Source organism: Bradyrhizobium barranii subsp. barranii, from assembly GCF_017565645.3.
Classification (GTDB): Bacteria; Pseudomonadota; Alphaproteobacteria; order Rhizobiales; family Xanthobacteraceae; genus Bradyrhizobium; species Bradyrhizobium barranii.
Map to the genome: position 1 here is coordinate 398,530 of NZ_CP086136.1, position 449,753 is coordinate 848,282.

A 449,753-nucleotide genomic window follows, 5' to 3' on the forward strand; every position below is an offset into this window, starting at 1 on the left:
GAGCCGACCACGGCGAAGAAGGCGACGCCGAACACCACCGCCGAGACCGCAAGCCACGCCGGCGAATGCCCAAGCATCGGCAGGGCCGCGCCGAGCGCGTTGGTGCCGAGGATGATGGCGGTGGCAAGTCCGCCGCGGTCGAGCGCCAGCACGCCGCGCCAGACCCAGGGTGTGACGAAGGCGCTGAGGCCGATCAGGCTCCAGAACGCGGCCTGCGCCGCGGCCCCGCCGCCGCCGTCGCGCACATACGCGATCATGAAGGTCATGTAGGCGATGTAGCCGGCGCCAAACAGGAAGTAGCCGGCGAGATAGATCAGCACGGGTAGAATCGCGAAGGCGGCGTGGCTGCCTTCCGAGAAGCGCACCCCACTCTCGATGCGGATCAGGAACAGCGGCACGGTCATCACGACGGACAGCAGCGTCAGCGCCCACCACACCAGCCACCACGAGCCCGGCCCAAAATATTGCAGCGTGAACGGGGCGATCAGCCCCGAGGCGAGAATCCCTATGCCGGGCCCGGCATAGAACAGGCTGAGCAGGAAATTGGCCCGTTCCGGGCGCGACTGCGCGATAGCCGCGGCCAGCGCGCCGCCGGCGACGAAGCCGGCCGCCGCACCCAAGCCCAGCACGAGGCGTGCGAGGCTCAGCGCAACGAAATTGCCTGTCAGCGCGCAGGTGGCGAGCGCGGCGACGCAGGCGAGGGTTCCGCCGCGGATCGCCGCCGACCAGCCGACGCGCTGGATCAGCCGGGACGCGACAAGCGCGCCCACGAGGTAGCCGACGGCATTGATGGTGTTCATGAAACCGGCCGCCGAGTAGGACCAGCCGAGGTCCTCCCGCATATCGGGCAGCACCAGCGCATAGGCAAAGCGGCCGATGCCGAGCCCGACCGTCGCCGCCAGCGACAGGGTCAGGATCAGCCGCGCGGGATGTGCGTCGGGCGGGGGACGATCAGGGGCGCGCAAGGGATACTCCGGCACGCCCAGTGTGGCAGGCCCTGCGGGCCTTGCACAGCCGCGAGGCGGCAATGGTGTCTTGCCAAGCGCGCAACGCCGCTCTAGCACTCCGGCCGAATTCGATCTCAGAGGAAACGACCATGGCGACCCACAAATTGCTGCTGCTCCCCGGCGACGGTATCGGCCCCGAGGTGATGGGCGAGGTGAAGCGGCTGATCGACTGGCTCAATTCGGCAGGGATCGCCAAATTCGAGACCGATACCGGACTCGTCGGCGGCTCCGCCTATGACGCCCACAAGGTGTCGATCTCCGAGGGCGACATGGCCAAGGCGCTGGCCGCCGACGCCATCATCTTCGGCGCGGTCGGCGGCCCGAAGTGGGATGCCGTTCCTTACGAGGTGCGCCCCGAAGCCGGCCTGCTCCGCCTGCGCAAGGATCTCGCCCTGTTCGCCAACCTCCGTCCCGCCGTCTGCTATCCGGCGCTGGCCGATGCCTCCAGCCTGAAGCGCGAGGCGGTCGAGGGTCTCGACATCGTCATCGTGCGCGAACTCACCGGCGGCGTCTATTTCGGCGAGCCCAAAACCATCACCGATCTCGGCAACGGCCAGAAGCGTGCCGTCGATACCCAGGTCTACGACACCTATGAGATCGAGCGCATCGGCCGCGTCGCCTTCGAGCTTGCCAGGAAGCGCAAGAACAAGGTGACGTCGATGGAGAAGCGCAACGTCATGAAGTCGGGCGTGCTCTGGAACGAGGTCATGACGGCGGTCCACAAGCGCGAATATCCTGACGTCACGCTCGAGCACCAGCTCGCCGATTCCGGCGGCATGATGCTGGTGAAGGCGCCGAAGCAGTTCGACGTCATCGTCACCGACAATCTGTTCGGCGACATGCTCTCCGACATCGCGGCAATGCTGACGGGGTCGCTCGGCATGCTGCCCTCGGCTTCGCTCGGTGAGGTCGATGTGAAGAGCAAGAAGCGCAAGGCGCTGTACGAGCCCGTGCACGGCTCGGCACCCGACATCGCCGGAAAGGGCCTCGCGAATCCCATCGCGATGATCTCGTCCTTTGGCATGGCGCTGCGCTATTCCTTCGACATGGGCGATCTCGCCGACAAGGTCGATGCCGCGATCGCCGCGGTGCTGGCGAGCGGCCTGCGCACCGCCGACATCAAGTCGGAAGGCACCACGGCCGCCTCGACCACGCAGATGGGCGAAGCGATCCTGAAGGAATTGCAGAAGCTGCACGCGTAGCCACAAACACCGCAATCGTAGGGGCAAAGCGATAGCGAGCCCACCATTTCGATCGCGATTGCCGGGAGATGGTGGGCACGGCGCTACGCGCCTTTGCCCACCCTACGGCTCTGCCGACGACCTCAGGGAAGCCACCTCATGGATGCCTCGCCCCGCCCCAAGATCGCGGAAACCATCATCCATGAAACGGTGCGCCAGCGCGAAGCCCAGATCGGGCGGCGCTGCGAAATCCTCGCCAACACCCGCATCGAATATGCCGCGCTCGGCGACTACTCCTATCTCGGCGAGAACTGCGAGGTCGCCGACGCGGTGATCGGAAAATTCAGCGCCATCGCCAACTCGGTGCGCATCGGCGCGCCTAATCATCCGATGGGCCGGCCGTCCCAGCATCGCTTCACGTATTGCCCCGAATATTACGACGCGACCGCGAGTCGTGACCGCGACTTCTTCGCGGATCGCCGCAGTGACCGCGTCATCGTCGGCAACGATGTCTGGATCGGGCACGCCGCCATCCTGCTGCCGGGCATCACGGTCGGCGACGGGGCGGTGATTGCCGCGGGCGCGGTCGTTAGCCGCGATGTCGAGCCCTACACGATCGTCGGTGGCGTTCCCGCGCGTGCCATCCGCAAGCGCTTTGACGATTCGGTCGCCGAAAGCCTGCGCCGCATTGCCTGGTGGGATTGGCCGGACGAGCTGATCTTCGAGCGCCTGGGCGATTTCCGCTCCGAGGCGATCGAAGAATTTTGCAGGCGCTACGACCCGGCAGCCAACGCCTGAAGCGGACGTATCTCTCACAAATAAAAATGGCCGGGCGCGAGCCCGGCCATTTTGATTCGGTCGATCATTCCGCTCAGTACAGCGGGAAATTCCGCGGATAACCGCCGACGTCGGCCGGCGTGCTCAGCGGCTGGCGATCGATCGGGCGGTTGTTGTTCTCGCGGGCGAAGGTCGGATAGCCGATCGCCGGCGGGAAAGCGTAATCGGAGAACTTGCGGTCACCCGGATTGACCTCGGTGCCGCCGTCGAGCCAGGAGCGCTTGCTCACATAGAGGCGGGTGCGGCCCTGCTGATAGACCGCGTTGGGGCCACTCGGACCGTAATAGGGCCGGCTGTTGTCGTAACGTTGCTTCTTGGTGTCGGCCGAGGCGGGTGTCGCGAGGGCTGAGCACATGGCAACCACGGCGCCGGCCGCAAGCCACATCGCCAGTTTGTTCGCGGCGGAGAAATTCGAGCTCATCACGTCCCCTTCAGGCGGCAAGCCGCCAATCGATTTCATCCCCATACTAGCCCGGCAAGGGTGGCCGCAACTAGGTCAATTGGGTCACACCAGCCCGGAATAATCGTGCGCGCTGGCAAAAGTTGCATCAATACCAGCCACTTGAGCTTGATGTCGGTTAGAGCGCCCCGCGCAATTGCGCGTTCGCCGCGCCCAGCAGCCAGTCCGACGAACCCTGGGAAGCGCAGGAGCGGCGCTTCAGCTCCGCATGGGCGAACAATTCCGCCAGCTTCGGCTCGTTGCCCGAGGTCAGGAGCGTCAGCCGGTTCAGCGTGCAGGCGATTGCCGCGCGCCGGGCGGGCAGGGTGTCGCCCTGGCAGGAGAAGCCGGAGATCTGAAGCGCCGGCTCCTCACTGCGCTTGAGGTAGCCGAGGCACGCCCGCGCGGCCTCCGCCGTGCCGGTGGGCCGGAACAGGGCGACGGGACCGAATTTCGTGTCGATCAGGCCGGCCTGCTCGAGCGGGGTTGCGTCACCCAGGCCCATGTGGACCGCCAGGTCCGCTGTCGCCGGGCGGGTCACGTCGAATTCGCCGCCTTCCCGGTAGATCTCGAGCTCCGCCACGGGCTTGTCCGCCTCGCCGCCGGTCCAGCGCATCACGTCCCTGCGGCCGCCTTCGGGATGCCTGAGAATGACGTAAGAGGCTGTTTTTTCTGATGAATCGAGCCGGCTGAGGGCGAAGGCCGGTTGCGAGCGATCGGCCACGCTCCATCCCGGCTTCTCGGCCGGCTCTTCGTCACGCAGGCTGGGCAGCTGGTCGAACGCGGCGAGGGCGAGGATGGCAAACAGGACCAGCGTCCCCACATAGGCGAACAGGCGCGCCAGCGTGCCGACGACTTCGTCGGCGAGGGCTGCGAGCGCCAGATGGATCTGGGTAGGGGTTGCGGCCGTGCTGGCCTCTGGCGACTGCATCCACGGCCTTCAGGCATGGTCCAACGTTGTCTTGAGGCCGGTTCTCGCATAGAAGCGCTGCTCTTCCTGTTTAAGCGTCAGCTTCAGGAACGGGCTTTTTCATCGGAGAGTGAACGATGGGTTACAAAGTCGCAGTCGTCGGCGCGACCGGCAATGTCGGACGGGAAATGCTCAACATCCTTGATGAACGCAAATTCCCCGCGGACGAGGTCGTGGCCCTGGCGTCACGCCGCAGCGTCGGCGTCGAGGTCTCCTATGGCGACCGGACCCTGAAGGTCAAAGCGCTCGAGCACTATGACTTCTCCGATGTCGATATCTGCCTGATGTCGGCGGGCGGCTCGGTGTCGAAGGAATGGTCGCCGAAGATCGGCGCCGCCGGCACCGTCGTGATCGACAACTCGTCCGCCTGGCGCATGGATCCGGACGTGCCGCTGATCGTGCCCGAGGTGAACGCGGATGCGACGGCCGGCTTCAAGAAGAAGAATATCATCGCCAACCCGAACTGCTCGACCGCGCAGCTCGTGGTCGCGCTGAAGCCGCTGCACGACAAGGCGACGATCAAGCGCGTCGTGGTCTCGACCTATCAATCGGTCTCGGGCGCCGGCAAGGATGCGATGGACGAATTGTTCTCGCAGACCAAGGCCGTCTACACCAACAGCGAGCTGATCGCGAAGAAATTCCCCAAGCGCATCGCCTTCAACGTCATCCCCCAGATCGACGTCTTCATGGAGGACGGCTACACCAAGGAAGAGTGGAAGATGATGGCGGAGACCAAGAAGATCCTTGATCCCAAGATCAAGCTCTCCGCGACCTGCGTGCGCGTGCCGGTGTTCGTCGGCCACTCCGAGGCCATCAACATCGAGTTCGAGAATCCGATCACGGCGGACGAGGCACGCGACATCCTGCGCAAGGCGCCGGGCTGCCTCGTCATCGACAAGCAGGAGCCCGGTGGCTACGCCACGCCGTATGAAGCCGCCGGCGAGGACGCCACCTATATCAGCCGCATCCGCGAGGACGCGACGGTGGAGAACGGCCTCGTGCTGTGGTGCGTGTCCGACAATCTGCGCAAGGGCGCGGCGCTCAACGCCATCCAGATCGCGGAAGTGCTGATCAACCGCAAGCTGATCAGCGCGAAGAAGAAGGCGGCGTAACGAGCGGGATCTCGTAGGGTGGGCAAAGCGAAGCGTGCCCACCAAGGTCTCAATCGGGAAAGATGGTGGGCACGGCGCGTTGCGCCTTTGCCCACCCTACGAATTCAAGCCGCGTTGCGCACGCTCTTGAATTCCTTCGCGACCTTGTCCAGCACGAACAGCGACCCCTCTGCCACGCCGAAATAGGCGCCATGGGTCTGCATCTGGCCTGAGTCCACCGCCTTCTGCACGAACGGAAACGTCATCAGGTTTTCCAGGCTGCGGAACACCGCGGCCTTCTCGATGCGCTCGACGAACTGCGCCATGGTCTCGTGGTCGCGCTGCTCGACCACTTCGCCCGGCTTGATGAACATCTGCATCCATTTGCCGATGAAGTCGCCCGGCGTGAGCGGCTCGATCTTGTCGACGAAGGCGCGGATGCCGCCGCATTGCGCGTGCCCGAGCACGACGATGTGTTTCACCTTCAGCACCGTCACGGCATATTCCAGCGCCGCGGAGACGCCGTGCGCATTGCCGTCGGGCTGATACACCGGCACCAGATTGGCGATGTTGCGGACGACGAACAGTTCACCCGGTCCGACGTCGAAGATCACCTCGGGCGAGACGCGGCTGTCGCAGCAGCCGATCACCATCACTTCCGGGAACTGCCCCTTCACCGACAGCTCGCGATAGCGGCTCTGCTCGGTCGGCAGCCGCTGGGTGGCGAAGGCCTTGTAGCCTTCCAGCAAATGCTTCGGGAATGTGATCATGGCCTATGCCTAACCATAGACCAGAGGGGCGAACAAGCCTTTCGAATAGGCAGGCCAGATGCTATCGGCTTGGCTTGTTGTTTGAGCATGATCCTTTCGGAAAACCGCCGCACATTTTTCCGGGATCATGCTCCAGAATACACCCGAGGAAACTGGAAGGAATGCTCGCATGACCCGCCCGCGCCGCAGCCATCTGTTCATGCCCGGCTCCAACCCTCGCGCGCTGGAAAAGGCGCGAAATCTCGCCGCCGACGGCCTGATCCTCGATCTGGAAGATTCCGTCGCCCCCGACCTCAAGGGGGGGGGCGCGTGACGGCATCGCCGCTGCGATCGCGGACAAGGGGTTCGGCAAGCGCGAGATTTTGATCCGGACCAACGGCCTCGACACGCCCTGGTGGGCCGATGACGTCGCGATGGCCGCCAAGGCCTCGCCTGATGGCATTTTGGTTCCAAAAGTTTCAAGCATCGAGGATCTCCAGGCGATCGGCGCTCGCCTTGCCGAACTCGGCGCCGCGCCGACGGTGAAAGTCTGGGCGATGATCGAGACCGCGCGCGCCGTGCTTCATGCCGAGGAGCTGGCCGCCGCGGGCCGCGATCCCAAGACGCGCCTCTCCGGTTTCGTGTTCGGCCCGAACGACATCTCGCGCGAGACGCGCATCAAGATGTTGCCGGGTCGCGCGGCGATGATCCCGATCATCACCCATTGCATTCTGGCGACGCGCGCCCATGGCCTCGAGATCCTTGACGGCCCCTACAGCGACATCGCGAATTCAGACGGTTTTGCCACCGAATGCGCACAGGGCCGCGACCTCGGCTTCGACGGCAAGACGCTGATCCATCCGTCGCAGATCGAGGCCTGCAACGCGATCTTCACGCCGCCCGAAGAGGAAGTCGCGCGCGCGCGAAAGATCATCGCGGCATTCGAGCTGCCGGAGAACGTTTCGCGCGGCGCGATCCGGCTCGATGGCGCAATGGTGGAGCGTCTGCACGCCGACATGGCGCGGCGCACGATCGAGATCGCGGACGCGATCGCAGCGATGAGCAAGGGCTGAGGCGTCAACTCGAAGACGCGATATCCGCTTTTCCCCGCCAGGCGGACATCTTCTCGACGTCAAGAGGACTGCCGCTTGTGACCCATGCGGTCATCGCGGCGGTCAGTCCCAATCGCCTATTTTCCCGCCCGCGAAGCGGCTCTGGATTCGTCACCCGCGACGATGGCGCTTTCGCGGGACGGTGCATCGACAGGCTGCGGCGCCGCCAATTCCTGGCAATACATCTGATCGATCTTGCGCTGCATGAGCGCATAGCAATCGCATGCGACCTTCTCGAGCCGCGCCCGATGGATCTCGACAAACCCGCGCCGGTCGGACGGGACGGCGCCGGCATCGCGTAGCTTGCTCATCGTCAGGGTCACTGTCGTCCGTCGCACCCCAAGCAATTGCGCAAGCGCCTCGTGCGTCACCGGAAGCCGGTCATCGGGAACGCGGTCGTGCAGCTGCAGGAGCCACCGCGCCATGCGGCCATCGACCCGGTGCAGCGCGTTGCAGGCGGCGACGTGCTGGAGCTGCAACAACACCGCGCGGGCGTGGACTTGCACGACGTTCCTGATGGCGGCGCTTTGCGCGAAGGCCGCGCGAAACTTGGCGGCGGAAATCAGCGATGCTGTGCCGGCGATCCGAGCAATCGCTGTCACGGATGACAGCGACGGGCCGAGCACGGAGAACGAGGCCAAAGCGCCTTCCCGTCCCATCAAGGTGGTTGCGACCGTTTGCCCGTCCGGCATATCGATCATGAAGGCGATGGCGCCGCTATGGGGAAAATAAACCGGGTCGAGCTCATCGCCCGACCGCACCAGGATGGCATCGGGTTCGAACGAGACCTTCTGGAAGTAGGGCGTGAGCAAACCGAGATCCGCCGGCGGCAACGCCGCCAATAGTCGATTCCCGACGCCGGTGCGGTGGACAGTCATGGCGCTTTCCTGTGAACGAGCACCCAACGAACGACGGTAACCATCTATTTCGTTTGCCATGATTATCCGGAATACGAATTGCCGAAGGGGAACCATCCAAACAGAGCCATTCGTCGAGATCAAGCACGGACAATTGCGGAGACCTTGCCGGCATCCTCGCCGCGCAAACAGGGCCTTGCATACATCATACTATTGACGCCCCTTGCTACTCGGCGAGGTGTCTCACCTGGTCATCGACCAGTGATTGTTGCGGCAGCGCGTAAGTCTGCGCTTTGCCCGGAACCCTCCGCGCCGAAGTCCAGATCTCGGCTTTTCCCGTTGCGGTAGTGAACAGGGGTGCTACCCTCGAAGCCATTGGCGGGTTCGGGCAATCTATTGATGCGTTTTTTTGGGGCGGCTGTCTTTCTCGTCATGTCGCTTTTGTCCGCTCAGCCCGCCCTTGCGCAGGCGCGGGTTGCGCTTGTCATCGGCAATGGCGCCTACGAGAAGGTGCCCGAATTGCCGAACCCGACTCGCGACGCGGCCGACATCGGCCGCGCGCTGGAGCGGCTGGATTTCAAGGTCACCCAAGTCAGGAACGCCACCGCGCAAGAGATGAGGAAGGCCGTCGTTGAGTTCGGCCGATCCGCCGAAATGTCCGACATCGCCGTCGTGTTCTACGCGGGGCACGGCATGGAAGTCGGCGGCGAGAATTGGCTGATCCCAATCAGCGCAGAGCTGCGCAGCGATATCGACGCCGAAAGCGAGGCGATCAGCCTGCGTTCGGTGAGCCTTCAGGTTTCGAAGGCACGGAAGTTGGGCCTCGTGATACTTGACGCGTGCCGCAACAACCCTTTTGCCGCGAAGATGAAGCGCTCGTTGAGCACCCGGGCCGTGGCTCGCGGGCTCGCGCCGACGGAGCCGTCCGACAATGTCCTGATCGCGTATGCCGCCCGGGACGGCACCACGGCAAGCGACGGCGATGGCCGGAATAGCCCCTTCACGACGTCGCTGCTTCGCCACATCGAAACACCCGGCCTGGAGATATCGTTTCTGTTTCGCCGGGTTCGTGACGACGTGATGGCGGCAACCAGGCGCGAACAGCAGCCCTTTGTGTATGGCTCCTTGTCGAAGGAGGAGATTTACCTCAAGGCCCCTGCCGTCGCCGCTCAGGCACCAGCGGCATCAACTCCGGCGCCTGCAGCTCCCGCTGAAGACGAGAAGTTCTGGCAGGCTGTCCGGACGTCGACGGTGGCAGCTCTCTTTGAGGAATTTCTCGCCAGATACCCCCGCAGCGACCACGCCGTCGAAGCCCGCCAACGAATCAAGGATCTCAAGGGCAACGAGGTTGCGGCGCTGTCATCTCCGGCAACGGCTTCGAAATCGGATGCGGGCGGGCGCCAGGAGCCTGATGCCAAGCGCGTCGTGCGAAATCTATTTACGCCCGACGACAACAAAAAGATCTCTGTCATCGCGGCAGCTCAGCAACTCGAATTGCCGAGCTTCACCATCTCGTCCGATCAGAACGATCCACTCAACGCCAATTCCAGATTTGTCGGCGTGTGGTCCAACAAGCGTGGGTGGACCAATGGCAAGGGACGCTACGCCATGCTGATCATCACGGAGGTCTCCGCGACGGGCTTGGCCAAGGGATACTACCTCTGGGGGCCGCCCACGAAACAATCATGGGCGAAGGATGTGGCGGGATACAAATCGTTCGCCGAGTTCATTTCGAACGATAAATTCTCCATCAATGGAACGCCTGTTACGGCCAAGCTGGATAAGAACGTCCTTGCCCTCCCCGCGGGTCACTTCAAATTCCTCCGGGTGTGGTCAGTCAAATTCCTCCACCCGCGAGGCAGGACAAGGGACTGTTAGTTTGAGTTTGTTTCCCGGGCAAGAGCTTCAGCGGCTTCTTTGAGCCGATAGCTGCGTCCGTCGAACTCAAGCAGATGGCAATGATGCATAAGGCGATCGAGGATCGTCGTGCTCATAGTGTTGTCCCCAAGGTATGCCCCCCAATCCTGCACGACGCGATTGGAGGTGACGATGACGCTGCGGCGCAGTTTGTAACGCTGATGGATCAGGGTCTGCAGCAAAGTGCCGGCGTCGTCGGGGATGGCGCGTGCGAGGAATAGATCGTCCAGCACGAGGAGATCGCAGTCGATGATGGTTCGCAGCCGGACCTCGCGTTGTGCCGGAGAGTTCAGGGCGTAGCGGTGGAAGAAGTCGTCGGTCTCAAGATACTGGACCTTGTGGCTTTGCAGGATCGCCTGATAGGCAATCGCCTTGGCGATGTGCGACTTCCCGGTGCCAGGTTTGCCAACAAGCAGAGCGTTCTCGCCAGCGGCAATGAACGCCAGGGTGTGGAGCTGGAAGCAGGTCTGACGTGGCAGTTTGGGATTGAAGGACCAGTCGAACTCGGCGAGCGTCAGCTTTTCGTCGAGCCCGGATTGCTGGTATCGCCGCTCGATAAGACGGGACTGACGACGGTCCAGTTCATCCTGCAGGATAAGGGAGAAGGTCTCGAGGAAGGGCTGGTTGGCGCCCTGCGCCTGGAGCACGCGCGTCTGCAGCGTGTCGCGGACACCCGACAGGCGCAGCTGTCGTAGGCAACGCTCAATTTCCGGCATGGTCATCATGTGGCTAGGTCTCCAGTTTAAGGTGAGAAGGTGCAGCGGGAGCGCTCGTGGCGCCGGAGTTGGCCGGGGTTGCGCAGGCGACACGAGCGCGGATTGCCGTGGCGTGATCGTCGTGAGCCTCGGCCTGCCGACCATTGTCGTCGGCGTCGCGCCGCACAGCGCGGCTGAAGAGGTCGCCGTATTCCGCGGGGGTACGGATCAGCGGATGATCCTGGGTGAGCGGCGATGCCGGCTGTGGCGTCACTCCAACCTGCTCGATCGCCTGTTCGAACAACCGCTCGACGGTCGCACGCACGTGCTTGTAGCGGTAGATGCGGTTGTCGATGGCGTGCGCGCAGGCCTGCTCGACCAGCCGCGCCGGATACTTCCGGCCCAGCCCGACAATGCCCCACATCGCGCGCTGTCCGGGGCGCCCTTCGGTGTCGAACACCTGCTGGCACAAGGCCCTGGTCTGCGGTCCGATGCGCTCGGCGCTCGCCAGCAGCACGGCGGTTTGCCGCGACGGGTTGAACGGCCGTTCGCTGGTCGGCAGGACGACAGAACCGGGGTGCGCCATCCGGGAATGAACACGCAGCAGCGCACGGGTGTGGCGATCACGGATCTCGATCGTGGTGGTGTAGATGCGCACGACGACCTGGCTGCCGATCGGCGCGGGCCGCGCGGCGTAATAGCTGTTGTCGACGCGTACGGTGGTGTCGTCGCAGACAGTCCGGACGACTTCGGTGAAGATGCGGAAGGGAGCGACAGGCAGCGGCCGCAGGTGCGGCTTCTCTTCCTGGAACATCGCCTCGACCTGACGGCGCGTGCTGCCGTGGATGCGTTTGGAAGCCCAGTTCTCCTCCCAGTGCCTCAAGAACTCGTTTTGCGCCTCCAGCGTCTCGAAGCGCCGTCCGGCCAGCGCAGTGCCCTGGGTATGTTGAATCGCATTCTCGACGCATCCTTTCCGATTTGGATCGGCCACGCGCGCGGGATCGGCGACCACGGCGTAATGAGCCAGCATCGCGCTGTAAATCGGGTTGAGCTGGGGCTCGTACAAATCCGGCTTGAGGACGCCTTCCTTCAGGTTGTCGAGCACGACATAGCTGGGGACCCCGCCAAAATACCGGAACGCCTCTTCGTGGAGCTGCGCCCAGACTTGTTGGCTGGACTTCCAGACTACCCGCCGGAAGCTGCGCCGCGAGTAGCGTAGCGTCATCACGAACAGGCGGGGACGACGGTACCGCCCGCTCTTCGGATCAACCGTCGGCGCGCCCTCGCCATAGTCGACCTGAGCTTCCTCGCCGGGGAGGAACTCAAGACGATCAAACTGCTCAGGATCAGCGTGCCGCAACCGGCGCACAAACCGCTTGACACTCTGGTAGCTGGACGGAAAGCCAAATTGATCAACCAGGTCCTGGTAAATCGCCTGCGCGTTCCGCTTCAGCCGGACCTGTTCTTCGATCCACGTCCGATGCGCTTCGCAAGCCGAACGGGCCAGGCTGCTGGTGACCGTCGCTTCCGATGTCCCAAAAGCCGGTGGTCGGGGTGGAGGAATTTGGCCGTCCGCGCTCACCGAGCCGGTGGTCACTTCCCCGGGGGAATTTGCCTCCGCACCGGCCCGCAGCGCCTGATAACGCCGGATCGTCTTGCGATCGACACCCGTCAGCCGGTGAATCTCGCGCTGGCTGGTGTTGCGATCAAGTAATGTAAGTACGGTGCTTTGCAGATGTCGCTTCAAGACGTTCAACTCCCCGGCCCCTTGCTGGCTAAAGGGGTCGAACATAAACGTCCTGCCTGACCGGCTACTGCTGTTCAGCGGCGCTGACGGCGATCATCAGGTGGGGGAGTTTCAAGTGACCATACCCGGGGGATTTTGACCGACCCACGGGGCCCTGACTTCCGTCAATAAGGAGAAGCCGTCAGAGACCGCGAATATCGAGCTTCGTCCAGTCTGGCAGCTTGTGCCGGTGCCCGAGGATGCCGAACCTTCGACCAAACGCGATAAGACTGCGCGACATCATGCAGTCAAAAAAGAGAGCGCGGCCGAACCTGGCCCTTCGGGTCATGCCGGCGGAGCGAGTATGGAAGAGCGCTATCGCGCGTGCAGAAAGCTCGTGAAAGGATTTGCCCAGCGCGACGCATGCGCGCGAAACGGCACGATCTGATCTTTCGACCCAGACGACACGTCAGCGCGGGGCGACGTCGGCCCGATCGAGCGACTCCAGCGTCGAAGCATTAGCACAATAGCCGTGGTAGTTCTCCGCGGCGGTGCCATCGGCGAGATCGCGGTCGCATTGTCCCTTGTGATTGCAGAGCGAGCAGACGCGCTCCATGTCGCGGAGCAGCAGCGGCTGCGCACGACCGAGCCTGTCTGCGCTGATGCCGAGCTGCTCGAGCATCTTCGGCAGCTCGTCGGCAGCGTGATTGCCGTGACGGACCAGCTCCTCCAGATCGTCAGGCGCGATCCTGAGATCTTGCGCGATCCGGTCGAAATCGGCGCGATCGAGCTGCCGCATCTCGTTCATCTCGCGGCGATGCTTCAGCCAGTTCGCGAAGGATTCGATGAGATCCTGGACGATGGGATAAGGCCTGCTTGCGGTGCTCATGCGAGGCTCCGTTCGGGTCGTGGAATTGGAGCCAGACTAGGCACAATGGTGCAGGAGCGCGTTGCGCTGGATCAAATTGAGAATGGGTCAAGAAGGCAGGTCGCGTGTCCCGGACGCGGTGCGGCGCGAAGTGCCGCTCCGCAGAGCCGGGACCCATCTTGCCACATGCTGGGCCCCGGCTCAGCAGCGCATCACTGACGTGCTGCGCTGCGTCCGGGGCACGAGCGTGCCGCGCAGCGGAGAGAGCTCAGCTAAACCGCTCCGTCGCCCACGCATACAGGCTGCCCGGGATCGGCTTTTCGCCGCCGCGGCCCTTGGGCGAGATGTGCAGGCCGATGATCTCGGGGTTGGTGACGAGGCCGAGATAGCTCGAGGGATCGAAGAACAGCTTTGGCTCGGCGTGCACGGCGTAGAACGATTGCTTCGGCAGCGCGTTCTGTAGTTCACCGGTGCGGCGCGCGAGCGCGGTCAGCGCCGCCGGCCCGAAGATCGCGACGCGAATGTCCGAGAGACGGTTCGAGCCCCCGCGCAGGCGACGCATCATGAAGGTGATGCGATGGCGCACCGACAGCCAGTTCGGCGTCAGCTCCTCTTGCTCCATCAGCTCCTCGAAGGCGGCAACGATGCCGTGCTCCGCCGGCAGATAGATCACGGAATTGCCGAGCTGGCGCGGCCGCTCCCAGGCGAAGTAGGGTTTTGTCGGATCGATCTCGACGGGTTTCAGCAGCAGCACGTCGGCATCGAGCCAGAGGCCGTGGTTCTTCGCCATCAGCTTCATGCGGAAGAAGTCGCTGAACTGCAGCGTGGTCCAGTCGCGCCAGCTTCCGTCCGGCTGCGGCGGTCGCAATCGTTCGGAGAACGCGTGCGGCAGGATCGCCTCGGCGTCCGCGTTCCCGATGCCCGCGGGCAGGCCGGGAATGGTGTCAAAACTGTAGACCGTGACCTTGTGGCCGGCCGCGAGCTGCGAGCGCAGACAGGTCTGGCGCAGTGCGTCCATCGGGCCGTGCCAGAAGGTGACGATGTCGGGCAGCATGCGCGTCAGTCTAGGGGTTAATCAGGACAAAGAAAAAGCCCCGGCGCTCGTCGCACCGGGGCTCGAACTGGAGCTCGATCTCAGGCCCAGGCGCGTTCGCGCTTGAGCTTTTCCTCGTAGGTGTCGATCGAGGCCTTCTTCTCCATCGTCAGGCCGATGTCGTCGAGGCCGTTGATCAGGCAGTGCTTGCGGAACGGGTCGATCTCGAACTTGACCTTGCCGCCGTCGGGGCCGCGGATCTCCTGGCTCGGCAGGTCGATCGTCAGCGTCGCATTGGCGCCGCGCTCGGCGTCGTCGAACAGCTTGTCGAGGTCTTCCTGCGAGACGCGGATCGGCAGAATGCCGTTCTTGAAGCAGTTGTTGTAGAAGATGTCGCCGAACGAGGTCGAGATCACGCAGCGGATGCCGAAGTCGAGCAGCGCCCAGGGCGCGTGCTCGCGGCTCGAGCCGCAGCCGAAATTGTCGCCGGCGACCAGCACCTTCGAATTGCGATAGGCGGGCTGGTTGAGGACGAAATCCGGATTCTCGCTGCCGTCGTCCTTGTAGCGCTGCTCGGAGAAGAGCCCCTTGCCAAGGCCGGTGCGCTTGATGGTCTTGAGGTACTGCTTCGGAATGATCATGTCGGTGTCGACATTGATGATCTTCAGCGGCGCCGCGACGCCTTCCAGCGTGGTGAACTTGTCCATTTCAGGCTTCCCGGTTTGAAGTCAGGGGAGGGCTATTTAGCCCGGTTGGCACACAAATCCTAGGCCGGATTCGGCAGGCCTAGGGGCGTAAATCGAGGTTCGTCTTCAGCCTGGCGGAGCCATGCTGTCGGGGGCAAAGCCGGTCGGCAGGCCGTCGATGCTCTTCATGTTCTTCAGACCCCAGTATTTTCGCAAATTGTTGACACCCTGCGCCGTCCAGTAGCGCACGAGGCTGCCGCGTTCTTGTCTGTAGTCGAACAGCGGCACGCCCATACCGCATGACGTCTGCACGAGGTCGACCGAGAGGCGCACGATTTGGCGGGCGCCTGCCATGTCCTCGAAGTCAGGAACGAGATCGGAATATTCCGGCGTGCCGCGCATGAGCGATCGAGCCTGGCCATAGAGCCGCAGGATCATCGGGGCGACGTCGAAGGCGCAAAACATGATGGTCAGCCGCTTGTCGTCGGAGGCGGTCAGATGCGCACGGGTCTCGCTGCCGCTGCCGGTGCAATCGAGGTAGGCGACGTCGCTCTCTCCCAGCACCCGGAATGACGACAGGCCCTTGGGAGACACGTTGATGCGTCCCTTCGGCGGGGCGCTCGCGACGAGGAAGATCTTCTGCCGTTCGATGAAAGCCCGGTGCTCGGGTTCGATCCTTGCGAATTGCCTGCCCATACCCGCTCGTCCTTTCCGCAGCGACGCTGCAGCGGCAAAGAATTAGCATGCCGATTATACCCGTTTAAGAATGTTCTTTATGCTGGTAGAAAAACCACCATGAAGGGACCCGACTCGATCGCTCCAGCTCTCTCGCTCAGCGCGTTCCTGCGCGCGCTCCGGGAGCGCCAGTCTCCGGCAGAATTCGGCCTCGCCGCCGGAGCACGGCGGCGCACGCCCGGCCTCCGGCGCGAGGAGGTCGCTCAGCTCTGCGGATTGAGCGTCACCTGGTACACGTGGATCGAGCAGGGTCGCGATGTCTCCGTCTCGGCTTCGACACTTGCGCGCCTAGCACGCGGATTGCGCCTGTCACGAGCGGAGCGCAGCTATCTGTTCGAAGTTGGGGGCAAGCGCGATCCCGAGCGTCCCGGCCACAGCGATGATCCGCCTGAGGAGGTGCTGGCCTGCGTCGATGCGATCGATGGGCCGGCCTACATTCTCGATCGCACATGGGGCGCGCGTCGTTGGAATGCGAAAGCGTCCCGGTTGTTTGCCGGATGGCTCGATGCTGACGGCGAAAAGAATCTTCTGCGCTACATCTTCCTCAGGCCCGAGGCGCGAACACTGATCCTCGACTGGACCTCACGCGCGCAACGCGTCGTCGCAGAATTCCGCGCCGCTGTTACAGCCTATTCCGACGATCCGGACATTCGCCGGCTCGTCGAGGAACTGAGAGTTGGAAGCCCCGACTTCGAACGCTGCTGGGAGACGCAGGGGGGTCTGGCACGCGAAGGCGGCGAGCGTGCGTTCGATCATCCGACCATGGGACTGCTGCACTATCAGCAGGTGTCGCTGTCTCTCGCGGGCTGGTCCGATTATCGACTGACGATGCTTCTCGCTGCGCCAACCATACGCAACCGATGACGTCCTACTCCGCCTGAGCCTCAATCGCCGCCATATCGTCGTCCGAGAGGCCGAAATGGTGGCCGATCTCGTGGATCAGGACGTGGCGGACGATGTGGCCGAGGCTCTCGTCGTGCTCGGCCCAGTAATCCAGGATCGGCCGGCGGTAGAGCCAGACCATGTTGGGCAGCCGCGCCACATCGCCCAGGCTCTGCTGGGGCAGGCCGACGCCCTGGAACAGGCCGAGCAGGTCGAACTCGCTCTCGCATTCCATCTCGTCCATCACTTCCTCGGTCGGGAAGTCGTCGACACGGAGGATCACGCCCTCACAGAGGCCGCGAAATTCCGCCGGCAGGCGCTCGAAGATGTCGTGCGCCGTCGCTTCCATCTCAGCCAGCGAGGGTGCTTTCAATTCCGTCCACATGGGCTTTTCTTAGCGCGGGTTCCGTGGCGATGCATCCGGCTTTATAGAAGGCTACGAAGAGTTGACGCCGCGCGCGAAAACGGGGAGCGTACGGCGCCTCAAGGGGATAGCTCAGGTGGGTGGTGGTGCGATGCGGGCGGGAACAGCAATACTGGTTCTACTTTGCATGGGGTTGTTTTCGCAATTTTGCGTTGGTGCCGAAGCCCAGACGGCCGGTGCCGGCGTCAGGCTGGCCCAAGCGGCCTCGCCAGACGACGTTCCTCCGCCGCGCAGGCGCCCGCCCGCCCGGCTGCGCGTCACGCCCTACTACGCTCCGGACGGCGTCTATCCGCGCTACTATCCGGGTCCCGACGCGGTGCGCGAGTGCAACGCCACCTATGTGCAGGAATATCGGCCGAGCGGCACGGTGATCGTGCCGCATATGAGCTGCTACTGGCGGCGGGGCTGACGCCCCTCAACGGCCGCGTGATGCCCGCATCTTGAGGGCGGAGTTCGTCATGACGAGATGGATTGCATTGGCCGTTGTCGCCGGGCTCGCAGCGGGTTTGCCTCGCGCTTCAACCGCGCAGAGTGTGACGAAGTCGGATGCCTCGGCCGGGACAGCGATTTTCGATGCGAGACGGCACGCAAGACACCATGACGTTGCGCGGCGCTCAGCGCCCCATGATCCGCATTATTACGCGCGGCCCATCTACTATCGTCCCTATCCCTACGGCGTGCCGGCACCCTTCGTGTTCGGCTACGGGCCGTGGTGGTGACGCGCCGCGTTAGCCCGCCGGCGCAAATCCCCTGACCAGCAGCACGGTCGCCTGCGCGCCCGCCTTGCGATCGCGCGAGATCTCTTCGTAGTCCGGTGAATTCGAGAAGGCGAGGAATGCGGCCTCGTCGGGAAACGACATCATGACGAGCTTGTCGAATGGCCACGGGCCCTCGAGCACGCGCGGCTGCTCGTCGGCGGCGAGCAGCCGTCCATTGTACTTTCTGAACACGTCGAAAAACCGCGCCTGATAGCGGTCATAGGCCGCGCGGTCCGTCATCTTCAATTGCGCGATCGCGTAGACGGTCATCTTTCGAATTCCTTTTGTCGTGGCACGGCGCCTCGGCAGGAAGCTTGTTCATTCACAAGGCGTTCACGTCGCTGTCCCTAATTTAATCTTGGGAGCGACTGCAATTGAACAGCGATGCGAGCGACGCTGCGCCGCAATGCTGCCGTTCAGATTCAGGGAGAATTCCATGCTGCGGATCTTGGATGCTCGGACAAGCTCGATACGCTTGCTCGGGCTTGCGGCCGTTGCCACGCTGATGCTGTCGGCCGGGACTGCACAACGTGCCGAAGCGATGACTCCGATCAATCCGACGCCGTTGCCGGCGGCGAAGGCTGCAAGCGACGACATGATCACGCAGGTTCGCCACGGTGGCGGCGGTGGTGGACATGGTGGCGGCTTCCATGGCGGCGGCGGTTTTCGTGGCGGTGGTTTCCATGGTGGCGGAGGGCATATCGGCGGTTTCCGCGGCGGTGGCTTTCGGGGCGGCCATATCGGCGGCTTCCGCGCCGCACCCGCCTTTCATGGTGGCGGCTATCGCTACGGCGGATTTCGCCACTATGGCGGTTTTCATCGCTACGGAATCTATCGCCCGCATTACGGCTATCGCCACTTCCACCGGCGCTATTATTACGGCGGCTACTATCCCTACTACAACTATCCGCGCCGCTGCCGGGTGATCTGGACCTATTACGGCCCGCGCCGCGTCTGCCGGTGGCATCGCTGGCACTATCCGTACCGCTATTGGTAATGTGAGTTGCTGCTAGCTCCGCACTCGTCATGGCCGGGCTTGTCCCGGCCATCCACGTTCTTGTGCTGCGAAGAAAATTCGTGGATGCCCGGGACGAGCCCGGGCATGACGGTGAGCTTGGCCTAGAGCCAATCCTTCAATTTCCATGACGCCGGCTTCCACCGCGTCAGGTTCTCGAGCTTCCACTGCTTGATCATCGCCGGCGGCCAGCGGCTGAGCTTCGAGGTCTCCTCGACCTCGGGCTTGGCGACGATGGGCAAGGGCGTTGCGCGCCGCCGGTGCTGGCGCGTCACCTCGCCGATCAGATCGACATATTCAGGCTTGTTGGCCATGAGCTGTGTCCTCGCGAAACCGTCGCGAGGACACAGTGTCGGCGATGCCGATTAACGGCCGTTTGCCGCTTTAGCTCAAATTGCAGGGAGCGGCTTACCGCCACTCCCTGACGTCGACGAAGTGACCCGCGATCGCAGCCGCTGCCGCCATCGCCGGCGACACCAGATGCGTGCGGCCCTTGAAACCCTGGCGGCCCTCGAAGTTGCGGTTCGAGGTCGAGGCACAGCGCTCTTCCGGAGCGAGCTTGTCCGGGTTCATCGCGAGGCACATCGAGCAGCCCGGCTCGCGCCATTCGAAGCCGGCCTTGATGAAGATCTTGTCCAGACCCTCAGCTTCGGCCTGCTCCTTCACGAGGCCCGAGCCCGGCACGACCATGGCGTTGACATGCGCTGAAACGGTCTTGCCTTCGGCAATCTTCGCCGCCGCGCGCAGATCCTCGATGCGGCCGTTGGTGCAGGAGCCGATGAAGATGCGGTCGAGCTTGATGTCGGTGATCTTCGTGCCCGCCGTCAGGCCCATGTATTTCAGCGCGCGGTGCTTGGAGAGACGCTTGGCCTCGTCCGCGATCTGATCCGGATCGGGCACGATGCCGGTCACCGAGATGACGTCCTCAGGCGAGGTGCCCCAGGTCACGATCGGCGGCAGCTTGGCAGCGTCGAGGCGCAGCTCGTGGTCGAAATGCGCGCCGTCGTCGGAGCGCAGCTTCTCCCAGTAGCGCATCGCCGCGTCCCAGTCCGCGCCCTTCGGCGCCTTCGGGCGGCCGCGCAGGAAGTCGAACGCCTTCTGGTCGGGCGCAACCAGGCCGGCGCGCGCGCCGCCCTCGATCGACATGTTGCAGACCGTCATGCGGCCTTCCATCGACAACGCGCGGATCGCATCGCCGGCGTATTCCAGCACGTAGCCGGTGCCGCCGGCAGTGCCGATCTCGCCGATGATGGCGAGGATGATGTCCTTGCCCGTCACGCCTTCAGGCAATTTGCCGTCGACGGTCACGCGCATGTTCTTCGCCTTCTTCTGGATCAGCGTCTGCGTCGCCAGCACGTGCTCGACCTCGGAGGTGCCGATGCCGTGTGCGAGCGCGCCGAACGCGCCATGCGTCGAGGTGTGGCTGTCACCGCAGACGATGGTGGTGCCGGGCAGGGTAAAGCCCTGCTCGGGGCCGATGACGTGGACGACGCCCTGGCGCTTGTCGAACTCGTCGTAATATTCGATGCCGAATTGCTTGGCGTTCTCGGCCAGCGCCTTGATCTGCTCGATGCTCTCCGGATCGGGATTCGGCTTGGTGCGATCGGTGGTCGGCACGTTGTGGTCGACGACGGCGAGCGTCTTTTCCGGCGAGTGCACCTTGCGGCCGGTGGCGCGCAGACCCTCGAACGCCTGCGGCGAGGTCACTTCGTGCACCAGATGGCGGTCGATATAGAGCAGGCAGGTGCCGTCGTCGGCTTCGTGCACCAGATGGTCGTTCCAGATCTTGTCGTACAATGTGGTCGGCTTGGACATGAGCTTCAGCTCCAGGAATGTTGTGGTGCGGATATGCGCGGTCACGCGCGGGCAACAAAATCGTCAGCGCAGCTTTTAGGCTGCGCGCGTAAGCTCTGACGTTGCCGAGGTCGCGAAGCGTCCGAAGAACCGGCCAGGCAGCCGCGAGCGATCGTCGATGACGATGCGCGTGACGGGGGCGAGGCTGGTCTGATCTGGAAACATTCCAAGAATATATAGCAGGCCGATTTGGAAGCGCGAGTGCTTTGACGCGCACGGCTGACGCAACAAAAAAGCGCGGGGTTTTGCCCCGCGCTCTCTAGAACTCGTCTGTAAACGGAGCTTACTCGTTGACGGCCTTGGCGTGCTCAGTCTTCTCGACGATGCGGGCCGACTTGCCGCGAAGGTTGCGGAGGTAATAGAGCTTGGCACGACGCACCTTGCCGCGGCGCACCACCTTGATCGAGTCGATCATCGGGGAGAGCAGCGGGAACACGCGCTCGACGCCTTCGCCATAGGAGATTTTGCGGACGGTGAAGCTCTCGTTGAGGCCGCCGCCGGAACGGCCGATGCAGACGCCTTCATAGGCCTGCACGCGGGTGCGGTCGCCTTCGACGACCTTCACGTTGACGATCACGGTGTCACCGGGACCGAACTCCGGAATCTCCTTGCTGGCGGAGAGCTTGTCGAATTGCTCTTTTTCGAGCTGTTGGATCAGGTTCATGGGTAAATCTCCATCGGCGCGCCCAGCCGCAGGACGGGGGCTGCGCGAAATTCGTTGATCCAGCTATTGCGGATGTGGCCGCTCCTATAAGGCAAGCCGGAGCGTTTGTCACCCGTCTGTCTTGTTTTTTGGCGTTTTTTGGCGTCTGGCTCGATTCGGGGCTTTGGCCGGGATTTTGGCCCACAAATCAGGCCGCCGGGCCGCGGTCAGGGCCTCGGATTGTGCCCGCCGCCAGGCTGCAACCTTGGCGTGGTCGCCGGAGGTCAGGGTCTCCGGGATCGGAGCCCCCTCGAACAGCTGCGGACGGGTGTATTGGGGGTATTCGAGGAGGCCCTCCGAAAAGCTTTCCTCGGTTCCCGAGGCCTCCTTGCCCATCACGCCGGGCAGCAGCCGGACGCAGGCGTCGATCAGGGCCAGCGCGGCGATTTCGCCCCCGGACAGCACGTAGTCGCCGATCGAGACCTCCTCCAGGCCCCGTCCGTCGATCACCCGCTGGTCCACCCCCTCGAACCGTCCGCAGACGATCAGGGGACCCGGACCCTCGGCCAGCTCCACCACCCGGGCCTGGGTCAATGGCCGACCCCTCGGGCTCATCAGCAGTTTCGGCCGGTGCGGGCTGATCCCGGCGGCATCGATCGCCGCCGCCAGAACATCGGCCCGCAGCACCATGCCGGGTCCGCCGCCGGCCGGGGTGTCATCGACGCTCCGATGCCGGTCGGTGGCGGAAGCCCGGATGTCGCGCGCCTCGAGCTCCCAGAGCCCGCCAGCCAGCGCCCGGCCGGCCAGGCTCGCGCCGAGCGGCCCCGGAAACATCTCCGGAAACAGCGTCAGCACGGTCGCGCGCCAGGGTGAGGAGGTCGTCATTGCTTCCCGATCTCGTCGTCCCGGGGCGCGCGGAGCGCGAGCCCGGGACCCATAACCATCGCACTTCGTTTTGCGATGATCGAGGCTACCAGCTTAGCCAAAAAACCACGGCCTGCGATTATGGGTCCCCGCCTTCGCGGGGACGACCCGTGGATAGGGCTTCGTCCTTGTCCTCACCCTCGATCTCCTGCGGCAGCGCGATCACGACGCGGCCGCCTGTGAGATCGACTTCCGGCACCACCGCGTTTGTGAACGGCAGCAGCATCGTCGTGCCCTTTGCAGATCCTTTCGGCGGAGCGATCTCGATGATGTCGCCGGCGCCGAAATTGTGGATCGCGAGCACGCGGCCGAGCGCGTCGCCGTCGGTGGTGACGGCGGCGAGCCCGATCAGGTCGGTGTGGTAATATTCGTCCTCGTCGGTCGCGGGCAGCTTTTCGCGCGCGACGTAGAGCTCGATGCCGTTGAGGCGCTCGGCCTCATCGCGGGTCGTGACGCCCTTGAACGTCGCGACCAGATGATCCCTGGCCTCGCGCGCCTGCGCGACCTCGAACTGGCGCTTGCCGTCCTTGGACAGCAGCGGCCCGTAGCGTTTGATGGCAAAGGGATCTTCGGTGAAGGTCCACAGCTTGACCGCACCGCGCACACCATGCGCGGCGCCGATCCGCGCGACGCAGACGAGCTGAGACATCAGCTGGCCTCGTCCTTCGAGACGCCGCTTCGCGGCTCCTCAGGATGAGGAGATAGACCCTCATGCTGAGCAGCACGGCGTAAGCCGTGCGTCTCGAAGCATGAAGGCCCGGCCATCGAAGCGACTTAACCCTTCGCGGCGGCTTCGGCCTGCGCCTTGCGCTCCTTGCGCGGCACGGCCTTCTCAGGGTTGTTGCGCGCTTCGCGCTTCTTGATGCCGGCGGCGTCGAGGAAACGCGCCACGCGGTCCGACGGCTGCGCGCCCTTGGCGACCCAGGCCTTCACCTTGTCCATGTCGAGCTTGAGGCGGGCCTCGTTGTCCTTCGGCAGCAGCGGGTTGAAATAACCGAGACGCTCGATGAAGCGGCCATCGCGGGGAAAGCGCGAATCGGCGACGACGACGTGATAGACGGGGCGCTTCTTGGTGCCTGCGCGAGCGAGGCGGATAACGACGGACATTTAGTTCTCCTTCGAAGTACAGTTTGTTCGGTTGATTGGTATTCCGCGTCGCGCGAGGTGCTTAGGATCCCTCGCGACGAATTCCTCATTTCTTCTTGCCCGGAAATCCGCCGAGGCCCGGCAGCGTCGGCTTGCCGCTCAGCCCGGTCAGTCCGGGAACGTTGGGCAGGCCGGTGCGCAGACCAGCGGGCAAATCCTTCGGCAGGCTGGGCAGACCTTGTCCGCCGCCTTGCATCTTCTCCTGCAACGCCTTCATCTCTTCCGGTGAGGGCGGCTTCATGCCACCGCCAAAGCCCATCGCCTGTGCGATGCCGGCGAGCGGGCCGCGCTTGCCCGAGCCCATGGCCTTCATCACGTCGGCCATGTTCCGGTGCATCTTGAGCAGCTTGTTGACCTGCTCGACGCTCTGGCCGCTTCCTGCGGCGATGCGCTTCTTGCGGCTGGCCTTGAGCAGGTCGGGATGACGGCGCTCGTCGCGCGTCATGGAATCGATCACCGCGACCTGCCGCTTCAGGATCCTGTCGTCGATGCCGGCGGCCGCGATCTGGTTCTTCATCTTGGCGATGCCGGGCATCATGCCCATCAGCCCGCTGATGCCGCCCATGTTCGCCATCTGCAGCAGCTGCTCGCGCATGTCGTTGAGGTCGAACTGACCCTTGCGCATGCGCTCGGCGGTGCGCGCGGCCTTCTCGGCGTCGATATTGGCGGCGGCACGTTCGACCAGCGAGACCACGTCGCCCATGCCGAGGATGCGGCCGGCGATACGATCGGGATGGAAATCTTCCAGCGCGTCGGTCTTTTCACCGGTGCCGATCAGCTTGATCGGCTTGCCGGTGACAGCGCGCATCGACAGCGCAGCGCCGCCTCGGCCGTCGCCGTCGACGCGGGTCAGCACGATACCGGTGAGGCCGACCCGCTGGTCGAAGGCGCGCGCAAGATTCACGGCGTCCTGGCCGGTGAGGCTATCGGCGACCAGCAGCACTTCATGCGGATTGGCGGCGGCTTTGATCGCCGCTGCTTCCGCCATCATGTCTTCGTCGAGCGTGGTGCGGCCGGCGGTATCGAGCAGCACGACATCGTAGCCGCCAAGCTTGCCGGCCTCCAGCGCGCGCTTCGCGATCTGAGCCGGCTGCTGGCCGGCGACGATCGGCAGCGTCGGAATGTCGAGATCGCGCCCGAGCACGGCCAGCTGCTCCATCGCCGCCGGGCGATAGATGTCGAGCGAAGCCATCAGCACCTTGCGCTTGTCGCGCTGGACCATGCGGCGGGCGAGCTTTGCGGTGGTGGTGGTCTTACCGGAGCCTTGCAGGCCGACCATCATGATCGGAACCGGCGGCACGGAATTGATGTCGATGGTCTGGCTTTCGGCGCCGAGCGTGTTGATCAGCTCGTCATGGACGATCTTGACCACCATCTGGCCGGGCGTGACCGACTTGACGACGGTGGCGCCGATCGCCTGCTCGCGGACGCGCTCGGTGAAGCTGCGGACCACTTCGAGCGCGACGTCGGCCTCCAGCAGCGCGCGGCGCACCTCGCGCATCGCGGCGTCGACGTCCTTTTCGGTCAGCGCACCGCGCCCCGTCAGACGATCGAGAATGCCACCAAGCCGTTCCGACAGATTGTCGAACAATGCCGTTGTCCCTTGTCCTGCTCGCGCAGGGTTGCCGCGTTCACCATTGTCATGCCCCGGCTCGACCGGGGCATCCAGTACGCCGCGGCACCTCGGTTCAGCCGAGCTGCCTCTGGGATACTGGATCGCCCGATCAAGTCGGGCGATGACCACTTCCTAAGCAAGCGATCTTCCAAACACCTTTGCGCCCGAGGGCGCACAGCGCTGTCGGGCGTTGGCCTCTGGCCTCCAGGGCCAGTGGGCGGGTCGAAAAGAAAGCCTTTCCGAGAAAGTGGCGGGGTTAAACGCCGCTCCCGCCCAAAAGTCAAGGAAAGTTAGGGTGCCGGGTGCCTTTGCCAGGGCAAGGCCCTGAGAATACGGAGCTTTTGGCGGCCGGTTCCTTTTGCCTGGGCTCCGCCCATATAGAAGACGATGACTTACCTCCGTTACCATCCCTGAAGCCCGCTTGTGCCGATCACCCGCCGCCGCCTCTTTGGATCGCTCGCCGGTGGCGCCGCGCTGGTTGGTGTTCCGCCCCTCTGGATGTCCCGCATGAAAACCTATGACGGCCCGGTCTCCGACCATTTTGACGGCCTGACCTTCTTCGATCCCGACGGGGCGCCGCCGAGATCGCTCGGCGAGGTGCTGCGGTGGCAATTAGGTGGCCGGGGGCAGCGCGCGGACTGGCCCGACTGGGTGCCCAACCCCTATGCCGACACGCCGCCGCAGCGCGTCGAGGGCGACAAGGTGCGGCTCTCCTTCGTTGGCCACGCCAGCTGGCTGATCCAGGCCGGCGGCCTCAACATCCTCGTCGATCCCGTCTGGTCCTCGCGGGTCTCGCCCGTCAGCTTTGCCGGACCGAAGCGGCACAACGATCCCGGTATCGCATTCGAGAAGCTGCCGAAAATCGACGTCGTGCTGGTCTCGCACGGTCATTACGATCATCTGGACATCACGACATTGTCCCGGCTCGCAAAAAATTTTCGCCGCGCGTGGTGACGCCGCTCGGCAACGACGTAACGATGCGCAGCGCCGACTCCTCGATCAAGGCGGAGGTCTTCGATTGGCACGACCGCGTCGAGCTCGGCGGCGGCATCGCCGTGACGCTGGTGCCGACCCGGCACTGGTCGGCGCGCGGCATGTTCGATCGCAACAAGGCGCTGTGGGCGAGTTTCGTGCTGGAGACGCCTGCGGGAAAAATCTACGTCGTCTGCGATTCCGGCTATGGCGACGGCGGGCATTTCCGCCGCGTCGCCGAGAAGCACGGGCCGCTGCGTCTGGCGATCCTTCCCATCGGCGCCTACGAGCCGCGCTGGTTCATGCGCGACCAGCACATGAATCCGGAAGACGCCGTGAAAGCGCTGGCCGATTGCGGCGCGCAAGCCGCGCTCGGACATCATCACGGCACGTTCCAGCTGACGGACGAAGCGATCGACGCGCCGGCGAAGGCGCTGGTCGAAGCGCTGGATGCCGCGAAGATTCCGCAGGAGCAGTTTGTGGCGATGCAGCCGGGGCAGGTGGTGGAGATCTGACTCCATCCACGTACACAACTGTGCCCCGGACGCAGCGCAGCGTCTCTTCGACGGTGCGCTGCAGAGCCGGGGCCCATGCAGCAGCACGTGCCGTTGGCTTTCTGGGTCCCGGCTCTGCGCAGCAGCGTTTCACGCTGCAGCGCGTCCGGGACACGAGACTTACTTGCCCTCAGGGCGAATAATCGCCCAGCTCACATTCACCGTCACCGACAGCGTTTCCTCGCCCGGCGCGACTGCCGCGGGCGCCGCCATCGGCGCGGTCGCCATTCTTGCCTTGAACAGCGGCACCGGAGCGCCGCCCTCGGATACGCTGAGCGGCGAGCCGAGCGTGACGCCGGTGGCCTTGGCGTAGATCTCAGCCTTGCGGCGGGCGTCCACGACCGCCTGTTCGCGGGCGTCGTCGAGCAGCTTTGAGGCCTGCGTCACCTCGAAGGAGATGTTGCCGATGTCGTTGGCGCCGGCGCCGACCAGCGTGTCGATGATGCCAGCGACCTTGGTCACGTCGCGGATCTTCACGGTAACGCGGTTAGAGGCGCGGAAGCCGACCACGGGCGAAGCGCCGGTGGATTTGTTCTGGCCGTATTGCGGCTGCAAGGACAGGCGCGAGGTCTGATAGTCCTTCTCGGCGATACCGGCGCCCTTCAGCGCCAGCAGCACCTTGCCCATCGCGGCGTTGTTGGCGTCGGAGGCTTCCTTCGCCGACTTGGCGTCGTTGGCGACGCCGGCGTCGATCTGCGCGAGATCGGGCGCCGCGGAGATCGTGGCTTCGCCGCTCACCGAGATCGCGGAGGGAAAATCGTCCGCGCGTGCGGGCGTTGCCAGCAGCGTGGCGGCGACAGCGGCGGCAATAGACGTAAAAAGGACGGCAGGCTTCTTCATCTCTCTCACTTCAATGGCACGAACACGTTGATCACGAGCTTGTCCTCGGCCGTCTTCAGGGGATCGGTGAGGTACTCCTCGATAAAGGTGTCCTTGGCTTCCAGCTTCTTGTCGTCGAGGTGATTGGTGATCGCCTCATAGGTGTTGTCCATGTTGTCGTAGGAGCCGCGATGGACGAATTTCAACGCCTTGCCTTCCGGCGATTTGCCGATGCTCATGTCCTTGGGCAGGTTCTTCGGGTCCTGCTCGACCGGGATCTCGGCCAGGAAGGTGAAGCCGGTGTCGTCGGTCGAGGTGTAGACGATCATCGAATTGCCGGCGGGCTTGATGCCCTGCTTGTCCAGCAGCGTGTTCAGCGCCTTGAAAGCGTCGATCAGCGTGTCGAAGGCCGAATCCCAATTGGCAGTGCCCTTGACCATCACGACCTTCTTCGGCTCGAGCGTGGTCTCCAGGCCAAAGGGATCGGCGGTCTGCACCGGGGCAGGTGTCGCGGCCGCAGCGGGCGGTGGGGCCGCCGGAGCGGGTGAGGGCGAAGCGCTGGCCGCAGGCGATGGCGCCGGAGAGGGCGCCGCCGCGGGCGCAGGTGCGGCACTTGCGGCCGGGGAGGGCGAGGCCGAAGGAGCCGGCGAGGGGCTGGCCGACGCGGCGGGCGCCGGGCTCGGGGTCTGCGCCAGAGCGCCGGGCACGCCAAACGACATGGTCGCTGCCGGGATCAGCGCGAGCAGTGCGAGGCGACAAAAACGATTCATTCTATTCTCCCCAAGGGCTTATGCGCCAAGGCCTTACGTCCCCAAGGCCTTGAGCCGGCCGCGCGTCCCGGATTGCGCGAACCGTGCCGTTCTAACACGCGAGTGCCGAATTCGTCCCATGACAGATGCGTCATGGCTATGGCGGCAAATCACTGGCCAAGCCGCCAAGGATCGCCATATAAGGCAGGCGAAATTCGGGACATTTCATGAGCGCTCTGGCCAACCACGCATTTGCCAAGATGAACGGCATCGGCAACGAGATCGTTGTTGTCGACATGCGTGATTCCGCCGCGCCGGTGACGCCGGACGACGCCCGCGCGGTCGCGTCCGCGCCGGGCGGCGTGCCCTACGATCAGCTCATGGTGCTCCGGAAGCCGCGGTTCGACGGGACCGAGGCCTTCATCAGCATCTACAACAACGACGGCTCCGAGGCCGGCGCCTGCGGCAACGGCATGCGCTGCGTGGTGCGGCGCATCTTCGAGAAGACCGGGCAGACCACGGCAACGTTCGAGACCGCTGCGGGCTTGCTCAATTGCTGGCAGGGCCCGGCACCCGATCTCTATACCGTCGATATGGGCGCGCCAAAATTCGGCTGGCAGGACATTCCGCTGGCGGAAGAGTTTCGCGACACCCGCTACATCGAATTGCAGATCGGGCCGATCGACAATCCGATCCTGCATTCGCCCTCGGTGGTGAGCATGGGCAATCCGCATGCGATCTTCTGGGTCGAGGACGTCAACGCCTACGATCTCGAGCGTTTTGGTCCGCTGCTGGAAAATCATCCGATCTTCCCCGAACGTGCCAACATCACGCTCGCCCATATCGTCGATCCCCAGCACATCACGATCCGCACCTGGGAGCGTGGCGCGGGCCTGACCAGAGCTTGTGGTTCGGCGGCCTGCGCGACCGCGGTCGCTGCTGCACGGCTGAAGCGCACCGAGCGCAATGTCGAGATCACGCTGCCCGGCGGCAAGCTCGGGATCGAATGGCGTGAAAACGACGACCACGTGCTGATGACGGGCCCCGCGACCTTCGAATATGAGGGCTCCTTCGATCCGGCGCTGTTCGCGCCGGTCGGCTGATGGCCGTCGACGTCGTCACCTTCGGCTGCCGCCTCAACGCCTTCGAGGCCGAACTGATCCGCCGCGAGGCCGAGGGCGCGGGCCTTTCCGATACCATCGTCATCAACAGCTGCGCCGTCACCAACGAGGCGGTGGCGCAGGCGCGCCAGTCGATCCGTAAATTGAAGCGCGAACGACCGGGCGCGCGCATCGTCGTCACCGGCTGTGCGGCGCAGACGCAGAGCCGGATGTTCGCAGACATGGCCGAGGTCGATCGCGTCCTCGGCAATGACGACAAGATGCGCAGCGAAGCCTGGCGCGATGCGCGTGCCGCGTTCGATCTCGGTGCGAGCGAAAAGATCGCCGTCAGCGACATCATGGCGGTGAAGCAGATGGCGCCGCATCTGATCGACGGCTTTGCGAGCGGCCTGCCGCGCGTGTTCGTGCAGGTGCAGAACGGCTGCGACCATCGCTGCACGTTCTGCATCATCCCCTATGGCCGCGGCAATTCACGCTCGGTGCCGATGGGCGCGGTGGTCGATCAGGTGCGGGCGTTGGTTGCGCGCGGCCATGCCGAGATCGTGCTGACCGGTGTGGACCTCACCAGCTATGGCGCCGACCTGCCGGGTGCACCAAGACTCGGCATGCTGACGAAGCAGATCTTGCGGCACGTGCCGGAGCTCAAGCGCCTGCGCATCTCCTCGATCGATTCGATCGAGGCCGATGCCGATCTGCTGGATGCCATCGGCGACGATGCGCGCCTGATGCCGCATCTGCACCTGTCGCTGCAATCCGGCGACGACATGATTTTGAAGCGCATGAAACGGCGGCATTCGCGCAACGATGCGATCGCGTTCTGCGATCAGGTCCGCCGCCTGCGTCCAGACATCGCCTTCGGCGCCGACATCATCGCGGGCTTTCCGACCGAGACAGAGGAGATGTTTTCGCGCTCGCTGGATCTCGTCGAGGAGTGCGGCCTGACGTTCCTGCACGTCTTCCCGTATTCGCCGCGCCCCGGCACGCCGGCCGCGCGGATGCCGCAGGTCGCGGGCGGTGCGATCAAGGAGCGTGCGAAGCGGCTGCGTGCGGCGGGCGAAGCGGCGTTACGGCGGCGGCTGCAAGAGGAAGTGGGTACGACGCGCGATGTGCTGATCGAGAGCGGCAGCCAGGGCCGCACGGAGCATTATCTGCCGGTGGCGATCGCGGGTGAACGTATTGGCCGTGTGGTGCCGCTGATGATCGCCGGCAGCGATGGCGAGCGGCTAACCACGTAAGCAGTGCTTGCTTTCTTCTCCCCTTGTGGGAGAAGGTGGCGCGAAGCGCCGGATGAGGGGTTGCGTCCGCAAGCGCGGAGTTGAGTTTGCGGAGAGAGACCCCTCACCCGCCTCGCTTCGCGATGCACCCTCTCCCACAAGGGGAGAGGGGAAGAGCCTACAACGCCCGCACCTGCCAGAATCGCAGCGTCCGCCGCGCGTTCTCCGACGTCATTCGCGCGTAATTGCTTTTCGCCCTCGCGATATCAGCGGGTTTCATCGCGCCGGTGGCAAAGCGACTCTCGAGCACGGCGGCTGTGGTTTCCCAGCTGAGCTGGGCCGCCTTGCACGGCACCAGCAAGCCGTCCTCGCGCAGACTCTGCATCAGCGGGCGAATCACTTCGACGGTCGATCCGGACAGGGCCGCTAATGCAGCCACGGTTTCCTCGTAGCGCCGCTGCGTGGCGAAGCCGAGCAGCGTCGCCTCGGTCAGCTGGCCCGTCGCCTTGAGATTTGCGATGGCCCGCTTGGCGCCTTCGAAATCGCGGACGGCCGACATCTCGCGCTCGACACCGACGGTCACGGCGGCGATCGCGCCCTGGATCTCCTCGAACAGATGCGGCGGTGCGCGCGACAGCAGCCGGGTCCGCACGGCATCCGTCGCAGAACGCAGCAACCGGCGGCGCAAATCGGACGGCAGGTCGACGCGGACGCCGACGCTCACGGCGAGCTCGGGATCGGCCTCCGCCTGCCCGACGATGACGGCAAATCCGTTTCCGGAAACGCGCGCGCCGGGATTGGCGGCAAGCCGCCGGCTGACGCTGGGATAGCGCCGCGCCAGCAGCGCGTCGGTGACGATCTCCTTGAGCCACCAGCGACCGGCGACCGCGAGCAGATGCGATTCGCCCTTGCTGGAGGCGATCTTCACCAGCTCGCCATCGTCGAGGCGCGCGGATTCCTGGAGCACGGGACCGGCGATGCGAATTTCGTCATTATTGGCGAGGCGGCGGATCACGGAGGGCGGCGCCTGCGCGATCGGCGCAAGCTGCGCGCTGATCTCGGCCAGCGCAATTCGTGCGCCCATGTCGGCGATGGCGCGCAGCTCGATGGTGCCGATCAGGCGCTCGAGCACGTCGTCGAACAGCGCGATCTGCTCGTTGCCAAAACTTCCGGCGGAGGAGAGGAACAGGTCGGTGACGCGGCGGGCCGTTTCCAGGCCCTTTTCCGCCGAGCCGAGCCGAATCGCTGATTCGACTTCATCGATGATCGAAAACTCGGCCGTGGACATGACGCGTTGCTCGTCCTGAGCGAATGACGGAAGCTTGTTCTAAGCAATCGCTATCAATAGAGACGAGCACTGAACGTTTCGTAAACCACGGGGCGGAAGGCGAGCACTGCTTTGCTCCCCGACCGGCCAATGCTCCTCATCCTGAGGAGCCCGCGAAGCGGGCGTCTCGAAGGATGGCCGCGGGCGACAGTCGGGCCTTCATGGTTCGAGACGGCCGCTACGCGGCCTCCTCACCATGAGGGTCTGGCAACGTCATTCCCCATTCCACCCGCAAGCGCGGAGCTTCTCGTGCATGTGGAGCGGGGCCGGCGCGACCACGCGGATCGGCTCCTTGTTCCGGGAGATCGGCACCACGATCTCGCGGGAATGCAGGTGCAGCCGCGGCTCGCCGAAGCGCGGGCCGTTGCCGTAAATGTTATCGCCGAAGATCGGCCAGCCGGTCGACGCCGAATGCACCCGCAATTGATGGGTTCGGCCGGTCACCGGTTCCATGGCGAGCCAGGCCAGCCCGTCGCCCCGGCCCATCACCTTCCAGTTGGTGATCGCCTTCTGGCCCTCGGGATCGGGTTTCTGCCACCAGCCGCGCTCGGCATTGAGCCGGCCGAGCGGCATGTCGATGGTGCCTTCGTCCTCGGCAGGGCCGCCCTCGACCACGGTCCAGTAGGTCTTGCCGATCTTGCCGTGCTTGAAGAGGAGGCCGAGCGAGGCCGTCGCCTTGCGATGGCGGCCGAGCACGAGGCAGCCGGAGGTGTCCTTGTCCAGCCGGTGGGCCAGCACCGGCGGCCGCGGCAGGCCGAAACGAAGCGCGTCGAACGACGTTTCCAGATTGGCCCCGCCCTTGGGGCCGCGATGCACCGGCAGGCCGGCGGGCTTGTCGATGACCAGCATCAACCCGTCGCGATGGAGCACGCGCGCCAGGATCTCGTCGGCGGTCAATTCGGGAACATCGAGCAATTGCAAGACTTTCGGTCAACACTTTCGTTTGGGAGCCGGAACGGCTAACACACCGCCACCATGAACGATACCACGTCAGATCCCCCCAAGCTGAGCTGGTGGCGCCGCCTGTCCAACGGGCTGAAGCGTACCTCGTCCTCGCTCGGGACCGCGGTCGCCGACCTCGTCACCAAGCGCAAGCTCGACCGCGCCATGCTCGACGACATCGAGGACGTGCTGCTGCGCGCCGACCTCGGCACGTCGGTCGCGGTGCGGATCGCGGACGCCGTCGGCACGGGGCGCTATGACAAGGCGATCTCGGCGGACGAGGTCAAGGACGTCGTCGCCACCGAGGTCGAGAAGGTGCTGGCGCCGGTGGCAAAGCCGCTCGAGATCGACGCGGGCAGGAAGCCGTTCGTCATCCTCGTCGTCGGCGTCAACGGCTCCGGCAAGACCACAACCATCGGAAAGCTCTCGCAAAAATTCGCATCCGAAGGCCGCAAGGTGATGCTGGCCGCCGGCGACACGTTTCGCGCGGCCGCGATCGAGCAGCTCAAGGTCTGGGGCGAGCGCACCAGGACGCCGGTCATCGCTGGCACCCAGGGCTCGGATTCGGCAAGCCTCGCCTTCAACGCGCTGACGGCAGCGAAGGAGCAGGCCATCGACGTGCTCCTGATCGACACCGCCGGCCGCCTGCAGAACAAGGCCGAGCTGATGAACGAGCTCGAAAAGGTCGTGCGCGTGATCCGCAAGGTGGATGACACTGCGCCGCATGCCGTGCTGCTTGTGCTCGACGCCACCGTCGGCCAGAACGCGCTGTCGCAGGTCGAGGCCTTCCATCGCACGGCGGGGGTCACCGGCCTCGTGATGACGAAGCTCGACGGCACCGCGCGCGGCGGCATTCTGGTGGCGCTCGCGGAGAAATTCAAACTGCCGGTGCATTTCATCGGCGTCGGCGAAGGTGTCGACGATCTCGCGCCGTTCACCGCGCGCGATTTCGCCCGCGCGATCGCTGGAATCGAAAGCTGAGAATGGACAAGACCCAGCCGCATCCGCTGTTCAAGCTCGCGACCGAGCTCGGTCCGCTGCTCGTGTTCTTCTTCGTGAATGCGAAGTTCAATCTGTTCGCCGCGACCGGCGCCTTCATGGTCGCGATCGTCGCGGCGATGATCGCGTCCTATGTGGTGACGCGCCACATCCCGATCATGGCGATCGTGACAGGCGTGATCGTGCTGGTGTTCGGCACGCTGACGCTGGTGCTGCACGACGAGACCTTCATCAAGGTCAAGCCGACCATCATCTACGGCCTGTTCGCGGCGATCCTCGGCGGCGGGCTGTTGTTCGGCCGCTCCTTCATCGCCGTGATGTTCGACCAGATGTTCAACCTGACCCCGCAGGGCTGGCGCATCCTCACGCTGCGCTGGGCGCTGTTCTTCGCCGGCATGGCCATCCTGAACGAGATCGTCTGGCGCACCCAGAGCACGGATTTCTGGGTGAACTTCAAGGTGTTCGGCGTCACCCCGATCACGATGATCTTCGCCATCGCCCAGATGCCGCTGACCAAGCGCTACGGGATCGAGCCGGCGTCGCTGGAGGCGAGCGAGGCCGAGGCGGGGGATGTAAGGAAAAGGTGACGGTCTCTCAGCTCGTCATTGCGAGCTGAAATGCGGCCATACACTCAACTGTCATCGCCCGGCTTGACCGGGCGATCCAGTATTCCAGAGACAGTCGTGAGATACGGTGAGGCCGCGGCGTACTGGATGCCCCGGTCAAGCCGGGGCATGACAGCGGTGCGTGGTGCTGGCCCCTGCGCTCGCGCGAGAGCGGAGCTCAGCTCCCCGCCTTCAACGCCTTCTCCATCTGCGGCAACAACACCGTGCGCAAATTGTCCGGCGTGATCGGTCCGACCAGCTTGTAGACGATGGTGCCTTCGCGCCCGACGACGAACGTCTCCGGCACGCCATAGACGCCCCATTCGATCGAGGCGCGGCCGTTGGCATCCACGCCGACGCGGCCGAACGGGTTGCCGTAGCGGCCGAGGAAACGGCGCGCGTTGTCGGCCGCGTCCTTGTAGTTGATGCCGACGAGCTGGAAGCGCTTGTCCTTGGCGAGCTCGGTCAGGAGCGGCGCCTCGTCATGGCAGGGCACGCACCAGGACGCCCAGACATTGACGAGGCTGACCTTGCCCTTGAACGCGGCGGGATCGAGGCCCGGCACCTGCGAATTTTCGGCCTGCAATCCCTCGAGCGGCGGCAGCGCGGTCTGCGGCGCCGGCCGGCCGATCAGCGCGGAGGGAATCCGCGAGGGATCGCCGCTGCCGAGCCGGAACCAGAACAGCAGCGCCAGGGCGATGAAGGCGATCAGCGGCAGCACCATCAGGAAGGTGCGGCGCTGCGGCGGAGCGGAAGTCGGTTGATCGCTCATGATTGATCGCTCACGGCGTGTCCGTTGCGCTGCGTCCGGAGCGGCGGGTGACGCCGCTGCGGTCGAGCTCGCGCAGGCGCTCGGTCTGGCTGCGATAGTCGAGCACGATCCAGCCGATCAGGATCACGACGACGAGCGCGGCTGCGGCATAGGACGTCACGATGAAGGACGCGTAGGGACCAAGTGACATCGTCATGCGGCCTTCTGGCTCGCTTGCATCATCTGCAAGGAGCGGACGCGGCGGCGCAAGATCTCGTTGCGCATCGCCGCCAGGTGCAACGTGACGAACAGCAGCGTGAACGCGATGGCCATCAGCAGCAGCGGGATCAGGAACGATTTGTCGAGCGTCGAGCCGCCCATGCGCATCACCGACGCCGGCTGGTGCAGCGTGTTCCACCAATCGACCGAGAATTTGATGATCGGCAGGTTGATCGCGCCGACCAGCGTCAGCACCGCGGCGGCGCGCGCCGCGCGCGAGGGATCCTCGACCGCGCGCCACAGCGCCATCAGGCCGAGATACATCAGGAAGAGGATCAGCACCGAGGTCAGCCGCGCGTCCCATTCCCAATAGGTGCCCCACATCGGCCGGCCCCACAGCGATCCCGTGAGCAGCGCGAGGAAGGTGAAGGCGGCGCCGATCGGCGCGGCGGCTTTGGCGGCGACGTCGGCGAGCGGATGCCGCCACACCAGCGTGCCCAATGAGGCGATGCTCATCACGCCCCAGACGAACATCGACAGCCAGGCGTTGGGCACGTGGATGAACATGATCTTCACCGTCGCGCCCTGCTGGTAGTCGTCGGGCGCGAGAGCGGACTGGTAGAGGCCGATGGTGAGCAGGATGACGGTCGCGGCCACAAGCCACGGCAACACCCGCGCCGTCAGCGCGAGGAACCGTGTCGGATTGGCGAGATCGATCAGCGTCATGGTATTCTGATAATCACAGGTCAGCACTCACGCAATCAGCATAAAAGCGCGCAGCGAAAGTTGATCGGGGTCAAGGGCAATCCGGCCCATTTCAATCGAGACCATGGCGCAGGCTCGCCGCCGCCGCGAAAGGGCCGATGACGAGGCTGACCAGCGACAGCGCGCACAGGATCGAGAACGGCGCGCCGAACGTCATGGGACCGACGATCACGGCCTGCGAGGCCGCGACGCCGAAAATCAGCACCGGGATCGACAGCGGCAGCACCAGCACGGCCATCAACAGTCCGCCCCGGTGCAGCGTCACCGCCAGCGCCGCGCCGATCATGCCGGTGAAGGTCAGCGCCGGCGTACCGGCCAGGAGCGTCAGCGCCACCGCCCCGGTCGCGACCATGTCGAGGTTGAGCAGCAGGCCGAGCACGGGGGTTGCGACAATCAGTGGCAGGCCCGCGGCCAGCCAATGCGCCAGCGCCTTGGCGGCGCAGGCGAGTTCCAGCGGCGTCCGGCTCATCGTGATCAGGTCGAGCGAGCCGTCCTCGTGGTCGGCCATGAACAGCCGGTCCAGGGTGAGCAGGCTCGCCAGCAGCGCGCCTAGCCACAGGATCGCCGGCCCGAGCCGCGACAGCAGCGCCAGATCCGGCCCCACCGCGAACGGCATCAGCACCACCACGGTCAGGAAGAACAGCACGCCGATCAGCGCCCCGCCGCCGACGCGGAGCGCGATCCGGATATCCCGGCGGATGAGGGCGGACAGGGCGGTCATGCCACGGCTCCCATGGGTGAGGAGACGACCCCCGCCGGTTGCCCCGGGCGAGCTGCGCTCCCTCCCTCGCATCCGCCTTCGCCAAGGCTTCGGCGGACAAGAGGGGGGAGGGAACGGAGAGAGCCGGGCCCGGCCGCTTGGAAAGCTGAGGGTCCGTCGGAATCATGCCATTTCCCCAATCCTCAGCTCCCGCGAATCGATGCCCAGCGGCGCATGCGTCGCCGCGATGATCAGGCCGCCTCGGCCGAGATGCTCCCGCATCAGGCCCTCGAACATGCCCTGGCCGGCCACGTCCAGCGCCGTGGTCGGCTCGTCCAGCAGCCAGACCGGGCGGTGCACCGTCAGCAGCCGGGCCAGCGACAGGCGGCGGCGCTGGCCGGCGGACAGGAAGGCCGCGGGCAGGTGAGTGGCGTGATCGAGCCCGACGATGGCGAGGCTCTTGGCCGCATCACTGCGCTCGCCGCCCAGAAAATCAGCCCAGAATGACAGGTTTTCCGCCACGCTCAGCGCCGGCTTCAGGGCGTCGCGATGGCCGAGATAGTGGCACTGCTCCGGCAGCGTCAGCTCGGCGTCGCCGCCGGCGAGCGCGATTGTCCCGCCGGCCGGAATCAGCAGGCCCGCGATCAGCCGCAGCAGCGAGGTCTTGCCCGAGCCGTTGCGGCCCACGACCGCCACGGCCTCGCCCGAGACCGCCTCGAAATCGAGCCCGGAGAACACCTCGCGGCCGCCGCGCACGCAGACGACCCCGCGTCCGGACAGCTGCATCTTGCCTTGGTTCAATCCGCTCAAAGCCTGGCCTCAGGAAATCTTGGGGTAGCGCATGGGAATTTTTGGCTCGCGGATTGCTGCGGCACGTTTGTGGCTGTGGCGGCGCGGTTAGAAAGCTTCTATAAGCCCGGAACTACTTGATGCAGCAACTTAACCTGCCCCTGCAAGCGACCCAGCCGGACTCGCTGACGGTGTTAAAATACCCCTTGCCGGGTATAACTAACAATTGGGATTTCCTACATGACCTCGCTCGACAGCTTCAAATGCAAAAAGACCCTCAAGGTCGGCGCCAAGACCTATGTCTATTACAGCCTGCCCACGGCCGAGAAGAATGGTCTGAAGGGAATTTCGAAACTCCCCTATTCGATGAAGGTTCTGCTCGAGAACCTCCTGCGCAACGAGGACGGCCGCACGGTCAAGAAGGAAGACATCGTGGCGGTGTCGAAGTGGCTGCGCAAGAAGTCGCTGGAGCATGAGATCGCATTCCGCCCGGCCCGCGTGCTGATGCAGGATTTCACCGGCGTGCCGGCCGTGGTCGACCTCGCCGCGATGCGCAACGCGATGCAGAAGCTCGGCGGCGATGCCGAGAAGATCAATCCGCTGGTGCCGGTCGACCTCGTCATCGACCACTCCGTGATCGTGAATTTCTTCGGCGACAACAAGGCCTTCGGCAAGAACGTCACCGAGGAATACAAGCAGAACCAGGAGCGCTACGAGTTCCTGAAGTGGGGCCAGAAGGCGTTCTCGAACTTCTCGGTCGTGCCGCCCGGCACCGGCATCTGCCATCAGGTCAATCTCGAATATCTCTCCCAGACGGTCTGGACCAAGAAGGAGAAGATGACGGTCGGCAAGAAGACCGGCACCTTCGAGGTCGCCTATCCCGACTCGCTCGTCGGCACCGACTCCCACACCACCATGGTCAACGGTCTCGCCGTGCTCGGCTGGGGCGTCGGCGGCATCGAGGCGGAAGCCTGCATGCTCGGCCAGCCGCTGTCGATGCTGCTGCCCACCGTCGTCGGCTTCAAGCTGAAGGGCGCGATGAAGGAAGGCGTCACCGCGACCGACCTCGTGCTGACCGTGACGCAGATGCTGCGCAAGCTCGGCGTGGTCGGCAAGTTCGTCGAGTTCTTCGGTCCCGGCCTTGATCACCTGTCCGTCGCCGACAAGGCGACCATCGCCAACATGGCGCCGGAATATGGCGCGACCTGCGGCTTCTTCCCGGTCGACGCTGCTGCGCTCGATTACCTCAAGACCTCCGGCCGCGCTCCGGCGCGCGTCGCGCTGGTGCAGGCCTATGCCAAGGCGCAGGGCCTGTTCCGCACCGCCAAGTCGGCCGATCCGGTGTTCACGGAAACGCTGACCCTCGACCTCGGCGACGTCGTTCCCTCGATGGCCGGTCCGAAGCGTCCCGAAGGCCGCATCGCGCTGCCGTCGGTCGCCGAAGGCTTTTCGCTCGCGCTCGGCACCGAGTACAAGAAGACCGACGAGCCCGGGAAGCGCTTTGCCGTCGACGGCAAGAACTTCGAGATCGGTCATGGCGACGTCGTGATCGCCGCCATCACCTCCTGCACCAACACCTCGAATCCGAGCGTCTTGATCGGCGCCGGCCTGCTTGCGCGCAACGCTGCCGCCAAGGGCCTCAAGGCAAAACCGTGGGTGAAGACATCGCTCGCGCCGGGCAGCCAGGTGGTCGCGGCCTATCTCGCCGATTCCGGTCTGCAGGCCGATCTCGACAAGGTCGGCTTCAACCTGGTCGGCTTCGGCTGCACCACCTGCATCGGCAATTCCGGTCCGCTGCCCGAGGAGATCTCGAAGTCGATCAACGACAACGGCATCGTCGCGGCCGCCGTGCTCTCCGGCAACCGCAACTTCGAAGGCCGCGTCTCGCCGGACGTGCAGGCGAACTATCTCGCTTCGCCCCCGCTGGTCGTCGCCCACGCGCTCGCAGGCAGCGTCACCAAGAACCTCGCCGTCGAGCCGCTCGGTGAAGGCAAGGACGGCAAGCCGGTGTACCTCAAGGACATCTGGCCGACGACGAAGGAGATCAACGCCTTCATGAAGAAGTTCGTGACCGCGTCGATCTTCAAGAAGAAGTATGCCGACGTGTTCAAGGGCGACACCAACTGGCGCAAGATCAAGACGGTCGAGAGCGAGACCTATCGCTGGAACATGAGCTCGACCTATGTGCAGAACCCGCCCTATTTCGATGGCATGAAGAAGGAGCCGGAGCCGGTCACCGACATCATCGAGGCGCGCATCCTCGCCATGTTCGGCGACAAGATCACCACCGACCACATCTCGCCGGCCGGTTCGATCAAGCTCACCTCGCCCGCCGGCAAATATCTAAGCGAACACCAGGTGCGTCCGGCCGACTTCAACCAGTACGGCACGCGTCGCGGCAACCATGAAGTGATGATGCGCGGCACCTTCGCCAACATCCGCATCAAGAACTTCATGCTGAAGGGCGCTGACGGAAATATCCCGGAAGGCGGTCTCACCAAGCACTGGCCCGACGGCGAGCAGATGTCGATCTACGACGCCGCGATGAAGTACCAGCAGGAGCAGGTGCCGCTGGTGGTGTTCGCCGGCGCCGAATACGGCAACGGTTCCTCGCGCGACTGGGCTGCGAAGGGCACGCGCCTGCTCGGCGTCCGCGCCGTGATCTGCCAGAGCTTCGAGCGTATCCACCGCTCCAACCTGGTCGGCATGGGCGTGCTGCCGCTGACCTTCGAAGAGGGCACCTCCTGGTCGTCGCTCGGCCTGAAGGGCGACGAGAAGGTCACGCTGCGCGGCCTGGTCGGCGACCTGAAGCCGCGTCAGAAGCTGACCGCGGAGATCGTCTCCGGCGACGGTTCGTTGCAGCGGGTTTCGCTGCTTTGCCGCATCGATACGCTGGATGAGCTCGATTACTACCGGAACGGCGGCATTCTGCACTACGTGCTGCGCAAGCTCGCGGCCTAAGCGCGAATTTGTGAACGGTGGCTCACCGCGACGTGAGTAGAAGGTTAAACGAGGGCGGCCTATCACAATGCCGCCTTCGTGCGTTAGAACACGCGTCCGATGGTCCCGCCCGGCGGAAAACCTCGCCCCGGACGGTTGAATGTACGATGCCCGTAAGACTACGGTGACCATCAGGCGATAGGATCTTCCCCCACGCGTGCGAGGTGTGACGTTCAAAATGACTGCAATGATGGCTTCTAATCTGGTTTCGCGCTGGTCCGGTGCACTCTGGTCGGGAGCACTTGGTATCTGCGCCATCGTCGCCGTCATCCGTCCCGCCGAGGCTGATCCTCGCGCCGTAGTCGAGCTCTTCACATCGCAGGGGTGCTCCTCCTGCCCGCCCGCCGACCAGGTCATCGGCGATCTCTCCAACGACCCGTCGATCATCGCGCTGAGCATGCCGATCGACTATTGGGATTATCTCGGCTGGAAGGACACGCTTGCGGATTCGCGCTTCTCGGCGCGGCAGCGCGCCTATTCGCGCATGCGCGGCGACCGCGAGGTCTATACGCCGCAAGTCGTGGTCAACGGTTCGACGCATGTCATCGGCAGCGATCGCGCCGGCATCGAGAGCGCGATCGGCAAGACCGACAACGGCGCAGGCGTAATGAGCGTGCCGGTGACGATGTCGCTTGCAGGCAAGCAGATCAACGTGTCGGTGGCGGCGAGCAAGGAGTCGGCGGTCTCGCACGGTGAGGTCTGGATCTGCTCGATCACGAAATCGGTGCCGATCGCAATCAGCCGCGGCGAAAATCGCGGACAGCAGATCACCTATCACAACGTCGTGCGCAACCTGCTCAAGGTCGGCGACTGGAACGGGCGTCCGGAAAGCTGGACGGTGCCGTTGGAAAATCTCACGCGCGACGGCGTCGACGGCGCTGTGGTCTATGTCCAGGACGGCAGCCGTGAGAAGCCGGGTGCGATGCTCGGCGCAGCGTACACGTCGCTGCACTAGATCAGATTTCTCTCGCCAGCGTCGTACTCGCTCTCACGCCTCATGGTGAGGAGCGCCCTTGCGCGCGAGGCGGACGATGCTACTCGTCGCCGCGAGAACCATGCAGGCGCGGCTGATGCAGCGGCCTTCCATCCTGCGAGACGCCGCTTCGCGGCTCCCCAGGATGAGGGGAGAGAGTCGTCTTCGCGTCAATCAGAGGGAAGTTGGTCGTGCCGGAAACATCTCGGCACAAACCAAAAAGGACCAACTTGCGTTGGCCCTCCTTGTCGCGCGTACAGACCCGATCCTGACGGTCCCGGGGGGCTGGGGGCTGAGGAATCCGGAACCGAAAGGACCGGGTCAACGCACACAGGTCTTTTCGCAATGCAGGGCGGCAGGCGCTTGGCGGAAAAGCGGCGATATCAAGATTCCTTCTAACGATCCCGTGACGGTTTGCCGCGATAGAATTCCACTCCTGCGTGTGCTCCGATTCGCACCCGATTCAATCAGTTGAGTGAAGAGCCCCTTGCGGCGGGGAACGGTTGGCGCGATCATGCAATTGTCATGATCCGCGGTTCCGGGGACGGTCCTTCGCGGATGCGATCATGCCGCGAGATGAGGAGGCGCTCGATGAGTCTGACGCCGGAGGATGCCGATCCGAGCGAGCAGCGCGCAGTGGCGCGCCCCACCGCTGCGAATGCCCAACCCAACCGGGTGACATTCAACCGGCTGGAACTGAACCGCATCCTCAACCTCTACGGCCGCATGGTCGCCGACGGCGAGTGGCGCGACTATGCCATCGACTTCCTGAAGGACCGCGCGGTGTTCTCGGTCTTCCGCCGCGCCTCGGAAGTGCCGATCTATCGCATCGAGAAGGACCCGCGGCTGGCGCGCAAGCAGGGCATGTACAGTGTGATCTCGGCGACTGGCCTGATCCTGCGCCGCGGCCATGAGCTCGAGCGCGTGCTGCTGGTGATCGATCGCAAGTTGGCGGTGGTTTAGCCTTACGGACGGTGCCGTAGGGTAGGCAAAGGCGCACCGCGCTGTGCCCACCATCTTTCCTCAATCGCCGGGCATGGTGGGTACGCTTCCGCCTTCGCTCTCCGAGCTACGGCGGACAAGTCGCTTTGCCCGCCCTACGAGGCTATTTCGGCACCGTGCTCGCGCCCTCGCCCAGATCCCGCTGCATCATCACCGTGTCGAGCCAGCGGCCGAATTTCAGGCCAACATTGGGATGCGTGCCGATCATCTTGAAACCGCCGCGCGTGTGCACGCCGATCGAACCGGCATTGGCGGAATCGCCGATCACCGCGATCATCTGGCGGAAGCCGCGCGCCTCGCATTCGGTGATCAGCCGCTCCAGCAGCAACGAGCCGATGCCGCGGCGGTGGAACGCGGGATCGAGATAGATCGAGTTCTCGACCGTGAAGCGGTAGGCCGGCCGCGGCCGGTAGGCGCCGGCATAGGCATAGCCGGCGACGCTACGATCGAGGATGGCGACGAAATAGGGATAGCCGCCGTCGATCAGCGCGCGGTAGCGGCGCGTCATCTCGGCCAGATCCGGCGGCGCCAGCTCGAATGTCGCGGTGCCCTCGCGGACGGCCTGCTTGTAGATGGCGGTGATGGCGGGAAGGTCGGCCTCAATGGCGGGCCTGATCTCAGGTGCGGACATGGCGGCGAGATTAGAGCCTTCCCGCGGTCACTGGAAGGGGCAACACCGCTTCCCCATGCTCCGTCATCGCCAGCGCAGCAGCCCTCCAATCTTCTCCGCTGTCATGCCCCGCGCAGGCGGGGCATCCAGTACTCCGAGACAGCGCGGCTAGAACCGAGCCGCTGCGGCATACTGGATCGCTCGCCCCAGTGCGCAATTGCGCACAAGGCGGGCGATGACAGCGGGGGGCGTTGCGCATCCCGGCCCAAACAAAAACCCCGGCCTCTCGGCCGGGGTTCGTATCCGTTCGCTCGTCGAAGCGCTTAGTCGCGCTGGCCGAGAAGCTGCAGGAGCAGCGTGAACAGGTTGATGAAGTTCAGGTACAGCGACAGTGCGCCGGTGATGGCCGCACGCTCTGCGATGTCACCGCCGGCCGAGGCGTAGCCGTAGATGTAGTCGTTCTTCAGCCGCTGGGTATCCCAGGCGGTGAGGCCCGCGAACACCAGCACGCCCACCACCGAGACGATGAACTGCAGCATCGTGCTCGCCAGGAACAGGTTGACCAGGCTCGCGATGATGATGCCGATCAGGCCCATGAACAGGAACGAGCCCATCCCGGTCAGATCACGCTTGGTGGTGTAGCCGTAGAGGCTCAGCGCGCCAAACGTGGCCGCGGTGATGAAGAACACCCGCACGATCGAGGTGTGCGTGAACACCAGGAAGATCGAGGACAGCGAGATGCCCATCAGCGCCGCGAACACCCAGAACAGGATCTGCGCGGTCGAGGGGGCGAGACGGTTGATGCCCGCCGAGATCACGAACACCATCGCGAGCGGCGCGAGCATGAACAGCCACTTCAGGGGGCTGACGAACATCGCGTAGCCGAACGGCGTCAGGAACAGCTTGCCGACGCGGACGGCTTCCGGGGTCGGAACGTCGGTCACGGCGGCCATATAGACGCCGAGCGCGGCCAGGCCGGTGATGGCGAGGCCGATGCTCATGTAATTGTAGATGCGCAGCATATAGGCGCGCAGGCCGGCATCGACCGTCGCGGCGTCAACACGCCCGGCGGCCCTGCCGAAAGGAGAAGCGTAGTTACGGTCTAGGTCCGACATGGTCGAATTCCCGTTGGTTAGCCCGGTCCGGCATGAGGGTCGCCATGCCGCCGGTTCGTCAAATTCTATCTCGGATACCGATCTGTGCCGACTAAATTCTGGCTCATAATCGGGGGTCCGAACCCATTGGATATGTGGGAAACTAACACATTCGCTGCAACCGTCCACGCGCGGCTGAATGTCGCCCTCGCCCGCAATCCTGGCGAGCAGACGTGGTTAATCGCTGGAATCGTGCGATTCCGACATCGCGGGCTCGCCCGCTACCATTTGTCACAAATTCCGCAACACCGTGGCGGGCTTTTTGTTCAATGCCAGCAGCGTCCCAGCGAGGCCAAGTCCGACCGTGACCACCAGGGCCGCCGCGACCACGCCGGCCGCGCTGCCGGCCTGCCAGACGAAACTTAGCGTCATCAGCCGCGTCACGATCATCCAGGCCGCGACGCTGCCGGCGATCACGCCGAACACCGCGGTGGCAAGTCCGATCAGCAGGTATTCGAGGGCATAGGCGCCGAGCAGCCGCAGCCGGGTCGCGCCGAGGGTCTTGAGGATCACCGCATCGTAGACCCGGTGGCGGTGGCCGGCGGCGAGCGCGCCGCCCAGCACCAGGATCGCCGAGATCAGGGTCACCGCGCTGGCGCCGCGGATCGCGAGCGCCAGATTGGTCACGACCGAGCCGACCGTCTCCATCACCTCGCGCACGCGCACGCTCGTCACCATCGGATAGGTGTCGGCGACTTGCCTGATGATCTTGCCGTCGCCGGCCGCAGTGCCGCCGGCCTCGGTGAGTGTCGCGATATGGGTGTGCGGCGCGCCCTTGAAGGCGTTGGGCGAGAACACCAGCACGAAATTGATGCCCATGCCCTGCCAGTCGATGGTGCGCAGATTGCCGATTTTGGCCGGGATGTCGCGGCCGAGCACGTTGACCACGATCTCGTCGCCGAGCTTGAGGCCGAGCCCGTCGGCGATCTTCTTCTCCATCGAGACCAGCAGCGGGCCGGAATAGTCGGCGCTCCACCATTCGCCCTCGACCACCTTGGAACCCTTCGGCAATTCGGCGGTATAGGTCAGGCCGCGGTCGCTTTGCAGCACCCATTCGGAATCGGTGGTGGGCTTGAGGTCCTCGGCACGCACGCCGCGCGCGGCGACGATGCGGCCGCGCAGCATCGGCACGTCCTCGACCTTTGCGCCCGGCGCGATCCGGCGCAGATAGCCGTCGAACTGCTCGGCCTGCGTGCTCGGGATGTCGATGAAGAAGAACGACGGCGCGTGCTCGGGGAGGGCCGCAAGGAACTGCCGGCGCAGATTGCCGTCGATCTGGGTGATGGTGACGAGCACGGCGAGCCCGAGCCCGAGCGACAGCACGACGGAGGGCGTCAGCGCGCCGGGCCGGTGGATGTTGGCGATCGCCAGCCGCAGCATCGGCAGGCGCGTGCGCGGCAGCCGGCGCGCGATCGTCATCAGCAGGGCGGCGATGCCGCGGAGCAGGGCGAACACGACGACGGAGGAGGCCACGAACACCGCGGCAATGCGCTTGTCGAAGGACAATCCGATCACGACCGCGATCAGCAGCGCGATCACGACGGCCATGAACACCACATAGCTCCAGCGCGGCCGGTGCCATTCGGAGCTGATGGTGTCGCGGAACAGCGCCGCGACCGGCACGTCGTGTACCCGCCCGAGTGGCCACAGGCCGAAGGCGAGCGCCGTGAGCAGGCCGTAGACGAAGGACAGCGCGAGCTCGTCGGCATGTACGGCCGGCACCACCGGCAGCGGCAGCAGTTTTCCGAACAGGCCGACGATGGCGAACGGCATGGCGGCGCCGAGCGCAAGGCCGATCACCGAGCCAATTCCCGCCAGCAGGAGGACCTGCGCCAGATAGATACCGAACACGTCGCGGCCGGTGGCGCCGACCGCCTTGAAGGCCGCGATGACCTCGAGCCGGCGGTCGATATGGCTCTTGACGGCATTGGCGACGCCGACGCCGCCGACCAGGAGCGCGGCGAGGCCGACCAGCGTCAAAAATTGCGTGAAGCGGTTGATGTTGCGCTCCAGCTGCGGCGAGGCATTGGAGCGGCTGCGGATCTCCCAGCCGGCCTGCGGCGCAGCGTTGCGCGCGTCCGCGATGAAGGCGTCGGTGGCGCGCTCGCTGTTGCCGGTGTCAGGCAGCTTCACCCGGTAGACCCAGCGCACCAGGCTGCCGGGCTGGATCAGGCCGGTGGCGCGCAGGCCCGCCTCGCTGATCAGGAAGCGCGGCCCGAAACCGATGCCGCCGGCGAGCTTGTCCGGCTCGGCTTCGACGGTGCTGCGGATCTGGAACGTTGCGCTTCCGATGGTGACGCGGTCGCCGGTCTTCAGCGACAGCCGCGCCAACAGCGTCGGATCGGCGGCGGCACCGAACGCGCCGTCGCGCTCCGCGAGCAGGTCGGACATCGGCAGCGGCGGCGCCAGCGTCAGCTGACCCAGCATCGGATAGGTGTCGTCGACCGCCTTCATCTCGACCAGCGCGAGCTGGCCGTCGGCGGAGCGCGCCATGCCGCGCAAGGTCGCGGCTGTCGAGACCGTGCCGCGCGAGCGCAGGAAGGACACTTCCTCGGGCTTCGCCTCGCGCTGGAACAGCACGAAGGAGACGTCGCCGCCGAGCAGCGTGCGGCCCTCGCGCGCGAGACCGTCGCTAAGGCTCGCCGAGACGGAGCCGACGCCGGCGATGGCCATCACGCCGAGCGCGATGCAGGCGATGAAGACATAGAAGCCGCGCAGGCCTCCGCGCAATTCGCGCAGCGCGTAGCGCAGCGACAGCGCGACGCCGTTGGGTTTCGCGAACGGTTCGGCCGCGATGCTCATGCTGGCGCAGACTGGGTGTCGATGCGGCCGGAGCGCAGCCGGATCACGCGATCGCAGCGCTGCGCGAGCGAGGAATCGTGCGTGACCAGCACCAGCGTCATGCCGCGCTCGGCATGTTTGTTGAACAGAAGATCGACGATCTGCTTTCCGGTGGCCTCGTCGAGATTGCCGGTCGGCTCGTCCGCGACGAGGATGGCGGGATCGGGCGCCAGCGCGCGGGCGAGCGCGACGCGCTGCTGCTCGCCGCCGGACAGCTGCGTCGGATAGTGATGCAGGCGATCGCCGAGCCCGACCGATTGCAGCTCCTGCGCCGCGCGTCTTGCAGCGTCAGGGTTGCCGGCGAGTTCGAGCGGCACGGCGACGTTCTCGAGCGCCGTCATGGTCGGGATCAGATGGAAGGACTGGAAGACGATGCCGACCTGGCGGCCGCGGAAGCGGGCGAGCGCGTCCTCGTCGAGGGCATTGAAAGGCGTGCCTGACACCACCACCTCTCCGCTATCAGGACGCTCCAGCCCCGCCATCACCATCAGCAGCGTGGATTTGCCCGAGCCTGACGGGCCGATCAGGCCGATCGTCTCGCCCGAGGCGACCCGCAGGCTGATATCCTTGAGGATGTGAACGCGTGCCGCGCCCGTACCCAATGAAAGATTGACGTTGGAGATGGCGATGGTGTCCGGCGCGGTGCCGGCGAGCGAAGAGGTTTCGATGCGACTATCCATGGTCCGGTCATATGGCAACTCCGCACACGCGGTCGAGAGGCGTTACGGATTCTTCATGCACATAGCCGTGTTGATGATCGCTTTGATGACGGTGGTGGATCCGGCGTGGGCCGAAGCGGCAAAGCCGGTCAAGCTTGTCGTTCTCGGCGATTCCCTGAGCGCCGGCCTCGGCCTCCCGGCCCAGGACGCATTCCCCACAAAACTTCAAAAAGCCTTGCAAGCCAAAGGCATAGCGGTCGACATGACCAATGCCGGCGTGTCCGGCGACACCTCGTCCGGCGGCCGTGACCGGCTCGACTGGTCGGTCCCGGACGGAACCGACGGCGTGATCGTCGAGCTCGGCGCCAACGACGCGCTGCGCGGCATCGACCCCGATTTGACGCGGACCGCGTTGACCGACATTGTCCAGCGATTGAAGACACGCAAGATCGCGGTGATGCTGTGCGGCATGCTGGCGCCGCCGAATTACGGCGCGGAATACGCCGCGCGCTTCAATTCGATTTATCCGGATCTTGCGAAAAAATTCGACGTGCCGCTCTATCCGTTCTTCCTCGACGGCGTCGCGGCCGACGCCAAGCTCAACCAGGCCGACGGCATTCATCCGACCGCGGCCGGCGTCGACATCATCGTTAACAACATCATGCCCAGCGTGGAGGCATTTTTGCGCAACATAAGCGAGCAGCGCCGCTGAAAAGCGGGCAGCGCTAACCGTAATTCCCAGGGTTTTACCGGGTGAGGCGCGCGATGCTTCGCAGAGTCACACAACTGCGATAGGAATCAGGGTACCGGTGATTCGTCGCCGGCTCTACAATTTGGATATGATCCTTCCCAGGGATCATGCCCAAGCATCGGGAGTGCGAAACGATGCCGCGTTTGTTCACAGGTCTGGAAATTCCGGCCGAGATCGGCCAGACGCTTTCCAATTTGCGGGGCGGCCTTCCCGGCGCCCGCTGGATCGATCCCGAAAATTATCACGTTACCCTGCGCTTCATCGGCGATATCGACGGCATGTCCGCCAACGAGATCGCATCGATGCTGTTTCGCGTTGATCGCAAGCCCTTCGAGGTGAAGGTGCAGGGGCTCATGAGCTTCGGCGGCCGCAAGCCGCGCGCGGTGGTCGCAACCATCGCGCCGAGCAAGCCGCTGATGGAATTGCAGGCCGAGCTCGAACGCATGATGCAGCGGATCGGCCTCGACCCTGAGGGGCGCAAGTTCACCCCGCATGTCACGCTGGCCCGGCTGCACGACGCGTCCGACCGCGACGTCGCCGACTATCTCTCGCTGCGCGGTTACTTCCCGAGCAAGGCGTTCATGGCCGAACGGTTTGTCTTGTTCTCGTCCCGCGCATCGACCGGTGGCGGCCCCTATGTGGTCGAGGACGCCTACGAGCTGTGTGAGTAGCACCGCTCTCGTGCCCCGGACGCGGCGCAGCGCCATCAGCGCGTTTACGCGCGTCTTCGACACGCTACGGCGGTGCGCTGCTGGGCCGGGGCCCATCGCTCCACGATGGATGTACGAAATAGTGGGTCCCCGCTCTGCGCACCGTCACTGCTTCCCGTAGCGCGTCCGGGACACGAAACCGCATACCCCGCCCACCAATTCACGGCTTGCAATTTCCGCGCATCTCTGGCGGTAAAGAGCCATGCTCTCCACCCCCAGTTCCTCATTCCGCGAGGCATACCAGGCCCAGATCGCGTCCGGCGCGATCGAGCCCGATGCTGCGCAGGCCGACATCGCCGAGGCCTATGCGGCGCTCGACCAGCGGCTCGCGAACTACAAGCCGCAGCGCAAGCAGGGCCTGCTCAGCCGTTTGTTCAGCGGCGACAAGGACGAGGCGCCGCGCGGGCTCTACGTCCATGGCGAAGTCGGCCGCGGCAAGACCATGCTGATGGACCTGTTCTTCCAGCACAGTACCGTCGAGCACAAGCGCCGCGCGCATTTCCACGAGTTCATGGCGGAAGCGCATGAGCGCATCTACGATTATCGCCAGGGCATCTCGCGCGGCGAGATCGCCGATGGCGACGTCATCACGCTGACCGCGAACGCGATCTTCGAGGAGAGCTGGCTGCTCTGCTTCGACGAATTCCACGTCACCGACATCGCGGACGCGATGATCCTCGGCCGCCTGTTCGCAAAGCTGTTCGAGCTCGGCACCGTGGTGGTCGCGACCTCCAACGTCGCGCCCGACGATCTCTACAAGGGTGGCCTGAACCGTTCGCTGTTCCTGCCCTTCATCAAGCAGATCACCGACCACATGGACGTGCTGCGGCTCGACGCGCGCACGGATTTCCGCCTGGAAAAGCTTCAGGGCGTGCCAATGTGGCTGACGCCGGCCGACGGCGACGCCGACGCGGCCCTCGACCGCGCCTGGTCGAAGATGACCGGCGGCGCCAAATGCAAGTCGCGCGATATTTCGTTCAAGGGCCGCATCCTGCACGTGCCGTGCTCGGCCCACGGCGTGGCGCGGTTCGGATTTGCGGATCTCTGCGAAAAACCGCTCGGCGCGTCCGACTACCTCCGCCTCGCGCACGACTATCACACCATCCTGGTCGACCATATTCCAGTGATGGATTTTTCCCAGCGCAACGCCGCCAAGCGTTTCATCACGCTGATCGATACGCTCTATGACAATGCCGTGAAGCTGATGGCCTCGGCCGATGCCAATCCGATCTCGCTCTACCTCGCCCACGAGGGCAACGAGGCCATGGAGTTCAAGCGGACGGCCTCGCGCCTGATCGAGATGAGCTCGGAATCCTATTTGGCGCTGCCTCACGGCCGCAAGGATTCCACCGCCAGCGGCTCCACCAAGGGTCTGGTGGAGACTTAAGTCCTATTTGCCAGCGCTGTCATTCCGGGGCGTCGCAAAGCGACGAGCCCGGAATCCATACTCCCGCTGGTGGTTATGGATTCCCAGATGCGCAATTGCGCATCGTAGCTCGCGACTTTCGTCGCGCCCCGGAATGACAGGGATGCGCTTCAATGTTCGCCAAGCCCGACAATTGGGCATCCACCGACTTGAACGGGGGGAGCGAAAGGGATAACCACCCGTCTCAGTTTTCCCCTCCTTAACGTGTCTAAAGGACAGGTTCACATGGCGCGCGACAAGATTGCTTTGATTGGCTCCGGTCAGATCGGCGGAACGTTGGCTCATCTCATCGGCCTGAAAGAACTGGGCGACGTGGTGATGTTCGACATCGCCGAGGGCGTGCCGCAGGGCAAGGCGCTCGACATCGCCCAGTCCTCGCCGGTCGACGGCTTCGACGCGCACTACACCGGCGCGAATTCGTACGAAGCCCTCGACAACGCCAAAGTCTGCATCGTCACCGCCGGCGTGCCGCGCAAGCCCGGCATGAGCCGCGACGACCTCCTCTCCATCAACCTCAAGGTCATGGAGCAGGTCGGCGCCGGCATCAAGAAATACGCCCCCGACGCCTTCGTCATCTGCATCACCAACCCGCTCGACGCGATGGTGTGGGCGCTGCAGAAGGCTTCGGGCCTGCCGCACAAGAAGGTCGTCGGCATGGCCGGCGTGCTGGATTCCTCGCGCTTCCGTTACTTCCTGGCCGACGAGTTCAACGTCTCGGTCGAGGACGTCACCGCCTTCGTGCTCGGCGGTCATGGCGACACCATGGTGCCGCTGGTGAAGTACTCCACCGTCGCCGGCATTCCGTTGCCCGACCTCGTCAAGATGGGCTGGACCTCGCAGGCGCGCCTCGACGAGATCGTCGACCGCACCCGCAACGGCGGCGCCGAGATCGTCAATCTGCTCAAGACGGGCTCGGCCTTCTACGCGCCTGCTGCTTCCGCGATCGCAATGGCCGAGAGCTATCTGCGGGACAAGAAGCGCGTGCTGGCCAGCGCCGCCTACCTCAACGGCGAATACGGCGTGAAGGACATGTATGTCGGCGTGCCCGTCGTGATCGGCGCCAAGGGTGTCGAGCGCGTCGTCGAGATCGAGCTCACCGGCAAGGACCGCGAGGCGTTCGACAAGTCGGTCGGCGCCGTACAGGGCCTGGTCGATGCCTGCAAGAAGATCGCACCCGATCTTCTCGGCCGCTAAGCGAGAGCAATCCCCGCCGAAGATCGAAAAACCGGTCTTCGGCGGTTTCATTTCCGGGCCCCGCGTCGGGCGGGTTCCGGGTCCGCAGTCCAGAGATCTCGATGTCAAAGAATCCGGGTTGCAGTTCCTGTGGTATATGGTATGCCAGCCACAAGACTGAGGTGGGCCCTAGAGGTCACCGCCCGCGGGTTCAGGGAGCGACCATATGAATATCCATGAATATCAGGCCAAAGCGCTGCTGAACGAGTTCGGCGTCGCGATCTCAAAGGGCGTCCCCGTCCTGAAGCCCGCGGACGCGGAAGCCGCCGCCAAGGCCCTCCCGGGCCCGGTCTGGGTGGTGAAGAGCCAGATCCACGCCGGCGGCCGCGGCAAGGGCAAGTTCAAGGAGGCCTCGGCCGGCGACAAGGGCGGCGTCCGCATCGCCAAGTCGGCCGCTGAGGTCACCGAATTTGCCAAGCAGATGCTGGGCGCGACCCTCGTGACGATCCAGACCGGCCCCGCCGGCAAGCAGGTCAACCGCCTCTACATCGAGGACGGCTCGGACATCGACAAGGAATTCTATCTCTCGCTCCTGGTCGACCGCGAGACCTCGCGCGTGTCGTTCGTGGTGTCGACCGAAGGCGGCGTCAACATCGAGGACGTCGCGCACAACACGCCCGAGAAGATCGTCACCTTCTCCGTCGATCCCGCGACCGGCATCATGGGCCATCACGGCCGCACCGTCGCCAACGCGCTGAAACTCTCCGGCGATCTCGCCAAGCAGGCCGAGAAGCTCACCGCGCAGCTCTACACCGCCTTCGTCGCCAAGGACATGTCGATGCTGGAGATCAACCCGCTGGTGGTGACCAAGCAGGGCCAGCTCCGCGTGCTCGACGCCAAGGTGTCGTTCGACGACAACGCGCTGTTCCGTCACCCCGAGGTGCTCGCGTTGCGCGACGAGACCGAGGAAGACGCCAAGGAAATCGAGGCGTCCAAGTACGACCTCAACTACGTCACCCTCGACGGCAATATCGGCTGCATGGTCAACGGCGCTGGCCTCGCCATGGCGACGATGGACATCATCAAGCTCTACGGCATGGCGCCGGCGAACTTCCTCGACGTCGGCGGCAGCGCCAGCAAGGAAAAGGTCGCGGCCGCCTTCAAGATCATCACCGCCGATCCCAACGTGAAGGGCATCCTGGTCAACATCTTCGGTGGCATCATGAAGTGCGACGTGATCGCCGAGGGCGTCACCGCCGCCGTGCGCGAGGTCGGCCTCAGCGTGCCGCTGGTGGTCCGCCTCGAAGGCACCAATGTCGAGCTCGGCAAGAAGATCATCCGCGAATCCGGCCTGAACGTGGTGCCGGCCGACAATCTGGACGACGCCGCGCAGAAGATCGTGAAGGCCGTCAAGGGAGGCTGAGGCCATGACCCAGGACCATCTCGCCGCATCATCTCCGCTTGCAGAGCACACGCGCCTCGCCGCGTTCGCCGGCGAATGGAATGGCGAAGAGGTGGTCTTCCCGTCGCGCTGGGTCGCCGGCGGGCCGGCGACCTCGCATGTCGTCGCGCGCATGGATCTCAACGGGTTCTACCTGATCCAGGACTGTGTCCAGATGCGCGACGGCAAGCAGGCTTTCGCCACCCACGGCCTCTTCACCTACGACCGCGACGACCGGACCTACAAATTGTTCTGGTACGACTCGCTCGGCTACACGCCGCCCTCGCCCGCCTCCGGCGGCTGGGTCGGCAAGACCCTGACGCTGGTGCGCGGCTCGCTCCGCGGCAATGCGCGCCACGTCTACGAAATCATCGACGACAATTCCTACTCGTTGAAGATCCAGTTCTCGCCGGACGCGGAAGGCTGGGCCGACGTGCTCACCGGCATCTACCGCCGCATCCACTGACCTCTCACTCGTTAGTTCGCGAAAGCAGACCTCATGTCCATCCTGATCGACAAGAACACCAAGGTCATCTGCCAGGGCTTCACCGGCAAGAACGGCACCTTCCACTCGGAGGCCGCGCTTGCCTACGGCACCAAGATGGTCGGCGGCACCTCGCCGGGCAAAGGCGGCGCCACCCATCTGGGCCTGCCGGTGTTCGACACGGTGCGCGAGGCGCGCGAGAAGACCGGTGCCGATGCGTCGGTGATCTACGTGCCGCCGCCGGGCGCGGCCGATGCGATCTGCGAAGCCATCGACGCGGAGATCCCGCTGATCGTCTGCATCACCGAGGGCATTCCTGTTATCGACATGGTGCGCGTGAAGCGCTCGCTGGCCGGTTCCAAGTCGCGCCTGATCGGGCCGAACTGCCCGGGCGTCATGACCGCCGGCGAGTGCAAGATCGGCATCATGCCCGCCAACATCTTCAAGACCGGCAGCGTCGGCATCGTCTCCCGCTCCGGCACGCTGACCTATGAAGCCGTGTTCCAGACCTCGCAGGAAGGCCTCGGCCAGACCACCGCGGTCGGCATCGGCGGCGACCCGGTCAAGGGCACCGAGTTCATCGACGTGCTGGAAATGCTGCTCGCCGACCCCAAGACCGAATCGATCATCATGATCGGCGAGATCGGCGGTTCCGCCGAGGAGGACGCCGCCCAGTTCCTCAAGGACGAGGCCAAGCGCGGCCGCAAGAAGCCGATGGTCGGTTTCATTGCTGGCGTCACAGCGCCTCCCGGCCGCCGCATGGGCCATGCCGGTGCGATCATCTCAGGCGGCAAGGGCGACGCCGGTTCCAAGACCGACGCGATGAAATCGGCTGGGATTACAGTGTCTCCGTCTCCCGCCCGCCTCGGTCACACGCTTGCCGAAAAGTTGAAAGGCTAATTCACTTCTTCGTACTTTTCCGGGCGAAGTTTCGTAGCAAATAGGATAAATGGTGCCTGTCGCGCTGGGCCTCTGCCGGGGAGCCCAGCGCCAGCGCCGTTTGTTATGCGCGAACCGAAATCGCCAGGAACTCAAGCATGTCTCGCCAAGACGCGAACGCAGCCTTTGCCCTCTCTTCCTTTTTGCAGGGCACCAACGCCACCTACATCGACGAAATCTACGCCCGCTACGAGAAGGACCCGTCCTCGGTCGACGCCGAGTGGCAGGAGTTCTTCAAGAGCCTCAACGACCAGCCCGGCGATATCAGCAAGAACGCCGAAGGCCCGTCCTGGGAGCGCGCCAACTGGCCGCTGACCCCGCAGGACGACCTCACCTCCGCCCTCGACGGCAACTGGGCCCAGGTCGAGAAGGCGGTCGGTGCCAAGATCGCCGCCAAGGCCCAGGCAGGCAACAAGGGCGCTGATTTCTCGTCCGCCGACCTGCTCCAGGCCACGCGCGACTCCGTCCGCGCGCTGATGCTGATCCGCTCCTACCGCATGCGCGGCCACTTCCACGCCAAGCTCGATCCGCTCGGCATCGAAGCCCCGCGCAACCGCGAAGAGCTCGACCCGCGCACCTACGGCTTCAGCGAAGCCGATTTCGACCGCAAGATCTTCCTCGATCACGTGCTCGGTCTCGAATACGCCACGCTGCGCGAGATCACCGCGATCTGCGAGCGCACCTACTGCCAGACGCTCGGCGTCGAGTTCATGCACATCAGCAACGCCGCGCAGAAGGCCTGGATCCAGGAGCGCATCGAGGGGCCGGACAAGGAAATCTCGTTCACCCGCGAAGGCCGGCGCGCCATCCTGACGAAGCTGGTCGAAGCCGAAGGCTTCGAGAAGTTCTGCGACACCAAGTTCACCGGCACCAAGCGCTTCGGCCTCGACGGCGGTGAATCGCTGATTCCCGCGCTCGAGCAGATCATCAAGCGCGGCGGCAATCTCGGCGTGAAGGAAGTCGTGCTCGGCATGCCGCATCGCGGCCGCCTCAACGTGCTGACGCAGGTGATGGGCAAGGCGCACCGCGCCCTGTTCCATGAATTCAAGGGCGGCTCGGCCAACCCCGATGCGGTCGAAGGCTCCGGCGACGTCAAATATCACCTCGGCGCCTCCTCGGACCGCGAGTTCGACGGCAACCGCATCCATCTGTCGCTGACCGCCAACCCCTCGCATCTCGAGATCGTCGATCCCGTGGTGCTCGGCAAGGTCCGCGCCAAGCAGGACCAGCACGGTGATCCGCCGGATCAGCGCATCTCGGTGATGCCGCTGCTGATGCATGGCGACGCTGCGTTCGCCGGCCAGGGTGTGGTCGCGGAATGCTTCGGCCTGTCTGACCTGAAGGGCTACCGCACCGGCGGCTCCGTCCACTTCATCGTCAACAACCAGATCGGCTTCACCACCTATCCGCGCTACTCGCGCTCCTCGCCCTATCCGTCGGATGTGGCGAAGATGATCGACGCGCCGATCTTCCACGTGAACGGCGACGATCCGGAAGCGGTGGTTTTCGCGGCCAAGGTCGCGACCGAATTCCGGCAGAAATTCCACAAGCCCGTCGTCATCGACATGTTCTGCTACCGCAGGCATGGCCATAACGAAGGCGACGAGCCGGCGTTCACCCAACCGGTGATGTACAAGAGGATCGCGGCCCATCCGTCGACGCTCGAGCTCTACGCCCGCCGCCTGATCAGCGAAGGCGTGATGACCGAGGGCGAGGTCGACAAGGCCAAGGCCGACTGGCGCGCGCGGCTCGATGCCGAGTTCGAGGCCGGCACCTCCTACAAGCCGAACAAGGCCGACTGGCTCGACGGCAAGTGGTCCGGCTTCAAGATCGCCGATCAGGAAGAGGATGCGCGCCGCGGCGTCACCGGCGTCGACACCGCCGAGCTGAAGGAAATCGGCCGCAAGATCACCAAGGTGCCGGATGGCTTCCGCGTCCACCGCACCATCCAGCGCTTCCTCGACAATCGCGCCAAGGCAATCGACACCGGCGCCGGCATCGATTGGGCGACCGGCGAGGCTCTGGCGTTCTGCACGCTGCTCAACGAGAACCACCATGTTCGCCTGTCGGGCCAGGATTCCGAGCGTGGCACCTTCTCACAGCGCCATTCGGTCCTGATCGACCAGGAAGACGAGAGCCGCTACACGCCGTTCAACCATCTCGGCCACGAGCAGGGCCATTACGAGGTCATCAACTCGCTGCTGTCGGAAGAAGCCGTGCTCGGCTTCGAATACGGCTACTCGCTCGCCGAGCCGAACACGCTGACCCTCTGGGAAGCCCAGTTCGGCGACTTCGCCAACGGTGCGCAGGTCGTGTTCGACCAGTTCATCTCCTCGGGCGAGCGCAAATGGCTGCGCATGTCCGGCCTCGTCTGCCTCTTGCCGCACGGCTATGAGGGCCAGGGGCCGGAGCACTCCTCGGCGCGTCTGGAGCGTTATCTGCAGATGTGCGCCGAAGACAACATGCAGGTGGTCTACCCGACCACGCCGGCGAACTACTTCCACGTGCTGCGCCGCCAGCTTCATCGCGAGATCCGCAAGCCGCTGATCCTGATGACGCCGAAGTCGCTGCTGCGCCACAAGCGGGCGGTGTCGCGCCTCGAGGAGCTCGCGAAGGGAACGACCTTCCACCGCATCCTCTATGATGACGCCCAGATGCTGCCGAACGAGGCGATCAAGCTCGTGCCCGACGAGAAGGTCCGCCGCATCGTGCTCTGCTCCGGCAAGGTCTATTACGACCTCTACGAGGAGCGCGAGAAGCGCGGCATCGACGACATCTACCTGATGCGCGTCGAGCAGCTTTATCCGGTGCCGCTGAAGGCGCTGGTGGCCGAACTGTCGCGCTTCAAGAAGGCTGAAGTGGTGTGGTGCCAGGAAGAGCCCCGCAACATGGGCGCCTGGCACTTCATCGAGCCCTATCTGGAATGGGTGCTGAACCAGGTGCACGGTGTGAGCCGGCGTCCGCGTTACGTCGGCCGCGCCGCTTCCGCCGCGACCGCCACTGGTCTGATGTCCAAGCATCAGGCGCAGTTGAAGGCGTTCCTGGACGAAGCACTGAGCTGATCTTTCTGAACTGCGTCATGCCCCGCCTCGTGCGCAATCGCGCACTGGAGCGGGGCACCAGTACGCCGCGGCGTCCGTGCAGAATACGAACGTCCGGCTTGCTGGATGGCTTGCCTTTCGCGGGCCGATGACGACCGAATTTTTGACCGCACCGGCGATCCCTTAAGGAAAAGACCATGACTGAAATTCGTGTGCCGACGCTCGGCGAATCCGTCACCGAGGCCACCATCGGCCGCTGGTTCAAGAAGGCCGGCGATCCCGTCGCCGTCGACGAGCCCTTGGTGGAGCTCGAGACCGACAAGGTCACCATCGAGGTCCCGGCGCCGTCCGCGGGCACGCTGAGCGAGATCGTCGCTGCCGATGGCGCAACCGTTGCGGTCGGTGCGCTGCTCGGCCAGATCACCGACGGTGCCGGCGCTGCGAAGCCCGCCGCTGCTCCCGCGAAGCCCGCCGCCGCTGCTGCTCCGGCCGCCGTGGCTGCTGCGCCGGCTCCGGCCGCGAAGGCGCCGCCGGCCGATGCCCCGCTCGCCCCGTCCGTGCGAAAGCTCTCGGTCGAGACCGGCATCGACGCCTCGACCGTTCCGGGCTCCGGCAAGGATGGCCGCGTCACCAAGGGCGACATGCTCGCCGCGATCGAGCGTGCGGCCTCGGCGCCGACCCCGGTCAACCAGCCCGCCGCCGCCGTCCAGGTCCGCGCGCCGTCGCCGGCCGATGACGCCGCCCGCGAAGAGCGCGTCAAGATGACCCGCCTGCGCCAGACCATCGCGCGCCGTCTCAAGGACGTGCAGAACACCGCGGCCATGCTGACGACCTTCAACGAGGTCGACATGACCAACGTGATGGCGCTGCGTGCCCACTACAAGGATGCGTTCGAGAAGAAGCACGGTTCGAAGCTCGGCTTCATGGGCTTCTTCACCAAGGCCGTCGTGCAGGCGCTGAAGGACATCCCGGCCGTCAACGCCGAGATCGACGGCACCGATCTGATCTACAAGAACTATTACCACATCGGCGTCGCCGTCGGCACCGACAAGGGTCTGGTCGTGCCGGTCGTGCGCGACTGCGACAACAAGTCGATCGCCGACATCGAGAAGGGCATCGCCGATTTCGGTCGCCGCGCCCGTGACGGCCAGCTCAAGATCGACGAGATGCAGGGCGGCACCTTCACCATCACCAATGGCGGCATCTACGGCTCGTTGATGTCGACCCCGATCCTGAACGCGCCGCAGTCCGGCATCCTCGGCATGCACAAGATCCAGGAGCGGCCGATGGTCGTCGCCGGCAAGATCGAGGTCCGCCCGATGATGTACCTGGCACTGTCCTACGATCACCGCGTCATCGACGGCAAGGAAGCCGTCACCTTCCTGGTCCGCGTCAAGGAGAGCCTGGAAGATCCGGCGCGCCTGGTGCTCGATCTCTAAGGGGAGGGGATTGTGGAAGAGCCGTCGCTTCTTCTTTCCCTTCTGCCATTCCTGCTGACCACCCTTACTTTCTTCTTTGCGATTCCCATCAGTCGCAGGAAGGGTAAGGGGGTCGGCTTCGCGGCCTGGTGCCTGATTCCGTTTCTCACGCCCTTCATTCTGTTCCATTTGGTCAGCCTGACGGATAAGTCCGTACTGGATCGGTTGGCAGCTCTTGAGGGCAAGACGTCGTAGTGCGCTCGAACTCGTGGGGATTGATGTGACCGATAAAGTCGTTGTCATCACCGGCGGCAGCCGCGGCATCGGGCGGGCGACCGCGATTGCGGCGGCCGCGCGCGGCTTCCGTGTCGTCGTCGGCTACGCCAGCAACAAAACGGCCGCTGACGAGGTGGTTGCCCAGATCGCCGCCAGCAACGGCAAGGGCATCGCCGTGAAATGCGACGTCGCCGAGGAAAGCGACATCATCGAGCTGTTCAAGGCTGCCGACAAGTTCGGCACGCTCGGTGCACTCGTCAACAATGGCGGCATCGTCGGCCAGAGCGGCGTGCGCGTCGACGAGATGTCGGCCGAGCGCATCCGGCGCGTGATGGCGGTCAACGTCACCGGCTCCATCCTCTGCGCGCGCGAAGCGGTGAAGCGGATGTCGACCAGGCACGGCGGCCAGGGCGGCGTCATCGTCAATCTGTCATCGGTCGCTGCCAGACTTGGTGCGCCGAATACCTATGTCGACTATGCCGCGTCCAAGGGCGCGATCGATTCCTTCACCGTCGGTCTCGGCTATGAGGTCGCAGGCGAAGGCATTCGTGTCGCGGGCATCCGCCCCGGCCTGATCGACACCGAAATCCACGCCGCCGGCGGCGAGCCCGACCGCGCCCATCGTCTGGCCCATATGGTGCCGATGAAGCGCGTCGGCACCGCCGACGAAATCGCCAATGCCATCGTCTGGCTGATGTCGGACGAAGCCTCCTACGTCACCTCGGCCATTCTCGATGTGTCCGGCGGACGCTGACACGCCGCGCGGACGCTGACACATCCTCATCACGCTAAACTCACGGGACTTTCTCTCATGGCTACCTACGATCTCGTCGTCATCGGCACCGGACCGGGCGGTTATGTCTGCGCGGTGCGCGCAGCCCAGCTCGGCATGAAGGTCGCCGTGGTCGAAAAGAACGCCACGCTCGGCGGCACCTGCCTGAATGTCGGCTGCATGCCGTCCAAGGCGCTGCTGCACGCGTCCGAAATGTTCGAGGAAGCCGGCCACTCCTTCGCCAAGATGGGTGTTTCCGTCCCCGCGCCGAAGCTCGAGCTTCCGGCGATGATGAACTTCAAGCAGCAGGGCATCGACGGCAACGTCAAGGGCGTCGAATTCCTCATGAAGAAGAACAAGATCGACGTGCTCAAGGGCACCGGCAAGATTTTGGGCACCGGCAAGGTCGAAGTCTCCGCCGACGGCAAGTCGCAAGTGGTCGAGACGAAGAGCATCGTGATTGCGACCGGCTCCGACATCGCGCGCCTCAAGGGCATCGAGATCGACGAGAAGCGCATCGTGTCGTCCACCGGCGCGCTGTCGCTGGACAAGGTCCCCGGCAAGCTCCTCATCGTCGGCGCCGGCGTGATCGGCCTCGAGCTCGGCTCGGTGTGGAAGCGGCTCGGCGCTGAAGTCGTCGTCGTCGAATTCCTCGACCGCATCCTGCCCGGCATGGATGGCGAGATCGCCAAGCAATTCCAGCGCATCCTGGAGAAGCAGGGTTTTGCATTCAAGCTCGGCGCCAAGGTCACGGCCGTCGACACCTCCGGCAAGTCGCTGAAGGCAACCATCGAGCCCGCAGCCGGCGGCGCCGCGGAGACACTGGAAGCCGACGTCGTTCTCGTCTGCATCGGCCGCGTGCCGTACACGGATGGGCTCGGCCTGAAGGAAGCTGGCGTGGTGCTGGACAATCGCGGCCGTGTGCAGATCGATCCGCATTTCGCCACCAGCGTGAAGGGCGTCTATGCCATCGGCGACGTCGTCGCGGGCCCGATGCTCGCGCACAAGGCCGAGGATGAGGGCGTAGCCGTTGCGGAGATCATCGCAGGGCAGGCCGGCCACGTGAACTACGACGTTATCCCAGGCGTCGTGTATACCACGCCGGAAGTATCCTCCGTCGGCAAGACCGAGGAGGAGCTGAAGCAGGCGGGGCAGGCGTATACGGTCGGGAAGTTTCCCTTTACCGCCAACGGCCGCTCCAAGGTCAACCAGACCACCGACGGCTTCGTGAAGATTCTCGCAGATGCGAAGACTGATCGCGTGCTCGGCGTGCACATTATCGGCCGTGAAGCCGGCGAAATGATCCATGAAGCCTGCGTTCTCATGGAGTTTGGCGGCAGCGCGGAAGATCTTGCCCGCACCTGCCACGCGCATCCGACCCGTTCAGAGGCCATCAAGGAAGCCGCGCTTGCGGTGGGCAAGCGGGCCATCCATATGTAGGCGACGCGCCTAGCGTCGAATCGGGCGGGAAAGACATGCTGCGCCGCCTACTTCAACCGGTCTGGGTCCTGCTGGCGATCATCTTCCTGATCGAAGCCTGGCTGTGGGACCATCTCGAGCCGATCGTCGCGCGGGTTGTCGCAGCCATCCCGCTCGCACGCTTCAAGCAATGGCTGACCGAGCGCGTCGATGCGCTGCCGCCGGCCATGACGCTGATCGTGTTCGCGGTGCCGATCATCCCGCTGTTTCCGCTCAAGCTGATCGGCCTGTATCTGCTCACGCATGAATACTGGTTGACCGGCGTATCCACGTTTCTGTTCGCAAAGCTGCTCGGCGTCGGCGTCACCGCCTTCGTGTTCGACGTGACGCGCGACAAGCTGATGGAGATGCGCTGGTTCGAGCGGCTCTACGATCTCGTGATGAAGCTGCGCGCCAAGGCCGCCGAGCTGGTCGACCCGATCAAGCAGCGCATCCGCGAGCTGATCGCCGGCAACGGCGAAGGCTGGTCCTCCCGCACGCTGCGTTTGATCCAGCGCTTTCGCAAGAGCGTGCACCAGGCGCGGTGATCTGCCTGCTATAAACTCACTGTCATTGCCACACACTCGGTGTCATCGCCCGGCTTGACCGGGCGATCCAGTATTCCAGAGACGTCAATCGAATACGGAGGAGCCGCGGCGTACTGGATGCCCCGGTCCCGGCTCCGCCAAGGCTACGCCGGGCCACAAGCTCGCCCGGCCGCCGAAGCTTCAGCGAAGGCGGCAAGCCGGGGCATGACAGCGTCGATGTTGTTGGCCTTATGCGCCCCGCATCAGCCCCTCAATGCAAATGCACCAGATGCGGCCACCACAGGCCGAGCGCGGTCATGAGGAGGCCGGCCAGGGTCAGGACGCCGGCGACATAGGCGAGCGCGATCATGCCGGTGATGATGGTGGCCGAAGCCAGCACGATGCCGATCTGGAAGGCGGCGGAGGCCAGCTCGAAGTGATGATATTTCGCGGTCGCCTCGTCGCGCTCGTGCTCGGCGTGCTTGGCCTTCTCGGCGAGCTGCTCGGTGCCTTCGCCGGTCTCGGGCTCGGAGCGGTAGCGCTGCGCGGTCTTGGTCCAGTCGTCGACCTGCTTCTGCACCGTCGCCTTCAGGGCGTCGTCGGTGGTGGCGGCCAGCGTGAGCTTGCCCTGCTCGGACGCGGTCAGCACCACGGTGCGGCGGATGGTCTTGGCCTGGAAGAACGCCCAGAGATTGGCGGACTCGACGTTCTTGCTGATCGATTCAGTCTGGGCGCCCTTACCGAGCGTCTCGGAGATCGCCAGGAACAGCGCCAGCACGGCGATCAGAAGAGCGATCTTCTTGTTCGATCCGGACGCGTGCTCGGCGTGTTCGGCATGCTCCATGCTTTCGTGTGCGCTCATGATTCCCTCCAGTCGCGGTTCCCCACGATTGACCGAACCGCGTGCGCCGCGCAAGAGGCACGCGGGCTATGACAGCTTCATGTCAGCTTCACCGCCGCGGATGGGCGCTCGCATAGACTTCGAGCAGCCGCTCCGAATCGATACCGGTGTAGATCTGCGTGGTCGAGAGCGAGGAATGGCCGAGCAATTCCTGGATTGCGCGCAAATCCCCGCCACGCGAGAGCAGATGCGTGGCGAAGGAGTGTCGCAGCGCATGCGGCGTCGCGCTGTCGGGCAGGCCGAGCGCGCCGCGCAGCCGCTCCATCGCCAGCTGGATGATGCGCGGGCTGAGCGGACCGCCGCGCGCGCCGAGGAAGATCGGGCCTTCCGCCGGCAGCGGATAGGGGCACATCGCAACGTATTCCTGCACGAGCGCGAGCACGTTCTGTAGCACCGGCACCATGCGGGTCTTGTTGCCTTTGCCTGTCACAATCAGCACGTCGCCCTCGCCTGGACGCGGCACCTCGCGGCGCTTCAACCCCAACGCTTCGGAGATGCGCAGGCCCGAGCCATAGAGCAGCGCCATCACCGCGGCATCGCGGGCCAGAACCCACGTCTCGCGTTCCTCGCCGGCGCGCTCGTCGGCATCGGCGAGACGTTTTGCGGATGCCATCGGTAGCGGCTTCGGCAAAGTCTTGGCCACCTTGGGCGCGCGGATAGCCGAGAGTGCGCCGACCTTGCCCTTGCCTTCGCGTTCGAGGAAACGGCCAAACGAGCGCAGGCCCGCGAGCGCGCGCATCAGCGAGCGGCCGGCGATGTCGTCGGCGCGGCGCATCGCCATGAAGGCGCGGATGTCGGTGGCTTCCAGCGCGGCAAAGCGCGCCAGCGTCACGCGCTCGCCCCAATGGGCGCAAAGGAAATCCAGGCATTGTCGCAGGTCGCGGCCATAGGCCTCCAGCGTCTTCGGCGACAGCCGCCGCTCGGCGCCGAGATGCGACAGCCAGCGCGTCATCTCCTGCGCGATCGAGGGATCGGCGCTGGCGAGCTCGATTGGGGGGGCGGCCGCTTTGCTCATGCGCTCTGGACGTAATGATTCCACTCAGTATATCGCATCACACCCGTTTACTGTTCGCTAAGGCCGCCCCTGGGCGCTAGCCTCAAGGCCCCAAGGTTCCGATTCTCCCTCCAAAGACCATTGATGGATCATTCGTCGCGCAGCACGACCGCCCCCGCCAACGCGACCCGCATGGTCGACGTGCTGGTGCCGGTAGCGCTCGACCAGACCTATTCCTACAAGGTGCCGCGCGGGATGGAGCTGAAGGCGGGCGATCTCGTCGGCGTGCCGCTCGGGCCCCGCGAGGTGCTGGCCGTGGTCTGGGCGGAGAACGCCAATCCCGATCCGCGCCTGCACAACCGCCTCAAGGAGGTCAGCGAAAAGCTCGATCTTCCTCCGCTGAAGCCCGAGCTGCGCTCGGTCGTCGACTGGGTCGCCAATTACACTCTGAGCCCGCGCGGCATGGTGCTGCGGATGTGCCTGCGCATGGGCGAGAATCTCGGCCCGGAGCGGGTGCGCGCCGGTGTGCGCCTGGTCGGCGATCCGCCGCGACGGCTGACGCCGGCGCGGCAGCGCGTGATCGAGCTGCTGTCGGACCGGCTGCTGCACGGCAAGTCCGAAGCGGCGAAGGAAGCCGGCGTCTCGGCCGGCGTGATCGACGGCCTCGTCGACGAAGGCACGCTCACGGTCGAGCCGATGCCGCCGCCTCCGCCGCCGCCCGCGCCCGATCCGGAGTTCGGCCGCCCGGATTTTTCACCGCTCCAGCGCGCCGGGGTGGATGCAATGCGCGCGCTCGCCGCCAACGGCACCTTTCACGTTGCGCTGCTCGACGGCGTCACCGGCTCGGGCAAAACCGAGGTCTATTTCGAGGCGATTGCGGAGACCGTCCGCCGCGGCAAGCAGACTCTGATCCTGATGCCGGAGATCGCGCTGACCGGCCAGTTCCTCGACCGCTTCGCGCAGCGCTTTGGCGTGCGTCCGATCGAATGGCACTCCGAGCTGACGCCGCGCACCCGCGCGCGCAATTGGGCGGCGATCTCCGAAGGCAGTGCGCCGGTCGTGGTCGGCGCGCGCTCGGCGCTGTTTCTGCCTTACGCCAATCTCGGCCTCATCGTGGTCGATGAAGAGCACGACCAGGCCTACAAGCAGGACGAGGGCGTGCATTATCACGCCCGCGACATGGCGGTGGTCCGCGCGCATATCGCAAAGATCCCGATCGTGCTGGCCTCCGCCACGCCGTCGGTCGAATCCGAGGTCAATGCGCGCAAGAGCCGCTATCAGCGCATCGCGCTGCCCTCGCGCTTCGGCGGCCAGCACATGCCGCATATCGAGGCCATCGACATGCGCCGCGAGCCGCCGGCGCGCGGCCGCTTCATCTCGCCGCGGCTCGCTTCCGAGATCAGAAAAGCGATTGAAAAGCGCGAGCAGGCGCTGCTGTTCCTCAATCGCCGCGGCTATGCGCCGCTGACCCTGTGCCGTGCCTGCGGCCATCGCTTCGCCTGCACCATCTGCGATGCCTGGCTGGTCGATCACCGCTTCCGCCAGCGGCTGGTCTGTCACCATTGCGGCTTCTCGATGCCGCGCCCGCAGACCTGCCCGCATTGCGCGGCCGAGGAATCGCTGGTCGCGGTCGGGCCGGGCGTCGAGCGCTTGCAGGAGGAGGCGGCCGCGCTGTTCCCCGAGGCGCGCACCATGGTGCTGTCGAGCGATCTCATCACCTCGATCGAGACGATGCGCTCCGAGCTTACCGAGATCGCGGAGGGTCGCGTCGACATCATCATCGGCACGCAGCTCGTCGCCAAGGGCCACAACTTTCCGCGGCTCAATCTCGTCGGCGTGGTCGATGCGGATCTGGGCCTGTCCAACGGCGATCCGCGCGCGTCGGAACGCACCTGGCAGCTGCTCAACCAGGTGATCGGCCGTGCCGGGCGCGAGCAGGGCCGCGGCGTCGGCTATCTCCAGACCCACCAGCCCGATCATCCCGTGATGAAGGCGCTGATCGCCTGCGACCGCGAGGCCTTCTACGACAGCGAGATCGATCTGCGCGAGCGCACGCTCTATCCGCCGTTCGGCCGGCTCGCGAGCCTGATCATTTCGGCAGGCGACCGTCCGAGCGCCGAAGGTTTGGGCCGCCGCCTCGTTGCGCTCGCACCGCGCGACGAGCGCGTCGTGGTGCTGGGACCGGCGGAGGCCCCGCTCGCCGTGATCAAGGGCCGCTACCGTTTCCGCATCCTGGTGAAATCGGCGCGCGGTTTCGATCTGTCGGACTATTTGCGCAACTGGCTGGCCGTCTGCCCGAAGCCGAAGGGCAATCAAAAGCTCGAAGTCGACGTCGACCCGCAGAGCTTTTTGTAGTTCCCCCGTTATTCCGGGGCACGCGAAGCGTGAACCCGGAATCCATTCATCCACCAACTCTACGGCCTGATGGATTCCGGGCTCGATGCTACGCATCGCCCCGGAATGACGGGGAAAACAAAAAGCCCGCCGTCCCCCAAGACGGCGGGCTTGTTTCGCCCGAACTGGTCTCGCCGCTCACACGTCCGCGGACGATGGCGAGATTTGCGCTTTGTCGGTGAGGCGCTGGTGGCGCCTTAGGAGACGACTTCCGCGGTGACGCGGCCGACGCCGGCGCCGGTGAGGCCGATGGCGCGGGCAGCGCCCGTGGAGAGGTCGAGGACACGGCCGCGAATGAACGGGCCACGGTCATTGATGGTGACGATGACGCTCGAGCCGCCATGGGTGACGCGCAGCTTGGTGCCGAACGGCAGCGAACGGTGAGCCGCGGTCATGGCATTCTGGTTGAAGCGCTGGCCCGACGCAGTCCGGCTGCCGGACTCGTTGCCATAATAGGAGGCCATGCCGGAGAAGCTGCGGCCCGTGCCCGACGACGGCGTCATCGACGCGTTGGCGTTGCGCCAATCGGAGGTCGTGTTGGCATCGCTCTGGGCGTGGTGGCGGTGATGATGGTGAGAGTACCGGTGGTGATGCCGGGATTTGGCAGAAGCTTCGGTGGCGGTTCCACCGACGAGGAGAGTGGCGGCAACGAAAGCGATCGCCGTGCGCGGCCGGGGCACGGAGCCCAGCGTCTTCAAAGACAGCATTTAGTGGTCCCTAATCTAGTATTGCCACATATGTGGCAAGTGGAGCCCCCGTAAGTCTGTGAGCGGGATCGCGTTTCGATTCCTAATGAGGCGTGAATTGGGCAGTAAATCCATTCTGTGTCGTCATGAAATATTCTGTGATTGGCATCAATGTTGCAGCCAATGTTCTGGGAATCTTTCGCTTTAACAATTCTTTAACTATTTTATTACTCACTAATACTGTAAAACAAGGTCATTATACTTCATGTTTAGAATTAGGAAAGTATTCAGGGGAGGCCGCTCGTCACGTCCGACTCACGCCTCAGCGATCCGTGTTCATGGCCGCTATGCGCTGAGGGCAGGAACGAATGGCCGCGATGCCGCCGAGGGGGCGCGTCATTCCGCGACGTGGCAGGCCGCTACCGCGGTGCCGTCGGCTGCGACGAACTGGCGACAGAAGGTCGTGCCTTTAATTTGGCGTCATGTTGCACGTGCGCGCCTGCTATGTTAGCAAAGCCGCGATTTTAACGGACCCGGCACCTCCCGTGTCGGCCGAAAATCGAAGTCCCGCTTGAATTCCAAGGGCTTGGATCGCTTGGCGCCGCTTTGTGGCGACGGTTTTTCCCTTGCGAGTTTGACAGCAAAAAGAGCGCGTCTGTGGCTGCAGAAGATACGTCCGTTTCCGGTGTGTCCGGCCGTTATGCAACGGCCTTGTTTGAACTGGCCCGCGACCAGAATGTGGTCGACGAGGTCAAAGCCGATCTCGATAAATTCGAGGGTTTGCTGAGCGAAAGCGCCGATCTGACGCGCCTCGTCCGCAGCCCGGTGTTTGCGGCCGATAGCCAGTCCAGGGCCCTCTCGGCCGTGCTGGACAAGGCGGGTATCGCCGGCATCTCCGCCAATTTCCTGAAAGTCCTGACCGCCAACCGCCGCCTGTTCGCGGTGGCTGACGTCATTCGCGCCTATCGCGCCCTCGTCGCCAGGTTCAAGGGCGAGACGACGGCCGACGTCACCGTGGCGGAGGCGCTTTCGGACAAGAATCTCGACGCCCTCAAGGTTGCCCTGAAGTCGGTGACCGGCAAGGACGTCGCGCTCAACGTGAAGGTCGATCCCTCGATCATCGGTGGCCTCGTGGTCAAGCTTGGCAGCCGCATGATCGATAGTTCGCTTCGCACCAAACTCAATTCGATCAAGCACGCGATGAAAGAGGCAGGCTGATGGACATCCGCGCCGCGGAAATTTCCGCGATCCTGAAGGACCAGATCAAGAATTTCGGCCAGGAAGCTGAAGTCTCCGAAGTCGGACAGGTGCTGTCCGTCGGCGACGGTATTGCCCGCGTCTATGGTCTGGACAACGTCCAGGCCGGCGAAATGGTCGAATTCGAGAACGGCACCCGCGGCATGGCGCTGAACCTCGAAACCGACAACGTCGGTATCGTTATTTTCGGCGCCGACCGCGAGATCAAGGAAGGCCAGACCGTCAAGCGCACCCGCGCCATCGTGGACGCGCCGGTCGGCAAGGGCCTGCTCGGCCGCGTCGTCGACGCGCTCGGCAACCCGATCGACGGCAAGGGTCCGATCCAGGCCGACAAGCGCATGCGCGTCGACGTCAAGGCGCCCGGCATCATTCCGCGCAAGTCGGTGAGCGAGCCGATGGCGACCGGCCTCAAGGCGATCGACGCCCTGATCCCGATCGGCCGTGGCCAGCGCGAGCTGATCATCGGCGACCGTCAGACCGGCAAGACCGCGATCGCGCTCGACACCATCCTGAACCAGAAGCCGCTCAACGCGCAGCCGGACGAGAACATCAAGCTGTATTGCGTCTACGTCGCGATCGGCCAGAAGCGTTCGACCGTCGCCCAGTTCGTGAAGGTGCTGGAAGAGCAGGGCGCGCTCGAATACTCGATCATCGTCGCCGCCACCGCTTCGGATCCGGCTCCGATGCAGTACATCGCGCCGTTCACCGGCTGCACCATGGGCGAGTACTTCCGCGATAACGGCATGCACGCCGTCATCATCTATGACGATCTGTCCAAGCAGGCCGTCGCCTACCGTCAGATGTCGCTGCTGCTGCGCCGCCCGCCGGGCCGCGAAGCCTATCCGGGCGACGTGTTCTATCTGCACTCCCGCCTGCTCGAGCGCGCGGCGAAGCTGAACAAGGACCAGGGCTCGGGCTCGCTGACGGCGCTGCCGGTCATCGAAACCCAGGCCAACGACGTGTCGGCCTACATTCCGACCAACGTCATCTCGATCACCGACGGCCAGATCTTCCTGGAAACCGACCTGTTCTTCCAGGGCATCCGTCCCGCGGTGAACGTCGGTCTGTCGGTGTCGCGCGTCGGTTCGTCCGCGCAGACCAAGGCCACCAAGAAGGTCGCCGGCAAGATCAAGGGCGAGCTCGCGCAGTACCGCGAAATGGCGGCGTTCGCGCAGTTCGGCTCCGATCTCGACGCCTCGACCCAGCGCCTGCTCAACCGCGGTTCGCGCCTGACCGAGCTGCTCAAGCAGCCGCAGTTCGCGCCGCTGAAGATGGAAGAGCAGGTCTGCGTGATCTGGGCCGGCACCAACGGCTATCTCGATCCGCTCCCGCTCAACAAGGTGCGCGCGTTCGAGGACGGTCTGCTGTCGCTGCTGCGCGGCAAGAACGCCGAGATCCTCAACGCGATCCGCGACAGCCGCGATCTCTCCGACGACACCGCCGCCAAGCTGAAGTCGGTGGTCGAAGGCTTCGCGAAGAGCTTCGCGTAAATGCCGTCATGGCCGGGCTTGTCCCGGCCATCCACGTCTAACGGCGTGTGAGGCATCGCGTGGATGCCCGGGGCGAGCCCGGGCATGACGACTGGATAGGTTTGCGATCAGGCCAAAGGGTCGGATCGTCGGGGACGAAGAATGGCGTCACTTAAAGACATGCGCGTCCGCATCGCCTCCACCAAGGCGACGCAGAAGATCACCAAGGCGATGCAGATGGTCGCGGCGTCGAGGTTGCGCCGTGCCCAGCAAGCGGCCGAGGCGGCGCGGCCCTATGCCGACAAGATGAGCGCGGTGATCTCCAACATCGCCAGCGCCGCTGCGGGTTCGCCCGGCGCGCCGGCGCTGCTGGCCGGCACCGGCAGGGACCAGGTCCACCTGCTGCTGGTCTGCACCGGCGAGCGCGGTCTGTCCGGCGCCTTCAACTCCTCGATCGTGCGCCTCGCCCGCGAGCGCGCCCAGGCGCTGATCGCGCAGGGCAAGGAAGTGAAATTCTTCTGTGTCGGCCGCAAGGGCTATGAGCAGCTCCGCCGCCTGTTCGACAAGCAGATCGTCGAGCACCTCGACCTGCGTAGCGTTCGTCAGCTCGGCTTCGTCAACGCCGAGGACATCGCCAAGAAGGTGCTGGCCCGTTTCGACAACGGTGAGTTCGACGTCTGCACGCTGTTCTACGCGCAGTTCAAGTCGGTGATCGCCCAGATCCCGACCGCGCAGCAGATCATCCCGCTGGTCGTCGAGGAAAAGGCGGCGAACGCGCCGACGACGTCCTACGATTACGAGCCGGAGGAGGACGAACTGCTGTCCGGCCTGTTGCCGCGCAACATCGCGGTGCAGATCTTCCGCGCGCTGCTGGAAAACAACGCTTCGTTCTATGGCGCGCAGATGAGTTCGATGGACAACGCCACCCGCAATGCCGGCGAAATGATCCGCAAGCAAACCCAGATCTACAACCGAACCCGTCAAGCCCAGATCACCAAGGAGCTGATCGAGATCATCTCCGGCGCCGAGGCGGTCTGACGCACGAACCAAACGACGGTCGTTCAAGTCCAGAATTTCGAAGGAGAGCTATTCATGGCTACAGCAGCTAACCAGGTCGGTCGCGTCACCCAGGTCATGGGCGCCGTCGTCGACGTGCAGTTCGAGGGCCACCTGCCCGCCATTCTCAATTCGCTGGAAACCCGGAACGGCAACATCCGCCTCGTGCTGGAAGTTGCGCAGCATCTCGGTGAGTCCACCGTCCGCACGATCGCGATGGACGTGACCGAAGGTCTGGTGCGCGGCCAGGAAGTGACCGACACCGGCCAGCCGATCGCGGTTCCGGTGGGCGACGGCACGCTCGGCCGCATCATGAACGTCATCGGCGAGCCGATCGACGAAGCCGGCCCGATCAAGTCCGAAGGTCTCCGCGCCATCCACCAGGAAGCGCCGAGCTACACCGACCAGTCGACCGAAGCTGAAATTCTCGTCACCGGCATCAAGGTCGTCGATCTTCTTGCTCCGTATGCGAAGGGCGGCAAGATCGGCCTGTTCGGCGGCGCCGGCGTCGGCAAGACCGTGCTGATTCAGGAGCTGATCAACAACGTCGCGAAGGCGCACGGTGGTTACTCCGTGTTCGCCGGCGTCGGCGAGCGTACCCGCGAAGGCAACGACCTCTATCACGAGTTCATCGAGTCCAAGGTCAACGCCGATCCGCACAATCCGGATCCGAGCGTGAAATCGAAGTGCGCACTGGTGTTCGGCCAGATGAACGAGCCGCCGGGCGCCCGCGCCCGCGTCGGCCTCACCGGTCTCACCGTCGCCGAGCACTTCCGCGACCAGGGCCAGGACGTGCTGTTCTTTGTCGACAACATCTTCCGCTTCACCCAGGCCGGCTCGGAAGTGTCGGCGCTGCTCGGCCGTATTCCTTCGGCGGTGGGTTATCAGCCGACGCTCGCCACCGACATGGGCGCGCTCCAGGAGCGCATCACCACCACGCAGAAGGGCTCGATCACCTCGGTGCAGGCCATCTACGTTCCGGCCGACGACTTGACCGACCCGGCGCCCGCGACCTCGTTCGCGCATCTGGACGCGACCACGGTGTTGAACCGCGCGATCTCGGAAAAGGGCATCTACCCCGCGGTGGACCCGCTCGACTCGACCTCGCGCATGCTCTCGCCGCTCGTCGTCGGCCAGGAGCACTACGACACCGCGCGTCAGGTCCAGCAGGTGCTGCAGCGCTACAAGTCGCTCCAGGACATCATCGCCATTCTCGGCATGGACGAGCTTTCGGAAGAGGACAAGCTGACGGTGGCCCGCGCCCGCAAGATCGAGCGCTTCCTGTCGCAGCCGTTCCACGTCGCCGAAATCTTCACCGGCTCGCCCGGCAAGTTCGTCGACCTCGCGGACACCATCAAGGGCTTCCGCGGCCTCTGCGAAGGCAAGTATGACCACCTGCCGGAAGCCGCCTTCTACATGGTCGGCACCATCGAAGAGGCAGTCGAGAAGGGCAAGAAGCTGGCGGCGGAAGCCGCCTAAGCTGGCGAATAGCGAATAGGGAGTGGCGAGTAGAATCTATTCGCCATTCGCTGTTCGCCACTCGCGCGTTCGCCACTCACCATTCGCAGGTTTCCAATGGCCACCATCCACTTCGATCTCGTCTCGCCGGAAAAGCTCGCATTCTCGGGCCAGGTCGATCAGGTCGATATCCCCGGCGTCGAGGGTGACTTCGGCGTGCTGGCGGGACATGCGCCGGTCGTGGCTGCGATCCGGCCCGGCATCCTCACCGTGACCACGGGCGGCAGGCACGTGAAGATCATCGTGCTCGGCGGTCTCGCCGAAGTCTCCGAAAAGGGCCTCACCGTGCTCGCCGACGTCGCGACGTCGCTCGACGAACTCGACCGTGCCCAGTTCGCCGCGACCATCTCCGAGATGGAAGACGGCCTGAAGGAGCACGAAGGCGGCGAGCTCGATCAGGCCATCGAGCGGCTCGACCACTTCAAGAGCATCCAGCAGCAGCTCAGTAGCACGGCTATGCACTAAGCCCCGGTGCACTGCTCCGGGGCTCAAGCTAAAAATTCCTGAACAGGTTCAGCGCTCGTCACGGAAGTGGCGGGCGCTGAAACTTTGTTGCACCGCGCCGCCGATAGCGGCATTCTGCGCCCGCGAATTTGTTTCGGGGCTGGCAGCAGATGAAACGCAAGATCGCAGCGATTTTCGCAGCCGATATTGCCGGTTACTCAAGACTGGTCGCAGAAGACGAAGAGGAGACGCTGCGGCGTCTCGCCTCCTATCGCGAGGTCATCGACGACTTCATCGCGAAAGCCAACGGACGCATCTTCAACACGGCCGGCGACGCCGTGCTCGCGGAATTTCCGAGCGCGGTCGATGCGGTGCGCTGCGCGATCGACATCCAGGAATCCCTGCGAACCCGCAACATGGCCTATCCGCCGAGCCGGCAGATGTCGTTCCGCATCGGCATCACCATCGGTGACGTGGTCGAGCGCGACGGCGATCTGCTCGGTGACGGCGTCAATATCGCCGCCCGGCTCGAAGGCCTCGCCGAGGTCGGCGGCATCTGCGTTTCCCGCGCCGTGCACGAGCAGGTCGCCAACAAGCTGTCGGTGCACTTTGCCGACATCGGCGCGCAGGAGGTCAAGAACATCCCGACGCCGGTGCATGCCTACATGGTGGCGATGCGGCGCGAGGACGGCACCTACGCCACGCCGAAACTGAAGAAGCCCGCCTCCAAGCTGGCCGCGGCACCCGTGTGGATGTGGCCGCTGGTGGTCGCCGTCGTCTCGGTCGTCGCCATCCTTGTCACCGGCTTCCTCTACAACACCAAGCTCAAGCAGACGGTCACCGCCGCAGTCGCGCCGGCCGCGACGCCAAGTGCTGCAATGCCAAGCGCAACGCCAACGGCAAATGCCGTGGCGCCGAGCCCGATGCCGACCCAGATGGTAAAGGCGCCGATGGCTCCGACGAGCCCGGCGAATGCCGGCGCTGCGATGGCACCGATGCCCGCGCCCTCGCCATCCGCCGCGCCGCTATCGGGCAAGCTGGCCGCCGATAGCGTTCCCTTCATCAACGAGCGCATCCGCAACTACCTGGCAGGCGACTATTCCGCCTCCGGCGACTACAAGGCCTTCGCGCTCAATATCGGCGGCTTCACGGGCGCGGCGTTGAACCAGCCGACCGAGGAAACCGCGCGCAACATGGCGCTGGAGCAGTGCCAGAAGCGCGCCGATGCCGCGCAATCGCCGCGGCGCTGCGAGCTCTATGCGGTCGGCAACGACGTCGTCTACACGCACGGCAAGCCGCCGATGCCGCCGCAGCCCTGGGTGCGCCACGACGCCATGACCGAGCGGGCCTTCGTGCCGAAAGATTTTCCTATGGTGCGCGATCCGGCAAAAGTCCGGCTCGAGAACATGTTCGTGCCGGCGGCGAAATCCCGCGCGATCGCGCTCGGCCCGGGCGGTCAATATTTCATGGTGCTGGGCGCGTCATCCGTCGACGATTCGGCGCGGCGTTCGCTGGAATCGTGCGGCGCCATCGCCGGCATGGCCTGTCTGATCGTCGCGGTCGACGACAATTTCGTCGTGCCGATCCCGACCCTGCTCAGGATCACGGGCTTCTTCCATGCCGCTTCCAACGCCTCGATCGCCGCCGACGCGCGCGCCGAGGTCGTGCGCAAGCTCGCCGATGGCATGGGCTGGAACGCAGTCGCGGTCGGGACCGCGGGTCGGCCGGGCCTCGGCCTGAAGGCCGCGGACGAGCAGACCGCCGTCAATTCCGCGCTCGCCGACTGCGCCAAGCGCGACAGCGATTGCCACGTCATCGCGATCGGCCCGTTCACGGTCGGACCGACGAATTAGAGCTTGCTGGACGTAGGCCGCCACGCCGCTTGTGCCCCGCGGCCGATTCTCTTTGGCGCTTCAAAAACTTCGCCACAACCACCGCGCATCGCGCCGGCAATCGCCGGCTACTGTGCATGGGGTTGTTTTCGCGGTTTTAGTTTGCGAAGGGCGCAAACTGCTGCGCGACCGCGCGGTAGACGTCGCGACGGAACGGCACCACGAACTCGGTGACGCGGTCGAGCCGCTCCCAGCGCCAGGCGTCGAACTCCGCGGGCTGTTCGTTGCGCGGCGTCAGCGGATCGATTTCGTCGTCGCGGCCGGTGAAACGCAGCGCGAACCATTTCTGGCGCTGCCCGCGGAACTTCGCCAGCCGATGCGTCTGCGGCCCGTCGTAGGGCGGGAACTCGTAAGTCAGCCAGTCTGTCTCGCCGAGATAGTCCGCACTCTTGACGCTGGTCTCTTCCCAAAGCTCGCGCAGCGCCGCATCGCGCAGGTTCTCGCCCTCATCGACACCGCCTTGCGGCATCTGCCAGTCGAGGCCCGGCAGGATGATTTCGGGGCCGTCGCCCTTGAAGCGGTGGCCGATCAGCACGCGGCCATCGGCATTGAAGAGGGCGATCCCCACGTTGGGACGGTAGGGTTTTTGATTGGTCACGCGCGCGTCTTTCATCGTCATTCCGGCGATGCATTAGCACCGAACCCGGGATGACGATTTGATTTATTCATCCGCCAGCGCGGAAAATTCCTTCACCACGCGCTCATAGACCGGGCGCTTGAACGGGATGATCAAACCGGTCAGGTTCTTCATCGGCTCCCAGCGCCAGCTCACGAACTCGGCCTTGTGGCCGCCGCCGGGTTTCTCGACGTTGATCTCGCTGTCCTTGCCGGTGAACCGGACCGCGAACCATTTCTGGCGCTGGCCGCGATAGCGGCCCTTCCAGGCGCGCCCCGCAACCGTGCGCGGGATGTCGTAGACGAGCCAGTCCGGGACCTCGCCGAGCCGCTCGACCGAGCGCACGCTGGTCTCCTCATAGAGCTCGCGCTTGGCGGCATCCCAGGTGTCCTCACCGGGATCGACGCCGCCCTGCGGCATCTGCCAGACATGGGCGTCGTCGACATGCTCGATGCCACCGGCGCGGCGGCCGATGAACACCAGACCCTTCATGTTGATCAGCATCACACCGACGCAGGTACGGTAGGGCAGATCCTCGTAACGTGCCATTCCGCCAGACCTCTCGCGTGCTTTTGGTGGGTATGCCGGTCCCGAGGGCCCGTAACGTACCAATCCGTTGATTTAGCTAGATTTTGATTTCAGCATCGCGGTTGTCAACGGCACCAAAAGGATACCACGGTCGCTCAATGTCTTGGTCCAGCTGCCGATGCGCTCGATCGAGACCGGCAGGGCGGAGGCGGTGCCGATTGCGACGCCGCGCTCGCGCGCCGTCGATTCGAGCTTGTTCAGGGCGCGGTCGATCTCCGCCGGGGTCGGCACCACGTCGATCGCGATATCGCCCTTGCCGAACGGCATCGCCTGGCTGCCCGCGGCCTGGGGCGCGATGCTGCGCGGCGAGGAGCCGTCGTCGAAGAAGCCGAGGCCGCGCTTGGCCGCCTCGCGAATGATCGGCTGCATCGCGGCGTCGGTCGCCACGAAGCGGGCGCCCATGAAATTGGTGAGGCCGGCATAGCCCTGCATCCGGCTCAGGTGCCAGTACAGGCGGTCCATGTTCTGGTCGGCGGTGAGCGAGGTCAGCAGCGTCTGCGGGCCCGGGTCGTTGTCCGGGAAGTCGTAGGGCTCCATCGGGATCTGGAGGAAGATCTCGTGGCGCTGGGCGCGGGCCCGCTCGGCGAGCTTGCCGGGGTCGGCGCCATAGGGCGTGAAGGCCAGCGTCACCGCCGGCGGCAGCCGCATGATCGCGTCGGTGGTCTTGGCCGCACCGACGCCGAGGCCGCCGATCAGGATCGCGACCACAGGCATCTTTGCCGCCTTGGCGCGGTCGGCATCCGCCGCGTAGACGTTGAACGGCTTCGCGCCCTCGGCCGCCACGGGGATCATGCCGTAGCGCGATTTTTCCAGCAGTTTTGGGTCGATCCCGGCCATGACGGGCGGAGGGGCGGAGGCGGCCGCAGCGTCGCCCTTGTCGCCGGCATCGCCGCCACCGATTACCACGTCGTGGCGGGTGCCGGTGGAACCGTCGATCATGGTGACGGTCTTCTGCTCGCCCGCCTGCTTTGGCGATTCTTTGGCCTCGTGCTTGCTCTCTGGCTTGCTCTCCTGGCCAGGGCTCGCGGCGGCCGGCTTCTCGTCGGTGGGCCTGGGTTCACGGATCGCAATCCGCGTCATCGGCTCGCCGCCGAGCGGATCCTTGTTGAAGATGGCGAAGCCGGCGAAGACGACCAGGAACAGGCCGAGCATGGCCGCGAGGGCCTGCATGGCTGTGAACGGCAGCCGCAGCCGCCGTTTCCGGCGCGGCTTGTCCTGTCCGAGCGGGGCGCTCAGATCATCGGCCGTTTCAGTCATGCGAGATCCCGAATCACTCCCGCCGACGATACCACGCCGAGGTCAAGCGGCGTCAGGCCGGGATGGGCCGGGGGTCGCAGGAGCCCCAAGCAAAAAGGGCGGCTCCCGGAGCCGCCCTTTTCGAGAGATGAGATGGCGCGCCGACTTAGTTCGCCGCTTTGGGCTTGTCGGTCGTGGCCTTGTTGTCGCCCGGCGTCGGTGCCGCGGAGGCGCTGTTCTTGATGCCGTGGAGCAGGTCGTCCGCGAGCTTGAGCGCCTTGTCGTCCTTGGCGTCCGGCGGGACGTAGGATTGCGAGCCGGTCTTCTCGTCGCCGTCGTTCTTGAGATGGCCGCGCAGCGAAGCCTCGCCCTTGGTGTCGGTGCGCGACTTCAGCTCGTCCGGCACGTCCTGGAGCACTTCGATGTCGGGCACGATGCCCTTCGCCTGGATCGACTTGCCCGACGGCGTGTAGTAGCGCGCCGTGGTCAGACGCAGTGCGCCGTTGCCCGAGCCGAGCGGAATGATGGTCTGCACCGAGCCCTTGCCGAACGAGCGCGTGCCGACGATGGTCGCGCGCTTGTGGTCCTGCAGCGCGCCGGCGACGATTTCCGACGCCGAGGCCGAACCGCCATTGACCAGCACGATAACAGGCTTGCCCTTGGTGAGGTCGCCCGCATGCGCGGTGCGGCGCTGGGTCTCCTCGGCATTGCGGCCGCGGGTCGAGACGATCTCGCCCTTCTCCAGGAACGAGTCGGAGACCGTGACCGCTTCCTCGAGCAGGCCGCCCGGGTTGTTGCGGAGGTCGATGATGTAGCCCTTGAGCTTGTCGCCGATCTGATTCGAGAGGTTGGCGACCTCGCGCTTCAGGCCTTCGGTGGTCTGCTCGTTGAAGGTGGTGATGCGGATATAGGCGATGTCGTCGGCCTCGATGCGCGCGCGCACCGAGCGGACGCGAATGTTGTCGCGCACCAGGGTGACGTCGATCGGATTGTCCTGGCCCTTGCGGATGATCTTGAGCTTGATCTTGGTGTTGACCGGACCGCGCATCTTCTCGACCGCCTGGTTCAGGGTCAGGCCCTGCACGGCTTCGTCGTCGAGATTGGTGATGATGTCGTTGGCCATGACGCCGGCGCGCGAAGCGGGGGTGTCGTCGATCGGCGAGACCACCTTGATCAGGCCGTCCTCCATCGTGACTTCGATGCCGAGGCCGCCGAACTCACCGCGGGTCTGCACCTGCATGTCGCGGAAGCTCTTGGCGTCCATGTAGCTCGAATGCGGATCGAGGCCGGTGAGCATGCCGCTGATGGCGGATTCGATCAGCTTCGTGTCATCGGGCTTCTCGACATAGTCAGAGCGCACGCGCTCGAACACGTCGCCGAACAGATTGAGCTGGCGATAGGTGTCTGCAGTTGCGGCTCGCGCGCTGGAGCCCATGAAGACCGCGCGCGGCTGGGTCACGAACAGCGTCAGCGCAGCACCGGTGGCCGCGCTGAGGAGGATAACTGAAGTCTTGCGCATCATCCGCGAACCTTCTCGCCTTCATTTGCGGCCCACCATGGGCCTGGATCGATTGGAGTGCCGTCCTTACGGAACTCGACATACAGCACAGGTTGACTCGCGTTCGTGGCGAGAATGGAGGCGACTTGTGAGGTCGATCCCATGGTCGCGACCGGCTCCCCCGTGAGCACAAACTGACCGATGTTAACCGAAATGCGCTCCATCCCGGCGATCAGGACATGATACCCGCCCCCGGCGTTGAGGATCAAGAGTTGTCCATAGCTGCGGAACGGGCCGGAATAGACAACCCAGCCATCACACGGCGTCGTGACCTGGGAGCCGGGCCTGGTTGCCAGGGAAATGCCCTTCTGGACACCGCCGACCCCATCGGAACCGCCAAAATCCCTGATCTTGTTACCGTTAACCGGGAGAGGCAGGAGCCCCTTGGCCGCCGCGAAGGCGATCGCCGGGGTGGTCCGGGACCGGTCCTTGAAAGTGCCCGGACCGGGCTTGGCGCTGGCGGCCGCCTTGGCCTCGGCCTGCTTGGCGGCCTCGGCCGCCTTCTCGGCGGCCTTGGCGGCGCTCTGCAGATCCTGCTCCATCTTGGTGATCAGCCCCTGGAGATCGCCGACCTGCCTGGAGAGTGCGATGGCGCGCGAGTTCTCGGCGTCGAGGTCTTTTTCGCGCGACGCCTGCTGGCGCTGCCGCTCGTCGACCAGGGCGGTCAGCCGGGTCTGGTCGTTGCGGACCTTGTCGCGGTCGGTGGCGAGCTGGTCGCGTTCGGCGGCGATGTTCTTGCGCAAGGCCACGAGCTCGCCGAGGTCGCCCGCGAGCTTCTCGGCGCGGCCGCGCAATTCCGGCACTACGGCGCCGAGCAGCATGGCGGTGCGCAGTGATTGCAGCGCGTCCTCGGGCCGCACCAACAGCGCCGGCGGCGTGCGCCGGCCGGCGCGCTGCAGGGCCGCCAGCACCTCGACGATGTCGGCGCGGCGCGACTCCAGCGAGGTGCGCATCTGCTGCTCGCGGCCGTTGAGCGAGCGCAGCCGCGCTTCGGCTTCGTCGATCTTGGTCTCGACGGTCCGCACATTGGCTGCGGTATCGATCAGCTGCTGATTGAGCTGGGTGCGGTCCTGGCCGAGCGAGCTGATCTCGGCCTTGAGCTTGGCCTGCGCTTCCTCGGCGCTCTTCTGCCTCGCGCGGGCGGCCTCGAGCTCCTGCTCGCGCTGCTTGATCGCATCGGGCGAGACGGCCGCCGTCTGTGGCGCGGGCGCAATTGTCTGACCTTGCGTCTGGGCTTGCGCGAGGCTTGCGCCCGTAACGCCGGCGATCAGCAGCAGGTTGAGGATCGGCGCTCGCATCGCTTTACGCAAAGGTGCTCGTTGTGCGCGCATCACGCGCGGTGATAGGGGTGGCCGGCCAGAATGGTGGCGGCCCGATAAAGCTGTTCCAGAAGCATGACGCGGACCATTTGGTGCGGCCAGGTCGCAGAGCCGAACGCGATCGCGAGCTTGGCCTTACGGCGCAATTCGGGCGAAAGTCCGTCCGCCCCTCCGATCACGAAGATAGTATGTCCGGCACCCTCGTCGCGCCAGCGCCCGAGGTGCCGTGCGAATACGGTGGAGTCGAGATTCTGGCCGCGCTCGTCCAGCGCCACCAGGATCGATTTTTCCGGGATGTGCGCACCGATCGCCGCGGCCTCTTCGGCCATCCGTGTCGCGGTGTCGCGCGCGCGGCTTTCGGGGATTTCGTGGATGGTGAGCTCGCGGAATCCGAGCTTGCGGCCGGCTTCGTCGAACCGCTCGAAATAGCGGTCGGCAAGCTCCCGTTCGGGGCCCTGCTTCAGCCGGCCCACCGCAATGACAGCAACGCGCATGATATCTTCAGGTCGTGTTTCAAGACCGCGCGCAGTATGCGCGCGCACGACGCTAGCATGCGCGTCAGCCGATTCGAAATCGGCTCGATGAGCCTAGATCGCCTTCGCCGCCCCTGGGCCCTGGGTGTACAATCTCTCGAGATTGTAGAACTCGCGGACCTCGGGTCTGAACACGTGCACGATCACATCGCCGGAATCGATCAGCACCCAGTCGCAATTGGGCAAGCCCTCGACGTGGATGTTCCTGATGCCGTTTTCCTTGAGGCCTTTGGCGACGTTGTCCGCGATCGCGCCGACATGCCGGTTCACCCGGCCGGTGGTAACGATCATGTAGTCGGAGTACGCCGATTTGCCGCGAAGGTCGATGGTGACCGTCTCTTCCGCCTTCATGTCGTCGAGGCGGGAGAGGATCAGGCTCAGCGTCTTGTCGGCGTCGGGTTGCGCCTTCAAGGCCGCAGCTTTGGTCGATGTTTTACGCGCCGGTTTCGCTACCTTGGGTAAAACAGACTTGGACAATACAGATGTGGTCAGGGACCATTCCTTTCACTGTATCGCGAACGCCGAATCCGACGCTCACTGGTTACACTACATCATGTGGGGTTAAGGGTTTCAATATGCCAGAGAGTCTGAAATCCCCACAACGTCCACACACTCCGTCTCACTTCGGACCTTTCCAGCTCCCGTCCGGGTTCCGCAAGCCGGTCGAGGACAGGTTCAGTTTCAACCCCGTCAGAAAGACCCAGGCCGGCGCCGGCCGATCCGGAAGCAATGCCGCGTCCGTCTCGGGCACGCGGTAGCGTGCAAGGGCCTGGGCAGCGGGCGAGGCGAGGGCGCGAAAACTCTGCGGCGGGCGATCGATGACCGCAATCGGCACCTGGTCGGCGATGCGCCGCCAGTGCTGCCAACGATGGAATTGAGCGAGATTGTCGGCGCCCATGATCCAGACAAAGCGCAGGCCGCTGAGGCGGCGGCGCAAGGTGTTGATCGTGTCGATAGTATAACGGGTACGAATGACGGATTCGAGACAGCTCACCTCGATCCTGGGATCGTCGGCGACGTCGCGCGCGGCCTGCATGCGCGCGCCGAGCTCATGCAGCGTGCCGTTCTCCTTGAGCGGATTGCCCGGCGTCACGAGCCACCACACGCGGTCGAGTCGGAGGCGTTTCAGCGCGAACTGGCTGATGGCGCGATGGGCCTCGTGCGGCGGATTGAACGAGCCGCCGAGCAGGCCGATGCGCATGCCTTCGGTGTAGGGCGGAATGGCCTGCGCGAAGAAACGTGGCGCGACGAAATTGTTACTCAATGCCCCACGCCTCGCGACATGACTTACGGCCGCGTCTGACCTGTGCCGTGGACGCGATATTTGAAGCTCGTGAGCTGCTCGGCGCCGACAGGACCACGGGCGTGGAATCGACCGGTGGCGATGCCGATCTCGGCGCCGAAACCGAACTCGCCGCCATCGGCGAACTGCGTTGAGGCATTGTGCAGCACGATCGCGGAATCAACCTCGCTCAGGAATTTCCTCGCAGCAGCCTCATCCGCGCTCACGATCGCGTCGGTGTGATGCGAGCCGTGGTTCTGGATATGCGCGATCGCGCCGTCGACACCGTCCACCACCTTCGCCGCGATGATCGCGTCAAGATATTCAGTGTCCCAATCGTCTTCGCTGGCAGCCTTGACGCGCGCATCGGTCTTCTGCACGGCGTCGTCGCCGCGCACTTCGCAGCCGGCCTCGATCAGCATCTCGACCAGCGGCTTCAGGTTTTTGGCGGCGGCGGCGCGATCGACCAGCAGCGTCTCGGCCGCGCCGCAGACGCCGGTGCGGCGCATCTTGGCGTTGAGCACGATCGACTTCGCCATGGCGAGGTCGGCGCTGGCATCGATATAGACGTGGTTGACGCCTTCGAGATGCGCGAACACGGGCACGCGGGCCTCCTGCTCGACGCGCGCGACGAGGCTCTTGCCTCCGCGCGGAACGATCACGTCGATGGCGCTGTCCAGCCCTGACAGCATCATGCCGACCGCCGCGCGGTCGCGCGTCGGCACCAGCGTGATCGCCGCTTCGGGGAGCCCGGCGTCACGCAGGCCCTGGACGAGACATTCATGGATCGCGCGGCACGAACGAAAACTGTCGGAGCCGCCGCGCAGGATCACGGCATTGCCGGATTTCAGGCACAGCACGCCGGCATCCGCCGCAACGTTCGGCCGGCTCTCGAAGATCACGCCGACGACGCCGAGCGGAACGCGCACGCGCTCGATGGTCATGCCGTTCGGCCGCTGCCAGCTCTCGGTGACGATGCCGATCGGATCGGCGATGCCGCGCACGATACCGATGCCCTCGGCCATCGACTCGACGCGCGCAGGTGTCAGTGTCAGGCGGTCGATGAAGGAGGCGATCATGGTGCCCGAGGCGCGGGCCTCCGCGACGTCCTCGGCATTGGCGGCAAGGATCGCGGCAGAGTTCGCGCGGATCGCCCGCTCCATGGCCTCGAGCGCCCGGTTCTTCTGCTCCGGCGGCGCCAGCGCCAGCACGCGCGCGGCAGCGCGGGCACGGGCGGCGAGATCGGACATCAGCGCCTGGAGATCGGCATTGCCGTCGACGGCTTTGAGGGGGGCGGCCATTGGAGCTTCAACCTTCTGCTAAGGCGGTGTCCTAGCATGGAAATCCCGCGTCTGCGAAGGGTCGGGAGGGTATGGCTGGTCTCTCCGGCGAGGCGCCGGCTGGGTCATTGGCCCAGCAAATTCGGTGAAAAGGGCCGTCGCGGCCCTTACCCGCCCACCACCAGATCGTCGCGGTGGATCATCTCGGACCTCCCGCTGATGCCGAGGATCGCCATCACGTCCGGGGACGAGCGGCCCTTGATCCGCTCGGCGACCTCGGCATCGTAGGCGATCAGGCCGCGGCCGACCTCGCTGGTATCAGGACCGCGCACGATCACCGCATCGCCGCGGGCGAACTGGCCTTCCACCTTGATCACGCCGGCCGGCAGCAGGCTGGCGCCGGCACGCAGCGCCGTCACGGCGCCGGCATCGATGGTCAGCGTGCCCTTCGGCTCCAGCGTGCCCGCGATCCACCGTTTGCGCGAGGTGATGGGGTTGGCCGGCGTCAGGAACCAGGTGCAGCGGCCGCCGTCGGCGATCGCCTGCAGGGGATGCTCGATCTTGCCCGAGGCGATCAGCATATGCGTGCCGCCGGTCGTGGCGATCTTCGCGGCCTCGACCTTGGTTCGCATGCCGCCGCGCGACAGCTCAGACTCGGCGTCGCCTGCCACGGCCTCGATCTCGGAGGAGATGCTGTCGACCACGGGAATGAGTTTTGCGTTCGGATTGTTCTTCGGCGGGGCGTCGTAGAGCCCGTCGATATCGGACAGCAGCACCAGCAAATCGGCGCTCGCCATGGTGGCGACGCGCGCGGCGAGGCGGTCATTGTCGCCGTAGCGGATCTCGTTGGTGGCGACCGTGTCGTTCTCGTTGATGACGGGGATCGCGCGCCATTCCAGCAGCTTGCCGATGGTGGAGCGCGCGTTGAGATAGCGGCGGCGCTCCTCGGTGTCCTGGAGCGTGACCAGGATCTGCCCCGCGCCGATGCCGTGGGCGCCGAGCACCTCTGACCAGATCCGCGCCAGCGCGATCTGGCCGACGGCGGCGGCCGCCTGGCTCTCCTCCAGCTTCAGCGGGCCACGCGGCAATTTCAGCCGGCTGCGGCCGAGTGCGATCGAGCCCGAGGACACCACGAGCACGTCGCGGCCCTCGCGATGCAGCTTGGCCATGTCGTCGGCGAGCGCGGCGAGCCAGGAGGCGCGCACCTCGCCCTTGTCGGAATCGACCAGCAGGGCGGAGCCGACCTTGACGACGATGCGGCGGAATTGACTGAGTTCGGGGCTGGCCATGTGTGTATGCGTTGGCGCGTGTGACGAATTGCTCGGGCTCGGGAACGGCGGAGCAAATAAGCGGCGCCGGTTAAGGCCTGCTTTTGCAGCAGGACGATGGCCGGCGCAAGGCGGCTAAAATGGTAAACGGCGCTTGTCCGGGAAGCTCGCCTGGCTCTAATTGTCGCCAACCATAATGGGCTGAAAGAGGAAACCGATGGATCGCCGCAACTTCATCGCCGGATGTCTCGGGTTGCCGCTGTTGGCGCAGGCAGGCGGATCGCAAGCGCAGGCCGGGCTGACAAAGATGATCTTCCCGTTCGCGGCGGGAGCGGGCGGCGACACGCTGTGCCGGCTGATCGCGCAGGAGATGGCGCCGGCGCTGCAGCGGACCATCGTGGTCGAGAACCGTACCGGCGGCGACGGCCTGATCGGCATCAAGGCGGTGAAGGGCGCGAGTGCCGACGGCAGCATGGTGCTGGTGACGACGGGCCCCACCATGTACCTGCTGCCGATGGTGGAGACGACGCCGAGCTTCGACACGGCGAAGGATTTCATGCCGGTGTCGCTGTTGGCGCGGTTCGAATTCGCAGTCGTGATCGGCCCGGCGATTGACGCTGCCGATTTCAAGTCATTCGTGGCGTGGCTGAAGGCGCATCCGGACAAGACGACGTTCGGGGTGCCGAGCAACGGCACCATTCCGCATTTCGTGGGCTCCAAGCTCGAGAAGGATCTCGGCATTCCCTTGACCCGCGTGCCCTATCGCGGGAGCGCGCCTATCCTCAACGATCTCATCGGCGGCCATCTGTCGTTCGGCATCGTGACATTGGCCGATGCGCTGCCGCAGCACCGCGCCAAGGGCGTGAAGATCATCGCGGTCGCGAGCGCGGAACGTTCGCCGTTCGCACCCGAGGTCCCGGCGCTGAAGGAGAGCGGCATCGATCTCGTCGCGGATGCCTGGTACGGCATGTGGCTTCCCGCCGGCAGCCCGCCGGACTTCGCCGGCAAGCTCGGCGCCGCCGCGAGTGCCGCGCTCGCCAAGCCCGAGGTGAAGGAAAAGCTCACCGCGATCGGGCTGATCCCGGTCGGCAGCACCGCGGATGGCCTGACCAAGGAGCTCGCCGCCAACACGGCGTTCTGGCAGCCGATCGTGAAGGCGACGGGGTACAAGATCGAGAATTAGGCCTAGCGTCCAACTCTATCCCCTCATCCTGAGGAGCGCGCTCTCGCGCGCGTCTCGAAGGATGAAAGGCCCGGCTGCGAGCGGGGGCCTTCATGGTTCGAGACGGCGCTGTCGCGCCTCCTCACCATGAGGATTACATCTTCGCGCGCTGCGCGATGCCGTCCTTGATCGACGCGAGCTCGGCTTCGTCCCAGACGCCGATCAAAATGCCGCCCTTCACCTGGAGCTGGTTGTCGGCATAGTTCGCAATCTTCTCGCGCGGCGTGGTGATGTGGTCGTTGGGATGTAGGGCCCAGTCGAACAGCTCGGCCTGAAGGCGCGCGATGATGCCGGCACACTCCGGATCGTCGCCGCGATCCAGAAACTCTTTCGGATCGGTTTCGAGATCGTACAGCATCGGACGGAAGCCGGAGGCGTGGATGTATTTCCAGCGGCCGTCGAACACCATGAATAGGCGGCAGCGTTCGATCGGCTGGTTCAGCTTCAGCCGCACATCCTGCATGGCGTAGTCGTATTCAGAGAATGCGACCTTGCGCCAGTCGGACGGCCTCTCGCCGCGCAGCAGCGGCAGCAGCGAGCGTCCTTCGAGGATGTGGCCCGGCACCTTGCCGCCGAAATAATCGACGAAGGTCGGCGCGAGATCGATGCCTTCCACCAGCGCGTCGCTGCGCGTGCCACGCGTGGCGTCGGCTTCGCTGGAGGGATCGATGACGATCAGCGGAATTTTCGCCGACTGTTCGTGGAACAGATCCTTCTCGCCCATCCAGTGATCGCCGAGATAGTCGCCATGATCGGAGGTGAACACGATCATGGTGGTGTCCAGCAGGCCGCGCGCCTCCAAAAACTTCATCAGCACGCCCATCTGGTCGTCGATCTGGGTGATCAGGCCCATATAGGTCGGGATCACCTTCTCGCGGGCCTCGTCGCGCGCCATGTTGCGGGAGTAGCGCATGTCCATATAGGCGCCGAACACCGGATGCGGATTCTGGCGTTCGCGCTCGGAGCGGATCACCGGGATCATGTCATCGGTCGAATACATGCTCGCATAGGGCTCGGGCGCGATATAGGGCCAGTGCGGCTTGATGTAGGACAGATGCAGGCACCACGGCCTGCCGTCGGTCTCGGCCTCGCTGATGAAGTCCATCGCGCGCCGCGTCATGTAGGGCGTCTCAGAGTGTTCGTCCGGCACGCGCGCGGCCTTGTCGGCATGCACCAGCAGCCAGCCGTTCTGCAACGAGCCGTCGTCCGCTGCGCCTGAATTCGCCCAATGCTCCCAGGGATTGGTCGCCTCGAATCCCTGGCCGCGCAGGTACTCATCGTATTTCGGGCGCGGCCGTCCGGTCGGATGCAGGCCGTCGTCACGCTCATAAGGCTCGAACCCGCATTCGGCGACGTGCACGCCGATCATCGATTCCGGCGGGATGCCGAGCGCCTTCATGCCCTCGAGATCGGGCGCCATGTGGGTCTTGCCGACCAGCACGTTGCGCACGCCGATCTTTTTGAGGTGGTCGCCGAGCGTGGGCTCGCCGACGCGCAGCGGCCAGCCGTTCCAGTGCGAGCCGTGCGAGCGCATGTAGCGTCCGGTGTAGAACGACATCCGCGACGGGCCGCAGATCGGCGACTGCACATACGCCTTGCTGAACAGCACGCCGCGCTTGGCCATGGCGTCGATGTTGGGCGTCTTCAGTGTGGGATGGCCGGTGCAGCCGAGATAGTCGTAGCGAAGCTGGTCGCACATGATCCAGAGAACGTTCTTCGCGCGCGCCATGCTTCGCCCCTGCCGTTTCTTGATCTTTTAATGCTGCGCTATCGCGCCAGCGAAGACAAGCCGCGATGCGCGTACCCGCGGCCGCGCACTCCGCTGTCGTCCCTGCGAAAGCAGGGTCCCATAACCCCAAGACGTAGTTTTGCGAAGGCTCGTTGTTCGGTACTACAACCGTCCGCAATCGAAAGATCACGCGGTATGGGTCCCCGCTTTCGCGGGGACGACGGCGGGGAGAGAGTTCAAGCCGACCACGGCTCCGCTTCGGCCGCGCTCTTCGCCTTGGCCGATACCGGGGCCTCGCCGATCACTTCGACAAGCGCGCGCAACGCTTCCTTCACGCCGTCGCCGGTGATGCCGGAGAGCAGCAGCGGTGTCTTTTTGGCGGCGCGCTTCAAGCGGTCCTTCTGCTTCTTCAACTCGTCCGGCCCGACCGCGTCGATCTTGTTCAGCGCGACGATCTCGATCTTGTCGGTGAGCAGGCCGCCATAGGCATTGAGCTCCGTGCGAACCGTCTTATACGCCTTGCCTGCGTGCTCGCAGGTCGCATCGACGAGATGCAGCAACACGCGGCAGCGCTCGACATGGCCGAGGAAGCGGTCGCCGAGGCCGGCGCCTTCATGCGCGCCTTCGATCAGACCGGGAATGTCCGCCAGCACGAATTCGCGGCCGTCGGAATTCACGACGCCGAGCTGCGGATGCAGCGTGGTGAAGGGATAATCGGCGATCTTCGGCTTCGCCGCGCTGACCTTGGAGAGGAAGGTCGATTTGCCGGCATTGGGCAGGCCGACCAGGCCGGCATCCGCGATCAGTTTCAGCCGCAGCCAGATCCAGCGCTCCTCGCCGGGCTGGCCGGGATTGGCGTTGCGCGGCGCGCGATTGGTCGACGATTTGAAATGCGCGTTGCCGAAGCCGCCATTGCCGCCCTCGGCCAGCACGAACTTCTCGCCGACATCAGTGAAGTCGTGGATCAGGGTCTCGCGATCCTCGTCGAAGATCTGCGTGCCCACGGGGACCTTCAGCACGATCGCCTTGCCGTTGGCGCCATGGCGGTCCGAGCCCGAGCCGTTCTCGCCCTTCTGGGCCTTGAAATGCTGCTGGTAGCGGTAGTCGATCAGCGTGTTGAGGCCGTCGGCGACCTCGATAACCACATTGCCGCCGCGGCCGCCATTGCCGCCGGAAGGACCGCCGAATTCGATGAACTTCTCGCGGCGGAACGCCACGCAGCCGTTCCCGCCGTCACCGGAGCGGATATAGACCTTTGCTTCGTCGAGGAATTTCATGGGCCATAGGTAGGGCAGGCGGTCCCGCGCGGCAACCCGGACTTATCCCTGAATCGGCCGAATTTCCGCGAATTTGGCCCCGTGCTTAACCTGCAGGCCGTCTCCGGATCAGGAATTTCTGCGTCCCCTCCAGCACCAGCTCCTTGCGCTGGTTGAATACGGTGCTTTTGAGCGTCACCGCGCCGGTCGTGCGACCCGGCACCAGCTCCGTGACCTCGAGCGCCGGATAGATGGTGTCGTCGGCGAACACCGGTTTGAGGAACCGGCTCGATTGCTCGAGGAAGCCGACCAGGGAGTCCTCGACCATGAACGGAAACAGGCCTGCGCCGGGCGCCGTGTGGATCAAGGTCTGGAAGCCGTGGGCGAGCAGGTGCGGCATGCCGCGGCTGCGGCAATATTCCACGTCGTAATGCACGGGATGGGTGTCGCCGCTCGCGGTCTGGAAGGCGGCGAACACCGCCGAGGTCTGGGTGCGGCTCGGCAGCACGAAGCGCTCGCCGACCACGAAATCCTCAAACCAGCGTTGCGCGGGGATCATGCGATGCCGGGTCGGGTCGAAGTCGGTCATGTCCATGCTCTCTAGTTGGGGAGGCATCTATCGCTATCGCGCCGCGAAGAGTGCGACAATCCGTTCAATCAGCAGATGCGGGCTTGTCCGGCGCGCCCACGTGATTAAAACGGCGCCAATGCCCTTCTTCAAGAATCTCTCCGCCTATGACGACCGCTCCGCACGCCTGGCCGGCATTGCGCTGATGGTGCTGTCGATCTTCATGTTCTCGTTCGGCGACGCCATGGGCAAGTTCCTCGTCGGGACCTATTCGGTGGGGCAGCTCTTGTTCCTGCGCGCCTGCGCGGCGCTACTACTGCTGTCGCCGCTGGTCTGGCGGCAGCGTCACCAGTTTCTGCATCTGGAGCGGCCATGGCTCCAGCTGTTCCGCGTCGTGCTGTCGACGCTGGAAGTGGCCGCTTTCTTCCTCGCGACGGTCTATCTGCCGCTCGCCGACGTCATCACCTATTATCTCGCCGGCCCGATCTTCGTCACCGCGATGTCGGCGATCTTTCTGGGCGAGAAGGTCGGCTGGCGGCGCTGGACAGCGATCCTGATCGGCTTCTGCGGCGTGCTGATCGCGTTGCGGCCGTCGGCGCAGACGGTCAGCCTGCCGGCGCTGATCGCGCTCGGCGGCAGCCTGTCGTTTGCGACGCTGATGCTGATCACGCGCAGCCTGCGCAAGACGCCCGACATCGTGATGGCGTCGTCGCAATTCATCGGCACGTTCTCGCTGGGTGCGGTGCTGTCGGCATTCCACTGGGTGCCGCCGACACCGGGTAGCCTCGCGATCTTCGCGCTGGCGGGTTGCGTCTCGGTGACGGCGCTGTTCTGCGTCAACCGCTCGCTCAAGCTGGCACCGGCGAGCGTCGTGGTGCCCTATCAATATTCGATGATCGTCTGGGCCGTGATCTTCGGCTTCGTCGTGTTCGGCGACGTGCCGTCGATTGCCACCATCATCGGCGCCGCCATCATCATCGGCGCCGGGTTCTACATCTACTTGCGGGAGCGCGATCTCGGCCGCCCGAGCAACGAGGTGAATCCGCCAGCGTAGCTCTTACCCTCCCCTGGAGGGGAGGGTAAGCAACTGCGCGCTACCTCATGCGTCTCGCACTGCTCCAGTTCTTCAGCGACGACCACACGCCGCGTGACAGGCGGAAGCAATCGACCGGCGTGGACGAGCCCAGCGCGAGGAAGCGATGCAGCTGGACGCCGCTCCACTGGAAGCCGCACTTCTCCAGCACGTTGCGCGAGGCCGGATTGGTGACGCGCGCACCGGCATAGAGATGATCGTCCTCGAACTCCTCGAAGAAGAAATCGATCGCGCCGCGCGCCGCTTCGGTCGCAAAGCCCTGGCCCCAATGCTCGACGCCGAGCCAGTAGCCGAGTTCGGCATTGTCGGGCGTGGAGCGGTCGACGCCGACCATGCCGACCGGCCCGGTGTCGTGCTCGATCAGGAACACGGTCTCGCTGCCGAGCGCGGCCGTGGCACGGACGAATTCGACGGCGTCGTCTTGCGAATAGGGGTGTGGAAGGCGACGGGTGTTTTCCGCGACACGGCGGTCGTTGGCGAGGTGGGCGATGGTCCTGACGTCGGCGAGAGTCGGGCGCCGCAACGTCAGCCGCTCGGTGGCGACGACGCTCGGTCTCGCCTCCCGCAAGGTCACGCCCGAGAAATCCTGCAACATGTCCGGCTCCGTCAAAGTCACTAAGTGAAAAGTGAGCAAGTCAAACGAAAGGGGAGGCCGGTTTCCCTGCCTCCCCTGGAGCCGTCTTGTGGACTCCGCCGGTTCGGTCAAGGACCCGGCGGACTCCAAATTTGGTCCACCGTCTATTCAGCCGCCTCGGCGATCGGGAGTACCGATACGAATGTGCGGCCGTTGGCTTTGGCTTGGAACGTGACGCGACCCTCGATCTTGGCGAACAGAGTGTGGTCCGTGCCCATGCCGACATTAAGGCCGGGATGCCAGGTGGTGCCGCGCTGACGCGCAATGATGTTGCCGGGAATCACGACTTCGCCGCCGAACGCCTTGATGCCGAGGCGCTTGCCCTTCGAATCGCGACCGTTGCGCGATGAACCGCCTGCTTTTTTGTGAGCCATGGCTCGTCTCCAAAATCCTGCGTATTTCTAGATCAATTCCTTGACGGAATCATTTCACAATTTCTCACGCATCAATTCGTGATTGCGCGTGATCAAATTATGCGGCGGCTTCTTCGGTGGTCGCTTCCTTGGCGACCTTCTCCCGCTTCGGACGCGGGCCCTTGGTGGGCTTGGCGCCGTCCGTCAGGATCTCGGAGATACGGAGGACCGTGATCTCGTCGCGATAGCCGCGCTTGCGGCGCGAATTCTTGCGGCGGCGCTTCTTGAACGCGATGACCTTCGGCCCGCGCTTGTGGTCGAGCACCTCGACCGCAACGGACGCGCCTGCGACCGTCGGGACGCCCAGGACCGGCGTGTCACCGCCGAGCACCAGCACTTCATTCAGCTGTATGATCGAGCCGACTTCGCCTTCGATCTTGCCTACTTCGAGAACATCATCCGGCACGACGCGGTATTGCTTGCCGCCGGTTTTGATGACTGCGAACATCGTTTTTTCTCCGTGTTCAAATCCCGGCCTCGCGACGAGAATCGTCCGGGCCGGCTTTTTGTCAGTCGCTATGGGTTTATGCGCGTTTTGTGCGGGCGGGAGTTATCCCTTTGAAAACCCGCGCAAAAACAAACAGCGCGAGAAACGCCCCGCGCCGGTTGCGGGACTTATAGCCGCCGGACGCCGCAAGTCAAGGAAAACCACCGGAAACGGCCCGGATTTGAAGGATTTGGCATCCGTCCCGGCCTTTCGGCGAATCTGCCGCCGGTTTGCAACTTCCGGGTTCCCGCGCCGTTGTCCCGGCCGGAACAGCTAACCGGGCAGGGCTTTCATGGCAACGGACGAACTGGTCAAGACGACGACGGGCATCGCCGCCCACGGCGCGGCGCGGCTGCCGTCGGTAGACATCGACAGCTTCAACATCGAGATGAAGGACGAGGACGGTTTCCTCGGCGACCGCGCCAGCAAGGGCGCGTTCCGCGAAATCCTCGAGCGCTGGCGCAAGCCGCTGCGCAAGTCCGGCGAGGACCCGTTCGGCAAGGAGCCATCTGATGAGATCAGCAAGAAGACGCTGGACGCCATCCTGATCGGCGATGACACCGAGGCCTGGGCCGTGGTGCATAGCGCCATCGAGGACTTTGCCCAGGAGCTCGCTTACGTCACCCGTCGCTTCCTCAAGAGCAAGGCCTGGGCCAAGACCGAGCGCATCGTCGTCGGCGGCGGCTTCCGCGATTCACGGCTCGGCGAGCTTGCGATCGCGCGCACCGGGATCATCCTCAAGGCCGAGGATTTCAAGATCGACATGGTGCCGATCCGCGCCCATCCCGATGAAGCAGGCCTGATCGGCGCGCTGCATCTGGCGCCATCATGGATCTTCGAGGCCCATGACAGCATCCTCGCCGTCGACATCGGCGGCACCAACATCCGCTGTGGCCTGGTCGAGACCGGCTGGAAGAAGGCCAAGGACCTCTCGAAGGCCAAGGTCGTGAAGTCAGAGCTGTGGCGTCATGCCGACGACGAGCCGACCCGCGAGGGCGCGGTGAAGCGGCTCATCAAGATGCTGAAGGGGCTGATCACCGAGGCCGAGAAAGACGGCTACAAGCTCGCGCCCTTCATCGGCATCGCCTGTCCCGGCGTGATCAACGCGGATGGCTCGATCGAGAAGGGCGCGCAGAACCTTCCGGGCAATTGGGAGAGCAGCAAGTTCAACCTGCCGGCGAGCCTGATCGAGGGCATCCCCGAGATCGGCGAGCACGACACCGCGATCCTGATGCACAATGACGGCGTGGTTCAGGGCCTCTCCGAGGTGCCGTTCATGCAGGACGTCGACCGCTGGGGCGTGCTCACCATCGGCACCGGGCTCGGCAACGCCCGCTTCACCAACCGCCGCAAGGACAACGGCAACGGAAAAGACCGGGATTCTACTGAGAACGGCAAGAAAAAGAGTAAGGCGGACAAGGAGTAACCTTGACTGGTTAGGTTAAGGACCGGATTGCGTTGCGGCGCACAGGACACTCGCTACGGTCGAATCGTCGCCTCACCCTGGCCGGCGAAGCCGCCCTTCCCAGCCAGTATTTCAATGAGCGGCACGGGACCGCCAGTGTTTACCGCGTCTGGCGGTCCCACCCCTGTCTTCAGCTCCAGCCAATGCGCTGAAAGAACGCCGCGATCTCCGCGGCCGCGCGATCCGGATCTTCCCGATGCGGGAAGTGGCCGACGCCCGGAAACATCGCGAGATCGAGATCGCCAAACGTCTCGCCGAGACGATCGGTCCAGGCATAGGGAAACAGCGGATCGTGCTCGGCCCAGCGCACGCAGGTCGGCACATTGATCGGTGCCAGCTGCGGGGCTTCGCCCTTCATCATCGCGACCCGCCCGGCATGCGAGGCGCGATAATGCGCAAAGCCACCGGCGAGATTGCCTTCTCTGAAGAAATTGTCGGCGAAGACGTCGAGAACATCGTCGAAGGCGTTCTTCCGATGCGCCCAGCCCTTCAGGAAGTGGCTGATATAGAGCCGGCAGCTCTCGCGGCTCGCACCGACCAGCGCGGACGCCATCTCCATCTGATGGAAGGATTGATACCAGATGTGGTTGAGCCTATCAGGCGCCGCCATGCGCGGCCCGATGCCGGGATAGACGAAGTCGAAGAAGAAGAGCCCGCTGAGTCGCTCGGGCGCCAGCCGGGCCAAAGGCTGCATCACGGCGCCGCCGACATCATGGCCGACCATCCCGAATTGGTCGATGCCGAGCCCCTCCATCAGCGCCAGCATGTCGGCCGCATGGCCGTCCGGCCCATAAGGCCCGTCAGGCTTGTCGCTGTCGCCAAAGCCGCGCAGATCGGGCGCGATCAGCATGAATCGGTCCGAAAGCCGCGCCATGACCGGCTCCCAGATCAGCCAGAATTCCGGCCAACCATGCAGCAAAAGCAGCGGTTTGCCGCTGCCAGCGCGGACCAGGTGGAAATCGGCACCATTGGCCTTGATCGTGAGATGCTCCACGGCAGTTCCTCCCGGCGGTGAGCGCGCTTTTGAGCGAAGCGGACCCCGGTTCGCCTCAAGAAAACGCATCAAAACAAGAATCTCGGCCCCGCTCCAATTCATCGGACCGGAGACGGCTCCAGGGCAGGGGCTGAAAGAGGCAGCGGATTTTCCCCTTTCGCGCCTTGTCTGGCCCGCCATCCTCGCCTATTAACGCCCCCAACCACAGGGGCTCTGCTCCTTACTTGGCGCCTTCAGGAGAGGTGGCAGAGTGGTTGAATGCACCGCACTCGAAATGCGGCATAGGTGCAAGCCTATCGGGGGTTCGAATCCCTCCCTCTCCGCCAAAACATCAGCAAAATCAGCTAGTTAGATTGATTGTCGTCATTCAGCGCACAGTTGAACGTACAATGCGCTCTCGGCGCCTGCGTCGCGAGGCCGCGGAGCTTGAGCAGATTTGGAATGGGCTGACCGGGTAGGGACGGGCAGTTCTCCATACCCACGACCGGCAGTAGTTCGCGCTCGTTCCGCGCCGCTAGGAATCGATAATTTGACTCTCGCCTTAGCCGCGTTTCGATGGCGGCATGCCTCGTCCTAAACGCCGCACATCAACGCACGCAGATGGCCGGCCGCTCAAGATCACCTTCGGCGAGATGCGAGAGATGGGTGTGCGCGGCGTCTTGATCTATTGCCATTGTGGCCATCACGTCGCCCTGGACGCCGACCGCTGGCCTGACACTGTGAGGCTATCCGATCTCGAGCCGCGGTTCGTTTGCTGGGGTTGCGGCAATCGCGGCGCCGAGGTTCGGCCAGACTTCGACCGAGGTAACCCACAGCTCGCAATCATGGGGTACCGAAACGCGACATGACCAAGGGCCGGGGCGGCGCAAGCTGAAGCAATGAAAGACACCGCCAACTGAGGCGGCCTCAAATCATTTTGTCGATCTCGCGAGCGCGCCTCTCCATTAGGTCCGCGAACAGTTGCAAGACCTTCTCCGTTTCGGGAGGGAACACACATGCAAGCTTGCGAAGCTCAGCAAGGTCCGCCTGTATCTCGATAAGCTCATCAAGTGCGGTTGGTGTCATACCGGCGGCTGTAATCCGGGTGATCTCAGCCACTCGCTGATGTGCGAGGCGGTTTCAGCCTGCCGTGCTTTCCTTTCGACGGCTTCGCGCAGATTGCCATGCGGAAGCAATTCGGCTTGTTCATGCAGGCGCTTCGCCTCTTCGGCGAGACGTCCTTCAAGCGATTTGGTTTGCGTGGAATGGCGACGCATGGCGCTGCTCCTATCTAGAGGAGGCGGGAGCGCTAATGGCGTTCTCATCACCGATGAAAGCCAGGGGCCGCGCGGCGATAGGTGTTTGTTAACACCTATCGCGGGCCGAATCTGGGCAAAATTGACCAGCGCACCCACAAAGCGAATTAGCTCATGGGAAAAGCCGCAGCGTGGTTCCAACACACACACACACACACACCCACACTGCGGCATTCCCGGACAACTAAAAATTGTTTGATGCTTAAATCGCGCCGGTGTTCTCACAGTAGAACACCCCGTTCCGAAAATGCATCCGTACGACTACCGGAGTCCGCTGTTTTACCCATTGTCGTTAGAGATCGAACGTGGCACGGCTCGCTTTCCAGCCCCCAATGCTCCCGGCTGCCGATCCAATTGCGGATTGGAGCGCCGGGAGTGCTAGGCCCGCCAGTGAACCGGCGGGCCTTTTGCTGTCAGATGCCAGAGACCTTCTTCCCAGCGATCGCGAGGCACAAGCTGAGCTTGAGGCACAGCCTGCCAATGCAGAGCCGGATCAGGCGCACTCGTTGCCCCCGATCAGGACAATCTTCGCTTGCGGCCTTGCTGGCTCGGTCAGCTTTTCCTTCAGATCTTCAACCCGTTTTAGGACATCAAAGATGCTGAATGAGAGCATTTCCGCATCACGTCGCGGCATGCTGAAAACCTCAGGATCAGGATCACCGAGCAGACTTTCATGCGCGCCAATCGCAACCAGAACCATCTGCCTGATTTCGTGAAGCGCATTGTCAATGTCGTTGGCGTCCATCATGCCATCACCCCTTGCTGCCAGTCCCGCGTTCCGACCTGCTCGAGCAAGCCGTCGAGGTCGCCGATGCCGCTCTCGGCGTGGTCTAGCTCGAGGTCTCGCCGGTTGCCGGCAGCCCAACGGGTTTGATCGCCGTTCCCCATCGAGGGGTCGCAACTGCCGAGCGAGGGTTCGTCGTCAACGTCAGGCTCCCGGCCGTCGTGCTCGGCGCCCTCATCCTCACACTGTGCGCCCTCGTCCCCGCATTCGTCTTCGAGCAGCTCGGTCATGGCGTAGGGGTCGGAGGCATCCAGGAAGGCGATCAGCCGGGTGATCTCAGCCGATGCCTCTTTCCTGAGTCTGGCGAGGTCACTGCGGGCCCTTACGCGCTCCCGCTGTTGGATTGCCAGTCCGCTCAGCAGACCTACAGACGCGTTTAGGGGTGGCGTGCTATGCACGCTATCAGCCTCGATCATTGGATTACCCTTCGTGGTTGGGGTTAGAGCCGGGGTGGAAGCAGCAACTTCCCCTCGGCTTGTTTTCGTGTTATCATGAAGACATGAGCAAATCAAGTCGCGTTAACACGAAAACACCAAAGAGGCGGGCGCCCGTGACAGGTCATCTTGTCGGGGTCCGCGTTCAGCCCGATATGGCAAAGTTGATCGATGACTGGCGCCGGCAGGAGGAAGATTTACCGGGCCGGCCGGAAGCAATCCGCCGGCTGATCGAGATCGGGCTGAGGGCGAAGGGGAAATGAACGAGTTAGAGCCGGACGACTGGCGTTCGCAGTGGCTTTGGTTTGGGGCGACGCTGTTGGCGATGTTGATAATCGCGGCAATCGCGACCAAGTTTCCCGTTTAGAGCCCGCATGAGAGGTGAGGATCTAACGCCATGCGTTGGTATCTGCTTCAGAGCACGATCGTGTTCGCCGTCGTCGCGTCCAACATCCGTTGGCATTGGACGCCGAATCCATATTTGCCGAGCATTGCCGGCGTCGGCCTCGCCTTGGTCGCAACCCTAATCTTCAACGACATCGCGACGCTGCGAGCGCGAAAGAAGCGCGGATCGAGTTGATCGCTGTGGAAGGGCGCGCCTGAGTCGGGGCTGCAGGATGGATTGCGCGTGGGCGGCCTTTGTTTTGCACTGCCGATTGACTCAACCAACGCGACAGTCTGATAATGGCGTATATTGCCAGTATTTCTATTGTTTAATGGGGGGCGCCATGGCTGTAGGGACGAGTGTAGTAAAGCCGTTTTCTGCTGCGTGGCGGGCGCGGGGCTACTTCATCTTTGCGCTGATTTTTTGGGTTCTTCACAGCACGATCTCGCAACCCTTCGCCTCCGCTGCAAGCAAATCTTGGTGGCAAGATTTGCTTGATAAGGCCGTAGGTAGCTTCGATAAGATCGCGTACCTCGTGGCAGTTGCAGGCTTGGTGTACGTCGTCATTTCCGACGTCCTGGAATATGTTTGGCTCAACAATCTACAGGGAGAAATGGAAAAGGGGTTGGCGGGAGTTCGAAGTGACTTGAACTCGGGGCTCGCTGAAACTGGAGGCATTTTCAAGTCCAGCTTGACCGAGTTCACTTCCAGCTTGGTTGGGATGACCTTCGAATCGGTGAAGGTCTGGGTGGAAAGCGGCAAGGGCGAGCCGCCACAAATCCGTTCTGTCGCCCAGTCAGCTCTGGTGAACTACTATGGCGATCACAACTTGGAGGCTGATAGTTTTGTCAGTTTTTCCCTCGATGACATGCTGGATCGCTGGGCGTCAGCAAATTCTCAAACATGGGAAGGTTTCACGTCGTCAGTCACGATCCGCGCATGCAACGTCCCCGGCCACTTCGAGTGGCAGGAAAACCGAAATTACACGGTCGTCTGCCCGTCGAAGACGGGAAAGTTGCCGTTTCGCCTAGAAGGATCATCTCAGGTCAATGCCGACGTTTTTGAAGCTTTGGACCGAATGGAGTTTAGGGTTCGGTTCGGCAACGACGTTGTTGTGGACTTCAAGGACTGGTGGCTGGCGAACAAGCCGGCCTCCGTTCCAACCGGCGGGGCTTTTAAGCTTGAGGCCGACGGTATTATGGTAGAATTCGACGGCGTTTGGCTGAGGTATGAGGCGAGCAAAGAGTGCAAAATATCACAGAACCGCACCCCCGTTTTCATTTACGAACGTTCACTAATATCCAGCGAGGATAGATGCTACGCACTTGCAGTGCGACACCCCACTAAGGGAGTTCTTTCAAACTTCGCCCTGGAACTTCCAGATTGGATCGTTAAGCCGCCGGTAGCGTCTGCTGAGCTATACCAAAAGGAGGGCCGAGCGGTTCGAATCGAACAGTTCCACAGGCAATCCTGCTCGGCAAATCTGCCCGGATGGACCCTCCCCGGGGTAGCAATACTTATTGAATGGTCTCCGAATTGACCCCAAGTTCAGTACAAAGTAAAAGACCTACATGAAGGAGCCCGCCATGAAGATTATGCGCAAAATCACCGTTACCATCCCTCGGAAAATCAACGTTACCTAAGCGATTTCAAGCGCTTAATCCGTAGCTCCCTCTCTCCAGTTTGATGGAACCGCGGATAGCAGGGATTCGCTTGCTGCGGCCATAGGGAAGGCGCTGAGCGTCTAAGCCGTTGGTACGGCTGAATCGCAGCCGCCGATTGAACTCGCCCTAGCCGCCGCGCAGCGTGCCATCAGACTATCCCCATGTCCCGGTACACGATCGGCCGATTGAAGTTGCTGTTGGCGACCACAGGCGCCCCGCCGGGCTCGCTGAAGCACAGCGCTACCGCGTCGCCCTCGTCGGGGCTCGGCATGCCCCGCTTCTTCATGTCGTCCTTGCTCTCGAGCACGAGCCGGCCGTCTGACATGTAGCGAAAGCCGGGACCGCAGATGTCCGTCTGCAAGCTGTCGCTGTCCGGCAATGAGAAGTTGGCCCCCTCCAGCGCGGTCTTCAGATGAGACCACATCTCAGCGCGGCGGTTGGCGGGGCCGCCCGAGGGCTTGCCGCTGTCGTCCAATGGGGGAGGCTCGACGGGCTTTGAGCCGAAGTTGACCGCATTGAGCAAGCCGCTGCCGAACGAACCGCCGTAGCCTTGCTCCACTAAACGGTCATAGATGCCGGCGCCGAGCCCGCCCACGTCGATATTCACCTTGGCCGGCTTGTCGTCCCGCATGATCTGGGCCACCCAGCCCGCGACCTGCATGGTGTCGAGGCCATGGCGCTTTTCGATCTTCTCGATACTGCTGCCACGACGCCAGGCAATGGCCGTGCTGTCGGCGCCGAACCGGGCGGGATCGACGCCAACAATCAGCGGCCCCGTACCCTTGTGGTCGCTCTTGCGGGCCCGCAGCACCAGTTCATGCGGTATGAAGCTGTCGAAGCTGGAGGCGAGGAAGGCCTCGTCAGGCGTCAGCGGATACTCCCGCTTGAAATAGTTGATGTCGCCCTTGTCCGCGATCTTGCAGCGGCGCCAATAGATCTGCTCGGCGTCGAGCTTGTGCAACTCCGCAAGCTGCTTTTCCTCGGTGCTCATCTCGAAGTCGTCGGGCAGCGCCTTGCGATAGGTCGGATCTTCCGACCACGGCAGGAATACCGCGAGGAAGCTGTTCTCGCCGGCAAGGGCCTTGCACCAGAACTGATGAAACTCATCACCGAACTGGTTGCCGGTCGTCTCGACAATGATCTCGGTGTCGGGAAGGTCGGGCACCGTCTCCATCAGCGCCGCCAACTGCTCCTTCAGGTTCACCCAAAAGGCAGCCTCGGAGGCGTGCAGAGCCTGGGCCGTCGATGATCGGCCAGCGCCGTCCTCAGTCGCAACGGAAACCAGATAGCCGCTGTCTATGTTGCTGAACTTCAGCTCTTCGGCATTCGAGGCGCCAGTCACCGGTCGCATGTCATCCGGCATCAGGTCATGCATGCGCTTGACCAGGCCGAAAAGGTTGCGGACCGCCGGCTTTTCATGGGCCACGATCGCAGTCAGGAAGCCCGGCTTCTTGATGGTCTTGTGATAGTAGCGGCCGGCAACGTAGGTACTCACGCCTTCCTGCCGGGCCTTCAGCACCACGATGCGGACCATGCCAGTCTTGGCGCGCTGCTCCTCGATGATCGCGTGCAGCTTTCGCTGCACCGGGTTGAATTTGAACGGGACGACGCCGCCGGCCTTGGGGCGGATCTTCAGATAGTGCTCGGCGAAATACTCGAGGTCGCCGTCAAGCCGTTCGGCATGATCCAGCACCCCGCTGATCGAGTCCGTCCAGTGCGTCATATCAATGCTGTGTATGGCCATCGCTGGAGGTTTCGGCCTCGAAAGCACGCAATGCCGCTCTCGCCTCCTCCACCGTCACCCCCATCTGGGCCGCAACGTGCGCAGCAATGCGCTGGCGTTCCGCAATCTCCGCCATGAATTTCGGATCGGTCAATCCGCTGAGCAGGCCACCAATGGGTGCGGTCATTTTCCCTCCCGCAGGATCGCGAGCGCCTGCCGGCACGCACAGCCCGGCGCCTTATTCTCGAGGTCGCGGCGCAGCGACACATACGGGAGTCCTTCAAACTCTTTCTTCAACTCGGTCGCCTTCGCATCCACGATCGCATTCGCTTCATCGCAGATTGCCTTGATCCGCTCTTCAGGCGGCAACGTCTCTTGTTTCGGCATTCTTTTCCTCAATCTTTGCAAGCCTCTCTTCCGAGGCCGCCAGTTTCGCTTGGAGTTCTTTCATTTCCCGCCGGGCTTGAGCCGCTTCGTTTTGCGCCCGGCGCACTGTGTCGTCTCGCTGCTGCTCCCGCTTCGCGAAGTAGAGCTGCAAGTCCCGAGGGAGTTGCAGAAAGCGTTGCTTTTCTTCCTTGCCCCAGGACCGCGGGGGCTCGACAACGTCGGCCACCTTGGCGTTGAGCAGGGCTTCAAGCACGGGGTTTCTCATCGACCTGCCTTGAGCAGCGCGCTATGTGTTTCGTTCATCTGCCGGACCAGCTTCATACGGCGCGCGGCCTTCCGGATCTCGTTTGGCGTGGAGATGTCCTCCAACTCTTCGCCCTCGATCTGGTGCAGCATAGCGATACGATTTTCCGCGCCGTTCAGCGCAAACCGATCGATGATCTCGTCGTCGGTTTGCTGCTTGCCGCCAAACTTGTCGGTGAACCAGTCCACCTGATCCAGAAAGTCCTTCCCGTTCATCTCACCTTGCTCCTGCTGCGCGTCGAAGGCCTGTGATCTTCGCGGCAATGCGCATGGCCTTGTTGCCCGTTGCCGTATCCAGTTGCTTCTGGAGTTCCGCGATCTGTCCGGAATGGTCGCCGCTTCGTGGTGGGCTGCTTGCGACGCCAGGCCGTATAACTGGAGGAACGGCCTTCGCGCTTGCCTTGGCGTGTGCTCCCATGACCATCCGATATCGAGCGGCATCGGTCAGCATGCGCTGAAATTCGGACGAACGAAGGATCGGGTTGTCGTTCGTCAGCCGTGTCAGCGAGTCCCTGTCGACGCCCAGATCGCCCAGGTACTCCTCCGCGGCCCGCGCTATCTCTGAGGGCTTGATGCCCTCTTTCGCGGCCCACGCGTCATACCGGGCGCCCTCATTCTTGGCCCAGGATTCGACCCTTTGCCGCTGCTCCGCCGCCTGATGGTGCTGCCATTGCGCCTGCGCCTGCTGGAGATGATCAACCCGCTGGAGCACGCCCATGGCCCGCTGCACACGCTGCGGGTCGGATTGATGCAGGATTGCGATGCCCTCCGCCCACTGATCAACCGGGAAGTCCGCCAGCTCTGGGAAATGATCCAGGAGGCTCGCCTGCGCATACTGGTGCGCAGTGTTGAGCGCCGTCGCATACTGCTGCTTGGCGACATCAGCCCGGCCCAGCTCCTCCTCGATCGCCTGCCGGACCTGGGGATGCTTCAGCGCCTTCTCGACTTCGGGATCGAGGCCATCAACTGCCGGGGTGGCCGGCTCGGCCTTTGCTTCCTTGGCGAGATCGTCAGCAATTGCTCGTTTCGTTTCAGATTGCGCGGCCGCAGTAACGTCCTGATCGTTTAACCCGAGTTCCTGCGCTGCACTGGGGTTGTTCTTCAGCTCTGCAAGGCGGGCCTTGTCGACCTTATCCTGAATATTGGAAAGACTGGCGCCCTCGACGAACCTGGAAATGTCTCCACGAGCATGCGAGAGCTCCTGAGCCGCCTGCTTGAGTGTCACCGCCTCGTTAGGGTCAGCGTCGATCAGATCGGGAGCGGAGACAGGAAGGTCAGGCTCCGAGGGACGAGATGCGGCAAGGTCCTCTGTCAATCGGCGTTGGACTGGGACCCCCGATCGGCGTCCAAAGGGGACCCCTTTGATCGGCGAGTCTTGATGGTAGCGCTCGCGGCGTCGGAGCTGGCCGGGGTTGCGGAGACGGCGCGAGCGCGGGTTGTTTGATCGTCGTCGCGGCTTTTAAAGCGCCAGCTGTCGTTACCGGTCTCGACGATGTCGCAGTGATGAGTCAGCCGGTCGAGCAGCGCGGTCGTCATCTTGGCATCGCCGAACACGCTCGGCCACTCGCCGAATGCCAGATTGGTGGTGACGAGGACGGAGGCGCGCTCATAAAGCCGGCTGACGAGGTGGAAGAGAAGCTGACCGCCGGACTGGGCAAAGGGCAAATATCCGAGCTCGTCCAGGACAATGAAGTCCATGCGGGTTAGGTGCTCGGCAAGCCGGCCCTGTCGCCCGTTGCGGGTCTCGGTCTCGAGGCGGTTGACGAGGTCGACCACGTTATAGAAGCGGCCACGGGCGCCGGATCGGATGCAGCTTCGCGCGATAGCGATGGCCAGATGGGTCTTGCCGGTGCCCGTTCCACCGACCAGGACGACGTTGCGTTGCTGGGCGATGAAGCCGCCGCCGGCGAGATCATTGACAAGCGTCTGGTTGATCGGCGTGGCGTCGAACTGGAAGTCTGCGATGTCCTTTGCAAGCGGCAACTTGGCGATGGTGAGCTGGTATTTGATCGAGCGGGCCTGCTTCTCGTTGATCTCGGCGGAGAGCAGATCGCCGACGATGCGCTGGGGTTCGTGCTGGCGTTTGACGGCGGTCGCCATGATCTCGTCGAAGGCGGCCTTCATGCCGTAGAGCTTAAGCTCGCCCATGAGATCGAAGATTTGGGTTCGTTCCATCAGTTTGTCCTCCGGAGGTTGTCGTAGCGGGCACAATCGGCGATCGGCGCATGGCGAAGCGTCAAGGCGGCCGGCGTCATGATGTTGGCCGGTGGGGCAGGTTCACGTTGACGAGCCAGGATGTTGAGCACGACATCGGCGGAATGAACGCCATGAGCGACCGCCTCGGCGCAGGCGGCTTCCACCGCGGGCAATCCGTCTGTCAGCACCGCATTGAGGATATCGACCATCTGTCGATTGCCATCGTCGGCACCGGCGAGTTTGCGCCGTACACGCTCAATCGCTGCGGGCAGCACCCAGTCCTTGAAGGGAGCGCCATTACGCAAGGCACCGGGCTTGCGCACAAGCACGGGCACATAGTGCCAAGGGTCGTAGACCGTCTCGCCGCGACCGAATGATCGCGGATGTTCGGCAACGACCCGGCCGTCCTGGCGGATCACGATGCGGTCCGCATAAGCCTGGACCTCAATGGGCCGCCCGACCGCGCTTGCCGCAACCGAGTACTTGTTGTTGTCGAAGCGCACCAGGCAGGTCTTGGAGACCGAGGCCGGGACGGCATGGAAGCCATCGAACCGACCTGCATAAGGCACGAGATTGGGTCGCTCGGCCTCGAAGATCTCCCAGACAGTCCGGTCGGCGAACTCTGGATGCCGATGCGCCTTGGCGTAGGCGATACATTTATCGAGCAACCAGGCGTTCAGCTCGTCCAATGTCTTGAAGCGCAGTCGCGGGGTGAAAAAGCGTTCGCGGACCAACCCGACCTGGTTCTCGACCTGTCCCTTCTCCCAGCCCGACGCTGGCGTGCAGGCAACCGGATCGACCAGATAATGGCTACACATCTGCAGGAAGCGCTGATTGTAGAGGCGGCCTTTGCCGACAAAGATCGTCTCCACCGCCGTCTTCATGTTGTCGTAGATGCCGCGCCGGCAAGTCCCCTTGAACAGTGCGAACGCCCGGTCGTGGGCGTCAAACACCATCTCCTGCGTCTCGCGCGGATAGGCCCGAACAAACAGCATCCGACTGTGGCAAAGCCGGACATGCGCCGCCTTCACGACCACCGTGGTTCCGCTCAACAGGACGACTTCGTGGCTCCAATCAAACTGGTAGGCTTCGCCGGGCGCAAAGCTCAACGGCACATAAGCTGAGGTCGTCGAGGCGCCACGCTCTCGGCTCCACCGCCGCGCATAGCGACGAACCGCGTCGTAGCCGCCGGCATATCCGAGGCCGCGAAGCTCTTCGAACAAGCGAATCAGCGTCAGCCGTTCGCGCGTCGTCTTGCTCTCGTTCGCCGCCAGCAACCGGTCAAGCTCGGCACTCCACGGGCCCATCTTCGGAAGCGGCTGCGTCTCTCGCTCGTACCGGAACTCCGTCGCCTCCGAGCGGATGACCTTGCGGACCACCTTGCGCGATACGCCAAGCTCCCGGCAGATCGCCTTGATCGGCTGACCATGAACAAAATAAGCGCGACGGATCTTCGCAATCGTCTCCACCACCAGCATCCCAACCTCGGCTTCCATGACTTGATGGAAGCCACTGTGGACCCTTGTCCCGGGGTCCCGATTGGATGCCGATTACCCCGAATACGGGGTCCTTATTCCATGCCGAAACACAGTGGTAGTCGAACGCCTCGTCCGAGACCGTGTTGTCGGGGCCTACCAAGATTGCCGTCAGTTGGACCTTGGTATCGGTGCCCGGCAGCGCGCAGACCAAGTAGCAATCCTTCAGCTTCGGCGATCCGCGCGCTGTCTCGATGAGCGCCGTGGCTCCGCGCATCTCCGTTGCGCGGACGATGTCGATCAAGGTCTTCTTCATGATCGCTTCTCCAGTCCTTGAGACTTTGGGCGCTGCAGGGGCCTAGGGCGCCGCCTCGACGCACGCGGCGATCGCCGCCCGGAAGCGGAGGTCGCAGCCGCGGGTGATGTCCTGCCAAGCGCGCCCGGCGGCGAGCTCGTCGGCGACGTGGCCGAAGTCGGCGAGGGCGCAGATTGCGAGCAGCAGCCTGTATTCTCCGCTGGAGCACTTGCCCGCGTAGCGACGGACCGCGGCACCGAAGCGGCCGACGTCGGCGTCGTTGTGAAAGACGATCTCGCGCCGCAGCTCTTCGAAAGAATTGGCCTCATCGAGGATGGCGACCCAGTCCCTCCCCAGCCCCGCGAGGACGCTGCGTGCGGGACCGGTCTTGAATTCGCTGAACTTCATCGGATGCTCCTGTTGGTTGGGTGTTAGTGACGATGGTGCCGTTGTAGTCAGACGCGTAGGCGCTGCCCGGACGCGCCCTCATCGCACGCTCGCGGCCGTCCCCTCGGCGCCTTCCGCCAGGAGTTCGATGAAGCCGATCAGCGGCAGCGGCGAGAACGCGATGCCGCCCACCGCCGGCAGGCGGAAGGATTCGTCGATATGGACGAAATCCCATTCGCCTCCCGGTGCCTGCGGAAGACGCAGCGGCTCCGACGCGAAGATCTTCCGGTGCCGCGGCTTGCCTCGTTCCCAGCGGTCGATCGTGCCGAACAGGAGGGTGCCCTGGCCGTCGCTCCAGTGGAGGCCGACGCCCAGGACGGGCGGGAAGGCGGCTTCGTGGGCCGGGCTCCATATCTCCCGGAAGAGCGCGGTCAGCTCGTTCTCGAACGTGGCGCTTCGCGACCCGCCCTTCGCGGACCGCGGGTGGTCGGCGTCGATCTGAAGCGTCATCGACGCGAACCGCGCGCTCTGGAGCGCGATCGCATCGGGGCGGACCCGGCTCCCGATGCCGAGCAGCATCCAAACCCCGTCCATGGCGAGGGCTTCGGCATTTGCCGCGAGCGTGCAGGGGACGATGCCGGCGACGACCAGAGCATCGATCGCATCCTTGACCATCTTGGGGTCGAGATTGAGCCGTTGCGCGGCTTCCCGCCGAAAGCCTTGTACGGCGTACAGCTTCTTCCTTGCCGCATTCGATCTGGCCGCGTCGTCCGCCATTCCGCTCCTCCTGTGGCCCGGGGGTCGCTAACCGGTTGACCCTCTTCGCCTTCTTCTCTACAGAATTAAATTCTGTGGAGTCAAACGGATTGTCGGAATGGTTAATTCTCGTCAGCTCGCGGAGGGGGTCGCCTTGGCCCTAGGCAAGCCCCTGACCTCGACTGCGCAGCACATCAAAAACCTCCGCGAGGCCAAGGGGTCGTTGGACGGAAAGCCGCTCGTCACCGCCGGCGGACGCGGCCGCAATGCGCCGACGATGTCGCGCCGGGACGCCGCGACCTTGATCTGCGCCCTTATGGGCTCGGAGGCGGTGCATGACAGCGTCAGGACGGTCGAGTGGATGCGGGAGCTCGAACCGGCCTCTCACGGTTATCGATGGAACGGTCGCTATGGATGGGTAGACCCGGAGTTCGAGATCGGAATTCGACCGGAAGACAACGCCATCGAGGCACTGGAACGTGTCCTGGGGTTCTTCGATCGCGAGAAGGCCTATCGGCTGAACCTCGATCGGTTCGGACGGCCGGACGCGGAGATCTACTTCAGGTTCTACGTGGAATTCCCGCAGCGCTTCGTATCGCTGACCTTCGGCGTGCGCCGCATGGTCTCGGCCGCGTGGACGTACGGGCGCCGCTCGGGCGGCAGAGATAAGCAGGCGCGCTGGTGCGAACAGGACGAATTGCGCGAGATCGCCGGGATATGCGCCCCGTCAGGGGGCCAATAGGAGAGGGACGAATGAAGGGACCGACCGAGACGCTGATGAAATTCCGAGGATTCGCCGGCTGGAAATGGGAAGACGATTTCCGCGCGGCCATATCGGCATTCAGGCCGGATGCGGACGAGGAGGTGCTCCGGCGCATCAGAGTCTCCATACTCAGGGACTTCGTCGACTTCGTCCTCGAAGTCGTCAACCAGGAGCTGCGCCTAGGCCTGCAGGTCGTCGTGGAGGGGGTCGGCGAGGAGGGCATCGTCGGCACGATGGACTTCGAGGACCGGAGGCGCGACCTTGCGGCCGTGGAGCGGCGTATCGCGAAATGGGGGCCGGTGCCACGACCGTGCCGGTCGGGGCCGATAATGGACCGGCTGCTCGCCTGCACCGAACTCGTGATGTCTCCCTACCGGCTCGAGTTCGGCGAGCTCAAGGGGGAGTGCATCGCCCGCTTCCGGAACGACGGCTCGCTCTCGCTGGCCGTTCAGTCCGCCGATCCCGACGGAAGCCGGAGAGACCCGTTCTCGCCTGCGCCCCGGCCGGTCTGACGATCGGGCCGGTCCAGGAGGCCACCCGCTCGCGCGCGACCGTCGCGGCGGTCCCGAAGGGGGGCGAGTCCATCACGAATGCGGCCGGTTTCGCGCCGGCGCAGCCCTAATGCTGCGCGCCCGTCGGCACGCCATAGGGGGCCGCGGCTCCCACGTAGAGCATCCAGGCCCAATCGTCGATCGAGTTGGTCGAGATGCGCCGCACCGCCGCCGGCGGGACAGTCTTGTACAGGGAGCCGAAGTAACTCGACGAACCGGAGGTTTTCGGATGCTCAACCGAAAGTTCTACTTCAGTCCGGTGTATTCGCGTGTTCGCCGATCCAGCCCGACCAGTCTTAGGGTCGGGGGCATAACAATCTGACATTGCGGATCTTTCTGGTTTGATGCGGAATTTATACGTATTACCGCGCGCGCGCGCGAGGAAGACGATTCCAGTAAATAGTGCTCAACCACAAGTAATTCCGGTACGGATCGATGCTTGCGAATACTCGGCATGCATTCCCGTGCAAGCCCGTCGCTTCCGGTTTTGACATTTCGAGGGCTTCTCTTTCGACGGTAATATGGTAGCCTCCCAAACTGACGGCATTGCCGCTCAATCTCTCGGCGACAAGCCCACATGGCCGGCGGCGCGAGCCCGGCCGTCGACCGATCGGACAATGACCGGAAGCGGCGCGCCGATCGGGACCGGGCGGCGGGTACGAACAGGCGGAGAGGCGGGAGACCCGAAAGCTCGGCGGGGCTCAGGCGGCCACGTCGACGCCGCGGGAGCGCAGAAAGTCGACCATCACCTGCAGGCGCATCGGGCATCGTCTGGGCGCCAGCGCGTCGTGGAGGGCCTTCGCGTCGACGGGAGGGGCAACGCTACGGGCCGCCTCCAGTAGGGCCGTCTGCCAGACCCTGGTACGGGGATCGTCGAGCGTGCGTCCCTGGCGCAGGAGATATTCGCGCACCGCTCCCGATTTGTGCGGACACTTCAGGCCGACCAGATGGGCGTGGAATTCGGTGTAGGTCAGCCACGGGCGCGCGTCGAACTCGGCGAGGACCCTGGGTCTCCAGTGCCGGTCGAGCGGCCGGTTCGGGGGAGGCGCGATGCCTTCCGACTGCATGACCCTCAGAAGCGTGAGGTAGGACAATTCGACGCCCGCCCCGAGCAGACGCCCATGCAGCTCGACGAAAGAATCGTAGTCCCCGCGGCCGTGCTCGGCGAGCACGCGCGCGCGGTCTTCACCGGACATAGCGTTTCCGTCCCACGCATGGGCGGGGGGCGGGGCCGCCGCGAACCGGCTCTCGACGGCGATGCCCGCGTTGGCGAAAAATTCGCGCATGGCTCCGATCGGAGATTTGAAGCCGATCGGCTCGGCCGACCGCAGGAAGGCGGCCAGATCGCCGATCGGCGCGGCCGCGCGGGCCTGGGCCAGAAGGGCGTCGGCGGCCGCGCGCTCGGGCCGGGCGAAGCGGTTCTCGGTGCGCAGAAACGCCTTGAGCGAATCTTCGCTGTAGCGGAAGCCGAGCTCTCCAATCTCGCGGTGGAACGCGGCGTAGCTGTCGATGCCGCCGAGCCGGTCGAACTCGGCCAACGCCAGCGTCTTCGCCTCGGGGTCGAGGCGCATGCCGCGGGCGCGCCGCGCACCGACCGAGAGCAGATAGCGGTTCAGGGCCGAGTACGAATAGCCGAAACCTTCCGGCCGGCCGCGCAGGAAGTCGAAGAAGAGCTGAAAGGATTTGAACCGCTCGGGATCGTACAGCTCGTCGACGAGATTGCGGGCGGCGGCGTCGAGGCGGCCGCCGCGGGCGTCGAACTTCGAGACGACGGCGCCCATCCGTCCGCGCTTCTCGAACTCCTCCGCGGCGTGGAAGAACGCCATGCGGGTGATTCCAAGCCAGCCGGCCGCCCGTTCGGCGACGAACGCGCCGTCGCGCCAGAGGGCATGGATCTCGGGAAACTTGTCGCGGACCAGCGCCGCCGCGTCCGCGGGCGCCAGCGCGCGCGGGGTATCGCAGGCGAGTATCGCCTCGAGCAGGTCGGAGCGCGGGCGGGAGGACACGTAGAGCGAAGGTCGCCCCGGTGCGAGCGGATGGGCGAGCATGAGGCGGCGAAGATGCTCGGCGTCGGGGCGCTCGCGAACCGTCAGCCTTCCCCGCGGGCTGATTCCGATCAGCGCATCGCGCGTCCCGTCGCCGCGGTCGCTGGCCCTGGCGAAGCTGCGGAAGACCGCCCTCAGGCAGAGCGACAGATGCGCGATCCCGATGGTGTCACCGTAGCGGTCGATGCGCTCGAGATCCGCGCCGGGATCGTAACCGCCGCGCCGGCGCGCCAGAAACGGTTCGTCCTTGCCGCGCCCGGCCAGTTCGGCGTAGAGGTCGACGGCGTGGGAGACGCCGCCGAGGCGCGGCAGCACGCGCGCGCGGTAGCCGCGGCCGGGCAGCGAGACGTCCTCGCCGTGCCCACGCAGATCCGACAGCGTCACGTCGCGCAGTTGCCCGGTATCGAAGTCGTAGCCCGCCAGCAGCGCGGACACCACGGCCAGCCGCGCCTGCTCCCACGGCTCCAGACGCCGGCAGCACCTCCAGGTCCACGGATCGAGGGTGGCGCGGATGACGCGAAGGGGCGGCGGCGACGGCCCGATCACCGCGGCCCTCCAGTGGTCCGCGCGATCAACTTGCGGTCGCGCACGGAATCGAGCCGCGCGCGGCGGCGGCCCGGGAGCGGGGACCGGTTCTTGTCGGGCCGGCGCCGCGGGGATGAGTCGCCCTTCCTTTCGAGCCGCCGGAGGAACTGGCGGCCTCCGTCGTTCTTCCAGTAGACGTTCGCGTTCTCCTGCGTCTGCGCCGACCAGTGCAGGTAGACGCTCATGAGGGTCTCGAGGCCCAGACCGAGAAGACCGGCGCTGACGTGCATCGGCATGCCGATGACCGCGAACCACGTCGCGGCCGTGTGGCGCAGGGAGTGCCACACGATGTCGTTGTCGAGGCCCGCGGCTTCGACGACGCGCGCGAACTGCCGGTCGACGTAGCTGCGATACGGCTCCCCTCCACGCTTGTGGATCACGTAGTCCTGCTGATCCTTCTCGCCGACGCGATCGGCCGTGGCCCACGCGCCGACATGGGCGCGGATCGGACCGCAGAGCAGCGAGGTCGGACGCATGTACTTCGGGGACGGCTGCGCCTTGTCGCCGACGCGGTGGACCTGCATCTTGGCGAGATCGATGTGGCCGTCTTCGTGGTGCGGCGACCAGCGCATGCTGAGGGCGGCCTCGTGACGCGTGCCGGTGTAGAGGCACAGCAGGATCATGCGCCCGATGCCGCGGAAAAGGCGCTTCCGTTGCTTGTTGACCGCTCGCACCATGACGGGGGTGCCGTCGGCGCGCAGGACCGGCTGGCCGTTCCGCTTCAGCGGCACGCGTACCCAATCGCCCTTGCCCGAGTCCCAGACGTGGCCCCGCGTCGCGAGCAGAAGCCGCGCCACTTCGCTGCGGGACAGGTAGACGCTGCGCACCACCTTCTCGCTCGGAATCGGGATGTTCGGGATCCAGCCGAGATGCGTATCGGCGGCGAACTTCACCAGCGAGGCCTTGAGCAGGCGCAGATCTCCCTGGATCGTGCTGTACGACAGATAGTCGCGCTGCTCGACCTCGCCGTAGTTCGCGCTCAACAGCTCCCAATATTTCGCGACGGCGTCCTCGCCGCAGGTGTTCCAGGTGAAGTTGCCGAAGAAGTAGCCCAAACGCGCGTAACGGATCGCCCGCTTCTCCCATGAGTCGATCTTTGCCTGCGAGCCGATCGCCGGGGGACGAGGCCCCCTGGCGTTGAGCAGCGCCGCCACGACGAGCGTCTCCCCGGCCCCGGCTTCCTTTCGGAGCTGCGTCTTGTATCTGGTCAGCTCCGACTGCTCGAAGGTCTCCGCACCCGAGGTCAGCCGGTCGCGCCACCAGGCGGCCGCCTTCTCGGGCACCACCGGATGGAGCTCGGCATCCCTGTCGGCCGCTCGGATCCTGCGCCGCTGCCCGGCGTGCATGCGCTCGCCCGACACGATCAGCAATTTGCGCATCCGGGGCGGCGGAGCCGACTGCGCCTGATCCTCCACGGTGCGTTCGAATTCGGCGAAGGCGGCCAACGCCGCGCTGCGGTCGAACAGGTCGCGGACCGCGACCGCCGTCCCGGTACCGCCCGGACCGCCTGCCTGCGCCCTCGTCTCTTCCATGTCCGTTTTCCCTAACTTCGAATGGTTTCAGTGGGTAATTAAGAACACTGGCCAAGTTTGTCCAGTAAACGGCTTGACCGGCGACCGGCACCTTCCTAGGTTCGAAACCACACGCCCCACCGGAACGCCCGCGTGATTTCCTCGATCGCCCTCGGAAACGTCGTCGCAGACGCGCTCGGCGAGGGTCGCCCCCGGGTGCAACTGCAGCTCAAACGCATCCGCGCCGCCGATCACATCAGCTTCAAGGGCTACGGGCGCGGGGCCGCGGCGATGGGCTCGCTGGACGCCGCGAGATTGATGATCGCCGTGGCGGGCGCGCTGTTCGCGACCGACGCCCTGGAGGCCCTGCTGCGGTTCAAGGACCTGCCCGGGACGTCGCCGAAGGGAAACGGCCGCGTCCTCGAAGGATTTCTGAAGGAGCGCATCGACGCCGTCAGGAGCGGCCAGGACGCTTCGTTCTTCGGGTCCGCGATGGCGCGTCCCTTCAATCCGGCGGGCGAGGCCGCCCTGAAGCTTATTTGGACCGGTCCGCCCGGTAAGAATGGACCATCCGCCGCCGTCGTGAGATGGTTCAGGAACGACGGCAAATCCGATGCGGCGACTTTCTCGAACGTGGCCTCATCGCGGCCCATCCTCGACGAAGGAAGGTTCGCCGCCGCGACCGGCGGAGGCGAACTCGTCCGGTCCGCGACCGTTCCGACCAGAGCGCTGCACACGATCGCGGCCGCTCTCTAGAAAGAAATCATTTCCGGAGGGGCGGGACCAGCTCGTCGGCGAACTCGCGGGCGAGCGAGCGGCGTTTCTCCGGTCGGCGGGAAGCCAGATCGCACCGGGTCATCTCGCGCAGCGCCGCCTTCGTGGTGTAGAGCCTGCCGGCAATGAAGGCGACGGCCAGGAGGCCATCGCGCTCGGCCGTGCGCAGGCTCGACACCGAGAGGGGGCCGTTCGGCCAGAATATTTCGACCGCTTCACGGAACGAAATCAATTCGGTTTCTCCTAAATCACTGGGGTCCCGCCGCAATTCCGGGCGGCGGCGACCACGGCTTCGGTCGTCGCGCACGGCCGGATCTTTTCGGGAGGGCGTTTCGAGGACCATCGTATCGGCTCCACAGATTTTCGAAGAAAGGATCACCTTCTCGAGCAAACGAATCCTTCGATTGGCTTCACTCTTCACCAAAAGGGCCACGGCGGCGTCAGCGAGGCCGATTGCCATCAGCATCGCCGGCTCCGTTCCCGCGGCGCCCTGCCCGCGCGCGGTCAACTGCGGTCGGAATAGCGGTCGTAGGCGTCGACCCGCCGCGCCTCGATCTCGAGGTCGGCGCGGCGGTAGATCTCCCTGCGCAGGAATTCGTGTTCCGCCTCGATCGCGTCGCGCGCCACGTCGACGAACCAGGCGCGCGGACGGCCGTCCCCGCCGGCATCCCAGCGATAGCCCCTTCTCTTCAGCGTCTCGCGCAGCGCGTAGGGCGCGCCGGTCGCGCGGATCCGCCAGCCCGGCGTGCGGGACGATCGGAGCAGCACGTCGAGCGCGCGGCGGCCGCTGACCGGAAGTGTCCGCGCGAGCAGATCGATGCCGGCGCGGCAGTCGTCGGCCGCGCGATGGCCGTGGTGGAAGAATCCGAAGCCCGCGGCGAGCTGTCCGAGTCTCCCTCCGTCGAATCCTTCGTGCGCCCACGGAATCTCGCGCCAGGAGCAGGCCCAGGGAAGATCCCGGAACGCGCCGCAGAACCTCTCGGCGAAGCGCCGGTCGAAGCCGGCGTGATGGGCGACGACGAGTTCGGCGTCGGCGACGAAGGATTCTACTTCGACCGGATCGATCGACGCGCCGGTCAACATCGCGTCGGTGATGCCCGTGAGCGCGGTGACCTCGCGCGGAACGGGACGCCCGGGGTCGCGCAGGCGATCGAAGGATTCGTGCACGGCGAAGATGCGGCCGTCGTCCGCGAAGTCGAACGGCACCATCGCGAGCTCGATGATCTCGTCCGTGGCCGGATCGAGACCCGTCGTCTCGACGTCGAGGAAGATGCCGCGATGCGCGGTGCTTCCGTCGGACACGTCGTAGAAAGACCGCGGCTCCAGGCGCCGCAGGATCCTGTACCGGCCGCTCGCCTCCAGCAAAGCGGCCGCGCCTTCCATCTCGTCCGTCGCTTCCAATCGCGCTCTCCCTGCAAAGTCCTGCCGCCACGCCCGGCCCGCGCCGCTGCGGCCTCCGGTTATCGGTGATCTAGGGCGCCAACCAGATGGCCTTGTTCACCGGCACCCATTTGCCGGGCGTGTGGGCACCGCACAGAATCTTGGCGGCGATCGAAGTCGACGGAAAGGCGACGGCGGCGACGAGCCGACGCCGGTCGGAGACGCCCGGAATCGCCGACAGAACCTTCGCATCGAACAGCTCGTCGCGACGCGACCGCGTGAGCGCATCGACCGAGCCGTTGGTCTCCTCTCTGACCTCGGATCCGGCGGCGACGACAAAACGGTCGGCGGCCCAGTAGCCCCGAGCCCAGAGCCCGAGATACCGCATCTCGAACTCGTCGGCCCCGAGCGGCGCGCTGGTAACCCCGATCGACATCGGACCGCCATCGACCGAGTCCCCGGTGCTCTCCGCCGCGGGTGGTGGCTGGCGCGGGCAGGGCTCGGATCCAGCCGGCACGAAGATCCTGCAACCGGCATCGTACAACAGGCGCAATGCGTCGCCGTACACGCGGTCGTGGGTGGCCCGGACGGCAGCCGTCATTCGCGGCTGGACCGGGTTCAATCCCTTCGCCACCGTCACGACGCCGCAGTCGATGGCCTCCCGCGTCAATCGGAATTGAAAGTCGAGGCCGAGAGCCTTGTCGAACGAACTGTCGTCGCAGCCGGTGACGACGAAGACGTCGCGGCCGAAACTCTTGGACGAGTCGGCGCAATGATCGGCGAGGCGACGCGACACCCGATTGCTTTCGCCGACGTAGGCCACGCGCCCGTCGGTCATCAGGTAGCTGCCCGGCGTCGCCAGCAGGTCCGCGCCGGAGACCGACGCCAGATCGCTCATGGGAAACGCGTGGACTACGACGCGGCTCGCGCCGTCGGAGATCACGCGATAGCCTCCGAGCCCGCCGTTCGGGCGGTGGATGATGGTGGTCGTCGAACGATCGGTCATGTTGCCCCCGATTGCTGTTGATGGATGGCCGGCCCCGCAGCGCGTGGCGGCGCCGTCATCCCGGCGCGGGAGGATGGTCCGCGAAGATCCGGCGGGCTTCGACGCCGGACAGGTGCCGCTTCGCGACGAGGACGGAGGCGATGGCGTCGAGCGCTGCGCGATGCCGGCGGACGATGGTGACCGCAGTTTCGTGGAGGCGGACGAGATCTTGGTCGACCAGTCGCCGCAGATTCGGATCGATCCGCAGGAGGTCCATCGCCGATTGAGGGTCGCCGAGATAGGCCAGCCCCCCGCCGAGACCGGTCGACAATCGCAACGAGGCGATGGCTCTCGTCGCCAAGGCCAAGTCGCTCGACTCGTCTCCCCCGGCATTCGCGGCGCAGTCGCCGTCGTAGACGACGACCTCCGCCGCACGCCCGCCGAGGTGGACGATCGTACGGTTCTCGATGCTCGCGCGGGTCTCGATGCTCCGCCGCCGGCGAAAGATCGTGCGACCGAACGCGCCGCTATCGCCCACCAGGTCGATAGCGACCAGCTCCTCTTCGTCGAGGGCGAAGGCGGTCACCGCGTGACCGGCTTCGTGATCCGCGATGCGCCGCAGAGTCGAAGCGTCGAGATCGACGGGCGGCGCCATGGCCTCGATCAGATCCTCCACGCGGACCGCGCGCTTTTCCGTGCGCGCGGCGCCCTTAGCGACCTTGACCGCTGCGGCGAGCTCGGCCGGGCTTCTGCCGATGCCGATCTGGCCTATAGCCGTCAGGTCGGCGTCCGCGAGATCCCCGGCCAGATGATGGCGCACGATCGACACGATCCCGTCCGGCCCCGGAGCCGCGAATGCGATCACGCGGTCGAGGCGGCCCGGGCGTATCAACGCGGGATCGACGCGGTCCGCGTAGTTCGTCGCTGCCCACACGAATACGCCGGGGCGGTCGCCGCCGGCCGCCGAATCCAGGAGAGTGAGGAATTCGGCGACGACGGCAGTCCACCAACTGGACGCGCGCGCGTCCTGGTGCAGGGCTGCGCGCGTGGGCAGAGCGTCGATCTCGTCGAAGAGTATCGCGCACGGCGCGCCAGATTCGGCTTTGGCGAAGGTCTCGCGCACGGCCTTGATCACGGAATCCAGATATCCGGCCGAGGTCGCGAAAAGTTCGGATATCGACGTCGCGACAAGCGGGATGCCGAGGTGAGCGCTGAGCACGCGGCAGAAATATGTCTTGCCGAGGCCCGGCGGCCCCGCGAACAGCGCGTTCGTTCCGACCCCGATTTCATGCCACTTGAGCGTTCCGGCCTTGTAGTCGGCGAACTCCCGGCCGAGCGCCAGAGCCCAGTCGCGGGCCCGCCCATATTCGACGGCATCCTCCATCCGAGGCAGGCGATCGGTGCGCGGTGAAGACAAGCGACTGGCGGAGCGACGGATGCGCTCGACGATCTCCGCCGCGCTCGAGCCGGCGCGGAAGCCGGACACGATGTCGTGCAGGTCGAGGGTCCCGAGACCGTCGATCCGCTGCGGATCGACGGTGTCGCCGACGAACAGAGCGATGGCGCGGTCGAGTATCCCGCCGTCGATCTTCAGGTCGATCGTGATGTCGGCCCCGGCGGCGAGCACGCGAGGAAGCGTCGCGACCGACGGCGCGATGCCGACGACCATTCGCCCCTTCGCGAGATGTGCCGCGACCTCGCCGTTTCCGACCTCCGCCTTGTGCCCCGACTTGCTGGAGCCGTCTCGCGCATAGACCCGCGCTTTCGGGTTCAGGCGCTCGATGGCCGTCTCGACCGGCGCCACCCAGGCGGCCGCCGGAACGCGGATGATGACAGCCAGCGGCTCGGGGCCGGACAGGCGTGCCCGCATGTCGTCGTCCAGCGCCGTATCCAGCACCGCTTCTACGATGCAGCGGGCGGGGTCCGGGCGCTCGCGCGACGCCATGTCCTCCTCTTCATTCGGGACCGGGACAACGGATCCTTCGTTATCTTCCGCGACGTCCGTCTCGTCGTTCGTGCTTCTCTGCTCTTGCGCCGCAACCGCCCTGCCAAGCGCTGCGAAGCCGCGCTTTCCGGACCGACGGATCTCGTACGCCTTCTGGCCGGCGGTCTCTGCGCCGTCGTCCTTCTGCTTGGTCATCATACTCCTGACGTGCTTGGCGGTCGGATGTCGCCGACGTGGCGGTACAAGGATTAGGGCGCCAGCGGCCCGATCCGCGGACGTTCGATGCACGCGGAATTGCGCACGGCAAATAGGCTGTCCCGCGCGAGACGTGCTCGCGCGGGACAGCCGCGTACTTCGGACGTTGCGAGGATTATGCGCCGAATGCGCGGAGAGCGACGGCGGATCCGGTGTGGCCCGACCGCACGATCAGGTCCTCGGTGATGCCGTCGTGGAGGTCTAATTCGACCGCCCCTTCGCACGCGAGCGCGAAGACCACCGCGCGGGCGTCGCCGCGCGTGGCGACCGATCCGATGAGTTGGGCCAGCCCGACGGGCCCGCCGATCTCCAAGGCTTCGCGGATCGCCGCGCGATCATCCGCGTGGACGCGGACGGCGTGGTGGCTCCACACGTCGCGCGCCGCCGAGCACCGCGGTTCCGCATGCACGTCCGCGGCGTTGATCTCGATGATCCCGTGGCACTTGCGGGCGAAGGCGAGCTGCGTCAGGGCCTCGGCCACCGGGTCGTGGACCGGACGGGCGTCGACGATGTCGATGGCAAAGCGGCCATCGAAGCGTTCCACGATGATGCCCTGTACGGGCACGATGCGCTCGTCGATGATCACCTTGTTCTGATACTCGACGCGGCGCACATCGCCGTCGAGCGTCGCCTGGATGAGGAGATCGCGTGTCACCGTGCTGGTGAAGGGAATTGCCCGGCTGGCTTTGTGGCTGATGAACAGGTTCTTCTGCATCTATCCTCGCTGATATTCGTCGAATGAAAACGGCGAACAGCGGTCGCCTCTCGCGGACTTGCGCGGGGCCGACCGGGGGGCAGCAAATTCTCCCATGTCAGAGATGAAACGTCTTGGCGTCTCAGATTTAGATCACAAGACGCACCGAAAGTCAAGTAAAAGATATCTGAAAGATATCTATTAGCTATCTATTGGATATCCGGTACCGCCGATCAACAGCTTTATGGTTACCGCCCCTTAGCACTAGGCAGCCGTCCTGTTAGAATCCGGGCCGACTTCAGAAAGGTGCGACTGAAATGGCGAAGGCGGCGAAGACGACCAAGGCGGGCGCAACTGAATCGGCGAAGCCGACAGAATCCAAGCGTACAGACGGGCGGAAAGCGTTGCTGGTGTACATGCAGACCGATCTAATCCAGGCCGCCAAAGATGCGGCCTCGGACAACGAGGAAAACGTCTTTCAGTTCGTGGAGCGAACCGTGGCCAAGGCGCTCGGCTGGAAGAAACCGAAGGGCTCCAAACGATGGGTACCCTGAGTTCGCACGGCCGCAGCGCTTCAGGGCACCGCGGGGTACGTGTGTCTAGGTACCGTGTCGTTCCACTGACGGTGTTAGTACTCCGACCGTCATGGGCCGTGGGAGGCGGCCCTCGTCGGAGAAAATGAGGACAGGCAGTATTCGCTGCCGAATCGGGGTGACGAGCGCCAAGCCATGGGAAGCCGGTCGGGCCGCCGCTGCCGACGACGTCATTCTTGATTCGCTGGCCTCGGCTTATTTGGAACTCGACGAGCCCTGCGCCAAGCCACCTTCCCATGATACCGGCCAGGAGGTCGCCGGACATCCATGATCCGACAAGCACACGACGGCGGCCCGAGCGGCCAAAGCACTGGGACATGAAGAAAGGCGATTTCGGGCCCTTCGTTGTCGTCTAGGCATTTTGCAAAGTTGGCTTGGTCGTCGCGATAGGTGTCGGAGAACTGGGCTTGGCTCCCGTTCGGCGGCGCAAAATCGAAGGCCCTATGGATCAGCGGGGGATGTTGTAGACCTTTTGATGTGCACGAAACGGTTGTCCGCGGAAGAGCCTTCTTGGTAATGGTCACTCTTTCAGTGGGGGGAAGTTCGTTGACTGTTCTCGACGAGCCGAACGAGGAGCTTCGGTTGGCTGGGCTATACGACCGCCTCCGACTAAAGCTCCTGGATCTTTCTAAAAAGAACCGAATGCTGAACTACAGCCTCGGCGCGAGATCCAAACGGCACCTTCAGATCGTCGACGAGGTGATGGAGGAGGTCTACAGGAAGCTCGCCGGCGAAGATGCCTCCCTGAGGATCGACCCTCTCGAAGAGCCCGAAGATATTCCGCCCGAAGAGAAGACCGAGGAGTTCATCGCAGCGCTCGAGCATGCGAAGGTCTCGAACCTGGAATATCTGACGAAGCTTCAAGCTCTGGAAAGCTCCGGACGCGACGACGATTCGTCCTTAGGAAAGCTTGAGCGCGAGCTTCGCGATCACATCCGAAGGGAATTCGATTTGCCTCCTCGGCCCAAGAAGGCCGAGATCAACCGCGCGGAGCACGCCCGCCGATCGAACATCGATCCCAATCCGGAACTCGGACGCCTCAAGGCGAAGCCATCGCATAGCGACGCCGCACTCCAGACGCTCAAGTTTCCTGACGAGCTGGAGCGAGTGCTGGAGAAGGTCGTTGCCGATGCGCGATTGTCGGAGCAGGAAATGGGGCTTTCGACCCTATTCCTGTCGTTCGGTTTTCTGGAATGGTACGAATCCGACAATTCCGACAAGAAGGCGTTCGCGCCCTTGCTCTTGCTGCCTGTCGCGCTGGAGGTGAGGAAGGCCTACGGACGCAATTCGTTCTATTTGTCGGCGACCGAATCGTCCGCCGAGTCGAATCTCAGTCTGCAGAAGCTGCTGGAAACGGAGTTTCACCGAAAATTGCCTTCTTTTGAAGGTAGCGACGAAGAAGGATTGGGCTCTATCGAAGCATATCTCGATCTGGTGCAGGAGGCCATCAAGGATCTCGGACGATGGCAGATAAGACGATGGCTCGTCCTAGGTCATTTCGCCTTCGGTCGGTTCGCCGTCTATGCCGACCTCAATCCTGCAAATTGGCCAGTCGATCCTGCAGTCCATCCGCTAGTCGGATCCATCTTGCAGGGTGCAGACAAGAGCTTCGAGGGCGACATCGCGCTCATCCCGAGCGACCCGGACGACTATCTGATCGATGATCCGCAGATCGAGGCGTCGGCGCCCTTCCTGATCCACGATGCAGACGCTTCGCAGCACAGCGCGGTCATCGACGCGATGAAGGGCCGCAACCTTGTCATCCAAGGGCCGCCTGGCACGGGCAAATCGCAAACCATCGCCAATATCGTGGCAAACGGTCTAGCCGCGAACAAGACCATCCTCTTCGTCGCGGAGAAGCAAGCCGCGCTCGAGGTCGTCAAGAGACGGTTGGAGCGCGCAGGACTCGGCGAGTTCTGCCTCGAGCTTCATTCGGACAAGGCTTCACCGAAAGTCGTGCTCGAAGGTCTCCAGAAGCGGCTGAAGACTGCGCCGGTCGGCGCGCCCGCGCCCCAAAGCGCTTCTTGGCACGTGAATCGGAAGGAGATCGCGAAGTACCTCGAAGCCCTTCATAGCCATCGGCCAGGCGGACAGACGCCCTTCGATCTCATCTGGAAGGCGCTGCGAGAATCCGCTGCCGCGCCGGAGGCCGTCGATGCCTTCAGAGCCGTGAAGATACCGGAGGAGTTGCTGGACAGCCCCAGCATGCTCGCCGACGCGGAGGCCAGTCTCTCGCTTTTCGCGGGATCCAGCGAATACTTCGCCCGATCGTTCGGACATCCGGCTCAGTCGCCATGGCACGACATCGAGATCGATTCTATCCAGAGCACCCAGATCGCTGCGCTCATGCAGATACTCGTCTCGCTGTCCGCCACTTCCCGCGAGCTCTCCGCGCGGATCGCCGAGAACATTGATTTCGACGTCACCTCTCTGCAGGATCTGCGGGCCATCGTCGAGACCAGCGCGCATCTCGGCGGACGGACAGTTCCGGAATCGGTCGGTCTCGTCGCCCCTCTGGATCATGTGCAGTTGGCCTCCGCGCTCACCGCGGCCAAAGAGTTGCGCATAACCAGCGACATGATCGCGCGCCGGCCGCAAATTCCGGTAGACGATCCCGAGTTCCTGAAGAGGTTGACGGACCTCCGGTCGATGCCCTTGCGCGAATCGTTCTTCGAGAACACGCCGGCAGAGCTGACCCGCCTGGCTCGCGAGACGGTTGACGCAGATGTCAAGATCAAGGACGCACTCACCGCTCTTTATCCGGTCCTCGAGTTGTTTCGTCTCGACGGCAATTGGCCGGCGAACAGGACGGATGCGATCGCTAAGGCCATCATCGTATCGACAAAAATTCCCGCCGAATACCGGTCGGGCCTGCACCTGAACCAGCAGATCGACGTCCCCGCCTTCGAAGCCCTCCGCGAGAGGTGGGGCCATCTTATGGCCGAAGAACGTGGCTGGAGGACGAGGCTTTCCACGTTCGGTCCGAATGCATGGCCACGCCCCGCGGAATTGAGGGCGTCAGCGACAATCTTCCAGAAATCGGGCCTGGGAAAAGCCTTCGCGACGATCAGCGGGGCGGCGAAGCCTGCGCGCGAACTCGTCGCGCGTCTTGGATTGAGCCACGCGCCGGCGCCGGCCGAAGACCTGCTCCGATTGGCTGCGCATGTCGAGTCGATCTATGCGTTCGACGACGACGAAGCCGCGGCAAACCTCTTCGGCTCAAGCTGGGAAGGGTTCGACACCAAGTTCGATCAGATCGCATTCGGGATCAAAGCCAGGCAGTATTTCGCCGAGCAGATCGGCCAGGAACTGACGCAGCGATTGATCGAAATAGACCCTGAAGGCGTCCGCCAGCTCCATAACTTCGAGGAAGCTGCCAACACCGTCCGGAAGACGATCGCGAAACTTGGGAGCCGGCTCGATGAGCGCTCCATCGATCTGACGATCGACATGCTGGCGGACGAAATCGCCACCATGAAGCGCGTGGCGGACCTCGATGAAGAAGGGTTTCTCGGCAAGTTCGACCTATCGGTGCGTGAGCTCTCCGAGATTGCCGCGCTCCACAAGGAACGCGACCGCGTCCAAAGACTACTCGACACCTCGCCCTTGAAGTATGCTGCAGAGGAATTATCGCGGGGACCGGCCGGAATCGACGATGCATTCGCCTCGATCGATTGGCTCGGGGCGCTGCGACGCCTTCCGATGCCGACATTTCTTTCCAGCAAGCTGAGTTCCTCGGGTGCGTCCGATGCGTGGGCGCGAACGCTGGCGATAGCTTCGAAAGTCCAAGCGGATCTGCAGGCACACGACGATTTGCAAGATCGGCTCCGAGTCGAGTTCGGCATCAAAGCTCTCTCGCGACTCGATCTGGGCAGGCTTTCGGAAGTGACCGCCGAGCTCCTTCAGCATCGGGACGAGCTGCGCGAACTGCTCGGCCTTTATAGGGAGCGGCGGGGGCTCGAGTCGTTGGGATTGAAGGAGTTCCTCGATTGTGCCGATCAGCGCCGGATCGACCCCGGTCGTCTGACGCAACTGCTGGGAGCCGTGCTGGCCTACCGCGGGGCGGAGCTCGCCAAGAGGTCCTCGGAAGCCCTGCACGCGAATACCGGTGCCTCCCTGGAAAACCGCCGTAGGCAATTCGCGGACAAGGACCGCGCGAAAATCCGCGATGATCGAACTCGCATCAAGGCGAAACTCCTGCAGCGGCAGCCCATGGCTGGAACGAATTTCGGCAAGAAGAAGATCTGGACCGAGATGGCCCTGCTGCGGAATGAATTGGAGAAACAGAAGCGATTCGTCCCGGTCCGAACGCTGCTGGCTCAGGCGGGGCGCTCGATCCAAGCCCTGCAGCCGTGCTTCATGATGTCGCCGCTGTCGCTTGCGAAATTCCTCAAGGCAGGGTCTCTGGCATTTGATATCCTTGTGATCGACGAGGCTTCGCAGATGCGCCCCGAAGACGCGCTCGGTGCCATGCTCCGCTCGAGGCAGATCGTTGTCGTCGGCGATCCGAAGCAGCTTCCTCCCACCGATTTCTTCGCTCGATCCGGCGAGTCCAGCCCGGAGGAGGACGACGACTTCGAAGATCTCGACGACGAGTCTATCTTGGAAAGCTGCCAAAAGACCTTCGGGTATCGGCGGCCATTGAGATGGCACTACCGCAGCCGATGCGAAAGCCTGATACGGTTTTCCAATGAGCAGTTCTATCGCCGAGAACTGGTGACGTTCCCGGCCTCCAAGCCCGAATCCTTTTCTATCGATCTGATCAGGGTGGACGGCACCTTCCAAGCCCGATGCAACCCCGCCGAAGCGAGCCGTATCGTCGAAGAGGCCATATCGTTCATGCGACACTATGCAGGGCTTGAGGAAGATAAGATCCCTTCCTTGGGTATCGTCGCCGTCAATCTCCAGCAGCGCGAACTGATCCGGGAGGAATTCAACCGTCTGCGCGCCGACGACCCTCTGGTCGACCTCTACCTCGACAAGGTTTTGAGCAGGGGTGAGGAATTCTTCGTCAAGAATCTTGAAAACGTCCAGGGAGACGAGCGGGACTTCATCTTCATCTCGATGACGTACGGGCGCGAGCCGGGCGGCACGGCGGTCAAGCAGCGATTCGGCCCAATCAACAGCAAACAGGGCCATCGGCGATTGAACGTCCTCTTCTCGCGTGCACGAATGCGGATCGGATTGTTCACCTCCTTTGGGTCGGCCGACGTCGTTCCTTCGGCCGACAGTTCGGAAGGCGTCCATACGCTCAAGAAGTACCTCGAATACGCGGAGACCCGCGGTCGCGTCTCGACCATGCCTGGCGACGACGCCGAATCCGATAGCGACTTCGAGGTGGAGGTCGCGGAAAGATTGCGCGCGCACGACTACGTCGTCGACTATCAGGTCGGCGTCTCCGGTTACAGGATCGATCTTGGCGTGCGGCACCCGGATCACCCGGAACGCTATCTGGCGGGCATCGAATGCGATGGCGCGACATATCATTCCAGCAAGAGCGCGCGCGACAGGGATCGGCTTCGGGAGGAGGTCCTCACGGACAAGGGCTGGGATATCCTCAGGGTTTGGTCCACCGATTGGTTCGACAATCCGAGCCTACAGACGGCGCGGCTCGTCGAAAAACTTGAAGCGCTCCGAATAAGGCCGCCGAGCAGCGTCGATGAGTTCGAGTTCCGCTTCGAAACGCAACGCGTCGGCCAGGATGAGGGGCAGGAAACCGACCGATCGTCGGCCGAGACATCGTATCCGCCGTCCACGGAGGATAACGACCATGGTGCTACCGGAACGTCCGACGAGGCTTCGCCTCTAGTTGGGCCCGGCTCGTTCTCCGAGCAGGACTGCTTCTTGGCTCTCAATCACTTCCGCAGCCACGTGATAGCGACCGAGACCGCCGACTGGGATCCGAACCGGTCCATCCTTCGGGATGCCATGATCGAGACGTTCGTCCGCCAAAGGTTCGCCGATCCGGAAGAGTGGTTCGAGAAGGTGCCCGGCTATCTTAGGCAGGGCACCAATCCCGCCGAAAAGAACAGGTATCTCGAACGCATCTGCGAGATCGTCAGCAGGCTGGATCAAAGCCCCGGAGAAATTCATCCTACTGACGTCGGGAACGGCAGCCCGGCCCCGACGCTGCCGAGGATCGGATCGTCGGGCTTCCGTTTCGGATCGGAAGCGACGACGGAGGCAGGGAGCAACGGGACCGAATATTCCGCGACGAATTTCTCGGAACTGGGACTGAAGCCGGAAGCTTCGAGGTTCTACGATCAAGGCTACGAAACCGTACTGCAAAGTATGGTCGCGCACGTCCTGAGACACGAATCGCCGATATATGAGGACCTGCTTATCGAGCGGATCGCCCGTGCGCATGGATTTCAGCGGTCAGGCGATCGGATACAAAGGGCCGTCGCCAAGGTCATCGGGAAGCAGTATCGTCGCACGAAAGACGATGGCAGAACGGTGGTTTGGGACGACGGACAGGCTTCCAGAATCGTCACCTATCGCAACTGCGAGCCGGATGTTCGATCGCATGGCGACGTACCTGTCGCCGAACTTGCAAGCCTTGCCGTGCCATTCATCCGGGTGCGGCTGTCGGACGACGACATCCTCTACAGAATGGCGGACCATTTCAAACTGGGACGACTTCGCGAGCCTACGCGAGTTCGCTTCCAGATGGCCGTCGATCTCGCTCGAGAGGTCGCGCGTACTGCAGAGTCCTAGCTTTCACGGGACGGCGGAGCAATTCCCGGAGACTGGGGATATCGAGGACGTCGACATCCCGTTCTTTCGTGAAGGGATCCGATGATTCCCGGCCGCGGTAAACTCCGTCGATTCGAAAAGCATGCGAGTTCTTAGATGACTGCCTACCGTTTCGTCCATGCGGCCGACATCCATCTCGATTCGCCTTTGCGCTCGCTCGCCCTGCGCGATCCCGCGCTGGCCGAGTTCATCGGTAACGCCAGCCGTCTGGTTTTCACGCGTATCATCGATCTGTGCCTCGAAGAAAAGGTGCAGGCGCTTCTGCTCGCCGGAGACCTCTACGACGGCGATCAGACATCGATGAAGACTGCCCGCTTTCTCGGCGAGCAACTTCGCCGCCTGGAGGCTGCTGGCATCGAGGCCTTCATCATCCGGGGCAACCACGATGCCCTCTCCAGGATAACGAAGGAGCTTGTTTTTCCCGAGAACGTGCACCTGTTCGGTGGACGGGCCGAAGCGATCGAAATCAGGCGCGACCGCGGAGAACGGCCGATAGTGATGCACGGCCTCAGCTTCGCGAAACCGCAAGCGCCCGAAAGCCTCCTCGCCAAATACCGTCCGCCGGTCGATGGCGCCATCAACATCGGACTGATGCACACCAGCTTGGGCGGATCGCCGCCGCACGACGTCTACGCCCCGTGCAGTACGAACGATCTGTTGAATTCCGGTTTCCGCTATTGGGCTCTCGGACACATCCACAAGCGCTCGGCGACGGAAGGATCCTGCGCCATCGTGATGCCCGGGATCCCGCAGGGGCGGGATATCGGCGAAGGTGGGCCCAAATCCGTGACCCTGGTAAGCGTGCTTGACGACGGTTCGAGCGTCCTCGACGAACGGATCGTCAGTCTGGCGCAATTTGAGCGGGTCAGCATCGATTCTTCGGGAGTAGCATCGTGGTCCGATCTTGTCGCAAGGCTCGAGACGACGCTTCGCGACGCCGCGGCCCGATCCGACTCCGACCATCTCGTCGCTCGGCTCGCGATTTCGGGTACGACGCCCTTGGCCTGGAACATACGTCGCGATGCCGACCTATTGCGGACGGAGGCCGAAGCCCGTGCCGAGTCGATAGGCAACATATGGATCGAAAAGCTGGAAATCGATTGCCGGCGGCCTGTCTCCATCGCGGCGGGAGAGGCCGACCCGGTCGAAGACCTTCGGAGGACGATGAACGACGAGGTCGTCGGATCCGAGGGGTTCCGAGCAGAGGCCAACGATGTCGTCAACGATCTGATCGCGCAGTTGCCTCCGGAATGCCGGCGCAACATCGTCCCGGACGATAGCGGGCTGGCCCAGCTCGTCGAACGGTTGGCCGGTGAGGGGGCCGAAGAAATTCTGGCGCGGCTTGCGGCCGGCGACGCGGGCGGAGCGCGCTGATGCGAATTCGCAAGCTAGGTCTTCGCCGATATGGCAAGTTCACGGACGCGTTCATCGATTTCGGGGAGCCAGCCGTCGACAAACCCGACATGCACATCGTTTATGGGCCCAACGAGGCCGGGAAATCCACGGCGATGTCGGCATGCACGGATATGATCTACGGCATCCCGCCGCAGAGCAGGTTCAACTTTCTTCACCCCTATGCGACGATGCGGATCGAAGCCGAGATCGAAATCTCGGGAAGGGTCCGCGGCTTCTCCCGGATCAAACGCTCTAGCAACAGCCTGCTGGATGAAGCCGGCAACGCCGTTCCCGACACCTTGCTTGTCGGCGAGCTCGGAGGCCTCGATCGCAACGCGTATCAGACGATGTTCTGCCTCGACGACGAGACACTCGAGGCGGGCGGAGAGAGTATCCTGGCCAGCAAGGGCGATCTCGGCCACCTGTTGTTCTCAGCCACCGCCGGGCTCGCAGATCTGAGCGATCGACTAAGCTCCGCACAGGAGGAGGCGGATGCCTTCTTCCGGCCGGGTCGACGAGCGGGAATCCTCGCCGAGCTCAAGAAGACCTTGGCAGCCCTCAAGGTGGAACGGGAGCGGATCGACACGCTGGCAACCGAATACGCTCGCCTCGTCATAGAGCGCGACGAGGCAACCGCAGCCTATGCCGAAGCTCTCTCCCAACGGAGCCGGACGCAGGCGCGGATCGAGGAAGTGCAACGGCTCATTAACGCCATGCCGCGGCTCCAGTCCTTTCGCGCCCTCCGCGCCGAGCTTCTTCCTCTCGCGTCCCTGCGCGAAGCGCCCGCGTCTTGGAGCCAGGATCTCCCCGCATTGACGATGCGGCAGACGAGATTGGCGGCACAGGCGCAATCGGTCGCGGAAACCATCGCAGATCTGCGAAAGGAGCTCGAAGGTCTCGTCGTGAACGCTTCGGCTTGCGGACTGAAGAGCCGCATCGAATTGTTGACGGATTTGCGGGCGCGGTACATCATGGCCGAGAAGGACCTTCCGGAACGCCGCCTCAGTTTGGGGCTTGCCGAGCAAACGATCGCACGTGTTCTGGCTCTCATCGGTTACGAATCGGAGCAGAATCCCGCGCGGCTCGTTCTGTCGGCCCCCGTGATGGGATGCCTCCGCGATCTGATGGAGCAGCGATCGGGCGTCGATGCGGCCTTGGCTTCGGCCGAAGCCGAACTCGCGAAGGCCGCCGACGCCCTTTCGGAAGCCGAGGCGGCGGTTGGCGAACAAGGCGCCGGACTGGATGACGCGACCACGGCGACATTGACGGCGATCATCGCGAGCGCCCGCCAGTCCGACGACGCAGCTCGGCTGCGTGTGGCGGATCGCGTTCGCGCAGAGCGTGCCGACGAACTCGAGGATTGCCTGATCGAACTGCTTCCTTGGACGGGAGGCAGGAACGAGCTCCGTTCGGTCCCGGTGCCGACGCCGGACCAGCTTCGCCGATGGATTGCGACTGAAGCGGATCTTTCGCGCGAAATCGCACTTCGGCAAGGCGAATTCGACCGCCTCGATGCTGACGTAAAACGCCTCGAAGCGAAGATCGAAGCCCTACGCTCCGCCGCAGGCGTGATAAGCGACCAAGAAGCGGGTGATGCCAGATCTGCGCGCGAGGCCGCTTGGGCGGTCCACAAGAAGGCTCTTGACGCGACGACCGCGGCCGACTTCGAGGCCGCGATGCGGAAGCTCGATCTGGTCACAGAGCAGCGATCCAATCAGGCAGCCGGCATCGCGGATATGAACCGCGCGCTTTTGGATCTGGCCGAGGCCGGGGCTTCTAGGGAGCAGGCGCGTCGGCGATTGGACGAAAGCCTCAGGAGACGCGCGACGTTGGCCGGCGAGATCGGGGAATCCGCTCGCGCTATCGGCAATGGGCTTGAAGAGGCGATCGGTCTTACCGGGCTGAATCTGTGGATGCAGAAGCGCGACCGGGCGATCGACGCGGAAGGAAAACTGACCGCCGCCGAACGGGAATGGCGGCGCTCGCAGGATGATGCGGCCGGTTCGCGCGAGCGGATCGCGGAGGCCATCCGTGCGGCAGGCGTCGAGATCTCGCGCAGCGACGACATGGCCGCGATCCTGGCTGCAGGCCAAGCCGCTTTGGACCGTGCCGCCGGCGCCAGAAACTTGCGGGCGATCGCCGAAGCGCGAGCTCGCGATCTGAAAACTCGCGAGAGAAGCCTCGATCATGCCAGGTCGGCAGAGCGATCATGGAAGACGGCATGGCGAGAGGCTTGCCTGGCTTGCTGGCTCGGCGAAGGCGGGGGTGAACCCTCGATGGCCGTAGTGCGAGAAACATTGGAAGCGCTGATCGACCTGGGGTCGGCGCTGGAGAAGAAAGCCGAATTGACCGATCGCATCTCCAAGATGGAGCGCGATCAAACTCGATTCCGGGCCGAGGTGGAGGATCTTGCGAATCTGATCTGCCTGCCTGCGAACCCTCCGGACGTTCTAGGGCGCTGCGATGCCATCGTTGACTGCGTCGCCTCCGCGACGAAGACGCTCGATCGTCGGCTCGAAATCGAAGCGCGGCTTGCGGCCGAGCAGGACAAAGCCCGATCGGCCGCAGACGAATTGGCGGAGGTGCAGAGCCGGGCGAGCGTAATGATGAACCACTTCGAAACGGATTCCTTGGCGGAAGTTGACGGTCGTCTCCGGTCGCTTGCTCGCAGGGCGGATATCGAGACGCGTCTGAGCCAGGCGCGCGAGGAGATCCTCAAAGGATTGAAGGTCGAGACGATCGAGCAGGCCGAGGATGCGCTCGACGCGGTAGAACGAGGCTCGCTGGAAGCCGAACTGATCGAATTGAAGACGCGGTTTGAGGACGAGGATAGCCGAAGCCGCGAACGTTTCGCGTCACGCAACAGGGCGGAAGACAGGATCGCCGCTGTCGGAGGCGATGCTGCGGTCGCGGTTCTTGAATCGAAGCGGCGCACGGTCTTGATGACGATGGAAGACCGTGCCATCGAGTATCTCAAATTGAGGCTCGGAATAGCGGCAGCCGAGCGGGCGCTCCGAGCTTACCGCGACCGTCATCGAAGCTCGATGATGGCTCGAGCGTCGGAGGCATTCGCGCTAATAAGTCGGGGCGCCTATTCCGAACTCCTAACCCAGCCCTCGAACGGCAGCGAGCTTCTGATCGCGAAGGGAGTCGATGGTAGCTCCAGGATCGCTTCCGAACTGTCGAAGGGGACGCGGTTTCAGCTCTACTTGGCGCTGCGGGTCGCCGGCTATCATGAATTCGCCCGAACCCGCGCTCCAGCGCCGTTCCTTGCCGACGACGTGATGGAGACATTCGACGATTTTCGGGCGGAAGAGGCATTCCGTTTGCTGGCGGCGATGGCCCGCAAAGGCCAGGTAGTTTATTTCACTCATCACCGCCACCTCTGTGAGATCGCGAAGGCCGTCGAGCCATCGATAAAAATCCACACGTTGAAGGCTGAGCCGACCCGAGGATGGGCTCTCTCGATCTTGAAGGAAGCTGGCGCGATCCGGGAATGCGAGGAGCACGGCTGGATGCAGGACTGCGCCGACCCCCATGCCAGAGAGCGTGCCTTGGGGATCGCGCGTCGCGATCCACTCGTCGGGCTTTCCGATGAAGCCGTCATGGCACTGATAAGAAATGTCCTCGACGAGCTTGGCGACACGTGTCCCGAATGCGCCCGGGAGCAAAGTGGTCAGCTGGCATCCTGATTAGGATCTCTCTAATTCCATCGCCCGATCGGACTCGACATTTGTTCTCTTTATGTTCTAATTCAGCGATGTCCGACCGACCCGCGAGCTGGCGCATGCCGACCCGAGCCCAAATGGAGAAGATGGCCGCTGCCGTCGGCAGAAAGATACCTCCTGCGCGCGCGCTGGCTCCGAACGACGACCTCCCGCCCGAATATTGGCAGGCGCTCCTAGCCGACGCTCGCACCGACGAGGCCCATTTGCCAGGCCGCCAGCCCGAACGCTCGCTGCGGTTGGACCAAATTCCTCAGCATCTGCTGAGGGTGGGCTGCCGGCGTTGCGGTCGCACCGTTGAGATCCAGAAGGTCGACGCGATTCGCCTGTATGGTCGGGATTCGATTTGGCGGAACGTCAGCCAACGTTTGCTGGACAACACGTGCTCTGAGCGGACCGGGCGCCATGAGGAAGACGGCTGCTGGCCGTCATACGACTGACGGCGGCCGGCCGTGGCGCCGAAGCACCATCCCACCCCGCTTAGCGGCGGCGACCGCAAGGCCCTGCAGAAGGAGCTCGGCCGGGCCCGCGCCATGACGGGCATCCTCGCCGCCCAAGCCGCCGAGGCCCGCGCCAAAGGCGAGGCCCTGATCCGTCAGGCCGACAAGTTGCTCGCCGAATCCTGGAACGAAAGGATGTGGAGCGACGGCGAGCCTATCGATCCATCGCCGACCGTCGACCAAGCCGTCAACGGTGGCTATCCCTGGCTCGAAATCGAATGCTCGCGCTGCAAGACCAAGCGGGACGTCGACTTGGCCGCGCTGTCCCATCCGCCGACAACCTTCGTCCATGACTTGGCGAGCCGACTTCGCTGCAGCAAATGCGCCAAGGCTAATCGCCGGCCTGCTGCCACGCTGCTACAGTTGGCGCAGCGCCCTCGCCAGGCCGCCCCGGAGACCTGACGATGTGCTGGTGTGGACGGCCTCTCATCCCCACGGTTCTATGGCGCTCTCAGCGTCACGGCTAGATGAGAGGAAAGTCTGATGAATCTTCCTGTTCGTATCGGTATGGACACTTCTAAGTCGGTTTTCCAGCTTCACGGTGTCGACGAGAACGAGGTGGTGGTTGTCCGCCGCCAGTTCCGGCGAGCCGAGATGATCCGCTACTTCGAGCGGCTTCCACCGGTTCTCGTCGCCATCGAGTCCTGCGGCAGCTCACATCATTGGGCGCGCCTGCTGCAGTCGTTCGGTCACGAGGTGAAGCTGATCCCACCTCAGTACGTGAAGGCTTACGTGAAGCGCGGTAAGAATGACGCGGCCGACGCCGAGGCATTGTGCGAGGCGGTCACCCGGCCGAGTATGCGGTTTGTACCGGTGAAGTCAAAGGAACGGCAAGCGGCCTGGATGTTGATGACCGTGCGGGAACGCCTGGTCAGCGTGAAGTCGCAGCTCTCCAATGCTTTCAGGAGCTATGCAGCTGAGTTTGGCATCGTCGGCCCCGCCGGCCGGCAGAACGTCACGGCACTCATCAAGCGGGTGCTCGAGGATGACAGCTTGCCGGAAATGGCACGAGACCTCTTTCGCCTTCAGGCGGAGGAGTATGCCGCGGTCCAAGCTCGCCTAGCAAAGATTGAGGCCAAGCTGATGAAGTGGCACCGCGAGGATGACGTCAGCAGGCGTATTGCGACGATTCCCGGCGTCGGTCCGATTGGGTCTGCCATGCTAAGCATGAAGGCGCCTCCGCCAGAGACGTTCAGATCGGGCCGTGACTTTGCGGCTTGGCTCGGACTGACGCCCAAGGATCATTCAACTGGAGGCCGGCAAAGACATGGCGGCATCACAAAGGCCGGAGATTCAGCGCTCCGATCGACGTTAATCGTCGGTGCGACCGCGCTGCTGAGGCACATCCGAAAGGGTCGTCACAAGCCCACACCCTGGCTCGCTTCGCTGCTGGAGCGAAAGCCGCCGAAGTTGGTCGCGGTGGCGTTGGCTAACAAGTTCGCCCGCATCGCTTGGCGCTTGATGATATCGGGCGGAGTGTATAACCGGCCGATAGCCGCCATGCCTGTCTGATCTGAAATCGGCGCCGCGAGAGAGGTTGCTCAGCGGATAGCCCACGAACTTGCAGGACGCGGTAGATGGAAGGACCGATCGGTCAATACGCGCGAGCTTCCGTAGATTACACTGGCATCATCAATGTCGCCTATGTGCTTGGAGCGTGCGTAGCGAACACCATCTTGGCCAGCGGACCTTGTCCGCGCAAACAGGCCGGACATCTGACAGCAAGCGATCAGGTCAAAAGTCTGCTACCATCCTGACAAGTGGGGGGGCCGTCCACATCTGCAATCTGTATTCGATCACCACCAACCAAGCCGCGATCAGCGCCCTGTTTCGCGTCGTCAACCGGTACGTCGGCAACCTCGCGCCAATGCCGGGTGTCTTTCCCGACTACAAGGCGCCAATCGTCCGGAACGGCGCCAATGGTCGGGAACTCGCGACCGGGCGGTGGGGCATGCCGTCCTCGAGCCAAGCCCTCCTGCAGGCGACCAAGAAGCGCGCGGAGAAGCTGCAAGCGAAGGGCAAGACGGTCGACTTCAAGGAATTGCTCCGGATGGAGCCGGACGGCGGCACCACCAACATCCGCAACGTGAAAAGCAAACACTGGACGCGCTGGCTGGGCCCCGAGCACCGCTGCGTGGTGCCCTTCAACTCGTTCAGCGAGTTCAACAAGGCCGAAGGCGGCGACATCTGGTTCGCGCTCGATGAGACCCGCCCGCTCGCCTGCTTCGCCGGCATCTGGACGAGCTGGACGTCGGTCCGAAAGGTCAAGGAGGGCGAGACGACAAACGACCTCTACGGATTCCTGACGACGGATGCCAACGCCGAAGTCTTCGCCATCCACCCGAAGGCGATGCCGGTGATCCTGACGACGCCGGACGAGGTCGAGACTTGGATGACCGCGCCGGCGGAGGAGGCCCTGAAGCTACAGCGCCCGCTGCCGGACGGCGCGCTGAAAATCGTAGCCCGGGGCGTGAAGGAAGATGTGACGCCGACGGAATAGCGTTTTACGCAGGTCCGTAGAACGGCTGGACCAGCTAAAAGCTCAGGCCCTCCATCTTTGAGGCCCGCGCCAGTGCTTGCGTGTCGATGTATTCCCGGATGCGTGTGAGTTTTCGGTCTCGAACGGTTATTGCGAAGACCCAATGATCCTCGAACGTCTTGTTCGTAGGTTTAACCGTCCCCTCGGCGAATCCGACGACGAGAACCCGATCTCCCTGCGCTACGAACTCCGGGGGCGCCGGGTAGGAAATCTGCGTCGCTTCGGCAGCCTTCTGAAGTAGGCCCGTCAATCCGGCGTGCCCGCGGTACGTGCCGGCCAGCGCCCAGTCCTTGCCCGGAATGATCCACTCGATGTCTTCGGCGCACAACGCAAGCAGTGCTTGCCGATCGCCGCGACCGAGTGCGGCAAAGAAATCCTTTACGATCGAAGTATTCTCTTCGACGCTCATGGTTGGTCTCCTTGTTTCGTATTCGAATCGGCGAGTCCGGGACAAGGCCCGATTCAGCGCAGCCCGCCTTCATTCGACCGTTCGGCGAGACTGGCGGCCTGCGCCAAGCGACAGGTTTCCTCGATACTCAAACGAAGATTGCGCGGGAACACGGAGACCGGATCGCGGACCGTGCACGATCGATCGCGGACGCTTACCCCTTGGGCTTCTCGAACCGATAGGCGAAGCGATCGGTCTCGCCCTTGATCGAAGGGTCGAACACCTTGACGGAGTGCGTATCGTACGGGTTCGCGAGCATGGTGCTCTCACCATCTAGTACGAAGCCTGACGCTTCCACCTCCGCCCGAACCGAGGAAGGGTCGATCCGATGCAGCGATTGGGCGTCGTTCGTGCCCGTGCCCGCTGCGGCTGCGTGATCGACGATCACGTAGGAGCCGCCCGGCTTGAGCCGCTCGAAGACGGCCCGATTGAAGTCGGCTGCCGTCCCGCCCCTCGCTCGCATCAGTTCGGTGTGGAGATCGTGGTAGAAAAGGTGAAGCCACAAGACATCCGCAGGAACGGCGACGCCGGGCAACGTCACCAGATCCGCGGAAACGGCTTGCACGTTCTCTCTGCCAGGCTCTTTCGCCAGCGTCTGCACGCGTCCGACCGGATCGTTCTTGAAGTGGGCGACTTCCGCCGGCACGAAGCTGTAGACGCGCCCTTCGGGCCCTACGATGTCGGAGAAGAGACGGGTCCAATCGCCATCGCCGGGGTAGACGTCGATGACGGTGGAGCCCGCACCGACGCGCGAGAAGCGGATCAATTCGGATTGTTTCGATGAGGGGTACATTGGTGACCTCCGATGCGCAAATTCAGATGGCCGAGAAGCCGCCGTCCACGGACAACTCCAGGCCGTTCACGAAACTCGAATCGTCCGAAGCCAGAAACAGCGCGGCCGCCGCGATCTCCTCGGGACGACCCATCGTTCCGCGCGGGATCAGCGACTCGAACATTCGCTTCGCGTCTTCGGTGAGAACCTGGTCCTGCATGGGGGTGGCGATCGGCCCCGGATGCAGCACGTTCACCCGAATATTCCTGGCCTTCAATTCGTTGAGCCACCCGCGTGCGAAGGCGTGCAACGCCGCCTTGCTCGCCGCATACACGCTGTAACCGGGAAAGCCTTTCAGCGAAGCAACCGATCCGGTCATGAAGATCGATGCGCCATCGCTCAACAGCGGCAGCGCCTTTTGCACGGTGAACAGAGTTCCGCGCGTGTTCAGCCCAAAGGTCACATCGAAATGCTTCTCAGTGATCTCGCCCAGCGGGACGGCTTCGCCGATACCGGCGCTCGCATACAGGACGTCGATCCTTCCCTTTTCCCGTTTGACCGTGTCGAACAGGCGGTCGAGGTCGTCGAGATTGGCCGCGTCGCCGCGCACACCGGTCACGTTGCGACCGATCAGCCTGACCGCCTCGTCGAGCGCTTCCTGCCTCCGACCCGTGATGAAGACGTAGGCGCCTTCTTCGACGAACCGCTTGGCGCTCGCCAGCGCCATGCCGCTCGATCCGCCCGTAATGACTGCAACCTTACTGTCCAACTTTCCCATGACGTCTTCCTTCAGGCTTTGCTTTTGATGGTTCGGGGACGTCCCCGCGATCTCGTCGAAATAGGCCTGGCTGCGCTTGGCTTTGAGTGCGCAAACGCGCACATCGCTGGTGCGAAATCGAACCGGACAGGAGGCTTGGGCCCCCGGCATGGCCTTTTTGGTGTCCAGTCGTCGGTGGCCCTTTTTCGTCGCAAAAGCCTTTGCAAGCCCTATTTTCGGTTGTTCGGCTTGCTACATGGAGGTTCCGGAATGGGCACGAACCGGTTCCGGATTGCACCATGATCGACTGGGACGACGTTCGCTATTTTCTCGCCGTCGCGCGCGGAGGCTCGGTAAGGGCAGCCGCCGAACGCGTCGGTGTGAATCATGCGACCGTGCTGCGGCGCGTCGCACAGCTGGAAGAACGGCTCGGCGCGCACATGTTCGAGAAGCTGCCCTCAGGTTACCGCCTAACGGCAGCGGGCGAGGAGGTTCTCGAGCTCGCTGAGCAGATGGAAGCGTCGTCGCACCAGCTGGAGACGCGTGTCTTCGGCCGGGACCAGAGCGTACGCGGGCTTCTGCGAGTGACGCTGGCGCCGCCCCTTTCGACGCACCTGCTCATGCCGGACTTCGCCGAGTTCGCGCGTCTGCATCCGGACATCGAAATGGACATCTTGGCATCGGGTGAGTTGGTCAACCTGACCAACCGGGAGGCCGATGTCGCCATCCGCGTCGTCTACGACCGCAAGACCCTGCCGCTCAATCTTCACGGTTTGAAAGGGCCGGAAGTATTCGGAGGCGTCTACATGTCCCGCGACCGACTCGCCGCATCGCGTGCGGGCGCGCCGGATCCCGTCCGGTGGATCATCATCAGCATGCACGGGATTCCGGACTGGGCCAGCGAAGGCGAGGTCCGCACCACGCGGGTTCCGTTCAGAGTCACGGACGCCGAGAGTCAGATCGCCGCCGTACGGCAAGGACTCGGAATCACGACGCTGCCGTGTTTCGTCGGAGATGCCGACCCTCTGCTGGCGAGAGTGCCGGGCAGCGAACTGCACATGTACGGCACGCTTTGGCTTCTCACGCAGGGAGAGACCCGCAAGACGAAGCGCGTCCGGCTTTTCACCGAGTTCCTAGCCGGCAAACTCTCCACACACGCTCAGCTTCTTGCGGGTTTGACGAAGACGAGTCCGCGGACAAAGCCATGAAGGAGCAGCGCCGCCGCGGATAATGAAAAGATCAAACAGTCAACGCAGGGATCTTTAGACAAGCACTCCGGAACACGTGGACAAGCTCAAGCCCTGCCGATTGCGAATCCCTGACCCGTGCTAACCGCGCGGAACGGGCAGGCGTGCGGAAGGATTCGTCCCGGAAGGAGCGATCTCGATGCTGATGACGAAAGAACGGCGGCCGGCGATCCGTACGCTGCGCCGGTGGGCGATCAACGTGCTGCAGGAAGCTGGCGCCATCCGCGAGTGCGAAGAGCACGGGTGGATGCAGGACCGCGCCGACCCGCACGCTCGCGAGCGGGCCTTCGACATCGCACGTCGGGATTCGCCGGCCGATGTCGCTCCGGAGGAGGCCGTCGCCGAGATCCGCGATGTTCTGGATTCGATCGGCGGCACCTGCCCGGAGTGCCCGCCCGAGGCCGACTAAGCCGTCTTGTCCGTCATGCCGCGCTCGCAGCAAGCCGAGGCACGAAGGCGAATGAGTTCGATCCACGCCAGCGCGGCGTTGATCCATCTCTGCCGTTCAGCTCCATCGGCTTCGGCGGCGAGCTTCATGGCCGCAAACGCCTCGCGCTCGGGATCGTACTCGACGTTCATGGGCTGAAACATAATCGCGGATCGTAAACGATCACGCAGCGAGGCGACCGTAGGAATCCGGGGCCGCCACGACCGCGATCGCGGGCCTAACCCTCCGGAGCGTCTCGCCTCTCCTCCTATAATCTGTCGATGAGCCTCTCCCGAGGCTCTGGATCAGCGCTGCTACTGCAGAAGGCGATGCGGGTAGCCGCTGGCCGCCCCCGGACGGATCGCACTTTTCGCAAACGCGGCAAGGCGGGGCCTTGCGGGCTGACAAATTCCATCCATATACCATCTAATCAGATGGCACTGGGATGGTACTAACGATGGTCAGCAATGTGCACGAAATCCGACCAAAGCCCTCCGACTCGGAAAAAATCACGATCAATCTTGGCTTTGTCGATCTCGGTCAGGTCGATTTGATGGTGCAGGAAGGCTTCTACTCGAACCGCACGGATTTCATCCGGACCGCGATCCGCAACCAGCTCGAACGCCATGCCGACGTGGTCAAGCAGTCCACGGTGCGAAAGAGCCTGGACCTGGGCTTGCGAAACTACAGCCGCGAGGATCTCGAGGCGGCGCGGAGGGCGGGGGAGATGCTGCACATCAATGTTCTGGGTCTCGCCACCATCGCGCAGGACGTCACGCCCGAGCTTGCCCGCGCGACGATTGCATCGGTCTCTGTGCTCGGGGCCCTGCATGCCAGTCCGGCAGTCAAGTCCGCTCTCGCCGACAGAACGAGGTAAGGTCATGTTGAACCAGGACATCATTCGCGAAGCCACACGCCTCACACGCTCGGGCCAACTCGTCGAGGCCACCGCGCTGCTTCAGCGCATGCTTCGGGGCGAGAAAGAGCCGGGCGCTATCGCACCGACGGTCGACCACGCCGCCCTTGCGTCAGGACGAGAGCCGCCAACCATCGACGCCAAGGCGAACGCCGCCGAGACGAGGCGTCCGCGTCGGGCGGCCCAGCCGGCAGTGGATATCGCCAAAAACCTCAGCGGGCTCGGACTGGGAGGAGCCCTGAGGCGTGCGCCGCCTCCCATGGCGGACATCGTGCCGGACGGCGTCAAGTTCGTCGAAGGCGTCTACGCAAACGGCGCGGGAAGCCGCACCTACCGGCTCTTCATCCCGAGCGGCTATCATGGCCAGCCCATTCCGCTGGTGATCATGCTCCACGGCTGCACGCAGTCGCCGGAGGATTTCGCCGCCGGCACGCGAATGAACTTCATCGCCGAAGAACAGACCTGCTTCGTCGCCTATCCCGCGCAGCGGGCCGACGCAAACCAGGCGAAATGCTGGAATTGGTTTCGGCCGGCCGACCAACAGCGCGACGGAGGTGAGCCCTCGCTCATCGCCGGCATCACCCGCCAGATCATGTGCGATTATTCGGTCGATTCGGAACGCGTCTACGTCGCCGGACTGTCCGCCGGGGCCGCGGCCGCGGCCGTCATGGGATCGACGTATGGCGACCTGTACGCGGCGATCGGCATTCATTCCGGACTGGCCTGCGGAGCAGCCAGCGACCTTTCCTCGGCACTGATCGCCATGAAGCAAGGCGGCGGGTCCGATGAAAGGCCGGAAGATGGCCCATCCATTCCGACGATCGTCTTCCACGGCGACCGCGACAACACGGTGCATTCGAAAAACAGCGCGCGAATTGTCCGGCAATCCGTTGGTGGGACAAGCACGACGACGAAGGTGCATCGCGGGCGGGTGCCGGGCGGGCATGCCTACACTCGCACGGTCCATACTGACGTCTCCGGACGCAGCATCCTCGAGCACTGGGAAATCCACGGAGCCGGACACGCATGGTCGGGGGGCAGCCCCGCCGGCTCCTACACCGATCCGGACGGACCGGACGCAACGAGAGAAATGCTGCGCTTCTTCCTCGAGCATTCGCTCCCGCAGGGGCGGAATTGAGGTGGCATCCGCTTTTCATCTCGGTGATGGGAAGCGGATCGTCGCAATCGTCTCCATCGAACGGGAGCCCGCTGGCGCTAACCGCTTTCAGGTCTTTGGCTTCTGTTTCGCTGCAGCCTCTCGAGCGATCCGCTCCGCCTTCAGGCGCTCCCGGTTTGCATGGAATGCCTGTTGGTCGCGCTCATGCTCTGAGACCGGCGCCTCCGCGCGCGTGTCGCGAAACACCTTGCGGGCTTCCCGTTGGGCAACGGTCGGCATCCGTCGGTCCGATATGCGATTGTTCATTGCTCCCTCCTTCGGGCGCAAACGGTCCTTGCGCTATGTTGCGCATTCGGACCGCCAACCTTGGGGTAGGTTTTCCCCCGGATGGGGCTTTTGGGGGCCGGGGGCTTGGATTCGACGTTTCGCGAACCCGTTCGTTCCAATCCTCCTGCTGTAGAAAATCATGCAGACTTCCGCTGCGGTTTGGCCGGCCTTTTCGCCGTAGCTTCCTTCGCCTTCTTGCCCTCGATCGACATCAGCATTTCCTTCTGGCCGGCCGCCGCCTTTCGCGGCTTCTTGGCGGGCTTTGAGGCCTTCGCCGGCGCGGCCTCCTTGCCGACGGATCGGCGCAGCGCCTCCATCAGATCGACGACGTTGGTCGATGCTGGGCGCTCCTTCGGCGTGATCGGCTTGCCGGCGCGCTTCTGGTTGATGAGGTCGATCAGCGCGGTTTCGTAGTGGTCCTCGAACTTGTCCGGATCGAACCGCCCCGCCTTTTGATTCACGATGTGCTTGGCGAGATCCAGCATGTCTTTCGTGACCTTTACGTCCTGGATCTCGTCGAAATATTCCCGCTCGCTGCGCACCTCATAAGGATAGCGCAACAGCGTGCCGACCAAGCCCTTGTCCATCGGCTCGAGAGCGATGATGTGCTCCCGGTTGGTCAGCACCACGCGACCGATGGCGACCTTGTTCATCTCGCGGATGGTCTCGCGGATAACCGCGAAAGCGTCGTGCCCGACCTTGCCGTCGGGTCGGATGTAATACGGGCGGATCAAGTATCGCGGGTCGATGTCTGCCTTGTCGACGAACTCGTCGATCTCGATGGTGCGCGTCGACTCGAGCGCGATCTCTTCGAGCTCCTCCTTGGTGACCTCAATGAACTGATCCTTCTCGAGCTGGTAGCCCTTGACGATATCCTCGTTCGGCACCTCGTCGCCGGTGTCGGCGTCGACCTTCACGTACTTGATGCGGTGGCCGGTCTGACGGTTGAGCTGGTTGAAGGTAATTTTCTCCGACTCGGAAGTGGCCGGATAGAGCGCGACCGGACAGGTCACCAGTGACAGACGCAGGAAGCCTTTCCAGTTGGCGCGAGGGGCCATGAACGCGGTACTCCGGAGGGACGGTGCTGGATTCAAGACGAACGGAGCCTGCCGGTTCCGACAGGCCGGCGGCCCATACCAAGATTCATCCGCAATGCTGGGCGCCGCACCATGGGAGTTGGGGAGGCCCTTGACCCGGACCGCCGAAGGAAATGAAAGAGGCCGCCACTGAGGCGACCTTAACATTCCGAGACCGCCGAACCGCCTCGATTTCGATTCGCAAAGAGGCACTCTTCAAAAGGTTGCGGTGCAACTCATTTGAGGCGTGGTCGTGCTCAGCCCGAAGCGCCAGCCGCTCTAGGCGGGCCTTGCGATTTTCTTCCATCGCCAGTTGGGCGCGAGCGAGCAGGGCATCAGTCATGTCGAGAGAATACGGCAGACTGGGGAAGAGTTGCCTTCACTCAAGTTAGGCTAAACTAGGCAGACTCTAAACTATTCCGGGGCCTGCAATCCCGGGGAATTTAGCCAGTCATTGATGTGAGATCCCGTCTCCGCGATCCTGGCGCGCCTAAGCAGATCGTCCCGTTCCTTCCCGGCTGGAAGCTGGCTGGCCTGCTCTTTGAGTTTGGCAGCCTGCTCAGCCATCCGTTCGTCAAGTGACCGCGTCTGCTTCACTCTTCGGCGCTCGCTCATATCGGCGCTCCTGAGCTGCTAACGACGGACTCCTAAACGGAGAGATGTACAAACAGTTCCGGGAGCGAAACTAGGACGGTGGGGAGGCTAGGACTCCTAGGCATTCCAGGCTCCGCTCCAGCTTCGCAACCGCGATAGGGCGTCGGCTCCGGACCCGCGAGCAGGTTCAATGGACCAAGCCCGGGACCTGCAGTGAAGAGTTTTGAGACGGCGATCGGCCCGCCAGCGATACGGCTGTCGGGGCCGATCTACATTCCACTCCAGTGACACAGGCCAGGGGGAATCATTCCGTGGCGGGCGCGGCTGGATCTCGCGGCGCGAGCAGGCTGAGCGCCGTCTCGATCTGCACCAGCAGCCGCTCGATTTCCTCGCGTTCGTTCGGTCCGGAATGGCTCTCGAGCCGCTCCAGGAGCGCCTGCTTGCGCGCAAGCAGCTTTGCCAAGGTCGACATTGCACCTCACCGTGTCTTGACGTCTACAGACGAACGGGTACGTCGCGGAGCGACTTGCCAGTGCCGGTCCGGCGCGAGCGAACGAACTGGATGCGGATAATCGTCGGCGACCTCCTCGGCTCTTGACCTCTTCGCGCGCCGCCGGTCAAATCAAGCTTTCAGTGATGTTGCGGGGGTGACGTCCGCTGCATGCTCGCGGCCATCGGCCAGGCGCCGCAGCGGGGTCATCGTGAGGCTCCTTCAAGGCGAGTCCCCCGTGGTTGCGAACGGCCTGGACCTGCACAGGTTCCCGCCTCGACGCGCTGCAGGCGAAACCGTCTGCGACGGACAGATCCCGTTTGTGAACCAACGATCGCTCTTACCGTTGTGCCGCATCCGGACGCCCTCGACTGCGCGTGCACTGAACGGCAACCATGAACACCTACTCGCACCAGCATCTCGATTCAGCCGGCGCTTGGGACCGGACCTACCTCGAGTCGCTAATCCGCGAGGATTGCGAGCAATGCCATCCCGGCGAGACGCTGGAGGATCTCAAGCGGCGTGGGTCGTTTTCCAGAGAGGACAGAGGCCTGCTGCGGGACTGGATGGCCGGCTCGCGCCGCAGCGGCAATGCGCGGCTAAAGGAGAGCGCGGGCAAGCGACGATCGGCCGCCACCGATCGGATGAATGGAAACTCACGACGATCCCGGTTCAAGCCGGTGAGGCCCCGCTCCCGAGTAGCTGCGAGACGGCGGCAGCCAATTGCGCCGGCGCAAAGGGCTTTTGGATCAGGACGCTGCCGTCGACGCCCTGCGATTGCCAGTCAGGCGCGCTGGCGCTCGTCATGTAGACCACAGGAAAGCCAGGCGTGATTTCCCTGATCTGCCGCGCCAGCTCCCAGCCGCTTATGCCGTCACCCAGGTTGACGTCCGTCAGCAGGACTCGACATCCCTCGCGGCCATCGCAAAAGGTGCACATGGCCTCTTCCCCCGAATGGACCGAGCAGGCCTCGAAACCGCCGTCGGACAAGGCGTCCTCGACGAAGCTTGCGATGAGAGCTTCATCCTCCACGACCAGAACACGAACGGCATCACTCACTTTCAAATCTCCTCGGCGACCGAGCCGGGTCGTCTCGCGTGCGGCAGTGCGCTGGTCCGTAGTCCGGCGGAAGAGCAACCTCCGCCGTCAGCCAGCCAAGCACCGTAATGCGCCGTGTCAAGCCACCGGCACACCATAATATGCGTTCACCGAGCGCGTCGTCGCCGGGTCGCTCCAATTCCAACTGCTCTCGTCGGCGTATTTGGGGGCGCCGCGGAGCTGGTCCTGGGAAATGCCGGTGACTACATAGCCGCCGAGGTTGGTGTCGTATTTCAGCGTCTGCCATGGCAGCGGATAGTGATCGTCGCCGATGCCGAGCAGGCCGCCGAAGCTGAGCACCGCGTACGACACCTTGCCGCTGATCTTGTCGATCATGACGCGCTCGATGTAGCCGACCTTTTCGCCCTTCGCGTCGTACGCGTTCGTGCCCTCGACCTTGTCGCTGCCGATCAGGCTGAACGTCTCGCGATCTTCCATGGTCATGTTGACCTCCTGGGTGTTGTCTTCGGGAATCAACGGGGCCACGATGCCTCTGTTCCTGGCACAATCCGGGGCGAAAAGTTGATTTCCCAGGGATGAAGCGGCCGGATCGGATGACGCGCCGCAATGTGCCGGACGAAGTCGGCGAGCGGAGTTAGAGCATGGAGCTGACCGATCTGGAGCGGGATTTTCTGAGGAAGCTCCTCGGCGAATCCTGGGTCAGCCCGCCGACGTTCGACCATGAAATCGTGGCGCGGCTCGTGGAGCTTGGTCTCGTGGAAACCGAACCGCTTCCATCCGGAGATATCGAGTATCGCATCACCGAGGCCGGACGGGCGGCGGCTACCGCGTGAACCACAGATCGGCGAGCCGCGGGCAGATCGGAGGAACGATAGCCTTGCCGCCCTATTGAACTGCAGGGACCGTCGCCCGCCGTTGAACTACGGCGCCTGTCGCGGATAGCCAAAGGTCTCACGACCCGCTATTCAGAACTAGCGCTCGCGAGGATAGCCAAAGGCGGCGGCCTCTCGGACTTCCGTGTTCTCGAAGCCACGGGCATAGGCACCCGCGCAGCCCGCGCGAGGTCCACCCGCACCCTCCTTATCTGCCCCTCAGCGAGAGGCTGATCCGCGTTACGATGTCGTCCCAGTCGCGCTCTTCGTTCGCCGGGTAGTTGATCAGGACGCAGTGAATCAATCCACTTGAGAAGTTGCACCGGTCGTACCAGACCTTGTCGCCCTTATAACTGGACACCGCGAAAAACCGAGGCGTCGTTCGCTTGTACTGAATGCGCGCGGGCGGATGCTTCTTTGCGAGAAATGCAGCTGGTGAATCGTTCGAGACGTTGGGCGTGGCCTGTATCGTAAGGTCGGCTCGGCCGTCAGCAGTCCGAAATCGCTGTCCGTAGCCGTCCGGCCGGCCCGCCTCTTCGGTAAAGATCGAGGCCGGAAAATCGACCGAGGTACCTGTCTGCGGGATGGAGTAGGTGGTCCATCTCGCCGGTTGAGCCGAGACCATGGAGGTCGTGACGGCAAGTCCAAGAACGAGCGCCGACACCGTCGATTTCATCGCGTCTCTCCAACACTATGGAGGCCCGATCCGGAAATCACTTCTGGCCCGACGGCGCCTGGGCATTCGAATTGTTCGGGTTCTGCTTGTTAGCCTCATGATGGCCGATCGCGCAGCCGGCCGCCGCGCCGAGCTTGCCATGACCGGCCATGTGGCCGGCGACGCCGCCGACGATGGCGCCCTTGATGCAGCCCTTGGCGTCCGCGCCGGAGGCCGATGCCAGCGCCATTGCGGCCATGCATGCCGCGTTGAAGATCCATTTCATGAGCGTTCTCCGGGCTCGGTTTCCGCGAAATCAATTCGATCCGGAGGCGGTCGTTCCCGTTGCGGGCACGTTCCTGACGGCAGCTCCGCGATTCACTCATCGGCAGCGAACTCGGTCTCGTCGGCGAGAGCGACCCAGCCGTCTCGTCGAGGAGCAAGTCGCGGGCTTCCGAGTTTTCCATCTGTTGGAGCGAAATCGTCCATGCCTGGAGAGGTCATGCGCGCGGTCAGGGAGAGCAAACGGTCCAAGAGGTCCCGCTTCCTCCGCGACGCGATGGTCGACGTGCAGATTGCCAGCCGCGGCATTCGCAGCAGGCGGGTCCTGTTTGCGATGCGGCAGTCCCCCGCGAAATTTTCCTTGATCGGCGGTTCGCGGAAGCCGCGTACGAAGACATTGCCGTACCGATTCCGAAAGCGCAGACCATCTCTCAGCCCTACATCGTCGCCAAGATGCTCGAGGCTGCCGCGATCGCCAAATCGGACCGGGTTCTGGAGATCGGCGCGGGTTCGGGTTACCTGGCGGCGCTCGCCGCCAAGCTCGGGCGGGAGGTTTGCGCGCTCGAGCGCCATGAGGCATTGGTGCAGCGCGCCCGGTCGCGCCTTCGGCATCTCGGCTGCCGCAACGTAGATGTGCGTCATGGCGACGGGACCGCAGGATGGCCGGAAGGCGGCGAGTTCGACGTGATCCTGGTGTCGGCCGCCCGCGCGCAGACGCCCGCGGTCCTGAAGGCTCAACTAGCTCCGTCGGGACGACTGCTCATCCCGCTCGGCGATCCGACGGTGTGCAGTGGCTGACGAAGCTGACACGCGAGCCGGACGGTAGGTTCGTCGAGGAAAGGATAGAGGAGGTCCGCTTCGTTCCTCTGATCTCCGGCTGAAAGCCCGCGCCATCTCAAATGGCGCGAAAAAGGCCGCCCGGAGGCGGCCAGTTTTTGATCTTCGCTTCTTCTGCTTACTTCTTGAGGGCGTCAGCGGCGTCCCGCGCCGCATCCTTCACGTCCCCCGCAGCGTTGTGGGCGGATCCCTTGGCCTTGTCGATCTTGCCTTCGGCTTCCATGCCCTTGTCGCCAGTGAGCTTGCCGGCACCTTCTTTGATGGCGCCTTTTGCCTTGTCGGCGGCGCCCTTCACATGTTCGCGGTCCATGATCGTGTCCTTTGCTGTCCGGAAGATCAGCACAACGATAGTGTTGCGCAGGGGTTCCTCGCAGAACAAAGCACGGTGTTTTCAACGAACACTCTGAACGTGGCCCTTGGCCGAGCGAGCTGGGGCGTTCGCAATGTCGGCTATTGGCGGCAGGACCGGACGCGCGGCCATGCATGTCCCAATCGCCGCCCGCGCTGATGATCAGCCGCCGCTGCAACGACGAATGCAGACCGGATGCCCGCTATCGAATTCACAACGGCCGAAAAGCCCGTGAATCGCTTGTTTTTCGAGTACCTCATTGCCGGCGCTGCGGATATTCTGCGGTGAGCCAGCCGACCTTCTGGTAGCCTTTCCGAGTAGAGATGTTACAGGACACGACCGATCTGGTTGCCATGGCCGAGGCATTGAGCCGGTCGGCCGACTACCGGGTGCTGCGACGCCTCGTCGCCCGACCGACGTACGTCCCGACCGCGGGGCAGGAGGTCAGGAGCGGCATTCTGCTCGACACCGAGACCACCGGTCTCGATCACGCCAAGGACGAGATCATCGAGCTTGGGATGGTCAAATTCGACTACGCTGCGGACGGACGGATCGTCGGTGTCCGCGACACCTTCTCCGCATTCAACGAGCCGAGCGCGCCGATCTCCGCGGAGGTAACGGCACTCACGGGCATCACCGATGAGATGGTGGCCGGCCGCAGATTCGACGACGCGGCCATCACGGCCTTCGCCGGGGACGCGGTCATCGTCATCGCGCACAACAGCGGCTTCGACAGGAAGTTCGCCGAACGCTACTGGCCCCTGTTCGTGCACAAGGCCTGGGGCTGCAGCATGAGCGAGATCGACTGGCGCAAGCACGGCTTCGCCGGCGCCCAACTCGGCTACCTGCTGAACGGTGCCGGCTTCTTCCATCAGGCGCATCGGGCCGTCGACGACTGTCACGCCCTGTTGGAGGTGCTCGCTTTCGAACTGCCAACGACCGGCACGCCCGCGCTTGCGCTCCTGCTGGAGACCGCCCGCAAAGCGACACTGCGGGTCTGGGCCGAGCAGACCGCTTTCGAACTCAAGGACTCGCTGAAGCGGCGCGGCTATCGCTGGAACGACGGCAGCGACGGGAGACCTAAGAGCTGGTTCATCGATGTCGACGAGACCGCCCTCGACGACGAGATCGCGTTCCTGCGGACCGAGATCTACATGCAGGATGTCGAGCCAACCGTGCAGAGGCTGACCGCATTCACGCGCTTCTCCGGCCGCATCTAAGGCGGCCCTGCTGACTTACCGGGCGAGACGCTTCTCGACGCGCTTGCGGCTGTTGCCGACCTTCTTGACAGCCTTCTTCACGGCCGATGCCGAGCGGCCGGTCTTCTTGGCTTCGCACCGGACTTCGTAGTCCTGTCCCTTCGCGACGCGGGCGCGGTCCTGCTTCCGTCCACGCGCGGTCTTCTTCGCTGCGGCCATCGGCTCCTCCTTTTGAGAACGTTGATGGTGATGCAACGCCCCAAGGATTCGCGGGTTCCGGAAACGAATCCTGCCGTCTCGGCTTGAGTCCGCGAGTTGTTGCGTTGGAGTTCGTTGTGGCGTTTCAGCGGCGTAAACCGGCGGCGATCGGCGTGAAGGCACCGTTCCCCGGCTTCGTAGAACCGGCCTTGGCATCATCGATCGAGAAGGTGCCGTCCGGAGCGCGATGGATTCATGAAATCAAGTTCGATGGCTACCGCGTACAGGTCCATCTGGCGAACGAAGCCGTGAAGGTTTTCACGCGCCGCGGTCACGACTGGACCAACCGTTTCAAGAAGGTCGCCGATGACGCCTGGCACATCAAGGCCGGGTCGGCGATCGTGGACGGCGAAGTCGTGGCTCCCGCAGCGGACGGCACCACCGACTTCTCAGTCCTTCAGAACGAACTGAAAGGCAGGTCGACCAGCATCGTACTGGTCGCCTTCGACCTCCTGTACCTGAACGGCCGCGACCTCCGGAAGGTGCCGCTTTACCAACGCAAGACCGAACTCAAGAAGATCGTCGACGGCACCGAGATCCAGTTCAGCGAAAGCTTCGAGCTTGAAGGCCGCGAGATGTTCGAGCACGCCTGCAAGGTCGGACTCGAGGGCGTGGTCTCCAAGGTCCGCGACAGCGTGTACGCCAGCGGCCGGGGCAGCAACTGGGTCAAGAAGACCTGCGCGCAGCGAGAAACGCTTACGATCGCCGGCTTCGCGCTCGACGAGGGCAAGTGGGATGGCATCTACCTCGGTCGGCGCAAGGGTAACGACCTGATCTACGCCGGCAAGGTGGACCACGGCTTCGACAAGGCTTCGGCTGCAGACCTGCGCAAGAGGCTGGAGCCGTTGATCCGGAAGACCCAGGCGTTCAAGAAGCGCATCTCGCACAAGGGCATCTGGGTCGAGCCGAACCTGTCAGCCGAGATCGAATATCGCGCGAAGTCAGCGGAAGGAAAAGTCAGGCACCCGTTCTTCAAGGGTCTGCGGGAAGACCTGTGATGGCGCCACCTCGAACCAAAATCGGCGTTTCCGGATTGACACCCTGGCCGAGGAGACCGGGATGTCGAACTTCGTAACTCTGCTTGTCGAGGACAACCCGCCGCAGCGGGAGATAATGTCCGACCTGCTGCGGGACGAAGGCTTCGAAGTCGTCGAGTGCGCGACGTCCGCTTGTCCTCCAACAGCGGCGCGAAAGCGGACGTTGTCGGACTTCCGAGAAGGGCCAAAGCACAAAGTCGCTGCGCTCCAGCCCGCTGCGCGGGAGCAAGAGCCGAGAGGCCGGTAGCCAGTTGAGACGATAGTGGTAGCACTGGAGAGCCCCGTCCTGAGAATCGAGGTGTTGCAACCCTCACTCAGGAAGGAGCTCTCCATGAGCGATACCAACACAGTCAGTCCGCTGCGTCAGCGTATGATCGAAGACATGGCTGGGCGCAAGCTCAACCCGCACACTCAGCGTGGCCACATTTACAGTTGCAAGCGGTTCGCCGCCTGGCTCAAACGCTCGCCCGATACGGCGACGGCCGACGAGGTGCGCCGATTTCAGCTGCACCTGATCGAGAGCGGGATGAGCATCTGCAACCGCAATCGGATCATGACCGGGGTGCGGTTCTTGTTCCGCGTCACGCTACGTCGTCACGATCTGGCGGCCGAGGTCTGGCACATCAAGGAGCCCGAGAGGCTGCCGCCGGTGCTGAGCCCCGAGGAGGTCAAGCGTGTCCTGACCATGGCGACGAGCCTGAAGGCGCGGGCGATGCTGACCCTAGCCTATGGTTGCGGATTGCGCGCCGGCGAGGTGGTGCGGCTGCGGGCGGGCGACATCGACAGCGAGCAAAAGATCATCCGCATTGTGCAGTCGAAGGGCCGCAAGGACCGGCACGTGATGCTGCCGCCAGAGGTCCTGAAGCTGTTGCGGCAATGGTGGAAGGCGGGGCCGAGCGCGTCCAACAACGGCGTCGCGCCCGAACAGCGCTGGCTGTTTCCCGGTCGCAGTCAACGTCAGCCACTGACCACGCGTCAGTTCAGCCGGTTGTTCAAGGAGGCCGCCAAAGCCGCGGGGCTGCGCAAGACGGTCTCGCTGCATTCGCTTCGCCACAGCTTCGCGACCCACCTGCTCGAGCGCGGCAGGGACATTCGCGTGATCCAGGCGTTGCTCGGACATTCCAAGCTTGAGACGACAGCCCGCTACAGTCGCGTGGCGATCGGACTGATTGCCAAGATCGAGAGCCCGCTCGAGGGCCTAAGCGCGCCGCGCCGCCGCCGGCGACAGCGAGACAGTGAGGAGCCGCCAGCGCCGTAGCGCCGCCGGCCGTGGCTCGGCCAGTTCTGGAGGTCGCGGACATCCTCCGCGATCACGGCTCTGCTTGACGTGACGCCAATCAGGGGCATGTGAGCCTCGGGCAATTGAAGGTGATGAATGCGATCGAGCGCTGTCGCACGGCGGCGCTCGGCGGCCATGTCGCACGCTGCGAGAGCGCGGCGTGCGGCCATACCGAGGTCGCCTACAACTCCTGCGGCAACCGGCATTGTCCGAAGTGCCAGGGTGCGGCGTCGCGCCGATGGCTGGCCGACCGCGAAGCGGAGCTGTTGCCGGTGCCGTATTTTCACGTCGTCTACACGCTGCCCAGCGAGTTGCGTGACATCGCCTACCAGAACAAGCGCGTGATCTATAATCTGCTGATGAAAGCAGCGGCCGAGACGACGCTCGCCATCGCAAGCGATCCCAAGCGCCTCGGCGCGCGCATCGGTATCACGGCCGTGCTGCACACCTGGGGCTCGGCGCTCACCCATCATCCGCACGTGCATATGATCGTGCCGGGTGGAGGGCTCTCGCTCGATAACACGCGATGGATCGCCGCGCGCTCCAATTTCCTCGTCCATGTCAACGTGCTGGCGCGCCTGTTCCAGGGCAAAATGCTGGCGATGCTCGTGCATGCGCACGACGCCGGCGAGCTAAAGTTCTTCAATACCCATGCCGGACTCACCGACAAGACAACGTTCAAGCGCTTCATCGCTCCGCTGCGGCGCAGCAAGTGGGTGGTCTATTGCAAGGCCCCGTTCGCGGGGCCCGCGCAGGTGCTGCGTTATCTGTCCCGTTACACCCATCGTGTCGCCATCTCCAACCGCCGCCTCGTTGCAGCCGACGACGAAGCGATTGCGTTCCGCTGGAAGGACTATCGCCTCAACGGCGCCAACCGCTGGAAGACGATGCGGCTTCACCCGCACGAGTTCATCAGGCGGTTCCTGCTGCACGTGCTGCCCAAGGGCTTCCACCGCATCCGCCACTACGGGCTCTTTGCCAACGCCAACCGCGCCCAGAGCATCGCGACAGCCCGCGCACTCCTCAACGTCGCCCCGCCGGCCGCCGACCCGCAAGAGCAGCCGGATATCGCGACGGACACGCCACGTGTGCTGCCGTGCCCATGCCCGCGCTGTGGCGCCCGCATGATCGTGATCGAGGTGTTCGCCCGCGGCTGCCAGCCGAGCTGGCGGCCGACACTGATCAGGATCGACACGTCATGACCAAGACCTCCTGTGAGCGTTGCTGTTGTCCTGGTCCGATGCGCTGGCTAAATGCTGGCGGCGATCTCGCTCAACCCAGCGGCATCCATCAGTGCGCACATCGCGCATTGGTGCGCTCCGAACGCCCGCCCAAAAGCCTAATGCACTCTCCTGAACTGCCCTACGTCCGGACACGCAGGTCCAATCCTGTCGCCGTCACGTCTATCATCGAGCCCGACGCCGGCATTAAATCCCCATAGCGCTCGCTGCTTAGCCGGTGCTCAACTTCCCGCGACTTCGTGCCTTGGCGCTTTTTGGACGCCGGTCAGTTCGGCGTGCGGAGCCTCTTTGTCGCCGGCGTCCAAAAACCTGCACAAAAGCGGATGGTCGGCAGGCAGTGCTGCAACGTCTGCAAAGGGCCCAAGAGCAGAAATCGCCGACGCAAGCCGCTCTGAGAACATCTTCTCATCGAGCATGTCGGGCTAGGCTATAGATCGTCATCCCGCTCTATTTCGGGCTTTTCGTGCAAAACGGCATCCAGCAGCGAATTGTGAACTTCTATCTTCCCATTATAGCTGATGAGTCCAAGTTTGCGGAATTTGTTCATGAAGAAGCTCACCCGGGATCGCGTCGTTCCGATCATCTCTGCCAATGTTCCTGGCTGATATCGATCAAAATAGGCTGAGTTGTGCCTTCCGTTCCGAAATGCGCGAGCAGAAGAAGAAGACGTGCAAGTCGCTTCTCGCTTGAATTAAAAAGCTGGTCGATCAAATCCTCTTCGATGCGGCTGTTTCGCGTCAGGAGATAGGCCATGAACAGCTCGGAAAATTTCGGCTCGGACTGAACGGTGTGGATCATCGCTTCTTTGCTTATTGAAGTGATCATGCATTCCTCCACCGCGGTTGCGGTCGCGATCCGCAGTGGATGACCATTGAGGCACCCCTCGCCGAAGAACTGGCCCGGTTCCAAAATCCCGACGACCGCTTCCTTTCCTTGCTCGGACACGACGGTGAGCTTGACGCGGCCTTTCTGAATGTAAAAAACCGCATCTGCCACGTCTCCTTGCGTGAAGACGTGCTGACTTCTCTCAAATTTCAGGATTGCCTTGCCTGCCCCTACCTTTGCGAGAAAGACTTGGGGATCGAACGCCTTCTTGGTCGATTTCCCCACAGGAGTCTCCTTTACTCCGATGAGCGCGTACTCATCGTTATAGCGGTTGAGCGCCGACATGTCACTTACGTCTTCGCTGCCTAGGGGGTGCCGAAAATCACGCCCCGATCTGCGGGCTCGATCACAACGCCGCGTTTGCTCGTCGAAATGGCACGAAGTCTTACGTCGGCGCTCGCAATTCACCCCGGAGCCATCCTGCAAGTTCGCCGGACTTCATCGGATCGAAAAGCTCGACCACGCGCTGATGAACGTGATCGCAAGCGGGGCACTTGAATGTTCGGATGTCAAAGCCGGAGGCACCGGGGGTAATCCGTGCCAGCATTGTAATTGCTCTCTTGCACTCTGGACATCGTGGCTCGTGAAACGTGATCATGATGCTTCGCCTTCATCAGGCGGGAGCGCTACAGAACTCTCAGTCACCGGTAGTTGCCGATAAGTGAACGGTGATAAGGCCACCCTGCAACTGTCGCCAGTTCCGCGCTGTTCTGTTTTGCTCAGGCAAGAAATTCACTCACGACGTGTGACAAGGGGCCCAAAGATGGACAGAAGCCATCGTTCAAGCGCCGGGAACGTCCGGTGAGGGTCAAAATGGAAACAACTCGACCTGAGTTACTGAGCGGACCTCAACGAAACGCTCCGCGACTTCGCTGATGGGCCAAGACGGCATGCGGTTCGTCTTTAAGTGAAAGAGGCCGCCAGGCGGCCTTAATTCATTTTGCGACGCAGCTTCTGGATGATCTCGCGGAGGTCGCTCATGTACTCGGAAATCACCCGCTGCGCTTCCTCCACGCGGGAGGGCGTAAGTTGCTTTACGTCGCTCTGCTGTTCGGACTTAGTCATGTTTCTAACGCTCCCAGAGTGGCTGCCGGGAGACGCAACGCAGGAGGCTGGCTTTTTCAACGTTCACCTCGGCGGCTGCAATCCGGGCGAATTTAGCCATTCGCTGATGTGAGCGCCGGTCTCGGCTTGCCGGGCTTTGCGGATCGCGCGTTCCCGCTCGATACCAGGTGGAAGCGATTTGGCTTCCTGACGGAGGCGTTGGGCTTGTTCGGCAAGGCGCTCTTCAAGGGACGTGGTTTGCTTGAAACGGCGTCGCTGCATGGCGCTGCTCCTTTCTAGAGGAGGCGGGAGCGCTAGTGGCGTTCTCATCACCGATGAAAGCCAAGGGCCGTGCGGTGATCGTGGAAGTCTGGCATGTCCGGTAACCGACATCTGGTCAATATTGACCACCAAAAGGATGGCCTCAGCCGACTGCCGCGGCTGAGGCCGCTCTCACGGGACGAAATGGCCTCCCTCGGGGTTTGCACTGAGAGTTCTGCTCATACCGTCGTGGCCGCCTCGGCCGCCGCGCCGGTGCAACCTTCTGGTAGGACGGCGAGCGCGCCGATGAGGAGTTCGGTCACTCTTCCGGAACGATGGCCTCGGATCGAGCCCTGGTCGTGGCGCAGCTTCGCGGCCAGCCTACTGCTCGTCCTCGCCTCGGTCGCGGCCCAGATGATCCTGGTCGATTTGGGTCTCGAACTGGCTTTCGCCGCGTTCTTCCCTGCGGTCTTGGTCTCGGGATTCCTGGGAGGCAAGCCGGCGGGCACGTTCGCGGCCGTCGTGACGTTTCCCTTGGTGTGGTGGACTTTTCTTCCGCCGGCCTTCGAGTTCAGTCCGCTCGGCACCGCAGCCTGCGAGGACATCAAGCTTTTCTTCCTCGGGAGCGTTCTGCTCGTCTATTTCGCTGACCTTTGCCGGGACCTCGACCCCTTGGACACCACACCGCATTCCTAAGCCGACGGTGCCCGCGAATCCTATGGACGCATTCGGCGCTGCGCCGTCGTCGGCGGCCTTCGGCCGGCTTAGCGGCCGCCGCGGCCCTGGGCGTCGGCATCGCTAGGCCCAGCCCTCCGGCCAGCCTTCGACGGAACGTCTCGACCGGGATGCGTCCTGCGACGCCTCGAAATCGCTCGAGATTGACGGCCGAATCAGCCGGTGCGGTGGTACACAGCGGTGGTCACAATTCGCGACCGGGCTTTTTGGGAATCCTTGTTTTCCGCGGGTTTTGGCGCATTCGCAGCATCGGGGGAGAGAGTCCCACTCTCTCCGCCACTGTTTCTCAGTGACGAAAGTCCTTCAAAATCAGGTATTTCTCGATCCGGCGGTTTCGGACGGTGTAGCACTGCGGTGTAGCACTGCGGTGTAGCACTGCGGTGTAGCACTGCGGTGTAGCACTGCGGTGTAGCACTGCGGTGTAGCACTGTCGAGGACACCGCGAGCACGCAATTTGCCATGATTGATGCGCCGGCGCGAGTCCAATCCCGGTCCGGAGCGGGATGCCAACGCCGATCCGGATAAGACCCCTTGGCCGCGCGCAGAGGGTCTAGAAAATCCGAATTTGGTCCGCCCATGTCGTCGTGGTCGTCGACCGAACGAGCGCTTCCGGCATCCTGCCAGCCCGGGGTTTGGACGGGTTCATGCTCGTGCATCGTGCCGGTCGGTTAGCCGCGCTGTCAGCCGCAGGAGATCCCGACACGTAGCTTGCGGCGAAGCAAAGGGAATACAGAGTCTTGCGCGTCATCGGGATAGGCGGCCATCGCTCCGATCCGCCGAGCAGGCATCCACCGCCGATCGTTGCGATTGCGAGATCGTAGTGGTTTCCGAAGTGCTTTCGGCGTGAGCATGCGTTTGGTATTGGTTACGCCGTCGCGGAGATTGGCGATTTTCTTCATCTGCATTTCGATTGTTCCGCCGAGGAGACTGAATGGCCACGATATCGTCTCCGCTCGAGCATGAGCTCGAAATGTTCCGCACGGAGGAGGAGGCCGCGCAGCAGTACTTCTTCGGCTATCTGTCGCTGCAAATCGTACCGGGTAGGAACCCGGACGTCCTTGCGAGGATGAATGAAACCGCGATGTTTTGGATCACTACGCGCTATGCGTTGTTGATGTCGGCATTCGTCGTGCTCGGGCGCATCTTCGATCAGGATCCGAAGTCGCTGCACAATGTCGACAAATTGCTCGGGGTGGTGACGCGCGACATATCCTTACTGAGTGCAGCCGCCTTGGAGCAACGCAGGATCGCGCTAGGCATGACACCGGAGGACGCCGCTGCTTACGCCCGCGGCAAGTACGACCTGACGATGGAGGACGTGCGCGGCATGCGAAAGGCAGTGGGTCATTGGCGGAAGGTTTATGAGGCTAGGTACCGCGAGATCCGGCACAAGATCTTCGCTCACAAGAGCATTGATCGGGCGGCGGCCGACGCTCTGATGGCCAACACCAACGTGCGCGAAGTGACGGAACTGCTCGGCTTCCTACATGCGCTCCATCAATCGCTTTCTCAGTTGCACATGAACGGAATCAAGCCGGATATTACGCCGGTCAGGTTCAACTTGACACCGACGCCTGGAGGCGGAAAGCCGGGCGAGCTCATCTTCCGCGAGAGCGGCGATGTCCTGTACGGAATGATTGATCCGAGTTTGTAGTAAGTCGCCGGGCCTCATTGGTTCTGCGGACCGATCGACCATGCGCGAGTGACTCGAAGACCGAACGGAAAGCGGTCTGGCATCGATTGTGCAGATGGTCGACGCAACCCGCCTGTACGGTCCGGACGCGATCTGGCGGGACGTCGGCCAACGCCTTCTGGACAACACGTGCTCCCAGCGGACCGGGCGCCACGAAGAGGACGGCTGCTGGCCGTTGTACGACGTCTAGGCGACGTACGGCCATGGCCCCCAAGCACCATCCGACCCCGCTTTCCGGAGGCGACCGCAAAGCGCTTGCCAAGGAACTCGGCCGCGCGCGTGCCATGACGGGCATCCTCGCCGCCCAAGCCGCCGAGGCCCGGGCCAAGGGAGAGGCGCTGATCCGGACGGCCGACAAGCTGCTCGCGGAAAGCTGGAACGAGCGCATGTGGGCTGATGGCGAGCCGATCGATCCGTCGCCGACCGTCGACCAGGCAATCAACGGCGGCTATAGCTGGCTGCAGATCGAATGCTCGCGCTGCAAGGCCGCTCGCGACGTCGATCTGGCATCGCTTGCTCACCCATCGACGACCTTCGTGCACGACCTGGCCAGCCGGCTTCGTTGCAGCAAATGCGCCAAAGCCGGCAAGCGCCCGGCTGCCAACCTGCTGCAGCTCGCCCAGCGCGCCCGGCATCCGGATCCGGAGACCTAAGCTTGTGCTGGTGTGGACGGCCTCTCATCCCCACGGTTCTATGGCGCTCCGGCGTCATAGCTAGATGAGAGGAAAGTCTGATGAATCTTCCCATTCGTATCGGTATGGATACTTCCAAGTCGGTCTTCCAGCTTCACGGTGTTGACGAGAACGAGGCGGTAGTTGTCCGGCGGCAGTTTCGGCGAGCCGAGATGATCCGCTACTTCGAGCGCCTTCCGCCGGTCCTCGTCGCCATCGAGTCCTGCGGCAGTTCGCATCACTGGGCGCGCCTGCTGCAGTCGTTTGGTCATGAAGTGAAGCTGATCCCGCCCCAATATGTGAAGGCTTTCGTAAAGCGCGGCAAGAACGACGCGGCCGATGCCGAGGCGCTGTGCGAGGCGGTCACCCGGCCGAGTATGCGGTTTGTACCGGTGAAGTCAAAAGAACGGCAAGCGGCCTGCATGTTGATGACCGTGCGGGAACGCCTGGTCAGCGTGAAGTCCCAGCTTTCTAATGCCTTCAGGAGTTATGCGGCTGAGTTTGGCATCGTTGGCCCCGCCGGTCGGCAGAACGTCACGGCTCTTATCAAGCGGGTGCTCGAGGATGACAACTTACCGGAAATGGCGCGGGATCTCTTCCGCCTTCAAGCGGAGGAGTATGCCGCGGTCGAAGCCCGCCTGGCAAAGATCGAAGCCAAGCTGATGAAGTGGCATCGTGAGGATGATGTCAGCAGGCGGATCGCGACGATTCCCGGCGTCGGTCCGATTGGGTCGTCCATGCTAAGCATGAAGGCGCCCCCGCCGGAGACGTTCAGATCAGGCCGCGACTTCGCGGCTTGGCTCGGACTGACACCCAAGGATCACTCAACTGGCGGCCGGCAACGATATGGCGGTATCACAAAGGCCGGAGATTCAATGCTCCGATCGACGTTGATTGTCGGCGCGACTGCGCTGCTGAGGCACATTCGAAAGGGCCGTCATAAGCCGACACCCTGGCTCACTTCGCTGCTGGAGCGAAAGCCGCCGAAGTTGGTCGCGGTGGCCTTAGCCAACAAGTTCGCCCGTATCGCCTGGCGCTTGATGATATCGGGTGGCGTGTACAACCGGCCGGTAGCCGCCATGCCCATCTGATCTGAACTCGGTGTACCGGTCGAGATTGCTCGCCGGATAACCCACGAACTTGCAGGACGCAGTAGATGGAAGGTGGACCGATCGGTCGATACGCGCGAGCTTCCGTAGATTACACTGGCATCACGAATGTCGCCTATGTGCTTGGAGCGTGCGTAGCGAACACCATCTTGGCCAGCGGGCTTTGTCCGCGCAAACAGGCCGGACATCTGATAGCAAGCGATCTGGCCAGAAGTCTGCTATAATCCTGACAAGCGGGGGGCCGTCCACATCTGTAATCTCTACTCGATCACCACCAACCAGGCCGCCATCAGCGCGCTGTTCCGCGTCGTCAACCGATACGTCGGTAATCTTCCGGCGATGCCCGGCGTCTTTCCCGATTACACGGCGCCGATCGTGCGCAACGGCGCTGCAGGCCGGGAGCTGGCCTCGGCCCGCTGGGGTATGCCTTCGTCGTCGAAAGCGCTCATGGACGCGACGAAGAAGCGTGCGGAGAAGCTGCAGGCCAAGGGCAAGACCGTCGATTTCAAGGAATTGCTCCGGATGGAGCCTGACGGAGGCACCACCAACATCCGCAACGTGAAGAGCAAACACTGGACCCGCTGGCTGGGTCCGGAGCACCGCTGCGTGGTTCCGTTCAACAGCTTCAGCGAGTTCAACAAGGCCGAAGGCGGCGACATCTGGTTCGCGCTCGACGACACACGCCCGCTCCTTTGCTTCGCCGGCATCTGGACGAACTGGACGTCGGTCAGAAAGGTGAGGGAGGGCGAGACCACGAACGACCTCTACGCATTCCTGACGACCGAGCCGAACGCCGAGGTGGGCGCCATCCATCCGAAGGCGATGCCGGTGATCCTCACGACGCCCGAAGAGGTCGAGACCTGGATGACCGCGCCCGCGGAGGGAAGCCATGAAGCTGCAGCGGCCATTGCAGGATGGGAGGCTACGTATCGTCGCTCGCGGCGCCAAGGAAGACCCGCTTCCGCGACATGAAGCAATGAATGTCCCAATCAGAGCGGCATCGAGTAGGCGATGTCGGAGTTCGACCAGATCTCGCGTCACCGAATTTACCTGCCCTCTGAACAGCGGGATGAAGCGCTCCGCCCTCCAAATTCCGACGTTTTTTCGCTTCGAGATTCACAAGGAATCACTGATGCTTGGCGGTGGGACAGGCGTGAGCTAACCCCCTGATATCCCCCGCTTTCCACCATATTTAGTATTTGATTCAGGAACTCACACTAATTCTTGACGCGCATTACGGCAGCACCGTAACTTGCATGGAACTGAAACAGCGAAGCCGCCTAGGGCGGCAACCCGAAGCGGCTTCAAAGTTTCAGCCTGCCATTCACCCTGGGACGGGTCAGGCAGGTCGATGGGTAGTGAGAAGGGCTTCATAGAATCGAAGTCTTACCGATCGGTCAAGCCCGTCCTTTTCATCGCATCGGGGGTATTCCCGATCATCGTGAAGGACTGACTGAAATGGCTACCAAGCAAAGCTCCCCGAAACTCTCCACCCTCGCGTCTCGCGTACTCAGCGGCGATAAGAAGCCGACGATCGCGGACTCGAAGAAGCTCGCAGCATCCGTGCTGTCGCAGGACGAGAAGAAGGGCCAGCGCAAGTAAGAAAAGGTGCCGGCGGCAACGCCGGCACCACTCTTGATCGTCGATCAATCGAGACGCGACGGCGGCAGGCTTTCTTCCCAATTAGCTCTAGCTCTGACCATGCGAATCCCTTCTTCGTGCTAACCGCCTGCACCGGGCGTTCCGTTCACGGATCATTTTCGGTCCTCACGTGAGGAGGGGCGCGATCACGTAGACGGCCACGGCCGTTCCGAGACAGCGCCGCCATGGATTCACGCCACGGACGATCTCGTCGGCGGCCCAAACGAGAAGCCCGCTCTTCAACACCACCGTCAGGGCGACGCTGATCTTGCCTGCGGAGGGCCAAATCCAGAGCAGAATGCCCACCGCGATGACGATCCATAAGACGAGATTGGGCCATTGAGCGATCGTGATCGCGCCGGTTTCGCGATTGCGGAAGAACCAATTCAGGATTTGGCGCACGATCGCGGCTCTCCGGCTGCCAACACGCCACGTCGGAACGCGCCGGTGGCTGGGGGCGAACTGCGGCGGCGGGCACGTGTTCCGAAGCTGAACGTTTGCCCAGCCGCGCCACAACAGGACGAACGCGTTCGAACTGAACCCACGCGCCGCGAAAACGCCGTGAATCGCTCGATTCTCAGGTACCTTACGGCGCACGTTTGTGCGACAGGGAAGCGACCGGATCGCAAAACCTCGAGTCCTGATGCTGCAAGCCCCGATGGATCTGGCCGCGATGGCCGAGGCCTCAGCCTTTCGCCCGATTACCGGGTCCTGCGCTCCTTGGTTGCCCGACCGGCGTATATCCCGACCACGGGGCAGGAGATCAGGACCGGCGTCCTGCTCGACACCGAGACGACCGTCCTCGATCATGCAAAGGACGAGATCATCGAGCTCGGGATGGTCAAGTTCGACTACACGCCGGACGGCCGGATCGTCGGCGTCAGAGATACGTTCTCCGCCTTCACGATGCCGGTGATCCTGACCAGCCGGACGAGGCCGAGACCTGGATGACCGCGCCGGCCTACGAAGCGCTGAAGCTGCAGCGGCCTCTCCGGGACGGGGCGCTGCGGATCGTCGCCCGCGGCGTGAAGGAAGATCCCGCGCCGGCCGCCTGAGCCTCAGCGGTTCTTTTCGCAATCCATCAGCTTCTGGACGACTGCCGAGCTGTCGACCACTTTGCCGTCGCGGCTGAGCGGCACATGCGCCGCCTTGCGCCCTACCGCGTCGGTGACCTCGATGACTTGGGGCATGGTGTCCGGATATTCGCCGGCGTGCTCCCGGGTCTCGATCCGATAGCCCTCGAACCGCATGTCGCTGCCGTCCATTCCGGGATCCTGTGGCCGCTTCTCGGGCGGCATCGGCGGCAGGTCTGGCTCGGCTGAATTCTTCGGATGAGGGCTCCAAGGAGGCGCTCCTCGCTGAAGCAAGCGCCGCAGTTCGTCGACGGCCTCTCCGCGCATTTCGAGCTCCTCGACGGCCGCAACGACCTGGTCGCGATCGAGCACGTCCAGAAGATCGTTGATGGTCCGCTCGCAATTCCGCTCGCCCGGCTCCACGTAGCGCGCCAGGATGGTCTGTCCCCGCTCGACGGCTTCCGGCACCTGCTTCTCGGCATCTAAAATTTGCGCCCGCCCAGTGTAGGCGACGGGAGGAGGAAACTTCGAGGGCGCATAATGCCAGGGAAGCTGGAAGACCGCGTGAGGCGGCGTCGTAAGTGCCGCGACGCTCACACAACCTTGCCTACAACTGCGCCAATTCCGGCCGTCAGTCCCATCGCACAGGCCCCCCAAAATGTCACTCGTATGGTTGGCTTCAACAGGCCGGCGCCTCCTGCCTTAGCGCCGATCGCGCCGAGCAGCGACAGGAAGACCAGAGAACCTGCAGCGACGGCCGGGATCAACACATTGGACGGCGAGACCAGGACAAGCGCAAGCGGCGCTACCGCTCCGACGGAGAAGGTCGCGGCCGATGCCAACGCGGCCTGTACGGGACGAGCGGTGCTGATTTCCGAAATGCCAAGTTCAACCCGGGCGTGCGCACCCAGGGCGTCACTAGCCATCAATTGCATCGCAACCTCGCGGGCGAGACCGGCCTCGACGCCTCGCGCGACATAAATCTGAGCAAGCTCTTCCCTCTCAGACACCGGATCGCCTGCCAGTTCGCGCTTCTCACGCGCGAGGTCAGCATGTTCCGTATCGGACTGCGAACTGACTGAAACATATTCGCCAGCCGCCATGGACATGGCGCCCGCAACCAGCCCGGCGATCCCGGTCAAGAGAACGTCGCTTCGGGAAGCGGCAGCCGACGCCACTCCCAGGATAAGACTAGCGGTTGATATGATCCCATCATTGGCGCCGAGCACGGCTGCTCTCAACCAGCCGATGCGCGCAACGAGGTGGGTCTCTTTATGGAGGCGGCTCATCTGTCAAATACTCTCTTGACCGCTGTTACCTGGGTTGGGGAGGCCGGTTGAAGAGTTTGCTAACGGCAAATAGCCGAGGCGTCATTCAATCTCGTGATTTTCGATCACGATCACCGCTCAGGTGCTTGATGATCGACTCCTTTACGGCTTCCGCGATGATCTAAATCAACAGAGTTCTAAGCCTCGATCAGCCCGTGCTCATAACCGGCTTTATCGTAAGGAAACACGACGGCCGGATCGGGTCTGTGGAGGCGACGGTGCTTTCCCGGATAGTTCAGCCGCCACAGCATGTCGCGAATGATATTAAGTCGCGCATGTTCCTTGTCGCCGGCCCGGACCAAGGTCCAGGGCGAGGTGACGGTGTGCGTCCGCTCCAGCATCTTGTCCCGTGCTTCGGAATAGGCCTTCCAATACTTCTGCGCCTTGGCATCGATGGGGCTCAGCTTCCATTGCTTCAGGGGATCCCTTTGGCGGTCGGCGAGCCGTCGCTTCTGCTCCTGTTTCGAAATATCGAGGTAGTACTTGAGCAGGGTAATACCCGAACGCTCGATCATTGCCTCGAAAGCCGGCACGGTCTCGAGGAATTCCTCGGTTTCCTCCTTGGAGCAGAAGCCCATGACACGCTCGACTCCGGCACGGTTGTACCAACTGCGATTGAACAGCACGATCTCTCCTGCCGCCGGCAAGTGCGAAACGTGACGCTGGAAGTACCATGAGCATTGTTCCCGATTGCTCGGCGGGCCCAGCGCCACGACGCGGGTGTCGCGCGGGCTTAGATGCTCGACGATCGACTTGATGGTGCCATCTTTGCCGGCGGCGTCGCGACCTTCGACGATGACGAGGACACGCTGTCCGCGCTCAATCACGGAGCGCTGCAACTTCACGAGCTCGATCTGCAGCAGGTTCAGCAGCGCGTGATACCTGTGGCGGCTCAAATGTTTCGGAAGCGGTGGCCGGTTCTTCATGGCGTGTTCCTCCTGGTCGCCTCAGGTTTCAGTCATCTGGAGCGACATTTGCATGGGCTCGTCAACTCGGCCAAACTTCCCGACGGGGACCGCCGGACAAGGGGCATGGCCAGAGGCTGACCGATCGGAGCTTCGTTGATTACGCTTAAAGGTTCTTCACACGACGACATATCGCTTCAACGAATCCGTGCGCCTGTTGCCGCACCGTCTGATGCTTCGGCCGCGCGAAAGCCGCGAGCTTCGTCTGATGTCGAGCAACGTCACGGTGACGCCGCCTGCGACCTTGACCTGGGCGCACGATGTGTACGGCAATACAATCGCGACGGCCACGTTTCAGATGACGGCCTCCAGCCTGGTGATCGCGAGCGTCGCTGAGCTTCAGCTCGACGCGGTCGCATGGCCGGTGTTCGATATCGCGGTCTCCGCGATGTCGTACCCGTTCCGCTATTCCGATGACGATTGGACCGATCTCGGCGCCCTCGCTCTCCCCCAGTTCTCGGACCCGGCCGGTGCTCTGCGAAATTGGGCACAAATGTTCGTTCGAGGAAGTCGGACGGACACGCTGTCGCTTCTAAAGGACCTCAGCACCGGCGTGTCTGAAGCTGTCCGGTATCAGAGCCGCGAGGATGAGGGCACCCAAACGCCGGTAGAAACCCTAAATCGCGGCTGGGGGTCATGCCGGGATTTCGCGGTGCTGTTCACCGAAGCGGCACGCATGCTCGGGTTCGGAGCAAGAATCGTCTCCGGCTATCTCTACAATCCGGAACAACGGAGCATCGGATCGAGCGGCGCGGGATCAACCCATGCGTGGGCGGAGGTCTTCCTGCCTGGAGCCGGCTGGATCACGTTCGACCCGACGAACCGCAGCCTCGGCGGCTTCAATCTGATCCCGGTCGCGGTTGCGCGCGATATCCGCCAGACGATCCCGGTGTCCGGCAGCTTCGTCGGTAGCACCGGCGCTTTCGCCGGGATGTCCGTAGAAGTTTTCGTCACGTCCTAGATCGACCTGGGGCGGATTGCCGATCGGCCATAGCCAATTGATCCCCGCTGACGACAACCTGACAATCATCGAGCCTGTCACGCGATCGGCGCGAGCTTGAGGCGGGTAAGTATCGCGACCAGGTCTTCAAGTTTGAAGGGCTTCTTCAGCACAACCTTGTCGGGGTTGCTGTCTTTGACGCTTTGACCGGTGTTGCCGGTGGAATAGGCGAACGGAACTCCGCGCGCAAAGAGCGCCTCCGCTACCGGATAGCTATCGTCGCCGTTCAGGTTCATGTCGAGCAGCGCGACGTCGAAGGTCTGTGCTTCAATCAGCGCCAGCGCCTTGTCGACCGTCGCGGCCGAAGTCACCGACTTGCAGCCGAGGTCGGCAAGCATGTCTTCAATCATCATGACAATCAGCATCTCATCCTCGACCACGAGGACTCGCCGGCCGCAAAGCAACTCATCCACCAGGGACACCTCTTGGAAACGGAATGACCATCGTGCAGATAAGCCCGCTCGGCCGATAGTCCAGTTGCACCTCACCTTCCAGCTCGTGAGCGAGGCCGCGCTCGAGCACGCGCGAGCCAAATCCCTTGTGTGCCGGCGGCGCGACGGGGGGACCGCCTCTCTCGCTCCAGCTCAGCACGAGCCTTTTCCCGGCCGGTGTCGTCTCCGCCGTCCACGAGATCTGGATTGATCCGACCGCGTTGGACAACGCACCGTATTTCACGGCATTGGTCGCAAGTTCGTTGAACGCAATACCAAGGGCCAAAGCTGATTTCGGTGGAAAGCGGACGTTCTCCCCCGTGATCACAATGCGATCCGCCCGTCCGCCGGAGACCCCGAACGGTTCCAGCGCATCGTGAGCGATATCGAGCAGGCCGGCACTCTCCCATTTCTCGCGGGTCAGCAGGTCGTGCGACCGGGAGAGCGCGGACAACCGGGATTCGATGGATTGTCGAATTTGTTCGGGGTCGGTCGTCGTTCGCAACGTCTGCCAGACGATCGATTGCACCGTGGAAAGGGTATTCTTGACGCGATGGTTCAGCTCGTCGATCAGCATCCTGGATCGAGCTTCATCTTCCTTGAGCTTGGTGAGATCAATCAGGGATGCAAAATATTGAACGACGTCGCCACCTTCATCGCGCACCGGACTGACGAAAACCGCGGCCCAGAATTCGCTGCCATCCTTGCGGCGGCAGAACACTTCGGCGCCGTTGGACGACCCCTCGAACTCGGCCTTGGCTCGCGTCAAGGCCTCGACATCCGAACCGCCGGCCATCAGGAAGTTGAAGTCTTTTCCGAGCACTTCCTCCCGGTCATACCCGGTCAGAGCGAGAAGACTGTCGTTGGCGAAGATGATCGGGTTGTCGGGTTTTGCCGCATCCGTGAACAGCATGGGCATTCGGGTCGTTTCAGCGGCGACGACAAACGGGCCGAGGTCTTTCCGAAAGCCATCGACTTCGGCTTCGGCACCTTTCTGCCGGTCAGACTTTTCCGTTATCTCTGGCATGTCCCCGGTCGATCGATGCGCTTTGCAGGCAAGGCCGTGATCACGGTCCTGCAGGCTACTTCCTGAAACAAGCGCTTTGGTGATAGCATAATGGTCATGCCACCGGGGAACTCATTGCGGTGGGTCAAGATCCCGATCGCCCGGGCCTGCTTAGCTGATCCGGTGATTCCCGGCTGATGAAACAGGGTGACGCGGGCGCATGAAGGCTGACGTTGCATCACCTGCGGCTCCCGAGGCCGTTGCCCCACCGGCGGAGGCAATTCCGAAGCTGCCGCAGGCCGCAGATCCTCTGCTCCCGATCATGCCGGACGCGACGGCAAGACCTCCTCTCGCGGACGCGCTCATCAAAGCTGCGCCAGTACAAGATTTCAATCTTGCCCGGGACCTGGGCGTATTCGCGCGGGTTCGCGCCGAAGGCGGACGGCGCGTGGTAGCGATCTTCGCTGCCTCGACGGTCGTCACCATTGCCAATATGTTTGGACAAGTCCAGCTCAATGACTGGAACGGCCGGTTCTTCGACGCCGTCGGCCGCAAGGACCTGTCGGGCTTCCTCCATGACCTCTGGACGTTCGTTGTCATCGTCGTGATTTTGCTGGCGCTCACGGTCGCAAACACCTTTCTTCAGGAACGCCTGAAGTTTCGACTGCGGGAATGGATTACGCGTCACCTCCTGGCCGAGTGGCTCAAGCCATTGCGCGTCTATCAGCTCGGCTTTGCTGGCGAATATGGACACAACCCGGACCAGCGCATCCAGGAGGATACGCGCCTCTTGGGCGACTACACCGCCGACCTCGGATGCGGCATGGTCTATTCCCTGCTTCAGCTCATCGCTTTCGTCGGCATGCTTTGGACCCTATCGGCGCAAGTCACGTTCCAGGTCGCGGGCTACGACATCGCCGTTCCCGGTTACATGGTCTGGTGTGCGCTCGCTTACGCCTTGACCGGGTCCGCACTGACCTGGATCGTAGGGCGGCCGCTGATTGCCCTGAACGGCGAGCGATATGCGCGTGAGGCGGAATTCCGCTTCGCGCTCGTTCGGGTCAACGAATCCGGCGAGAGCATTGCGTTGCATGGCGGCGAAACGGACGAACGACGGCATCTCGAGGCCGCGCTCGCGGCCGTCGTGGACACGATGCGACGGATATCCTCCTCGCTCGCTCACCTGACGTGGATCACATCGGGCATCGGCTGGCTGTCGTTGGTCGTTCCGATACTGGTGGCAGCACCGGCCTATTTCGGCGGCAGCCTGACGCTTGGCGGCCTGATCATGGTGGCGGGCGCGTTCACCCAGGTACAGCTCGCGTTGCGATGGTTCGTCGACAATTTCTCGCGCCTCGCCGATTGGCGCGCGGCGGTCCATCGGGTCGCGCGCTTTCGCGAAGCGCTCGACAATCTCCCTGCGATCGAACAGGGCGCCGAGGAGATCAAACGCGCTCTGCATCCGGAGGGACATCTCGCTTTCGAGGCCGTCCGCATCCTCTTGCCGGACGGACATATCGTCATCGATGACGCGACGGTCCATATCACCCCTGGCGAGCGTGTCCTGATTGTCGGCGACACCGGAAGAGGAAAATCGACACTGTTTCGCGCCGTGGCAGGCCTTTGGCCATGGGGTTCCGGGACAATCCTCACGCCTCCGCTCGAGTCGATGGCATTCCTGCCGCAGCGCCCTTATCTGCCGCTGGGTACGTTGCGCAACGCCCTCAGCTATCCGAGCCCCGTCGACGCCTTCCCCGAAGCGAATGTTCGCCAAGCTCTTGCCCGCTGCGATCTCGGCGATCTCGTTCCCAAGCTCGACACGATCGAGCGCTGGGACAAGGAGCTTTCGCTTGGCGAGCAGGAGCGCCTCGCTTTTGCGCGCCTTCTCCTGCACAAGCCGGCATGGGTCTTTCTGGACGAAGCGACGGCCGCGCTCGACGAAGACAGCCAGCACCGCGTTATGGCTCTGTTCGACGATGAGCTGAAGCAGACCACCGTGCTGAGCATTGGTCACCGCCCGGATCTGGCCGTCTATCACACCCGAACGCTTCAGCTTGTTCATGGACGTGACGGTGACCGCCTCAAACTCAAACCGCCGCCTGCGCCACCTCCGCCTCGACGCTGGCTGCAGCGGCTCGACGACTGGCTGCTAACTATCCGGCCATAATGGGCCGCTTCTGAACGCCTGCATCTTTGATTTGAGGCAAGCAGGCTTTGCTACTTCGCGACAGGATGAGTGCCTTACTGGGAACTTGCTTGGGATCGGCCGCTGGCCGCGCAAGTTCGAGGCGCAATGACGTCGCGACCAAACCGCAAAGGGAATCTATCGAAAAGGGAGCTATCGAAATGTCGATCGGGACCATCGTTCTAATCATTCTGATCATCGCGCTGCTGGGCGGCTTCAGTGGGATCGGTGGCGGTCCGTTCTACGGTACTGGCTACTACGGCGGCGGAGGTCTTGGTCTTGTGATTGTCATTCTGCTGATCTTGCTTTTGCTCGGCAAACTTTGACCCAGCGGTGGCCGGCGAGGGTTGGAATGCGGCCCCATCCCATGGGTTGGTGAGATGCCTCTGCCTTGTTCGCTCGCCATGGCGCGGCGGAGGTGGTTGATCCAATCCATTGCGGTCGGCCCTGAAGCAAGAGAGGAGGTCCAACCTGAAGCAGGCGCTACCCGCGGACGCCACAGCGTTTGTCCCCGCCTCGGTCTTGCTGCAGCGACTGCACGACGAGGCGCCGGTAGATCACTTTACCCTGGGTTGGCTGATGAGCCGCATGCACAAGCGCTCCTTCGGCCTCATCATGCTATTGCTCGGTGTGGTCGCTGTTGCACCGGGTGTCTCGATCGTTGCGGGCCTGCTGCTCATGATCCCCGCGTTCCAGATGATCCTGGGCCACAACATGCCGGTGTTCCCGCGCCGCATCGCCGCCCGTCCATTGCCCACACGGCACCTTGCTGCTCTGGTGCAGCGCGCCGTGCCCGTGCTGAGGTCTCTCGAGAAGCTCATTCATCCCCGCTGGCCGACTCCGTTCGACGCGACCAAGCGTCTCGTCGGCGCCGTCGTCGTGCTCCTGAACGTTGCCCTGCTGTTCACGCCGGTCCCTCTCAGCGACGTCGTTCCCGCCCTGGTGATCGCGCTGATCTCACTGGCTTATCTCGAAGAGGATGGACGGACTCCTGCTCTCGATTGCGCTGCTGGCCAGCGTCGTTGTGCTGGCGGTCGAATTAGCGGCAGTCTGGGAGACCGTCCTCGGCGCGAAATGGATCTTTGCCCTCTGGTATTAGCCCGGCTGCGACTGAATGCGCTCGGCCTGCCCGCTTTCGGTGCGCCGAGGCAAGCTGCTTGGGTCATTAGGTCAACTTCGTTGACGCGCTCTCTTGCTGACGGGCTTCATCGTCATTGCCCGCCTTTCCGCTCTTGCATGCTTGGCCCCTGGGGACACTTGCCCCGAGTGCGCTGCCGACGATTGACGACAACCGCAGCTGCACCTTCAGAGGTTCAGCCGTCACGCGCTTCCAGGATGAGTTCGCCGCCGGCAGTCCCCAGTTATCTGTGACAAGGGACTACAAGTGGGACGAGCCCCAAGAAGCATGCTAGGCTGCACGTCTTCTGCTCTCAGCATCATTGCCACGAGAGGTTGATTATGCCCGCTTATTTTATTGTCCAAAACACCATCAAGGACGAAGCGCAGTACCAGAAATACGTGCAGGCCGTCGTGCCGTTCATAGCCAGCTTTGGCGGAAAGCTTGTAGCCAGACGAGCGAAGGTGGAGGTGCTGGAAGGCGAACACGATCAGCGCCCCGTCGTCATGTTCGAGTTTCCCGACATGGAGGCGATCCACGCATTCTGGAATTCGCCGGACTACGTTCCGATCAAGAAACTGCGCGAGGGTATAGCCACCATGAACATCTGGGCTTTTCCCGGCGCCTGATCGGTGCACAACAGGTGGCTGGTGGCGGGCGCAGAGGCTAACCGGTGGCCGCGAACAGATCCCATTTGCCCGGCAGCCCCTTCAATTCGTACGAACCGCGCTCGCCGAACCGCAGTCCCGCGCCCGCGACGAGATCGGTCACAACTCGCGAAACCAGCACCTCGTCTGGCGCGGATTGCGACATGACGCGGGCCGCCGCGTGGACGGCGATGCCCCCAATGTCGCTGCCCCGCATCTCGATCTCGCCAGTATGCAGACCAGCGCGTACCGGCAAGCCGATCTGACGGGCGGCACTGCTGAACGACAGCGCGCACCGGATCGCACGACCTGGCCCGTCGAAGGTGGCGAGCACGCCGTCCCCGGTGGTCTTCACCAGATTGCCTCGATGCCGGTCGATGAACTGACGCGCAAGCGCGTCGTGCTCGTCGAGGCGGCCCCGCCACCGCTGGTCGCCTATTTCGGCCGCCTGCCGCGTGGAGTCGACGATGTCGGTGAACATGACGGTCGCGAGAATGCGCTCGAGATCGGTGTCGCCCGCCTGGCGATGGCCGGTCACGAATTCCTCGATGTCGCCGACCAGGGTCTCGGTGTCCCCGGTCCAGAATGCGTGATCTCCGGACGGATACTCGATGTACTTCGCCCCGGGTATTCCCGCCGCCATCTTACGGCCCAGCGCTACCGGCACTTGGGCGTCGGTCGCCCGATGCAGAATCAAGGTCGGGGCGCGGACACACGGAAGGATGGCATTCACGTCTATCCGGCGATTGGAAATTATGTAGGACCTGATGGCGCCCGGACTGCACGCCAGCTTTTCGAACTTCGCAATGCGCGCGGCCGCGTCCGGATTCGAGGCCTCGCTCGCGAACACGTTCGCCAGGAAGCTTCCGCTGCCCCAGCGCTTGACGAGGTTCGCCAGCCTTTCATCGGCCTCTGCAGGGGAAAAGCTCGGCGGAAACAGGTCGGCGATGCGGGCAAGGCCGCCGAAAAGAACCAGGTGGGAGACGCGATCTGGATAGGTCGTCGCGAACAGAACGCTCATGGAAGCGCCCTCGGAGAAACCGACCAACACGGCCCGTCGCGATCCGATTGCGTCCATCACCGCCCGGACGTCGTCGATGCGGTCCTCGAGCGAAGGCACATCGGCAAGCCTGTCGGACAGGCCTTGTCCTCTCTTGTCGAAAGTGACGACCCTCGAGAACCTAGCCATCCGGCGGAGGATTTGCGTGTAGCCGGGCAGCATGCTGGTAATCGATATGCGAGATGATGCCAGGGACCAGGATGATGTCGACAGGGCCGCTGCCCATGACCTGGTAGGCGATGCTGAAATCGCCGCTCTGCGCATATTGCGTCTCGGGCAATGCAAGTTCAGCCATGGCCAGCCCCGCTATGACGTCGCGGGGACTGAGTATTGGTCAGATCGTGGATGAGAGCAACTGGGGCGCGAGCATCCGAGGCGGGATCGTTGGCAAGTGACTAGACCGTCTCTTCCGCCCCGCTGCGCTCGCGGCCGGACACCCGCAGGCGAGTGAGTTCAATCCACGCCAGCGCAGCGTTGATCCATCTCTGCCGTTCGGCTCCATCGGCTTCAGCGGCGAGCTTCATCGCCGCAACTGCCTCATGCTCGGGGTCGTACTCGGTCTCCATCGGGCGGAAATATAATCGCAGATCGTAAACGATCACGCGTCGATGGCACCGTAGGAATCCGGGGCCGCCGCAGAAACCGGGGCCGTGATCCTATGGCTCGGGAAGTACCACGCCCGTCAGCTCGCCCAGTTTGGATAAGAGCGATCAGCCGTTCTTCGCGGCGCGATTGAAAGCTTGGACCTTCACCAGGTCTTTCGAGTGGGTGCCCTCGCTGTCGGTCTTCGTTTTTGAATCCACGCCGGCAGGTTGTACCGACCGGATAGCCTCTTTGACATTGTCCGGCCCCAGTCCGCCGGCGAGTATTACCGGAGTCCGAACGGTCTCGACGATCGTTCGGCTGATGCTCCAATCATGCGTGACGCCCTGCGCACCGATTTGAGGATCGCCAACGCGATGACTATCAAGCAGGATCCATTCGACAATTCCATCGTAGGCGCGCGCCACCTGCAGCGCCTCGGGTCCTGTCACAGGTACGCTACGCATGAACCTGACACCTGGCAAAGACCTTCGGAGAGCCGAGACATGGTCGGGGGCAAGCAACTCATTCGAAGCACCGAGGTGCACGATAGGCGGGCGGAGCTCCCTGGCCATCCGTTCGATCATCGCGACATCCGGCGAGAGGAACAGCGCCGAGAGTAAGGACGGCCCCCTGATAGCTTCCATAACCGCGGCCGCTTCGGAAACCGGAAGCTCCCGGGGGAAAGCGCCATCCCCGACAAGCACGCCGACATGATCGACGCCGATTGCGGATATTGCTTCGGCTTCGGCGGGCGTCGCAACTTCGTAGATCTGCGTCAGCATTGTTCGACACCGACTCTGATTAGGCAGATGAGATTGAAGATCAGGCCGACTTGCGCCTCGCCCCAGCCGCCGGCTTTTTCGCCGCCGCATCCTTCGCCGGCTTCTTGCCGGCAATCGACATCAGCATCTCCTTCTGGCCCGCAGCAGCCTTCCGCGGCTTCTTAGCGGGCTTCCCGGCCTTCGCCGGCGCGGCCTCCTGACCAACGCTCCGACGCAGCGCCTCCATCAGGTTGACCACGTTGGTCGCGGCAGGCTTTTCCTTCGGCGTGATCGGCTTGCCGGCGCGCTTCTGATTGATGAGCTCGATCAGCGCGGTCTCATAGTGGTCCTCGAATTTTTCGGGGTCGAACCGGCCGGCTTTCTGGTTCACGATGTGCCTGGCGAGATCGAGCATGTCCTTGGTCACTTTGACGTCCTGGATCTCGTCGAAATACTCCTGCTCGCTGCGCACTTCGTACGGGTAGCGCAGCAGCGTGCCGACCAGCCCCTTGTCCATCGGCTCGAGCGCGATGATATGCTCGCGGTTGGTCAGCACCACCCGGCCGATCGCGACCTTGTCCATCTCGCGGATGGTCTCGCGGATCACGGCGAAGGCGTCGTGGCCGACCTTGCCGTCCGGGCGGATGTAGTAGGGCCTGATCAGATAGCGCGGGTCGATATCGGTCTTGTCGACGAATTCGTCGATCTTGATGGTGCGCGTGGATTCAAGTGCGATCTCCTCGAGCTCCTCCTTGGTCACCTCGATGAACTGGTCCTTCTCGAGCTGGTAGCCCTTGACGATATCCTCGTTCGGCACCTCATCGCCGGTGTCGGCATCGACCTTCAGGTACTTGATCCGATGTCCGGTCTGCCGGTTGAGCTGGTTGAAGGAGATCTTCTCGCTCTCCGAGGTGGCCGGATACAGCACCACCGGACAGGTGACGAGGGACAGACGCAGGAAGCCTTTCCAGTTCGCGCGGGGGGCCATGGTGAACGCAACGCTCCAGGGTACGGGACACGGACTCAAGACGAACGGCAGCAGCCGGTTCCGACAGGGAGCCCTGCCAGCGCGTGATTTTCATCCTTGCCAACCGTGCCCAACAAGCGAACTTTCGCGGTCTGTTCGCTAGGCACATATTCCTTGATGTCTCGCAAGGGTCGCCGGGTCACGGACTTCGGCGCGTGTCGGATTCCGTAGGCCGCACCATGGTTTGCTTCGCCATCGTCGGCTTGGCTCCCGGCGAACCAAAAGAGAAGGACTCCTAGGCACTCTGGGTCCCGCCTTCGGCCGCTGCGTCAGCGACCGCCAAAGGCAGCCGGCTCCGAGAGCGGCTCGGTCGGCGAGTTCTACGGAACCAAAGCCGACGGTGCGGGTGGGATCGACGCAGCCCCCGATCAGACGTCACTGAACAATCGGCCTCGGCGCTTCTTTGAAGCCCGGGGCCGATCTGCCTTCGGCCTGAAGACGGAGCGTGGAGCCGAGAGAGGGCCGCCATGCCAGCGGACCTTCACCCAGACGACCTGACGCACGCGCTACGCGCTCGAGACCACGCGCGCGACGACGGTCTGCCCTTTCCATCAAGACGTGATCATCCGGGTCGGCGACGACGCGGCCGAGAGCCACGCCTTCGAACGAGCCAAAAGAATAACCAAGAGCGACGGATCGAGGTGGGACGGACAACCTCTGAAGGATGAGATTCGTCGCCAGCTTGGCGCTGCCGCGGACGGCCGCTGCCCCAAGTGTGACGCCGCCTTGGATTCCAGCGCCTAGCAGCCCGACAGCACGCCCCTCGGTCGGAACACGCCAAAGCCGAGCCCGTTGTACCGAGGGCGCATTCGGGAGTGTCGGTATGTCGGTACGACTTCAGATCGCGGCAATGGTCTTCATGAGCATCCAGGCAGTGATGTTCGGCGCGGGAATGCTTGTGATTCTCCTCACGCCGATCCAGTCGAACGCAATGGCGGCTATTCCGACGATGATTGCCGTGAGCTTCGTGGCGTCGGCTGCAATCGCATGGCTGATAGCGCCCCGGCTTCGCCAGCGTTACTGGCGCGCGAGGGGCACACCTGGCGACGCCATCTCCGGTTAACGCCGCTGGCCCGGCCGAGCGTCCGCGGCAATCCCCCTCCCCACTCCGAACGGCGCGGGTGGATCGAGCCGCTGGACGCAGCGCCGCCGCCAATGAAGGTGCCCATGCCGCGCTTCATCGTCCGCTTCATTAAGGATGTCCTCGGCGACAACGGCCAGATGCGAAGTCTGTCAAACGACAATCGAGCTGGATGCCCGAAACGACGGGAGGCCGAGCAGCAGGCCAAGGAACGCTTTTGCTATATCCACGCCACCCATGACTTGTCGCTCCATGCCGATCGCCTGAAGGTGGATCCCGCCGACTTTCCGTCGTAAGCCCGGAAAGGGCGCCGGCCAGGTCATGGGAGGCCGAACATGTCGAAAGCATTCAGATTGGTGGCTGCATGTTGCATGCTCGGCATCATCACGCCGTCTTTCGCAGCGGACGCCGTCGGCGGCAAGGATATCGCCAAGCGCTGGTGCGCAAGCTGCCACCTCGTGGAGCGAGATCAGACGACCGCCGCCGATCAGGCGCCGCCGTTCGCGTCCATCGCGAAGACACCCGACTTCGATCAGAACAGGCTCGCCTTTCTGCTGCTACTGCCTCACCCTAATATGCCGAACCTGTCGCTGAACCGATCCGAAATTGCGGACCTGGCCGACTACATCCGATCGCTGAAGTAGACCGCGATGCGATGCGGTCCGACCTTCCAAGGTCGCTGCGGGGCCGGTTACGTTTCGGGATCGGCCGGCGGCTTCAGCGGACTGTCTACCCATTTGCGGGCCGTCGGGTCGTGTAGCGGGTCGTCGTCGCAATTGGTGCAGACGTACCGCAGCCGTCTCTCCAGAGCTTCGCCGGGCACAGCCTTCATCGGCCTGCCGCAAACCGGGCACGCCTTCCGTACCGGATAGAGCTCTGCCATCTGATTTCCCCTGCAATGGCCACTCTAGTTCAGCCGACGTCGGAAACTCAAGCCTGGCGTTAAAAACTGTCTGCATCGACACTGCGGGGCATGGCCTCCTTGACTCCGCGACCGCAGGGTACTCAACTTCCGGCAGTGATGTTGTGGGGGTGCGTCATGGAGCAGGAGTTCTACCTGGGTCTTGCGCAGCGGGTCCGGGTCATAGCCGAGAAGGCCGATCCGTTCACCCGCCGTCGGTTGCTGGATCTCGCCAAGCGGTACGATGCGAAGGGCAGTCCGACCTCGCGATCCGGAGCGACCGAGCGGCCGCTGCCGACCCCTCGCACCACGCCGCCGACCTCCATCTTCTCGGGACCGGGCGAAGCCTGACGCCCCAAGTGGCGTAGGTCACATCGGCTTGGCGCGCCGTCAGCCCGTCGCCTCCTCTGCCATCGGGACGTCATCCTCCGTGAGCTTGGTCTCGAGCCGAAGGCTCCTCAGCTTGGCGCTGCGATGCCGAAACCTGGTGCCACGCATCAGGACGAACTTGAATCTGGCCGAAATCAGCATCTGCAGGATTGGCGTTAGCGCGTCCCACGGGATGCCGATGTTGCCGTAGATCATGCCCCCGCGCACATCGAGTGTCCCGAGCGCGACCGGCTCGAAAGCCTTTCGCTGGTCCGTGACGAGCTCCGGGGAGGGCAACAGCGATAACTCGACCCTGTCCGTCTTCAGTCCCGTCGGCTGCAGCAGCCTGCCCCGGACCTGGAGGTGACGAAATTCGTGGTATGGGTCGATCGGCCGCCGCTCCGCGTTGAGCGAAAACGAATAGCCCCAGTCCCAGCCGTCGATCTCGACGATGTAGCCGACGAACTCCTCCCGTTGCGCACGGCGGGGTGTCTTCCTGATCGCTTTCGGTTTCAGCTCGGTGACCATCGCGGTCTCTCCCGGCTCCCGGGACGCAATGAGGCTATCCGAGTTGGTTCGTGGCGAAAACTCGGTGCCGTCGTGGGCGAGATCGCCGGCATCTAGCATCTGCACGTCGAGCACCACGCCCGCAAACCGGCTGAATCGGATCAACATGAGCCGAAAGCACCGTGAATGGCACGATTTTCAGATACCTCGTGGCCGGCGCCCCCGCTATTGTGCGACTAAACCGGCTACTAGGTAGGCTGACCTCGAGAAGAGATGTTTCAAAACGCATCGGAACTGGCCGCGATGGCCGAGGCATTGGGGCGCTCGACGGACTACAGGGTGTTACGGCGCCTCGTCCCGCGACCGATATCCACGCCAACCATCGGGCAAGAAACCAGGGTCGGGATCCTGTTGGACACCGAGACGACTGGACTCGATCACCGAACGGACGAACTCATCGAGCTCGGGATGGTCAAATTCGACTACACGCCGGACGGCAGGATCGCCGGGGTCAGGGACACTTTCTCAGCCTTCAACGAGCCATCAGTGCCGATCCCGGCCGAGATCACGGCGCTCACCGGCATCACCGACGAGATGGTGGCTGGCCACCGGATCGACGATGCCGCGGTCTCTGCGTTCGTCGACGGCTCGGTCATCACGATCGCGCACAATTCCGGCTTCGATCGCAAATTCGCCGAGCGGTATTGGCCCGTCTTCGAGCAAAAAGCATGGGCCTGCAGCGCGACCGAGGTCGACTGGCGGAAGCACGGCTTCGCAGGCGCCCAACTCGGCTACCTGCTGAACGGCGCCGGATACTTCCACCAGGCCCACAGGGCCGTCGACGACTGCCACGCGCCGCTGGAGATCCTGGACTTCACGCTGCCGACGACCCGAGCGCCGGCACTCGCGCTCCTGCTTGAGATTGCGCGGAAGAAAACGGTGCGTATCTGGGCGGAGCAGTCGCCGTTCGAGTTGAAGGATTCGTTGAAACGGCGAGGCTATCGCTGGAGCGAAGGCACGGATGGCCGTCCCAAGTCCTGGTACGTCGACGTCGGCGAGTGCGCGGTCGACGACGAGCTCGCATTCCTGAAGGCGGAGATCTACCTGCGCGACGTCGAGCCGCGTCTGCAGACGCTGACCGCCTTCACCCGCTTCTCCAGTCGGATCTGAGGCGGCAGCCGGGAAGTAGCCGCCACCTGGGCGTCAGCGCCCGAGACGCTTCTCGACCCGCTTGCGGGTGTTGCCGACCTTCTTGACCGCTTTCTTGACGGCTGACGCCGAGCGGCCAGTCTTCTTGGCTTCGTAGCCGACTTCGTACTTCTGCCCGCCGGCGACGCGGGCCCGGTCCTGCTTGCGTCCTCGCGTGGTTTTCTTTGCTGCCTTTGCCATGGTCGGCTCCTTCATTGAACGATGCCGAAGCAACGTCACAAGGATTCACTAGTTCCGGAACGATTCCGCATGTGCCACCTTGAATCACGTTTGTTGCGTGGAGTTAGTTCGTGGCGTTTGCGCGTAGGATGCGGGCCGATATCGGCATCAAGGCACCGTTCCCGGATTTCGTCGAGCCGGCCCTGGCATCCTCGATCGAGAGGGTGCCGTCCGGAGAGCGATGGATTCACGAAATCAAGTTCGACGGCTACCGCGTCCAGACCCACATCCACCACGATGCCGTCAAGATCTTTACGCGCCGCGGCCACGACTGGACGCACCGCTTCAGGAAGGCTGCCCACGACGCCTGGCGGATCAAAGCCACGTCTGCGGTCGTCGACGGCGAGATCGTCGTGCCCGCAGCCGACGGCACTACCGACTTCTCGGTCCTGCAGAACGAGCTCAAGGGTTCGTCCAACAAGATCGTGCTAGTCGCCTTCGACCTGCTCTACCTCGACGGCCGCGACCTCAGGAAGCTGCCGCTCTGGCAGCGCAAGGCCGCGCTGAAGAAGATCGTCGCAGGCACCGACGTCCAGTTCAGCGAAAGCTTCGAAATCGAAGGCGCGGAGATGTTCGCCCACGCCTGCAAGCTCGGTATGGAAGGCGTGGTCTCGAAGGTCCGCGACTCGACCTACCCCAAGGGGCGCAGCAACGACTGGGTCAAGAAGACCTGCGCGCAGCGCGAAACGCTGACCATCGCCGGCTTCGCGCTGGACGGCACCAAGTGGGACGGCCTCTATGTCGGCCGGCGAAAGGGCGCCGATCTCGTCTACGCCGGCAAGGTCGATCACGGCTTCGACAAGGTCTCTGCGGCCGAGCTCCGGAGGCGGCTGGAGCCGCTCGTCCGGAAGACGCAGGCCTTCGCGAAGAGGGTCGCGCACCAAGGCATCTGGGTTGAGCCCAAGTTGCTCGCCGAGATCGAGTACCGGGCAAAGTCGGCGGAGGGGAAGGTGCGACATCCGTTCTTCAAGGGGCTGCGCGAGGACCTTTGAGCCGCCGCGTGGAGCCTCGCCCGCAAGGCGGACGACGGCAACCGAACCATAGCCGCCGGAGTGAACGCGCGGGTGGTGCTCAGATTTCAACGTCTAGCTCACCTGTTTCTCGGCGAGCTGAACTCTGGCTCCGGAATGAAACCGTCGCGATTAGGCATCCTGATTTTCGGCAAGGAGTCCTTGTCGACCTTGCCGTCCGCGGGAACGATGCCGTTCAGGCTCAGAATGTAGGCGGTGACGGCGTAGGTCTCGTCGGTGCTGAGCGAGCCCGGCGTCGGGTAAGGCATCGCCCGATGGATGTAGTCGAACAGGGTCGTCGCATAGGGATCGGCGGGACCGCTGCGCGTTACCGCAGCGGCTACGTCGTTCCCGGCGCCGTGGAGCAGAGTCGTGAAGTTTCGGGAGAACGACCTGCGGCCATTGCGCGCCACGCTCGCGGGACAACCTTATCTGGGTGGAGACAGCCCGACCTACGCGGACTATTACGTGTTCGGCGCCTTTCAGTGGGCGACGGCGATTAGTGAATTTCGCCTGCTTGAGGACGGCGATCCGATTGCTGGCTGGCGGCATCGAATGCTGGAACTTCACGGGCGGCTTGCCGGAAACGCGCCGGGCTACGCGGTCTGATCGATGCCGCCGCCAAGCCGTTGGCTGTCGTGTGGGGCGTCGAAGTCGAGCGCCGGTCCGACCGGGACGATGCCCGTCGGATTGATCGAGCGGTGGCTCGCGTAGTAGTGCCGTTTGATGTGGTCGAAATCAACGGTCTGCGACACACCTGGTGTCTGGAAGATGTCGCGCGTGTAGGACGACAGATTTGGGTAATCCGTTATCCGCCTGATGTTGCACTTGAAGTGGCCGTAATAGACCGCGTCGAATCGGATGAGCGTCGTGAACAGCCGGATGTCCGCCTCCGTAAGGCTTTCGCCCAAGAGAAAGCGCCTATCCGATAGGCGCAGATCCAGCCAGTCCAACGTGTCAAAGAGGGGGGCGACCGCCTCTTCGTAGGCCTCCTGATTGGTGGCGAAGCCGGCCTTGTAGACGCCGTTGTTCAGAGTGTCGTAGACGCGCGCGTTCACGCCATCGATCTCCTCGCGCAACTTCTTGGGATAGTAGTCGCCTTGTGCTGCGCCGATATCGTCGAAAGCGGAGTTCAGCATGCGGATGATTTCCGACGATTCGTTGCTTACGATCGTTTGCCGATGCTTGTCCCAGAGAACCGGAACGGTCGCCCGGCCGGTGTACTGACCATCGGCCTTGGCATAGATTTCGTATAGGAATTTCGCGTGGTTTACGTCATCGGGAACGACGCCGGCACCGTTCGCGAATGTCCAGCCATTCTCGGCCATCAGCCAATGCACCACAGAAACTGATATCTTGTCTTCAAGCCTCTTGAGTGCGCGCATTATGAGGGTCCGGTGCGCCCAGGGACAGGCAAGGCTCACATAGAGGTGGTAGCGTCCCGTTTCAGCCTTAAATCCACCGGTGCCGCTCGAGCCTGGGCTGCCGTCGGACGTGATCCAGTTGCGAAAGGATGCGTCCTTGCGCACGAAGCGGCCACCGGTAGGCTTCGTGTCGTACCAGGCATCGCGCCATTCACCTTCAACAAGCAATCCCATCGGAATCCTCTTTCCGCCGTTTGAGCCGAGCCGAGCTTACGACGACGCATCCTTGTCCGAGTTGCTCGGCGTTTTTCGAGAGGTTGTCGTCGACGAGAATACGCGATCGGAAGCAATTTCCGCCGTGACGACCGCCGGAATGTCGGTGGCCAGAGCCCGCTGCGACGACGCGGTATGAAGCGCGCCCCGCAGCGAAGTTGCAAACGACCCGGGGGTGACTGGCGCATCGTCAGCCACGACGTTTGGCGGAAGCGCAAATCCGATCACCTCATCGGAGTTCCTCGGTATCGCCGCGAGTCCGTGCGAATAGCTTCTGAATCGACGCTCAAACCGATTCCGGCGTGATGCATCGATCAGTGCGATCTGCTTTGCGGAGCCACGAAGGTTTCGACGTCGAGCCCATAGGTTCGCACATCGCGCTCGGACGAGACCGCTGAATCAACGGGAAGTAGGTAGTTCGTATTTCGCGATTGGATTCCGTATCCACCGAACCATAAGAAGACGGTCGAGCCAGGGCGTATCTTGCTTTCAAGTAGTTCGACCGCGCTCGATATCTGCTCGCGGGCCGCGTCGCGCAGGAACGCAACGTCGTACCCGTTGCGGCGCAGGGCAGCCGCGACAGCGGAGCCGTCGTTTCCGGTGTTGGCGAGGGGTGCCTCCGCGTCGGGATAGGCCTCATTCGCTTTCACCAGCGCAAGGCGGCCGGACGTGATGGTGGGCGGCTTCTCGACAAGGGGCTGCTTTGGTCCGTGCCCGAAGGCGCTTGAAGCGAGCACGAGCAGAGTTGTAACGATCAGCATCGTTCGTCGACCCCGCATGAGCATTTTCTTTCGCCGAAGTTCAGGGCTCACACATAGTGAGTTCGCCTGGATGCCGAAATTGAAACAAATGAAACTTATTGTTTCCAAAATTGACCATCAACGTACAGCTATCTGGAAGGGCGGCCGGATGGAGGCGCTGCGGCGGCTATCTGAAGAAGCGCCAGGTCGATACGCTCCTTCTTCCACCATTGATATCATTGAAGCCACTAGATCCAGATCCGCTTGCACGCCGTCTGTTGTGCTTCGCGACACTCTGGCCTCTCGGCGTCGCAAGCGTAACCGTCCTCTCGCTTGCACTGAAACTGTGACTTTCACCGCCCTAGTATTGCCGAGTGGGACACCTGCCGCCAGCCCGGGTTGCGCGCGTTAATCCGCCGACCACCGTCGGTTAGGCAACTTTTCCTCGCGCCTTGTTTGCCGCGGACCACCGCCGCTCGATTTCCTTCACCGCCGCCCGCATGCTGGGCAGATACTTTTTGGCGGCCGCCTCTGGGGTCATCGAGGACGAGAAGAAGATCAGATTGAGACTGCCGAGAACGGGACCCCCGCCCGGAATGGCCAGCGCGATTGCACTAATGCCCGCCTCCGATCCACCAACGGACGATGCGTAGCCGTCCTTCCTTGTTTGAGAGAGAATTTCTTCGATGAAGTGGCGGTCCTTCGCCAACGCCGCGTCTTCCTCGACCAGCGATGCGGTGAGGTCCAGCATTTCACGCCTCAGCGCCGGCGCGGAGGCGGCTAGGATGGCTTTCCCGAGCGCGCTGCGCACCAAGGATCTTCTTCGTCCGACCATGGAGCGATGAACGGAGAACGGACTGAAGGGATGTGTGCTCTCGCGGATAAGCACCGAGCCGAGCTCGAAGACACCGAAGTCGCTGGGCCAGGAGACGTCATCCAGGAGGCCGAACATCGCGGGCAGGGCCGCCTGGCTCGACAAGTCGCGCGAAGACACGCCTTCGCTCAAGGTGCGCACCTGGGGCGTCAGGCCGAACAACGCGTTCGTTTCATCAAAGGTCACGTAGCCGTCTTCGCACAGCGTATCGAGCAGGCGATAGCAGGTCGTCCGGTTGAGACCGGTCCTCTTCGCGAGCCGAACGACGTTCGATGGCCCGCTTGCGTTTAGCTCGTTGATCAGAGCCAAACCTCTCGAAAGTGCCCTGACGTTGCGATGCATGGTCTCTCCGGACGTGTTCGCGGTGCGAACATTTCACAGAGTCTGATGGAATCATAGTGCGAATGGCGGCAATCCATCGCCCAACCCGCTGAGACAGGCGGTGACGGGAGGAAACGATGGTTCATTCAAGGTTTTATCTGTCCGCGGCCGTATGTTTGGCCCTCGCAATGCCCGCTGCGGCCCAGACCGCTGGCGGCAGCCCAAATCTGAGCGGTGGTAAGGTCAAGGTCGGTGTCCTGACTGACATCGCCGGCCCCACGGCCATGGCGAACGGCAAGGGCTCAGTGATCGCGGCTGAAATGGCCGCCGAGGACTTCGGCGCCGGCCTTAACGTCGAGGTGACCTCGGCCGACCATCAGGGCAAGCCCGACGTCGGATCGCAGATCGCCGCACGCTGGTTCGACGTCGAAGGCGTGGACGCGATCGCCGACATGCAGGGATCCCCGATCGGCTTCGCCGTGCAGAACATGGCGGCGCAGAAGAGCAAGATCATGCTGTTGTCCGGTTCGACCTCCTCGGACTTCAACGGCAAGGCCTGCTCGCCGCTCACGGTCCAGTGGACGGTCGACACCTACAATCTCGCGAAAGGCGCCGCCAAGTCCGTGGTCGCGGCCGGCGGAACGAAGTGGTACTTCCTCACGGTGGATCAGGCGTACGGCAACGCCTTGACGCGCGATACGTCCGAGCAAGTCAAGCTAAACGGCGGGCAGGTGGTCGGCAACTCGGTGTTCCCGCCGAACACGTCCGACTTCGCGTCGTTCCTACTCACCGCGTCCAATGCCGGCGCCAACGTGATCGCGATCGCGGCGTCGAGCGGCGATACGGTCACCGCGATGAAACAGGCGGACGAATTCGGTCTGAGCTCAGCGGCCAAGATCGTTCCGCTTCAGTCCGTGCTGACGGACGTCTACGCGGTAGGTCAAAAGATCGCGCACGACGCCTACGAAGTGTCGCCGTTCTACTGGGACCGGACGCCCGAAACGCGCGCTTGGGCCGAACGCTTCTTCGCCAAGGCCAAGATCATGCCGACCGGATTCCATGCGGGCGTCTACTCCTCGGTCGTGCACTACCTGAAGGCGGTGAAGGCGACGGGTACCGACGATGCTCCGACCGTGATGAAGCAAATGGAGAAGGAGCGGGTGCACGACTTCTTCGCCGCTGACGGCTACATCCGTGCCGACCGCAAGATGATCCACGACATGTACCTGCTCCAGGTCAAGAAGCCCGGCGAGAACAAGGGTGCCTGGGATCTCTACAACGTCATCCAGACATTGCCCGGCGAGTCCGTGAACCGGCCTCTTTCGGAGAGCCCGTGTCCCCTAGTCAAGAAGTAACGGGCGGTAATCGATCGAAACTCAACTCGGCGTTCGAAGGAATCCGATCATGTCAGTGGCCATCGTCTGCGCTTCCCATACTCCCCTGATGTACAAGGGGCCCGCCAGCAATGAGACCGAGCAGCGTGTTCGAACTGCGTTCGGACATCTCGGGACCTTCGTGAAAGAGTTCGCGCCGGACTACATCATCCAGTTCGCGCCCGATCATTTCAACGGCTTCTTTTACGACCTGATGCCATCGTTCTGCGTCGGAGCGGGGGCCGTCTCCTTAGGGGACTGGGGAGGCGGGACGGGCCCGCTGGTAGTTCCGGAGAAGACGGCACTCGAGCTCATCGACCACGTGAGGGCCGAGGATTTCGACGTGGCCGTGTCGTATCGCATGCCGGTCGATCACGGCTTCGTCCAGTTGTGGGAGGCGATGCTCGGGGACTTCAAGTCGATCCCGATCCTGCCGATCTTCGTCAACGCCGCTGCGCCGCCCGTTCCGACCTACCGCCGAGCCCGGCAACTCGGGGAATCCGTAGGTCGGTTCGCGACACGTTCCGGCAAGCGGGTGTTGTTTGCCGCGTCGGGCGGACTCTCGCACGATCCGCCGCTGCCTTCGATCAAGGACGCGCCGCCAGAGATCCGGGAGCGGCTGATCAATGGGCGAAATCCGACCGCGGAAGCCAAGGAAGCCCGCGAGAAGCGGGTACTCGAGGCGGGCGTTCTCGCAGAGGCGGGAAAGGGTCCGTGCCAGCCGCTCAATCCGGATTGGGACGCGGAGTTCATGGAGATCCTGCGCAGCGGGCAGATCTGGCGTGCCGACGCGCTCGACACCGGCAAGGTCCGCGAAGTCGCGGGACGTGGCGCCAACGAGGTCCTCGCATGGGTCGCCGCCTTCGGCGCCTTCTCGACCGGCGGCCACTTCAAGATGGAGCAGGAATTCTACGAAGCCATTCCGGGCTGGATCGCCGGCATGGCGATGATGGCGGCCAAACAGGCCGACGGCACTCACTGATCACGAAACCCCGCGCGAATGCGGAAGCATCGCGGAGCAGGCAAATGGCATACGAAACAGACGTGCTCATCATAGGCGCCGGCCCGACAGGTTCGACGACCGCGCTGGCGCTCGCGAACTGCGGCGTTCGAAGTCACATCGTGTCGCGCGGCAATTGGATGGCTGACAGCCCGCGGGCCCACATCACGAACCAGCGTGCCAACGAGGTCTTCCGCGACCTCGGGGTCGCGGAAGACGTGGCCAGGTACGCGAGCCCCTGGGAGCTCATGGGCGACACGACCTTCACGACCAGCCTGGCCGGCTCCGAGTTGATCCGGATGCGGACGTGGGGAACCGGTGACGATCGCCGCGGCGACTATCTACGTGCCAGTCCTTGCGGAATGGTCGATATCATCCAGCCGCTGCTTGAGCCGATCCTGTTCCAGAAAGCCGCGGAGAAGGGCGCGACCTTCGCGTTCAACACTGAGTATGTCCGCCACGAACAGGACGCCGATGGCGTGACCGCAACTCTGCGGGATCGCCTGGATGGGCGTGAGTACACCATTCGTGCGCGCTACATGGTCGGCGCGGACGGCGCCCGATCGATGGTGGTCGACCATCTCGATCTGCCGATCGAAGGCCAGATGGCGCGCGCCGGCACCGTCTACACCGTCTTCAACGCAGATCTCTCCAGATACAGCAAACATCGGCCGAGCATTCTGAACTGGATCGTCACGCCGGACGCGAGCTTCGGGGAAATCGGCATGGGGCTGCTGCGGGCCGTGCATCCGTGGACGCAGTGGATCGCCGGTTGGGGCTTCGACATCAGCAAAGGCGAACCGGACCTGTCGCCGGAAGCGATTATTCCGAAGATCAAGGTGTTAATTGGCGATCCTTCGGTCGACATCGACATCTTGAGAACGTCGATCTGGTATGTGAACCAGGCCTACGTGACCCAATATTCGAAGGGCCGGGTGCTCTGCGGCGGCGACGCGGTCCACCGGCATCCACCATCGAGCGGGCTCGGCAACAACACCTGCGTTCAGGACGGCCACAACCTCGGTTGGAAGCTCGCCTACGCCGTGAAGGGTTGGGCCGGTCCGAAACTTCTGGAAAGCTACTCGCAGGAGCGCGCACCGGTCGGAAAGCAGATCGTGCTGCGCGCCAACCAGTCCCGGCTCGATTACGCCCCGCTGAACGCATGCTTCCGCGTGCCGGGCGCCGAGAACCCTGTCGCCGCGGGCATCGCGCGCTTCCGCGATCCCGGTCCGGAGGGCGTCGCCGCCCGTAAGGCGGCGCAGGCCGCGCTGGATCTGAAGCAGACCGAATTCAATGCCCAGGGCACGGAAATGAACCAGCGGTACGAATCCTCGGCCGTGATTCCCGACGTCGGAGGCGAGCCTGAGCAGTGGCGGCGAGATCGCGGCCTCTACAATCAGCCGACGTCGCGCCCGGGTGCGAAGATCCCGCACGCGTGGCTCGTCGATCGCGATGGCTTGCGGGTGTCGACGCTCGACGTGACGGGCAAGGGCCTCTTCACTGTCGTGACGGGCCTCGCCGGCGCCGCGTGGAAGCAAGCGGCGCTGCACCTCGACCTGCCGTTTCTTCGCGTCGTCGTGACGGGCTCGCCTGAAGTGCAGGACCTCTATTGCGAGTGGCAGCGCATTCGAGAGATCGACGAGGCTGGAGTCCTGCTTGTCCGCCCGGACGGCGTGGTCGCCTGGCGCGACATTGAGGGGACCTCCGACGCCGGCAAGGCCTTCGACCGGCTGAGCGCAGCCCTACGCGCGGTTCTCGATCTCCCGGACCTCTCGGCGATCCCGCGCGAGAAGACGACGAAACCTTCGAAGCCGAGCGGCACGCCGCTTTTCGCCTGACCAGCAAACCAACGAGATTCAGCTATGAGCGACACGAGACCACAGAACTTTTCCAGCGTCTGGGCCGATCTGCGGGGAGTTTCCTTCAAGCAGCACTACATCGACGCCGGCGGAATCCGGACCCGCTGCATCGAGTCGGGCGACCCGTCCAAGCCGCTCGTCCTGGCGCTGCACGGTGTCGGCGGCCATGCGGAGGCGTACTCCAGAAACTTCGGCCCGCACGCCGATAACTTCTGGTTCGTCGCCATCGACATGTTGGGGCACGGTTGGACCGATAAGCCCGCGATCGACTACCAGGTCAAGGACTACGCCGACCACGTGCTCGCCGTCCTCAAGACACTCGGCAGGGACAAGGCGATGATCAGCGGTGAATCGCTGGGTGGATGGGTCGCGACCTATCTCGCCGTACATCGTCCCGCCGTGGTGGAGAAACTGGTCCTCAACACCGCCGGCGGTTGGACCGCGCACCCGCAGGTGATGGAACGACTGAAGAAGCTGTCGAATGAGGCCGCTTCCGATCCCTCATGGGAGCGGATCAAGACGCGCCTCGAATTCCTGATGTGCGACAAGAGCATGGTCTCCGACGATCTGATCGAGACCCGCCGGGCGATCTACGCGCAGCCGGGATTCGCCGACACGATGAAGCGGATCATGTGTCTGCAGGAGATGGAGATCCGTCGACCCAACATGATCACCGCCGACCAATACCGGTCGATCAAGGCTCCGACCATGGTCGTGTGGACCTCGCATGATCCGACCGCCACGCCCGACGAAGGCAAGCAGATCGCGGACATGATTGCGGGCTCGAAATTCGTCGTCATGAACCGCTGTGGCCACTGGCCTCAGTTCGAGGACGCGGAGCAGTTCAACCGCCTCCACATCGAATTCCTCCGGACCGGCAAGTAAGGATCGTTCAGATGAACCAGCAAACCAAGCACGGCGAGCTCGCCGCCCAGATCCGCGCAGCCTACGCCGGCACCCCGATCGCGCCCATCCGGACGCAACTCGCCGAACTCGATGTCGATGCAGCCTACGCCATCCAGCAGGAGAACACCGCCCACTGGGAGAAGGAGGGCCGGCGCGTGGTCGGAAGCAAGATCGGGCTGACCTCGCGCGCGGTCCAGAAGCAGCTCGGCGTCGATCGCCCGGACTTCGGCGTCCTCTTCGCCGATATGATCGTGGGAGAAGACGAGCCCGTCGCGGCGGGGCGCGTCCTGCAGCCGAAGATCGAGGCGGAAGTAGCCTTCCTTCTCGACCGCGACATCGAGGTCGAAACGCCGACCGTGGCCGACGTCGTGCGGGCAGTGGCCTATGCGATGCCCGCCCTCGAGATCGTCGGCAGCCGTATCACCAAGTGGGATATCGGAATCGTCGATACCGTTGCCGATAACGCCTCGTCGGGACTCTTCGTTCTGGGAGGACCCGTCCGACGGCTGGATGGCTTGGACCTCCGCGCCCTCCATATGCAGATGACGAGGAAGGACGAAATCGTATCGAAGGGGACGGGCGCCGCCTGCCTCGGCAATCCGCTCAACGCGATGGCCTGGCTCGCCGGCGAACTGGCCCGTCGCAAACGGCCGCTGCGCGCCGGTGACGTCGTTCTTTCCGGAGCCCTGGGGCCGATGGTGCCCGTGAATCCGGGCGACGCATTCGAAGCCAACATCGCCGGGCTCGGGACCGTTTCGGCGCGATTCGCCTGACGCCACGCACCAAAGGAACACCAGATGAAGCTCGTCCGCTTTGGCAATCCCGGCGCCGAGAAGCCGGGACTCGTCGACGATCAGGGACGCCTGCGCGACCTGTCGAATGTGATCGCCGACGTCACTCCAGCCAACCTGTCGCGTTCAGCGCTCCAAAAGATCGCCGCGGTCGATCCGTCCACGTTGCCGCTGGTCGCCGGCGAGCCGCGCCTGGGTGTGCCAATCGTCGACGTCGGAAAATTCGTCGCGATCGGGCTCAACTACGCCGACCATGCCGCGGAGGCGAACCTTCCGCTGCCCTCCGAGCCCATCGTCTTTCAGAAGGCGATCACTTCGCTCAGCGGGCCCAACGACGACGTCGTCCTGCCGAAGGGCTCGACGAAATCGGACTGGGAGGTCGAGCTGGGCATCGTGATCGGCACGCGGGCATCCTACGTGGAGCGCGCCGACGCTCTCGCCCACGTCGCCGGCTACTGCGTCGTGAACGACGTCAGCGAGCGCGAGTATCAGATGGAACGCGGCGGCACGTGGGACAAGGGCAAGGGCTGTGATAGCTTCGGCCCGGTCGGGCCGTGGCTGGTGACGAGGGACGAAGTCTCCGATCCGCAGGCGCTCGACGTCTGGCTCGACGTCAACGGGCAACGCATGCAGCAGGGCAATACCCGTACGATGATCTTCGACTGCGCGGAGATCGTCAGCTACGTCAGCCGCTTCATGACGCTGATGCCCGGCGATATCATCGCGACCGGGACGCCGCCCGGCGTGGGCATGGGCAAGAAGCCCGCTCCGATCTATCTCAAGCCGGGCGACGTCATGACGCTCGGCATCGAGGGGCTCGGAACTCAGCGTCAGCAGACCCGGGAGTGGTCGCCCGCTGCGGGGCAGCAGACATGACCCTCTACAGCGGAAGGTTCGAAGGACGGACGGCCGTCGTCACCGGCGCGGCGTCCGGCATCGGCCGCGATGTCGCCCGTCGCCTGGCTGCCGAGGGCGCGCGCGTCTCCATGTGGGACTTGAACGCCTCCGCCCTCGCCACCGCCGCGGGTGAGGCCGGGGCGACGAATACGCAGCCAGTCGACATCGCGGCAGAAGACGCCGTCGAGGCGGCCATGGGGCGGAGCCTCGAGGCGCTGGGCGGACGACTCGACATTCTGGTCGCAAGCGCCGGCATTACGGGGCCGAACGGAGCCGTGAAGGACTATTCGGGCGCCGATTGGCGGAGGATCTTCGACGTCAATGTCAACGGCGCCTTCTACTGCAACCGCGCCGCGGTCCGCGCGATGGAGAAGGGCGGCTACGGACGCATCGTCAACGTCGCCTCCGTGGCGGGAAAGGAAGGCAACCCGAATGCGACGGCCTACAGCGCATCCAAGGCGGCCGTGATCTCGCTGACCAAATCGCTCGGCAAGGAAACTGCGGCGACGGGCATTCGCGTCAACTGCATCACGCCGGCAGCGATCAAGACGCCCCTGTTCGATCAAATGACGGCGCAGCACATCGACTTCATGCTGTCGAAAATTCCGCTCGGGAGATTCGGCACGGTCGAAGAGGCGACCTCGCTCGTCTGTTGGCTCGCCAGCGATGAGTGCTCGTTCAGCACCGGCGCGGTATTCGACCTGTCCGGTGGGCGGGCGACCTACTAGCCGAGCATTCGCCATGTTCGCGTGGCGAACAATCTGAATGAATGTGTTGTGACCCGGACCGGGTCATTCGATAGTCGGACAAACAATAAAAAGCGCCGCAGAGCGTACGGAGGAAACGATGACCAGCAGCAGAACCGAAACAGGTTGACGAGCGAAGCTATCGGCACGGCCGACAGCGCGCCCGAACTTCGCAAAACGAACGGACGACCCAAGCGACGACCCTTTCGGTCGGAGCACAGCGTCGTCTTGCGTTCCAGCAACCGTCACAAACGATCAAGGAAGGAAACCACATGGCCACAATGAAAGCGGCTCGGCTACACCAAGTAGGCACTACTTTTTCGATCGACGAGATCGCAGTTCCTAAACCGCGCCCCAACGACGTTCTGGTCAAGGTGAAGGCGTGCGGAATCATTCCGAACATGAAGAACGTGATGGCGCACTACGCGGAGTGGTTTCCCTTCCTCCCGCTTCCGCCGCTGCCGGCCATCTACGGTCTGGACGCCTCCGGAGAGGTCGTCGAGGTCGGCAGTCAGGTCAAGTCCATCAAGACCGGCGACCGCGTGTACGTGAATCCGGGCACGTCGTGCGGGTCATGCCACGCCTGCCGCTGCGGACAGCCCATCAACTGCGACGCCTACACCTTCCTCGGATACTTCGGTTTCGGTCCTCGCTCGAGCCAGGTCTTCGTCGACTATCCGTACGCCGGCTTTGCCGAGTACATGACGGCACCGACCTCTTCGCTTGTGAAGCTTCCCCCGTCAGTGTCCTATGAGGCCGCTGCCCGCCTTGGATATCTGGGAACGGCGTACTCCGCCTTGCGAAAGGCAGGCGCTCGTGCGGGAACGAGTGTGATCGTCAGCGGTGCGACCGGCACGCTCGGCCTCGGAGCGGTCATCCTCGCTCTGGGGATGGGCGTCACCAAGATCTTCGGCGTGGCGCGGGACAAGAAGTTGCTCGAACGCCTGCGGGCGATCGCTCCTTCTCGGATTCACGTGCTGTCCGCCGGCGAACGACCGGTGGACGAATGGGTACGCGAGCACACCGACGGCCTGGGAGCAGACATCTTCATCGATGCTGTTGGGCCGGGCGCTCCGAGCTCAACGTCGCTGGCCGGCATCAACGCGCTGAGACGCGGCGGCCGGATGGTGGACATCGGCGGCATGGCCGAGCCCCTGCCGTTGGAGATGTTTCGACTGATGTGCTTCCAGATCAGCGTCATCGGCTCGCTCTGGTTCGACGTCGCGGAAGGCCAGGACATGGTCGAGATGGCGGCGGCCGGGACCTTGGATCTCTCAGTCTTCGAGCACGAGCGATATCCGCTGCGAGACATCTCCAAGGCGCTCGAAGCGGTCGATCGCAGGACCGGCGGCTTCAGCAACGTCGTGATCGTCCACGAATAGGAAGGAGAGATCAGATGTCTCGCTTGATTGTCACTTCTCATAAGGATGGGAAATCCTCGATTGGATTGGACCAATCAATACCCGCAATCCCGTTCAAATCGGTGCCGGGGTTCGACACCGCGCTGGTGTGGGGAACCGCGGCCGCTCCATCCGTTCCATGGGATGGTCGCAACGCCGCGAAGGGACACGAGAGCGTCCTGCCCGATGTGGGAGAGACGCGGTTGATGAAGGTGACCTTTCCCCCTGATTCCGTGATGATGTCGGCAGACTTCGATCCCGCGGCTGCCGGTGCGGAATACATGTCACGCATACCGGGACTGGCGCAGCGGTTCGAGCCGGATAGCCCGGGGATGCACACGACCGACAGCGTGGACTATGGCATCCTGATCGAAGGGGAGATCTCGCTAGAACTCGACGACGGGAAGACGGTCGCGCTCAAGCCGGGCGACGTCGTCGTTCAAAACGGCACTCGGCATGCCTGGCGCAATCCCGGGGCCAAGCCCGCCACGCTGATCTTCGTGCTGATCGGAGCCAGCCGTTCCGCGGACAAGTAATTCATCGGATGAACCGTGCAATGAGACTTTTCTCGACCGTGGTGGGTGCCGTCGCGGGCGTTCTTTTGCTCCAGGGTGCCTTCGCCCGAACGCAAACCGTGCCGCGCGTCGGGTTCGTGGCCGGTGCCGGTGGCTACCCGAAGATGGCAGTGACCAATCAAGCGTTTTTCGATGGCCTGTCGGATGCGGGCTACAAAGACGGTAGCACGCTGACTGTCGTCTTCCGGACGGCCGAGGGCAACATGAGCCTCATGCCCGAACTGATCGCGCAGGTCTTGGCTGAGAAGGTCGATTACCTGGTCGTGTCCAGCTCTCCTGGATGTGCAGCGGCACAGAAAGCGACGTCCACGGTGCCAGTTCTGTGCATCTCAGTTCAGGACAGTCCGATCAAAGAGGGGCTGACGACAACGCTCGAGCACGGGAATGAAAATTTGGTAGGGGTGCACAGCTATCTACCGGACGGCATATTACAGCAATTGCGGATGCTCCAGCAATTAAAGAGCCAGGCCTAAAGAAGCTTGGCGTTTTGTTCAATCCCGCGAACGCCACGCACAAACGTCTGTTGGCTGATTGGCAGGATGTCGCCGCCGCACAGAAGATCGAGGTCGTACCCATGCCGGCCGTCGGGCCGGCGGATCTCGAGAAGACTATTCTGAACCAACGCGGAAATTGCCATCGGCCTGCTCGGCGCCGATACGTATGGTCCGCATAGCCCGGCCGCTCCTGCCCGCCATCAGCCCATAGACGAACAGTACGATGATCGCGCCGATGACGGCGCCGACCAGCCCCGCTCCTTCGCCAGGCCGATACCAGCCGAGCCCCTGACCGAGATAGGTCGCCACGAACGCTCCCACGATTCCAAGGATCGTGGTCAGAACGAACCCAGTCGGCTCGTTGCCGCCGGGCATGATGAATTTCGCGATGACTCTTGCGATGAAACCGATGATGATCGTCCAGATGATGCCCATTTTCCCTCCGAGTGCGCGTTGTGTTAACCAGCCGACGGAGAAGGAACGCGTCCATCGGGCGTGTATTTGTCCACGGCAGTCGGCAGCTCGCGGGACAAGCGGTCGAGTATCTCCTGCTGCGACAGTCCAGTCTGCTGTTCCAGCTTCTGCAGGACATCCGGACCGATCGCCTGCTTAAGTTCGGGCGGCGTGACCTCCCGGTTCGGCCCGTGATCGACCCAGGACTGCGCGGCGTCACCCTGACCGTTCTGTTTGAAGTGCTCGAGAAGTTCGCCGATCCCGCCGTTGAGCAGCGAACCCACGCCACCGCCGCCGACGAGGCCGCCCAAGTTGCCGAGCATGCCGCTTAGCGAGTCCTTGTTGCCTGCCGCCGGCTGCCCGGTGGTCGCGTTGCGAAACATCTCCGCCAGCTTGTCCCGATTCTGGTAACCGGCGAGAGCGAGCATGCCCAAGAGGGCGGTCATCGATGGCATTCCGCGGCTCATTTTCCGCTCCTGTATTCGATCGTTGTCGCGTGCAAAAAAAGGCGGCCCGCTTTGGAGGCGGGCTGCCAACCGATTTACCGTACGCCTGTGCCGTAGAGTTGGCGCTCGCGGCGGACCTCGTCCGCGCCGTAAGGTTGCGCCGCCGGATCGTAGCTCTTCCACCCCGACTTTTGCCAAGCCGCGCTGCGGTCGCGCAGATTGACGGCGGATTGGTCGAGGATTGCTTCGTACCGCGCACGGTCGCCGTCAGGAACGCGGGCCGAAACCATCGTGCCGCCGCGCCTTACGCCTTCGGCATAGAGAGGTGCTTCTTCCTCGGAAACGCCGGCTTGCGTCAGCGCACCGACGACTCCGCCCGTGGCGCCGCCGGCGACCGCGCCCAGCGCCGTCGAGGCGAGCCATCCGGCCGCGACCACCGGACCCAAGCCCGGAATGGCCAGCAGTCCAAGGCCAGCGAGCAGACCGGCTGCGCCGCCGAGACCCGCGCCGACGCCGGCCCCCGTGGCAGCACCTTCGGCACGATCGTCGACACCGTCGCGGTCGCGATCGACTTTCTTGTCTGTGCTGTACCAGTTGTCCGAATTGTTCGCGACGATGCTCACCTCCGAATGCGGCAGACCTGCCGCTTCGAGGCTCGTCACCGCGCGCTGTGCGTCGGAATAGTTGTCGTAGAGACGTGAAATCGTAACGGTCATTTTGAATCCTTGTCTGCGTTCGCTACGGCGCTCAGTGTTACTTGGCCGCGTTGACGTTGCCCTGAAAATCCAGGCTGAGGTTTGTCGATGTGCCGCCCTTGCTGGCCTTGCCGCGCCACACGCCGTTGTCGTCCTTCTTCAGGCCCGTGACGTCGGTGTAACCGGCCTGCTCGATCTTCGATTTGGCCTGGCCCTCGGTGAAGCTGTTGGCCCCCGAAACCGGTTTGTCGGAATTGTTCTGGCCGGAACTGTTGACCGCGTTGTTGTTCGGGCGGTCGGTCGCCGGCGGATTTTGCGCGAACGACGGACCCGTCAGAAGCGAAGCGGCCGTCAGCAGCAGAAGAACTTTCTTGTTCATGTCGTCCTCCAGTATTGGCCGGGCACAACATGCGCTGCGCCCAGAGGTTCCAAGGTTTCCCGGTCGGATTGACGCAGCACTCAGGCCGTGACGCCGACGCCGCGAGCCCGCCGCGGCGCCGGCGCCGGAGAATGAGACCCATGGCTGCTGATCGAACCATGAGGGGTAGCCGGCGTTTACTGACATCATGTCAGACGCTTTCGACTATTTCCGCGCCTACGCAGTCCGGGCTCTTTGCAAGGCGCGAGCGATGCCGAAGGGCCGGATGAAGCACCTGCAGCTTGTGGTCGGCCGGATCTATAACCTCCTCAAGAAGGAGGCGGCTTACGGCCCGAACACGCAGCACCTCGAGGATTTTCGCGCGGCCCGGAAGCTGGAGAGCTCTCTCGATCGTCGGTCAAGCGACCGCCCCGGGGGTCGCCTTACTCCGGCGGCGCCGCGAAGCTCGGACCGGGAGGCTGGCTGAATGCCTTCGCTCGACGCGCGCGATGTGGCAAGTCTCCTGCGAGAGTACGCGCAGCGCACCGCCTTGCGAGGCGGCAATCCCTACCGGGCGAAAGCCTACTCTCGGGCCGCCGACAGCCTGGCGGCTCTTGCCGTCCCTCTGGACGTGCTCATCGCCGAAGACCGGCTTACGGAGATCCCGGGGGTCGGCGACGCGATAACCGACATCATCACCAAGCTTCACATAACGGGCAGTCATCCCAGCCTCGAAAAGCTGCGGAAGGAGATTCCCGAGGGCGTGCTCGAGATGCTCGCTGTGCCCGGCCTTCGTTCGGAGAAGGTGCTGCGCCTCTACAAGGATCTCGGCATCGCTTCGCTCGCGGAATTGGAAGCCGCTGCCAAGGACGACCGCATCAAGAAGGCAAAAGGACTCGGCGCCGCGCTGCAGACCAAAATCCTGCAGAACCTAGCGATCGCCAAAAGTGGAGAAGGTCGCCTTCACTTGCACCGTGCCGCCGCCTTGCTCGAGCACGCGCGTGATTCCATCCGGAATGCCCGGCCCGAACTCAAGCGCGCGACGTTCGCCGGTGATTTCCGTCGAGGCTGCGAACTCGTCGGCGACCTCGCAATCGTTGCGGAGGCGGCCAAGCCGGACAAGACCTTGACGCCACCGGCCCACGGGCTGCAAATCCGAGTATCTGACCGCAAGCACTTCGGCGCTGCTCTCCTCTTCGCGACAGGCTCCGCCACTCATATCGAACAACTCCGAGCTTTGGCTGCGGAAAAGAGGATGCGATTGGAGCCCGACGGCTTGCACAAGGGGCGCACCCTAATCGCCAGCGAGGAGGCGGAGATCTACCGCGCCCTCGGTCTGCCCTTCATCGACCCTGAGCTCCGGGAAGGGCGCGGCGAGATCGAAGCGGCTCTGAAAGGCAAGCTTCCAAAGCTCGTCACCGATCAGGACCTGCGCGGCATCCTTCACTGCCACACCGATGCCTCCGACGGCACCGAGACCCTGGAGACCATGGCGAAGGCGACGCGCCAGCGAGGCTTCGAGTATTTCGGCGTCGCCGACCATTCCAAGTCTGCCCACTATGCGGGCGGTCTCTCCGTCGAGGAGATCGCGCAGCAGCACCGGGAAGCCGACCGGCTGAACAAGCGCTTCGGCAAGGATTTCCGGATTCTGAAAGGCATCGAGTCCGACATTCTGGCCGACGGCTCGCTCGACTATGACGACGACGTGCTGGAGCGCTTCGACTTCGTGGTGGCCAGCATCCACGATCGCTTCAAGTTGGATCGCAAGGCGCAGACGCAGCGCCTGCTTGGGGCTATTTCCGATCCCCACACGACCATCATCGGCCACATGACCGGGCGACAGCTCCAGCGGCGGCCGGGCTACGAAATCGACGTCGAGAAGGTGCTGCGTGCTTGCGCGAAGCACGATGTCGTCGTCGAAATCAATGCCCATCCATGGCGGCTCGACCTGGACTGGCGCTGGCACCAGGCGGCCCTCGACTTCGGCTGCATGCTGAGCATCAATCCGGACGCGCACTCGATTCCCGAGCTCGACCACATGCACTGGGGCGTCCTGATGGCCCGCAAGGGTGGTGTCCCCGCCGAGCGGGTCCTGAACGCGATGTCGCTTTCAGAGATCACGCGCTACCTACGCCAGAAGCGGCGCTCGCTCTCGCGGGCGGCCTGATCGGCGTATGCTGAGCGTTGGGAAGCAATCAAAAGTTTCCCGGACCGACCGATTATTATTGCTGACTGAGAGATACCGATGACAGACATTTCTAAGATTAAGGAACACATGGACGTGATTTCGTCGGATAGGAAGATGGTCGGAAAAGTCGATCATCTGGACGGAACCGATAAGATCAAGCTGACGAAGCAGAGTTCGCCGGACGGTCAGCATCATCACTTCATTCCGCTCTCATGGGTCGATCACGTCGATCAGCACGTGCATCTCAATAAGACAGGCGCCGACATCACCTCACACTGGCAGCACGCTCAAAGCTGACCAACCGACCGGTCAACCCATGCATCACTGCGGCAAAGGCGTCCAAAACCACGTAGGCGCGCCACCTGCCCGACTCTAAGAACGGTCCCGCCGCCGGCCCGTTTCCAGCGCGAAGCCAAGGAGCAACAATGGCGGATCAGGCACGATATGGAGCGCTGAAGGGCGCAGCCGCGGCAGGCGCATTCGCTCCGGTCGGATCAGCGGGGCACATTGCGCTCGGACAACATCGTAGGCACCACTTCAGCAAAGCGACCCTTGACCGCATAGTCCTGGTGGAAGGCCACGGCGTCGAAGGCGACGCCCACGCCGGCGCGTTCGTTCGGCACCGCTACCTTGTCCGTCGCCGCCTGCCCAAGTTCCGGCAGTTCCATCTGATCCCATCCTAGCTCTTGGCGTCCCTTCTTGATGCCGGCTTCGAGGTCCCTGCGGGCGACCTCGGCGAGAACATCACCACTGCCGGTCTGGACCTCGAGCGGATGACGCCACATCGAGGGCGCCTCGCTCAGTGCCTTGCGGCCGACCTGCGGCAATCTGAAACCCATCACAGTAGACGCACTAGCTTCGCCCGAACTGGAACAATTGTCCAAGCGATCTAATTGAAGTTTGTTACGACTTAGCTGGGATGACACGGAGTTTTCCTGGAGAAGCGTGTAGTTGATCAGGAAAGGTGCTTCACATGGATCACGGACGAAAATCATCAAAAGCGGGGGAACAGGCCGCTGAAGGCTTGCGCGAGGCGACTGCTAAGGAAGAAGCGAAAAACGAGACCAAGTCGGGACACGATCTAGCTAAGGGCGCTGACCGCTTTGAAGAACGATCTAAAAGCTCCGATGGAAGAAGCGCAAAAGAAAAACAAAAAGGGTGAATGTAAGACCCGGCGTGGCGTCCGCCACTGGCTCATCTGCGAAGCGGTCCTGAGCCAACGAAGGTCCGCTCATCGAGGTACACTCCGACAATGCTCTCGGAGCGTTCGTCCGGTGGACGTTTTGGAGAACTGAATGGGCCGCACGTCGAGTTTGCCGAAACGCCTGCAGCCGATGCTCGCGACCTTGACAGATGATCCGTTCGACGATCCCGCCTGGGTCTTCGAAGACAAATACGACGGCTTCCGTATGATTGCCGAAATCAGGGACGGCAGGGCCGCTCTCTACAGCCGCAACGGCAAGCTTATCAGCCGCAGCTATACCGAGGTGGCCGCAGCGCTCGAGATGGTGAAGGGCGACGCCGTGATCGATGGCGAGTTGGTCGCGATCGGAAAAGACCCCGTGGGTCGGTCAAAATCCCCCGGGTATGGTCACTTGAAACTCCCCCACCTGATGATCGCCGTCAGCGCCGCTGAACAGCAGTAGCCGGTCAGGCAGGACGTTTATGTTCGACCCCTTTAGCCAGCAAGGGGCCGGGGAGTTGAACGTCTTGAAGCGACATCTGCAAAGCACCGTACTTACATTACTTGATCGCAACACCAGCCAGCGCGAGATTCACCGGCTGACGGGTGTCGATCGCAAGACGATCCGGCGTTATCAGGCGCTGCGGGCCGGTGCGGAGGCAAATTCCCCCGGGGAAGTGACCACCGGCTCGGTGAGCGCGGACGGCCAAATTCCTCCACCCCGACCACCGGCTTTTGGGACATCGGAAGCGACGGTCACCAGCAGCCTGGCCCGTTCGGCTTGCGAAGCGCATCGGACGTGGATCGAAGAACAGGTCCGGCTGAAGCGGAACGCGCAGGCGATTTACCAGGACCTGGTTGATCAATTTGGCTTTCCGTCCAGCTACCAGAGTGTCAAGCGGTTTGTGCGCCGGTTGCGGCACGCTGATCCTGAGCAGTTTGATCGTCTTGAGTTCCTCCCCGGCGAGGAAGCTCAGGTCGACTATGGCGAGGGCGCGCCGACGGTTGATCCGAAGAGCGGGCGGTACCGTCGTCCCCGCCTGTTCGTGATGACGCTACGCTACTCGCGGCGCAGCTTCCGGCGGGTAGTCTGGAAGTCCAGCCAACAAGTCTGGGCGCAGCTCCACGAAGAGGCGTTCCGGTATTTTGGCGGGGTCCCCAGCTATGTCGTGCTCGACAACCTGAAGGAAGGCGTCCTCAAGCCGGATTTGTACGAGCCCCAGCTCAACCCGATTTACAGCGCGATGCTGGCTCATTACGCCGTGGTCGCCGATCCCGCGCGCGTGGCCGATCCAAATCGGAAAGGATGCGTCGAGAATGCGATTCAACATACCCAGGGCACTGCGCTGGCCGGACGGCGCTTCGAGACGCTGGAGGCGCAAAACGAGTTCTTGAGGCACTGGGAGGAGAACTGGGCTTCCAAACGCATCCACGGCAGCACGCGCCGTCAGGTCGAGGCGATGTTCCAGGAAGAGAAGCCGCACCTGCGGCCGCTGCCTGTCGCTCCCTTCCGCATCTTCACCGAAGTCGTCCGGACTGTCTGCGACGACACCACCGTACGCGTCGACAACAGCTATTACGCCGCGCGGCCCGCGCCGATCGGCAGCCAGGTCGTCGTGCGCATCTACACCACCACGATCGAGATCCGTGATCGCCACACCCGTGCGCTGCTGCGTGTTCATTCCCGGATGGCGCACCCCGGTTCTGTCGTCCTGCCGACCAGCGAACGGCCGTTCAACCCGTCGCGGCAAACCGCCGTGCTGCTGGCGAGCGCCGAGCGCATCGGACCGCAGACCAGGGCCTTGTGCCAGCAGGTGTTCGACACCGAAGGGCGCCCCGGACAGCGCGCGATGTGGGGCATTGTCGGGCTGGGCCGGAAGTATCCGGCGCGGCTGGTCGAGCAGGCCTGCGCGCACGCCATCGACAACCGCATCTACCGCTACAAGCACGTGCGTGCGACCGTCGAGCGGTTGTTCGAACAGGCGATCGAGCAGGTTGGAGTGACGCCACAGCCGGCATCGCCGCTCACCCAGGATCATCCGCTGATCCGTACCCCCGCGGAATACGGCGACCTCTTCAGCCGCGCTGTGCGGCGCGACGCCGACGACAATGGTCGGCAGGCCGAGGCTCACGACGATCACGCCACGGCAATCCGCGCTCGTGTCGCCTGCGCAACCCCGGCCAACTCCGGCGCCACGAGCGCTCCCGCTGCACCTTCTCACCTTAAACTGGAGACCTAGCCACATGATGACCATGCCGGAAATTGAGCGTTGCCTACGACAGCTGCGCCTGTCGGGTGTCCGCGACACGCTGCAGACGCGCGTGCTCCAGGCGCAGGGCGCCAACCAGCCCTTCCTCGAGACCTTCTCCCTTATCCTGCAGGATGAACTGGACCGTCGTCAGTCCCGTCTTATCGAGCGGCGATACCAGCAATCCGGGCTCGACGAAAAGCTGACGCTCGCCGAGTTCGACTGGTCCTTCAATCCCAAACTGCCACGTCAGACCTGCTTCCAGCTCCACACCCTGGCGTTCATTGCCGCTGGCGAGAACGCTCTGCTTGTTGGCAAACCTGGCACCGGGAAGTCGCACATCGCCAAGGCGATTGCCTATCAGGCGATCCTGCAAAGCCACAAGGTCCAGTATCTTGAGACCGACGACTTCTTCCACCGCTACGCCCTGAACTCTCCGGCACAACGCGAGGTCCGGCTGCGAACCATCATCGACTGCGATCTCCTCGTGCTGGACGATCTATTCCTCGCACGCGCCATCCCCGACGACGCCGGCACTTTGCTGCAGACCCTGATCCATCAGCGTTACAAACTGCGCCGCAGCGTCATCGTCACCTCCAATCGCGTCGTGCAGGATTGGGGGGCATACCTTGGGGACAACACTATGAGCACGACGATCCTCGATCGCCTTATGCATCATTGCCATCTGCTTGAGTTCGACGGACGCAGCTATCGGCTCAAAGAAGCCGCTGAAGCTCTTGCCCGGGAAACAAACTCAAACTAACAGTCCCTTGTCCTGCCTCGCGGGTGGAGGAATTTGACTGACCACACCCGGAGGAATTTGAAGTGACCCGCGGGGGAAAAGACGGAGTATCTCATTTCCAGTTGCTTCAGAATGCCCTCCGCCATGAAGCGAAGCTGCTGTATTTCGCCTTCGATCTCATGTTCGCGAATGGAGAAGATCTGCGGAAGCGGCCTCTCCTCGAACGCAAGGAGCGGCTCAAAACCATTCTGCCGCGCCACGGGCTGATCGGTTTTAGCCGCCACCGCAAGGGGAAGGGCAGGAAGTTCTTCGCTGAGGCCGAGCGCGATGGGCTCGAAGGCATCATGGCGAAGCGCATCGACGGTGCATACGCGTCCGGAAGCCGGACTCCGGACTGGCTCAAGATCAAGACCGCGAAGCGCCAGGAGGTCGTCATCGTCGGCTTTACGGCGCCGAGGCGCACCAGGCCTTTCTTCGGTGCCTTAGTTCTTGCTGTCAGGGAGAAGGAGTCCTGGCGGTACATCGGGCATGTGGGAACGGGCTTCAGTCACCAAACGTTGGCGGAGCTTCACTCCAGGCTAACCCGGCTCCAAGTGGCGAAGTCGCCTTTTCCTGCGAAAGTGAAGGATGAGACAGTCACGACCTGGGTGAGACCTTTCTTGGTAGCCGAGGTAAAGTTCGCAGAGTGGACCACCAAGGGTGAACTGCGCCAGCCCGTCTACCTAGGCCTCAGATCCGACAAACAGGCGAAAGACGTCGTGCGCGAACAAGAGCGGCTTCGCTCGATGTGAGTCGTCTTGTCTTCCACTCTTGGCAGCTCGAGGGAACGACGCTCAGGCGGGACCGTTCGAAAGACGTTGCAGAATTTCAGACCGAAAGGAGCGGCTGGTGCGCATACTCTTCGTCGAGTATGACTCGCTGATCCGGGAGCTCGTGGTGGAGGCTCGACGTCATCCACGCCTCGACCGGCGGAGAGGCACTGGCATCGTGCGGGCGAAGCGCCGCCGATGTTCTCATCACCGACGTGCAACTGCTGGGAAGCGTCGATGGATGGCAGATCGCCGAACGCTCAAGCAGGATCCGGGATTGCGGGTTATCTACGCCATCGGCTTTTCGCCGGTCGCGCCTCGTCCGGCGGGAACGTGTTCCTGCGCAAGCCTTTCCCACCGGAGGTAGCCGAAACATGTCCGCTAATTTGTCGCGATTTTGGTAACCCGCGATTGCGAGCATGCCCAAAAGGGCAGTCATGGATGGCATTCCGCGGCTCATGTTAGGCTCCTAATTTTCCAAACGGGGGATCGTGGTTGCGCGAGAGGTCGGAAGCATGGGCCGGCAACTCTCACAACTGTTTGGTCTTTTCCTTCGCGGCCTGGGTGGCATCAGTCCCCGCTTGCCTCATCCGATCGACTGCCTCGGCTCCCATGTCGCTCGCTTCGGCCACGAGCGTATCGGCAGCTTCGCGCAGCGCCTGAGACACGGCGGATCCGCGCCTGCTCAGATCATCCTTCACTTCGTCGCTGACCTCGCCGATGTAGTTGTCTTCCATCTGAGACGTTCGAAATGCGCTCGCAAGTGCTGCGCCTATCGCCAAGCCAACGGCGCCGATTACCAGGGGCTGTTTCTCCATGACGTCGCCGATTGAAGACTGAGCTTTCGCCAAGGTGTCTGCTGTCGGTAGAGGACTTCCCATCTTGGCGAACTGTTCGCGAGCGTAAGCCACGCCTTCGTCGAAGCGGTCGCGGACGCTGTCCGTTGCATCAGACATCGAGCCGGCCGCAGTATCGGCGGCTGTATCTACCGTCCCGCGCGAACCGCTCCCTTCATGATCCATGTCCGGGGCGGTCGGAGGCGCTGCGGTCCGCTGCAAGCCCGAGGCTGCAGCCCGCAGATTGGTCGCACCGGCGTCGACGACGTCTGATGCGACGGTGGCCGCGGATCGCGCAGCCCCCTTCAACTTCGCGTCCCCGACCATCAGCCAAAGTGCTCCGCCGCCGATCAGCGCGGCGGAAAGCGGGTTCTCTCGGGCTGCAGCAAGGAGACTATCAAAAAAGCCGGTTTGCGGGCCGCTCATCGCATCATTCCCTTCACGGTATCTTTGTCCTTTTCAAGCTGCCTTATGGTCTCCCGCGGAGCCAGGCTGCGCGCGTCCAGCCGCTTGATGCCCATGGCAAACAAAGCGCCCGATATGGCAGCGGCGACAATCGTGGAAGTCAGGTAGGCTAATGTTGGCGAACACCCCCCGTTGATCAACGCGGATGCCAGGGCGAACAACGCCATGACGATGGCCGGGATGACAAGGACGGCGCCCCCGGCCAAAAGTCCAAATGCTTTGCCGAGCCTTTGCACCTTTTCGCCAAGTTCGGCCTTCGCCAGGTCGACCTCATTCTGGAAAAGCTTCGTGACCTGAACCAGCGCATCTCCGACAAGGCCCGAAATGTTGCTAAGATCGCTTTTCCCCGTTTCGATGTTGTGCTCGATGCTCATGATGCGCTGCCGTCCTGCGAAGGTGGCTTCTGCTGCTGTCCGGTCGGTGATCCCGTAGAGGTCTGGCCACCGAAGTCCTTGCTCGCATAAGCGGCTCGGCCGCCAGATGAGCCAGCTTCCGCGCCTGTCGCCGAGCCCGTCCGCTGCGCGGTCGAGCTGCCTCCCGAAGCCTTCAGAAACCGTACAGCGGCGAACCCAGCCAAGACAGACAGGCCAAGAAAAGCCGCGGGTTGTCGCTTCGCAAAATCGGTCGCACCGTCGACGAGGTCGCGAAAGCTGCCGTCGCGAACCTTTGCGGCCGCCTCTTCCACATAATCGGCGGCTGAGTTGATACCGCGTGCGGCAAATGGCACGTCAGTTTGGAATGCGCCGGCGGCCTGGCGGAAGGTTCCGGCCAAGCGCTGGATGAAGTCGGCGCTGGTCTGCTGCTGTTCTCGTGTCCGTTCTTGGATCTGGTCGACGGTGCCGCTGGCGACGTTCTTGGCTGCATCGGTGGCTTCGCTGAACTTGTCCCGTGCCATGTCCGCCGATGCCTGCAGGGCTTCTCCGGCGCGCTGCTTTATCTCGGCCCCTGCATCGCCGATCTGTTCCTTCAGACCGATGGAGGAGTTGCTCTTACCTTTGTTGAAGTTGGCCGGCTTGATGACGTCTGAATCGCTCATGGTGTATCTCTCAGGTGCTAGAATTTCGGGAGGGGCTGAACGCCGCGTCGACAACTTCTGCGGCCGCTTCCTTGAGGTTGTCGGCCAGATTCCGGGTCATACGGCTCGCGTGCCGCCCCAGATCGGCTTCACTCACGCTCCTTGTCGCGGCGTCGGCGGCCGACAACGTCGCATCCTTGGCCGTCTCGAAACCGGATTCAGCTGCTTCGCCTGCAGCGCGCTTCAGGCTATCGCTGGCGGGGCCGGCCGTCCGGTCTTCGAACTTCGTTTCCGGCAGGGCCGCCGCGATTATTGCGCCGATGGCGATGCCAAGTCCTCCGATCAGCGCGGCATTATCACCGATAATCTGACGCGCTTGTTCTGGAGCGGCGTTCGCCGAATCCTTGATGGCGTCCATCCCTCTGGTGATGTTGTCACCGATCGCCCCTGCGGCCTCCGTTGCTCGAGCCTTGAGGTCGTCGGCTGATGTCTTGGCCGCATCCATGGCATCGTTGACCGCACCAGCGGCCCGCCCTTGGGACTCGGAGAGTTTCGCCTGCGCCCCACTTTTCGCTTCCTGCACCCTCTCGGCAGTTTCGTCGATAAACCGACTGGCTCCATCCATCACGGGCGACACCGCTTCAGCAGCCCGGTCGCGCACGCTCTTGGAGGTAAGAGCGAGGCCCGCAGTAATCATGAGAAGCGGCAGGGGCACCCCTCGGGCCAATCGCAGCAGCGGCACAGCCACCGCGGTACCCGCGGCGACCGCGCCCAGCGGGTTATTCATCATTTTCTGTTTGAGCTCTTTGACCCAGCCTTGAGCCGTGTCGCTCACATAGTCCGACACTTCCGATTTAATTCGCTGAGGCGTGACCATGTGACGCAGATCCTGCTTCGTGTCGGATAGTCCCTGCTTCAGACGGTCGACCGTGGCCGCCAGCTCCGCCCGGTTACGCTCGGACTCGCGTCGTAGCTCATCCACCGATCGTGTCATGTTCATCCTCTTGGGCTCATTTTTGGACACTGCTTCGAGGACGAACTCGCCTTTGGTTGGATCGTTCCTAGTTGCTCGTCCGGCGCTCTCGCGATCAAGAACGCTCGAAAGCAGGACAAACAGGTCTGGCGAATCCTTCCGCAAAGGCACGGAGGAACGGCCCTGAGTACTCCGCTGAACCGTCCACGTCCGGTTCTATCGCCGCCCACGTCGGCGGCATCGCCGCTTTCCCGGCTTCGCTCTCTTATGTCCCTCAGGTCCGGGAAGCATGGCGGCGGAGATTGGCGGACGACCCGTCTGCAACATGCTCGCCGCCCTCAAGCTGGGCCTTAGTCTCCCGGACAACAAGGAACGGGGCGAGTCTCCCCCTCGCGAGGTGAGCCTCGGCGCGACCAACATGCCCTCCAAGGTGCGATGGACTGCGGCTCCCTCGTGGCGGCGGCCGATCGCGTGCTCTAGGCCGCCAAGGACAGCGACCGCGATCGACTCGTCACGGCGATCGTAGAACTGACCGGCCTCCGGACGCCCTGCGTCCTCATCGACCGCTTTCGGGCCGGCCTGAAGCGGCACTTGCTCTCGTCGGCAGAAACAGGCCCACCATTCAAATGCGGGGTGCTGGGCGTTGTGCGGGCCGGCGGAGCGGTTGCGGGTGGCGATACCGCGCGGATTCGGCTCCCGTCCACATCGTTTCGCGCCTTACCGACTTTAAAAGAACCTGGTGCACAACCCGGCAACCCCATCGCCGAATCGAAACGCGCTCGGTAGTCGGGCGGGCATGGCCGGAAACAAGGTAACGGCGGTACGCTTAGGGCTGGGGAGGCAATCGACAGTCCGGGACTAACCAAGCGGCCGCGCCCAGCCGGCGGTTTCTTTTTTCCTCGATATCACCTTAGGAGGCGTTCGCCCTCGCCCGTTCGCGCGCCTCGCGACGACGTTCGCGGCGTTCGCGGCGCCGCTTGGCACGGTCAGTAGGCTGAGGCAGGGGAGGAAGCTGGTTTGGAGTGACTATCGGAGCCGTAGCCTCCTCGACGAAAGGCGCCTGAATCGGTTCGGGCGCAGCGGGGCGAGCTTCCATGAACTCGAGCACTGCCCTCCCATTGGCCGTGATCTGCCATCCGCCGCTGATGCGTTCGACCAGCCCTTGTGAAAAGATGTCGAGATCCGGAACCCGGGCGGCGAGGCGCTTGGTTCGATCCGCCCATTCGCGGCCACTGGTCGCCAGGATGGCCATGTCGCGCTTGAGGTCTTCCATGAGGGCGAAGCCGTCCGAATAGCTCACCAGGATCTTCAGCACCGTGACCTGGAAATTCACGCCCGCCTCGACCGATCAGCGCCACATCGTGGGTGCGCGCGAAAGGGCATCACGGCCTACCTGCCTGAGTTCTTCCAGCGATACCTCACCTTTGGTAGCAGCCTCCAGTATCTTTGAGGCAACATGGGTACGCGCTCCGATCTCGCGGTGCGAAACGCTCTCGCAAACTTCGTTTAAGACCGCGCGCAATAGCGCAGTAGTTGTCGGATCGAACATGAATGCCCCCAGAGGGAAGACCCCATCACAGCCAACATTTCGCGTGCCGCGATTCAAAAATGTTAACGATTGCGATAGGCCAGTTGGTCTGACCGACCTTTTGGAAATTGGCTCGACGGTGGACTTACCTTGCAATATCGGGCAATTCGTAAGGCTATCTTCGAGATCAGGAAGTCGCGTGTCGAGACCTCACCGAGCCTATAGGCAGGTCGTTCTTTCGATGTCGGTAGTCATGCTCCTGGCAGCTGGCGCCGCGGCCCAGGAGGACAAGAAGACCGACGACGACAAGCCGGCCGATCCGGACACGGGTGAGAGCACCGTGGAGGAAAAGACGCTCGGCATTCTGCCCAATCCGCTGCAGAAGTACGGCGTGAAGTTCGCGGCCACTTACATAGGCGAGGCGTTTGGTAACGCTACCGGCGGCCTGAAACAGGGCGCTATCTACGAAGGTCGCCTCAACCTCGCGGTGGATGTCGACCTGCAGAAGCTCGTCGGCATCGACAAGCTCACTTTTCACGCCAACATGTTCCAGATCCATGGCGACGGTCTATCGCGCAGTAATCTTCAGAACTTCTTCGTCGACAGCGGCATCGAGGCCTTGCCGTCGACGCGACTTTACGAAGCCTATTTCGAGAAGCAATGGGGCGCAAAGAAAGTCTCGTTGAAAGTCGGCCAGCTTGCCGCCGACAGCGAATTCTTCAACACCAAATATACTGACGTGTTCACCAACGCCTCGATGGGTTGGCCCGCGATCACCTCGCTCGATCTTCCCAGCGGCGGACCGTCGCCACCTTTGGCGGCTATGGGCGCAAGGCTGCTGGTCAACGTGACTGACCAACTTTCGCTTCTGGGCGGGATCTTCGACGGCGACCAAGCCGGACCCGGCTCAGGCGACCCGCAGCAGCGCAATCGCTACGGCGTGAATTTTCGCGTCAACGATCCGCCGTTGCTTCTAGGTCAAATTCAGTACGCCTGGAACAACAAGAAGGGCGACCCGAACCTGACCGGCCAGGTCAAGTTGGGCGGCTGGCGCCATTTCGGCTCTTTCGCCGATCAACAGCTCGCGTCTAATGGCGTCTCGTTCGCCGCTCCCGGCACTAGCGCGGAGCCTCTATTGCTGGCAGGAGATATCGGTGGCTGGGCAGTGTTCGAGCAACAGATCTACCGGGTGCCTCACAGCGACGATCGTGGGATCGGTGTCTTCGCAAGGGCCGCTGGCGCGCCCGCCGATCGCAACCTGATCGATCTCTACGCCGATGCCGGCCTCGAGTTCATCGGCCTTCGCGACGACCGGCCCGACGACAAATTCGGGATCGCCGCGGGTTATGCGCATGTCTCAAAACGGGCGCAGGCGCTCGACGCCGACTACCGGACGTTGGTCAATCCAAGCTGGCCGATCCGAAGCTTCGAAGGATTGCTGACGGCCGTCTACCAGTATCAGATCAGGGATGGCTGGACGGTACAGCCGAACTTTCAATACATCGTGCACCCCGGCGGTGGAGCAACATTACCCGTCGGCCCGCTGGCGGGGAAGATTCTCAAGAACGCTTCGGTGTTCGGCCTCAGGACCACACTCAAGTTCTAAGACGACGAGCCCATGAACATCGTGGCGACCATGCCAACGATGCAGAGAGCCATCGCGGCGGTCGCCGCCCAGCCCAACCAGTACAAGGGCCCGGTGACGACAAGCTTGCCCATGACCTTCGGTCGCCGGACGAGCACCATCAGAAGGACCATCACAGGCGCGGCCAGCACTCCGTTGACCACAGCGCTCCAATAGAGGGCTTTGATCGGATCAATCGGGGTGAAGTTGAGCCCGATACCGCAGAACCCCGAAAGTGCCAGCACGGAGTAGAACGCGATGGCCTCCTTCGGCTTACGGGACAGACCGACCTTCCAGCGACGCCCTTCGCCAATGGCGTATGCAGTTGAGCCGGCCAGGACAGGGATCGCCAACAGTCCGGTCCCGACGATGCCGAGCGCGAAGATGAGCTCGGCGAAAGGACCTGCGATCGGCTTCAAGGCTTCCGCCGCTTGCGCCGAACTTTCGATGTCGGTCTTGCCCTGGGCGTGAAGCGTCGCCGCGGTCGTCACGATGATGGAAAGCGCGATGAGGTTTGAGAAGGCCATGCCGATCATCGTGTCCAGCCGGATACGCCGGAATTCTTCCGGTGCGTCAGACGAATCCTTCTTTAAAGGCTTCTTGTCTGCGTCGATTCGCTGCTCCTCGGCTTCTTGCGACGACTGCCAGACGAAGAGATAAGGCGATATCGTCGTGCCGAGAATGGCGACGAGCGTCGTCAAAAACGCAGCGTCCCAGCTTACGCGGGGGATTAGGACGCCCTTCAGCGCCTCCTCCCAAGGCACCTTTACGACGGCGAGAGCGATCACGTAGGCGAACAAGCTAAGCGTCAACCACTTCAGCACGGACACGTACCGGTCGTAATTGAAGAAGATTTGGGCGAGGACCGACAGAGTGCCGAACAGCACCACGTAGGCGATGCCGGGACCTCCGATCAAAAGCTTCAGCGCGTCCGCCATCGCGCCGAGATCGGCGGCGATGTTGATCGTATTGGCGACGAAAAGCAGTCCCACCAGACTCCAGACCCAAGCTGCGCCGAAGTTCCGGCATACATTCCCCGCGATGCCGTGGCCGGTCACTCGCCCTATCCGTCCGGAGATCTCCTGGATCGCAGCCATGAGGGGGTAAGAGAGCAGCATGGTCCAACCGATGCCGAACCCAAGCTGCGCGCCGGCCTGGCTGTAGGTGCCTATCCCGGACGGATCATCGTCGGACGCGCCGGTGATGAGGCCTGGTCCCAGCGTCGAGAGAAAGTTGCGGACGCGGAACGTCTTTCGCCTCTGAACCTTCGGTTCGATCGCCGCATCCATTCGAATGGTTCTCCAAACATTCTGGGACAGTCTCTCATGCGCAGAACTAAGTCATCAAAGTGCTCGCCCGCCCCGGGCGCTCGGCCAAGGAGGGAGGAGCGAAGGCTGCTAGTGTCCGCGTCGCTCCGGGTAAGGGTAGGTTCCGAACGGCGCCTGATAACGGGCTGGAACCCCCGACGTTCCTTGGCCGGGAGCGGCGAGATCTGCTTGCGGACTTGCTGGTAAGGGCGGCCTGATAGTGTCACGATGTGCTATCGACAAATCCGGGGGTGTGTCATGCGATCGCAGGTCCGGCTTCCCGATCCTCGCCGCCGTCTTCATCACGGAGCAGTTCGCCGACCGCCAGACTGCCGCGCCTGACTTCCTGCGCGAAAAACTTGCCATTCAGAACCTTGCTGAGGTGATGTCCGACCATCCGGATGAGGTGCTGCCCCGGCTGGTCAAACTCGGCATGGAAATCTGCGGGGCTCACTCCGCCGGCATCAGCATCTTCGAGCCGGAAGTCGGCCAGTTCCGCTGGTACGCGCTCGCGGGCGAACTGGCGACCTTCGACGGCGCGACGACTCCGCGGAATTTCAGCCCCTGCGGGGTCTGCCTCGATCTGGCCCAGCCCATCCTCATGGAACATCCAGAACGTGCCTACGACTGGATCCGAGACGCGGGAATCACGGTGCCCGAGGTGCTGCTCGTCCCATTGACCATGAAGGGGGCGGACGCGGCTTCAGCAAGCCGGTGCAGACCATATTACGCTGATGAAAGGGGAACGGCGTCGACGGCGATGCCACCCGGACCTTGAAAAGATGCCGCTCGGCACACGCATCGTACGCGGTCGTCGAGCTGACGGGCCTGCGGACGCCCTGCGTGCTCATCGATCGCTTCAGGACCGGCCTAAAAAGGCAGGTCGTGTGCCGATAAAAACGGACCCTGCATTCAGATGCGGCGTCATGGACGTGGTGCGAGCGGGCGGACAAGTGGCAGAGTCATCCTGCCTGATGGATATCAAAAACGCTTCCTTCGCTATAGCCCCGTGGCAAGCCGGAGGAACCAAGCCGCTACACCTCCGTTGGAGCTGGCTTTTGAGGACAGGTCCATGACGAAGGGTGACGAACTCCACTACGGCGCTCCCCGGAACGCAGTCCATCTCTGCGTCGACATGCAGCGGATGTTCGCGGGAGGTACGGATTGGACGATGCCGTGGCTGCCGCGCGTCCTGCCGAACGTCGTCGCGATCACCTCCGCCCATCCCGAGCGGACAATCTTCACGCGCTTCATCCCGGCGCAAAGCCCAGGCCAGGGCGCCGGCATGTGGCGGCGCTACTACGAACGCTGGAGTTCGATGACTATCGACCGGCTCGGGCCGGAAATGGTCGATCTGGTGCAGGAGCTCGCCCGCTTCGTCCCGCCCGCGCGCACTTTCGACAAGTACGTCTACTCGCCTTGGACAGGGAGCGGCCTGCATGCGCAACTTCGCGAAGCCGGCGTCGAAACCGTCATCGTCACAGGCGGCGAAACCGACGTTTGCGTCCTCGCAACCGTATTGGGCGCGGTCGACTGGGGCTTCCGCGTGATCCTCGTCGCCGATGCGCTTTGCAGCTCGGCAGACGAGACGCATGATTCCATGATGAAGATCTACATGAACCGGTTCGGCCAGCAGGTGGAGTGCGTCACGACCGAAACGCTTCTCGCCAACTGGCCGGCCGACGGCCGGGCTAGGTCCCTCTGATGAACCGTTCCTACGTCGTGCAGATCCTCGTGCCGAAGGAGACCGGCAAGGGCGAGCCGGTTTCCAAGGAATGGTTCGACAAATTCCTGCAGAAGCTGACCGACGAGTTCGGCGGGGCTACCAGCTACATCCGGGCCCCTGCAAAGGGCCTGTGGCGCAGCGGCGACACGACCGAGCGCGACGATATCGCGGTCGTCGAGGTCATGGCCGCGAAGCTCGCACCAGAATTCTGGCGGTCCCTCCGCGAGCGGCTCGAACGAGAGCTCTCGCAGGAGGAGATCGTCATCCGCGCCCAGGAAATCATAGCTCTTTGAAGCCTTAGGAAGCGCGCGCCAAGTTTGCCGATCGGATCCAATCAAGAGGAACGCCATGGGATCACCAATGACATCAAGACGCTCCATGCTCCGGTGGAGTTCTTCGCATTTTGACTGCGGACATCGCAGCCGTATCAGGATGGCTGCGATGGAATGCTCGGATCGAAAACGTCGTGAAGTGCACATTTTGAGTAATTTGAGCCGATTCTCTCGCCCTGCGAATTTAATCTTCGATAGCGAAACCGTTTCTGGACTATGGTAGTCTGTGTTCTATCACAGCCCGGTCCGTGGCTTTTATCTGTGATGAGAACGCCGGTAGCGCTCCCGCCTTCCTCGAAGGATAGGAGCGCGCCATGGCAAGTCGGCGTCGTTTCAAGCAAACAAGATCGCTCAAAGATCGGCTCGCGTCGTTCGCCAAGGATGCGCGAGAAAAGGCGTCGTCTCTCCCGCCTGGCGCAGAGAAAGACGAGCTGCTTCGCAAGGCGGGACAGGCCGACACCACGGCCCGCGCTGCGATCTGGATCAATTCGCCTGGCTTGCAGCCGCCGAAATAACGTGAAGGATTATCAAGCCTCCATTGAAAAGCTTCGCAAGGATGCTGCCGAGGCGGCGCTGATCCGCGACTCGGCTATGGATGAAGCAAAACGTGAAGTATTCAATCGTCTATGGGAGCACCTCAATCGTCTCGCTGATGAAGTTGAGCAGGCGCTCCGAAAGGGGCAGACATAAGAGAAAAGGATCTACCTAAAAAAGCCTCCTGCTCAAAAGGAGCCCGAGGGGCTGAACGACTTTCGAGAGTTGGCCCGCGAGGGCATCGAGGAGCAGCGCGAGCAAGCGCAACAAGGCTTCCGGCGAGTTCATAGGCGTCAAAAAGCCCGCGAAGGGCAAGAAGGCTGCCAAAAAAATACAAGGGCGTGCGGGTCGAGAAGAAGGCCGCGAAAAGAAGAAGGCGCGACGATAGGAACGGACGACACAGGCGCCGGTTGAGCGCAACAACTCTGGAGGTTCGCCGTGAAAATAGTCCCGTTGATAACAGCAGGCCTGATCGTCCTTTCGACTGCCGGTGCCTCGGCGCAATCAGGCGGCGCTCCGAGCGGACGAGGAGCGGTGACCGGTGATCCCGCGGCCAGCTCGACAGCGCCGAACGCGGATCCGCGCAGCACGACTGGCATGTCACCAGGCTCGCGCAGCGGTAGCGGCACGTCCACGTCCGGCGGGAAGGATGACAACGGCGATCAGGGGCGAGACAGAATGCCGGACAGCAATATGGCAGTAAGGCCGCAGAGCGATCAGCCGCAAAAGCCGCACTGACCCCCGATAGGAACGAGGCTGACACCCAGCCGTTGGTTCCTTGAGGTGCTGGCATCTCCGCCCCCTGAGATGTCGGTACTGAGAGCCCCGTGGCGCCGCCGCTGCGGGGCTTGTCTTTTAAGGAGCCTACGATGAGTGACCGTACAGGCAATGAACCTTCGCCGTTGATTATTTTCGGCATCGCGATCGTCCCCATCATTGCGGTACTGGCGTGGTTCGCTTTCTGATCGCGACATTCAGCCCCACTCGGGCGCTAAATCGCGCGAGGCACCTATGAAGATCGACCTACCTGGTGAGTTCTCACATTATGCGCAGATGACATCGTCCGCTCAGCAATTCTACAAAGAGGCGGCGGCCTGCCGCGAAGAGGCATCTCGAAGCCTCAACGCTGTCGATCGCGAGGGCTGGGCAAAGCTTGCCCGCGAATAGGCGGAACTCGCGCTCGCGGCGGAGCGTGGCCAGATTTTCCGTCGGCGGTAGGGTGGCTGCATCCCAAGGACGTGCTACTTGCTGGATTGAGCTTCCGAGCGCAGCCCTTTCAAGGCGCCGATGGCCGTAAGCGATGCCGCCGGGATTCTAGCGTCGTGGGCGAATTTCGCGAGTGTCGTGAATGCTGCCTCGCCGGATTCGAGGATTGCGACGCGTGCTTCCGAGCCCGCCTCGTCCGATAATTAGGCGCTCGTCTCATGCCCCGCTGCGCTGGGTGTGCCGACCTTCCTTGACCTCTTCCACGATCTTGGCGCAGAAGGCCTCGAGATCGCCCGGGTTGCGCGAGGTGATGATGCCCTGGTCAACGACGACCTCTGCATCTTCCCACTTCGCACCGGCATTCGCGACGTCTGTCTTAATCGACCTAAAGGACGTCATCTTGCGACCTCTTGCGATTCCGGTCTCAATGAGAAGCCATGGGGCGTGGCAGACGGCCGCCACGACCTTCTTGGCATCGAAGATATCCTTGATGAACTTCAGCGCCTTGGGCTCGACGCGCAGGAGATCCGGATTGATCTGCCCGCCAGGCAATACGATCGCGTCGTAGTCGGCGGCCGACGCCTCGTCGAGCGTCTTGTCGACCTTCACGGGCCGACCCCAATCCTTCTGGTCCCAGCCCTTGATCTCGCCGGCGGCGAGCGACACCACATCGACCGTCGCGCCAGCTTGCTTCAGGCGCTCTTGCGGCACTTCCAACTCGGCCTGCTCGAAACCGTTCGTGGCGAGAATGGCGATCTTTTTGCCGGTCAGATCCATGGGTCCAATCCTTCATTTCGGGGTTTCCTCCAACAATCGATCGTCTCGAGCGTCGTTCCTGAAAAGCTGGATCGGGCGGGAATTATGACCCGACCGTCGCGGCGACGGTAGAATTGAAAGCAGCAGGAGAGTTTCGCATGGCCGACAGGTTCCACGGCAAGGTCGTTGCAGTCACTGAAGGGGCTTCCGGCATCGGAGAAGCGACAGCGCGCCGCTTCGTTACGGAGGGCGCGAAAGGCGCTGGTCGACCGCGAGGAAGCCTCACTCGAAAAGGTGGCCAGAGCCTGCCTGCCGACCAGGTCATGGTTCAGACGGACGACGTGTCGGATTCGCGTGCCGTCGATGGAATGGTCGCGGCCGTCGTCCGCCCCTTCGGACGGCTAGACGTCATCGTGAACAACGCCGGCGTCCGTGAAGATCCCGCTTCAATCACTGACGAGAAATGGCGGAAGGTCATGTCGACCGACATCGATGGCGTGTTTTATGGCTGCCGCGCGTCGCTGCCCACCTCGAAAAGACCAGGGGCGCGATCGTCAACACGGCGTCGGTCTCTGGGATCGGCGGCGATTGGGGCATGAGCCCATACAACGCGGCGAAGGGCGTCGTGGTCAATCTGACGCGTGCCCTCGCCCTGGACCTCGGCAAGAGGGGCATCCGCGTGAACGCGGTCTGTCCCAGCTTGACGGGAACCGGCATGACGGAAGATATGATGGACGACAAGAAGCTGCTGGCAAAGTTCGCCGAGCGGATCTCGTTGGGTGGCGTCTGCGAACCGCAGGAAGTCGCCGCGGTCATCGTGTTCCTGGCAAGCGACGACGCGAGCTTCATGACCAGTGCCAACGTCGCGGTCGACGGGGGCGTATCCGCCTCCAATGGACAACCGCCTCAGGAATAGCCGTCGAGCGTCGTCCACCGTTCTACTTTGCGAGCGCCGTGTCGTCGAAGCGTGCGTAGAGGGTGCTCGGTCCTGGGTACACTTCGACGCACCCGGCCTCCCGCAGCGAATGTTCGGTAAATCCGCCGCAGAGGACGCCGATCGTCGGGATTCCGGCCTTGCGGGCCGCGATGGCATCGTACGGCGTGTCGCCAATCGCGACCGCTTCGGCTCCTTCGATGTCTAGCTTCTTTAGCACGACCTCAAAGATGTCCGGGGCTGGTTTGGATTCGTCGACGTCTTCTGAGGACGTCGCGACGTCTACCAGACCTGAGATGGCCGCGATGTCGAGGTACTTCTTCAGTTCATCCTTCTTCGCCGAGGAAGCCACGGCGATGCGGAGACCGGTCTCGCGGACGCGCTGCAGGAGTTTCGGAACAGCCGAGAAGGAACGGACAAGGGGCAGATAAGTCGACTTGAACCAATTGCCGCGCCACTCCTCCAGATCTCTGCCGTGTTCATTCTGCTGTTGCTCGGACAGAAAAACGGGAATCAGCTTATCGCCGCCTTTCCCGATCTGGCTGCGCACTTGCTCGAAGGTGACGTCGTGACCGAACTTGACCATCGCTTCTTGCCAAGCGAGCGCGTGGAGATCGACCGAGTCCAGAAGCGTGCCGTCAAGATCGAAAATGGCTGCTTTAGGCAATTCGAGATCCTCCATGACTAAAACTATCGAGCGACACGTACCACTCGGCGTAGCGTGTGTTCTTCACCCATGCGCCGGTTGAGGTCTGGAGCGCCGTCGTTCCAACATAAGGTCCACGGTCGCCCAGCGCGCGCTTGGCATCGTCGACGGCTCGACGCGCGGCGGATTCCGCATTCGGATCCGACGACGGCCTCGCGTCTCGATCGCTCCGGATCTCGTTCCGCTGAATTGGCGGAGCCCGGTCCTACCCTTCCTTCAACGCCGACTTGACCTCACGCACCGGCCAGCTTTCGCCCCCGCGATCACGCGGACCTTTGCGTCTCCGCCGACCAGCATATGAGAACTCAGATCATCGTCGGCCGGCATGACGACGATTTCCGTCTCGGGCTTCGAGTTCAGCGCCAGATCGAGATCGCCGGGGAAATTCGCCAGCGCGAGCCATCCTCAAGCTCGACGAGGTGGCTCTCGGAGTGCGATCTGATCTTCATGGCGCGGCCCAGAGGTGCCCCGCGCTACTTCTGCCCCGATGGAGCCTGGGCGTTCGAATTATTCGGGTTTTGCTTATTGGCTTCGTGATGTCCGACCGCGCATCCCGCCGCAGCGCCAAGTTTGCCATGGCCCGCCATGTGGCCAGCGACGCCGCCAACGATGGCGCCCTTGATACATCCTTTGGCTTCCGCCGGTGAAGCCAGCGCGAGCACGGACAGGCAGGTGATGGCCAAGATTGTTCTCATGATCGTTCTCCGATTTGGCGACGTTCGGAGAATCAAGTCGCATGGGGGATCGTCGTTCCGCTCGGGCAGCCGATGGTCGCTGATTGCACGGTTCGCAGCACCGGAACCTCCCATTCGTGCCTCGCTGGGGAAATTCCTGAATCCCGAGATCCGGTTTTCCTCAGGGCGGCGGACTCGGAAGTCGCCACGCGCGCGCGGCAAAAGGCCGGCACAGAGTCTGGGGCTTGGACGGTGGCGCTGCGATCCTCTCCGAGTCGAAGCGGCCCCGTGCGTGCTCCCGAGAAAAAGGGAACCTTAACCCACCGGTCGCAACGTCATCTCAACGCCGACGGGCGAACCACAGTCCCAACACGAAGGCCGTCAGCCCGGACGATTTCGTCATCGCTGCGGTTTCGCTGGCGTCCATGCCGTCCTCCTACGTCTGACAAAGCAAGCGTCTTGGGACCCACCGGTTCCTGGCCGACTTGCGTTATCCCCGGCGCTTGGTTTCTTTACGGTCGCTTCCACTGCCTGCTTGCCCGGCCCTCGCAAGAGGAGGGGGTGCGAGCAATCGACCGCGAATAAGAACTGTCGATTGCGGCTCTCGGACGTTGACGGAACGTGCGGCGGTCGAGGCAAGAGACTGGACCGGCCCGCTGCCGCGAGCGTCGGCCGTCATCGTTGTTGAGGAATTTTGAGCGCTCCGCGACGCCGATCGCTTAACGTGCCTAGCCTAGGCAGATAGCCGCACGACATTGGCCGCCACGATCTTGCGATAGTTGTCAATCACGTGACCCGAATGCCCGCCTTGAATGAGAATGTTGCGGGCTTCCGCCATCGCGTTGACCTTTTCGTTCGCCATCAGGAACATCTCTTCAGATGTGCCTTTCCCGGCCGCGATAAGCTTCAGGCGCATGTCGATGACCTGCATGGCGTCCATCATCAGCGTCAGGGCGGGATACCAGAAAAGCATATTAGAACTCCGGGCCCAGATGTTGAGCCGATTGGCCATAAGTCCCTAACCAAGCATACGGCAAACCGGTTGTTCCTAAGTCAGGCCTGGCACTCCGGGACGGCATTCTTGGGCGCGAGCTCCGAGCGGCCATCCAGGCACGTGGCCATCATCAGGAACGACACGTGCCGCTCTCCATTATCGGATGGAGGGAAACGTGGTGTCATCATCGAAAGCCGACCGATTCACGAGCAAGGCGGAGGAATGTCGTCACCTGGCGGCACGGGCCGGAAGCGAAGTGGACAAGAACGCCTGGCTTCGGCTCGCTGAGGAGTGGGAAAGGCTTGCCGAGCATGCGTCTGAGGGACGAGGTATCTTCGACAGGTACGAATAGCTCAGGAATGGTCTGTCAGACATGGAGCACCTTGGTCGCCTATCGTAGACTGCTCGGGCTATCGACGATGGGAGGCATCATGTCGCGGCGCTCATCATGAGCGCCGTAGCCGTGCCAGGGAGTGGTGGGCGAGGTCGGGCCAAAGCAGCGCCCGCGCTGCGGATCGGTACGGCCGGGTGGAGCATCGATAAACGCTATGCCGACGGACTTCCAGCATCAGGAAGTAATCTCGAACGCTATGCGCGACGTCTAAACGCCGTCGAGATCAATTCCTCGTTCCGAAGAAGGCACAAACCAAGCACATACGAGCGCTGGGCGAGTTCGGTGCCTGAAGAGTTCAGGTTCTCTGTGAAGCTCCCGGAAGAAATCACTCACGATCGGGGCCTGGTCGGCTGCGATGAAATCCTGAAAATCTTTGCGGCTGAAACTGCGGGCTTGGGATCGAAACTCGGGACGTGGCTCATTCAGCTGCCGCCGAAGCTCGCATTCGACGCGAAGACATTCGACAGCTTCTTCGACTTGGTCAATGGATGCAGCGATGCCATGGTCGCGATCGAGCCGCGGAATGCCACTTGGTTCACTGAGGAAGTCGAAAGCAGATTGATTGAACGACGCATCGCGCGGGTGGCAGCGGATCCCGCTAGGGTGCCGGGCTCCGGAGAGCCTGGTGGTTGGCGGGGTCTGGCCTATTTCCGTTGGCATGGGTCCCCCCGCATGTACTATTCCGACTACGACCGCCAGGCCCTTTTCTCACTGGGGCGGCGTCTCGAAAGCGCTCGCCTTTGGGGAGCCGAGACGTGGTGCATCTTCGACAATACGGCGGCTGGGGCCGCATTGGGAAATGCTCTGGAGCTATCGTAGCTGTGGCGATGTTTCAGAGCCCGGGACCAGGCAACCCGTTCCAGAACGACCAAAGAGCCAAATGAATCAACCGACGGGCAAGGAACAGGCTGTTTCGTAGGGACTTTCCCATGTCGGAGCTGCCGCGGCTTTCGCGAGCGCCTAGGGAGGTCGCATGAACAAGCTGGTCAGCTCCGTAGGCAGACGAGACATCGCAGATGGCGGCCTTGTTCGCGTTCGCGGAGCTCGAGAGCATAACCTCAAGGACGTCTCGGTCGAGATTCCTCGCAATGCGCTCGTGGTGTTTACCGGCGTCTCCGGATCCGGAAAATCGTCCTTGGCTTTCGGGACGCTGTATGCAGAGGCCCAGCGTCGCTACCTCGAGTCAGTCTCCCCGTATGCCCGACGGCTTTTTCACCAGATGGCAGTGCCCGAGGTGGATTCAGTAGAGGGGTTACCACCCGCGGTGGCATTGCAGCAGCAGCGCGGCTCGCCGACCACGAGGTCGTCCGTCGGCAGTGTGACCACGTTGTCCAATCTGCTGCGTATGCTCTACTCGCGCGCCGGCGACTATCCGCGCAAGCAGCCCTTGCTTTATGCGGAGTCGTTCTCGCCGAACACGCCCGAGGGCGCCTGTCCCACCTGCCATGGCATCGGCCGGATCCATGAGGTCAGCGAACGCACGCTTGTGCCCGACGACTCCCTCACCATCCGGGAGCGGGCCGTGGCGGCATGGCCGACCGCCTGGCAGGGCCAGAACCTCCGGGACATCCTGGTGACCCTTGGCTACGACGTGGACCGGCCATGGCGCGAGCTTCCGAAGCGGGATCGTGACTGGATCTTGTTCACTGATGAACAGCCGACCGTGCCGGTCTACGCCGGTTACACCGCAGCCGAGACGAAGCGGGCTCTGAAGCGCAAGGAGGAGCCGAGCTACCAAGGCACCTTCACGGGAGCCCGAAAATATGTCCTGCAGACCTTCGCCACGACGCAGAGCGCAATGATGAAGCGACGGGTATCGCGGTTTCTTTCGAGCTCGGACTGCCCTGTCTGCAAGGGTAAGCGGTTGAAGCCGGAGGCTCTGTCGGTCACCTTCGCCGGGATGGACATTGCTGACATCTCGCGATTGCCGCTCAAAGGCTTTAACGAACTTCTGCGATCGCATGCGCTCAGTGGGGGCGCCGCCTCCGGCGACCATCCCGAAAAGGTTTTGGTGGTCCGGCGGATCGTCGAGGACATGCTCGCGCGCCTTGACGTATTGCTCGATCTCGGGCTCGGTTATCTGACGTCGGAACGTAGCACACCGACGCTGTCCCCGGGCGAATTGCAAAGGCTGCGCCTGGCGACGCAGGTTCGATCAAATCTGTTCGGTGTCGTGTACGTACTGGACGAGCCTTCGGCTGGTCTGCATCCGGCGGATACCGAGGCGCTGCTGCGCGCGTTGGACCGTCTCAAGGCTGCCGGCAATTCGCTGTTCGTCGTCGAACACGAGCTTGACGTTGTCAGGCGAGCGGACTGGATTGTCGACGTCGGGCCGGGCGCCGGAGAGCACGGCGGCCAGATCCTGTACAGCGGACCGCTGTCGGGCCTCGCCGACGTGAAGGCGTCGCGAACGCGATTATATTTGTTTGGTGAGGCCGAGAAGCGCATCAGAAAAACGCGTTCAGCAGCCAATTGGTTGAAATTGCGGGGAGTGGCCCGTAACAATCTTGATAGCGTCGACGTGGACATTCCCCTTGGCGTGTTCACATGCGTCACTGGAATATCAGGATCGGGAAAATCCAGTCTCATAAGCCAGTTCCTGGTGGACACGATCAGCGGCGGCCTGGGCCAGCGCGTGGACGTCATCGACGATGACGACGGTCTCGAAGCCCCGATTGAGACCCTGGGTGGGGAGATCACCGAAGGGTTCGACCAGATCAAGCGTCTCGTCGTTGTCGACCAGAAGCCGATCGGGCGCACGCCCCGGTCGAACCTTGCAACCTACACAGGCCTGCTGGACCACGTCCGCAAGCTCTTTGCATCCACGAAGCAGGCGCGCGTCAGGCACTACGATGCCGGCAGGTTTTCGTTCAACGTCGCGAAAGGGCGATGCGAAACCTGCCAAGGTGAGGGCTTCGTCTGTGTCGAGTTGCTCTTCCTTCCCAGCGTTTATGCGCCTTGCCCGACCTGCAAGGGCGCTCGCTACAACGCCAAGACGCTGGAGATCAAGATTCGCGGCAATTCGATCGCCGACGTGCTTAGAATGACCGTCGACGGAGCGTTTGAGTTCTTCTCCGCCGACGAGTCGTTGCGGCGATCGCTGGGTGTCCTCAGCGAGGTCGGCTTGGGCTATATCCGGCTTGGCCAGTCTGCCACGGAGCTGTCGGGAGGGGAGGCGCAGCGTGTCAAGCTTGCCACCGAACTACAGCGGGCTCAGCGAGGGGGTACGATCTATGTTCTGGACGAGCCGACGACAGGGCTGCATCCGTCGGACGTGGCGAAGCTGATGAAGCAACTTGGCGGGCTCGTTGAGGCTGGAAACACCGTCGTCGTCGTCGAACACGACATGTCTGTCGCCGCGGGCAGTGACTGGATCATCGACATCGGCCCGGGGGCCGGCGACGAGGGCGGCAAGATTGTTGCGGTAGGTACGCCGGAGCAGGTTGCAGCCGGCTCTCGAAGTCGAACGGCGCGGTATCTCGCTGATTGCATCGGCGGCTCGCTCGATCGATCTTGAAAGGGTGTGGGTTCGGGCTTAGAGGTCTTACCTGCCTGCGGCTTCATTTGGTGGAAGAGAAAGCGTGGGCGTGTCCAGCGAACTCCCGCAAGAGCCAATGTGAGCGCGGTATATTGGGCTATCGCCGTGGACCGCGCGGCTTCGAGGTGCTGCTGGTTCACCCTGGCGGTCCATTCTGGCGCAACATGGACGAGGGCGCTTGGTCGATACCGAAAGGAGAGATCGACGGTTCGGCCGAAGAGAGGGCCCATCGCGAATTTGCCGAAGAGCTCGGCCCCGCAACCACGATCGGCTCGCTAGAAGGTCTGGGAGGGGTCCAGCAGCGCGGGGCAAGCGCGTAATCGCCTTTTACGGTGAGGTAGACTTCGATGCGACAACGCTATCGAGCAACACCTCGAGATCGAGTGGCCGCTCAGGAGCGGCCGGCGCCAGTCCTTTCCGGAGATGGACCGCGCTGAATGGCCCGATCTGGAAACTGCGAGGTCGAGGATTCTGTCCGGCCAGGCTGAACTCATTGATAGGCTCGCCGCAGCGTCATGGCGCTCTACTAACTATAGTGTCCGTTGCAGTCCGTTCGACTGGCGACGCCGAGGGCTTCAAGACCATCGCGATCATCCTGGCGCACGCGGCGCGGGTTGGGCCAAGCGCGGCGGCGCTCATCCTAATCTCGGCCACCGGCAGGAAGCTCAAGGATTCTTCTCAACAGCGTCGGATTCTCAAGGACCGCGCGCATTTCCAGCTTGTCGAACCAAGCGAGGACATCGTCCAAACTTTCACATCGCGCGACCTTGGCGGTTGCGGTTGCAAGGGGCACGTCGACGGGCCCAAACCGGCGAGAGCTTGCAGGTGATTGCGAGCCCAAATGCTCGGCCAGCAATTCCGGATCCCGGCTAAGCTGGCGTAGAGCCCCGGCCATTTCGGTGGGCTCAGCTGCGGCGAGCTCGTTCGCGCGGAGCACAACGGCAGGCGGCTCGTTGATCTCCGGCGTGGCAAATACTCCTGGCGCGCTCAATTGCAATGAAGTCATAATGCCCAAAGGGATCGAAAGCAGGAGCCCCAGCACGACCGGCGACATCCAGAGAAGCAGAGGCAAAGAGACGGAATAAGCGCAGACCGATAGGACGAGACCGCAGAGTGTCGGCCCGGCGAGCTTTCGATAGACTTCGCCGCGGGCGAGCTGTCCATCGCCTCGGCGCTGCACTTGCCAACCTGCGTCTCGGCCAGCGAGAATTTCCATGACGGCCTTGGTCTGGAGGATCATCATGCAGGGAGCAAGCAATGCCGCCACAAACGCCTCGCAAACGACCCCCGCCAGAACACGACCGCTTCCTGCAAATCCGGTCCGCTCGTCACGATTGCTGATCAGCACCAGATAAGCCAGCAGCTTCGGCAGGATCAGAAGTCCCATTGTCGCGGCAAAGACCCAGGCCGCAAGCACCGGGTCCTGTTGCGGCCAGGTGGGAAACAAACTGAAGCCCTTCGGAAAGTATTCCGGCCGGATGAAGTGCGCCTGCAGTGAAATGAGCAGACCGACCAACAGGAACAGAAGCCAAAGCGGCGCCGTCACGTAGGATCCGATGCCGGTGAGCAGATGTAGCCTCGAGACCCAGTGCAGCCCGCGCGCGGGCAGGACCGCGAGATGCTGGAGGTTACCCTGGCACCAGCGACGGTCTCTCCCCGCAAAGTCCAGCAGCGACGGTGGAACCTCTTCGAAGCTGCCGCGAACGGCTGGGACCATATAGATCGCCCAGCCGGCGCGGCGCATCAACGCGGCCTCGACGAAATCATGGCTGAGGATGTGTCCGCCGAAAGGTTTGCGACCGCGCAGCTCGGGCAGTCCGGCCTCCGCAGCGAAGGCCTTGAGCCGGATGATGGCGTTGTGGCCCCAATAGTTGCCGTCGCCATCGTGCCACCAGGCATTGCCCGCCGTGATGAGGGGGCCATACACACGCCCAGCAAATTGCTGCAGCCTGCTGAACAAGGTACGCGCGTTGACGATGACGGGCTGCGTCTGGATCAGCGCGCAAGAGGGGGTGCGTTCCATTGCGTGCACGAGGCGAACGATCGTATCACCCTCCATCAGGCTGTCCGCATCGAGGACGATCATGTGATCATAGGCCGCGCCAAACCTGGTGACCCAGTCGGCGATGTTGCCGGACTTCCGCGCGGTATTGTCGGAGCGGTGTCGGTAGTACAGCTGATCTCCACCGCAGGCGCGGCGTAGCTCGATGAAGGCCATCTCTTCGCTGATCCAGATGTCCGGGTCGGTCGTATCGCTCAGCAAGAACCAGTCGAATTGTTCGCCATATCCGGTCGCGTCGATGGATTCGTACATCGCGCGCAGCCGCGCCATGACATGATGCGGATCCTCGTTATAGGTCGGCAACAGCATCGCGGTGCGCGAGGTGACGTGAGGCAGCGGGCCTGTCGTGTCGATCGGCAGATTGGGCTGCCGGCGCGTCAGCAGCACGAAAAATCCGGCGAGGGCGGACATGAACGAGAATGCGACCCAGGCGAGCAGCACGAGGAACAGACCAAGCAGCAGCGCCTCGAGAAATGTCACACCGCCGACTTTCACCACGTCGTACATGCCGTAGCCGCCCGCAAGCGTCAGCAAGGCCGTCCCGACGAAGATGAAGAGACGGCGAACGATCAAAGTGGCCCCGCGATGGACCGACGATTGCCTGACTTCAGCCGCGCGGCCCAGCCGACACGGCAGCATCGAGAGCTGGCTTTCTTGCGGCAAGAACGGGCGGGTGGGGGCGCTTCGCAGCGGCGCCTGCGACTGCTTCAGGGCGTCCATCGATAGATCCATACTTCCGAGACCGGCGCATCATTCTGCGCCAGGAAGGCACGTAGCTCGATGGACGCCTGCCCCTTGACCGAACATTGGAAGCTCAGACGCCATCCGCCGGTCACGGGATTTGGTTGCGTGACGATGTTGCTGATGTCGGCTTTTTCAGCGGTCACCACCCCTTTGATGGCTTTGGGATCAACGCCTTTGAGGTGGTCGCCCATCAGTTCCAGGACGAACAGCTTGCTGTCGTCTCCCCGGCTGCCGATTCCCGTTCTGGTAAATCGTGCGAGCGCGTCGGCTTTCGGCGCGTCCGTGCCCCAGTGCAATCGATAGGTAAAGATGTGTTCGCTCTTTGCCGTCAGGGGCTGCTTCGGCTGCCAGAGTGCGGCGATATTGTCGTGGACTTCCTCCTTGGTCGGAATCTCGAACAGCTTGACCGCCCCTTCGCCCCAATCGCCGATCGGTTCGAACCAGAGGCTCGGGCGCGTTTCGAAACTGGATTCCAGATCCTGATAAGCGAGATAATTCCTTTCCCGCTGCATGAGGCCGAAGCCGCCCGGATTGACGTCGGCAAAACTGCTGACCTGCAGATCGTGCGGATTGTTGAGCGGTCGCCAGAGTTGTTCACCTCTGCCGTTGAAGATCGAAAGTCCATCCGAATCGTGGACGGCGGGGCGGAAATCGTCGAAATCCTTTCGATCGTTCGGACCGAAGAAGAACATGCTGGTCATCGGCGCGAGCCCGGCGTGCTCGAGGTCGACCCGCGGATAGAGCGCCATCTCGACGTCGAAAACCGTGGTTTGGCCAGGCCGAATGGTGAAACGGTAGCTTGCGGCCGCGCTCTTGCTGTCGAGCAGCGCGTGGACCACCATCGAGGAGGCATTCGGCGCCGGCTTCTCCAGCCAGAAAGCCTTGAACACCGGGAACTCTTCGCCTTTGCTTTCGCCGGTATCGATCGCGAGCCCCCGCGCCGACAGACCATAGGTCTGTCCTTTCGCAACGGCCCGGAAGTAGCTTGCGCCGAGGAATACGCAAAGTTCGTCGTAATAATCCGGTTTGTTGATCGGGGCGTGCACGCGGAAGCCGGCGAATCCAAGGTCCTTATCCGGCCATTGTCCGAGGCCCTCGCCGAAGGAAAAGTCATCGCGCCGGTACGAGACCGGTGTGACGCTCCTGTCCACCACCTGAAAGATGTCGACCCTGTTCTTGTAAAAGAAGCCGCGGTGGAAAAATTGAACTTCGAATGGCAGCTTTTCTGCGCGCCACAGCGCCTTTTCGGGAGCGAAGCGAATAGACCGGTATTGGTCGTAGTCGAGATTTTTCAGTGCATCCGGCAGCTTCTCGTCCGGAGCCGCGAATGGCTTGGTCGCAAGCGCACGAGCAAGCTCGCGCACATAGGACGGGCTGAACGTGAGGGCGGTTCCGGACTGAGCGTCCGCTGCCCGCGGCAGTACAGCTGCAGCTGAAACAGCTACTGATCCACGAAGAAGTTGTCGGCGATTCACGTTTGCTCCTCCGGTTTCGAAGCGAGGGAGCAACTGCCGCTGTTCCCTGGAGTTCCGTGCGGAAGACCACGATTTGGCCGGCAGAATGGCTGAAATGGGCCAGCCACGGGGCCACGGGGAATGCTGCGCAATTGCCGTCCTTATCAGCCGAAGAGCGCGCGCAGCCCCGACACGACAGCTGCGGAGGCCGCAAACGACACAGCAAGCAACGTCCAACCCGAACGTGCGGTCTCGTTGGCTATCTGACGCACAAGCGTGTGTATCCGCCTCAGCATTCCTCGCCTGCAGGTCGCACGAAATAGGCTATGCCAACGCCCCGTCAACTCCTCGGCCCGGGCATCGAAACATCGTTCGACGCCAACTCGGATTGATCACGAAAGTTTCTACTTTTCCCGATTGACCGAAACGCCTGACGGCGACAGCTGCGACGTTTTGAAGACGCATCCAAAAATGTCTTCGGCGAGCCATTGGCCGGTCTAGGTTCGCCGCCCCGCCCCGGCTGAGCGCGATCCTGATGCAGTTTGCGGTCGTCCCGTTCGACTTCGGGATGCGGGGCCGGGCATGCCTGCATGATCGAGCTTTGCTTCGGACTACCATCCGCCGAATAATTCGTGACGATCCATCGCCACCCTTGGTTCAGCCGGCTTTCGGAACGCACGATGCAGACGGGAAGCGCGGCGCTCGGCGACGCGACCCATTGGGGTCGTCGCAGGTTTCACGGCCTGACTATCTCGCGGCATCATCGCGAGTGCGTGCCGCGGATCTTCACGCTGCTCGACCTCGGCCGGACCGGAAGCCGTCGCCACGAGCGCGCTCGCCGTGTCGAAGACGATCTTTTCAGGGAGGTTTCGCGCTGAGCGGATCCGGATGATGCTTCGGTCTACGTCGATCGCGGACGAGCGCCCGGCGGGCGCGGGCAGATATCGGTCGGCTGCCAAGAGCAGACCGAAAAGCACGCTGCCGACGAAAACGAAATATCTGGCGACCGGCATGACCCCCCGCTGATCGAGCCCGACTTCGAACTCCACGTCACAACGGGAAATTTCGGCAATCGTTCCTTCCATGCGGTGCCCTCACGGGCAAAGTCCGTTTGACAATCCAGGAAACAGTGGCAATTTTCGCTCAGACCAGTAGCGATGCCGATGCTCGCCGAAGCAGCGCCGCGACAGCCCGTGCGCGGGAAGCCTATACGATGATCAACCCGGCGGCGAAGGATGACGATGTGCGCCACGCGGCACTAACGCGGTCCGGCTAAGAGCGATCGGCCGGGACGGCCGGAGCGCTGAGGCTTTGGCGGTGGAAGGTGTGAAGTTACTAAGCGCCTCGATGTAGGATAAAACGAGAGGAGCCGCCCGAGCGGCAGCCCCTCCGTCGAGGTCTCGTTTATTACCAGCCGCGGGTGCCGAAGCTGAAGCCGATGCTCGGCCCGCTGGAGTAGCCGTAGCCGCGGTCGTAGTAGCCCGGTCCACCGTAGTAGCCGTAGCTGCGGCGCGCGACGTAGGCGTCGTCGTCGTAGTAGCGCTGGACGTAGCGGGGACCGCGCGTCCGGAAGCAACGGCCGTATTCGTCGCAGACCAGGCGAACCTGTTCTACGTTTGCCTTCTCCACGGTGGCCAGCCCGCCGGGGTTGAGCGGCGCGGCCGAAGCAGCAGTCGCGAGCGATGCCACGGCGGCGGCTGCGAGCAGAATGGTCTTCATCGTTCTCTCCTCCTATCGGTTGTCGTTAGTCGATTTCTTCGATCACGCGCCGCTCCTGCGGCTCGACGATGTAGGTGCGATTGTCGCGGTGGATGTAGCGGTACTCCCGCAGCGTCGGGGCATCGCGATAGACGTCCTCCGGGAAGGCTTCGATCTCGACGCTGTCGGGCACGCGTTCGCCTCTGCGGATCTCAGTCCGCACCGTGCTTCCCGTCGTCGTCGTCCGCCGTTCGGCCGGCGCCGCCCGCACGTGCTTGCGTACGGTCTCACGATCGCGGTCGCTGAAGGTCACCTTGCGCTGCTCGCGTGGTGCCGGCGCGGCCGCCGTCGATCGTCCCGAGTAGGGCATGGTGGCGACGATCTGATAGCTCGAGGGATCGACGATCACGATCTCGTCGCGGACCAGGACGAAGTTGTAGCCCCTGTACTGCGGAACGATTTCGATGACGTCGGCGGGAAGTGGCTGAAGGCGCACGTCGCGCGGAATGGCCGTACCCACCGACACCGAGAAATTGACGTTGGTGAGAGGCTGCACGTTCAGGTGCGAGACGGATTCGCTGACGCGGGTCCGCTGCGTGTCGTTGAGTTGGATCGAAACATTGGTCCGATCCGACCCGGTTCGCCCGGCCGCATTCTGCTGGGTGTCCTGCCGCTGCGCGGAGGGGTTCGACGAATTGCCCGGGGCCGGCGTCTGTTGGGCCTGGTTTGTGCCTGTGGACGGCGCCGGATTGGTCGACTGCTGCTGGTTGGCCGTCGGCTGGCCGGACTGGGTCTGGCTGGCCGTAGCCGGCTGCTGAGCGCCCGTCGACGTGTTGGTGCTGACGCCGTTCGTGCCCGTCGAGTTCTGATTGGTGCGGCTGCTGTCGGTGGCGGTGTTTTGCTGCGCCTGAGTAGTCGTCGACGCGGACGGGGTCTGGGTCGAGACGGACGGAGGCGAGGCCTGCGACTGCGTCGACGTCGTGGTCGAGGGATTGGATGTCGGTGGTGTCGACGTGGATTTTTCGGTCTGCTGCGCCGAGGGGCTCGCGCTCGGGACGTCCTTCGAATTGTTCTGCGCGAAAGCTGCGGTCGAAATCAGAATGGCTGCGGTCGTGGTCATCAACTGGCGTTTGATCATGGTGTGTCTCCAACAAAAAAAGCGCACACCAACCGCACGTCCGGACAATCGTTCCTGAGATCGGGAAAAAGTGGCATTTATCAGGAGGGAACCCTTGGAGCTGTCGGCCGGGGTTGCTGGCGACGTCCCTACTGAGGCGGGATCTCGCCATTCCGGCTCGCTTCCTGCTGCTGAGAAGCCTTGCGATGATGTCGCCTCTCCCGCCCCTCCGCGCGGCGCTCCACTCGCAGTTTCCGGCGCTCCTCGCGCAACTCCCGCCTTGTCTTCGGACGTTCCTCCGTCTGCGCTTCCGATTGAGCCTGCGGCGCAAGCTGCGTCTGCTGCGCCTTCTCCTGAGAGAGGTCGACCGCGAGGACCGGCGTTGGAGCGACGGGCTCGGATGTTGCGGGAAGAGCGACGCGCACTGCGGGCGTGGGCGCGGTCGCCTGATGTTCGATGCGGGCCGGTCTTACCTGCTTCGATGCCGAACTTGCGAACAGCGCGCCGCCTCCGAAACCAACGGCGATGATGGCGATGGCCGTTGCCGCGCCGGCAAGAAAGAATCGCAGCTTGGCTGACATGGGCCCCTCCAGGTTTCGTCCAAGCGAACGCGCAAAGTCGAACAAGGTTGCGGCCCGGATCGGCTGGAAACGGGGCGAGATTGATCGGCTTATTGCGCCGAAGACGTTCGCTTCGCGGCCGCTGCGCGGCGCAACCTCGATGTGTAGCACTGCTTTGACGGTTGCTGACCTCGGGACGTTCTCGACGTGATTTGCCGACACGACTTCACTGTAGGTCGCAAGGGGGGCGGGTAGACCGCGGTGGTCGCCAGCGGCGACGAGCTCGCGAGACGGTCCGCGACCGAGCAGCGAATTCTTGTCCGGGAACTCGAGCATCGGATCAAGAACAGCCTCGCTACCGTTCAGGCGCTGGCGCAAGACCCGCACGGAAGCCGAAGCCGGGATGAAGACCATCAAGGTCTGCTCCTCCAACTAACCACAGCAATTGAAGGAGACGAACATGCCCGTCCTCATTCTGTGGGCCGTGCCGGCCGTCCTTTTCGTCGGCGGCGGCATCTACCTCATCGGTCACATGCACTGATCGCAGCCGTGACGGTGGAGAGGCTCGCCGAAATCGGCGACCTCTCCTCCGTAGCCTGCGTCCTAGACGTCCGGCAGCTACGCAGCCCTGGAGCCAAGGCCGCCAAGGGGCATGCAGCGCGTCCTGCTGATCCGTCCGACATCGTCGAACCAGAATTTTGTCCGCACGCTGGTGCCGTCGTAATTCCCGTAGTCCAGGATGACGCAATCACCCTCGGGAAGCACCTCGTGGAGCTCGAAGGCCGAGGGCGTCGCGGCCTGCAGCTTGCCGGGCCAATAGCGAAGCAGGCCGCTTCGGCCAACGAAACGTCCGCCGTCGCAGCAATCGAGCGTCGCCCGATTGGCGTAGAGTTCCAAAAGATCCGCCAGGCGTCGCTGGCGGCATGCATCAAGCCAATCGATTACGATCCCGATGGAATCGAACTCACCCGAACCAGACATGTTCCACCTCGCGCACTTGTCCCCGGTGGCGCGGTTTGCTTAGGCCGGGCGCGTTGAACGCTGCATGAACCGCCGGTTCTGCTCCCGTTTAGGATCTTTCGATCTGCTGGCTCGAGACGGAAGATAGCAACGCTCGTTCGTGCGTCCGTTATCGCGCGAAAGCTCGACTCCGCCACGACGGTCGCTCTCTCCCGGAAGGAAGAAATTCGGAGCTTGCAAGACGGTGTCGCTTCGATCTGGCGCCGTCCTTTTATCGGTCGATTTCGAACCATGTACGCCCACGCGACGTTCCTGTCGTACAAATCGAGGAAACTCAGGTGAAGAGTAAGGAAAATCGATCATGCGGGTGCTGATCGTCGACGACCATCCTGTGATCGTATCGGGGTGCCGCGCCCTGTTCGCATCCGACCCCTCCGTCGAGATCGACGAGGCCTCGGATGCGAAGGCGGGCCATCGCGCTTACCTTCACAAGCACCCCGACGTGACCGTTGTGGACGTCAGGCTCCCCGACCTGACGGGTTTCGAACTGACGCGCCGGATCCGCAAGGACGACCCGGCCGCACGGATTGTTATGCTTAGCGTGAGCGACGATCCGGCCTTCGTGGCGCGCGCCGTCGAAATGGGCATCCAAGGATACGTGTCAAAGAGCGATGATCCCAGGATCCTGGCAAAGGCGATCCGGAAGGTCGCGGCGGGTGAGCGCTTCGTCTCGCCACGCCTCGCCGAAGCGACGACCTTCGCGGGCGCGGCGATCAAGGCCAGCCCCTTGACCCAGATGAGCGCACGCGAGCTCGAAATATTGCGGCTGTTGGGGCGGGGCGACCGGATATCGGAAGTCGCAGCCGAACTCGGGATCTCCTACAAGACGGTCGCAAACATCACCTCGGCGCTCAAGACCAAGCTGGGCGCCAAGAGCCACTCGGACCTCGTCCGGATTGCGGTCGAGATCGACCTGAGCTGACGAAGCCGCGACTCAACTCGTCCCTTCACGAAGCCGTCGGAACGACGAGGCGATCCATGCGCGCACAGCGAGGACCGTCGCCCAAAGCGTCGCGAACCACGGAATGGTCAGCAGCTTCGGCTTGACTATGACGAAGAGCCGTTCGACCAGAACGAGGCTGAGCAGATAGCACGCCGCGATCATGACCGTGCCCGCGATCCAGTGACCTTCGCCGGCAACCGCGACTGCGACCAGTTTCAATGGCTCTACCGTCGCCGTCGGCACCGCCAACAAAAGCAGCGATTGGTAGGGTCCGAGATTTTCGATCCGTTGTCTGAGGCTCATCAGCAGCTCCCGGCCTACTTCAACGGCGCAACGAACGGCGACGTTCCATCGTCGGAACATTTGCCACTTTATCCCGTTGGATCGGATCATTATGGATCGAGGAGTTCGGGTATGAAGAAAGGTCTCGCAATCGGATGTCTGCTGGCTGCAACGATGGCAACCAGTGCAGTCGCCGCGACCGCTGTGCTGACCGCGGCGCCGACCGAAAGTTGGACGGTGACGAACTACTACAAGCAGGCCGTTTACGACCCTAAGGAGAGCAAAATCGGCGATATCGACGACGTCCTCGTCGACAAGGCGGGCAAGATCACCGGACTGGTGATCGGGGTTGGCGGATTTCTCGGCGCCGGCGAGAAGGATGTCATCGTGCCGTTCACCGCGGTCAAGACCGCCAAAAAGAACGACAAGTGGTGGCTGACCCTCGACGAAACCAAGGACGGCCTGAAGGGCGCCCCTGGTTTCAAGTACGATCGAGCCAGCACGACCTGGGTGCCGGAAAAGAAATAGTCAGTTGGTTCGTCACAGAGAGCGAGCCGGACTTTGAGGCTCGCTCTCCGATCTGGAGGGGTGCCTCGACGCATTGGCGCACCCTGCAACCCTCCGCTTCCACGCCATCTACCGACCCAGGTAATCCGATTCCGGCGAGGCGCTTTCCGCTTCTCGGCGCAACCAGCGATGTAGGGAAACGTGGGACGAGCAAATCCGAGCGTGAGTCGAAAGAAGCCGGACGAATCCGGATCGGTGGATTCCAAGGAGAAGGCCCGGGCGAAACCGGGGCATAAGCCGTTGCCGCTTGGATCGGACGCACGCAAGAATGCGCGCGTCGTGTTCGCTCTGGCGATCGTCGCACTCTCCCTTTGGACCGCGGCGGGCTTCCTCTCCGCGTTGATATGGGCAACCATACTGGCCATTGCTCTGTGGCCCCTGTACGTAGCATTCGCAAATCGCGTGATGTCGGGCCCGTCCGGCTGGAGCGCGTTCGCATTCACCTGCTTCGTTGCCGTCATCCTGTTCACGCCGATGGCTCTTGCGATCTATCAGGTCGCACAGCAGAGCGGGGAGATCGCGGCTTGGCTAAAGAAGGCCCGCGAGAGCGGCATCGAGGTGCCGGATTGGATCGCCCGCCTGCCGATTGCGGCGGAGATCGCGCAGCAGTGGTGGCGCGCCAACCTTTCGGATCCGCAGGCGGCGACCGGCTGGTTGAAAGCGATCAGCGCCGATAGCGCGTCGGATCTCTTCAATAGTTTGGGAGGCCAGTTGCTGCATCGCATGTTCATGCTGCTCTTTTCCCTGGTCGCGCTCTTCGTCCTGCTCAGCAACGGCCGATCCGTCGCGAGCCGATTCCTGGAAACGAGCGAAAGAATCCTTGGCCATCCCGGCGAAGGCGTCGTCGAGAAAATTGTCGATTCCATCCGCGGCACGGTGAACGGCACCGTCGTGGTCGCGGTCGGCGAAGGGCTGTTGATTGGCGTCGGTTATCTCGTTGCGGGCGTGCCGAACGCCGTCATGTTCACCATATTCACTACCGCTTTCGCGATGCTCCCTTTCGGTGCCTGGGCGGCATTTTCTGCGGCGGCGCTGACCTTGATATCGAACGGAAACGAGGCCGCGGCGGCGGGCGTCTTCTGCTGGGGAGCGGTGATCATGCTCGCCGGTGATCATTTTGTATGGCCCGTGCTGGTAGGTGGCTCGGCTCGCTTGCCCTTTCTGTTCGCTTTCGTCGGCATCTTCGGCGGCCTGGCAGCCTTCGGACTCATCGGCCTATTCCTCGGGCCGGTCGTCATGGCGGCCCTGTTGACGGTGTGGCGTGAATGGGTCTTCCGACCCGTCGCGGCGACACAGTTCGACTAGTCGGAGCAGCGGTATCTCTGCGTGGCGACGGCATACGGCCGCGGCCCACGTCCGGCGCCAGCTTGGTAAGATTGCTTATGGGTTCTGAAGGCGAGGGGAATCGCTGCCGGGCAAAAGCCTATTCTCGGGCCGCCGACAGTCTAGCGGCCCTCGTCCTCCCCTCTTGACGTGCTCATCGCCGAAGGCCGGCTCGCCATCGGCGCGCGAAGAGGGATTCTTTCGCAGTCGAATCCCGGCCCTTCGTGACCTCGTTGTCGCGCGTACGGAACATTCCGGTCGGACGCTGGTTCGCCCAAGTTCTCAGCGGCGAACCTGGAGCTCCCAAGCAGCGTTTTGTTCGCGTAGGTTCTGCTGATGTCACCGTCCGATTACTCAGTCAGGAATGCTCACGATCGACGCCAACGAAGGCTATTGATCGTTCTGGCTTTGGGATTTGTTGTTTTCGGTGCCGCAGCGGCCGCCCTCTTCTACGTCTTGCAGCCCGAGACCCTCCGGATCGCCGTCGGACCCTCAGGCAGCGACGATCATCAGGTGGTCCAAGCGATGGCCGAGGCTTTCGAAGAGGAAAGCAGGATGGTCAAGCTTTCGCCCATCACGACGGAAGGAGCGGCCGAATCCTTGGCTTTGCTGGGCGTCGGCAAAGCCGACCTGGCAATCGGTCGCGGCGACCTTGGCATGCCTGCCGACGCGCAGACACTGGCCGTCCTGCGGAAGAACTACGTCGTACTTTGGTCGCCCTCCGGGAGACCGGGCAAAAACTCCAAAAAGGCCACCGGCAGAATCGGAGAAATCGCCGATCTGGCGGGTCGCAAAGTCGGCATTATAGGACGGACCGGAGCTAACCTTGCACTCCTGCGGACGATTCTGGTGGGCTCCGGAGTCGAGCCGGACAAGGTAGCGACGGTCCAATTCGGGACCGAAGATATCGAAAAACTTGCGCAAGACGCCACCCTCGACGCCTATCTCGCCGTCGGCCCGCTCGACAGCAAGATCACTGCCGCCGCGATCGCGGCGACTTCGCGATCAAGCGGAGCTCCGAAGTTCCTTCCGGTCGAAGCATCCGAGGCGATCGCTCTGAAGAACGCCCGCTACGAAGCCGAGGAAATTCCGGGCAGTGTCTTCAACGCGAAACCGGTCTGGCCTGAGGACAAGGTCGACACCATCAGCGTCAACCATCTCATCCTTGCCAGAAAAGAACTTTCAGAAGCAAAGGCGGCGGCCTTCTACCGGCAGCTTTTCGCTGTTCGCGACTCGATCGCGCAACGTGCCGCCGGCGCCGCGCACATCACGAAGCCCGAGACGGAGAAGGAGGCGGAGCCCTCCGTGCATCGGGGCGCCGCGGCGGTCATTAACGGGACCGAGCGGACCTTTCTGGACAAGTACAGCGACTACTTCTGGTTTGCCTTGCTTCTTCTTTCCGGGATCGGTTCGGCCGCCGCCTGGCTGCGTCGCTATCTGAATCGGGACGACCGGGACGACACCACCAGCCATCGCAACCGGATTCTCGCCGTGGTCTCGGAGCTTCGCAATGCCGGGTCGGAACAGGACATTCTAACATCGCAACAGGAAGTCGACGCGATTATCGGCGAAACCCTGAAGTGCTACGATGATGGAGCGATCGAACAAGATGACCTGACCGCATTCGGACTGGTTCTTGAACTGTTCGATCATGCCGTCGCCGAACGGCGAACGACGCTGCAGAGCGACCCCGCCGATCAGGCAAAATCTCCGGGTCCAACCCTTGCCTCTCGCCGGTAGGCGCCCCCGGCAGGACTCCTCGCGGAACGTCTTGGCTTCGTGCGCCTTGCCTTCTCAGGTCGGAGGATCAAATGGCGCGCTTCTGGACTATACCAATCTTCGGTATCGCTACCGTCTATTTCACCGTCGATGCGCTGTTCTCGGCCGTCACGGGACCGATCGCCGCTTGGCTCAGCAAAAAGAGGCTGCTGGAACGGGTTCGGCGTTGGGTAACGTCGTTGGGGCCCTATCAGTCCTTCGCCCTATTTGCGGTGCCCGTCGTCATATTGGAGCCAGCCAAGCCCCTCAGTGCCTATCTGCTCGGTACGGGCCATTTTCTCCCGGGAGCGATCGTCTTCATTGCCGCGGAAGTCCTGAAGTTGACCGTCGTCGAAAGACTTTTTCATCTGAACAAGAAGAAACTACTGTCGATCCCTCTCTTCGCTTGGGGGTACGGATATTGGCGACCAATGATGGATTATCTGGAGTCCTCCGCGGCATGGCGGACGTCTCGCCGAATGCTCTCTGAAGCTCTGGAGCTGCTCGGGAATCTGAAGTCGAGACTGCAATCCCAATTCCGTTCTGCCGGGGCGAGGCGGCTCAAGTAGGCGGCGCCTCACCGCGACGAGCGGGGCGGTCGTCGGTTTGGGAGCAGTCGCTCAAGAAGCACCGGGCGGCCTTCCGCGAGCGTCGTCGTATGATCGGCTGGCCCACTGGTTGATGAGCCGCCGGTCGCGCGGCGAGGAGGAAAGGATCACCCATCCCGATCCTCCGCCCTCCACCTTGTTTCCGAGATGCCGCTGATCGAGTTCGGATCGAACGGCAACGGCCTGCTTTCGTAAAGAAACAGGCGGTTCCTTCGGTCGATCTTTGGCTTAACCCTTCGTGCTGGCAGTCTTGTCGAGGGCCGCGCGCAGACCCTCGGCAAGCTTCACGGCGTCGTCGTTCGCCCAGAAATGCATGAAGAACAACCTCGGCTGCTCATCGAGCATGTGACTGTGCAGCGCGGTCACCTCGATGCCGTGCGCCCGCAGCGCCAAAATGACCGGGTTGACCTCCTCGCCGGTCAACACGAAGTCGCCCGTGATGGCGGCCCTCCCGCCGCCGGTGGGCTGGAAATTGATGCCGATCGCCACACCCATAGGACCGACGGGAGTCAATGGCATGCCCTCTTGCGTGATCGGGTCCCGCCGCTTCACGTTGAACTGGTAGACGCCGCCGTTTGCCTGGCCTTTGACGCCGATGATCTGGTCGAGCTTCGCCGTGTCGAGATCGACGGCCGGCGGCGGGCTCGCCGGCGCCCCGACGGTCAACGGCGTCTTGCTCTCGGCCAACGCATCGTGGATCGCCGAGGACAGCTTGACGGGGTCGCCGTGCCCGGCGACGTGCATGTAGAACGTCGCCGGACTCGCCCGCAGCAGATGGTTGTGCACGGCGGTAATCTCGAGGCCGTTCGCGATCATCTTCGCCATCACCGGATTGATCTCGGTCTCGAGCAGAACAAGGTCGCCCATGACCATCGCGCCGCCGTGTCCGGGCTTAAACGCGACCCAGCCGCCCAGTGCCAGCGACGGCTTGATCGTCACGCCGTCCAAGCTCACCGATAGGTCGCTGCGCGGGAAGCCGTAGCGATGTACGTCGTCGGAGACCGCTGCCTTCCTGCCGAGGGTCTCGTCGACCTTTTGCCAATCGATAGCTTGCGCGCGTGCCATGTAGACGAAGGGCAGGTAGGCGAGAGCGATGCCGATCACGGCCAGGGGCCAGACTGTGCGTTTCATCGTGCTCCTCCACGTCAGTAACGTTCTTTGATCTGGCCGCTGTTGTCGATGATGAGCGTCACCGGCTTGCCGTCCTTCACTGCCTTGGCGGTGGTTCCTTCGGCCGTGGACTTGACGTCTTTCACCTGCGAGTAGCCGGCAGCCTGGATCTTGGCGACCAGCTCTTCTTGGGTCAGGGCGTGGGCGGGGGAGAGCCCTGCCGCAAGCGCAACGAAGAGCGCTGCCCGATGAATCGTCGATTTTCGCATGTCTCATCTCCCGGTTGTCCCCGCCCCAGAAGTCGTCCTGCCTCCGGCCTCACCTGACCTTGAACCGTCGTCGTGACGGAGATGTTTGCCGAATGAGGGATCGGCCAGTTGTGAGCCTCCTTGGTCCCGTCGCGGCACCATCGGTAGAACGCGTCGTAGAGCAGGAAACCGACGTTCAACTGCTCGAGGTCGTCGTCGAACATTCGCACCTTCGAGGATCTCGGCAGCGACCTTGCCGCACCGCAGCCAGGCCGCGGCGCCTTCGCTGAGCTTCTTGCTCTTGTGGCAGACCACGACGACGGACTTGGCCCATTAGGCGGGACGCCCAATCCTAGACGTCGAGATGCGAGCGCCGCACGGTGCCAGGAATCAGGCGCGGGTCGGCCGAAAAGTCCTCGTCGATGCGCACATCGACCGCCGTGCCTATCAATCGACAGTTTGTCGGGTGAAATGGAGGTGTACGATGCTGACATGCTGCGCCCTTGGTAGATCAGGACGCGATTCTTGGGCATGGCGCCTCTCGGGGAGATCGCACATCCCCGTAGCGCGAATAGAAGCCCGGATGGAGCGGCTGTCAACCTGGGTATGGCGAAGGATTCCAAGAAATCATCAGACGGACGTCACGGAGATTTCATCCTAGGAACTAAGCCGACGCTTTGGCGCCACGTTGAGCTTCAATGGAACCGCCGACTATCTTCTTGATGATTTTCCGGAGATCGCTCGCATACTCTTCGATGATCTTGACGGCTTCCTCCAGACGCGAAGGCTTAGGCTCCGGAACTTCCCTGCCTCGTTATGGTCGGTCGGTATCTTTCAAAGCCCCCACGTTCGACGGGGGCGACAAGCGTTGTTGAGCCAGTCAAGGTTCCTCATTGGAATGGCTTCGAGTCCCGATGGACCGGGGGCCTGGTATGAGGTTGGTAGCTCTATTGCTACGATCTTGAAACGTCCGAAGGAGTTCACGTAGACTGCCCCGGGCGGGATCAAGCAGACTCCCGGCGAGACTTCGGTCCAAGTTCTGCGCAGCACGCAACACGTGGAGCTTGCGCATGGATACCGAACGACAACCCTCTCCTCGACGTACAGTCGCCATCCTTTCGCGAGGAGACGCCGTCGCACGTCGAGATGCCACCTCGAAAAACGGCCGCTTCGTCGACGTCTTCGAAGCACTTGCCGCCGTCGGCGTCGAAGGGCGCCCCGCGATCTACGACGAAAGCTTCGCTGACGCCGTCCGCGAACAACTTCTCGCAGTGGACGGCGTGCTCGTCTGGGTCAACCCGGTTCAAGACGGCCGAAATCGCGCCGGTCTCGATGCGCTGCTGCGCGACGTCGCCGCGCAGGGCGTGTGGGTGAGCGCTCATCCAGACGTCATTCTCAAGATGGGCACCAAGGAGGTTCTTTATCGCACCCGCTCGATGGGTTGCGGATCAGACACGGCGCTGTATCAAACCGTTGCGGCGATGCGCGCCGAGCTGCCGATCCGGCTCGCTGCCGGTCCGCGCGTGATCAAACGCAACCGGGGCAACGGGGGCCAAGGCGTCTGGAAGGTCGAGAAGCTGCCGACATCCTCTATGATCAAGGTCCTGGACGCGACTAAGGACACGCCCGAGGAACTGACGCTGGATGACTTTCTCCGTCGCTGCGTGGAGTATTTCGAGAACGGCAGCGTGACCGACCAGGCGTTCCAGCCTCGCCTGAACGAGGGCGTGGTCCGCTGCTACATGGCCGGCGATCGCTGCGCGGGCTTCGGCCACCACAAAGTCAAAGCTTTGGTCGACTCGCCGGCCGCGCGTTCCGAGGCTGGCCCACGGCTCTATTCGTCCAACGCGGACCCGCGCTTCCAGCGGCTGCGTCGGTTGATGGAGGACGAGTGGACGCCCCAGCTAATCTCGTTGCTGGATATTGGGCGAGACGACCTGCCCATGATCTGGGACGCAGATTTTATGCTTGGCCCCGTCCAGGCTGATGGGAGCGACAGCTACGTGCTCGGTGAGATCAACGTTAGCTCGGTGCATCCTTACCCAAGCGAGGCGCCGGCGGAGATCGCGAGGCGAGTTGCCGACCGGTTGCGGCGCAAGCTTTGACGCCATGCTGACGGTCAACGGGCTCAAGCGCCTGCACATCTCCGTGTCATTCGACTTGCAGGACGGCGAATGCGTCGCCCTGCAAGGGCCTTCCGGGGTCGGGAAGACCTTGTTGCTTCGCTCCATCGCGGATCTCGATCCCAACGAGGGAACGGTCAAGCTGGACGGAACGCTGAGGGAAGCGATGCCCGCCCCCGCCTGGCGAAAGCGAGTGACCTACCTCGCCGCCGAGCCCGGCTGGTGGTCCGACATCGTGCAGGAACACTTCGCGGTCTGGGACGATGCTCTACCTCTGGTCACACGCTTGGGGCTACCGGACAACTGCGGACCTTGGCCGATCCAAAGACTTTCGACCGGCGAGAGACAGCGATTGGGGCTTGTGCGGGCGCTCATGCTGCGATCGCGCGTGCTTCTGCTGGACGAGCCAACCTCGGCGCTCGACTCCGCATCCGCCACGGCCGTGGAATCCTTGATAGCCGAACGCATTGCGGATGGAACGAGCGTCGTTTGGAGCACCCACGACAACGCTCAAGCCCGCCGCATCGGGTCAAGGATTTTTGCGATGAGGCCCGACGGCGGCATCGAGGAAAGCCAGCCGTGACCTACATCCAGCTTTCGTATGGCGATCTGGTCCTACCCGCGCTCCTTGTCGTCATGGACGGCGTCTTCTCGCTTGTTCTCCGCCTCAAGCTTGAGAAGCAACTGGCCATTGCGACCGTGCGCATGGTGGTCCAGCTCGTCCTCGTCGGATACGTGCTGACCTTCCTGTTTGCCGCAGTGTCGCCGCTCTGGACCGCTCTCGCCGCCCTGATCATGGTCCTCTTCGCCTCGCGGGAGATCGTCGCGCGGCAGAAGCGGCGCCTTCCGGGCGTTTGGAAGTACGGTCTGGGCGCCGGATGCACGCTGCTCGCCGCCGGTACCGTCACAATGTTCGCGCTCCTGACGGAGCTACGCCCCGATCCCTGGTATCATCCGCGCTATGCGCTGCCTTTGCTGGGCATGATGCTGGGCAACACCATGACCGGAATAAGCCTGGGCCTAGACGTGCTCACGAACAGCCTGGTGCGCGAACGAGCCGCGGTAGAAGCTTGTCTTGCGCTGGGCGGTACTCGACACCAAGCCCTGCTGCCTGTAGTACGGGACGCGTTGAGAAGCGGATTCATGCCGATCATGAACAGCATGGCGGCGATCGGCGTTGTTTCTTTGCCAGGGATGATGACCGGTCAAATCCTCGCGGGCGTCGAACCAGTAGACGCCGTTAAATATCAGCTCTTAATCATGTTCTTGATCGCCGGTGGAACAGGATTGGGAACCCTGGCTGCAGTGATGGGGGGCGCTCGCCTGCTCACCGATCACCGACATCGATTACGCCTCGATCGAATTCCCGCTGAAAAGTCCGCTTAAAAGCGCCGGTCATTCTCCCTGCCTATTGCGCTTCGCCGTAGGTGATTTGATCGAACAGCGTCACGCTATCGGCTTTAGTCCACAGTCCGATCCTGCCGGCACCGGCGAAGGTTGAATCCTCGACCTCGAACAGTTGTTTGCCATTGAAGGAGACGCGGAAGCGCGAGCCGCTGAAGTCGATACGCAGGCTGTGCCAGGTGTCGGCCGGAACCTTGACATTGGTTCCGTATCCTTCCTTGCGGCCGACGATGTCGAGCGGGCTTCGGACGCCGTTGACGGTCTTGTAGGGAACGACGTTGTCCTCGAGGGCATTGGCCCGGGTCACGTAGTAGTTGTTCGCGTCCTTTGCCCGCCAGACGATACCGGCGGCGCGGTCCTGCGATCCCGCGACGGCCTTGAATTTGATCTCGACAAAGCCGTCCTTGATGCTGCTGTCGTTCTTCAGCAGCAGCGGGTACGTCGCCCGGCCGGATTGCTTGAGCACCTTCGATCTAGACGGCGCCGTCTCGTCGCTTTCGACCGTCCATTTTGGGTCGCCCGATCCCGTGAGGGTCGAGGTCCAGCCCTCGGGGGCGGCGCCCGTCTGCGTGCTCTCGAAGCCGATGACATGATTCGACATGTCACTCACTCCAACGAAGAAAAGCATGGTTGCGATGATGGCGCTGCAGCGTTGAAGGTGAGGCATTGGGCTGGTCCCCGCGCTATCGGGCCGACCGGGTCACTCGAAGAGTTTCACGGGGCCCTTGATTGCCTTCCAAGCGTAATGTCCGCCCGCCATATAGCGGGCATCAAATCCCGCCTTGCGTAGTGCCGAAGCCGTCTGACACCCGATGTGGAAGCCGTAGACGCAGAACGTGACGACGGGTTCGGTCTTCGACAGGGTACCAATCCAGTCGTCGAGCCGTTCGGGATCGCGCCATACGGCTCCGTCCATGATGTCCTGGGCTTTCGCGGTGTAGTGCTTCGGGCGCGTATCGATGATCTGAACCGGCGTCCCCGACTTCATCATCTCCCGGACTTCCTCAACGGAGATCGCTGGCACGTCGCCAAACTCCTTTTGCTCGAGCGGGCGCGGAGGCGCGACCTTGATGGCATCCTCATAACGCTGCTTCACGGCGGACCAATCGATGTTGCGCATGAAGGCCGCGATGTAGGCGCCGGCGTTCGCGCCGAATTCCAGGTGGAAAGCGTGCTCGTACATATCGAGGGCGAGGATCGGGACGCCGCCAGCGATGCTTTGACTGTGTTCCGACGCGATCTGATTGATGAGCCGTCCGTCGCGCGGAACGTAGGTCAGCAGCACCCAGCCCGAGCCGCCGGCCAGTGCGGACGCGATGCCGACGAACTCCTGGCGCCAGCGATCCACCGATCCGAAATCCTTTGCGATGGCGCTTGCGAGGTCGTCCGGCACCACGCGTCCGTCGCCGCCGAGGCTCGCAAAATACAATTCGTGCAGAAGCGTCGAGTTGAGCGCGACAATCTCGTCGCGCTTCAGCCGGGCGAGGGTCGGGTTGGGGGCGTCGCCGAGATCGAGGAGCTCGATCTCCTCAGAAATGATGTTCAAGCGATTGAGGGCCCCGCCGTAGTTGTTTTCGTAGTGGCTTTCAATGAGGCGAGCGGAGATCCCGTTCAACGTCCAGGGACGACAGTGAAGCGGTGCCAGTTGGTAGCGCATCGTAAACTCCTTTGGTCGTCTGGGTTTCCAGCTAATGGAGGGATGAGACTTGGAGGCTTTCGAACAGGGTCGTGCTGTCGGCCTGGGTCCAAAGGCCGACCTTGCCGGGTGGGCCCGGAAATCTTCTGTCGGTCGCGACAAAAAGCTCCTTGCCGTCGAAAAATACCGTGAAGCGGTCCTCGCTCGCCGCGATACCAAGTGTATGCCGCGCCTCGCCCGACACGCCGATGTCCATGCTTCCGAGCACCTCGCGCCGTCCGGCGGCGATGCGGTACAGGGTGACGCTATTCTCGATCGCGTCAGCGCGTACGGCGTAGTGGTCGTCAGGCGATCTGAACCGAACGACCAGACCGGCCGCGGGGTCGTTCTTGCCGTTGGTCAGGAAGCGCGTCGACGCGTAGACGTCACGTCCGGAGAAGTGCCGGTAAAAGGCGAACGCTAGGCGGCTTTCGCTTGGCTCGGATGCGGTCCGCGCCAATCCTCGACCGGCGTCGTCATCAATGATCGACCATTTCGGCGGACCCCCGTCGCCTAAGGCGCCAAAATCAAAATCGGCAAGCCGTTCTGACGTATCGAATGTGACCGTATCGGCCGAAGGATGCGATGCCGTCGGTCCACACGCAAACAAGAGCATGCAGATCGGGAGCAGGCAGGGGAAATAGCGCGTCCTCACGGCTTTGCGCTCCCTACGGGAAGCGTTACCGGTTCGGAATGTTGTTCGAAATCGGCAAGCTCCATTGCGCGCAGCGCGATCAGGAACCCGTCGCGTACTTCTGTCTTATTGCGGTAGTAGGCGGCTGAGCACTCGGCAGATTTCGTCAACGCCGTTTGCGGCGGATCGTCATCTGCAGACGTCCGCTCAGAAGCAGACGGCAGAAGAAAGTCATTGGTAGGAATGGGAGGCCAGTTTTCGTCCATGTGTGCAATTCCTCGACAAGTCGAGCGATGCACAGTTCTTGGACCGGAGCCTCAAGGGGAGACTGCATTTCCCCTAGGCACTTCATAATTCAGCGAGGTGAGAAATGCAATATGCGGCGATCGGCACCGTGATCGCCTGCGGTCGGCGCGGGGATGAGCGCGAACCTCTTGAATATCCTTTCGCGGATTCGTCATGGGAAACCGTTATTCGGCGGCGGCCCAGCCGCGCCAACGCCGGCCTCGCCGGAGGCGCTCTCAGCGGCCCATCAGGGGCTGCCATCACGATAGTGACTGGCAGCGGCAGTCTGAATCCTTCGACGGTAACGGAGACTGTCGTCATCCACGCCTGACGGGAGCTATCGCGGGCGGGATCATCGCGTTGGCCGTCGGCTTCCTTGCAGAAGCGTTCTCGAAGGCCCTCCGAGGGGTTGAGTGTGACCACGTAACCTCTAAAAAGTGTTCTAAGACGGCGACTTCGAACGCCTCGAAATCGACCGAGATTGAAGGCCGAATCGGCCGACCAGGTGGTACACAGCGGTGGTCACAAAACTCGGCCGGGCGTTATAGAAATCCTTATTTTTCGGCGGTTTTCGCGAATTCGCGGCATCGGGGAAGGGAGTCCCACTATCTCAACCACCGTCTGGTGTCGGAGCCCCACAACGGACGCGTGTTCTTCGACCGGCTGGGGCGGCCGGGGCCGAAGCATGGCTGCACCGGCAATCGAGGCGAGCCGCAGCGAACAACCTGGCCGTCAACCGACGGCCAGGCGCCGCAGGATTCGGCCTGGCGCGAAGAGGGCCGGAGCGCTTTGCTCTCGCCGCGAGTAGCTCCGGGCGTCGAACGCTCCGGCATTCGGGGTGACTGCGCGACAGGCTTCGTAGACCTGGTGCTGCCGCGCGGCACGACCGCGAGACCCCGATCCTGTGCTGCGGCCGATCCTGCCCGATCTTCACGAAGCGACGTTCCTCGTTTCCGACCACTCTTCCACCGATCAGCGCTAGGCAACATCTGGAAGCCGCGTTCGAACGCGGCGACCTCGACGCCGCCTTCGATCTGATGGTGCTTGCGCTGTTGCGCGCCTGAGTTCGTCGAGACCACGACTGACGCCGCGCGACGCAACTTACAGAGAATCCGGCGAGATGGTCCAAACCGCCGTATGCTTGATCTCGGCGTCTTCTAGGTCGCGGGTCACCGGTACGCGATAGTCGGCGAGTCGAACGAGTTTTGCCTTCGGAAGGAAAGTACGGCCGGGGTCGCCGATCAAGATGGTCGCGCCGGCGCGCGCATGGTCGGCCAGAAATGCGAAGGCACGCGCGGCGGTGTCCCGCTCATAGAAAATGTCGCCCGCGAGGATGGTCTGCCATCGTTCATTTGGTTGGGTGTCCAGCACGTCCTTGCCGCACGACGTGAGGTGGACCTGGTTGACCTCCGCATTGAGTTCGGCCGCCGCGATCGCGAAGGCGTCGATGTCGGACACGGTCACCCCGACCGCGCCCGCCTTCATCGCCGCGATGCCGACCAGTCCGGAGCCAGAAGCGATGTCGAGCACGCGCCGACCCCGCACGGTATCGGGATGATCGAGCAGGTAGCGCGCCAGCGCTTGACCGCCCGCCCAGGCAAAGGCCCAGAAGGGCGGGGGAAGGCCGGCCTCGTTGAGCTCGTTCTCGGTCTGCTGCCAGAGCGGCAAGGATTCATCGGCGAGGAAGACCGCGATTTCCGGCACCAGCGGCACCGACCGCAGCCGGGTGTTGGCTCGGATGAAGGATTGGGGGTCGGAAATGGTCGTGGCTGTCAAGGCGGGCCGTCGCTGTCTCGGTCCCCTGATGACTAGCACGAACCGTCTCGCGCCGCGAAGGCGGACGCAGAGCGGCTGCGTCCCGGGTCTTGCCCAAGCATGCTTTGTCGCTGGGCCGTCAGGCGGCCGTGCGCCGAGCCGCCCTTTCGGCTTTGTCCGCGGCGATCTGCTGCGGTGAGCGCCTCGTCCGCTTGAGAGCCGCCTGCGGCTGCTTCAAGGCAGGGACCTTGAACCTGGGGAATAGTGCCAGCTCCTTCGCAAGCACAGGCACCTTTCGTTTGCCGTACCGCGCCCCCGTCCCGCTCTTGCTTTCGTGGCCGCACATGTAGTCGCACAACTCCGGCTTCATCTTCGTCCCGCGCACGATTTCGCGCCAGAGGTGGCGCCAGCCGTGATTGGGCTGTACGCCCGTGATCTTGAGCGTATCGCGCACCCAATCGCCCAACCGCTCGGCCACCTTCTGCCATTGGGGATTGGCTCCCTTTCCTCCGCGGGCGCGGTCGGGATCGTAGAACAGCGGCTTGTCGAGCTTGCGGCGTGCTTCGACGTAGACCATGAACTTCTGGTCGAGCAGATGCTTGTGGACCGGCACGCGGCGCAGCCGCTTTCCTTTCGTAATCTCGGGTCTCAGCACGAAGCACCAATGACCGAGAATCTGCTGGACGTCGGACGGCAAAAGCGAGGTGATTTCGTTGACGCGGGCACCGGTGTAGGCGCAGATCCAAGGCACCCAGCGCCTGGCCGCCCTCATCTCGGCGGAGGTCAGGTGCGACGGCGTCGCGACCGTCGCCGACAGGATCGTGAGCGCCTGGTCCGGATCGAAGCCCCGCTCGTCGTCCTCCTTCCAGGCCTTGACGCCCTCGACCTTGATCCCCGCAAACGGATTGATCTCGAGCCGCAGCGCATTGAGCATGTGGGTGGCTACCGACCGTGGCGCCGCCAGCCAGACGTCGCGTACGGCCTTCGGAGCGATACCCTGGGAGATCATGTAGTCGCGCCAGCGCACCGCGTCCTGCGGCGTCACCCGCGCGAGGTCCCGGTGCTTGATCCATTCGATGAAACGCTCGATGACCGGCCGCCAGCGCTTGGCCGTCGGCCCGTCGAGGCCGCCCTTGATACGTGGCTGGCTGCAGTAGAGCTCGAAGGCCTCCATGATGTCGACCTTGGGCTTCGTCCTCGTCTTGGGCAGTTCGCCGAGTTTTGCGCTCTCCTTGTAGTCGCCCTTCGAGGCGCGGAAGACGTCGCCGTAGGCACCCTTCCTCGCTTCGGCGAGAAGGGGCTTCAGCTTTTCGACCTGAGCCTCGGCCGGCGACCCTCCAAGTTCACGGGTCAGGACCTCGCGCGCCCAGTGATCGAGAGCCTCTTCGGCTCCCGGATCGTCGTCGTTTTCCGTGAGGGCGAGCCACCTCAGGGCGCCGAATCCCGTGCCGGGCTCGGCGATGTGGGCGTCGCGGATCCGGACGTGCGTCTCGCGCTGGATCGCGAACAGGTCCTGATGCGCCAAACCCACTTGGGGGGCCTTCGGTCCTCGCTTCGCCTCCAGCGCCAGAAGTTCCCATTCGCGCTCCAGCTCGACGGAGGCGACCGCGATCCTGGCGTTGGCGGTCCGTCGGTCTGTGGTCTTCAGGGACCGCCAGACCTCGGTCTTGCCGACCAGGGCGCGGTACTTTTTCGGGACCTTCTTCCGGATCCAGTAGACGTTCTGCTCGTTGCCGCTGGCCTTCGTGGGCCGGAAAGGGGTCGGCATTCTGGTCGTTCCCATTGGTGTAGACCCTCGGTGTAGAACCGACGGCTCAAGGAACGCCCAAAAACACTGATAAACTTGTATTTACCGGGGATTTTCGCACACGCGGGGGAGAGTCCCTCCCTCTCCGCCATATCAAAACGGCTTTGAGAAAGCCCCGTCAAAGACAGCCTCTCTGCGTCGCGGCAGCCTCTGGTGTCGTCCCCGGGGGACCATAATCTGACACCGCACTTGCGACCGGCCGCCAAGCTTCTCCACAATGGCCCCCTAGCGAGGGCCCGGTCGAGGATCTGACGGATGACGGCCAAAATCGATCTCCTCACGTTGCAGCTCTTCGTGGCGATCGTCGAGGAGCAGAGTATCGCGAAGGCGGCGGAGAAGAAGAACATCGCGGCGTCCGCGGTCAGCCGCCGCGTCTCGGATATCGAGGACCTGTTCCAGGTCGAGCTGCTGCATCGCCATTCGAAAGGGATCGAGCCGACACCTGCCGGGTTCGCCCTGCTCGAGCATGCCCGCATCATCCTCGGCAACCTCAGCAAGCTCGAGAGCGAGCTGACCGGATACCGGCAGGGCAAGCGCGGGCTGATCCGGATCTGTGCCAACAAATCCGCGATCCTCGAAGCCCTGGCGGACGAGCTCAGCCTGTTCCTGGAGCGGCATCCGCTGGTCCACATCGACATCGAGGAGGATCTCAGCCCCGCGATCGTGCGCGCGGTGGTGGAGAACCGGGCCGACATCGGCATTTATGGCGGCAACATCGACGGACAGGATCTGGAGTTGCTGTCCTATCGCAGCGACAGCCTGGTCGCGCTGGTCACGCGCGACCACCCGCTGGCGTGCCGCGGCAGCGTTCGCTTCCGCGAGCTGGTTGATTTCGACTTCGTCAGCCTGGAGAAGGGCAGCTCGATCGAGACGCTGTGCGTCAGGGCCGCCGCGGCACTCGGGCAGCACCTCAAGGTGCGAATCCGCGTCAGCAGTTTCGATGCGCTGTTCCGCGTCGTCGATGCGCGGATGGGGGTCGGCATCGTGCCGCTGGAGATCGTTCGCGACCGCTACGGCGTCGACAGCCTCGTCACCGTCCCGCTCGACGAGTCCTGGGCGCGCCGCGACCTGGTCATCGGCGTGCGCGATTACAAGTCGTTGCCCTCGGTCACGAAGCTGCTGGTGGAGCATTTGCGGACCCATGATGATGCGCGTCTCACCACAGGCGGTGTCTCCGACCGGCTGACGGTCGTGCGCGGCCGAAGCTAGCCTCGCTCGTGCGAGAGGCCCGCCATCGCCGGCCGCGATGGCGGGTTGCCCAACCGTCACTGCACATTTCTGCGACGGACTTCTATCCTGCTTTCCAAGGTCGCTGCCGGTCGGCATGATCGGCGGCAACACGGCACATCAGATGCCGAACAGGGGAGGACGGATCGTGGACACGCGTGGTCGCACGCTGCTGGCCAAAATCTGGGACCAGCATGTCATCGCCCATGTCAGCGATGATACCGATCTGCTTCACGTGGATCGCCATCTGCTGCATGACCTCGGCGGCTCCGCCGGCCTGATCAACCTCAAAAGCCGCAACATTCCGGTCCACAATCCCGAACTGACCTTCGCTACGCCGGATCATGCGATTTCGACGGCGTCGGGGCGTGCCGGCACCATCAAGACCGGGTGGGAGCTGCTGGCGGCGTTGCGGACCGAGACATCGGCCAGCGGCATCCGGCTGTTCGACCTCGACCAGCCCGGGCAGGGCATCGTCCATGTCATCGGGCCGGAGCTCGGCCTCAGCCTGCCCGGCTGCCTGATCGTCTGCGGCGACAGCCACACCTGCACCCATGGCGGGCTCGGCGCGCTCGCCTTTGGCATCGGCTCCAGCGAGCTCACGCACGTGCTGGCGACCCAGACCATCATCCAGCGCCGGCCCAAAACCATGCGGGTGACGTTCGACGGCCGGCTGCCGTTCGGCGTGACGGCGAAGGATCTCATCCTCGCTCTGATCGGCCATGTCGGCGCCGCCGGCGGCACCGGCTATGCCGTCGAATATGCCGGCAGTGCGATCAGGGACATGCCGATCGAAGGGCGGCTGACCATCTGCAATCTGTCGGTCGAGCTCGGCGCCAAGATGGGGCTGATCGCGCCGGATGACAAAACGTTTGATTACATCCGCGGTCGTCCCTATGCGCCGCAAGGCGAGATGTGGGAGCGCGCCGTCGCGGCGTGGCGGACGCTGCAGAGCGACAGCGATGCAATGTTCGATCGCGAGGTGTCGATCGACGTCGGAACCATCATCCCCCAGATCACCTGGGGCACCAGTCCCGAACACGTCCTCGGTGTCGATGGCCGCATTCCGGATCCAGCAGACATCGCCGATCCCGCGCGCCGCGGCGCGATCGAGATCGCGCTCGACTATATGGGCCTGAAGCCCGGTGCGCCGATCGCCGGCACGCCGGTCGATTGGGTCTTCATCGGCTCCTGCACCAACAGCCGCCTTAGCGATCTGCGCGCCGCGGCCGAAATTGCGCGTGGCCGCAAGGTTGCGCCGGGCGTACGGGCCTGGGTCGTGCCGGGGTCGGAGACCGTCAGGCGCGATGCGATGGCCGAGGGGCTCGACAGGATCTTCATCGACGCGGGCTTTTCCAGCCGTTCATCACGGCGGTGAATTCGATCCCCCGCATCGCGCTGGCGCCGATCATCGTGCTGGCCTTTGGCATCGGAGATACCTCGAAGATCGTCACGTCGTGGATCGTGGTCGTCTTCCTGGTGTTCTTCAATACGTTCGAAGGGGCGCGCTCGATCGACGAGGGCTTTGTCAACGCGGCGCGGCTACTCGGCGCCAGCGAGTGGCAGATCACCCGCACGGTGGTCATCCCCTCGACCATGGCCTGGGTCTTCGCCTCGCTGACGCCTGCGATCTCCTTCGCCCTGATCGGCGTGATCGTCGGCGAGTTCATCGGCGCGGAACGGGGAATCGGCCGCCTGATCATCGAATCCGAGGCGCGCGCGGAGGCATCGGGAATGATGGTCGCCGTCGTCGTGCTGATGCTGGTCGGCGTCGCGCTGTCCGCGTTGATCTGGCGATTGCAGGCCTATCTGTTGCGCTGGCAGCAGCATAATCTCGCGGAGTAGCCCGAGCCGCGGCCTGCGGCGTTGATTACGGCCCCGCCAGCACCGTCCGAGCCGTCGCCACAAACGCCTGCGCCGCCGGCGATAGTGTCCGTCCCTGACGCTGCAGCAGCGACACCGGGCGGGTGATCGCCGGGCGTATCAGCGGTCTTGCGATCAGCGTCGGGAATTGATCGGCGGGCAGCATCGTTGCGGGGAGAATGGCGAGGCCGAGCCCCTGGGCTGTCATGGCGAGCGCGGTGTTGATCAGCGTGACCTCATAGGTTGGAGAAAGGTGCTTGCCCTGCGCGCCGAGGGCCTGATCAATCTGCATGCGGATCCGCGTCTCGCGCCGCATCGCGATGGTCGGAAGCTGCGCCAGCTCATCCCATGTCAGCGCGCGCCGCGCGGCGAAGTCGGCGGTGCGACGGCCGATCGCGCTCAGCCGGCCGCGGGTCAGCGTCTCGATCGTCATCTCCGCGAACTCACCCTCGACGCTGCCGATCGCGAACTCGGCATCGGTTGCGATCAGGCGCGGGACGAGGTCGTCGGCGGCGACGTCGCGCATGTCGATGTCGATCTCGGGGTGGGCCGCGCGGAACTTCGCGAGAACCTGCGGCAGCAATGCCGAAGCGGCCCGCCGACGCGACGAACGCGACGCGACCGGCGCGGGCCTGCGCGAGGTCATGCATGCGCCGTGACAGGCCCAGCGCATCGCTCAACATTCGTTCGGCGGCGTGAAAGGCCTCGTCGGCGGCCAGCGTCGGCTGCACCGAACGCGTGGAGCGGTCGAACAGTTTGACGCCGAGCTGCACTTCGAGCTGCTGGATCAGGAGGCTCGCGGCGGATTGCGTGATGCCCAGCTCGCGCGCGGCCCGCGTGATGCTGCGCGTGCGATACACGCCGGTGAAGGCCCGCAATTGTCGCAAGGTGACATTCATAGCGAATTCTCATGAATTGATGAGTTCTTTCCGACTTATCGCATAAGAGGCCTTGCAATAAAATGCATGCTGCGCGGGCAACGAATCCGCGATGATGCAAGGGGATGGAAACGAGCATGAGGACACAGGTGCTTGTCGTGGGCGCCGGGCCCGTGGGATGACCGCGGCCATGGATCTGGCCTCGCGCGGGATCGACGTCGTCGTCGCGGAGATCCGCCACGCCGGCGATCCGCCCAGCGTCAAATGCAATCACGTCTCGGCGCGCTCGATGGAAACCTTCCGCCGGCTCGGCGTCGCCGCAAAGCTGCGCGACGCGGGCCTGCCCGCCGACTTCCGGAACGATTGCTCCTACCGGACCACGGCGACCGGTATCGAGCTGTGTCGCATCGACATTCCCTCGCGCGCGCGCCGCTACAGCGCCACCGGCGGCCCCGACACCTGGTGGCCGACGCCGGAGCCGCCGCACCGGATCAACCAGGTCTATCTCGAGCCGATCCTGTTCAGCCATGCGGCCGCTCAGCCGCGCATCACCATTTTGGCGCGCACGGAAATCACCGATATCGAGCAGGACGACGATCGTGTGGTCGCGCTAGGTCGCAACCTCGACCGTGGAAACGCGCTCCGCATCGAAGCCGACTTCGTGGTCGGCTGCGATGGCAGCCGTTCGCTGGTCCGCAAATCGATCGGCGCCAGCCTGTCCGGCACGCCGGTGATCCAGCGGGTGCAATCGACCTTCATCGAGGCGCCGCAACTGAAGGAGTTGATGGGCGCGCACAAGCCGGCCTGGATGGTGCTCTCGCTCAACCCGCGCCGCTCCGGCACGACGGTTGCAATCGACGGCCACGACCGCTGGCTGATCCATAATCATCTGAGGCCCGATGAGCCTGAGTTCGACTCGGTCGATCGCGACTGGTCGATCCGCGCCATCCTCGGCGTCGACGAGCGGTTCGAGTACAAGATCCTCAGCAAGGAGGACTGGGTCGGGCGCCGGCTCGTGGCCGACCGCTTCCGCGACCGCAGGGTCTTCATCTGCGGCGACGCCGCGCATCTGTGGATGCCCTATGCGGGCTACGGCATGAATGCGGGCATTGCTGATGCCGTCGATCTCTGCTGGCAATTGGCGGCGCATCTGAACGGCTGGGCGCCGGCTTCGATCCTCGATGCCTATGAGGCGGAGCGCCAGCCCATCACCGACCAGGTGTCGCGCTTTGCCATGGATCACGCGATGAAGATGATGGCGCAGCGCGGCGGCGTGTCCGCGGAGATCGAGAATGACACGCCGCGCGGCCACGCGGCGCGCGCTTCGCTTGCGAGAGCGGCCTACGATCTCAACGTGCAGCAATATTGCTGCGCAGGCCTCAACTTCGGCTACTATTACGATGCCTCGCCGATCATCGCCTATGACGGCGAAACCCCGCCGGCCTACGCGATGGGGAGCTTTACGCCCTCCACCGTGCCGGGCGCCCGGGCGCCGCATGTCTTCCTGCGCGACGGACGATCGCTCTACGATGCCTTCGGATCGGGTTATACGTTGCTGCGGCTTGACCCGGCGATCGATGTGGCGCGGCTGCTCTCTGCCGCAGAACAGCGCGGCATGCCGCTCGCGCTGGTCGACATCGCGCCGGACGAGACGAACGGGGCCTATGCCGAGAAGCTCGTGTTGGCACGACCCGACCAGCACATCGCCTGGCGCGGGCAGGCCGCGCCCGAAAATCCAGAAGGCCTGCTTGCGCGCATCACTGGTGCTGCGGCGTGATCGAACAGCAGGCTGCCTGCCGACGGCACGGCAGCCTGGTCGTGCCTACAAACAAGAATACGTCATGGGGGAGGAGAAATTGTTTCACGTTGCAAGGCGCCGCATTCTGGTCGCGCTGACGGCCGCGACTTTCGCCGTGTTGCCGCTGGAAGCCGGCCGCGCAGCCTATCCGGACCAATTGATCAAGATCATCGTGACCTTTCCGCCCGGCGGCAGCGCCGACACCGTCATCCGTGCGCTCGAGCCGCTGGTCACCGCCGAGCTCAAGCAGAGCCTGGTGATCGAGAACCGCGCCGGGGCAGGGGGCAATATCGGCATGGCGGCGGTGGCCCAGGCCAGGCCCGACGGCTACACGCTCGGTGTCGCGCCGGCGGGCGCGCTGACGGTGAACCCGCACCTCAATTCGTCGATGCCGTTCGACCCAAAGGATCTCGCGCCGATCACGCTGCTGGCGGAAATTCCCTTTGTGCTGGTCGCGTCCGCGGACGTGCCCGCGCACAATGCCGCAGAGACGATCGCGCTCGCCAAGGCGAAGCCGGGCGCGCTGTCGATCGGACATGGCGGCAATTCGACCGCGATGCATCTGACGGCCGCGCTGTTCACGCAGAAGGCGGGGATCAGCATGGAGCTCGTTCCGTATCGCGGGACGGCGCCGGCGGCGGTTGATGTCCTTGCGGCACACGTCCCCTTCGCGGTGCTGGATATCCCCGCATCGAGGCAACTGATTCTCGAAGGCAAGCTCAACGCCGTCGGCGTCTCCTCGGTACGTCGCCTCCCATCCTTGCCCGATGTGCCAACCCTTGCCGAGAGCGGTATTGCGGGCTTTGAATCCGTAGGCTGGTTCGGGCTCGTTGCTCCCTCAGGCACGCCCGCGGACGTCATCAGCAGGCTGAACGAGGCTTTCACAAAAGCCCTGAAAGACCCGGTGGTGGCCGAGAAGATCCGGACCCTCGGCGCAGAGCCCGCGCCGACCTCGCCGGAGCAGTTCGGCCGCTTCATTCAGAGCGAGAGCACGAAATGGGGCAAGCTCATCAGCGAGGCCGGCATCAAGGCGAACTAGGCCGCGTACCTATAAACCCGGTGCGACATGTGACTGGTGGCTTCGTCCGCTTTGCTCCTATAACCGAAACCACCATGATCGCGGCGTGCTAATCGAACCTCGTGGTGCCAATCGGAGGCCGTATGAGTCAGTTGAGGTCCATGTACCCACCCATCGAGCCCTATAGCACTGGCACCCTCGACGTTGGAGAAGGTCACCGGGTTTATTACGAACGGGTGGGGACGCCGGGCGCGAAGCCGGCGGTCTTCCTGCACGGCGGACCGGGCGGAGGTTTGTCCCCTGAACATAGGCGTCTGTTTGATCCCAATCGATATGATGTCATGCTCTTCGATCAGCGAGGATGTGGGCAATCAACTCCGTACGCGGGGCTCGAAGCGAATACGACTTGGCATTTGGTATCGGACATCGAGCGCTTGCGTGAACTTGCAGGCGTCGACAAATGGCTCGTGTTCGGTGGCTCGTGGGGATCGACTCTCGCATTAGCTTATGCAGAAACGCATCCCGACCGCGTCAGCGAGCTTGTTCTCCGTGGCGTCTACACCGTCACCAAGGCGGAGCTGCAATGGTACTATCAGTTCGGCGTCTCAGAGATCTTTCCGGAGAAGTGGGAAAAGTTCCAGGCACCGATACCCCTGAGCGAGCGAGGCGACATGATTGCGGCGTATCGCAGCCGGCTGACAGGCGACGATCGAGCCATCCAGCTCGAGGCAGCCAAGGCTTGGGCTATTTGGGAGGGCGAAACGATCACGCTGCTGCCTAATCCAGCATTCTCGACATCGTTTGGCGACGACCAATTTGCGCTCGCGTTTGCGCGATTGGAGAACCACTATTTCGTTCACGATTGCTGGCTGGAGGATGGGCAACTTCTGCGCAACGCTCACCGCATCCGCGGTATCCCGGGAGCCATTGTTCACGGCCGCTACGACATGCCCTGTCCAGCCCGATATGCGTACGCGCTGCATAGGGCGTGGCCTGATGCCGCATTCCATCTGGTCGAGGGTGCAGGTCATGCCTGGTCGGAGCCAGGTATCCTCGATCAACTGGTGCGCGCCACCGATCGCTTCGCGACAGCACTATGAAGAGGGCAACGACGAAGTCGGAATAAATCCGGGCGCAGAAGAGGAGAATCATCCGTTGGCGGCGGGCTGGTCTCTGGGGCCGCATCATCGACACGCTGGGTGCTTGCTACTCCACGTAAGAAGAGCGTCTGCGACACGTCGATTGTCCGCGTGCATCAGCACGGAGCGCTTCTTCAACAGGATCAAGCAATGCCGTCGTGTGGCGACGCGTTTTGACAAGCTTGCCGCCAACTATCCCGCTTCGTCCAACTCGCTTCAATCAGGCTATGGCTCGGCGCTAATGAGTCCACGTCCTAGGCCTTCCTCTCCGCCGCTCAAGCTTGCTTGTTCTGACGGAGCCGTGACGGCCAGCCGATCCTGACCAGGGTCTCGTCCGGGTCCGACAGCGCAAACTCGTACATTCCCCACGGCGTGTCCTCCGGCCCCCGTCCGTTGGCCAACTCGCCCGAAAACTCTCGCGCGAGTTCGTCGACGGCCTCGGTGTAGAGATAGAGGCCGAACGGGTTGCGGCCTCTGATCAGCCAGCCTTCGACGGCATCGGTGAGATGGAGATGGCCACCCTTTCCATCGGAGAGGATGCGATAGCTGTCCTCACCGTCCGCCGGCTTGTCGCCGTCCGCGCGCGTAAAACCGAGCCGGGCGTAGAATTTCTCCGAGGCGGCGAGGTCGTTGCAGGGAAGGATGGACGTCAGTGCGTGAGTTGGAGGCATGCGAATCCCTTTGCGTTAGACCGCCGATACGTGGGGACGGAAGGTTCAAAGTCGTCACGGCCCGCCGTCCCGACCAGCTTGCGTCCTTTTGAAGACGACCTTATAACCTCGCGCAGGTGCCGAAGGGGCGCCTTCCCGCACAAGAGGCTCTCACCCTTCGAGAGGTTGTCCGTTTTCTTCCGGCGATACGGTCTTTCGATCGGCATCCGGGAAGGCCAACGATGACGAGCCCTTTGTTCGGCAATAGCGGGAGTGTCGGACGCCTCACAGGGGTTGTCATGAACACCGTATTCTCGTCGGGCGCTGCGACGCTCGAATTCCCAAGCACGTGCGATGAATTGTTGCGTGAAATCAAAATTCGCGCGCGGTTACGCTTGAACGATCCGACCAATGAATCGCCGGATGTCATATTCTACGCACGCTGGATATCGAGGCGGCGGCGCTGGGCGTGGCCCGCGAAATGGAAGTTCCCGCGCTCGGGAACGCGCAGACCATCGGGACTGCGTTGCTGTCGACCAAAGTACAGCTCGTGATCCTGGACGGCTTGACCCATGAAGCCGAACTGAGTGCGGTCGATCTCGTCCTGCCTCGAGTTCGTCAGTTTCTGCATGGCGGGTCATCATCACGACGGCCGGTTACTTACTCGGTTCGACCGTGAACGCGAAGCCGCTGTCGAGCGGGGGCACGCGCCCGGTGCCCCCGCGACCAGAGCGGTGACAGGTTGAACCTGCTACCGTCGCGGCCCGACCAACAGCATCCCGCCAGCCGGCAGGGAGCGAGGTGTTTCACGACGATGTTCGACAAAACCTACCGGCAGCGCCTCGAGGATGATCTTTCGCAGTGGGAAGCCGACGGCGTGATCGCGCCGGCGGCTGCCACCTCCATCCGCAGCGCGCTGCCGCCGCTCTCGCCCGGCATCAACATCGCCGTCGTCGTTGCCATCGTCGGCGGCCTCTTGATCGCAGCCGCCTTCCTCGCCTTCGTCGCGGCGCACTGGACGGAGATCGCGCGGCTGCTGCGGTTCGCGATCCTGATCGCCGGCATGGTCGTCGCGGGCGGCCTCGGAGCGTGGTTCGCCGCGACGGGCCGCACGGTTCTCGCCGATCTCTGCGCGAGCATCGGGGCGATCATCTTCGGCGCGGGCATCGCGCTGGTCGGCCAGATGTATCATCTCGGCGAGGATTTCGCCGGCGGTATGCTGCTGTGGTCGATCGGAGCATTTGCCGCCGCCCTGCTGACCGGATCGCGCGGCGCGCTTGCGGTCGCCCTCGTCGCGGCCTGCATCTGGACCTGCATGCGCAACTATGATGCGCCTGATGTCCTGCATCTTCCGTTCGTGGCGGTCTGGCTGATCGCCGCCGCGCTCGCGCTTGCATGGAATTCCCGCGTGGCGGCCCATCTCGTCGCGGTCGCGCTGCTTCCGTGGTGGATCGCGACGTCGCTCCGCTTCGAGCTCGACGGTGCCCAGCCGTCGTTCGTGCTCGCGAACGGCGCCGCCTTGCTGTTCGGCGCCGGACTCGCGATCGCCGCTGTGCCGTTGCCGAGGGCGCGGCGTCTCGGGACCGTTTTATCGATTTACGGAGCGTTTTCGCTGGCCGCCGTCGCTTGCCTGGAGGTGACAACGGTCGACGACATCATCCGCTTCCGGAACAGCACGGTGCCGGCCCAGCCGCTTTGGGCGATCCTGTGCGGGGCCGCGGGCGTGATCCTCGCGCTTGCGTCCGCCGGCATCACCAGGCGTGCAGGTGAAATCCTTGCGGCATGTTCGATCGGGCTAGTCCTGCTCGCGGCGCCGATCTGGCCGGCATCCACGGCCGGCGAGCCCTGGTTCGCCTATGCCGCGCTGCTCTGCGCCATGCTGTGCCTCGTCGTCTCCGGTGTGCTCGATGATGTGCGTCCGCGAATCGTCGCCGGCTGGCTCGGGATCGCCGGCGTCATCGCGGGCATCACCTGGGCGGTAAAGGGCTCGCTGCTGCGCCGCTCGGCTTTCCTTGCCGCGGCCGGTGTGATTGCCGTCGTATTTGCCACCGCGCTCAATCGCGCGCTGCCGAGGGCTCAGCGATGATGGAATTGACCGCGTCCGTGACAAAACTCTGGCAGCGCATCCCGAAAGCCGTGCTGTTCGGTGTCGCCGTCCTGCTTCAATGCGCGCTGCTGGTGCTGATGGTCGCCGATCGCATGCAGATCCTGCGCGAAGGCCGTGAGGTGACGTTGCAGACGCAGCCGGTCGATCCCCGCGATCTCCTGCGCGGCGACTATGTCGTGCTTCGCTACGATATCTCGCAACTGCCGGCGGGCACGCTCGCCGGACAGCCGGCGGCCGAGCGCAAGCCCGTCGTGTTCGTCAAGCTCGCGCCGAATGCCAATGGTCTCTACGAGGCCGTCTCGGTGCATGCCGAGCCCGTCACGGTCGCGGCTCCCGAAGTGCTGATCCGCGGCCGCGTCTCCTATTACGGCGGAACCTGCGGCTCGGGGCCGCGCGTCTTCTGCGAGAAACTGGCGATCAAATACGGTCTCGAAAGCTATTTCGTGCCCGAAGGCGAGGGCAAGAAGCTCGAGCAAGCCCGCAACCAGCAGAAGCTGCGCGTCGTCGCCGCCGTACTCCCCTCAGGCCGCGCCGCCATCAAGCGGCTGCTGCTTGACGGCGAGCCGGTCTATGAGGAGCCGTTGTACTAGGCGCTGATCATTTGGCCTTCAGCGCCCGCCGCAGCACGTCCCACATCCGCGGATCGCTCATATGCGCCACGTTGAAGCGCAGGAAGTCCGATGCCGTCTGCGACACGCTGAAGACGTTGCCCGGCGCGAGCACCACATCCTCCTCGAGCGCGGCGCGCGCGACGGCGGTAGCATCCTGTCCGCCCGCGAGGCGGCACCAGAGGAAGAAGCCGCCGCGAGGCATCAGCCAGGGCTCGATGCCGAGCGCCTGAAGTTTTCGCGCGACGTCGCGGCGCGTCCGCGTGAGCTTTTGCCTCAGCTCGTCCATGTGTTTGCGATAGCTGCCGCCGGCGAGGACCTTTGCGATGATCTCGGTCGCCACCGGGCTCGGGCCGCCGAAACTGGTCGCGACCTGGAGGTCGACGAGGTGCTCGATCCAGTCGGCTCGCCCTGCGATGTAGCCGCAGCGCACCGAGGCCGACAGCGTCTTGGAGAAGCTGCCGATGCGGATCACTCGGTTCAATCCGTCGAGCGCGGCAAGGCGCGGCGAGCGCTCCGGTTCGAAGTCGCCGAAGATGTCGTCCTCGATGATGGTGAGGTCGTGCGCGGCGGCCGCAGTCAGAAGCCGGTGCGCGGTCTGGAGCGAGATCGTCGCGCCGGTCGGATTGTGCAGCGCTGAATTGGTGATGTAGAGCCGCGGCCGCTCAGCCGCGAGGATCTGCTCGAAGCGCGCGACATCGGGGCCCGACGGCGTGTAGGGCACGCTGACGATCTTCGCCTGATGCGCCCGCAGCAGCGCACGAAAATTGAAGTAGCAGGGATCGTCGACCAGCACGGTGTCACCGGGACGGAGCAGGAAGCGGCAGATCAGGTCGGTCGCCTGCGTGCCTGAACCGGTCAACATCAACTGGTTGATCGATGCCTCGATCGCGTCTTCGGCGAGGCGCGCGAGCAGTAGCCGGCGCAGGGCAGGAGAGCCGCTCGTGCTGCCGTAATTGGTCAAAACGCTCGCGTCGGTGCGGGCAAGCGCACGGGTGGCGCGGCGCAAGGCCGCCTCCGGCATCCACTCCGGCGGCAGCCAGCCGCAGCCGGGTTTTGGCACGGCATCGTCCGTGTCGAGCGATTGCCGCGACACCCAGAACGGGTCCACGGCCCGGTCGCGGCGGGGCTCGACTTCGGTCAGCGCCAGCGGCGGGGTGACGGCCGATGAGACATAGAAGCCCGAGCCGCGACGGGCGCGGATCAGGCCGTCGGCGGCCAGCCGATCATACGCTTCGACGACGGTGGACGGCGAAACACCCATTGTCGCGGCAAGGCTGCGAATCGACGGCAGGCGGTCGCCGGTACCGAGTGCGCGGGTCGCGACCTTGGCGCGGATCGCGCCCATCACGTCGCTGGTCCGCGTCCCGCCCCGTCCCTTCGTTTGCGCTTCGCCGCCCAAGGTGTATTACCTTACATATCCATACAGTTTTGCCGGATTGTACTGGATTGTCGCTGGTCTCGCCACCGGCGACGGTCGATGATCGTGACCCAAAAGGCGAGACGGACATGCAATCTGCAGGCAGTGGCTGGGGCAACGGGCTTCTCGGCGTCATCATCTTCAGCGGCTCGTTGCCGGCGACGCGCGTGGCGGTCGGTGGTTTCTCCGCGCTGTTCCTGACGTCCGCCCGCGCGGTCATCGCGGCACTGATCGGTGTGGCCGTGCTCGGCCTGCTCCGCCAGGCGCGGCCGCAGCGGAAGGATCTCGTCTCGCTCGCCATCGTCTCCATCGGCGTCGTGGTCGGCTTCCCCCTGCTGACAGCGCTCGCACTCCAGCACATCACCTCCGCGCATTCGATCGTCTTCATCGGGCTCTTGCCGCTGTCGACCGCGATCTTCGCGGTGCTGCGCGGTGGCGAGCGGCCGCAGCCGCTGTTCTGGCCGTTCGCTGTGCTGGGCAGCGCCACGGTCGCGGGCTTTGCCCTGTCGAACGACGGCTCGGCCTCGCTCACCGGCGATCTCCTGATGGTCGCGGCCATCGTGCTGTGCGGGCTCGGTTATGCCGAAGGCGCCGCGCTGTCGCGCCGCCTCGGCGGCTGGCAGGTGATCTCCTGGGCGCTGCTGCTCGCGCTGCCGCTGATGGTGCCGGTCGCGATCTCAACCTGGCCGTCGACGTGGAGCGGCGTCGGCGTGCCCGCCTGGATCGGGCTCGCCTACGTCTCGGTCTTCAGCATGTTCGTCGGCTTCATCTTCTGGTACCGGGGCCTTGCGGTCGGCGGCATTGCCCGGGTCGGTCAGTTGCAGCAGCTCCAGCCGTTCTTCGGCCTCGCGCTCGCCGGCTTCCTGCTGCAAGAGCCGGTCGCATGGAGCATGATCGCCGCGACCGCACTCGTGGTCGTCTGCGTCTTCTTCGCGCGGCGATATGCCTGAGGCGGTGATCGCAGTTCCCGACCAGGGTCTGAAGTTGATGACCTTGATCGAACGCGCTTCCATCTGGTCATTGGCTCGCGACCACACCTTGGCGCGGTCGTTATGCGACTGCCAACGTTGATCTAGATCAACGTCTGTTCTTGCACGCAGTGCCGCACTGGATGGGAGAGTTATCTCCCCGGTGCATCGCGTGCCCTGTTTCGCGATCACAGTGACAGCATCCGCCTGGCTGGTCTGCTCGTTTCGCTGATGGGACGGTGATCGGCATCCTCACGCGACTGACAGAAATCCGCAGAAAGCAAGGGAAGGAGCACGTCATGCGACACGGAACCAAATTTTGGCTAGCCGGCGCCGTTATTGCCTGCGCAGCCATGGGCTCGGTGCAGTGGTCGGAGGAGGATGGTCTTTCATTCTCGGTTCAGAGCGCACAGGCCCGCGTAGGGCGACCAGCGACCCCAGTGAGTGTCGCCGGCGTCGCGCGGCGAACGACGCGCCGCGCCGTAGTCGGTGGAGCGGCCGTAGGCGCCGCTGTCGCGGCACCAACGTGCGCCCGCGTGCTGGTCAATGGCGCCTGGGTCTGTCGCTAGGAGATCTCTGTCCTTCATGGGGGTGATCGCAGCGATCGCGCTCGTGGTCGTGTGCGTCTTCTTCTTCGCGCGGCGGTTGGCGTGAGGCCTGTGCCTCACGCCTGCCCCATCACCGTCCGCGTCAGCGCACTCCGGGCAAACTTCTTCAGTGGCATCGGCTTGCCGAACAGAAAACCCTGCACGAGGTCGAAGCCGAGCTCGTTGGCGGCGACGAGGTCGGCGCGGCTCTCGACGCCTTCGGCCACGGTGCGCGCGCCGTAGGCGTGCGCGAGCTCGACGATGTGACGGCACACCGTGCGCTTCAGCCGATCGCTGCCGCTGCCGGTGACGAAGTGCCGATCGGCCTTCAGCTTGATGAAGGGAATCTTGTCCAGATCCATCAGTGACGGCCAGTTGGCGCCAAGATTGTCGATCGACAGGCCGATATTGTGCAGGCGCACCTCGCGCGCGACCTCGACGAGGAATTCGAGATCGCGGATCGCCTCCTCGCTGTCGATCTCGATTGTCAGCCCGCCGAAGGCTGGATGCGTCGGCATGCGGCGGCAGAGATCGCGCACCGCCTGCGGCTCCTTCAGATACGACGTCGGCAGGTTGATCGAGAGATCGACCGGGCTCTGCTGCTCCAGGAGATAGTGCCAGTCCTGCAAGGCGCGCTCGATCACGAACTCCGAGAGCTCGCGCAGATGCGGATCGTGCTCTTCGGGGATGAAGTAGGCGGGCGGCACCACGCCCCAGGTCGGATGCCGCATCCGCACCAGCGCCTCGGCGCCGCTGCGGACCAAGGTACGCGCGTCGATCTTGGGCTGGTACCAGAGCTCGAGCCAGCCGGCGTGCAGGGCCTCGCCGACATACACGGCCGGGCTCGGCGCCGGCTCGTCCGGCAGCAGCATCGCGACGCGCTCGCGCAGCGTCTCCGCGGCAAACGGTGTGGTCAGTGGTGGCAGCATCGCGAGGCCATACTCCTCGCCGACCTGCTGCACGGCCCGGACGATGATGGACTCGCGGGCGCCGACGGCGAGAACCTTGCCGTCGAAGGCCTCGCGCACCAGCGTCTCCAGAAACGTGCCGGGCTCGATGCCGTCGGCGGCGATGCCGAGCAGGATCAGGTCCGGCAACTCGCGGGTCAGCACGGTCTGCAGCTCGTCCGCGCTGGCGCATTCGCTGGTGACGAAACCAAGATCCTCCAGCACCTCGGCGAGGAATGCGCGCAGATGGCGCTTGCCGTCGGCGACGCATGCGCGCGGCGTTACCTTTCGCCGTCCGAAGGTTTTGGGCCTCCGTCCGGCGAGCTCAACAAGTTCATCGTTCATCGCAAACCACTCCCGTTCCGCGACAGGTGTTAGCGATGGGAGCAGTTTCAAATATGGAGAGCTTCAGTCGATTGTTGAATTATCTGGGTAACGTTAAAGCCCGCATCACGTCTAAAATTGTCTGGATATTCTTCCAGAAGTTTTTACGTCTGCCCGCGCGTCGCGCGCGGGCGTGCGGCAATCCCGCGCAATTTTTGCAAGACGCGGCTTGGCTGCGGACACGCGCGCTGTCCTGTAATCGGACGAGGTCGCGCGCACTTCGCCCAATTGAATAATGGACGCCTCAATTGCCTGTGGCGGCGTGCTGGGTCATGCAGTACCAGCTCGCGACCGCGACTCAGGACGGGAAACGCCTTGTAGAATCCGTGCTTGTCGAGCTGCGCATTCAGCTCATTCAACGCGCTACGAGCCGCTCGCGTTTCGCGCGGCGCTGGCGCGCGCGTGCAATGCCGCCATCGTCGATGTCCGCCGGTTCGATCTCATCGCAACCTCCTTCCCGTCGCTCTTGCGGTGCATCGCAGGATCGACGCGATGGCAGCGATGGGGGAGTTCATTTTCACGCGATGCGCGCATGTTCCATGGTTTACGCGTGACAGTTCTGCGACAACGTGGCCGGCTGCCGCGGCGCAAATGTGAAGCACATCACATGTGTCTTGCTGCACCTGCGCTATTGCTGTGCGCAGCCGGTGGTGGGCTGTCGAGGATTACAGCAATGACGACGCGGCGATTGATGTATTGGTGGTTCAGATTCGTTCTGTCAGGACGATTTACCGATCGCTTCCTGTGCCTGCCGCGGGCGGAGTAGCCGCGCCGCAATATCAGGTTTGCCCGATCAATTTGCGAAACGCCGCCGCGCCGTCCTGCACGGCGTCGCGTCCCTTCCAGGCCAGATAGGACAGCTTGCCGCCGAGTGTGTCGTGGCTGCGCAGCCGGCGCGAGCCGAGAATGTGGCCGACATTGGAGGGGAAGCGGCTCACCTCGGCGGACACCAGCGCCGCGATCGCATCCATCAATTGCTGGAGCCGGATACCCCATTCGCAACCCTCGATGCCGTCGATGCGGACCTTGAGCGCATATTCGGTGTCGTAGATGTCGGCGAGCAGGTCGCGCGCGACCAGCACGCGGTTGTGCTTGAGCGCGACCCGCAGGGCGAGCCGCTTGTCGTCGAGCCGGTCGAGCACCATGGGAACGACGCAGGCATAGGGCGTGGCGGCGACGTCGGCCACGCTCTTGCTCGCGGCGATCCTGGTGGCAAGGCGCACCAGCTCCCAGGACGTCTTCAGCCGCCTCGCCACCAGCGCCAGCGCAAAGGGCAGCGCGTCCGGGTGGGACTTCTTGAAGACATCGAGTTGCGCAGTGATCTGGGCAACCTGGCCGTCGTCGAATTTCGCGATCTTCTCAGGCAGCTTTTCGTTGAACTTCGGCAGCGCGTCGCCGGCGCGCAGCACCTGCTGCATTTTCCTCACGTCGTCGAAGGCGGTGCGCGAGGCCGTGTATTGCGTGAGCTTGGCGCGTGCGAACTCGGTGCTCTCCGCCGATGCGAGTGTGTTCTCGAGGACCTTGAGGACCTTGGTCTGGAAGATCGACGCGGTTTTCAGCACTTCCTTCGGGTTGTTGGCGGTGACCTGGTCGTTGATCGCCTTGATGTAGTCGCGCGCCATGGTCGGCAGCAGGTCGCGGCAGATCCACTCCCAGATCGGCGTGAGCGTGTTGCGTGAAATCCGTCCCGCATTGGCATGCTCGGGTGCGCCGTCGATCAGGAGCAGTTCGAGCGGCGCGAAGAAATAGCGCGAGGGACTGGTGGCGCGTGCCTGGGTCGATCCGTCCTTGCGGAACTCGGCGCGCAACTTCGCCTGGATGTCGGACGAGCCCGGCATGTCGATGCCGCACAGTTCGAGCCGCTCGAGCTCGCTGAGCAGACAGCTGCGCGAGAGCGGCGTCAGCCTCTGCAAGAACTCGGACAGCCGATCGATCTCGTTCATGGCACGCAATCTTCCGCAGCGTTTCCCGCAGGCCTACCGGCCTCATGCGTGGAGGCATTTGCGCGCTCTCAATCGTGACTAAGAGAAGCAAGTCATTGTTAATTTATCCGTAAAAACCGGGAGGGCGGGCGCCCGCTGGGGAGCGTTGGTTAAGGAGGCATTTCGTCGCCTGCTCAAGTTTTGGGCGAAAACCTCAACCTACGCGTGGTCGATCGCGTGGGTACTCAAGCATAAATTGTGCCTGCGCCGGTATTTCAGCACAAAACTGCCAAAATTACCGTAGTCTTACGGAGCAAAAAGTTAACCACAGACCGGCCTCGGTTCCGCTAAACGAGTCACATGGGGTCACAGAACGATACGGCCACCGATTCGCGGCCGTCGGAATGGTTCGAAAGCAGCTCTGCTCCGACCGTAGAGCTCGATTTCGCCCGCCTGAACGCGGTCCGCGCCAAGGCCGCCGACGAGATGGCCAGCGCCATCGCCCGCGAGCTCAACGGCCCCCTGACCGCGCTCCTGCTCTACATGGGCGAGATCAAGCACCACAGCGACCAGCTCGCGCCGGTTACGGCCGATCGGGCCTATTTGCAGCGCGTGGTGGAGAATGCGCTGGCGCAGACCGAACGCGTTTGCGGCGTGGTCAAGCAGCTTGCCGGCCCTCATAGGGATGCCCTGCCGATCCAGTCCAGGACCGAGGGCGCCGAATTGAACGCCGCCCGCGCACAGCAAGCGCAGCGTGTGCCGAGCACCGAGTTGCTGGGCCTGTCGGGCCAGAAGCGGCTGACCAAGCGCGAACGCGAGGTGCTGAGGCTGATCAGCGAGGGCTACTCGAACAAGCAGGGCGCGCTGCGGATGCAGATCAGCCCGCGCACGTTCGAGAGCCATCGCGCCGAGGCGATGCGCAAGCTCGGCGCGCGCAACACCGCGGACCTCGTCCGTGCGGCGCTGCTGCATTCGATCGATTGAGGTTCTGTCCTGCGCCGCCAGGCGGGCGATCAAGCCTGAGAATGGCCTGGGGACCCGATGGGTTCAGAGATAATCCTCGGCGAAAGGGCGTACCCGCGACGGCGGCCGCAGCGACTTGGGCTCTTCCTTCGGCGTGCTCGGAATGATCGTGATAGTCCAGCGCGGCGGCATGCTCGATTCCTGCTCCAGCACCGAGCGAACGAAACCAGTCACCGTCGCCTCGCCAGCCTTCACCGTCCTGCCGTTGAACTGTGCGATGCGGAAGCGACGGACCTCTTTCTGATCCGCAGTCTCATAGGTGAACATGGAAACCCTCCTGGTTTCCGGCGACTATCGCCACCTATGATTAGCCATCTGTGAAAATCCCAAACCGTAGAAGTACGGCGGGCTTGGTGCGGTTTTCGTCAGAGCGTTTTCGAGCGAAGTGGATACGGTTTGCGCAAGCCCCGCTCCGATTCCATCGAAACGAAAATGGCTCTAGCCCTGCGGCTCCTGTGCGCGCGCGGCGGCGTAGGCGGCATCCATCAGGTCGAGGAGACCGTGGAATTCGGCCTCGCCAAGCGTCTCCGCGGTCTGCTCCAGCCGCAGCGCCAGCGCCGCAAGCCTGACATAGCCGAACGTTCCGGCCGCGCTCTTCAGCGAATGCGCTTCGCGGGTGATCCTGGCGAGGTGCCGCGCGAGCGAGAGCGTGCGGAACAGCTGCAGACGCGCGCAGGTCTCGCTCCAGAACACGTCACGGACTTCACAGGCCCCGTCCTCGCCGATCTCCCGCACCAGCGCTTCGTACGCACCCGGCTCGCGCGCGGGCGCAGCATCGAGCGCTTTTGGCATCGGCGCGGCGGTCACTTCAAACATGGCTTTGGCCCGTCCTGGTCACGGTTCGTCTGCCGCGCGGCCTGTACGGCGCGAGGCATGCCCCGTGTCTAGGGCATCCGAATTTCAGTTCCGGTAGCAGGACGATCCGTGTTTGCAGGCCGGCGTTAGCCGCCGGTTTACCAAGGCGCCGGTCAGCGCGGGCCGAGCAGCCGGTCGTACTGGGCCTTCACGGTGGCATAGCATTCGCACGCCGTCTGGCGCAGGCCGTCCAGGTTGAGGATCTGGATGTGTCCGCGGCTGTAGTGGATGAAATTGGCGTGCTGCAACGTATTGGCGACCAGCGACACGCTGTTGCGGCGCGCCCCGATCATCTGCGCCATCGCCTCCTGGGTCAGCAGCAGCCGGTAATCGCCCGACAGGTCATGGGTGTGCAGCAGGCAACGCGACAGCCGCGATTCCACCGGATGGGCGGCGTTGCAGCCCGCGGTCTGCTGGACCTGTGCGTAGACGGCCAGCCCGTGACGGGTGAGCAGCGTCCGCAAGGTGCTGCTCTGGTCGGCCGCGTCGCGCAGCCGGTCGAGGTCCATCACGGAGGCGGCACCGGGGACCAGCACGATTGCCGTGTTCAGCGCGCAGGCATCGCCCATGGTCGAGAGCGTTCCCAGCAGGCTGTCGCGGCCGACCATGGCGACCTGCACATGCTCGCCCTTGGCGAGTTCCACCACCAGCGAGATGACGCCGCGGTGGGGGAAGTAGGCGCGCTTGAGCGTTTCGCCGGTCTCCACCAGGATCGCTTCGTGCGGCAGATCGATCATGCGCAAATGCGGGCGGATCAATTCGTAATCCTCCGCCGACAGTGCGGACAGGAAACCGTTGGATGGGCGCACCATCGTTTCCAAGACTGCCTCCGTCTCATCAGCCCCCGAACTCGAAGCGAACGGGCTGCTCGCTGCACGGACAAGTTTGATCATGTTCTCGTCGGGATATATTGGCAATTGGGACAAGATGTCCGGTTGCGATGGCGCCTCTGCTGCACTGTGTGCAAACCGGCATGCAGCAGGCCGGTTGCGCCGGGCTATCTTCATCGCGGGGCTCCCAGCAGGCGGGCGTGGCAGCCCTTCACCGCCGCATAGCAGTCGCAGGACCTCGTCTCCAATGCGCGCTCGTCGACGATCTCGATCTGGCCGCGGGTGTAGTGAATGATGCCGGCGCGCTGGAGCGCATTTGCGACGAGGGAAATCGCGTTGCGCCGTACGCCCATCATCTGCGCCAGCGTCTCCTGTGTCAGCGGAAGGAACTTGCTATCGGACAGGTCACGGGCACGCAGGAGCCAACGCGCCAGTCGCGCTTCGACCGGGTGCACCGTATTGCACAGCACGGATTGCTGCGCATGCGCGAGCAGCGCCTGCTCGTGGCGGATCATCAGGCCGCGAAACTGCGCGCTTGCGGCCGCCACCGCCCGGAAGGCCGCGATTTCGAGCACGGACGCAGTCCCGGGGAAGAGCACGGCGGCATCCGTCGGAGCGATGCCGTCGGCAAGGGCGGCGCCGGCGCCGACGGCGCTGTCGCGGCCCAGCATCGCGACCTCGATCATCTGTCCCTCGGAGAGACCCACCGTGATCGAAACGGATCCGCCGTGCGGGAAGTAGACATGTCGCAGCCCGGCGCCTGCCTCGGCCAAGACAGATTCCCTGACCATTTCGACTGTCGCGAGATGGGGGCGCAGCAGATCGAAATCCGCCGCGCCGAGCATTTGCAGCAACTGGTTGGACGGGTGGCCGCTCGCGGTCATGCAGGTCAATCCGGCGCGTTCATTAGGACGATCGGGCGCCGCGCCCTGTGCGTCATCCAGTTGCACGGCGACCAAAACATATTGTAAAGGTTGTGGTGCCGTCCATATACCCGTTGGGGGGCAGACAGGCTGCGGCATTTGCGGCGGAAATTGAGAAACGCACGCTGATCCGCGCGTCAATTAGGGGCGTCCGTCTTGCGCCGGGCGGCAGGAAAAAGCGGCAAGAGGGCTGTCATGAGCCGCTAGCATCGCATCTGCGCCATCATCGGACCCCGGCCGGCACCTGCGGCTTCCCCTTAAGCGCGCATTCTCGCCATCCGGGACTGGTCTGCGCGACTTCGCGACTCCGCGACTGTCGCACCTGCCCGTGATTTCTCGACAGGACCGTTGACGCTTGCGGCCATCAAGTGTTTCGACCCCAGCCAGAGGAGAGCGGCGTGGCCCACGGTTTGATTTTTGAATCGCCGAGACGGGAAGCTCAAACGGGCACGGCGGATCTGCACCATATTCTCGTTGTCGACGACGATCCGATGATGTGCATGGCGATCGAGATCTATCTGCAGCGGAATCATTTCCGGGTGACGATTGCCGACGGAGGAGAAGCCGGCCTCCGCGCTCTCGAGAACGAACTGGTCGATCTGATGATGATCGACATCTTCATGCCGCATATCCGCGGGTTCGAGTCGATCCGGATCTTGCGCGAGAGCGCGCCGGCCATTCCGCTGATTGCGATGTCCGGCTACGCCTTCGCAAATTTGAACGCGCCCGCACCCGACTTCCTCCGGATGGCGCCGGAGCTCGGCGCTGCGCGTTGCCTTCGCAAGCCGTTTACACCGGATGCGTTACTCGCTGCCATCAAGGATTGCCTCGCGGCGCATCGTGCTGTCTCCGCAATTGGGTTAGCGCGGTAGCAATCGCGACGGCCGTGAAATAAGCGTCCGTTTACCGCAAGCGCAGCTGTTGCGGATTGAGCAGGCGAGCAGCGGGCGGCGGTGTGAGCGATTCTGATTGCGCGTGATTTGATTCAATTCGCGCGGCCCGTGCATATCGTCCTTCGCCGACGGGATTTTTTGCGCACGTCGCAGTGTTGTTATCGGAGCGTTTACCTATCGCGCCTGTCGCGCGAGATGCGGCGCCGCTTTTGTCGCAAGACGCTATCGCAGGCCTCGAAGCGCAAACTTGTCTTCAATATCCGTATTAGCACGGAGGCTGAAATTAACGGGACCGTGAAAGGGGTTGTCTAACGATCCAACCGCGGACCTCCGCCGAACTCCAGGTGCGGCCCAGGCGTCGAAGTCCGGCTCAGTAAGGCGTAGCTCATGGATGATCTGTTGCGGGAGTTTTTGACGGAGACCAGCGAGAGCCTGGACACCGTCGACAATCAGTTGGTGAAGTTCGAGCAGGAGCCGAACAACGCCAAGATCCTGGATAACATCTTCCGCCTGGTCCACACCATCAAGGGCACGTGCGGCTTCCTCGGTCTGCCGCGGCTTGAAGCGCTGGCGCATGCCGGCGAGACCCTGATGAGCAAATTCCGTGACGGCATGCCGGTGACGGCCGGCGCGGTGACGGTGATCCTGTCCTCGATCGACCGCATCAAGGAGATCCTCGCCGGCCTCGAGGCGACCGAAGCCGAGCCCGAAGGCAACGACCGCGATCTCATCGACAAGCTGGAAGCGATGGTCGAGCAGGGCATGGCGGCGATGGCCGCAGGTGCTGTTGCTGATGCACCGCCGCTCGTGCCGGAAGCTCCCACTCCCGTCGAAGCAAAGGTTGCACCGTCGAAAGAAAAAGAAATGACCGAGGGTTCGCTGATCGACCAGACCCTAGAGCGTCCGCTGCGTCCGGGCGAAGTCTCGCTCGACGAGCTCGAGCGCGCCTTCCGCGAGACCGCGATCGAAGCGCCGGCCCCCGTCGCCAAGGCCGAGCCCGCGCCGGCTGCTGAAGCTCCCGCGCCCGCCGCCAAGGAAGCTGCGAAGCCCGCCAAGGAGAAGGCCGCGCCGAAGAAGTCGATGGCCGACGAGGGCGCCGCCGAGGGCGACCGCATCGCCAACCAGTCGATCCGCGTCAACGTGGATACGCTGGAGCACCTGATGACCATGGTCTCCGAGCTGGTCCTGACCCGCAACCAGCTGCTGGAGATCTCCCGCCGCAACGAGGACACCGAGTTCAAGGTGCCGTTGCAGCGCCTGTCCAACGTCACCGCCGAGCTGCAGGAAGGCGTCATGAAGACGCGCATGCAGCCGATCGGCAATGCCTGGCAGAAGCTGCCCCGCATCGTCCGCGATCTGTCGAGCGAACTCGGCAAGCAGATCGAGCTGGAGATGCACGGCGCCGACACCGAGCTCGACCGCCAGGTGCTCGACCTGATCAAGGACCCGCTCACCCACATGGTGCGCAACTCCGCCGACCACGGCCTGGAGACCCCCGCCGAGCGGCTCGCGTCCGGCAAGGGCGAGCAGGGCACCATCCGCCTGTCCGCCTATCACGAGGGCGGCCACATCATCATCTGCATCGCGGACAACGGCCGCGGCCTCAACACCGAGAGGATCAAGGCCAAGGCGATCTCCTCAGGTCTCGTCACCGAGGCCGAGCTCGAGAAGATGAGCGAAGCCCAGATCCACAAGTTCATCTTCGCGCCCGGCTTCTCCACGGCAGCTGCGATCACCTCGGTCTCCGGCCGCGGCGTCGGCATGGACGTGGTGCGCACCAATATCGACCAGATCGGCGGCACCATCGACATCAAGTCGGTGGCCGGCGAGGGTTCCTCCGTCACCATCAAGATCCCGCTGACCTTGGCCATCGTCTCGGCGCTGATCGTCGAGGCCGCCGGCGACCGCTTCGCGATCCCGCAGCTCTCGGTGGTCGAGCTCGTCCGTGCCCGCGCCAACTCCGAGCACCGCATCGAGCGCATCAAGGACACCGCTGTCCTCAGGTTGCGCAACAAGCTCTTGCCGCTGATCCACCTCAAGAAGCTGCTCAAGATCGACGACGGCGCCGCCTCCGATCCCGAGAACGGTTTTATCGTGGTGACCCAGGTCGGCAGCCAGACCTTTGGCATCGTCGTCGACGGCGTGTTCCACACCGAAGAGATCGTGGTCAAGCCGATGTCGACGAAGCTCCGTCACATCGACATGTTCTCCGGCAACACCATTCTGGGCGATGGCGCTGTCATCATGATCATCGATCCCAACGGCATTGCCAAGGCGCTCGGCGCCGCCGGCTCCTCGGCCCATGACATGGGCGACGAGAATGGCGCGCATCACATCGGAAGTGGCGAGCAGACCACCTCGCTCCTCGTGTTCCGCGCTGGCTCCAGCCAGCCCAAGGCGGTCCCGCTCGGGCTCGTTACCCGCCTGGAAGAGCTGCCGGCCGACAAGATCGAGTTCAGCAACGGCCGCTACATGGTGCAGTATCGCGAGCAGCTGATGCCGCTCGTCGCCATGGAGAGCGTCACCATTGCGAGCCAGGGCGCCCAGCCGATCCTGGTGTTTGCGGACGACGGCCGCTCCATGGGCCTCGTCGTCGACGAGATCATCGACATCGTCGAGGAACGGCTCAACATCGAGGTCGGCGGCTCCGCCTCCGGCATTCTCGGCTCGGCCGTGATCAAGGGCCAGGCCACCGAGGTGATCGACGTCGGCCACTTCCTCCCCATGGCGTTCGCCGACTGGTTCACCCGCAAGGAGATGAAGCCGTCGCAGCACTCGCAGTCGGTGCTGCTGGTCGACGACTCGGCCTTCTTCCGTAACATGCTGGCCCCGGTGCTGAAGGCGGCCGGCTACCGCGTCCGCACCGCGCCGACCGCGCAGGAGGGCCTGGCTGCACTGCGTGCGCAGAGCTTCGACGTGGTCCTGACCGACATCGAGATGCCCGACATGAACGGGTTCGAGTTCGCCGAAGTGATCCGCTCCGACACCAATCTGGGCGCGATGCCGATCATCGGCCTGTCCGCGCTGGTGTCGCCGGCGGCGATCGAGCGCGGCCGTCAGGCCGGCTTCCACGACTATGTTGCCAAGTTCGACCGTCCCGGTCTGATCGCGGCGCTGAAGGAACAGACCGCGGGCGCCGCCGGCGCCTCCGAGCTGAGCCGGGCAGCGGCGTAACGGCACTGGGGATCAGGAGATACCGCTATGAGCAACAAGAAGACGCAGATCGGCGAAGGCGCCATGGTCGAATACGTCACCGCGATGATCGGCGGCCAGCTGTTCGGCCTGCCGATCTCCCGGGTCCAGGACGTGTTCATGCCCGAGCGCGTCACCCGCGTTCCCCTGTCCTCGCGCGAGATCGCGGGGGTGCTGAACCTGCGCGGCCGCATCGTCACCGTGGTCGACATGCGCGCCCGGCTCGGCCTGCCCAAGCCCGAGGACGGCAAGACCCCGATGGCGGTCGGCGTCGACCTGCGCGGTGAATCCTACGGCCTCCTGATCGACCAGATCGGCGAGGTGCTGCGGCTTGCCGAGGCCGGCATGGAAGAGAACCCCGTCAACCTCGACCCCCGCATGGCCAAGCTTGCCGGCGGCGTCCACCGCCTCGACGGCCAGCTCATGGTCGTCCTCGACGTCGATCGCGTCCTCGAGCTTAAAACCGAAGTGCAAATGGCTGCCTGAGCTAACCGAAACATCGAAGCCGGAGAACCAAAATGAAGACATGTTTGGTGGTCGATGATTCCAGCGTCGTGCGAAAGATCGCGCGCCGGATCCTGGAAGGCCTGGAATTCGAAGTTACCGAGGCCGAGGACGGCTCGAAGGCGCTGGAGATCTGCCAGCGGCAGTTGCCCGATGCGGTGCTGCTCGACTGGAACATGCCCGTGATGGACGGCTTCGAGTTCATGGGCCACATGCGCCGCCTGCCCGGCGGCGACCAGCCGAAGGTGGTGTTCTGCACCACCGAGAACAACGTGGCTCATATCGCCCAGGCGCTCAGCGGCGGCGCCAACGAGTACATTATGAAGCCCTTCGATAAAGACATCATCGCCGACAAATTCGCTGAAGTCGGCTTGATCCCGGTCGGACAAGCCATGGTCTGAGTATCTGGCCCGAGCGTTTGAGCCAGAGTGTCCCCAGTACAGCTTCCGAGAGGCTATCCGTGACCCCGACCGAGTATGAGTATCTGCGTAAGTTCCTGAGGGATCATTCCGGGCTCGACCTGTCCGCAGACAAGCAATATCTGATCGAAAGCCGGTTGTTGCCGCTCGCCCGCAAGGCCGGGCTCTCCGGGATCAGCGAGCTCGTGCAGAAGCTGCAGGGCGGCTCGAGCGCGCTCGTCACCAGCGTGGTCGAAGCCATGACCACCAACGAGACCTTCTTCTTCCGCGACAAGGTCCCGTTCGATCATTTCCGCGACACCATCATGCCTGAGGTCATCAAGGCGCGCGCCGGCCGACGGAGCGTGCGCATCTGGTGCGCCGCCGGCTCGACCGGGCAGGAGCCCTATTCGCTGGCGATGTGCCTGAAGGAGATGGGCGCGGCCCTGACCGGCTGGCGCATCGAGATCATCGCGACCGACCTGTCGCAGGAGGTGCTCGAGGAGGCCAAGGCCGGCATCTATAGCCAGTTCGAGGTGCAGCGCGGCCTGCCGATCCAGATGCTGATGAAATATTTCAAGCAGACCGGCGAGACGTGGCAGATCAATCCCGAGCTGCGCGCGATGATCCAGCACCGGCAACTCAACCTGCTGCATGATTTTGCCCAGCTCGGTACCTTCGACGTCATCTTCTGCCGCAACGTGCTGATCTATTTCGACCAGGACACCAAGATCAACATCTTCAACCGCCTCGCCCGCCAGATCGAGGGAGACGGCTTCCTGGTGCTGGGTGCAGCCGAAACCGTGGTCGGACTGACCGACACGTTCAGGCCGATCCCGGATCGTCGCGGCCTCTACAAGCCGAACGATCCGCGTGCAGCGGCAACCAAACCGGCTCTCGCCGGCGCCGCGCCGCCGCGCATGGCGGTGTTGGCAGGACGATAGGCATGGCAGAGGATGGCAAGGGCGCGGAGCGCGTCACGTTCAGTCGTGGCTATGATGTCTGCATCATGGCGATCGACGGCACGTGGCGGCGCGACTGCAAGCTCAATGCGATTTCCGACACCGATGCCATCCTCACCGTGGATGGCTCGATCCAGGGATTGAACCTGAAGGAATTCTTCCTGCTGCTGTCGTCGACCGGACTCGCCTATCGCCGTTGCGAGCTGGTGCGCGTCAACGGTGCCGAAATGGACATCCAGTTCCTGCGCGGCAAGAACCGGAAGAAGCGCGGCGCCGCCGGCGGCCGTGACGAGGCAGCGTGATCACCAGATAGGCCTCGTCCCGCGCGCCCCGTCGCCGCTTTCCGCGACGTTGGTTCATATTTGCTAAAACATCCGGACGAATTCGCCGCACCGGCTTTACGTGGCCTAAGCGCGAGCCGTGTAGCAATTGCCCGTCTCAATCTCAGGATACGGCAATGCCCCGAAGTTCCCTCTCCCCCATCCCGTCAAATCTGCCCGACGTCGCCGAGCGGCGTGCGCTTCAGCTCCTGGTGGTCGACGACGACGCCACGCAGCGCAGCCTGATCACGGTCGCCGCCAGGCAGGCCGGCCATGAAGTCACGGTGGCGCCGTCCGTCGCCGAGGCGATCGAGAAGCTCCGCGCCGCCCGCTTCGACTGCGTGACGCTCGATCTCGTGCTGGAGGATGGCGACGGCATCGACGTGCTGCGCGAGATGGCGGCGGCGAAATTCGCAGGCCATGTGATCGTCATCAGCGGTATGGACGGCAAGCGTCGCAGCGCCGCCCGCAGCTTCGCCCGTTCCGTCGGGATCCAGCTCCAGGGCCTGCCGAAGCCGCTCGATCTCGCCGCGCTGCGGATCAGCCTCGCCAATCTCGGCAAGACCGCAATGGGGCTGCCGGCGATCCACACCTGGGGTGGCGTCGCTACCGACGCGATCGTGGAACGGCACCGCGCCTGAGGCGCGGAGCTGCCATGCGATCGGACGCGGGCACTGCGCCGCGCCGGTCGCAATTCAAGCCGGATTGCCGGATTCAGACAGGTATTGCAGGGCGTGGCCGAGGCCTGCCCGGCAGGCGTTGAGAGCGGCGTTCGCGGTGGCATAACGCGGCGTGACGTCGTCGAGTATGAAGACGTCGGCGGAACCTTCCGGATCGTTGCTGTGTTCTTGATCCATGGCTGCGGCGATCCGGCGCATACTGGTCTCGATCTGTGCGATCAGCAAGCGAAGGTCTGCGGCGATCAATCGTTGGCTGTCGGCCTCGGATGTCGCGACCAGCGGCGGCGTATCGGCCAAATTTAGCATGGATATTCTCCGTCTCCTGCAATTAGGCGCAATGCCGCTACTTGTGCGTTAAGTCTATGTCCCGTACAAATACGGGTGGGCCGAATCCGCGCCGAACGCCATAACGGTTGGCGCGGACGCGAGTCCGTAATGCCAACTGGATGTGGCACATGGCCGAGCAAACCTCTCGTGGTGAAATCTTCGTGGTCGACGACGACCCTGCGGTTCGCGACACCTTGTCGATGGTGTTGAAGGCGGCGGGTTATGAGGTGATCTGTTTTGCGGACGGCGCAGCGCTGCTCTCCGTCGCGCGGAACCGTACGCCGGCTGCGATCCTGCTCGACGTGCACATTCCCGGAAAGTCGGGCCTCGACATTCTGAAGGAACTGCAGGGCGAAGATTATCCGGCGCCGATCTTCATGATCTCCGGGCAGGGCGACATCTCGATGGCGGTGGGCGCCATCAAGAGCGGCGCGCTCGATTTCATCGAAAAGCCGTTCCGCGGCAGCGAGATCGTCGGCCGGCTGGACGAGGCGATCGGAGCCTATGCACGCAGGCAGGCAGAGAGCGTATCGCCGAAATTCTCTTCGCTGCACTTCCCCGGACGCGAGCCGTTGACGCGGCGTGAACGCGAGGTGCTCGAGCAGTTCGCTTCCGGTGCGTCCAACAAGGAAGCCGGCCGCACGCTCGGCATCAGCCCACGCACCATCGAGGACCATCGCGCCAACATCATGAAGAAGCTCGGGGCGCGCAACGCCGCCGATCTGATCCGCATCGTGATGACCGCGGCCCAGCGCGCGTCGTAACGCGACTGGCCATCTCTCTCGTGCCCCGGACGCAGCGCGTCATGCAATGATGCGCTGCTGAGCCGGGGCCCATCTCTCCAATGTCACGGCTGACAGTTCTGGGTCCCGGCTCTGCGCCGCAGCGTTGCACGCTGCGCCTTGTCTGGGACACGGTTCCTCAACTGCTCAGCGCCTTGCGGATGATCCGCGCCAGATCGGATTTGCGATACGGCTTCGCCAACAGCAGCACGCCTAAATCCAGCCGGCCATGATGGATGATCGCGTTCTCCGTATAGCCTGAGGTGTAGACCACCCTGAGGTCCGGACGCGTCTTCGACACCTCGTCGGCGAGCTGCCGTCCGTTCAACTTGCCGGGCATGATGACGTCGGTGAACAGCAGGTCGAACGGCTTGCCGGTGGCGACGATCGCGAGCGCCTCCGCGGCGTTCGCGGCCTGCAAGGTGACGTAGCCGAGCGAATGCAGCTGCGCCAGCACGTAGTCGCGCACCAGCCGGTCGTCCTCGACCACGAGGATCGTCTCGTGTCCGCCCTCGATCGTCGACGGCGTCACGCCTTCGCCCACGGCCGCGGCCGTCTTGCCGGGCGGCAGATACATCTTGATCGTGGTCCCGTGGCCTTCCTCGCTGTAGATCTTGATGTGGCCCGTAGACTGCTTGATGAAGCCGTAGACCATCGACAGCCCGAGCCCGGTGCCCTTGCCCGGTCCCTTCGAGGTGAAGAACGGATCGAACACCCGGGCCAGCATGTGCGCAGGAATGCCCGTGCCGGTATCGCTCACGGCGATCAGCACATAGTGTCCGGGCCTGACGTCGTTGACGCTGGCATAGACCTCGTCGAGATAGGCGGCGCCGGTCTCCACGATCAGCTTGCCGCCGCCGGGCATGGCGTCGCGGGCATTGAGCGCGAGGTTGAGGATCGCGGTGGTGAGCTGGTTGGGGTCGACGATCGCGACGCAGCTCTCGTCCTCGAACACCGATTCGATCTGGATCTGCTCGCCCAGCGTCGGGCGCAACAGCTTTGCGGTGTCGATGATCAGCGCGTTGATGTCGACCTCGCGCGGCTGGAGCGGCTGCTTGCGCGCGAAGGCGAGCAGGTGCTGGGTCAGCTCGGCGCCGCGCCCTGCGGCCTCGTCGATCATCTTCGTGATCGCCGCAAGCTCCGGCTCCTTCGCCACCGCGTCGGCCAGGATCTCGATCGTCCCGGTGATGACGGTGAGGATGTTGTTGAAGTCATGCGCCACGCCGCCGGTGAGCTGGCCGACCGCCTCCATCTTGTCGGCGTGGCGGATGCGCTCCTCGGACGCGATCTTGTCGGTGAGGTCGCGGTAGAACACGTTGAACAGAATGCCTTCGCGGCGTTTCAGCGCTGTGACGCTCAGCTCGGCCCTGAATTCCTTGCCGTCGCGATGGCGAACCGTGAGCTCGCGGCGGCGGTTGAGCGTCTGGCCGTGCTGGGACTCGAGGAAGCGCGCGAGGCCGGCCTTGACCCGCTCCCGCTCGCTCTCGGCGACGATGAGGTCGACCCCATTCCTGCCCAGCGCTTCGTCGCGCCGCCAGCCGAACAGCTCCTCGGCCCGCGAGCTCCAGTTCAGGATGGTGCTGCGCTCGTCGGTCTGGACGAAGGCGTCGAGCGCGGTCTCGACGATATTGCGCGCGAGCAGCTCGCTTTCGCGCAAGGACTCTTCCGCGCGCCTCGCCTCGGTCATGTCGCGTCCGACGAAGAAGAAGCGTTTGGCCTGATCTGACCAGTTGCCGAGCCAGGACAGCCAGACCTCGCGTCCGTCCTTGTGGATGCAGCGGGTGTCGGCGAGCCTGGGGTGCCCGCCGCGCCGGAGCGCGCGCATCTCCTCGCGGGATTGCTCGAGATGCGCGGGATGGATGAAATCGACGCCGCTGCGGCCGATCATCTCGTCCGGCGAGTAGCCGAGCACGGCCTGGCTGCTCGGGCTGACCTGCACGATATGGCCCCGCGAATCCATGATCATGATCAGATCTTCCGAGGCGTCGAACAGCTGCCGCCGTTCCTCGATCTGCTGTTGCAGCGCGCGCTCGGTCCGTCGCGCGTCGGTCAGGCGGCGCGCCGTGCCGGACGCGCCGATGATCTCGCCCGAATCGCCCCTGATCGGTGACAGGCTCACCGAGATTTCGACCGGACGGCCGTCCCTGCGCAGGCGCACCGTTTCGAAATGCTCGATCCGCTCGCCCGTCGCAATCCGCCGCAGATAATCCTTGCCCTCTTCGCGGCGATCGGGTGGCAGGAGGATCAAGGTCGGCTGTCCGACCGCTTCCTCGGCCGTATAGCCGTAGAGGCGCTCGGCCGCCGCATTCCAGCCGATGATGATGCCGTCGAGCGTCTGCATCACGATCGAATCGTCGGAGGATTCGACGGCCGCGCTGAACAGGCGTTCGCGGACGGCAAGCTGGTCGCGCGCGGCCTCAGTGCGCCGCCGCTCCTCGACCTCATGCTCCAGCGCTGCCGTCTTCGCCCGCATTTCATCGATCAGACGGGCAAATGCCCGCGCCAGCACACCGGTCTCGCCGGGGGCGTCGGTTGGAATTCTGATGGAATTGTCTCGACCAAGCCACTCGACCGCCGCAGTGAGCTGCCCGATCGGCCGGGTCAACGACCGCGCCAGCAGCACGGCCAGTATGGCGGCGACCAGCACCGCGATGAGGCCGATCGTGATGGTCGATTTCTCGATGGTGACGGCCGGCGCCATGAAGACGGCGTTGGGCACGACGCGGATGACGCCGACCCACTGGTCCTCGGCCAGGATTGCGGGCGCGATCGCGGTGCCGCTCGGCTTGCCGTCACTGCCCGGCACGACCTGGGTCGCGCCCAGCGTCGATCCGGTGATGGCTGCGAAATAGGGGAAGTCGTCCTGCCAGCGTGTTGGTGTCCCCAGTTGCGAACCGAACTCGCGGGTGCGATCCGGATGCACGAGATAGTCGCCGTTACGGCCGACCACATAGACCGCTTCACCGTTCCGGATCGATATCCTGATCCGGTCGAACACCTGGCGCATGTCGACATTGATGACGACGATGCCGAACAGCCGGTGATCGGACCCAAACAGGGGCGCCGCGACGCGCAAGGTCGGAACATAGGGCATCTGAACCACGCCGTCGTCGACGTCCAGTTCGACCGGGGAGACGCTGACCTGGTCTTCTGCCAGCTTGATCGCCGCCTGGAAGAAGGAGCGCTCGCCCTTGTTCTGCAAGGCATCGTCGGGAACTGCTCGCACCGCTCCGTTCGGGCCGGAGCGGTCGACGCGCAGATACTCGACGCCGTCGGCGCCGATGATACGGAATTTTGCGTAGGCCGGGTTGGCGCCGACGTCGGCCACGAGGCGCGTCAGCAACCGGTCGCGCCAGGTCTTCTCCGAGAGGTGGTCGACCGGATCGACCCCGTCGTTGAAATGGGCATCGATCATGCCGCGCGCGGCGGCACGGGAGCGGAACGTCGCAACGTCGGCGCGGGCGCCGTTCACATGCGCTTCGAGTTGCGAGGCCAGGAGCCGCGAGTGGCCCTCGATACGGTCGAGCACGCGCGGCAGGAAGGCTTGCTCCAGGCTGTAATGGCTCAGCCATCCGACAGCGGCGACCGCAGCCGCGACCAGCAGGATCATTGCGATGGCCAGCCGGGTCGCGAGGGTCATATCGGCCTTCGCGCCGCGTCGCGAGCGGTCCCGAATGTCCTGCTACGCTGCAACATGGATCGCCCCGTCATCGGCTGCCGGAGGCGGCATTGGCTTGTGGCGCGGATGTGAGGCAGCCGTCGACAGCGGCGAGCAGGGCGTCCGGCCGGAACGGCTTCTGCAGACTTGCGACCGCGCCGAGCTTGGTCGCCATCTTCAGAAAGTCCGGCTCGGCATAGGCGTCCGGCGCGACGGCGCGGCCGGAAATGACGACGATCGGAAGGGCCGGCTGCAGCACGCGGATGTGGCGCATCGTCTCCAGTCCGTCCATGCCGGGCATGAATATGTCGAGGAACAAGAGGTCGAACTGGCTCGTCTCGAACCGGGCAAGTCCCTCGTAGCCATCGCCGGCGACCGTAACTCGATGACCCGCTCTTTCCAGGATCAGCCGGATCGTGATCTGCACGGCCGGGTCGTCATCCACAATCAGGATGTTGGCCACGTCTGAAACCCTCCGGGCCGGATGGGACGTCCAGCGACCCCAAATCAAAGCATCAAATGCGAAATTGTTGCGCGGATTCCGTCCGGCCTGCAAGCGCTTCGCGGCCGACACCTTGTCCGCCTCGCGCGATTCCGGCGAGGTTGGCCATATGCATGCTTACGTGCACATGCGGTCCCTGACCCACGCCCGGGTCGTGTCGCGGGCCTAATCGGTCAGGTATTCGGGATGATGGCTCCGGATCTTGTCGAGCTCGCTGAGCGTGCCCGACAGGTGCTTGCGCAGATGCTGTTGCGCGGCGTCAGCGTCTCCGGCCTCGATCGCGCGCGTGATCAGCTTGTGGTGGCGGACGATGTTCTGGGCCTTGCCGGGCGAGGGCAGATGCAGCCGGCGCAGCCGGTCGATATGCCCGCTGCGGCTGCGCACCAGCGTCCACAGGTCTTGCTTTCCGGCGGCGGCGTAGAGCTGGGCGTGAAAATCATTGTCGCCGGCGATGAAGCTCTCGAAGTCCCCGGCCTTGGCGAATTGCTGCTGGAGCGCGATCGCGTGGTCAAGGCGGATGACCAGGGCCTGGTCATGCTGTTCCGCGAGCATCCGGACGATTTCGAGCTCCAGCGCCTGGCGCAGGAAATGGGCCTGCTCGGCGCGGCCGACGTCGACTCGGCTGACCACGGTCGCGTGCTGCGGAAACACGTCGACGAGCCCTTCCTCCTCGAGCCGCATCAGGGCATCGCGCACCGGTGTCGAGCTGACGCCGAACTGGCCGGCAAGCTCGGCACGTGACAGCGGCGCGCCAGGCGGCAGTTCCAGGGCGATGATCGCATTGCGCAGCCGCTCGAACACCTGCGGCGCGGCCTGGCGGGCGCGGTCGAGCCTTGAAACGGCTTTTGCGGGTCGTGCCGCGCGCGGCGCGGTATGGGTTGCTTCCATGGCGGGTCCCGCGGGCTTGCCTTTGATGCACTAATATATTAGTGCATCAGCAGGGTCAACGCAGCTCGACGCTGGCCGGAGGAAACACACAACAATGATCAAGCATCTTCGTAGCAAGCTTGCGGCTGCCGCCCTGATCGCCGCAACCGTCCTGCCGGTATCCGCGGCGCATGCGCAGCAGAAATCCGAGATCTCGCTGTCGCGCCAGCCCGGCATTTTCTACATGCCGAGCCACATCATGGAAAAGCAGAAGCTGATCGAGAAGCACGCAGCTTCGCTCGGCGTACCCGGCGTCACCACCAAATGGGTGACCTTTTCCGGCGGCGGCGCGCAGACCGATGCGCTGCTCGCCGGCGGCGTCGACATCCTCAACACCGGCACCGGCAATCTTCTTTTGCTGTGGGACCGCACCCGCGGCGGTGTGAAGGGCATCGTCGCGACCTCGGCGCAGCCGATGACGCTGATCAGCCGCGACGCCAACATCAAGTCGATCAAGGATTTTGGTCCGAGCGACAAGATTGCGGTGCCGACGGTGAAGGTTTCCACGCAGGCGATCGTGCTTCAGATCGCGGCCGCGGAGGCCTTCGGCGCCGACCAATGGTCGAAGCTCGACGCCAACACCGTGCAACTCGGCCATCCCGACGCCTATGCGGCGCTGTCCAATCCCAAGCACGAGGTGCACACCCACTTCTCGATCCCGCCTTTCACTTTCCTGGAGTTGAAGAACGTGCCGGGCGCGCATGTCGTGCTGAATTCGCCTGACGTGATGGGCGGTCCGCTGAGCCAGGCGCAGTTCTTCACCACGACGAAATTCGCCGACGCCAATCCGAAGATCATCCAGGCGGTGCGCGATGCCACCAAGGAAGCGCAGGATCTGATCCGCAGCGACACCAAGCAGGCGGTCGAGATCTACAAGGAGATCACCGGCGACAAGACCTCGGTGGAAGAGCTGCTCGACCTCCTGAAAGAGCCCGGCATGATGGAGTGGAATCTCGAGCCGCAGGGCACGATGAAATTCGCGGCCCATCTGTACAGGACCGGCACGCTGAAGATGCAGCCCAAGGCCTGGACCGACTATTATCTCCCCGTCGCGCACGACCTGAAGGGCAACTGATGGCGCTGCTCGACGTCAGCTCCGTGACGCTGCGCTACAAGACCTCCAGCGCCGTCGTCACCGCCACCGAAAGGGTCAGCTTCACCGTCGACAGGTCCGACCGCTTCGTGCTGCTCGGGCCGTCCGGCTGCGGCAAGTCGACCCTGCTCAAGGCCGTCGGCGGCTACATGATGCCGAGCGAAGGCCGGATGACCATCAACGATCGCGAGATCCATGGTCCCGGCGCCGACCGCATGATGATCTTCCAGGAGTTCGACCAGCTGCTGCCCTGGAAGAGCGTGCTTGCCAACGTGATGTTCCCGCTGCTGACCGCGCGAAAGCTGTCGCGCAAGGACGCCGAGGCGCGGGCACGGGCCTATATCGAGAAGGTCGGCCTCACCCGCGTCGTCGACGCCTATCCGCACACGCTGTCCGGCGGCATGAAGCAGCGCGTTGCGATCGCGCGCGGCATGGCGATGGAGCCCGATATCCTGCTGATGGACGAGCCGTTCGCCGCGCTCGACGCGCTGACGCGGCGCACCTGCCAGGACGAGCTGCTTCAGCTCTGGAGCGAGACCAAATTCACGGTGCTGTTCGTGACGCACTCCATCGCGGAAGCGATCCGCATCGGCAACCGCATCCTGCTGCTGTCGCCGTATCCCGGCCGGGTCAAGGCCGAGGTCGTCGATGTCGACAAAGTCTCGAATGGAGACGGCAGCGCCGGCCGGCTGGAGAAGGAGATCCACGATCTCCTGTTCGCGGCCGAAGCCGTGGCGCATTGAGGGGGCCTGTCATGGGCGAAGCGAGAATATTGCTGCGTGACGCGTCGGTTGCCGCGACCGGCGCTGCGGGCGAGGTCGAGCGCAAGCTGAGCGTGCCGGAGCTGTTGTGGAACGACGGCTTTGTCCGCAAGACCGTCATCATCCTGTTCCTGGCGGCGGTCTGGGAAGCCTATGGCGTCGCCCTCGACAATCCGCTGCTGTTTCCAACGCTGCACGACACCCTCGTGACGCTTTGGGACCGCGTGAAAGACGGCACCATTCCGATGCGCGCCTGGGCTTCGCTGAAAGTCCTTTTCATGGGCTATTCGGCCGGCATCGTGCTCGCCGCGATCTTCACCGTGCTCGCCATCTCGACCCGCATCGGCACGGATTTTCTGGAGACGGTGACGGCGATGTTCAACCCGCTGCCGGCGATCGCGCTGTTGCCGCTCGCCTTGATCTGGTTCGGCCTCGGCAATGGCAGCCTCGTCTTCGTGCTGATCCATTCGGTGCTGTGGCCGGTCGCGCTCAACACCCATTCCGGCTTCAAGAGTGTGTCCAACACGCTGCGCATGGTCGGGCGCAATTACGGCCTGCGCGGGCTGCCCTATGTGGCAAAGATCCTGATCCCCGCCGCGTTCGGCTCGATTCTCACCGGCCTCAAGATCGGCTGGGCCTTTGCATGGCGTACCCTGTTCGCGGCCGAGCTGGTGTTCGGCGTGTCCTCGGGGCAGGGCGGGCTCGGCTGGTTCATCTTCGAGAACCGCAATCTCCTCGACATACCCGCAGTGTTCGCGGGCCTCTTGACGGTGATTATCATCGGGCTTTTTGTCGAGAACCTGATTTTCCGCGCCATCGAGCGGAACACCGTCCAGAAATGGGGCACCCAATCATGACCAAGAAGAAAATCACGCCCGACCAGCTCCGCAGCGCGCGCTGGTTCGCGCCCGACGACCTCCGCTCGTTCGGCCACCGTTCCCGCACCATGCAGATGGGCTACGCCCCGGAGGAGTGGAAGGACCGCCCGATCATCGCGATCCTCAACACCTGGTCGGACGCGCAGCCCTGCCACATGCACTTCAAGTCGCGCGTCGACGACGTCAAGCGCGGCATCCTGATGGCCGGCGGCCTGCCGATCGAGCTGCCGGCGCTGTCGCTGTCGGAATCGCTGTTGAAGCCGACCACCATGCTCTACCGCAATCTGCTGGCGATGGACGCCGAGGAGCTGTTGCGCAGCCATCCCGTCGACGGCGTGGTGCTGATGGGCGGCTGCGACAAGACCACCCCGGCGCTACTGCTGGGTGCGACCTCGATGAACATCCCGGCGATCTATCTGCCGGCGGGACCGATGCTGCGCGGCAATTGGAAGGGCAAGACGCTGGGCTCCGGCTCGGACGGCTGGAAATATTGGGACGAGCGGCGCGCCGGAAAGATCTCCGACAAGGACTGGCTCGACATCGAAGCCGGCATTGCGCGGAGCTACGGCACCTGCATGACCATGGGCACGGCCTCGACCATGACCGCGATTGCGGAAGCCATCGGCATGACGCTGCCGGGCGCCTCCTCGATTCCGGCCGCCGACGCCAACCATATCCGCATGGCCTCTGAATGCGGCCGCCGTATCGTCGAGATGGTGTGGGAGGATCTGACGCCGAAGACGATCCAGACCCGAAAAGCCTTCGAGAACGCGATTGCTGTGGCCATGGCGATGGGCTGCTCGACCAACGCGATCATCCACCTGATCGCGCAGGCCCGCCGCGCGGGTCTGGACATCGGCCTCGACGATTTCGAGAAGGCGAGCCGCAAGGTGCCTGTCATCGCCAACGTCCGCCCGAGCGGCGACGCCTATCTGATGGAGGACTTCTTCTATGCCGGCGGCCTGCCGGCGCTGATGGGCCAGATCAAGCCGCATCTGCATCTCGACTGCATCACCGTCACCGGCAAGACGCTCGGCGAAAACATCGAAGGCGCCGAAGTGCACAATGCCGATGTCATCCGCGGCGTCGATAACCCCATCTACAAGGAGGGCGCGCTCGCCGTGCTCAAGGGCAATCTCGCGCCCGACGGCTGCGTCATCAAGCCGTCCGCATGCGCGCCGCGCTTTCTCAAGCATACCGGCCCTGCGCTGGTGTTCGACGACTATCCCTCGATGAAGAAGGCGGTCGACGATCCCAACCTCGATGTCACCGAGGATCACATCCTCATCCTGCGCAATGCGGGGCCGCAGGGCGGACCGGGCATGCCGGAATGGGGCATGCTGCCGATCCCGACCAAGCTCGTGAAGCAGGGCGTGCGCGACATGGTGCGGATCTCGGACGCGCGCATGAGCGGCACCAGCTACGGCGCCTGCATTTTGCACGTTTCGCCGGAGTCCTACATCGGCGGCCCGCTGGCCCTGGTGCAGAACGGCGATCGCATCACGCTCGACGTCGCCGCCCGCACCATCAATCTCGACGTGAGCGAGGCCGAGCTCGACAAGCGCCGCGCCGCCTGGAAGCAGCCCGAGCGCCGCTTCGAGCGCGGCTACGGCTGGATGTTCACCAAACACATCAAGCAGGCCAACGACGGCTGCGACTTCGACTTCCTGGAGACCGATTTCGGCGCGCCGATCGGCGAGCCGTCGATTTATTAACCACCTGTCATTCCGGGGCGCGCCGCTTGGCGCGAGCCCGGAATCCATACTCACGATGGTGGTTATGGATTCCGGGCTCATCGCTTCGCGATGCCCCGGAATGACGAAAGAGAGAGCACGAGATGTCCAAACTTACCGAAGCCACCCGCACAAAACTCAAATCCGTCTCCACCGCCACCGTCGCCACCGCGTTGTTCAAGCGCGGCCTGCGCATCCAGATGATCCAGGATGTGCACCCCTTAGGTGCCGACCAGCCGACCATGGTCGGCGAGGCCTTCACGCTGCGCTACATGCCGGCGCGCGAGGACCTCAACACCATCGACGTCTTCAAGGATCGTTCCCACCCGCAGCGCAAGGCGATCGAGGATTGTCCGCCCGGCGCCGTGCTGGTGATGGACAGCCGCAAGGATGCGCGCGCGGCCTCTGCCGGCGCGATCCTGGTGACGCGATTGATGAAGCGCGGCGTCGCCGGCGTCGTCACCGATGGCGGCTTCCGCGATTCCGCCGAGATCGCCAAGCTCGGCATTCCCGCCTACCATCATCGTCCCTCGGCGCCGACGAATCTCACGCTGCACCAGGCGATCGAGATCAACGTGCCGATCGGCTGCGGCGATGCGCCGGTATTTCCGGGCGACGTCATTCTCGGCGACAGCGACGGCGTCATCGTGATCCCCGCGCATCTCGCCGATGAGATCGCCAACGAAACCTTTGAGATGACCGCGTTCGAGGATTTCGTCACCGAGGAAGTCGGCAAGGGCCGCGGCATTTTTGGGCTCTATCCCGCCACCGATCCGCAGACGCTCACCGACTTCGCGGAATGGCGGAAGAAGAACGGCCGCTAGGCCGAAGCTAAGTCACGTCAAGAAACGAGCCGGCGCATCAAGCGCCGGCCTTTTATCGAGCAGGGAGGATTGTTATGAATTTCACGCGACGTAGTCTCATGGCCGGCGCCGGTGCGACGGCGGCTTCCGCACTTCTGGCCCGCGCCGCCGGTGCCCAGTCGTTTCCGTTCACGCCCAACCAGCGCTACCCCGATCCCGCCGTCCAGATACTCGATCCCAGCTTTGGAAAATACCGGCTCTATTCGTCGACGGTCGAGCAGGTCGCAACAGGCATGCGCTGGGCCGAAGGCCCCGCCTATTTCCCCGAGGGCGGTTATCTGCTGTTCTCGGACATTCCCAACAACCGGATCATGAAGTTCGACGAGAAGACCGGGCAGACCAGCGAGTTCCGCGCCAACGCCAACTACGCCAATGGCAATGCGCGCGACCGCCAGGGCCGCCTCGTCACCTGCGAGCACTCCGTGACCCGCCGCATCACCCGCACCGAGAAGGACGGCAAGATCACGGTTCTTGCCGACAAGTTCGAGGGCAAACGGCTGAACGCGCCGAACGACATCGTGGTGAAGTCCGACGACAGCATCTGGTTCACCGATCCCTTGTTCGGCATCAACGGCGAGTGGGAAGGCAACAAGGAGAAGTCCGAGCAGGCCACCACCAACGTCTATCGCATCGCCAAGGACGGCAAGATCAGCGCCGTCCTCACCGACCTCGTCAATCCCAACGGCCTCGCCTTCTCGCCGGACGAGAAGAAGCTCTACATCGTCGAATGGAAGGGCACGCCCAACCGCAGCATCTGGAGCTACAATGTCGGCGACGACGGCAGCTTGAGCGGCAAGACCAAGCTGATCGATGCCGCCGACCAGGCCTCGCTCGACGGTTTTCGCGTCGATCGCGACGGCAATCTCTGGTGCGGCTGGGGCTCCAACGGCGCGCTGCAATCCGAGCCCACCGACATCGGCGGCCGCAGGGTGTTTCAGCTCAGGGGCAAGTCCGAGGATCTCGACGGCGTGATGGTGTTCAACCCTGAAGGCAAGCCGCTCGCCTTCATCAAGCTGCCGGAACGCTGCGCCAACCTCTGCTTCGGCGGTCCGAAGAACAATCGGCTCTACATGGCGAGCAGCCATTCGGTGTATGCGCTGTATGTCGAGGCGCATGGGGCGGTGTGAGTCTGTTTGTGGGGCGGTAACTCGCCCCACAATCTCCCCTGTCGTCCCGGGGCGCGCAAAGCGCGAGCCCGGGACCCATATCCACAGGAAGAAGTTTGGCGAAGACTCGAAGTTGGCAGCTCGCGCCGCAACTACTCCCTGGGGTTATGGGTCCCCGCCCCCGTGCGCAATTGCGCACTAGGCGGGGACGACAGCGGTAGGTGTTGCTACACCCCGGCCTCCGCCATCCCGGCCGCCCACAGCGCAAACGCGTAGACGATCGCGACTTCGTCCAGCCGGTCGAACCGCCCCGAGGCGCCGCCGTGGCCGGCACCCATGTTGGTGCGGAGCAACACCGGGCCGCCGCCGCTCATGGTGGCGCGCAGGCGTGCGATCCACTTCGCGGGCTCCCAATAGGTCACGCGCGGATCGGTCAAGCCGCCCATCGCCAGGATCGCCGGATAGTCCTTCGCCGCGACATTGTCGTACGGCGAGTAGGACAGGATGGTACGAAAATCCTTCTCGCTCTCGATCGGGTTGCCCCATTCCGGCCATTCCGGCGGCGTCAGCGGCAGCGTGTCGTCGAGCATGGTGTTGAGCACGTCGACGAACGGCACTTCGGCGACGATGCCCGCGAACAGCTCGCCGGCGCGGTTTGCCACCGCGCCCATCAGCATGCCGCCGGCCGAGCCGCCATGGCCGACAATGCGCTTCGCGCTCGTATACTTCGCATCGATCAGCGCCCGTGCGCTGGCGGCGAAATCGTCGAACGAGTTGGTCTTCTTTTCGCGCTTGCCGTCGAGATACCAGCCCCAGCCCTTGTCGGCGCCGCCGCGAATATGGGCGATGGCGTAAACAAAACCGCGGTCGACCAGCGAGAGGCGGTTGGCGTTGAAGGAGGCCGGCATCGCCATGCCGTAGGAGCCGTAGCCGTAGAGCAGCAGCGGCGCCGAGCCGTCGAGCTTCAGGCCGCGGCGATGGAGGATCGAGACCGGCACCTCGGCGCCGTCATGCGCCTTGGCCATGATGCGCGTCGTGACATAGTCGGCCGCATCGTGGCCCGACGGGATCTGCTGGCGCTTGCGCAAGGTGCGCGTGCGCTTGACCATGTCGTAATCGTAGACTTCCGACGGCGTCGTCATCGACGAATAGGCGAAGCGCAAATTCATGGTGTCGAATTCGTAGGAGCCCATCGTATCGAGCGAATAGGCCGCCTCGTCGAAGGCGATGGCGTGCTCCTCACTCGTCGTGAGATCGCGGATCACGACCGACGGCAGCGCATTGGCGCGCTCCAGCCGCACCAGATGGCCGGCATAGAGATCGAGGTCGATGATGTAGACGCCGGGACGATACGGGATCAGGTCGCGCCAGTTCTTGCGCTCGGTTGAGGCAAGCGGCGCGGTGACGATCTTGAAATCGATGGCGTCGTCGGCATTGGTGAGGATGAAGAGCTCGTCGCCGCGATCGGCCAGCGAATATTGCACGCCGTCCTCGCGCGCCGCGACCAGGCGCGGCGGCGCTTCGGGGTGGGCGAGATCGATCAGCCGCTGCTCGGAAGTCTCGTGATCGCCGCCCGCGATCACGCAGAAGCGGCCGCTGGTGCTCTCATGCAGATGGGTGAACCAGCCGGAATCCTGCTCCTCATAGACGAGCGTGTCGTCGGCCTGCCTGGTGCCGAGCCGGTGCCGCCACACCTGCATCGGGCGATGGTTGTCGTCGAGCTTCACGTAGAAGAAGCTCTTGCAGTCCTTGCTCCAGACGATGCCGCCGTCGGTTTCCTCGACCAAATCGTCAAGATCCTTGCCCGTGGCCCAGTCGCGGACGCGGATGGAAAAATATTCCGAGCCCTTGGTGTCGGCGCTCCAGGCTTGCAGCTTGTGATCGTTCGAGTGGCGGCTGCCGCCGAACTTGAAATATTTGTGGTCTTTCGCGAGCGCATCGCCGTCGAGCACGATATGGCCCTCGCCGCCGTCGCGCGGCATGCGGCCGAACAATTCGTGCTGCCCGCCCTCGCGAAACCTGCGGAAATAGGCGAACGGCCCGTCGGGCGAGGGCACGCTGGAATCGTCCTCCTTGATCCGCCCGCGCATCTCGCGCACCAGCGTCTTCTGAAGTGACGAGGTGTGACCGAGCAGGCTCTCGGTGTAGCCGTTCTCTTCATCGAGATATTTGCGGATGTCGGGATCGAGCACGGCGGGATCGCGCAGCACCTCCTGCCATTTCTCATCCTTCAGCCAGGCATAGTCGTCGGTCACGGTGATGCCGTGCCGCGTGAAGGAATGCGGCCGGCGCGGGGCGACGGGGGGCTGGGAAGGTGTCTTGGCTTGTGTCACTCGGTCCTCATTCAACTGCGTGTTCCACCTTATATCGTCCCGATTCCGCGAATTGCCAGCGCCGCTGCGCCAAGGACTGCGCCAAGTCGCCGGGTTGTTGATCGCCCCCTTGTATCCTTTAGGGGCGATATTCCCGCCTCCGGTCCAGCCTGATGCTGTTCAATTCCTACCCGTTCATCCTGCTGTTCCTGCCGGCCGTGCTGGCCGGCTATTTTTGGCTCGGGCGGCGCAGCAATCTGGCGCCGGTGATCTGGCTGGCGCTGGCCTCGCTCGCCTTCTACGCCATCGGCAGCTGGCAGTTCGTGGGCCTGCTGCTGATCTCGATCGCCTTCAACTACGGCGTCGGCTATCTCCTGATCGCGGCGAAGCTCGCCCCAATGCAACGAAAGGCGGCGCTCGCGCTCGGCGTCGTCGGCGACCTCCTGGTGCTCGGCATCTTCAAATATGCCGGCTTCGTCGCCGAGAACATCAATGCGCTGGCCGGTACGCATGTTGCGGTCCACATCCTGCTGCCGGTCGGCATCTCCTTCTACACCTTCACCCAGATCGCGTTCCTGGTGGATGCGTATCGTGGCCAGGTCGCGCGTTACGCCTTGCCGCACTACGCGCTGTTCGTGACCTACTTTCCGCACCTGATCGCGGGGCCGATCCTCCACCACAAGGACATGATCCCGCAATTCGAGCGGAAGGAGACCAAGTATCCGGACGCGCACCTGATCCTGTGCGGAATCGTCATCTTCGCGATCGGCCTGTTCAAGAAGACCTGCCTTGCCGACGGCATCCAGCCCCTGGTGGCGCTCGCCTTCGAGGCGCGCTCGCCGAGCTTTGATCAGGCCTGGTGTGGTGCGCTCGCCTACACGTTCCAGCTCTATTTCGACTTCTCCGGCTATTCCGACATGGCGATCGGGTTATCGCTGATGTTCGGCATCTTCCTGCCCGTGAATTTCAACTCACCCTACAAGGCCACCAGCATCGTCGAGTTCTGGCGCGGCTGGCACATGACGTTGTCGCAGTTCCTGCGCGACTATCTCTACATCTCGCTCGGCGGCAACCGCCGCGGCCGTGTGCTGCGCTATGTCAATCTGATGATCACGATGCTGCTCGGTGGACTCTGGCACGGCGCGGCCTGGACTTTTGTCGCCTGGGGCGCGCTGCATGGCGCTTATCTCTGCGTCAATCATGCCTTCAACGCGCTGGTGCCCAACGTCCCGGCGTTGCTCGTGCGCCCGGCCCGCATTGTCGGAGCCATCCTGACGTTCCTCGCCGTCGTCGTGGCCTGGGTTTTCTTCCGCGCCGAGAGCGTTACTTGGGCGCTGCGCGTCCTCCACGCGATGGCCGATCCGTCGAATATCGTCCTCGGCCGCGAGGAGATCGCCGCATTGGTTCTGGTGTCGATCTACGCCGCGCTGGTGTGGCTGGCGCCGAACACGCAAGCGATCATGGGATACGATCACGACAATCGCAGGGTCGGCGAGGCCCTGCCGGCAGGGCGGATGCGGCCGCTGTTTCTCTACGGCGCGTCGCTGGTGCTCGCTCTCGGGATTCTCGGCATCCAGAGCCATAGCGAATTCATCTATTTCCGGTTCTGATGCGAGGCAATTTCACACATCTGAGACGTCTTCTGCTCGCCAGCATCGCCTGCGTGCTGGGCGCGGCGGTGCTCACCTATCTCGTCGATCCCCTGCAACTGTTCCGCCCGTCGCGACTGGCCTTCTATTCCGACGACACGCGCGTGCAGAATGCCGGCTTGATCCGCAGCCAGTCGTTCGACACCGCCTTCATGGGCACCTCGCTCGCGATCCGTTTCCGCCAGAGCGACATCGATCGCGCGCTCGGCGTCCACTCGCTCAAGCTGGCGATGACCGGGTCCAATTCGCGCCAGCAGGGCTTTGTGCTGGAGCGGGCGATCGAGCGTGGTGCCCGGCGCGTGATCTGGGCAATGGACGATTTCATCTTCGTCGATGCGGCCGATATCGAGGCCGATCCCTTTCTGTCCGTCGATCTCTATCGCCAGACAACGAAGGGCATCGCGTCCTATCTGTTCAGCGCCGCGATGGCAAAGGAATCCCTGTTCGCGCTGCTGCGGTCGATCCCGCCGCTGCAGCAGAAGCTGACCCAGGCGGCGCCGTTTCTCCCCGTCAAGTTCGCGCTGTCCGACGTCGACGACATCTACGCGCTGTCGCGCGATTTCGACATTGCGCGTGACTACAATGCGAAGAAGACGCTTGCCTCGTTCGCCTACATCACGAGCCCCGTGCGCAGCCGCTTCCTCGGCGAAGGCTGTGGCTACGACGCCATGCTCCGGCATTTCGAACGCGACGCCGTCGGCTTGATCACGCGTCATCCGGGCGTGACCTTCGACATCTACCTCCCGCCCTATTCGATCTTGCAGTTCGTCGCGATGCGCGATGCCTCGCCTGCGACGCTGAAGATCGTCACCGACCTCACCGCGCGCATCGCCGAGCGGCTGACGCAGCTTCCGAATGTGCGTCTGTACGATTTCCGCGCGATCAGGGCGGTGACGCACGATCTCAATAACTACAGCGACGTCATCCACCATTCGCCGGTGGTGGACGCGATGGTGCTGAATTGGCTGATGCGTGGAGAGTATCGCGTCGATCCTGAGGCGCCGCTCGCGTCGCTGGATGCGCTGAAGGCGCAGATCGAGGCGTATCGCGTGGAGCGCTGATCTTCCCCTCTCCCCCTGTGGGAGAGGGTGGCTCGCCGCGTAGCGGCGAGACGGGTGAGGGGTATCTATCCGCGAGTCCATCTCGCAATTGAGTTCGCTGAGACAACCCCCATCCGGCGCTATAGCCGAAGCTTCGCTTCGGCGTTCCTAAGAACGGCGGCCGAAGGCCGCCTACGCCACCTTCTCCCACAAGGGGAGAAGGAAGAAAGAAGCCGTGCGTTCGCAGGAACGACGGAGGTGCTTGTGGCTTACCGCTACACCGCCACCTGCTCGCCGAGATACGCGACCGCGGCTTCCAGCCCGCCCTTGCCGTGCGGGATCTTCAGCGCATTCAGCCCGATCTCGACCACCCCCAACGTGCCGAGCAGCATCGGCGCATTGACGTGGCCCATATGGGCGATGCGGAAGGCTTGTCCGGAGAGATCGCCGATGCCGGTGCCCAGCACGACGCCGCACTTGTCCTTGCAATAGCGCTGCAGCAGCGCCGGATCGTGGCCATTGCTCATGGTCACCGTGGTCACGGTGTTGGAGCGCTCGCTCGCCTCCGCGACGTTGAAGCCGAGCACCTGGCCTTCCGACCAGGCGGAGACGGCGCGGCGCGCGGCTTCGCCGAGCAGGCTGTGGCGGCGGAACGCGTTCTCCAGCCCTTCCTCGTGCAGCAGGTCGATCGCCTTGCGCAGCGCGAACAACAGATGCACCGGCGCGGTGCCGGCATATTTGCGATAATTCTCGCTGCCCTCGCGCTCGCTCCAGCTCCAATAGGGCGTCGACATGTTGGCCTTCTTCTGCACCTCGAGTGCGCGCGCGTTCGCCGCGACGAAGCCGAGGCCGGGCGGCGTCATCAGGCCCTTCTGCGAGCCGGACATCGCGACGTCGATGCCCCATTTGTCCATCTCGAACGGCATGCAGCCGAGCGAGGCGACAGTGTCCACCATATACAGCGCGGGATGGCCGCTCGCCTTGATCGCCTTGCCGATCGCCTCGATGTCGTTCTGCACGCCCGAGGCCGTATCGACCTGGACGACGACGACGGCCTTGATGGTGTGCTCCTTGTCGCGGCGCAGGCGCTCCTCGACCTCGTGCGGCCGCACCGCACGGCGCCAGTCGCCCTTGAGCACCTCGACCTCGGCGCCCATCAGGGCTGCCGCGTTGCCCCAGCCGATCGCGAAGCGCCCACTCTCCAGCACCAGCACCTTGTCGCCGCGCGACAGCACGTTGCTCAGCGCGGCTTCCCAGGCGCCATGGCCGTTGGCGATGTAGATGTAGGACTTGCCCTTGGTCGCGAACAGCTTCGAGATGTCTGCGAGAAGTGTATCGGTCAGCTCGTGCATCTCTTTGGAGTAGATGTCGATCGCCGGACGATGCATCGCCTGCAGCACCTCGTCGGGCACCGTGGTGGGCCCGGGGATGGCCAGAAATTCCCGGCCCGCGCGAACGGTCATTGCTGTTGGTCCTTGTTGCTTGAGAACAGGCTGGTGGGTCGCTGACTCACGTTCTACGCGCCGTGGAAGCCCAAGAAAAGCACGCAAAACGCAGGTCTGGGGCTCATCTCTTGGTCTCGCGGCAGCCGGCGGCTTCGGCCTCTTCCACCGAGCAGAACCAGCGGGTGCCCTTGCTGATCTTCATCTTGATCTGGGTGTACCAGCGGCTGGTCGGCTGGTGATAGATGCACTCGCCGGCGGTGTTGACGTTGCCCTTGATAGTGCAGTCCGGCGAGGGCGCGACCGGCCCGGAGGCCGAGGCGAGCAGCACCGCATGCGCGCCCTCGGGCGGCTTGGTCGCGCCCAGGATGGTGGTCTTCTTGTTGCGGACGCGCCAGTCCCATGGCGCGATGAAGGCGCCTTGCCACATGCCGGCCTTGGCCTCGCGCGCGGCCGCCTCGTCGGGTTCGTAGTCGTGAGAGACGCGGGTGTAGGCGAGTGCCCAGCCGCTGCGCACCAGCCATTTCTGGATGTCCTCGCCGCCGACCTCACAGCGCGCCACGGTGCGGCCGCGCCGGTCGATCGCGCGGGCGTGGCAGACCCAGTTCTTGCCCTCGGTGTATTTGGCGAGCTCGTCGCGCGCCGCGATGCCGCAGGTCCAGCGCTCGGTTTTTGTGTTGAGGCAGAGCTGGTCGACCGCGGGCGCGTCGATGCCGCCGAGCCGGACCCGCGTGTTCCCGATCAGGACGGAATCGCCGGAGCGGACCTTTGCGGTGCCGGTGATGTCGGCGGCCTGGGCCAGCGAGGGGATGGCGAGCAAAGACAGCGCAATCAGGAATTTTCGCAACATGCCGGTCCGCGTGTTCAGGACAATCTCGATAAGCCGCGCAATTGTGGTCGGCTTTTGGCCGCCCGGCCAGCATATGCCTAACGATTGAGCTTTCAACTTCCCGTCATTGTGGCGGGGGCTCTCGTGTCCGGGGCACGAGACCATCGTCACCCCCGCGCCATCGCCCGCTTCGCCACCGCCAGCCCCATCAGCACGAAGGCCGACGTCACCTCAGGACCGCCGACGAGAATCCGCGTCGGCGTCTTCATCTTGTTCCATTCATAGGCGCGGAACGGGCCGCGGCGGCCGCCTTCGCCGAGGCTCGCGACGATCACGTTCAGCGCAGGCGCGAAGGCGCGCGGGTCGGCGCCGAGATGGCCAAGCGCGATCAGCGCCAGCGCCGCGTCGAACACGTTCATCTCCCCGGCCATCAGCTCGCCCTTGACGTAGGAGAGCACGCGATGGCGGATGAAATCGAAATCGCCGTCGGGGTCGATCGCCGCCTGCGCCGCCAGCGGCAGCGCCAGGAAAGCCGCGTAGCAGCGGCCGAAATAGGCGCTGTAGAGCTCGGGCAGATAATAGATGTGCGAGCGCGGATTGGCGAAGGCACCGCTGGCGGCGAGCCGCTTCTGGAAGCCGATGATGCGATGCACCGTCGCCAGCCGCGCCGGCGTCTCCAAAATCTTCCAGCGCGCGAGGTTGCGGAAGCTGACCTCGAGAATGTCGAGATTGAGCGTCGGATCGAGATCGTTGCCGTAGGGCCGCTCGCCTTTGAGGTTATCGATCCAGGTCGCGACGCCGCCCTCGTAGTCGATGTTGTCGTTGAGCGGCACGGTCACGCGCGGTTCGTTGAGGCCGGCGAGCACCTGATAGCCCGAATAGAAGTCAAGCAGCGGCTGGTCGATGATCGGATCGATGCAGCCGGCTTGCGTCGCTGCCGAGATCGAGCACGCCGTGGTGTCGCAATCCGGCACATAGACGCCGAAGCCGAGGTCCTGCTTGATCTGGGCGAAGAAGCGGGAGAAGCGCGGATGCGGCGCCGGCGCGAGCGCGGTGATGACATTGAAGCGCGTGCCGTCGATACCCTCGACCTCTTCGCGGCTTATGTTGACGCAGAAATCGACCATGTCGGCGATCGCACGCTCGGATGCAATCTTGTCGGCCGGCGAGGCGAGCCCGGTCTCGACATAGCTCAGCAGCGCCTCGATGAAGAACGCGTCGTAATAGGCCGAGCGGTGTCGGATCTGCACCGGCTCCCACATCGGCTCGGCAATGCCACTCCAGGGCGGATTGACGACGGCCGCTGCCTGTGAGCGCGCGATGAAGACGCGGGCGAGGTTGAACAGCAGCGAGGAGTTCTTGTAACCGCGCGCGTTCAGCCCCGTCAGCGCCATGGTCAGCTCGCGCCCACGGACATCGGGGTCGCCGATCAGGTTGAAGGCGGCATAGGTCGGCAGGAAGCCGTTCTTGCGGTACGAGCCGAGCAGATGCTGCGCGCAGTCGCGGATCACGCCGTCGATCTGCGCTTGTTGCGGCGCTAGGCCGGTGAATATCGCCGGCGGCGGTTTCGGATGGTCGAGCGCGATGCTGTCGACGAGATCGGCGACGGGCTGGCCGACCGCCGCCCAGTCGGGCTCGGCGTCGTCGCGCGCCCGCACCAGCGCCGTGCGAAGCCGGGTCAGCTTCGCCTCGTCGCGCAACTCGGGCAGCCCGGCGCGGCGGAGCAGGATCCGCAATGCGGGATTGCCGAGCGCGGTCTTGTAGAACTTGGCCAGATGCGGGTCGCCGCTGGCTGGGCCCGACAATACGGGATCGCAGACGTCGTAAAGCGAGGGGCCGTCTTTTCGCGCCGTCAGCGCCCGGCAGGCGGCGCCGGCAAAATAATGAAAGCTCATGAAATACCTGGTCGCGGGGCTTTGGCCGGGGGCCGGCCGGCGCGCTCCCATCTGCGCGCCACCCCCTCCAAGTCTTTGAAAAAGCTACCCGGATTCGCAGGAAATACAAATGTGATGGCGGTCACGGAAAAACCCGGCACGGGAGCTGCATGATTAAGGCCGTTACAAGGGGCTCGCGACGAAAAAACGTGCAAATTCCGCTCGGATGATTAGCCAATATCTTCAGTCACTTAGCTCAAATTTTGGGCGATCTATTGCCGGGGAGGAGATATCCGGTTAAGGTTTTGTTTGGTGCGGCGCCGCAAATTGCGCGCAGTTCGGGGGCACATCCCCGGCCAATCCCTCAAACCTGAAGCCACCATCGCGCTACTCAAACATTGTGCGCGCGCTTGGCTGGTCTTTGGCACAGGAACGAACCGAGATGAATGTAAGGCAGCTCGAGCTTTCCAGACGCACGATCGCGGTGGCCGCAGCCCTCATCGGCACGGTGTCGCTCGTGATCGGCGCCCATGCTGCCCTCAACATGCGCGCGATCGATGCCGCCAAGGCCGTGGCGACCGACGAGGTCACCGGCTCGATCGGCCAGTCGTCCCGCCTCGCCCTCGTCATCGGCAATGGACATTATCCCGACGCCAGCGCGCCGCTGACGCAGTCGATCAACGACGCCCGCGCGCTGTCCTCGTCGCTCCGCAAGAACGGCTTTGACGTCGATATGGTGGAAGACGCGACCAAGGACGACATGGTCCGCGCCGTCAACCGCCTGAAGTCCGGGATCAAGCGCGACACCGTCGTCATGCTGTTCTTCGGCGGCTACGGCGTGCAGGCCGGCCGCGAGAGCTACATGCTGCCGGTCGATGCCGTGATCTGGAAGGAAAGCGACGTCCGCCGCCAGGGCGTGTCCATCGACGGCGTTCTCGACATGATGAAGGAGCAGGGCGCCAAGGCCAAGCTCGTCGTCGTCGATGCCTCCCGCCGTAACCCCTACGAGCGCCGCTTCCGCTCCTACAGCCACGGCCTCGCGCCGATCAGCGCGACGGACAACGCGTTGATCCTTTCCTCGGCTTCGCCCGGCAAGGTCGTCGACGACGGCAAGGGCGAGCACAGCGTGCTGGTCGGCGAGTTCCTCACCAACCTCAATGCGCAGGGCAGCGCCGAAAGCGTCTTCAACAAGACCCGCGTCGCCATCTCCCGCGCCTCCGAAGGTGACCAGGTCCCGACCATCTCCTCCTCGCTGCTCGAGGACGTCCATTTCGGCGAAGCAGCCGGCGGCTAGCCGTAAATTGTAGGGTGGGCAAAGGCGCAAAGCGCCGTGCCCGCCATCTCTCCAAGATTTCGATAGAAAACGTGGGCACGCTTCCGCCTTCGCTCGCCGAGCTATGGCGGACAAGTCGCTTTGCTCACCCTACGGTATGCGTGTGTAACGCACCTCTGCCCCCACATCGTCATTGCGAGCGCAGCGAAGCAATCCAGGGTCTCTCCGCGGAAAGATTCTGGATTGCTTCGCTTCGCTCGCAATGACGGTTGAGGCGAGACTTACTTCGCGGCTTCCGTGGCCATCACCGGGCGCACCGGATCGCCTTCGCGCAGGATCGCGCCGGCGCGGGCGACGACGATATCGCCTTCGTTGAGGCCGTCGCGAACCTCGATATTGCCGCCCGACATCAGCCCGATCTCGACCCGCTTGGTCTCGACGCGGTTGCGGCGGATCACCTGCACCACGGTGCCGGCGGTGGAGTACTGCACCGAGGTCAGGGGCACCGCGACGTTGCAGCTCTGCCCGGTCTTGATCAGCGCGCGCCCGCTCGCGTTCAGCAGCAGCCGCTTCTGCGAGGAGATCCCGATATAGACCATGCCCTGCTGGATGTTCGGCTCGACGGTCGGTCCGATACGGCGGACCTTGCCGTCGAGATCGCCCGCGCCGGCAATGCGCACGGTCGCCTGCTGCCCGACTGCGAGCTTCCGGATATCGGTGGTTGCGACCAGGCCGACGAGATCATATTCGCTGCGCGCCACGATCGTGAACAGCGCCTCGCCCTTGGCCGAGGCGAGGTTGCCGATCTGCGCGGTCGACGTCGCGATCACGCCCGCCACGGGGGCGGTGACCTGAAGCGTGCCGCCCTCGGGCAGCGCCAGCCGCGCCAGCACCTGGCCGGCCGTGGTGGTGTCGCCGGCCTCCGCCAGCACGTCCGTGACCTTCAGGCCGGGACGTTCCGGCCGCACGGAGGTCTCCTCGCGCGCGATGATCGTGCCGGTGGCCTCGACGATGTCGGAGAAGCAGGATTTTGCGACCTTCAGCACCGTGACCGCGGGCCCCTTGGGCGCGTCGTCATCGGCGGCGCGCGCGGGCTGGGCGGACAGCAGAACCAGTCCGGCGAGAGCAACGAGTTTTTTGGGAAAGGAACGCGCAGGCAATGGACGCATCGGTCATTCCGGTTGGGGCCTTGACGGCCTCATCGTTAGCAGAAGCAACCGCGGCGGACCATGGGCCGGCCGGATGAGAATGCCGCAGCGCAGGCGGCGCGATGCCGCTTGGTAGATTAGTCGTGGCGCGAGCCAAGAGGTTCGTTGTCTCTTACCCTCCCCTGGAGGGGGAGGGTCGATCGCGCGCAGCGCGAGCGGGGTGGGGTGATCTCTCCACTCGGGGACTGTCGGACGTGGAGGCACCGTCACCCCACCCCGCTATGCATTTCGCTTCGCTCAATGCCTAGCGACCCACGAGCGAGCTACGCTCGTCTCGGACCCCTCCAGGGGAGGGTAGGAAAGTAGCCTCACGGCAGGCTCAAGAACTCCACCCAGTTCGGCTTCTTGCCGGTGGGATAGGATTTCAGCTTGGCGAGCGCGCCGCTGCTCTGGTCGATCGCATAGACCGTCATGCTGTCGGAGAGCTCGCCGACCGCGGCGAGGTAACGCCCCGATGGATCGATGTGGAAGCCGCGCGGCTGCTTCTCCGTCGGCACGCTGCCGATCGTGGTCAGCTTGCCGCTTGTTGCGTCGACCTTGTAGCCGGCGAGCGTGTTGGTGGTGCGCTCGGAGGCGTAGAGGAAGCGGCCGTCCGGGGTGATGTGGATGTCGGCGGCCCAGGGCTTGCCAGTAAAGCCTTCCGGCAGCGCGGTGGTGCGCTGGATCTCGTCCCATGCGCCGCTCTTGGCCTCATAGCTGAACGCTGCGACGTCGCCGTTCAGTTCATGGACGAGATAGACGAACTTGCCGTTGGGATGAAACACGAAGTGCCGCGGACCCGATTTCTCCGGCACCTTGGTCACCGGCGGATCGCTCGGCGTCAGTGTGCCCGCGACTGCATCGAACGCGAAGGTCAGCACCTGATCCGAACCGAGATTGGTCGCGAACACGAAGCGGTTGTCGGGCGAGGGCAGGAAGGCGTGCGCATTCAGCCCGGTCGGAATCACCTGCTTCGGCTCGCCGGCGACGCCGTTCGGGCTGAGCGGATTCAGCGCGACCTTGTTGCCGCCATAGGAGGCGCTGAACAGGAATTTGCCAGTGCTGTCGACGGCGATGTTCGCCATGCTGTCGGCAAGCGGACCATTGCCGAGAGGGCTGAGCTGGCCCGTCTTGGGATCGATCGCAAAGCTCACCGCGAGGAATGGCTGCGAGCGCACGCCGGCAATCAGCACGCGGTGGTCGGGCGTGATCGCGAGTGGTGTCGAGGAGCCGGGCTTGTCGACGCCGGTGAAGGCGGCGGTCTGCACCGGTGTCATCTCGCCGCTCTCGGCCAGCTTGAACACGCTGATGTCGTTGCTGTCGGCGTTGCCGACATAGGCGAAGGTCTCGGCCATGCCGGGGCGGACTCCAGAAACGAGGGTTAGGAAGGCGAGGGTGGTGGCGATCGCAGCGCGTGGCGCGATGCGGCGTGTCGGTCTCGGCATGGGGCTCCTCCTTACAGCGTTACGGCCTTGTCGTTTTGTCCGGAGGATAGCGGGAGCCGTGCCGCCGTACCAAGTTCCGGTTGAAGATCGATCGATGCCGAAATTGTATCGGTCGCGCGGTGGCTACCGCACTGCGGCCGTCTGGCTGCGGGAGGGCAGATGCGGGCCGGACGCAGTGTTGGGTGCCCCGAGCAGGCCCCACACGGCCACCGCCAGCAGCGCGCAGGTCAAAATGGTCCAGGCGACCAATCGTTTCCGCATCAAGCCAAGTCCATCCGTTGTTTGAAACCCCGGGGCCCGCACATGATCGTGCACTGCAAACGGCGACGATCCTATGAACTCGTTCACAGGCACAACATCGCATCGGCATTGCGAACCAATGCCGCGGGAGTGCATTGACCCATATGCCGCGTGAAAACGACCTCGAAGGCAAGCCCGACATGGGCGGCAAGCATGGCGGCCAGAAAGGCCAGCCCAAGCCGCCGCCGCGCCCGCGCGAGGGTCCGCGCGATGAGGACGTCGTCGCAAAGCGCCACACCGGCCAAACCGATCGCACGCCGCCGCCGACCAAACAGAAATAGCGCTGTATTTCGCGCCGGGAACATCAGCCTCGCCTTGCCGTTATGCTGATCCCGCAAGCGGACGAGGTCGAACCGGAGGCTGGCACGTGTTTTGGATTTATTGGAACACCGCTTGGTCGCTCATCATCAGCGGCATCATGTTCACCACCATCGTCACCCATCCCGACGCCGAGTTCGCCGAGATCCGGGCGGCAAAGCAGGCGAAGTGAGCCCGCGCGCCTGAGGCCCGATCTCCAGGGGGTGACCCGTTCGCGGGCAGCGGTGGCTGGTCCGCCGCGGCGTCGAAGACGGCTATCGCGCCGCTCTGCTCGCGCGCTTCCTGACCGCGGGCGCCGGCAAGGCCGCCTGAAGGGCTGCGTCAGCCGCTTGCTTGGCCTCGCGTGCCTCTCGAAGCCGCGCCATGTTCTTGCGAATCTCGATGGACTGCCTTTCGACGTCTGCCAGTGCAAGCGCTCCTTCTTCGGCGGCGAGGCGCCTGCGATTGGAGCGCGCGATGCTTTCGGGTGACAGCTCGGCGGATTTCCTGGCGCTCATGCTTCACTCCGTTGTGCAACCGGCAAAACCCGCTCGATCCGGGGATCGAACGGGCTGGCGCGCGACAATCGCGCGAACACTTTCAACTCCGTCGATGTCTTTGGAAAAGGTGCCCGCAGGCGCATTCAACAACGCACAGCGGCTGATCGAACGCCCTCGATATATGTTCCGTTCAATTTTCTGCAAGGACGGCAAGGCCGATTTGGCTCAGCCAAGCAGCTCCAGCGCCTCGATCGAGGGGCTTCACGCGATCCGGTCGAGGTGCGGCCAAGGCTTTATCGATTGACAGGGCTGCATGAGAGTGGTCACGTGCCAACGCGAAGTTGCATCGCTGTGACAAGCGCATCGACTTGTCCGAAGCTGGCGACGAATGTCGCAGCGCTATCCTCAAAATTCGCAATGAAGCTCCTGCGCAATTGGCTGCCATGCAGGGCGTGTCGCATTTGCAGCCCCAAGCGAGGAGGAGGATCGATTGCAGGTACTCGTCAGAGACAACAATATCGAGCAGGCACTCCGTGTTCTCAAGAAGAAGATGCAACGCGAGGGCGTCTTCCGGGAAATGAAACAGCGGCGTTCCTACGAAAAGCCCTCGGAGAGAAAGACTCGCGAGAAATCCGAGGCCGTTCGACGCGCCCGCAAGCTCGCGCGGAAGCAGGCGATCCGCGAAGGATTGCTGCCCGCGCCGCCGAAGAAGAAGCCTTTTGAGCGCAAGCCGCCCCTGCCGGATGTCAAGGCTCGGGTCCCTATAGCCTGAAGTCGATGCCTCGCAGCACGATGCCGGGCGGCGTGCCTTCGAACTCCGTCGCGCGATATTTGCTCGCCGCGCGTGCTTCGATGCGATCCCGCAGGCGAGTGAACTGGGCCTCACGTTGCTCGGGCCTGACCTGCGGGCTGGGCTCGAGGTAGTCCATCGCCGAGGTCGAGATTGCGCAAGGAATCTCCCTGGCGCCGTCATGCATCGAGAACCGGACGATCATCCGATCGTATTCGTGGCCGATAAAGCGGCCGCTGGTCAATGTCATGGCTTACTCCGTCACCTGATTGCTTCTTGGCATGATTGTCCCTCAAATCATCGCCGCCGGATTCCCGGCTGGCCGGAGCATGGCGCGCGTCGAGACTGCAGGCGGTCGTCGTTTGCCTCAGTCATCCCCCGACAGCCGGACGAAATCGTCCAGCAGCGCCGCCACCAGCGCGCGGTGGCGTGTGTCCTCGGCGGGCAGGCTCGCAGCATAGAGGTTGAGCAGATGGCGCGCCTTCACCGCCGCCTCCGGCCAGGACGTGGCGGGCACCGTCATCATGCGGTTCTCGAGATCGGCCTCGCGCTCGCGCAGCTCCCTGACATTGGCCTCGACCTCGGCCAGCGCGCGGCGCAGGTCTGTCGCCTTCTGCGCAGCCATGCCGCGGTGCTTGTCGAGATCGACGGTGCGGTCAGTCATTCGCCACGCTCGCGTCTGCGGCCTGCGCGTTCGCAAGATCGACCGAGCCGATCGACAGCATCTCCATGGTTCCGCGGGGACCTTCGGCGGGCACGGTGATCATCGTGGCAACGCGGCGATAGGCCGCGAAGGTCAGGCCCTCGATCGCCTCCTCGTCAGTGACGACCTCATAGGCGCCGGCTGGCAACATGCGCTCGACGCCGCGGATGCGGAACGGATGCCTGAAGGTGACGGTTTCACGCCGCGAGCGGATGGTCATGCACGCCTGCCTTTCGCAAGTGAAGCCCCAACCGGTGCCGGCCGTCACGACCATGCGCGCTCGCCGCGGCAATAGCCAGTACTATCGTCGCCGGGCCGGCAAGCGACGATGTCACAGCAGCCATTGTTTCCGCAGCATTTTAACCCTCGCTATTGGCTCGGTGCGGGCGTAGGGTCGCTGCCATCACCGCACGTCTCAACGGCTTCGACCGGTGACTGAGGGGCACGTGTGCTCCCGCCGAAGGCTTCGCAGGAGCGTTCGATGGCGTGCGTTCGCATCGCGGATCGGATCGTGCCGCCGGTGATGGTTCCGCGGTTTCTTCTGCTTCTCGTCGGCGCGGCCGCCATCTTCAATGGCTAGGGCAACAATTGTGCCGTATCTGGTCAGCGGGACCAACGAATACGGCAGCTCCAATCTCGGTCGCGGCAAGGCGACGTTCGCGCTGCGCCTCGCTCGAAAACTGCTGCGCGAAGGCTACATGGACGTCAGGGTCTGCACCCCTCGTGGACGGCTGCTGCAATCGGATGAGCTCGACGAGCTCGAACCAACGGAGAGCGACATGGCAAAGGGCCAGCAACGCGGTAATCGCGAAACCAAGAAGCCGAAGAAGGAAAAATCCAAGGTGATCGCGGCGGCGCCGAGCCGCAAGGAAGCCGCCTGGCAACCGGATTTCGGACCGGCGAAGAAGAAGTAGCGAGGCGTCGGCGAGGGATGGGGTGACTGGCCGCGCTAAGCCGCCACCGCCTGCGCCGACAACAGTTGCCTCAGCTTCGCCGCCGGCACGGCGGGGCTGAACAGCCAGCCCTGCATCTGGCTGCATCCGAGCTGCCGCAGCACCTCGCGCTGGGCTTCGGTCTCGACGCCTTCGGCCGTCGTCGCCATGTGGCGGGCGGCGGCCATGTGCACCACCGCCTGCACGATCGGAGAGGAATCCTCGGACTGGCCGATGTCGCTGATGAAGCTGCGGTCGATCTTGATCTTGTCGAACGGGAAGCGGTGCAGATAGCTCAGCGACGAATAGCCGGTGCCGAAATCGTCGAGCGCGATGCGTACGCCGAGCTCGCGCAGCTGCTGGAGGATCGTCAGCGCCTCCTCGTCGTCGCGGATGAGCACGGTCTCGGTGACCTCGAGCTCGAGCCGTCCGGGCGCAAGTCCTGACTCCGCGAGCGCGGCTGCAACCTTGAGCGCCAGCGTCCTGGCGCGGAACTGCACCGGCGAGACGTTGACCGCGACGTGGATATCGCCGGGCCAGCTCGCGGCCTCGGTGCAGGCCTGCTTCAGCACCCATTCGCCGATCTCGCCGATCAGTCCGGTCTCTTCCGCGACCGGAATGAAGTCGGCGGGCGAGATCATGCCGCGCTCGGGATGGCGCCAGCGCAGCAGCGCTTCGCAGCCGTTGACCACATCGGCCGCGAGATCGACCAGCGGCTGGTAGTGCACCTCGAACTCGCCGCGGGCGAGGGCCTGGCGCAGGTCGAGCTCGAGCTGGCGGCGCAGCCGCGCCTTGGCGTCGTATTCGGGCACGAAGAGGCGGAAGGTGCGGCGGCCCTCGGACTTCGCTGCATACATCGCGAGATCGGCGCGCTTGAGCAGGTCGTCGAGATTGTCGCCGTGATCCGGCGCGATCGCGATGCCGATGCTGGCATCGGTCGGGATCTCCTGGCCCTTGCAGTCCACAGGCGTACGCAGCGCTTTCAGGATATTTTCAGCCAGCGCCGTCAGCTCGGCCCGGTCGCTGGTGCCGGCCTTGACGATGGCGAATTCGTCGCCGCCGAGCCGCGCAACGAGGTCGTTGCCGCTGACGCAGGCGCGCAGGCGGTTGGCGACCTGGCGGAGCAGCTCGTCGCCGACCTCGTGGCCGAGCGAATCGTTGACGCCCTTGAACTCGTCGACGTCGATGTAGAGGATCGCGAACGGCTGGCCCTGGGCAAGCTCCGCGATGCGGCGCTCCAGATGGCCGCGCATCAGCACGCGGTTGGGCAGGTCGGTCAGCGCGTCGTAATGCGCCATATGCGCGATGCGCTCGTCGGCGCGGATGCGCTCGGTGACGTCGTCGTGGGTCGCGAGCCAGCCGCCGGCGGCACCGGGCTGGTTCTTGATCTCGATCAGGCGGCCGTCCGCGGTCTCGACGACGGCGCTCTGGGTTCGCCCGGTATTGCTCAGAATGTCGTCGCAATAGGACGCGACGTCACCGTGGAACGATCCGGTGTCATAGCGATGCTGGATCACGTCGCGGAAATAGGCGCCGGGCTTCACCACGTCGGCCGACAGTCCGTACATCTCGATGTAGCGCCGGTTGCAGACGATCAGCCGCTCGTCCTGGTCGAACATCAACAGGCCTTGCGTCATGGTGTTCATCGCGGTGTCGAGCTGCTGCTTCTCCGCGGCGAGCCTGCGCGTCATCTGGCGGAAGATCAGGAACAGCGTGAGCACGAGCAGGCCGATCGACAGCACGGCGACGGCGACGAAGAATTTTGTCTGCGTCCGCCAGGTGGCCAGCGTCGCGTCCAGCGATTTGGTCGCGACCACGACCAGCGGCTCGCCGGTCAGGAGGCGCGCGGCGACGATGCGGTCCTTGCCGTCGATCGGGCTGGCGAGCTGCGTCGTGACGAAGGTGCGCTCGAACACCGCCATCTGCTCGCGCGTGCCGTTGCGAAAATTCTGTCCGATCATCGCGTCGACATGCGGAACGCGCGCGAGCAGCTGGCCATTCTGGTGGTGCATCGCGATCGAGGATTCCTCGCCGAGCCCGGCCGAGGCGAAGAAGGATTCGAGCTGCTCCGGCGAAATGGCCCGCGACACCATGCCGAGGAATTCGCCGTGGGGACCGGAGACGCGCCGGGCGAACACGATCGCAGCTCCGTTGCCGAACCGGCCGGGCACGACCTCGATCTCTTCCTGCGAGGCCGGATCGTTCCTGAGGCGATTGAAGTAGCCGCGGTCGGCAACCGAAATATCGGCGACCGGCCAGCGCCGCGACGAGTTGATCAGCACGCCGTTGGAATCGAACACGTTGGCGCCGGCGACGTCGGACCAGCCGCTGGCTTTGGCGCGCAGCACCTCGTGCATGGCCAGCGTGGCCATCTCGCTGCGGAAGAGATCGGCGGATGCGATGCCGTGACTTTCAAGCTCGGCGATGACGCTCTTCTGTAGCACCGCAAAGTCGGCGAATTCGCGGTCGAAATGCCGGGCGAGCATGCGCACGGAGTTTTCCAGGCTGTCGCGGCCGCTCTCGATTGCATTTTGCCGGAAACGATCGACGGTGAGCGCGGTGCCGATGGCCATCGCGACCATCAGCACGAAGCCGCCGGCGATCAGCCACGTCAGCGGCGCGCCCTGCCAACGGCGGAGCAACGCGCGCATGCGCGTGGTCCATCGGATTGATGTGCCCATCCAGCCCTCCCGTGGGATGCAAGATGCAGCAAAACCGACAAGAGCCCGTTACCAGTAAGGGTTAGGAAAACATGAATCGGAACGGAATCAGAGGGTTGGTTTCCCTCGATCGGCGAGAGCTCCGCAGGCCGGGGTTACGGTGACGCGATTCCGGTGGATCACCGGCGGATTTCCCACCTCAAGGCTTCCGCATTCTTCTTGGCGAACGTCTCGGGCACGTCAAACTTTCCGGTCTCGAGATCATAGCGGCAATGCCAGCCGCCCAGTCCCTTCATGGCGACGTTCTTGGGATGATTGTCATATTCGCCCGACAGCGAGATCACGAGGTAGCGGTTGTTGGGCCAGTCCATGCCGAGCGAGCGATAGGCCTCTTCCGTACCCTCCATGAGATTGGCCGAGATGTGGAAGTCGAGCTTGGCGAACCTCTTCGTCTCCGGCCGGCCGTAGAAATAGGCCCAGGCGAGATCGCTGAGCGGCTTCTTGGTCGCGCTCGCGAAGGCGCCCTTCTCTACATGGTAGAGATAGAGGTCCTGCTCGCCCGAGCCGGTCTTCTGCATCCGAACCAGCCATTGCGAGTCGCTGGTGAAGCGGAAGCCGGCCCCGTAGCCCTGCTCGGGCTTCAGCTCCGTCATCTGCTCGCCGCGGCGAGCCCAGACCTGCCATTTAACGTCCCAATCCCCGCCGTCCTTCATGTACTGCTCGATCCTGGTGGCGCCATCGGCGAGGTGAAGGCGAGGCCGGCATTGTTGGTGAGGATGTAGTTCGGCGGCGGGCCGGATGCGGCGAGCGCCGGAGAGGCGGCCAGTGTCAGGACAAGCGCCAGCCATGGTGCGGGACGGCAAAATGCGGTCACGGAAAAAAATCCTCAAGAAATGACCGCGATGCGGCCTCGGTGATTTGACGCCGTCGGTGCCCCGCCGGTTCACGCCGGGCGTGCCGGAACGAAAGGTGCATCATCCCAATGATCGACTTGCTGACGCAGCCAAATCGGCGCAATTTGCCGGCCTCGGTTGATTTGCGACCCAAGGGTTCATTGTCTGATGATCACCGCTTCCAAGGCCTTCATTGCATTCTGCCTGCTCGCGGTGGGCGGCACCCTGCTGGTGATCGGTCCCACCGAGCTGCGCCGCCTGCTGCCGGGCGGCGCGCAGACCGAGATCGCCGTCGCCGCCAAGCCGGAGGCAAAGCCCGAAGCCAAAGCGGAGACCAAGCCAGAGCCGAAGCTGGACGAGCCAAAGCTCGCCGCCGCGCCATCGGCGCCCCCGGCCTCCGCGCCGAAGGTCGATGCGCTGGCCGAGACGCAGAAGCAGGCCACGGCGCTGGCCGATCTCGTGCCGGCCAAGCCGCCGGCGGCCACGACCGATGCCGGCCCGCGGTTCGACGTCGCGCGCGTCGACGATCACGGCGAGGCGGCGGTGATCGCGGGTCGGGCCGCGCCGGGTGCACAGGTCGAGCTGCTGCGCGACGGCAAGCCGCTCGATACGGTTGTCGCCGATGCCTCGGGCCAGTTCGTGATGACCCCGCCGCAGCTTCCCGCCGGCTCCTATGAGCTGACCCTGCGGGCGAAAGCGCCTGACGGTACCGTGACGCAGTCGGGCCGCAGCATGCCGGTGACCATCGCCGAAGCTGCTCCGCCGCCCGCGCGGGTCGCGAGGCAGGAGCCGGCCCAAGCGCCGAAGCACGCCGAGAAGCCCGACGACAAGTCTGATGTCGTGGCATCCCTGCCGTCGGCATCGGCGCGCCAGGCATCGGCGCATGACAGGCCCACGGTTCAGCCGAGATTTATCGGGGCACCGAAACCCAGGGTCATGGCGCGGGCGCCCGCGGCCACGACCGTTGCATCGGCCTCGCCGGCGGAAATCATCAGCGGTCCACCGGCCGAAGCAGGCGGCAACCGGGTGATCTCCCGCGGCGACAGCCTGTGGGCTCTCAGCAAGCTCGCTTACGGTGACGGCGCCCACTACGCGGTGATCTTCAACGCTAACCGGGGCAAGATCCACAACCCCAACCTGATCTATCCCGGCCAGACTTTTGTGGTGCCGCGGAAGGCGGATTGAGGTCGCATCGGCAACGCCGGTGCGCGTTGCGACGCTTTGCCCTTCGTCTCTCCGGAACATTCGGTTCCCCAGCGCGTCTTTGTGATGCGACCCACTGCGCGCTTGGCGCTGGGAGGAGGCCGAGGTGGTCAGGTCCGCTTTCATGTCCGGACGCATGGGACTGGCGCTGGCGGGCGCTGCTCTCATGATTGCGGCAGTGCTGCTGCCGAATAAAGCCGAGGCGCAGTTCGGATTGCGCGGCGGCCCGCTCGGTGTCGCGCGCTTTGCCGTCGGCCACGTGATCGGCATGACACGCCTGCGCCATGCGCGCATGGCGGTACGGGGCGGCCGATACCGCTCCGCCGCGCTGAGGTCGCAGGATCCTCGCGGCGCCGAACGCGGCCAGCCGGCCAACCCCTACATCCTGCGTGCGGCGCTCACGGCGCAAGCTGCGCTGTCGGGCTGGCACGGTGGCCGCCGCCCGCAGGGCTGGTGGCGCCACCCCGATGGCAGCTATGGCTGGGCGGGCCCGGTGTTCTGGCCGTTCGCGCATGACGACCTCACCACCGCAATCATCCTGGGCGATACGACCAGTCTCTCGCTCTATGGCTATGGCGACATCTACGCCGCGATCTTCGCGCCCTATGCGGCCACGGAGTTCGCCGCCTACACAGCGCCGCAAGGCAGGCGCGCGCGAAAGGTCCCTTCGGTCGAGGCCGTTTGCGATGCCAGCGACACCGGCGGCCTGCCCGTCGACCGTATCGTCGCCCTGGTGCAGCCGAACGAATTGCAGCGCACAGCGCTCGATGAGCTCGCGACCGCATGGCTGGCTGCGCGCTACACCATTCGCACGGCCTGCCCGACGCAGGCCCCCGCGACCGCCGCGGAGCGCCTCGGCCTGATGCAGACGCGCCTCGCGGCCATGATCAAGGCGACGGATGCGCTCGCGCCGCCGCTCGCAAAGTTCGTCGATCTCCTCGATGCCGGCCAGAAGGCAAAGCTCGACGCGCTGGCCAATGAGCGCCGTGCCGCGCTTGCGGCCGGCCAGCGCAAGGACGCGCAGGCGCCAGCCGCCTGCGAGGCCGGTTACGATCCCCGCTATGATGTTCAGGCGCAGCGGCAATACGAGCAGCTCATGCAGCAGCAATGGCCCGCCGGCGAGATAGCGTCCACGCTGAGGCTTGACGACACAGCTCGCGCCCGGTTGGAGGTGCTCCAGGACACCACGCTGCGCACCATGGAGACGCTGAGTGCCTGCCCGTCCAAGACCGAGCTCAAGGCCGAGCCCACGCCACAGGCCCGCCTCACCGCCGTGAAGGTGCGGCTGGAGACGATGCTGCAGGCGGTGAAGGGCGTCGGCGACGCGCTCGACGATTTCGAGGCGGACTTGAGCGACGAGCAGAAGGCCGGCTTCGAGGCGATCGGGCCGAAGCGCGGAGCGTGATCAGCCGCACGCCCAGTCGAACTTCATGTCCTTGAAGTCGAGCTGCGCGTTGCCGCCGCCGAAATTGTAGCCGCCGAAATATTCCTCGAACTCGATGTAGAACGGGCTCATCTCCGGCACGGCCTGGCACGGCCGCATGGTGCCGCCGAGATGGTTGTGCGCGTGATCCTTGCCCCAGTCGTGCAGCCGGAAATTGTCGCGGCTCGGCACGCCGCCGACATAGTAATAGTAGGGCTGATAACCGGTCGGCGGGTTTTGCCTTGTGTGCTCGTCCTGCGGGCCCTTGCCGGCATTGGGATCGGTCGCGCGCGGCACGAGCGCGATCGCGCGGGTCTCGCTGAGATCGGCGCGCGGCTGCGCGGCAAACAGCTTTTTTGCGTAAGGCGCGGCGGCCTCGAAGAAGGCGCTGGCGCCGCCGACGTCGAGCCAGCGTGGCCGATCTGCTGTCGCAAGCGGAAGCGGTGCCGGTGGCGCCGCGAACGCGCCCTCATATTCGGCTTTGGTCAGCAGCAACGCGGCATATTCGTAGTCGAGAATGTCGGTCATGCGCGAAAGCCGCGGATGCGCTGGTCGCGCCGCCACGGCCTCGCGAATCTCGGGATCATCGGGCGCCCCGCCGTCATTGTGATCGGGCGCGGTGGCGAAGAACGAGACCGCGACGATGTCCTCGCCATGCACGCGATAGTCGTCCGGCAGCTTCAACGTAAAACCGTGCATCAGCGGAAAGCCGGTGACGGGATCGAGCGGCCATTGCTCGCTGCTGATGCCCGGCGGCAGGCCAAAGACCCAACCCTGATCGCGCGCACGATCAGCGGGACGGTCCAGCATCTGCAAATCATACGCGCGCGAAGGCAAGGCAAACGCCACGATCGTCTCCCATCCGGATTCTCGCCTCGCCATCGAGGCGATGGTTAGTCGCGGGGAGGAGGGATGTGGTTCGTGGGCGCGGTGTGGGAGATGATACCATCCTGCCGGTGTTTTGCCCGACGTGTCAAACCGCTCCGGCACCCGCGTAAGTCATTGATCCGACAGTCCCCGCCTACTGTGCATGGGGTTGTTTTCGCGGTTTTTGTTGTTGGCTACCCTCTCCGCCGCGCTGCGGACGCATCCACCACGTTCTCCACTTGCTCGCGCCAGGACAAAATTTCCATCGCCAGCACGGGGTGGTTGAACCCCTTGAGCACGAGGTCGTCGAGCGCGCGGGCTTCGACCCAGGGCTCGACGATGCCGTAGACGCGGCGGCTGACCACGATCTGGTTGGCCTTGGCTTCGTCGCAGAGACGCGAGGCGAGGTTGGTGACGCTGCCGATCGCGGCATATTCCAGCCGCTGCTCGAAGCCGACCTGGCCGAGCGTGGCATAGCCGAGCGCGATGCCGATGCCGAAGCCGAGCGTGTGCCCGCGGTTGCGCCACTTCTCGGTCAGCGGGCCGATCGTGTCGCGCATCTCCACTGCCATCTGCACCGCGCGCCGCGTGTGGTCCTCGAACTGGATCGGCGCGTTGAACAGGATCATCACGCCGTCGCCGGCATATTTGTCGAGCGTGCCCTCGTATTTGAAGATCAGCTTGCCGAGCGCTGCGTGATATTCGCGCAGCACGTTCATCGCCTCTTCCGGCTCGGTCGCCTCGGTGAAGGCGGTGAAGCCGCGCAAATCGCAGAACAGCACGGTGACCTCGCGGCGATGGCTGTCGAGCAGCGAGTCATGACCATCCGATGAAGCGATGAGCTGGGCGACCTGCGGCGCGAGAAAGCGTTCGAGCCGCTTGATGCGGCTGATCTCGCCGAGCTGCTTCTCGACGCGCTCTTCCAGTGAGCGGTTCCAGTTGCGAAGCTGCTCGGTCTGCTCCTGGAGCTTGGCCGCCTGCTGCTGCACGGTGTTATGCGCCACGGCGAGCTCGCGGCCCTTGTGATCGACCTCGGTGAACAGCCGCGCGTTGCGCATCGCCAGCACGGCCTGGTTGGCAAAGGTGCGCATCAGGCCGGTGAGGCTTCCGCCGAACTCGCCGCCGGCCCGGCGCAGCACCACCAGCGAGCCGAGCGTGCCCTGCTGGTCCACCAGCGGCACCACCAGCACCGAGTGGAAGCCGGCATCGACCGCGACGTCGCGCAGCGGCTGCTCGGAGGCCCGGTCGAGATCGGCAATCGCGATCGGTTCGCCGCTCTCGGCGGCATCGCTCAGGATGTTCGCACCCTGCTGGATCGTGACATGCGCGCCGTCGGCCGATTTGTCGATGCCGTTGGATTCGATCAGGTTGAAGCTGCGCGTCTCGGCATCGAAGCCGTAGATCAGCACCGCATCAGCATGGGTGATCTCGATCGCGCGCGCCGCGATGGTCGGCAGCACGGCGTTGGAATCGAGCGAGGAGGCGACCGCACGGCCGACCTCTTCCAGCGCCTTGAGCTCGTTGATCGACTGCGCGAGATCGCGGGTGCGCTCCTCGACCTTGGTCTCCAGGTCCGAATAGGTTTCCTGGAGCTGGCCGGCCATGCGGTTGAACTGGCCGGCGAGGTCTTCCAGCTCGTCGGAGGTGTGGACGTCGATGCGGTGGCTGAAATCGCCTTCGCCGAGCTTGTGCGCGCCGTCGCGCAGCGCCGTGATCGGGATGATCATGCGGCGGGCGAGCAGCGTGCCGGCGAGGATCGCGACCATCAGGCCCATGCCGATCAACAGCGCGATGCGCACGAGCTGGTCGCGGATCGGCATCAACGCCTGCGTCGTCGGCTGCTCGAACATCACGTTCCAGCCGAGCTTCGGCACGGTGCTGGCGGCGCTCATCACCGCATGGCCGTTGAAGTCGGTGCCCGAAGTGTCGGGCTCGCGGCCGGGCGCAATCGCCGCCGCCACCTGCGGCAGCTTCGACAGGTCCTTGCCGACATCGGGCCCTTTCGACGACGTCGCCAGCACGCGGCCGCGCGGATCGACCACATAGGCGAACGCGGCCTTGCCGACCTGGGCGTCGGACAGGAAGTCGGAGAGGAAGCTGAGGTCGATTTCGGCCACGGTGACGCCGGCATTGAAGCCGGAATGCGCCACCGAGATCGACATCATCGGCGTCCGGTCGGAGAACCAGGCCGGCGCGTAGCTGACGCCGCGGGCAACCGTATCGGTGAAGCGCATGTCGCGGGAGAGGTCGGCATTGCCGCCGGTCGTGGTCGTCTGGCGCGAGACGCGCAGCACCTCGCGTCCCTCGCCGTTGAGCTGGAACAGCTGATTGACGACTGAGACCTGGTGCAGGAGCGATGCGTAGTCGGCGCGGCGCTTCTCGAGCGTGTCCTGGCTTGCCCGCGTCACCCAGCTGATCTGGCGCTCGAGCTCGGAGATCGACTGCTCGATCCGCCGGGCGGCTCCTTGCGCCTTGTCGTCGAGCCCGTCGGTCAGCTGGGTCTTGGTGGCGCGATAGGAGATCCAGGTCTCCATCGCGCCGTTGACGGCGAGGACAAACACGACGAGGCCGACGAGGGAGACGACGTACTTGGCGAACAGGCCCTCGCGCAGAAACCGTGTCTTGTCTTTCGCTCCCGCCATCCAGATCCTCTCGCGCCGTCATCGACGCCGGCGCTACGGGCCGTACCGGTCCAGGCGCCCTTCTACCACAATTCGGGCCACGGGACCGTCCCGCGACCTGTGGACCGGCCAGCGTGGTTACCCGCTGTCGAGGGCGGGCTGGGCCGGAAGGGTCGTGAATTGTCGCGGCCTCATCCCTTCGGATGAAGCGGCGGACCGGGAGGCCGATGTAAGGATTGGCGTGGAGTCCAGTACGTTGGTCGGCCAATCATCGATTAAAGAGCTGTCGCAGCACGTCGTTCATCGGCTGGCTGTCCTGCTGCACCACCGCCGGGTCGTCTTGGACCGGAGCCTGGGCCGGGGGCGCGGGAGAAGCCTGCGGAGCGGGGGTGGACGGTGTTGCCGGCAGGCCGCGGCTGCGGCCGGTGCCGGTGCTGGTCCCCGCGCCGCCGGAAAGCCCCTGCTGGATCAAATTGCCGATCGCCTCGCCCAGCGGGCCGCCGAGCGGGTTGTTCTGTCCCGGCTGCTGGGTTTGCGGATTGGCATTGCCGGCCGCGTTGCCGCTGCCCGGCGCGGCGGCGCCGCCCAACCCGAGGCTGCCCAGGAGATTGCCGAGCCCGGCGCCGTCAGGGCCGAACAGGCCCTTGCCCATCTCGCGCAGCTTGGCATAGGCGGCGTCCGGATTGTCCAGCATGCCGGCCATGTCGGGGTAGATCCGCGGCTGCGACCAGCTGCCCTGGATCATCACGGGAATGCCGAAGCCGACCGGCTCCGACGCGCGGCCCTGGCCTTCGGTGGTCATCACGAGCTTCGGCTCGACGCGAAAACCCATCATCTTGGTGTCGAGGGCGATGGTGCCGGCGCCGGTCACGCGCACCAGCGGTCCGATCAGATTGAGATCGGTCGTCACCGCCTGACCCTTGTCGATCCGGAAGGACGCCGAGAGCTGCGACAGATCCGTGCTCTGGGCCTCACTGTCCTGCCAGCCGGACAGCGTGCCCGATGTCAGCGAGCGGATCATCTGCGCGATGTTGATGCCGCGGATGGCGCCGTCCTGGAAATTGACGAAGGCCGTGCCCTGCATGTTCGCCATCAGCGCGCGCTGGCTGGTGCCGGCGCTGCGCAGCGCCAGCTTGGCCTGCAGCTTGCCGTCGATCCGGTCGAACTCGGCAAGGCCCTGGAGCAGCGGCAATGCGCGCACGCCGACGAGATCGGAATGCATGGCAAAGCTCGGCGCACCGCTTGTGGCATCCAGGATCACCTCGCCCGAGACCTGGCCGTCATAGGCGCCGAGATTGGCGGTGCCGGCCTTCAGCACGCCGCCGGCGAGCTTCGCATCGAGTGCCAGCGGCGCGAGGCGCGCATCGCCGATCACGGCCTCGTTCGCGGAGATCCTGATCTGTGCGTCGACATAATTGAGCCCGGACACGTCGATCGGTGCATCGCTCCAGGGCTGTCCCGACGTGCCCTCCGGCGATTTCGCCACCGGAATCGCGAGCCGCTGGAAGTCGAGATCGACCTTGACCAGAGGCTTGCTCGCAATATCGACCGAGGCCCAGCCGTTGAAGGCCCCGTCGCCGAGCCTGCCGTTCACGCCGTTGATCATCACGACATCGCCGCTCAGCCGCATCTCGGCATGACCGGTGAGCTGGGATTTCAGCACATCGGGCATGTCGATGGCGAAATCCACCGGAATGGTCGGCCGGTCGGCTGGCGGCGCCGGCGTCGACGCCTTGATGTCGAACTTGGTCGGGTGATCGCCGACGCGCGCGGTGCCGGCGATGTCGACCTTGCGGTCGCGGCCAACGACGGCGTCGGCGTTGATGGCGCTGATGCGGCCCTCGACACGGTCGCGCACGCGCGCGAATGCGACTTCACCGTCGATGACCTTGACGCGGTCGATGGTCGCACCACCGGTGTCGAGCGCCAGCGGCTTCGACGCGGTGCCTGCATTCGGCAGTCGCTCACGCAGCAGCGGCTGGTGGAGCACGGGATGGGTGACGACGAGTTCGCTGATCTTCGGGCTGCCCGACCATACGCTCGAGAGCGACATGTCGGCCTGCACGCTGTCGACCGTCAGGCGCGTGATGCCGCTGCGGTCCTTCGGGTCCTGAAGCGTGAGATCGTTGAGCGTGACGTTCAGCGTCGGCCACAGGCTGATCTTCGTGGTGCCGTCGATGGACAGGCGATAGCCGGTCGCGCTCTCGACCCGCGAGGCAATCGTCGTGGTCAGGAATCCCGAGGGAATCCTGACCACGAGGAGAAGCCCGATCACGATGATGACGGCGGCTATCGCCGCGCCGGCGAATTTCACTGCTCTCATGTCGACTTTCCAACGACGGACAATCGGCGGCGAATCCCGCAGATGACCGTCCTATGCATCCGTCCTTTGCGCCTGAGTTTATCCCCGGACGGGAAGCGGCTCCAAGCACGTAAAAATAGTCAGGGGGGCTGCAAAGTTATGTGACTTATGACACACTTCGCCGGCGCGGTATTACGCGATCCTGATTTGATGGTTCCAAGCGATTTGCCAGGGAAACTGGCTAAGGAAATTCACAAGGACATTGAAATGAGCAAGCAGGCCGAATTTGCGGTCATCCTGAAGATGAACGCGATGTTCGCCGATCTCGGCGCAGACGAGCTCCAGCGGCTGTCGAATCTCTGCCACACCCAGCATCTGGGGAATGGCGAGGTGCTGTTCCAGAAGGGCGATGCGGGGGACGCGCTGTTCGGCGTGCGCCGGGGCCAAGTCCGTATCGAGACCGGCGTCTCCGACGGCAGCCGTCTGACCCTGAACTTCATGGGGCCGGGCGACCTGTTCGGCGAGGTCGCGGTGCTGGACGGCCAGAGCCGGACTGCGGATGCGACCGCAGGCGAAGCCAGTGAATTGTTCGTGCTGCGGCGCGAAGATTTTCTCAGCTTCCTCGAACGCGAGCCGAAGGTCGCGATCAAGATCATCGCGCTGCTGTGCCAGCGCATCCGCTGGCAGAGCGAGCGCATGGAAGAATCCATGCTGCAACCGCTGCCGGTGCGGCTGGCGCGGCGGCTCTGCGCGCTCGCCGCCGATTTCGGCTCGGAGGTCCACATCTCGCAGGAGCAGCTCGGCATCTTCGTCGGCGCGGCCCGCGAGAGCGTCAACCGCCAGCTTCAGGCCTGGCGCAAGGAAGCGATCCTCGATCTCCAGCGCGGCCGCATCCTGCTGCGGAACATGACCAAGCTGACGGCGATCGCGCGGAACGAGTAGGGTCAACTGATCGGGAGCCTGCGCCGGCGGACACGATCCCGGTCGATGGTGATGATGCTGCCCTGGATTTCGTCCTCGGTCAGGGCGGATAGAACCTCCGCCAGGCGGGTCCGGACGGCGACCTCTGTCCAGTCGCCGCCTCGAAAAAGAATGAGACTTGGGCTGTCGCTGCCCGCGGTTGCGAGCAGGCGAGGATAATCGAGATCCGCCGTGACGACCGTGCGCGCCTCCTGCCTGGCGCGATCGATGATTTCAACGTCACTCGCAGCGTGAAGCCCGATCACGGAGGCGTGGACGGCATCATGCCCCCTCTCTGTCAGCCAGTGCGACAGCACTGGCGAAAGGGGCATGTCGATGAGGAATTTCACTTTGCCGGAACGATGGGATGCAGCTCGACGGCTTCATCCTCGGCAAGGAGGGCCGCGTAGCGCAATGCTTCGTCGATGTCTTCGCGCTCGAGATACGGGTAATTATTCAAAACGGATTCTCGAGTCTCGCCCGCCGCCAACAGGCCAAGTAGTCGTGCGACCGGAAACCGCAGCCCGCGAATACAGGGCTTGCCGGTGCAGACTGCGGGGTCGATCGTGATGCGCGTGAAAGTCATTGGAGTAACATAGCGCCTCGGGGTGCCCTTCGCCAGTACACCCCGTCAGGCCGCTTGCTTGGAATCTACTCCGCCGCGGGGTGCACCATGCCCTTTTTATCCGGCGCCGCGCCGTGATGATCGGCGGTCTCGGCATCCTCGCTGTGCACGATCAGCCGCTTGGCGAATCGCCAGATCAGGGCGCCGAGATCGTCCATCACCATGAACATCGCGGGCACGAACACCAGCGACAGGATGGTCGAGAAGATCAGGCCGCCGATCACCGCGAGCGCCATCGGCGAGCGGAACTCGCCGCCGGCGCCGACCGCGAGCGCGCTCGGCGTCATGCCCGCGGCCATCGCGATCGTGGTCATCACGATCGGGCGCGCGCGCTTCATGCCGGCGTCGATCATCGCTTCCTCGCGCGGCTTGCCGGCGCGGATCGCCTCGATGGCGAATTCCACCAGCATGATCGCGTTCTTGGTGACGATACCCATCAGCATCAAGATGCCGATCCAGACCGGCGTGGTGAGCTGCTTGCCGGTGATGAGCAGTGCGGCGATGGCGCCGCCGATCGAGAGCGGCAGCGAGAACAGGATGGTGATCGGCTGCAGGAAGGTGCCGAATAGCAGCACCAGCACGGCGTAGACCATCATCAGGCCCGCGGTGATCGCAGTGGCGAAGCCGTCGGACAGTTCGTTCAGGCTTTCGGCGTCGCCGGAGGGCGAGACCTTCACGCCCTTCGGCCGGCTCTTCATCACCGGCAGGTCGTAGATCTTCTTGGTCGCGTCGCCGAGGGCGGCGGAGCCGACGAGGTCGGCGGCGACGGTTGCCTGCCGCTCACGATCGTAGCGGTTGATGCTGGTCGGACCCTGGTCGAGCTTGACGTCGGCGATGACCGAGAGCGGCACGCCGCCCTTCTCGCCGCGCTCGCCGAGCGGCACGCGCAGCTGTTCGAGCGTCCTCAGATTACCGCGCGCGGCGTCCTCGAGCTGGACGCGGATCGGCACCAGGCGGTCGCCGACGTCGAACTTGGCGAGCGCGGGCCCGACATCGCCGATGGTGGCGACGCGGATGGTCTGCGACAGGCTTTCCGTGGAGACGCCGAGGCGCGCGGCGAGATCTGCGCGCGGCTCGATGCGCAGCTCGGGCCGCTCGAGCGTGGTTTCCGAGATCACGTTGGAGATCGTCGGAATCCGCTTCATCTGCGTCGCGAGCTCGCTGGCGACGTTGTTGACGATGTTGGCGTCGACGCCGGTCACGACCAGCGAGATGGCGCGCAGGCCGTTCTCGTCGAGGAACCAGAAGCGGATGTCGGGAACGTTCTCCAGCTCCTGGCTGATCGAGAATTCGAGCTCGCGCTGAGTGATGTCGCGGCTGTCCTTGGGCGTGTAGTTGATGATCAAGGAGGCGCGCCGGACTTCCTGGGTGCCCGGCGGGACGCGCCCGCCATCGACGAAGATGCTCTTCACCTCCGGCCGCTTGCGCAGGCGTGCGACGATGTCCTCGGTGACCTTCTCGGTGTAGGCAAGCTGGGTGCCCGGCGGCAGCTCGAGCGCCAGCAGCGAGCGCGCGCTGTCCTGCGCCGGCAGGAAGCCCTGCGGCAGCAGCGTGATGCTCCAGATTGAGGCGGCGAACACCCCGAAGCCGATCAGCACGGTGATGAAATGGTGCTTCACCGACCAGGCCACGATCCTGTGATAGGCCCGCAGCACGCGGCCGGGCGGCGGCTCTTCGTGCGCATGGTGCTTGAGGAAGTAGGCGGCCAGCACCGGCGTGACGAAGCGCGCCGCGAGCAGCGAGAAGAACACTTGCACCGAGACGGTGATGCCGAACTGCTTGAAGAACTGTCCGGCGATGCCCGACATGAAGCTCGCTGGCGCGAAGATCGCAATGATCGTCAGCGAGATCGCGATCACCGCGAGGCCGATTTCGTCGGCGGCCTCGAGCGCGGCGCGGTAGGGCGACTTGCCCATGTTCATGTGCCGGACGATGTTCTCGATCTCGACGATGGCGTCGTCGACGAGAATACCTGTCGACAGCGTGATGGCGAGGAAGCTGACGAGGTTCAGCGAGAAGCCGAGGAGGTCCATCGCCCAGAACGCCGGGAAGATCGACAGCGGGAGCGAGATCGCGGCAATGATGGTGGCGCGCAGGTCCCGCAGGAACAGGAGCACGATGATGACGGCAAGGATGGCGCCTTCGAACAGGGTCGAGATCGCCGCGTGGTAATTGCCGTTGGTATATTCGACCGAGGTGTCGATCACCTTCAGGTCGACGTCGGGATAGGCGGCCTTCAGCGCGTCGATGCGCTTCTGCACGGCCTCGGCCACCTTCACATCGCTGGCGCCCTTGGATCGCTTGATGCCGAGCGCGACCACCGGCTCGCCGTTGAAGCGGGCGAAGGTGCGGCGGTCCGCGATGGTGTCGGTGACGGTGCCGAGATCGTCGAGCCGGACCTCGCCGCCGCCGAACAGCGGGATCATGGTGCCGGCGAGATCGCCCAGCGTCTTGGCGCCCGCGAGCGTGCGGATCGCCTGGTCGTTCTTGCCGATCTCGGCGCGGCCGCCGGCGACGTCGACATTGGTGCCGCGCAGGCTTTGGCTGACATTGACCGCGGTCAGCCCCATTGCCTGCATCCGGTCCGGATCGAGCGAGACCAGGATCTCGCGCTCGACACCGCCGATGCGCTCGACCTGGGCGACGCCGCGCACGCCCTGCAGCGCGCGCTTGACCACGTCGTCGACGAAATAGGAGAGCTGTTCGGGCGTCTTGCCGGGCGAGATCGCGGCATAGGTGACGATCGGCAGGCCGATGACGTCGACGCGCTGGATCAGCGGCTCGGTGACGTTCTGCGGCAGGTTCGATCGTACCCGCGTCACCGCGTCCTTGACGTCGTTGAGCGCGCGGTCGGTGTTGGTCTCCAGCGCGAACTGGATGGTGGTCACGGACACGCCGTCGGTGATCGAGGAGGTGATGTGCCTGACCCCCTCGACGCCGGAGACGGCATCTTCAACCGTCTTGGTGACCTGGGATTCGAGCTCAGCGGGTGCTGCGCCGAACTGCGACACCACGACCGAGATCACGGGAATGTCGGCCGAAGGCAGCCGCGTCACCGCGAGCTTGGTGAAGGACACCCAGCCGAGGACCAGGAGGATGATCGAGAAGACGACCGACGGTAGCGGATTGCGGATCGACCAAGCCGAGATATTGAGAGCCATCAGCGTACCCGCGTGCGATCGAGTTCATCGGCGAACATGGTCTTGATCTGGTCGCCGTCATGGAGCGAAGAGCCGGCGTCGGCCACGACGATTTCGCCGACCTCGAGGCCTTCCAGGATTTCCGTCGCGCTGTCGGACGACAGCCCGACCCGTACCTTGCGCGTCTCGACAATATTGTTTTTGACGACCTGAATGGTGAGATGGTCGATCGCGGTCTTGGGGATCGAGACGCCGCAGCTTCGCTTGGCGTCGATCGAGGCGCGGGCAAACACGCCGACCTTGAGCGATGGATTGTTGGTGACGCTGATGCGGACGCGGCCGAGCTGCGTGGTGCGGTCGATTTCGGGCGCGACCAGCCGGACCCGGCCGATCAAATCGGGCGCGTCATCGCGGCTGATGCGCACGGTCGCGCCGGGATTGAGCTTGGGCATGTGCACCGCCGGGACCTGGGCGTCGAGCTCGATCTCGTTGTTGACGGCGATGCGGAACATCGGGCCGGCCTGCGGCGAGGCGGGCGCGCCGACGATGGTGCGCACTTCGGTGACGAGGCCTGGCGCAGGCGCCTTCAGCGAGATCGGGCCTTGCGGGCCGGGTCTTTGCGGCTGGCCGGGGATTTGCGGCGGCGCCGTCAGGCGCGCCAGCTCCTGATTGTCGGTGACCATGGCGCCTTCGGTGACGAAGAGGTCGGTGACCCTGGAGCCTTCCTGGTCGGCGACGACCACGGCCTCGCGGCGTGGCACGAAGAAGCCGGTCACCCGCACGAGGTCGGAGAAGCAGGCGTTGGTCGACTTCGTCACGATGACGAGCGCCTCGCTCGGCGTTTCCTTCGCCTCGGGGCGATGCCGATGCTCGAACAGATAATAGCCGACGCCGAGCGCAACGACGAACACCACGGTTCCGGCAGGCTTGAGATATTCGGAGGCGTTCATCGCCGGATTGTCCTGGCCTGGCTCACGGCCATCCGCACGAGGCCTGCTGAGAGCGTTTCCCTGAAATAAAGCGGCGTCCCGCAAGGCTGCGGGACGCGCTTTTGAAGCAAGACTTTACACCACATCACGACTTGGCACTTCAAAGGATTTGGCACTTCAAAGGATTACGTCGTGCTCTCACTTCGATGCGGTGGTCTTGTTTTCCATGTTGACGACCTGGACCCGACGATTGACCTCCGCCATCGGCTGGGCCGGGTCCTTCAGCTTGCTCTTGCCGTAGCCGACGGTGACGAGATCGGTCGCGGCGATGCCATACTTGTCGACGAGGTAGCGCTTGATCGAATCCGCGCGGCGCTCCGACAGGTCCTGATTATAGCCCTCGCCGCCGGCGGCGTCGGTGTGGCCGGCAACCACGAAGGTCGAGCCCTTCAGGTCGGGGCTGGTCAGCGCGCGACCGAGTGCCTGTACCGAGGCGAGCGACTTGGCGCTGATATTGGCCGAGTTGTAGTCGAACGTGATTTCAAGATCGATATTCGGCTTGTCCTTGGCCACCGACGCGATCTCTTCGCGCTCGGTCGACGAAAGCGAGCGCGTCGAGCGGCCGCGCACGGACTGGATCAGCTTGGTTTCCGCCGCACTGGGTGCGGGATCGGCCTGCGGGGCGATCGAGAGGCCGCGGGTCAACGGCTTCTTCGGCGGCGGCGCTAGCGCGCGGACGATCTCGTCCTCGGTGACGTTCTTGCTGTTGCCGTCGTCGCCCGCGAATGCGAGCGGGGTCGTCAGCGACAGAGCGGCGCCGACCGTGATGATGGACAGGATCGCGGTAAATCCCTTTGCAGCCAATCTCATTGCCAGTCCCTCCTGCGCAGCTGACCGCGCGGTTCCAAAATTCCTGCAATGGCCCCCCGGGAAAGGCCGCCTGCGGCATCCGTCGGTTAGTCTTCCCTGAGCCGCTGAGGGTTCGAGGCGTCTGTCGCCTCAACTCAAAAAAATACTAGCGTACTCCGTAGCTTGCGAACTCCTGAACAATGTTCGGGTCCATCGCCTTGGCATTGGCGATGTCGAGCGCGCCTTCCTGCGCCGAGCCGTTGCGCTGCTTGGCAATCCCGCGGCCAAAGAGCGAGGAGGTCAAGCGCGGGTTGATCTTCAGGGCTGCGTCGAAATCGGCGATGGCGTTCTTGACCGCTCCCGATTTCAGATTGACGAGCCCCCGGCTGTCCAGCGCATCGACGAAATTCGGCCGCAGCCGCAGCGCCTCGTTGCAATCCTTCAGCGCGCCCTGGAGGTCGCCGACCACGGTGCGGGTCCAGCAGCGGTTGTTCAGCGCCTCGACGTCCTTCGCGTTGATCCGAAGCGTCTCGTCGAAATCCTTGATGGCCAAATTGTAGGCGCCCTTGCTGGCATAGACCTGACCGCGCCGGTACAGCGCATTCACGTCATCAGGATTGGCGGCGATCTTGGCTGTCAGGCCCTTGATGGTCGGATCCTCCGCCAGCGCGGCCGCGCTCGGCCCGCTATCCATGCTCGGTGCGGGGGTGGTCTCGGCTGGTTTCACCGGCGGTGGCGCCGGCGGCAAGGCGGCCTCGACCTGCGGTTTCGGTGAGGGCGCCGGAGCAGGAGCAGGTGCTGGCGCAGGTGCCGCTGCCGCTGCCGTGTCCGCCGGCTTCGGCGGCGGAGGCGGTGCGGGCGGAGCCGGCGGCGGGTTGTTGGCGACGACCGGCGGCGGCGATGGCGGCGGTGCCGTCATCGACGGACGCGATCCGCCGGCGCCTGGAATGAAGGAAAAATCCTCGGCGAGCGACGAGGAGATCCACGGCACCTGTTCGCCGCGCGAGGCGCGGGTGACGCCCATCTTGGTGCGGTTCAGCGTCTCCTCGGCCATCAGGTCGGGGACGCGGATCTCCTTCAGGAGCTCCTGGACGAACAGGCTGTGCTCGCCGCCAGCGTCCGAGACCACCGAGGCCAGTGCCGCCGAGTACATCACCAGCGTGCCGTTCGGCGCGATGACCGGCGTCAGGCCGGCCGAGAAGCTACGGAACCGGCGCTCGAAGGGATTGCGCCTGGAGGCGTCGACCAGCGCGATCTTGACGCCCGCGCCGCGGGTATTGAGCTCGCCGAGCACGGTCTCCAGGCTGAAACCGTCGCGGCGCACGTCGGATTCGGTCCAGATCTGCGCGTCGATCGGCAGCATGTAGCTCTGGCGCGCCGACTGGATGCCGAAACCGCTGAAGAAGATCAGCGCCACCGAGCCCGGCTTGATCTTGCCATAGAGCTTGTCGAACGCGCGGCGCATGCCGTCGCCGGTCAGGTTCTCGCCGATTTCAACGGAAAAGCCGTCGCGCTTGAGCTCGTCGGCGACGTCGCGCGCGTCGTTGAGCGGTTCCTTCAGCGGGGCGTCCGCGTCCGGATATTTGGCGTTGCCGATGACCAACGCATAACGGTCGCCGGCGGCCAGGGATGGCGCAACCGGGACGAGCGAAACGAGCAAGGGCAGAAGAAAAAGGAAGCGAATTTTCATAATCAGCGCGGTCCAGCCAAAAAGGCGCCGTTACCAGCTTGCGCCGCGGCGACCTTAACTTACGCAATGTGCATTATCAAACCGCGGAAGGGGGGCGTCAACCGCTTGGAGATTCGGCATTATCGCGACAATTGACCGCGATGCATGGGCGCGCCGGGAGGGGAATAAACGGACTGTCACGGTTGTGCTCGGCGCCATCTGGTTCGACTCTGCGGCAGGATGCTGGAGCGGCCGCGACAAAGAAGATGTGAGGGGTCTCACATAGCAGGCTGGACGCTGTCGCAGCCCTCCGGTGTTTGACCTTTGCTGCGGACAATGGCTTGGTGCGCTCGATCGTCCCCGAAGGTCCAACTCAGAAAAGAAAACCATGGGAAACGCCTACGAAATCTACGCCCTGCGTTATGCGACGATGTCGCCACGCACCCCCAACATGAACTTCCTTCAGCCCGACCCGCATGACAGCGCGGCGCAGGATCTCGACTATTTCGTCTGGCTGATCCGAGGGCAGGGCCGCGAGATCCTGGTGGACACCGGTTTCAACGCCGAGGAGGCGAGCGCGCGGGCGCGCAAGCTGACGCTCAATCCGGTCGATGCGCTGGAGCGCTTTGGCGTCGCGGCGTCGAGCGTTCGCGACATTATCGTGACGCATCTGCATTACGACCACGCCGGCAATCTCGATCGCTTCTCGAACGCGCGCTTCCATCTCCAGGAGCGCGAGATGGCTTACGCGACGGGACGCTGCATGTGCAACGGACTGCTGCGACATCCGTTCTCGGTCGAGCACGTCACGCAGATGGTGCGCCATGTCTATGGCGAGCGCGTCAATTTCTATTCCGGCGACGGCGAGATCGCGCCCGGCGTCACCGTGCACCGTGTCGGCGGCCATTCCGACGGCTTGCAGGTGGTCAAGGTCGAGACCGCGCGCGGGCCGGTGGTGCTGGCGTCCGATGCCGCGCATTACTACGCCAATCTGCAGCGCAAGAGCCCGTTCCCCATCGTCTACAATATCGGTGACATGGCGCAGGGCTGGGAGACGATCGAACGCCTCGCCGGTCATCCTGACAGGTTCATTCCCGGCCACGATCCGATCGTCACGGAGATCTATCCGCGTGCCAGCGACAAGGTCGATGCCTGGGCGCTGCATTTGCCGCCGTCGCGGTCGTTTGCGAAATGACGGAATCCGGGGCGTGTACTTGCGAGTCCTAAGCGCGGCTCAGATCAGGCGGGCCTGATGTCCGCTGCGCTCCTGAAAGCAGCGCGCAAAGGAGCATCGCCGGAGGTTCGATTCGGGCCATTTGCGGAAAAAGGGCCCTGCTATCATAGGTATCTTTAATTTTTGAGTGCCTCCTGATCACATCGATCACTACGCCCTTGGGGCCGAGGGGCCGATGAATCTGTTACGCCCCGTGTCGCCGTGCATTCGCGCTGCTCTAATGCGGGAATGAACGCTAACTTTCCGTTCTTGAAATCGAACGCTCCGAAATAGGTCCAAGTATCGGAAGGTGTTCCGTACCGAAGGGTATCGATGGTGCGCCCTTTTGGGTCAACCATGTAGTCATCATAGGTTGGCCCCAATACCGCGACCCGTCCGTCACCAATGAGATAGATGCTCGTTCTTGGCCAGTGCGTCCAGTCAAAGGCGGACATGCCTTGTCGGATCACACCGGCAGCATTTCTTACGACGAGGTAGCGCCCCGAGTCGTTGCTCCAGTGCAAATAAAACTCAAGTCCGATAGTGGCTTCCGAGTTAGGAAGCACGGTCTCCGCAGTTTCGGCAGGAACAAGCATCGATCTGACGATATACCAAGATACGGGAATAAAGAGCGTCAAGATCGGCGCAGTGATCAGCATAAGAGCGATCAGCAATAGACGAGCTCTCGTTCGCCGCACTCGGGCGACGATTAATATCCATAGAACTGCAACGCCAACCGCGCAGACAATCATAGTTGAGGTGTACTGTTCCCCAAGGATTAGGGTTCCAGCGTCCCGAAGGTTGATCTGCAAGCTCATTGCCTACACCGAAATGCCAAAAAGTCACGCGCCAGGTTGCATACGCCTAGTCCATCAACCTTTATCGGCGTGAAATGCTCAAGTTTGAATGATCGGGGCGAAGTCCGCTTTGGGGCAAAAGCGCCGGTTCGAGCTTCAGCCGGCGACTTCCGGTCTGACCTCTTCTTCGGACATGTTCAGCCTCTGAGACGGGCGGCGGGCGTGGCGTCAGCGAGTGCCGGCAGGATCCCGGCAAGCAACGATATCGCGGGGAGATTTTCGAGCCGCTACCTCCGGCGGAGAGAATACCGCCAGGTATCCTCCGTCCCCTGCGAGCTTATATGTGGCAACCTCGCGATAGCCGACGGCGGTCAATTCGCAGCGCAAGAGCTCAATTGGCGTGCCATGCTTCGACGTCGGAAGCTCAAGATCGACAATTCCGACCCGCGCATCCTGCTTTAGAGCGGCCGCGAGATTGTAGAGGAAGGCATAGGGTTGGGCTATCTCGTGATACATGTGCACGAGGATTGCAGCATCCAGCGAGGAAGCGGGCAGACGCGGGTCGTGTGGTTCGCCGAGGGCGAATTGCACGTTAGTCAACTTCAGACGTTCTGTTCGCGTGGCGAGCTCGATGAGGTAATCCCGCGTGACGTCCTGGGCAACGACAGAGCCGGCGGGGCCGACGAGGTGCGAGAGCCTGACCGTGTGGTAGCCGCTGCCTGCTCCAATGTCGCCCACTGTCATACCTGGTTTCAGTTCAAGAGCACGTGCGATTTGACCGGCCTCATTGAGGGCGTCTCGGCGCTCTTCGGCGGCGCGGCGCGGGCTGACGATCCGTGCAACAGGGCGCTGTGGTGAGGGAAACTCGTCTGCAGCGACTCCGGGGGAAGCCAGATAACCTATGTCAGCGGCGTATGCGCGAGTTGCGGCAAACGCCGCAAGTAGCGCCGTTATATAAGCCAGTGCCGTCACGGACCTGCCAAGCTTTCTCAATCGGCCTCCCAAAAGCCGACGTCTGCACCTCTATGAGTACGCGCCCTAATACGCCTCTTTCGCGTCGGCCTCTTCGCTGGTCTGGACCAGGTCGAGGCTCTGTTCGATCTTGCCGAGCAGGGCCGAGAGCTGCTTCCGCTCCTGCGCGGAGAGGCAGGCGAGGATCTCGTCTTCCCGTCGCAGCAATTGCGGGAACAGCTCTTCGTACAGCGCGCGACCCTTCTTCGTCAGTTGCAGGCGGAATTCGCGGCGGTCGGCTTCGTTCTCGACCCGCTCGATCAGCCCCTGGTGCAGCAGCGTGGTCACGGCGCGGCTGATGGTGGATTTGTGCGTGCGCGTGCATTGCGCGATGTACTGCGCGCTACAGGCATCGTTGCGGAAGCCGAGCGTGGCGATCACGCGCCAGGCCGGAATGTCGAGGCCGTGCCGCTCCTGATATTCGACCGCAAGCGCGGAACTCACCTCGGCCGCCAGCCGGTTGAGGCGGAACGGCACGAACTTGAACAAATCGAGCCGCGCCTTCGGCCGCAATGAAGCCTCGTCCATCTCTTGTCTCTTCAGCGCCGCATCGCTGGATGTCCTCGCCAAGGCTTGCGCTCCGAATTCCAGTTGACGGCCGGCCGGCTCCGGTCCAAAATAGTTGCACGTGAGACTATCTAGCAGATCAGTCCTCTCTTGACCAGAGCCGAGGTTAGCGCATGGCGCAGGCCAATACGCAGCAGGCCAAAACCCAGTTCGGCTATCGCCGCCACCCCGACCAGGATCGTCCCGGCCAGAGTGCGGCCGAGCATCCCGTGGTGGTCGTCGGCGCGGGGCCGGTGGGGCTGTCGCTCGCGATCGACCTTGCCCAGCGCGGCCAGCGCGTCGTGCTTCTGGATGATGCCGACCGGATCGGCGAAGGCTCGCGCGCGATCTGCTTCTCCAAGCGGTCGCTCGAATATTGGGACCGGCTCGGCGTCGGCGACCGCATGGTCGAGAAGGGCGTGGTGTGGAGCGTCGGCCGCATCTTCCATGGCGAGTCGCAGCTTTACCAGTTCAACCTGCTGCCGGAAGACGGTCACAAGCGGCCGGCCTTCATCAACCTCCAGCAATATTACGCCGAGGCCTATCTGGTCGATCGCATCAGCGATCTGCGCGAGATCGATCTGCGCTGGCGCAACAAGGTGACGGCGCTTGAACAGCGCAACGATTCCGTCGCGCTGACGATCGAGACGCCGGAGGGCGCCTATCGCCTGCACGCGCAATATGTCGTCGCCTGCGACGGCGCGCGCTCGTCGCTGCGGCAGATGGTCGGCGCCGAGTTCGCGGGACAGGTGTTCGAGGACCAGTTCCTGATCGCCGACGTCAAGATGACCGCGGAGTTCCCGACCGAGCGCTGGTTCTGGTTCGATCCGCCGTTTCATGCCGGCCGCTCCGCGCTGCTGCACCGTCAGCCCGACGACGTCTGGCGCATCGATCTCCAGCTCAATCGCTATGCCGATCCCGTCGTCGAGAAGAAGCCGGAGAACGTGCGGCCGCGGATCGCGCGCATGCTCGGTCACGACAAGTTCGAGTTCGAGTGGATATCGCTCTACAAATTCCAGTGCCGGAGGATGGATCGCTTCCTCCACGGCCGGGTGATTTTTGCGGGCGATTCCGCGCATCAGGTCTCGCCCTTCGGTGCGCGCGGTGCCAATTCCGGGCTAGAAGACGCGGAGAATCTGTCCTGGAAGCTCGATCGCGTGCTGCGCGGGACCTCGCCCGCGAGCCTGCTCGAAAGCTACCATGTCGAGCGGAGTCTCGCGGCCGACGAGAACATCCGCGAATCCACCCGCTCGACCGATTTCATGGCGCCGAACTCGCATCAGGAAGCGCGGCTGCGCAAGGCGGTGCTGTCGCTGGCTAAGGAGACCGAATTCGGCAAGCGCATGGTCAATGGCGGGCGGCTCTCGGTGCCGTGCAGCTACGACTCGCCGCTGTCATCGCCCGATGCGGAGGCGTGGCGCGGCGGACCGTTGCCCGGCTGCTCCATGCTCGACGCGCCCGTTGGCGAGCAGGCCTATCTGACCGACGCATTCCGCCGGGGTGGAACGGACTTCACCTTGCTGTCGTTCAGCAATGGCGCGGCGATCGATGCGCCCGATGGCGTCAAGGATATCCGCATCGGTACCGAGGGCGGGCTTGCCGACCCCTCGGGCCTTGTCGCAAAGCGCTATGGCGCCGAGTCAGGTACTGCCTATCTGCTCAGGCCCGACGGCTACGTTGCGGCGCGCTTCCGACATCCGACGCGTGCGGCGATCGCGGCCGCGTTGTCGCGGGCCCAAGGCTTGAATTGAGGATTCGCATGCTGCTTTCAACCAGCTCCAACTTCGCGCGGCCCGACGATGCCTTTCGTGCCATCGTCGAGGCGCACCGCGGCTTCACCGACGAGCAGAGCGCCGATTTCGACGCGGCACTGGTCCTGATCCTCGCCAACCATATCGGCGACATCGACGTGTTGCGGGAGGCGATCGTGCTCGCGAAGCGGCGCATGACCGACGGCCAGCAGCAACAACAGCAACAACAATAACCCAAAGACCTGAGGACGAATTGATGGCGAAGAACTTCGCATCCACCGGCGATCTCTCCGAAAAGAAGATCACCTTCTCCGAGATCGGCACCGATCTCTATGCCTTCACCGCGGAGGGCGATCCGAACACCGCGATCATCGTCGGCGACGACGGCTGCCTCGTGTTCGACGCGCAGTCGACACCCGCGATGGCCAACAAGGTGATCGAGCGCGTCCGCACCGTCACCGACAAGCCGATCAAATATGTCGTGCTGTCGCACTATCACGCCGTGCGCGTGCTGGGTGCGTCCGCCTACAAGGCGCAGGGCATCGTGGCATCGCAGGAGACCTATCGTCTGATCGAGGAGCGCGGCCAGCAGGATTGGGATTCCGAATATGGCCGCTTCCCGCGGCTGTTCCAGGATGCCGCGAGCATTCCCGGCCTGACCTGGCCGACGCTGACCTTCGAAGGCGAGATGTCGATCTATCTGGGAAAGCGCGAGGTGCGGCTGATGCAGCTTGGCGCCGGACACACCTCCGGCGACATCGTCGCCTGGGTGCCGGATGCCGAGGTCATGTTCTCCGGCGACCTCATCGAATATCACTCGGCCTGCTATTGCGGCGATGCGCATTTGCGCGAATGGCCGCTGACGCTGAACGAGATCCGCAACTTCAATCCCAAGGCGATCGCGCCGGGCCGCGGCGATGCGCTGAAGGGCACGGCCACGGTGCGCGAAGCCATCGCGATGACGCGCGACTTTGTCACCTCGCTCTACGGCGCGGCCGAAATTTCGGTCGCCAGGGGGCGTACGCTGAAGGAATCGATGGCGGCGACGCGCGAAGTCATGGATCCGAAGTTCCACAGCTTCGCCATCTACGAGCACTGCCTGCCGTTCAACGTGTCGCGCGCCTATGACGAGGCGTCGGGGATCGACGACCCCGTGATCTGGACCGACAAGCGCGACCAGGAAATGTGGGCCGCCCTGCAAGGAGGAGGATAGTCATGAACGTCAACACCTCGCCTGATCAGATCATTCGGAGCTCGGCGCAGGTCACGCCGGGCTACATGTCCGGCTTCGGCAACAGCTTCGAGACCGAGGCGCTGCCGGGCGCGCTGCCGATCGGGCGCAACTCGCCGCAGCGCTGCGCTTATGGACTCTACGCCGAGCAGCTTTCCGGCTCACCCTTCACCGCGCCGCGCGGCACCAATGAGCGCTCCTGGCTCTATCGCATCCGTCCCTCGGTGAAGCATTCCGGCCGCTTCGAGAAGGCCGATGCCGGCCTGTGGCGCTCAGCGCCCTGCCATGAATACGATTTGCCGATCGCGCAGCTGCGCTGGGACCCGGCGCCGATCCCGAAGGAGGACATGACCTTCCTCCAGGGCGTGCAGACCATGACGACCGCCGGTGACGTCAACACGCAGGCCGGCATGGCCGCGCATATCTACCTCATCACCAAGTCGATGGTGGATCAGCACTTCTACAATGCCGATGGCGAGTTGATGTTCGTGCTCCAGCAGGGCAATCTGCGCGTCGTCACCGAGTTCGGCCGTATCGACGGCGAGCCCGGCGAGATCGTGGTGATCCCGCGCGGCGTCAAATTCCGCGTCGAGATTCCGAACGGTCCTGCGCGCGGCTATCTCTGCGAAAACTACGGCGGCGCCTTCACGCTGCCGGAGCGCGGGCCGATCGGCGCCAATTGCCTCGCCAACGCGCGCGATTTCTTCACCCCGGTCGCGCATTACGAGGACAAGGACACGCCGACCGAGCTCTACGTGAAATGGGGCGGCTCGCTGTTCAAGACCACGCTGCCGCATTCGCCAATCGACGTTGTTGCCTGGCACGGCAATTACGCGCCCTATAAATACGATCTGCGCTCCTTCTCTCCCGTAGGCGCGATCGGGTTCGATCACCCCGATCCCTCGATCTTCACGGTGCTGACCTCGCCGTCGGAGACCGCGGGCACCGCGAACATCGACTTCGTGATCTTCCCCGAGCGCTGGATGGTGGCCGACAACACCTTCCGTCCGCCGTGGTACCACATGAACATCATGAGCGAGTTCATGGGCCTGATCTACGGCGTCTACGATGCCAAGCCGCAGGGTTTTGTCCCGGGCGGCATCTCACTCCACAATTGCATGCTGCCGCACGGTCCCGACCGCGATGCCTACGAGCACGCCAGCAACGGCGAGCTGAAACCGGTCAAGCTGACCGGCACCATGGCCTTCATGTTCGAGACCCGCTACCCGCAGCGCGTGACAGCGCATGCCGCGAAGTCGTCGACGCTGCAGGACAATTACGCGGACTGCTGGACGGGACTCGAGAAGCGGTTCGATCCGAACAAGCCGTGACGGTCTTCGCCTCTCCCCTTGTGGGAGAGGGTGGCATAGGCGGCCTCTGGCCGCCGTCTCTTAAGAACGCCGATGCTTTGCATCGGCTATGGCGTAGCGGCGAGACGGGTGAGGGGTCTGTCTCCGCGAGCGAACATCTCTCATTTGGACTCGCGGATAGAACCCCTCATCCGGCGCTTCGCGCCACCTTCTCCCACAAGGGGAGAAGGAAAAAAGGACCGAGCGAAAAGTGACAAAGCACCCCAACGACCCCAGCCTCCGCTCCTTCATCGACGTCGATCCCGCCTCCGACTTCCCGATCCAGAACCTGCCCTATGGTGTGTTCTCGACCTCGGCCAATCCGACGCCGCGCGTCGGTGTCGCGATCGGCAACTACGTGTTCGATCTCTGGGCGCTCGAGCAGGATTGCCGGCTCGACGTCGGCCCGCTCGGCGTGTTCTCCGGCCCCTCGCTCAATCCGTTCATGGCGCTCGGACCAAAAGTCTGGACGAAGACACGCGCGCGGATCAGCGAGCTGCTGCGTCATGATCATCCGGATCTGCGTGACAATGAGGAGCTGCGCAAGCAGGCCCTGGTGCCGATGCGCGATGCAAAATTGCATCTGCCGTTCGCGGTTTCCGGCTACACCGATTTCTATTCGTCGAAGGAGCACGCCACCAATGTTGGCGTGATGTTCCGCGGCAAGGACAACGCGCTGCAGCCGAACTGGCTGCATATGCCGATCGCCTATAATGGCCGCGCCTCGACCGTCGTGGTCTCCGGAACGAAGGTGAAACGGCCGCGCGGGCAGTTGAAGCCGCCGAATGTCGAGCTGCCGAGCTTCGGGCCGTGCAAGCGGCTCGATTTCGAGCTGGAGATGGGCGTCGTGGTCGGCCAGCCCTCCGCCATGGGCGGCATGCTTGGGGAGCAACAGGCCGAGGAGATGATCTTCGGTTTCGTGCTGCTCAACGACTGGAGCGCGCGCGACATTCAGCAATGGGAATATGTGCCGCTCGGCCCGTTCCTGGCAAAGGCGTTCGCGACTTCGATCAGCCCGTGGGTGGTGACGCGCGAGGCGCTGGAGCCGTTCCGGCTGAAGGGACCGGAGCAGGAGCCGGTGCCGCTGGATTATCTCAAGCAGGCGAAGCCGCAGAACTATGATCTCCAGCTCGACGTCTCCCTGCGCGCGGCCGGCGCCAATGCGCCCGCCGGCATCAGCCGCACCAATTTCAAATACATGTACTGGTCCTCGGTGCAGCAGCTCATGCACCACGCTTCCTCTGGCTGCGCGATGAATGTGGGCGATCTCCTTGGGTCCGGCACGATCTCCGGCCCGGAGAAGAACCAGCGCGGCAGCCTGCTGGAGATCAGCTGGAACGGCACCGAGCCGGTGGAATTGCCCGGCGGCGCCAAGCGCTCGTTTTTGGAAGACGGCGACAGCCTCGTCATGCGTGGCTGGTGCCAGGGCAATGGCTACCGGGTCGGGTTCGGGGAGGTCGAGGGGACGATTTTGGCGGCGGAGTAGCCGCGCGTTCCGGTGTCGTAGGGTGGGCAAAGCGAAGCGTGCCCACCATGCCGATCATAGTTGCGGCGACATGGTGGGCACGGCGCTAAGGCGCCTTTGCCCACCCTACGAGACCTACCGCCTCTCCGGCGGCACATCCCGCACCCGCGCGCAATGCGCCGCGACATCCTCCGGGCTGTACTTCAAATGCACCCGCTTGTCGGACGGCACGTGTTTGGTGACGCACACGCCCGGCCGCCATTCCTGCGTCGGCCTGATCGGGCGCGGCGCAAAGCCGCCGCCGCAATTCGGGCAGACGTTGGAGAGTTTCGTCTCCACGCAATCCGCACAGAACGTGCATTCATAGGAGCAGATCCGCGCGTCCGTTGCATCAGGCGGCAGGTCGCGGTCGCAATATTCGCAGTTCGGTCGAAGCTGGAGGGCCATGGCAGAATCTCCGCAGATTGGCTTGATCATCGCAGACGGCGCGTGAAGCGCGAATGCCGTAGTTCCCTCGATTTCAGCCAGCCTTCAAATCCTTCAGCGGCAGCCGCGAGCTTTCCTTGAGCCTGTCGAGCACGATCGAGGAGCGCACATGCGCCACGCTCTGGTGCGGCATCAGCACGTCGTTGACGAGATTGGAGAGACCCTTGAGATCGCGCAGCACGGCTTTGAGCACGTAATCGGCGTCGCCCGTCAGCGAATAAGCTTCCTGGATCTCGTCGATGCGGTTGACCAAGGCGCGGAAGCGTTTCGAATTGTCCGGCGAGTGGGTCGCGAGCCCCACCTGGATAAAGGCGATCACACCGAAGCCCAGCGCTTCGCTGGAGAGATCGGCGTGATAGCCCGAGATCACCTTCTCCTCCTCCAGCCGCATCCGCCGCCGCGAGCATTGCGAGGCCGAGAGACCCGCGAGATCGGCGAGCTCCTGGTTGGTGAGGCGGCCGTCGTCCTGGAGCGCGCCCAGGATCTTGAGGTCGAAGGCGTCTACGGAGATCATGCGTCATTTATCCATTTCATGCACGGATCGTGCATATGATAGCCAAAACGCGCCTCGTTTGCACGCTCATTGCACGCCCGGTGAAGGATAGTTCATGGCAGCAGCAATTGGAGAGCACAATGGGTCCGTTTCCGCACGATGCACCGCCGGCCACCGTCACCGCCGACAATCCTATGGGCACCGACGGGTTCGAGTTCGTCGAATATGCGCATCCCAATCCGGAAGAGCTGCACGCGTTGTTCAAGCTGATGGGTTATGCGCCCGTCGCCCGCCACAAGAGCAAGAAGATCACGGTCTACCGCCAGGGCGACATCAACTATCTCGTCAACGAGGAGCCCGGCACCCACGGCTTCGACTTCGTCGCCGCGCACGGCCCCTGCGCGCCGTCGATGGCGTTTCGCGTGGTCGATGCGAAGGCGGCCTATGACCGTGCGATCGCGCTCGGCGCCGAACCTGCCGATGTGTCGTCGGTGCAGAAGACGCTTGATGTGCCCGCGATCAAGGGCATCGGCGGCAGCCTGCTCTATTTCGTCGATTGCTACGGCGCCAAGGGCTCGGCTTACGATGCCGAGTTCGAGTGGTTGGGGGCACGCGATCCCAAGCCGGTCGGTGCCGGCCTGTTCTATCTCGATCACCTCACCCACAACGTCCATCGCGGCCGCATGGATGTGTGGACGGGCTTCTACCAAAAGCTGTTCAACTTCCGCCAGATCCGCTTCTTCGACATCGAGGGTCGCGCCTCCGGCCTGTTCTCGCGCGCGCTGACGAGCCCGGACGGCAAGATCCGGATTCCGATCAACGAGGACGCCGGCGAGTCCGGCCAGATCGAGGAATATCTGAATATCTATCGCGGCGAAGGCATCCAGCACATCGCCTGCGGCTGCCGCGATATCCACGCCGCCATCGAAGGCCTGCGCGAAGCCGGCCTGCCCTTCATGCCGTCGCCGCCCGACACCTATTTCGAGAAGATCGACGCGCGCCTGCCGAAGCACGGCGAGGATGTCGCGCGGCTCCAGACCAACGGCATCCTGATCGACGGTGAGGGCGTGGTCGATGGCGGTCAGACCAAGGTGCTGCTGCAGATCTTCTCCGCCAACGCGATCGGCCCGATCTTCTTCGAGTTCATCCAGCGCAAGGGTGACGATGGTTTCGGCGAGGGCAATTTCAAGGCCCTGTTCGAATCGATCGAGGAGGACCAGATCCGGCGCGGCGTGTTGAAGGTGGATAACGCGGCGTAGGTCAGGCTGCCGTGGGGTGGGCAAAGCGTAAGCGTGCCTACCACTTCTATCAGAATTGCGGAGCGGTGGTGGGCGCGGCGCTTCGCGCCTTTGCCCACCCTACGCGATCTTTGCCGAGGCTAGATCTACCTCTTCCACGCAGCCATCACCGCACCAATCTCCGCGCCCTCCGGCTCCCGCACCGCCGACGGCGTGCGTGAGAACCGCGGCGCGGGCGCGGGCTGCTTCACGCCGTGGCGCTCGAGGAAGACGTTGCGGGCGACCATGTGCGGATGCTCGGTCGCTTCCGACATGGTGAGCACCGGCGCGAAGCAGATGTCGGTGCCTTCCATCATCTTGCACCAGTCCTCGCGCGTCTTGCTCTTGAACACGGCCTTCAGCTTTTCTTTCAGCGCGGGCCAGGCCTTGGGGTTCATCTGCGCGTCGAAGTCGGCATCGGTCAGGCCCGCGTGCTCGCGCAGCAGCGCGTAGAACTGCGGTTCGATCGAGCCGATCGAGACGAAGTGCCCGCAGGCACATTCATAGACGCCGTAGAAATGTGCGCCGCCGTCGAGGAAGTTCTGGTTGCGCCCCTCGCTCCAGCGGCCGATCGTCTTCATGTCGAAGAAGAACGACATCAGCGATGCCGCGCCGTCGCACATCGCGGCGTCCACGACTTGGCCCTTGCCGGACCTTTGCGCTTCGAGGAGGGCGGCGAGCACGCCGACGACGAGATAGAGTGCACCGCCGCCGAAATCGCCGACCAGGTTGAGCGGCGGCACCGGGGCTTCCTTGGTGCCGATCGCGGCCAGCGCGCCGGTGATCGAGATGTAATTGATGTCATGGCCGGCGGCGTTGGCCAGCGGGCCTTCCTGGCCCCAGCCGGTCATGCGGCCGTAGACGAGTTTTGGATTGCGCGCGAGCACGACGTCGGGGCCGAGCCCAAGCCGCTCCATCACGCCGGGACGAAAGCCCTCGACCAGCGCGTCGGCGCTGGCAAGCAGGTCGAGCACCTCCGCGATCGCCGCCTTGTCCTTGAGGTCGAGCTCGATCACCTTGCGGCCGCGGCCCGCGACCGACTTCATACTCTTCTTCGCACCGACGCGATCGAGCGTGACGACATCGGCGCCCATGTCGGCGAGCATCATGCAGGCGAATGGGCCGGGTCCGATGCCGGCGAATTCGACGACACGGAAGCCCGAGAGCGGGCCGGAGGTGCGGACGGAGGAGGTGGGCGCTGGTTTATCGAGCACGCTGTTGTTTCCTCGGGTCACCGGCGAATGCCGGTGGTCCGGCAATCGCCTTAGACGTTCCTCTTTGGGGACGAGTTAATTGGCTGATTAACTTTTCTCGCCTTCATGTCCGCGTGGCAAGCGGTTTTCATGCATGGGCGCATAATAAAAGCGGCGCGCATTGCTGCGCGCCGCGGAAGATTTGTGTTGAGGCGCTAAGGCGCGACGCGCTGTCGCGCTTTATCGACTCGATCAGCCCGCGGCGGCCACCGCGCGCTGCGCCATCACCTTGACGAGGTTGGCGCGGTATTCCGCCGTGCCGTGGATATCGGCCAGCAATCCGCTCGCCGGAATGCTGACGTTGTCGAGCGCCGACGGCGACCAGTTCGCCTTCAGCGCGGCTTCGATCGCGGGCACCCGCATCACGCCGCTCTGCGAGGCGCCGGTGGCGGCAACACGGATCTCGCCCGACTTCGTCTGCGCGACGAACACGGCGGTCAGCGCGAAGCGTGAGGCCGGATGCCGCATCTTTTCGTAGCCCGCCTTCGCCGGCACCGGGAACGACACCGCAGTGATGACCTCGCCGTCTTCCAGCGCCGTCGTGAACAGGCCCTGGAAGAAGTCCTCGGCCGAGATCGACCGCTTGTTGGTCTTTACGGTGGCACCGAGCGCCAGCAGTGCGGCCGGATAGTCCGCAGCGGGATCGTTGTTGGCGATCGAGCCGCCGATCGTGCCGCGATAACGCACGGCGGGATCGCCGAGCACCGAGGTGAGATAGGCGATCGCGGGGATCGCCTTCTTCACATCGGCATTCTGCATGATGTCGAAATAGGTCGTGCCGGCCTTGATGGTCAGCACGTCGCCCGAGAGCTCGACACCGATTAGCTCCTTGATCTTGCCGAGGTCGATCACGTCGGACGGGCTGGCGAGCCGCTGCTTCATGACCGGCAGCAACGTCTGGCCGCCGGCGAGGAATTTCGCCTCACTGCTCTTGCCGAACAGGGCGACGGCCTCGTCGACCGAGGAGGGGCGATGATAAGTGGTCTGGTACATCTTGTTGCTCCTCTCAGGCCGCGTGGATCGTGCGCCACACCCGGTCCGGGGTTGCGGGCATTTCCAGATTGTTCTTGCCGATCGCATCCGTGATCGCGTTGATCACGGCCGCAGAGGCGCCGATCGCGCCGGCCTCACCGCAGCCCTTGATGCCCAGGGGATTGCCCGGGCACAGCGTCGTGGTGTGGGAGAGGTTGAACGAGGGCAGGTCGTCGGCGCGCGGCATGGAGTAATCCATGAACGATGCCGTGACCGGCTGGCCGTTGGCATCGTAGATGGCGTGCTCGAGCAGCGCCTGCCCGATGCCCTGGGCGAGGCCGCCATGGACCTGTCCCTCGACGATCATCGGGTTGATCAGCCGGCCGAAATCGTCGGCCGCGACGAAGTTGACGAAAGAGGTCTTGCCGGTGCCGGGATCGACCTCAAGCTCGCAGATATAGGCGCCGGCCGGGAAGGTGAAGTTGGTCGGATCGTAGAAGGCGCTTTCCTTCAGGCCCGGCTCCATCCCGTCAGGCAGATTGTGCGCGGTGTAGGCCGCGAGCGCGACCATCGGGAAGGCGATCGCCTTGTCGGTACCGGCCACCTTGAACTCGCCGTTCTCGATGACGATGTCGCCCTCGGACGCTTCGAGCGCATGCGCTGCGATCTTCTTGGCCTTGGACTCCATCTTCTCCATGGCCTTCAGGATCGCGGTGAGACCGACGGCCGCGGAGCGCGAGCCGTAGGTGCCCATGCCGAACTGCACCTTGTCGGTGTCGCCATGGACGATCGAGACCTGGCTGATGGGAACGCCCAGGCGCTCCGCGACGAGCTGGCAGAACGTGGTCTCGTGACCCTGGCCGTGGCTGTGCGAGCCCGTCAGGATCTCGATGGTGCCGACCGGGTTGACCCGCACTTCGGCGGATTCCCATAAGCCGACGCCGGCGCCGAGGCTGCCGACCGCCTTCGAGGGCGCGATGCCGCAGGCCTCGATGTAGCAGGACACGCCGATGCCGCGCAGCTTGCCGTCCGCCTTCGCCTTGGCCTTGCGGGCTGCGAAGCCGGCATAGTCGATCGCCTTCATCGCGGCGTCGAGCGAGGCGTTAAAGTCGCCGGTGTCGTAGGCCATGATCACGGGCGTCTGGTGCGGGAACTGGGTGATGAAGTTGCTCCGGCGCAGTGCGGCCGGATCGACCTTGAGCTGCCGCGCCGCCGTCTCCATCAACCGTTCGATCAAATAGCTCGCCTCGGGACGGCCCGCGCCGCGATAGGCGTCGACCGGCGTCGTGTTGGTGTAGACTCCGACCACCTCGGCATGGATCGCCGGGATGTTGTACTGGCCCGACAGCAGCGTCGCGTAGAGATAGGTCGGGACAGACGAGGAGAACAGCGACATGTAGGCGCCGAAATTGGCGTAGGTCTTCACCTTCAAGCCGGTGATCTTGTTGTTGGCGTCGAACGCCATCTCGGCATGGGTGACGTGGTCGCGGCCATGCGCATCGGTGAGGAAGGCCTCGGTGCGGTCGCCGGTCCATTTTACCGGGCGGCCGACCTTCTTCGAGGCCCACAGCGCCACCATCTCCTCGGGATAGATGAAGATTTTTGAGCCGAAGCCGCCGCCGACGTCGGGGGCGATCACGCGCAGCTTGTGCTCGGGGGCGATGTTGTAGAACGCCGACAGCACCAGGCGGGCGACGTGCGGGTTCTGCGACGTCGTATAGAGAGTGAAGTGCTCTTCCGCCGCGTCATAGTCGGCGATCGCCGCGCGCGGCTCCATCGCGTTCGGGGCGAGGCGGTTGTTGGTGACGTCGAGCTTGACGACATTGGCCGCCTTGGCGAAGGCGGCATCCGTCGCGCCCTCGTCGCCGATCACCCAGTCATAGACCTGGTTGCCGGGGGCTTCGGGGTGAAGCTGCGGCGCGCCGGCCTTGATCGCAGCGTGGACGTCGGCGACTGCCGGCAGTTCCTCGTACTCCACGACCACGGCTTCGGCGGCGTCGCGCGCCAGGTTCTTGCTGTCGGCGATCACGACTGCGACGGCCTGACCGACGAAGCGCACGGTTTCCGGCGCCATCGCCGGCCATGCGCCCATCTTCATCGGGCTGCCGTCCTTGGAGGTGATGGCCCAGCCGCAGATCAGGTTGCCGACCTTGTCGTCGACGATCTCCTGTCCGGTGAGCACGGCGACCACGCCCGGCATGTTGAGCGCGGCGGATGAATCGATCTTCTTCACCTTGGCATGCGCATGCGGGCTTCTGATGAAATGGGCATGGGTCATGCCCTGCAATTTGATGTCGTCGACGTAACGGCCTTTGCCGGTAATGAAACGCTTGTCTTCCTTGCGCACGACGCGCGCGCCGATGCCTTCAACACCCATGTCTGGTCCTCCCGACCGGAAGTTTCTTTGACTGCGCTTTCCCTCGAAAGCGGCAGCGGTGGTTCTTTATTCGAGGCGCGCCGATTTACTCGGCCGCCTGCGAGACCTTCATGCGCCCGGCTGCGTCCAGCACGGCCTTGACGATGTTGTGGTAGCCGGTGCAGCGGCAGATATTGCCTTCGAGCTCTTGGCGCACGGTGGGCTCGTCGAGCTGGCCGCCATGGCGGTGCACGATGTCGATCGCCGACATGATCATGCCCGGCGTGCAATAGCCGCATTGCAGGCCGTGATTGTCGCGGAAGGCGGCCTGCATCGGATGCAGCTCATCGCCCTTGGCGATGCCTTCGATGGTGGTGACGCTGGCGCCGTCGGCCTGGCCCGCCAGCATGGTGCAGGATTTCACCGCCTTGCCGTCCACGTGTACGACGCAGGCGCCGCACTGGCTGGTGTCGCAGCCGACATGGGTCCCGGTGAGGTTGAGGTGATCCCGCAGGAGCTGGACCAGCAGCGTGCGGTCCTCGACGTCGACGGCAACGGCCTTGCCGTTCACCGTCAGTTTGACTGTAGACACGGAATATACCTCCCCGGATTGATTTTGATTGTTTCTAATTAGAGACCGCCGCCCCCTGACATTGCAACTAGGATTTTGGTCACGCCGGTCATGGAAAAGTCATCGATCCTGACGAGCGGGCAATGACTTGGGCCGGCGAAGCGGGTCAATCGCCGCAAAATGGTCGGCCCATGTGGGATGCCAGCCGTCATCCCATCCGGTCGGCCTTTGGCCGATAAAGCCCCGGATTGCACGCGCCTGCCGAATTTACCGCCCTTTATCCATTGTGCCCTAGTTTTGCGCATCCGGGTCCGGGGGCGGGGCGCCTCCGGATCACGGCTGAATAGAAAATGGGGGTTGGAATGTCCGGGCGTATCGCGTCGCCGTCGAAGCGCACAATATTTCCGACCCTCCGGTTCCGCGCCAAGATCATCCTCGGCTTCGCCGCGGTGCTGGTGATCTCCGCCGGCAGCATGGCTTTCTCTTAATTTCGGCTTCGAGCGGGTCTCGGCCGGGGTCGGGTCCTACCGCAGCAGCGTCACCGAGGCCGATCTCGCCCGCAACATCGACCGCGAGCTGCTCGCCTACCGCTCGGCCGTCCGTTATTTCGTCGTCACCGGCAAGGAGGACGATGCCAAGGCAGCGCTGGACGCCGAGACCGGTCTGAAGAGCGCCATCGATCAGGCGGTCAAGAGTGCCCAGAAGCCGGCGCGGCAGGAGGGCCTCAACAAGCTCGCCAAGGAATTCTCCAACTTCTCCGCAACCTTCGCCAAAGTCCTCCAGGCCAAGCGCGACAGCGCGCTGCTGGTGCAGAACCAGCTGACGCGCCAAGCCAATCTCCTGAAGTACAAGCTTGACGATATCGGCAACAATGCTTCCGATTCCGAGGCGCAGTCGATCGAGTTCGGCACCAAGCAGGTCAACGCCCAGTTCCAGACCGCGAGCGCCGCAGCCACCAATTTCGTGCTGACCTCCGACCAGGCGATCGCGACCAGCGCGCTGGCGCGGCTGAAATTCGTCGAGAACTCGCTCGGCGCGGTCTATTCCATGGACGACAAGATCGTCGCCGGCCTGAAGGACGCCAAGACCATCCTCGTGGCCTATCGCGAAGCGCTGGAGAAGCTGATCGCCAACGCCAAGATGGTGGATGAGCTCGTCACCGAGATGAGCGGTTCTGCCGGTGCGATCCTGCAAGGAGCCACCGCGATGAAGGCGGACCTCGTCGCCGAACAGCAGCGGCTGGATTCGGAGTCGGAAGCGACCATCGGACGGACCGAGCAACTGGTGCTGATGCTGGCCGTCGGCGGCACGCTGCTCGGCGCGATCCTCGCCTTTCTGCTCGGCACCGGCATCTCGCGTCCGATGATCGCGATGTGCAAGGCGATGCGCGAGCTCGCGTCGGGCAATTTCGACGTCGTGCTGCCGGGCCTCGGCCGCAAGGACGAGATCGGCGAGATGGCCGGCGCGGTCGAGGAATTCAAGGTTCAGGCCGTGGCCAAGGCCGAGCGCGACGCCGCCGCCAGCGACGCCCAGAACAAGGAACTGGCCACCGCACGCCGTTCCGAGCTGATTCGCTTCGCCGATGACTTTGAAAGCGCGGTCGGTGCCATCTTGTCGAACGTGTCGGCTTCCGCCGTGCAGCTCGAATCGGCGGCTTCCACGCTGACCCGAACCGCCGAAACCACGCAGACCCTGTCGAGCCAGGTCGCCGGTGTCTCCGAGCAGGCCTCGAGCAACATGCAGTCGGTCGCAACTGCCACCGAAGAGCTTTCGGCCTCGGTCGAGGAGATCGGCCGCCAGGTCCGCGATTCCAGCCGCATCGCGGAAGCTGCGGTGGTTCAGGCCAAGGAAACCGACGGCCGGATCGGCAAGCTGTCGCACGCCGCCCAGCAGATCGGCGAGGTGGTCAAACTGATCACCGCGATCGCCGAGCAGACCAACCTTCTGGCGCTCAACGCCACCATCGAGGCGGCGCGCGCGGGCGAGGCCGGCCGCGGCTTTGCCGTGGTCGCCAGCGAAGTGAAGTCGCTGGCCAGCCAGACCGCGAAGGCCACCGACGAGATTTCTTCGCACATCGCGGGCATGCAGGGCGCGACGGCCGAGTCAGTCGCCGCGATCAAGGAGATCGGCGCCACCATCGGCAAGATTTCGTCGATCTCGACCTCGATCGCGAGCGCCGTGGAAGAGCAGGGCGCCGCGACGCAGGAGATTGCCCGCAGCGTCCAGACCGTCGCGCAGGGCACCCAGACCGCCGCCACCGACATCGGCCAGGTCAACCGTGGCGCCGCCGAAACCGGCTCGGCGTCGGAGGAGGTCCTGAATTCGGCCAAAACCCTGTCCAGCGAAAGCACCCGCCTGCGCGCCGAGCTCGACCGGTTCATGGGGAATATCCGGGCGGCGTAGCTGCGCTACGCCTGAGGCCCTCGCGGTCGCTCCATTCTCGGCTGTCGTCCCCGCGTTCGCGGGGACGACAGGCTCGGCCGCGTCACCTAACCGCAAGTTGCGACGCCATAAATTTACCGTGGCTTATCCTTTGCACTCTACCGTGCTCCCGAGTCAGGAAGCGGGCTGCTTCCGGGCTGCGCCTAGTTTTCCGCGAATGGAATGGGGTGGGGAATGCCCGTCAAGTCGACGCCGAACACATCGAAGCTCTTCACCCTGCGTTTTCGTGCAAAAATCATCCTCGGCTTCGTGGCGGTGCTGGCCATCCTCGCCGTCAGCATGGCTTTCGCCTATTTCGGCTTCGAGCGGATCCAGGCCGCCGTGGCCTCCTACCGGGCCAGCGTGTCGGAAGCGGACCTCGCGCGGACCGTGGACCGCGAGCTGATCGCCTATCAGGGACTGGCGCGGGCCTATACGCTGACGGGCGCGACCGATGACGAGACCGCGGCCAAGGCCGCCGAAGAGAATCTGAAGGGCGCGATCGCCAAGTCGGTGGCGGCCACGACCGGCGCGGCGCGCCGCGAGCAGGTCGGCAAGCTCGAGGCCGAATTCCAGCGCTTCACCAAGGTGTTCGGTGAGATCATCACGCTGACGCGCGAGAACAACAAGATCGCCGCCGACGAGCTCAACAGCGTCGGCAACAAGATCCGCTTCAAGTTCGACGATCTCGCCGATACGGCCGCGCTGGCGGGCCTGAACTCGGTTCAGACCACCGCCAAGGACGTCACCTCGCAATATCTCGCGGTCTCGACCTCGGTCAGCGCCTTCGTCGCCAAGCCGGAGCCGAAGACCGCCGACGGCGTGATCGCCCGCATCAAATTCCTGGAGACGCTGCTGGTCTCGATCTATGCCAACGACCAGAAGATCACCGACCGCGTCACCGAGATCGGCAACCTGCTGAAGCAGTACCGCACCTCTTTCTCGAAGCTGACCGAGAACGTGAAGATCATCGTCAAGTTGAACGGCGAGATGACCAAGACGGCTGCGGGCATTCTCAAGCTCTCGGCCGAGCTGCGGTCCGATCTGACCTCGGATCAGCAGCGCATCGAAGCGAGCGCCAACTCCACCATCACCGAGACCGAACGGCTGATGCTGATGATGGCGCTCGGCGGCCTCGCCATCGGTGCCGTGCTGGCCCTGATGCTCGGCAACGGCATCTCGCGCCCGATGATCGCGATGTGCAAGGCGATGCGCGAGCTCGCGTCCGGCAATTTCGACGTCGTGTTGCCGGGCCTGGGCCGCAAGGATGAGATCGGCGAGATGGCTGGCGCGGTCGAGGAATTCAAGGTTCAGGCTGTCGCCAAGGCCGAGCGTGACGCCGCCGCCAGCGAAGCCCAGAACCGCGAGCAGGCCGCAAGCCGCCGCTCCGAGCTGATTCGCTTTGCCGACGATTTCGAGAGCGCGGTCGGCGCCATCGTCTCCAACGTCTCGGCCTCCGCCGTGCAGCTGGAATCGGCGGCCTCCACGCTGACGCGCACCGCCGAGACCACGCAGAGCCTGTCGAGCCAGGTCGCCGGTGTCTCCGAGCAAGCCTCCAGCAACATGCAGTCGGTCGCAACTGCCACCGAAGAGCTTTCGGCCTCCGTCGAGGAGATCGGCCGCCAGGTGCGCGACTCCAGCCGCATCGCGGAAGCTGCCGTGGTGCAGGCGAAGGAAACCGACGGCCGCATCGGCAAGCTCTCGCACGCCGCCCAGCAGATCGGCGAAGTGGTCAAGCTGATCACGGCGATCGCCGAGCAGACCAATCTTCTTGCGCTCAACGCCACCATCGAGGCGGCGCGCGCGGGCGAGGCCGGCCGCGGCTTCGCAGTGGTCGCCAGCGAAGTGAAGTCGCTGGCTAGTCAGACCGCGAAGGCAACCGACGAAATCTCCTCCCACATTACCGGGATGCAGGGCGCGACCGCCGAGTCGGTCGCCGCGATCAAGGAAATCGGTGCGACCATCGGCCAGATCTCGTCGATCTCGACGTCGATTGCGAGCGCCGTCGAGCAGCAGGGCGCCGCGACGCAGGAAATCGCGCGCAGCGTCCAGACCGTTGCGCAGGGCACCCAGACCGCCGCCACCGACATCGGCCAGGTCAATCGCGGCGCCGCCGAAACCGGTTCGGCCTCGGAAGAGGTGCTGAACTCGGCCAAGACGCTGTCATCCGAAAGCACGCGCCTGCGCGCCGAGCTCGATCGCTTTATGGGCAATATCAGGGCCGCGTAAGGCTCGCCGCGCGTCAGGCGCTTGAAGACCTCGCTATCGCCTCATACTCCGCTGTCGTCCCGGACAAGCGCGCCCTTAGGCGCGCGCCGATCCGGGATCCATACTCCCAGCGGATAGTTGAGACGGACGGTGGTAACTCCAAGTCTTCGCCAAACCAGTTTCTGTGGTTAGGGGTCCCGGATCTGCGCTTTGCTTGCCCGGGACGACAGCGGGGTAAAGAGCGCGAGTCTCACTCCCTCCCGAACGTCCGCTTCAACTCCATCTTCGCGCGCTCCAGGTTTTGCGCGAATGTGTCGTCTTTCTGACGTGAGCCATGCGTCAACTCCCAGCGGCTCCATCGGAAACGGACGAGCCCAAGGGCTGTTCCTGCGGGAACCTGCCCTTGCCGCAGGCGTTGTCGCAGGTGGCAGGCGGAATGCCGCACCCCGATGATCGGATCGCCCCCGTCCACACCATGTGAACCGGGGCCGCTTCCATTGGTTAGACCCAGCAACGCGATGGAATTGCAGCAAAGCCCAGCGCTGAATTATGGACCTGCAGTCTCTGCGGCGGTCGCGGCTGACCGCATCATCGAGACCAGCATTCCCGCGCGGCTCGATGCGCTGCCGTGGAGCGGCTTTCATACCCGCGTCGTGCTGGCGCTCGGGATCACCTGGATCCTCGACGGGCTCGAGGTGACGCTGGCCGGCGCGCTCTCCGGCGCGTTGAAGCAGAGTCCGTCGCTGCAATTCTCCAATCTCGATCTCGGTATCGCCAATTCCGCGTATCTTGCCGGTGCGGTGCTCGGCGCGCTCGGCTTCGGCTGGCTCACCGACCGCATCGGCCGCAAGAAGCTGTTCTTCATCACACTGGCGCTTTATCTCTCCGCGACCGCCGCGACCGCCTTGTCGTGGAATGTCGCGAGTTACGCGCTGTTTCGTTTTCTCACCGGCGCCGGCATCGGCGGCGAATACACTGCGATCAACTCGACGATCCAGGAACTGGTGCCGGCGCGCTATCGCGGCTGGACCGATCTCGTCATCAACGGCAGTTTCTGGATCGGCGCGGCGATGGGCGCGGTGGCGGCCATCGTGCTGCTCGATCCCGCATTGATCGGTCCCGATCTCGGCTGGCGCCTCGCCTATCTCATCGGCGCGACCCTTGGCCTTGTCGTGCTGTTGATGCGGATGTGGATTCCCGAGAGCCCGCGCTGGCTGATGATCCACGGCCGGCCCGACCAGGCCCACGCCATCGTGGACGAGATCGAGCGCTCGGTGATCGGGCATGACCGGCATGCGAGCGATGGCCGCTTCACGAAAATACGCCTGAAGATGCGCGACCACACGCCGATCAGGGAGGTCGTGCACACGCTGTTCTTCGTCTATCGTCAGCGCTCCCTGGTCGGCCTCGTGCTGATGAGCGCGCAGGCGTTCTTCTACAACGCGATCTTCTTCACCTTCGCGCTGGTGCTGACCGACTTCTACGGCATCAGCGCCGAGCATGTCGGCTGGTATCTCCTGCCGTTCGCCGCCGGCAACTTCCTCGGGCCGCTGCTGCTCGGCCGCCTGTTCGACACGCTCGGCCGCCGCGTCATGATCACGTTTACCTACGGTGCGTCGGGCGTGCTGCTGGCGCTCTCGGGCTATCTGTTCTCGATCGGCGCGCTGAGCGCGCAGGGGCAGACCATTGCCTGGATGGTGATCTTCTTCTTTGCCTCGCCCGCCGCGAGCGCGGCTTACCTGACCGTCAGCGAGACGTTCCCTCTGGAAGTGCGCGCGCTGGCGATTGCGGTGTTCTACGCAATCGGCACCGGCATCGGCGGCGTGATCGGGCCCGCGCTGTTCGGCGCGCTGATCGACACGGGATCACGCACCAGCGTGTTCGCGGGCTATTTGCTGGGGGCCTTCCTGATGATCGTGGCTGCGATCGTGGCGTGGCGCTACGCCGTCGCCGCGGAACGCAAATCGCTCGAACAAATCGCGCGGCCGCTTGCCTTTATGGAGTAGACTATGAAATCGGAACTCGCGGAATTGGATCAGAAGCGCCCCATGGTTGACGAAGAAGCGCCCGACGCGGTGCCGGTGCCGCATGCGCTCGTGCCGCATCTCGGCGAGACCGCGATCCTGCTCGACATCGACGGCACGCTGCTCGACCTGATGCCGACGCCGCGCGAGGTGTGGGTGCCGCCGGGCCTGTCGGAAACGCTGAACCTGTTGACCGAGCGCACCTCCGGCGCGCTGGCGATGGTCAGCGGCCGTTCGCTCAACGACATCGACCTGATCTTCGCACCCGACGTGTTTCGCGCCGTCGCCGGACACGGCGCGGAGATGCGCCTGTCGGTCGGCAACGAAGCCGACGACGTGCACGCGCCGCCGATGGACAAGGAGCTGAAGCGGCGCCTGGCTGCGATCGCCAAGCTCAGCCCCGGCATTCTGCTCGAGGACAAGGGCTATTCGCTGGCGCTGCATTATCGTCTCGCGCCGCATGCGGAGAAGGCGATCTTCGAAGCCGTCTCGCTGATCCGCGCCGATCTGCCCAATGCGCCGATCGAGGTGCTGCCCGGCAAGTTCGTTTGCGAGATCAAGCATTCCGGCTTCACCAAGGCCACCGGCGTGCGCGAATTGATGAAGCATGAGCCCTTCAAAGGGCGTCGTCCGATTTTCATCGGCGACGACGTTACCGATGAGACCGTGTTCGCGATCATGCCCGACATGAACGGGCTCGCCTTCTCGGTCGGCCGCCGCGCCATCGGCGTCAACGGCCATTTCGACGAGCCGAAGGATGTCCGCGCGTTCCTCGCGCGTCTGCTCGACGACACAAGGTTGGAATAAGGCACCGACACCTCGGGGCCACATTGTCGCTCGCGTCGTTCGCTTGCGCGCGCAATTCATGCTGGGCAACACAGTCACGAAAACTGACTTTGTTGAGCGAAACCGCCGGGTTCCCAGCAGAAAAACTGGTTCCAACGCATGTGCCTGATTTTGGTTTCATTTCGTACAAATGATGGACAGGAACCATATTGATGAACAGCAGTTAAACGGGTTGGAATGAAGGAGGGGACGATCTGTGAATTTAGTCGTCGTTTCAAATCGAGTTGCGCGCGGTAAACCCAACGAGCCGATGACGGGCGGCTTGGCTGCGGCATTGCTTCCCGTGGTGGAACATTCGGGTGCTATCTGGGTGGGTTCGTCGGGCCGTGTGCGCGACGGCCATCAGAAGGAACCGTTCGCCGAGATCGAAGCGCTTGGGTCGGGTGCGATAGCGACGCTGGATCTGCCGGCGGCGCATTACGGCGGCTATTACGAAGGTTTTGCCAATTCGGCGCTGTGGCCGGCGCTGCATTCGCGCAGCGATCTGATCCGCGTCTCGCGCGACGACTATGTCAGCTATCGCGAGGTCAACGCCTTCATGGCGCGCGCCTTGATGCGCTTCCGGAAAGCGAAAACGGCGTTCTGGGTGCAGGATTATCATTTCCTCGCGCTCGGCGCGGAGCTGCGCGATCTCGGCGTCGATGATCCGATCGGCTTCTTCCTGCACACGCCGTGGCCGGTCGTCGCGGTGATGCAGGGCGTGCCCAATCATCGCGAACTGATCACGGCGATGCTGGCCTACGATCTGCTCGGCTTTCAGACTAATGAGGATTGCCAGAATTTCCTCGGCTATGTCGCGAGCGAACTCGGCCTCGCCGTCGAAGACGGCGTTGCGATCTCGCAGCATGGCCGTACGCGTTGCGAGGTCTTTCCGATCGGCATCGATGCGGAAAAGTTCGCGGCTTACGCGGCGAAATCGGCCTCGCATCCCGACGTGTCGCGGCTGCGCCGCAGTCTCAACGGCGAGCGGCTCGCGATCGGCGTCGACCGGCTCGACTATTCCAAGGGTCTCGTCAATCGAATCAGCGCGTTCGACCGGCTCTGGACCGAGCATCCGCAGTTTGCGCGCAGCATCTCGCTGCTCCAGATCGCCAACCCCTCGCGCGGTGCGATCGAGGCCTATGGCAATCTCCAGAACGAGGTCGCGCGTCTCGTCAGCGACGTCAACGGCCGCCACGGCGAGGTCGACTGGACGCCGATCCGCTACCTGAACAAGGGTTTCAGCCAGGCCGTGCTTGCGGGTCTCTACCGCACCGCGCAGATCGGCGTGGTGACGCCGCTGCATGACGGCATGAACCTCGTCGCCAAGGAATATGTCGCCGCGCAGAACCCGGCCGATCCCGGCGTGCTGGTGCTGTCGAAGTTCGCCGGCGCCGCCAACGAACTCGAAATGGCGCTGCTGGTCAATCCGCACGATATCGACGGCATGGCCCGCGCGATCGCGGTCGCGGCCGCGATGTCGCTCACCGAGCGCAAGATGCGCTGGGACGCGATGATGAAGACGCTGCGTGGCCACACCATCCAGCAATGGTCCGCCGACTTCGTTGCCGAGCTGGAGAAGTGCCGGACCGAGAAGGCCGTCGTCGCGCCGCTCGAGACCCAGCCGCCGCAGGCGCTACGCTGGCTGAAGTCGGCGATATCAGGTGTAAGGTTGATTTAAGCTCTCTTGCTCTCCCCGTTCTCGCGGGGAGAGGTGCTCAATAGCAATACGACACCCCGTCCAAAATCGCGCATTGCCGCTTGTTCGGCGCGTTGGGATCGTCCAGCGGCACCATGCCCTTGCCCTGGCCGACGAACACGCCGGGTCCGACATGCACCGAGCTCTTGTTGCCGATGATCACGCTCGGATGCGGCGAGGCGTTCGAGCGCGTCCCGTCCGGCCAGATGATCGCATCGCCCGAAAGCACCCCGCGCCGCCCGTCGTCGCAACTCACGTCGACGCCCTGCCGGGTGCAGACCTGCGCGGCGGCCGACGCGGCAAAGGCGGAGCCAAGGGCCGAAATCAGGCCCAGCGCGACGATGGTCTTTTGGATGGTCATGGCGTCCCCGGTCGTGTTTGGCGGTCTTGAGTGAATCGTCGCGCCAAACCCGCTTCCGGTTCAGCCTTTGAGTGGTTCCGAAGCGCCAGCTGGCGCCAGATATTGTCTTTCAAATACAATATCTTACGGAAAATTCACCCGATTTACCCGCGATCCCTTGCAAAATCATCTGCTCCCCTTCAAGAGAGGGCGCTCCGGAGAGATGGCCGAGTGGCTTAAGGCGCACGCTTGGAAAGCGTGTGTGCGGGAAACCGTACCGTGGGTTCGAATCCCACTCTCTCCGCCAGCCGGCCAAAGTCATTTCGTACTTCGATGCGGAAACAGGTCGAAAATCCTGCCATTTTCCTGCATTTTTCTCGCCAGCGAGACCCCACCGTCGATCAGACTAGGATTTCGATAGGCCCGGAGAACCGAATTTTCTCCGAATCTTAGTACCCTCCGAATCGGTCCAGTACGGCATTTTCGGGCAAACCAAGCGCTTATTGGGGGAGTGGTTTGGATCCCTCTCGCTCACCCGCGCGCGGAACAAATTGGCGCTCGGCCACCCTTCTGCGATCCGAATCGTGCCAATCGAAGGGGGCGGACGGGATCTGCGAGCCCTAGTCACCGACCGGGCTAACGGGGCGTAGGCCTTGGCGAGCGCCGAACGGCAGGCCCATAATTGAGGAGATTGAAACATTTATTCCGCCGACGATCCCATCGCGACGGATCACCCCGTTCAAGGTTGCGATGCAGCAGACGCTGGCGGATTCGCTCAACTTAAGAGGGCTCGGCAAGCCGAATGTTGCACGAGACCGCAAGCGTGTCAGCGGTCTGAAAGAAGGCCGTCAAAAGCTATCGGGATGCCAGGGACCACAACGGCAGGATGACCAAGTTGGCTAAAAGGCTCCGACGAAAGTCGCCCAAAGCGCGGCGTCGTTCCCTGCGAGCCATAGCCGCAGAGTTGGCGAAAGCCGAATTTGTAGGTCGCAGCAGGAAAGCCTTCCACAGGGGCAGCTGTCGCTAGGATGCTGGGTAAGCTATGAGGTGGAATCACCCTACAATCAGTAGTGACACCCGTTCATTGAGCCTCTGCTAGGAAATTCCCCAATATGCCGACCTTGCAATGGCTCACGCGCGACCACGACCTATCGATCGCTGGGAAAGTCCCTTATCGCCTTCTGGAGGAGCTGTCCGATCTCTGTGCTGGCGATCGCGACGCTGGCAACATGCTTATCCAAGGCGACAACCTCGATGCATTGAAAGCCCTAAATTTGAAAATCAATCGTCCGCCAATGTAGCCCTCACCATCCTGACTGAGGGCGCCGAAGAGGGCCTCGACTGTGCTGGGCTCCGTGCTGAGCGTCCCTAGCTTGGTGCCAGCAAAATATCTCTGGGCATCGTTCAAAACGGCTGTCCAGACGCCACGCTTTTGCAGCCCCTTCACGACGCTCTCGGCAGTGTAGTCAGGCAGTACAAGGCGATCCGCCTTGACGGCGCCATCGGTCGTCCGGGTCACCGTAATGTCGCCCTCCGACCATCCCGCCTCAATGCTGCTTAGCGTGGAAGCCACATTGAACACACATGCGGTGGGTGATATCGGCAACTCGGGATCAAAATTGCGGGCGGCTTCCGGCTTGCCCAAGAGTCGCGGTTGTTGTCGCTCTTCGTCGCTCATCCGCTTCAATTGCAAAAGGCGGGGTAGCGCGCTCCGCGCGGCATAAGCGTATTCGGGCTTGCTGCATTCGACGGCAGAAGTTGTCTCGGCATCAGCAGCGCCGCCCATGATTAGGGCAGCGCCAGCAACCAAAATCGAAATCTTCAAGCGCACGATTTGACCTCAGCGAGTATTTCTTGACCTTGCCCAGCTTGAAAAGAAGCGGCGATAGGTGCGGCCGGCTTGGCGCCATGCCTCGACTTCGTCGGCGAGCGCCCGAATAGTCTTCAAGCCTTCGCGCGGCGAAGCGAAGCCGTTGCTGTCGCCGCCTTGACGCTCGATCTCGATCGCGATTTGCTGCATGCGGCGCTCTCGCGCCGTTTTATCTGTTTCCCCCATGCCCGCCAGCGTAGAATAGGCTTAAAGAGTGTCAAGCATGCCGATTTGAGCTGCTGCGCTTGGTATTGATCGCTCTATTTTGGCTTTCGCGCGCGATGCTTGCCGCGGCCTAAGTTTTGGGCACCAAAAAAGCCTCTGCTTCCGTAAAAAGGCGGCTGATGTTTGCTCCCGGCCTGCACGCAGCCATTTCCAGTACAGCTCTCGGATTGTGTCGCACCGCTCTACCGCTATAGGCTCGCTTTGCCTGATCTCCGTTCGCCTGGCGAGCGTGAGACCAATAAGCTGCGGCCCGGCCAGGCCGCAAAACGACGGCGAACCGCACCGCACGACTTGCGGCACAAACCTTCATTAGAACCTTCATACGAAAATTCAGATGCAAACGCTCGGGTGGAGGACAGACTAAGGGTCTTCCAGGCGCAAGTAGAGCCGTTGGAGGTTGTTCAAAATCGTATCGCTCAGCGGATTGGCTATGATGGCTGGCTTATTCTCGGCGATATGAACGATCATCAGCGGTCCCACCTCTCAAAACTGGAGCGTCAGGGGCGGTTGGACGATAAGACGCTTGGCGAGGCGGTGCTTGCTGCCCGCTGCGCTGCCGGCAGGTGATGTCAAGGTGCGCGGTGGGGGGCCAAAAGTTTAGGAGTATGCCGGCGGGACCGGTCTCCCTGGTTCAACTGCAAAATTGAGAAATTAAATACAAAAAGCCATCCGGATCCGCGCGAGTTCGGACGTCTGCCGAGCTTATCGCGCGCGGCAGTCGTTTTCACCACCGAACCGTCGCCTACTTCTTCTGACCCTAGCCACCAGCTAGGGTCAAGAACGACCAGTTCTGAGTGGCTCTCCCACGCGTCGAGCCAAACGTTGGCAAAAAAGGAAAGTCTGAGCAGTTCAGCACCTGGATTTGCCAATTGAAATGAAATTAGCCCTTGCTGGCAGCTAGGGCTGGTCGCTTGGATAGATGGTGGGGGTGGTTGATTCCTCTGGACTTCCCAGCCCGAGGACCGGCCTCACTCTCATTCAGGGATTTTTTTCCTGGTGGCGTGGATTTTTGGAGAGCGCCGTTCGGTGGTTGTGCAAACCTATGTAACGGCAATGGCAAAAAGCCTGTTTGTTCGGGTACTTAGCAAGGCCGACAATTGGATGTCTTGCCGCAGATGTCGTCGCTGCGGCCAAATTTGTCTATTTATTTCCAGTCGATCTGAACTCGCCACCTCGCGTGCAAAACTGTTGCGAAATTAGGTAGGGGGAGGTCAGTCCCGGTCAGTCCTGGAAAAATAGCGGTATCCTCGCAGTGCTTACAATCTGCTCGAAAAACGGTTCATCGCGCTCATTATCTGCATGCGCGGCTCAATGTCTTGGAGATAGATGGTGGTCTGAAGAAACGCGACCTCTGCAGTCTGGTTTGCTTCGTCCACATCGAGGTACCAGGACCGCGGCCTTCCATCGGAGCCATCGCTCCACCGATAGCCCCGTTTCTTCAACACGTCCTTAAATTCAAATGGAGAGTGCTCCGCCCAGATCCGGACAGTCTTGCGGCGCGCCCGTTCGAGAAGGATGGCGAAGGCGGATCGGTTCAGCTTTGGGATGTCCGACGCCAAGATCTCCATCAACGCCCTGCAATCGTCGATGGCGCGATGTGCTTGATGGAATAGACCGACGCCGGCCAAGAGATATCCGAGACGAGATCCATCGAAGCCGTGTTTACGCCACTCGACTTCGGTCGCCGAGCATGCCCAAGGCCTTCGTTCGAAAACCGGCCAATAGCGCTCCGCGAACTTTCGGTCAAAACTTGCATTGTGGGCAACGATCAGCACAGCATCCGCGACGAACGACGCAACGGCATTGGAATCGATGCGATGCCCGGACACCATTTCATCGGTGATCCCGGTGAGTTCGGTGATTTCCTCCGGAATCGGGATCGATGGTTCGTTGAAGGAAGAAAAGACGTCAGTTATGGCTGCTATTCTGTCGTCAGGCAGATAGGTGAACTTGACCATGGCAAGTTCGATGACTTCGTCCTGTGCAGTGTTCACCGGTTGTCTCGACGTCGATGAGAATGCCTGTCCTGGTTACCTGCCCACTGCATGCGGCGAATTCGTTCCGCGGGAGAAGCTTGCAAAGGACGCGGTAATCGGGAGACCGAGTTAGCATCTCGGCCATTTTTGCCAGATCGACGTTTTCTGACGACATGCTTTCGACCGTCTTACGCTTGAAGTCACAATGTTGAGACCTCAAATCTGCAAGCGCGCGCTCCATAGTCAAGGGTATACCGCCTCGCGACGGAGGTTCGTCCGGGTTCACTGCTGTGCCTTTAGAACCGCCGGCGTAGCAGGGCTAGCGCTGTATCTGGAAAGGAGAGCGTGCCTCGGCGAGAAGGGGGACTGCTAGCCATCATTCCGCGCTTGCATTCTAGCTGACCTCCTAGCTAATCGATCACAGGACGGTTCAAACGCTACATTTGACGGAAGCAATGCGCATTATTCCCAACGAACTGTTGTCCTCGTCCGATCTAATCGTCGACGCAGTGTATGAGGGTGGCGCCAGCGGCAATGCCGCTGACGACCCGATTTCGAAGCTTCTGCAAGGGGTTGGGAACCAAGGCGGGTTTCGTGCAGCCGGACGCGGCCAGGACAGGACGCTCGTTGTTCTCTATACCAGCGGTGCTGATCAGGATTGGCCGGACACGTTGGACTTGAACACGGGTCAGTTCGTCTATTTCGGTGACAATAAGACGCCAGGACATGAACTTCATGATACCGGGCGTGGCGGCAATAGAATCCTAAGGCGTACTTTTGAACTCCTGCACGCATCGCCCCCGATGCGTGAGAAGGTCCCACCCTTCCTCATCTTCAAAAAGTATCCAACGCCAGCCAGCAGCCGATCGGTGCAATTCAAAGGTTTGGCGGCTCCTGGGTTTGCAGGCCTGCCATCGACGGCCGATCTCGTTGCCGTCTGGAGAACAACGGAAGGGCAGCGGTTTCAGAATTATCGCGCCGTCTTCACTGTGTTGAATATACCGGTTGTCGAGCGTTCGTGGTTACGGGAGTTGAGCAGCGGAAATAGTGTTAGTTTGCTTCCGCGCCGCCCACCTGGCAGGATTGGGTAAAAACCGGACGTGCGCAAGCCTTGGCGTCGGAGAGTACGACATCAATAAGGAGTGTCGATCAGCAGCGGCCCGATAGCTCCGTGAAGGCAGACATATTGAGAGCGGTGTTCAAGTACTTCGAGCAGGCCCCAGTTGCATTCGAAGCATTCGCTGCTCGTGTCGTAGGGATCGTTGGGATCGATGCCGATCAGCGGATAGCGGGTGATCTCGGCCGCCGAGACCTGCTTGCGGCCGGCAAGCTCGTGACCCGGCGGCACGATGCAATAGAGCTCACCCGAGGCGAGCGGCATGAAGTCGAGCCCGGAATGCTCGAGCCGATAGCTCATCGCCACGCATTCGCCGCGGCCGAGCAGGAGGTAGTCGATGGCCTCCTCGAGCTTGAGGATGTTGATGTCGATGCCGAGATCGGGGTAGCGGCGCCGGACGCGCTCGATCGCGCGCGGCACCATCACCTGGGAGATGCTCGGCACCGAGCCGATGCGCAATTCCGACAAACCGCCGCGGCCGATCTTGGAGATGAGCTCGGAGAGGTCGTCGACCTTCTTGTAGACGCCGTTGATCTGCTCAAAGATGTTCTCGGCTTCCGGCGTCGGAAAATAGCGTCCGTTCTGGCGCTGGAAGAAGCGGATGCCGAGCGTGCGCTCGGTGTATTTGACCAACCGGCTGATCCCCGGCGCCGACACGTTGAGCAGCTTCGCCGCGCCGCCGATGGTACCCGTCACCATCACGGCACGGATCACTTCAACCTGGCGCAGCGTCATCATGTCGTGGGCATCCCAAAGAGGATCGTGGTGGCGATCATCTCACGAGAGCCGTAATGTCATCCAGCGGCAAGTGTGATGTGGACGGAGCGGGCGGCGCTTCACCCCCCCTCCAGGGGAGGGTAAGAGCGCAGCTCGCTCACCGGCAACAATTGCTGATTAACTTCGCAGTCAGAATGTTTCGGCCAAAATCGGCACGTTCGAATGGAAGGGCGCCGCTCGCGCAGAACGTACGCCTCACCTGTAACTGTGTTCTAGCTCGCCGGGCTCTCGGGCGACGCGCTGCCGGGCCGCTCCGCGCGTTCGCGCTGCAGCACTTCGCGCGCGTACTCGATGATCTTCTGCTTGTTTGCCGTTTCGCGGACGGCGAAAAACACGCGGTTGAGTTCCAGGCCGAGCACGCTGTTGAGGGCGATGTCCTCGTCTTCCATCGTGATTTTCCCGCTTCAGACGCCATAGGTGTAACTTGACGTCACTTCCTCCACAAGTAGATTAAATCTCGGGTGCAGACGAGGGCCGGTAAACTACGGAAGCAGCGAATTGAGGCAGCTCCCAAATACATGCTATACCGACGGCGAGGCTCAGGAAACGCACCGATGTCCGCCGTAGACGCCGTAGATTATGGCCGGGAAGCGCTCGACTTCATCGAAGGCCTGGGGACCTATCGCAAGGTACCGGACGCCATGAATGCGCTTGAGGCGGCGTTCGGTCGCTTCGGCTTCGAGACCATCATCGTGACGGGGTTGCCGAATCCCGATCAGCGGTTCGCGCAGATGGTGCTCGCCAAGCGCTGGCCGGCAGGATGGTTCAATCTCTACACCCAGAACAATTACGACCGAGTCGACCCCGTGGTGCGGCTGTGCCGGCAATCGGTCAATCCGTTCGAGTGGTCGGAAGCGCCCTATGATGCCGAGCTCGAGCCGAGCGCGGCCGAGGTGATGAACCGCGCCGGCGATTTTCGCATGTCGCGCGGCTTCATCGTGCCGATCCACGGGCTCACCGGCTACGAGGCGGCGGTGTCGCTCGGCGGCGTCCATCTCGACCTCAATCCCCGCAGCAAGCCGGCACTGCACCTGATGGCAATGTATGGCTTCGACCATATTCGCCGCCTGCTGGATCCGGCGCCGCATCTGTCGACGCGTCTCACCCCGCGCGAGCGCGAGGTGATCGCCTGGGCCTCGCAGGGCAAGTCGGCCTGGGAGATCGGCGAGATCCTGCACATCACGCAGCGCACCGCAGAAGAGCATCTTGCAACCGCCGCGCGCAAGCTCGGCGCCGTCAACCGTACGCATGCGGTTGCACTGGCGATTCGCAACAAGCTCATCAATCCCTAAGCGACGTACTGGGAAATTTCCCAATATCGAACCTGCCTCTTTTCGCAGAGGCTGCCCCTCATTCCGGCTGAATGGGGGTTTTCATGATTCACGCAATTTCTTCGGTCAATCGCCACCTTTACGAAGACGTACTCGAGCAGCACTTCCGACTACGCCACGACATCTTCGTCGAGGAGCGGCACTGGGAGACGCTGCGCCGGCCTGATTGCCGCGAGGTCGATTCCTACGACGACGAGGACACCGTCTATCTGCTCGCGCTGGAAGGCCGGCGCGTCGTCGGCGGTCACCGGCTCTACCCCACCACCAAACCCTCGATGATGAGCGAGGTCTTCCCGCATCTGGCATCGGTTCGCGGCTGCCCTGCGAATCCGCTGGTCTGGGAATGGTCGCGCTACTTTGTCGTGCGCGATCGCCGCGACGGCACTCTCAACCTGCAACTGATGGCAGCGGTGCAGGAGTTCTGCCTCGATCAGGGAATCGCGCAGGTCAGCGCGATCATGGAGACCTGGTGGCTGCCGCGCTTCCATGAGGCCGGCTTCGTCGTGACGCCGCTTGGTCTGCCCGAACTGGTGGAGAACGCCTGGACCATGGCGGCGACCATCGACATTCGCCGCGAGACCCTCGATGCCCTGCATGATCGCATCGGCATGGATTCGATCGTACAACAGGACGGCCCGCGTCTGGACGCCGTCACCCGTGCCAACCTCTGCGGCCTTGCTGCCGCGCAACGAAAGAGCGCCTGAAATGTCGAACATGATGCGGGACAGCCAGATCATGGCGGAGACCAAGGACGAAAATCTCGGCTACATGTCCGACATGGCGCTCGAGCTGGCGCAGATGGCGGAAGACACCGGATTGGCAACGCTCGCCTATCTGTTCCGGATGGCGGCGCTGGAAGCCTCGACGGCCAACAGCGTGCTGGCCGAGCCGGATGATCTCCCCCGGCAGATGACGTCGCACTAGACGCCTTCTCCTACTCCGTCGACCTTCGCGCCCTCTCCCAGGCACGCCTGGGGGAGGGCGATCGTTTGGGTGCGGCAGGTTGACCCATGCTGCGCGGCAGCCTTCTTGCAAGGCCAATTTCGATCGCATGCACCGGCATGCAACAAAGTGCATGTCTGGTGTTGAATCGCTCTTGCCTCGGAACGATACTGCCATTACCCATTTTTCCGCCTTGAAGAGGCAGGGGGAGCTCTTTCACTGATGGCGACCGTGTTCGAACATCGGCGCGACACCGCGTGCGCCTGAAAGAGTTTTGATGCTGCTCGTCGTCGAACAGTTCTTGAACGGATTGCAGTTCGGCCTGCTCCTGTTCCTGCTCGCCGCCGGCCTGACGCTGGTGTTCGGGATCATGGATCTCGTCAACCTCGCGCACGGCTCGCTCTACATGATGGGCGCCTATTTCGCCGCGACCTTTGCGGCCTGGACCGGCAGCTTCCTGCTCGGTGCGCTGATGGCGTTAGGGGCGACTTTGGTGCTCGGCATCGTGCTGGAGATGTCGGCACTGCGGCATCTCTACGGGCGCGACCATCTCGACCACGTGCTCGCGACCTTCGGCCTGATCTTGTTCTTCAATGAAGCGGTGCGGCTGATCTGGGGTCCGGCCGGGCTTGCGCTGCCGCTGCCGGCCTGGCTCACGGTGCCGGTGCCGATCCTGCCCGGCATCCACTATCCCGCCTATCGTCTCGCCATCATCGTGGTGGCGCTGCTGGTCGCGCTGCTGCTCTATCTCGGCGTGATGCGCACCCGCATCGGCATGCTGATCCGCGCCGGTGCCTCCAACCGCGAGATGATTGGTGCGCTCGGCATCAACATCAAGCTGCTCTATACGCTGGTGTTCGGCCTGGGCGCCGCGCTCGCCGGCCTCGCCGGCCTGATGCAGGCGCCGATCCTCACCGTGCAGATCGGCATGGGCGAGAACATCCTGATCCTCGCCTTCGTCATCATCGTGATCGGCGGCATCGGCTCGATCCGTGGCGCGTTCCTCGCCGCGATCTTCGTCGGCATGATCGACACGCTCGGCCGCGCCTTCCTGCCCAACCTGTTGCGGCAGGTGCTGAGCGGCGCCGCCGCCTCCACCGCCGCGCCCGCACTGTCGTCCATGCTGATCTATCTGCTGATGGCGATCGTACTGGTGGTGCGCCCGGAGGGGCTGTTTCCGGCCAACCGTCGATGAAGGCTTTCACTGTGAGCAAGGCCGTCACGGCCCTGATGCTGGCGGGCCTCGTGCTGCTGCCGCTCTATTCGCAGCTGTCCGGCAACATCTTCATCCTGACGCTGTTTACCCGCATCGTCATCCTGGCGCTGGCGGCCGCGAGCCTCAACCTCATCATGGGTTTTGGCGGCATGATGAGCTTCGGCCACGCCGCCTATCTCGGCATCGGCGGCTACGCGGTCGGCATGCTCGCGCAGGAAGGCGTCGGCTCCGGCTTCATCCAGTTCCCGGTCGCGCTCGCAGCTTCCGCGATCTATGCGCTGGTGATCGGCGAGCTCTCGCTGCGTACGCGTGGCGTCTACTTCATCATGATCACGCTGGCGTTTGCGCAGATGGCCTATTACGTCGCCTCGGGCCTCGCGCGTTACGGCGGCGATGACGGTCTCACCGTCTACAAGCGCAGCGACTTCTCCGGCCTGATCAACCTGTCGAACCGCACGCAGTTCTATTATCTCTGCCTCGCCTGCCTGTTCGCCGTGATCGTCCTGATCTGGCGCATCGCCAATTCGCGCTTCGGCCTCGTCTTGCAGGGCCTGCGCTCCAACGAGCAGCGGATGCAGGCGATCGGCTTTCCGGCAAAACGTTACCAGCTCGTCTGCTTCGTCATCTCCGGTATGATGTGCGGCCTTGCCGGCGCACTGCTCGCCAACAACACCGATTTCATCAGCCCGGCCGTGATGTACTGGACCCGCTCCGGCGACCTCATGGTGATGGTGATCCTGGGGGGCATGGGCACGCTGTTCGGCCCGGTGATGGGCGCGGTGGTGTTTTTGCTGCTGGAAGAATTCCTGTCGCAGATCACCGAATACTGGGCGCTGATCATGGGCCCGCTCTTGCTGCTGATCGTGCTGTTCGGCCGCGGCGGCATCATGGGCCTGCTCGGGAGGCTCAATCGTGGCTGAACCGCTGCTCCGTGTCGAAAAGCTGGTGCGCCGATTCGGCGGCATCGTTGCGACGGACAACGTCTCGCTCGACGTAGCTAGCGGCGAGTTGCACGCCATCATCGGCCCGAACGGCGCCGGCAAGACCACGCTGATCAGCCAGCTCACCGGGCACCTCGAACCGCATTCCGGCAGCGTCTCGCTCGGCGGTCGCGACATCACCTATCTGCCGGCCTATCGCCGCTGCGCGCTGGGGCTCGCCCGTTCGTTCCAGATCACCTCGCTGCTGCTCGACTTCACCGCCGCCGACAATGTCGCGCTGGCGGCGCAGGCGCATGCAGGCCACTCGTTCCGCTTCTTCGCCAATGCGCGCAAGGAGAAGGGCCTGCGCGATGCCGCCCATGCCGCGCTCGACCGCGTCGGGCTCGGCCATCGCGCCGATGTCCTGGTGTCCAGGCTCAGCCATGGCGAGCGCCGCCAGATCGAGCTCGCGGTCGCGCTCGCGAGCAAGCCGAAGCTGCTGCTGCTGGACGAGCCGATGGCGGGTCTTGGCGTCACCGAATCCCAACGCATGGTGCAACTGCTTCAGGAGCTGCGGAAGGAAGTCTCGATCGTGCTGGTCGAGCACGATATGCCAGCGGTGTTCGCGCTTGCCGACCGCATCTCGGTGCTGGTCTATGGCCGCGTCATCGCCTCCGGTGATCCGGCCGCGATCCGCGCCAACGAGGACGTCAAGCGCGCCTATCTCGGCGACCAGCACGTGGTGACGCACCATGTCTGAAAAGGTGATGGCTGACACGCTGCTCGACGTCGACGGCATCGAGACCTGCTACGGCCTCTCCCAGGTGCTGTTCGGCCTGTCGCTGTCGATCAAGCCGGGCGAGATGGTCTCGCTGATGGGCCGCAACGGCATGGGCAAGACCACGACGATCCGCTCCATCATGGGCCTGACACCGGCGCGCGCCGGAACGATCCGCTTCGCCGGCGCAGAAGTGCGGCATCTTCCATCCTACAGAATTGCAAAACTCGGCGTTGGCCTCGTTCCCGAGGGACGCCAGATCTTCCCGAACCTCACCGTGCGCGAAAATCTCGTCGCGGCCGCGGCCGATCGCTTCGGCAGCAGCAATCCCTGGACGCTCGCCGCGATCTACGTGATGTTTCCGCGCCTCGCCGAGCGTGCCGCCAACATGGGCAACCAGCTCTCCGGCGGCGAGCAGCAGATGCTCGCGATCGGCCGCGCGCTGATGACGAATCCGAAACTGCTGATCCTGGACGAAGCGACCGAGGGTCTTGCGCCGCTGATCCGCGAAGAAATCTGGAACTGCCTGTCGCTGCTGAAGAGCCGGGGACAGTCGATCCTGGTCGTCGACAAGAACGTCGACCACCTCGCCCGCATCTGCGACCGCCACTACATCATCGAGCGCGGCAAGACGGTGTGGAGCGGCACGTCCGTCGAGCTGATGGCGGAGCCGGATCTCCAGCACAAATATCTGGGCATCTGACGCGCTCCTGGACCTGGTTGCCGTATCGTCCGTGCAGATCGCCTCGCGCGCAGAACATCGTCGAGGAGGTCAGTTTCGAAGCTCTCCAAACTGCGCGCAGAGGTCTTGAGTGCGCCGCCGCCAGCCGCCAATGTCGCGGCGTAGCGGATTCGATGCAGGACTTCTACAATCAAATTGCCGGACGGCCTGAAGACGACATCATCGGCTCCGCACAGCGAGGCGCTTCGACAGCGCCTCAATGGCTGGATTTCCCGGGCTGTGTGTTCATCAGAGGTGAGTTTCGCACCGATCCCGATCGGCCCGCAATCGTAGCGCCGGGCTTGTTCATCTCCGTCGCACTCGATGAAGGCGCAGGCCGCGGCATTCTGACGCGCACAACCGGTGCAGGGCAGATGACGGCGATTGCCGTGCGCGAATCCCTCGCCGTGGGAGGCTCGGTTCGCTGCGGCGAACGTCCTGCGATCGGCCTGGCGCTTCCCCAAGCCTCCATCGACGGGCTTGGACTCGGCGACGAGGTTCGGGCGCTGTTCAAGACCGACGCGTTGGGCACGGCCATCGTCGCTCTCACGGCGTCTCCGCGTGTGCAGGCCCTCGCGGCAGAAATGTTCTCGCCACCGGTGGCCGGAAACGCGACGCAATTGCTGCTGTCGGCGCATGCCGCCGAGATCGTGGTCCACGCCTTGTTCGGCGAGCGCGGGATCGCGCTCGATCCTGCAGCCGACCTCCAGCGGGTGCGATTGCAATCGGTCAAGGCGCGAATGGATGCCGATCTCGCTTATCCCTGGAGCATCGACGAACTGGCGCGGAATGCGGGGCTGAGCCGCCGGTCCTTCAACCAGAAATTCCAGATGGCGTATGGCGAGAGCGCGATCGACTATTTGCGGGCCCGCCGACTCGGTGCCGCACGTGACCTTCTGATTCATCAACGGTTGTCGGTCACCGAGGCGGCCTTTCGGGTCGGCTATGCCCATCCGGCCAATTTCGCGACGGCATTCCGCAGGCACTTCGGCTATTCGCCGAGCCACTGTCAGTAAACTTGAACGCCTCCACGTGCGATCAAAGGTGATTTGCGCGCGCGCAAAGGCGGTGTGCGCCTCGATCTGGTTACTCCCGGGTTGTTCGAACACGGAACTCGGGGAAGACAATGACGCGCAACGACGGGCGGATGCTCGGCTGGGAACGGATGGCGAGAACTGGTCTGGGAGCGGCCGGCCTGGGAATAGTCCTGCACGCAACGCCGTCGGTCGCACAGACCTCCGGGACCAATTCGACGTCGACCGCGGCGACATTGCCTCCCGTCACGGTGGAGGCACCGATCCAGGCGCGTCCGCGCACCCAGCCCGCTCAGGGAGCTTCGCAGCCGTCGCGCGGCCGCGTCGCGACGCAACGCAATGCCGGGCCCGCGCCAGCCGGAAATTCGGGCGTGCGCGAGGCGGGTGCCGGTCGCGCCAACGCGTCGAGCGAAAGCAGCTATGTTGCAGACAGGAGTTCGGCGGGTACCAAGACCAACACGCCGTTGCTCGAGACGCCGCAGTCGATCTCGGTCGTGACGCGCAAGGAACTCAACGACCGCGCCGTCCAGACGCTGACGGAGGCGGTTGGCTATGAACCCGGCGTCCGTATCGATGCCTCCGGCTACGATCCGCGTTTCGACGCGATCGCGATCCGCGGCTTCGACATCACCTATAACGGCGTTTATCTCGACGGCTTGCGGCTCGTCGGAGCCGGTCTCAGCGTGTTCAAGACCGAGCCCTATGGGGTCGACAGCATCACTGTGGTCCGCGGGCCCAGCTCGGCGCTCTATGGCCTCGGCTCGCCCGGCGGATTGATCGATCTGTCGAGCAAGCTGCCGACCAGCCAGCCGTTTCACGAAGTGCAGACGGTGTTCGGCGACCGCGATCGCATCCAGGGCAATTTCGACCTGTCGGGCCCGGTCGATGCCAACGGTCAGTTTTCGTATCGGCTGACCGGCGTGATGCGTGACGCGAACGTGTTCGTGCCCGGCGGCAAGGATAACAGGACCTACATCGCGCCCGCCGTCACCTGGAAGCCGGATCAATCGACGACCCTGACGATTCTCGGGTCCTATCAGAAGTCGAAGACGCCCGGATCCATGTTCACCCACTCCACGGGCACCGGCACCGCCACCGACATCTTCACGGGCAGCCCGTCCTACAATTCGCTCGACCAGGAGCAGGGACGCGTGGGCTACCTGTTCGAGCATGCGTTCAACAACGCCGTGACCGTCCGCCAGAAATTCCGCTACGTCGATGTCGACGCGGTCACCCGCTATGTGGGCTTTCTCGGGGCGCCGGTGGGCAATGTCGTCTCGCGCTATACCGGCTACGTCCACGACACGCTGCAATCGGCCATCATGGATAACCAGGTCGAGGCCAAGCTATCGACCGGGCCCGTGCAGCACACACTCCTGATCGGCACCGACTACACCTCGTCGAAGTTCAACGACAAGCAGGGATTCGGCTTCGGCGTCTCCGATCTCAACCTGGCCGCGCCGGTCTACGCGCCGGAATCCATTCCCGATCCCGCGATCTCGTCCTCGACAGCCCAGCGGCAAACCCAGTCCGGCGTGTATGTTCAGGACCAGGCCAGGCTCGATCACTGGATCCTGACATTGAGCGGCCGCAGCGACTGGGTCAGCACCACGGGTGAGGATCTGTTCGCGCTGACCCGGCAGACGCAGTCCGATCAGGCCTATAGCGGGCGCGCCGGGCTGACCTATGTGTTCGATTCCGGTGTTGCGCCTTACGTTGCCTATTCGACCTCGTTCTTTCCCAATCTCGGCGTCGATCCGTCGGGCGCCTTCTTCAAGCCGACCACCGGCAAGCAGACTGAAGTCGGTGTGAAGTACCAGCCGCAGGGGACGAGGAGCTTCATTACCGCGGCGGTGTTCGATTTGACCCAGGACGGCGGCCTGGTCACGACGGGGACGGGCGTGACGGTCCAGCGTGGCGAGATTCAAAGCCGCGGCTTCGAATTGCAGGCGCTTGCAAGCCTGGGCGGTGGTTTCGACATCACCTCGTCGTACACCTATCTCGACATGGTGACCAAGCAGGCCGCGGACGACTCGCTGATCGGCAAGTTTCCCTCGGGCAATCCCCCGCATACCGCGACGCTGTGGGCGAACTATGCCCTGCCGCTGGCCGGACCGTTTGCAGGATTGAGCGTCGGTGGCGGCGCGCGTTACATGTCCTGGAGCTACGGCGATGATGCGAACACGTTCAAGAACAGCTCGGTAACCCTGATCGACGCGGCGCTGAAATATGATTTTGGCCAGGCGGCGAAGGAGCTGAAGGGCCTCCAGTTCCAGGTCAATGCCAAGAACCTGTTCAATCTGCACTACACCACGTGCCAGGTCGGTTATTGCTACCGCGGCGCGCCGCTGACCGTCATCGCAACGCTCGGGTATCGCTGGTGAACCAGCTTGCGCCTGAGAACCCCGGTTATCCGGTCAATATGCCTTACCCAAATCGCTGGCGCCGGCGACTAACGCGCCAGGTGGTGGGTACCGATTTCAACCAAAGTGGTCCGGCAGGACAGGCGGTAGATCAGGCTGAACAATTGAACCCACATGATCGAACTCCACTGTTGATCACATGCACGATATTAGGCCCCCAGTCTTTCCGGCCGTTTTCGAGGGACAGGGAAAATGGCTTCGTCGGCGAGCGCCGTGATGTCGTCGGAACAGACCGGACGAAGTCGCCTCACGCGGGCGTGAGACGTATCTCCGTCAAAACACCTCGAAATATTCGCGGTGCTCCCAGTCGGTCACCTCTGACAGGAAGCGGTCGATCTCGGCATTCTTGATGTGGGTGTAGTAGTCGACGAACTCGGGCCCGAACTTCTCGCGGAAGAACGGATCGTCCTTCAGCGCGGCGACCGCATCGCGCAAGCTCTTCGGCAACGGCGGCGCCTTGGTCTCGTAGGGCGTGTCGGCGGACGGGCCGGGGTCGAGCTTGCGATCGACGCCGTCGAGGCCCGACAAAATTTGCGAGGCCATGTAGAGATAGGGATTGGCGGCGGGCTCGCCGATGCGGTTCTCCAGGCGCGTTGCGGCATCATTGGCGCCGCCGAGCACGCGGATCATCACGCCGCGATTGTCGCGGCCCCAGATCGCGCGGTCCGGCGCCAGCGAATAGGAGCGGTAGCGCTTGTAGCCGTTGATGGTCGGGGTGGTGAACACGGTCGAGGCGCGGGCGTGGTCGAGCAGGCCGGCAAGGTACGCCTTGCCGAACGCACTGAGCGGCTCGCCGCCGTCCTTCGTCATGAACTGGTTCTCGCCGGTCGTGCGCGAGACGATCGACTGATGCAAGTGCCAGCCGCTCGCGAACACATTCGGCAGTTTCGGCCGGCACATGAAGGTGGCGTGATAGCCGTGGCGGTGCGCAATCTGCTTCACGGCAGAGCGGAACAGCACCATGTTGTCGGCGGGCTCCAGCCCCTTCCTCGGCGCGAAGGTGAATTCGCACTGGCTCGGCCCGAACTCGACCTCGACCGAGCGCAAGGGCAGTCCGAGCGCGACGATATCGCGGCGCAGGATCTCCAGCACCGGCTCCATCTGATCGAAGCGCTGCTCGGTGAGGTATTGATAGCCGTGGCTGAGCAGGCTCACCGACGGCGGCGTGCCGGGCTGGCCGGCATCTTCGGGCCGCATATGCGCGTCGTCGAGCTTGAAGATGTGGAATTCAACCTCGAGGCCGGCGACGAAATCGTGGCCGCGGCCGCTGAGATCATCGAGCACCTTGCGATAGAGGCCGCGGGTCGCGAACGGCACGGGACGGCCGTCGCCAAAATAGAGATCGCAGAGCACCCAGCCCGTCGCGGGCGCCCATGGCAGCACGCGGAACGTGGTTGGGTCGGCGACCATCAACACGTCGGCCGCGCCCTCCATCTCCTTCATGCCGAACCCGCCGCCTGACGTGAACACCGGAAACACCGTGCGGTGCGAGGTATCCTTGGCGAGCATGGTCGTGGTGATGGAGCAGCCGCTCTCCAGCGAGGCGATCGCCTCGGCGGCGATGATGGTCTTGCCGCGCAAAATGCCGTGCTGGTCCGGGAAGGCGAGGCGGATGACCTCGAGGTTCTTTTCCTCGACGATGCGGCGCAGGCGCGCTGCGGCGTCCCTCTGCTCATCCGACCACAGCGCATGATGCGCGACGAAAGTCACTCGGTTGCTCCTTAAGTCCGTGCTGTCATCGCCCGCGAAGGCGGGCGATCCAGTATTCCAGAGACGGCGACGTGTCCACGAGAGGCCGCGGCGTACTGGATGCCCCGCCTTCGCGGGGCATGACAGTGGAGTATGCGGCGCACGCCGCTGATTGACGGCATTATCACTCCGCCGCCGTCAGCCGGTGCACGTTGTCCGCGATCTCCTTCGGCACCGGCGCGGCCCAAGGTGCGCCGCGGCGGCGCTTGACGTCGACCTCCATCCAGTAGAGCTCCCAACCCTGGGTCGGCCCGATGCCGTCCATGGTGGCCGGTCCCTGGATGCTGCGCGCCCTGCTCTCGTCCAGGAACAGCATCGGCTTCTCGCCGCCGCCGACCTTCTCGATCTCAGCCCGCAGCAGGCGGCGGTACTGCACGATCGCCTTGTCGCTCGAGCCGAGATGCTCCTTGGTGCGGTCCTGGATCGCGCCCATCGATTCCACCGCCCACTGGTCGTGCACGTTGATGTCGGTGCCCATGCCGGTATAGGTCGCGGTCGCCTGCTCGTGCGGATCGAAGCCGTAATCGTTGCCGCGGTTCTTGCGCGATTTGTAGTCGGGCAGCTCATAGAGCTCGAGCCGCTGATCGCGCATCTTCTGCTTGTCGACCGGGTTGGTGTAGCTGGTGAAGATCGCGTACCAGTAGCAGTTCTCGTCGTCGACCGGCACGTGCCACTGCGTGATCGTCATTTCCGTGCTCATCGGGATGACGAAGCCGTGCGGGAAGAGCTGGTTGGTGACGCGCACATGGGTGCGCTCCTCGTCGATCTCGCGCAGCGCGATCAGCCGCAGGCCATATTCGGTGTGTTCGACATTGATGATCGGCCGGTCGTACTCGCGCAGGATCTTTGTCATCGGCAGGTCGCTGCCGGCGGAGGCGCCGCGGAACTGCTTGCCGTAAGCCGTCGACGTATCCTCGTCCTCGAAGAAGCGGTGCAGATAGGAGGCGTGCGCGGGATCGATGCCGACCTCGAGGGCCTGAAGCCAGTTGCAGGCCATGTGGCCCTTGAACGCAAAAGTGTGCGTGCCGGGCGCGACAAAGCAGTCGAGCTCCGGAAATGCCGGCGGCTCACCCTCGCCGAGATAAGCCCAGAGGATGCCGCTCTTCTCGACCACGGGATAGGAGCGCTGGCGAATGTTCTGGCAGAGTTTTGAATCCTTCGGCTCCGCCGGCGTCTCGATGCACTGGCCGGTGGCGTCGAACAGCCAGCCATGGAAGGCGCAGCGCAGGCCGCCATGTTCGAGACGTCCGAAGGCGAGGTCGGCGCCGCGATGGGCGCAATGACGATCGATCAGGCCGTAGCGTCCGCTCTCGTCGCGGAACAGCACCAGGTTCTCGCCGAGCAGTTTGACGGGACGGATCGGGCGCGTGCCGTCCAGCTCATCGACCAGCGCCGCCGGCTGCCAATAGCTCCGCATCAGCTTGCCGCAGGGGTCCTTCGGACCGGTACGGGTGATCAGGTCGTTCTGCTCCTGGCTCATCATGGCGGGCGTCCTTTGTCGGAGAGGCGTTTGTTCGCCTATTGAACGAATGGGCGAATTATGCCATGCCTTGGTCCGGCGGCAAGCAATATTTTGCAGGATGTTCCCGGACCTATGCCCAAGCTGAAGCGCAGCGAAAACGACGCGCGGGCGACGGATTTCGTCGAGAGCCTCGATCGCGGCCTGCGCCTGCTGCAATGTTTCGGCGCGACCACCGGCCCGATGACGCTGAGCGATCTCGCCCGGGCCGCGGAGCTGCCGCGCGCCACTGCGCGGCGCATGCTGTTCACGCTTCAGCGCGGCGGCTTCGTCGCCGGCGACGGCAAGCTGTTCTCGCTGACGCCGCACGTGCTGACGCTCGCGGCGTCCTACCTGCGCTCCAGCCAGCTCGTCGCCGTGCTTCAGCCGGTGCTCGATCGCGTCGCCACGGCAGCGCAGGAAATCTCCTCGCTCGCGGTGCTCGACGGCGACGACGTCGTGTTTGTCGCGCGCAGCAGCCCGGCGCGGATGTTTTCGGGTGGGCTCGAGATCGGCTACCGGCTGCCGGCGTTCTGCACCTCGGTCGGCCGCGCCATGCTCGGGCAGTTCGATGATGCAGCGCTTGCCGCACGCCTGAAGACAATGAAGCGCGAGATGTTGACGCCGCAGACAGTGACCGATCCCAAGGCGCTGCTGGCCAGCATCACCGCGGATCGCGAGCAAGGGTATTCGCTGGTCGATCGCGAGGCAGAGCCGCATTTCCGCTCGATCTCGGTTCCGGTGCGCCGCTACGACGGCGTGATCGTCGCCGCCATCAACATGGGCGCCCATGTCGACCGCGTGCCGGCAGGGGAGTTGGTCGACCGGTTGCTCCCGCTGCTCCGCGAAGGCGCGGAGTCCGTGCGGTCGCAGCTGCTCTAGCAACGATCGTTGGCGCCGCGCGTCCGCGGGCCTATAATCTCGTCACGCAAGACAACAGGGAGGACGCCATGAAACACACCATGGTTCCCAGTGATCGCGTGGAGCACGTCGGTGTCTACGGGCGCGACGGCGCGAAGCTCGGCTCGATCGAGCGGCTGATGCTCGACAAGGTGACCGGCACGGTCGCCTACGCCGTGATCAAGACTGGCGGGCTGCTCGGCACGCACCACCATTATCCGGTGCAGTGGGGCGCGCTGAAATACGATCCCGCGCGGCAGGCTTTTCGTGTCGAGGTGACGCAGGACGAGCTCGCCAGCGGACCGTGCGAGTTCGACGGCGACGAATTCGACTGGGGCGATCGTTCGCGGCCCTACGCGCACCCGAATTATTGGTCGATCTGACGGCGCGATTGCGGCAGGCGTCGCGCGCTGAGCCGCCTCACTTGGTCGCGGTGCGCCGGCGCGCTCGCTGTGTCAAAAGGCAAAAATGCCGCATGACACACCTCTCATCGCCACCATCGTCGTCGGACTTGGACTAGCTTTCGTACTTGGAACTATAGCGCAGCGGTTCCGCATTCCGCCGCTTGTCGGCTACCTGCTCGCCGGCGTTGCCGTCGGCCCGTTCACGCCAGGCTTCGTCGCCGACCAGGCACTTGCGACCGAGCTCGCCGAACTCGGCATTATCTTGCTGATGTTCGGCGTCGGCCTGCATTTTTCGCTCCAGGATCTGCTGAGCGTCCGGCACATCGCGGTTCCGGGCGCCGTCGTGCAGATTGCAGTCGCCACACTGATGGGGCTCGGCCTTTCATGGCTGATGGGCTGGAGCGTCGGTGCGGGACTCGTGTTCGGACTGGCGTTGTCGGTCGCGAGCACTGTGGTCCTGCTTCGCGCGCTGCAGGAGCGGCGCCTGATGGAGACCGATCGCGGCCGCATCGCGGTCGGCTGGCTCATCGTCGAGGACCTCGCGATGGTGCTCGTGCTGGTGCTGTTCCCGGCGATCGCAAGCCTTCAGGGCGCCAGCGGCGACAAGCCAGCCTTCGAGCCGCTGGCCGCGCAGGCCGGCTTCGGGCTTGCCGGCATCGTGATGCTGACCCTGGCCAAGATCATCGTGTTCATCGGGCTGATGCTGGTGGTGGGGCGCCGGGTGATTCCCTGGATCCTGCACTACATCGCCCATACCGGCTCGCGGGAATTGTTCCGTCTCGGCGTGCTTGCGATCGCGCTGTGCATCGCATTCGGGGCGACGAAGCTGTTCGACGTCTCGCTGGCGCTGGGCGCGTTCTTCGCCGGCATGATGCTGCGGGAATCTCCGCTCAGCGCGCGCGCCGCGCAGGAATCGCTGCCGCTGCGCGATGCCTTCGCGGTGCTGTTCTTCGTCTCGGTCGGCATGATGTTCGATCCGATGAGCGTGGTCCGCGAGCCCTGGCCGCTGTTGGCGACGTTAGCGATCATCATGCTCGGCAAATCACTCGCGGCGTTCATGATCGTGGTGCTGTTTCGGCATCCGGTCGCGACCGCGCTGACGATCTCGGCGAGCCTGTCGCAGATCGGCGAGTTCTCCTTCATCCTGGCCGAGCTCGGCGTCGCCTCGCAGATCCTGCCCAGCGACGGTCGCGACCTGATCATGGCCGGCGCGATCCTCTCCATCATGCTCAACCCGCTGATGTTCGCGGCCGCCACCTGGCTCGCGCCGCGTCTCGACCCGCGCCGGGATTCACCGCAGGCCGCGGCCGCCGTGCCCGAACCGATCCGCACCACGGACCTGACCGACCATACGATCGTGATCGGCTATGGCCGCGTCGGCGCGCTCGTCGGCGATGCCCTGAAGCAGCGGCAATTGCCGTTCCTTGTCGCCGAGGTCGGCGAGAGTGCGCTGGCGAAGCTGAAGCAGGGCGGCATCGAGACCATCATGGGCAATGCCGCGCAGCCCGAAATTCTCGGCGCCACCAATCCGTCACGGGCGCGGCATCTCGTCATCGCGATCCCCGAGGCGTTCGAGGCAGGGCAGATCGTGCAGCAGGCGCGTGGCCAATCCGGACATCCGCATCATCGCACGAGCGCATGCGGATGCCGAGGTCGATCATTTGAAGGGGCTGGGAGCGGATGTCGTCATCATGGGCGAGCGGGAGATCGCGCGCGGCATGATCGAGGAGCTGGAGAGGAGAGTTCCAGATGCTGCCCAGCAAGATCCCCGTCCGCTCGAGGCCGGTTCGGTCGTTTGACCTGATCACGCCGCAGGGCCAGACCTACCGCTTTCCGCCGCCGACATTGTTGCAGCGGTTGTTGCGGTTGCTGTTCGCGCATGCGGAGACGGTGGCGATTTCGGCGGCGATCCTGGCGTTGATCTATGTGGCGGGCTTTGCCGCCGAAGCACTCGACCGTTCGGTGTTCGATGCGTGCAACGATCGGGTTGGGGTGCGCAGGGTGGGTTAGCCTGCAGCTGCGCGGGGTGCAGTCCGCTTGCGTAACCCACCGCGTCCCCGCCTCGCGCTCCGTGTCACTGCCGGTTGCGCATCCAGTCGGCAAGACCGGATATCGCCTTGTCGAGGTCTTGCCGCGCGGCAGCGTCGACGACCGTCTCCTCCAGCGCGCCGCGCATGCAAGTTAGCCACGCGTCGCGTTCGGCGTCGCCGATCGCAAAACCGATGTGTCGCTGCCGCAGCCGCGGATGGCCCTTCTCTACGGAATAGAGCTTTGGGCCGCCGGTCCATTCGGTGAGGTAGCGCTTCAGCACGTCCCTGATCAGTCCGAGGTCATCCGCGTGCATCGCACGGATCATTTTCGCCTCCGGCAGCGTGTCCATGCGCTCGTAGAAGCGGTCGACCAGAAGGTCGATCGTGCCGCTGCCGCCGATCCGCTCGAACATGGAGATTGCGACGTCGCTATCGGTCATTCATCGAGTCCTGGTGTGTGCTGTGTGGCCCTTCATATCGTTTCTGTTTGAGAAACGAAAAGGGACGCAAGGCACATCCGCGCGCGCAACTGCACTCCCTCCCCCCTTGCGGGGGAGGGCTGGGGAGAGGGGTAGCCCAGGAAATGGTGTTTGTTGCTGCGAAGAGAAGAAGAGGCTCCTGCGCGATCGATGGAGTCCCCGTGTGACACCCCTCTCCCTAACCCTCCCCCGCAAGGGGGGAGGGAACGCAGCGAGCGTGCCGTGAGAGATTGCCTTACAGCGCCACGCTGCGCAGGCCGAAACTCCGCGCTTCGTTCTGCAGCACCGGCCGCACCGCATCGATCAGCCTTGCAGCCGCCGCATCGACCGACAGCCCTGCCGTATCCACCACCGCCGTCGCGCGCGAATAAAGCGGTTCGCGGCTCAGCAGGATGTTGCGCAGCTCGGCCATCGCGGAGCGGTCGTCCGCCATCGGGCGCAGGTCGCCTTGGCGGCGCACGCGGGCCATGTGCTCCTCGGGCTCGGCCTTCAGCCAGATCGTGTAGAACGACGACAGGATCTGGTCGAAGGTCAACGGCTCCGACACGATGCCGCCGCCGGTTGCCAGCACCATCAGCTCGTTGCGCGCGAGCAGCTGTTGCAGCGCTGCCTGCTCCATGCGGCGAAAGCCTTCCTGGCCGTAGAGCGCGATGATCTCGGCGACCGAGAGCCCGTTCTGCTGCTCGACCTCCTTGTTGAGCTCCACAAAACTCCAGCCGACCTTCTTCGCCAGCATCCGCCCCAGCGTCGATTTGCCGGCGCCGCGCAGGCCGATCAGCGCGATGCCGCAGAACGGTGCGCGCCGCGGCGCCGACGCGCTGCCGCCGGCGAGAACGTCCTTGGCCTGAGCGATTTGCGCCGGCGTCGCCTTGCGCAGGAGATCGCGAAACATCTGCCAGTCCGGCGTCGGGTCGGCCGAGGGAAGCAGGTCTTCGAGATGCGCACCCATCGCGTCGGAGACGCGGCGCAGCAGCACGATGGAGACGTTGCCCTTGCCGCTCTCGAGCTGCGCGATGTAGCGCTCCGAAATCCCTGATACCTTGGCGAGCACCTTGCGCGACATGCCGCGCAGCGCGCGCATGGTGCGCACGCGCTGGCCGAGCTGTTCGAGAAATCGGGATTCGGCGTCGGGACTGTCGGTCATGGACTGCAGATCATGGGCCTTCTTGAGAGGGTGTCCTGCGGCGCGTTTTAATGAAACATAGTGCCTGCCAGCATTGACAGCAAGCCGCCGCGGTGTCTTTCTATGAATTATAATTCTAAATTCGGGGGAGAAGTCCGTGAGCGAGGGATCCTATAACGCGGTGACCTGGCTGCTCGACCGCAACGTCGAGGACGGCAGGGGAGGCAAGCTCGTCTTCGACGACACCGTCTCGCGGCTCACCTATGGCGAGCTCCAGCGTGAGACCCGGCGCGCCGCCAACATTCTGCGCCGGCTCGGGGTCCGCCGCGAGGAGCGCGTGGCGATGATCATGCTGGACACGGTCGATTTCCCGATCGTGTTTCTGGGCGCGATCCGCGCCGGCATCGTGCCAGTGCCGCTCAACACGCTGCTGACCGCGGACCAATACGCCTACATCCTCGCCGATTGCCGCGCGCGCGTACTGTTCGTCTCCGAAGCGCTCTATCCTGTTATCAAGGACGTCGTCGGCCGCATGCCGGATCTCGAGCACGTCGTGGTCTCTGGCGCCAAGCAGAACGGCCACAAGCAGCTCGCGGACGAGCTCGCTGATGAGAGCGACCAGTTCACCACCGCCACGACGCATCCGGACGAGCCGGCGTTCTGGCTCTATTCGTCGGGCTCGACCGGCATGCCCAAGGGCGTGCGCCATCTGCATTCGAACATGCAGGCGACCGCGGACACCTATGCGAGCCAGGTGCTCGGCATCCGCGAGAACGACGTCTGCCTCTCCGCGGCAAAGCTGTTCTTCGCTTATGGCCTCGGCAATGCGCTGACGTTTCCGATGTCGGTCGGCGCCACCGTGGTGCTGAACAGCGAGCGCCCGACGCCGGCGCGCATGTTCGACCTGATGAACAGGTACAATCCCTCGATCTTCTTCGGCGTGCCGACATTGTTCGCGGCGATGCTCAACGACGAGACGATGAAGGCCGAGCGCGGCGGCAAGTCGCTCCGCATCTGCACCTCGGCCGGCGAGGCGCTGCCGGAATCCGTTGGCAACAGCTGGAAGGCGCGCTTCGGCGTCGACATCCTCGACGGCGTCGGCTCGACTGAGCTCTTGCACATCTTCCTGTCGAACGCGCCCGGCGACATCAAATACGGCTCCTCCGGCAAGCCGGTGCCGGGCTATGCGGTGCGGCTCGTCAACGAGGCCGGCCAGGATGTCGCCGACGGCGAGGTCGGCGAGCTGCTGGTCGATGCGCCCTCGGCCGGCGAGGGCTACTGGAACCAGCGCCACAAGAGCCGCCGCACCTTTGAAGGTCCGTGGACCCGCACCGGCGACAAATATGTCAGGGATGGCGAAGGCCGCTACACCTTCTGCGGCCGCGCCGACGACATGTTCAAGGTCTCCGGCATCTGGGTCTCGCCGTTCGAGGTCGAGAGCGCGCTGATCACGCATCCCGCCGTGCTCGAAGCCGCCGTCGTGCCGGAAGCCGATCCGGAAGGCCTGCTGAAGCCGAAGGCCTTCGTCGTGCTGCGTCCGGGCGCGGCGACGGCGGACTTGCAGGAGATGCTGAAGGAGCACGTCAAGCAGAAGATCGGCCCGTGGAAATATCCGCGCTGGATCGACGTGGTGGAGTCGCTGCCGAAGACCGCGACGGGGAAGATCCAGCGGTTCAAATTGCGCGAGGGCGCGAATTGAGCGTGCAGGCGGCGGACTCGCTTGCTTACCCTCCCCTGGAGGGGTCCGAGACGAGCGAAGCTCGCTCGTGGGTCGCTTCGCATGGAGCGAAGCGCAATGCGGAGCGGGGTGGGGTGATCTCTCCACTCGGGCACCGCATCCGCCGAGAGACTGTCACCCCACCCCGTCTCACATCTCGCTGCGCTCGATGTGAGCCGACCCTCCCCCTCCAGGGGAGGGTGCAGACGGAGCGAACAGGAATACGACCATGACCAACCTCACCCCCACCGGCTTCCTGACCATCGGCAGCGCCAGCCTCGAATACAAATGGCTCGCGCCGCCATCGGCGGACGGTCCCACCATCGTCATGCTGCACGAAGGCCTCGGCTCGGTCGGTCTGTGGGGCGACTTCCCGGAAAAACTTCAGCAAGCCACCGGCGCCGGCATCTTCGTCTATTCGCGCGCGGGCTACGGCCAATCCAGCGCGGTGACGCTGCCGCGGCCGCTCGATTACATGCAGCGCGAGGCGCTGGATGTGCTGCCGAAGATCCTCGATGCGATTTCCTTCAAGCGCGGCCTCCTGCTCGGCCATTCCGACGGCGCCTCGATCGCGACGATCTATGCCGGCGCGCATCAGGATCACCGTCTGCAAGGCCTCCTGCTGATGGCGCCGCATTTCATCGTCGAGGATATCTCGGTGAAATCCATCGCAGCGATCAAGACGACCTTCGAGACCACCGACCTCAAGGCGAAGCTGGCGCGCTGGCACATGGATGTCGACAACGCCTTCTGTGGCTGGAACGGCGCCTGGCTCGATCCGAAGTTCCGCGACTGGGACATCTCGGAATACCTCGCCTACATCCGCGTTCCCATCCTGGTCGTGCAGGGCAAGGGCGACCAATATGGCACACTGCGACAGGTCGATATTGCGCAGGAAGAGTGTTATTGTCCGGTAGATTTGAAAATTATTTCAGACGCGGGACATTCCCCGCATCGTGAAGCGCCGGGGGCGACGCTTGACGCGATTGAGCAATTTGCAAGAGCGGCCCTGCGCGACGATCAGGGACTTCAGGGACGCGCCGCATGATCCTGCGGAGGCACATCCATGAATGTGCCTTCGGATGCGAGCGACCCGTTGCCGTGGCCGCGATGGGCCTATGTGCCGGGCGAGACCGACGGGGTCGACGCGGATTACGAGACGCTTGACCTGGCCAAGGCGCTGGTGCCCCCGGCGTTCAGGGGCTACGTGCCGGCGCGTCATCCGGCGCTGCGCTACGGGCTCGCGCTCAACGACCGCGGCTATTTCTGGGAATCGCAGGAGGTGCTGGAAGCGGTCTGGGCCGCAGCCCCGCAAGGCGGTCGTGAGCGCATTCTGCTGCGCGCCTGTTTGGCGACGCACAGGCAGAGTTGCGGGCGCTGAGCTCGCGCAAGACGGCCGCGGGCGGCGACGGCTTTGTCGAGAGCTTCCCCATTCCGGCGCTGACGGCTCTGCTCCAGGCCAAGCTGGGCCGTTCCGAACTCTCGAAGGCGGACTGGATCACCCTCGGCGCCATTGTGCGGTCTCAATGGGTCTCATGAAACAAAGTGCATGCGATGGCCGTTAAGGGCTAGACGCTTTCAAAAAGATGCATTATTGTGCATCTAACGCTACAGCCAAAACGCATAACCAAGCTCAAGGGTGGCCCATGGCCGGGGAAGATCGGCGCCTCGCAGGCGGCGCGACATTCATCGATTTCCAGACCGAACCGTCCCGCTACAAGCACTGGAAGCTCGCGGTCGATGGCGACGTCGCCACCCTGACCATGGACGTCGACGAGAATGGCGGCCTGTTCGAGGGCTATCTGCTCAAGCTCAACTCCTACGATCTCGGCGTCGACATCGAGCTGGCGGACGTCGTCCAGCGCCTGCGCTTCGAACACCCCGAGGTGAAGGTCGTGGTAATGCGCTCGGCCAAGAACCGCGTGTTCTGCGCCGGTGCCAACATCCGCATGCTTGCCGGCTCCACGCATGCCCACAAGGTGAACTTCTGCAAATTCACCAACGAGACCCGCAACGGTATGGAAGACTCTTCGGAGAATTCCGGCCAGCGCTTCATCACGGTGGTGAACGGCTCGGCCGCCGGCGGCGGCTATGAGCTGGCGCTCGCGACCGACCACATCATCCTCGCCGATGACGGCTCGTCGGCCGTTGCGCTGCCGGAAGTGCCGCTGCTCGCGGTGCTGCCGGGCACCGGCGGCCTCACCCGCGTCGTCGACAAGCGCAAGGTACGCCGCGACCACGCCGATTTCTTCTGCACCATCGAGGAAGGCGTGAAGGGCAAGCGTGCCGTGCAGTGGCGCCTCGTCGACGAGATCGCGCCGAACTCGAAGCTCGAGGCCAAGGTCGCCGAGCGCGCCAAGGAGTTCGCAGGCCAGTCGAAGCGCAAGGGCAGCGGCAAGGGTATTGCGCTGACACCGCTCAGGCGCGTCATCGACGAGACCAGCATCCGCTACGGTTTTGTCAGCGTCGACATCGATCGCACGGCGCGCATCGCCACCATCTCGATCAAGGCGCCGGAGACCGCGCCGCCGGCCGACATCGACGGCATGATGGCGCAGGGATCTTCGTTCTGGCCGCTCCAGGTCGCGCGCGAGCTCGACGACGCCATCCTGCATCTGCGCATCAACGAGCTCGAGATTGCGATGCTCGTCTTCAAGAGCCATGGCGACCGCGCCCATGTGCTGTCATCCGACGCCTTCCTCGAAGCCAACAAGGCGCACTGGCTGGTCAACGAAATCAGGCACTATTGGAAGCGCGTGCTGAAGCGCATCGACGTCACCTCGCGCACGCTGGTGACGCTGGTCGAGCCCGGCTCCTGCTTTGCCGGCACGCTCGCCGAGCTCGTCTTCGCCGCCGACCGCTCCTACATGCTGATCGGCACGCGCCAGGGCGACAACCGTCCGCCGCCGTCGATCGAATTGTCGGCCATGAACTTCGGTCCGTATCCGATGAGCCACGGCCTGACCCGGCTGGAATCGCGCTTCCAGGCCGATCCGTCCGACGTCGAGCGTGCGGAAGCCACCATGGGCACCGCGCTCGACGCCGAGCAGGCGGAAGAGCTCGGCCTCGTCACCTTCGCGCTCGACGACATCGACTGGGACGACGAGGTGCGCGTGTTCCTCGAGGAGCGCGCCAGCTTCTCGCCCGACAGCCTCACCGGCATGGAAGCGAGCCTGCGCTTCGTCGGCCCCGAGACGATGGAATCGAAGATCTTTTCGCGTCTGACCGCGTGGCAGAACTGGATCTTCCAGCGCCCGAACGCGGTCGGCGAGGAAGGCGCGCTGCGCCGCTACGGCAGCGGCCAGAAGCCGAAATTCGATATGACGAGAGTTTAGCGAGTAGGGAGTGGTGAATGGCGAATAGGGATTTCCATTCGCTACTCACCATTCGCCATTCGCAAGCTCACGGTTCGATGCCAATCGTTGAATGAATCAGTCCCCCACGGGAGGTCCACCATGAACATCATGAACGTCGACTACTCGACCAAGATTCCGAACAACGTGAATCTCGCCGAAGACCGCCAGGTGCTGAAGGCGCTGGAAGGCTGGCATCCCGGCTATATGGACTGGTGGAGCGACATGGGGCCGGAAGGCTTTCAGGAGTCGCTGGTGTATCTGCGCACCGCCTATTCCGTCGATCCGCGCGGCTGGGCCAAGTTCGATTATGTCCGCATGCCCGACTATCGCTGGGGCATCCTGCTTGCGCCGCAGGAGGAAAATCGCGTCGTTCCGTTCGGCGAGCATTTCGGCGAGCCTGCGTGGCAGGAAGTCCCGGGCGAGTATCGCGCCATGCTGCGCCGCCTGATCGTGATCCAGGGCGACACCGAGCCGGCTTCCGTCGAGCAGCAGCGCCACCTCGGCAAGACCGCGCCCTCGCTCTACGACATGCGCAATTTGTTCCAGGTCAATGTCGAGGAAGGCCGCCATCTCTGGGCGATGGTCTATCTGCTCCAGAAGTACTTTGGCCGCGACGGCCGCGAGGAAGCGGATGACTTGCTGCGCCGTCGCTCGGGCGATGCCGATGCGCCGCGCATGCTCGGTGCCTTCAACGAGGCGACGCCGGACTGGCTGTCCTTTTTCATGTTCACCTACTTCACCGACCGCGACGGCAAGATGCAGCTGCACTCGCTCGCGCAGTCGGGCTTCGATCCCTTGTCGCGCACCTGCCGTTTCATGCTGACGGAAGAAGCGCACCACATGTTCGTCGGCGAGACCGGCATCACCCGCGTCGTGCAGCGCACTTGTGACGCGATGCGCGAAGCCGGCATCACCGATCCCACCGACATCGCAAAGGTTCGCGCGCTCGGCGTGATCGACCTGCCGACGATCCAGAAGAAGTTGAACCTGCACTATACGCTGTCGCTCGACCTGTTCGGCTCGGAGGTCTCGACCAACGCTGCCAACGCCTTCAACACCGGCATCAAGGGCCGCTATCACGAGACCCAGATCGACGACGATCACCAGCTCAAGAACGCCACCTATCCGGTGCTCAAGTTCATCGACGGCGAGATCAAGCTGGTCGACGAGCCGGCGCTGACCGCGCTCAACATGCGCCTGCGCGACGATTACAGCCAGGACTGCGTCAAGGGCATGCTGCGCTGGAACAAGGTGATCTCGACCGCGGGCTATAACTTCCAGCTCAAACTGCCCAACGTCGCTTTCCATCGGCATATCGGCGAGTTCAAGGGCATCCATGCGACGCCGGATGGTCTTTTGATCGACGACGCCACCTGGGCGAAGCGCAAGGACGAATGGCTGCCCTCGACCGCCGATGGCGACTTCATCACCTCGCTGATGCAGCCCGTCACCGAGACCGGCAAGTTCGCATCCTGGATCTCGCCGCCGAAGGTCGGCATCGACAACAAGCCCGGCGATTTCGAGTATGTGAAGATCGAGTCGTAAGAGTCAGGGTTCGACCCTCGCACAACGCAAATGGTGTCATCACCCGCGAAAGCGGGTGATCCAGTATTCCAGAGGCGGCAGAGATAGATCGAGACGCTGCAGCGTACTGGATGCCCCGGTCAAGCCGGGGCATGACTGCGGAGTGTGACGCGCGCTCTGTGCTGAGACGCCCCGCCTACCCCGCGATCTCCAGCCCGGCATTGGCGTAGACCACGCCGCCGTCGACGGCGATGGTGTTGCCGACCACGTAATCGCCCGCGCGCGAGGCGAGATAGATTGCCACGCCGGCCATGTCCTCATCGGTTCCGATGCGCCGCGCCGGAATGCGCTTTGCGACCTCGTCCGCGTGGTCGCGCGCGGCGCGGTTCATGTCGGACTTGAACGCGCCCGGCGCGATCGCGGTGACGTTGATGTTGTCCTTGATCAGTTTCGTCGCCATGCGCCGCGTCAGATGGATCACGGCGGCCTTGCTGGCGGCGTAGGAATAGGTCTCGCTCGGATTGACGAAGATACCGTCGACCGAGGCGATGTTGATGACCTTGGCGGGCCGCTCATGCGAGGCCGCCGCGCGCAGCGGCTTTGCCAGCGCCTTGGTCAGGAAGAACAGCGACTTGACGTTGAGGTCCATCACCTTGTCCCAGCCGCTCTCCGGGAATTCGTCGAACTCCGCGCCCCAGGCCGCACCCGCATTGTTGACGAGGATGTCGAGCTTCGGCTCCAGCTTGATGATTTCGGCGGCCAACCTGTCGCAGCCTTCGATGGTCGAGATATCGATCGGCAGCGCGATGCATTCGCCGCCATATTGGGCGGAGAGCTCTTTCGCCGTCGCCTCGCACGGTCCGGCCTTGCGCGCGGTGATGTAGACCTTCGCCGCGCCTTGCGCGAGGAAGCCCGCCGCGATCATCTTGCCGATGCCGCGCGAGCCGCCGGTCACGAGCGCGACGCGGCCTTTGAGCGAGAACAGATCGTTGAACATGGTGCCTCCCTTGGTTGACGCCGTTTTGAGCGCGGCGGAGAGGGGAGTCAAGGAAGGCGCGAGTGTGGTGCGGCTGCGGTCCAACTCACTCGGTGTCGTCCCGGCGAACGCCGGGACCCATAACCACAGGGAGTAGTTTGGCGACGACTCGTCGTTCGGTACTTCTACCAAATGTAATCGATGGATTCCGCGGTATGGGTCCCGGCGTTCGCCGGGACGACAGCGTGGCTACGCCGCCGCAATCCGGCGAAAGCCGTTCCACATCGCGGTCGCGGCGCCCGAGGTCAGCACCGGCAAAATTCGCGCGTCCTGGTAATTGCCGTTGAGCGAGACGCGCGGCAGCGCGGTCATGTGGCCGGCGTTCTCGGCGAACAGCATGCCGGGCCGGGTCGTCACCGCGGTCTTGAAGCCGGCCGATGCAGCGAGTGTGAATTCGCGCTCGCCCGCCGCTTCGCGGTCGCCATAGGGGTAGGCGAAGTGCAGCACGGTACGGCCGAGCGCCTGCTCGATCCGCGCGCGGCTTACCGCCATCTCCTGTGCGGCGATCCCCTCGCTCTGCCTGGCGAGATTGCAATGGCTGATGGTGTGCGCGCCGATCGTGACCAGCGGATCGGCGGCAAATGCCTTCACCTCGTCCCAGGACAGGCACAGGCTGCGGCACAGCGCGGCCATGTCGACGTCGTATCTGGCGCAGAGCGCCTCGATCTCGCGCTTGAGATCATGTTCGCCCGGCAGCGCGCGCAGCCAATCGTGCAGGCGGTCGAACGCCATTTGTTTTGCGGCAGGGGTCGTTGCGTCCAGCCGCAGCGCGGAATTTCCGATCTGGATGTCGATCTGTTCGGCCTTGGCGATCACGGTTTCCAGCGCGGTCCACCACAGGCGTCCGGTGCCCTCGGCAAATTCGCTCGCGACATAGACGGCCAAGGGCGCGTCAAATTCGCGCAGAACCGGCAGCGCGAATTCGAGATTGTCGCGGTAACCGTCGTCGAGGGTGAAGGCGGCAAAGGGGCGGGTGAACCGGCCCTGCACCAGCCGCTCATGCAGCTCGTCCATGCTGACGATGTCGATCCCGCGCGAGTGCAAATGGCTCAGCGTGGCGCGCAGGAAATCGGGGGTGACTTCGAGGTGCCGGTTCGGCTGGAACGCGGCCTCGCGGGCCGGCCGCACATGGTGCAGCATGAAAATGGCGCCGACGCCCGACAAGAGCGGGCGCAACAGGTGGTGCGCCCCGCTGAAATAGAGTGCCCCCAGCCCGGCGCGGATGACGTTGTTTCGGAGTTGTTTCATGACCGGCTGGCGAACTCTGGCATTCCACTTTCAACTTACGGAAGAACCCTTGAAGAAAAAGTTATTCCAATTGTCGACGCATGGCCTTCGGAAGGGCATCATTTCCGGTTTGACAGCCCGCCAAGGGTTTGTTTTGTCTCCGGTTCCAGAGTTCGGGTCGTTGAATGCAGAAGCTTTTCAGGTGGGCCAGCAAATGGTGGCCAGGGCTGATCCCCCTGGCCGTCATGTGGGGATTTGCGGCCTGGAATAATACCTTGCCGGTCGAGGCGGACCTGTCCGCCCGCAGCTCGGCGGCGCTCAAGGAGACCGTTCTGGACAAGACCCGGATCGCGGTGGACGGCCGGGACGTCGGCCTGGCCGCGGACGCCTTTTCCGAGGAGGGGCGCCGCGATGCCGTGATGGCGGTCGAGCTCGTTCCGGGCGTGCGCCTGGTCGACGACCGGACCCGCCTTGTTCCCGAAGCAACGCCCTTCGTCTGGAATGCCGAGCGTGACGTAGTGCGGGTGACGCTGTCCGGCTCCGCGCCCCTGCCGTCGATGAAGGCGCGCCTGACCGAGGCCGCGCGCAAGGAGGTCAACGGGACCGAGGTCGCCGATCAAATGGGCCTCGCACGCGGCGCGCCGCCGCGGTTCGAGGCCGCCGCGATGCTGCTGCTCGACCAGATCGGCAAGCTCAAGGACGGCAAGATCACGATCACGGACACCAAGGTCAATCTGTCGGGCATGGCGCGCGAGCTCGGCGGCCGTGAGGCGATCGCGGCCGCGCTCAAGAACCTGCCCGAGGGCTTTTCGGTCGCCGCCAACGATGTCAAGGCGCCGCCCTACATCTTCCAGGCCTACAAGGACCCGGTTGCCGCGACGGTGACGCTGACCGGCTACGTGCCTGACAACAACGTGCACGCGGCCATTGCAACGAGTGCCTCGCGAAAGTTCTTCACCGAAAAGGTCGTCGACAATCTCAAGGCCAGCGTCGGCGCACCCGGCTCCTTCAATACTGCCGTGGTCGCAGCGCTCGGCGGGCTGTCGCGGCTGTCGACCGGTACGCTCGTGGTGTCCGATCGCGAGGTGAAGCTGTCGGGCGACGCGCTCTATGAAGGGGCCGCCAACGACATCCGCGCAGGCCTCGGCAAGGACTTCCCGAAGAACTGGCAGTACAAGCCGGAGATTACGGTGAAGCCTGCCGCGGGCCCGGTCGACGGCACGGTCTGCCAGCAATTGTTCACGGAGCTCCTGAACAAGGGCAAGATCCGCTTCGCAACGAAACGCGCCGACATCGACCCGGATTCCGCCGGCATTCTCGACCACCTGATCGAGACGGCGCTGCGCTGCCCCACCACCAATATCGAGGTGGCCGGGCACACCGATGCCGACGGTGAGGACTCCTTCAATCAGGCTCTCTCGGAGAAGCGCGCGCAGGCCGTGATCGACTATCTGGTCAAGGCCGGGCTGCCGGCCACCCGCTTCACCCCGGTCGGCTATGGCGCCACGCAGCCCCTCGCCGGAAATGACACCGACGAAGGCAAGGCGCAGAACCGCCGCATCGAATTTCTGGTGAGGTGATGATGCCCTATCTCGTCTCGTTCCATCTGGGCTGGCTGATCGGCTCGCTGCTGCTGGGCTTTTGCATGGGCTGGATCTCGGTGGTCCAGCGCGGCAACGGCACCTCGAAGGTGACCGCGCGCTGGCTCGCCGTGCTTGCCGCCGCCTTGGTCGCAGCCTCGTTCGCGCATGTGGTGCCCGGCCGCTTCGGCTATTGGCTCGATCTCGGGCTGGTCATGTTCGCCTGCTACCTCGTCGGCTGCACCATCGGCGCCTGGCTGCGCGACAGGGTGGTCTCGCGGAGCCAGCCGGCGGCTTAGATCTTCAGGTTCGCTCGGAGGGCGAGCCTCTATCCAACATTGCAATAACGGCTTGATCGGCAAGCAAATTGCCGAACGATTGGAATGTGTTTGACATTAATACGTACGTACGTATTGTTTTCCTTATGCCAAAGCCCTCACTCAAAGACGCCATCCTCGATGCCGGCCTGAAGGTCATGTTCAGGACCGGCTATCACGGCACCAGCGTGCGCGACGTCACCGCTGCGGCAGGCGCGCCGCAGGGGTCCTTCACCAACCATTTTCGCTCCAAAGAGGTGTTCGCCTCCGAGGTGCTCGACCGCTACTTCGACACCACGAGGGGACTGGTCGCGGAGGCGCTCGACGACACCTCGCTGACGCCGCGCGCGCGGCTGCGCCGCTATCTCGACATCATCACCGGCCGGCTGGAGGCCGACGGCTATGGCCGCGGCTGCCTGATCGGTGATCTCAGCCTGGAGGCATCAGCCAGCAGCGAAATGCTGCGCGCGCGTCTCGCCGAAATCTTCGCCGAATGGCGCACGCCGTTCGCCGCCTGCATCAGGGACGCCCAGACGTGCCGCGAGATCGCATCCGATTTCGAGCCCGAAGAGCTTGCCGATTTCCTGCTCGCGTCCTGGCAGGGCGCGATCCTGCGCATGAAGGTCGACTGCAATCCCAACGCCCTCGAACGTTTCAAGACCATCGCCTTTCAAACCGTCTTCAGGGAGCTGACATGAGCAAGCCAACTGAAATCGAGACTCTCAAAGCGTCCGTGCTGGGAAGCACGATGGCCTATCGCGAGGCGGGAGATCGCGATGCGCCCGCAGCCCTGTTCCTGCACGGCAACCCGACGTCGTCGCATATCTGGCGCAACATCCTGCCGCTTGTATCGCCGGTCGCACATTGCATCGCGCCCGATCTCGTCGGCTTCGGCCAGTCCGGCAAGCCCGACATAGGCTATCGCTTCGTCGACCACGTCCGCTATCTCGATGCATTCATCGAACAGCGCGGCATCAAATCGGCCTATCTCGTCGCGCAGGACTGGGGCACCGCGCTCGCGTTCCATCTCGCCGCGCGCCGGCCGGATTTCGTGCGCGGCCTCGCCTTCATGGAGTTCATCCGCCCGATGCCGACCTGGCAGGACTTTCACCACACCGAGGTCGCGGAGGAGCAGGACCACGCCGAGGCGGCGAGGGCGGCGTTCCGCAAATTCAGGACGCCGGGCGAGGGCGAAGCGATGATCCTCGAGGCGAATGCGTTCGTCGAACGCGTGCTGCCCGGTGGCATCGTGCGCGAGCTCAGCGACGACGAGATGGCGCCCTATCGCGCGCCATTCCCGACGCCGGAGAGTCGGCGCCCCGTTCTCGCCTTCCCCCGCGAACTGCCGATCGCAGGCGAGCCCGCCGACGTCTACGAGATGCTCCAATCCGCGCATGCGGCGCTGGCTGCATCGTCCTATCCGAAGCTGTTGTTCTCGGGCACGCCCGGCGCGCTCGTCGCGCCCGAATTCGCCGAGCGGTTCGCAGCCTCGCTGAAGCACTGCACATTGGTCCACCTCGGACCCGGGCTGCACTTTCTCCAGGAGGATCACCCCGAGGCGATCGGCCGCTCCATCGCCGGCTGGATCGCCGGCATTGAAGCCGTGCGCCAGCAGCGCGCTGCCTGAAGGCGGGCGAGATGGCTGATGTGACCATCATCTATTGCCGTCCCTGCGGCTACGAGAAGCGCGCCAAGGACGCCGCTGCTGCGCTGCGGCAGCATTTGGCGCTGGAGACGGCTCTCGTGCCCGCCAAGGGTGGGATCTTCCAGGTCAAGGTCGGCGACAGCATCGCCGCCAGCCGCAGCAAGGGCCACTTTCCCGGTACCGACGAAATCGTGGCCGCCGTCACTTCCGCGTGGCACTGATCCGGGGCGGATTCCGATCGCTTCCTGAGGCCGCCACCGTCGCCGCGGCCTTTCGGCCCACCTGAAATCCCTGAACAACAGCGCCGGCCACCCCCTCTTTCGCCAGGCGGGGGCGGCCCATAGATTGACGTCGGCTTAAGTCGTGACGGAACATTGTGCGGTCGAAATCATCAAAACTTCATGGCGCCTGCGCAGGATTGCCATGGAGATTCGCGTCAGTCTTGCCGCCGAAAGCGCCAATCCGTGCATCAGGAGCCCGCAACCCTGCCTAAAATATTGAAGGCACGAGTTTTTGTTCGAATTGCTGAATTCCACTCCGCCCCAAAACGCGCTAGTGGAAGGGCATGGGGCATGCGCGATGCCGGAGCCGGCGGCAAGGGTTCGTTGAATGCCTGTGCGTCGTCCGCCTGTCCGCCGGCCACCCCGGCCGCTGAAGCGTTGTTCGAGGTCTAGATGCTGGAAGCCATACGCAGGGCGATGACGTTTCTGCGCCAGAAGCAAGTCCTGCATAAGCTTGGAGTTGTGATCAGCGTCGCGGTCATCGGCATCGCTTGCTATGTGCTCTACCACATGCTGCGGGGCATCGACGTCAACGAGGTCCTCGAAGCGATCAAGAGCACCGAGCCGAGCCAGATCGCGATGGCGGCGCTGTTCGTGGCCGCGGGCTATTTCACCCTGACCTTCTACGATCTGTTCGCCGTGCGCGCGATCGGTCACACCCATGTGCCCTACCGCATCAATGCGCTCGCCGCCTTCACCAGCTATTCGATCGGCCACAATGTCGGCGCCAGCGTCTTCACCGGCGGCGCGGTGCGCTACCGCATCTATTCGGCCTATGGCCTGAACGCGATCGACGTCGCAAAGATCTGCTTTCTCGCCGGCCTGACCTTCTGGCTCGGCAATGCCGCCGTGCTCGGCCTCGGCATCTCCTACCATCCGGAAGCCGCGGCCTCGATCGACCAGCTTCCGCCCTGGCTGAACCGGATGCTGGCGATGATGATCATCGCGGGGCTGGTCGCCTATGTGGTCTGGGTCTGGACCCAGCCGCGGGTGGTCGGCCGCGGGCCATGGACCGTGGTGCTGCCGGGCGGCCCGCTGACGCTGCTCCAGATCGCCATCGGCATCATCGATCTCGGCTTCTGTGCGCTCGCGATGTACGTGCTGGTCCCGGACGAGCCCAATCTCGGCTTCGTCGTGGTGGCGGTGATCTTCGTCTCGGCGACGTTGCTCGGTTTCGCCAGCCACTCGCCGGGAGGACTCGGCGTGTTCGATGCCGCCATGCTGGTCGGCCTCTGGCAGATGGACCGCGAGGAACTGCTGGGTGGCATGCTCCTGTTCCGCGTCCTCTATTATCTCTCCCCCTTCGTCATATCTGTAATCTTGCTGACGTTTCGCGAGGTTATAATCGGCGCTCGATCGAAGCGCTTGCAGCAGGCGGCGCTCAAGCTCGACCCCGGCCCGGCGCGTGAAGCCGCCTATGTGAGAGAGCGCAGCGACACCGGCGCCTGACCGGCGCATCCCCTTAGGAGAAGCCCGCCCCGATGGCGATCGACGCCCCATCTTCTCCCTCCGCGCAGCCCTGGTCCGACCGGCTGCGGCATTCGACCGTCATCCTGATCGCCGCGGCGCTGGCGCTGTCGGTGGTGGTCTCGCTCGGCGAATTGTCGGTGATGCGGGCGGCGACCGTGTTCCTCTGCATCGCGGCCGCGGCGCTGATCCCCTGGCGGCTGCACGACAACGCCGCCTCGCGCGACGACACCCGCCGCGTCAACCCGGTCGAGAGCGCGGCGGTGGCCGCGGTCGTCGCCGGCATGCCGGATCCGGCGGTGCTGCTCGACCGCGCCGGGCGTGTCATCCATCTCAATGCCGCCGCCGCCCAGCTGGCGCCGGCGCTGCGCAAGAACGAGCTCGCCCAGTTCGCGCTGCGCTCGCCGGAGATCATCACGGCGCTGCGGGAGTCCATTGCGACCACTGAGCCGCGGCGCACGACCTATCTCGACCATGTGCCGGTCGACCGCTGGATGGAGCTGACCATCACGCCGGTGCCGGTGCCGACCTCCTTCGGCGGCGCCGACAAATGCATGCTGATGACCTTCCACGACCAGACGCCGCTGCGCCGGGTCGAGGAGATGCGCGCAGACTTCGTCGCCAATGCCAGCCACGAGCTGCGCACGCCGCTCGCCGCGCTGTCAGGCTTCATCGACACGCTCCAGGGCCAGGCCAAGGACGATCCCAAGGCACGCGAGCGGTTCCTCGGCATCATGCACAATCAGGCGACCCGGATGGCGCGCCTGATCGACGATCTGCTCTCGCTGTCGCGGGTCGAGCTGTCGGCCCATGTGCGGCCCGACACCCTGGTCGACCTGCTGCCGATCATCTTCCAGGTCGCCGACGGGCTCGAGCCGCTGGCGCGGGAGCGCCAGGTCGAGGTCGAGACCCATCTGCCTGAGACCCCGGTGATGATTGCGGGCGACCGCGAGGAATTGCTCCGCCTGTTCGAGAACCTGATCGAGAACGCCCTCAAATACGGGGCGTCGGGCGGACGTGTCATCGTGTCGCTGGCCGCCGCGGCAGCCACTGATGGAGCTCAGGAAATCCGGGTCCTGGTCCGCGATTTCGGACCCGGCATCGCGCCCGAGCATCTGCCGCGACTGACCGAGCGGTTCTACCGGGTCGACGTCGGCGACAGCCGCTCGCAGGGCGGGACGGGGCTCGGATTATCGCTGGTGAAACATATTCTTAACCGCCATCGCGGCCGGCTTTTGATCGAGAGCGTGCCCAAGCAGGGCGCCGTTTTCACGGCCTGTTTTCCCCAGGCGAAGACCGCGGCTCCAACCTGATATTCAAGCGATTTCAATCGCTTGGCCGTGTCATCCAGCTGTCACGAAACCTTCGTAAAAGCACAGCCGACCGCTCCTAAAGGGGCGGCACGGGGAGCGCGATCGGGCGCGGATGGCGCTTCGCTCCCCTGTATGGAGACCACCATGAATTTCATCAAAACTATCGTCGCTGCCGGCTTGGTCGCCGCATCGGCGACGGCGGCGTTTGCTGCCGACATCACGGGTGCCGGTGCGACGTTCCCGTTCCCGATCTATTCCAAGTGGGCTGACGCCTACAAGAAGGAGACCGGCAACGGTCTGAACTACCAGTCGATCGGCTCCGGCGGCGGCATCAAGCAGATCCAGGCCAAGACCGTGACCTTCGGCGCCAGCGACGCGCCGCTCAAGGCCGAGCAGCTCGAGAAGGACGGCCTCGTCCAGTGGCCGATGGTGATGGGCGCCATCGTTCCGGTCGTCAACATCGAGGGCGTGAAGCCCGGCGAGCTGGTGTTCGACGGCGAGACCCTGGCCAGCATCTATCTCGGCAAGATCACCAAGTGGGACGACGCCGCGATCAAGAAGCTCAATCCGAACGTGAAGCTGCCGTCGGACGCGATCACCGTGGTCCGCCGCTCGGATGGTTCGGGCACCACCTTCAACTTCACCAACTATCTCGCCAAGGCCAGCGCGGACTGGAAGAGCAAGGTCGGTGAGGGCACCGCGGTCGAGTGGCCGGTCGGCGTCGGCGCCAAGGGCAACGAAGGCGTGTCGGGCAACATCAGCCAGACCAAGAACTCGATCGGCTACGTCGAGTACGCCTATGCCAAGCAGAACAAGCTGACCTACACCGGCCTCGTCAACAAGGCCGGCAAACCGGTGCAGCCGACGGTCGAAGCCTTCCAGGCGGCCGCTTCCAACGCCGACTGGGCCAAGGCTCCCGGCTACTACGTCATCCTGACCGACCAGCCCGGCGACAAGTCCTGGCCGATCACGGCGGCGACCTTCATCCTCATGCACAAGGATGCCACCGACAAGGCAGCCTCGCAGGAAGCCATCAAGTTCTTCCGCTGGGCCTTCAAGAGCGGCGGCAAGGCGGCTGAAGAGCTCGACTACATCCCGATGCCGGACCCGGTCGTCCAGCTGATCGAGAAGACCTGGGCTGCCGAGATCAAGAGCTAAGCGCTCTGTGTCCCGGACTGGGCGCCGGGATCTCACAAGACCTCCGCTCCGGATCGGCCTCGCGCCGCATCCGGAGCGCAAGACCAACAACAAGACCGACAACAAGCGTATATCAAACGGGCACAGGGGATCGGCGTGGCAGAGATGGCCGTTCAGAGCGATGTAATCGACGACGCCGGACCGTATGACCGCGCCAAGGCCTTGGGCGCCTTCAAGCTCGGCGACCTCACCTTCTACTGGATCACGCGGCTGTCCGCGATCTCGGTGCTCCTCATCCTCGGTGGCATCATCATCTCGCTGATCGTCGGCGCGTTCCCGGCGATGAAGGAATACGGCTTCGCCTTCCTGTGGACGCAGCGCTGGGCGCCGTCGGCAGATCCGCCCGTGCTCGGCGCGCTCGGCCCGATTTACGGCACGCTCATCACCTCCTTCATCGCGATGGCGATCGCCATTCCGGTCGGTCTCGGCATTGCGATCTTTCTGACCGAGCTCTGCCCGCAATGGGCGCGCCGCCCGATCGGCATGGCGATCGAGCTGCTCGCCGGCATTCCCTCGATCATCTACGGCATGTGGGGCTTCTTCGTGCTCGGCCCGTTCCTGGCCAACACGTTCCAGCCCTTCATGATCAAGATCTTCGACGGCGTCCCGGTGCTGGGCGCGATCTTCGCAGGCCCGCCGTCCTATCTCAGCCTGTTCAACGCGGCGCTGATCCTCGCCATCATGGTGCTGCCCTTCATCACCTCGATCTCGGTCGACGTGTTCAAGACGGTGCCGCCGGTGCTCAAGGAAGCCGCCTACGGCGTCGGCTGCACCACCTGGGAAGTCGTGCGCAGCGTGGTGATCCCCTACACCCGCGTCGGCGTCATCGGCGGTGTCATGCTGGCGCTCGGCCGCGCGCTCGGCGAGACCATGGCGGTGACCTTCATCATCGGCAACTCGTTCCGCATCTCGTCGTCGATCTTCGCCCCGGGCACCACGATCTCGGCGGCGATCGCATCGGAGTTCGCCGAGAGCGACGGCCTGCACCAGTCCGGCCTGATCTTGCTCGGCCTGCTGCTGTTCGTGCTGACATTCTTCGTGCTCGCGGCTGCACGGTTGATGCTGATGCGTCTTGAAAAGAAGGCGGGGAAGTAACATGAACCCGATCTACGCACGCCGCCGCCGCATGGACATCGTCATCCGTGTGCTCTGCCTGGCTGCCGCTGCCTTCGGCGTCACATGGCTCGCGCTGATCCTGATGACGCTGCTCTACAACGGCATTGCCGGCCTGAACCTGGAGCTCTTCGTTGCGGACACGCCGCCTCCGGGCTCGACCGAGGGCGGCCTGCGCAACGCCATCGTGGGTTCGATCATCATGACCGTGCTCGGCGTCGGCATCGGCGCGCCGCTCGGTCTGTTCGCCGGCACCTATCTCGCCGAGTACGGCCGCAACGACCGCCTGACCTCGGTGATCCGCTTCATCAACGACATCCTGCTCTCGGCGCCCTCGATCATCATCGGCCTGTTCATCTATGGTGCGGTGGTGGTGCCAATGCGCGGCTTCTCGGCGATTGCCGGCGCACTCGCACTCGCGGTCATCGTCATCCCGGTGGTGCTGCGTACCACCGAGGACATGCTGCTGCTGGTGCCGAACGCACTGCGTGAGGCGGCCTCGGCGCTCGGCCTGCCGCGCTCGCTGGTGATCAAGCGCATCGCCTATCGCGCGGCGCGCTCGGGCCTCATCACCGGCGTGATGCTGGCCACCGCCCGCGTCGCCGGCGAGACCGCGCCGCTGCTCTTCACCGCGCTGTCGAACCAGTTCTTCAGCCTGGGTCTGAACAAGACGATGGCGAACCTGCCGGTCACCATCAACAATTTCGTGCAGAGCCCCTACGCCTACTGGAAGCAGCTCGCCTGGAGCGGCGCGCTGCTCATCACCCTGACCGTTCTTGCCCTGAATATTGGCGCGCGCATTCTGAGCGCCGAGAGGACCGCAAAATGAGTGATCTTTCCGTACGATGAGCGCGGCCGGTGGTTTGCCCCAGGCGCCGGTGCTGCCCGAAGCTCCGGCCAAGGTGACGGTGCGCAACCTCAATTTCTATTACGGCGAGCACCACGCGCTGAAGAACATCAATCTGGCGCTCGGCACCAACCGCGTCACGGCGTTCATCGGCCCGTCGGGCTGCGGCAAGTCGACCCTGCTGCGCATCTTCAATCGGATGTACGACCTCTATCCGGGCCAGCGCGTCACCGGTCAGCTCATGCTCGACCAGACCAACGTCCTCGACCCCAAGCTGGACCTCAATTTGCTGCGCGCCCGCGTCGGCATGGTGTTCCAGAAGCCGACGCCGTTCCCGATGACGATCTACGAGAACATCGCCTTCGGCATCCGCCTTTACGAGAAGATCTCGAAGTCCGAGATGGACGACCGCGTCGAGAAGGCGCTGCGCGGCGGCGCGCTGTGGAACGAGGTCAAGGACAAGCTCAACGCCTCCGGCCTGTCGCTCTCCGGCGGCCAGCAGCAGCGCCTCTGCATCGCCCGCACGGTCGCGGTGCGGCCCGAGGTGATCTTGTTCGACGAGCCCTGCTCGGCGCTCGACCCGATCTCGACCGCCAAGGTCGAGGAGCTGATCCAGGAGCTGTCCGAGAACTACACGATCGCGATCGTCACCCACAACATGCAGCAGGCGGCGCGCGTCTCCGACAAGACCGCCTTCATGTATCTCGGCGAGCTGATCGAGTTCGACGACACCAGCAAGATCTTCACGTCGCCGACCGACCGGCGCACGCAGGATTACATCACCGGCCGGTTCGGCTGAGGAGACGGAACATGGGTTCTGAACATACCGCAAAGGCCTTCGACACCGACCTCCAGGAGCTCACGCGCCTGGTCGCTGAGATGGGCGGCATCGCCGAGCGCATGATCGTCGATTCCGTCGACGCGCTGATCCGCCGCGACGTCGCGCTCGGCCAGCGCGTCGTCACCATCGACGCCGAGCTCGACGCGCTTCAGAAGAAGATCGAGGAGCGCGCCGTGCTCACCATCGCGCGCCGCCAGCCGATGGCGGTGGATCTGCGCGAGATCGTCGGCGCCATGCGCGTCGCGACCGATCTCGAGCGGATCGGCGACCTCGCCAAGAACATGGGCAAGCGCGTCGCGGCGCTGGAGACGGATTTCCATCCGCTCAAGCTGTTCCGCGGCCTGGAGCACATGACCGACCTCGTGCAGCAGCAGGTCAAGTCGGTGCTGGACGCCTATGCCGCGCACGATCTGCCGGCGGCGATGGCGGTGTGGAAGGGCGACGAGGAAGTCGACGCCATCTGCACCTCGCTGTTCCGCGAGCTCCTCACCTACATGATGGAGGATCCGCGCAACATCTCGTTCTGCATCCATCTGATGTTCTGCGCCAAGAACATCGAGCGCATCGGCGACCACGCCACCAACATCGCCGAGACCGTGTTCTACATGATCGAGGGCCAGGCGATCACCGACAAGCGGCCGAAGGGCGACATGACGACCTTCGCCACGACGGTCCCGAACACTTAAGGAGCGACGAACACCATGGGCGCACGCATTATGGTGGTTGAGGACGAGGAAGCTCTCACCGAGCTTCTCCGCTACAACCTCGAAGGCGACGGCTATGACGTCGAGACGGTGATGCGCGGCGACGATGCCGACACCCGCCTCAAGGAGCATATCCCCGATTTGATCGTGCTCGACTGGATGCTGCCGGGCCTCTCCGGCATCGAGCTGTGCCGGCGGCTGCGCACCCGGCCCGAGACCAAGCAGCTCCCGATCATCATGCTCACCGCGCGCGGCGAGGAGAGCGAGCGGGTGCGGGGCCTTGCGACCGGCGCCGACGACTACATCGTCAAGCCGTTCTCGGTGCCGGAGCTGCTGGCACGCGTGAAGGGCCTGCTCAGGCGCGCCAGCCCCGAGCGGCTTGCCACGGTGCTCGCCTATGGCGACATCGAGCTTGACCGCGACAAGCGTCGCGTGGCGCGTTCGGGCCGGCCGATCGATCTCGGTCCGACCGAGTATCGCCTGCTGGAGTTCTTCCTGGAGCATCCCGGCCGCGTGTTCTCGCGCGAGCAGCTGCTCGACAGCGTCTGGGGCCGTGACATCTACATCGACGAGCGCACCGTCGACGTCCATATCGGCCGCCTGCGCAAGCTGCTCAATCTCGGCCGCGAGCAGGACCCGATCCGCACCGTCCGCGGCGCGGGCTACGCACTGGACGATCGCTTTGCGAAGGCGGAGCAGGCGTAAGGGGTTGCTGTGGCAGACGTGATTTAGCGGGCTGCCACCGCATCCTCAATGTCGTCCCTGCGAACGCAGGGACCCATACCCACAGGGAGTGGTTTGGCGACGACTCGGAGTGATCATCCCGCGCAATAACTACGCGCCGGGATTATGGGTCCCTGCGTTCGCAGGGACGACACCGAGTGAGTTGAGCCGTCACGCGTGACGGCGCCGTCTTCGTAGTCAGCTAATCCGATACCTCAGCGCGGACCCGGCTTCGCCGGCGCGCGCCGGCGATCGGCCGCGGGCTGATACGCCACGCGCGAGTGCTGGGCGCAGTAGGGCAGGCCGGAGAGCGCCTTGCCGCCGCAGAAGAAGAAATCCGGGCTCGAGGGATCGCCGACCGGCCAGTGGCAGGTCGCCTCGTTCAGCTCCAGCAGCGACAGCCGCTGGCTCATCGGCACGACGTTGTCGTAGGTGACCGGTTCGGCCTCGACCTCGACTTCGAAGGCTTGCGCCAGCGCGGTGTTGCCGCGTGCGATCGGGCGGGTCACCCGCATCATGTGCTGCGCCGGACGCGCCTTGCGCGGCCGCGGCGCTGCCGATGAAGGGCTCTTGGCGCGGCCCGACAGGCCGAGCCGGTGCACTTTGCCGATTACGGCATTGCGGGTCACATTGCCGAGTTCAGCGGCGATCTGGCTGGCCGAAAGTCCGGCCTCCCAGAGCTTTTTCAGCTGCTCGACGCGATCATCCGACCAGGTCAAAACGGTCATTGCACCCTTTCCTTCGCCGGCGCCTGCCATCCTGGCGGCCGCACGGCGAATGCCTAAGCTTCGAAAAACCCGTGCCGCCAGAATCCCTTAAGGCTCGCCGGGCGCACCAGATGCGCCCGAACGCTTACGCCGGTACATGAGGACTTAGAGGATCAGAGCTGCTGCACGAGATGTCGTATCTGACAAGCCAAACGCTACAATATGGCGTGACTCACGCGCAAGAGTCCGCCGACTCGCTTCCACATGTTCCGTGGCGGAAATACGCAAAATCGCCACCGCAAGACTACGGATTCTGCGTTTCGCGAGGCTTTCCGGGCGGCATTGACACCGGTTTCACCAGGCATAAGATAGTCATACGTGCCGCCCTTAAAAGGCGGCACGTTTCGTTTTCCGGGCCGGTCAATGGTGCGTTGCGCAATGCACGCTCACACCGTCCGCAACATTCAAGTGATCGTCATGACTAACAGCGCAGCGCCGCATTTGCTCCCCGTTTTCGCGAGGTCCGACCTCGGTTTCGAGCGCGGTGAAGGCTGCTGGCTGATTGCGACCAATGGCGATCGCTATCTCGATTTCACCTCGGGCGTGGCGGTGAATGCGCTCGGCCATGCTCATCCTGCGTTGGTCAAGGCGTTGCAGGAGCAGGCCACCAAACTCTGGCACATGTCGAACCTGTTCCAGAGCCCGGACGGCGAGAAGCTCGCCGCGCGTCTGTGCAACGAAAGCTTCGCGGACTTCGTGTTCTTCTGCAATTCCGGCGCCGAAGCGCTGGAAGGTGTGATCAAGCTCGTCCGCCATCATCACTTCTCCAAGGGCCATCCGGAGCGTTACCGCATCATCACCTTCGAAGGCGCCTTCCACGGCCGCACGCTGGCAACGCTCGCCGCGACCGGTTCGGCAAAATATCTCGAAGGGTTTGGCCCGCCGATGGACGGCTTCGACCAGGTCCCGCATGGCGACATCGAAGCCGTCAAGAAGGCGATCGGTCCGCAGACCGCCGGCATCCTGATCGAGCCGATCCAGGGCGAGGGTGGCGTGCGTTCGGCAACGCCCGCCTTCCTGAGGGCGTTGCGCCAGCTCTGCGACGAGAAGGGCCTGCTGCTCGCGTTCGACGAGGTGCAGACCGGCATGGGCCGCACCGGCGATCTGTTCGCGCATCGCCGCACCGGCGTCACGCCTGACGTGATGTCGCTGGCCAAAGCGCTCGGTGGCGGCTTCCCGATCGGCGCGGTGCTGGCGACCGCGGACGCGGCTGCCGGCATGGGGCCCGGCTCGCACGGCTCGACCTTCGGCGGCAATCCGCTCGCGATCTCGGCTGCCAACGCCGTGCTCGACGTCATGCTCAAGCCCGGCTTCTTCGATCACGTGCAGAAGATGTCGCTGCTGCTCAAGCAGAAGCTCGCCTCCGTGATCGATCGTTATCCTGACATCGTTAGCGAAGTGCGCGGCGAAGGCCTTCTGATCGGCATCAAGGCCGTGGTGCCGTCAGGCGATCTCGGCGCGGCATTGCGCAACGAAAAATTGCTCACGGTCGGCGCCGGCGACAATGTCGTGCGCTTCCTGCCGCCCTTGATCGTCACCGAAGCCGAGATCGAGGACAGCGTCGGGCGGCTCGAACGCGCCTGCGCCGCGATCTCGTCCAGTCAGACCAATCGGGCGGCAAGCTGATGAGCAAGTCCCCGAAGCACTTTCTGGATATCAACGAGCTCCCGTTGTCGGAGCTCAAGAGCATGCTCGCGGCCTCCTCCGCCATGAAGGCGAAGCAGAAAGCGCACCAGCCGGTGAAGCCGCTGGAAGGCAAGACGCTGGCGATGATCTTCGAGCGTCCCTCCACGCGCACCCGCGTCTCGTTCGACGTCGCCATGCGCCAGCTCGGCGGCGAGCCGATCATGCTGACCGGCGCCGAGATGCAGCTCGGCCGCGGCGAGACCATCGCCGACACGGCGCGCGTGCTGTCGCGCTATGTCGACGCCATCATGATCCGCATCCTCAATCACGAGGCCCTGCTGGAGCTGGCGGAATATGCGACGGTGCCCGTCATCAACGGCCTGACGCGGCGCTCGCACCCTTGCCAGGTGATGGCCGACCTCATGACCTACGAAGAGCATCGCGGCCCGATCGAGGGCAGGACGGTGGCCTGGACCGGCGACGACAACAACGTGCTGGCGTCCTGGGCGCATGCCGCCGAGCGCTTCAAGTTCAAGCTCAATGTCGCGACGCCGCCGGAGCTTGCGCCGAAAAAGGTGATGCGGGACTTCATCAAGGCCACCGGCGCGCCGATCGTGCTCGGCACCGATCCCGAGGCCGCCGTGAAGGGCGCCGACTGCGTCGTCACCGACACCTGGGTGTCGATGGGTGACAAGGAAGGCGAGCACCGTCACAACGTGCTCAAGCCCTATCAGGTCAATTCGAAGCTGATGTCGCTGGCCAAGCCCGATGCGCTGTTCATGCATTGCCTGCCCGCCCATCGCGGCGAGGAAGTCACGGACGAAGTGATCGACGGCCCGCAATCGGTCGTGTTCGACGAGGCCGAAAACCGCCTGCATGCGCAGAAGGGCATTCTGGCCTGGTGCTTTGACGCGGTGAAGTAATCTCACTTGTAGCCCGGATGGAGCGCAGCGAAATCCGGGTTTGTGTCCGCAGTTGGAGTGGTCCCGGATTGCGCTACGCTCCATCCGGGCTACGCGGGCTATCGCGTAATCCTGTGGCTATGGGTCCCGTATCAGCGCTTTGCGCGCCCCGGGACGACATCGAATTTGCAGGATCCTGTGCGATCATAAGTGCATCCGGAACACACCACCCTTGAGCCCTCTTCCATTTTCCTCCATCGACCCCAGATAAAGCGCCATGGTTTCCCAATCCCCTGACATGAATACCGGGCCTGAAGGCCCGGTTCGCGCACCATCAGCGGTTCCCATCGATGACAACGTGCTGCCGTACGAGGTCGACGCACTCGACGTGCGCGGCCGCCTCGTGCGGCTCGGTCCCGCGCTCGACGAGATCCTGACCAAGCACGATTATCCCGCTGCCGTGGGCAAGCTGCTCGGCGAGGCCATCGTGCTGACGACGCTGCTCGGCTCGGCGCTGAAGTTCGAGGGCCGCTTCATCCTCCAGGCCCAGACCGACGGTCCGGTGTCGTTCCTGGTCGTCGACTACATGGCGCCGGATCGCCTGCGCGCCTATGCGCGCTACGATGCCGAGCGCCTCGGCGAGACAAAGGATTCCGGCGCGCTCCTCGGTAACGGTCATCTCGCCATGACCATCGACCAGGGTCCCGACATGAGCCGCTACCAGGGTCTGGTCGCGCTCGACGGCGGCAGCCTGGAAGATGCCGCCCACGAATATTTCCTGCGCTCCGAGCAGATCCCGACGCGTGTGCGTCTCGCGGTCGGTGAGGAGTGGCGCTCGAACGACGGTGGCAAGCATCGCTGGCGCGCCGGCGGCATGCTGATGCAGTTCCTGCCGAAGGCGCCCGAGCGCGCGCGTCAGGCCGATTTGCATCCCGGCGATGCGCCCGAAGGCGCGGAGGTGCATGCTGTCGCCGAAGACGACGCCTGGGTCGAGGCGCGTTCGCTGGTCGAGACCGTCGAGGACGTCGAGCTGATCGACCCAGAACTCTCTGGCGAGCGGCTGCTGTTCCGCCTGTTCCACGAGCGCGGCGTGCGCGTGTTCAATCCGCTGGTGCTGAAGGCGCAATGCTCCTGCTCGCGCGACGCGGTTGGTGCGATGCTGAAGAGCTTCTCGCCCGACGACCGCGCCGCGATGGTCAAGGACGACAAGGTCGTCGTGACCTGCGAGTTCTGCTCGTCGGTGTACCAGTTCACGCCGCACGAGGCCGGCGTGGAAGACGCGTAGGCGTCGCATCCTCCGTCGTTGCGCGCGCAGCGAAGCAGTCCAGTCGTAGGGTGGGCAAAGGGCAGCGTGCCCACCATCTTATGCGCCACGTTTGGAATGGTGGGCACGGCGCTTTGCGCCTTTGCCCACCCTACGGCGCCGCGCTAGTTCAACACCCGCTTGTTGTCCGGGCTGTCCAGCGAGAATGTCGGCACGTCGATCTCGAAGCGTTCGCCGCTTTCGCTGACCATCTGGTAGCGGCCGGTCATGAAGCCCGAGGCGGTCGCGAGCGGCACGCCGGAGGTGTATTCGAAGCGCTCGCCGGGAGCCAGGGTCGGCTGCTCGCCGACGACGCCCTCGCCCCTGACCTCCTGCTGGCGGCCGGTGGCGTCGGTGATGATCCAGTGCCGCGTCTTCAGCTGCACGGTTTCGTCGCCGGAATTGGTGATGACGATGGTGTAGGACCAGAAATAGCGGGAACGGTCAGCCGACGACTGCTCCGGAACAAAGTTCGGCTCGACGGTCACTTCGATCTGGCGGGTCACGGCGCGATACATGGCGGCCATCATAACGAAAACCCGGCCGGGAACCAACGCCTGCAGGCGGTTTTGGTGACATCGTGCCGCCAGAATTGCCGAGGAAGTAGACCCCAATGTGATCCGGCCGCTTTGCGAGACGAGGGCCGGACCTGTACACTCCTTGACACGTCGCGATTTGCGGAAGGGTTTCGAACCCCCGATGACCATTGCCGACCAAGTGACGGGATCGACGATCGCGGGAACCGGCAAGCCTGCGGAGGCCAGACCTGCGGAGGCGAAGCCGCGCTCCGCCGCGCCGGCCATCACGCTGCCCGCCATCGGCGAGCGCGAGCTCCGGCTCGACCTGTTCCGCGGGCTCGCGCTGTGGCTGATCTTCGTCGACCATCTGCCGCCGAGCCTTTTGACCTGGTTCACGATCCGCAATTACGGCTTCAGTGACGCCACCGAGATCTTCATCTTCATCTCCGGCTATACCGCGGCGTTCGTCTACGGTCGTGCCATGCTCGAAAGCGGCTTCGTCGTCGCCACCGCGCGCATCCTGCGGCGCGTCTGGCAGATCTATGTCGCCCACGTCTTTCTGTTCACGATCTTCCTCGCCGAAATCTCCTACGTTGCGACCAGGTTCGAGAACCCGCTCTACACCGAAGAGATGGGCATCATGGATTTCCTCAAGCAGCCCGACGTCACGATCGTGCAGGCGCTGCTGCTGCGCTTTCGTCCGGTCAACATGGACGTGCTGCCGCTCTATATCGTGCTGATGCTGGCGCTGCCCTTGATCTTGTGGCTGATGAAATGGCGGCCCGACGTGACGCTCGGCCTCTCGGTTCTGCTCTACGCGGTGACCTGGGAATACGACCTGTATCTGTCGGCCTATCCGAACGGCTTCTGGGCGTTCAATCCCTTCGCCTGGCAATTGCTTTTCGTATTCGGCGCATGGTGTGCGCTCGGAGGTGCGCGACGCATGTCGCGCATCCTGGCGTCCCGCGTCACGATGTGGATATCAATCGCCTATCTGGTCGCGGCGTTCTACGTGACCCTGACCTGGTATGTGCCGCAGCTCTCCCACTTCATGCCGAGGCGGCTCGAGCAGTGGATGTATCCGATCGACAAGGCCGATCTTGACGTGCTGCGTTTCACGCATTTCCTGGCGTTCGCCGCGCTCACCGTTCGCTTCCTGCCCCGGGAATGGCCGGGCCTGAAATCGCCCTGGCTGCGGCCGCTGATCCTCTGCGGCCAGCATTCCCTGGAGATCTTTTGTCTCGGCGTCTTCCTCGCCTTCGCCGGCCATTTCATCCTGGCCGAAGTCTCCGGCGGCGCAGCCATGCATGCGCTGATTAGTCTCTCCGGAATCCTGATCATGTGGGGCGTTGCCTGGGTGATTTCATGGTACAAGCGCGTGGCTGACAAGAGCGGTGCGAAAACCAAAAACGCCGTCGGCAACGCCGATCTGGCGGGAGGGGGCTGATGAAGGCGAAGGTTCTCCTGAGCCTGGTCCTGCTGTGCGGTAGCCTCGCCGCGCCCCTGGCGCGCGCGGGCGATGCCGTGCCGGCTGCTCCGGCCGCGCCCCCGGCCTGCGAATTGCCATCCTATCTGCTCACCACTGAAAGCCAGCTTCCGAGGGTCGCCGATGCCATCAAGGCCGGCAAACCGCTCGAAATCCTGGTCATCGGCAGCCGTTCGACCACGATTCCGGCCTCGGAGGACAGCTCCTATCCGGCGCGCATGCAGGCCATCCTGCAGGACAGGCTGCTGCCGTCGGAGACCGTGCACGTCTCCGTAGAAATACAGAGCAAGAAGACGGCCGAGGAGGCGGCCGCCACCTTCGTTAAGCTGATGGAAGCAAAAAGGCCTACTTTGGTCATCTGGCAGACCGGGACTGTGGATGCTATCCGAGCGATTGATCCCGATGATTTTCGCGGGGCGGTGACCGAAGGGGTTTCCGCGCTGCAAAAAGCAGGGGCTGACGTCGTGTTGATGAACTTGCAGTACAGCCCGCGTACCGAAACCATGATCTCGGTGCCGCCCTATCTCGACAATATGCGGGTGGTGGCGCAGGAGCATGACATCCCGCTGTTCGACCGTTTCGCGATCATGCGGCAGTGGAATGATCAGGGTCAATTCGACCTGTTCAGCCCGTCCCGCGGGCCAGAGCTGGCGAAACAGGTCCATGACTGCCTTGGCCGGGCGTTGGCACAGTTTGTGATCGACGCAGCCCATCTGGGGCCGGCCCAGCAGCAAAATTGAGGTCTAGCGTTAATGAGTTCTCTCCGCCCTTTTTGGTTGACGGCATGGCTGGCTGCGCCCGCGGCGGCTCTGCTGATGCTGACGCCGGTGTCGCTGGCACCAGTGCAGGCGCAGGCCACGCAGGCAACGCCCGCGCCGCAGCAGGCCGCTAGTCCGGCTTCCGCTTCGCCCTCCCAGACCACCGTCGCCGCGACGTCCCACGAGCAGCGCGGCGTGACCGCCCGCGCCATCGACAAGGTGAAGCAGGTGGCGAAATCCGCCGGGGACATTTTCAGCCGCGTGCCCTGCCTCACGCCGAAGGGTGGCTCGAAGGCGATGGGCTCGCTACCGCATGTCGCGGGCAAGCTCGTCGCCGGCAAACCCGTCGTGATCGTTGCGTTCGGCTCGTCGACGGCAGGCTATGGCGCGAGCTCGCCCGATTTCAACTATCCGAACCGTCTCGCCGCGCAGCTCCGCCGGCAATATCCGACCGCCGACATCACAGTCATCAACGCCGGCGTCGGCGGCGAGGACGCGCCCGAGATGATGAAGCGCCTCCAGAAGGAGGTGATCGACGTGCATCCGGATCTCGTGATCTGGCAGGTCGGCACCAATGCGGTGCTGCGCAATCTCGATCCCGGTGACACCGCCAAGATGGTCGAGGACGGCATCTCCCGCATCCAGGCCGCTGGCGGCGCCGACATCGTGCTGGTCGACCCGCAATATTCGCCAGCCGTCAACCAGCGCAAGGAGAGCGCCGGCAAGATGGTGCACCTGCTCGGCAAGGTCGCCGAGCTCCGTCACGTCGGCATCTTCCCCCGCTTCGAGGTGATGCGCGACTGGCACGAGAATCAATCGATCCCGGTCGAGAGTTTCGTGATCGCCGACGGCCTGCACATGAACGATTGGGGCTATGCCTGCTTCGCGCAGATCCTCGGCGACGACATCATCCGCTCCGTCGGCCAGATCAAGCTCGGCGTCAACGTGCCCGCCGACGTGCGGACGTATCGGCCGATGTAGGTTTTCGCTTCACCCTCCCCTGGAGGGGGAAGGTCGCTTCGCATGCAGCGAAGCGGAATGCGGAGCGGGGTGGGGTGACGGTGCTTCCGCATCGAATACTGCCCGAGCGGAGAGATCACCCCACCCCGCTCGCGCTTCGCGCGATCGACCCTCCCCCTCCAGGGGAGGGTAAGAGCCTCACGCCTTCTCCAGCGCCGCGGTCAGATCCTCGATCAGATCATCCACATGCTCGAGCCCCGCCGAGAAGCGGATGAAGCCCTCGCTGATGCCGAGCGCGGCACGATCCTCCGGCTTGAGGCGCTGATGCGTCGTGGTCGCCGGATGCGTGACGAGGCTCTTGGCATCGCCGAGATTGTTCGAGATTTTTGCAAGCTTGAGCTCGTTGAGCACGCGGAACGCACCCTGCTTGCCGCCCTTCACCTCGAAGCCGACGAGGGTCGAGCCGCCGCGCATCTGCTTCTTCACGAGAGCTGCCTGCGGATGATCGGCGCGGCCGGGATAGACCAGGCGTGAAATCTTCGGATGGCTCGCCAGCACGTCGGCGATGCGTCCCGCCGTCTCGGTCTGCGCGCGCACGCGCACACCGAGCGTTTCCAGGCCCTTGAGCAGGACCCACGCGTTGAACGGCGAGATCGACGGGCCGGTCTGGCGCATGAAATTGTGGATGTGCTCGGCGATGAACGCTTCCGACGACAGGATGATGCCGCCGAGACAACGGCCCTGGCCGTCGATGTGCTTGGTCGCGGAATAGACCACGACGTCGGCCCCTAGCGCGAGCGGGCTCTGCCAGATCGGTGTCGCGAACACGTTGTCGACGACGAGCCGCGCGCCGCCGCTGTGCGCGATCTCGGCGATCCCTGGAATGTCGAGCACGTCGAGCGTCGGGTTGGTCGGGCTCTCCAGGAAGAACGTCTTGGTGTTCGGCCTCAAGGCGCGCTGCCACTGGTCGAGATCGAGACCGTCGACCAGCGTCGTCTCGATGCCGTAGCGCGGCAACAGATCCTGGATGACGTAGAGACAGGAGCCGAACAGGGCGCGCGAGGCCACCACGTGATCGCCGGCCTTCAGCGGCGCCAGGATCGCGGTCGTCACCGCGGCCATGCCGGTCGCGGCCGAGCGGGCGGCTTCGGCGCCTTCGAGCTCGATCATGCGGCGCTCGAACATCGAGATAGTCGGGTTGGAATAGCGCGAATAGATGAAGCCGGGGTCCTCGCCCTTGAACCGCGCCTCGCACTCCTCGGCGCTGTTGTAGACGTAGCCCTGGGTCAGGAACAGCGCCTCCGACGTCTCGCCATATTGCGAGCGCAGGGTGCCGGAATGGACCAGGCGGGTTTCAGGACGGTATTGCGTGGTGGACGCCGGGGACTTCGACATAGGACCTCCTCTGCGTGACCATCGAAAATGGTCACAAAAAAACCGGCCTGGATAACTTCCACGGGCCGGGATCACAGAGGTCCCCGGCCTGTTTAGCGACTTATTTAACGTGGCTGCAAGCCGGCCGGCTCAAATCACCACGGGATAAGTGATGCTCATATTCCGCAATGGCCTTTCCGTCAAGGCGTCCATCGGATAGCCGTAAAAGGCTGCTATTTCCCGCATGTCCGGATGCATTTGCCCCCTGACGAGGACCCCCGGTTGAGCTTCACGGTTGCCGCCGACGCCAATGGTATCCTGCCCGACCGCATGATCGCGGCGATGGCGAAGGCGGGCCTCATCCTGCCCGCTTATGACTTCGTCGAAAGCCAGATCCAGCCGGCGAGCCTCGACCTTCGCCTCGGCGACATCGCCTATCGCGTTCGCGCCAGCTTTCTGCCGGGTCCCGGCGCGACCGTCGCCGAGCGCATCGACGAGTTAAAGCTGCACGAGTTCAGCCTCGCCGATGGCGCGGTGCTGGAGACCAACTGCGTCTACATCGTGCCGCTCCTGGAAAGCCTGGCGCTGCCGCCGGAGATCGTCGCCGCCGCGAACCCGAAAAGCTCGACCGGCCGGCTCGATGTCTTCACCCGTGTCATCGCCGACGGCACCCGACGCTTCGACATGATCGGCGCCGGCTATCACGGCCCGCTCTACGCCGAGATCAGCCCGAAGACGTTTCCGGTGCTGGTCAGCGAGGGCTCGCGCCTGAGCCAGGTGCGCTTCCGCACCGGAGATGCCATCCTCAACATCGACGAGCTCGAGGCGCTGCATGCGACCGAGCGTCTCGTCGATCTCGACGATGCCGATCTCACCGGCGGCGTTGCCGTCTCCGTCGACCTCTCCGGCGAGAAGGCCAACGGCTTCGTCGGCTATCGCGCCAAGCGCCACACCGGCGTCGTCGACGTCGACCGCCGCTCCGGCTATGCGGTGGAGGATTTCTGGGAGCCGATCTCGGCGCGTCCCGACGGCAGCCTGATCCTCGACCCCGGCGAGTTCTACATCCTCGCCTCCAAGGAAGCCGTGCAGGTGCCGCCCGATTACGCCGCGGAGATGGTGCCGTTCGATCCCCTGGTCGGCGAGTTCCGCGTGCACTATGCCGGATTCTTCGATCCCGGCTTCGGCTATGCCGGAGCTGGCGGGCAGGGATCGCGCGCCGTGCTCGAAGTGCGCTCGCGCGAGGTGCCGTTCATTCTCGAGCACGGCCAGATCGTCGGCCGTCTCGTCTACGAGAAAATGCTGGCGCGCCCCGACGCGATGTACGGCCAGCGCATCGGCTCGAACTACCAGGCGCAGGGCCTCAAACTATCGAAGCATTTTCGGGTGTAGCTCCACACTCTACTGTCATGCCCCGGCTTGACCGGGGCATCCAGTACGCCGCAGCCCCTCGATTGACTACTGCCGGGATGCAAGCTGAAATCCGGCTGCATGCGAGGTGGCGAGATGAGTGTTCAATCCGAACTCGACGCAAGAATCCTCGATGACGTCGCGGACGCGCTGATCTATTCGGATCGCTCCGGCACCATCACGCGCTGGAATCGTGCATCGACCACCTTGTTCGGCTTCTCCGCCGCCGACGCGCTCGGCCAGAACCTCGATCTGATCATTCCCGAACATCTGCGTGCCGCGCACTGGAAGGGCTTCGAAGCAGCGCTTGCCACCGGGGCGATGAAGCTTGCGGGCAAGCCGACGCTGACCCGCGCGCTGCACAAGAGCGGACGCAAGCTCTACATCGAGATGACCTTCGCGCTGGTGCGCGATGCCGGTGGTGCCGTGGTCGGATCGGTCGCGATGGCGCGCGACGTCACCGAACGCGTCGAGCGCGAGCGCGCGGCCGGGCTTGCGCAAAATTCGTGATGCGGAATTGACGGGCTGGCGTGCAGGGCGCTCTGCCTGAGCGTCAGGTTGCCTCGCACCGGTCGCGGTGACACACTCGATCAAAACAACGATCGGGAGCGAACATGGCCGCCGCAACAGACGCAGCACAAGAAGCGCAATGGAAGCGCTGGCGCGCGGTCGCCGACCTCTATCACGCCTACTTCACCGGCCTCATCCTCACCGTCGTCACACGGCGTGGCACGGCGGATGCTGCTGAATTCGTCTTCCGCGTGTTTCGCCGCCAGCAGCAGGAGCGCTTCCTGCCGGGGCTCGAAAAGCTCGGTCTCAATCATCTGCCGCCGGCGGTGGCCGCCGCGCAATATCATTATCTCTCAAACTGGATCGGCGGCGTGCATGTCGAGTACATGTATGAGAGCGACCGCAAAGCCTGGATCCGCTATCCGCCGCCGCGCTGGATCTGGAAGGGCACCGCGATCTGCGGCGTGCCGGGTGAGGTCAGCCGCGCGATGCTGCGCGGCTGGCACGCCAACAATGGCGTCGCGCTCGGCGATACCAGGCTCGGCTTCGTCTGCACCAAGCAGAGCGTCGATGGTCAGGATGGGCTCGAAGGCTATTATTATCAGTACGACCACCCGCTCGAGCTGGATCAGCGCCTGGTCTTCGCGCGTCATCTGGAAGCGCCGCTGTTCGATGCGAAGACTGCGCCTGCGCTACCTGTTTCGAGCTGGCCAAAACCGCGGCTGGAAAAAGCCTATCGCAACTACGCGATGGAATATGTGCGCACCGCCGCGCCCGTGATGGTGCAATTGTTCGGCCCGGAAGACGCCGACTATCTCCTGCACCTCACCGGCAAGCTGATCGGGATGCAGTATTTTGACGAGGTCGCGGCGGCACTGTCCATGAGCCGCGGTGGCGCCAGCGAGTTCGCAGCGTTCCTGAACGCTCTGTTTGCCGCGCAGGATGACGCTGCCGAGACGACGGCATCAGAAGGCACGTTTGAATTTCGTCAGCAGAGTTGGAAGCTGATGGATGACGTCGCCGACTATCATCGCGCCTGCACCAAGGTGCTGGAAGGGTTGTTCGAGGGGCTCGCTGCCGGATGCGGGCGGCACATCGGCGTGCACCTGCGCCCGACAGCTGGCGGTCGGCCGCCGCTGGTCTGGACCATTGAGTAATTCCGCCACTTGAAATGCGCTGCCGCAGGGCACGCCTGCATCCGGCGCAGGAGGAATCGGCAATTGCCGTGCTAAGCACGTCGCCGCGCCTTCCGCGCGAAGAAATTTATTGGCACACCTACGCATTGCCGCGCCGCAAATGGCCTGCGCCCGGGAGAGGACATGTCCGACATCGCCGAAATTCCGGTCGATGAACAAGAGCGCCCGTTGCCGCCGCCTCCGCGGCCGGTACGAAGCGCGCTGATGGACGGGCCGATTCTGCGCACGCTGCTCGGCCTCGCCTGGCCGAACGTGGTCGCGCTGTCGGCCGGCACCTGTGTGGTGATCGCGGAGACCTCCTATATCGGCCGGCTCGGCGTCGAGGCGCTGGCGGCAATGGCGCTGGTGTTTCCGACAGTGATCCTGACCATGACGATGTCCGGCGGGGCCATGGGCGGCGCCGTGGCGTCGGCCATCGCGCGGGCGCTCGGCGCAGGCGACCGCGAGCGCGCCGGCACGCTCGCCGCACATGCGCTGCTGATCGGCATCACCTTCGGCCTCGTCTTCATGCTGGGCATGCTGATCTTCGGGCCGCGCGTTCTGGAAATGCTCGGCGGACGCGGGGATGTGCTGACGCATGCGGTCGCCTACACGCAGGTGTTTTTTGGCGGGGCCGTGCTGCCGTGGCTGCTCAACACCATGGCCGGCGTGTTGCGCGGCACTGGCAACATGAAGCTGCCCTCGCTGTTGATGCTGAATTCCGCGGTCATGCAGGTCGTGCTTGGCGGTACGCTGGGCCTCGGGCTCGGGCCCGTGCCGCAGTTCGGCATGCGCGGCGTCGCGGCCGGCTCGCTGATCGCCTATTCCATGAACATCTGTGTGATGGGCTGGTACCTGTTCTCCGGCCGCGCCCGAATCGTACCGAAACTGCGCGGGCTGCGCGTTCAATGGGCGATGTTCTTCGATATCCTGAAGGTCGGCGCCATCGCCTGCTTCTCGCCGCTGCAATCGGTGCTGACGATCTCGATCTTCACCCACATGCTGGCAAAGTTCGGCACTGCGATCCTCGCCGGCTACGGCATCGGCGCGCGGCTGGAATTTTTGCTGACCTCGATCGCGTTCTCGTTCGGCATCGCTTCGGTGCCGATGATCGGCATGGCAGTCGGGGGCGGCCGCATCGCGCGCGCCCGGCGCATCGCCTGGATCGCCGGTGCGAGCGCGTTCGTCGCCGTCGGCGCGCCGGCGTGCCTCGTCGCGCTGTTCCCAGATCTCTGGGTCAACATCTTCACCGACAGCGCAACGGTGCGTGCGACCAGCCATCAATATCTGTCGACGGTGGCGCCGTTCTACGCCTTCATCGGGCTCGCCTCGACGATGTATTTCTCGTCGCAGGGCGCGGCCAAGGTGATCGGGCCGGTGCTGGCGCAGACCGCGCGCCTGATCTACATCGCTGCGATCGGCTGGTGGCTGCCGACGCACGACGCCACCGCGCAGAGCTTCTTCTGGCTGGCCGCCAGCTCGATGGTCGTGCTCGGCCTGCTCTCGTGCTCCAGCGTGGTGCTGACACGCTGGGGGCCGCGCGAGACGAAACCTACGATCAGGCCTGCGCTTTCGGGCGTTGCAGACTAGCGGTGTCTGTGGCGGCGATGGCCGCCGCCGCCGACATCGGCGAGCCGCATCAATTGCGGGATCATCGCCATCATGTCGCTGCCGCCGGAACCGCCCAGCATGCCCATGATGTCGCCGCCACCCATGCCGCCCATTCCGGTCGGTATGTAGCCGCCACCGCCCATCGGCGAGTAGCCGCCGTAATTGGGCGCGCCGAAGCCACCGCCGAAATTGCCGCCGCCGCCCCCCATCATGCCGCCGAGCCCGCCGCCGCCGTTCTCCATCATGCGGCTCATCATCGGACCCATGGTCTGCATCAGCATGGCGAAGCGGCGTTTACCCATCTTCGCCTTCATCATCTCCAGCATCGGCGCCATCTGGGTCATCATGTCCTCGCCGCCGGCGCCTCCGCCGCCGAGGAACTGCGCCTTTGCCGGCGCGCTTGAGATCGAAAACAGCAGCAGCACGACGGCTGCCTGGCAGATCACTTTATCCGCACCTCTCATGGCCTGCTCCTCGCGTGCGTGGCTCCGCCGGGAGAGCGGAGCCAACCGGACGCACGCGGCCATCGTTAGGGCCGGCGAGGGCAGGGCTCTGTGAGAAAGATCACGCAGCCACAGCCGGGAACGCCCGGTGTATCGCGGCGACGGCGTCCTTGGTCTGCCCCTGGACGTAAGCCGCAAGCTCGTTCGGCAGCATGTCGATGATCCAGACAAGGCGGCAGCTCGCCTCGCCCTCGGCGATCACCTGCACCGAGGCGCTGTAATGCCTGAGCCGCTCGTTGTTGATGGCGTAGACCAGCCGCCGCCGCGCATCGTCGCAATCGACCAGCACCTCGCGCGCCACTGATCCATTGGCGAAGGTGACGATGCGCGCATCGCCGTCGAGCGTGCAGGCGGTGACGAAGCCCGGCGCCAGCCGCTGAGGCAGCGCGCCGAAATCGCGCACGGCGTCCCAGACGTCGCGGGCGGGAACGGGGAGGGAAATGTCGTTGTGGATGGAGGCCATGGTTGATCCTTATAATGTGGAGAGACGAGCGATAGGGCCATCATCTCAGGTGTCATCGCCCGACTTGATCGGGCGATCCAGTATTCCAGAGGCCACTGTGATTGAATCGAGAAGCCGCAGCGTACTGGATGCCCCGGTCAAGCCGGGGCATGACAGCGTGTGAGGCGATGGCGGCCGACGCTCACACGCAAACCGCCTCGACATTGTTGCCATCGGGATCAATCAGGAACGCCGCATAGTAGGTCGGGCTATAGTCCTTGCGCGGGCCAGCGCCGCCATTGTCGCGGCCGCCGCTCTTCAGGCCCTCGCTGTGGAATGCCTTGACCGCATCATGGTCCTTGGCGCGAAACGCGCGCGCCGTCGGCCTTGCGTCCCTTGTTCAGGTGCAGCCAGAGCGCCGGCTCGCCCTTCGGCCCGAACCCCGCATAGCCGTCGCCGCTGGAGCACAGGGCGTAGCCGAGCGGCGCCAGCACCGCGGTGTAGAAGCGCGTGGCGGCGTCGAGGTCGGCAACACGCAGTCCGATGTGGTCGTACATGATCGTCTCCATTGCAAAGCGCGCCGCAACTGGCGCGCGCCGGAGACGACCCTATTCAGTTGAGGGTCGCGCGCTCTTGGAGAATCTTGCGCTCGCCCTTCGACGCCTGCCGGAACTTCGTCGGCGACACGCCGGCAGCGCGATGGAAGGTGCGGACGAAATTGGAGAGATCGCCGAAGCCGACGTCATAGGCGACATCGGTGACCGCGATGTCATCATCTGTCAGCAGCCGCGCCGCGTGGCGTAGCCGCGAGCGCACCAGATATTGATGCGGGGTGACGCCGAGCACGGCCGAGAACAGCCGCAGGAAATGGAACGGGCTGAGGCCCGCCTGCCGCGCGGCCTGTTCGAGGTCGACCTCGGCATGCGAGTTGGCGTCGATCCACAGCGCGGCTTCGACGGCGCGGCGGCGGTCGCGTGCGGTGGGCGTGGCCGGCTTGCGCGCCTTGCCCGAGACGACATCGATGAAGCGGCCGGCCAGAATTTGACCGACCTCGTCGAGACCGAGGTCGCTGTTGCCATCTGCCGCCGTCTGAGCGAGCTCGCCCAGCACCATCAGCTCGGGCAGCGGCGGTGTCGCGCCGACCTGCCAGATATCGCGTCGTCCCCCGAGGGCATCGACCAGGTCTTCGCTGAAGAAGAAGCCCAGGCAGACGTCGCCGCTGACATGCTCATGCGTGCAGGTGTATTCCTCGCGGGGAGCGCCGACCAGCATCGAGCCCGCCACCAGCTCGAAGAAGCCGGCGCGGCACTGGCAGCCGAAGCTGCCCGAGCGAACATAGGCAATGGAATGGCCGGTGCGGCACTCCGCGAACGGCTTGTCGTCCGGTCCCGCATCGCAGCGAAACTCGGAGACCGTGATCGATTGCGTGGTCAGCAGCGTGGTCGCATCCATGCCACCTATCTAGGCATGATCCGGACAAGTGTGTAGCGGTTGTCCGACGAGATCATGCCCAAAAAACAAAGCTAAGGTGCGATTGCGATCGCGCCTTAGCTGGGCCTCGGTGGGGCAACGGGCAGCAGCACCTCGAACAGCGTCTTGCTCGCGACCGGATGGGCGCCCTCGAGCGCCAGCAGCCGCCGCTTGGAGATCACCCCGCCGTAAGGCGAGAGTCGGTCGGCATAATTGCCGGCCTCCAGCACCCGGTGGCAGGGCACGATCAGCATGTAGGGATTTTTGGCGATCGCCTGCGCCACCGAATGCGCGGCGCCGGAGGCGCCCAGCGCCTTGGCGATCTCGTGATAGGTGCGGGTCTCCCCGCGCGGAATGGCGCAGGCGGCTTCATAAACGCGCCGGTGGAAGCCGGGGACGCCGCCGGCGTCCAGGCTGACGTCGGAAAAATCAGGGTCGCCGCCCTGCAGCAGGCCCATGATGCCCTCGATCGCAAGCTCGGCATTCAGCGGAGGCTGCTGCTCGCGCGCCTCGGGATGGACCGCGAAAATCCGGCGGCGGGTGTCGATCTCCCGCGCCTCCGGCAATTGCACGGCGACCACGCCGGTGCTGCTCCAGACGATGCCGCAGCGCCCTATGGCCGTGTTGAATATCGTGTAGCCACGCCCCACCATGCACACGCCCCACTCAGTGCACGTCTCTCCCCAGACGCGCGATCATAACACCGCCACAATCCGGCGCACCTGGAATCTTACTGAAACGTTAAGAAGCGTCCGGCCGGGTGCGCCAAACCGCTTGGCGGGAGGCGCCGTCTCGGCTAATCAGAGCGGGCGCTGCATGCGCATAAGCGGGCGTAGTTCAATGGTAGAACGGCAGCTTCCCAAGCTGCATACGAGGGTTCGATTCCCTTCGCCCGCTCCATTCAAAAATTGATGGCCGCTGATTTGGCGTGTTGGATGTTTCTCCGACCCCTGGCCACGTTCATCTTGGCGTATCCGGAAGCATGAAGGGGCCAAAGATCCGCCAAATGGCGTCGGTCTCCCCAGCGTCGGTTCAAGTGGCCAATTTTTGGTGATGGCAATTCTGGCGATGTAACGGATCACCGCTCGCGCTGCATTTCAGAAGGAGCGGCTTATTCATCCCGACGACACGAGATCACCCTGAGGGGTGCTATGCGCGCTGCCAGCCCGGTGCGGATGCGCATCGGTGAAAGACTATTGGCGCAGTTTTGATTGCCTGTCGTGCAGCGGCGCAGCCAACGACGCTCAATCTGATCCTTCATCTGATCCTTCGCGGCTGCATCAAGCGTTCGTCATCTAGGGGCACTAAACTTGCCTTGGACAACAGGGACTCATTGGTGCCGCGTCTCTGTTTCTGATTGTCGTGCAAAACATTCGGACCCGGCCTGTTGCCGGGCAAACGGAGGCATTGATGACGAATTCAGCACCTGTTTTCACCGCTGGCGGTGGCAGCGACGATGCGTTCACGCGCGTGTCGACCAGCGCAACCGGGGCGCAGGCGGATGGCGCGAGTGTCCAGGCAGCGTTCTCGCCCGACGGCACGAAAGTGGCGTTCGCATCCTATGCCGACAATCTGGTGCCCGGCGATACCAACGGTGCACCCGACGTCTTCGTGAAGGACCTTTCGACCGGGGCGATCACGCTCGTGTCGACCGATGCCAGCGGGGTTCAGCTGGGTGGCTACCAGCCGATTTTTTCGCCCGATGGCACCAAGTTGGCGTTCGCAACGGGCGCCGACATCTTCGTGAAGGACCTGGCCACCGGTGCCCTCACGCGCGTATCGACGAGTGCCAGTGGCGAACAGGCGGACGGCTTATCGACCACCAACCCGATATTCTCGCCTGATGGCACCAAGGTTGCGTTCTATTCCGATGCCGACAATCTCGTGCCTGATGATACCGACCACGTGCGCGACATCTTCGTGAAGGACCTGACCACTGGCGCTATAACGCTCGTGGCGCCCAGTCCATACAACGGAGGACCCGGCGGCGGCGGGCTTGAGAATGGCTTTACCTTCCCCCCCCCCCTCGTTCTCACCCGATGGCACCAAAATCGTGTTCGGGTCGGCCACAGTGCGCGGCGACACCACCGAGATCTACATCAAGGACCTTTCCACCGGGGCCACCACACTGGTGTCGGAGAGCGCCAGCGGCGCTCGTGGGGATCGCGGCAGCTTCGACCCGGTGTTCTCGCCAGATGGCACCAAGGTGGCGTTCTATACCTTTGCCGACAATCTTGTGCCGGGTAGTTCTAACAACCTAATCGGCAACATCGTCATTAAGGATCTGACCACAGGCGCGGTCACGCTGGTATCGACCGATGCCGACGGAGTCCCGCAGAACAACGGCGAAGCCCAGAAACCCGTGTTCTCGCCTGATGGCACCAAGGTGGCATTCGAGTCTTTATCCAGCATTCTGGTGCCGGGCGATACCAACCATACCTACGACATCTTTGTAAGAGATCTTACTACGCCTTCCTTCACCGCAGCGAAGCTGACGGACAATGGCGCTGCCCATGTTTCGACATCGCAGGCGGGTTTCTTTGCCGGTGCCCACACGGTCGCGGTGGCACCGCAAGACGGCAATCTCGGCACACTCACGGCCACCATCGACGTTGCCGATGGCAAGGTGACGTGGAGCTATGATGTCTCTCATGCCAACATCGCTCCGCTCGCGGCCGGACAGACCCATACCGACATCTTCATCTTGGTCCTCGACGGCTTCTACGGGACACAGGGCATCACCGTGACGCTGACGGGAATCGATGATGCGCCCGTGATCAGCTCGGGCACGACGGCAAGCTTCGCGGAGAATGGCTCTGGCGTCGCCTACCACGTCGCGGCGACCGATGTGGACAGTCCCGCGCTGACCTATTCGCTGTCCGGCACTGACGCGGCTCTGTTCGACGTGTCGGCGACGGGCGATGTGACGTTCAAGTCCGCGCCCGACTTCGAGGCCCCGAAGGACGCGAATCACGACAACGTCTATGACGTCACCGTCGCGGTCAGCGACTTGACAACAATCACGACAAAGAACGTCGCGATCACGGTCACTGACGTGAATGACACCAGCGGCGGCGGTGGCGTTCTGACTGTCACCGGCTCGACCGGCTTCACGTCGATTGATCGGGCCACGATCAATATCAGCGTGACCGGCAATTTGCACGAGACCGGCCGCGCCGGTGTGATCAGCAACAGCACGATCAACAATCTCGGTTCACTGAGCGAAACCCAGGCGATGCTCGCCTTCGTGAACGATACGATCGCCGGCGGTTCCCTCGGTGCGATCGTCGCCAATGGCGGCACCATCACCTTCGACAACGTGCATCTGGACGGGACGTTGCTGGATGCGACATCAGGCGGACTCATCGAATCCGTTGCAGGCAGCGCCAACAGCTTCAACAACGTGACGCTCAAGGCCGGCGCCGTGTTTGACGACAGTGCCGGAAGCGTTCTGAATGTCAGCGGCACGCTGAACAACGGCGGCAAGATCGAGCTCTTCAATTTCGCGAAAGTCATCCTGACCGGCGACGCCACGGTCATCGGCAATGGCGACATCAAGCTCGATCCGGGCTCCTCGATCCTGAACAGCGGTGGGCATCACACGCTCGACCTTGAAGGCGGCACGATCGACGGCGCCGGCACCATCGGAAACGGAGATCACAGCCTCACTTTGGATATCGGCTTCTCCGGCACGCTCGAGGCGAACGGGTCCCAGCCGCTTGCGGTGAACACCGGCAATTCCGTCACCAGCAGCGGCCTGATCGAAGCCGTGCATGCCTCGCTCAATTTCGACGACGCCGTTCTCAACACCTTTGGAACGATCACCGCCGATCAGGGCGGCACGATCGACTTCACGAGTGGCCTGACCAATGGCGGCATCGTCAATGTGCACGCCGGCAGTGAGGTGGATGTCTCGGGCAACCTCGTCAACAACGCCACTGTCCTGGATAATGGCGTGCTCAAGGTCGACAATTTGAGCGGGACCGGAACGGTCAACGTCAACAACGGGACATTGGTGGTCACCGGTAATTTGAGCAGCAATGTCGTTCTGACGGGTACGGACACGTTTGTTTTCGGGCCCGACGCCCGGCAAACATCCGGTCTCATCTCAAACTATACGCCAGGCACGACGCTGGTGCTGGATGGCTTCGACGCCAAGGTGAACGCGGCCTTCGACACTCAGACCAATATTTTGACGCTGACCGATGCGGATCATCATGCGATGACGCTTCACCTCGCGCCTGGATCCTTGATCCCGCAAGCCCATGGCGCGGCGCCGGATTTTCTTGTCTAGCGAATTTCCACGGAAAGCCCCGTCGAACCCGCCATTTTCCGGCGCCTGTGGCAAGGCGCCGGAGAATTTTCCGCGCAAAGATTCTAATATATTAGCTCCTCGCTCCCGGCACGCGCGTCCAGCCCGGCTTAAGCTCCTCTCGCCCGGATGGGTGCGGTCCTCGTGTCGGGCAATGTTCGGATGAAGACCAGGACCTGCAAAGAGATGGACCAGCAGAAACTCGATCGTGCGATCGGTCGTCGCTTGAAGACGTGGAGGACGCAGGCGGGCATCACGTTGAACGAACTCGCGACGCGCTCCGGTGTCAGCCGGGCCATGATCGGGAGGGTGGAGCGGGCGCAGAGCAGCGCCACCGCTGCGCTGCTCAACAAGCTCTGCGCGGCGCTCGATGTCACCCTCAGTGACGTCGTCGCGCTCGCCGAGAAACCGCCGGAGCGATTGATGCGGCTTGCCGACCAGCCGCTTTGGCGCGATCCCGACAGCGGCTACCGGCGGCGTCATGCCTCGCCGCCGGATGCGGCGAGCGGCATCGAGATCATCGTCGTTGACCTGCCGGCCGGCGCGCGCGTCTCCTACAGCCCCTGGGGCCGCAACGCGTTCACCCAGCAGCTGCTGATGCTGGAGGGCGCGGTCTGCGTGCATATCGACGCCAAGACCGTGCGGCTGCGCGACGGCGATTGTCTCGATTTCGACGTGATGCGGGCGGTGACCTTCGAGAACGAAACCAAACAGGATGCGCGCTACGTCATCATCACGAGGCTCGGCACATCGTACGGGAAAATGTGATGTCGATGATCGTGCGGGACGCCACGCTGGAGGATGCCGAAGATATTTTGGCCATCTACAATTACGCCGCGATCAACACCACGGCGGTGTGGACCGACGGACCGGCTGATCTGGCCTCGCGGCGCGAGTGGATGCGCGCACGGCAAGCGGCCGGCTATCCCGTGCTGGTCGCGATGAAGGGCAGGGACGTCGTCGGCTTCGCGTCATTCGGCGATTTCCGCCCCTGGCCCGGCTATCGCCACACTGTCGAGAATTCGGTCTATGTCGGCGAGCAACATCATCGGCTCGGCGTCGGCCGCTGCCTGATGGCCGCGCTGATCGAGCGCGCTATCGCGCTCAACAAGCACACGATGGTCGCCGCGATCGAGGCCTCGAATTCCGCCTCGACCGGGCTGCACGCGTCGTTCGGCTTTGCCGAGGTTGGCCGCATGCCAGAGGTCGGCTGCAAGTTTGGCCGCTGGCTCGATATGGTTCTCATGCAGAAGCGGCTTTCAAGCGGGGTGAGGCCGTGACGATGCAGGTCCGCACCGGCGACACCTTTGATCCCCGCGTCATTGCGATGCTCGACCATCACGTCGCGGCTGCGCGGGCGCAGACCGCGCCGGGCAGCGCCCATGCGCTCGATCTCGCTGGGCTGCGCGCGAGCGACGTCGCGTTCTGGACCGGCTGGGACGGCGAGACGCTGGTCGCCACCGGCGCGCTGAAGATGCTCTCGGCTGACCATGGCGAGGTGAAGTCGATGCACACGCTGCAAACCACGCGGAGGCGCGGCTTCGGCGGCCGGATGCTCCGCCACATCATCGCTGAGGCCCGCGCGCGTGGCTTGAAGCGGCTCAGCCTCGAGACCGGCTCCTGGGATTATTTCAAGCCCGCGCATGCGCTCTACCAGGCGCACGGTTTTGTGCTCTGCGGCCCGTTCGAGGGCTATGTCGAGGATCCCAACAGCCTGTTCCTGACGCGCGACCTTATGGGCGGCTGAGGCCGCGCGGTGTGACCCGGACCCGAAAACATCGTCGTGCGCCTCAAAATGAGTTGCGTACCTCAAAACACCTCGATAACCTTCAGCCATGGCCGATACTCTCACCGCGACCGCGCTGACGCTGAAGGACATCGCCCGCGAGGCGGGCGTCAGCCTCGCGACCGTCGACCGCGTCCTGCACAACCGCCCGGGCGTGCGGCCCGATACGGTCCGGCGGGTCAAGGCGGCGATCGAGCGCAACGCCTTCCAGCCGCACGTCGCGGCCGCGGAGCTCGCCCGCAGCCGTGCCCGCCGCTTTGCCTTCTTGATGCCGGCGGGGTCGAACCCCTTCATGCAGCAGATCGAGGCCTATCTCGGCGAGATGTCGGCCTGGCTCTCAGCCCGCCGCCTCGGCGTCGAGGTGGTCGCCACGGATGTGTTCGACCCGTCCGTGCTCGCGGCCTCGCTGGAGGCGCTGTCCGGCGATTACGACGGCGTCGCCGTGGTGGCGCTGGACCATCCCGGGGTCCGCGCCGCGATCAACGATCTCGTCGACGCCGGGACCAGGGTCGTGACGCTGGTCTCGGACGTGCCGTCCTCGCGTCGCCACCATTATGTCGGCATCGACAACATTGCGGCGGGACGCACCGCCGGCGCGCTGGTCGGTCGGCTGGTCGGCCTACGGTCCGGCAAGGTCGCGATCGTCGCGGGCTCGCAGGGCCTGCGCGACCATTCCGAACGCATCTTCGGCTTCAGCCAGGTGATGGCGTCGGAATTCCCCGATCTCAGCGTGCTGCCGGTGCTGGAAGGGCGCGACGAAGACGGCCGTTCGGAACAGGTTCTGGCGCAGCTGCTCGGCAGGCATGCTGACATTGTCGGCCTTTATAACGTCGGCGCAGGCACGCAAGGCGTCGCCACAGCGTTGAGCGATGCCGGCCGCGGCAAGCAGGTGGTATTCGTCGGACACGACGTCACCGTACTGACGCGCCGGCTGCTGTTGCAGGGCGTGATGGATGCCGCGATCTCGCAGAACCCCGGACATGAAGCGCGCGCCGCCGTGCGGGTGCTGCTCGCGCTTGCGCGCGGCGAGCCGATCTTGCGCGAACAGGAGAAGATCAGGATCGACATCGTGATGCGGGACAATTTGCCCTAGGGGCGGGTGGATTTCGAAACGGTCCGTTGCGGAAAGGGCGACTTCAAGAGCGCGCACCGCATCAGGCGAAAGGGAGGGCGGCGTGTATCTCGGTATCGACATCGGCACATCCGGTGTGAAAGCGGTGCTCGTGAGCGAAACCGGCGCGATTGTCGCGACGGCCGCGCGCGAGCTTGCGCTGTTGCATCCCGCGCCGCTGTGGTCCGAGCAGGATCCCGACGCCTGGGTCAATGCGGCGGTTGGCGCCGTCGACGATCTCGCCGCCCGCCATCCGCGCGAGGTCGCTCAGGTGCGCGGCATCGGGCTGTCCGGCCAGATGCATGGCGCGACGCTGCTGGACGAGGATGGACGGCCGCTGCGCCCCGCTATTCTGTGGAACGACGGCCGTTCGCACGCCGAATGCGTCGCGCTCGAGCGGCGCTGCCCGTCGCTGCACACGATCGCCGGCAATCTGGCAATGCCCGGCTTCACCGCGCCCAAGCTGCTCTGGGTCGCGCGGCACGAGCCGCAGATCTTCGAGCGCGTGGCGAAGGTGCTGCTGCCGAAGGCCTATGTGCGTTATCGCCTCACCGGCGAGATGGTCGAGGACATGTCCGACGCCGCCGGCACGCTGTGGCTCGACGTCGGTCTGCGCCGCTGGTCGGCGCTGCTGCTGCATGCCGTCGGGCTCGATCTCCACCACATGCCGCGCCTCGTCGAGGGCAGCGAGGTCAGTGCAGTGCTCGCGCCGGAATTCGCGCGGCGCTGGGGCATGGCGAATGATGTCGTGATCGCCGGCGGTGCTGGCGACAATGCCGCGAGCGCCATCGGGCTCGGCGCGATCGCGCCGGGCGATGCGTTCCTGTCGCTCGGCACATCAGGCGTGGTGTTCCGCGTCACCGATCGGTTTGCACCGGCGCCGGCTTCGGCCGTGCATGCGTTCTGCCATGCGCTGCCCGGCCTCTGGCATCAGATGGGCGTGATGCTGTCGGCCGCGGCTTCGTTGGCCTGGCTCGCGGGCGTGATGGAGACGCCGGCGGCCGCGCTCCTGGCGCCGCTCGGCGAGCGTGTCGACGGACCGAGCTCCATAAAATTCCTGCCCTATCTCGATGGCGAGCGCACGCCGCACAACGATGCCGCCGCCAGCGGCGCCTTCGTCGGCCTGCGCGGTGCGACCGGGCGCAGCCAGATCGTGCAGGCCGTGCTGGAAGGCGTCGCCTTCGCCGCGCGCGACAACCTCGCGGCGCTGAGCGCGGCCAGCGGGCCGATCGCGGAGGTCGATCTCGTCGGCGGCGGCTCGCGCTCGCCCTTGTGGGCGCAGATCTGCGCCGACGTGCTCGGCATTCCCGTCCACCGGGTTGAGGAAGGCGAGGTCGGGGCGGCGCTCGGCGCCGCACGGCTCGGCCGGCTCGCCGCCACCGGCGAAGATCCCGCGGAAGTGTGCAAGCGCCCGCGGCGGCTCGCGAGTTTTGTGCCCCGCGCATCCGTCACTGCGGCCTATGACGAGGCCTATCGGCGGTGGCGCGAACTTTATCCTGCGTTGAAGGAGAGCCTTAAGTGAACGCATCAGCCAAATTCTTCGATGCAAGCGCCCCTGTCGCCTTCGGCGGCAAGGATGCGGGAAACACGCCCACCTTCCGATGGTACGACAAGGACCGGCTCGTGCATGGCCGCAGGCTCGAAGATCACCTGCGCTTTGCGGTCTGCCACTGGCATTCGTTCTGCTGGCCGGGCGGCGATCCCTTCGGCGGCGAAACCTTTCTGCGCCCCTGGCATCATGGTGCCGATGCGATGGCGCAGGCACGCGCCAAGGCCGATGTCGCCTTCGAGCTGTTCCGCCTGCTGAGCTATGGCTGATTTTGGGTGACGCGGCCTGATCAGGCGGCGTGGCTTTCAGTGTTCGGAATGACTTCGATTCCGTCGATGAACTTTACACCGGCGATGACTTTCGGCAACTGGTTCGTGCTCTTCAATCGCCGCCAGGTCTTCGATGCGGCGTCGATGAGCTTGAACACCATCAGCTTCGCAGTTTGTTGCGACAGCGATCCCTTGGTCCGCACCGTTCGGTGGCGCACCGTGGCGAAGACGCTCTCGATCGGGTTCGAGCTGCGTAGGTGGATCCAGTGCTCAGCAGGGAAGTCGAAGAAGGCGAGCAGCGCATGGCGATCCTTGATCAGGCACTCCACCGCACGTCCGTATTTGACGTGGTATTTCTCGACGAAGACGTCGATCGCGGTTTCAGCTTCGGCCCGGTGTGGGGCCAGATAGATGTTCCGCAGGTCGTTCTTCATGGGGCCCTGCACGGATTTGGCGACCTTGTCGAGTACGTTGCTCACTTTATGGCACCAGCATCGTTGGTGCCGCGTGCCGGGAAAGGCCTCGTCCAGTGCCTTCCAGAAGCCGAGGGCGCCGTCGCCGATGGCGAGTTGCGGGGCAATCGTAACCCGCGTTGCCGCAGGTCGATCAGGAGTTCGCGCCAGCTCTGCGCGCTCTCGCGCACGCCGACCTGGAAGCCGATCAGCTCCTTCTTGCCTTCCGGCGTGGTGCCAATCAGCACCAGCATGCATTCGCTGTGATCTTCCATGCGGGCCTGCAGGTACACGCCATCGGCCCAGATGTAGACATAGCGACGCGCCGACAGATCGCGTCTCTGCCAGCGTTCGTACTCGACCTGCCAATCGGCCTTCAGGCCGGCGATCACCGAAGGCGACAGGTTCGGCGCATCCTTGCCGAGCAGCGCCGAGAGCGCCTCCTGGAAGTCGCCGGTCGAGATGCCGCGCAAATAGAGGACCGGGATCAAGGCATCCAGGCTCTTCGTCCGCCGCGCCCATAGCGGCAGGATTGCCGAACTGAAGCGGAGGCGGTCGCCTGGCCCGCTCGCTCCGCGGTCGCGGACCTTGGGACGAGCGACCTCCACCGGACCGATGCCGGTCGCAATCTCGCGCACCGGACCGTGCCCATGTCGGACCAGGCGCGCTCGACCGTCGGGCAGCGTCAGATTGGCCGTGCTGGCCAGAAACGCGCCAACCTCGATCTCGATCGCCCTGGCAAGCAGGTCCCGCGCGCCGGCACGAACGATATCGGTCAGTGGATCATCAACCGCGGACGGCTGACGGAAAGCAAGAACATTGGTAGTCTCGGTCATGGCGTATCGCTCTCCTCGAGAGGTTCTGGCAGGCTCGTCACCCGCCTCGATACGCCGCCTTCCTCACACCGTCATCACCCAGATTCCGCCATAGCTCCCGCCTGCTGGACGTGCCCTTCTTCACCTTCCACGACGTCGATGCGGCGCCGGAAGGCACTTCGCTCAGCGAGTCCGTCGCCAATCTCAACGCGGTCGCCGATCTGTTCGAGGCGAAGATGGCCTCCGCAAAAGTCCGCTTGCTCTGGGGCACCGCCAATTTGTTCACGCATCGCCGCTATATGGCGGGTGCCGCGACCAATCCGGACCCCGAAATCTTCACCTATGCCGCCGGCCAGGTCCGCGCCGCGCTGGAGGTGACGCACCGGCTCGGCGGCCAGAACTATGTGCTGTGGGGCGGCCGCGAGGGCTACGAGACGCTGCTCAACACCGATCTCAAGCGCGAGCTCGACCAGCTCGGCCGCTTCATCTCGCTGGTCGTCGAGCACAAGCACAAGATCGGGTTCAAGGGCCCGATCCTGATCGAGCCGAAGCCGAAGGAGCCGACCAAGCATCAATATGATTTCGACGTCGCCACCTGCTACGGCTTCCTGGAGCGCTACGATCTCCTGAACGACGTCAAGCTCAACATCGAGCAGAACCACGCCATTCTTGCCGGCCACTCCTTCCATCACGAGGTCGCGCTCGCCGAGGCGCTCGGAATCTTCGGCTCGCTCGACGTCAATCGCGGTGACGATCTGCTTGGCTGGGACACCGACCAGTTCGCGATGAACGTGCCGGAGCTGGCTCTGGTGTTCCACGAGATCCTGAATCGCGGCGGCTTCACCTCGGGCGGGCTCAATTTCGACGCCAAGATCAGGCGGCAGTCGATCGACCCCGACGATCTGATCCATGCCCATGTCGGCTCGATGGATGCCTGCGCGCGCGCGTTCCTCGCCGCCGCTGACATGCTCGATGCCGGCGCCCTCACCGCACCGCTCGCGCAGCGCTACGAGGGATGGGCGGCACCCGAAGGCCGGGCCATTCTCGGCGGCCAGCGCTCGCTCGCCGAACTGGCCGACCGTGCGCTCAGCCCCGGCTTCGACCCGCGGCCGCGCTCGGGACGGCAGGAATATCTGGAATCCCTGGTAAACCGCTACGTCTGAGGAAGGCCGCTGATGACAAAGGCTGAAGCGACACCGGTCCTCGAGCTGACCGGCATCGGCAAGGAGTTCGGCGCAATCCGCGCGCTGCACGGCGTCGACCTGCAGGTCCAGCCCGGCGAGGTCGTCGGCCTGATGGGTGACAACGGCGCGGGCAAGTCCACGCTGGTCAAGATCATCGCCGGCAATTTCCGTCCCAGCCATGGCGAGATCCGCTTTGCCGGCAACGCGGTCCATTTCAACCGGCCCGTCGATGCCCGCGGCGTCGGCATCGAGGTCGTTTACCAGGACCTCGCGCTTGCCGACAATCTGACGGCTGCTGCCAACGTCTTCCTCGGCCGCGAGCTGAAGCGCAGGTTCGGCCCGCTCGCACTGCTCGACCACAAGGCGATGGCGGCGCGTGCGCTGGAGCTGTTCGGCGAATTGCGCTCGGAGACGCGCCCCGACGATCTCGTCAAGCAGATGTCTGGCGGCCAGCGCCAGGCGGTTGCGATCGCGCGGACGCGGCTGTCCAACGCGCGGCTGGTCATGATGGACGAGCCGACCGCCGCGATCTCGGTGCGCCAGGTCGAGCAGGTGCTCGGCCTGATCCACCGGCTGAAGGAGCAGGGCGTCGCCGTCATGCTGATCTCGCACCGCATGCCCGACGTGTTCGCGGTGTGCGATCGCGTGATCGTCATGCGCCGCGGCGAGAAGCGGGCCGACAAGCCGATCCACCAGACGTCGCCCGAGGAAGTCACCGCCCTGATCACTGGCGCGAAGGAGGCGGCGTGATGGCCATGCCATTGGAATCCCCGGTCAGCTTCTCGAACGTCGGCAAGATCAAATGGTGGCAGCGCGGCATCTTCGCTTCCCAGACCGGCTATGTGCTGCTCGCGCTGGCGATGCTGCTGGTGGTCATGCATTTCGCCAGCCCCTATTTCTTCACCGAAGGCAACATGCAGAACGTGGCGAAGAATTTCTCCTTCATCGCCATCGCCACCCTCGGCGTCACCTTCGTGATCATCACCGGCGGCATCGATCTGTCGGTCGGCTCGATGATGTGCTTCTCCGCCATGATCACCTCGATGGTCATGACCGAGCTGTCGGCGCCCGGCTCGCCCGCAGGCTCGCTGTTCGTGCATATGGCCGCTGACGGCAAGACCGTGCTGGCCAACGTGCCGGGTCTGATCCTGCTGATCTCGATCCTCGCGGGGCTCGGCGTCGCGCTGATCGCGGGCCTCGTCAACGGCTTCTGTATCGCCGTGCTCGGCCTGTCGCCCTTCGTCACCACGCTCGGCATGCTCTCGATCGTGCGTGGGCTCGGCTATGTCGTCTCCAACGGCCGCGGCAGTTTTCCGGGCGGGCCGGACGCTGATTACTTCTACGCGCTCACCTCGGGCGATGTGCTCGGCGTGCCCGTGCCCTTCATCTATCTCGTGGTCCTCGCGCTGGCGATGGCCGTGGTCCTGCACCACAGTTCGTTCGGCCGCCACGTGTTCGCGCTCGGGGGCAACGAGAAGGCCGCCGAGCTCACGGGCATACCGGTCGTGCGGGTGAAGATCGAGGTCTATGTGATCTGCGCGCTTGCCGCAGGGCTGCAAGGCATCATCATCTCCGGCTGGCTCGGATCGGCGCCCGCCAACATGGCGACGTCCTACGAGCTCAACGTGATCGCAGCGGCCGTCATCGGCGGTGCCAACCTCGCCGGCGGCATCGGCGGTCCGTTAGGGGCCATCGTCGGCTGCGTGCTGCTGGAAGTGATCCGCAACGGCCTCGTGCTGGCACAGGTCAGCTCCTACTGGCAGCAGACGCTGGTTGGCGTGATCATCATCCTGGCGGTGCTGGTCGATCGCATCCGCTCGCGGATGATCTGAACTGACGTCGTTCCGGGAGGGCAACGAAAATGTCGCCTGTCCGCTCCCCGGACGATCTTGAGAGGATGGGCGCCAGAGAAGGGTGGAGGAAACAATGAGGAAACTTCTTCTTGCCGGCATCGCGGTCGCGATGATGGCGACGCCGGCGTTTGCCGCGAACTACCGTTTCGTGATCGTGCCCAAGGCGATGAACAATCCGTTCTTCGACTTCGCGCGCGACGGCTGCCTGAAGCGTGCCAAGGAGCTCGGTAACATCGAGTGCATCTACAAGGGGCCGGTGGAGCATGAGCCGGCGACGCAGGCGCAGATCATCCAGGACTTCGTCACCCAGAAGGTCGACGGCCTCGCCATCTCGGTCGCCGACGTTGCGGCCATGACCAAGTCGATCGAGGCGGCGACCGCGGCCGGCATCCCCGTCATCACCTTCGATGCCGATGCGCCTGGCTCCAAGCGGATCGCCTATATCGGCACCAACAACAAGGAGTTCGGCGTCGCGCTTGGCAAGGAGCTCTTGAAGCTGCGGCCCGATGGCGGCAAATACGCGATGGTCTCGGGCGGTCCGGGCGCCAAGAATCTCGCCGAGCGCGTCGACGGCGTCCGCGAGGCGCTGAAGGGCTCGAAATGGACCGAGGTCGCGGGCTCGCCGACCTTCTGCAACGACGATCCGGCGCTGGCGGTCCAGCAGATGACGGATATGCGCACCGCAACGCCCGACCTCGCCTCGATCGTTCCCATCGGCGGCTGGCCGATGTTCGCTCCCGAAGGCTTCAAGGCCTTCGCCTCCAGGAACAAGAAGGACATCGACTCCGGCAAGTTCACGCTGGTTGTCGCCGATACGCTGAAGATGCAGCTCGAACTGCTGCGCGACGGCTATGCCAATGCGCTGGTCGGCCAGCGTCCGTTCGAGATGGGCGAGAAGGCGATGGACACGCTGCTCGCCATCAAGAAGGGCGAGAAGGTGCCCGAGATCGTCTATACCGGCCTCGATCTCGTGACCAAGGACAACGTTGCGCAGATGTTGAAGTAGGAGCGTCGCCAGCCCCGTGCTCCTGCAAGCCTCTCCCGCTTGCGGTTTCCGCAAGCGGGAGAGATGATTGGACGGTTGGAAGGAAGACTTTTGGAAGGCAATGGGAATGAAACGGTCGCGGCTCGGCTCCCTCGACGTCACCTCAATCGGTCTCGGTTCGGCCCCGCTCGGCGGATTGTTCACCGCCGTCAGCGATACCGATGCGCTCGCCACGATCGAGCGCGCCTGGTCGGCCGGCATCCGCTTCTACGATACCGCGCCGCTCTACGGCTTTGGCCTCGCCGAACGGCGGATCGGCGCTTTCCTGCGGCAGCAGCCGCGCGACTCCTACGTCATCTCGACCAAGGTCGGTCGTCTGCTGCGCGCGCCGGATGGCGCGGCCGCCGAGGACGCGCACTACAAGGGCACGTCGCGCGAGCGGCCGGTGTTCGACTTCTCCTATGACGGCGTGATGCGTTCGGTGGAGGAGAGCCTGACGCGCCTTGGGCTCGACCGCATCGATGTCCTGCTCGTGCATGATCCCGATGATCATTATGACGACGCCGTGGCCGGCGCCTTCCGCGCGCTCCAGCGCCTGCGCGCCGACGGCACGGTCAAGGCGATCGGTGCCGGCATGAACCAGTCGGAAATGTTGGTCCGTTTTGCCCAGGCCGTTCCGGTCGACTGCTTCCTGCTCGCCGGCCGCTACACGCTGCTCGACCAGGGCGCGCTGGATGCGCTGTTTCCGGTCTGCCGCGAGAAGAGCATCGGCATTCTGCTCGGCGGCATCTACAACAGCGGCATTCTGGCCAATCCGCATCCTGGCGCGAAGTTCAACTATCAGGATGCCGACGCGGCGCTGATCGCGCGTGCACTCGAGCTCGACGAGCTCTGCCGCAAGCACGGGACCGAGCTGAAGGCCGCCGCGCTCCAGTTCTGCATGGCCCATCCGGCGGTCACAATTGCCGTGCTAGGCGCGCGCAACGCCGCGGAAGTTTCCGACAACATCGCGATGTCGGAGAAGGCGGTGCCACAAGCCTTCTGGCAGGAGCTGCGTGCGCGCAAGCTCGTCGACGCACGCGCGCCGTTGCCGGGCGGAGCGTGAGGGCATGATCATCGACGGCCATCAGCATTTCTGGGATCCGTCGCGCGCCGACTATCCCTGGATGGACGCGCCGGAATTGGCCTTGATCCGCCGCGCCTTCGGCCCCGCCGATCTCGCGCCGCTGTTGAAAGCAAACGGCATCGACGCGAGCATATTGGTGCAGTGCCGCTCCGCGCTGGAGGAGACCGAGGAATTCTTGCGGATCGCGCATGCGACGCCCACGGTGATTGGCGTCGTCGGCTGGGCCGACCTGACGGACGGTGCGCTTGGCGACACGCTTGACCGCCTGCGGGCTTCGCCCGGCGGCGACAAGCTGGTCGGCATTCGTCACCAGGTGCATGACGAGGCCGATCCGGACTGGCTGCTGCGCGAGGACGTTCAACGTGGCCTCACCGCAACGTTCGCCCGCGATCTCGCCTACGATTTTCTCGTCCGCACCCGCGAATTGCCTGCCGCGATCGCAACTGCACAGGCCTTTCCGCAAGCGCGTTTCGTGCTCGACCACGCCGCAAAGCCGCCGATCGCCAATGGCGGAAGCGCCGAATGGGCCGATCGCATCGCGGCTCTCGCGGCCTGCGGTAATGTCTGGTGCAAGATTTCGGGCCTCGCGACGGAAGCGGTGTGGAGTGACTGGGACGCCGAGCGGCTGTTTCCGTTCGTCGAACATGCCGCAACGTGTTTTGGCGAGGATCGCCTGATCTTCGGCTCGGACTGGCCGGTGTGTCTGCTTGCCGGGAGTTATGGCGAGATCAAGGGGGCGCTGGAAGCGTGCCTGGCGAAGCTGGGTCCGAATGTTCGAGAGAAGGCATTTGGTGTGAATGCGAAGAGAGCCTATCGGCTGGCAACTGCAAGCTAAGGGCCGGGCTCTTGCTTACCCTCCCCTGGAGGGGGAGGATCGATCGCGCGTAGCGCGAGCGGGGTGGGGTGATCTCTCCGCTCGGGCATCGCATCGGTGGAGAGACTGTCACCCCACCCCCTCTCACATTTCGCTGCGCTCAATGTGAGCCGACCCTCCCCCTCGAGGGGAGGGTAAGAGACGTCACGCGCCCGCGGGCACCTGGTCCAGAAATCCCGTGATGTTCCTGATGCGGCCGTCCTTCAGCACGGCGAAGTCGGTGCCCTTGATCGGGCCGTCGACACCGTCGGGACCGAGGCCCCATGAGAAGCGGACGTGTTCGCCGTAGCCGTTGGGCTCGCCGATCAGCGTGAACTTGAAGTCGGGAAAGCGCTGCTGCACGCCCGCGATCAGCGCGTCGATGCCGTCCCGGCCGTCGCCCTTCATCAGGGGATCGACATAGCTCGCATCCGCCGTCCAGTTCTCGCTGAGCAGTTCGCGACGGCGGCCTGCGGCGCGCTCGTTCCAGAGCTCGATGTAGCGGCGGGCGATGGTGACGGGGTCGGTCATGGTGCTCTCCTTCGATGGCGCCGTGTTCGGCTGTCTCGACTATCGAAGGTTCGCACGCGCAGATCGATTACCTCGGAGGTCATGCGTACGCAGAAAAGAAGCGCGATGATGCTCTCATCGCGCTTCGGACGTTCGCAACAATCTCAGCGCGAATTTACTTCGCCGCGGTGACCATGATCTCGACGGTGTACTGAGCCGCCGCGAGCTTGGCTTCGACAGTGGCGCGAGCCGGGGTGTTGCCGGGCGAGACCCAGGCGTCCCACACCGCGTTCATCTCGGCAAAGGTCTTCATGTCGGTGATGTAGATCGTGGCCGAGAGCAGCTTCGACTTGTCGGTGCCGGCCTTGGCGAGATGGCTGTCGATGGTCGCCAGGATGTCCTGGGTCTGCTTCGTGACGCTTTCACCGGCGGCCTTGTTGGCGACGACGCCGGCGAGATAGACGGTGTTGCCGTGCACGACGACCTGGCTCATGCGCGGGCCGGTTTCGAAACGCTGAATGCTCATTGGGGGATCTCCTGGTGGGAATGGCGGCCCTGTCTAACCCAGCGCCCCCTGCTCTGCCACCCCGGGCACGCATGCGTTGCCAGGCACGCATGCGTGGCCCGCTGATGCATGCGCCGTTCACGGAAATTGACTGAAAAACGACCAGATCGTCTCGGCGCCGTCGATGTCGCGGTTCTGCGGCCCGAGCAGGCTGGTTGCAACCTTCGGGAAGCGGGCATCCGGAGCGAAGCCGGGCATGCGGTGGCCGCCATGGTTGATGCGATAGAGCACGACGTCGTGCCCTTTGGGACAGCGTGAGGAGATCCGTGTGACCGTAGACTGATCCGCGGGCGCCTTCTCGGGCAAATCGGTCACCTCGGCGTCGTCGGTCTCGCAACCATTGAGCTTGCGCCAAAAAGCCAGCGTCTCTTCGGTGGACCAGAACCCGTCTGCGGCATAATAGCTCGATCCCCGTCCTCCCTCGTAGGGGACCAACGGGTCGGCCGTGCCGTTGATGAGCAGCATCGGCAGCGGCCGCGATGGATGGCAAGTGACTGCGGCCTCATCCGTGAGGTTCATGATCACGCTCGCGCCCGCCGCAAACAGATCGGCGCGCGCGCAAACCAGCGTCATCGCCATGGCGCCGCCATTGGAGATGCCGGCGACATAGACACGCTTCGGGTCCGCCGTGCCGTTCGTCACCAGCGACTCGACCAGCTTTGCGATGAAGGCGATGTCGTCGGTGCCCTCGGGCGGGCCACGCAGCGCTGGTCCAGCCTTGGTCCGCGCATCGGCCCAGGCATGGTTGAGGCCATCAGGGAAGACCACGGCAAAACCTTCGCGCTTCGCGACCTGTGGCCACGCCGTTCGCGCGACCATGTCGGCGCCGCGCTGGGTCTTGCCGTGCAGCACGACCACGAGCGGCACCAGCCGCTTCGCCGGCAGTTGCGCGGTGTAGGATCGCTTCACGCCGTTGACGTCGATCGTATCGGCGGATGCGGCCGAGGCTGCGGCCAATGCCGCAAGAAGCGCCCCGATCTGCATCCACCTCCGCATGATCTAGCCCACGGCCTTCGCCGCGGCGCGGCCGGCATTGCGGCCCGAGAACAGGCAGCCGCCGAGGAAGGTGCCTTCCAGCGAGCGATAGCCGTGCACGCCGCCGCCGCCGAAGCCTGCGGCTTCGCCGACCGCATAGAGGCCGGGAATGACGCTGCCCTCGCTGCCGAACACGCGCGAGTCGAGATCGGTCTCGAAACCGCCCAACGTCTTGCGGGTGAGGATGTTGAGCTTGACCGCGATCAGCGGTCCCTGCGCGGGATCGAGGATGCGGTGCGGAGAGGCCGTGCGGATCAGCTTGTCGCCGATATAGCGCCGCGCATTGTGGATGTTCATCACCTGCGCATCCTTGACGTAGGGATTGGCGATCTCGCGGTCGCGCGCCTCGATCTGCATCCTGACGTGCTCGAGCTTGAGGAGGTCGCTGCCGGCGAGCTTGTTCATGGCCGCGACGAGATCCTCGATCTTGTCGCGTACGATGAAGTCGACACCATGGCTTTTGAATGCCTCCACCGGCGCTAGCGCGCCCTTGTTGGTGGCGCGGCGCAGGGTCATCCGCCAGCTCTTGCCGGTCAGATCAGGATTCTGCTCCGAGCCCGACAGCGCAAATTCCTTCTTGATGATGCTCTGGGTCAGGATGAACCAGGAATAATCATAGCCGGTGGACATGATGTACTGGAGCTGGCCGAGCGTGTCGGAGCCGGGAAACAACGGCGCCGGCAGCCGCGTGCCTGTTGCGTCGAACCACATCGAGGACGGGCCGGGCAGGATGCGGATGCCGTGGCGCGGCCAGATTGGATTCCAGTTCTGGATGCCTTCGACATAATGCCACATGCGGTCGCGGTTGATCAGCCGCGCGCCCGATTTCTCGGTGATGCCGATCATGCGGCCGTCGACATGCTCGGGCACGCCGGAGATCATGAACTTCGGCGGCTCGCCGAGCCGCTTCGGCCAGTTCTGCCGCACCAGCTCGTGATTGCCGCCGATGCCGCCGGACGCCACGATCACGGCCTGTGCTTTCAGCGCGAACTCGCCGACCACGTTGCGCGACGAGCTCTTGCCACGCTCGACATTGTCAGGGGCGAGCACGGCGCCGCTGATGCCGTCCACCGTGCCGTTGGTGATGGAGAGCGCATCGACGCGATGGCGGAACCTGAAGGTCAGCCGGCCGCTCTTCATGGCCTCGCGCGCGCGGCGCTCGAACGGCTCGACGATGCCGGGGCCGGTTCCCCAGGTGACGTGGAAGCGCGGCACCGAATTGCCGTGGCCCATCGCGTCGTAGCCGCCGCGCTCGGCCCAGCCGACCACCGGGAAGATGCGATGCCCCATCGCGCGCAGCCAGTCGCGTTTCTCGCCCGCCGCAAACGCCACATAGGCCTCGCCCCACTGGCGCGGCCAGAAATCCTCGTCGCGGTCGAAGCCGGCGGTGCCGATCCAGTCCTGCATGGCGAGGTCGAAGGAATCCTTGATGCCGAGCCGGCGCTGCTCCGGCGAATTGACCAGGAACAGGCCGCCGAACGACCAGAACGCCTGGCCGCCGAGCGACTGCTCGCCTTCCTGGTCGACCACGATCACCCGCTTGCCGGCGTCGGCGATCTCGGTTGCGGCCACCAGTCCCGATAGTCCCGCACCGACGACGATGACGTCTGTCTCTTCAGCCATAGGTTCCCCCCTGTAGTTACCCGGGATTGAAGCCAGCGGTTGCAGCTGAGATCAAGGGTGTGGCGCATAAGGCATCGTTAACTTGTTCCGCTTTGGGATTAGGGCCGTCCGACTGCAGCGCGGGCGCAACACTGGATTTGAATTTGTTTTGAGCCAGCCGGCGTGCCTAGACAAAACCACGGTTACGACGGACGCTAGCAACGCATCACCACCTGACACGCAGATTCGAATTCGACTGGGGCGGGGGACAATGAAGTTTCTGACGGGGTTGCTCGCGGCGGTTCTCCTGATCGCGGGCATGGGGGCTTCTCACGCAGTGGTTCGGATTGCGGATGACCGCGGTGGCCGGATCGGAACCTACGTCGACAGGTACCAGGATCTGCGCCAGTCAGGCGACACCGTTATCATCGACGGCCTCTGTGCCTCGGCCTGCACCATCGTCCTCGGCGCCATTCCGCGCGACCGCATCTGTGTGACCTCGCACGCGACCCTCGGCTTCCACGCCGCCTGGGATTTTGGCGCCAACGGCCGTGCGGTGACCAACTCCGAAGCGACCCAGATGCTCTATGCGATGTATCCCTCGCAGGTGAAGCGCTGGATCAACCAGCGCGGCGGCCTCACTCCGCACATGCTCTTCCTGAGGGGCAAGCAGCTCCAGGCCATGTACAAGCCCTGCTACCTCGACGCGCAGGCCTCGACCAACCGACCCCTGCGCCGGGCTCTCCCGCAAGCGGAAGAGCTGGAGTCCGCTCGGGGCCAGCTGCTTCGCTGACGTCATCGGCGCGATCTGATTCCGGGAAGTATTCCTTGGAGCTCCCGCGGCGCTTGCCCGGGCCCAGGCCAACGCCTATTTGAATGGCAAGGGAACCGGGGCCTTCGCCCCGATCGTTGTCATGGCTCAACCACTGCACCCGGCCCAACCGCTACAGGACAATTCGCCCACTGCCGGCCGGCTGCCGTTCGTGCTGCTGTTGGCTGGCGCGGGGATCGGCGGTCTGGTCGTGCTCGGCGCGCTGGCGCTCTGGTTCCACTACGGCAGCCAGGTGTTCTTCGAAATGATCAGGACCGGCTTTGCCGCCTGCTTCTGACCTGCGACAGGAAGTTTTCCGCTCATGAGCTCCACCGCCCGTCCGCTGGTGATCGCGACCGCCTTCGCTGCAAGCCTCGTCGTCGGACTGCTGATCGTGTTCTGGGCGATGGGCGGGGTCAGCAAGGTGGCGCAGCCCGCCGCGATCGGCGGCCCGTTCCAGCTCACCGACCAGCACGGCAAGGCCGTCACCGACAAGAACCTGAAGGGCAAGCCGACCCTGATCTTCTTCGGCTATACCCATTGCCCCGACGTCTGCCCGACCTCGTTGTTCGAGATTTCGGAGGTGCTGCGCGCGATGGGCAAGGATGCCGACAAGGTCAATGCCGTCTTCATCTCGGTCGATCCCGAGCGCGATACGCCGGCGACGATGAAGGACTATCTGTCGAGCTTCGACCCGCACCTCGAAGGGCTCAGCGGCGACCCCGCCGAGACCGCCAAGGTGATCACCTCCTACCGGGTCTATGCCAAGAAGGTCCCGACCAAGGACGGCGACTACACCATGGACCACACCGCGCTGATCTACCTGATGGACCGCGACGGGCGGTTCGTATCGCCGTTCAACATGAAGCGGACGCCGGAAGAGGCCGCGGCCGATTTGAAGCGGTATCTCTGAGGGCCCTTTCGGGCGCAGTCCTCTCCACATCGTCATGGCTGGGCTTGTCCCGGCCATCCACGTTCTTCGGAGGGTGCTAATGTTCGTGGATGCCCGGGCCTTCGCCTCGCCGGAGGGGCTTCGGCCCCGCAGGCGGGACAAGCCCGGGCATGACGGCTGAGAGACCTTTACCCATCCCGCAATCGGCGCTCGCGTTCCCGGCGGGATGGTCTATAACGCCTTCCGATCCCAACGAAATTCGTTCATTTCCCGCCGATGGCCCCGTCGCGACAGGCAAAATCGTCCAAAACCGTGTGCCGCGTCCTGACCGGGCTGGTCGTCGGTGCTTGCCTTCTCGCAGGCCTGCCCTCCGCAAAGGCCCAGGCCCCGGCCAAGCAGCCTCCGGCGGCACCCCAGGCCACGCCGCAGGTCGCGCCTCAGGCGGCCCCGCAGGCCGTGCCCGGCTTCTGGGACCCGCGGCGGCGGCCGGAGCGGCCCGACCTGTCGCGCCTGACCGTGATCCGCTTCCTGACCGAGACCGACTATCCGCCGTTCAACTACACCGGCGCCGACGGCAATCCGGCCGGCTTCAACGTCGATCTCGCCCGCGCGCTGTGCGAGGAGATCAAGGTCACCTGCACGGTGCAGATGCGCCGCTTCGAGACCCTGGTCGACGCGCTCTCCTCCAACCGGGGCGATGCCATCATCGCCTCGATGGCGGTGAGTCCGCAGCTCCGCGTCCGCGTCGATTTCACCGACCCCTATTATCGCGTGCCGGCGCGCTTCGCCTCGCGCAAGGATGCGGTGATGCCGGAGATCCGGCCCGAATATCTCGAGGGCAAGAAAGTCGGCGTCATCGCCGGCTCTGCGCACGAAGCGTACCTCAAGGCGATGTTCACCGACGCCGAGCTGCATCCCTATCCCAACGACGACGCGATGCGCGCCGCCTTGCGCAAGGGCGAGGTCGACTTCATCTTCGGCGACGCCATCTCGCTGGCGTTCTGGATCAACGGCACGGATTCCGGCGATTGCTGCGCCTTCTCTGGCGGCCCCTTCGTCGAGAGCCGCTTCTTCGGCGAGGGCATCGGCATCGCCGTCCGCAAGGGCAACGACGTGCTGCGCCAGGCCCTGAACTGGGCCCTGTTCCGCGTCTGGGAGAAAGGCCGCTACACCGATCTGTGGCTGCGGTATTTTTCGGTGAGCCCGTTTTAGTGCCGTAGGGTGGGCAAAGGCGCGCTAGCGCCGTGCCCACCGTCTTTGGCAGTGGTGGGCACGCTTCGCTTTGCCCACCCTACGAATCCACGATAAAGGCGCTGCTACTTTTGCATTCTGCCCGGAAATCGCTATTTTCCGCGGCCCGGAGGCCCCTGAATGTCTGTCATCGATCTTGCCGCGAACCCGAGCGACCTGCGTGCGCTCGCAGAACAATCCAACGCCTGGCCGTTCGAGCAGGCGAAGGCCATTGTCGCGCGGCTGAAGAAAAGCCCGAAGGACGAGGTGCTGTTCGAGACCGGTTACGGCCCGTCCGGCCTGCCGCATATCGGCACGTTCGGTGAGGTCGCGCGCACCTCGATGGTGCGCCATGCCTTCCGCGTGCTGACCGAGGACAAGGTCAAGACGCGCCTGCTGGCGTTCTCCGACGACATGGACGGCCTGCGCAAGGTGCCTGACAACGTGTCGAATAAGGCACCTCTGGAAGCCAATCTCGGCAAGCCGCTGACGCGCGTGCCCGACCCGTTCGGCACGCATGACAGTTTTGGCGCGCACAACAACGCGCGGCTGCGCGCGTTCCTCGATCATTTCGGCTTCGACTACGAGTTCGCGAGTTCGACCGACTATTACACGTCCGGCCGCTTCGACGCGACGTTGCTGAAGATGTTAGCTGCCTACGACAAGGTGATGGCGATCATCCTGCCGACGCTCGGCCCCGATCGCCGCGCGACCTATTCGCCGTTCCTGCCGATCAGCAAGACGACGGGGGTCGTGCTTCAGGTGCCGATGATCCGGCGCGACGTCGCGGCGGGCACCGTGACCTATGTCGATCCGGACACGAACCAGGAAGTCGAGACGCCGGTGACGGGCGGCAACGTCAAGTGCCAGTGGAAGGCCGACTGGGCGATGCGCTGGGTCGCGCTCGGCGTCGACTACGAGATGGCCGGCAAGGATCTCATCGACTCCGTGAAGCTGTCAGGCGCGATCGCCAAGGCGCTCGGCGCCACGCCGCCCGAAGGCTTCAACTACGAGCTTTTCCTCGACGACAAGGGCCAGAAGATCTCGAAGTCGAAGGGCAACGGCCTCACCATCGACGAATGGCTGCGCTACGCCTCGCCGGAATCGCTGTCGCTGTTCATGTATCGCGAGCCGAAGGCGGCCAAGCGGCTGTATTTCGATGTCATCCCGCGCAATGTCGACGACTACCAGCAGTTCATCGACGGCTTTGCGAAGCAGGATGGCAAGCAGCAGCTCGGCAATCCGGTCTGGCACATCCACAACGGCCATCCGCCGAAGGGCGACATGCCCGTCACGTTCCAGCTCCTCTTGACACTGGTGTCGTCGTCGAACGCGGAAAATGCCGAGACGCTGTGGGGCTTCATCGGCCGCTATCGTTCCGGCGTCAGCCCGCAGACGCATCCGAAGCTCGATGCGATGGTCGGCTATGCCATCAACTATTATCGTGACTTCGTGGCGCCGACGAAGCAGTTCCGCGAGCCGACCGAGGTTGAGCGCGCCGCGTTGCAGGATCTGCGCGATGCGCTGTCGCAGCTTCCGCAGGAATCCTCGGCCGAGGACATCCAGAACGTCGTCTACGAGATCGGCCGCCGCGAGCCGTTCCTCGACCAGGTCAAGAAGGGCAAGGACGGCCGTCCGGGCGTGACGCTCGACTGGTTCAACATGCTCTACCAGGTGCTGCTCGGACAGGAGAAGGGCCCGCGCTTCGGCTCCTTCGTTGCGGTCTACGGCGTGCAGAACGCGGTGAACATGATCGACGGCGCGCTGGCGCGCAGCGCGTAGTAGATGCCGTACGTAGCCCGGATGTCGCTACGCTCATCCGGGCTACAGATTTGAAGCGCGCCTCAGATCGAGCGCAGCACGAAGCGCCGGTTGTCCTTCTGTACCGGGCGCGCGTTCATCGGATAGAGCTTTGCGAACGCAGCGACGTCGGTGGCTGACACCTGGATCGGGTCGGTCAGCAGCAGCCATTCGACGACCTCCGAACAGGGCGGGGTCGTCAGCGAGCCGGAGTAGCGGAAGTAGCTCAGCCTGTGCGGCAGCATGGCGTGGGGATCGATCGCTGCATCGGCCTTCACCGCGGGGCCTTCCGCCGCCGGCATGGTCTTGACGATCTTGCCGAAGGCCGTGTTCGGCTTGCCTTCCGCCATCAGCACGCCGACCACGGCGAGCCCGCCGGCATCGTTGCGATGCACGAAGTGCGCTTCCATCGGAAAGTTCTTGCCGCCGATCATGTGCTCGCTCGGCCGGTGGAAGTGCACCTGGAGCAGCTTGTACTTGACGTCGCCGAGCGTGAGCGTGCTGCCTTCGGCGAAGTTGAGCTGGATCGTGTGCCCGTTGTTGACGATGGTGTCGGCGCTCTTGCCCCAGTTCAGCTTCAGAACAGGCAATTGCGACTTGATCGTCCCCTCGATGTCGATCGGCGATTGTTGCAGGCCGACCGCGCAGGCCTTGTTCGCCGCGTCGAGATCGCCCCATTTGGCCGGGCCGCCGGCGCCCTCGTAGCTCCAATGCGTGCCTTCGGCGGCAAAGGCCGGCTTGCACAGCGGACAAAGCGCGAGACCCGCCAGGGCCTTCAATGCGTGACGGCGATTCATCATATCCCCCTGTGATGAATTTGATCGGAAAAATCGGCCGCAACCTATGCGAGAGGGACGGTGAGTCGCAAGGTCGCCGAGGCGAGAAGCGGCGCGGCCGGCGTCATGGTCCGGTCACGACGCAATCACTGGCTCGCCCACACGATTCGCGCGATCCAGCCGACGTCGCTCGGCGCCATCGTATGCTCCGCCTGCGATGCATCGAGCGGCTGCAATTCCAGTGCCTTTGCCGTCCGGCGCTTCAGCGTCGCGACCGTCACCTCGCCCGCCTTGGTCTTCACCACCACGCGATCGCCTCTGCGGATCGGCGCGCGGGGCGAGATCAGGATGACGTCGCCGTCGCGATAGGCCGGGGCAAGCGCATCGCCGGAAATCTCCAGCGCAAAGGCGCGACTGTCCTCGGCGGTGGGAAGCGCAAGTTCGGTCCAGCCTTTGCCGGATGGAAAGCCGGACTCGTCGAAAGCTCCGCTCGCGCCGGCCAGCGCGAGGCCGAGCAGCGGCACCGAGCGGCCGTCGCTGGCGTCGTCACCGGTCAACCCGGCAAAGGTGTCCATCGAGGAGCCGGCCGCCGCCAGCGCTTTCGCGATCGATTCGGTGGATGGCCAGCGCTCACGCCCGTCGGGGGTGACGCGCTTGGACTTGTTGAAGGTGGTGGGATCGAGCCCGGCCCGCTTGGCGAGGCCGGACGGCGACAGGCCGGCACGCTCCGCCAGCCGATCCAGCGCTCCCCAGATCTGGTCGTGAGTCAGTATCCTCTGCGCTTTGGCCTGTCTGACCATGGAAGGTCCAGCCCGTCGCAACTCAGGAAAACTGTCCTCAAATCAACCGGTTTTCCGTTTTTCGCGCAAGGGGTGGCGGCGGAAGCATTTTCAAGCGAAGCGGATACCGGTTCGCGTCAAGAAAACGCGTCAAAACAAGAATTTAAAGCCCCGTTCCGATTTCATCGGAACGGAAATGGCTCTAAGCCTTGAGTTCGGAGGGGGCGGCCATTACGGTCGCGCCCGGGTTTTGAGGACCCGCACGAGACGAAAAAACCCAAAAGACTCAAAGAGCAAACAGGGCTGCGTGAGCGGTGGTCAAGATCTACAAAATCTGTCCGGCCTCGGCCTGGCGCGAGGCGGAACGGCAGGGTGTCTACCGGGGCAGCGCGGACGATTCGCGCGACGGTTTCATCCATTTCTCGACCGCGCCCCAGGTTCCCGAGACCTTGCGCAAGCACTATTTCGGGGTGCGCGCGCTGTTCCTGGTCGAGGTCGACGGCGACGCGCTCGGCGGCGCATTGCGCTGGGAGCGCTCGCGCAATGAGGAGCTGTTTCCGCACCTCTATGGCGAGCTCGATCTCGGCGCGGTGCTGTCGGTGATGAACCTCAACATGCGCTCCGATGGCGGCCACGACGTTCCGGAGCTTATGCCGTGATCCGCGCCTTCGACGCCTTTTCGCTGCCGGTGCTGCGCTGGCTCGATCCGGAGGATGCGCATCGCCTCGCGATCCAGGGCCTGCGCTTCCTGCCGCCGGTCAAGCCGCGGCCTGACGATCCCAAGCTCGCCGTGCGCGCCTTCGGGCTCAACTTCCCCAATCCGATCGGCATGGCCGCGGGCTTCGACAAGAGCGCCGAGGTGCCGGATGCGCTGCTGCGGCTCGGCTTCGGCTTCGTCGAGATCGGTTCGGTGACGCCGAAGCCGCAAAGCGGCAATCCGCGGCCGCGGCTGTTTCGCCTGGAGCGCGACGAGGCCGTGATCAACCGCATGGGCTTCAACAATGACGGCGCTGAAGTCGCGCTGCGCAGGCTCGCGGCGCGCGCGCAGCACGGCGGCATCATCGGGGTCAATGTCGGCGCCAACAAGGATTCGCCGGATCGCGTCGGCGATTACGTCAAGCTGATCGAGACTTTTGCGCCGGTCGCGAGCTATTTCACCGTCAACGTCTCCTCGCCGAACACGCCGGGCCTGCGCAATTTGCAGGAAGGCGCGCTGCTGGACGATCTCCTCGCCAGGGTGATCGACGCGCGCGAGCGGGTGCGCCAGAAGGCCGGCGACACGCCGGTGCTGCTCAAGATCGCGCCTGATTTGAGCCTCGCCCAGCTCGACGACGTCGTGCAGGTGGCGCGCTCGCGCCGGGTCGACGGCATGATCGTGGCGAACACGACGATCGCGCGGCCGAGCACGCTGCGCGAGGAAATGCGCGCCAAGGAGCAGGGTGGTCTGTCCGGCCGGCCGCTGTTCCGCCTGTCGACGCGCATGGTCGCGGAGACCTATGTGCGCGTCGAGGGCGCGTTCCCCTTGATCGGCGTCGGCGGCGTGGATTCGGGCGGAGCCGCGCTGACGAAGATCCGCGCCGGCGCGAGCCTGATCCAGCTCTATTCGTCGCTGGTCTACAAGGGCCTCGGCCTGGTCGACGAAATCAAGCGCGATCTCACCTCGACGCTGCTCCGCACGGGGCGCGATTCGCTGTCCGAAATCGTCGGCGCCGACGCGGCGACACTGACGGCGGAAGACTGGCCGGGGATGTGAAGCGGTCTCGTTCCCCGGATGCAGCGCGTCCGGGACACGAGAGCTACGGCTTCGGAAACGTCACCCGATACAGCGCTGGATAGCGCGCGCCCTGCAAACCGCCGCGAGCGACGTAGAACGCGATCAGCGCGCTCCACAGCCCGGCATTTCCGAACGATTGCAGCGCCCACCAGGCCCCGAGAAAGATCGTGAACGATAACAGCATTAGATTGCGCATCTCGCGCGCCCAGGTCGCGCCGACATAGATGCCGTCGAAGCCGAACGCGAACACGCCGGGGATCGGCGCAAGCACGATGAACGGCAGGAATTCGCGCGCGGCGCGGCGGACGTCCTCGCTCGCTGTCATGACATTGATCAGGTTCGGCCCGAACAGCGCGAAAAGCACCGCGACGACCAGCGCGAAGCCGAGGCCCCACAGCAGCACCAGCCGGGTCGAGTCCGCAAAGCCCCTGGAATCGCGCGCGCCAAACGTGCGCCCGCAGAGCTGCTGGGCTGCGTTCGCAAGACCGTCGAGGAAGAAGGCGCTGACCAGCAGGAAATTGTTCAGCACGGAATTCGCCGCCAGCGTGACGTCACCGGCGCGTGCGCCCTTGGCGGTGAAGAACAGGAACACGGCGATCAGCGCCGCGGTGCGGATCATGATGTCCGAGTTCACCGCCAGCAGCCGCATCAGTTTTGCCCGGTCGAGCAGCGTCGCAAGGGGCACCGCAAAGCCGCCATCCGCATAGCGCCGGCAGACGATCACGCCGAGCACGAAGCCAATTGTCTCCGAGAGCAGTGCGGCGATCGCCGCGCCCGCGATGCCGGTGTCGTAGACCAGCACCAGCAAGATCGTCGCCGCCATGTTGATGAGGTTGATGACGACCTGCAGCAGCAGCGCCGGATTGGCGCGCGCCTGCCCCACCAGCCAGCCGAGAATGACGTAGTTGGCGAAGGCGAACGGCGACGACCAGATCCGGATCATGAAATAGGTCTTTGCCGCGCGCGTGACGCCTTCGCTGCCGCCCATCAGGTCGAACAGCCCGGCGGCCAGCGGCAGTTGCAGCACGATCAGCGCGGCGCCGATCAGGCCCGCGACGATGAAGCCGCGCACCAGGATCACGGTCTCCTCGCGCGTCTCGCCCGCGCCCAGCGCCTGCGCCGTGAAGGCGAGCGTGCTCATGCGCAGGAAGCCGAACAGCCAGAACAGGCAGTCGAAGATGACGGAGGCCATCGCGACGCCGCCAAGCAGCGCGGCATCGTCGAGCCGCCCAATCGCGGTGGTCGAGACCACGCCGATCAGCGGCGTGGTGAGGTTCGCGACCATCGCGGGACCGGCAATGGCGAACACCTGGCGGGAGCCGATCCTGGGATGAACGGGCGCGTGCATGTCAGAACACGAGCACCATGCCGTCTTCGGCGGCGAGATGCGGTACGTCGTCCAGGCGCGACAGCATGTCGTCGCTCATATGGGTGAGGACCAGGCGTTTCGCGCCGATTGCTGGCAGATGCTGTTCCAAGGTCTTCAGGCTGAGATGGTTCTTGACCACCTTCTCGTACATATAGGCTTCAGCAATGAAAAGGTCCGCGCCATGCGCCAGCGGAATGAGTGTCTCCGTCCATTCGGTGTCGGCGCTGTAGGCGAGCGTGCGGCCTTCAACCTCGACGCGGTAGGCCAGATGCGGCCCGCCGGATTCGCCGTGCACCACCGGGTAGGGCGTTACATTCACTCCGCCGAAGGATTGGCTTTGCCCAGGCGCGAGTTCGATGACGTTCAGCTCGAAGCGCTGCTTGGTCTTCGAGGAGTGCTCGAACAGCGCCTCCATCACTTGGGCGAGCCGCGTCTCGAGGCCTTGCGGGCCCGCGATCGTCAGCGGCCGGGTCCGCCGCGAGAATTGCGCATCGAGCAGGACAAACGGCAGCCCGGCAAAATGGTCGCCGTGGAAATGCGTGATGAGAATGAGGTCGATCTCGTTGCGGTCGATCTCGAGTCGCTTCAACGCCGGCAGGGCCGACGCGCCGCAATCGATCAGGAAGTTGGCCGCGCGCCCCGAGACGTGGAAGCAGGTGTTGAGCCTGCCGCCCGAGCCGAAGGCGTCGCCGCAGCCGACAAAGCGTAACTGCATCGGCTGCGGGCTCCCAAATCCTTACCTGTTGCGCGGCGCGCCGAATACGCGCGAGAGCAGCCAGATCGGAACCACGATGACGGCGCCGAGCAGGAAGTAGCGCCACAGCCAGTTCACCGCGTCGAAGCCGAGATCCCAGAGGCGCTGGAACAGCAAGCGGATGCTGTAGATGATATTCCAGGGATCGAAGCCGATCGCGGCGAGCACGACGCCGACCAGGATCGAGAGCAGGACCAGGCGAAACGCGACCGCCAGCGGCGAGCCGCCGAGAAAGCGGTTCAGCCCATCGCTGCGGCCGGCCGGCAAATCTCTGACGTCTTGGACCATCTCAAAACTCCTCGCGGGGATTCGACCCCATTATAGGTCACGGCGGGGCACATGGGGAACCCGCATTCCCTCGTCAATGGCTGTCGGCGGACGCTGCAACCTTAATTGTTGGTAGGGATTCGTCAGCCTTCAGCATCTTTTCCAGCGTTTCCAGCCGGTCGGCCTCGCGCGGCGGCTTGTCCCAGCGCAGCCGGCTGATGCGGGGGAAGCGCATGGCGACGCCGGATTTGTGCCGCGGGGAACGCTGCAGCCCCTCGAACGCCACCTCCAGCACCAGCCCCTTGTCGCGCTCGTGCACGACATGGCGCACGGGGCCGAATTTCTCGGTGGTGTTGCGGCGGACGAAACGGTCGATCTGCAAGAGCTCCTCGTCGGTGAAGCCGAAATAGGCTTTTCCGACCGGCACCAGCTCCTCGCCGGCTTCGCCTTCGGTCCAGACGCCGAAGGTGTAATCGGAGTAATAGGACGAGCGCTTGCCGTGGCCGCGCTGCGCATACATCAGCACGGCATCGATGATTTGCGGATCGCGCTTCCACTTCCACCACTGGCCTTTTGGCCGCCCCGGCAGGTAAGGCGCATCGCGCCGCTTCAGCATGACGCCTTCGACGGCATCGGCATCTTCGCCCGCGCCGGCACTCGCGGGATCGGCGCGCGCCGCGGTCAGCGCCTGCCAGCTTGCGAACGGCACGGTGGGCGACAGGTCGATGCGGGGATCGTCGAGCTTGCCGATGAACGTCTCCAGCCGTTCGCGCCGCTCCGCGAAGGGCAGCTCGCGCAGATCGTTCTCGTCGTCGCCGAGCAGATCATAGGCGCGCAAATGGATCGGAAACTCCTTGATCAGCTTCGGCGAAACGACCTTGCGGTTGAGGCGCTGTTGCAGAACATTGAAACTCTGCACGCGGCCTTCGCGCAGGATCAGAAGCTCGCCGTCGATTGCGCCTGCGAGCCGCAGCGACGGCACGAGGTCCGGAAAGCTTCCCGTGATGTCCTCGCCGGTGCGCGAATAAAGCCGCGCCGTGATCTGCCCGCGCTCATCGCGGCCAGCCACCGCTTGTACGCGGATGCCATCCCATTTCCATTCGGCGATGTAGTCGGCGGGATCGAGCGCGGCGAAATCCGTGTCCTCGATCGCGTGCGCGAGCATCACCGGGCGGAACGGTGCGGGATCGCGATTGACCGGCTTTTCGCCGCGGCCTTCCAGCCAGGCGAACAGGTCGAGATAGGGAGGGCTGAGCCCCGGCCAGATCAGCTCGACCTCGTGCGGGTCCTTGTCGCCGAGTGCGGCGGCCGCGGTCTTCGCCAGCCGCGCGGAGATGCCGATGCGCAGCGCGCCGGTGACGAGCTTCAGCAGCGCCCAGCGGCCGGTCTCGTCAAGCTCGTCGAGCCAGCGTTCGAGCTGCTTTGGCAGCTCGGTCTTGCCGAGCGTGCGCAGCGTGGTGACGACGTCGGTGAGGGTTGGGGGCGGTGGGTTGTTGTGGCGAGATGGGTGAATGGACTCATCAGCATCTCGCCCGCGGTACCCCTCTCCCTGCCCCTCCCCCGCAAGGGGGGAGGGAACGGAGAGAGGCGTGCATCCATCACTCGCTGAATCATGATCAGTGGTCGAGCTCATCTGTCGCCCCGCGCGCAACTGCGCGCCCTCCCCCCTTGCGGGGGAGGGCGGGGGAGGGGGGTGGCCCGGAAAAGACTCTTCGTTGTTTGCGCTGCGCCGCGGCCACATCAGCGCCACCGTCTCCGAGAGATCGCCAACGTAATCGTAGGACAACCCGAACAGCACCTCATCCGTGCGCGCCGCGATCAGATCGCGGATCAGCGCGGGCTTGGCATGCTTGAAGCTCAGCGCGCCGGTCAGCGCCGCCAGCGCATAGCCGCGGTCGGGATCCCCGACCTCGCGGAAATAGCCGGTGATCAGCCGCAGCTTGTTGTTGCGGCCGGGCTCGTAGGCGAGGCGGTCCAGCAGTTCGGCGAAGCGGTTCATGCTTCGGCCTCATCTTGAAGCGGCGTCTCGCTCTCCTCCTCGTCGCCATAGCCGACGAGATCGAGCGGCTGCGCGCGAAGACCCTGCGACTTGCACCAATGCACCAGCGCGTCTTCCTGGCCGTGCGTCACCCAGATCTCGCCGGCGCCGGTCGCGGCGATGGTCGCGGTGAGGCCGTCCCAATCGGCGTGGTCGGAGATCACCAGCGGCAGCTCGATGCCGCGCTGCCGCGCGCGGGCACGCACCCGCATCCACCCCGAGGCAAAGGCGGTGACGGGGTCGGGAAAGCGCCGCGTCCAGAGGTCCGAGGTGGCCGACGGCGGCGCCAGCGTGATGGTGCCGGCGAGCGCCGCCTTCTTCACGCCCATCACCGGCTTGAGCTCGCCGAGATTGATCCCGCGGCTCTGATAGTACTCGGTGATCTTCTCCATCGCGCCATGCAGGTAGATCGGTGCTTCATAGCCGGCCTGCCGCAACAGCGCGATCACGCGCTGCGCCTTGCCGAGCGAATAGGCGCCGACGAGATGCGCCCGTTCGGGAAACAATGCAACGGAGGCCAGCAGCTTCCTCACCTCGCCGGCCGCATCGCCATGGCGAAACACCGGCAGGCCAAAGGTGGCTTCAGTGATGAAGACGTCGCAGGGCACGAGCTCGAACGGCGTGCAGGTCGGGTCGGGCGCATCCTTGTAGTCGCCGGAGGCGACGATGCAGGTGTCCTTGCAGGTCACGGCGATCTGCGCCGAGCCCAGCACGTGACCGGCCGGGTGAAACCTCACGCGGACGTCGCCGAGCCGGATCTCCTCGCCATAGCGGATCGCTTGCGTCGAGCCGGCGAAGTTCTCGCCATAGCGCAGCCGCATCATGTCCAGCGTTTCCTGCGTCGCCAGCACCGCGCCATGGCCGGCGCGGGCGTGGTCGGAATGGCCGTGGGTGATCACGGCCCGCTCGACCGGGCGGACAGGGTCGATGTGGAAGTTGCCAGGCTTGCAGCACAGGCCGTCAGCAGTTGGCAGCAGGATGTCTTGCGGACGCATGCCTGATATATAGGTTGCGACCCCGCATCTTCGAGTCATCCCTCCGTTTCCCGCCCCGGTTCCTCCAATGCCGCTCCGCCTGTTTCACTCCTCCGGCGATCTCATGGCCGACCGCCGTTTCGAGTTCGCGCGCGACCTCCAGCTCAAGGGCGATCTGCCCGCCGCCGCCGACCTCATCGAGCAGGCACTCGAACTCGCACCCAATTTTACGTCCGCGTGGTTCACGCTCGGTGAAATCCGCAGCCAGCTCGGGGAGCGTGACAAGGCCATCGCAGCATTTCGCAAAGCACGCGAGTCCGATCCCGAGGATCAGCACGGCGCCCATTTGCATCTGATACGGCTCGGCGACGAGCAATTGTCCGAGATGCCGAAGGCCTATGTGCAGGCCCTCTTCGATCAATATGCGCCGCGCTTCGAGCACACGCTGATCAACGATCTCGACTATCGCGCACCGTCGCTGATCTTCAAGGCGGTGGTGGCCGCGCGCGTCGCCACCAAGAAGCCGGCCTTGTTCAAGCGCGCCATCGATCTCGGTTGCGGCACCGGGCTCGCCGCCGCCGCCTTCGCAAGACAGGTCGATCATTTCATCGGCATCGATCTGTCGGCCGGCATGATCAAGGAGGCGCGCGCGACAAACCTCTATACCGAGCTCGAAGTCGCCGACATGATCGAAGGCCTGCGCGGCAAGGCCGATGCGAGCGCGAACCTCGTCGTCGCCGCGGACGCCTTCGTCTATCTCTCCGATCTCGCGCCGGTTCTCGTCGAAGCCAAGCGCGTGCTCGTATCCGGCGGCGTGCTCGCTTTCACGCTGGAGACGCATGACGGCAGCGGCATCGTGCTCGGCGAAGGCCTGCGCTATGCCCATTCGGCGGAATATGTGCGCGGCGCGATGACGAAGGCCGGGCTCAAGCTGCTGACATTGGAGCCGGCATCGCCACGCATCGAGAACAACGAGCCGGTGCGCGGCCTCGTCGTCGTCGCCGAGAAAACTTGAGTTTAGGCGCTAAATGCACTGCGATTTAAGCGTCATTGCGTCGCAAAGCGGCGTCTTCCTACTTGCGAGCCGTGCTGCGTTGCCAGCACAATGCGCGCACTAGGGAGAAACAAATAATGACCAAGAATCCATCGCGGCGCGATTTCAGCGCCGGTGCGCTCGCAACCATCGCCGCATCCACCTTGCCCGCGCCGTATGTCTGGGCCGCGGAGAAGAAATACGATGCGGGCGCCAGCGACACTGAGATCAAGATCGGCCAGACCGTGCCGCATTCCGGGCCCGGCTCGCTGTACGGCGTGCTCGGCCGCATCGGCGAAGCCTATTTCCAGATGCTGAACGAGAAGGGCGGCATCAACGGCCGCAAGGTCAAGTTCCTCACCATGGACGACGCCTACAGCGCGCCGAAATGCGTCGAGGCGACGCGGCGCCTGGTCGAGCAGGAGGAAGTGCTCGCGCTCTACGGCTCGCTCGCACCGCGCCGCAGACCTCCGTGCACAAATATCTCAATTCCAAGGGCGTGCCGCAACTGCTGCTCAACACCGGCGCGTCCAAGTGGAACAATCCAAAAGAGTTCAAATGGACGATGGCGGGCCTGCCGCTCTATCCGACCGAAGCGCGCATCCTGGCGCGGCACGTCCTCAGCGTGAAGCCGAATGCCAAGGTCGGCATTCTCTACCAGAACGACGATTTCGGCCGTGACTTCCTCGGTCCGTTCAAGAAGGTGCTGGCGGATGCCGGGGGCACCGCGCAGGTGATCATGGAGCAGACCTACGATCTGACCGATCCGACCGTCGATTCCCAGCTCATCAATCTCTCGAAATCGGGCGCCGACGTCTTCTACAACATTTCCACCGGCAAGGCGTCGTCGCAGTCGATCCGCAAAGTGGCCGAGCTCGGCTGGAAGCCGCTGCAATTGTTGTCAGCCGGTTCGACCGGTCGTTCGATCCTCAACGCAGCAGGCCTCGAGAACGCCACCGGCATCGTCGCCATCCGCTACAACAAGGAAGTCGGCCTGCCCAAATGGGAGAAGGACCCGGACGTGATGGCGTTCGAGGAGCTGCGCAAGAAGTACACGCCGGCGATCGATCAGGACAACACCATCGCCTTTGCCGGCTACGGCCAGGCCGTCACCATGGGCGAGATCCTGCGCCGCTGCGGCGACGATCTCACCCGCGCCAACGTGCTGAAGCAGGCGTCCACGCTCGCAGGCTTCCACTCGCCCTATTTCCTCGACGGCGTCACCTACAGCTACACGCCCGAGGACTACACGCCGATGAAGACGCTCTTCATCTCCACCTTCAGCGGCAAGGACTGGGACATCTCTGACAAGCCGATGTCGGAGTAGGTGCGGGCAGGGAGCCGTAGGGTGGGCAAAGGCGCACTCGCGCCGTGCCCACCATCTCTCCCGGTGCTCGGGGCGAATGGTGGGCACGCTTCGCTTTGCCCACCCTACGGGGCCTCCCACCCCTCGACGAACCCACCCCCACGGCTTACCTGTGATGCCGTGCCGCCCCGCATTCTCAAAATCCCGGCCGAGCCGGCCACGCTGCTGCCCGACCGCTTCCAGGCGTGGTTTGCGGCGCGCGGCTGGTCGCCGCGTGAGCATCAGCTCGCGCTGCTGGACAAGGCGCGCGAGGATCGTTCCGCACTGCTGGTCGCGCCCACCGGCGCGGGCAAGACGCTGGCGGGATTTCTGCCGACGCTGGTGGAGCTCTCGACGCAGCCGGTCGGACGGGACGCAGGCGCGAAGCAAAGCCTCGTCTCCACCGGCCGCGATGTTCGCCGCAGCGATGGCCTGCACACGCTCTACATCTCGCCGCTGAAAGCGCTCGCCGTCGATATCGCCCGCAATCTCGAGCGGCCGATTGCGGAGATGGGGCTGCCGATCAAGGTCGAGACCCGCACCGGCGACACGCCGGTGTCGCGGCGGCAGCGCCAGCGGCGCTATCCGCCCGATATCCTGCTGACGACGCCTGAGCAGGTCGCACTGCTGCTCTCCTCCGACGACGCGCCGTTCCTGTTCTCCTCCTTGAAGCGCATCGTGCTCGACGAGCTCCACGCGCTGGTGACGTCCAAGCGCGGCGATCTGCTTTCGCTGGGTCTGGCGCGGCTCTGGCGGCTGGCGCCGCAGCTGCGCGCGATCGGCCTGTCGGCGACCGTGGCCGAGCCGGACCAGCTTGCGCGCTTCCTGGTGCCGCAGCCCGGCGGGAAGGAGGCGGCCGCCGACATTGTCGTCGCCGGCGGTGCCGCGCCGCCGCTGGTCGAGATGCTGGATACCCGCGAACGCCTGCCCTGGGCAGGCCACAGCGCGCGCCACGCGCTTCCCGAAATCTACGAGCTGATCAAGGCGAACAAGACCACGCTCGTCTTCGTCAACACCCGCAGCCAGGCCGAGATGCTGTTCCAGAATCTCTGGAGCATGAACGACGACAACCTCGCGATCGCGCTGCATCACGGCTCGCTCGACGTCGCCCAGCGCCGCAAGGTCGAGGACGCGATGTCGGCGGGCAGACTGCGCGGCGTGGTCTGCACCTCTTCGCTCGACCTCGGCGTCGATTGGGGCGATGTCGATCTCGTCGTCAATATCGGTGCGCCAAAAGGCTCTTCGCGTCTGATGCAGCGGATCGGCCGCGCCAATCACCGCCTTGATGAAGCCTCGCGCGCGGTGCTGGTGCCGGCGAACCGGTTCGAGGTGCTGGAGTGCCGCGCCGCGATCGATGCGATCGCCGAGAATGCGCAGGATACGCCACCCTTGCGCACCGGCGCACTCGACGTGCTGGCCCAGCACGTGCTCGGCCGCGCCTGCGGCGAGCCGTTTCTGAGCGATGATCTCTACAGCGAGGTGCTCACGGCCGCGCCTTACTCAGATCTCGACCGGCAGGATTTCGACGACGTCGTCGATTTCGTCGCCTCCGGTGGCTACGCGCTGAAGACCTACGAGCGCTTCGCCCGCATCAAGCAGGACAAGCAGGGGCGCTGGCGCGTCGCCAATCCAAAGGTGCGGCAGAGCTATCGTCTCAATGTCGGCACCATCGTCGAGGAGCCGATGCTGAAGGTGCGGCTCGTTCGTGGGCGCTCCACCGGCAGCGGCTCGACCGGCGCCATCGCGCGCGGCGGCCGCGTGCTCGGCGAAATCGAGGAATATTTTATCGAGGGCCTGACCGCCGGCGACACCTTTGTGTTCGGCGGCGAAGTCGTGCGCTATGAGGCGTTGGCCGAGGATCAGGTCTATGTTTCCCGCGCCAACGACAAAGACCCGAAAGTGCCGTCCTATATGGGCGGCAAATTTCCGCTCTCGACCTATCTTGCCGAGCGCGTGCGCCGTCTGCTCGACGACCGCCGTGCATGGAACGCTCTGCCTGAGCAGGTGCGCGACTGGCTGTCGTTGCAGAAAGACGTCTCACGTGTGCCCGGCGTGCGCGAACTGCTGGTCGAGACCTTTCCACGCGGCAACAAGCATTATCTCATTTGCTATCCCTTCGAGGGCCGGCTCGCGCACCAGACGCTGGGCATGCTGCTGACGCGGCGGCTGGAGCGGATGCGCGCCCGGCCGCTCGGCTTCGTCGCCAATGAATATGCGGTGGCGATCTGGGGGCTTGGCGATGCCTCCTTCATGATCCGCAACGGCCAGCTCGATCTCGACGCGCTGTTCAACCCGGACATGCTCGGGGACGATCTCGAAGCCTGGCTCGCGGAATCCGCGCTGATGAAGCGCACCTTCCGCAATTGCGCGCTGATCTCCGGCCTGATCGAGCGGCGCTTCACCAGCGAGGACAAGAGCCGCCGCCAGGTGCTGTTCTCGACCGATCTCGTCTACGACGTCCTGCGCAAGCACCAGGCCGATCACGTGTTGCTGCGCGCCGCCCGTGCTGATGCCGCTACCGGCCTGCTTGACCTGCGCCGTCTCGGCGCCATGCTTGCCCGCATCCAGGGCCGCATCACGCATCGGGAACTCGATCACGTCTCGCCGCTCGCCGTGCCCGTGATGCTGGAAATCGGCCGCGAGTCAGTCTATGGCGAAGCTGGCGACGAGCTCCTGGCGGAAGCCGCCGATGAGCTTGTCAAAGAGGCGATGTCGTAGAGAATTTTACCAGTGGTGCGCGCAACTCCATCCACATCGTCATGCCCGGGCTTGACCCGGGCATCCACGTCTTTGCTTCCGCGGCAAGAACGTGGATGGCCGGGACGAGCCCGGCCATGACGGAGCAAGTGGCGCTATCGATCACTTCAACGCTTGCACTGGATATCGCCGGTGTGACCTTCGCAACCGATCTCTCCGGTGCGCTGTTCTGGGAAGAACAGCGCCTGCTCGTCGTCTCCGATCTGCATCTGGAAAAAGGGTCCAGCTTCGCCACGCGTGGCGTGCTGCTGCCGCCTTACGATACGTTGGCAACGCTGAGCCGTCTCGCTGCTGTCATCTCCCGCCATAATCCCCGAACGGTTGTCGCGCTCGGCGACAGTTTTCACGACCGAACCGCGCATGAGCGGTTGTCGTCCGACGATCGCGATGCTGTTGCCGCGCTCCAGACTGGCCGCGACTGGATCTGGATCTCGGGCAATCACGATCCGATGCTGCCGCGCGATCTGGGCGGGACCGTCGCCGACGAAGTCGCGATCGGTCCGATCACCTTCCGCCATGAGCCAACAGGTGCGCGCGGCGAGATCGCCGGACATCTGCATCCGAAGGCGCGCGTCTCCGCACGCGGCCGCTCGATGGAACGCCGCTGCTTCGCCAGCGATGGGATGCGCGCCGTGATGCCCGCCTTCGGCGCCTATGCCGGCGGTCTCAGCATCCGCGATGCCGCGTTCGCAAAGATCTTTCCCAGCAATGGCTTTGTCGCCCATCTGCTCGGTGACCGCCGCGTCCACGCCATTGCGGCCTCGCGCTGTTGTTGAGATCCCGGCCTCGTGCCAACCGGATTCATCGGGCCCGCCAAAGGAAAATAGGACAGGACTACGTCCAGTACTTATCCGGAATCGCCTAAGTTCATAGGTACCTCTAACTTGCCAATTGCCGGGGCTGGATTTCATCCCGAACACGATTGCAACCGGCAAAGGGGTCGCTGCGAGGCGGCCCCTTTCGATTCCGCCAGTCGGACTTTGTCCCCTGTTCCGGAACAAATTAAGAACAATTTAGCAAGTCTTTGATATATCATTGTGATTCGGCGCGTTGCCGACACAATATCTAGCGTCCGTCAGACTTTGCGAGGACTACATGTCCACCATCGCCTTCGATCAATTTGCCCTCACTCGGATCGCCGATTTCGCGCGCTCGCTGTCGCGGCTGCATCAGGCCGCGCGGCGCTACGCGGTCGATGACGACCAGTTCGACCGCGAGTTCAACGCGGTGTGCCAGTCGATCTGGGGCTACACCATCGACGACGTCAGCGACGATCTGTTCTCGGTCGAGGATCATCTGTTCCTCGACACGCTGGACGAAGCGCATGCGCGCATCTTCGCAGCCGAGCAGGGTTACGATCTCATCGGCGAGGCGGGCATGCTCACCGACTGGTGGGGCTTCTGCTGGATGATCCT

General features: G+C 63.9%; 431 protein-coding genes, 3 tRNA genes, 28 pseudogenes and 1 riboswitch (2 of these 463 only partly in view). Of the genes and pseudogenes, 239 read left to right on the forward strand and 223 right to left on the reverse strand.

The genetic code is table 11. The features are described 5' to 3' along the window. Nucleotides 1-965 carry the 5' portion of a YbfB/YjiJ family MFS transporter gene (locus J4G43_RS01845; RefSeq protein WP_208083899.1) on the reverse strand. The gene continues 238 nt to the left of window position 1, outside the view, so 965 of the gene's 1,203 nt are visible here — the first part of the coding sequence; the start codon lies at nt 963-965; its stop codon lies off the left edge, out of view. A gap of 131 nt (nt 966-1,096) precedes the next feature. Between J4G43_RS01845 and leuB the strand changes: the two genes are divergently transcribed. Continuing rightward, complete coding sequence (gene leuB / locus J4G43_RS01850) at nt 1,097-2,209, forward strand: 3-isopropylmalate dehydrogenase (protein ID WP_071908678.1); 1,113 nt, start codon at nt 1,097-1,099, stop codon at nt 2,207-2,209. 138 nt (nt 2,210-2,347) lie between these two features. After that, entirely contained in the window at nt 2,348-2,986 is a 639-nt protein-coding gene (locus J4G43_RS01855; protein WP_208083900.1) for a DapH/DapD/GlmU-related protein, read from the forward strand. A 73-nt stretch (nt 2,987-3,059) separates the two neighbouring features. Here J4G43_RS01855 and J4G43_RS01860 read toward each other — a convergent pair whose 3' ends face one another. Together J4G43_RS01860 and J4G43_RS01865 are read right to left on the reverse strand one after the other, a co-directional pair. Further along, nucleotides 3,060-3,446 (reverse strand): hypothetical protein, encoded by a 387-nt coding sequence (locus tag J4G43_RS01860; protein ID WP_208083901.1) that lies wholly within the window; start codon nt 3,444-3,446, stop codon nt 3,060-3,062. 157 nt (nt 3,447-3,603) lie between these two features. Beyond that, nucleotides 3,604-4,395, reverse strand: coding sequence for a hypothetical protein (locus J4G43_RS01865; RefSeq protein WP_208083902.1), 792 nt, complete (start codon nt 4,393-4,395; stop codon nt 3,604-3,606). 116 nt (nt 4,396-4,511) lie between these two features. On the opposite strand from J4G43_RS01865, the gene J4G43_RS01870 reads away from it, so the two are divergent. Continuing rightward, complete coding sequence (locus J4G43_RS01870) at nt 4,512-5,546, forward strand: aspartate-semialdehyde dehydrogenase (protein ID WP_208083903.1); 1,035 nt, start codon at nt 4,512-4,514, stop codon at nt 5,544-5,546. Between the two features lie 104 nt (nt 5,547-5,650). On the opposite strand, the gene J4G43_RS01875 is transcribed toward J4G43_RS01870, so the two are convergent. Beyond that, the gene (locus J4G43_RS01875; RefSeq protein WP_063980379.1) at nt 5,651-6,295 is read right to left on the reverse strand and encodes a carbonic anhydrase; all 645 of its coding nucleotides are present in this window, start codon (nt 6,293-6,295) and stop codon (nt 5,651-5,653) included. A gap of 169 nt (nt 6,296-6,464) precedes the next feature. Here J4G43_RS01875 and J4G43_RS01880 point away from each other — a divergent pair. Further along, a pseudogene (locus J4G43_RS01880) lies at nt 6,465-7,347 on the forward strand (HpcH/HpaI aldolase/citrate lyase family protein). 116 nt (nt 7,348-7,463) lie between these two features. Here J4G43_RS01880 and J4G43_RS01885 read toward each other — a convergent pair. Further along, nucleotides 7,464-8,264, reverse strand: a complete 801-nt coding sequence (locus J4G43_RS01885) for a Crp/Fnr family transcriptional regulator (RefSeq protein WP_167767950.1) — start codon at nt 8,262-8,264, stop codon at nt 7,464-7,466. Between the two features lie 378 nt (nt 8,265-8,642). Between J4G43_RS01885 and J4G43_RS01890 the strand changes: the two genes are divergently transcribed. Further along, entirely contained in the window at nt 8,643-10,121 is a 1,479-nt protein-coding gene (locus J4G43_RS01890) for a caspase family protein (RefSeq protein WP_208083904.1), read from the forward strand. Here the strand turns inward: J4G43_RS01890 and istB (J4G43_RS01895) are convergent. The 6 genes from istB (J4G43_RS01895) to J4G43_RS01920 form a co-directional block, all read right to left on the reverse strand. Then, on the reverse strand, nt 10,118-10,885 hold the full coding sequence (istB, locus tag J4G43_RS01895) for an IS21-like element IS1631 family helper ATPase IstB (protein ID WP_038952109.1): 768 nt from the start codon (nt 10,883-10,885) through the stop codon (nt 10,118-10,120). The genes J4G43_RS01890 and istB (J4G43_RS01895) overlap by 4 nt on opposite strands. 4 nt (nt 10,886-10,889) lie before the next feature. Next, nucleotides 10,890-12,647: an IS21-like element IS1631 family transposase gene (istA, locus tag J4G43_RS01900; RefSeq protein WP_100214066.1), complete on the reverse strand. Its 1,758-nt coding sequence runs from the start codon at nt 12,645-12,647 to the stop codon at nt 10,890-10,892. Between the two features lie 403 nt (nt 12,648-13,050). Then, the gene (locus J4G43_RS01905; RefSeq protein ID WP_208083905.1) at nt 13,051-13,470 is read right to left on the reverse strand and encodes a hypothetical protein; all 420 of its coding nucleotides are present in this window, start codon (nt 13,468-13,470) and stop codon (nt 13,051-13,053) included. A 247-nt stretch (nt 13,471-13,717) separates the two neighbouring features. Next, nucleotides 13,718-14,503, reverse strand: coding sequence for a glycosyltransferase family 32 protein (locus J4G43_RS01910; RefSeq protein ID WP_208083906.1), 786 nt, complete (start codon nt 14,501-14,503; stop codon nt 13,718-13,720). Between the two features lie 80 nt (nt 14,504-14,583). Beyond that, nucleotides 14,584-15,189 carry a 3-isopropylmalate dehydratase small subunit gene (gene leuD / locus J4G43_RS01915; protein WP_208083907.1) on the reverse strand — a complete coding sequence of 202 codons (606 nt, stop codon included), beginning with the start codon at nt 15,187-15,189 and terminating at the stop codon, nt 14,584-14,586. 105 nt (nt 15,190-15,294) lie between these two features. After that, entirely contained in the window at nt 15,295-15,864 is a 570-nt protein-coding gene (locus J4G43_RS01920; protein WP_208083908.1) for a pyridoxamine 5'-phosphate oxidase family protein, read from the reverse strand. 99 nt (nt 15,865-15,963) lie between these two features. Here J4G43_RS01920 and J4G43_RS01925 point away from each other — a divergent pair, with 99 nt between their 5' ends. After that, a complete protein-coding gene (locus J4G43_RS01925) occupies nt 15,964-16,767 on the forward strand; it encodes a helix-turn-helix transcriptional regulator (RefSeq protein ID WP_208083909.1) in 804 nt (267 codons plus the stop codon). Between the two features lie 4 nt (nt 16,768-16,771). On the opposite strand, the gene J4G43_RS01930 is transcribed toward J4G43_RS01925, so the two are convergent. Further along, nucleotides 16,772-17,170 (reverse strand): metallopeptidase family protein, encoded by a 399-nt coding sequence (locus tag J4G43_RS01930; RefSeq protein WP_071908668.1) that lies wholly within the window; start codon nt 17,168-17,170, stop codon nt 16,772-16,774. A gap of 166 nt (nt 17,171-17,336) precedes the next feature. Here J4G43_RS01930 and J4G43_RS01935 point away from each other — a divergent pair, with 166 nt between their 5' ends. Both J4G43_RS01935 and J4G43_RS01940 read left to right on the forward strand, forming a co-directional pair. Continuing rightward, nucleotides 17,337-17,618: a hypothetical protein gene (locus J4G43_RS01935; RefSeq protein WP_063980388.1), complete on the forward strand. Its 282-nt coding sequence runs from the start codon at nt 17,337-17,339 to the stop codon at nt 17,616-17,618. A gap of 49 nt (nt 17,619-17,667) precedes the next feature. After that, a complete protein-coding gene (locus J4G43_RS01940; protein WP_084794921.1) occupies nt 17,668-17,928 on the forward strand; it encodes a hypothetical protein in 261 nt (86 codons plus the stop codon). 9 nt (nt 17,929-17,937) lie between these two features. On the opposite strand, the gene J4G43_RS01945 is transcribed toward J4G43_RS01940, so the two are convergent. Next, nucleotides 17,938-18,237 (reverse strand): DUF1330 domain-containing protein, encoded by a 300-nt coding sequence (locus tag J4G43_RS01945; protein ID WP_085402927.1) that lies wholly within the window; start codon nt 18,235-18,237, stop codon nt 17,938-17,940. A 166-nt stretch (nt 18,238-18,403) separates the two neighbouring features. On the opposite strand from J4G43_RS01945, the gene J4G43_RS01950 reads away from it, so the two are divergent. Continuing rightward, nucleotides 18,404-18,964, forward strand: coding sequence for a hypothetical protein (locus tag J4G43_RS01950; protein WP_208083910.1), 561 nt, complete (start codon nt 18,404-18,406; stop codon nt 18,962-18,964). 122 nt (nt 18,965-19,086) lie between these two features. On the opposite strand, the gene J4G43_RS01955 is transcribed toward J4G43_RS01950, so the two are convergent. The 7 genes from J4G43_RS01955 to ffh form a co-directional block, all read right to left on the reverse strand. Beyond that, nucleotides 19,087-19,296, reverse strand: a complete 210-nt coding sequence (locus J4G43_RS01955; protein ID WP_208083911.1) for a hypothetical protein — start codon at nt 19,294-19,296, stop codon at nt 19,087-19,089. A 94-nt stretch (nt 19,297-19,390) separates the two neighbouring features. Continuing rightward, nucleotides 19,391-20,797 (reverse strand): 3-isopropylmalate dehydratase large subunit, encoded by a 1,407-nt coding sequence (gene leuC, locus J4G43_RS01960; RefSeq protein ID WP_063985988.1) that lies wholly within the window; start codon nt 20,795-20,797, stop codon nt 19,391-19,393. Nucleotides 20,798-21,119: 322 nt separating this feature from the next. After that, nucleotides 21,120-21,500, reverse strand: a complete 381-nt coding sequence (rplS, locus tag J4G43_RS01965) for a 50S ribosomal protein L19 (RefSeq protein ID WP_063980390.1) — start codon at nt 21,498-21,500, stop codon at nt 21,120-21,122. 108 nt (nt 21,501-21,608) lie between these two features. Beyond that, the gene (gene trmD, locus J4G43_RS01970) at nt 21,609-22,364 is read right to left on the reverse strand and encodes a tRNA (guanosine(37)-N1)-methyltransferase TrmD (protein WP_208083912.1); all 756 of its coding nucleotides are present in this window, start codon (nt 22,362-22,364) and stop codon (nt 21,609-21,611) included. A 118-nt stretch (nt 22,365-22,482) separates the two neighbouring features. Then, nucleotides 22,483-23,052: a ribosome maturation factor RimM gene (gene rimM, locus J4G43_RS01975; RefSeq protein ID WP_208083913.1), complete on the reverse strand. Its 570-nt coding sequence runs from the start codon at nt 23,050-23,052 to the stop codon at nt 22,483-22,485. 125 nt (nt 23,053-23,177) lie between these two features. Then, the gene (gene rpsP, locus J4G43_RS01980) at nt 23,178-23,510 is read right to left on the reverse strand and encodes a 30S ribosomal protein S16 (protein ID WP_208083914.1); all 333 of its coding nucleotides are present in this window, start codon (nt 23,508-23,510) and stop codon (nt 23,178-23,180) included. A gap of 85 nt (nt 23,511-23,595) precedes the next feature. Then, nucleotides 23,596-25,140 (reverse strand): signal recognition particle protein, encoded by a 1,545-nt coding sequence (gene ffh, locus J4G43_RS01985; RefSeq protein WP_208083915.1) that lies wholly within the window; start codon nt 25,138-25,140, stop codon nt 23,596-23,598. A gap of 447 nt (nt 25,141-25,587) precedes the next feature. Here ffh and J4G43_RS01990 point away from each other — a divergent pair. After that, nucleotides 25,588-26,651 (forward strand): annotated as a pseudogene (locus J4G43_RS01990) (MBL fold metallo-hydrolase). Between the two features lie 159 nt (nt 26,652-26,810). Here J4G43_RS01990 and J4G43_RS01995 read toward each other — a convergent pair. After that, on the reverse strand, nt 26,811-27,530 hold the full coding sequence (locus J4G43_RS01995) for an SIMPL domain-containing protein (protein WP_208083916.1): 720 nt from the start codon (nt 27,528-27,530) through the stop codon (nt 26,811-26,813). A gap of 5 nt (nt 27,531-27,535) precedes the next feature. After that, complete coding sequence (locus J4G43_RS02000; protein ID WP_071908659.1) at nt 27,536-28,279, reverse strand: GyrI-like domain-containing protein; 744 nt, start codon at nt 28,277-28,279, stop codon at nt 27,536-27,538. 206 nt (nt 28,280-28,485) lie between these two features. Between J4G43_RS02000 and dapF the strand changes: the two genes are divergently transcribed. Beyond that, nucleotides 28,486-29,361, forward strand: coding sequence for a diaminopimelate epimerase (gene dapF, locus J4G43_RS02005; RefSeq protein ID WP_208083917.1), 876 nt, complete (start codon nt 28,486-28,488; stop codon nt 29,359-29,361). Then, nucleotides 29,361-30,614, forward strand: coding sequence for a tRNA (N(6)-L-threonylcarbamoyladenosine(37)-C(2))-methylthiotransferase MtaB (gene mtaB / locus J4G43_RS02010; protein WP_208083918.1), 1,254 nt, complete (start codon nt 29,361-29,363; stop codon nt 30,612-30,614). The genes dapF and mtaB overlap by 1 nt, the downstream gene beginning before the upstream one ends. 157 nt (nt 30,615-30,771) lie before the next feature. Here the strand turns inward: mtaB and J4G43_RS02015 are convergent, their stop codons facing one another. Beyond that, nucleotides 30,772-31,881, reverse strand: a complete 1,110-nt coding sequence (locus J4G43_RS02015; protein WP_208083919.1) for a DUF2336 domain-containing protein — start codon at nt 31,879-31,881, stop codon at nt 30,772-30,774. 252 nt (nt 31,882-32,133) lie between these two features. Next, nucleotides 32,134-32,835: an RluA family pseudouridine synthase gene (locus J4G43_RS02020; RefSeq protein WP_208083920.1), complete on the reverse strand. Its 702-nt coding sequence runs from the start codon at nt 32,833-32,835 to the stop codon at nt 32,134-32,136. Between the two features lie 60 nt (nt 32,836-32,895). Here J4G43_RS02020 and ftsY point away from each other — a divergent pair, with 60 nt between their 5' ends. Continuing rightward, nucleotides 32,896-33,843 carry a signal recognition particle-docking protein FtsY gene (ftsY, locus tag J4G43_RS02025; RefSeq protein ID WP_071908655.1) on the forward strand — a complete coding sequence of 316 codons (948 nt, stop codon included), beginning with the start codon at nt 32,896-32,898 and terminating at the stop codon, nt 33,841-33,843. A 2-nt stretch (nt 33,844-33,845) separates the two neighbouring features. Continuing rightward, entirely contained in the window at nt 33,846-34,448 is a 603-nt protein-coding gene (locus J4G43_RS02030) for a septation protein A (RefSeq protein ID WP_071908654.1), read from the forward strand. Nucleotides 34,449-34,644: 196 nt separating this feature from the next. On the opposite strand, the gene J4G43_RS02035 is transcribed toward J4G43_RS02030, so the two are convergent. The 5 genes from J4G43_RS02035 to ccmA all read right to left on the reverse strand — a co-directional run bounded on the left by J4G43_RS02035 (nt 34,645) and on the right by ccmA (nt 37,687). Next, the gene (locus J4G43_RS02035) at nt 34,645-35,238 is read right to left on the reverse strand and encodes a DsbE family thiol:disulfide interchange protein (protein WP_208083921.1); all 594 of its coding nucleotides are present in this window, start codon (nt 35,236-35,238) and stop codon (nt 34,645-34,647) included. A 10-nt stretch (nt 35,239-35,248) separates the two neighbouring features. Beyond that, nucleotides 35,249-35,434 (reverse strand): heme exporter protein CcmD, encoded by a 186-nt coding sequence (ccmD, locus tag J4G43_RS02040; protein WP_014490637.1) that lies wholly within the window; start codon nt 35,432-35,434, stop codon nt 35,249-35,251. Continuing rightward, nucleotides 35,431-36,162 carry a heme ABC transporter permease gene (locus J4G43_RS02045; protein ID WP_038932544.1) on the reverse strand — a complete coding sequence of 244 codons (732 nt, stop codon included), beginning with the start codon at nt 36,160-36,162 and terminating at the stop codon, nt 35,431-35,433. Before J4G43_RS02045 ends, ccmD begins: the two co-directional genes overlap by 4 nt. A 91-nt stretch (nt 36,163-36,253) precedes the next feature. Beyond that, on the reverse strand, nt 36,254-36,922 hold the full coding sequence (gene ccmB / locus J4G43_RS02050; protein WP_028150494.1) for a heme exporter protein CcmB: 669 nt from the start codon (nt 36,920-36,922) through the stop codon (nt 36,254-36,256). Nucleotides 36,923-37,084: 162 nt separating this feature from the next. Next, nucleotides 37,085-37,687, reverse strand: coding sequence for a heme ABC exporter ATP-binding protein CcmA (gene ccmA / locus J4G43_RS02055; RefSeq protein WP_208089228.1), 603 nt, complete (start codon nt 37,685-37,687; stop codon nt 37,085-37,087). Nucleotides 37,688-37,930: 243 nt separating this feature from the next. On the opposite strand from ccmA, the gene acnA reads away from it, so the two are divergent. The 3 genes from acnA (at nt 37,931) to J4G43_RS02070 (ending at nt 42,626) form a co-directional block, all read left to right on the forward strand. After that, nucleotides 37,931-40,651 carry an aconitate hydratase AcnA gene (acnA, locus tag J4G43_RS02060; protein ID WP_063980406.1) on the forward strand — a complete coding sequence of 907 codons (2,721 nt, stop codon included), beginning with the start codon at nt 37,931-37,933 and terminating at the stop codon, nt 40,649-40,651. 217 nt (nt 40,652-40,868) lie between these two features. Next, nucleotides 40,869-41,645 (forward strand): DUF1223 domain-containing protein, encoded by a 777-nt coding sequence (locus J4G43_RS02065; RefSeq protein ID WP_135215832.1) that lies wholly within the window; start codon nt 40,869-40,871, stop codon nt 41,643-41,645. 609 nt (nt 41,646-42,254) lie between these two features. Further along, on the forward strand, nt 42,255-42,626 hold the full coding sequence (locus J4G43_RS02070) for a DUF2794 domain-containing protein (protein ID WP_063980407.1): 372 nt from the start codon (nt 42,255-42,257) through the stop codon (nt 42,624-42,626). 142 nt (nt 42,627-42,768) lie between these two features. Here J4G43_RS02070 and J4G43_RS02075 read toward each other — a convergent pair whose 3' ends face one another. From J4G43_RS02075 to J4G43_RS02090, 4 genes are all read right to left on the reverse strand, one after another. Continuing rightward, nucleotides 42,769-43,296, reverse strand: coding sequence for a GNAT family N-acetyltransferase (locus J4G43_RS02075; protein WP_208083922.1), 528 nt, complete (start codon nt 43,294-43,296; stop codon nt 42,769-42,771). A 302-nt stretch (nt 43,297-43,598) separates the two neighbouring features. Then, nucleotides 43,599-44,390 carry a Bax inhibitor-1/YccA family protein gene (locus tag J4G43_RS02080; protein ID WP_014490629.1) on the reverse strand — a complete coding sequence of 264 codons (792 nt, stop codon included), beginning with the start codon at nt 44,388-44,390 and terminating at the stop codon, nt 43,599-43,601. Nucleotides 44,391-44,660: 270 nt separating this feature from the next. After that, the gene (locus tag J4G43_RS02085) at nt 44,661-47,231 is read right to left on the reverse strand and encodes an ABC transporter permease (protein ID WP_208083923.1); all 2,571 of its coding nucleotides are present in this window, start codon (nt 47,229-47,231) and stop codon (nt 44,661-44,663) included. Then, on the reverse strand, nt 47,228-47,950 hold the full coding sequence (locus J4G43_RS02090; RefSeq protein WP_071908649.1) for an ABC transporter ATP-binding protein: 723 nt from the start codon (nt 47,948-47,950) through the stop codon (nt 47,228-47,230). Before J4G43_RS02090 ends, J4G43_RS02085 begins: the two co-directional genes overlap by 4 nt. A 55-nt stretch (nt 47,951-48,005) precedes the next feature. Between J4G43_RS02090 and J4G43_RS02095 the strand changes: the two genes are divergently transcribed. The 13 genes from J4G43_RS02095 to J4G43_RS02155 all read left to right on the forward strand — a co-directional run bounded on the left by J4G43_RS02095 (nt 48,006) and on the right by J4G43_RS02155 (nt 62,366). Further along, nucleotides 48,006-48,641: an arylesterase gene (locus J4G43_RS02095; protein ID WP_208083924.1), complete on the forward strand. Its 636-nt coding sequence runs from the start codon at nt 48,006-48,008 to the stop codon at nt 48,639-48,641. A gap of 173 nt (nt 48,642-48,814) precedes the next feature. Further along, nucleotides 48,815-49,351, forward strand: a complete 537-nt coding sequence (gene thpR / locus J4G43_RS02100) for an RNA 2',3'-cyclic phosphodiesterase (protein WP_063985994.1) — start codon at nt 48,815-48,817, stop codon at nt 49,349-49,351. 241 nt (nt 49,352-49,592) lie between these two features. Continuing rightward, nucleotides 49,593-50,777 (forward strand): cell division protein ZapE, encoded by a 1,185-nt coding sequence (gene zapE, locus J4G43_RS02105; protein ID WP_063980411.1) that lies wholly within the window; start codon nt 49,593-49,595, stop codon nt 50,775-50,777. 264 nt (nt 50,778-51,041) lie between these two features. Beyond that, complete coding sequence (gene mdh / locus J4G43_RS02110) at nt 51,042-52,010, forward strand: malate dehydrogenase (protein ID WP_063980412.1); 969 nt, start codon at nt 51,042-51,044, stop codon at nt 52,008-52,010. A 205-nt stretch (nt 52,011-52,215) separates the two neighbouring features. Then, nucleotides 52,216-53,412, forward strand: coding sequence for an ADP-forming succinate--CoA ligase subunit beta (sucC, locus tag J4G43_RS02115; protein WP_135215827.1), 1,197 nt, complete (start codon nt 52,216-52,218; stop codon nt 53,410-53,412). Nucleotides 53,413-53,416: 4 nt separating this feature from the next. After that, the gene (locus tag J4G43_RS02120) at nt 53,417-53,896 is read left to right on the forward strand and encodes a DUF1579 family protein (RefSeq protein ID WP_028150481.1); all 480 of its coding nucleotides are present in this window, start codon (nt 53,417-53,419) and stop codon (nt 53,894-53,896) included. Between the two features lie 33 nt (nt 53,897-53,929). After that, nucleotides 53,930-54,814, forward strand: coding sequence for a succinate--CoA ligase subunit alpha (gene sucD, locus J4G43_RS02125; protein WP_025575976.1), 885 nt, complete (start codon nt 53,930-53,932; stop codon nt 54,812-54,814). A gap of 137 nt (nt 54,815-54,951) precedes the next feature. Next, a complete protein-coding gene (locus J4G43_RS02130) occupies nt 54,952-57,915 on the forward strand; it encodes a 2-oxoglutarate dehydrogenase E1 component (RefSeq protein WP_071908645.1) in 2,964 nt (987 codons plus the stop codon). Nucleotides 57,916-58,091: 176 nt separating this feature from the next. Then, nucleotides 58,092-59,333 carry a 2-oxoglutarate dehydrogenase complex dihydrolipoyllysine-residue succinyltransferase gene (gene odhB, locus J4G43_RS02135; protein ID WP_071908644.1) on the forward strand — a complete coding sequence of 414 codons (1,242 nt, stop codon included), beginning with the start codon at nt 58,092-58,094 and terminating at the stop codon, nt 59,331-59,333. 12 nt (nt 59,334-59,345) lie between these two features. Beyond that, nucleotides 59,346-59,567, forward strand: a complete 222-nt coding sequence (locus tag J4G43_RS02140; RefSeq protein ID WP_208083925.1) for a hypothetical protein — start codon at nt 59,346-59,348, stop codon at nt 59,565-59,567. 25 nt (nt 59,568-59,592) lie between these two features. Beyond that, the gene (locus tag J4G43_RS02145; protein ID WP_208083926.1) at nt 59,593-60,342 is read left to right on the forward strand and encodes an SDR family oxidoreductase; all 750 of its coding nucleotides are present in this window, start codon (nt 59,593-59,595) and stop codon (nt 60,340-60,342) included. Nucleotides 60,343-60,399: 57 nt separating this feature from the next. Beyond that, complete coding sequence (gene lpdA, locus J4G43_RS02150; protein ID WP_208083927.1) at nt 60,400-61,800, forward strand: dihydrolipoyl dehydrogenase; 1,401 nt, start codon at nt 60,400-60,402, stop codon at nt 61,798-61,800. Between the two features lie 35 nt (nt 61,801-61,835). Further along, entirely contained in the window at nt 61,836-62,366 is a 531-nt protein-coding gene (locus J4G43_RS02155; protein ID WP_208083928.1) for a hypothetical protein, read from the forward strand. 250 nt (nt 62,367-62,616) lie between these two features. Here J4G43_RS02155 and J4G43_RS02160 read toward each other — a convergent pair whose 3' ends face one another. Both J4G43_RS02160 and J4G43_RS02165 read right to left on the reverse strand, forming a co-directional pair. Further along, a complete protein-coding gene (locus J4G43_RS02160; RefSeq protein WP_208083929.1) occupies nt 62,617-63,207 on the reverse strand; it encodes a DUF4337 domain-containing protein in 591 nt (196 codons plus the stop codon). A gap of 88 nt (nt 63,208-63,295) precedes the next feature. Continuing rightward, nucleotides 63,296-64,261 carry a tyrosine recombinase XerC gene (locus J4G43_RS02165; protein ID WP_063980419.1) on the reverse strand — a complete coding sequence of 322 codons (966 nt, stop codon included), beginning with the start codon at nt 64,259-64,261 and terminating at the stop codon, nt 63,296-63,298. 123 nt (nt 64,262-64,384) lie between these two features. Here J4G43_RS02165 and J4G43_RS02170 point away from each other — a divergent pair, with 123 nt between their 5' ends. Next, nucleotides 64,385-66,595 (forward strand): primosomal protein N', encoded by a 2,211-nt coding sequence (locus J4G43_RS02170; RefSeq protein ID WP_208083930.1) that lies wholly within the window; start codon nt 64,385-64,387, stop codon nt 66,593-66,595. Nucleotides 66,596-66,831: 236 nt separating this feature from the next. On the opposite strand, the gene J4G43_RS02175 is transcribed toward J4G43_RS02170, so the two are convergent. Continuing rightward, nucleotides 66,832-67,341 carry a septal ring lytic transglycosylase RlpA family protein gene (locus J4G43_RS02175; RefSeq protein WP_028150468.1) on the reverse strand — a complete coding sequence of 170 codons (510 nt, stop codon included), beginning with the start codon at nt 67,339-67,341 and terminating at the stop codon, nt 66,832-66,834. A gap of 636 nt (nt 67,342-67,977) precedes the next feature. On the opposite strand from J4G43_RS02175, the gene J4G43_RS02180 reads away from it, so the two are divergent. The 6 genes from J4G43_RS02180 to J4G43_RS02205 all read left to right on the forward strand — a co-directional run bounded on the left by J4G43_RS02180 (nt 67,978) and on the right by J4G43_RS02205 (nt 74,917). Further along, nucleotides 67,978-68,538, forward strand: coding sequence for a F0F1 ATP synthase subunit delta (locus J4G43_RS02180; protein ID WP_208083931.1), 561 nt, complete (start codon nt 67,978-67,980; stop codon nt 68,536-68,538). After that, nucleotides 68,538-70,067, forward strand: coding sequence for a F0F1 ATP synthase subunit alpha (atpA, locus tag J4G43_RS02185; protein ID WP_063980422.1), 1,530 nt, complete (start codon nt 68,538-68,540; stop codon nt 70,065-70,067). The genes J4G43_RS02180 and atpA overlap by 1 nt, the downstream gene beginning before the upstream one ends. A 141-nt stretch (nt 70,068-70,208) precedes the next feature. Next, complete coding sequence (locus J4G43_RS02190) at nt 70,209-71,084, forward strand: F0F1 ATP synthase subunit gamma (protein WP_063980423.1); 876 nt, start codon at nt 70,209-70,211, stop codon at nt 71,082-71,084. A 54-nt stretch (nt 71,085-71,138) separates the two neighbouring features. Next, a complete protein-coding gene (gene atpD, locus J4G43_RS02195; RefSeq protein WP_063980424.1) occupies nt 71,139-72,581 on the forward strand; it encodes a F0F1 ATP synthase subunit beta in 1,443 nt (480 codons plus the stop codon). Nucleotides 72,582-72,677: 96 nt separating this feature from the next. Further along, nucleotides 72,678-73,085 (forward strand): F0F1 ATP synthase subunit epsilon, encoded by a 408-nt coding sequence (locus J4G43_RS02200; protein WP_208083932.1) that lies wholly within the window; start codon nt 72,678-72,680, stop codon nt 73,083-73,085. A 149-nt stretch (nt 73,086-73,234) separates the two neighbouring features. Continuing rightward, entirely contained in the window at nt 73,235-74,917 is a 1,683-nt protein-coding gene (locus J4G43_RS02205; RefSeq protein ID WP_208083933.1) for an adenylate/guanylate cyclase domain-containing protein, read from the forward strand. Between the two features lie 136 nt (nt 74,918-75,053). Here the strand turns inward: J4G43_RS02205 and J4G43_RS02210 are convergent, their stop codons facing one another. The 10 genes from J4G43_RS02210 to proB all read right to left on the reverse strand — a co-directional run bounded on the left by J4G43_RS02210 (nt 75,054) and on the right by proB (nt 84,657). Continuing rightward, complete coding sequence (locus J4G43_RS02210) at nt 75,054-75,554, reverse strand: RNA pyrophosphohydrolase (RefSeq protein WP_063985996.1); 501 nt, start codon at nt 75,552-75,554, stop codon at nt 75,054-75,056. 63 nt (nt 75,555-75,617) lie between these two features. After that, nucleotides 75,618-76,121, reverse strand: a complete 504-nt coding sequence (locus J4G43_RS02215; RefSeq protein ID WP_063980427.1) for an RNA pyrophosphohydrolase — start codon at nt 76,119-76,121, stop codon at nt 75,618-75,620. 72 nt (nt 76,122-76,193) lie between these two features. Next, nucleotides 76,194-77,417: a divergent polysaccharide deacetylase family protein gene (locus J4G43_RS02220; RefSeq protein ID WP_208083934.1), complete on the reverse strand. Its 1,224-nt coding sequence runs from the start codon at nt 77,415-77,417 to the stop codon at nt 76,194-76,196. A 145-nt stretch (nt 77,418-77,562) separates the two neighbouring features. After that, nucleotides 77,563-78,918, reverse strand: coding sequence for a S41 family peptidase (locus tag J4G43_RS02225; RefSeq protein ID WP_014490597.1), 1,356 nt, complete (start codon nt 78,916-78,918; stop codon nt 77,563-77,565). After that, on the reverse strand, nt 78,915-80,252 hold the full coding sequence (locus tag J4G43_RS02230) for a murein hydrolase activator EnvC family protein (RefSeq protein WP_208089229.1): 1,338 nt from the start codon (nt 80,250-80,252) through the stop codon (nt 78,915-78,917). Before J4G43_RS02230 ends, J4G43_RS02225 begins: the two co-directional genes overlap by 4 nt. Nucleotides 80,253-80,284: 32 nt before the next feature. Next, nucleotides 80,285-80,767, reverse strand: a complete 483-nt coding sequence (gene rlmH / locus J4G43_RS02235) for a 23S rRNA (pseudouridine(1915)-N(3))-methyltransferase RlmH (protein ID WP_014490595.1) — start codon at nt 80,765-80,767, stop codon at nt 80,285-80,287. Nucleotides 80,768-80,860: 93 nt separating this feature from the next. Beyond that, nucleotides 80,861-81,217 (reverse strand): ribosome silencing factor, encoded by a 357-nt coding sequence (gene rsfS / locus J4G43_RS02240; RefSeq protein WP_014490594.1) that lies wholly within the window; start codon nt 81,215-81,217, stop codon nt 80,861-80,863. Between the two features lie 208 nt (nt 81,218-81,425). Then, a complete protein-coding gene (locus J4G43_RS02245; protein ID WP_208083935.1) occupies nt 81,426-82,070 on the reverse strand; it encodes a nicotinate-nucleotide adenylyltransferase in 645 nt (214 codons plus the stop codon). A gap of 23 nt (nt 82,071-82,093) precedes the next feature. Then, nucleotides 82,094-83,389: a glutamate-5-semialdehyde dehydrogenase gene (locus tag J4G43_RS02250; RefSeq protein WP_208083936.1), complete on the reverse strand. Its 1,296-nt coding sequence runs from the start codon at nt 83,387-83,389 to the stop codon at nt 82,094-82,096. 146 nt (nt 83,390-83,535) lie between these two features. Further along, complete coding sequence (gene proB, locus J4G43_RS02255) at nt 83,536-84,657, reverse strand: glutamate 5-kinase (RefSeq protein WP_028149988.1); 1,122 nt, start codon at nt 84,655-84,657, stop codon at nt 83,536-83,538. Nucleotides 84,658-84,853: 196 nt separating this feature from the next. On the opposite strand from proB, the gene J4G43_RS02260 reads away from it, so the two are divergent. Beyond that, on the forward strand, nt 84,854-85,819 hold the full coding sequence (locus J4G43_RS02260) for a Bug family tripartite tricarboxylate transporter substrate binding protein (protein WP_208083937.1): 966 nt from the start codon (nt 84,854-84,856) through the stop codon (nt 85,817-85,819). Nucleotides 85,820-85,952: 133 nt separating this feature from the next. Here the strand turns inward: J4G43_RS02260 and J4G43_RS02265 are convergent, their stop codons facing one another. The 3 genes from J4G43_RS02265 to J4G43_RS02275 all read right to left on the reverse strand — a co-directional run bounded on the left by J4G43_RS02265 (nt 85,953) and on the right by J4G43_RS02275 (nt 89,432). Continuing rightward, the gene (locus J4G43_RS02265; protein ID WP_208083938.1) at nt 85,953-87,587 is read right to left on the reverse strand and encodes an alkaline phosphatase family protein; all 1,635 of its coding nucleotides are present in this window, start codon (nt 87,585-87,587) and stop codon (nt 85,953-85,955) included. A gap of 236 nt (nt 87,588-87,823) precedes the next feature. Then, nucleotides 87,824-88,864 (reverse strand): GTPase ObgE, encoded by a 1,041-nt coding sequence (gene obgE, locus J4G43_RS02270; RefSeq protein ID WP_208083939.1) that lies wholly within the window; start codon nt 88,862-88,864, stop codon nt 87,824-87,826. Nucleotides 88,865-88,949: 85 nt separating this feature from the next. Beyond that, a complete protein-coding gene (locus J4G43_RS02275) occupies nt 88,950-89,432 on the reverse strand; it encodes a MaoC family dehydratase (protein WP_208083940.1) in 483 nt (160 codons plus the stop codon). A gap of 118 nt (nt 89,433-89,550) precedes the next feature. Between J4G43_RS02275 and J4G43_RS02280 the strand changes: the two genes are divergently transcribed. After that, complete coding sequence (locus J4G43_RS02280) at nt 89,551-90,465, forward strand: DMT family transporter (RefSeq protein WP_028149984.1); 915 nt, start codon at nt 89,551-89,553, stop codon at nt 90,463-90,465. 40 nt (nt 90,466-90,505) lie between these two features. Here J4G43_RS02280 and J4G43_RS02285 read toward each other — a convergent pair whose 3' ends face one another. From J4G43_RS02285 to rplU, 3 genes are all read right to left on the reverse strand, one after another. Continuing rightward, nucleotides 90,506-91,099, reverse strand: a complete 594-nt coding sequence (locus J4G43_RS02285) for a GNAT family N-acetyltransferase (RefSeq protein WP_208083941.1) — start codon at nt 91,097-91,099, stop codon at nt 90,506-90,508. 143 nt (nt 91,100-91,242) lie between these two features. Beyond that, entirely contained in the window at nt 91,243-91,512 is a 270-nt protein-coding gene (gene rpmA, locus J4G43_RS02290) for a 50S ribosomal protein L27 (protein ID WP_011083253.1), read from the reverse strand. Nucleotides 91,513-91,609: 97 nt separating this feature from the next. Next, nucleotides 91,610-91,999, reverse strand: a complete 390-nt coding sequence (gene rplU / locus J4G43_RS02295) for a 50S ribosomal protein L21 (RefSeq protein WP_063980440.1) — start codon at nt 91,997-91,999, stop codon at nt 91,610-91,612. 331 nt (nt 92,000-92,330) lie between these two features. On the opposite strand from rplU, the gene J4G43_RS02300 reads away from it, so the two are divergent. Then, nucleotides 92,331-93,464: an ROK family protein gene (locus J4G43_RS02300; RefSeq protein WP_208083942.1), complete on the forward strand. Its 1,134-nt coding sequence runs from the start codon at nt 92,331-92,333 to the stop codon at nt 93,462-93,464. A gap of 169 nt (nt 93,465-93,633) precedes the next feature. On the opposite strand, the gene J4G43_RS02305 is transcribed toward J4G43_RS02300, so the two are convergent. Beyond that, entirely contained in the window at nt 93,634-94,497 is an 864-nt protein-coding gene (locus tag J4G43_RS02305; protein WP_208083943.1) for an alpha/beta fold hydrolase, read from the reverse strand. A gap of 236 nt (nt 94,498-94,733) precedes the next feature. Here J4G43_RS02305 and J4G43_RS02310 point away from each other — a divergent pair. Next, nucleotides 94,734-94,823: transfer RNA gene (locus J4G43_RS02310), tRNA-Ser, on the forward strand. 735 nt (nt 94,824-95,558) lie between these two features. On the opposite strand, the gene J4G43_RS02320 is transcribed toward J4G43_RS02310, so the two are convergent. The 3 genes from J4G43_RS02320 to J4G43_RS02330 form a co-directional block, all read right to left on the reverse strand. Continuing rightward, nucleotides 95,559-95,753 (reverse strand): hypothetical protein, encoded by a 195-nt coding sequence (locus J4G43_RS02320; RefSeq protein ID WP_080586571.1) that lies wholly within the window; start codon nt 95,751-95,753, stop codon nt 95,559-95,561. Between the two features lie 532 nt (nt 95,754-96,285). After that, nucleotides 96,286-96,540, reverse strand: a complete 255-nt coding sequence (locus J4G43_RS02325; RefSeq protein WP_208083944.1) for a hypothetical protein — start codon at nt 96,538-96,540, stop codon at nt 96,286-96,288. Then, on the reverse strand, nt 96,537-96,992 hold the full coding sequence (locus tag J4G43_RS02330) for a hypothetical protein (protein WP_208083945.1): 456 nt from the start codon (nt 96,990-96,992) through the stop codon (nt 96,537-96,539). The genes J4G43_RS02325 and J4G43_RS02330 overlap by 4 nt, the downstream gene beginning before the upstream one ends. A 415-nt stretch (nt 96,993-97,407) precedes the next feature. On the opposite strand from J4G43_RS02330, the gene J4G43_RS02335 reads away from it, so the two are divergent. Further along, nucleotides 97,408-97,590: a hypothetical protein gene (locus J4G43_RS02335; RefSeq protein ID WP_208083946.1), complete on the forward strand. Its 183-nt coding sequence runs from the start codon at nt 97,408-97,410 to the stop codon at nt 97,588-97,590. Between the two features lie 148 nt (nt 97,591-97,738). Further along, complete coding sequence (locus J4G43_RS02340; RefSeq protein ID WP_208083947.1) at nt 97,739-98,935, forward strand: hypothetical protein; 1,197 nt, start codon at nt 97,739-97,741, stop codon at nt 98,933-98,935. Nucleotides 98,936-99,207: 272 nt separating this feature from the next. On the opposite strand, the gene J4G43_RS02345 is transcribed toward J4G43_RS02340, so the two are convergent. The 10 genes and pseudogenes from J4G43_RS02345 to J4G43_RS02390 all read right to left on the reverse strand — a co-directional run bounded on the left by J4G43_RS02345 (nt 99,208) and on the right by J4G43_RS02390 (nt 106,602). Further along, on the reverse strand, nt 99,208-100,803 hold the full coding sequence (locus J4G43_RS02345; RefSeq protein ID WP_208083948.1) for a terminase large subunit: 1,596 nt from the start codon (nt 100,801-100,803) through the stop codon (nt 99,208-99,210). Further along, on the reverse strand, nt 100,784-100,969 hold the full coding sequence (locus J4G43_RS02350; protein WP_129557417.1) for a hypothetical protein: 186 nt from the start codon (nt 100,967-100,969) through the stop codon (nt 100,784-100,786). The genes J4G43_RS02345 and J4G43_RS02350 overlap by 20 nt, the downstream gene beginning before the upstream one ends. Next, nucleotides 100,966-101,169, reverse strand: a complete 204-nt coding sequence (locus J4G43_RS02355; RefSeq protein ID WP_129557418.1) for a hypothetical protein — start codon at nt 101,167-101,169, stop codon at nt 100,966-100,968. The genes J4G43_RS02350 and J4G43_RS02355 overlap by 4 nt, the downstream gene beginning before the upstream one ends. Then, entirely contained in the window at nt 101,141-101,422 is a 282-nt protein-coding gene (locus J4G43_RS02360; RefSeq protein WP_129557419.1) for a hypothetical protein, read from the reverse strand. The genes J4G43_RS02355 and J4G43_RS02360 overlap by 29 nt, the downstream gene beginning before the upstream one ends. A gap of 8 nt (nt 101,423-101,430) precedes the next feature. Then, nucleotides 101,431-101,688 (reverse strand): hypothetical protein, encoded by a 258-nt coding sequence (locus J4G43_RS02365; RefSeq protein ID WP_208083949.1) that lies wholly within the window; start codon nt 101,686-101,688, stop codon nt 101,431-101,433. Between the two features lies 1 nt (nt 101,689). Beyond that, complete coding sequence (locus tag J4G43_RS02370; RefSeq protein ID WP_208083950.1) at nt 101,690-102,697, reverse strand: hypothetical protein; 1,008 nt, start codon at nt 102,695-102,697, stop codon at nt 101,690-101,692. 86 nt (nt 102,698-102,783) lie between these two features. Beyond that, the gene (gene istB, locus J4G43_RS02375; protein ID WP_208083951.1) at nt 102,784-103,647 is read right to left on the reverse strand and encodes an IS21-like element helper ATPase IstB; all 864 of its coding nucleotides are present in this window, start codon (nt 103,645-103,647) and stop codon (nt 102,784-102,786) included. After that, a pseudogene (gene istA / locus J4G43_RS02380) lies at nt 103,607-105,146 on the reverse strand (IS21 family transposase). Before istA (J4G43_RS02380) ends, istB (J4G43_RS02375) begins: the two are co-directional and overlap by 41 nt. A gap of 355 nt (nt 105,147-105,501) precedes the next feature. Continuing rightward, nucleotides 105,502-105,846 (reverse strand): hypothetical protein, encoded by a 345-nt coding sequence (locus J4G43_RS02385; RefSeq protein WP_028149974.1) that lies wholly within the window; start codon nt 105,844-105,846, stop codon nt 105,502-105,504. A gap of 78 nt (nt 105,847-105,924) precedes the next feature. Beyond that, nucleotides 105,925-106,602, reverse strand: a complete 678-nt coding sequence (locus J4G43_RS02390; RefSeq protein WP_028149973.1) for a hypothetical protein — start codon at nt 106,600-106,602, stop codon at nt 105,925-105,927. Between the two features lie 97 nt (nt 106,603-106,699). On the opposite strand from J4G43_RS02390, the gene J4G43_RS02395 reads away from it, so the two are divergent. Together J4G43_RS02395 and J4G43_RS02400 are read left to right on the forward strand one after the other, a co-directional pair. Beyond that, nucleotides 106,700-107,323 carry a hypothetical protein gene (locus tag J4G43_RS02395; protein ID WP_049831730.1) on the forward strand — a complete coding sequence of 208 codons (624 nt, stop codon included), beginning with the start codon at nt 106,700-106,702 and terminating at the stop codon, nt 107,321-107,323. Nucleotides 107,324-107,334: 11 nt separating this feature from the next. Further along, on the forward strand, nt 107,335-107,856 hold the full coding sequence (locus J4G43_RS02400) for a hypothetical protein (RefSeq protein WP_208083952.1): 522 nt from the start codon (nt 107,335-107,337) through the stop codon (nt 107,854-107,856). Nucleotides 107,857-108,596: 740 nt separating this feature from the next. On the opposite strand, the gene J4G43_RS02405 is transcribed toward J4G43_RS02400, so the two are convergent. Both J4G43_RS02405 and J4G43_RS02410 read right to left on the reverse strand, forming a co-directional pair. After that, on the reverse strand, nt 108,597-110,486 hold the full coding sequence (locus J4G43_RS02405; RefSeq protein ID WP_028149970.1) for a hypothetical protein: 1,890 nt from the start codon (nt 110,484-110,486) through the stop codon (nt 108,597-108,599). After that, nucleotides 110,483-112,057, reverse strand: a complete 1,575-nt coding sequence (locus J4G43_RS02410) for a tyrosine-type recombinase/integrase (protein WP_028149969.1) — start codon at nt 112,055-112,057, stop codon at nt 110,483-110,485. Before J4G43_RS02410 ends, J4G43_RS02405 begins: the two co-directional genes overlap by 4 nt. A 132-nt stretch (nt 112,058-112,189) precedes the next feature. Here J4G43_RS02410 and J4G43_RS02415 point away from each other — a divergent pair, with 132 nt between their 5' ends. Beyond that, entirely contained in the window at nt 112,190-112,792 is a 603-nt protein-coding gene (locus J4G43_RS02415) for a hypothetical protein (protein WP_028149968.1), read from the forward strand. A gap of 7 nt (nt 112,793-112,799) precedes the next feature. Here the strand turns inward: J4G43_RS02415 and J4G43_RS02420 are convergent, their stop codons facing one another. The 5 genes from J4G43_RS02420 to J4G43_RS02440 form a co-directional block, all read right to left on the reverse strand. Then, a complete protein-coding gene (locus J4G43_RS02420) occupies nt 112,800-113,276 on the reverse strand; it encodes a hypothetical protein (protein WP_208083953.1) in 477 nt (158 codons plus the stop codon). A gap of 38 nt (nt 113,277-113,314) precedes the next feature. Beyond that, complete coding sequence (locus J4G43_RS02425; RefSeq protein ID WP_028149967.1) at nt 113,315-114,211, reverse strand: 3'-5' exonuclease; 897 nt, start codon at nt 114,209-114,211, stop codon at nt 113,315-113,317. A 70-nt stretch (nt 114,212-114,281) separates the two neighbouring features. Then, entirely contained in the window at nt 114,282-115,196 is a 915-nt protein-coding gene (locus J4G43_RS02430) for a DUF4357 domain-containing protein (RefSeq protein ID WP_049831728.1), read from the reverse strand. A gap of 55 nt (nt 115,197-115,251) precedes the next feature. After that, nucleotides 115,252-117,315, reverse strand: coding sequence for an AAA family ATPase (locus J4G43_RS02435; protein ID WP_166346683.1), 2,064 nt, complete (start codon nt 117,313-117,315; stop codon nt 115,252-115,254). A 175-nt stretch (nt 117,316-117,490) separates the two neighbouring features. Next, nucleotides 117,491-118,090, reverse strand: coding sequence for a hypothetical protein (locus tag J4G43_RS02440; RefSeq protein WP_028149964.1), 600 nt, complete (start codon nt 118,088-118,090; stop codon nt 117,491-117,493). 296 nt (nt 118,091-118,386) lie between these two features. Here J4G43_RS02440 and J4G43_RS02445 point away from each other — a divergent pair, with 296 nt between their 5' ends. The 9 genes and pseudogenes from J4G43_RS02445 (at nt 118,387) to J4G43_RS02485 (ending at nt 133,538) form a co-directional block, all read left to right on the forward strand. Next, nucleotides 118,387-118,623, forward strand: a complete 237-nt coding sequence (locus J4G43_RS02445; RefSeq protein WP_049831727.1) for a hypothetical protein — start codon at nt 118,387-118,389, stop codon at nt 118,621-118,623. A gap of 585 nt (nt 118,624-119,208) precedes the next feature. Then, nucleotides 119,209-125,379: a DUF3320 domain-containing protein gene (locus J4G43_RS02450; protein ID WP_208083954.1), complete on the forward strand. Its 6,171-nt coding sequence runs from the start codon at nt 119,209-119,211 to the stop codon at nt 125,377-125,379. Nucleotides 125,380-125,514: 135 nt separating this feature from the next. Then, nucleotides 125,515-126,792 carry a metallophosphoesterase family protein gene (locus J4G43_RS02455; protein ID WP_208083955.1) on the forward strand — a complete coding sequence of 426 codons (1,278 nt, stop codon included), beginning with the start codon at nt 125,515-125,517 and terminating at the stop codon, nt 126,790-126,792. Beyond that, nucleotides 126,792-127,334 (forward strand): annotated as a pseudogene (locus J4G43_RS02460) (ATP-binding protein); the annotation flags it as partial. The gene J4G43_RS02455 and the pseudogene J4G43_RS02460, both read left to right, overlap by 1 nt. A gap of 2,895 nt (nt 127,335-130,229) precedes the next feature. Next, nucleotides 130,230-130,505: a hypothetical protein gene (locus tag J4G43_RS02465; RefSeq protein WP_175627494.1), complete on the forward strand. Its 276-nt coding sequence runs from the start codon at nt 130,230-130,232 to the stop codon at nt 130,503-130,505. Between the two features lie 113 nt (nt 130,506-130,618). Further along, nucleotides 130,619-130,978 (forward strand): hypothetical protein, encoded by a 360-nt coding sequence (locus tag J4G43_RS02470; protein WP_224517676.1) that lies wholly within the window; start codon nt 130,619-130,621, stop codon nt 130,976-130,978. A 12-nt stretch (nt 130,979-130,990) separates the two neighbouring features. Further along, entirely contained in the window at nt 130,991-131,440 is a 450-nt protein-coding gene (locus tag J4G43_RS02475; protein ID WP_028149960.1) for a hypothetical protein, read from the forward strand. An 81-nt stretch (nt 131,441-131,521) separates the two neighbouring features. After that, complete coding sequence (locus tag J4G43_RS02480; protein WP_208083957.1) at nt 131,522-132,550, forward strand: IS110 family RNA-guided transposase; 1,029 nt, start codon at nt 131,522-131,524, stop codon at nt 132,548-132,550. A 265-nt stretch (nt 132,551-132,815) separates the two neighbouring features. Further along, the gene (locus J4G43_RS02485) at nt 132,816-133,538 is read left to right on the forward strand and encodes an SOS response-associated peptidase (RefSeq protein WP_028149958.1); all 723 of its coding nucleotides are present in this window, start codon (nt 132,816-132,818) and stop codon (nt 133,536-133,538) included. 34 nt (nt 133,539-133,572) lie between these two features. On the opposite strand, the gene J4G43_RS02490 is transcribed toward J4G43_RS02485, so the two are convergent. The 3 genes from J4G43_RS02490 to J4G43_RS02500 form a co-directional block, all read right to left on the reverse strand. Continuing rightward, entirely contained in the window at nt 133,573-133,986 is a 414-nt protein-coding gene (locus J4G43_RS02490) for a nuclear transport factor 2 family protein (RefSeq protein WP_028149957.1), read from the reverse strand. A gap of 193 nt (nt 133,987-134,179) precedes the next feature. Further along, a complete protein-coding gene (locus J4G43_RS02495) occupies nt 134,180-134,818 on the reverse strand; it encodes a class I SAM-dependent methyltransferase (protein ID WP_028149956.1) in 639 nt (212 codons plus the stop codon). A gap of 22 nt (nt 134,819-134,840) precedes the next feature. Next, entirely contained in the window at nt 134,841-135,575 is a 735-nt protein-coding gene (locus tag J4G43_RS02500; RefSeq protein WP_028149955.1) for an SDR family NAD(P)-dependent oxidoreductase, read from the reverse strand. A gap of 278 nt (nt 135,576-135,853) precedes the next feature. Here J4G43_RS02500 and J4G43_RS02505 point away from each other — a divergent pair, with 278 nt between their 5' ends. Further along, entirely contained in the window at nt 135,854-136,762 is a 909-nt protein-coding gene (locus tag J4G43_RS02505) for a LysR family transcriptional regulator (RefSeq protein ID WP_028149954.1), read from the forward strand. A 178-nt stretch (nt 136,763-136,940) separates the two neighbouring features. Further along, nucleotides 136,941-137,210 (forward strand): hypothetical protein, encoded by a 270-nt coding sequence (locus J4G43_RS02510; RefSeq protein ID WP_028149953.1) that lies wholly within the window; start codon nt 136,941-136,943, stop codon nt 137,208-137,210. On the opposite strand, the gene J4G43_RS02515 is transcribed toward J4G43_RS02510, so the two are convergent. Then, nucleotides 137,207-137,392 carry a hypothetical protein gene (locus J4G43_RS02515; RefSeq protein ID WP_155257831.1) on the reverse strand — a complete coding sequence of 62 codons (186 nt, stop codon included), beginning with the start codon at nt 137,390-137,392 and terminating at the stop codon, nt 137,207-137,209. The two genes, J4G43_RS02510 and J4G43_RS02515, sit on opposite strands and share 4 nt — an antisense overlap. 293 nt (nt 137,393-137,685) lie before the next feature. Here J4G43_RS02515 and J4G43_RS02520 point away from each other — a divergent pair, with 293 nt between their 5' ends. Together J4G43_RS02520 and J4G43_RS02525 are read left to right on the forward strand one after the other, a co-directional pair. After that, complete coding sequence (locus J4G43_RS02520; protein WP_028149952.1) at nt 137,686-138,105, forward strand: CopG family transcriptional regulator; 420 nt, start codon at nt 137,686-137,688, stop codon at nt 138,103-138,105. Between the two features lie 4 nt (nt 138,106-138,109). Beyond that, a complete protein-coding gene (locus J4G43_RS02525; RefSeq protein ID WP_028149951.1) occupies nt 138,110-139,282 on the forward strand; it encodes an extracellular catalytic domain type 1 short-chain-length polyhydroxyalkanoate depolymerase in 1,173 nt (390 codons plus the stop codon). 87 nt (nt 139,283-139,369) lie between these two features. Here J4G43_RS02525 and J4G43_RS02530 read toward each other — a convergent pair whose 3' ends face one another. The 6 genes from J4G43_RS02530 to J4G43_RS02555 all read right to left on the reverse strand — a co-directional run bounded on the left by J4G43_RS02530 (nt 139,370) and on the right by J4G43_RS02555 (nt 143,290). Continuing rightward, entirely contained in the window at nt 139,370-139,567 is a 198-nt protein-coding gene (locus tag J4G43_RS02530) for a hypothetical protein (protein ID WP_026202596.1), read from the reverse strand. Nucleotides 139,568-139,725: 158 nt separating this feature from the next. Next, complete coding sequence (gene ku / locus J4G43_RS02535) at nt 139,726-140,646, reverse strand: non-homologous end joining protein Ku (protein ID WP_028149950.1); 921 nt, start codon at nt 140,644-140,646, stop codon at nt 139,726-139,728. A gap of 432 nt (nt 140,647-141,078) precedes the next feature. Next, nucleotides 141,079-141,279 carry a hypothetical protein gene (locus tag J4G43_RS02540; RefSeq protein WP_208083958.1) on the reverse strand — a complete coding sequence of 67 codons (201 nt, stop codon included), beginning with the start codon at nt 141,277-141,279 and terminating at the stop codon, nt 141,079-141,081. Between the two features lie 283 nt (nt 141,280-141,562). Then, nucleotides 141,563-141,730, reverse strand: coding sequence for a hypothetical protein (locus J4G43_RS02545; RefSeq protein WP_166346668.1), 168 nt, complete (start codon nt 141,728-141,730; stop codon nt 141,563-141,565). Between the two features lie 690 nt (nt 141,731-142,420). Then, nucleotides 142,421-142,807, reverse strand: coding sequence for a response regulator (locus J4G43_RS02550; RefSeq protein ID WP_028149948.1), 387 nt, complete (start codon nt 142,805-142,807; stop codon nt 142,421-142,423). Between the two features lie 117 nt (nt 142,808-142,924). Beyond that, on the reverse strand, nt 142,925-143,290 hold the full coding sequence (locus tag J4G43_RS02555; RefSeq protein ID WP_018643617.1) for a PRC-barrel domain-containing protein: 366 nt from the start codon (nt 143,288-143,290) through the stop codon (nt 142,925-142,927). A gap of 158 nt (nt 143,291-143,448) precedes the next feature. Here J4G43_RS02555 and J4G43_RS02560 point away from each other — a divergent pair, with 158 nt between their 5' ends. Then, a complete protein-coding gene (locus J4G43_RS02560; RefSeq protein WP_018643618.1) occupies nt 143,449-143,640 on the forward strand; it encodes a hypothetical protein in 192 nt (63 codons plus the stop codon). Between the two features lie 247 nt (nt 143,641-143,887). Here the strand turns inward: J4G43_RS02560 and J4G43_RS02565 are convergent, their stop codons facing one another. Next, nucleotides 143,888-144,355 carry a hypothetical protein gene (locus J4G43_RS02565; RefSeq protein WP_028153401.1) on the reverse strand — a complete coding sequence of 156 codons (468 nt, stop codon included), beginning with the start codon at nt 144,353-144,355 and terminating at the stop codon, nt 143,888-143,890. Between the two features lie 37 nt (nt 144,356-144,392). Then, complete coding sequence (locus J4G43_RS02570; protein ID WP_028153402.1) at nt 144,393-144,620, reverse strand: hypothetical protein; 228 nt, start codon at nt 144,618-144,620, stop codon at nt 144,393-144,395. A gap of 392 nt (nt 144,621-145,012) precedes the next feature. Here J4G43_RS02570 and J4G43_RS02575 point away from each other — a divergent pair, with 392 nt between their 5' ends. Continuing rightward, nucleotides 145,013-145,414, forward strand: coding sequence for a protein-L-isoaspartate O-methyltransferase family protein (locus J4G43_RS02575; RefSeq protein WP_245289333.1), 402 nt, complete (start codon nt 145,013-145,015; stop codon nt 145,412-145,414). A 157-nt stretch (nt 145,415-145,571) separates the two neighbouring features. Here J4G43_RS02575 and J4G43_RS02580 read toward each other — a convergent pair whose 3' ends face one another. Then, a complete protein-coding gene (locus J4G43_RS02580) occupies nt 145,572-145,763 on the reverse strand; it encodes a CsbD family protein (RefSeq protein WP_028153403.1) in 192 nt (63 codons plus the stop codon). A gap of 362 nt (nt 145,764-146,125) precedes the next feature. Between J4G43_RS02580 and J4G43_RS02585 the strand changes: the two genes are divergently transcribed. Then, a complete protein-coding gene (locus tag J4G43_RS02585) occupies nt 146,126-147,022 on the forward strand; it encodes a 3'-5' exonuclease (protein ID WP_028153404.1) in 897 nt (298 codons plus the stop codon). Between the two features lie 15 nt (nt 147,023-147,037). On the opposite strand, the gene J4G43_RS02590 is transcribed toward J4G43_RS02585, so the two are convergent. Continuing rightward, nucleotides 147,038-147,220 carry a DUF3606 domain-containing protein gene (locus J4G43_RS02590; RefSeq protein ID WP_208083959.1) on the reverse strand — a complete coding sequence of 61 codons (183 nt, stop codon included), beginning with the start codon at nt 147,218-147,220 and terminating at the stop codon, nt 147,038-147,040. 116 nt (nt 147,221-147,336) lie between these two features. Between J4G43_RS02590 and ligD (J4G43_RS02595) the strand changes: the two genes are divergently transcribed. The 3 genes and pseudogenes from ligD (J4G43_RS02595) (at nt 147,337) to J4G43_RS02605 (ending at nt 150,777) form a co-directional block, all read left to right on the forward strand. Beyond that, entirely contained in the window at nt 147,337-148,257 is a 921-nt protein-coding gene (gene ligD / locus J4G43_RS02595; RefSeq protein WP_028153406.1) for a non-homologous end-joining DNA ligase, read from the forward strand. 301 nt (nt 148,258-148,558) lie between these two features. Next, nucleotides 148,559-149,554, forward strand: coding sequence for a tyrosine-type recombinase/integrase (locus tag J4G43_RS02600; protein WP_225004579.1), 996 nt, complete (start codon nt 148,559-148,561; stop codon nt 149,552-149,554). Between the two features lie 11 nt (nt 149,555-149,565). Beyond that, nucleotides 149,566-150,777 (forward strand): annotated as a pseudogene (locus tag J4G43_RS02605) (IS91 family transposase). Nucleotides 150,778-151,037: 260 nt separating this feature from the next. Here J4G43_RS02605 and J4G43_RS02610 read toward each other — a convergent pair. From J4G43_RS02610 to J4G43_RS02620, 4 genes and pseudogenes are all read right to left on the reverse strand, one after another. Beyond that, on the reverse strand, nt 151,038-151,232 hold the full coding sequence (locus J4G43_RS02610) for a hypothetical protein (RefSeq protein ID WP_028153409.1): 195 nt from the start codon (nt 151,230-151,232) through the stop codon (nt 151,038-151,040). An 11-nt stretch (nt 151,233-151,243) separates the two neighbouring features. Further along, nucleotides 151,244-151,926, reverse strand: a pseudogene (locus J4G43_RS02615) (Crp/Fnr family transcriptional regulator). A 705-nt stretch (nt 151,927-152,631) separates the two neighbouring features. Beyond that, a complete protein-coding gene (locus tag J4G43_RS55240) occupies nt 152,632-152,766 on the reverse strand; it encodes a hypothetical protein (protein ID WP_256461441.1) in 135 nt (44 codons plus the stop codon). 63 nt (nt 152,767-152,829) lie between these two features. Next, nucleotides 152,830-153,027 (reverse strand): hypothetical protein, encoded by a 198-nt coding sequence (locus J4G43_RS02620; RefSeq protein ID WP_075968876.1) that lies wholly within the window; start codon nt 153,025-153,027, stop codon nt 152,830-152,832. A gap of 285 nt (nt 153,028-153,312) precedes the next feature. Between J4G43_RS02620 and J4G43_RS02625 the strand changes: the two genes are divergently transcribed. Beyond that, complete coding sequence (locus J4G43_RS02625; RefSeq protein ID WP_063629889.1) at nt 153,313-153,702, forward strand: DUF4118 domain-containing protein; 390 nt, start codon at nt 153,313-153,315, stop codon at nt 153,700-153,702. 719 nt (nt 153,703-154,421) lie between these two features. On the opposite strand, the gene J4G43_RS02630 is transcribed toward J4G43_RS02625, so the two are convergent. Next, entirely contained in the window at nt 154,422-154,640 is a 219-nt protein-coding gene (locus J4G43_RS02630; RefSeq protein ID WP_155258100.1) for a hypothetical protein, read from the reverse strand. A gap of 32 nt (nt 154,641-154,672) precedes the next feature. Between J4G43_RS02630 and J4G43_RS02635 the strand changes: the two genes are divergently transcribed. From J4G43_RS02635 to J4G43_RS02655, 5 genes and pseudogenes are all read left to right on the forward strand, one after another. Then, nucleotides 154,673-155,395 carry an AbiU2 domain-containing protein gene (locus J4G43_RS02635; protein WP_028153411.1) on the forward strand — a complete coding sequence of 241 codons (723 nt, stop codon included), beginning with the start codon at nt 154,673-154,675 and terminating at the stop codon, nt 155,393-155,395. Between the two features lie 242 nt (nt 155,396-155,637). Beyond that, the gene (locus J4G43_RS02640) at nt 155,638-156,087 is read left to right on the forward strand and encodes a hypothetical protein (RefSeq protein WP_028153412.1); all 450 of its coding nucleotides are present in this window, start codon (nt 155,638-155,640) and stop codon (nt 156,085-156,087) included. A gap of 80 nt (nt 156,088-156,167) precedes the next feature. Further along, complete coding sequence (locus J4G43_RS02645; RefSeq protein WP_038953117.1) at nt 156,168-157,196, forward strand: IS110 family RNA-guided transposase; 1,029 nt, start codon at nt 156,168-156,170, stop codon at nt 157,194-157,196. Nucleotides 157,197-157,463: 267 nt separating this feature from the next. Next, nucleotides 157,464-158,169: pseudogene (locus tag J4G43_RS02650) on the forward strand (SOS response-associated peptidase); the annotation flags it as partial. A gap of 503 nt (nt 158,170-158,672) precedes the next feature. Then, nucleotides 158,673-158,816, forward strand: a complete 144-nt coding sequence (locus tag J4G43_RS02655) for a hypothetical protein (RefSeq protein WP_166346665.1) — start codon at nt 158,673-158,675, stop codon at nt 158,814-158,816. Between the two features lie 165 nt (nt 158,817-158,981). On the opposite strand, the gene J4G43_RS02660 is transcribed toward J4G43_RS02655, so the two are convergent. Further along, a complete protein-coding gene (locus J4G43_RS02660) occupies nt 158,982-159,257 on the reverse strand; it encodes a hypothetical protein (RefSeq protein WP_028153413.1) in 276 nt (91 codons plus the stop codon). Nucleotides 159,258-159,761: 504 nt separating this feature from the next. Between J4G43_RS02660 and J4G43_RS02670 the strand changes: the two are divergent. Then, nucleotides 159,762-159,910, forward strand: a pseudogene (locus tag J4G43_RS02670) (SOS response-associated peptidase); the annotation flags it as partial. Between the two features lie 3 nt (nt 159,911-159,913). Here J4G43_RS02670 and J4G43_RS02675 read toward each other — a convergent pair. From J4G43_RS02675 to ppk2, 3 genes are all read right to left on the reverse strand, one after another. Next, a complete protein-coding gene (locus tag J4G43_RS02675; RefSeq protein WP_155258101.1) occupies nt 159,914-160,525 on the reverse strand; it encodes a hypothetical protein in 612 nt (203 codons plus the stop codon). After that, nucleotides 160,522-161,217: a VIT1/CCC1 transporter family protein gene (locus J4G43_RS02680; protein ID WP_028153416.1), complete on the reverse strand. Its 696-nt coding sequence runs from the start codon at nt 161,215-161,217 to the stop codon at nt 160,522-160,524. The genes J4G43_RS02675 and J4G43_RS02680 overlap by 4 nt, the downstream gene beginning before the upstream one ends. Before the next feature lie 176 nt (nt 161,218-161,393). After that, nucleotides 161,394-162,101, reverse strand: a complete 708-nt coding sequence (gene ppk2, locus J4G43_RS02685) for a polyphosphate kinase 2 (protein WP_408581454.1) — start codon at nt 162,099-162,101, stop codon at nt 161,394-161,396. A 268-nt stretch (nt 162,102-162,369) separates the two neighbouring features. Between ppk2 and J4G43_RS02690 the strand changes: the two genes are divergently transcribed. After that, complete coding sequence (locus J4G43_RS02690; protein ID WP_208083960.1) at nt 162,370-163,182, forward strand: transglutaminase family protein; 813 nt, start codon at nt 162,370-162,372, stop codon at nt 163,180-163,182. A gap of 77 nt (nt 163,183-163,259) precedes the next feature. On the opposite strand, the gene J4G43_RS02695 is transcribed toward J4G43_RS02690, so the two are convergent. Both J4G43_RS02695 and J4G43_RS02700 read right to left on the reverse strand, forming a co-directional pair. Continuing rightward, nucleotides 163,260-163,634, reverse strand: coding sequence for a response regulator (locus J4G43_RS02695; protein WP_028153419.1), 375 nt, complete (start codon nt 163,632-163,634; stop codon nt 163,260-163,262). Next, nucleotides 163,627-164,679 carry an HWE histidine kinase domain-containing protein gene (locus J4G43_RS02700; RefSeq protein WP_208083961.1) on the reverse strand — a complete coding sequence of 351 codons (1,053 nt, stop codon included), beginning with the start codon at nt 164,677-164,679 and terminating at the stop codon, nt 163,627-163,629. The genes J4G43_RS02695 and J4G43_RS02700 overlap by 8 nt, the downstream gene beginning before the upstream one ends. Nucleotides 164,680-164,878: 199 nt before the next feature. Here J4G43_RS02700 and J4G43_RS02705 point away from each other — a divergent pair, with 199 nt between their 5' ends. The 4 genes from J4G43_RS02705 to J4G43_RS02720 all read left to right on the forward strand — a co-directional run bounded on the left by J4G43_RS02705 (nt 164,879) and on the right by J4G43_RS02720 (nt 168,589). Further along, entirely contained in the window at nt 164,879-166,825 is a 1,947-nt protein-coding gene (locus tag J4G43_RS02705; RefSeq protein WP_166346656.1) for an ABC transporter ATP-binding protein/permease, read from the forward strand. A 179-nt stretch (nt 166,826-167,004) separates the two neighbouring features. Beyond that, nucleotides 167,005-167,169 (forward strand): DUF3309 family protein, encoded by a 165-nt coding sequence (locus J4G43_RS02710; RefSeq protein WP_166346653.1) that lies wholly within the window; start codon nt 167,005-167,007, stop codon nt 167,167-167,169. Nucleotides 167,170-167,365: 196 nt separating this feature from the next. Continuing rightward, nucleotides 167,366-168,214: an exopolysaccharide biosynthesis protein gene (locus tag J4G43_RS02715; RefSeq protein ID WP_207794629.1), complete on the forward strand. Its 849-nt coding sequence runs from the start codon at nt 167,366-167,368 to the stop codon at nt 168,212-168,214. A gap of 87 nt (nt 168,215-168,301) precedes the next feature. Next, on the forward strand, nt 168,302-168,589 hold the full coding sequence (locus J4G43_RS02720; protein ID WP_049831911.1) for a DUF1330 domain-containing protein: 288 nt from the start codon (nt 168,302-168,304) through the stop codon (nt 168,587-168,589). Between the two features lie 37 nt (nt 168,590-168,626). On the opposite strand, the gene J4G43_RS02725 is transcribed toward J4G43_RS02720, so the two are convergent. The 5 genes from J4G43_RS02725 to ku (J4G43_RS02745) form a co-directional block, all read right to left on the reverse strand. Further along, complete coding sequence (locus tag J4G43_RS02725; RefSeq protein WP_224517669.1) at nt 168,627-169,829, reverse strand: adenylate/guanylate cyclase domain-containing protein; 1,203 nt, start codon at nt 169,827-169,829, stop codon at nt 168,627-168,629. Then, nucleotides 169,789-169,962 carry a hypothetical protein gene (locus J4G43_RS02730; protein WP_212491250.1) on the reverse strand — a complete coding sequence of 58 codons (174 nt, stop codon included), beginning with the start codon at nt 169,960-169,962 and terminating at the stop codon, nt 169,789-169,791. The genes J4G43_RS02725 and J4G43_RS02730 overlap by 41 nt, the downstream gene beginning before the upstream one ends. Nucleotides 169,963-170,062: 100 nt before the next feature. Then, entirely contained in the window at nt 170,063-170,269 is a 207-nt protein-coding gene (locus tag J4G43_RS02735) for a hypothetical protein (RefSeq protein ID WP_155258048.1), read from the reverse strand. Nucleotides 170,270-170,377: 108 nt separating this feature from the next. Beyond that, complete coding sequence (locus J4G43_RS02740) at nt 170,378-171,034, reverse strand: phosphoribosylanthranilate isomerase (RefSeq protein WP_028152858.1); 657 nt, start codon at nt 171,032-171,034, stop codon at nt 170,378-170,380. 40 nt (nt 171,035-171,074) lie between these two features. Then, complete coding sequence (gene ku, locus J4G43_RS02745; RefSeq protein ID WP_166346650.1) at nt 171,075-172,001, reverse strand: non-homologous end joining protein Ku; 927 nt, start codon at nt 171,999-172,001, stop codon at nt 171,075-171,077. 862 nt (nt 172,002-172,863) lie between these two features. Here ku (J4G43_RS02745) and J4G43_RS02750 point away from each other — a divergent pair. The 3 genes from J4G43_RS02750 to J4G43_RS02760 all read left to right on the forward strand — a co-directional run bounded on the left by J4G43_RS02750 (nt 172,864) and on the right by J4G43_RS02760 (nt 173,765). After that, a complete protein-coding gene (locus J4G43_RS02750; RefSeq protein WP_028152856.1) occupies nt 172,864-173,103 on the forward strand; it encodes a hypothetical protein in 240 nt (79 codons plus the stop codon). A 104-nt stretch (nt 173,104-173,207) separates the two neighbouring features. Next, nucleotides 173,208-173,417 (forward strand): hypothetical protein, encoded by a 210-nt coding sequence (locus J4G43_RS02755; RefSeq protein WP_028152855.1) that lies wholly within the window; start codon nt 173,208-173,210, stop codon nt 173,415-173,417. Between the two features lie 75 nt (nt 173,418-173,492). Then, nucleotides 173,493-173,765, forward strand: coding sequence for a c-type cytochrome (locus J4G43_RS02760; protein WP_224517667.1), 273 nt, complete (start codon nt 173,493-173,495; stop codon nt 173,763-173,765). A gap of 47 nt (nt 173,766-173,812) precedes the next feature. On the opposite strand, the gene J4G43_RS02765 is transcribed toward J4G43_RS02760, so the two are convergent. After that, the gene (locus tag J4G43_RS02765) at nt 173,813-174,004 is read right to left on the reverse strand and encodes a hypothetical protein (protein ID WP_028152853.1); all 192 of its coding nucleotides are present in this window, start codon (nt 174,002-174,004) and stop codon (nt 173,813-173,815) included. A gap of 156 nt (nt 174,005-174,160) precedes the next feature. On the opposite strand from J4G43_RS02765, the gene J4G43_RS02770 reads away from it, so the two are divergent. Next, nucleotides 174,161-174,373, forward strand: coding sequence for a hypothetical protein (locus J4G43_RS02770; protein ID WP_028152852.1), 213 nt, complete (start codon nt 174,161-174,163; stop codon nt 174,371-174,373). A 39-nt stretch (nt 174,374-174,412) separates the two neighbouring features. Here J4G43_RS02770 and J4G43_RS02775 read toward each other — a convergent pair whose 3' ends face one another. Beyond that, nucleotides 174,413-175,066 carry a hypothetical protein gene (locus J4G43_RS02775; protein ID WP_224517665.1) on the reverse strand — a complete coding sequence of 218 codons (654 nt, stop codon included), beginning with the start codon at nt 175,064-175,066 and terminating at the stop codon, nt 174,413-174,415. A 105-nt stretch (nt 175,067-175,171) separates the two neighbouring features. Here J4G43_RS02775 and J4G43_RS02780 point away from each other — a divergent pair, with 105 nt between their 5' ends. After that, entirely contained in the window at nt 175,172-176,068 is an 897-nt protein-coding gene (locus J4G43_RS02780; protein WP_208083962.1) for a 3'-5' exonuclease, read from the forward strand. Nucleotides 176,069-176,101: 33 nt separating this feature from the next. Here J4G43_RS02780 and J4G43_RS02785 read toward each other — a convergent pair whose 3' ends face one another. Continuing rightward, nucleotides 176,102-176,287 (reverse strand): DUF3606 domain-containing protein, encoded by a 186-nt coding sequence (locus J4G43_RS02785; protein WP_028152849.1) that lies wholly within the window; start codon nt 176,285-176,287, stop codon nt 176,102-176,104. A 110-nt stretch (nt 176,288-176,397) separates the two neighbouring features. Here J4G43_RS02785 and ligD (J4G43_RS02790) point away from each other — a divergent pair, with 110 nt between their 5' ends. Next, nucleotides 176,398-177,318 carry a non-homologous end-joining DNA ligase gene (gene ligD / locus J4G43_RS02790; protein ID WP_028152848.1) on the forward strand — a complete coding sequence of 307 codons (921 nt, stop codon included), beginning with the start codon at nt 176,398-176,400 and terminating at the stop codon, nt 177,316-177,318. 98 nt (nt 177,319-177,416) lie between these two features. Here ligD (J4G43_RS02790) and J4G43_RS02795 read toward each other — a convergent pair. After that, nucleotides 177,417-177,650: pseudogene (locus tag J4G43_RS02795) on the reverse strand (c-type cytochrome); the annotation flags it as partial. 88 nt (nt 177,651-177,738) lie between these two features. Here J4G43_RS02795 and J4G43_RS02800 point away from each other — a divergent pair. Next, complete coding sequence (locus J4G43_RS02800) at nt 177,739-177,945, forward strand: glutathione S-transferase C-terminal domain-containing protein (protein ID WP_245289304.1); 207 nt, start codon at nt 177,739-177,741, stop codon at nt 177,943-177,945. Here the strand turns inward: J4G43_RS02800 and J4G43_RS02805 are convergent. The 3 genes from J4G43_RS02805 to J4G43_RS02815 form a co-directional block, all read right to left on the reverse strand. Beyond that, the gene (locus J4G43_RS02805) at nt 177,933-178,934 is read right to left on the reverse strand and encodes a glutathione S-transferase family protein (protein ID WP_028152847.1); all 1,002 of its coding nucleotides are present in this window, start codon (nt 178,932-178,934) and stop codon (nt 177,933-177,935) included. The genes J4G43_RS02800 and J4G43_RS02805 overlap by 13 nt on opposite strands. Before the next feature lie 353 nt (nt 178,935-179,287). Continuing rightward, on the reverse strand, nt 179,288-179,734 hold the full coding sequence (locus J4G43_RS02810; RefSeq protein ID WP_049831910.1) for a caspase family protein: 447 nt from the start codon (nt 179,732-179,734) through the stop codon (nt 179,288-179,290). Between the two features lie 409 nt (nt 179,735-180,143). Then, the gene (locus tag J4G43_RS02815) at nt 180,144-180,929 is read right to left on the reverse strand and encodes an IclR family transcriptional regulator domain-containing protein (RefSeq protein ID WP_063629884.1); all 786 of its coding nucleotides are present in this window, start codon (nt 180,927-180,929) and stop codon (nt 180,144-180,146) included. Between the two features lie 167 nt (nt 180,930-181,096). Between J4G43_RS02815 and J4G43_RS02820 the strand changes: the two genes are divergently transcribed. The 10 genes from J4G43_RS02820 (at nt 181,097) to J4G43_RS02865 (ending at nt 190,928) form a co-directional block, all read left to right on the forward strand. Continuing rightward, entirely contained in the window at nt 181,097-182,263 is a 1,167-nt protein-coding gene (locus J4G43_RS02820) for an ABC transporter substrate-binding protein (RefSeq protein WP_225004582.1), read from the forward strand. Nucleotides 182,264-182,312: 49 nt separating this feature from the next. Continuing rightward, nucleotides 182,313-183,263, forward strand: coding sequence for a 3-carboxyethylcatechol 2,3-dioxygenase (locus tag J4G43_RS02825; RefSeq protein ID WP_028152845.1), 951 nt, complete (start codon nt 182,313-182,315; stop codon nt 183,261-183,263). 44 nt (nt 183,264-183,307) lie between these two features. Beyond that, on the forward strand, nt 183,308-185,119 hold the full coding sequence (locus tag J4G43_RS02830; protein ID WP_028152844.1) for an FAD-dependent monooxygenase: 1,812 nt from the start codon (nt 183,308-183,310) through the stop codon (nt 185,117-185,119). 24 nt (nt 185,120-185,143) lie between these two features. Next, on the forward strand, nt 185,144-186,025 hold the full coding sequence (locus J4G43_RS02835) for an alpha/beta fold hydrolase (protein WP_028152843.1): 882 nt from the start codon (nt 185,144-185,146) through the stop codon (nt 186,023-186,025). An 11-nt stretch (nt 186,026-186,036) separates the two neighbouring features. Beyond that, nucleotides 186,037-186,819, forward strand: coding sequence for a 2-keto-4-pentenoate hydratase (mhpD, locus tag J4G43_RS02840; protein ID WP_028152842.1), 783 nt, complete (start codon nt 186,037-186,039; stop codon nt 186,817-186,819). Nucleotides 186,820-186,843: 24 nt separating this feature from the next. Further along, nucleotides 186,844-187,713, forward strand: coding sequence for a fumarylacetoacetate hydrolase family protein (locus J4G43_RS02845; protein ID WP_049831908.1), 870 nt, complete (start codon nt 186,844-186,846; stop codon nt 187,711-187,713). Beyond that, nucleotides 187,710-188,462 (forward strand): SDR family NAD(P)-dependent oxidoreductase, encoded by a 753-nt coding sequence (locus J4G43_RS02850; protein WP_208083963.1) that lies wholly within the window; start codon nt 187,710-187,712, stop codon nt 188,460-188,462. The genes J4G43_RS02845 and J4G43_RS02850 overlap by 4 nt, the downstream gene beginning before the upstream one ends. A 299-nt stretch (nt 188,463-188,761) precedes the next feature. Next, on the forward strand, nt 188,762-189,862 hold the full coding sequence (locus J4G43_RS02855; protein ID WP_049831907.1) for an alcohol dehydrogenase catalytic domain-containing protein: 1,101 nt from the start codon (nt 188,762-188,764) through the stop codon (nt 189,860-189,862). Between the two features lie 14 nt (nt 189,863-189,876). After that, nucleotides 189,877-190,416 (forward strand): cupin domain-containing protein, encoded by a 540-nt coding sequence (locus J4G43_RS02860; RefSeq protein ID WP_028152839.1) that lies wholly within the window; start codon nt 189,877-189,879, stop codon nt 190,414-190,416. A 20-nt stretch (nt 190,417-190,436) separates the two neighbouring features. After that, entirely contained in the window at nt 190,437-190,928 is a 492-nt protein-coding gene (locus tag J4G43_RS02865) for an ABC transporter substrate binding protein (RefSeq protein WP_166346644.1), read from the forward strand. Nucleotides 190,929-191,123: 195 nt separating this feature from the next. Here the strand turns inward: J4G43_RS02865 and J4G43_RS02870 are convergent. The 4 genes and pseudogenes from J4G43_RS02870 to J4G43_RS02885 all read right to left on the reverse strand — a co-directional run. Then, nucleotides 191,124-191,384, reverse strand: a pseudogene (locus J4G43_RS02870) (GlsB/YeaQ/YmgE family stress response membrane protein); the annotation flags it as partial. 23 nt (nt 191,385-191,407) lie between these two features. Continuing rightward, complete coding sequence (locus J4G43_RS02875) at nt 191,408-191,869, reverse strand: YidB family protein (protein WP_166346641.1); 462 nt, start codon at nt 191,867-191,869, stop codon at nt 191,408-191,410. 74 nt (nt 191,870-191,943) lie between these two features. Beyond that, the gene (locus J4G43_RS02880) at nt 191,944-192,564 is read right to left on the reverse strand and encodes a hypothetical protein (protein ID WP_011090748.1); all 621 of its coding nucleotides are present in this window, start codon (nt 192,562-192,564) and stop codon (nt 191,944-191,946) included. Between the two features lie 37 nt (nt 192,565-192,601). Then, a complete protein-coding gene (locus J4G43_RS02885) occupies nt 192,602-192,922 on the reverse strand; it encodes a PepSY domain-containing protein (RefSeq protein ID WP_166346638.1) in 321 nt (106 codons plus the stop codon). Between the two features lie 466 nt (nt 192,923-193,388). Here J4G43_RS02885 and J4G43_RS02890 point away from each other — a divergent pair, with 466 nt between their 5' ends. Beyond that, on the forward strand, nt 193,389-195,068 hold the full coding sequence (locus tag J4G43_RS02890; RefSeq protein WP_028150878.1) for a DNA polymerase/3'-5' exonuclease PolX: 1,680 nt from the start codon (nt 193,389-193,391) through the stop codon (nt 195,066-195,068). A 78-nt stretch (nt 195,069-195,146) separates the two neighbouring features. Continuing rightward, entirely contained in the window at nt 195,147-195,386 is a 240-nt protein-coding gene (locus tag J4G43_RS02895; protein ID WP_011090751.1) for a DUF2171 domain-containing protein, read from the forward strand. Nucleotides 195,387-195,583: 197 nt separating this feature from the next. Here the strand turns inward: J4G43_RS02895 and J4G43_RS02900 are convergent, their stop codons facing one another. Beyond that, nucleotides 195,584-195,916 (reverse strand): hypothetical protein, encoded by a 333-nt coding sequence (locus J4G43_RS02900; protein WP_162494170.1) that lies wholly within the window; start codon nt 195,914-195,916, stop codon nt 195,584-195,586. A gap of 146 nt (nt 195,917-196,062) precedes the next feature. Here J4G43_RS02900 and J4G43_RS02905 point away from each other — a divergent pair, with 146 nt between their 5' ends. The 5 genes and pseudogenes from J4G43_RS02905 to J4G43_RS02925 form a co-directional block, all read left to right on the forward strand. Further along, a complete protein-coding gene (locus J4G43_RS02905) occupies nt 196,063-196,251 on the forward strand; it encodes a hypothetical protein (RefSeq protein ID WP_080677645.1) in 189 nt (62 codons plus the stop codon). Nucleotides 196,252-196,384: 133 nt separating this feature from the next. Beyond that, nucleotides 196,385-196,654: pseudogene (locus J4G43_RS02910) on the forward strand (ATP-dependent DNA ligase); the annotation flags it as partial. Nucleotides 196,655-196,754: 100 nt separating this feature from the next. Further along, nucleotides 196,755-198,512 carry an IS21-like element IS1631 family transposase gene (istA, locus tag J4G43_RS02915; RefSeq protein WP_100214066.1) on the forward strand — a complete coding sequence of 586 codons (1,758 nt, stop codon included), beginning with the start codon at nt 196,755-196,757 and terminating at the stop codon, nt 198,510-198,512. A gap of 4 nt (nt 198,513-198,516) precedes the next feature. Beyond that, nucleotides 198,517-199,284, forward strand: coding sequence for an IS21-like element IS1631 family helper ATPase IstB (gene istB, locus J4G43_RS02920; RefSeq protein WP_038952109.1), 768 nt, complete (start codon nt 198,517-198,519; stop codon nt 199,282-199,284). Between the two features lie 59 nt (nt 199,285-199,343). Then, nucleotides 199,344-200,054, forward strand: a pseudogene (locus J4G43_RS02925) (ATP dependent DNA ligase); the annotation flags it as partial. A gap of 385 nt (nt 200,055-200,439) precedes the next feature. Here J4G43_RS02925 and J4G43_RS56500 read toward each other — a convergent pair. The 7 genes and pseudogenes from J4G43_RS56500 to J4G43_RS02955 all read right to left on the reverse strand — a co-directional run. Then, nucleotides 200,440-200,532: pseudogene (locus J4G43_RS56500) on the reverse strand (YidB family protein); the annotation flags it as partial. A gap of 70 nt (nt 200,533-200,602) precedes the next feature. Then, a complete protein-coding gene (locus J4G43_RS02930) occupies nt 200,603-201,334 on the reverse strand; it encodes a hypothetical protein (protein WP_028150875.1) in 732 nt (243 codons plus the stop codon). Continuing rightward, a complete protein-coding gene (locus tag J4G43_RS02935; protein WP_208083964.1) occupies nt 201,331-201,747 on the reverse strand; it encodes a phage holin family protein in 417 nt (138 codons plus the stop codon). The genes J4G43_RS02930 and J4G43_RS02935 overlap by 4 nt, the downstream gene beginning before the upstream one ends. Further along, on the reverse strand, nt 201,744-202,409 hold the full coding sequence (locus J4G43_RS02940; RefSeq protein WP_028150873.1) for a hypothetical protein: 666 nt from the start codon (nt 202,407-202,409) through the stop codon (nt 201,744-201,746). Before J4G43_RS02940 ends, J4G43_RS02935 begins: the two co-directional genes overlap by 4 nt. Nucleotides 202,410-202,419: 10 nt before the next feature. Next, on the reverse strand, nt 202,420-203,382 hold the full coding sequence (locus tag J4G43_RS02945) for a DUF3618 domain-containing protein (RefSeq protein WP_028150872.1): 963 nt from the start codon (nt 203,380-203,382) through the stop codon (nt 202,420-202,422). Nucleotides 203,383-204,271: 889 nt separating this feature from the next. After that, the gene (locus tag J4G43_RS02950; RefSeq protein WP_028150871.1) at nt 204,272-204,694 is read right to left on the reverse strand and encodes a hypothetical protein; all 423 of its coding nucleotides are present in this window, start codon (nt 204,692-204,694) and stop codon (nt 204,272-204,274) included. Nucleotides 204,695-204,709: 15 nt separating this feature from the next. Then, complete coding sequence (locus tag J4G43_RS02955; protein WP_080677642.1) at nt 204,710-204,910, reverse strand: hypothetical protein; 201 nt, start codon at nt 204,908-204,910, stop codon at nt 204,710-204,712. Between J4G43_RS02955 and J4G43_RS02960 the strand changes: the two genes are divergently transcribed. Continuing rightward, complete coding sequence (locus J4G43_RS02960; protein ID WP_224517661.1) at nt 204,909-206,495, forward strand: carbohydrate porin; 1,587 nt, start codon at nt 204,909-204,911, stop codon at nt 206,493-206,495. The two genes, J4G43_RS02955 and J4G43_RS02960, sit on opposite strands and share 2 nt — an antisense overlap. Here J4G43_RS02960 and J4G43_RS02965 read toward each other — a convergent pair. Further along, entirely contained in the window at nt 206,492-207,802 is a 1,311-nt protein-coding gene (locus J4G43_RS02965) for an NRAMP family divalent metal transporter (RefSeq protein ID WP_028150869.1), read from the reverse strand. The genes J4G43_RS02960 and J4G43_RS02965 overlap by 4 nt on opposite strands. 271 nt (nt 207,803-208,073) lie before the next feature. Between J4G43_RS02965 and J4G43_RS02970 the strand changes: the two genes are divergently transcribed. The 5 genes from J4G43_RS02970 to J4G43_RS02995 all read left to right on the forward strand — a co-directional run bounded on the left by J4G43_RS02970 (nt 208,074) and on the right by J4G43_RS02995 (nt 211,579). Next, on the forward strand, nt 208,074-208,598 hold the full coding sequence (locus tag J4G43_RS02970) for a hypothetical protein (protein WP_208083965.1): 525 nt from the start codon (nt 208,074-208,076) through the stop codon (nt 208,596-208,598). Nucleotides 208,599-208,892: 294 nt separating this feature from the next. Then, nucleotides 208,893-209,525: a cysteine hydrolase family protein gene (locus J4G43_RS02975; RefSeq protein ID WP_049831794.1), complete on the forward strand. Its 633-nt coding sequence runs from the start codon at nt 208,893-208,895 to the stop codon at nt 209,523-209,525. Continuing rightward, nucleotides 209,525-209,839: a hypothetical protein gene (locus tag J4G43_RS02980; RefSeq protein WP_028150867.1), complete on the forward strand. Its 315-nt coding sequence runs from the start codon at nt 209,525-209,527 to the stop codon at nt 209,837-209,839. Before J4G43_RS02975 ends, J4G43_RS02980 begins: the two co-directional genes overlap by 1 nt. A 555-nt stretch (nt 209,840-210,394) precedes the next feature. Next, nucleotides 210,395-210,568: a hypothetical protein gene (locus tag J4G43_RS02990; RefSeq protein ID WP_165448183.1), complete on the forward strand. Its 174-nt coding sequence runs from the start codon at nt 210,395-210,397 to the stop codon at nt 210,566-210,568. Nucleotides 210,569-211,423: 855 nt separating this feature from the next. Continuing rightward, nucleotides 211,424-211,579: a hypothetical protein gene (locus J4G43_RS02995; RefSeq protein ID WP_155257887.1), complete on the forward strand. Its 156-nt coding sequence runs from the start codon at nt 211,424-211,426 to the stop codon at nt 211,577-211,579. A gap of 255 nt (nt 211,580-211,834) precedes the next feature. On the opposite strand, the gene J4G43_RS03000 is transcribed toward J4G43_RS02995, so the two are convergent. Continuing rightward, nucleotides 211,835-212,395 (reverse strand): type 1 glutamine amidotransferase domain-containing protein, encoded by a 561-nt coding sequence (locus J4G43_RS03000; RefSeq protein ID WP_028150865.1) that lies wholly within the window; start codon nt 212,393-212,395, stop codon nt 211,835-211,837. Nucleotides 212,396-212,532: 137 nt separating this feature from the next. On the opposite strand from J4G43_RS03000, the pseudogene J4G43_RS55825 reads away from it, so the two are divergent. Further along, nucleotides 212,533-213,290 (forward strand): annotated as a pseudogene (locus tag J4G43_RS55825) (SDR family NAD(P)-dependent oxidoreductase). 22 nt (nt 213,291-213,312) lie between these two features. Here the strand turns inward: J4G43_RS55825 and J4G43_RS03010 are convergent. The 3 genes from J4G43_RS03010 to J4G43_RS03020 all read right to left on the reverse strand — a co-directional run bounded on the left by J4G43_RS03010 (nt 213,313) and on the right by J4G43_RS03020 (nt 215,661). After that, nucleotides 213,313-213,990, reverse strand: a complete 678-nt coding sequence (locus J4G43_RS03010) for an HAD family hydrolase (protein ID WP_049831793.1) — start codon at nt 213,988-213,990, stop codon at nt 213,313-213,315. A 497-nt stretch (nt 213,991-214,487) separates the two neighbouring features. Continuing rightward, the gene (locus J4G43_RS03015) at nt 214,488-214,709 is read right to left on the reverse strand and encodes a hypothetical protein (RefSeq protein ID WP_080677640.1); all 222 of its coding nucleotides are present in this window, start codon (nt 214,707-214,709) and stop codon (nt 214,488-214,490) included. Nucleotides 214,710-215,421: 712 nt separating this feature from the next. Further along, nucleotides 215,422-215,661, reverse strand: a complete 240-nt coding sequence (locus J4G43_RS03020; RefSeq protein WP_049831792.1) for a hypothetical protein — start codon at nt 215,659-215,661, stop codon at nt 215,422-215,424. Between the two features lie 469 nt (nt 215,662-216,130). On the opposite strand from J4G43_RS03020, the gene J4G43_RS03025 reads away from it, so the two are divergent. The 3 genes from J4G43_RS03025 (at nt 216,131) to J4G43_RS55580 (ending at nt 219,934) form a co-directional block, all read left to right on the forward strand. Beyond that, the gene (locus J4G43_RS03025; protein WP_049831791.1) at nt 216,131-216,895 is read left to right on the forward strand and encodes a DUF72 domain-containing protein; all 765 of its coding nucleotides are present in this window, start codon (nt 216,131-216,133) and stop codon (nt 216,893-216,895) included. Nucleotides 216,896-217,049: 154 nt separating this feature from the next. Further along, nucleotides 217,050-219,593, forward strand: a complete 2,544-nt coding sequence (gene uvrA / locus J4G43_RS03030; RefSeq protein WP_049831790.1) for an excinuclease ABC subunit UvrA — start codon at nt 217,050-217,052, stop codon at nt 219,591-219,593. Between the two features lie 113 nt (nt 219,594-219,706). Then, nucleotides 219,707-219,934: an NUDIX domain-containing protein gene (locus J4G43_RS55580; RefSeq protein ID WP_312016861.1), complete on the forward strand. Its 228-nt coding sequence runs from the start codon at nt 219,707-219,709 to the stop codon at nt 219,932-219,934. Nucleotides 219,935-220,254: 320 nt separating this feature from the next. Here J4G43_RS55580 and mdoH read toward each other — a convergent pair whose 3' ends face one another. From mdoH to J4G43_RS03060, 5 genes are all read right to left on the reverse strand, one after another. Then, a complete protein-coding gene (gene mdoH, locus J4G43_RS03040) occupies nt 220,255-222,396 on the reverse strand; it encodes a glucans biosynthesis glucosyltransferase MdoH (RefSeq protein ID WP_028150859.1) in 2,142 nt (713 codons plus the stop codon). Beyond that, nucleotides 222,384-223,895: a glucan biosynthesis protein G gene (locus J4G43_RS03045; RefSeq protein ID WP_028150858.1), complete on the reverse strand. Its 1,512-nt coding sequence runs from the start codon at nt 223,893-223,895 to the stop codon at nt 222,384-222,386. Before J4G43_RS03045 ends, mdoH begins: the two co-directional genes overlap by 13 nt. A gap of 590 nt (nt 223,896-224,485) precedes the next feature. Continuing rightward, on the reverse strand, nt 224,486-224,959 hold the full coding sequence (locus J4G43_RS03050; RefSeq protein WP_028150857.1) for a hypothetical protein: 474 nt from the start codon (nt 224,957-224,959) through the stop codon (nt 224,486-224,488). Between the two features lie 322 nt (nt 224,960-225,281). After that, nucleotides 225,282-225,593 (reverse strand): hypothetical protein, encoded by a 312-nt coding sequence (locus J4G43_RS03055; protein WP_028150856.1) that lies wholly within the window; start codon nt 225,591-225,593, stop codon nt 225,282-225,284. Between the two features lie 25 nt (nt 225,594-225,618). Then, nucleotides 225,619-226,710, reverse strand: coding sequence for a DUF1236 domain-containing protein (locus J4G43_RS03060; protein WP_028150855.1), 1,092 nt, complete (start codon nt 226,708-226,710; stop codon nt 225,619-225,621). Nucleotides 226,711-227,510: 800 nt separating this feature from the next. On the opposite strand from J4G43_RS03060, the pseudogene J4G43_RS03065 reads away from it, so the two are divergent. Continuing rightward, nucleotides 227,511-227,618, forward strand: a pseudogene (locus tag J4G43_RS03065) (hypothetical protein); the annotation flags it as partial. Between the two features lie 249 nt (nt 227,619-227,867). On the opposite strand, the gene J4G43_RS03070 reads toward J4G43_RS03065, so the two are convergent. Continuing rightward, complete coding sequence (locus tag J4G43_RS03070; RefSeq protein ID WP_028150853.1) at nt 227,868-228,230, reverse strand: nuclear transport factor 2 family protein; 363 nt, start codon at nt 228,228-228,230, stop codon at nt 227,868-227,870. 340 nt (nt 228,231-228,570) lie between these two features. On the opposite strand from J4G43_RS03070, the gene J4G43_RS03075 reads away from it, so the two are divergent. Continuing rightward, nucleotides 228,571-229,191: a response regulator transcription factor gene (locus J4G43_RS03075; RefSeq protein WP_028150852.1), complete on the forward strand. Its 621-nt coding sequence runs from the start codon at nt 228,571-228,573 to the stop codon at nt 229,189-229,191. A gap of 12 nt (nt 229,192-229,203) precedes the next feature. Here the strand turns inward: J4G43_RS03075 and J4G43_RS03080 are convergent, their stop codons facing one another. Beyond that, complete coding sequence (locus J4G43_RS03080) at nt 229,204-229,605, reverse strand: hypothetical protein (protein WP_224517658.1); 402 nt, start codon at nt 229,603-229,605, stop codon at nt 229,204-229,206. Between the two features lie 21 nt (nt 229,606-229,626). On the opposite strand from J4G43_RS03080, the gene J4G43_RS03085 reads away from it, so the two are divergent. The 4 genes from J4G43_RS03085 to J4G43_RS03100 all read left to right on the forward strand — a co-directional run bounded on the left by J4G43_RS03085 (nt 229,627) and on the right by J4G43_RS03100 (nt 233,711). Then, nucleotides 229,627-230,022: a PRC-barrel domain-containing protein gene (locus J4G43_RS03085; RefSeq protein ID WP_028150850.1), complete on the forward strand. Its 396-nt coding sequence runs from the start codon at nt 229,627-229,629 to the stop codon at nt 230,020-230,022. Between the two features lie 234 nt (nt 230,023-230,256). Next, nucleotides 230,257-231,366, forward strand: a complete 1,110-nt coding sequence (locus J4G43_RS03090; protein ID WP_049831796.1) for an AI-2E family transporter — start codon at nt 230,257-230,259, stop codon at nt 231,364-231,366. Nucleotides 231,367-231,720: 354 nt separating this feature from the next. Then, nucleotides 231,721-233,124 (forward strand): TAXI family TRAP transporter solute-binding subunit, encoded by a 1,404-nt coding sequence (locus J4G43_RS03095; RefSeq protein WP_208083966.1) that lies wholly within the window; start codon nt 231,721-231,723, stop codon nt 233,122-233,124. A 71-nt stretch (nt 233,125-233,195) separates the two neighbouring features. Further along, entirely contained in the window at nt 233,196-233,711 is a 516-nt protein-coding gene (locus tag J4G43_RS03100; protein WP_049831787.1) for a hypothetical protein, read from the forward strand. A gap of 53 nt (nt 233,712-233,764) precedes the next feature. On the opposite strand, the pseudogene J4G43_RS03105 reads toward J4G43_RS03100, so the two are convergent. The 4 genes and pseudogenes from J4G43_RS03105 to J4G43_RS55830 form a co-directional block, all read right to left on the reverse strand. Next, a pseudogene (locus J4G43_RS03105) lies at nt 233,765-233,888 on the reverse strand (superoxide dismutase); the annotation flags it as partial. Nucleotides 233,889-233,978: 90 nt separating this feature from the next. After that, nucleotides 233,979-234,881, reverse strand: a complete 903-nt coding sequence (locus J4G43_RS03110) for a DUF1259 domain-containing protein (protein WP_028150847.1) — start codon at nt 234,879-234,881, stop codon at nt 233,979-233,981. 14 nt (nt 234,882-234,895) lie between these two features. Then, nucleotides 234,896-235,129 (reverse strand): hypothetical protein, encoded by a 234-nt coding sequence (locus J4G43_RS03115; RefSeq protein ID WP_208083967.1) that lies wholly within the window; start codon nt 235,127-235,129, stop codon nt 234,896-234,898. A gap of 95 nt (nt 235,130-235,224) precedes the next feature. After that, nucleotides 235,225-235,419, reverse strand: a pseudogene (locus J4G43_RS55830) (sulfurtransferase); the annotation flags it as partial. 759 nt (nt 235,420-236,178) lie between these two features. Here J4G43_RS55830 and J4G43_RS03125 point away from each other — a divergent pair. The 3 genes from J4G43_RS03125 to J4G43_RS03135 are packed head-to-tail and all read left to right on the forward strand — an operon-like array spanning nt 236,179 to nt 238,617. Beyond that, the gene (locus tag J4G43_RS03125; RefSeq protein WP_208083968.1) at nt 236,179-237,213 is read left to right on the forward strand and encodes a Cj0069 family protein; all 1,035 of its coding nucleotides are present in this window, start codon (nt 236,179-236,181) and stop codon (nt 237,211-237,213) included. A gap of 4 nt (nt 237,214-237,217) precedes the next feature. Next, on the forward strand, nt 237,218-237,814 hold the full coding sequence (locus J4G43_RS03130) for an ABC transporter ATP-binding protein (protein ID WP_028150843.1): 597 nt from the start codon (nt 237,218-237,220) through the stop codon (nt 237,812-237,814). Then, on the forward strand, nt 237,811-238,617 hold the full coding sequence (locus J4G43_RS03135; RefSeq protein WP_011090794.1) for an ABC transporter permease: 807 nt from the start codon (nt 237,811-237,813) through the stop codon (nt 238,615-238,617). Before J4G43_RS03130 ends, J4G43_RS03135 begins: the two co-directional genes overlap by 4 nt. A 22-nt stretch (nt 238,618-238,639) precedes the next feature. Here J4G43_RS03135 and J4G43_RS03140 read toward each other — a convergent pair whose 3' ends face one another. The 6 genes from J4G43_RS03140 to J4G43_RS03165 all read right to left on the reverse strand — a co-directional run bounded on the left by J4G43_RS03140 (nt 238,640) and on the right by J4G43_RS03165 (nt 244,752). After that, the gene (locus J4G43_RS03140) at nt 238,640-239,236 is read right to left on the reverse strand and encodes a 3-keto-alpha-glucoside-1,2-lyase-like domain-containing protein (protein WP_208083969.1); all 597 of its coding nucleotides are present in this window, start codon (nt 239,234-239,236) and stop codon (nt 238,640-238,642) included. 99 nt (nt 239,237-239,335) lie between these two features. Next, nucleotides 239,336-240,292: a Fe-Mn family superoxide dismutase gene (locus tag J4G43_RS03145; RefSeq protein WP_166346626.1), complete on the reverse strand. Its 957-nt coding sequence runs from the start codon at nt 240,290-240,292 to the stop codon at nt 239,336-239,338. A gap of 31 nt (nt 240,293-240,323) precedes the next feature. Further along, nucleotides 240,324-240,965, reverse strand: a complete 642-nt coding sequence (locus tag J4G43_RS03150; protein WP_225004584.1) for a hypothetical protein — start codon at nt 240,963-240,965, stop codon at nt 240,324-240,326. Then, a complete protein-coding gene (locus tag J4G43_RS03155; RefSeq protein WP_049831783.1) occupies nt 240,962-241,210 on the reverse strand; it encodes a hypothetical protein in 249 nt (82 codons plus the stop codon). The genes J4G43_RS03150 and J4G43_RS03155 overlap by 4 nt, the downstream gene beginning before the upstream one ends. A 1,120-nt stretch (nt 241,211-242,330) precedes the next feature. Beyond that, entirely contained in the window at nt 242,331-243,005 is a 675-nt protein-coding gene (locus J4G43_RS03160) for a class I SAM-dependent methyltransferase (RefSeq protein ID WP_028150838.1), read from the reverse strand. Nucleotides 243,006-243,123: 118 nt separating this feature from the next. Beyond that, complete coding sequence (locus J4G43_RS03165; protein WP_028150837.1) at nt 243,124-244,752, reverse strand: DUF6538 domain-containing protein; 1,629 nt, start codon at nt 244,750-244,752, stop codon at nt 243,124-243,126. Nucleotides 244,753-245,046: 294 nt separating this feature from the next. Here J4G43_RS03165 and J4G43_RS03170 point away from each other — a divergent pair, with 294 nt between their 5' ends. The 3 genes from J4G43_RS03170 to J4G43_RS03180 all read left to right on the forward strand — a co-directional run bounded on the left by J4G43_RS03170 (nt 245,047) and on the right by J4G43_RS03180 (nt 247,863). Beyond that, the gene (locus J4G43_RS03170) at nt 245,047-246,000 is read left to right on the forward strand and encodes a LysR family transcriptional regulator (RefSeq protein WP_208083971.1); all 954 of its coding nucleotides are present in this window, start codon (nt 245,047-245,049) and stop codon (nt 245,998-246,000) included. A 166-nt stretch (nt 246,001-246,166) separates the two neighbouring features. Next, nucleotides 246,167-247,396: a 3-isopropylmalate dehydratase large subunit gene (locus J4G43_RS03175; protein WP_225004586.1), complete on the forward strand. Its 1,230-nt coding sequence runs from the start codon at nt 246,167-246,169 to the stop codon at nt 247,394-247,396. Further along, on the forward strand, nt 247,393-247,863 hold the full coding sequence (locus J4G43_RS03180; protein ID WP_225004588.1) for an ABC transporter permease: 471 nt from the start codon (nt 247,393-247,395) through the stop codon (nt 247,861-247,863). The genes J4G43_RS03175 and J4G43_RS03180 overlap by 4 nt, the downstream gene beginning before the upstream one ends. A gap of 25 nt (nt 247,864-247,888) precedes the next feature. On the opposite strand, the pseudogene J4G43_RS03185 reads toward J4G43_RS03180, so the two are convergent. Continuing rightward, nucleotides 247,889-248,780 (reverse strand): annotated as a pseudogene (locus tag J4G43_RS03185) (LysR family transcriptional regulator). Nucleotides 248,781-248,896: 116 nt separating this feature from the next. Between J4G43_RS03185 and J4G43_RS03190 the strand changes: the two are divergent. From J4G43_RS03190 to J4G43_RS03205, 4 genes and pseudogenes are all read left to right on the forward strand, one after another. Further along, a pseudogene (locus J4G43_RS03190) lies at nt 248,897-250,536 on the forward strand (FAD-dependent oxidoreductase). A gap of 79 nt (nt 250,537-250,615) precedes the next feature. Next, complete coding sequence (locus tag J4G43_RS03195) at nt 250,616-251,596, forward strand: Bug family tripartite tricarboxylate transporter substrate binding protein (protein ID WP_225004590.1); 981 nt, start codon at nt 250,616-250,618, stop codon at nt 251,594-251,596. Between the two features lie 122 nt (nt 251,597-251,718). Continuing rightward, a complete protein-coding gene (gene pip / locus J4G43_RS03200; protein ID WP_208083973.1) occupies nt 251,719-252,675 on the forward strand; it encodes a prolyl aminopeptidase in 957 nt (318 codons plus the stop codon). 163 nt (nt 252,676-252,838) lie between these two features. Next, nucleotides 252,839-252,972, forward strand: a pseudogene (locus J4G43_RS03205) (IS5/IS1182 family transposase); the annotation flags it as partial. A 17-nt stretch (nt 252,973-252,989) separates the two neighbouring features. On the opposite strand, the gene J4G43_RS03210 reads toward J4G43_RS03205, so the two are convergent. After that, a complete protein-coding gene (locus tag J4G43_RS03210) occupies nt 252,990-253,385 on the reverse strand; it encodes a VOC family protein (RefSeq protein ID WP_208083974.1) in 396 nt (131 codons plus the stop codon). Nucleotides 253,386-253,797: 412 nt separating this feature from the next. Next, the gene (locus tag J4G43_RS03215; RefSeq protein ID WP_166346591.1) at nt 253,798-253,995 is read right to left on the reverse strand and encodes a hypothetical protein; all 198 of its coding nucleotides are present in this window, start codon (nt 253,993-253,995) and stop codon (nt 253,798-253,800) included. A gap of 183 nt (nt 253,996-254,178) precedes the next feature. Here J4G43_RS03215 and J4G43_RS03220 point away from each other — a divergent pair, with 183 nt between their 5' ends. Next, nucleotides 254,179-255,450 carry a DUF2157 domain-containing protein gene (locus J4G43_RS03220; RefSeq protein ID WP_208083975.1) on the forward strand — a complete coding sequence of 424 codons (1,272 nt, stop codon included), beginning with the start codon at nt 254,179-254,181 and terminating at the stop codon, nt 255,448-255,450. Further along, the gene (locus tag J4G43_RS03225; protein ID WP_208083976.1) at nt 255,447-256,061 is read left to right on the forward strand and encodes a GDYXXLXY domain-containing protein; all 615 of its coding nucleotides are present in this window, start codon (nt 255,447-255,449) and stop codon (nt 256,059-256,061) included. The genes J4G43_RS03220 and J4G43_RS03225 overlap by 4 nt, the downstream gene beginning before the upstream one ends. Nucleotides 256,062-256,068: 7 nt before the next feature. On the opposite strand, the gene J4G43_RS03230 is transcribed toward J4G43_RS03225, so the two are convergent. Then, nucleotides 256,069-257,427 carry an aminotransferase-like domain-containing protein gene (locus J4G43_RS03230; protein ID WP_408581455.1) on the reverse strand — a complete coding sequence of 453 codons (1,359 nt, stop codon included), beginning with the start codon at nt 257,425-257,427 and terminating at the stop codon, nt 256,069-256,071. A gap of 161 nt (nt 257,428-257,588) precedes the next feature. Between J4G43_RS03230 and J4G43_RS03235 the strand changes: the two genes are divergently transcribed. Continuing rightward, nucleotides 257,589-258,449 (forward strand): DMT family transporter, encoded by an 861-nt coding sequence (locus tag J4G43_RS03235; protein ID WP_208083978.1) that lies wholly within the window; start codon nt 257,589-257,591, stop codon nt 258,447-258,449. Nucleotides 258,450-258,856: 407 nt separating this feature from the next. On the opposite strand, the gene J4G43_RS55585 is transcribed toward J4G43_RS03235, so the two are convergent. The 3 genes from J4G43_RS55585 to J4G43_RS03250 all read right to left on the reverse strand — a co-directional run bounded on the left by J4G43_RS55585 (nt 258,857) and on the right by J4G43_RS03250 (nt 262,328). Next, nucleotides 258,857-259,135 (reverse strand): hypothetical protein, encoded by a 279-nt coding sequence (locus J4G43_RS55585; RefSeq protein WP_208083979.1) that lies wholly within the window; start codon nt 259,133-259,135, stop codon nt 258,857-258,859. Continuing rightward, nucleotides 259,132-260,346: an EAL domain-containing response regulator gene (locus J4G43_RS03245; RefSeq protein WP_063980456.1), complete on the reverse strand. Its 1,215-nt coding sequence runs from the start codon at nt 260,344-260,346 to the stop codon at nt 259,132-259,134. The genes J4G43_RS55585 and J4G43_RS03245 overlap by 4 nt, the downstream gene beginning before the upstream one ends. Nucleotides 260,347-261,164: 818 nt before the next feature. Then, on the reverse strand, nt 261,165-262,328 hold the full coding sequence (locus J4G43_RS03250) for a hypothetical protein (protein WP_063980457.1): 1,164 nt from the start codon (nt 262,326-262,328) through the stop codon (nt 261,165-261,167). A 339-nt stretch (nt 262,329-262,667) separates the two neighbouring features. On the opposite strand from J4G43_RS03250, the gene J4G43_RS03255 reads away from it, so the two are divergent. Then, the gene (locus J4G43_RS03255) at nt 262,668-263,291 is read left to right on the forward strand and encodes a helix-turn-helix domain-containing protein (protein ID WP_208083980.1); all 624 of its coding nucleotides are present in this window, start codon (nt 262,668-262,670) and stop codon (nt 263,289-263,291) included. Nucleotides 263,292-263,354: 63 nt separating this feature from the next. Here J4G43_RS03255 and J4G43_RS03260 read toward each other — a convergent pair whose 3' ends face one another. The 4 genes from J4G43_RS03260 to J4G43_RS03275 form a co-directional block, all read right to left on the reverse strand. Further along, entirely contained in the window at nt 263,355-263,597 is a 243-nt protein-coding gene (locus tag J4G43_RS03260; RefSeq protein WP_208083981.1) for a hypothetical protein, read from the reverse strand. Between the two features lie 171 nt (nt 263,598-263,768). Then, nucleotides 263,769-264,146: an Hpt domain-containing protein gene (locus tag J4G43_RS03265; RefSeq protein WP_063980460.1), complete on the reverse strand. Its 378-nt coding sequence runs from the start codon at nt 264,144-264,146 to the stop codon at nt 263,769-263,771. Nucleotides 264,147-264,298: 152 nt separating this feature from the next. Continuing rightward, nucleotides 264,299-264,997: a Crp/Fnr family transcriptional regulator gene (locus tag J4G43_RS03270; RefSeq protein ID WP_208089231.1), complete on the reverse strand. Its 699-nt coding sequence runs from the start codon at nt 264,995-264,997 to the stop codon at nt 264,299-264,301. A gap of 191 nt (nt 264,998-265,188) precedes the next feature. Continuing rightward, on the reverse strand, nt 265,189-265,899 hold the full coding sequence (locus tag J4G43_RS03275; protein WP_208083982.1) for a Crp/Fnr family transcriptional regulator: 711 nt from the start codon (nt 265,897-265,899) through the stop codon (nt 265,189-265,191). 497 nt (nt 265,900-266,396) lie between these two features. On the opposite strand from J4G43_RS03275, the gene J4G43_RS03280 reads away from it, so the two are divergent. The 7 genes from J4G43_RS03280 (at nt 266,397) to J4G43_RS03310 (ending at nt 272,848) form a co-directional block, all read left to right on the forward strand. Beyond that, a complete protein-coding gene (locus tag J4G43_RS03280; protein ID WP_208089232.1) occupies nt 266,397-266,810 on the forward strand; it encodes a response regulator in 414 nt (137 codons plus the stop codon). A gap of 408 nt (nt 266,811-267,218) precedes the next feature. Next, the gene (locus J4G43_RS03285) at nt 267,219-270,005 is read left to right on the forward strand and encodes a hybrid sensor histidine kinase/response regulator (protein WP_208083983.1); all 2,787 of its coding nucleotides are present in this window, start codon (nt 267,219-267,221) and stop codon (nt 270,003-270,005) included. Between the two features lie 27 nt (nt 270,006-270,032). Next, nucleotides 270,033-270,509 (forward strand): chemotaxis protein CheW, encoded by a 477-nt coding sequence (locus J4G43_RS03290; RefSeq protein WP_063980462.1) that lies wholly within the window; start codon nt 270,033-270,035, stop codon nt 270,507-270,509. Between the two features lie 32 nt (nt 270,510-270,541). Beyond that, the gene (locus tag J4G43_RS03295; protein WP_018321619.1) at nt 270,542-270,928 is read left to right on the forward strand and encodes a response regulator; all 387 of its coding nucleotides are present in this window, start codon (nt 270,542-270,544) and stop codon (nt 270,926-270,928) included. Nucleotides 270,929-270,987: 59 nt separating this feature from the next. Continuing rightward, nucleotides 270,988-271,869, forward strand: coding sequence for a CheR family methyltransferase (locus J4G43_RS03300; protein ID WP_208083984.1), 882 nt, complete (start codon nt 270,988-270,990; stop codon nt 271,867-271,869). A gap of 2 nt (nt 271,870-271,871) precedes the next feature. Further along, nucleotides 271,872-272,189, forward strand: a complete 318-nt coding sequence (locus J4G43_RS03305; RefSeq protein ID WP_014490546.1) for a hypothetical protein — start codon at nt 271,872-271,874, stop codon at nt 272,187-272,189. A 155-nt stretch (nt 272,190-272,344) separates the two neighbouring features. Next, nucleotides 272,345-272,848 (forward strand): response regulator, encoded by a 504-nt coding sequence (locus J4G43_RS03310; protein WP_071908597.1) that lies wholly within the window; start codon nt 272,345-272,347, stop codon nt 272,846-272,848. Between the two features lie 54 nt (nt 272,849-272,902). Here the strand turns inward: J4G43_RS03310 and J4G43_RS03315 are convergent, their stop codons facing one another. Further along, nucleotides 272,903-273,193 (reverse strand): hypothetical protein, encoded by a 291-nt coding sequence (locus tag J4G43_RS03315; RefSeq protein WP_063980465.1) that lies wholly within the window; start codon nt 273,191-273,193, stop codon nt 272,903-272,905. A 149-nt stretch (nt 273,194-273,342) separates the two neighbouring features. Between J4G43_RS03315 and J4G43_RS03320 the strand changes: the two genes are divergently transcribed. After that, nucleotides 273,343-273,978 carry a response regulator transcription factor gene (locus tag J4G43_RS03320; RefSeq protein WP_071916993.1) on the forward strand — a complete coding sequence of 212 codons (636 nt, stop codon included), beginning with the start codon at nt 273,343-273,345 and terminating at the stop codon, nt 273,976-273,978. A gap of 157 nt (nt 273,979-274,135) precedes the next feature. Here J4G43_RS03320 and J4G43_RS03325 read toward each other — a convergent pair whose 3' ends face one another. From J4G43_RS03325 to J4G43_RS03335, 3 genes are all read right to left on the reverse strand, one after another. Further along, nucleotides 274,136-277,636: a PAS domain S-box protein gene (locus J4G43_RS03325; protein ID WP_208083985.1), complete on the reverse strand. Its 3,501-nt coding sequence runs from the start codon at nt 277,634-277,636 to the stop codon at nt 274,136-274,138. A gap of 67 nt (nt 277,637-277,703) precedes the next feature. Then, a complete protein-coding gene (locus tag J4G43_RS03330) occupies nt 277,704-278,117 on the reverse strand; it encodes a response regulator (protein ID WP_208089233.1) in 414 nt (137 codons plus the stop codon). 204 nt (nt 278,118-278,321) lie between these two features. Beyond that, on the reverse strand, nt 278,322-279,044 hold the full coding sequence (locus J4G43_RS03335) for a GntR family transcriptional regulator (RefSeq protein ID WP_208083986.1): 723 nt from the start codon (nt 279,042-279,044) through the stop codon (nt 278,322-278,324). Nucleotides 279,045-279,138: 94 nt separating this feature from the next. Between J4G43_RS03335 and J4G43_RS03340 the strand changes: the two genes are divergently transcribed. The 6 genes from J4G43_RS03340 to J4G43_RS03365 all read left to right on the forward strand — a co-directional run bounded on the left by J4G43_RS03340 (nt 279,139) and on the right by J4G43_RS03365 (nt 285,538). Next, complete coding sequence (locus J4G43_RS03340; protein ID WP_208083987.1) at nt 279,139-280,158, forward strand: ABC transporter substrate-binding protein; 1,020 nt, start codon at nt 279,139-279,141, stop codon at nt 280,156-280,158. Beyond that, nucleotides 280,158-280,919, forward strand: a complete 762-nt coding sequence (locus J4G43_RS03345; RefSeq protein WP_208083988.1) for an ABC transporter ATP-binding protein — start codon at nt 280,158-280,160, stop codon at nt 280,917-280,919. Before J4G43_RS03340 ends, J4G43_RS03345 begins: the two co-directional genes overlap by 1 nt. Before the next feature lie 11 nt (nt 280,920-280,930). Then, on the forward strand, nt 280,931-281,794 hold the full coding sequence (locus tag J4G43_RS03350; RefSeq protein WP_208083989.1) for an ABC transporter permease: 864 nt from the start codon (nt 280,931-280,933) through the stop codon (nt 281,792-281,794). After that, nucleotides 281,791-283,530 carry an L-arabinonate dehydratase gene (araD, locus tag J4G43_RS03355; protein WP_208083990.1) on the forward strand — a complete coding sequence of 580 codons (1,740 nt, stop codon included), beginning with the start codon at nt 281,791-281,793 and terminating at the stop codon, nt 283,528-283,530. The genes J4G43_RS03350 and araD overlap by 4 nt, the downstream gene beginning before the upstream one ends. 122 nt (nt 283,531-283,652) lie before the next feature. Next, nucleotides 283,653-284,372: a ribonuclease activity regulator RraA gene (locus J4G43_RS03360; protein WP_208083991.1), complete on the forward strand. Its 720-nt coding sequence runs from the start codon at nt 283,653-283,655 to the stop codon at nt 284,370-284,372. Between the two features lie 74 nt (nt 284,373-284,446). Then, nucleotides 284,447-285,538, forward strand: coding sequence for an SMP-30/gluconolactonase/LRE family protein (locus J4G43_RS03365; protein WP_208083992.1), 1,092 nt, complete (start codon nt 284,447-284,449; stop codon nt 285,536-285,538). 206 nt (nt 285,539-285,744) lie between these two features. Here the strand turns inward: J4G43_RS03365 and J4G43_RS03370 are convergent, their stop codons facing one another. Further along, the gene (locus J4G43_RS03370; RefSeq protein WP_208083993.1) at nt 285,745-287,850 is read right to left on the reverse strand and encodes a S9 family peptidase; all 2,106 of its coding nucleotides are present in this window, start codon (nt 287,848-287,850) and stop codon (nt 285,745-285,747) included. Nucleotides 287,851-288,002: 152 nt separating this feature from the next. Between J4G43_RS03370 and J4G43_RS03375 the strand changes: the two genes are divergently transcribed. Together J4G43_RS03375 and J4G43_RS03380 are read left to right on the forward strand one after the other, a co-directional pair. Then, complete coding sequence (locus tag J4G43_RS03375; RefSeq protein WP_208083994.1) at nt 288,003-289,439, forward strand: MBOAT family O-acyltransferase; 1,437 nt, start codon at nt 288,003-288,005, stop codon at nt 289,437-289,439. Next, entirely contained in the window at nt 289,439-290,539 is a 1,101-nt protein-coding gene (locus J4G43_RS03380; RefSeq protein WP_208083995.1) for a hypothetical protein, read from the forward strand. Before J4G43_RS03375 ends, J4G43_RS03380 begins: the two co-directional genes overlap by 1 nt. 254 nt (nt 290,540-290,793) lie before the next feature. Here the strand turns inward: J4G43_RS03380 and J4G43_RS03385 are convergent, their stop codons facing one another. From J4G43_RS03385 to J4G43_RS03395, 3 genes are all read right to left on the reverse strand, one after another. Next, a complete protein-coding gene (locus tag J4G43_RS03385; protein WP_208083996.1) occupies nt 290,794-291,981 on the reverse strand; it encodes a pyridoxal-phosphate-dependent aminotransferase family protein in 1,188 nt (395 codons plus the stop codon). A 103-nt stretch (nt 291,982-292,084) separates the two neighbouring features. Then, complete coding sequence (locus J4G43_RS03390; protein WP_071908582.1) at nt 292,085-292,810, reverse strand: thermonuclease family protein; 726 nt, start codon at nt 292,808-292,810, stop codon at nt 292,085-292,087. A 146-nt stretch (nt 292,811-292,956) separates the two neighbouring features. Then, nucleotides 292,957-294,684 carry a hypothetical protein gene (locus J4G43_RS03395; protein WP_208083997.1) on the reverse strand — a complete coding sequence of 576 codons (1,728 nt, stop codon included), beginning with the start codon at nt 294,682-294,684 and terminating at the stop codon, nt 292,957-292,959. Between the two features lie 421 nt (nt 294,685-295,105). Here J4G43_RS03395 and J4G43_RS03400 point away from each other — a divergent pair, with 421 nt between their 5' ends. Then, on the forward strand, nt 295,106-295,957 hold the full coding sequence (locus J4G43_RS03400) for a caspase family protein (protein WP_208083998.1): 852 nt from the start codon (nt 295,106-295,108) through the stop codon (nt 295,955-295,957). Nucleotides 295,958-296,217: 260 nt separating this feature from the next. On the opposite strand, the gene J4G43_RS03405 is transcribed toward J4G43_RS03400, so the two are convergent. From J4G43_RS03405 to J4G43_RS03415, 3 genes are all read right to left on the reverse strand, one after another. Next, the gene (locus J4G43_RS03405; RefSeq protein WP_028149312.1) at nt 296,218-297,105 is read right to left on the reverse strand and encodes an efflux RND transporter periplasmic adaptor subunit; all 888 of its coding nucleotides are present in this window, start codon (nt 297,103-297,105) and stop codon (nt 296,218-296,220) included. A 347-nt stretch (nt 297,106-297,452) separates the two neighbouring features. After that, nucleotides 297,453-298,568, reverse strand: a complete 1,116-nt coding sequence (locus tag J4G43_RS03410) for a lactonase family protein (RefSeq protein ID WP_208083999.1) — start codon at nt 298,566-298,568, stop codon at nt 297,453-297,455. Nucleotides 298,569-298,691: 123 nt separating this feature from the next. Beyond that, nucleotides 298,692-298,829: a hypothetical protein gene (locus tag J4G43_RS03415; protein ID WP_175627410.1), complete on the reverse strand. Its 138-nt coding sequence runs from the start codon at nt 298,827-298,829 to the stop codon at nt 298,692-298,694. A gap of 143 nt (nt 298,830-298,972) precedes the next feature. Between J4G43_RS03415 and J4G43_RS03420 the strand changes: the two genes are divergently transcribed. After that, nucleotides 298,973-299,149 carry a hypothetical protein gene (locus J4G43_RS03420; protein WP_155794778.1) on the forward strand — a complete coding sequence of 59 codons (177 nt, stop codon included), beginning with the start codon at nt 298,973-298,975 and terminating at the stop codon, nt 299,147-299,149. 86 nt (nt 299,150-299,235) lie between these two features. Next, the gene (locus J4G43_RS55255; protein WP_256376446.1) at nt 299,236-299,358 is read left to right on the forward strand and encodes a hypothetical protein; all 123 of its coding nucleotides are present in this window, start codon (nt 299,236-299,238) and stop codon (nt 299,356-299,358) included. Between the two features lie 82 nt (nt 299,359-299,440). Here the strand turns inward: J4G43_RS55255 and J4G43_RS03425 are convergent, their stop codons facing one another. Continuing rightward, on the reverse strand, nt 299,441-299,683 hold the full coding sequence (locus J4G43_RS03425) for a hypothetical protein (protein WP_028149310.1): 243 nt from the start codon (nt 299,681-299,683) through the stop codon (nt 299,441-299,443). On the opposite strand from J4G43_RS03425, the gene J4G43_RS03430 reads away from it, so the two are divergent. Next, nucleotides 299,643-299,969: a hypothetical protein gene (locus tag J4G43_RS03430; protein WP_208084000.1), complete on the forward strand. Its 327-nt coding sequence runs from the start codon at nt 299,643-299,645 to the stop codon at nt 299,967-299,969. The two genes, J4G43_RS03425 and J4G43_RS03430, sit on opposite strands and share 41 nt — an antisense overlap. 186 nt (nt 299,970-300,155) lie before the next feature. Then, nucleotides 300,156-300,437: a 30S ribosomal protein S21 gene (rpsU, locus tag J4G43_RS03435; RefSeq protein ID WP_063980487.1), complete on the forward strand. Its 282-nt coding sequence runs from the start codon at nt 300,156-300,158 to the stop codon at nt 300,435-300,437. Here rpsU and J4G43_RS03440 read toward each other — a convergent pair. The 3 genes from J4G43_RS03440 to J4G43_RS03450 all read right to left on the reverse strand — a co-directional run bounded on the left by J4G43_RS03440 (nt 300,427) and on the right by J4G43_RS03450 (nt 301,378). Next, on the reverse strand, nt 300,427-300,705 hold the full coding sequence (locus J4G43_RS03440; RefSeq protein WP_028149308.1) for a DUF1488 family protein: 279 nt from the start codon (nt 300,703-300,705) through the stop codon (nt 300,427-300,429). The two genes, rpsU and J4G43_RS03440, sit on opposite strands and share 11 nt — an antisense overlap. Before the next feature lie 117 nt (nt 300,706-300,822). Beyond that, nucleotides 300,823-301,119, reverse strand: a complete 297-nt coding sequence (locus J4G43_RS03445) for a hypothetical protein (RefSeq protein ID WP_028149307.1) — start codon at nt 301,117-301,119, stop codon at nt 300,823-300,825. Next, entirely contained in the window at nt 301,112-301,378 is a 267-nt protein-coding gene (locus J4G43_RS03450; protein ID WP_085403708.1) for a hypothetical protein, read from the reverse strand. Before J4G43_RS03450 ends, J4G43_RS03445 begins: the two co-directional genes overlap by 8 nt. Nucleotides 301,379-301,730: 352 nt before the next feature. Between J4G43_RS03450 and J4G43_RS03455 the strand changes: the two genes are divergently transcribed. Then, nucleotides 301,731-302,072: a hypothetical protein gene (locus J4G43_RS03455; RefSeq protein WP_208089604.1), complete on the forward strand. Its 342-nt coding sequence runs from the start codon at nt 301,731-301,733 to the stop codon at nt 302,070-302,072. A gap of 35 nt (nt 302,073-302,107) precedes the next feature. Here the strand turns inward: J4G43_RS03455 and J4G43_RS03460 are convergent, their stop codons facing one another. From J4G43_RS03460 to J4G43_RS03470, 3 genes are all read right to left on the reverse strand, one after another. Beyond that, a complete protein-coding gene (locus J4G43_RS03460) occupies nt 302,108-304,771 on the reverse strand; it encodes a bifunctional diguanylate cyclase/phosphodiesterase (protein ID WP_208084001.1) in 2,664 nt (887 codons plus the stop codon). A 158-nt stretch (nt 304,772-304,929) separates the two neighbouring features. Further along, nucleotides 304,930-305,463, reverse strand: coding sequence for a hypothetical protein (locus J4G43_RS03465; protein ID WP_225004594.1), 534 nt, complete (start codon nt 305,461-305,463; stop codon nt 304,930-304,932). Then, on the reverse strand, nt 305,460-305,624 hold the full coding sequence (locus tag J4G43_RS03470) for a hypothetical protein (protein WP_225004597.1): 165 nt from the start codon (nt 305,622-305,624) through the stop codon (nt 305,460-305,462). The genes J4G43_RS03465 and J4G43_RS03470 overlap by 4 nt, the downstream gene beginning before the upstream one ends. 187 nt (nt 305,625-305,811) lie before the next feature. On the opposite strand from J4G43_RS03470, the gene J4G43_RS03475 reads away from it, so the two are divergent. Both J4G43_RS03475 and J4G43_RS03480 read left to right on the forward strand, forming a co-directional pair. Then, nucleotides 305,812-306,828 carry a LysM peptidoglycan-binding domain-containing protein gene (locus J4G43_RS03475; RefSeq protein WP_208084002.1) on the forward strand — a complete coding sequence of 339 codons (1,017 nt, stop codon included), beginning with the start codon at nt 305,812-305,814 and terminating at the stop codon, nt 306,826-306,828. Between the two features lie 142 nt (nt 306,829-306,970). After that, nucleotides 306,971-308,251 (forward strand): Spy/CpxP family protein refolding chaperone, encoded by a 1,281-nt coding sequence (locus J4G43_RS03480; protein ID WP_208089234.1) that lies wholly within the window; start codon nt 306,971-306,973, stop codon nt 308,249-308,251. Here the strand turns inward: J4G43_RS03480 and J4G43_RS03485 are convergent, their stop codons facing one another. From J4G43_RS03485 to J4G43_RS03495, 3 genes are all read right to left on the reverse strand, one after another. Then, nucleotides 308,252-309,118: a hypothetical protein gene (locus J4G43_RS03485; protein WP_208084003.1), complete on the reverse strand. Its 867-nt coding sequence runs from the start codon at nt 309,116-309,118 to the stop codon at nt 308,252-308,254. A gap of 212 nt (nt 309,119-309,330) precedes the next feature. Further along, nucleotides 309,331-311,778, reverse strand: a complete 2,448-nt coding sequence (locus J4G43_RS03490) for an adenylate/guanylate cyclase domain-containing protein (RefSeq protein WP_208084004.1) — start codon at nt 311,776-311,778, stop codon at nt 309,331-309,333. Between the two features lie 247 nt (nt 311,779-312,025). Next, a complete protein-coding gene (locus J4G43_RS03495) occupies nt 312,026-314,080 on the reverse strand; it encodes an AsmA family protein (RefSeq protein WP_208084005.1) in 2,055 nt (684 codons plus the stop codon). Nucleotides 314,081-314,326: 246 nt separating this feature from the next. On the opposite strand from J4G43_RS03495, the gene J4G43_RS03500 reads away from it, so the two are divergent. Further along, nucleotides 314,327-315,001 carry a Crp/Fnr family transcriptional regulator gene (locus tag J4G43_RS03500; protein WP_028149299.1) on the forward strand — a complete coding sequence of 225 codons (675 nt, stop codon included), beginning with the start codon at nt 314,327-314,329 and terminating at the stop codon, nt 314,999-315,001. A gap of 2 nt (nt 315,002-315,003) precedes the next feature. Here the strand turns inward: J4G43_RS03500 and J4G43_RS03505 are convergent, their stop codons facing one another. From J4G43_RS03505 to J4G43_RS03530, 6 genes are all read right to left on the reverse strand, one after another. Further along, the gene (locus tag J4G43_RS03505; protein WP_208084006.1) at nt 315,004-315,369 is read right to left on the reverse strand and encodes a DUF5615 family PIN-like protein; all 366 of its coding nucleotides are present in this window, start codon (nt 315,367-315,369) and stop codon (nt 315,004-315,006) included. After that, nucleotides 315,366-315,605: a DUF433 domain-containing protein gene (locus J4G43_RS03510; protein WP_166346499.1), complete on the reverse strand. Its 240-nt coding sequence runs from the start codon at nt 315,603-315,605 to the stop codon at nt 315,366-315,368. Before J4G43_RS03510 ends, J4G43_RS03505 begins: the two co-directional genes overlap by 4 nt. Before the next feature lie 65 nt (nt 315,606-315,670). Then, the gene (locus J4G43_RS03515; RefSeq protein WP_208084007.1) at nt 315,671-318,805 is read right to left on the reverse strand and encodes an efflux RND transporter permease subunit; all 3,135 of its coding nucleotides are present in this window, start codon (nt 318,803-318,805) and stop codon (nt 315,671-315,673) included. Then, a complete protein-coding gene (locus tag J4G43_RS03520) occupies nt 318,805-319,734 on the reverse strand; it encodes an efflux RND transporter periplasmic adaptor subunit (protein ID WP_071908567.1) in 930 nt (309 codons plus the stop codon). Before J4G43_RS03520 ends, J4G43_RS03515 begins: the two co-directional genes overlap by 1 nt. Before the next feature lie 177 nt (nt 319,735-319,911). Beyond that, complete coding sequence (locus J4G43_RS03525; RefSeq protein ID WP_208084008.1) at nt 319,912-320,583, reverse strand: OmpA family protein; 672 nt, start codon at nt 320,581-320,583, stop codon at nt 319,912-319,914. Between the two features lie 145 nt (nt 320,584-320,728). Next, nucleotides 320,729-322,252, reverse strand: coding sequence for a caspase family protein (locus J4G43_RS03530; protein WP_208084009.1), 1,524 nt, complete (start codon nt 322,250-322,252; stop codon nt 320,729-320,731). A gap of 367 nt (nt 322,253-322,619) precedes the next feature. Between J4G43_RS03530 and J4G43_RS03535 the strand changes: the two genes are divergently transcribed. After that, complete coding sequence (locus J4G43_RS03535; RefSeq protein ID WP_063980498.1) at nt 322,620-323,426, forward strand: N-acyl homoserine lactonase family protein; 807 nt, start codon at nt 322,620-322,622, stop codon at nt 323,424-323,426. A gap of 155 nt (nt 323,427-323,581) precedes the next feature. Here J4G43_RS03535 and J4G43_RS03540 read toward each other — a convergent pair whose 3' ends face one another. From J4G43_RS03540 to J4G43_RS03550, 3 genes are all read right to left on the reverse strand, one after another. Continuing rightward, complete coding sequence (locus tag J4G43_RS03540; protein ID WP_208084010.1) at nt 323,582-324,118, reverse strand: hypothetical protein; 537 nt, start codon at nt 324,116-324,118, stop codon at nt 323,582-323,584. Between the two features lie 351 nt (nt 324,119-324,469). After that, nucleotides 324,470-325,234, reverse strand: coding sequence for a class I SAM-dependent methyltransferase (locus tag J4G43_RS03545; protein ID WP_225004599.1), 765 nt, complete (start codon nt 325,232-325,234; stop codon nt 324,470-324,472). Nucleotides 325,235-325,279: 45 nt separating this feature from the next. Next, on the reverse strand, nt 325,280-325,822 hold the full coding sequence (locus tag J4G43_RS03550) for a MarR family winged helix-turn-helix transcriptional regulator (protein ID WP_208084011.1): 543 nt from the start codon (nt 325,820-325,822) through the stop codon (nt 325,280-325,282). A 110-nt stretch (nt 325,823-325,932) separates the two neighbouring features. Here J4G43_RS03550 and J4G43_RS03555 point away from each other — a divergent pair, with 110 nt between their 5' ends. The 5 genes from J4G43_RS03555 (at nt 325,933) to fahA (ending at nt 331,615) form a co-directional block, all read left to right on the forward strand. Further along, on the forward strand, nt 325,933-327,549 hold the full coding sequence (locus J4G43_RS03555; RefSeq protein ID WP_208084012.1) for an FAD-dependent oxidoreductase: 1,617 nt from the start codon (nt 325,933-325,935) through the stop codon (nt 327,547-327,549). 8 nt (nt 327,550-327,557) lie between these two features. Then, nucleotides 327,558-327,782 carry a DUF2783 domain-containing protein gene (locus J4G43_RS03560; RefSeq protein WP_208084013.1) on the forward strand — a complete coding sequence of 75 codons (225 nt, stop codon included), beginning with the start codon at nt 327,558-327,560 and terminating at the stop codon, nt 327,780-327,782. A 23-nt stretch (nt 327,783-327,805) separates the two neighbouring features. After that, on the forward strand, nt 327,806-328,762 hold the full coding sequence (locus tag J4G43_RS03565) for an MBL fold metallo-hydrolase (protein WP_014490504.1): 957 nt from the start codon (nt 327,806-327,808) through the stop codon (nt 328,760-328,762). Nucleotides 328,763-328,764: 2 nt separating this feature from the next. Beyond that, the gene (hmgA, locus tag J4G43_RS03570; protein ID WP_208084014.1) at nt 328,765-330,111 is read left to right on the forward strand and encodes a homogentisate 1,2-dioxygenase; all 1,347 of its coding nucleotides are present in this window, start codon (nt 328,765-328,767) and stop codon (nt 330,109-330,111) included. 229 nt (nt 330,112-330,340) lie between these two features. Further along, nucleotides 330,341-331,615, forward strand: coding sequence for a fumarylacetoacetase (gene fahA, locus J4G43_RS03575; RefSeq protein ID WP_208084015.1), 1,275 nt, complete (start codon nt 330,341-330,343; stop codon nt 331,613-331,615). A gap of 114 nt (nt 331,616-331,729) precedes the next feature. Here the strand turns inward: fahA and J4G43_RS03580 are convergent, their stop codons facing one another. Together J4G43_RS03580 and J4G43_RS03585 are read right to left on the reverse strand one after the other, a co-directional pair. Then, nucleotides 331,730-332,041 carry a DUF1272 domain-containing protein gene (locus tag J4G43_RS03580; RefSeq protein ID WP_208084016.1) on the reverse strand — a complete coding sequence of 104 codons (312 nt, stop codon included), beginning with the start codon at nt 332,039-332,041 and terminating at the stop codon, nt 331,730-331,732. Between the two features lie 73 nt (nt 332,042-332,114). Continuing rightward, a complete protein-coding gene (locus J4G43_RS03585; protein WP_038959069.1) occupies nt 332,115-332,594 on the reverse strand; it encodes an Lrp/AsnC family transcriptional regulator in 480 nt (159 codons plus the stop codon). A 119-nt stretch (nt 332,595-332,713) separates the two neighbouring features. Here J4G43_RS03585 and hppD point away from each other — a divergent pair, with 119 nt between their 5' ends. Beyond that, nucleotides 332,714-333,832 carry a 4-hydroxyphenylpyruvate dioxygenase gene (gene hppD, locus J4G43_RS03590; RefSeq protein ID WP_208084017.1) on the forward strand — a complete coding sequence of 373 codons (1,119 nt, stop codon included), beginning with the start codon at nt 332,714-332,716 and terminating at the stop codon, nt 333,830-333,832. A gap of 125 nt (nt 333,833-333,957) precedes the next feature. Here hppD and J4G43_RS03595 read toward each other — a convergent pair whose 3' ends face one another. From J4G43_RS03595 to J4G43_RS03610, 4 genes are all read right to left on the reverse strand, one after another. Continuing rightward, nucleotides 333,958-335,064 carry a CaiB/BaiF CoA transferase family protein gene (locus J4G43_RS03595; RefSeq protein WP_208084018.1) on the reverse strand — a complete coding sequence of 369 codons (1,107 nt, stop codon included), beginning with the start codon at nt 335,062-335,064 and terminating at the stop codon, nt 333,958-333,960. Nucleotides 335,065-335,295: 231 nt separating this feature from the next. Continuing rightward, nucleotides 335,296-336,096: an FAD binding domain-containing protein gene (locus tag J4G43_RS03600; protein ID WP_208084019.1), complete on the reverse strand. Its 801-nt coding sequence runs from the start codon at nt 336,094-336,096 to the stop codon at nt 335,296-335,298. A 13-nt stretch (nt 336,097-336,109) separates the two neighbouring features. After that, nucleotides 336,110-338,452 carry a xanthine dehydrogenase family protein molybdopterin-binding subunit gene (locus tag J4G43_RS03605; RefSeq protein ID WP_208084020.1) on the reverse strand — a complete coding sequence of 781 codons (2,343 nt, stop codon included), beginning with the start codon at nt 338,450-338,452 and terminating at the stop codon, nt 336,110-336,112. Nucleotides 338,453-338,537: 85 nt separating this feature from the next. Continuing rightward, nucleotides 338,538-339,023, reverse strand: coding sequence for a (2Fe-2S)-binding protein (locus J4G43_RS03610; RefSeq protein ID WP_063980504.1), 486 nt, complete (start codon nt 339,021-339,023; stop codon nt 338,538-338,540). A gap of 341 nt (nt 339,024-339,364) precedes the next feature. On the opposite strand from J4G43_RS03610, the pseudogene J4G43_RS03615 reads away from it, so the two are divergent. The 5 genes and pseudogenes from J4G43_RS03615 (at nt 339,365) to J4G43_RS03635 (ending at nt 348,161) form a co-directional block, all read left to right on the forward strand. Further along, nucleotides 339,365-341,405 (forward strand): annotated as a pseudogene (locus J4G43_RS03615) (methyl-accepting chemotaxis protein). Between the two features lie 213 nt (nt 341,406-341,618). After that, nucleotides 341,619-343,652 carry a methyl-accepting chemotaxis protein gene (locus tag J4G43_RS03620; RefSeq protein WP_063980506.1) on the forward strand — a complete coding sequence of 678 codons (2,034 nt, stop codon included), beginning with the start codon at nt 341,619-341,621 and terminating at the stop codon, nt 343,650-343,652. 497 nt (nt 343,653-344,149) lie between these two features. Next, a complete protein-coding gene (locus J4G43_RS03625) occupies nt 344,150-345,637 on the forward strand; it encodes an MFS transporter (RefSeq protein ID WP_208089236.1) in 1,488 nt (495 codons plus the stop codon). A 3-nt stretch (nt 345,638-345,640) separates the two neighbouring features. Then, nucleotides 345,641-346,462, forward strand: coding sequence for a trehalose-phosphatase (otsB, locus tag J4G43_RS03630; protein WP_208084021.1), 822 nt, complete (start codon nt 345,641-345,643; stop codon nt 346,460-346,462). 235 nt (nt 346,463-346,697) lie between these two features. Further along, complete coding sequence (locus J4G43_RS03635; protein ID WP_208084022.1) at nt 346,698-348,161, forward strand: trehalose-6-phosphate synthase; 1,464 nt, start codon at nt 346,698-346,700, stop codon at nt 348,159-348,161. A gap of 37 nt (nt 348,162-348,198) precedes the next feature. Here J4G43_RS03635 and J4G43_RS03640 read toward each other — a convergent pair whose 3' ends face one another. Then, nucleotides 348,199-348,540, reverse strand: a complete 342-nt coding sequence (locus J4G43_RS03640) for a hypothetical protein (protein ID WP_063980509.1) — start codon at nt 348,538-348,540, stop codon at nt 348,199-348,201. 196 nt (nt 348,541-348,736) lie between these two features. On the opposite strand from J4G43_RS03640, the gene J4G43_RS03645 reads away from it, so the two are divergent. Then, a tRNA-Ser gene (locus tag J4G43_RS03645) sits at nt 348,737-348,826 on the forward strand. Nucleotides 348,827-349,690: 864 nt separating this feature from the next. Here J4G43_RS03645 and J4G43_RS03650 read toward each other — a convergent pair. The 3 genes from J4G43_RS03650 to J4G43_RS03660 form a co-directional block, all read right to left on the reverse strand. Continuing rightward, nucleotides 349,691-350,350: a S24/S26 family peptidase gene (locus J4G43_RS03650; RefSeq protein WP_208084023.1), complete on the reverse strand. Its 660-nt coding sequence runs from the start codon at nt 350,348-350,350 to the stop codon at nt 349,691-349,693. Between the two features lie 9 nt (nt 350,351-350,359). Further along, nucleotides 350,360-350,539 carry a hypothetical protein gene (locus tag J4G43_RS03655; RefSeq protein ID WP_208084024.1) on the reverse strand — a complete coding sequence of 60 codons (180 nt, stop codon included), beginning with the start codon at nt 350,537-350,539 and terminating at the stop codon, nt 350,360-350,362. A 1,331-nt stretch (nt 350,540-351,870) separates the two neighbouring features. Beyond that, a complete protein-coding gene (locus J4G43_RS03660) occupies nt 351,871-352,608 on the reverse strand; it encodes a 3'-5' exonuclease (protein ID WP_321576310.1) in 738 nt (245 codons plus the stop codon). Between the two features lie 437 nt (nt 352,609-353,045). Between J4G43_RS03660 and J4G43_RS03665 the strand changes: the two genes are divergently transcribed. After that, nucleotides 353,046-353,681 (forward strand): hypothetical protein, encoded by a 636-nt coding sequence (locus tag J4G43_RS03665; protein ID WP_208084025.1) that lies wholly within the window; start codon nt 353,046-353,048, stop codon nt 353,679-353,681. 161 nt (nt 353,682-353,842) lie between these two features. Here J4G43_RS03665 and J4G43_RS03670 read toward each other — a convergent pair. Next, nucleotides 353,843-354,445: pseudogene (locus J4G43_RS03670) on the reverse strand (LysR family transcriptional regulator); the annotation flags it as partial. Nucleotides 354,446-354,696: 251 nt separating this feature from the next. Next, complete coding sequence (locus J4G43_RS03675; RefSeq protein ID WP_014491261.1) at nt 354,697-354,873, reverse strand: hypothetical protein; 177 nt, start codon at nt 354,871-354,873, stop codon at nt 354,697-354,699. Nucleotides 354,874-355,038: 165 nt separating this feature from the next. On the opposite strand from J4G43_RS03675, the gene J4G43_RS03680 reads away from it, so the two are divergent. The 9 genes from J4G43_RS03680 to J4G43_RS03720 all read left to right on the forward strand — a co-directional run bounded on the left by J4G43_RS03680 (nt 355,039) and on the right by J4G43_RS03720 (nt 363,810). Beyond that, nucleotides 355,039-355,776 carry a helix-turn-helix transcriptional regulator gene (locus J4G43_RS03680; protein ID WP_063979905.1) on the forward strand — a complete coding sequence of 246 codons (738 nt, stop codon included), beginning with the start codon at nt 355,039-355,041 and terminating at the stop codon, nt 355,774-355,776. 83 nt (nt 355,777-355,859) lie between these two features. Further along, nucleotides 355,860-356,519, forward strand: a complete 660-nt coding sequence (locus J4G43_RS03685; RefSeq protein ID WP_208084026.1) for an acyl-homoserine-lactone synthase — start codon at nt 355,860-355,862, stop codon at nt 356,517-356,519. A 1-nt stretch (nt 356,520) separates the two neighbouring features. Next, the gene (locus tag J4G43_RS03690) at nt 356,521-356,739 is read left to right on the forward strand and encodes a hypothetical protein (protein ID WP_208084027.1); all 219 of its coding nucleotides are present in this window, start codon (nt 356,521-356,523) and stop codon (nt 356,737-356,739) included. A gap of 295 nt (nt 356,740-357,034) precedes the next feature. Further along, a complete protein-coding gene (locus J4G43_RS03695; protein WP_028139755.1) occupies nt 357,035-357,952 on the forward strand; it encodes a branched-chain amino acid ABC transporter permease in 918 nt (305 codons plus the stop codon). Beyond that, on the forward strand, nt 357,949-358,893 hold the full coding sequence (locus tag J4G43_RS03700) for a branched-chain amino acid ABC transporter permease (RefSeq protein ID WP_208084028.1): 945 nt from the start codon (nt 357,949-357,951) through the stop codon (nt 358,891-358,893). Before J4G43_RS03695 ends, J4G43_RS03700 begins: the two co-directional genes overlap by 4 nt. Continuing rightward, nucleotides 358,886-359,653 (forward strand): ABC transporter ATP-binding protein, encoded by a 768-nt coding sequence (locus tag J4G43_RS03705; protein WP_063979902.1) that lies wholly within the window; start codon nt 358,886-358,888, stop codon nt 359,651-359,653. The genes J4G43_RS03700 and J4G43_RS03705 overlap by 8 nt, the downstream gene beginning before the upstream one ends. Then, nucleotides 359,646-360,374 carry an ABC transporter ATP-binding protein gene (locus J4G43_RS03710; RefSeq protein WP_225004601.1) on the forward strand — a complete coding sequence of 243 codons (729 nt, stop codon included), beginning with the start codon at nt 359,646-359,648 and terminating at the stop codon, nt 360,372-360,374. The genes J4G43_RS03705 and J4G43_RS03710 overlap by 8 nt, the downstream gene beginning before the upstream one ends. A gap of 152 nt (nt 360,375-360,526) precedes the next feature. After that, the gene (locus J4G43_RS03715; RefSeq protein WP_208084029.1) at nt 360,527-361,408 is read left to right on the forward strand and encodes an AraC family transcriptional regulator; all 882 of its coding nucleotides are present in this window, start codon (nt 360,527-360,529) and stop codon (nt 361,406-361,408) included. Between the two features lie 110 nt (nt 361,409-361,518). Beyond that, nucleotides 361,519-363,810, forward strand: coding sequence for a TonB-dependent siderophore receptor (locus J4G43_RS03720; protein WP_208084030.1), 2,292 nt, complete (start codon nt 361,519-361,521; stop codon nt 363,808-363,810). Nucleotides 363,811-364,122: 312 nt separating this feature from the next. Here J4G43_RS03720 and J4G43_RS03725 read toward each other — a convergent pair whose 3' ends face one another. Further along, nucleotides 364,123-365,559: a glutamine synthetase family protein gene (locus tag J4G43_RS03725; protein WP_208084031.1), complete on the reverse strand. Its 1,437-nt coding sequence runs from the start codon at nt 365,557-365,559 to the stop codon at nt 364,123-364,125. A gap of 163 nt (nt 365,560-365,722) precedes the next feature. Then, complete coding sequence (locus J4G43_RS03730) at nt 365,723-367,081, reverse strand: aromatic ring-hydroxylating dioxygenase subunit alpha (RefSeq protein WP_208084032.1); 1,359 nt, start codon at nt 367,079-367,081, stop codon at nt 365,723-365,725. A gap of 111 nt (nt 367,082-367,192) precedes the next feature. On the opposite strand from J4G43_RS03730, the gene J4G43_RS03735 reads away from it, so the two are divergent. The 4 genes and pseudogenes from J4G43_RS03735 to J4G43_RS03750 all read left to right on the forward strand — a co-directional run bounded on the left by J4G43_RS03735 (nt 367,193) and on the right by J4G43_RS03750 (nt 370,410). After that, the gene (locus J4G43_RS03735; RefSeq protein WP_208084033.1) at nt 367,193-367,978 is read left to right on the forward strand and encodes an IclR family transcriptional regulator domain-containing protein; all 786 of its coding nucleotides are present in this window, start codon (nt 367,193-367,195) and stop codon (nt 367,976-367,978) included. 68 nt (nt 367,979-368,046) lie between these two features. Then, nucleotides 368,047-368,379: a PRC-barrel domain-containing protein gene (locus J4G43_RS03740; RefSeq protein ID WP_208084034.1), complete on the forward strand. Its 333-nt coding sequence runs from the start codon at nt 368,047-368,049 to the stop codon at nt 368,377-368,379. Nucleotides 368,380-368,464: 85 nt separating this feature from the next. Next, a pseudogene (ybaL, locus tag J4G43_RS03745) lies at nt 368,465-370,199 on the forward strand (YbaL family putative K(+) efflux transporter). Beyond that, nucleotides 370,150-370,410 carry a hypothetical protein gene (locus J4G43_RS03750; RefSeq protein WP_208084035.1) on the forward strand — a complete coding sequence of 87 codons (261 nt, stop codon included), beginning with the start codon at nt 370,150-370,152 and terminating at the stop codon, nt 370,408-370,410. Before ybaL ends, J4G43_RS03750 begins: the two are co-directional and overlap by 50 nt. 64 nt (nt 370,411-370,474) lie before the next feature. Here J4G43_RS03750 and J4G43_RS03755 read toward each other — a convergent pair whose 3' ends face one another. Both J4G43_RS03755 and J4G43_RS03760 read right to left on the reverse strand, forming a co-directional pair. Further along, on the reverse strand, nt 370,475-370,870 hold the full coding sequence (locus J4G43_RS03755) for a group II truncated hemoglobin (protein WP_208084036.1): 396 nt from the start codon (nt 370,868-370,870) through the stop codon (nt 370,475-370,477). 274 nt (nt 370,871-371,144) lie between these two features. Next, nucleotides 371,145-372,053: a helix-turn-helix transcriptional regulator gene (locus tag J4G43_RS03760; RefSeq protein WP_028148043.1), complete on the reverse strand. Its 909-nt coding sequence runs from the start codon at nt 372,051-372,053 to the stop codon at nt 371,145-371,147. Between the two features lie 136 nt (nt 372,054-372,189). On the opposite strand from J4G43_RS03760, the gene J4G43_RS03765 reads away from it, so the two are divergent. The 6 genes from J4G43_RS03765 to boxB all read left to right on the forward strand — a co-directional run bounded on the left by J4G43_RS03765 (nt 372,190) and on the right by boxB (nt 378,650). Further along, nucleotides 372,190-373,731 carry a benzoate-CoA ligase family protein gene (locus J4G43_RS03765; protein WP_208084037.1) on the forward strand — a complete coding sequence of 514 codons (1,542 nt, stop codon included), beginning with the start codon at nt 372,190-372,192 and terminating at the stop codon, nt 373,729-373,731. A gap of 247 nt (nt 373,732-373,978) precedes the next feature. Continuing rightward, the gene (locus J4G43_RS03770; protein ID WP_208084038.1) at nt 373,979-374,797 is read left to right on the forward strand and encodes an alpha/beta fold hydrolase; all 819 of its coding nucleotides are present in this window, start codon (nt 373,979-373,981) and stop codon (nt 374,795-374,797) included. An 18-nt stretch (nt 374,798-374,815) separates the two neighbouring features. After that, entirely contained in the window at nt 374,816-375,130 is a 315-nt protein-coding gene (locus tag J4G43_RS03775; protein WP_225004603.1) for a DUF309 domain-containing protein, read from the forward strand. Continuing rightward, complete coding sequence (locus J4G43_RS03780; RefSeq protein ID WP_225004606.1) at nt 375,118-375,288, forward strand: hypothetical protein; 171 nt, start codon at nt 375,118-375,120, stop codon at nt 375,286-375,288. The genes J4G43_RS03775 and J4G43_RS03780 overlap by 13 nt, the downstream gene beginning before the upstream one ends. Before the next feature lie 107 nt (nt 375,289-375,395). Continuing rightward, entirely contained in the window at nt 375,396-377,084 is a 1,689-nt protein-coding gene (gene boxC / locus J4G43_RS03785; RefSeq protein WP_208084039.1) for a 2,3-epoxybenzoyl-CoA dihydrolase, read from the forward strand. 129 nt (nt 377,085-377,213) lie between these two features. Continuing rightward, nucleotides 377,214-378,650, forward strand: a complete 1,437-nt coding sequence (gene boxB / locus J4G43_RS03790) for a benzoyl-CoA 2,3-epoxidase subunit BoxB (RefSeq protein WP_208089238.1) — start codon at nt 377,214-377,216, stop codon at nt 378,648-378,650. A gap of 175 nt (nt 378,651-378,825) precedes the next feature. On the opposite strand, the gene J4G43_RS03795 is transcribed toward boxB, so the two are convergent. Both J4G43_RS03795 and J4G43_RS03800 read right to left on the reverse strand, forming a co-directional pair. Beyond that, complete coding sequence (locus tag J4G43_RS03795) at nt 378,826-379,626, reverse strand: SDR family oxidoreductase (protein ID WP_208084040.1); 801 nt, start codon at nt 379,624-379,626, stop codon at nt 378,826-378,828. 228 nt (nt 379,627-379,854) lie between these two features. Beyond that, nucleotides 379,855-380,913, reverse strand: a complete 1,059-nt coding sequence (locus J4G43_RS03800; protein WP_208084041.1) for a polysaccharide deacetylase family protein — start codon at nt 380,911-380,913, stop codon at nt 379,855-379,857. A 164-nt stretch (nt 380,914-381,077) separates the two neighbouring features. Between J4G43_RS03800 and J4G43_RS03805 the strand changes: the two genes are divergently transcribed. The 13 genes from J4G43_RS03805 to phoB all read left to right on the forward strand — a co-directional run bounded on the left by J4G43_RS03805 (nt 381,078) and on the right by phoB (nt 392,902). Continuing rightward, nucleotides 381,078-382,472, forward strand: coding sequence for an OmpA family protein (locus tag J4G43_RS03805; RefSeq protein ID WP_208084042.1), 1,395 nt, complete (start codon nt 381,078-381,080; stop codon nt 382,470-382,472). A 2-nt stretch (nt 382,473-382,474) separates the two neighbouring features. Next, complete coding sequence (locus J4G43_RS03810; protein ID WP_063979886.1) at nt 382,475-382,771, forward strand: hypothetical protein; 297 nt, start codon at nt 382,475-382,477, stop codon at nt 382,769-382,771. Nucleotides 382,772-382,896: 125 nt separating this feature from the next. Further along, nucleotides 382,897-383,487, forward strand: coding sequence for a TetR/AcrR family transcriptional regulator (locus J4G43_RS03815; RefSeq protein WP_208084043.1), 591 nt, complete (start codon nt 382,897-382,899; stop codon nt 383,485-383,487). Continuing rightward, complete coding sequence (locus J4G43_RS03820) at nt 383,484-384,416, forward strand: haloalkane dehalogenase (RefSeq protein ID WP_208084044.1); 933 nt, start codon at nt 383,484-383,486, stop codon at nt 384,414-384,416. Before J4G43_RS03815 ends, J4G43_RS03820 begins: the two co-directional genes overlap by 4 nt. 11 nt (nt 384,417-384,427) lie before the next feature. Further along, nucleotides 384,428-384,655: an Rdx family protein gene (locus tag J4G43_RS03825; RefSeq protein WP_208084045.1), complete on the forward strand. Its 228-nt coding sequence runs from the start codon at nt 384,428-384,430 to the stop codon at nt 384,653-384,655. 453 nt (nt 384,656-385,108) lie between these two features. Continuing rightward, nucleotides 385,109-386,164: a lysylphosphatidylglycerol synthase domain-containing protein gene (locus J4G43_RS03830; RefSeq protein WP_208084046.1), complete on the forward strand. Its 1,056-nt coding sequence runs from the start codon at nt 385,109-385,111 to the stop codon at nt 386,162-386,164. A 32-nt stretch (nt 386,165-386,196) separates the two neighbouring features. Beyond that, nucleotides 386,197-387,495 carry an ATP-binding protein gene (locus J4G43_RS03835; protein WP_208084047.1) on the forward strand — a complete coding sequence of 433 codons (1,299 nt, stop codon included), beginning with the start codon at nt 386,197-386,199 and terminating at the stop codon, nt 387,493-387,495. A 144-nt stretch (nt 387,496-387,639) separates the two neighbouring features. Then, a complete protein-coding gene (pstS, locus tag J4G43_RS03840; RefSeq protein ID WP_063985930.1) occupies nt 387,640-388,653 on the forward strand; it encodes a phosphate ABC transporter substrate-binding protein PstS in 1,014 nt (337 codons plus the stop codon). A gap of 144 nt (nt 388,654-388,797) precedes the next feature. Continuing rightward, nucleotides 388,798-389,787 carry a phosphate ABC transporter permease subunit PstC gene (gene pstC / locus J4G43_RS03845; RefSeq protein WP_063979880.1) on the forward strand — a complete coding sequence of 330 codons (990 nt, stop codon included), beginning with the start codon at nt 388,798-388,800 and terminating at the stop codon, nt 389,785-389,787. A gap of 1 nt (nt 389,788) precedes the next feature. Next, complete coding sequence (gene pstA, locus J4G43_RS03850) at nt 389,789-390,634, forward strand: phosphate ABC transporter permease PstA (protein WP_208084048.1); 846 nt, start codon at nt 389,789-389,791, stop codon at nt 390,632-390,634. 16 nt (nt 390,635-390,650) lie between these two features. Then, a complete protein-coding gene (gene pstB / locus J4G43_RS03855) occupies nt 390,651-391,451 on the forward strand; it encodes a phosphate ABC transporter ATP-binding protein PstB (protein ID WP_208084049.1) in 801 nt (266 codons plus the stop codon). A gap of 11 nt (nt 391,452-391,462) precedes the next feature. After that, nucleotides 391,463-392,179, forward strand: a complete 717-nt coding sequence (gene phoU, locus J4G43_RS03860; RefSeq protein WP_028155152.1) for a phosphate signaling complex protein PhoU — start codon at nt 391,463-391,465, stop codon at nt 392,177-392,179. A 15-nt stretch (nt 392,180-392,194) separates the two neighbouring features. Continuing rightward, nucleotides 392,195-392,902, forward strand: coding sequence for a phosphate regulon transcriptional regulator PhoB (phoB, locus tag J4G43_RS03865; RefSeq protein ID WP_014491300.1), 708 nt, complete (start codon nt 392,195-392,197; stop codon nt 392,900-392,902). Nucleotides 392,903-393,135: 233 nt separating this feature from the next. Here phoB and J4G43_RS03870 read toward each other — a convergent pair whose 3' ends face one another. Beyond that, complete coding sequence (locus J4G43_RS03870) at nt 393,136-393,648, reverse strand: GcrA family cell cycle regulator (protein ID WP_014491301.1); 513 nt, start codon at nt 393,646-393,648, stop codon at nt 393,136-393,138. Nucleotides 393,649-394,104: 456 nt separating this feature from the next. Between J4G43_RS03870 and J4G43_RS03875 the strand changes: the two genes are divergently transcribed. From J4G43_RS03875 to J4G43_RS03885, 3 genes are all read left to right on the forward strand, one after another. Beyond that, nucleotides 394,105-395,313: an aspartate aminotransferase family protein gene (locus J4G43_RS03875; protein WP_208084050.1), complete on the forward strand. Its 1,209-nt coding sequence runs from the start codon at nt 394,105-394,107 to the stop codon at nt 395,311-395,313. Further along, the gene (gene argF, locus J4G43_RS03880; protein ID WP_014491303.1) at nt 395,313-396,236 is read left to right on the forward strand and encodes an ornithine carbamoyltransferase; all 924 of its coding nucleotides are present in this window, start codon (nt 395,313-395,315) and stop codon (nt 396,234-396,236) included. The genes J4G43_RS03875 and argF overlap by 1 nt, the downstream gene beginning before the upstream one ends. Before the next feature lie 256 nt (nt 396,237-396,492). Further along, nucleotides 396,493-397,500 carry an Hsp33 family molecular chaperone gene (locus J4G43_RS03885; protein ID WP_208084051.1) on the forward strand — a complete coding sequence of 336 codons (1,008 nt, stop codon included), beginning with the start codon at nt 396,493-396,495 and terminating at the stop codon, nt 397,498-397,500. 143 nt (nt 397,501-397,643) lie between these two features. On the opposite strand, the gene apaG is transcribed toward J4G43_RS03885, so the two are convergent. Next, nucleotides 397,644-398,036 (reverse strand): Co2+/Mg2+ efflux protein ApaG, encoded by a 393-nt coding sequence (gene apaG / locus J4G43_RS03890; protein WP_014491305.1) that lies wholly within the window; start codon nt 398,034-398,036, stop codon nt 397,644-397,646. Nucleotides 398,037-398,217: 181 nt separating this feature from the next. Here apaG and J4G43_RS03895 point away from each other — a divergent pair, with 181 nt between their 5' ends. From J4G43_RS03895 to J4G43_RS03905, 3 genes are read left to right on the forward strand one after another with little or no spacing between them, the layout of a single operon-like run. Then, on the forward strand, nt 398,218-399,483 hold the full coding sequence (locus tag J4G43_RS03895) for an OpgC domain-containing protein (RefSeq protein ID WP_166069104.1): 1,266 nt from the start codon (nt 398,218-398,220) through the stop codon (nt 399,481-399,483). Further along, the gene (locus J4G43_RS03900; RefSeq protein ID WP_208084052.1) at nt 399,483-400,262 is read left to right on the forward strand and encodes an SGNH/GDSL hydrolase family protein; all 780 of its coding nucleotides are present in this window, start codon (nt 399,483-399,485) and stop codon (nt 400,260-400,262) included. Before J4G43_RS03895 ends, J4G43_RS03900 begins: the two co-directional genes overlap by 1 nt. Nucleotides 400,263-400,274: 12 nt before the next feature. Further along, nucleotides 400,275-401,261 (forward strand): SGNH/GDSL hydrolase family protein, encoded by a 987-nt coding sequence (locus tag J4G43_RS03905; protein WP_208084053.1) that lies wholly within the window; start codon nt 400,275-400,277, stop codon nt 401,259-401,261. Between the two features lie 177 nt (nt 401,262-401,438). Here the strand turns inward: J4G43_RS03905 and J4G43_RS03910 are convergent, their stop codons facing one another. Next, nucleotides 401,439-402,635, reverse strand: a complete 1,197-nt coding sequence (locus J4G43_RS03910; protein WP_166348157.1) for an O-succinylhomoserine sulfhydrylase — start codon at nt 402,633-402,635, stop codon at nt 401,439-401,441. Nucleotides 402,636-402,706: 71 nt separating this feature from the next. Then, a riboswitch (SAM riboswitch) is annotated at nt 402,707-402,786 on the reverse strand. Between the two features lie 80 nt (nt 402,787-402,866). On the opposite strand from J4G43_RS03910, the gene J4G43_RS03915 reads away from it, so the two are divergent. From J4G43_RS03915 to J4G43_RS03930, 4 genes are all read left to right on the forward strand, one after another. After that, nucleotides 402,867-404,003: a 2'-deoxycytidine 5'-triphosphate deaminase gene (locus tag J4G43_RS03915; RefSeq protein WP_408581403.1), complete on the forward strand. Its 1,137-nt coding sequence runs from the start codon at nt 402,867-402,869 to the stop codon at nt 404,001-404,003. Nucleotides 404,004-404,117: 114 nt separating this feature from the next. After that, nucleotides 404,118-404,531: a PAS domain S-box protein gene (locus tag J4G43_RS03920; RefSeq protein WP_208084054.1), complete on the forward strand. Its 414-nt coding sequence runs from the start codon at nt 404,118-404,120 to the stop codon at nt 404,529-404,531. A gap of 104 nt (nt 404,532-404,635) precedes the next feature. Beyond that, nucleotides 404,636-405,688 carry a hypothetical protein gene (locus J4G43_RS03925; protein WP_208084055.1) on the forward strand — a complete coding sequence of 351 codons (1,053 nt, stop codon included), beginning with the start codon at nt 404,636-404,638 and terminating at the stop codon, nt 405,686-405,688. A gap of 162 nt (nt 405,689-405,850) precedes the next feature. Continuing rightward, nucleotides 405,851-407,296 (forward strand): MATE family efflux transporter, encoded by a 1,446-nt coding sequence (locus J4G43_RS03930; protein ID WP_208084056.1) that lies wholly within the window; start codon nt 405,851-405,853, stop codon nt 407,294-407,296. On the opposite strand, the gene J4G43_RS03935 is transcribed toward J4G43_RS03930, so the two are convergent. The 5 genes and pseudogenes from J4G43_RS03935 to J4G43_RS03955 all read right to left on the reverse strand — a co-directional run bounded on the left by J4G43_RS03935 (nt 407,293) and on the right by J4G43_RS03955 (nt 410,385). Next, nucleotides 407,293-407,781 (reverse strand): hypothetical protein, encoded by a 489-nt coding sequence (locus J4G43_RS03935; RefSeq protein ID WP_208084057.1) that lies wholly within the window; start codon nt 407,779-407,781, stop codon nt 407,293-407,295. The two genes, J4G43_RS03930 and J4G43_RS03935, sit on opposite strands and share 4 nt — an antisense overlap. A 100-nt stretch (nt 407,782-407,881) precedes the next feature. After that, the gene (locus J4G43_RS03940) at nt 407,882-408,283 is read right to left on the reverse strand and encodes an SRPBCC family protein (RefSeq protein WP_208084058.1); all 402 of its coding nucleotides are present in this window, start codon (nt 408,281-408,283) and stop codon (nt 407,882-407,884) included. Nucleotides 408,284-408,464: 181 nt separating this feature from the next. After that, nucleotides 408,465-408,819, reverse strand: a pseudogene (locus tag J4G43_RS03945) (VOC family protein). Between the two features lie 55 nt (nt 408,820-408,874). Next, complete coding sequence (locus J4G43_RS03950; protein ID WP_208084059.1) at nt 408,875-409,714, reverse strand: helix-turn-helix transcriptional regulator; 840 nt, start codon at nt 409,712-409,714, stop codon at nt 408,875-408,877. 95 nt (nt 409,715-409,809) lie between these two features. Next, entirely contained in the window at nt 409,810-410,385 is a 576-nt protein-coding gene (locus J4G43_RS03955; protein WP_208084060.1) for a methylated-DNA--[protein]-cysteine S-methyltransferase, read from the reverse strand. A 173-nt stretch (nt 410,386-410,558) separates the two neighbouring features. Between J4G43_RS03955 and J4G43_RS03960 the strand changes: the two genes are divergently transcribed. From J4G43_RS03960 to J4G43_RS04000, 9 genes and pseudogenes are all read left to right on the forward strand, one after another. Next, nucleotides 410,559-410,632 (forward strand) — tRNA-Gly (locus J4G43_RS03960). A 510-nt stretch (nt 410,633-411,142) separates the two neighbouring features. Beyond that, nucleotides 411,143-411,979 (forward strand): TolB family protein, encoded by an 837-nt coding sequence (locus tag J4G43_RS03965; RefSeq protein WP_225004608.1) that lies wholly within the window; start codon nt 411,143-411,145, stop codon nt 411,977-411,979. Between the two features lie 316 nt (nt 411,980-412,295). Then, nucleotides 412,296-414,026 carry a VCBS domain-containing protein gene (locus J4G43_RS03970; protein ID WP_225005646.1) on the forward strand — a complete coding sequence of 577 codons (1,731 nt, stop codon included), beginning with the start codon at nt 412,296-412,298 and terminating at the stop codon, nt 414,024-414,026. A 204-nt stretch (nt 414,027-414,230) separates the two neighbouring features. After that, the gene (locus J4G43_RS03975) at nt 414,231-414,812 is read left to right on the forward strand and encodes a helix-turn-helix domain-containing protein (RefSeq protein ID WP_208084061.1); all 582 of its coding nucleotides are present in this window, start codon (nt 414,231-414,233) and stop codon (nt 414,810-414,812) included. Next, nucleotides 414,812-415,324 (forward strand): GNAT family N-acetyltransferase, encoded by a 513-nt coding sequence (locus J4G43_RS03980; protein WP_208084062.1) that lies wholly within the window; start codon nt 414,812-414,814, stop codon nt 415,322-415,324. Before J4G43_RS03975 ends, J4G43_RS03980 begins: the two co-directional genes overlap by 1 nt. A 2-nt stretch (nt 415,325-415,326) precedes the next feature. Next, entirely contained in the window at nt 415,327-415,791 is a 465-nt protein-coding gene (locus J4G43_RS03985) for a GNAT family N-acetyltransferase (RefSeq protein ID WP_208089239.1), read from the forward strand. 88 nt (nt 415,792-415,879) lie between these two features. Then, nucleotides 415,880-416,923, forward strand: a complete 1,044-nt coding sequence (locus tag J4G43_RS03990) for a LacI family DNA-binding transcriptional regulator (protein WP_208084063.1) — start codon at nt 415,880-415,882, stop codon at nt 416,921-416,923. An 82-nt stretch (nt 416,924-417,005) separates the two neighbouring features. Further along, entirely contained in the window at nt 417,006-418,463 is a 1,458-nt protein-coding gene (gene xylB, locus J4G43_RS03995; protein ID WP_208084064.1) for a xylulokinase, read from the forward strand. Next, nucleotides 418,460-418,747, forward strand: a pseudogene (locus tag J4G43_RS04000) (xylose isomerase); the annotation flags it as partial. The gene xylB and the pseudogene J4G43_RS04000, both read left to right, overlap by 4 nt. Nucleotides 418,748-418,779: 32 nt before the next feature. Here J4G43_RS04000 and J4G43_RS04005 read toward each other — a convergent pair. Continuing rightward, nucleotides 418,780-420,047 (reverse strand): annotated as a pseudogene (locus J4G43_RS04005) (IS256 family transposase). 98 nt (nt 420,048-420,145) lie between these two features. Between J4G43_RS04005 and xylA the strand changes: the two are divergent. The 6 genes and pseudogenes from xylA to J4G43_RS04035 all read left to right on the forward strand — a co-directional run. Then, nucleotides 420,146-421,189 (forward strand): annotated as a pseudogene (gene xylA, locus J4G43_RS04010) (xylose isomerase); the annotation flags it as partial. Between the two features lie 12 nt (nt 421,190-421,201). Further along, nucleotides 421,202-421,960, forward strand: coding sequence for an ATP-binding cassette domain-containing protein (locus J4G43_RS04015; RefSeq protein ID WP_014491326.1), 759 nt, complete (start codon nt 421,202-421,204; stop codon nt 421,958-421,960). Next, entirely contained in the window at nt 421,960-423,042 is a 1,083-nt protein-coding gene (locus J4G43_RS04020) for an ABC transporter permease (RefSeq protein WP_071909150.1), read from the forward strand. Before J4G43_RS04015 ends, J4G43_RS04020 begins: the two co-directional genes overlap by 1 nt. Nucleotides 423,043-423,136: 94 nt before the next feature. Next, complete coding sequence (locus J4G43_RS04025; RefSeq protein WP_063985925.1) at nt 423,137-424,069, forward strand: sugar-binding protein; 933 nt, start codon at nt 423,137-423,139, stop codon at nt 424,067-424,069. A 106-nt stretch (nt 424,070-424,175) separates the two neighbouring features. Beyond that, on the forward strand, nt 424,176-425,153 hold the full coding sequence (locus J4G43_RS04030) for an aldo/keto reductase (protein ID WP_208084065.1): 978 nt from the start codon (nt 424,176-424,178) through the stop codon (nt 425,151-425,153). Nucleotides 425,154-425,157: 4 nt separating this feature from the next. Next, nucleotides 425,158-426,009: an amidohydrolase family protein gene (locus tag J4G43_RS04035; RefSeq protein ID WP_208084066.1), complete on the forward strand. Its 852-nt coding sequence runs from the start codon at nt 425,158-425,160 to the stop codon at nt 426,007-426,009. 183 nt (nt 426,010-426,192) lie between these two features. On the opposite strand, the gene J4G43_RS04040 is transcribed toward J4G43_RS04035, so the two are convergent. The 4 genes from J4G43_RS04040 to J4G43_RS04055 form a co-directional block, all read right to left on the reverse strand. Further along, a complete protein-coding gene (locus J4G43_RS04040) occupies nt 426,193-426,558 on the reverse strand; it encodes a nuclear transport factor 2 family protein (protein ID WP_208084067.1) in 366 nt (121 codons plus the stop codon). A gap of 154 nt (nt 426,559-426,712) precedes the next feature. Beyond that, a complete protein-coding gene (locus J4G43_RS04045; RefSeq protein WP_014491332.1) occupies nt 426,713-427,063 on the reverse strand; it encodes a RidA family protein in 351 nt (116 codons plus the stop codon). A 117-nt stretch (nt 427,064-427,180) separates the two neighbouring features. Further along, on the reverse strand, nt 427,181-428,098 hold the full coding sequence (locus tag J4G43_RS04050; protein WP_208084068.1) for a CE1 family esterase: 918 nt from the start codon (nt 428,096-428,098) through the stop codon (nt 427,181-427,183). Between the two features lie 3 nt (nt 428,099-428,101). After that, nucleotides 428,102-429,760 (reverse strand): FAD-binding dehydrogenase, encoded by a 1,659-nt coding sequence (locus J4G43_RS04055; RefSeq protein WP_208084069.1) that lies wholly within the window; start codon nt 429,758-429,760, stop codon nt 428,102-428,104. Nucleotides 429,761-430,010: 250 nt separating this feature from the next. Between J4G43_RS04055 and J4G43_RS04060 the strand changes: the two genes are divergently transcribed. From J4G43_RS04060 to J4G43_RS04080, 5 genes are all read left to right on the forward strand, one after another. Then, on the forward strand, nt 430,011-430,532 hold the full coding sequence (locus J4G43_RS04060; protein ID WP_085399635.1) for a Clp protease/crotonase-like domain-containing protein: 522 nt from the start codon (nt 430,011-430,013) through the stop codon (nt 430,530-430,532). 121 nt (nt 430,533-430,653) lie between these two features. Next, on the forward strand, nt 430,654-430,848 hold the full coding sequence (locus tag J4G43_RS04065) for a hypothetical protein (protein WP_028160269.1): 195 nt from the start codon (nt 430,654-430,656) through the stop codon (nt 430,846-430,848). Nucleotides 430,849-430,872: 24 nt separating this feature from the next. Next, nucleotides 430,873-431,463, forward strand: a complete 591-nt coding sequence (locus J4G43_RS04070; RefSeq protein WP_014491337.1) for an SCO family protein — start codon at nt 430,873-430,875, stop codon at nt 431,461-431,463. A 255-nt stretch (nt 431,464-431,718) separates the two neighbouring features. Continuing rightward, complete coding sequence (locus tag J4G43_RS04075; protein WP_208084070.1) at nt 431,719-432,654, forward strand: ABC transporter substrate-binding protein; 936 nt, start codon at nt 431,719-431,721, stop codon at nt 432,652-432,654. Between the two features lie 159 nt (nt 432,655-432,813). Next, nucleotides 432,814-434,454 (forward strand): lysine--tRNA ligase, encoded by a 1,641-nt coding sequence (locus J4G43_RS04080; RefSeq protein ID WP_208084071.1) that lies wholly within the window; start codon nt 432,814-432,816, stop codon nt 434,452-434,454. Nucleotides 434,455-434,516: 62 nt separating this feature from the next. On the opposite strand, the gene J4G43_RS04085 is transcribed toward J4G43_RS04080, so the two are convergent. Together J4G43_RS04085 and J4G43_RS04090 are read right to left on the reverse strand one after the other, a co-directional pair. Next, nucleotides 434,517-435,269 carry a carbonic anhydrase gene (locus J4G43_RS04085; protein WP_063985922.1) on the reverse strand — a complete coding sequence of 251 codons (753 nt, stop codon included), beginning with the start codon at nt 435,267-435,269 and terminating at the stop codon, nt 434,517-434,519. A 125-nt stretch (nt 435,270-435,394) separates the two neighbouring features. Next, nucleotides 435,395-436,048 carry a S24 family peptidase gene (locus tag J4G43_RS04090; protein WP_071909156.1) on the reverse strand — a complete coding sequence of 218 codons (654 nt, stop codon included), beginning with the start codon at nt 436,046-436,048 and terminating at the stop codon, nt 435,395-435,397. 293 nt (nt 436,049-436,341) lie between these two features. Here J4G43_RS04090 and J4G43_RS04095 point away from each other — a divergent pair, with 293 nt between their 5' ends. Beyond that, nucleotides 436,342-436,686, forward strand: coding sequence for a DUF952 domain-containing protein (locus tag J4G43_RS04095; RefSeq protein ID WP_208084072.1), 345 nt, complete (start codon nt 436,342-436,344; stop codon nt 436,684-436,686). Beyond that, nucleotides 436,683-437,780, forward strand: a complete 1,098-nt coding sequence (locus J4G43_RS04100) for a quinone-dependent dihydroorotate dehydrogenase (RefSeq protein WP_208084073.1) — start codon at nt 436,683-436,685, stop codon at nt 437,778-437,780. Before J4G43_RS04095 ends, J4G43_RS04100 begins: the two co-directional genes overlap by 4 nt. A gap of 43 nt (nt 437,781-437,823) precedes the next feature. On the opposite strand, the gene J4G43_RS04105 is transcribed toward J4G43_RS04100, so the two are convergent. The 5 genes from J4G43_RS04105 to J4G43_RS04125 all read right to left on the reverse strand — a co-directional run bounded on the left by J4G43_RS04105 (nt 437,824) and on the right by J4G43_RS04125 (nt 443,224). Then, nucleotides 437,824-439,149, reverse strand: a complete 1,326-nt coding sequence (locus J4G43_RS04105) for an MATE family efflux transporter (RefSeq protein ID WP_208084074.1) — start codon at nt 439,147-439,149, stop codon at nt 437,824-437,826. 1 nt (nt 439,150) lies between these two features. Beyond that, on the reverse strand, nt 439,151-439,885 hold the full coding sequence (locus J4G43_RS04110) for an MBL fold metallo-hydrolase (protein WP_063979850.1): 735 nt from the start codon (nt 439,883-439,885) through the stop codon (nt 439,151-439,153). Between the two features lie 21 nt (nt 439,886-439,906). Further along, complete coding sequence (locus tag J4G43_RS04115; protein WP_063979849.1) at nt 439,907-440,212, reverse strand: DUF6460 domain-containing protein; 306 nt, start codon at nt 440,210-440,212, stop codon at nt 439,907-439,909. Between the two features lie 73 nt (nt 440,213-440,285). Beyond that, nucleotides 440,286-442,190, reverse strand: a complete 1,905-nt coding sequence (locus tag J4G43_RS04120) for a cisplatin damage response ATP-dependent DNA ligase (protein ID WP_208084075.1) — start codon at nt 442,188-442,190, stop codon at nt 440,286-440,288. Next, nucleotides 442,187-443,224 carry a ligase-associated DNA damage response exonuclease gene (locus tag J4G43_RS04125; RefSeq protein ID WP_208089240.1) on the reverse strand — a complete coding sequence of 346 codons (1,038 nt, stop codon included), beginning with the start codon at nt 443,222-443,224 and terminating at the stop codon, nt 442,187-442,189. Before J4G43_RS04125 ends, J4G43_RS04120 begins: the two co-directional genes overlap by 4 nt. 67 nt (nt 443,225-443,291) lie before the next feature. On the opposite strand from J4G43_RS04125, the gene J4G43_RS04130 reads away from it, so the two are divergent. The 5 genes and pseudogenes from J4G43_RS04130 to J4G43_RS04150 all read left to right on the forward strand — a co-directional run. Beyond that, a complete protein-coding gene (locus tag J4G43_RS04130) occupies nt 443,292-444,218 on the forward strand; it encodes a class I SAM-dependent DNA methyltransferase (RefSeq protein ID WP_208084076.1) in 927 nt (308 codons plus the stop codon). 116 nt (nt 444,219-444,334) lie between these two features. Then, nucleotides 444,335-445,563: pseudogene (locus J4G43_RS04135) on the forward strand (ABC transporter substrate-binding protein). A gap of 159 nt (nt 445,564-445,722) precedes the next feature. Continuing rightward, on the forward strand, nt 445,723-448,299 hold the full coding sequence (locus J4G43_RS04140; RefSeq protein ID WP_208084077.1) for a ligase-associated DNA damage response DEXH box helicase: 2,577 nt from the start codon (nt 445,723-445,725) through the stop codon (nt 448,297-448,299). 116 nt (nt 448,300-448,415) lie between these two features. Then, nucleotides 448,416-449,114: a ligase-associated DNA damage response endonuclease PdeM gene (gene pdeM / locus J4G43_RS04145; RefSeq protein ID WP_208084078.1), complete on the forward strand. Its 699-nt coding sequence runs from the start codon at nt 448,416-448,418 to the stop codon at nt 449,112-449,114. A gap of 319 nt (nt 449,115-449,433) precedes the next feature. Beyond that, nucleotides 449,434-449,753, forward strand: the 5' portion of a protein-coding gene (locus tag J4G43_RS04150) for a hypothetical protein (RefSeq protein WP_028154160.1). It continues 112 nt past the right edge of the window; 320 of the gene's 432 nt are visible here — the first part of the coding sequence; its start codon is at nt 449,434-449,436; the stop codon falls past the right edge of the window.

Coding starts and splice junctions, on each gene's coding strand:
- leuB (WP_071908678.1), top strand. CDS start 1,097: ATGGCGACCCACAAATTGCTGCTGCTCCCCGGCGACGGTATCGGCCCC.
- J4G43_RS01855 (WP_208083900.1), top strand. CDS start 2,348: ATGGATGCCTCGCCCCGCCCCAAGATCGCGGAAACCATCATCCATGAA.
- J4G43_RS01860 (WP_208083901.1), bottom strand. CDS start 3,446: ATGAGCTCGAATTTCTCCGCCGCGAACAAACTGGCGATGTGGCTTGCG.
- J4G43_RS01865 (WP_208083902.1), bottom strand. CDS start 4,395: ATGCAGTCGCCAGAGGCCAGCACGGCCGCAACCCCTACCCAGATCCAT.
- J4G43_RS01870 (WP_208083903.1), top strand. CDS start 4,512: ATGGGTTACAAAGTCGCAGTCGTCGGCGCGACCGGCAATGTCGGACGG.
- J4G43_RS01875 (WP_063980379.1), bottom strand. CDS start 6,295: ATGATCACATTCCCGAAGCATTTGCTGGAAGGCTACAAGGCCTTCGCC.
- J4G43_RS01885 (WP_167767950.1), bottom strand. CDS start 8,264: ATGACTGTCCACCGCACCGGCGTCGGGAATCGACTATTGGCGGCGTTG.
- J4G43_RS01890 (WP_208083904.1), top strand. CDS start 8,643: ATGCGTTTTTTTGGGGCGGCTGTCTTTCTCGTCATGTCGCTTTTGTCC.
- istB (WP_038952109.1), bottom strand. CDS start 10,885: ATGATGACCATGCCGGAAATTGAGCGTTGCCTACGACAGCTGCGCCTG.
- istA (WP_100214066.1), bottom strand. CDS start 12,647: ATGTTCGACCCCTTTAGCCAGCAAGGGGCCGGGGAGTTGAACGTCTTG.
- J4G43_RS01905 (WP_208083905.1), bottom strand. CDS start 13,470: ATGAGCACCGCAAGCAGGCCTTATCCCATCGTCCAGGATCTCATCGAA.
- J4G43_RS01910 (WP_208083906.1), bottom strand. CDS start 14,503: ATGCTGCCCGACATCGTCACCTTCTGGCACGGCCCGATGGACGCACTG.
- leuD (WP_208083907.1), bottom strand. CDS start 15,189: ATGGACAAGTTCACCACGCTGGAAGGCGTCGCGGCGCCGCTGAAGATC.
- J4G43_RS01920 (WP_208083908.1), bottom strand. CDS start 15,864: ATGGGCAGGCAATTCGCAAGGATCGAACCCGAGCACCGGGCTTTCATC.
- J4G43_RS01925 (WP_208083909.1), top strand. CDS start 15,964: ATGAAGGGACCCGACTCGATCGCTCCAGCTCTCTCGCTCAGCGCGTTC.
- J4G43_RS01930 (WP_071908668.1), bottom strand. CDS start 17,170: ATGTGGACGGAATTGAAAGCACCCTCGCTGGCTGAGATGGAAGCGACG.
- J4G43_RS01935 (WP_063980388.1), top strand. CDS start 17,337: ATGGGGTTGTTTTCGCAATTTTGCGTTGGTGCCGAAGCCCAGACGGCC.
- J4G43_RS01940 (WP_084794921.1), top strand. CDS start 17,668: ATGACGAGATGGATTGCATTGGCCGTTGTCGCCGGGCTCGCAGCGGGT.
- J4G43_RS01945 (WP_085402927.1), bottom strand. CDS start 18,237: ATGACCGTCTACGCGATCGCGCAATTGAAGATGACGGACCGCGCGGCC.
- J4G43_RS01950 (WP_208083910.1), top strand. CDS start 18,404: ATGCTGCGGATCTTGGATGCTCGGACAAGCTCGATACGCTTGCTCGGG.
- J4G43_RS01955 (WP_208083911.1), bottom strand. CDS start 19,296: ATGGCCAACAAGCCTGAATATGTCGATCTGATCGGCGAGGTGACGCGC.
- leuC (WP_063985988.1), bottom strand. CDS start 20,797: ATGTCCAAGCCGACCACATTGTACGACAAGATCTGGAACGACCATCTG.
- rplS (WP_063980390.1), bottom strand. CDS start 21,500: ATGAACCTGATCCAACAGCTCGAAAAAGAGCAATTCGACAAGCTCTCC.
- trmD (WP_208083912.1), bottom strand. CDS start 22,364: ATGACGACCTCCTCACCCTGGCGCGCGACCGTGCTGACGCTGTTTCCG.
- rimM (WP_208083913.1), bottom strand. CDS start 23,052: ATGTCTCAGCTCGTCTGCGTCGCGCGGATCGGCGCCGCGCATGGTGTG.
- rpsP (WP_208083914.1), bottom strand. CDS start 23,510: ATGTCCGTCGTTATCCGCCTCGCTCGCGCAGGCACCAAGAAGCGCCCC.
- J4G43_RS01995 (WP_208083916.1), bottom strand. CDS start 27,530: ATGAAGAAGCCTGCCGTCCTTTTTACGTCTATTGCCGCCGCTGTCGCC.
- J4G43_RS02000 (WP_071908659.1), bottom strand. CDS start 28,279: ATGAATCGTTTTTGTCGCCTCGCACTGCTCGCGCTGATCCCGGCAGCG.
- dapF (WP_208083917.1), top strand. CDS start 28,486: ATGAGCGCTCTGGCCAACCACGCATTTGCCAAGATGAACGGCATCGGC.
- mtaB (WP_208083918.1), top strand. CDS start 29,361: ATGGCCGTCGACGTCGTCACCTTCGGCTGCCGCCTCAACGCCTTCGAG.
- J4G43_RS02015 (WP_208083919.1), bottom strand. CDS start 31,881: ATGTCCACGGCCGAGTTTTCGATCATCGATGAAGTCGAATCAGCGATT.
- ftsY (WP_071908655.1), top strand. CDS start 32,896: ATGAACGATACCACGTCAGATCCCCCCAAGCTGAGCTGGTGGCGCCGC.
- J4G43_RS02030 (WP_071908654.1), top strand. CDS start 33,846: ATGGACAAGACCCAGCCGCATCCGCTGTTCAAGCTCGCGACCGAGCTC.
- J4G43_RS02035 (WP_208083921.1), bottom strand. CDS start 35,238: ATGAGCGATCAACCGACTTCCGCTCCGCCGCAGCGCCGCACCTTCCTG.
- ccmD (WP_014490637.1), bottom strand. CDS start 35,434: ATGACGATGTCACTTGGTCCCTACGCGTCCTTCATCGTGACGTCCTAT.
- J4G43_RS02045 (WP_038932544.1), bottom strand. CDS start 36,162: ATGACGCTGATCGATCTCGCCAATCCGACACGGTTCCTCGCGCTGACG.
- ccmB (WP_028150494.1), bottom strand. CDS start 36,922: ATGACCGCCCTGTCCGCCCTCATCCGCCGGGATATCCGGATCGCGCTC.
- ccmA (WP_208089228.1), bottom strand. CDS start 37,687: ATGCAGCTGTCCGGACGCGGGGTCGTCTGCGTGCGCGGCGGCCGCGAG.
- acnA (WP_063980406.1), top strand. CDS start 37,931: ATGACCTCGCTCGACAGCTTCAAATGCAAAAAGACCCTCAAGGTCGGC.
- J4G43_RS02065 (WP_135215832.1), top strand. CDS start 40,869: ATGACTGCAATGATGGCTTCTAATCTGGTTTCGCGCTGGTCCGGTGCA.
- J4G43_RS02070 (WP_063980407.1), top strand. CDS start 42,255: ATGAGTCTGACGCCGGAGGATGCCGATCCGAGCGAGCAGCGCGCAGTG.
- J4G43_RS02075 (WP_208083922.1), bottom strand. CDS start 43,296: ATGTCCGCACCTGAGATCAGGCCCGCCATTGAGGCCGACCTTCCCGCC.
- J4G43_RS02080 (WP_014490629.1), bottom strand. CDS start 44,390: ATGTCGGACCTAGACCGTAACTACGCTTCTCCTTTCGGCAGGGCCGCC.
- J4G43_RS02085 (WP_208083923.1), bottom strand. CDS start 47,231: ATGAGCATCGCGGCCGAACCGTTCGCGAAACCCAACGGCGTCGCGCTG.
- J4G43_RS02090 (WP_071908649.1), bottom strand. CDS start 47,950: ATGGATAGTCGCATCGAAACCTCTTCGCTCGCCGGCACCGCGCCGGAC.
- J4G43_RS02095 (WP_208083924.1), top strand. CDS start 48,006: ATGCACATAGCCGTGTTGATGATCGCTTTGATGACGGTGGTGGATCCG.
- thpR (WP_063985994.1), top strand. CDS start 48,815: ATGCCGCGTTTGTTCACAGGTCTGGAAATTCCGGCCGAGATCGGCCAG.
- zapE (WP_063980411.1), top strand. CDS start 49,593: ATGCTCTCCACCCCCAGTTCCTCATTCCGCGAGGCATACCAGGCCCAG.
- mdh (WP_063980412.1), top strand. CDS start 51,042: ATGGCGCGCGACAAGATTGCTTTGATTGGCTCCGGTCAGATCGGCGGA.
- sucC (WP_135215827.1), top strand. CDS start 52,216: ATGAATATCCATGAATATCAGGCCAAAGCGCTGCTGAACGAGTTCGGC.
- J4G43_RS02120 (WP_028150481.1), top strand. CDS start 53,417: ATGACCCAGGACCATCTCGCCGCATCATCTCCGCTTGCAGAGCACACG.
- sucD (WP_025575976.1), top strand. CDS start 53,930: ATGTCCATCCTGATCGACAAGAACACCAAGGTCATCTGCCAGGGCTTC.
- J4G43_RS02130 (WP_071908645.1), top strand. CDS start 54,952: ATGTCTCGCCAAGACGCGAACGCAGCCTTTGCCCTCTCTTCCTTTTTG.
- odhB (WP_071908644.1), top strand. CDS start 58,092: ATGACTGAAATTCGTGTGCCGACGCTCGGCGAATCCGTCACCGAGGCC.
- lpdA (WP_208083927.1), top strand. CDS start 60,400: ATGGCTACCTACGATCTCGTCGTCATCGGCACCGGACCGGGCGGTTAT.
- J4G43_RS02155 (WP_208083928.1), top strand. CDS start 61,836: ATGCTGCGCCGCCTACTTCAACCGGTCTGGGTCCTGCTGGCGATCATC.
- J4G43_RS02160 (WP_208083929.1), bottom strand. CDS start 63,207: ATGAGCGCACACGAAAGCATGGAGCATGCCGAACACGCCGAGCACGCG.
- J4G43_RS02165 (WP_063980419.1), bottom strand. CDS start 64,261: ATGAGCAAAGCGGCCGCCCCCCCAATCGAGCTCGCCAGCGCCGATCCC.
- J4G43_RS02170 (WP_208083930.1), top strand. CDS start 64,385: ATGGATCATTCGTCGCGCAGCACGACCGCCCCCGCCAACGCGACCCGC.
- J4G43_RS02175 (WP_028150468.1), bottom strand. CDS start 67,341: ATGCTGTCTTTGAAGACGCTGGGCTCCGTGCCCCGGCCGCGCACGGCG.
- atpA (WP_063980422.1), top strand. CDS start 68,538: ATGGACATCCGCGCCGCGGAAATTTCCGCGATCCTGAAGGACCAGATC.
- J4G43_RS02190 (WP_063980423.1), top strand. CDS start 70,209: ATGGCGTCACTTAAAGACATGCGCGTCCGCATCGCCTCCACCAAGGCG.
- atpD (WP_063980424.1), top strand. CDS start 71,139: ATGGCTACAGCAGCTAACCAGGTCGGTCGCGTCACCCAGGTCATGGGC.
- J4G43_RS02200 (WP_208083932.1), top strand. CDS start 72,678: ATGGCCACCATCCACTTCGATCTCGTCTCGCCGGAAAAGCTCGCATTC.
- J4G43_RS02205 (WP_208083933.1), top strand. CDS start 73,235: ATGAAACGCAAGATCGCAGCGATTTTCGCAGCCGATATTGCCGGTTAC.
- J4G43_RS02215 (WP_063980427.1), bottom strand. CDS start 76,121: ATGGCACGTTACGAGGATCTGCCCTACCGTACCTGCGTCGGTGTGATG.
- J4G43_RS02220 (WP_208083934.1), bottom strand. CDS start 77,417: ATGACTGAAACGGCCGATGATCTGAGCGCCCCGCTCGGACAGGACAAG.
- J4G43_RS02225 (WP_014490597.1), bottom strand. CDS start 78,918: ATGATGCGCAAGACTTCAGTTATCCTCCTCAGCGCGGCCACCGGTGCT.
- J4G43_RS02230 (WP_208089229.1), bottom strand. CDS start 80,252: ATGCGAGCGCCGATCCTCAACCTGCTGCTGATCGCCGGCGTTACGGGC.
- rlmH (WP_014490595.1), bottom strand. CDS start 80,767: ATGCGCGTTGCTGTCATTGCGGTGGGCCGGCTGAAGCAGGGCCCCGAA.
- J4G43_RS02250 (WP_208083936.1), bottom strand. CDS start 83,389: ATGGCCGCCCCCCTCAAAGCCGTCGACGGCAATGCCGATCTCCAGGCG.
- proB (WP_028149988.1), bottom strand. CDS start 84,657: ATGGCCAGCCCCGAACTCAGTCAATTCCGCCGCATCGTCGTCAAGGTC.
- J4G43_RS02260 (WP_208083937.1), top strand. CDS start 84,854: ATGGATCGCCGCAACTTCATCGCCGGATGTCTCGGGTTGCCGCTGTTG.
- J4G43_RS02265 (WP_208083938.1), bottom strand. CDS start 87,587: ATGGCGCGCGCGAAGAACGTTCTCTGGATCATGTGCGACCAGCTTCGC.
- obgE (WP_208083939.1), bottom strand. CDS start 88,864: ATGAAATTCCTCGACGAAGCAAAGGTCTATATCCGCTCCGGTGACGGC.
- J4G43_RS02275 (WP_208083940.1), bottom strand. CDS start 89,432: ATGACCGACTTCGACCCGACCCGGCATCGCATGATCCCCGCGCAACGC.
- J4G43_RS02280 (WP_028149984.1), top strand. CDS start 89,551: ATGCCCTTCTTCAAGAATCTCTCCGCCTATGACGACCGCTCCGCACGC.
- J4G43_RS02285 (WP_208083941.1), bottom strand. CDS start 91,099: ATGTTGCAGGATTTCTCGGGCGTGACCTTGCGGGAGGCGAGACCGAGC.
- rpmA (WP_011083253.1), bottom strand. CDS start 91,512: ATGGCTCACAAAAAAGCAGGCGGTTCATCGCGCAACGGTCGCGATTCG.
- rplU (WP_063980440.1), bottom strand. CDS start 91,999: ATGTTCGCAGTCATCAAAACCGGCGGCAAGCAATACCGCGTCGTGCCG.
- J4G43_RS02300 (WP_208083942.1), top strand. CDS start 92,331: ATGGCAACGGACGAACTGGTCAAGACGACGACGGGCATCGCCGCCCAC.
- J4G43_RS02320 (WP_080586571.1), bottom strand. CDS start 95,753: ATGCGTCGCCATTCCACGCAAACCAAATCGCTTGAAGGACGTCTCGCC.
- J4G43_RS02325 (WP_208083944.1), bottom strand. CDS start 96,540: ATGATGGACGCCAACGACATTGACAATGCGCTTCACGAAATCAGGCAG.
- J4G43_RS02330 (WP_208083945.1), bottom strand. CDS start 96,992: ATGATCGAGGCTGATAGCGTGCATAGCACGCCACCCCTAAACGCGTCT.
- J4G43_RS02335 (WP_208083946.1), top strand. CDS start 97,408: ATGCGTTGGTATCTGCTTCAGAGCACGATCGTGTTCGCCGTCGTCGCG.
- J4G43_RS02340 (WP_208083947.1), top strand. CDS start 97,739: ATGGCTGTAGGGACGAGTGTAGTAAAGCCGTTTTCTGCTGCGTGGCGG.
- J4G43_RS02345 (WP_208083948.1), bottom strand. CDS start 100,803: ATGGCCATACACAGCATTGATATGACGCACTGGACGGACTCGATCAGC.
- J4G43_RS02350 (WP_129557417.1), bottom strand. CDS start 100,969: ATGACCGCACCCATTGGTGGCCTGCTCAGCGGATTGACCGATCCGAAA.
- J4G43_RS02355 (WP_129557418.1), bottom strand. CDS start 101,169: ATGCCGAAACAAGAGACGTTGCCGCCTGAAGAGCGGATCAAGGCAATC.
- J4G43_RS02365 (WP_208083949.1), bottom strand. CDS start 101,688: ATGAACGGGAAGGACTTTCTGGATCAGGTGGACTGGTTCACCGACAAG.
- istB (WP_208083951.1), bottom strand. CDS start 103,647: ATGGAACGAACCCAAATCTTCGATCTCATGGGCGAGCTTAAGCTCTAC.
- J4G43_RS02385 (WP_028149974.1), bottom strand. CDS start 105,846: ATGAAGTTCAGCGAATTCAAGACCGGTCCCGCACGCAGCGTCCTCGCG.
- J4G43_RS02390 (WP_028149973.1), bottom strand. CDS start 106,602: ATGGCGGACGACGCGGCCAGATCGAATGCGGCAAGGAAGAAGCTGTAC.
- J4G43_RS02395 (WP_049831730.1), top strand. CDS start 106,700: ATGGTTAATTCTCGTCAGCTCGCGGAGGGGGTCGCCTTGGCCCTAGGC.
- J4G43_RS02400 (WP_208083952.1), top strand. CDS start 107,335: ATGAAGGGACCGACCGAGACGCTGATGAAATTCCGAGGATTCGCCGGC.
- J4G43_RS02410 (WP_028149969.1), bottom strand. CDS start 112,057: ATGGAAGAGACGAGGGCGCAGGCAGGCGGTCCGGGCGGTACCGGGACG.
- J4G43_RS02420 (WP_208083953.1), bottom strand. CDS start 113,276: ATGCTGATGGCAATCGGCCTCGCTGACGCCGCCGTGGCCCTTTTGGTG.
- J4G43_RS02430 (WP_049831728.1), bottom strand. CDS start 115,196: ATGACCGATCGTTCGACGACCACCATCATCCACCGCCCGAACGGCGGG.
- J4G43_RS02435 (WP_166346683.1), bottom strand. CDS start 117,315: ATGACCAAGCAGAAGGACGACGGCGCAGAGACCGCCGGCCAGAAGGCG.
- J4G43_RS02440 (WP_028149964.1), bottom strand. CDS start 118,090: ATGCAGAAGAACCTGTTCATCAGCCACAAAGCCAGCCGGGCAATTCCC.
- J4G43_RS02445 (WP_049831727.1), top strand. CDS start 118,387: ATGGCGAAGGCGGCGAAGACGACCAAGGCGGGCGCAACTGAATCGGCG.
- J4G43_RS02455 (WP_208083955.1), top strand. CDS start 125,515: ATGACTGCCTACCGTTTCGTCCATGCGGCCGACATCCATCTCGATTCG.
- J4G43_RS02470 (WP_224517676.1), top strand. CDS start 130,619: ATGGAGAAGATGGCCGCTGCCGTCGGCAGAAAGATACCTCCTGCGCGC.
- J4G43_RS02480 (WP_208083957.1), top strand. CDS start 131,522: ATGAATCTTCCTGTTCGTATCGGTATGGACACTTCTAAGTCGGTTTTC.
- J4G43_RS02490 (WP_028149957.1), bottom strand. CDS start 133,986: ATGAGCGTCGAAGAGAATACTTCGATCGTAAAGGATTTCTTTGCCGCA.
- J4G43_RS02495 (WP_028149956.1), bottom strand. CDS start 134,818: ATGTACCCCTCATCGAAACAATCCGAATTGATCCGCTTCTCGCGCGTC.
- J4G43_RS02500 (WP_028149955.1), bottom strand. CDS start 135,575: ATGGGAAAGTTGGACAGTAAGGTTGCAGTCATTACGGGCGGATCGAGC.
- J4G43_RS02505 (WP_028149954.1), top strand. CDS start 135,854: ATGATCGACTGGGACGACGTTCGCTATTTTCTCGCCGTCGCGCGCGGA.
- J4G43_RS02510 (WP_028149953.1), top strand. CDS start 136,941: ATGCTGATGACGAAAGAACGGCGGCCGGCGATCCGTACGCTGCGCCGG.
- J4G43_RS02515 (WP_155257831.1), bottom strand. CDS start 137,392: ATGTTTCAGCCCATGAACGTCGAGTACGATCCCGAGCGCGAGGCGTTT.
- J4G43_RS02520 (WP_028149952.1), top strand. CDS start 137,686: ATGGTCAGCAATGTGCACGAAATCCGACCAAAGCCCTCCGACTCGGAA.
- J4G43_RS02525 (WP_028149951.1), top strand. CDS start 138,110: ATGTTGAACCAGGACATCATTCGCGAAGCCACACGCCTCACACGCTCG.
- J4G43_RS02530 (WP_026202596.1), bottom strand. CDS start 139,567: ATGAACAATCGCATATCGGACCGACGGATGCCGACCGTTGCCCAACGG.
- ku (WP_028149950.1), bottom strand. CDS start 140,646: ATGGCCCCTCGCGCCAACTGGAAAGGCTTCCTGCGTCTGTCACTGGTG.
- J4G43_RS02540 (WP_208083958.1), bottom strand. CDS start 141,279: ATGAGCGAGCGCCGAAGAGTGAAGCAGACGCGGTCACTTGACGAACGG.
- J4G43_RS02545 (WP_166346668.1), bottom strand. CDS start 141,730: ATGTCGACCTTGGCAAAGCTGCTTGCGCGCAAGCAGGCGCTCCTGGAG.
- J4G43_RS02555 (WP_018643617.1), bottom strand. CDS start 143,290: ATGACCATGGAAGATCGCGAGACGTTCAGCCTGATCGGCAGCGACAAG.
- J4G43_RS02560 (WP_018643618.1), top strand. CDS start 143,449: ATGGAGCTGACCGATCTGGAGCGGGATTTTCTGAGGAAGCTCCTCGGC.
- J4G43_RS02565 (WP_028153401.1), bottom strand. CDS start 144,355: ATGAAATCGACGGTGTCGGCGCTCGTTCTTGGACTTGCCGTCACGACC.
- J4G43_RS02570 (WP_028153402.1), bottom strand. CDS start 144,620: ATGAAATGGATCTTCAACGCGGCATGCATGGCCGCAATGGCGCTGGCA.
- J4G43_RS02580 (WP_028153403.1), bottom strand. CDS start 145,763: ATGGACCGCGAACATGTGAAGGGCGCCGCCGACAAGGCAAAAGGCGCC.
- J4G43_RS02585 (WP_028153404.1), top strand. CDS start 146,126: ATGTTACAGGACACGACCGATCTGGTTGCCATGGCCGAGGCATTGAGC.
- J4G43_RS02590 (WP_208083959.1), bottom strand. CDS start 147,220: ATGGCCGCAGCGAAGAAGACCGCGCGTGGACGGAAGCAGGACCGCGCC.
- J4G43_RS02610 (WP_028153409.1), bottom strand. CDS start 151,232: ATGCTCGATGAGAAGATGTTCTCAGAGCGGCTTGCGTCGGCGATTTCT.
- J4G43_RS55240 (WP_256461441.1), bottom strand. CDS start 152,766: ATGACTAAGTCCGAACAGCAGAGCGACGTAAAGCAACTTACGCCCTCC.
- J4G43_RS02620 (WP_075968876.1), bottom strand. CDS start 153,027: ATGCAGCGACGCCGTTTCAAGCAAACCACGTCCCTTGAAGAGCGCCTT.
- J4G43_RS02625 (WP_063629889.1), top strand. CDS start 153,313: ATGAGGAGTTCGGTCACTCTTCCGGAACGATGGCCTCGGATCGAGCCC.
- J4G43_RS02630 (WP_155258100.1), bottom strand. CDS start 154,640: ATGAAGAAAATCGCCAATCTCCGCGACGGCGTAACCAATACCAAACGC.
- J4G43_RS02635 (WP_028153411.1), top strand. CDS start 154,673: ATGGCCACGATATCGTCTCCGCTCGAGCATGAGCTCGAAATGTTCCGC.
- J4G43_RS02640 (WP_028153412.1), top strand. CDS start 155,638: ATGGCCCCCAAGCACCATCCGACCCCGCTTTCCGGAGGCGACCGCAAA.
- J4G43_RS02645 (WP_038953117.1), top strand. CDS start 156,168: ATGAATCTTCCCATTCGTATCGGTATGGATACTTCCAAGTCGGTCTTC.
- J4G43_RS02655 (WP_166346665.1), top strand. CDS start 158,673: ATGGCTACCAAGCAAAGCTCCCCGAAACTCTCCACCCTCGCGTCTCGC.
- J4G43_RS02680 (WP_028153416.1), bottom strand. CDS start 161,217: ATGAGCCGCCTCCATAAAGAGACCCACCTCGTTGCGCGCATCGGCTGG.
- J4G43_RS02700 (WP_208083961.1), bottom strand. CDS start 164,679: ATGCCAGAGATAACGGAAAAGTCTGACCGGCAGAAAGGTGCCGAAGCC.
- J4G43_RS02705 (WP_166346656.1), top strand. CDS start 164,879: ATGAAGGCTGACGTTGCATCACCTGCGGCTCCCGAGGCCGTTGCCCCA.
- J4G43_RS02710 (WP_166346653.1), top strand. CDS start 167,005: ATGTCGATCGGGACCATCGTTCTAATCATTCTGATCATCGCGCTGCTG.
- J4G43_RS02720 (WP_049831911.1), top strand. CDS start 168,302: ATGCCCGCTTATTTTATTGTCCAAAACACCATCAAGGACGAAGCGCAG.
- J4G43_RS02725 (WP_224517669.1), bottom strand. CDS start 169,829: ATGCTGCCCGGCTACACGCAAATCCTCCGCCGGATGGCTAGGTTCTCG.
- J4G43_RS02730 (WP_212491250.1), bottom strand. CDS start 169,962: ATGGCTGAACTTGCATTGCCCGAGACGCAATATGCGCAGAGCGGCGAT.
- J4G43_RS02740 (WP_028152858.1), bottom strand. CDS start 171,034: ATGCTGACGCAGATCTACGAAGTTGCGACGCCCGCCGAAGCCGAAGCA.
- ku (WP_166346650.1), bottom strand. CDS start 172,001: ATGGCCCCCCGCGCGAACTGGAAAGGCTTCCTGCGTCTGTCCCTCGTC.
- J4G43_RS02750 (WP_028152856.1), top strand. CDS start 172,864: ATGTCGGTACGACTTCAGATCGCGGCAATGGTCTTCATGAGCATCCAG.
- J4G43_RS02755 (WP_028152855.1), top strand. CDS start 173,208: ATGCCGCGCTTCATCGTCCGCTTCATTAAGGATGTCCTCGGCGACAAC.
- J4G43_RS02760 (WP_224517667.1), top strand. CDS start 173,493: ATGCTCGGCATCATCACGCCGTCTTTCGCAGCGGACGCCGTCGGCGGC.
- J4G43_RS02765 (WP_028152853.1), bottom strand. CDS start 174,004: ATGGCAGAGCTCTATCCGGTACGGAAGGCGTGCCCGGTTTGCGGCAGG.
- J4G43_RS02770 (WP_028152852.1), top strand. CDS start 174,161: ATGGAGCAGGAGTTCTACCTGGGTCTTGCGCAGCGGGTCCGGGTCATA.
- J4G43_RS02775 (WP_224517665.1), bottom strand. CDS start 175,066: ATGTTGATCCGATTCAGCCGGTTTGCGGGCGTGGTGCTCGACGTGCAG.
- J4G43_RS02780 (WP_208083962.1), top strand. CDS start 175,172: ATGTTTCAAAACGCATCGGAACTGGCCGCGATGGCCGAGGCATTGGGG.
- J4G43_RS02785 (WP_028152849.1), bottom strand. CDS start 176,287: ATGGCAAAGGCAGCAAAGAAAACCACGCGAGGACGCAAGCAGGACCGG.
- J4G43_RS02805 (WP_028152847.1), bottom strand. CDS start 178,934: ATGGGATTGCTTGTTGAAGGTGAATGGCGCGATGCCTGGTACGACACG.
- J4G43_RS02810 (WP_049831910.1), bottom strand. CDS start 179,734: ATGCTGATCGTTACAACTCTGCTCGTGCTCGCTTCAAGCGCCTTCGGG.
- J4G43_RS02815 (WP_063629884.1), bottom strand. CDS start 180,929: ATGCATCGCAACGTCAGGGCACTTTCGAGAGGTTTGGCTCTGATCAAC.
- J4G43_RS02820 (WP_225004582.1), top strand. CDS start 181,097: ATGCCCGCTGCGGCCCAGACCGCTGGCGGCAGCCCAAATCTGAGCGGT.
- J4G43_RS02825 (WP_028152845.1), top strand. CDS start 182,313: ATGTCAGTGGCCATCGTCTGCGCTTCCCATACTCCCCTGATGTACAAG.
- J4G43_RS02830 (WP_028152844.1), top strand. CDS start 183,308: ATGGCATACGAAACAGACGTGCTCATCATAGGCGCCGGCCCGACAGGT.
- J4G43_RS02835 (WP_028152843.1), top strand. CDS start 185,144: ATGAGCGACACGAGACCACAGAACTTTTCCAGCGTCTGGGCCGATCTG.
- mhpD (WP_028152842.1), top strand. CDS start 186,037: ATGAACCAGCAAACCAAGCACGGCGAGCTCGCCGCCCAGATCCGCGCA.
- J4G43_RS02845 (WP_049831908.1), top strand. CDS start 186,844: ATGAAGCTCGTCCGCTTTGGCAATCCCGGCGCCGAGAAGCCGGGACTC.
- J4G43_RS02850 (WP_208083963.1), top strand. CDS start 187,710: ATGACCCTCTACAGCGGAAGGTTCGAAGGACGGACGGCCGTCGTCACC.
- J4G43_RS02855 (WP_049831907.1), top strand. CDS start 188,762: ATGAAAGCGGCTCGGCTACACCAAGTAGGCACTACTTTTTCGATCGAC.
- J4G43_RS02860 (WP_028152839.1), top strand. CDS start 189,877: ATGTCTCGCTTGATTGTCACTTCTCATAAGGATGGGAAATCCTCGATT.
- J4G43_RS02865 (WP_166346644.1), top strand. CDS start 190,437: ATGAGACTTTTCTCGACCGTGGTGGGTGCCGTCGCGGGCGTTCTTTTG.
- J4G43_RS02875 (WP_166346641.1), bottom strand. CDS start 191,869: ATGAGCCGCGGAATGCCATCGATGACCGCCCTCTTGGGCATGCTCGCT.
- J4G43_RS02880 (WP_011090748.1), bottom strand. CDS start 192,564: ATGACCGTTACGATTTCACGTCTCTACGACAACTATTCCGACGCACAG.
- J4G43_RS02885 (WP_166346638.1), bottom strand. CDS start 192,922: ATGAACAAGAAAGTTCTTCTGCTGCTGACGGCCGCTTCGCTTCTGACG.
- J4G43_RS02890 (WP_028150878.1), top strand. CDS start 193,389: ATGCCTTCGCTCGACGCGCGCGATGTGGCAAGTCTCCTGCGAGAGTAC.
- J4G43_RS02895 (WP_011090751.1), top strand. CDS start 195,147: ATGACAGACATTTCTAAGATTAAGGAACACATGGACGTGATTTCGTCG.
- J4G43_RS02905 (WP_080677645.1), top strand. CDS start 196,063: ATGGATCACGGACGAAAATCATCAAAAGCGGGGGAACAGGCCGCTGAA.
- istA (WP_100214066.1), top strand. CDS start 196,755: ATGTTCGACCCCTTTAGCCAGCAAGGGGCCGGGGAGTTGAACGTCTTG.
- istB (WP_038952109.1), top strand. CDS start 198,517: ATGATGACCATGCCGGAAATTGAGCGTTGCCTACGACAGCTGCGCCTG.
- J4G43_RS02930 (WP_028150875.1), bottom strand. CDS start 201,334: ATGAGCGGCCCGCAAACCGGCTTTTTTGATAGTCTCCTTGCTGCAGCC.
- J4G43_RS02935 (WP_208083964.1), bottom strand. CDS start 201,747: ATGAGCATCGAGCACAACATCGAAACGGGGAAAAGCGATCTTAGCAAC.
- J4G43_RS02940 (WP_028150873.1), bottom strand. CDS start 202,409: ATGAGCGATTCAGACGTCATCAAGCCGGCCAACTTCAACAAAGGTAAG.
- J4G43_RS02945 (WP_028150872.1), bottom strand. CDS start 203,382: ATGACACGATCGGTGGATGAGCTACGACGCGAGTCCGAGCGTAACCGG.
- J4G43_RS02960 (WP_224517661.1), top strand. CDS start 204,909: ATGAATGCCCCCAGAGGGAAGACCCCATCACAGCCAACATTTCGCGTG.
- J4G43_RS02955 (WP_080677642.1), bottom strand. CDS start 204,910: ATGTTCGATCCGACAACTACTGCGCTATTGCGCGCGGTCTTAAACGAA.
- J4G43_RS02965 (WP_028150869.1), bottom strand. CDS start 207,802: ATGGATGCGGCGATCGAACCGAAGGTTCAGAGGCGAAAGACGTTCCGC.
- J4G43_RS02975 (WP_049831794.1), top strand. CDS start 208,893: ATGACGAAGGGTGACGAACTCCACTACGGCGCTCCCCGGAACGCAGTC.
- J4G43_RS02980 (WP_028150867.1), top strand. CDS start 209,525: ATGAACCGTTCCTACGTCGTGCAGATCCTCGTGCCGAAGGAGACCGGC.
- J4G43_RS02995 (WP_155257887.1), top strand. CDS start 211,424: ATGAAGATCGACCTACCTGGTGAGTTCTCACATTATGCGCAGATGACA.
- J4G43_RS03000 (WP_028150865.1), bottom strand. CDS start 212,395: ATGGATCTGACCGGCAAAAAGATCGCCATTCTCGCCACGAACGGTTTC.
- J4G43_RS03010 (WP_049831793.1), bottom strand. CDS start 213,990: ATGGAGGATCTCGAATTGCCTAAAGCAGCCATTTTCGATCTTGACGGC.
- J4G43_RS03015 (WP_080677640.1), bottom strand. CDS start 214,709: ATGAGAACAATCTTGGCCATCACCTGCCTGTCCGTGCTCGCGCTGGCT.
- J4G43_RS03020 (WP_049831792.1), bottom strand. CDS start 215,661: ATGCTTTTCTGGTATCCCGCCCTGACGCTGATGATGGACGCCATGCAG.
- J4G43_RS03025 (WP_049831791.1), top strand. CDS start 216,131: ATGAGCGCCGTAGCCGTGCCAGGGAGTGGTGGGCGAGGTCGGGCCAAA.
- uvrA (WP_049831790.1), top strand. CDS start 217,050: ATGAACAAGCTGGTCAGCTCCGTAGGCAGACGAGACATCGCAGATGGC.
- mdoH (WP_028150859.1), bottom strand. CDS start 222,396: ATGGACGCCCTGAAGCAGTCGCAGGCGCCGCTGCGAAGCGCCCCCACC.
- J4G43_RS03050 (WP_028150857.1), bottom strand. CDS start 224,959: ATGGAAGGAACGATTGCCGAAATTTCCCGTTGTGACGTGGAGTTCGAA.
- J4G43_RS03055 (WP_028150856.1), bottom strand. CDS start 225,593: ATGAAGACCATTCTGCTCGCAGCCGCCGCCGTGGCATCGCTCGCGACT.
- J4G43_RS03060 (WP_028150855.1), bottom strand. CDS start 226,710: ATGATCAAACGCCAGTTGATGACCACGACCGCAGCCATTCTGATTTCG.
- J4G43_RS03070 (WP_028150853.1), bottom strand. CDS start 228,230: ATGTCTGGTTCGGGTGAGTTCGATTCCATCGGGATCGTAATCGATTGG.
- J4G43_RS03075 (WP_028150852.1), top strand. CDS start 228,571: ATGCGGGTGCTGATCGTCGACGACCATCCTGTGATCGTATCGGGGTGC.
- J4G43_RS03080 (WP_224517658.1), bottom strand. CDS start 229,605: ATGATCCGATCCAACGGGATAAAGTGGCAAATGTTCCGACGATGGAAC.
- J4G43_RS03085 (WP_028150850.1), top strand. CDS start 229,627: ATGAAGAAAGGTCTCGCAATCGGATGTCTGCTGGCTGCAACGATGGCA.
- J4G43_RS03095 (WP_208083966.1), top strand. CDS start 231,721: ATGTCACCGTCCGATTACTCAGTCAGGAATGCTCACGATCGACGCCAA.
- J4G43_RS03100 (WP_049831787.1), top strand. CDS start 233,196: ATGGCGCGCTTCTGGACTATACCAATCTTCGGTATCGCTACCGTCTAT.
- J4G43_RS03110 (WP_028150847.1), bottom strand. CDS start 234,881: ATGAAACGCACAGTCTGGCCCCTGGCCGTGATCGGCATCGCTCTCGCC.
- J4G43_RS03115 (WP_208083967.1), bottom strand. CDS start 235,129: ATGCGAAAATCGACGATTCATCGGGCAGCGCTCTTCGTTGCGCTTGCG.
- J4G43_RS03125 (WP_208083968.1), top strand. CDS start 236,179: ATGGATACCGAACGACAACCCTCTCCTCGACGTACAGTCGCCATCCTT.
- J4G43_RS03130 (WP_028150843.1), top strand. CDS start 237,218: ATGCTGACGGTCAACGGGCTCAAGCGCCTGCACATCTCCGTGTCATTC.
- J4G43_RS03140 (WP_208083969.1), bottom strand. CDS start 239,236: ATGTCGAATCATGTCATCGGCTTCGAGAGCACGCAGACGGGCGCCGCC.
- J4G43_RS03145 (WP_166346626.1), bottom strand. CDS start 240,292: ATGCGCTACCAACTGGCACCGCTTCACTGTCGTCCCTGGACGTTGAAC.
- J4G43_RS03155 (WP_049831783.1), bottom strand. CDS start 241,210: ATGGACGAAAACTGGCCTCCCATTCCTACCAATGACTTTCTTCTGCCG.
- J4G43_RS03165 (WP_028150837.1), bottom strand. CDS start 244,752: ATGCCGACCCCTTTCCGGCCCACGAAGGCCAGCGGCAACGAGCAGAAC.
- J4G43_RS03170 (WP_208083971.1), top strand. CDS start 245,047: ATGACGGCCAAAATCGATCTCCTCACGTTGCAGCTCTTCGTGGCGATC.
- pip (WP_208083973.1), top strand. CDS start 251,719: ATGAGTCAGTTGAGGTCCATGTACCCACCCATCGAGCCCTATAGCACT.
- J4G43_RS03210 (WP_208083974.1), bottom strand. CDS start 253,385: ATGCCTCCAACTCACGCACTGACGTCCATCCTTCCCTGCAACGACCTC.
- J4G43_RS03215 (WP_166346591.1), bottom strand. CDS start 253,995: ATGCAGAAACTGACGAACTCGAGGCAGGACGAGATCGACCGCACTCAG.
- J4G43_RS03220 (WP_208083975.1), top strand. CDS start 254,179: ATGTTCGACAAAACCTACCGGCAGCGCCTCGAGGATGATCTTTCGCAG.
- J4G43_RS03225 (WP_208083976.1), top strand. CDS start 255,447: ATGATGGAATTGACCGCGTCCGTGACAAAACTCTGGCAGCGCATCCCG.
- J4G43_RS03230 (WP_408581455.1), bottom strand. CDS start 257,427: ATGGGCGCGATCCGCGCCAAGGTCGCGACCCGCGCACTCGGTACCGGC.
- J4G43_RS03235 (WP_208083978.1), top strand. CDS start 257,589: ATGCAATCTGCAGGCAGTGGCTGGGGCAACGGGCTTCTCGGCGTCATC.
- J4G43_RS03245 (WP_063980456.1), bottom strand. CDS start 260,346: ATGAACGATGAACTTGTTGAGCTCGCCGGACGGAGGCCCAAAACCTTC.
- J4G43_RS03250 (WP_063980457.1), bottom strand. CDS start 262,328: ATGAACGAGATCGATCGGCTGTCCGAGTTCTTGCAGAGGCTGACGCCG.
- J4G43_RS03255 (WP_208083980.1), top strand. CDS start 262,668: ATGGGGTCACAGAACGATACGGCCACCGATTCGCGGCCGTCGGAATGG.
- J4G43_RS03260 (WP_208083981.1), bottom strand. CDS start 263,597: ATGTTCACCTATGAGACTGCGGATCAGAAAGAGGTCCGTCGCTTCCGC.
- J4G43_RS03265 (WP_063980460.1), bottom strand. CDS start 264,146: ATGTTTGAAGTGACCGCCGCGCCGATGCCAAAAGCGCTCGATGCTGCG.
- J4G43_RS03270 (WP_208089231.1), bottom strand. CDS start 264,997: ATGGTGCGCCCATCCAACGGTTTCCTGTCCGCACTGTCGGCGGAGGAT.
- J4G43_RS03275 (WP_208083982.1), bottom strand. CDS start 265,899: ATGACCGCGAGCGGCCACCCGTCCAACCAGTTGCTGCAAATGCTCGGC.
- J4G43_RS03285 (WP_208083983.1), top strand. CDS start 267,219: ATGGATGATCTGTTGCGGGAGTTTTTGACGGAGACCAGCGAGAGCCTG.
- J4G43_RS03290 (WP_063980462.1), top strand. CDS start 270,033: ATGAGCAACAAGAAGACGCAGATCGGCGAAGGCGCCATGGTCGAATAC.
- J4G43_RS03295 (WP_018321619.1), top strand. CDS start 270,542: ATGAAGACATGTTTGGTGGTCGATGATTCCAGCGTCGTGCGAAAGATC.
- J4G43_RS03305 (WP_014490546.1), top strand. CDS start 271,872: ATGGCAGAGGATGGCAAGGGCGCGGAGCGCGTCACGTTCAGTCGTGGC.
- J4G43_RS03310 (WP_071908597.1), top strand. CDS start 272,345: ATGCCCCGAAGTTCCCTCTCCCCCATCCCGTCAAATCTGCCCGACGTC.
- J4G43_RS03315 (WP_063980465.1), bottom strand. CDS start 273,193: ATGCTAAATTTGGCCGATACGCCGCCGCTGGTCGCGACATCCGAGGCC.
- J4G43_RS03320 (WP_071916993.1), top strand. CDS start 273,343: ATGGCCGAGCAAACCTCTCGTGGTGAAATCTTCGTGGTCGACGACGAC.
- J4G43_RS03325 (WP_208083985.1), bottom strand. CDS start 277,636: ATGACCCTCGCGACCCGGCTGGCCATCGCAATGATCCTGCTGGTCGCG.
- J4G43_RS03335 (WP_208083986.1), bottom strand. CDS start 279,044: ATGGAAGCAACCCATACCGCGCCGCGCGCGGCACGACCCGCAAAAGCC.
- J4G43_RS03340 (WP_208083987.1), top strand. CDS start 279,139: ATGATCAAGCATCTTCGTAGCAAGCTTGCGGCTGCCGCCCTGATCGCC.
- J4G43_RS03345 (WP_208083988.1), top strand. CDS start 280,158: ATGGCGCTGCTCGACGTCAGCTCCGTGACGCTGCGCTACAAGACCTCC.
- J4G43_RS03350 (WP_208083989.1), top strand. CDS start 280,931: ATGGGCGAAGCGAGAATATTGCTGCGTGACGCGTCGGTTGCCGCGACC.
- araD (WP_208083990.1), top strand. CDS start 281,791: ATGACCAAGAAGAAAATCACGCCCGACCAGCTCCGCAGCGCGCGCTGG.
- J4G43_RS03360 (WP_208083991.1), top strand. CDS start 283,653: ATGTCCAAACTTACCGAAGCCACCCGCACAAAACTCAAATCCGTCTCC.
- J4G43_RS03365 (WP_208083992.1), top strand. CDS start 284,447: ATGAATTTCACGCGACGTAGTCTCATGGCCGGCGCCGGTGCGACGGCG.
- J4G43_RS03375 (WP_208083994.1), top strand. CDS start 288,003: ATGCTGTTCAATTCCTACCCGTTCATCCTGCTGTTCCTGCCGGCCGTG.
- J4G43_RS03380 (WP_208083995.1), top strand. CDS start 289,439: ATGCGAGGCAATTTCACACATCTGAGACGTCTTCTGCTCGCCAGCATC.
- J4G43_RS03385 (WP_208083996.1), bottom strand. CDS start 291,981: ATGACCGTTCGCGCGGGCCGGGAATTTCTGGCCATCCCCGGGCCCACC.
- J4G43_RS03390 (WP_071908582.1), bottom strand. CDS start 292,810: ATGTTGCGAAAATTCCTGATTGCGCTGTCTTTGCTCGCCATCCCCTCG.
- J4G43_RS03395 (WP_208083997.1), bottom strand. CDS start 294,684: ATGAGCTTTCATTATTTTGCCGGCGCCGCCTGCCGGGCGCTGACGGCG.
- J4G43_RS03400 (WP_208083998.1), top strand. CDS start 295,106: ATGAATGTAAGGCAGCTCGAGCTTTCCAGACGCACGATCGCGGTGGCC.
- J4G43_RS03405 (WP_028149312.1), bottom strand. CDS start 297,105: ATGCGTCCATTGCCTGCGCGTTCCTTTCCCAAAAAACTCGTTGCTCTC.
- J4G43_RS03410 (WP_208083999.1), bottom strand. CDS start 298,568: ATGCCGAGACCGACACGCCGCATCGCGCCACGCGCTGCGATCGCCACC.
- J4G43_RS03415 (WP_175627410.1), bottom strand. CDS start 298,829: ATGCGGAAACGATTGGTCGCCTGGACCATTTTGACCTGCGCGCTGCTG.
- J4G43_RS03420 (WP_155794778.1), top strand. CDS start 298,973: ATGCCGCGTGAAAACGACCTCGAAGGCAAGCCCGACATGGGCGGCAAG.
- J4G43_RS03430 (WP_208084000.1), top strand. CDS start 299,643: ATGCTTTCGGGTGACAGCTCGGCGGATTTCCTGGCGCTCATGCTTCAC.
- J4G43_RS03425 (WP_028149310.1), bottom strand. CDS start 299,683: ATGAGCGCCAGGAAATCCGCCGAGCTGTCACCCGAAAGCATCGCGCGC.
- J4G43_RS03440 (WP_028149308.1), bottom strand. CDS start 300,705: ATGACATTGACCAGCGGCCGCTTTATCGGCCACGAATACGATCGGATG.
- J4G43_RS03445 (WP_028149307.1), bottom strand. CDS start 301,119: ATGACTGACCGCACCGTCGATCTCGACAAGCACCGCGGCATGGCTGCG.
- J4G43_RS03450 (WP_085403708.1), bottom strand. CDS start 301,378: ATGACCATCCGCTCGCGGCGTGAAACCGTCACCTTCAGGCATCCGTTC.
- J4G43_RS03455 (WP_208089604.1), top strand. CDS start 301,731: ATGGCTAGGGCAACAATTGTGCCGTATCTGGTCAGCGGGACCAACGAA.
- J4G43_RS03460 (WP_208084001.1), bottom strand. CDS start 304,771: ATGGGCACATCAATCCGATGGACCACGCGCATGCGCGCGTTGCTCCGC.
- J4G43_RS03465 (WP_225004594.1), bottom strand. CDS start 305,463: ATGAAGGACGGCGGGGATTGGGACGTTAAATGGCAGGTCTGGGCTCGC.
- J4G43_RS03475 (WP_208084002.1), top strand. CDS start 305,812: ATGATCACCGCTTCCAAGGCCTTCATTGCATTCTGCCTGCTCGCGGTG.
- J4G43_RS03480 (WP_208089234.1), top strand. CDS start 306,971: ATGTCCGGACGCATGGGACTGGCGCTGGCGGGCGCTGCTCTCATGATT.
- J4G43_RS03490 (WP_208084004.1), bottom strand. CDS start 311,778: ATGGCGGGAGCGAAAGACAAGACACGGTTTCTGCGCGAGGGCCTGTTC.
- J4G43_RS03495 (WP_208084005.1), bottom strand. CDS start 314,080: ATGAGAGCAGTGAAATTCGCCGGCGCGGCGATAGCCGCCGTCATCATC.
- J4G43_RS03500 (WP_028149299.1), top strand. CDS start 314,327: ATGAGCAAGCAGGCCGAATTTGCGGTCATCCTGAAGATGAACGCGATG.
- J4G43_RS03510 (WP_166346499.1), bottom strand. CDS start 315,605: ATGACTTTCACGCGCATCACGATCGACCCCGCAGTCTGCACCGGCAAG.
- J4G43_RS03515 (WP_208084007.1), bottom strand. CDS start 318,805: ATGGCTCTCAATATCTCGGCTTGGTCGATCCGCAATCCGCTACCGTCG.
- J4G43_RS03520 (WP_071908567.1), bottom strand. CDS start 319,734: ATGAACGCCTCCGAATATCTCAAGCCTGCCGGAACCGTGGTGTTCGTC.
- J4G43_RS03525 (WP_208084008.1), bottom strand. CDS start 320,583: ATGAGATTGGCTGCAAAGGGATTTACCGCGATCCTGTCCATCATCACG.
- J4G43_RS03530 (WP_208084009.1), bottom strand. CDS start 322,252: ATGAAAATTCGCTTCCTTTTTCTTCTGCCCTTGCTCGTTTCGCTCGTC.
- J4G43_RS03535 (WP_063980498.1), top strand. CDS start 322,620: ATGGGAAACGCCTACGAAATCTACGCCCTGCGTTATGCGACGATGTCG.
- J4G43_RS03555 (WP_208084012.1), top strand. CDS start 325,933: ATGGCGCAGGCCAATACGCAGCAGGCCAAAACCCAGTTCGGCTATCGC.
- J4G43_RS03560 (WP_208084013.1), top strand. CDS start 327,558: ATGCTGCTTTCAACCAGCTCCAACTTCGCGCGGCCCGACGATGCCTTT.
- J4G43_RS03565 (WP_014490504.1), top strand. CDS start 327,806: ATGGCGAAGAACTTCGCATCCACCGGCGATCTCTCCGAAAAGAAGATC.
- hmgA (WP_208084014.1), top strand. CDS start 328,765: ATGAACGTCAACACCTCGCCTGATCAGATCATTCGGAGCTCGGCGCAG.
- J4G43_RS03580 (WP_208084016.1), bottom strand. CDS start 332,041: ATGGCCCTCCAGCTTCGACCGAACTGCGAATATTGCGACCGCGACCTG.
- J4G43_RS03585 (WP_038959069.1), bottom strand. CDS start 332,594: ATGATCTCCGTAGACGCCTTCGACCTCAAGATCCTGGGCGCGCTCCAG.
- hppD (WP_208084017.1), top strand. CDS start 332,714: ATGGGTCCGTTTCCGCACGATGCACCGCCGGCCACCGTCACCGCCGAC.
- J4G43_RS03600 (WP_208084019.1), bottom strand. CDS start 336,096: ATGTACCAGACCACTTATCATCGCCCCTCCTCGGTCGACGAGGCCGTC.
- J4G43_RS03605 (WP_208084020.1), bottom strand. CDS start 338,452: ATGGGTGTTGAAGGCATCGGCGCGCGCGTCGTGCGCAAGGAAGACAAG.
- J4G43_RS03620 (WP_063980506.1), top strand. CDS start 341,619: ATGCCCGTCAAGTCGACGCCGAACACATCGAAGCTCTTCACCCTGCGT.
- J4G43_RS03625 (WP_208089236.1), top strand. CDS start 344,150: ATGGAATTGCAGCAAAGCCCAGCGCTGAATTATGGACCTGCAGTCTCT.
- otsB (WP_208084021.1), top strand. CDS start 345,641: ATGAAATCGGAACTCGCGGAATTGGATCAGAAGCGCCCCATGGTTGAC.
- J4G43_RS03640 (WP_063980509.1), bottom strand. CDS start 348,540: ATGACCATCCAAAAGACCATCGTCGCGCTGGGCCTGATTTCGGCCCTT.
- J4G43_RS03655 (WP_208084024.1), bottom strand. CDS start 350,539: ATGCAGCAAATCGCGATCGAGATCGAGCGTCAAGGCGGCGACAGCAAC.
- J4G43_RS03665 (WP_208084025.1), top strand. CDS start 353,046: ATGCGCATTATTCCCAACGAACTGTTGTCCTCGTCCGATCTAATCGTC.
- J4G43_RS03675 (WP_014491261.1), bottom strand. CDS start 354,873: ATGGAAGACGAGGACATCGCCCTCAACAGCGTGCTCGGCCTGGAACTC.
- J4G43_RS03680 (WP_063979905.1), top strand. CDS start 355,039: ATGTCCGCCGTAGACGCCGTAGATTATGGCCGGGAAGCGCTCGACTTC.
- J4G43_RS03685 (WP_208084026.1), top strand. CDS start 355,860: ATGATTCACGCAATTTCTTCGGTCAATCGCCACCTTTACGAAGACGTA.
- J4G43_RS03690 (WP_208084027.1), top strand. CDS start 356,521: ATGTCGAACATGATGCGGGACAGCCAGATCATGGCGGAGACCAAGGAC.
- J4G43_RS03695 (WP_028139755.1), top strand. CDS start 357,035: ATGCTGCTCGTCGTCGAACAGTTCTTGAACGGATTGCAGTTCGGCCTG.
- J4G43_RS03700 (WP_208084028.1), top strand. CDS start 357,949: ATGAAGGCTTTCACTGTGAGCAAGGCCGTCACGGCCCTGATGCTGGCG.
- J4G43_RS03710 (WP_225004601.1), top strand. CDS start 359,646: ATGTCTGAAAAGGTGATGGCTGACACGCTGCTCGACGTCGACGGCATC.
- J4G43_RS03715 (WP_208084029.1), top strand. CDS start 360,527: ATGCAGGACTTCTACAATCAAATTGCCGGACGGCCTGAAGACGACATC.
- J4G43_RS03720 (WP_208084030.1), top strand. CDS start 361,519: ATGACGCGCAACGACGGGCGGATGCTCGGCTGGGAACGGATGGCGAGA.
- J4G43_RS03730 (WP_208084032.1), bottom strand. CDS start 367,081: ATGATGAGCCAGGAGCAGAACGACCTGATCACCCGTACCGGTCCGAAG.
- J4G43_RS03735 (WP_208084033.1), top strand. CDS start 367,193: ATGCCCAAGCTGAAGCGCAGCGAAAACGACGCGCGGGCGACGGATTTC.
- J4G43_RS03740 (WP_208084034.1), top strand. CDS start 368,047: ATGAAACACACCATGGTTCCCAGTGATCGCGTGGAGCACGTCGGTGTC.
- J4G43_RS03750 (WP_208084035.1), top strand. CDS start 370,150: ATGCTGCCCAGCAAGATCCCCGTCCGCTCGAGGCCGGTTCGGTCGTTT.
- J4G43_RS03755 (WP_208084036.1), bottom strand. CDS start 370,870: ATGACCGATAGCGACGTCGCAATCTCCATGTTCGAGCGGATCGGCGGC.
- J4G43_RS03760 (WP_028148043.1), bottom strand. CDS start 372,053: ATGACCGACAGTCCCGACGCCGAATCCCGATTTCTCGAACAGCTCGGC.
- J4G43_RS03770 (WP_208084038.1), top strand. CDS start 373,979: ATGACCAACCTCACCCCCACCGGCTTCCTGACCATCGGCAGCGCCAGC.
- J4G43_RS03775 (WP_225004603.1), top strand. CDS start 374,816: ATGAATGTGCCTTCGGATGCGAGCGACCCGTTGCCGTGGCCGCGATGG.
- boxC (WP_208084039.1), top strand. CDS start 375,396: ATGGCCGGGGAAGATCGGCGCCTCGCAGGCGGCGCGACATTCATCGAT.
- boxB (WP_208089238.1), top strand. CDS start 377,214: ATGAACGTCGACTACTCGACCAAGATTCCGAACAACGTGAATCTCGCC.
- J4G43_RS03795 (WP_208084040.1), bottom strand. CDS start 379,626: ATGTTCAACGATCTGTTCTCGCTCAAAGGCCGCGTCGCGCTCGTGACC.
- J4G43_RS03800 (WP_208084041.1), bottom strand. CDS start 380,913: ATGAAACAACTCCGAAACAACGTCATCCGCGCCGGGCTGGGGGCACTC.
- J4G43_RS03805 (WP_208084042.1), top strand. CDS start 381,078: ATGCAGAAGCTTTTCAGGTGGGCCAGCAAATGGTGGCCAGGGCTGATC.
- J4G43_RS03810 (WP_063979886.1), top strand. CDS start 382,475: ATGCCCTATCTCGTCTCGTTCCATCTGGGCTGGCTGATCGGCTCGCTG.
- J4G43_RS03815 (WP_208084043.1), top strand. CDS start 382,897: ATGCCAAAGCCCTCACTCAAAGACGCCATCCTCGATGCCGGCCTGAAG.
- J4G43_RS03820 (WP_208084044.1), top strand. CDS start 383,484: ATGAGCAAGCCAACTGAAATCGAGACTCTCAAAGCGTCCGTGCTGGGA.
- J4G43_RS03825 (WP_208084045.1), top strand. CDS start 384,428: ATGGCTGATGTGACCATCATCTATTGCCGTCCCTGCGGCTACGAGAAG.
- J4G43_RS03830 (WP_208084046.1), top strand. CDS start 385,109: ATGCTGGAAGCCATACGCAGGGCGATGACGTTTCTGCGCCAGAAGCAA.
- J4G43_RS03835 (WP_208084047.1), top strand. CDS start 386,197: ATGGCGATCGACGCCCCATCTTCTCCCTCCGCGCAGCCCTGGTCCGAC.
- pstS (WP_063985930.1), top strand. CDS start 387,640: ATGAATTTCATCAAAACTATCGTCGCTGCCGGCTTGGTCGCCGCATCG.
- pstC (WP_063979880.1), top strand. CDS start 388,798: ATGGCCGTTCAGAGCGATGTAATCGACGACGCCGGACCGTATGACCGC.
- pstA (WP_208084048.1), top strand. CDS start 389,789: ATGAACCCGATCTACGCACGCCGCCGCCGCATGGACATCGTCATCCGT.
- pstB (WP_208084049.1), top strand. CDS start 390,651: ATGAGCGCGGCCGGTGGTTTGCCCCAGGCGCCGGTGCTGCCCGAAGCT.
- phoU (WP_028155152.1), top strand. CDS start 391,463: ATGGGTTCTGAACATACCGCAAAGGCCTTCGACACCGACCTCCAGGAG.
- phoB (WP_014491300.1), top strand. CDS start 392,195: ATGGGCGCACGCATTATGGTGGTTGAGGACGAGGAAGCTCTCACCGAG.
- J4G43_RS03870 (WP_014491301.1), bottom strand. CDS start 393,648: ATGACCGTTTTGACCTGGTCGGATGATCGCGTCGAGCAGCTGAAAAAG.
- J4G43_RS03875 (WP_208084050.1), top strand. CDS start 394,105: ATGACTAACAGCGCAGCGCCGCATTTGCTCCCCGTTTTCGCGAGGTCC.
- argF (WP_014491303.1), top strand. CDS start 395,313: ATGAGCAAGTCCCCGAAGCACTTTCTGGATATCAACGAGCTCCCGTTG.
- J4G43_RS03885 (WP_208084051.1), top strand. CDS start 396,493: ATGGTTTCCCAATCCCCTGACATGAATACCGGGCCTGAAGGCCCGGTT.
- apaG (WP_014491305.1), bottom strand. CDS start 398,036: ATGTATCGCGCCGTGACCCGCCAGATCGAAGTGACCGTCGAGCCGAAC.
- J4G43_RS03895 (WP_166069104.1), top strand. CDS start 398,218: ATGACCATTGCCGACCAAGTGACGGGATCGACGATCGCGGGAACCGGC.
- J4G43_RS03900 (WP_208084052.1), top strand. CDS start 399,483: ATGAAGGCGAAGGTTCTCCTGAGCCTGGTCCTGCTGTGCGGTAGCCTC.
- J4G43_RS03905 (WP_208084053.1), top strand. CDS start 400,275: ATGAGTTCTCTCCGCCCTTTTTGGTTGACGGCATGGCTGGCTGCGCCC.
- J4G43_RS03910 (WP_166348157.1), bottom strand. CDS start 402,635: ATGTCGAAGTCCCCGGCGTCCACCACGCAATACCGTCCTGAAACCCGC.
- J4G43_RS03915 (WP_408581403.1), top strand. CDS start 402,867: ATGCATTTGCCCCCTGACGAGGACCCCCGGTTGAGCTTCACGGTTGCC.
- J4G43_RS03920 (WP_208084054.1), top strand. CDS start 404,118: ATGAGTGTTCAATCCGAACTCGACGCAAGAATCCTCGATGACGTCGCG.
- J4G43_RS03925 (WP_208084055.1), top strand. CDS start 404,636: ATGGCCGCCGCAACAGACGCAGCACAAGAAGCGCAATGGAAGCGCTGG.
- J4G43_RS03930 (WP_208084056.1), top strand. CDS start 405,851: ATGTCCGACATCGCCGAAATTCCGGTCGATGAACAAGAGCGCCCGTTG.
- J4G43_RS03935 (WP_208084057.1), bottom strand. CDS start 407,781: ATGAGAGGTGCGGATAAAGTGATCTGCCAGGCAGCCGTCGTGCTGCTG.
- J4G43_RS03940 (WP_208084058.1), bottom strand. CDS start 408,283: ATGGCCTCCATCCACAACGACATTTCCCTCCCCGTTCCCGCCCGCGAC.
- J4G43_RS03950 (WP_208084059.1), bottom strand. CDS start 409,714: ATGGATGCGACCACGCTGCTGACCACGCAATCGATCACGGTCTCCGAG.
- J4G43_RS03955 (WP_208084060.1), bottom strand. CDS start 410,385: ATGGTGGGGCGTGGCTACACGATATTCAACACGGCCATAGGGCGCTGC.
- J4G43_RS03965 (WP_225004608.1), top strand. CDS start 411,143: ATGACGAATTCAGCACCTGTTTTCACCGCTGGCGGTGGCAGCGACGAT.
- J4G43_RS03975 (WP_208084061.1), top strand. CDS start 414,231: ATGGACCAGCAGAAACTCGATCGTGCGATCGGTCGTCGCTTGAAGACG.
- J4G43_RS03980 (WP_208084062.1), top strand. CDS start 414,812: ATGTCGATGATCGTGCGGGACGCCACGCTGGAGGATGCCGAAGATATT.
- J4G43_RS03985 (WP_208089239.1), top strand. CDS start 415,327: ATGCAGGTCCGCACCGGCGACACCTTTGATCCCCGCGTCATTGCGATG.
- J4G43_RS03990 (WP_208084063.1), top strand. CDS start 415,880: ATGGCCGATACTCTCACCGCGACCGCGCTGACGCTGAAGGACATCGCC.
- J4G43_RS04015 (WP_014491326.1), top strand. CDS start 421,202: ATGACAAAGGCTGAAGCGACACCGGTCCTCGAGCTGACCGGCATCGGC.
- J4G43_RS04020 (WP_071909150.1), top strand. CDS start 421,960: ATGGCCATGCCATTGGAATCCCCGGTCAGCTTCTCGAACGTCGGCAAG.
- J4G43_RS04025 (WP_063985925.1), top strand. CDS start 423,137: ATGAGGAAACTTCTTCTTGCCGGCATCGCGGTCGCGATGATGGCGACG.
- J4G43_RS04030 (WP_208084065.1), top strand. CDS start 424,176: ATGAAACGGTCGCGGCTCGGCTCCCTCGACGTCACCTCAATCGGTCTC.
- J4G43_RS04035 (WP_208084066.1), top strand. CDS start 425,158: ATGATCATCGACGGCCATCAGCATTTCTGGGATCCGTCGCGCGCCGAC.
- J4G43_RS04040 (WP_208084067.1), bottom strand. CDS start 426,558: ATGACCGACCCCGTCACCATCGCCCGCCGCTACATCGAGCTCTGGAAC.
- J4G43_RS04045 (WP_014491332.1), bottom strand. CDS start 427,063: ATGAGCATTCAGCGTTTCGAAACCGGCCCGCGCATGAGCCAGGTCGTC.
- J4G43_RS04050 (WP_208084068.1), bottom strand. CDS start 428,098: ATGCGGAGGTGGATGCAGATCGGGGCGCTTCTTGCGGCATTGGCCGCA.
- J4G43_RS04055 (WP_208084069.1), bottom strand. CDS start 429,760: ATGGCTGAAGAGACAGACGTCATCGTCGTCGGTGCGGGACTATCGGGA.
- J4G43_RS04060 (WP_085399635.1), top strand. CDS start 430,011: ATGAAGTTTCTGACGGGGTTGCTCGCGGCGGTTCTCCTGATCGCGGGC.
- J4G43_RS04065 (WP_028160269.1), top strand. CDS start 430,654: ATGGCTCAACCACTGCACCCGGCCCAACCGCTACAGGACAATTCGCCC.
- J4G43_RS04070 (WP_014491337.1), top strand. CDS start 430,873: ATGAGCTCCACCGCCCGTCCGCTGGTGATCGCGACCGCCTTCGCTGCA.
- J4G43_RS04075 (WP_208084070.1), top strand. CDS start 431,719: ATGGCCCCGTCGCGACAGGCAAAATCGTCCAAAACCGTGTGCCGCGTC.
- J4G43_RS04080 (WP_208084071.1), top strand. CDS start 432,814: ATGTCTGTCATCGATCTTGCCGCGAACCCGAGCGACCTGCGTGCGCTC.
- J4G43_RS04085 (WP_063985922.1), bottom strand. CDS start 435,269: ATGAATCGCCGTCACGCATTGAAGGCCCTGGCGGGTCTCGCGCTTTGT.
- J4G43_RS04090 (WP_071909156.1), bottom strand. CDS start 436,048: ATGGTCAGACAGGCCAAAGCGCAGAGGATACTGACTCACGACCAGATC.
- J4G43_RS04105 (WP_208084074.1), bottom strand. CDS start 439,149: ATGCACGCGCCCGTTCATCCCAGGATCGGCTCCCGCCAGGTGTTCGCC.
- J4G43_RS04110 (WP_063979850.1), bottom strand. CDS start 439,885: ATGCAGTTACGCTTTGTCGGCTGCGGCGACGCCTTCGGCTCGGGCGGC.
- J4G43_RS04115 (WP_063979849.1), bottom strand. CDS start 440,212: ATGGTCCAAGACGTCAGAGATTTGCCGGCCGGCCGCAGCGATGGGCTG.
- J4G43_RS04120 (WP_208084075.1), bottom strand. CDS start 442,190: ATGAACCGCTTCGCCGAACTGCTGGACCGCCTCGCCTACGAGCCCGGC.
- J4G43_RS04125 (WP_208089240.1), bottom strand. CDS start 443,224: ATGCGTCCGCAAGACATCCTGCTGCCAACTGCTGACGGCCTGTGCTGC.
- J4G43_RS04130 (WP_208084076.1), top strand. CDS start 443,292: ATGCCGCTCCGCCTGTTTCACTCCTCCGGCGATCTCATGGCCGACCGC.
- pdeM (WP_208084078.1), top strand. CDS start 448,416: ATGACGGAGCAAGTGGCGCTATCGATCACTTCAACGCTTGCACTGGAT.